Consider the following 380,164-nt stretch of genomic DNA (forward strand, 5'->3'; position numbering starts at 1 on the left):
ACGAACACCAGGTGGGCGTGCAGCAGCGACACGCTGTGGCGGGTGCGGCGATAGGTCGTTGTTGTCAGTGGGCATCTCTACGGTTGCGGTATGCAGATGCGTTATCGGTATCGCATCGAACCGACACTGGCCCAGCAACAGGTGTTGGCGCGGGTGTTCGGGTGCGCTCGGGTGGTGTTCAACGACGCGCTGCGCGTGGCGCAACTTCTTCGACTCGGGCAGCGGGAAACGCAAGGGCCGGCGGGTCGGTCGTCCCAGGTTCAAATCACGCAAGGATCACCGGCAGTCGTTTCGGCTCACCCGCAACGGCTTCTCGATCCGCGCCAACAACCGGCTGTTTGTGGCCAAGGTCGGCGAGGTGCGGGTGCGCTGGTCACGGGATCTGCCCAGCACACCATCGTCGGTCACGATCATCGCCGAACCCGATGGCCAGTTCTACGCCAGCTTCGTCGTCGAGGTGCTGGCCTCACCACTGCCGGTAGTCGAGCAAGAGGTCGGGGTACCCCGGCAGCGCGGTACTGGCGCGGCGGTCGGATTACTGGATCCCGAACCCCGACGGCAGCTTCTTCGGCGAGCGCACCCTCGTCATCGGGGGAGCAGGGTGCCCGGGAGAGGGGCCGGGCACCCATCGTTTGCCGATCTCGCTGACGCCCGTCGACCGACCGTTGGACGGGCACCAGGGCACCCGATAAACAAAAAACCGCCCGTGAGGGCGGTTTTTGGAGCGGGCGACGGGAATCGAACCCGCGTAGCTAGTTTGGAAGACTAGGGCTCTACCATTGAGCTACGCCCGCATGTGCAGCACCAGCACTGTACCGGTGTGCCCCCGATCAAAGCCAATTGAATGCTCCGTGCTGTGACCACGTAGTATCTCGCGTGGTCCGTTCGTGGGTTTTACCGCAGCGGGATCGATCACCACCACGGGGTGTAGCGCAGCTTGGTAGCGCATCCGCTTTGGGAGCGGAAGGCCGCAGGTTCAAATCCTGTCACCCCGACTCGCCCGCGAGTACGAAGAACTACCTAGGAGCACAGAACAGTGAAGAGCACGGTCGAGCAGTTGAGCCCCACCCGGGTGCGCATCAATGTGGAGGTGCCCTTCACCGAGCTTGAACCCGATTTCGATCGCGCCTTCAAGGCGCTGGCCCAGCAGGTCCGTCTGCCCGGCTTCCGCCCGGGCAAGGCCCCGCGCAAGTTGCTGGAGGCCCGCATCGGCCGCGGCGCCGTGCTGGAGCAGGTCGTCAACGACGCGCTGCCGAGCCGCTACAGCGAGGCCGTCACGGCCTCTGACGTCAAGCCGCTTGGTCAGCCTGAGATCGAGGTGACCAAGCTGGAGGACGGCCAGGAGCTGGCGTTCACTGCCGAGGTCGACGTGCGCCCCGAGATCACCCTGCCCGAGTTCGACGCGCTCAAGATCACCGTCGATCCGATCGAGGTCGATGACGAGGCCGTCGATGCCGAGCTGCAGTCGCTGCGGGCCCGTTTCGGCACCCTGACCGGCGTCGACCGTGGCGCGCAGGAAGGCGACTTCGTCTCGATCGACCTGTCGGCCACCGTCGACGGCACCGAGGTGCCCGAGGCCGCTACCGAGGGCCTGTCGCACGAGGTCGGTTCCGGTCAGCTGATCGAGGGCCTCGACGAGGCGATCACCGGCCTCAAGGCCGGCGAGTCCAAGGTCTTCACCACCAAGCTGGCCGCGGGCGAGCACGCCGGCAAGGACGCCGAGGTGACGGTGACCGTGAAATCGGTCAAGGAGCGCGAGCTGCCCGAGGCCGATGACGACTTCGCCCAGCTGGCAAGCGAATTCGACACCATCGACGAGCTCAAGGAGAGCCTGACCGACCAGGTGCGCCGGGTCAAGAGCGTGCAGCAGGCCGAGCAGATCCGCGACAAGGCGATCGAGGCGCTGCTGGAGCAGACCGAAGTTCCGTTGCCGGAGAAGATCGTTCAGGCCCAGATTGACGACACGCTGCACAACGCGATCCACAGCCTCGACCACGACGAGGACAAGTTCGCCGAGCAGTTGACCGAACAGGGCAGCAGCCGTGAAGAATTCGACGCCGAGAACAAGTCGAACGCCGAAAAAGCCGTCAAGACCCAGCTTTTGATGGACGCTGTCGCCGACAAGCTCGACATCCAGGTCGGCCAGAACGATCTCACCGAGCGCCTCGTGCTGATGTCGCGTCAGTACGGGATCGAGCCGCAGCAGCTGATCCAGATCCTGCAGCAGAACAACCAGCTGCCGGCCATGTTCGCCGACGTGCGTCGCGGTCTGACGATCGCCGCCGTGGTGCATGCCGCGACCGTGACCGACACCGACGGCACCGTGATCGACACCACGGAGTTCTTCGGTCCTGCCGAGGCTGCCGAGGCCGGGGCCGAAGGCGAGCAGGCTGACGAGTCCGCCGAAACTGACACCGACGCCGCCGAATGACGCTGTGAGCGAACGCGCCCCCGTACGGGAGTGCGTGGCTCGTCAGTTTCGTTAGTGTCGTCAGTACCAACGCGTGAGAGAAAGCAGGTATCCAGTCGTGACTGACATGCGTTCGAACGGGAGCGGGTTCAGCCTCGTCGACTCCGTCTATGAGCGCTTGCTTGCCGAGCGGATCATTTTCCTGGGTTCCCAAGTGGACGACGACATCGCCAACAAGCTGTGCGCGCAGATCCTGTTGCTTTCGGCGGAGGATCCGACCAAGGACATCCACCTTTACATCAACTCGCCGGGCGGTTCGATCAGCGCCGGTATGGCCATCTACGACACGATGGTGCTGGCCCCGTGCGACATCGCCACCTACGCGATGGGCATGGCGGCCTCGATGGGTGAGTTCCTGCTGGCTGCCGGCACCAAGGGCAAGCGCTACGCCCTGCCGCACGCCCGGGTCCTGATGCACCAGCCCCTGGGTGGGGTCACCGGTAGCGCCGCGGACATCGCCATCCAGGCCGAACAGTTCCACGTCATCAAGAAGGAAATGTTCCGGCTCAACGCGGAGTTCACCGGGCAGACGATCGAGCGTATCGAGGCCGACTCCGACCGCGACCGCTGGTTCACCGCTCCGGAAGCCTTGGAATACGGGTTTGTCGACCACATCATCACCAGCGCCAACGTCAACGGCACCGGACCGGGAGCAGGACTAGACAAATGACCGACCACACTGATCCCCGCCTTCAGCCGCAGGCTCGCTACATCCTGCCGTCGTTCATCGAGCACAGCAGCTTCGGCGTCAAGGAATCCAACCCGTACAACAAGCTGTTCGAGGAACGCATCATCTTCCTCGGCGTGCAGGTGGACGACGCGTCGGCCAACGACATCATGGCCCAGTTGCTGGTGCTGGAGTCGCTGGATCCCGACCGCGACATCACCATGTACATCAATTCGCCCGGTGGCTCGTTCACCTCGCTGATGGCGATCTACGACACCATGCAGTACGTGCGCGCCGACATCCAGACGGTGTGCCTCGGGCAGGCCGCCTCGGCCGCCGCGGTCCTGCTGGCCGCCGGTACCCCCGGCAAGCGCCTGGCCCTGCCGAACGCCCGGGTCCTGATCCATCAGCCGTCGCTGTCCGGGGTGATCCAGGGCCAGTTCTCTGACCTGGAGATCCAGGCCGCCGAGATCGAGCGGATGCGCACCCTGATGGAGACCACGCTGGCCCGCCACACCGGCAAGGATCCCGAGGTCATCCGCAAGGACACCGACCGCGACAAGATCCTGACCGCAGAAGAGGCCAAGGATTACGGGATCATCGATACGGTCCTGGAATACCGCAAGCTGTCTGCGCAGAGCAGCTAGCGCCACCAGCGGCAACCTCCGCACGATGACACACGCCCTGCCCGGCAACCCCGGTGCGGGGCGTGTGTCGTCAAGAGGGAGGGCGGTCACCCCGCTGACCTGCGTCTGCGTCGGCGTGACCGTGCTCCCGGTATCGTCGACCGCGGCGAAAGCCACGTACCGACCACCTCGCTCGGCTATTCGTCCTCGCTTCGCGACGACACGCCAAGGTCACAGTCAGCGTGCCGACGGGTGCGGAGCCGCCAGGAGAGATATGTTCTCCTGCACATGAACAAATACCACCGGAGCGATTCGGCCTTATCGGTCGCACCGCGACGGAACGAACGGGTAGCGTCGGGTTTACGCCCGAGGTGACCCAGCAACTGGCGTAACGACAGACTGCTAACAGGAAGTAGGACCCCCCCACATGGCGCGCATTGGAGACGGCGGTGACCTGCTGAAGTGCTCGTTCTGCGGCAAGAGTCAAAAGCAGGTCAAAAAGCTCATTGCCGGCCCGGGCGTGTACATCTGCGACGAGTGCATCGATCTGTGCAACGAGATCATCGAGGAGGAACTCGCCGACGCTGACGACGTCAAGCTCGACGAGCTGCCCAAACCCGCGGAGATCCGGGACTTCCTCGAGGGTTACGTCATCGGTCAGGACACCGCGAAACGGACGCTGGCAGTGGCCGTCTACAACCACTACAAGCGGATCCAGGCGGGGGAGAAGTCACGCGATTCCCGCACTGAGCCGGTTGAGCTGACCAAGTCCAACATCCTGATGCTCGGCCCCACCGGCTGCGGCAAGACCTATCTGGCCCAGACCCTGGCCAAGATGCTCAACGTGCCGTTCGCCATCGCCGATGCCACCGCGCTGACCGAGGCCGGCTACGTGGGCGAGGACGTCGAGAACATCCTGCTCAAGCTGATCCAGGCCGCCGACTACGACGTAAAGCGTGCCGAGACGGGCATCATCTACATCGACGAGGTCGACAAGATCGCCCGCAAGAGCGAGAACCCGTCGATCACCCGCGACGTCTCCGGTGAGGGCGTGCAGCAGGCCCTGCTGAAGATCCTGGAAGGCACGCAGGCCTCGGTTCCGCCGCAGGGCGGCCGCAAGCATCCGCACCAGGAATTCATCCAGATCGACACCACCAACGTGCTGTTCATCGTGGCGGGTGCGTTCGCGGGCCTGGAGAAGATCGTCTCCGACCGGGTCGGCAAGCGCGGTCTGGGCTTCGGCGCCGAGGTGCGGTCCAAGGCCGAGATCGACACCCAGGACCACTTCGCCGAGGTGATGCCCGAGGACCTGATCAAGTTCGGTCTGATCCCCGAGTTCATCGGCCGCCTGCCGGTCGTGGCCTCGGTGACCAACCTGGACAAGGAGTCCTTGGTCAAGATTCTCTCCGAGCCGAAGAATGCCCTGGTCAAGCAGTACGTCCGGCTGTTCGAGATGGACGGCGTGGAGCTGGAGTTCACCGACGAGGCGTTGGAGGCGATCGCCGATCAGGCCATCCACCGCGGCACCGGTGCCCGTGGCCTGCGCGCCATCATGGAAGAAGTCCTGCTGCCGGTGATGTACGACATCCCCAGCCGTGACGACGTCGCCAAGGTGGTCGTCACCAAGGAAACCGTGCAGGACAACGTGCTGCCGACCATCGTGCCGCGTAAGCCGTCGCGTTCGGAGCGCCGCGACAAGAGCGCCTGAGCCCCTCGCGAGCAGACGCAAACTGCCCCTTTTCACTCGAAAAGGGGCAGTCTTGTGTCTGCTAGGCGGTTAGTTGGTGACCCGATCGGGACGGGCGTATATGTTCATCGAGTCGCCGCGCAAGAAGGCCACCAGGGTCAGGCCGGATTGACTGGCCAGATCGACCGCCAACGACGACGGCGCCGACACCGCGGCCAGAATCGGAATGCCGGCCATCACGGCCTTCTGGGTGAGCTCGAACGAGGCCCGGCCGCTGACCAGAAGGACCGTGGCGGTCGACGGAATCCGGTTGTGCTCCAGCGCCCAGCCGATCACCTTGTCGACGGCGTTGTGCCTACCGATGTCCTCCCGGACCACGAGCATGTCGCCGTCGACGGTGAACAGCGCGGCGGCGTGCAGGCCGCCGGTGCTGTTGAAGACCTTTTGCGCATCCCGCAGTTGCGCGGGCATCGCCGAGAGCACAGTGGCGGCAACGGTCGACGGGTCGTCGCCGGGGCAGTGCTTGCTGGTCAACCGCACCGCTTCCAGCGAGGCCTTGCCACATACCCCGCACGACGAGGTGCTGTAGAAATTGCGGGTCACGTCCACTTCGGGCTTCGGGACATGCGAGGCCAAGGTCACGTCGAGGACGTTGTAGGTGTTGACCCCGTCGTCATCTGCGCCGCGGCAGTAGCGCACCGTGACCAGGTCCTCACGTTGCGCGATCAGTCCTTCGGTCAGCAGAAAGCCTTGGGCCAGTTCGATATCGGCGCCCGGGGTCCGCATCGTGACGGTGATCGGCGTGCCGTCGACCCGGATCTCCAGCGGCTCCTCGACCACCAGAGTTTCCGGGCGGGCCTCGGCGGTGCCACCGGTCAGGTGATGGGCGCGCCGGCGGGCGGTGACGCGGCCCACTAGGCCCGCTCCAACCGGATGACGACGGCCTTCGACACCGGTGTGTTCGATTTCTTCGCCGTGTGATCAAGCGGCACCAGCGGATTGGTCTCCGGGTAGTAAGCCGCGGCGTTGCCCTTCGGGGTGGAGTACTCGACGATCAGGAAGTCCTTCGCGCGCCGCTCCTGCCCGTCGAATTCCGAGACGAGATCGACCCGGTCGCCGGCGGCCAAGCCCAACGCGTCGAGATCCGCGGGGTTGATGAACACCACCCGGCGACCCCCCTTCACGCCGCGGTAGCGGTCATCGAGGCCGTAGATGGTGGTGTTGTACTGATCATGGCTGCGTAGCGTCTGCAGCACCAGCCGGCCCGGCGGTACCGGCACCCATTCCAGCGGCTGGACCGAGAAGTTGGCTTTACCTGTGGTGGTGCGGAATTCGCGGGAATCACGCGGTGGGTGCGGCAGCTGGAACCCGTCGGGCAGGCGCACCTTGCGGTTGTAGTCCTCGCAGCCGGGCACCACGTCGGCGATGGCGTCACGGATGCGGTCGTAGTCGGCGTTGAACTGTTCCCACGGCACCGGATGGTCTGGGCCCAGTAGTGTCCGAGCAAGCTGGCAGACGATCGCCACCTCGCTGCGCAGGTGCTCGCTCGGTGGGGTCAGGCTGCCACGGGACAGGTGCACCATCGACATCGAATCCTCGACAGACACCATCTGTTTGCCGCCGGCCTGGAAATCCTTGTCGGTGCGGCCCAGCGTGGGCAGGATGAGCGCGGTGCGGCCGTGTACCAGGTGACTGCGGTTCAGCTTCGTCGAAATCTGAACGGTCAGAGCGCAACTGCGCAGTCCAGCCTCGGTCACCTCGGTATCAGGGGTGGCCGAGACGAAGTTGCCACCCATGCCGATGAACACCTTCGCGCGGCCGTCGCGCATGGCGCGGATCGCATCGACGGTGTCGTAACCGTGCTTGCGGGGGCTGACGATGCCGAACCGGTTGTCGAGCGCATCGAGAAACTTCTCCGGCATCTTCTCCCAGATGCCCATGGTGCGGTCGCCCTGCACGTTGGAGTGCCCACGCACCGGGCACACGCCCGCTCCCGGTTTGCCGATCATGCCGCGCATGAACAGGAGGTTGGTGGCCTCGCCGATCGTGGCCACGGCGTGGTGGTGTTGGGTCAGGCCCATCGCCCAGCAGATCACCGTGCGCTGCGAGGCGATCAGCATGTCGGCGACCCGGCGCAGCTGGGATTCGTCGATACCGCTGGCCTCGGTCACCGTGGCCAGGTCGACTGCGCGCGTCTGACGGGCGTAGTCGTCGAAGCCCGCGCAATGGGCCTCGATGAACTCGCGGTCCAACACCGTGCCCGGGGCCGCGTCCTCGGCTTCCAACAGCAGCCGGCCCAGGCCGGCGAACAGCGCCATGTCCCCGCCGAGGCGGATCTGGACGAACTCGTCTGCGATCGGGATTCCGTGTCCGACCACACCATGCACCTTCTGCGGGTCCTTGAACCGGATCAGGCCGGCCTCGGGTAGGGGATTGATCGCAACGATCTTGGCGCCGTTGGCTTTTGCCTTCTCCAGCACCGACAGCATGCGCGGGTGGTTGGTGCCGGGATTCTGCCCGGCGATCAGGATCAGATCCGCCTGGGTGACGTCCTCGACGGTGACCGAGCCTTTACCGATGCCGATCGACTCGGTCAGTGCGGTGCCCGAGGATTCGTGGCACATGTTCGAACAGTCCGGCAGGTTGTTGGTGCCGAAGCTGCGGACCATCAGCTGGTAGAGGAACGCCGCTTCGTTGCTGGTGCGTCCCGAGGTGTAGAACAGCGCCTCGTCCGGGGAGGCGAGCGCATTGAGGTGGTCGGCGATCAACCGGTAGGCGTCGTCCCACTCGATGGGCCAGTAATGTGCTTCGCCTGGAGTGAGCATCATCGGCTGGGTCAGCCGGCCCTGCTGGGACAGCCAGTATTCGGGTTTGGTCTCGAGTTCGGCGATGGTGTGCCGGGCGAAGAACTCGGGCGTCACCACGCGTTTGGTGGCTTCCTCGGCGACCGCCTTCGCGCCGTTCTCGCAGAACTCGGCCAGCTTGCGGCCACCATGCTCCTCGGGCCACGCGCAACCCGGGCAGTCGAACCCGTGGCGCTGGTTGAGTTTGGCCAACGCAGCGGCGGTGCGCAGCGGACCCATCTGCTCGAACCCGCGCTGCATGCTGACCAGGACTGCCTTGACACCGGCGGCCTGGTCTTCGGCGCCGGTGCTGATGACGTGGTGCTCGTCGTAATCGGCATCGATGTCCTTGGCGCTGGTCATAAACCCAATCTAGTCCTCGAAAACCGCCGCGCCCCGCCGCTTGGCGGGCGCTGGTGACCGCCCATCTCGACCTCTGAGCATTCCGGCTCAGCCGGGCTCTGCGGTCGGGGCCGGCTCGGCCTTGACCGGGGGTGTGGCGGCAGGCGTGCCGGGCGCTGACGGTGGCACGGATTGAGTCACCGTCTCGCCGAAGTGCATGGTGGGTTCGGCCGCCGGCACGGGCGTCTGGGAGGTGTCGCCGGCCTGGGCGGCCTGGAGCCCCAGCACTGTCATGACTGCGGCAGCTGCCACGCCGGCGGCACAGAGGAGCCGTCTTGTCCTCGAATCGATGCGCATCTCGGAGACCCCTGGTCACAACATTGGCTATCTATGTGATTTGAATGCGGATCCGCCGCGTGGCATTCCATGTGCGGGTGTGTGTGATGTGGATCACAATTCTGGGACGGCCGGGGAATTGCGCGGGGTCGGGGCGTGCGGTGATCGCCCTGACCGGGACACTTCATCCATGCCACGAGAGGTAGTCCCTGGGGTCACCGTGCTCGGCAACCTCGCGATCGACATCATCAACGGGGCGCCGCCGAGCCCGGGAGGATGCGCGTCCTTCGCCGGAGTGGCACTGCTGGCGGCCGGAGGGGCCGGCCAGATCATCGCGATGGGCGCCGAACGCGACCACGCCCTTTTCGACGGGCTGCGGACACGGTTCGGGTCGTTGCTCCAGATCCTGCCCTCGGAACGGACGAGTTCGTTCAGTCTCGACTACGACGACACCGACCATCGGCACATGGGCGTGCGTGCGATCGGCCCGGTGTGGACTGCCGAGGACATCGAGGCGGCGGATCCGGTGACCACCTGGGTGCACCTCGCCCCGTTGCTCCGCACTGACTTCCCGGCCGAGACCCTGGCCGCGCTGGCGGCGCGTGGTCATCGGGTGTCCTATGACGGGCAGGGTTTGGTACGTGCGGACCGTTTGGGGCCATTGGTCGAGGATCGTCGTTTTCCCGCCGACCTGCTCGACGATGTCGACATCCTCAAGCTGGCCGAGGACGAGGCGGTGATCGTGGCCGACGGTCCTTTCGACACCTCGATCGCCCGGCGACTCGGCGTCGCGGAAATTCTGGTGACATACGGCTCCGAGGGGTGTGACATCTATGTCGAAGGTGCGGTCGAACGCGTACCGGCCGCGTGGCGGGTGCTGGATGTCCAGACCACCGGGGCAGGCGACATGTTCACCGCCTGCTACGTCGCACACCGCGCGGTCGGCCACGATCCGCGGCGTGCCGCCGAGGCAGCCAGTGAGCTGGTGGCGGGGGAGCTGGACAGGCGGTTGCACACCGGAGCACCCGACCGGAGGTAGCCGCAGGTCGGCGGCTAAACTCGACAGGTGTCAAGAAGCTGCTTGCTGGTGCTAGCGGACAGCTACCGGTCGGTAGCTTTTCCTTAGAGAATGACATTCTCCTAAACGTGACGAAAACCACAGTTGTGTCTCAAAACCGGCTTCTTCACGCCCGCGAACAGCACCTTCGTCGAGAACCCACCCGCGTGTCGGGGGGCGACGCGGTGAAGTGCAGCCTAAGAGCAGTGCAATAATCGGTACTGGTAGTGACATCAAAATTCGTGTGGACGTTTGATCCGGCGGCGCGTCACGTGACAGCGGCCCGGAAAGACGTGGTCAAAGAACGTGTGAAAGGCGGTAGCCGTGGGTGAGAACGGCAACGGCAATGGCGCCGCGCCGCGGCAGAAGCTCGAGAAGGTCGTCATCCGCTTCGCCGGCGACTCCGGCGACGGTATGCAGCTGACCGGTGACCGCTTCACTTCTGAAGCAGCACTGTTCGGCAATGACTTGGCGACCCAGCCGAATTACCCGGCCGAGATCCGCGCGCCACAGGGCACCCTGCCCGGTGTGTCGTCGTTCCAGATCCAGATCGCCGACTACGACATCCTTACCGCCGGTGACCGTCCCGACGTGCTCGTCGCGATGAACCCGGCCGCACTCAAGGCCAACGTGTCGGATCTGCCCCGCGGCGGCCTGATCATCGCCAACTCCGATGAGTTCACCAAGCGCAACCTCGCCAAGGTCGGATACGACAGCAATCCGCTAGAGGATGACACGTTGTCCGACTACGTGGTGACGTCCGTCGCGATGACGACGCTCACCCTGGGCGCCGTCGAGGCGATCGGGGCCACGAAGAGGGACGGCCAGCGCGCCAAGAACATGTTCGCCCTCGGCTTGCTCTCGTGGATGTACGGCCGCGAACTCGAGCACAGCGAGGCCTTCATCCGGGAGAAGTTCTCCCGCAAGCCCGACGTGGCCGAGGCCAACGTTCTGGCGCTGAAGGCCGGCTGGAACTACGGCGAGACCACCGAGGCATTCGCCACGACCTATGAGGTGTCGCCGGCCAAGCTGAAGTCCGGTGAATACCGGCAGATCTCGGGTAACACCGCGCTGGCCTACGGAATCGTGGCCGCCGGACATCTGGCCCAGATCCAGGTGGTGCTGGGTACCTACCCGATCACCCCGGCCTCCGACATCCTGCACGAACTGTCGAAGCACAAGAACTTCAACGTGCTGACGTTCCAGGCCGAAGACGAGATCGCCGGCATCGGCGCCGCCATCGGCGCGTCCTACGGCGGCGCGCTCGGTGTCACCAGCACCTCGGGCCCCGGTGTCTCGCTCAAGTCCGAGGCCATCGGCCTGGCCGTGATGACCGAGCTGCCGCTGATCATCATCGACGTGCAGCGTGGCGGCCCGTCGACAGGTCTGCCGACCAAGACCGAGCAAGCCGACCTGCTGCAGGCGCTGTTCGGCCGCAACGGCGAGTCGCCGGTCGCGATCCTGGCCCCGAAGTCGCCGTCGGATTGCTTCGACATCGCCGTGGAGGCCTCGCGCATCGCGGTCGATTACCACACCCCGGTCATCATCCTGTCCGACGGAGCTGTGGCCAACGGCTCTGAGCCCTGGCAGATCCCCGACATCAGTACTTATCCGCCGATTGAGCACAAATTCGCCAAGTCCGGCGAACCGTTCGCTCCTTACGCGCGCGATCCCGAGACCCTGGCCCGCCAGTTCGCGGTGCCCGGCACCCCGGGGCTGGAGCACCGGATCGGTGGACTCGAGGCCGCCAACGGCTCGGGCAACATCTCGTACGAGCCGAAGAACCACGACCTCATGGTGCGGCTGCGTCAGGAGAAGATCACCGGCATCACGGTGCCGGACCTGGAGGTCGACGACCCCACCGGCGATGCCGAACTACTCATGCTGGGCTGGGGCAGCAGCTATGGGCCGATCGGTGAGGCGTGCCGACGGGCCCGCCGCAAGGGCATCAAGGTGGCCCAGACCCATCTGCGCCACCTCAACCCCTTCCCGGCCAACCTCGGGGAGGTGCTGCGCCGCTATCCGAAGGTGGTGGTGCCGGAGATGAACCTCGGCCAGTTGGCGCTGCTGCTGCGCGGTAAGTACCTGGTCGACGTCCAGTCGGTGACCAAGGTGGAGGGCATGGCCTTCCTCGCCGACGAGGTCGAGGGCATCATCGACGCGGCCCTGGACGGCACGCTCGGTGAGAAGGAAAACGACAAGGCGAAGTTCGCCCGGTTGGCGGCGGCCACCATTGAGGTTGAGGCGAGCGGTGTGGGAGCGAACGCATGACTGACCTGATCGGCACAGAGCACCACGACCTGGGGCTGACGCCCCTGAACAAGAACGCCCTGGTGCCCACCACCGACCAACCGCAGAAAGGCAAGGATTTCACCAGCGACCAGGAGGTTCGCTGGTGCCCGGGTTGCGGTGACTACGTCATCCTCAACACCATCCGCAACTTCCTGCCGGAGCTCGGCCTGAAGCGCGAGAACATCGCGTTCATCAGCGGTATCGGCTGCTCCAGCCGGTTCCCGTATTACCTGGAGACCTACGGCTTCCACTCGATCCACGGTCGCGCCCCGACTATCGCCACCGGCCTGGCGCTGGCCCGGCCCGATCTGTCGGTGTGGGTCGTCACCGGTGACGGGGACTCGCTGTCGATCGGTGGCAACCACCTGATCCATGCTCTGCGCCGCAACATCAACATCACGATCCTGCTGTTCAACAACCGGATCTACGGCCTCACCAAGGGCCAGTACTCGCCAACCTCCGAGGTCGGCAAGGTCACCAAGTCGACTCCGATGGGCTCGCTGGACTACCCGTTCAACCCGGTGTCGTTGGCGCTGGGTGCCGAGGCCACATTCGTCGGCCGAGCTCTGGACTCCGATCGCAAGGGCCTCTCCGAGGTGCTGCGCGGCGCGGCAGAGCACCGCGGTGCCGCGCTGGTGGAGATCATGCAGGACTGCCCGATCTTCAACGACGGGTCGTTCGATGCGCTCCGCAAGGAAGGCGCCGAGGAGCGGCTGATCAACGTCAGCCACGGGGAGCCGATCAAGTTCGGCACCGATGACGAGTACTGCGTGGTCAAGTCCGGGTACGGCTTGGAGGTCGCCAAGACCGCCGACGTCGCAGCCGAGGACATCGTGGTGCACAACGCCGAGATCGACGATCCTGCCTATGCTTTCGCACTGTCGCGGCTCAGTGAGCAGAACCTCGACCACATGGTGATGGGCATCTTCCGCAAGGTCAATCGACCCACCTACGACGACGCCGCGCGCCAGCAGGTCAACACGGCGATCGAATCACGGCCCCATGACACCGCGGCTCTGCAATCCTTGCTGCGTGGCAAAGACACCTGGACAGTGGACTAGTAGCGCCGACCCGATCGAACCGAATCTGAGCACAGCCCCGCTCGCCGCGGTAGTTCTGGCGGGCGGGGCTTCGCGCCGTATGGGGCGCGACAAGGCGACGTTGCCGTTCGACGGCTCGACGATGGTGGAGCACGTGGTGGCCGCGGTAAGTGCGCGCTGTTCACCGGTTTTCGTCATTGCGGCACCTGGCCAGCCGCTGCCGGCACTGGGCGCCGAGGTACTGCGTGACGAGGTGCGCGGCGTCGGGCCGCTGGTGGCGACCGGCCGCGGGTTGCGTGCCGTCGCCGAGGCCGGGTTGGACCGCGCCTTCGTGTGCGCGGTGGACATGCCGTACCTGTCGGCGGACCTGATCGACACGCTGGCGAGCCGTGCCGAGCGGTTACCTGCCGATATCGTGCTGCCGTGGGACGGCAGGGACCACTACCTGGCGGGGATCTACCGCAGTTCGCTCACCGGCCAGATCGCCGAGCTGGTGCGAGACGGGCGGCGCAGCATGCGGGCGTTGGCCGAGTCCGTGGATACGCAACGGATCGTGATGGCACCGCAGCGCGCACTGACCAACGTCAATACCGCCGCCGATCTGGCCGGAGCGTGAACTACGGGCCCGACGATGCTCAGCAAATTGCGAATTCGCTCTTGAACTGAGCGCAATTTACCGTTTCGAAATAATTGAGCTCCTTTTGAGCGCGATTTGGGCCCCGGGAAGCCGAGTGAATTCGGGCCAGGTCATACCCAGGGGGACCGTCCCCGTACGCGAAAGTGACTGCTGTCCAATATCATTCGCCTTGTTTCGCCGCAGCGAAGTCCTTCCCGCTATTGGCCGGCGCAGGTGTTGAGTGCTTCTAATTTTGTGTCAAAATGCCGCTGACCGTTCTGTTTGTCGGACCAGGGCGATCCCACGGCTTGCCGTAGAGTTGGCCAGGCGGGCCGACGATTCTGTTTCAATCGTCCAGATATATTGTGGCGCAGCATGTTTGCCTGGCCAGCTAACGAGCTCGAGTGTGACCATCGGGTAGGGGCGGGATCCGCGGGAGTGGCCCAGGGGGTGTTATATCCCTTGTGCTCCAAGATGATTGAAGGTTCTGCGCGATGCTGCGCGCCTGCCGGACGGCAGCGAACAGATTCCGGTGGAGCGGTGCGTAGTGACACTCGCCGATGGCATCTACCTGGGCCTATTGTTGTCTCAAGCGTTGTTTGCCTCAACATCGCACACCAAGTAAGTGCGCCAGCTCACAAAAAGCGCGTGATCTGCCTCACGATCCGTTTGCGCCGATCACGAAACGGTAACGCCAGCGGCTGGTCGCTGACCTGCATAAACGATTCGAACGATGTCCCGTTATCTGCTCGTGATCTTTCCGCTATCGCTCCGACGCCGATATGACTTCTCCCCGAGACCTTTGTACGGTCCAAAGCGACTCCACAGGGAGCAAATAATTTCAACACCAAGAACCTGCGTGTGAGTGGGGCCGCGGTGGCGATTACGCCCGACGCGGGGGCCTGGGCCTGAGCCCGGGCCAGGCACTGTGGCCCTCCCTTTCGTGCCTGACCGAGACGGCACGAACCAACCCCTCCGGCCTGATTCAGGCTTCCGCACCCGCCTGGGCGGGTGCCGATGGCGCGCGCTTGGCGAAAGGAAAGAAGTGAAGAACATCCGCAAGACGTTTGGGCTGGGCATCATCGCCGGAGCGCTCACTGTGGCTCCCGTGGCATTGGGCGCCGGTACCGCCAATGCGGACAGCGTCAACTGGGACGCCGTCGCTGCCTGCGAGTCGGGTGGCAACTGGGCGATCAACACCGGTAACGGCTACTACGGTGGCCTGCAGTTCACGATGGGCACCTGGCGCTCCAACGGCGGCTCCGGCTCGCCGCACCAGGCCTCGCGTGCCGAGCAGATCCGCGTCGCCGAGAACGTGCTGCGCAGCCAGGGCATCGGCGCCTGGCCGGTGTGCGGCAAGCGCGGCTAGGACTGGCGCAGCGCCAACCACAACTTGATATGAAGCGGTGTCGGGCCTTCGGCCCGGCACCGCTTCTGTTTCATCAGAGAGCCCTCCGGTTACTCCAGTCCCGGGAACCTCCGAAAAAAACTTCCGTCCCGTCTGTAACGGGTGACGTTGGTCACACGAACCCATTAGTGACCGCACAGTTGCACGAACGTGATCGGCATCTGCCGTGGTCCTTGGTGTCAAAGGTCGGGGAAGGACCACGAGATGACCAAACGAAAGGCGTTGACCAGGGCTTTCTGGCTATCTGCGATGTCGGCGGGGCTCATGCTGGCACCCGCGCTCGCCACGTCGGCGACGGCTGGTGCCGACACGGTGAACTGGGATGCGATCGCAGCCTGCGAATCAGGCGGCAACTGGTCCACCGACACCGGTAACGGGCACTACGGCGGCCTACAGTTCAAGCCCACCACCTGGGCCTCGCACGGCGGCGTCGGATCGCCCGCTTCCGCGTCCCGTGAGGAGCAGATACGGGTGGCCGAGAACGTCTTGGCCAGCCAGGGGATCAGGGCCTGGCCCAAGTGCGGGGCCCGTGGCGGAATGCCGGCGGGCTGGGCCGCGCCGAGTGCACCGACAGGTTGCCAGGCCGTGCGCCCGGGCGCGGTGCTCGGCATCTTCGACTTGCGCCGGATCTGCTCGACGTTCCTGGACCCCCTGGGAGCTTTCGGCGTTCCGCGCTGAGTCCGCACCGAGTCAGCGCACCGGGGTGAATGCCCCGCGGCCGGCGATCGAGGCCAGGTGCCGGGTCAACACCCACTCGGGCATCAGCACGGAAGCTCGGGTGGCCGCGGCGCTCAGTGCCGACGGACGCAGGTTTACCAGCCGGCCGATCAATTCCGCCTCCTGGACGATCTTTTTGACCCGCGGGCGACGTATCGCCCCGAACCGGGAAAACGCGCTACCCAGATCCGGCCCTCTGGCCGCGAGAGCCGCCAGGATGGCGGCGTCCTCCAGCCCCTGGCAACCGCCCTGGCCCAGATGTGGGCGCATGGGGTGGGCGGCATCGCCGGCGATCACCGCGGGACCGCGGGCCCAGACGCGGGCTGGCGCACGGTCGTAGAGATCGTTCCGGAGTACCTGATCGGGATCGGTCGTGGCCAGCAGTGTCGGGATCGGTTCCGACCATTCGGAAAAGCGCCTCTTGAGGTGCGCCAGCTCGCCGTCGGGACTGGTCTGGCCCTGTGGCGCACGCTGGGTGGCGAACCAATACGTGTGGTCGGAGCCGAGCGGTACGTGTCCGACCTGGGAGCCGGCGCCCAGGGTTTCACCCGACAGATCTGGATCGAGCGGGCATGCGGCGACCGCGCGCCAAGCCGTGTAGCCCGTGTAGCGGCGAGACAGTGGACCATTCAGGTGTCGTGCCACGACGGAGTCGACACCGTCGGCGCCGACCAGGCCGGCCGCTTCGCGGATGCTGCCGTCGGTGAACGTGACCCGCACGTCCGAGGTGCCGATGTCGACCTTGTCGGCCGTGAGTTCGTACTGCACGGTGCCGGGTGCGAGTGCGCCGGTGAGGATTTCGGTCAGGGTGGCGCGTCTGATCACCACCAGCGGTTCGCCCAGCGCGTGCGTGAACCGTTGCGGGGCCGGCCGACGCAACCACGCCCCGCCTGCACGACGCAGCGCACCGGTGGCGACCCGACCGCCCGCACCGCGCACCTGATCGCCGAGGCCGATCTCATCGAGGGCGGCCAGCGCGTTGGGCCAAAGGCTGATCCCGGCGCCGAGGGCGACATCGCGGCGAGCCTCGACCACGCCTACGTCGAACCCCTGCTGCTGCAGTGCGACTCCGGTCGCCAGGCCGGTGATACCCGCGCCGATGACCAGTACGGACGTTGCCATCATTCGAATCTAGTCGGGCCGCTGAGGTGACTCACCGCAACCAGACTCGGGATCGGTAGCCTTCCAGCGTCTGCACAGTGATTGCACAGACTCCCCCCGCCGAATGGTCGGGATACAACGATGGAGAGGACCCGATGAAACTCACCCGCTTCGGTGCTGCGCTCGGCGCAGCCGCCTTGGCTGCATCCGCATTGAGTGGCTGCTCGAAGGTGACCGAGATCAGGGATGCGGCCGCAGGGGCAGCCGAGAAGGTCGTGACGTCGGGGACCGAGAAGATCACCGAAGCGGTCTCGGGCAACCTGTTCACCGCAGAGGGTATCGACAACGCCTTTGCGGCCATCGCGGAAAAGGTCGGCGCCAACCCGATGCAGGTGGTCGACATCGTGATCACACCGGGAGTGCTCAAGGTGGAGGCCATCGACCCGAACGCCCCGACCGAGTTGAACGAATGGAGTTACACCTCGGGCGCCGTCGCACCATCTCGCCCGATCGACTATGACGACGACACCGAGGCGCTGCAGCAGAATCTGTTCTCCACCTCCGACGTGCCCAGCAGTGCGATCGCCGCGGCGATCGACGGCGCCGTGGCGGCAAGCGAGATTCCCGACGGCAAGGTCCAGACGGTGAGTATCAAGCGCAACCTCCCGTTCGACGAGAACGTGATCCTGTTCATCAACGTCCAGGGAGAGCGCAGCAGCAAGCAGGTGCGGGCCGACGTCAGCGGGCAGGTCACCGAAGTGGTGTAACTGACCGACGTCCTGCGGCCCGTACCGGACCCCGGTGCGGGCCGCGCCGTTACGGTGGGGAGCCATGACGGTGTTCGACGATCTCGATGACTACCTCGCATTGCCCCGGGTGTCAGGTCTGGCGATGTCCCCAGATGGCTCGCGGCTGGTCACGACGGTCAGCACACTCAACGAAAAGCGAAATGAGTTCCTCAGCGCCATATGGGAATTGGATCCCGCCGGCGTCGAACCCGCGCGCCGGCTGACCCATGGGGCCAAGGGGGAGTCGGCGCCGGTGTTCACCGCCGGGGGCGACGTGTTGTTCCTCGCGGCGCGCCCCGGCGAGGACGACGACAAACCGCCGACCGCCCTGTGGCGCCTACCCGCCACCGGCGGAGAGGCATTCGAGGTACTGACGATGCCCGGCGGTGTCACCCGTATGTCCAGTGCCCGGGCCGCCGAGGTCACCGTGGTGGCCGCGCCGCTGCTGTCGTCGTCATCGGGCATCGATGACGACAAGACGCGGCGCGAGGCCCGCAAGCAGAACAAGGTGTCGGCGATCCTGCACGCCGGCTATCCGGTCCGATACTGGGACCACGACCTCGGCCCCGACCAGCTCCACCTCTTCGATGCCGACGCCACAAGGGATCTGACCACAGGCCCGGGTGCGGCGTTGTGTGAGACCTCATTCGACCTGAGTGCCCACGGTGACTTCGTGGTGACCTCCTGGCGGGTCTCGGGCCCCGGCGCGGCGGTGCGGGTGGCCCTGGTACGAATCGACCGGGCGACCGGGGAGCGTGCCACGATCGCCGAGGAACCCGGGGCGGATTTGGAGCACCCGGCCATCGCCCCCGACGGCCATGCCGTGGCCTTCACGAGGGAAACCCACTCCACTCCGACCTCGCCGCCCCGGATCACACTGTGCTGCATGCGGTTCGGAGCCGAACCGGTGGAGCTGACCGGCGGCTGGGACCGCTGGCCCTCATCGGTGGCCTGGGCGGCGGATTCGTCGGCGCTGATCGTGACGGCCGACGACGGTGGCCGTGGCCCGATCTTCTCCGTCGATCCCGCCTCCGGCACGGTCACCCGGTTGACCGATGACGACTTCACCTACACCGACGTGCGCCCCGCACCCGGCGGGGTGATCTATGCGTTGCGCAGCTCGTACTCCGCGCCACCGCATCCGGTCCGCATCGATCAGGACGGCACCGTCACCGCGCTGCCGTGCCTGGACATGCCCGAGCTGCCGGGCACCCTCACCGAGGTGACCGCGACCGCCGCCGACGGCACGCCGGTCCGGTCTTGGCTCACCTTGCCCGACGGTGACGAAGCGGCTCCGTTGGTGTTGTGGATCCACGGCGGGCCGCTGGGAAGCTGGAACAGCTGGCACTGGCGGTGGAATCCGTGGCTGCTCACCGCCCAGGGCTACGCGGTACTGATGCCGGATCCGGGACTGTCCACCGGATACGGCCAGGACTTCATCGCACGGGGTTGGGGTGCCTGGGGTGACGAACCCTATACCGACCTGATGGCGGCGACGGATGCCGCATGCGAACATCCGCGCATCGATGCGTCGCGCACCGCTGCGATGGGTGGATCGTTCGGCGGCTACATGGCCAATTGGATCGCCGGACACACCGATCGATTCGATGCCATCGTCACACATGCCAGCCTGTGGGCACTGGACCAGTTCGGCCCCACCACCGACGGCGCGTACTGGTGGGCCCGCGAGATGACACCTGAGATGGCCCAGCACAATTCACCGCACCGGTTCGTCCGTGAGATCACCACTCCAATGCTGGTGATCCACGGGGACAAGGATTATCGCGTGCCGATCGGGGAGGCATTGCGGCTGTGGTTCGAACTACTGACGTACTCGGGGTTGCCCGCCGACGAGAACGGCGAGAGCCCGCACCGGTTCCTGTATTACCCGACGGAGAACCACTGGGTGCTCTCGCCCCAGCACGCCAAGCTCTGGTACCAGGTGGTGACCGCATTCCTGGGTGAGCACCTGAGGGATGAACCGGTGCAGTTGCCCGAACTGCTCGGGTAGCGTCGAGATCGTGACGCAGCGTGAGTTTGATCTGGTGCTGTACGGCGCCACTGGTTTCGCCGGAAAACTGACCGCCGAATACCTGGCCAGAGCCGGGGGAGCGGCCCGGATCGCCCTGGCCGGCCGTTCCGAGGAGCGGTTGCGGGCGGTCCGTGACGGGCTGGGGGCCGGCGCGCAGTCGTGGCCGCTGGTGACCGCCGACGCCACCTCCCAGGCCTCGCTCGATGCGATGGCGGCCCGCACCCAGGTCGTGGTGACGACGGTGGGCCCCTACGCCCGCTACGGCATGCCGTTGGTCGCGGCCTGCGCCGCCGCCGGAACCGACTACGCCGATCTCACCGGTGAGACGACGTTCATCCGCGACAGCATCGACCTGCATCACAAGCAGGCGGTCGACACGGGCGCGCGCATCGTGCATTCGTGCGGATTCGATTCGGTGCCATCCGATCTCACGGTGTACGCGCTCCATCGGCAAGCCGTCGCAGACGGTGCCGGAGAGCTCGGCGACACCAACCTGGTGGTACGCAGCTTCGCCGGTGGCGTGTCTGGCGGCACCGTCGCCTCGATGCTCGAACTGCTCGACACGCTGTCGTCGGATCCCGAGGCCCGCGCCCTGATGAACGATCCGTACACCCTGAGCCCCGACCGCGGGGCCGAGCCCGAACTCGGCGCTCAGCCCGACGTGCGGTGGCGCCGCGGCGGTGAGATCGCCCCCGAGCTGGCCGGCTACTGGACCGGCGCGTTTGCCATGGCCGCCCCGAACACCCGAATCGTGCGCCGCAGCAACGCATTACTGAACTATGCCTACGGACGCCGCTTCGAATACGCCGAGCAGATGAGTTTGGGACGCTCGGTTGCCGCGCCATTGGCTGCCGCAGCGGTGACGGGCGCGAACGCCTTCACGCTCGGGATGGGCGGCCGGTACTTCAACCGGTTGCCCGGCGGTTTCGTCTCGAAGCTGGCGCCCAAACCGGGAACCGGCCCCAGCGAACGCGCCCGCGAGCGTGGGCACTACCGCGTCGAGACATACACCACCACGGCATCGGGCGCACGGTACGTGACGAGCATGGCTCAGCAAGGTGATCCCGGATACAAGTCGACCGCGGTGTTGCTCGGCGAGTGCGGGCTCGCGCTGGCAACCGACCGCGACGCCCTGTCGGACCGGCGCGGCGTGCTGACACCGGTGGCCGCGATGGGGGATGTGCTCCTCACCCGGCTACCGGCCGCGGGCGTGTCGCTGGAGACCACCGCGCTGACCTGAGCTGCCGCAACATGAATGGATCGGCCTGCGTCGAAGACCTGTGGGACAAGATCACATTCGACTAGTGTCGATGCCGAGGACTTCCAGTACGCCAGCAACGAAGATGGGATGAACAATGGCCGGTCTCGACGAACTTTTCGCTCAGATCCCCGTGGCGGATATCGCCAACAAGCTCGGCGCAGATGAAGGCGAGGTGGACGCTGCCATCAAGACCCTGGTTCCGGCCCTGGTCGGCGGTGTCGCGGAGAACGTCCAGGCGGACAACATCGATTCGAGTGACCTTGAGTCGACGGTCACCGCAAAGGGCGCCAGTGGCCTGCTCGACGGCGGTGTGAGCGTCGATCAGGTCGACGCCAACGAGGGCAACCAGATCGTCTCGAAGATCTTCGGTGGCAACGACAGCAATCAGGTCGCGTCCGCGCTGGCCGGTACCGACGCCGGCGGCAGTGGGTTGATCAAGCAGCTGCTGCCGATCCTGGCGCCGATCGTGCTGGCCTACATCGGCAAGCAGTTCGCCCAGAAGAATGCGCCGGCACAGTCGGCCCCGCAGCCCCAGGCTTCCGGTGGCGGGCTCGGGGACGTCCTCGGCAGCATCCTGGGCGGTGCGGTCGGCGGCGGTGGTGCGGCCGCAAACAACCCGCTCGGCAGCATCCTGGGCAGTGTTCTCGGCGGCGGTGGCGGCCAGAACAATGCCATCGGTGAGATCCTCGGTGGCCTGCTCGGCGGCAGGAAGTAGCCCCGCCCGCAAGCCGGCTCGAAAGCCTCCGAAGCCCAGCGAACGCACCGGGCATCGGGGGCTTTCGCGTATTCGGACCCGTCCTTCTTAGAATGGCTCGGTGACCCCCAGCCCTGACAATCGCGCCGATGCCCTCCCCAAATCCTGGGATCCCGCTGCGGTAGAAGCCGACCTCTACCAGGGCTGGGTGGATGCCGGATACTTCACCGCCGACCCGGCCAGCGAAAAGCCGCCGTACTCGATCGTCTTGCCGCCGCCCAACGTGACCGGCAGCCTGCACATGGGCCACGCGCTCGACCACACCCTGATGGATGCCCTCACCCGGCGTAAGCGTATGCAGGGATATGAGGTGCTGTGGCTGCCCGGGATGGATCATGCCGGCATCGCAACCCAGACTGTGGTGGAAAAGCAGCTCGCCGCTGAGGGGCTGAGCCGGCAAGGCATGGGCCGCGAGTCGTTCGTCGAGAAGGTCTGGGACTGGAAGCGCGAATCCGGCGGCACCATCGGCGGGCAGATGCGTCGCCTCGGTGACGGTGTGGACTGGAGCCGCGACCGTTTCACCATGGACGAGGGGCTGTCGCGCGCGGTGCGCACCATCTTCAAGCGGCTGTTCGATGCGGGTCTGATCTACCAGGCCGAGCGGTTGGTCAACTGGTCACCGGTGCTGGAGACCGCGATCAGCGACCTCGAGGTCAAGTATTCCGACGTCGAGGGCGAGCTGGTTTCGTTCCGCTACGGCTCGATGAACGACGACGAGCCCCACATCGTCGTGGCCACCACCCGCGTCGAGACCATGCTCGGTGACACCGCGATCGCGGTGCACCCCGACGACGAGCGCTACCGCCACCTGGTCGGCAAAACCCTGCCGCACCCGTTCGTCGATCACGAGATGATCGTGGTCGCCGACACTCACGTCGACCCCGAATTCGGTACCGGTGCAGTCAAAGTCACCCCGGCGCATGACCCGAACGACTTCGAGATCGGGTTGCGCCATCAGCTGCCGATGCCGACGATCATGGACGCCAAGGGCCGGATCGCCGACACCGGAACGCAATTCGACGGCATGGACCGGTTCGAGGCCCGGATCAAGGTCCGAGAGGCGCTGGCCGAACAGGATCGGATCGTCGCAGAGAAGCGGCCCTACCTGCACAGTGTCGGGCACTCCGAGCGCAGCGGCGAGCCCATCGAGCCCCGGCTGTCCCTGCAGTGGTGGGTCAAGGTGGACGGCCTGGCCAAGGCCGCCGGCGACGCGGTGCGCAACGGCGACACCGTGATTCATCCGCCCAGCCTGGAGCCGCGATGGTTCGCCTGGGTGGACAACATGCACGACTGGTGCATTTCCCGGCAGCTGTGGTGGGGACACCGCATCCCGATCTGGCACGGCCCCAACGGCGAGACGGTGTGCGTCGGCCCCGACGAGACCCCGCCGGAGGGCTGGGTCCAGGATCCCGATGTGCTCGACACCTGGTTCTCGTCGGCACTGTGGCCGTTCTCCACCATGGGCTGGCCCGAGCACACCCCGGACCTGGCCAAGTTCTATCCGACCTCGGTGCTGGTCACCGGCTACGACATCCTGTTCTTCTGGGTGGCCCGGATGATGATGTTCGGCACGTTCGTCGGTGACGATCCGGCCATCACGTTCGACGGCGCCCGCGGTCCGCAGGTCCCCTTCGAGAACGTCTTCCTGCACGGCCTGATCCGCGACGAGTTCGGCCGCAAGATGAGCAAATCACGGGGCAACGGCATCGACCCGCTGGACTGGGTGGAGAAGTTCGGCGCCGACGCGCTGCGATTCACCTTGGCCCGCGGCGCCAGCCCCGGGGGTGACCTGTCCATCGGCGAGGACCACGCCAGGGCCTCCCGCAACTTCGCCACCAAGCTGTTCAACGCGACCCGCTTTGCGTTGATGAACGGTGCGGCGATGAGCCCCTCGGGCGAAGAGCATCAAGCCCAGTCCGCTCTCCTTACTTCTGCCGATCTCACCGACGCCGACCGCTGGATCCTCGGTCGCCTCGAAGAGGTTCGCGCCGAAGTGGATGCGGCACTGGACAGCTATGAGTTCAGCCGGGCCTGCGAATCGCTGTACCACTTCGCCTGGGACGAATTCTGTGACTGGTACGTCGAATTGGCCAAGGTGCAGCTCGGTTCCGAAAAAGATCAAGCCGTCGCGCATACGACCGCCGTCTTGGCGGCCGTCCTCGACGCGCTGCTCAAGCTGCTGCACCCGGTCATGCCGTTCGTCACCGAGACGCTGTGGAAGGCGCTCACCGACGGCGAGTCGATCGTCATCGCAGCGTGGCCGCAGCCCTCGGGTATCGCGCTCGATCCTGTTGCAACACAACACATTGCCGACATGCAGAAGCTGATCACCGAGGTGCGTCGCTTCCGCAGCGACCAAGGCTTGGCCGATCGGCAGCGGGTCCCGGCCCGACTGTCGGCGGTCACCGAGGCCGGTCTGACCGAGCACCTGCCCGCGGTGACAGCGTTGGCCTGGCTGACCGACGCCGGTGACGGGTTCACCCCGTCGGCCTCGGTCGAGGTGCGCCTGACGCAGGCCACGGTGCTCGTCGAGGTGGACACCTCGGGCACCGTCGACGTCGCCGCCGAGCGGCGGCGGCTGGAAAAGGATCTGGCCGCTGCGCAGAAGGAACTGGCCACCACGACGGCCAAGCTCGGCAACGAGGCGTTCCTGGCCAAGGCGCCCGAGAACGTCGTCGACAAGATCCGCGGACGCCAACAGCTGGCCTCCGAAGAGGTCGAACGGATCACCGCACGCCTGGCCGGGCTGCCCCAATGACCGATCCGGTCCCTTCGCCGGACGAGATCGCCGCGCTGCTGCAGGTCGAGCATTTGCTCGATCAGCGGTGGCCCGAGACCAAGCTGGATCCCAGCACGGCACGGATCTCCGCCCTGCTGGAGTTGCTGGGCTCGCCGCAGCGGGCCTACCCGTCGATCCACGTCGCGGGAACCAACGGTAAGACGTCGGTGGCACGCATCATCGATGCGTTGCTGGTCGCGCTGCACCGGCGCACGGGACGGACCACCAGCCCGCATCTGCAGTCGGCGGTGGAGCGCATCTCGATCGACGGAAAGCCCATCACCCCAGCGCAATACGTGAACGCCTACACCGAGATCGAACCGTTCGTGGAGTTGGTGGACCGACAGTCCGAAGCTGCCGGTGGCCCCAAGATGAGCAAGTTCGAGGTCCTCACCGCGATGGCCTTCGCCGCCTTCGCCGACGTGCCCATCGACGTCGGGGTCATCGAGGTCGGGATGGGTGGACGCTGGGATGCCACCAACGTCGTCAATGCCCCGGTCGCGGTGATCACCCCGATCGGCATCGACCACACCGACTATCTGGGTGAGACGATCGCCGAGATCGCGGGGGAGAAGGCCGGCATCATCACGCGGCAACCCGATGACCTGGTGCCGACCGACACCGTGGCGGTCATCGGCAAGCAGGTGCCGGAGGCCATGGAAGTGCTGCTGGCAGAGACGGTGCGCGCCGACGCGGCCGTGGCCCGCGAGGACTCCGAATTCGCGGTCCTCAGCCGGCAGGTTGCCATCGGCGGGCAGCTGCTGGAACTGCAGGGGCTGGGCGGGGTGTACTCCGACATCTTCCTGCCGCTGCACGGCGAGCATCAGGCCCACAACGCGGTTCTCGCGCTGGCCGCGGTCGAGGCGTTCTTCGGTGCCGGCGCCGACCGTCAGCTCGATGTCGAGGCGATCCGGGCCGGTTTCGCGGAGGTGCGAAGCCCCGGGCGCATGGAGCGAATGCGAAGTGCACCAACGGTTTTCATCGACGCCGCACACAATCCGGCCGGCGCCGCGGCGCTGGCGCAGACCCTGCAGCAGGAGTTCGATTTCCGCAACCTGGTCGGTGTGGTGTCGGTGATGGCGGACAAGGATGCCGGTGGCATCCTGACCGCGTTGGAGCCGGTGTTCGATCAGATCGTGGTCACCCACAACGGCTCGCCGCGGGCGATGGACGTCGAGTCGCTGGCATCGCTGGCCGAGGAGCGCTTCGGGCAGGACCGGGTGATCACCGCCACGACGTTGGCGGATGCCATCGAGACCGCCACCGCCCTGGTCGAGGAGGCCGGGGCCGACGAAGGCCTGTCCGGGGCCGGCATGGTGATCACCGGTTCGGTGGTGACTGCCGGCGCGGCCCGGACCCTGTTCGGACGGGACCCACAGTGAGCGATCAAACCCCTGGCGATCAGACGCCGAGCGACAAGCCGGCCCCGCCGGACCCGTGGAAGAGTTTCCGCGGGGTGATGGCGGGGACACTGATCCTGGAGGCCATCGTGGTGTTGCTGGCCCTGCCGGTGGTGGGAGTCAGCGCCACCGGACTGACCTGGACCTCGGGCGGATTCGTGGTCGGGCTGGCCGTAGTGCTGATTTTGATGTCGGGGATCCAGGGCCGCTCGTGGGCCATCTGGGCGAACCTGGGTATTCAGCTGGTGGTGATCGCCGGAGCGCTCATCCATGGGGCCATCGGTTTCATCGGGGTGATATTCGCCGTGGTCTGGCTACTGATCGTGTATCTGCGCGGCGAGGTCAAACGCCGGCAGGATCGTGGTCTGCTGCCGGGGCAGCAACCGCCCGGCGAATAGGGCGGAGATAGCTGCGCCACAGGGCGGGCCCGGTCGGGCCCCCGAAATGGCGCGGCGCGGTTACCGACCGGTACGCTTCCTGCCGTGACTGAGCAGACCCTTGTCCTGATCAAGCCCGACGGCGTGCAGCGCCACCTGGTCGGGGAGATCCTCGGCCGGATCGAGCGGAAGGGTCTGACCCTGGCAGCGCTCGAACTGAAGAATGTCAGCGTTGAGCTGGCCAAGAAGCACTATGCCGAGCATGACGGCAAGCCGTTCTTCGATTCGCTGCTGGAGTTCATCACCTCCGGTCCCGTTGTCGCGGCCATCGTGGAAGGCCCGCGTGCCATCGCGGCGTTCCGTCAGATCGCCGGCGGCACCGACCCGGTGGAGAAGGCTGTGCCCGGCACCATCCGTGGTGACCTGGCACTTGTGACCCAGGACAACCTCGTCCACGGTTCGGATTCTCCGGAGTCTGCGGCCCGCGAGATCGCCCTGTGGTTCCCTGGCGAAGCCTCCGCCGGATAAACCTTCTCGCAGTCTGGTCAGTACCGCGTCAGTGATGTGGGATACTGGGTGCGGGTAGCCGGCCTCAACCGAGGCTGAAAACCCGAATGAAGACTTCGACGAGCGCGACCACCGCAATCCGGTGCGGCGCGGGCCGTCCAGCCATCATTCAGCCAGGCACCGGGTGGGTTCGGTAGCGAGCCGCCCGGAGCGAGACCACAACAAGTCCGGGGAAAGTGTCCCGGGCCAATAGCGGAAGCCCTCGCGTGGCCGCGTCATCTGACGCGCCCGGGGGCTTGAGGAGAATTCGTGGCCGAAGACGCCCAGAATGACGACCTATCAACCCAGACTCCGCAACAGGAGGGACTGCCCGAGCGCCTGAGAGTCCACTCGCTGGCGCGGGTCCTCGGCACCACCAGCAGGCGCGTGCTCGATGCGCTGGCAGAGTTCGACGGGCGTCAGCGCAGCGCGCACTCCACAATCGACAAGGTCGACGCCGAGCGGGTCCGTGAGGCGCTGGCGGCCGAACCGGCAGAACCTGTGCACGCGGAGCCGGTCCAGGTCGAGGCCGTCACGGTCACCGAGTCTGTGGTGACCGCGGTCGAGGGCTCGACCGGTGGCGAGCAGCAGGCCGACCCCGTCCTGGTCGGCGACGAGCCAGAGTCCCGGTTGATCCTGGAGACGGCGAACATTCCCACGGAACGGGAGGCGCACACCGAGCGGGCCGATTACCTGCCGCTGTTCGTGGCGCCGCAGCCGGTCAGCTTCATTCAGGTACACGTCGACGAGGAAGACGAGGACGACGACGACACCACTGACACCGACACCGACTCCGACGGCGATGACGAACAGGCGGATCGTCCCGCCGCGCGCCGGCGCCGGCGCGGTCGCCGGGGGCGTGGTCGTGGGCGCGGCGAGCAGTCCGACGACAACGCACCCGAATCGGGTCCGGATTCCGATTCCGACAGCGCCGACGACCAGAGCGAATCCGACCAGGATTCCGATGACTCCGACGAGTCGGACGACGGCAACGACGAGGACACCACCGGCGGCGACGGCAGCAGTCGCCGTCGGCGTCGTCGCCGGCGACGCAAGTCGGGCTCGGGTGACAACGATGACGCCGGCTCGCCGGATGACCCGCCCAACACCGTCGTGCACGAGCGCGCCCCGCGCGCCGAGCGGTCCGGCAAGGGCAGCGATGATTCGGAGATCCAGGGGATCAGCGGATCGACCCGCCTGGAAGCCAAACGCCAGCGCCGACGTGACGGCCGCGACGCGGGCCGCCGTCGCCCGCCCATCCTGAGCGAGGCCGAGTTCCTGGCCCGCCGCGAGGCTGTCGAACGCACCATGATCGTGCGCGACAAGGTCCGCACCGAACCGCCCCACGAGGGTGCTCGCTACACCCAGATCGCGGTGCTCGAAGACGGCGTGGTCGTCGAGCATTTCGTGACCTCGGCCGCATCGGCTTCCCTGGTGGGCAATATCTATCTGGGCATCGTGCAGAACGTGTTGCCTTCCATGGAGGCCGCATTCGTCGACATCGGCCGCGGCCGCAACGGTGTGCTCTACGCCGGTGAGGTGAACTGGGAGGCCGCCGGGCTCGGCGGCTCGAACCGCAAGATCGAGCAGGCACTCAAGCCGGGCGACTACGTGGTGGTCCAGGTCAGCAAGGACCCGGTGGGGCACAAGGGCGCCCGCCTCACCACCCAGGTGTCACTGGCCGGCCGTTACCTGGTCTACGTGCCGGGGGCGTCGTCGACAGGGATCAGTCGCAAGCTGCCCGACACCGAACGCCAGCGGCTCAAGGAGATCCTCAAAGAGGTCGTGCCAGCCGATGCCGGCGTGATCATCCGCACCGCCTCCGAGGGCGTGAAGGAGTCCGACATCCGCTCCGATGTCGAGCGGCTGCAGCAGCGCTGGACCGAAATCGAGGCCAAGGCCGCCGAGGTCACCGAGAAGAAGGCCGGCTCGGCCGTCGCGCTCTACGAAGAGCCCGACGTGCTGGTCAAGGTCATCCGCGACCTGTTCAACGAGGATTTCTCGGGTCTGATCGTTTCCGGTGACGAGGCGTGGGACACGATCAACAAGTACGTGAGCACCGTCGCCCCCGACCTGGTTGGGCGGCTGACGAAGTACGAACCCGCCGGTGGCGCCGATGCTCCCGATGTCTTCGCCGTGCACCGCATCGATGAGCAACTGGCCAAGGCCATGGACCGCAAGGTGTGGCTGCCTTCCGGCGGAACTCTCGTCATCGACCGCACCGAGGCGATGACCGTCGTCGACGTCAACACGGGCAAGTTCACCGGCGCCGGCGGCAACCTCGAGCAGACCGTCACCCGCAACAACCTCGAAGCCGCCGAGGAGATCGTGCGGCAACTGCGTTTGCGCGATATCGGCGGCATCGTGGTCATCGACTTCATCGACATGGTTCTCGAATCGAACCGGGATCTGGTGCTGCGCCGCCTCACCGAGGCACTCGGCCGGGACCGTACCCGTCATCAGGTGTCGGAAGTGACCTCACTGGGGTTGGTGCAGCTGACCCGGAAGCGGTTGGGTACCGGACTGGTCGAGGCGTTCTCGACCTCATGCACGCATTGCGGCGGCCGCGGCATCGTGTTGCACGGTGATCCCGTCGACACCGCCTCATCGTCGAACGCCGGTCGCAAGGCCGAAGCCAGCGGCGGCGGTCGCCGCAGCAAGCGCGGCAAGCGGGGCAACGCCCGTCCCGAGCCCGAAGAGGTACCAGTCGTCAAGGTGCCCGACCATCCGGCCGGCGAACACCCGATGTTCAAGGCGATGGCCGAGGCCAACGGCCGGCACCACGACGATGACGAATCGCTCGACGAGTCGGTCGAAGAGGGCACCGCCGGCAAGACCGGCAAGGACGAGAGCGACGAGCAGGTCACGGCCGAGCTCGTGGACGTGCCCGACGAATCCACCGACGGCGAGTTCGGCACGCAGGACACCGACGAGTCCGAGGAGTCCGAAGACGTATCTGACGACGAGGACGAGGGCGAGATCGACCTCGACGACGAGGACCTCGACGACGACGACGACGACGACGATGACGACCTGGACGAGATCGACGACGATTCGGACGAGGATGACGACTCGGACGAGGACGACTCCGACGAGTTCGACTATGCCGAAGACTCAGACGACCCCGACCAGGAGACCTACCAGGTGTCGGAGCCCGTGGTCGTCGAGGCACCGCCGAGCCGGGGCCGCACCCGTCGGCGCGCCGCAGCCAGGCCGGCGGGGCCGCCCAGCCACGAGTAGCGGGCGGTTTGACCCTCTACCAGCTGGTCAAGTACCCTTGACCAGTTGTCTCCAGTGCCTGCGGTAGTCGCAGGCCGGTGACGGCGGGGCATCCCGCCACCCAAGACCCGCGCACGCACCGACCGGTAGCGCGCGCCCGCAGAGAGCAGCAGAGCAGAGGACACGATGGCGACATACGCAATCGTCAAGACCGGTGGCAAGCAGTACAAGGTTGCCGCCGGTGACGTGGTGAAGGTTGAGAAGCTCGACGCCGAGCCCGGCGCCTCGGTGTCGCTGCCCGTGGCCCTCGTGGTCGACGGCGCCAAGGTCACCAGCAAGGCCGATGACCTGGCCAAGGTCGCCGTGACCGGCGAGGTGCTGGAGCACACCAAGGGCCCCAAGATCCGCATCCACAAGTTCAAGAACAAGACCGGCTACCACAAGCGCCAGGGGCACCGTCAGCAGCTGACCGTGCTCAAGGTCACCGGCATCAAGTGATGAGCCGTCAGGCGAAGAACAGGCAGCAGAGGGCGAGGGACATATAAATGGCACACAAGAAGGGCGCTTCCAGCTCGCGCAACGGTCGTGAATCCGCAGCACAGCGGCTCGGCGTCAAGCGCTTCGGTGGCCAGGTCGTCAAGGCCGGCGAGATTTTGGTGCGGCAGCGCGGCACCCACTTCCACCCCGGCGTGAACGTCGGCCGTGGCGGCGACGACACCCTGTTCGCGCTGGCCCCGGGCTCCGTGGAGTTCGGTTCCAAGCGTGGCCGCAAGCACGTGAACATTGTTCCCGTGCCGCGCCCGGAGGCCTGAGACAAAGAGGATTCTCCGCGAATGTGAAGCAGCTGCGAGTTCTCGACAGGACTATCGCGATAGCTTCACATTCGACGGAGAGGATGCCCGATGCCCCGGTTTGTCGACCGCGTCGTCATCCACGCGAGTGCAGGGAACGGCGGCCACGGCTGCGCATCGGTGCACCGCGAGAAATTCAAACCCCTCGGCGGTCCTGACGGCGGCAACGGCGGCCGCGGCGGCAGCATCGTGCTCGTCGTGGATCCACAGGTCCACACGCTGCTGGATTTCCACTTCCATCCCCATGTCGTTGCACCCTCGGGCAAGCAGGGGGCGGGCAGCAACCGGGACGGCGCCGCCGGTGAAGATCTGATCGTGCGCGTGCCGGACGGCACGGTGGTGCTCGACGAGAACGGCCGGATGCTGGCCGACATGGTCGGTGCCGGTACCCGATTCGAAGCCGCGCAAGGTGGTCGTGGCGGCCTGGGCAATGCCGCCTTGGCCTCGCGGGCCCGAAGGGCCCCCGGCTTCGCCCTGCTCGGTGAGAAGGGCCAGACCCGCGACCTCACCCTGGAGCTCAAGACCGTCGCCGATGTCGGCCTGATCGGCTTCCCTTCGGCGGGCAAATCGTCTCTGGTGTCGACCATCTCGGCAGCCAAACCCAAAATCGCCGACTACCCGTTCACCACGCTGGTGCCCAACCTCGGTGTGGTGTCGGCCGGCGACAACACCTTCACCGTCGCCGACGTTCCCGGCCTGATTCCCGGTGCGTCCGAGGGCCGGGGCCTCGGCCTGGACTTCCTGCGGCACCTCGAGCGCTGCGCGGTGCTCGTGCATGTCGTGGATTGCGCCACCATGGAACCCGGCCGCGACCCGATCTCCGACATCGAGGCACTGGAAGCCGAACTCGCCGCATACACGCCGACCCTGCAAGGCGATTCCACCCTCGGTGATCTGGCGTCACGCCCACGGGCGGTGGTGCTCAACAAGATCGACGTGCCCGATGCCCGGGAGCTGGCCGACTTCGTGCGCGAAGAGGTTGCCGAACGGTTCGGCTGGCCAGTGTACGAGATCTCGACGGTCAGCCGTGACGGGTTGCGCCCGTTGATCTTTGCGCTCTGGGAGCTGGTCAAGGCCTATCGTGATGCGCAGCCGGCCGTGGTGCCGCGCCGTCCGGTGATTCGGCCGATCGCCGTCGACGAGAGCGGATTCACCGTCGAGACCGACGGGTACGGCGGGTTCATCGTGCGCGGCACGCGTCCCGAGCGCTGGATCGCCCAGACCAACTTCGACAACGACGAGGCCGTCGGCTACCTCGGTGACCGGTTGGCGCGCCTGGGAGTCGAGGATGAGCTGTTGAAGTTGGGTGCCAAGCCCGGCTGCGCCGTGACCATTGGTGACATGACCTTCGACTGGGAGCCGCAGACCCCGGCCGGTGTCGACATGCCGATGACCGGCCGAGGCACCGACATTCGGCTCGAGCAGACCGACCGGACCGGTGCCGCGGAGCGCAAGGCTGCCCGACGGGAGCGCCGCCAGCCCGGTAGCGAGGACGCGTGAGCGTTCATCGCCAGGCGATTCGCACCGCGCGCAGGGTAGTCGTCAAGGTCGGCACCACCGCACTCACCACCCCGTCAGGGGTCTTCGACGCAGGTCGGCTCGCGGTCCTGGTCGAGGCGATCGAAGAGCGGATGAGAGCCGGCTCCGACCTGGTGATCGTCTCCTCGGGTGCCATCGCGGCCGGAATTGAGCCGCTCGGACTTTCGCGGCGCCCAACGGATCTGGCCACCAAGCAGGCCGCCGCCAGTGTGGGGCAGGTGGCCCTGGTCAATGCGTGGAGTTCGGCGTTCGCCGTCTACAGCCGCACAGTCGGCCAGGTTCTGCTGACTGCCCACGACATCGCCATGCGGGTGCAGCACAACAATGCTCAACGCACGCTGGACCGGTTGCGTGCCCTGCACGCGGTGGCGATCGTCAACGAGAACGACACCGTGGCCACCAACGAGATCAGGTTCGGTGACAATGACCGGCTTTCGGCGCTGGTGGCGCAGCTGGTCGGTGCCGATGCGCTGATCCTGCTGTCCGATATCGACGGCCTGTACGACTCTGACCCCCGAAAAGGCAACGCGCGCTTCATTCCCGAGGTCGCTGCCCAAGGGGATCTCGACGGGGTGGTGGCCGGCGCCGGCAGCCACCTGGGTACCGGCGGGATGGCCTCGAAGCTGTCGTCGGCGCTGCTGGCCGCCGATGCCGGCGTGCCGGTGCTGCTGGCCGCCGCTGCGGATGCCGGTGCAGCCCTGAGCGATGCCTCGGTGGGCAGCGTGTTCGCACCGCGGCCCGAGCGGATGTCGGCGCGGCGCTTCTGGGTTCGCCATGCCGCGGAGTCGCACGGGGCGTTGACCCTCGACGACGGCGCGGTGCGGGCGGTGGTCAACCAGCGGCGCTCGCTGCTGCCGGCGGGGATCACCGAGGTCGCCGGACAGTTCCATGGCGGCGATGTGGTGGATCTGCGGGGGCTTGACGGGCAAACCGTCGCGCGCGGTGTGGTGGCCTACGAGGCGTCGGAGCTGGCCGCGATCATCGGCCGTTCCACGCCGGATCTGCCGGCCGAACTGCGCCGGCCCGCGGTGCACGCCGACGATCTGGTCGCCCTCTAGCGATTTGTGGAGTCTTGACCGTGCCGCGTACGGCTGAAACTCCACAAATCACAGGTTGGGGGACTCGAGATAGAGCGCACCCCAGATGATCTGGGTGAGGGTGTCGGCCAATTCGGCGTCGTAGGACGGCGGATGTGACGGCAGATTCTGGTGGCAGGTGCGCTCCACCATCCAGGTCAGGGTGCTCGCCGTGGCGGCCGCAGGCAGTTGCGGCCGGATCGACCCGTCGGCCTGACCGTCCTCGATCACCCGGGTGAGCTGGTCACCGATCCCGGCCAGCAGCTCGCGGTAGGTCTGGCCGACCAGTGGGTCGTAGCCCGACATCTCGTTGAGTGCGATCAACACCGGCTGGTGGCGGCGATAGCTCGCGATGATGCCCGACATGGCGGCATGGACATCGGCGGGGTCGCGCCGACCGGCGACAGTCCACCATCGTTCGGCGGCCTGGGTCAGATCGCCGAACACCTGGCTGGCCAGCCGGCGCAGCAGATGGCCCTTGTCCTCGAAGTAGATGTAGAAGCTGGCCCGGGAGATCCCGGCCTCGGTGGCCAGTTTGTCGACGCTGAGCTCGGTGAAGCTGGTGCCGTCGGCCATCAGCCGGTCGGTGGCATCGAGCAGTTGGCGTTCGATCCGCTCGCGCCGTTCCTCCCTTTTGGCCTGCGGTTTTCGCGTTACCGATGGCATGGGCCCAGCGTATCGGAACGGGTCACACCTTGACTAGACATAGTGTCTAGACTTATCGTCACCAACATGACTGTGTCGCCCATCACATCTGCTCCGTCCTGGCCCGCTGCCGCCCGCCCGTACGACCCGATCGACCTGTCGTCGCGGGTGTTCTGGGCCACCACGGCCGCCGATCGCGAGGTGGCCTTCGCCGAGCTGCGTGCCTCGCGCCCGGTGAGTTGGCATCCGCCGGTCGAGGACGCGCTCATGCCGGATCCCGACGATCGCGGGTTCTGGGCGGTCACCCGGCACGCGGACATCGTCGCGGTCAGCCGTGACAGCGAGACATTCCTGTCGGGCAAAGGGGTGCTGTTCGAATCCATTCCGGAGGAGCTGCTCGAGGCGTCACAGTCTTTCCTGGCGATGGACGCGCCGCGGCACACACTGATCCGCAAACTGGTCCACGCAGCGTTCACCCCCCGGCAGGTTGCCCGCATCGAAGACTCGATCAAGGAGAACGCGCGCCAGATCGTGGCCGAACTCAAGGAAGTCGGCAGCGGGGTGGACTTCGTCGACCAGTGCGCCAAGGAGCTGCCGATTCGCACGCTGTCGGACATGGTCGGGATACCCGAGTCCGAACGTCAGCGGGTGGCACATGCTGCGGATGCGCTGGTGTCCTGGGCCGACCCTGTCTACCTCGCCGGGCGCGACCCGCTCGAGGTGCTGCTGCAGAACCAGATGTATCTGCATCAGGTCGCGAATGCGCTTGCCGCAGAACGCAGGCAGAACCCGGGCAACGATCTGATCAGCGCGCTGGTCCACGCCGAGGTCGACGGGGACCGGCTCACCGATGCCGAGGTCGCGGCGTTCTTCGTCCTGCTGGCGGTGGCAGGCAACGACACCACCCGCCAGACCACCAGCCACGCCCTCAAAGCGCTCACCGACCATCCTGGCCAGAGGGCCTGGCTCATGGCGGATTTCGACGACCGGATCGGCGGCGCCGTCGAAGAGTTCGTCCGCTGGGCCACACCGGTGATGACGTTTCGCCGCACTGCGGCCGTCGATGTCGAACTCGGCGGAGCGCAGATCGCGGCGGGGGAGAAGGTGGTGATGTTCTATTCCTCGGGTAACCGGGATGGCCAGGTGTTCGACCGGCCCGAGGTCTTCGATCTGAGCCGAAAGCCCAATCCGCACCTGGGATTCGGGGGCGGTGGCCGCCACTTCTGCCTCGGCGCACACGTCGCCCGGACGCAGTTACGGGCGATCTTCGGTGAGCTGCTGCACCAGCTGCCCGACATCGCGGCGGGCGAACCGGCCTATCTGGCGGGCAACTTCGTGCACGCTATCCGGTCGATGCCGTGCACGTTCTGAGCTCGCCGGCCAACAGGGCCAGCATCTCCGAACAGCCCGCTTCGACCTTCACCGCCGCCAGGTCGTCGCCGCGGGTGGCGCCGCGGTTGATGATGCCGACCGGGATGCCGTGGGCTGCGGCATGCCGGACGAACCGGTAGCCGGAGTAGACGGTAAGAGAGGAACCCGCCACCAAGAGCGCCTCGGCCTCGTCCACCATCGAATAGGCCTGCTCGACACGGTCTTTGGGGACACTCTCGCCGAAGTAGACGATGTCGGGTTTGAGCATGCCCGCACAGGCCTGGCAGCCCACGATGACGAACGACTCGGTTTCGCGCACCACGGCGTCGGCGTCGGGAGCCACCGCGATCCCACCGACCGCCTCGGCGCGTTCGATGAATCCGGGATTGGCCGCCTCCAGCAGCGTGGCCAACTCGTCGCGACCCATCGTCGCGCCGCAGTCCAGGCAGACCACCTGCGCGTAGGTGCCGTGCAGGTTGACCACCGATCGGCTGCCGGCCTTGCTGTGCAGCAGATCGACGTTCTGGGTGATCAGTCCGTTCACCACACCGGTGGATTCCAATGCGGCCAGGGCCCGGTGCCCGGCGTTGGGCATGGTTTGGTCCATGTGGCGCCAGCCGACATGGTTGCGGGCCCAGTACCGTTGCCGGAACAGCGGATCGGAGGTGAACTGCCGGATGGTCATCGGATTGCTGGGCGGGGAGTCGGGCCCGCGGTAGTCGGGGATGCCCGAATCGGTCGACATCCCGGCCCCGGTCAACACCGCGACGCGGCGCCCCTGAAGCAGGGCGACGAGTTCGGGAGCATCCACGAGGTCCAGGGTAGATCGGAACTCACCGGAGGCAGCGGGCACCGGCAATGAGTGTGGGAGAGTGGCGGAGTGCCGGTCTCGACAGCCTCGCCCGAATTCGCTGACCGTACCCGGCGGGTGGCGGAGGTGGCGCTGGAGGCCGGGCGTGCGCTGGGCCTGCCTGCCACGAACACGACGGTGCTGCACGACGCGTTCTCGATTGTCGTCCGCCTGGAACCGACCCCGGTGGTGGCGCGCGTCCAGGTTGTGCTGCCACCCGGGATGACACCCCAGGCCCAGGCTGAGCGGCAACAGCGGGAACTGGACGTGGTCGCCTGGCTCGACAGTCAGGGCCTACCGGTCGTGGTTCCGGCACCGATGCTGCCCCGGTCGCCCGTGCGCCGAGAGGGGTTCGGGATGACGTTCTGGGAGCTGGTCGATGTTGCGGCGGACCATGAGCCGTACTCGGCCGTCTCCATGGCTCATACCGCGACGTTGCACGCGGCCCTTGCGCGATATCCGGACGAATTGCCGTTTCTCACCCCGGTCAACCGATCGCTCGGCGGCTTGATCGACAACTTGGACGATGCGGCGCCGTTGCTGCCGAGCGATGTCAGCCGAATACGCGACGAATACGCGGCGCTGCGATCGGTGCTCGCCGACCGTGCCTCGTTCGAGGCCAGGTTCCCCGACGTGAGTGTTCAGACCATTCACGGGGACGGGCCGGCGCTCAACGTCATCCGGACCACCGACGGCGTGCGGTTCGCCGATTTCGAGGACGTCACTTGTGGTCCGGTGGAGTGGGATCTCGCGCTGGCCGGCCCGGCGGCGGCGGCCGAGTACGACGCGGCGGCGCGGGAACTGGGCTTGCGAGTCACGAATCCCGAAGTGCAGCGTTTGGTCGATGCCGCCGCGACGTTGACCATGGTCAGCTGTGTGACCCTGATACCTCAGCTACCGGTGCTCGCCGACGGAGTGCTGCCGATGCTGGAGTCTTGGCGCGAGTCTGCGCCGCTGACCTGAAATTCATCCGAGGCACTCGGCGGCAGGGACCACTTCGGCGCTCATGTTGCGCCGCATCATCTCCAGCGCGGCCTGGCCCAGGCCGGCATCGATGTGCGCCACCGCGTCAGCCGGGATCACCACGTCGAAATGTCGCACGTACGCGTCCAGGGCGCTGTAGAGGATGCACTGCTCGGTGACCTGGCCCGCCAGGATCAACCGCCGGGTCTCCAGCCGGCCCAGCAGATAATCGAGTGCGGTCGCATAGAACACGCTGTGGCGCACCTTGGTCAGCAGCAGGCAGCCGTCCGCGGGTGCGATCGGGCGCACCAGGTCCGGATGCGCACCGGTCAGGGCGGACTCGACGATGTCGCTGAACTGGGCGGTGAAATCGCCGTAGTTGTCGTTGACGTAGATCAGGTCGACATCGTCGCGGCCGCGCGCCGTCTCGATCAGCCCGACCAGCGGATCGATGATCGCTGCCACATTGGGTGCCAGCAATTCGGCATCCTCGTGCCGGTAGGTGTTGAGCATGTCTACGACCACCAGTGCGGTATCGCTCATGCGTCAATTGGTACCCGCTGGCCCGATCTTGACACTTTTCGGGTGACAATGGGCGCGATGGACTTCTACAGCGCCTATCGACACGGTTTCGCGCGGGTTGCCGCCTGCACTCACCACACAGCGCTGGCGGATCCGCCGGCGAACGCCGAATCGGTGCTCCGGTTGGCGCAGGCCTGCCACGACGACGGTGTGGCTGTCGCGGTGTTCCCCGAATTGACCTTGTCGGGGTACTCGATCGACGACATCGTCATGCAGGATGCGCTGCTGGAATCGGTGGAACAGGCGCTCGTCGAAATCGTCGCGGCGTCGGTGGTGTTGACGCCGGTCCTGGTGGTGGGCGCGCCCCTGCGGTACCGGCATCGGATCTACAACACGGCGGTGGTCATCCACCGGGGCGCGGTGCTCGGTGTGGCACCCAAGTCCTATCTGCCGACGTACCGCGAGTTCTACGAGCGCAGGCAGATGGCTCCGGGCAACGATGTGCGTGGCACCATCCACGTGGCCGGTGCCGAGGTGCCGTTCGGGCCCGACTTGTTGTTCGTGGCCTCCGATGTTCCCGGTCTGGTGCTGCACGTCGAGATCTGCGAGGACATGTTCGTGCCGGTGCCACCCAGCGCGCAGGCTGCGATGGCCGGCGCCACGGTGCTGGCCAATCTCTCGGGCAGCCCCATCACAGTCGGTCGCGCCGAAGATCGTGCGCTGCTGGCACGTTCGGCCTCATCGAGGTGTCTGGCGGCGTATGTGTACGCTGCGGCCGGCGAGGGGGAGTCGACGACCGACCTGGCTTGGGACGGCCAGACCATGATCTGGGAGAACGGGCTGCTGCTCGCCGAGAGCGAGCGCTTTCCGCGGGGTGAACGGCGCTCGGTGGCCGACGTGGACCTGGAGTTGCTGCGGTCCGAGCGGCTGCGGATGGGTACTTTCGATGACAACGCCAGACATCATGGCGCCCAAGTGGATTCATTCCGCCGCATCGATTTCCAGCTCGACCCGCCGACCGACGACATCGGGCTGCGGCGTGAGGTCGAGCGGTTTCCGTTCGTTCCGGCGGACCCCACACGGTTGCAACAGGATTGCTACGAGGCCTACAACATACAGGTTTCCGGGCTGGAGCAACGGCTGCGGGCGCTGAACTACCCCAAGGTGGTCATCGGGGTGTCCGGTGGTTTGGATTCCACGCATGCCCTGATCGTGGCCGCGCGGGCGATGGACCGGGAAAACCGGCCACGCAGCGACATCCTCGCGTTCACCCTGCCCGGCTTCGCCACCGGTGACCGGACCAAGAACAACGCCATCCGGTTGAGCCGTGCCCTGGGTGTGACGTTCGAAGAGATCGACATCAAGAAGACTGCCGAGCTGATGCTCACCGAGATGGACCATCCGTTCGGCCGGGGCGAGAAGGTTTACGACGTCACGTTCGAGAACGTGCAGGCCGGTTTGCGCACCGACTACCTGTTCCGGTTGGCCAACCAGCGCGGCGGCATCGTCTTGGGCACCGGCGACCTGTCCGAGCTGGCGCTGGGCTGGTCGACCTATGGGGTCGGTGACCAGATGTCGCACTACAACGTCAACGGCGGTGTGCCGAAAACCCTGATCCAGCACCTGATCCGCTGGGTGATCTCGTCGGGGCAGTTCGGCTCCGAGGATTCCGAAGTCAACGAGGTGTTGCAGTCGGTACTGGAAACCGAGATCACCCCGGAGCTGGTCCCCACCGGGGAGGACGAGGAGATCCAGAGCAGCGAGGCCAAGGTCGGTCCGTATGTGCTGCAGGACTTTTCGTTGTTCCAGGTGCTGCGCTACGGGTTCCGTCCGTCCAAGGTGGCGTTTCTGGCCTGGCACGCCTGGCATGACGCGGCCCATGGGGATTGGCCCGCCGGGTTCCCCGAGGACAAGCGCCCGGCGTACTCGCTCAAAGAGATCCGGCACTGGCTGCAGGTGTTCGCGCAGCGGTTCTACTCGTTCTCCCAGTTCAAGCGTTCGGCGCTGCCCAATGGTCCCAAGGTGTCGCACGGCGGATCCCTCTCGCCGCGCGGGGATTGGCGGGCGCCCTCGGACATGTCGGCACGTATCTGGCTCGACGAGATCGAGCGGAGCATCCCCGAGCAATAGATGCCTGGCCAGCGTCTAGAGGCGGCCCTGTGCCCGCAGGTCCGGATGTACCCACTCCGGTGAGCGGCGGGCCTTGAACGCGCGGAAGCCCTCCATCGCCTCCTCGCCGCTGTAGCTGGCCTTCATGCCGATCCGGTCGTAGAGGCCCATGTAGCTGTCCAGGCTGGACTTGACCACCCCGCGGGCCCGGGGTGCGGTCCGGCAGCATTGGCTGAGCACTTCCGTTGCCGCAGAGAGCAGTTCGTCGTGGGGGACCACGCGGGCGACCATGCCCCAGTCGACCGCCTCCTGCGCCGTGAGGGTGCGGCCGGTGAACATCAGGTCGCGGGTGCGCACGGGTCCGATGAGGCGCGCGAGCATCTGGCTGTAGTAGGTGTCGGCGATGCCGCGGTACAACTCGGGTACCCGGAACGTGGCGCGGTCGCTGACCACGGCCATGTCGCTGCAGATCGCGATCTGCAACCCGCCGCCCTGGCACAACCCGTTGACCGCGCTGACCACCGGCTTGACCGATTGGCGCAGGGTTTCGAACGGCGTGACATCCATCGACAGGGCCGCGCCGAAACTCATCCAGTCGTCGACGCCGTTGCCGCCGCCGAGGTCACCACCCGGTGCGAACACGTCCCCGGCCCCGGTGATGAGCAGGCCGGCCAGATCCGGGTCGGCCTCGACATGGGTGACCGCGTACCGGATGCCGAAGTACATGGCCGGTGTCATCGCGTTGCGGGCCTCCGGGCGATCGAGGGTGACGACGCCGAACGGACCCCGTCGCTCGAATTTGAGATAGGGGGTGCCGAGCCAGTCGCCGTCGGGTGGCCGTGGGGAGAGTCCCTGCGTCATGGTGGCGACTATAACGCCAACGGTATCGGCTTCAGTTGGCCGTCTCAGGGGGTCAGGACGGCGTCGACGTCGGCGGCCGACGGCGCGCAGTCGCCGGCCCCGCGCACCAAGGTGGCCAGGGCCCCGGCGGCACAGGCGCGCCGCAGCGCCTGCTCGTGGCCCGCGGTCCATCCGGCGGCCAGCACCCCGGCGAACACGTCGCCGGCGCCGGCCGTGTCCAGTGCCTGCACCGTGGGGGCCGGCACGTCGAAGCGCTCGTCGGAGCTCAGATAGCTGGCTCCTCGTGCGCCTCGGGTGATCACCAGATGCCGCACCGGCCAATGCCACTCGGCCGCCTCGGTCTCGTTCACCACCACCACGTCGACCAGTTCCGACAGGGCCAGCAGGTGATGGGCGGGGGTGCCCCCGGGCGACGCGTTGAGCATCACCACCGCTCCGGCCGCCCGTGCCAGCTTGGCTGCCGCGATCGCCGTCGTCACCGGGATCTCCAACTGGATCAAGGTGACCTCGCTCCACACGATGGCGGAACGGGCCGCCGCGGAATCCACCTCGAGGCGCGAGTTGGCGCCCGGTGCCACCACGATGCAGTTCTCGCCGACGGTGTCGACCAGGATCGCCGCCGATCCGCTCGGACCGGGCACGCAGGCCACGGACTCGGCGCCGACCCCGTTGGCCTGGAGATGACGGCGCAGGATCGTGGCGGCCGCATCGTCACCGATCGCGGCCACCAGTTCCACCTCGGCACCGGCGCGCGCGGCCGCCACCGCCTGGTTTCCGCCCTTGCCGCCGGGCGCCGAAGCCAGTGACGATGCGAGCACCGTCTGCCCCGGGCGCGGCAGTGCGCCGACGGTGAACGTGAGATCGGCGTTGATACTCCCGACGACGCAAACCCGCGCAGCGGCCATGGATGAAAAGGCTAGTTGCTACCGGCGCCTGACACCTGTCGAAGCACCTCAACTCCTCCGATACGCTGGCTAGATGAGCGTTCAGACAGAGTCTCCGACGACTGCCGTGCCCGACGCCGACCTGCGCGGGCAGGTGCACGAGGCCGCGCGTCGGGCCCGCGTCGCCGCCCGCGTCCTGGGCACCCTGAGCGCCGAGACGAAGAACCGCGCGCTGCATGCCGCCGCCGACAGCGTGCTGGCTCACGTCCACGAGATCCTGACTGCAAATGCCGCCGACGTCGAGGCCGCGCGTGCGGCCGGGACCCCCGAGTCGATCCTGGACCGCCTGGCGCTCAACCCACAACGGGTCGACGGCATCGCCGCCGGTCTGCGCCAGGTCGCCGGACTGCCCGATCCGGTCGGCGAGGTGTTGCGCGGCCGCACCCTGCCCAACGGACTGCAACTGCGTCAGCAGCGGGTGCCGCTCGGCGTCGTCGGAATGGTCTACGAGGGCAGGCCCAACGTCACAGTCGACGCCTTCGGGCTCACCCTGAAATCGGGCAACGCCGCTCTGCTGCGCGGCAGTTCGTCCGCGGCCCGGTCCAACGAGGCGCTGGTGGCCGCGCTGCGTTCGGCTCTGGCGTCGGTCGGTCTGCCCCTGGATGCCGTGCAACTGCTGCCCAGCCACGACCGGGCCAGCGTCACCCACCTGATCCAGGCCCGCGGCCTGGTCGACGTGGTGATCCCGCGCGGGGGAGCCGGCCTGATCGAGGCCGTGGTGCGCGATGCGCAGGTGCCCACCATCGAGACCGGTGTGGGCAATTGCCATGTCTACGTTCATTCCTCGGCCGACATCGACCTGGCCTGCAAGATCCTGCTGAACTCCAAGACCCGCCGTCCCAGCGTCTGCAACGCCGCCGAGACCCTGCTGGTCGACAAGGCGCTGGAGGCCACCGCGCTGCCGCGGCTGACCGCGGCCCTGCGCGAGGCCGGGGTCACGGTGCACGCCGATCCCACCGACGAGGAATTACACACCGAGTTCCTCTCGATGGACATCGCCGTGGCCCTGGTGGATGGGGTCGACGGGGCGATCGCCCACATCAACACGTACGGCACCGGGCACACCGAGGCCATCGTGACAACGGATCTTGCTGCGGCCCAGCGTTTCACCGAGCAGGTGGACGCGGCCGCGGTGATGGTCAACGCGTCCACCGCGTTCACCGACGGAGAGCAGTTCGGTTTCGGCGCAGAGATCGGCATCTCCACCCAGAAGCTGCATGCCCGCGGACCCATGGGCCTGCCCGAACTGACCTCGACCAAATGGATCGTGTGGGGAGACGGTCAGACCCGCCCGGCCTAGGCGCCGACCAGACAGAAGCCAGGAGACCACATGAGCGTGCCCGCTCGCCCCGCTCCGTTGTTCGCCGACATCGACGATGTCGCGCGGCGCCTCGCGGAGACCGGATACCTGCCCGACACCGCCACCGCGACAGCGGTTTTCCTCGCCGACCGGCTCGGTAAACCGTTGCTCGTGGAGGGGCCCGCGGGCGTCGGCAAGACCGAACTGGCCCGCGCGGTCGCGGCGACCACCGGCTCGGAGCTGGTCCGGTTGCAGTGCTATGAGGGCGTGGACGAAGCCCGCGCACTCTACGAGTGGAACCACGCCAAGCAGATCCTGCGAATCCAGGCCGGACAGGCCGGCGGGTCGGGCACCGATTGGGACCAGACCAAGGACGACGTGTTCAGCGAGGAGTTCCTGCTGACCCGTCCGCTGCTGACCGCGATCAAGCGCACCGACCCGACCGTCCTGCTGATCGACGAGACCGACAAGGCCGACATCGAGATCGAAGGCCTGCTGCTGGAGGTGCTTTCCGACTTCGCGGTCACCGTCCCGGAACTCGGCACCATCACCGCCGAACGGCCGCCGTTCGTGCTGCTCACCTCCAATGCCACCCGTGAGCTTTCCGAGGCGCTCAAGCGTCGCTGCCTGTTCCTGCACATCGACTTCCCAGACCCGGACCTGGAGCGCCGCATCCTGCTGTCCCGGGTGCCCGAGCTTCCCGAGCACATCGCCACCGAACTGGTGCGGATCATCGGTGTGCTGCGCGGGATGCAGCTCAAGAAGCTGCCGTCGGTCGCCGAGACCATCGACTGGGGCCGCACCGTCCTGGCCCTGGGACTGGACACCATCGACGACGAGATGATCGCCGCCACCCTGGGTGTGGTGCTCAAACACCAGTCAGACCAAGTGCGAGCCGCCGGCGAGCTGAGGCTGAACTAAATGGTTCCCCGCCGGGTTCGACCGCCCCAGCCGCTGGCCCCCCACGGTTGGCCCGGGCACCTTGTCGAGTTCGTAGAAGCCCTTCGCGGGCAAGGGATCTCCGTCGGCCCGTCGGAGACGGTCGATGCGGGCCGGGTGATCACCGTGCTGGGGCTCGGCGACCGGGAGGCGTTGCGGGAGGGTATCGCGTGCGCGGTGCTGCGGCGTCCGGACCACCGCGAGACCTACGACGCGATGTTCGACCTGTTCTTCCCGGCGGCGCTCGGCGCGCGCACGGTGCTGGATGACGACGACGATGCCGCCGACGGCGACAGTCAGCCCCAGCTGCCGCCCGAGGACATCGAGGCGATGCGCGAGGCCCTGGTGCAGATGCTGGCCGACAACGAGGATCTGGCCAACCTCGACGACCGGATGGCGGCGATGATCGCGCGGATCGTCGAGGCCTACGGTCGATACAACTCCAGCCGCGGTCCGTCGTACTCGTCGTATCAGGCACTCAAGGCCATGAGCCTCGACGATCTGGAGGGCCGACTGCTGGCCGGGCTGCTCGCGCCCTATGGCGAGGAGCCGACGCCGACCCAGGAGGAGATCGCCAAGGCCCTGGCCGCTCAGCGCGTCTCCCAGCTGCGCAAGATGGTCGAGTCCGAGACCAAGCGGCGCACCGCCGAGCAGCTGGGCCGAGACCACGTGCAGATGTACGGGGTGCCGCAGCTGGCCGAGAACGTCGAGTTCCTGCGCGCTTCCGGGGAGCAGCTGCGCCAGATGCGCAAGACCGTGCAGCCGCTGGCCCGCACGCTGGCGACGCGGCTGGCGGCCCGGCGTCGGCGGTCCCGGTCCGGCGAGATCGACTTGCGCAAAACACTGCGCAAGTCGATGTCCACCGGCGGTGTGCCGATCGACGTCGTGCTCAAGAAGCCGCATCCGGCCCGCCCCGAGCTCGTGGTGCTCTGCGATGTGTCGGGGTCGGTGGCCGGGTTCAGCCACTTCACCCTGATGCTCGTCTCGGCGCTGCGCCAGCAGTTCTCCCGGGTACGTGTGTTCGCCTTCATCGACACCACCGACGAGGTGACCGACATGTTCGGGCCCGAGGCCGATCTCGCGGTGGCGGTGCAGCGCATCACCCGCGAGGCGGGGGTCTACACCCGCGACGGGCATTCCGACTACGGGCACGCTTTCGTATCCTTCCTGGACAAGTTCCCCAACGTGCTGTCGCCGCGCAGCTCGCTGCTGGTGCTGGGCGACGGCCGGAACAACTACCGAAACCCCGAGACGGAGCTGCTCGCGCACATGGTGTCGGCCAGTCGGCACGCGCACTGGCTCAACCCCGAGCCCAAGCATCTGTGGGGTAGCGGGGACTCCGCGGCACCGAAGTACCTCGAAACCATCCCGATGCACGAGTGCCGGTCGGCCAAACAGCTGGCCGCCGTGATCGACGGGTTGCTGCCGGTCTGAGCCGCGCTTGCGGCTGCCGTAAGCTGCCTCTTTGTGGCAAGACGGCGCAGGCTGGGTGTGATGGGCGGGACGTTCGATCCTGTCCACCACGGCCACCTGGTGGCCGCCAGCGAGGTCGCCGACCTGTTCGAACTCGACGAGGTGGTTTTCGTCCCGACCGGTCAGCCGTGGCAGAAGCACGATCGGCGGGTCAGCGCCGCTGAGGACCGGTATCTGATGACGGTGATCGCGACCGCCTCCAACCCGCGCTTCTCGGTCAGCCGGGTCGACATCGATCGGGGCGGCGCGACCTACACCAAGGACACCTTGCGTGACCTGCGCGATCTCAACGACGACACCGACCTGTACTTCATCACCGGCGCCGATGCCCTGGCATCGATCCTGTCCTGGCAGAACTGGGAGGATCTGTTCTCCATGGCGAGGTTCGTGGGCGTCAGTCGGCCGGGTTACGAGTTGGACGGTGAACATATCGAGGCGGCGCTGCGTGAGCTGCCGCCGGACGCATTGACGTTGGTCGAGGTGCCCGCGCTGGCGATCTCGTCCAGTGACTGCCGTAAGCGGGCCGCCGAAGGCCGGCCGATCTGGTACCTGGTACCCGACGGTGTGGTGCAGTACGTGGCCAAACGCGGGTTGTACTCCGCAGACGGGAAGGGTGAACGCATCATGGAGCCGATTCGATGAGCGCGACCGATGAGGCCGTCGCGATGGCGACGGTGGCCGCCCAGGCCGCCGCGGCCAAGCTGGCCGACGATGTGGTGGTCATCGATGTGTCGGGCCAGTTGGTGATCACCGACTGCTTCGTGATCGCATCGGCCTCCAACGAGCGACAGGTCAACGCGATCGTCGACGAGGTCGAGGAGAAGATGCGACTGGCCGGGTACAAGCCCGCCCGCCGTGAGGGCACCCGTGAAGGACGCTGGACGCTGCTCGATTACGTGGACATCGTGGTGCACATCCAGCACCAGGACGAGCGGGAGTTCTACGCCCTTGAGCGGTTGTGGCGAGACTGCCCGACGATTCCGGTCGAGCTTGGTGGTCCGGCGGACCCGGAGTTCACGGAATGAGGCTGCGATGAAGGTCCGCCGGCTGGTCCTGTTGCGGCACGGCCAGACCGAATACAACGCGGGCAGCCGGATGCAGGGCCAGCTCGACACCGAGTTGTCCGACCTCGGTCGCGATCAGGCGGCGGCGGCCGCCGAGGTGCTGGCCAAGCGTCAGCCGCTGTTGATCGTCTCCTCGGACCTCACGCGCGCCCTCGACACAGCGGTGACCCTGGGTGACCGCGCCGGGATCGCGGTGCAGGTCGACAAGCGGTTGCGCGAGACGCACCTGGGGGACTGGCAGGGGCTGACCCACCTCGAAGTCGACACGATGGCACCGGGCGCTCGCGTGGCGTGGCGCGAGGACGCGCGGTGGGCGCCGCATGGCGGTGAGAGCCGCGTCGATGTGGCCGACCGCAGCGTCCCGGTGGTTGCCGAACTTGTTGCCGGACAACCGGAATGGGGTCTGGGTGGCTCGGACCGTCCGGTCGTGCTGGTGGCGCACGGCGGGCTGATCGCGGCGCTGACCGCGGGGTTGCTCGGTCTCCCGGTGGACAACTGGCCGGTGCTCGGCGGAATGGGCAACGCCAGCTGGGTTCAGCTGTCCGGACATTCGGACGACACCGCGGCAGATGGTGACGCGTTCGACGCCATCAAATGGCGGCTCGATGTCTGGAACGCCTCGGCGCAGGTGGCCAACGATGTCCTCTGATCGCGGCGCAACTCGCAGGCCGGTGCTGCTGGTGTTCGCCGACTCCCTGTCCTATTTCGGGCCGACCGGGGGGCTGCCGTCCGACGATCCGAGAATCTGGCCCAATATCGTGGCCCAGCAGTTGGGTTGGGATGTCGAGCTGATCGGCCGGATCGGTTGGACCACCCGCGACGTCTGGTGGGCTGCCACTCAGGATCCCCGGTCCTGGGCGGCGTTGCCGCGCGCGGGCGCGGTCGTCTTTGCCACCAGTGGTATGGACTCGCTGCCCTCGCCCCTGCCGACGGCGGTACGTGAGCTGATCCGGTATGTGCGTCCGGCGTGGCTGCGCCGCTGGACCCGCGACGGCTACGGCTGGATCCAGCCTCGGTTGTCGCCGATCGCCCGGTCGGCCCTGCCCCCGCACCTGACCGTCGAATATTTGGAGATGACGCGCAACGCCATCGATTTCAACCGACCGGGCATCCCGGTGGTGGCGTCGTTGCCGTCGGTGCACATTGCCGACACCTACGGCAAGGCCCACCATGGGCGTGAGCCCACGGTCGAGGCGATCACGGCCTGGGCCGCCGAGCATGATGTGCCGCTGGTGGACCTCAAGGCGGCTGTCGCCGACGAGGTGCTCAGCGGTCGGGGCAATCCCGACGGCATCCATTGGAATTTCGAAGCTCACCGTGCTGTGGCCGAGTTGATGCTCAAGGGCCTGGCCGCCGCCGGGGTGCCACAACTGGATTCCACCGACTGACGATGGCGGTCAAGGTGGTGACCGACTCGACGTCGCGGTTGCGGCCGGAGTTGTGTGAGCAGTGGGGAATTCGGCAGGTGCCATTGCACATCCTCGATGACGGAGCCGATCTGCGCGACGGTGTCGACGAGATGCCGTCGGACATCTATGACCGGCCCCGCGTCACCACGTCAGGGGCGTCACCGGCCGATCTTGCCGAGATCTACCGGCAGGCACTGGCCGACAGTGGTGGTGATGGTGTTGTCGCCGTGCACATTTCAGCGGCGCTGTCGGGAACCTACAGCACGGCCGCGGCAACGGCCCGTGAGATCGGGCCTGCCGTGCGGGTGGTGAACTCACGTGCCGCGGCCATGGGGGTGGGCTTCGTCGCCCTGGCCGCCGCGGAATCAGCCCGCGGCGGAGGAACTCTCGACACGGTTGAGGCGGCGGCGCGGGCCGCGATCCCGCGCGGGCAGGCGTTCATCGTCGTGCACCGGCTCGACAACTTGCGGCGCAGCGGCCGGATCGGGGCGGCCGCGTCGTGGCTCGGCACCGCGTTGTCACTCAAACCGCTCTTGCGCCTCGATGTGGACGGGCGGCTGGTGCTCTCGCAACGGATCCGGACGATATCGAAAGCACATGCCGCGCTTGTCGATCAGATCGTCGAGGCCGCCGGCGACCGCGCCGTGCGCGTCGTCGTACACCATGTCGACAACCCGGAGGACGCCGAGGGCATCGCCGACGTGCTCACCGAACGCCTGCCGAACCTGCTGTCGCTCTCGGTGACCGACATGGGCCCGGTGCTCGCGGTGCACGTCGGTGGCGGTGCGGTCGGTGCGTGTATCACGGTGGAGGACACTTAGCGGGTCCGGGATTGCAGACGCCGGTTTCTACCAGTGGGCTGTCGATCCGGCGTGTGCACAACCCTCCGGTGGAAACCGGCGTGGCAGCGCCCGGACGGAGCTAGCCGGCGAACCGTCCCGTGACCGGCGGCAGATCCTTGAGGGTGAGAATGCCCGGTGCCGCGGCCACCACGGCGGGCACCGCATTCGTGACCGGCAGCGCGGTGTAGATCATCCCGAGCCCGTTGAGGCTGACCTCGCTCCAGTCCTTCGACGGCAGGCAGTACACGACGGTGCGCATGTTGGGCACGCCGAACACCTGGATCACGTGGCCGTGCGCCACCGGCTTCGGGGGCGTGACGTGATTGCCCATGATCCAGTTGAATCCGACGCTGACCACGTTCTTGTCGCCCACCCAACCACGGTGGTAGCCGTACACGCCGGCCACCGTGCCCTTGGGGATCTGCATGAACCCCAGATCGGAATCATCGGTGGCCGGTGTGAACGTGACGTCGAAGGTGATCCGGTCCAGCTTGGCGCCGATGGCGTCGGCCATCATCGCCGCGGACTCGGCGAACACCTCGCTTTCCAGGCGCACGCTCTCGGCCAGCCCCGGCGTCTCCGGGTCTTTGCCGAAGCCCATCGCGGCCATGGTTCCCGCCGATTCGTACACCCCGCAGTCGACCGACTCGGTGATCCGGATTTCATCGACGCTCTCGCATGCGCTGGACAGCACCATGCCCATCATGTTGGTCAGGCCGGGATGGGCGCCGCTTCCGAAGATCGTGGAATTGCCTGTCTGGCAAGCCTTTTCGATCCGCTCGAGGTCTTCGGGGGTCTGCTTGCCCCCGGTGATCCAGGCCGCGGTGGAACACACGTTCACCCCGGCTTCCAGCAGTGCGACGAGTTCGTCGACCTTGGGCCAGATGGGGTTGTAGCAACAGGCATCGGGTTTGAGGGCGAGCAGTTGCTCGATGTCGTTGGTGGCCTTGATGCCGGTGGGTTCCGGCCATCCGGCCAGTTCCGCGGCGTCGACTCCGACCTTTTCGGCGCCGTACGCGTACACGCCGACCAGTTCCATGTCGTCGCGGCCGATGATCGCGTGCAGCGAGCGTCGGCCGATATTGCCGGTGGTCCATTGGATGACCCGAATCGGCTTACCCGCTGCGGTCATGTTCGCCTCCCTCGCTGAGCCCTGCGCTGGACTCTAGACACTATCGGTGAAGTGTTCACCACCGGTAGGCGCCCATCCTGGCGGCAACCACACCGTCGTCGGAGTCGCCGCCGAGAAGTCCACCTTGGTGCTGCCGTTCACGCTGGGGCAGTTAGTCCACAGCGCGAGATTCATCCACAGCCGGCCGGTGCCCGAGGTTCGGGAGCCCGGAATCGTCGTGACCCGCACCTACCGTCGCGGGCATGGGTACCGAATTGTCAGTGGAGCGGCTTCGCCGTCTGGGTGGCCGTTCCGGCACCGCCGACGATCCCGAGACCGGGGAGGGCGCTGAACCAGATCCGGACACGGCCTCCGAGAGCACACTGTCGAGATGGCTGCCGGACACGGCGCCGCGGGACGGCCGGGGTTGGCTGGCGGCCGCGCGCGCCGATCCAGGCCGGGCCGGTGCGTTGGCCTTGGCCGGTGTCGGGGTGCTGGCGGTCCTGGTCACGGTTTTCGCCCTGATCCGACAGCAGCCGCCGCCGGTCGCCTCAGCGAATCTTCCACCGGTACAGATGGTTTCGTCGGCCGCGCCGACGCCGGCCGCCTCCGCTGAGCCGGGAGGGCCGGTGGTGGTCAGCGTGGTCGGCCTGGTACACAAGCCAGGCCTGGTGACACTGCAGTCCGGGGCGAGGATCGCCGACGCGCTGGAAGCCGCCGGCGGGGCGCTCGACGGCGCCGACCTGATCGGACTGAACATGGCACGCCGGGTCGGTGACGGTGAACAGATCGTGGTCGGCATCGAGGCGCCACCGGGTCAACCGGTGACCATGGGTAGTTCGGTCGCCGGTGATGTCGGGGCGTCACCATCGCGCGGTGTCTCGGTACCCGCGTCGGGTGCACCGTCGGGGCCGGTGGATCTCAACACCGCGACCGTGGCGGACCTCGATGCGCTGCCAGGTGTCGGCCCGGTGACTGCCGAGGCGATCGTGGCCTGGCGGGCTGCGCACGGCCGGTTCGACAACGTCGATCAACTCGGCGACGTCGACGGGATCGGGCCGGCGCGGCTGGAGAAACTGCGTGAACTGGTCCGGACGTGATCTTCAGGACACGGCCGAGCGGCAGCTCCTGGACCTGCGGATCGTCCCGGCGGCCCTGACCGCATGGTCGGTGTCGGCGGCCGGAATCGTCTGGCACCTCGGCGCCGCGGCGGTGGTGGGCCTCGGCGCCGTGGGGTTGACCTGGCTGGCGCTGCGATGGGGTGCCGGGCCCGACGCGGGGGAGCCGCGGCCGATCGCGGCAGCGGTGCTGGCCGTCGCGGCCGTGGCTGCCGGGTTCGCGATGGCGGTCGGACTCCGCGTACACCAGGTCGAGCATCATCCCATCGCACGGCTCTACGGCAGCAGTGCGACGGTCGAGGTGGTTCCCGGTGAGACCCCGCGGGTGATCAGCGGAGGGCGGCTGATGTTCCGCGCCGCACTGCGTGAGGTCGATCAGGTTCCGATGTCGGGTCGAGTCCTGGTGTTCGCCTCGGCGTCGTTCGGTGGCGCCGGCCCAGGAACCCCGGTGCGCTTTCGCGCCGGCGTGGGCCGCCCGGACCGCAGGGACCTGAGTGTGGCGGTGCTGGCGGCGTCGGGCAGCCCGGCGGTGGGCGAAGCGTCGGCCGTGCAACGTGTTGCCGCGCAGATACGTTCGCGGTTCGCGGATGCGGCACGGGTGGCGCTGCCCGCGGACCAGGCGGCCATGCTGCCGGCCCTGGTACTCGGTGACACCTCGGCGGTCACCGCGACGACCACCGCGCAGTTCCGCACAGCCGGTCTGACCCATCTGACCGCGGTGTCGGGGGCCAACGTCACGATTGTCTGTGGCGCGCTGTTGTTGAGCGCCGTGCTGGTCGGACCGAGGGTGGCGGTGTTGCTCGCCGGCGCCGGACTGGTCGGCTTCGTCATCGTGGTGCAGCCGTCGGCCAGCGTGTTGCGGGCCGCGGTGATGGGCGCGGTGACGCTGCTGGCGGTGCTGACTCACCGGCGGCGGCAGGCCGTGCCCGCGTTGGCCGGCAGTGTGATCGCGCTGATGATCGCGGCACCCGAACTCGCCGTCGATGTCGGGTTTGCATTGTCGGTGTGCGCCACAGCGGGCATCGTCGTCGTGGCACCGGTGTGGATGCACCGGTTGCAGGAGCGAGGTTGGCCGCGCCCGTTGGCGGCGGCGGTCAGTGTCGCGGTGGTGGCTCAGTTGGTCACGGCCCCACTGGTGGCCGGGATCTCGGGAACCGTCAGCCTGGTGGCAGTGGCCGCCAATCTTGCGGTGGCAGGCCTGATTCCACCGATCACGGTGATCGGCACGGCGGCGGCGGTGTGCTCGGTTATCTGGCCGGGCGGGGCACAGCTGTTGATCCGCTTCACCGGACCCGAGTTGTGGTGGCTGCTGTCGGTGGCGCGCTGGGCATCGGCGCTGCCCGCGGCCGCGCTGCCGTCGCCGTCGGGGGTGGCCGGTGTGGTGTCGGTCGCGCTGGCAGGTGTGGCGGTGACGGTGTTGTGGCGGCTGCGCTGGGTGCGGCGGGCGCTGGCCGTTCTGGTGTTCGGGTTGCTGGCCTGGGCGCTGGCGGGCCAGGTGGTCGGAGCTGTCGGGTCGGCGTGACACGATCGTCGGTGTGAGTGAACAGATCGACGGTCTGCACCTGGTTCTGGGTGACGAGGAACTGCTGGTCGAGCGAGCCGTGGGCGCGGTGTTGCGGGCACTGCGCCAGCAGGCAGGGTCCGACGACGTCCCGGTGGACCGGATGCGGGCAGGCGAGGTCAGCACCAGCGAGCTCGCCGAGCTGCTGAGTCCGTCGTTGTTTGCCGAGGAGCGTCTGGTGGTGCTGGAGTCCGCCGCCGAGGCGGGCAAGGACGCCGTGGCCCTGATCGCCTCGGCCGCAGCAGATCTGCCTCCCGGCACGGTGCTGGTCGTCATCCACACCGGTGGCGGCCGCGCCAAGGCGCTGGCCGATCAGCTGAAAAAGCTTGGTGCACAGGTGCACCCGTGCGCAAAGATCACCAAGCCGGCCGAGCGTGCCGACTTCGTGCGTGCCGAGTTTCGCCGCTTGCGTGCCAAGGTTTCCGATGACACGGTCAACGCGGTGCTCGACGCGGTCGGATCGAACATCCGTGAGCTCGCCGCGGTGTGCTCGCAACTGGTGGCCGACACCGCCGGGCAGGTCGACGCCGTCGCGGTGCGCCGGTATCACAGCGGCAAGGCCGAGGTGAAGGGCTTTGACATCGCGGACAAGGCCGTCACCGGAGACGTCGCAGGAGCGGCCGAGGCGTTGCGATGGGCGATGCTGGCCGGTGAGCCGCAGGTGGTGTTGGCCGATGCGCTGGCCGAGGCGGTACACACCATCGCCCGGGTGGGCCCGCTCTCGGGGGACCCCTATCGGCTGGCAGGCGAACTGGGGATGCCGCCCTGGCGGGTGCAGAAGGCGCAGAAGCAGGCGCGCCGATGGTCGCGTGACTCGGTGGCCGAGGCCATGCGGGTGGTCGCCGCCCTCAACGCAGACGTAAAGGGCGCAGCGGCAGATGCCGACTACGCCCTTGAGACAGCGGTACGCCGGGTGGCTGAACTCGCCACCCGGTGAACCGGAAAACTATTGCGGCTGGAGCCGGAGGATCAGAGCTTGTTGAAGGCCAGGGCCAGGGCCGACTTCTTGTTGGCGGCCTGGTTGGCGTGGATCACGCCCTTGCTGGCGGCCTTGTCGAGCTTGCGGCTGGTCGATACCAGCAACTCGGCGGCCTTGTCCTTCTCGCCCGCGTCGACGGCCTCGCGGAAGCTGCGCACAGCCGTACGCAGCGACGACTTCACGGACTGGTTACGCAGCCGGCGACGCTCGTTGGTGAGGATGCGCTTTTCCTGCGACTTGATGTTGGCCACGTAAAAATTCCTTCGTAATTCTCTAGCTGGGGTTACCGAAGTCTGGGTGCGCACACCCGCACTGCGGGCAGCGACTGTTCAGGGTACCAGCGAGGGGCCTGAACTCCCAAAGCGGTGCAGGCGAAACCTCGGGCGCAGCGGGCCCGCTATTCCCCGTTCATACCACGCTAATCGGCCTTTGGCCTGCCGAAACGGGCTGGGCGATTGACCCGGCGAAACCCAGCGGGGTGCGGCAGCATGAAGAGGGTGAGCCTGAGAAGTGTCCGTACGCAAGGGGCCGACTCGAACGGGTCGAAGCCGGCTGGTCAACGTGCCGCCACCGCTCGGCGCGCGAAACACCAGGGTGTCTTCGACGGCTACAACCGGCTGGGCAGATATTCAGAGGCCTTCGACGAGATGTTCGACGCCGCCGGCAACGTCCGCGGCCCGTACAAGGGCATCTTTGCCGAGCTTGCTCCGTCGGATGCCTCCGAGCTGCAGTCGCGCTCGGAAGCGCTGGGCCGGGCCTTCATCGATCAGGGCATCACGTTCTCGCTGTCCGGTCAGGAGCGCCCGTTTCCGCTCGATCTGGTGCCGCGGGTGATCTCTGCGGCCGAATGGTCCCGGCTCGAGCGCGGCATCACCCAGCGGGTCAAAGCGCTGGAGATGTACCTCGACGACATCTACGGCGAGCAGGAGATCCTGCGTGACGGTGTGATCCCGCGCCGGTTGGTGACGTCGTGTGAGCACTTCCACCGCGAGGCTGCCGGCATCGTCCCGCCCAACGGGGTGCGCATCCACGTCGCCGGTATCGACCTGATCCGCGACGACAAGGGCGACTTCCGGGTGCTCGAGGACAACCTGCGATCGCCGTCCGGGGTGTCCTATGTCATGGAGAACCGGCGCACCATGGCGCGGGTCTTCCCGAACCTGTTCGCCACCCATCGGGTGCGTGCCGTCGGCGACTACTCCGCGCACCTGCTGCGCGCGCTGCGCAACGCCGCGCCCACAAACGTCGCCGACCCCACCGTCGTCGTGCTCACACCCGGGGTCTACAACTCGGCCTACTTCGAGCACTCGCTGCTGGCCCGGCAGATGGGCGTCGAACTGGTCGAGGGCCGCGACCTGTTCTGCCGCGACAACGCCGTCTACATGCGCACCACCGAAGGCGAGCGTCAGGTGGACGTCATCTACCGCCGCATCGATGACGCGTTCCTGGACCCGATGCAGTTCCGCCCGGACTCGGTGCTCGGGGTCGCCGGCCTGCTCAACGCCGCCCGCGCCGGGAACGTGGTGATCTCCAGCGCAGTGGGAAACGGGGTCGGTGACGACAAGCTCGTCTACACCTATGTGCCGACGATCATCGAGTACTACCTGGGCGAGAAACCGGTCCTGGCCAACGTCGACACCTACCGCTGCTGGCTGGACGCCGAACGCGAGGAAGTGCTCGACCGGATCGACGAGCTGGTCGTCAAACCGGTCGAGGGCTCGGGCGGCTACGGCATCGTGTTCGGCCCTGACGCCTCGGAGAAGGAGTTGGGGGCGATCGCCAAGAAGATCCGAGCCGACCCGCGCGGCTGGATCGCGCAGCCGGTGATGCAGCTGTCCACGGTGCCCACTCAGATCGATACCAAGCTGGCACCTCGGCACGTGGATCTACGCCCGTTCGCGGTCAACGACGGCAACGACGTCTGGGTGCTGCCCGGCGGGCTGACCCGGGTGGCGCTGCCGGAAGGGTCGCTGGTGGTCAACTCCAGTCAGGGCGGCGGTTCGAAGGACACCTGGGTGTTGGCGTCGCGGACGTCGGCGGCCGACCGCGAGCTGGCCGCAGCCGAGGTGGTGCGGTCGCTGCCCAAATCCGCCGAGGGGCCGAAAAGCAATGGCGCCCCTGATGGTTCGTCGTCCCAACAACAGCAATAGGGGGTGGGAGTAGATGCTGGCACGCAATGCCGAGTCGCTGTACTGGATCGGACGCTATGTGGAACGTGCCGACGACACTGCACGCATCCTCGACGTTACGGTGCATCAGTTGCTGGAGGATTCCAGCGTCGACCCGGATGTCGCGTCCCGGACCCTGCTGCGGGTGCTCGGTATCGAGCCGCCAGGGCAGCCCCTGGACGTCTGGTCGTTGACCGACATCGTGGCGTTCAGCCGGGACAGCGGCGGCAACTCGATCGTCGACTCGATCTCGTCCGCGCGTGAGAACGCGCGCGGTGCGCGCGAGGTCACCTCGACCGAGATCTGGGAGTGCCTCAACACCACCTACAACGCGCTGGCCGAGCGCGAACGTGCCGCCAAACGTCTGGGCCCGCACGAGTTCCTGTCCTACGTCGAGGGGCGCGCGGCGATGTTCGCCGGGCTGGCCGACTCGACCTTGAGCCGCGACGACGGCTACCGGTTCATGGTGCTCGGCCGCGCGATCGAGCGGGTCGACATGACGGTCCGCCTGCTGTTGTCGCGGGTGGGGGACAGCGGTTCGTCGCCGGCTTGGGTCACGTTGTTGCGCTCGGCCGGCGCTCACGACACGTACCTGCGCACCTACCGCGGCGCGCTCGACGCGGGCCGCGTGGTCGAGTTCATGTTGCTGGACCGGTTGTTTCCGCGGTCGGTCTTCTACTCGCTGCGATTGGCCGAACACAGTCTCGACGAGTTGCTCAACCGGCCGCACAGCCGGCTGGGAGCCACCGCCGAGGCGCAGCGGCTACTCGGCCGGGCCCGCAGTGAGCTGGAGTTTCTGCAGCCGGGCGCGCTTCTCGAATCCCTGGACGGCCGACTGGCGGGGCTGCAGAAAACCTGCCGCGATGTCGGAGAAGCGTTGGCGCTGCAGTACTTCCACTCCGCTCCCTGGGTGGCTTGGACCGATGCCGGGCACGGGGACGCGGTCGTGATCGAGGAGGGCGAAGTTTGATGTGGCGGCTACGGGTGGTGCACTCCACGGGATACGCCTACAAGTCGGCGGTGACCGCGTCGTTCAACGAAGCCCGACTGACCCCGCGTTCTGATTCGCGTCAGAACGTGATCCTCAACCGGGTGGAGACGATCCCGGCCACCAGGTCGTATCGGTATGTCGACTATTGGGGTACGGCGGTGACAGCATTCGACCTGCATGCCCCGCACACCGAGTTGGAGGTCTCGGGGTCCTCGGTGGTCGAGACCGACGTCGCGGAAAAACCCGAGGAACTGGTCGGCTGGGATGATCTTGGTACCGAGGCGGTGATCGACCGCTTCTATGAGGTGCTCAGTTCGACCCACTACACCCCGGACAGCAAGCGGATCGCGCGCGTGGGCCGGCGGATCGCCAAGGAACACGACCCATTCGAGGCGGTGGGGGCGGTGGCACAGTGGGTGCGTAGCGAACTCGACTACGTGCCGGGTACCACGGGCGTGCACTCCTCGGGTCTGGATGCCCTGCGGGAGGGCAAGGGGGTGTGCCAAGACTTCGCCCACCTGTCGTTGATCATGCTGCGGTCCATGGGAATTCCGGCCCGGTACGTGTCGGGCTACCTTCATCCGAACCATGACGCGGTGGTGGGGGAGACCATCGACGGGCAGAGCCACGCCTGGATCCAAGCGTGGACCGGCGGCTGGTGGCACTACGACCCGACCAATGACGCCGAGATCAACGAGCAGTACGTCAGTGTCGGAGTGGGCCGGGACTACTCGGATGTGGCCCCGCTCAAGGGAATCTATTCGGGCGAGGGATCGACCGATCTCGACGTGGTCGTGGAGGTCACCCGACTGGCTTGACGCGGCCCGCGGGGCGCCCCAGGTTGCGGAAGCCGGGGTGGACGTGCGGTGTCAGCCCCTGATGGTCGGCGAGCTTCTCCAACAGGGCGCGTAGCTCGTCGCGTTGTCTGGCGTCGAGCCCTGCGGTCATGCCGTCATCGTGCCTGCGCGCAAGCTCGCCGATGCGGCGCAGCGCCTTCTTGCCTGCCGTGCTGAGGAACAACGCGTGCAGACGGCGGTCGTCGGGGTTGCGGCGCCGCTCGACGTAGCCGCGGTCCTCCAGATCGTCGACATAACTGACGACGCGACTCGGCAACAGGCTCAGCTGGGTGCTCAGGGACTGCTGGCTGAGCCCCGGTTGAGCGCCGATGGCACGCAGGATTCCGGCATGTGGCGGGGTGAGCTCGAGGGTAGCCATCTGCTCGGCGAACTGCGTCGCGGCCCGGTGGCCGAGCTGTGCCAACAGAAATGCCACGGTGTCGGACCGTCCGTTCTCCACGGTCAAACCGTATCACGGAGAAATCGTTCAAAAGTCAAAACATTCACGAGGTTGAGTTCGGCGGCCGTCGGGCATATCGTTCAAACCATGAACGATTCAACCGCAGATCGAATTCGCGCCGACCGGGCCGCCGGAAGGCAGGGCGGGCCGCCCTTGGCCCCGGTGGCGGCGGTATCCCTGACGCTGCTGCTGGTGGGCGTCGCCGTCGGAGTTGCCCTCGGTGGGGTGATGCCGGTGCCATACGGTGAGGCCGCCGCGGTGGTTGCCTACATCCAGGACCGGCACCTCGCGGTACAGGCCACCGCGGTGGGCACATTCGCCGCATCGGTGCCACTGGCGATCTACGCCGCGACCGTCAGCACCAGGCTGCGCCAGCTCGGGGTGACAGCGCCCGGTGCGACGATCGCGCTGGCCGGCGGCATCCTGGCGGCCGGATCGTTGGCGTTGTCCGGGTTGATCTGCTGGACGATGTCGCGGGCCGAGGTGGTCGTCGACCACGGTCTGATCCGGGCGTTGTACTACCTGGTGTTCCTCACCGGCGGCGTCGGCCACATCGTCGCGCTCGGGTTGCTACTTGCCGGGATCGCGGTGCCCGGCCTCATCCTCGGACTGTTGCCGCGGCCGGTGGCCTGGACCGGGCTGGCCATCGCGGGCTTGGCCGAACTGGCCACGTGCGTGCTGATCTGGCCGGAAGCGGCGGTGATCCTGCCGATCGCCCGGTTCACCGGATTCATCTGGCTCATCGTCGCCGGCGCCCTGCTCCCGGCGCGCCGCGCCGCTCGGAACCGGTCATGAAGCTCAGCGTGAGCGTCACGAATTATTCGTGGCCGGAGCAGATTTACCAGCGGTTGGCCTCGCTCGCAGGTTTTCTCGACGGTACCGCCGTCGACACCCTGTGGGTCCCGGATCACCTCGTTCAGGCCGATCCCGCCAGTGTCATCGACGAACCGATGCTTGAGGCCTACACCGCGCTCGGGTACCTCGCGGCGGCGACGAGCCGAATTCGGTTGGGCACCATGGTGAGTGCGGCCACCTTCCGCGCGCCCGCGTTGTTGATCAAGGCCGTGACGACGCTCGATGTCCTCTCCGGCGGCCGCGCCTGGCTCGGGCTGGGCGCCGGCTACAACTCGGCGGAAGCGAGCGCGATGGGATTGTTCCTGCCGGGCACCGCGGAACGGTTCGAGCGGATGACCGAGCTGTTGCGGCTGGCCCAGCACATGTGGTGCGGCGATGAAACTTCTTTCGTGGGTCGATATTTGACACTGCAGCGACCGGTGGGCAGTCCCCGTCCCGTCACGGCCCCGCATCCTCCGGTGCTGATCGGTGGCACCGGCGAGCGCCGCACGTTGCGTCTGGTCGCGCAATACGGCGACGCCTGCAACCTTTTCGACATTCCTGACGGTGGCCGCGCCGTCCGCCGCCAGCTCGAGGTGCTCGACCGGCACTGCGCCGATGTCGGCCGGCCGGCCGACCAGATCGAGCGGACCGTGACCACCGCGCTTGACGACGGCGAGCGCTCCGGCGCACTCGTCGAGCGATGTCGCGCGTTGTCGTCCCTGGGCATCCAGCACGTCGTGGTGATCGCCCGCGGCCGCCCGTGGGGTGAGGTCGACCTGAACTGTGTTGCGGAGGCGGCTGATCAGCTGTGCGATCGGGTGCACACCCCGGGGTGAACCTGGACCCGGTGCAGGTCGTCGCCCAGTTCGATCTGGCGGTCGAATATCGAGGCGGCCAGCGCCCGCCAGTCGTCCTCGGTGCCCGCGGCGATGCCGGGCACATAGTGGGTGAGGATCAAGATCCCGACGCCGGCCCGCGCGGCGGTGGCCGCCGCCTCCTGCACCGAGGAGTGATAGTCGCAGATGTCGCGGATCCGTTGCTGGGGAAGAAGTTCGATCAGGTCTTTGCGAATCACGGTGTGCACCAAGGCTCCTGCGCCGTTGGCCAGGGCATCCAAGCTGGGACACGGCACGGTGTCGCCGGCTGCCACCACCGAGGCCCCACCGTGTTCGAATCGGAACGCGATCGTCGGGGTCACCGGCTGATGATCGGTGGGGGCGACACGGATCTGCACACCGCCGTGGTCCCACACCGTTCCCTCGGTGTATTCACGAACGTCCACCTGTGGCGGGCCGGTGAGGTCGGCGTGGTGGGCGATGCGGTAGCCGATGTCATGGCCGAACGCGCGCAACGTCGCGTCGACCACCTCCGCGGTCCCGGGCGGGCCGATGATCGGCAGGGGCGGTGTATCCGGGGTGAATGTGCTCACCCAGCGGGTGATGATCACATCGCCCAGGTCGGCGATGTGATCGCTGTGCAGGTGGGTCAGCAGCAATGCGCTGAGCTGGTTGGCACCCGCGCCGACCGCGGCCAGGCGCTGCAGCACCCCGCGGCCGCAGTCGATCAGAAACATCTGGTCGCCTGCGCGCGCCAGGGTCGACGGTCCGGCCCGCTCTGGATCAGGAATCGGGCTACCGGTGCCGAGCAGCGTGACCTCGATCATGACCCCATTCCTACTCCGTTCCGGCTCAATCAGGCGTGGCTTCTTTCTTACTGACCGCCACCGACCTAGCCTGGTGTGAGGTGGATCACGATCGGAGGTTGCCGATGCGAATCGCAGACGTGCTGAAAAACAAGGGCGCGGCGGTGGTGACGATTTCGCCGGAGACCACGGTGACGGAGCTGTTGGCCGGGCTGACCGAGCTGAACATCGGTGCCATGGTGGTGATCGGGCCCGGCGGGCTGGCCGGCATCGTCTCGGAGCGTGATGTGGTGCGCAATCTGCACGAACGGGGCAGCAGCCTGCTTGCCCAACCGGTGTCGGAGATAATGACGACGGTGGTCGCAACCTGTACGCCGCGCGACACCGTGGATCACCTCAGTGCCCTGATGACCGAGAACCGGGTGCGTCACATTCCCGTGCTCGACGGTGGGCGGCTGGCCGGCATCGTCAGCATCGGCGACATCGTCAAGACCCGGATGGAAGAACTCGAGGCCGAGCAGGAACAGCTGCAGGCCTACATCACCCAGGGGCGTTGACCGCTGGCCTCCTGAGCACCGAAACCACGAATCCTGTGCGATGGTGGGCGTGTGGCTGCCGTTGACGTCCGTCCCCCGAACAAGTCCGACGTGGCGCGGCTGGCCGCCGTCCTGGGGCGGGCCTTCCATCATGACCCGGTGATGTCGTGGATCCTGGCTGACGATGCCCGCCGGGCCAAAGGTCTGCCGCGGATGTTCGCAGCGATCACGCGTCACCACTTCCTTGCCGGCGGTGGTGCCGAGGTGGCCGGCCGGGGCGGCGAGATCGGCGCGGCCGCCCTCTGGGACGGGCCCGGCTGTTGGAAGCAGACTGCCGGCGAAGAACTGCGGATGCTGCCCTCGATGGTGCGTGCGTTCGGCCGCGACACGCGACGAGGCCAACAGGTCGTCGAGCTCATGAAGCAGCACCATCCCGAGGAACCGCACTGGTATCTGGCCGTGATCGGCAGCGATCCGACGGTGCGCGGCGGCGGTTTCGGACATGCCCTGATGCAATCGCGCCTCGATCGGGTGGACGCCGAACACGCCCCGGCCTACCTGGAGTCGAGCAACCCCGACAACATCCCCTACTACCTGCGCTTCGGGTTCGAGGTCACCGGGGAGATCGTCCTTCCCGACGGTGGACCGATCATGACGGCAATGTGGCGGGCGCCGCGCTGATCTGTCGCCCGGCTATCCGAAGACCCCGGTCATCTTCATGATGAGCAGGACGCCTACCGCGACGAACACCGCGATCAGCAGCACCAACCCGACGATCGCGGTGACCGAAGTGGGGGTGTACTTGTGCCTGGGCCGCGGTTCTGGTTCGCCCAGTCCCGAGGTTTGCGCCGAGTCCGGTGGGGTGGCGCCGGGCGCGACGCCACCGCCGGGTTGCAGATCCGGTGTCTCGGCTGGGTCGGGATCTGGTGGTAGCGCGGTCATGGCCTAGGGATGCCCGCTGCCGAGCGCGGGCAATCACGCTGCGTCGCGGCTGTTACAGTGCGAATGCCGACCAACAGGGGAATCCGGTGAAAAGCCGGAACTGACGCGCAACGGTATGAGGCACCGCCTCGAGTCCGATCACCTGTGGTCGGGATGACCGTTGACGGCTCCGCGATTGGGCCCTGGATCAAAGGAAGTTTGACCGTGCGCGTGCTCACCGCACTGTTGTCCCTGTTGTCCGTCACGATCGCGGTCACGGTGGCCTGTGGTCATCGAGAGTCTGCGGCAGGGCAGACGGCCGGTGAAGCTTCCGCAGCTCATTCGACCAGCTATCCGCTCACCATCGAGAACTGCGGTGTGAACGTCACTTTCGAGGGACCGCCGCGGCGGGCGGTCTCGCTGTACCAGGCGTCGACCGAAATCCTGTTGTCGCTCGGGCTGGCCGATCGGATGGTCGGCACCTCGACCTGGTTCGATCCGGTGCTTCCCGAACTCGCGGCGGACAACGCCACCGTGCCCCGGCTCGCAGACAACGATCCTGGACTGGAGACGGTACTGGCAGCCGAGCCGGACCTGGTCACCTCGGCCAGCGCACACACCTACACCTCAGCCGTGGTCGCCGAGCGCAGCCGGTTCGCTCAGCTGGGAATCCCTACGTACCAATCGCCTTCGGTGTGTACGGGCGCGAGTGTCGACGGTGAGACCGTCACCCGCACCGAACCGCTGACGCTCGATGCCCTGTATCGGGAGATACGCGAACTCGCCCAGATCTTCGATGTGCAACAGCGCGGCCAGGACCTCATCGACCGGCTCACCCGGCGGCTCGACGACATTCCGTCGACCACCGAGCCGGATGTCAGTGTGGCGTTCTGGTTCTCGGGACTGCGGACGCCGTATCTCGCGGGCTGCTGCTCGGCGCCGGGACTGTACGCCGGCGAACTCGGCGTCACCAACGTCTTCGCCGATACCCGCGAGGACTGGCCGGAGGTCAGCTGGGAGGCGCTGGCCGACGGCGACCCCGACGTGTTGGTACTGGCCGACTTGAACCGAAGGCGTGTCGACGGGGACGCACTGGAGTCGAAAGTGACATTCCTGGAGTCGAATCCGGTGACCAGGAACATGACCGCGGTGCGAAACAAGCGCTACGTCGTGCTGAGCGGGTCCGAACTGGATCCCGGGATCCGCGAGGTCGACGCGGTGGTGAAATTGGCTGCCGGTCTCAAGGCCTTCGGGTTGGCCCGGTGAACCGCGCGGCCCGCCTGATGGTCGGGGTGGTGAGCGCGTGGTCGTTGGTGGGATGCGCTCAGTCCACCCACGCGGTCCCGGATCTGGCCGAATCGCCCGGATACCCACTGACGGTGCGGAATTGCGGCCGGGAAGTGGTGATCGATGCGCCGCCGCGGCGTGCTGTCTCGCTGAACCAGGGTTCCACCGAGATACTGCTTTCGCTGGGCCTGGCGGACCGCATGGTCGGCACCGCGACGTGGACGGACCCCGTCCGCGCCGATCTCGACGGCGAAAACGCCCGGGTACCGCGATTGGCGGTGAACAAGCCGTCGCTGGAGACCGTGCTCGGCGCCGAACCCGATTTCGTGTCGGCCTCCTTCGGCGGAACCCTCGGGCCCGGCGGCGTCGCCGACCGCGAACAGTTCGAACGCCTCGGTGTCCCGACGTATCTGGCACCCAGCGACTGCGAGGGAAAGACCTCGGTCAATGGCGACGGTGCGCGCACCACGCCGTTCGAGATGGAGGCGATATACACCGAAATCGGTGAACTGGCGAAGATATTCGATGTCGCCGATCGCGGCGACCGGCTCATCGCGCAGCTGCGCGCCCGGTTGGACCGCATCGCCGGGGTCCCGTTCGGCGTCGACATGGCGTTCTGGTTCTCCGACATCCGCGCTCCCTACTTCGCCGGCTGCTGCGGATCTCCCGGCGTGATCGCTGGGTCGGTGGGGGCCCGCAACGTGTTCGCCGACACCACCGATGAATGGCCGCAGGTGAGTTGGGAGACTGTGGCCGACCGCGACCCGGACGTGCTGGTCCTCGCCGACCTGAGCCGACGCACGATCGATGGTGACGCGTTGGAGACCAAAATCGAGTTCCTGGAATCGAATCCGCTCACCCAGGGACTTACCGCAGTGCGGCACCGTCGCTACATCGTGGTGAACGGGGCGGACCTCAACCCGTCGATCCGCACCGTCGACGGCGCCGAGAAAGTGGCAAAAGGCCCGGCCGAACTCGGATTCGGCGCGGCGCCGTGAGACTTCGCACCACGTGGATCGGCGGTCTGTGGGCCGCCGGAGTGGTCCTCGTGGTGTTCTCCGCCGCGGTGGCCATCACGATCGGACCGGCCGCATTGTCGGTGGGGGACGTGTATCGCATTGTCGGCGACCGTCTCGGCGCGGGGCCGTCGGGGGCGACCCGGCTGCAGGAGAGCATCGTCTGGCAATTGCGATTGCCGCGGGTCGTCCTGGCGGCGATCGCCGGGGCCGGGTTGGCCTTGTGCGGGGCGATACTGCAGTCCCTGCTCCGCAATCCGTTGGCCGACCCGTTCGTGCTGGGCATCTCCTCGGGTGCCTCTACCGGTGCCGTGCTGGTCGCGGTGCTCGGCGTCGGCGCGGGCACGCTGAGCCTGTCCGGTGGCGCCTTCGCCGGCGCGGTGTTGTCGTTCGCCGTGGTGCTGCTGTTGGCCTACGCGGCCGGCGGCGGGACCGATCGGGTGGTGCTGGCCGGGGTGGCCGGCACCCAGCTGTTCTCGGCACTGACGTCGTTCATCGTGCTGTCCTCGGCCGACGCCGAACAGACCAGGGGAGTGCTGTTCTGGCTGTTGGGGTCGCTGGCCGGAGTGTCCTGGTCCGACGTGACCACCTGCTCGGTGGTGGTCGGTGTCGGGTTGGCGCTGTGCCTGGCCCAGGCACGCACTCTTGACGCGTTCGCATTCGGGCAGGATGCGGCCGCGACGCTGGGGGTCGCGGTGACCCGGGTACGCGTCGTGTTGCTGGTGATGACCGCACTGGTGACGGCGGCGCTGGTCAGCGCCGCCGGGGCGATCGGTTTCGTCGGGCTCGTGCTGCCGCACGCCGCGCGCTTTGTCGTCGGGCCCGGCCATCGGCGCTTGTTGCCGACAGCGGTGATCCTCGGCGCGGTCTTCATGGTCTGGGTGGACACCCTGGCTCGTACGGTCTTCGCCCCGCAGGAATTGCCCACCGGTGTGGTCACCGCACTACTCGGCGTTCCCGCCTTCGCACTGATCTTGTTGCGGCGCAGAGGAGTACGCCGATGAGTCTGCGGGCGGTCGCGGTGAGCTGGACCCGTTCGGGAAGGGTCGTCCTGGACGGCGTCACGGTGGATCCGGCTCCCGGTAGCACCGTGGGACTGTTGGGCCCCAACGGTTCCGGCAAGTCGTCACTGTTGCGCCTGCTGGCCGGCATCGACCGGCCGGACTCGGGCAGTGTGCAGCTCGACGGCCGCGAGCTGCACACGATGTCGCGGAGGGCGGTGGCGCGGCGCGTGGCGGTGGTCGGCCAGCACGCGGACACCGATCTGGACATCGCGGTGCGTGACATCGTGCGGTTGGGCCGGATCCCGCACGCCCCGCTGTTCGGCGGCGGTGGCGACGACGCCGCCGCGGTGGCCGCGGCGATCGCCGCCACCGGCCTCGACGAGATGGCCGACCGGGCATGGCACACCCTCTCGGGCGGGGAACGTCAGCGCGTACACATCGCCCGGGCCTTGGCTCAGGAGCCCAGCGAGTTGTTGCTCGACGAACCGACCAACCATCTCGACATCGCTCATCAGCTGGAGATCATGGCGATGGTCCGCGCGCTCGACGTCACCAGTGTGGTGGCGCTGCACGATCTCAACCTCGCGGCGATGTTCTGCGACGACGTGGTGGTGCTGTCGGCCGGCACCGTGGTGGCTGCCGGCAGCCCGGCCGAGGTGCTGACCGAGGACCTGGTGGCCGGTGTCTACGGCGTGCGCTGCCGGATCACCGTCGATGACTGCGGCCCGTACGTGCGCTTCGAGCACGGCGGCGCGGCCGGTCAGCTCCAGGAGTATTGAGCGCGCAACCGGACGGCGACGGCCTCGAAGCGGGTGCGGTCCAGGATCGCACCCTCGCGGCGGATGCCCTCTTCTGGCACATCGAGCACCCGGTCCAGCCGGACCCAACTCGGCCTGCCGTCGTAGTCCCAGGTGCCCGTGCCGATGCCGATCCAATCCGGATCGTCTCGGTGGTAGTCCTGGCTGGACAGCATCAACCCGAGCAGGGTGTGCTGATCGCGACCCACCACAAGGACGGGGCGGTCTTTACCCTGGGTCGGATCGTCTTCGTAGACCACCCAGGTCCACACGATCTCACCCGGATCTGCCTGCCCGTCCAGATCGGGTGCGTAGACGACTTTGCGGGCCCGGTGTGCGGTCGGCACGCTGTGCTTCGACACCGGCCGGCCGGCGGTGATCGCCTGGGGTGGCGGGGCGGTGGCACCGGCGAGCACACCCAGGCCCAGCCGAAGACCCTGTTGAAGGCCTTGTTGGATGCCCTGCTGCACGGTCCGCGGCATATTGTCCGTGGTCTGTAACTGGCGCACGAACTTCGGTGCCTCGTTGAACACCAGGTTCTCGGCGCCATCCACGACGCCCCTCAGAACCTGTTGGAACGCCTTCCACTGCGACGCCATGGTGTCGAGCATATGCGAGTGAACTGCCGGCGATTGTGTCGCGACGGTGGTTGCTCGATACCCTTAGGAAGCACACGACGTGCTGGACACCCACGCTCACCAGGAGATTCCCATCAGCAGCTTCGCCGACAAGACGTTCACTGCGCCGGCGCAGATCAGGAACTTCTGCATCATCGCCCACATCGACCACGGCAAGTCGACGCTGGCCGACCGGATGCTGCAGCTCACCGGGGTGGTCGACGACCGGTCGATGCGCGCCCAATACCTGGACCGGATGGACATCGAGCGTGAGCGCGGCATCACCATCAAGGCGCAGAACGTGCGGCTGCCCTGGAAGGTCACCGGTGATGACGGCTCCGAAGAGAACTATGTCCTTCACCTGATCGACACCCCCGGCCACGTCGACTTCACCTACGAGGTGTCGCGTGCTCTGGAGGCCTGCGAGGGTGCGGTGCTGCTGGTCGATGCCGCGCAGGGCATCGAGGCGCAGACGCTGGCGAACCTGTACCTGGCCCTCGACCGGGACCTCACGATCATCCCGGTGCTCAACAAGATCGACCTGCCCGCCGCGGACCCGGAACGGTACGCCGGTGAGCTTGCGCACATCATCGGCTGCGAGCCGTCCGACGTGCTGCGCGTATCCGGCAAGACCGGCGTGGGCGTTGCCGAGCTGCTCGACGAGGTGGTGCGGCAGGTGCCGGCGCCCACCGGCGACGCCGACGCTCCCGCGCGGGCCATGATCTTCGATTCGGTCTACGACATCTACCGCGGTGTGGTCACCTATGTGCGCGTCGTGGACGGCAAGATCACCCCGCGCGAACGCATCGCGATGATGTCCACCGGCGCCACCCACGAGCTGCTCGAGGTCGGCATCGTCTCGCCCGAGCCGAAGGCCAGTGCGGGCCTGGGCGTCGGCGAGGTGGGCTACCTCATCACCGGGGTGAAGGACGTCCGGCAGTCCAAGGTCGGCGACACCGTGACCACCGCGCGCAAGGGCGCGACGGAGGCGCTGACCGGTTACCGCGAACCCAAGCCGATGGTCTACTCGGGCCTGTATCCGGTGGACGGGTCGGACTACCCGGATCTGCGTGATGCCCTGGACAAGTTGCAGCTCAACGATGCGGCGCTGACCTACGAGCCCGAGACGTCGGTGGCGCTGGGATTCGGGTTCCGCTGCGGCTTCCTCGGCCTGCTGCACATGGAGATCACCCGTGAGCGGTTGGAGCGCGAGTTCAATCTCGACCTCATCTCCACCTCACCGAACGTCGTCTACCGGGTGATCAAAGACGACGGCACCGAGATCACGGTGACCAACCCTTCGGACTGGCCCGAGGGCAAGGTCCGCGAGGTCTACGAGCCGGTGGTCAAGACCACGGTCATTGCGCCCAGCGAGTTCATCGGCACCATCATGGAGCTGTGCCAGTCACGGCGCGGTGAGCTCGGCGGCATGGACTACCTCTCGCCCGAGCGGGTCGAGCTGCGCTACACCATGCCGTTGGGCGAGATCATCTTCGACTTCTTCGACTCGCTGAAATCGCGCACCCGTGGCTACGCCAGCCTGGATTACGAGGAGGCCGGCGAGCAGCAGGCCGACCTGGTCAAGGTCGACATCCTGCTGCAGGGTGAGGCCGTGGACGCGTTCAGCGCCATCGTCCACAAGGATTCGGCATCGGCCTACGGCAACAAGATGACCACGAAACTCAAGGAGCTCATCCCGCGCCAGCAGTTCGAGGTGCCGGTGCAGGCCGCGATCGGGTCGAAAATCATTGCCCGCGAGAACATCCGGGCGATCCGTAAGGACGTGCTGTCCAAGTGCTACGGCGGTGACATCACCCGTAAACGCAAGCTGCTGGAGAAGCAGAAAGAGGGCAAGAAGCGCATGAAGACCATCGGTCGCGTGGATGTGCCCCAGGAAGCGTTCGTCGCGGCGCTGTCCACCGACGCGGCAGCGGACAAGCCCAAGAAGTAAAAGTCCGCCGCGCTAGACGACCTGCAGCACCGCTTTGCCCGCGACCTCGCGGCCCAACAAGGCTCGCGCGGCCTCGGGGGTGTGTTCCCACGAATCCCGCAGACCGATCTGCGGGTCCAGTTCGCCGTCGGCCAACAGGGTCAGCAGGTAGTGCAGATCGTCCTGGAACGGTGCTCGGACGGTGAACGGCTCCAACCGTTTTCGGATTCCGGTGCGCCGTTCCTGCTCGAAGTTGATCGTCGTCGGCTCGTTGGAGGCCATGCCGATGGACTGCACCGAGCCGCCGTCGGACACCAGGCTGAAGGCCTGGGCCAGAAGCTTCCCGCCGACATTGTCGAGCACGCCGTATACCGGCTCGGACACCGCGTCGAGGCCGACCACCACTTCGGCTGCGCCCAGTTCCGCCAGGCCTTCACCGCGCCGGGCGCTGCCGACGGCGGCCACCACGTGGGCGCCGGCCCGCGCGGCGAGCTGCACGGCGAACCGGCCGACACCGCCGGACGCGCCGGTGATCAGTACCCGGCGCCCGACGACCGGGCCGAGGGCGCGCAGTGCCTGCAGCGCGGTCACCCCGGCAACGGGCAGTGCGGCCGCTTCGTCGAACTCGACGAACTCGGGCAACTCAGCCAGATTGTCGGTGTACACCACGCGCCGTTCAGCCCAGCCGGCCTCACCACTGAATCCGACCACTCTGGCACCCACTGGCGGTCCGGAGCCGTCGGCCGCAGCCCGGGTGACGACGCCGGCACTGTCCCAACCGGGAATTTCGCCGGGGCGGCGCATCTGATCGATGAAGTGCAGTTCCCCGAAATTCAATGCGATCGCGTGGACATCGATGAGGGCCTGAGATTCGGTTGCCGAAGGCTCGGCCACTTCGTCGAACCGGAGGTTGGCGGGCGCGTGCGGGTCGTAGACGAGGGCTCGCATGAACGGGCTAACCCCGAATTGTGCGCAGCTATTCCATAGGCTGGCGTACGTGAGCGAGAAGGACCGCATCCGCTGGGACGCGGCCTACACCGACTCGGGGCCAGACGAAGCAGCAGCCCTGCCCGAGGTGTTCAGCGACCACGCGGACCGGTTTCCGCGGTCCGGCTCAGCGCTCGACGTCGCGTGTGGAACCGGCCGGGCCGCGATGTGGTTGGCTCGGCGCGGGCTACACGTGTGGGGCCTGGACGTGTCCGCTGTGGCGATCAACCAGGCGGGACATTCAGCCGTGCGTCAGGGAGTGGCAGCGCGCTGCTGCTTCGATGTCGCCGATCTCGACGAGGGCCTGCCGGAGGGCCCAGCGGTCGATGTGGTGCTGTGCCATCGCTTCCGTGATCCCGGCCTCTATGCGGCGTTGGCGGCCCGCCTGCGGCCCGGCGGCCTGCTGGCCATCTGTGTGCTGAGCGAAGTCGGTGCCCAGCCGGGCCGGTTCCGGGCCGCCGCGGGAGAGCTCGAGGCGGCCTTCGCCGGCCTTGAGATCCTCGCCGCGTCGGAGGGCGACGGTCAGGCCTGGTTGGTGGCCCGGGCGCCCGCCGGCGCACAGCGTTGACCGGCTACATCGGCGCGTTGGCGGGCTGGAAGACCCCGGAGCTGTCGGACTCCTCCTCGGCCCGGATCACGTGCACCACGGCGTTGATCAGCGCCAGGTGCGTGAACGCCTGCGGGAAGTTGCCCAGGTGACGGCCCGTGCGTGGCTCGATCTCCTCGGCGTACAGATGCAGCGGGCTGGCGAACGACAACAACCGCTCCAACAGATGCTTGGCCCGGCTCACCTCGCCGATCTCGACGAGCGCCGACACCAGCCAGAACGAACAGATCGTGAAGGTGCCCTCTTCACCGGACAGGCCGTCGTCGGTCTCCTCGACGCGGTAGCGCAGCACCAGGCCGTCCTCGGTGAGTTCGTCGGCGATGGCCAGCACCGTGGCCCGGACCCGTGGATCGTCCGAGGGCAGGAACCGGGTCAGCACCGCCAGCAGCAGCGAGGCGTCCAGCGCATCGTCGTTGTAACGCTGGGTGAGAACGCCACGGGAGTCCACGCCCCGGGCCAGCACGTCGGCCTTGATCTCTTCGGCGGTCGCTCGCCACTGCTGGGCGTAGCTCTTCTCGCCCTGTAGTTCGGCCAGCTTCGAACCGCGGTCCAGCGCCACCCAGCACATGATCTTGCTTGAGGTGAAGTGCTGCGGTTCGCCGCGTACCTCCCAGATGCCCCGGTCGGGCTCCTTCCAGTGCTTGATGGCTTCCTCGACCTGGTTCTTCAGCACGGGCCACAATGCCTCGGGAATCTGCTCGCGCGACTTGGCGTGCAGGTACACCGAATCGAGCATGGTGCCCCAGATGTCGTGCTGCATCTGGTTGTAGGCGCCATTGCCGATGCGCACGGGCCGGGCGTTGTCGTAACCCGACAGGTGGGGCAGCTCTTCCTCGACCAGGCTGCGTTCGCCTCCGACCCCGTACATCACCTGCAGCGGGTGCCGCTCGCCGTTGTTCGCGCCGGAGACGTCGGCGATGAACGAGAAGAAATCGTCGGCCTCCCGGTCCAGGCCGAGCGTGTACAAACCCCACAGCGCGAAGGTGGAGTCGCGTATCCACGAATAGCGGTAGTCCCAGTTTCGTTCGCCGTGCGGGGTTTCCGGCAGCGACGTGGTCGGCGCGGCCAGCAGGGCTCCGGTCGGCGAGTAGGTCAGCCCCTTGAGCGTCAGCGCGCTGCGCTGCAGGTACGACCGCCACGGGTGGTCAGGGAAGTCGCCGATGTTGATCCACTGCCGCCACGACTCGCTGGTCTTCCACATCTTCTCGGCGGCCTCGTCGTAGGTCTGCGGGGCCGGGTGCTTGGACCAGCTCAGCGCGACGAACACGTTGTCGCCTTCGGTCAGCCTGGTACGGGCGCGGGCCTCGCGGCCCTCGATGCCGATGCGCAGGTTGGTGGTGAGCCGCAGGGTGGGGTGGGAGTCCGGGTTGCGGCTGGCGCGGGCGATGGCTTCGCCATATGCCGGACCCGAGTACTCCCAAGACGCGCTGACCCGGTGGTAGTCGAACGCGGGCTCGCAGTTCATCACCAGTTCGACAGTCCCGCTGACGCACCGCACGGTGCGCAGCAGGATGTGCTCGGCATCCCAGTCCATCGGGGTGCGCCGATGGGTGCGGGAGCGGGTGTCGATGTCGTGCCACGGGCCCATCACCAGCGCGTCGCGCACGATCAGCCAGCCGGTGTGGGTTTGCCAGGTGGTTTCCAGGATCAGGCTGCCGGGCAGGTAGCGGCGCGCGGCCGGAACGGTCACGCCGTAGGGGCCGAGGCGGAAGTGGCCGGCGCTGCGGTCCAGGATCGCTCCGAACACGCTGGGGGAGTCCGGCCTGGGGACGCACAGCCACTCCACCGAGCCGGCCGAGGAGATCAGGCAGGTGTTCTCGCAGTCGGACAGGAAGCCGTAGTCGGCGATCGGTGGGAACGGGTTCCGTAGGCCCCCGCCCGAGGAGTACGGCACCGGGGCGGTGACCGTCAACGGCGCCTGGGGCGCCTTGGCAGTGGCAGGCGTCTTGTCGAGTGCCGCGACGACATCCGTGGGCTCGGTGTGTTGCAGGACCATCCGCACATCATCATCTGCGAACAGAGGTGTCGTCTACCCGAGACACACGTGTCGAACGTAACGGGTGGGGCGGGACCGAGAACGGATGAACCGGGCGATCGCCTACGCTTGCCCCATGGCGGCAATCCTGAACTGGTGGGACGGCGTCGAATTGTGGCTGACCGGGCTGCCGTTCGTCGTGCAGACCGCTGTGGTGATGCCCGTGGTGCTGGCCCTGGCCTATGGCAGCGCTGTCGTCCTCGACGGTGCGCTGGGCCGGGGAAGCGCCGGGCTGCGCCGGCTGCGCCACGCCCCGGCTGACGAGGCGGAATCAGAGTGAACCCGATGCCGCGCTCACGTGTCACGTTGATCTTGATTCTGCTGGTGGTGCTGGTCATCGTGATGTGGTTGCTGACCCGTTAGCCAGCCGTCGAGCGCTCGACGGGCGCGATGCCGCAATTCTGTTATTCTTCGCGCCATGTATTCAGCGTCCGGCAAGACTGAGAGCCATGTCTTGGCTCTCATTGCCGTGGGTTCGTGCGCTGTTGCTGACGTCGCCTGTTGTCGCTGACTCCACTCCGTCCGCGGATTGGTGTCGGTGGCGGTTCTGTGCCCGGATGCTCGTCGCTTGCCTCCCTCGCCTTTCCGACTGACGGACCTCGCAATGTCGGCTGCCCGTAAGAAAGGTCATCAGTGCCCGTTCACAAATCCAAGATCAGCAAGTTCTGGCGTACTGCCACCGTCCTGGCCGCCACTGCCGTGCTTGCGGTCGGCTGCGCCGGCGGTGCCAGTGATGTCGTCGGTGGCGATCCTGGTGCCGCGAACGCCGACACCACGCTGACGCTCGTCGCCTACGCAGTGCCGGAGCCGGGCTGGAGCAAGATCATCCCGGCGTTTGCCGCCACCGAGGAAGGCAAGGGCGTTGCGGTGCGGACGTCGTACGGGGCCTCGGGCGACCAGTCCCGGGCCGTGGCCGATGGCAAGCCGGCCGACATCGTCAACTTCTCGGTCGAGCCCGACATCGCCCGTCTGGTGAAGGCCGACAAGGTGCCCGATGACTGGAACGCGGGCAACACCAAGGGCACCCCGTTCGGTTCTGTGGTGTCCTTGGTGGTGCGCAAGGGCAACCCCAAGGGCATCAAAGATTGGGATGACCTGCTGCAGCCCGGGCTCGAGGTGGTCACTCCGAGTCCGCTGAGTTCGGGTTCGGCCAAGTGGAACCTGCTGGCGCCCTACGCGGTAAAAAGCAACGGCGGCAAGGATTCTGCTGCCGGCCTCGAGTTCGTCGACAAGCTGGTGACCGAGCACGTCAAGACCCGCCCGAGTTCGGGGCGCGAGGCCACCGACGTGTTCCTGCAGGGCACCGGCGACGTCCTGATCAGCTATGAGAACGAGGCGATCTACGTCGAGCGGCAGGGCAAGGACATCGAGCATGTCAACCCGCCGCAGACCTTCAAGATCGAGAACTCCGTCGCCGTCGTCAAGACCAGCGCGCACGCTGACAAGGCCAAGGCCCTGGCGAACTTCCTGCTCACCGCCGAGGGACAGAAGCTGTGGGCCGAGGCCGGATTCCGTCCGGTCAACCCCGCGGTGGCGGCGGACTTCGTCAAGGACTTCCCGACTCCGGAGAAGCTGTGGACGATCGCTGACCTCGGCGGATGGGACGAGGTCGACCCGGCGTTGTTCGACAAGGACAACGGCTCGATCACCAAGATCTACAAGCAGGCAACTGGATGACATCTGCAGCCCAGAACGACGCGGCCCAGCCCGATTCGGGTGTGCCCGCGCCGGCGGATCCCACCCTCGGCGCGCGGCCCGGCCGTTACGGAAGTACCTCGCTGCGCGTGGGTGCGGCCTCGATCTGGTTGAGCCTCATCGTCCTGCTGCCCTTGGCGGCGATCCTGTGGCAGGCCGCCGGCGGTGGGTGGAACGCCTTCTGGGCGGCTGTCACCTCCAACGCGGCCGTCGAATCGTTCCGGGTGACGCTGACCATCTCGGCCGGAGTCACGGTGGTGAACCTGGTTTTCGGTCTGATCGTGGCCTGGGTGCTGATCCGTGACGACTTCCCCGGCAAGCGGTTGGTCGACTCGGTGATCGACCTGCCCTTCGCCCTGCCGACGATCGTGGCCAGCCTGGTGATGCTGGCGCTGTACGGTCCGGCCAGTCCGGTCGGGTTGCACCTGCAGCACACCAAGTGGGGCGTCGGCGTCGCGCTGCTGTTCGTCACACTGCCGTTCGTGGTGCGCTCGGTGCAGCCGGTGCTGCTCGAGCTCGACCGGGAGACCGAGGAGGCGGCCGCCTCGCTGGGCGCCAACAACCGGGTGATCTTCTTGAAGGTGATCCTGCCGGCCTTGCTGCCGTCGCTGCTGTCGGGAGCGGGCCTCGCGTTCTCCCGTGCCATCGGTGAGTTCGGCTCGGTGGTGCTGATCGGTGGTGCGATACCGGGCGAGACCGAGGTGTCTTCGCAGTGGATCCGGACTCTGATCGAGAATGACGACCCTACCGGTGCTGCCGCGATCTCCGTTGTGCTGCTGCTGATCTCGTTCGCGGTGTTGTTGGTGCTGCGCGCAGTGGGTTCGCGGGCGGCCAAGCGGGAGGAGCTTTCGGCATGACGCTCTCACCGTCGGCGCGGTACCTGTTGCGCTTTCTGGCGCTGGCCTATGTGGCGGTGCTGGTGGTGGTCCCGGTCGGGTTGATCCTCCTGCGCACGTTCAGCCCGGGGATCGGCGCGTTCTTCGCATCGGTGGGCACGCCCGCGGCCATCTCGGCGCTGAACCTCTCGCTGTTGGTCGTGGCGATCGTGGTGCCGCTGAACGTGTTGTTCGGCGTTCCCACGGCCTTGGTGCTGGCGCGCAACCGGTTCCGCGGCAAGAGTGCCCTGCAGGCGATCATCGATCTGCCGTTCGCGGTGTCGCCGGTGGTTGTGGGTGTCGCACTGATCCTGCTGTGGGGTTCGGCCGGGTTGCTCGGATTTGTCGAGAACAACCTCGGCTTCAAGATCATCTTCGGGTTCCCCGGCATCGTGCTCGCCAGCATCTTCGTGACTGTCCCATTCGTCATCCGTGAGGTCGAGCCGGTGCTGCACGAGATCGGCACCGACCAGGAAGAGGCCGCCGCCACCCTGGGATCGACCTGGTGGCAGACGTTCTGGCGGATTACGCTGCCGTCGATCCGGTGGGGTCTGACCTACGGAATCGTGCTGACCATCGCCCGCACGCTCGGTGAGTTCGGTGCGGTGATCATGGTGTCCTCGAATCTTCCCGGCATCTCCCAGACGCTCACGCTGCTGGTGGCCGACCGCTACAACCGCGGCACCGACGAATCGGTGTACGGGGCGTATGCCCTCTCGACATTGCTCATGGCGGTTGCCGTGGTGGTGCTGGTTGTCCAGGTGATCCTCGACCGGCGCCGAACCAAGGCCGCGCAGTAGGCCCATAAGGAGATAAGCGCATGACCCAAGCGATCGTGGTTCGGGGCGCCAACAAGCATTACGGCGAATTCGCGGCGCTCGACGATATCGACTTCGAGGTGCCCTCAGGTTCGTTGACCGCGCTGCTGGGTCCCAGTGGCTCGGGCAAGTCCACCCTGCTGCGTGCCATCGCGGGCCTGGATCAGCCCGATACCGGAACCGTCACCATCAACGGGCGCGACGTCACCGGGGTGCCACCGCAGCGCCGGGGGATCGGGTTCGTGTTCCAGCACTATGCGGCCTTCAAACACCTGAATGTCCGCGACAACGTCGCCTTCGGCCTCAAGATTCGCAAGCGTCCGAAGGCCGAGGTCAAGGAGAAGGTCGACAATCTTCTGGAAGTGGTGGGGCTGGCCGGCTTTCAGACCCGCTATCCCAACCAGCTTTCCGGCGGACAGCGCCAGCGGATGGCGCTGGCGCGGGCTTTGGCGGTGGATCCGCAGGTACTGCTGCTCGACGAGCCGTTCGGGGCGCTGGATGCCAAGGTGCGCGACGACCTGCGTAGCTGGTTGCGTCGCCTGCACGACGAGGTGCATGTCACCACGGTGTTGGTGACGCACGATCAGGCCGAGGCGCTGGACGTGGCGGATCGGATCGCGGTGCTCAACAAGGGCCGTATCGAACAGATCGGCTCGCCGACCGAAGTGTACGACGAGCCGGCGAACGCATTTGTGATGTCGTTCCTGGGTGCGGTGTCGGAGCTGAACGGAATCTTGGTGCGCCCCCATGACATTCGTGTCGGCCGCACCCCGGAACTGGCCATCGCCGCAGGCGACGGCACCGCGGAGGCCACCGGGGTGCTGCGGGCCACCATCGACCGGATCGTGATGCTGGGCTTCGAGGTGCGGGTGGAGCTGACCAGTGCCGCAACCCATGTGCCGTTCACCGCGCAGATCACCCGGGGTGATGCCGAGGCGCTGGCGCTGCGCGAGGGTGACACCGTCTATGTGCGAGCGACGCGTGTTCCGCAGATCGCCGGGGGAGTGCAGGTTCCGGCGAGCGACGAGGACGAGGCGGTGACCGCCGGCTGAGACGGTCACGGCGCGCGGTCAGGCCAGGGTCAGGAACAACTTCTCCAACTCGGCGACGTCCATGGGTTCGTCGCTCTCGCCGGTGATGCATTCACGCAGACCGGTGGCGACGATCTTGAATCCGGCACGGTCCAGGGCTCGCGACACCGCGGCGAGCTGGGTGACGACATCCTTGCAGTCACGACCCTGCTCGATCATGGTGATGACGCCGGAGAGCTGCCCCTGCGCGCGCCGCAACCTGTTGAGGATTGCGGAGATCGATTCCTCGTCGCAGATCATGGTGTGCCCCTTTCATGTTGGGCTTCGTGGTTTCTACTATACCCGCGGGGGTATGGGGGTCAGGTTGTCGCCGTCGGTGGGCCGAAAAGCCACCGCAGCGGACACCATCCGAGCCGCGCGCAGCTGAGACTGCCGAGACCGGCCAGCCCGGTCAGGCCCGCGGCGATGAGCCCGACGACGGGGTGCAGCTCCTGGCCGAGAATGACCGAGGCCATGACCAACACGAACCAGCCGAAGCCCCGGCGCACGGCGTCGGGATCGACGTGCGCGGCCAGCCGGGTGCCCAGCAGGCTGCCCAGCACCGCCGCGGCGGTAACCGCTCCGGCGATGGTCCAGTCGATCGGCACGGTACTCAGGTGTCCGGCCAGGCCCGCGGCCGAGTTCATCGTGATCACCAGCAGCGAGGTGCCCACCGCGACGGGCATGGGCAGGCCGCCCAGCAGCGCCAGCGCGGGCACCACGAGGAAGCCGCCGCCGGCGCCGACGGCGCCCGTCACCACACCGACCCCGAGCCCCATCAGCAGAACCTTGGCGATCGGCATCGTCCGCGCGGTCGGTGTGCATGCGTTGCGGCCCTTGATCATTGCGATACCGGTGGCAGTCATCACCACGGTGAAGGCGATCAGCAGTACCGATCCGGCGACGACGTAGCTCAGCAGGCCGCCCAGGTATGCCCCGACCATGCCGGCCGCCCCGAACAGCAGGCCGCTGCGCCACTGCACGTGGCCGGCACGGGCATGGGAAAGGGTGCTGACCGCGCTCGTGACCCCGACCACCACGAGCGATGTGGCGATCGCCTGCTTGGCTTCCATGCCGGCCACATAGGCCAGCAGCGGAACGGTCAGGATCGAGCCGCCCCCGCCGAGGAGTCCGAGTGACACCCCGACCAGGACGGCAAGCGCGACAGCGAGGGCGATCATGCCAACGCGCCGGAAAGTGACTGCTTGGAGCCGATCAGCTGCTCGACGACGCTCTGCGCATCACAGGACGCGCCGCGGTTGTACGGCAGCTTGGCCAGCATCATGCCCATCGCGCAGGTGTTGGTCAGCGCCGCGGTGGTCAACCCGGCCCCGATCCCCGCGGCGACCCACTTGAGCTTGGGGGAGGCGATGCTGCCCAGGACGCTGCTCAGCACGATCGACCCCGCGACCAGGCGCACCTGGCGCTCGAGGTCCCAGCGCTGCGGGCCGCGGCGCACCGCGAATCCCTTGTCCTGCCAGGCCGTCATGCCGCCGTCGAGGATCGAGACGTTCGGCAGGCCGGCCTCACGCAAGGTCTGGCCGGCGGTGGTGGCCCGCTGCCCCGACCGGCAGACCAGCACGACATCCTCGTCGAGGTGCTGGGCGATCTCGTCACGGTGTTCCCGCAGCAGATCCAGTGGCACGTTGTAAGCGCCTGGAATATGGGCGGTTTCGAATTCACCCGGCGTGCGGACATCGATGAGCCGCGGGCCGGTGCCGGCTTGCTTGAGCTGGTTGAGCTCGACGGCGTCGATGATCGGCGAGGAGGACATCAGGCGAGACCTTTCAACATGAGGTTCCAGTACATGGCGGGCAGTCCGTACTTCTTCAGGTACCAGTAGGGCCGGTGCGGCTTGACCGGATCGAGGAGGGGGAAGGAGGGTTTGAGGGCGAAGTCGTAGTCGAACTCGGCCAGCAGCATGTCGTGCGAGGAAGTCACGATGGGGCAGGACGCGTAGCCGTCGTAGGATCCGGTGAGCGGGCGTCCGCTGAGTAGCGCGCCGATGTTCTCGACCACTACGGGCGCTTGTTTGCGAAGGGCCGCACCGGTTTTCGAGTTCGGGGAAGATCCGGCATCGCCGAGGCCGAACACGTTCGGGTAGCGCACGTGCTGCATGGTGTGCTTGTCGATGTCGACGTATCCGTTGGCGTCTCCACCGACATGGCTTGTCGACAGCGGGCTGGCCTTGATCCAGTCCGGGGCCGATTGGTGCGGGACCGCGTGCAGCACGTCGTAGGGGAGCGTGGAGTCAGTACCTGCGCCGTCATTGCCGACACTGGTCACCGTCACCTTGCGGGACGCCGAATCGACGGCCCGCACTTCACTTCCGGCGTGCAACGTGATGCCGTAGTCAGCGATGACCTTGTCCAGGTTGTCGGCGATGGCCGGGATGCCGAAGATGCGCGGGGTCGGGACCACCAGGTGTACGTCGATATTGTCGAGCACGCCCTGACGTCGCCAGTGATCGCAGGCCAGGTAGGCGATTTTCTGGGGTGCCCCGGCGCATTTGATCGGCCCCGACGGCATGGTGAACACGGCGGTGCCCGACCGGGTGTCGCGGATGAATTCCCATGTGCGCGGGGCGAGATCGAAGCGGTAGTTCGACGACACACCGTCCTTGCCCAGGGTGTCGGTCAGGCCCTCGATGCGGTGCCAGTCCAACTGGATGCCCGGTGCCACCACGAGCACGTCGTAGCCGTAGGTCGCGCCGTCGGCACAGGTAACCGTGTTGGCGTCCGGGTCGACGGCCGTGACCGCACTCTTGATCCAGGTTGCGCCGCGCGGCATGACCGAGGCCTCGGCGCGCTCGGTTTCGGCGGCCGTGGCCTGGCCGCCGCCCACCAGGGTCCACAGCGGCTGGTAGTAGTGCTTGTCGGACGGCTCGATGATCGCCACGTCGGGGTAATGCTTGCGCAGCAACCGGGCTGCCACGGTGATCCCGGCCGTGCCGCCGCCGATGATCAGGACCTCGTGCTTGACTGGGGTCGACATGCTTGTTGTGTTTTCCTGTCTCTCAGAGGGCGTGCGGTTCAGGCGGCGTGGGTGCTGTCAGCCCAGGCGCCGTAGCCGCCCAGGATGTCACTGACATCGGCGAAGCCGCGCTGGCGCAGCAGGCTGGCCGCCACCGAAGAGCGGTAGCCGCCGGCGCAGTAGACCACGGTCGGGCGGGTGGGATCCAGTTCGTCGGTCCGGTCCGCCAGCTGACCCACCGGAATGTTCACGGCGCCCGGGACCATGCCTGCCTCGGTCTCGCCGGGATTGCGCACGTCGACGATCTGCAGGTCCGGCACCGTGTCCGCCCGCTCGCCGAAGGCCGTGGCGGTCAACCGCGAGGCGACTGTCACGTCGTCGGAGTGCTCGAACATCGTGCGCTCCGGATCGGCGAGGTAGCCCAGCACGCGGTCGAATCCGATGCGGGCCAGCCGGTTCTTGCCCTCACGCTCCTCGCCCGGTTCGGTCACCAGCACGATGTCGGCGTCGGGTTTGACCACCGAACCGGCGAATTCGGCGTAGCGCCCGGCCAGTCCGATGTTGATTGCATTGCGTAGATGACCCAGGGCGAAGTCCTCGGGGCTGCGACCGTCGATCAACATGGCTCCGTTGCCGACGGCATCGGTGGCCCGGTGGTAATCCAGTGCCTCCGGCATCGCGTCCTCGTCCAGCAGAGCGCGGTCCTTGCGGTTGAGGATCGCGTCGTACACGAAGTAGCCAGGGGCCGGCGGCTGTCCTGCGGTGACCAGTTCGATGAACGACTGCTTGTCCGGTGCCCGCAGGGCGTAGTTGGTCTGCTTCTGCTCGCCCATGGTGGACGACAGCTCGGTGGACAGATTCTTGCCGCAGGCCGATCCCGCACCGTGGGCGGGGAAGACCCGGGTGGCATCGGGCAGCGGCAGCAGCTTCTCGTGCAGTGAGTGATAGAGCTTGTCGGCCAGCTCGTCGCGGGTGAAACCGATCGAGGCCAGCAGATCGGGCCGGCCGACGTCACCGATGAACAGGGTGTCGCCGGTCAGGACGCCGTAGGGCACCTCGTCGTCGGCGTGTTCATAGACCACGATGCTCATCGATTCCGGCGTGTGGCCCGGGGTGTGGCGGAACTCGAGCACGACTTCGCCGAGCGAAATACGTTGGCCGTCTTCGACTCCCAGGTGGTCGAACTCCGGCTGGGCGACCGAGGAGTACACGATCGAGGCGCCGGTGGCCTCGGCCAGCTCGAGGTGGCCGGACAGGAAGTCGGCGTGAAAGTGGGTTTCGATCACATGGGTGATCTGCATGCCGAGTTGCTCGGCGTCGGCGACGTACTCGGAGACGTCGCGCTGGGGGTCGACGACGACGGCGTGACCCGATGACTCGTCACCGATCAGGTACGACGCGTGCGACAGACAGTCCAGGTAGTACTGGATGAACTTCATTGTTCAGCTCCTTGTCGGTTCGGGCTGTATACCTAGGGGGGTATCTCAATAGCCTTGAATATACCCCTTGGGGTATAGGAGTCAAGCTCATGAAAGCGCCCCCGGGCGATACCCGGGGGCGAGATTGCTTTCGAGGGCGAAGGGGTCAGGCCGCGAAGCCGGCGCTGCGGGCGGCCAGCGCCTCTTCGTATCGATCCAGCACCGTGGCGGCCACCAGGCGATGCGGGCCAAGAGGCTCGGCCATCGGAATACCTGCAGCACAAGCAAATTCGGCGACCCGGTCGGTGATCCGGCCGTGCGCCAGGAACCAGGGCGCGATCACCAGACGGCGGGCACCGCGGTGGTACAACCGATCCACCGCCTCCGGCAGGGACGGGGTCTGCCCTGTGGCGAACGCCACGTGTGTGCCGGCCCAGCGGGTGCCTTCGGCCAGTGCTGCGGCCAGCGCGGCGGTGCGCGCATTCGCAGCGGGGTGCGACGAGCCCACCCCCACCATGACGACTCCCAGATCGGCGTCGAATCGGGAAACACCCACCGCGGTCAGTCGCTCCCGGACCACCTGCAGCAAGCGGGGGTCGTCTCCGAGCACGCCGGCCTGGGTGACCGCGGCACCGGAGTTGGCGATCAACTCTGGAATGTCGATCCTGGCGTGGTAGGCGCTGCCCAGCAGCAGTGGCACCACCACGGCACCCGGCTCCACTTCGGGCAGCACTTCGGTGAGGTTGGGCGCGTTCTGTTCACAGAACGCGACCCGTACCTCGGTGTCGGACAGCAGACGGCGCAGATGCCCGCCGATGGCATGCGCGTTCGCCGACGAGCGCGGGTCCGCGCTGCCGTGTGCGGTGAGAACGAGCGTCACAGGATCCTCACGAGGCGTGCAGCCCGCACTCCGTCTTGGCCTGGCCGGCCCACCGGCCGCTGCGCGGATCGGCGCCTTCGGCCGGCTTGGTCGTGCACGGGGCGCACCCGATGGACGGATAGCCGTCGTACACAAGGGGATTGACCAGAATGTCGTTGGCCTCGATGTAGGCCTGCATCTCGTCATCGGACCAGGCCGCGATCGGGTTGATCTTGACCAGGCCGAAGGCGGCATCCCAGCTGATCAGCGGGGCATTGGCGCGCGTCGGCGCCTCCACCCGGCGGATACCGGTGACCCATGCGCTGTAGCCCGCCAGGGCCTTGCCCAGCGGCTCGACCTTGCGCATCCGGCAGCAGGCCGCGGCGTCGCGGGCGAACAGGTCCACACCGTGCAGCTCATCCTGTTGGGCGACCGTGTTCTCGGGACGGACGTTCACCACGTTCACGCCGTAAACCTGCTCGACGGCGTCGCGGGTGCCGATGGTCTCGGCGAAGTGGTAGCCGGTGTCGAGGAACAGTACGTCGACGCCCGGGCGCACCTTGGCCGCCATCTCGACCAGGACAGCGTCCTGCATGTTGGAGGCCACGACGTAACCGGATCTGTTGGCCGGCCCGCCGGCGTCGCCGAAGTGCTCGTCCGTCCAGCGCAGGAGCTCCTCGGCGCCGGCGTCGGCCAGCTCGGCCGCACCGCGCTCGGCGAGCTCGATCAATTCCGCTTCAGTCAATGTGCTCATCTCGCGATCTACCTCAAGTCCGCCTCGTCGGCCCGGATGGCCCACTGGGCGAAACGCTCGCCACTCTCGCGTTGTTTCACAAAATTGCGGACAATCCGCTCGATGTAGTCGCCGAGCTCAGTGGCCAGCACCTTGTGCTGACGCAGCTTGCGCCCGAAACCGCTGTCCAGACCGAGGCTGCCGCCGAGGTGAACCTGGAAGCCCTCCTCCGGGCCGTCGCCGTCGTCCACCATCTGGCCTTTGAAGCCGATGTCGGCGACCTGGATGCGGGCGCACGAGTTGGGGCAGCCGTTGATGTTCACGGTGACCGGCACGTCTAGCTCGGCGTTGAGGTCACCCAGCCGGGCTTCCAGCTCGGGAACCAGGTGCTGGGCGCGACCACGCGTGTCGGCGAAGCTCAGCTTGCAGTACTCGATACCGGTGCAGGCCATCAGGTTCTGCCGCCAGTGCGACGGCTGCGACTGCAGGCCGAGGGCGTCCAGGCCCTCCCTGAGCTTGGCTAGATTCTCATCGGGGACGTCGAGGATGATCAGCTTCTGGTACGCGGTCAGGCGGGCACGGTCGGAACCGGCGGCCTCCATGAGATCGGCCACCTTGGTCAGGATCGTGCCCGACACCCGTCCGGCGATCGCCGAGACGCCGACCGCGTTGAGGCCGTTGCGGATCTTCTGCACGCCGACGTGGTCGACGGTGTGCGGCACCTGCTCCGGGGCCGGGCCGTCATGCAGCTTGCGGTGCAGGTACTCCGTTTCGAGAATTTCCCTGAACTTTTCGGTACCCCAGTCTTTGATCAGGAACTTAAGCCGCGCCTTCGAACGCAGCCGGCGGTAGCCGTAGTCGCGGAAGATCCCGACCACGCCGGCCCACACTTCGGCGACCTCTTCCAGCGGGACCCAGACGCCGACGCGCTGGGCCAGCATCGGGTTGGTGGACAGTCCGCCACCGACCCACAGGTCCAGGCCGGGCCCGTGCTCGGGGTGGTTGACCCCGATGAACGACACGTCGTTGATCTCGTGGGCCACGTCCTGCAACCCCGAGATCGCGGTCTTGAACTTGCGCGGCAGGTTGGAGAACTCAGGGCTACCGATGTAGAGCCGCTCGATCTCCTTCAACGCCGGCGTGGGGTCCAGCACCTCGACCAGCGAATCGCCGGCCAGGGGAGACCCGAGCATGCCGCGCGGGCAGTCGCCGCAGGCCTCCATGGTCTGCAGGCCGACCTCGTCCAGGCGACGCCAGACCTCGGGGATGTCCTCGATGCGCAGCCAGTGGTACTGCAGGTTCTCCCGGTCGGTGATGTCGGCGCTGTCCCTGGCGAAGTCGACCGAGATCTCGCCGAGAGTGCGGACGGCCTGCGCGGAGAGCGCCTTGCCGTCGGTGCGCACCCGCATCATGAAGTACTCGGCCTCGAGCAGATCGGCGTTGTCGTCACCGGTGAAGGTGCCGTCGTAGCCTTCGGTGCGCTGGGTGTAGAGCCCCATCCACCGGAACCGTCCGCGCAGGTCGTCCTTGGCGATGCTGGCGAAGCCCTCGCGTGAGTAGACGTTGAGGATGCGATCGCGCACGTTGAGTGCGTCGTCCTCCTGCTTGAACTCCTCGTTGTGGTTGAGCGGCTCACGGCTGCCCAGCGCCCACTGGCCTTCGTCGCGGGGTTTCTTGGCGGGCCGGTCGGCCTTGGCAGGTGCCTCGGGGGTTGTCACTGTTGTGCTCCTCGGATAAAGGAGCTGGCATGTAGACCGCGCAGATCACCGGTGGCTGTCCGGCGGCGCAGATCCGGTGCCAGCTGAAACTATGGGGCGGGCGGGGTCCGAAATCAACGCGTGATCAGGGCAGACAGCAACAGCTACAGACGCGCTTGAAATCGACATGCCGACGAGCCACCAGCGCAATGCGGGTGGTGCTGTTGTGGGCGGCAGTCACGCCCGACATTCTGCCACGATTGTCGCCACCTGCCCTAACCGGGCCATATTTGTGTTCACGGTGAGCAAAAGTCGTCGCTGGACAGTCTGGGAAAATCAAACCATGACCACGCGCACCGAACTCACCGGCCAACCCCGGTTGGCTCACGTTCCAGGCCGCGCGTTCGGCATCTACATCCACGTACCGTTCTGCGCGACCCGCTGCGGATACTGCGACTTCAACACCTACACGCCGGCCGAATTGGGGGGCGCCAACCCCGACGGCTGGCTGGCCGCCTTGCGCGTCGAGCTGCGGCTGGCGGCCGAGAACGTCGGTTCGGTGCCGGTACAGACGGTGTTCGTGGGCGGAGGGACGCCGTCGTTGCTGGGCGGGGTGGGCCTGGCGGCGGTGCTCGGCGCGGTCCGCGACAATTTCGAGCTGGCCGTCGACGCCGAGGTCACCACCGAGGCGAACCCCGAATCCACTTCTCCGGAGATGTTCGCGACGCTGCGTGAGGCCGGCTACACCCGGGTATCGCTGGGTATGCAATCCGCTGCTCCGCAGGTGCTGGCCGTGCTGGACCGGACACACTCTCCGGGGCGCGCGCCCGCGGCCGCGGTGGAGGCCAGGGCCGCGGGGTTCGAACACGTCAACATCGATCTCATCTATGGCACGCCGGGGGAGACCGACGACGATCTGCGGCGCTCGATCGACGTCGCGGTGGGCGCCGGCGTCGACCACGTGTCGGCGTATTCCCTGATCGTCGAGGACGGCACCGCCCTGGCCCGCCGGGTACGCCGCGGCGACATCGCCCGCCCTGATGACGACGTGCTCGCCCAACGCTATGAACTGTTGGACAACCGGCTGTCGGCGGCGGGTCTGCGCTGGTATGAGGTGTCGAACTGGAGCCTCGAGGGCGGGCAGTGCCGGCACAACCTCGGTTATTGGGGTGGCGGAGAGTGGTGGGGTGCGGGACCTGGGGCGCATGGTTTCCTGGGGGCTACCCGCTGGTGGAATGTCAAGCACCCCAACGCCTATGCCCAGGCATTGACCGAGAATCGGTTGCCTGTCGCCGATTTCGAAGAACTTGGTGCCCGCGATCGCCATGTCGAGGAAGTGATGTTGCGGGTCCGGGTCCGCGACGGCCTGCCCGTGGCACTACTCGATGCCGGCGAACAGGAGCGGGCTGAGAATCTGTGTGGCGAAGGTCTTCTCCTGCGGCAAGGAGAAGCCCTGGTGCTGACCGACCGCGGCCGGTTACTCGCGGACGCGGTCGTTCGCGAGCTGCTGGCGTAAGCAGCGAGATCCGGGCGAATGCTCTGTGTGAACCCTGTGAGGACGCTGTGTACGCATGTGTGGGACGTGTGCGGAAGATATTGAATCCGTAGCCAATTCGCGGCAGGGACGTAGGCCTGTGCAATGGGTTAGGCGAGGCTAAGCTTTGTCAAATGCTCACCAAGAACGACCAAGCTGACTGCGATGCTTCGGCCGCGCTCGCCTCATTCGAGCTGCCTGTGGGTGACAAGGCGACCGGCCCGGCCGATCTGGTCGCCGAGATTGCCCGCGCGCTGTCCGAAGACGGCAGTGATTACGTGGTGTACGAGCGAGGGAACCGCTGGATCCTGGCGTGTGGAGCGCAGTGTGGTGTCGAACTGGACAGCGATGAGCTGCGCCTCACCCGGGATGGAGTGGTTGCGGCACGACGGCCGTGGACCGGCAGGCCGGGCGCGGTGCTCGGCGAAGCGGTCGATCTCATGCTCGCCGACGCCGAGACCAGTGCCGACACCGCATTCGGCTGGGTCGCATTCGAATTCGGCGCGTACAAGTTCGGACTCGAAGACCGGTTGCCGCCGAAGACCCCGCTGGCACGGGTGTTCAGTCCGCTGACGCAGATCGAGGTAACCGCGGAACGGGTCACGGTCCTGGGTGGCCCCGAGAGCCACCACGGCGTCGTGCGACGACTGATCGCCGAGGGTGCCCCGTCGACGGCCGACCCTCGCGCCGTCGACATCCGCCAGGACGGTAGCGGCTATCGCGACCGGGTGGCGTCCGCGATCGAGGAGATCGGCCGGGGCCGGTATCAGAAGGTGATCCTGTCGCGGCGCTTCGACGTGCCCTTCCGGCTCGACTTTCCGTCGACCTACCGGCTGGGCCGCCGGCACAACAACCCGGCCCGCTCATTCCTGTTGCGGCTCGGTGCGCTTCGCGCGCTGGGCTACAGCCCCGAGCTCGTCGCCGCGGTGCATCAGGACGGGTTTGTGGTCACCGAGCCGCTGGCCGGCACCAGGGCGTTCGGTCGCGGCGCGGCCGACGATCAGGCGGCCCGTGACGATCTCGAGTCCAACTCCAAGGAAATCGTCGAACACGCGATCTCGGTGCGCAGCTCGCTCAAGGAGATCGCCGAAGTCGCCGAACCCGGCACCGCGACCGTCACCGACTTCATGACCATTCGGGAGCGCGGCAGCGTGCAGCACCTGGGATCCACCGTAGGGGCGCGCCTCGACCCGTCGATGGATCGAATGGATGCGTTGGAGGCGCTGTTCCCTGCCGTGACGGCTTCGGGAATTCCCAAGGCCGAGGGCGTCGAGGCGATACTGCGCCACGACGAGCTGCCCCGTGGTCTGTATTCCGGCGCGGTGACGATGTTCTCGGCTGACGGATCTCTCGACGCGGCGCTCGCATTGCGGGCGGCCTACGAGGCCGACGGGCACACCTGGCTGCGGGCCGGGGCCGGCATCATCGCCGAGTCCACGCCCGACCGCGAGTTCGAGGAGACGTGCGAGAAGCTGAGCACGCTGTCGCCGTATCTCATCGAGGAGGCCGGGCCGACATGTGAGTGAGCTAACACGTCGCGGGTGGCTTCGCGCGATGCCCGACAGTTAGCCGAAACGGCCGCGTCGTGCCGGAAAAATGCACGTCATCGCCGCCCGGGGGCTTTCCGGGAGATTCACAGGTGGTTCTGAGGTAGAGCCCATGCCCGTTCGAGTGGTGTGCCACTATGGTCCGCATGTCGGCAGCGTATTTAGGCAAGCCTACCCAGACTTACCTTCCTCTCCTTTCCTCGGAGTCCTGCTGAGATGGCATCCGAGACCTCGACCCCGGAACCTGTCGCCGTCATCGGACTGGGCTGCCGTGTCGCCGGCAGCGTTGCCACGCCTTCGGACTTCTGGAATTTCCTGCTGGAAGGACGCAGCAACGTCACAGAGGTGCCCGAGGAGCGGTGGGAGCCCTACCTGCGGCGCGATCCGCGCAACGCGGCGGTCCTGCGCGAGGTCACCCGGCTCGGTACCTTCCTCGACGACCTGGCCGGATTCGATGCCGAGTTCTTCGGGGTCTCACCGCGCGAGGCCGAGGTGATGGATCCTCAGCAGCGGCTCGCGCTCGAGGTCAGCTGGGAGGCCCTTGAGCACGCGGGAGTCTCACCGCGGGCGCTGGCCGGCAGCGACACCGCGGTACTGATGGGCGTCAACTCCGACGATTACGGCAAGTTGATCATGGAGGACCTGCCAGGCATCGACGCGTGGACCGGTATCGGAACGTCGTTGTGCGGCATCGCCAACCGGGTCTCGCATCTGCTCGATCTGCGAGGCCCCAGTGTGGCGCTGGACGCGGCATGCGCGGCCTCACTGGTCGCGGTCCACCAGGCGTGCCAGATGCTGCGCGCCCGTGAGACCTCACTGGCGTTGGCCGGCGGGGTGAGCGCGCTGATCGGCCCTGGTTTGACCCGGGTGCTCGACGAGGCCGGGGCTACTGCGCCCGACGGCCGCTGCAAGACTTTTGACGCCGCCGCGGACGGTTACGGGCGCGGCGAGGGGGCGGGTGTGGTGGTGCTCAAGCGCCTCGCCGACGCCGAGCGCGACGGTGACCGCATCCTGGCGGTGGTGCGAGGAGGTGCCACTGCACAGGACGGGCGCACCGTGGGCATCATGTCGCCCAACGGTGCCGCCCAGGCCGACATGTTCCAGCTCGCGTGCCGGATGTCAGGTGTCGACCCGGCTGGTGTCGGATATGTCGAGGCGCACGGAACCGGAACGCCCACCGGCGATCCCACTGAGGTTGGGGCGCTGGCTCAGGTGTACGGCGCGGGGCGGGCCGAGGCGGATCGGTGCCGCATCGGGTCGGTCAAACCCAACATCGGCCACCTCGAGGGCGGGGCCGGGGTGATGGGCCTGATCAAGACGGTCCTGGCCCTGCATCATGAGGCGATCCCGCCGACGGCCGGGCTGCGGGAACTCACCGGCGCGGTCGACTGGGCCGGCAGCGGGCTTCGGGTGCCCACCGAGGTCGAACCCTGGCCCCGCACCGACACACCCCGCCAGGCTGCGGTGTGCAGCTACGGCTACGGCGGCACGATCGCCCACATCCTTCTCGAAGAGGCTCCGGCACAACAGGACTCGACGCCACCCGCTGCATCCCGTCCGATGATCGTCCCACTGTCGGCACGGTCCGAGCCGCGCCTGGCCCGTCAGGCCGAAGCGTTGGCCGACCACCTGCGGGCCGGGCATCACGGGGTGGCCCCGGTGGCCGCCGCACTGTGGGCCCGGCGCAGCCACGAGCCGGTCCGGGCGGCCGTCGTCGCCGAACACCGGCACGAGCTGATCGCCGGTCTCGACGCACTGTCCCGTGGCGAACCCGGTGCCGGGCTGGTCACCGGCGCGGTTCCGGGCGGACAGGGCGCCGACGCGGTGTGGGTGTTCTCCGGACATGGTTCGCACTGGGCCGGCATGGGCCGCGAGTTGCTCGAAGCGGAGCCAACTTTCGCCCGTGTCATCGACGAGGTCGACGAGGTCTTCGGGCGGGAACTCGGATTCTCCGCCCGTGCGGCGCTGAGCACGGGTGAACTCGGCGGCACCGACCGCATCCAGGCGCTGACGTTCGCGATGCAGGTCGGACTGGCCGCGGTCCTGCGCGAGCGGGGAGTGCGGCCCGCCGCGGTGATCGGGCACTCGGTCGGTGAGGTCGCGGCGTGCGTCGTCTCCGGTGTATTCGAGTTGCGCCAGGGTGCGGCGGTGGCCTGCTACCGAGCCCGTGGGTTCCGGTCCGTGATGGGTTGTGGCGCCATGGCTTTGGTGCGGTTGCCGTTCGCCGAGGCCGCACAGCGGCTGTCGGATCGCACCGATGTGGTCGCCGCCATCAGCGCATCGGCCGAATCCTGCGTCATCTCGGGCGTCACCGGGGCTGTCGAGGAAGTCTGCCGGTCTTGGGACGAGCAGGGAATCGTGGTGCGCCGGGTCAATACCGACGTGGCATTCCACAGTCCGGCGATGGACGATCTGACCGGTGCTCTGGCATCCAACGTCGCCGGGCTCAATCCGCCTGGGGACGCGGTGATCCCGCTGTACACCACCGCGCTGGCCGACCCCCGCTCCAGCGCGCGGCGCGACGCCGACTATTGGGTACACAACCTGCGCGGGCAGGTCCGGTTCGCCGAGGCCGTCACCGCCGCGGCCGAGGACGGGCACCGGCTGTTCCTCGAGGTGTCCGCGCATCCGGTGGTCGCGCATTCGATCGTCGAGACCCTGCTGCACCTGGGAATCGACGACCATGCCGTCGTCCCGCTGCTGCGTCGAGAAACCTCCGAGCAGCCCGCCGTCATGACCGCGATCGCCTCGCTGTACTGCCATGGTGCCGATGTCGAACACGGTGTCGCCGAAGCTGATCCGTGGGCCGCCGACCTCCCGGTCACCCAGTGGCAACACCGGCACTTCTGGCGAGTCCCCTCCGCGACCCCCGGCGGCCGGGCGGTGCACGACACCACCGGTCACGCGCTGCTGGGCGGCCGCACCGACGTGGCCGGGACGGTCGCCACCCGGATGTGGCAGACCCGGCTGGACTTCGGCACCCGGCCCTACCCTGGTGACCATCCGGTGCAGGGCACCGAAATCGTGCCTGCTGCCGTGCTGTTGAACACCTTCCTGGCGGCAGCGGGCTCCGGCGCGGCGCTCTCGGACGTGTGGCTGCGCACGCCGGTCGCGCCGGCCCGAGCCCGCGACCTCCAAGTGGTGCTGGTCGACCGCGAGTTGACCCTGGCCTCACGGCTGGCTGACGCCGCCGAGGATCAGGACGGCGGGTGGCTGACGCACAGCAGCGCGGTGGCGGATCAGGGGCGCTGCGCGGTTGCCGATATCGACCTCGATGCGGCCCGTGGCCGGTGCGCCGAGCTGCTGGGTCCGCGTCACGTCATCGACACCCTCGCTGAACTCGGCGTCGCGGCGATGGGATTCGGCTGGGACATCACAGAGCTGCGCCGCGGTGCGGGCGAACTGCTGGCCCGGGTCACTTCCGAGCCGGACGGCACGCGGCCGAACACCTGGGCCTCGCTGGTGGATGCGGCCACTTCGGCTGCCTCGACCAGCTTCGACGGTCCGCCGCGACTGCGGATGCCGGCCCGGATCGAACGGCTTGACGTGCACAGCGAACCGCCGGCGACCGCGATGCTGTCGGTACGCCGCAGGCCCGGTACCACCACCACCGATGTCGCGCTCACCGACGGGACCGGATCGGTCTTGTTGTCGATCCGCGGGATGACTTTCGAGGAGCTGGAGAACCCGGGTCGCGAATCCTCGGCGACCGACGTCCGCAAGATCGTGCACCAGGTGTCGTGGCAGCAGGTGGCCGCCCGCGGTGAGCTGCCACCCAGCGGGGTGGTGCTGGTCGGCGGCGACGTCGATCGGCTGGAAGCCGCGGTTGACGATCTGACGGCGGCGGGCGTGCCGTATGTGGCGGTGGAAGACCCCGCGGAGCTGGATTCGGTGATCGAATGTGGCTCGCTGCCAAGCAGTCTCGGCGATCGAGCGGTGGTGCTGGTATTGCCGCGCGATGACGACATGCCCGGGGCCGCCGTCGATCTGGTGACCCGAACGCTGGCTCTGCTGCAGCGCTTGGGGGTGTCGGCACGGCTGTGGGCGCTCACCGTCGGTGTGCACGAGGGGGCCAACGTCACCCACGCGCCGCTGTGGGGGCTGGGCCGTGTCGCGGCCGCGGAGCATCCGCAGTTGTGGGGCGGTGTGGTCGACGTGGCCGACGGGCGCCTGCCCCTGGATGCACTGGGGTCGCTGGCCGGACACGGTGTGCTGGTGGTCCGCGACGGGGTCGCGCTGGCTGCCCGGCTCTCCGGATCGACTTCGCCTGCCGCGGCGCCTGCGAGCCCCATGCAGTGTGTGCCGGGCGGAACGTATCTGATCACCGGCGGCACCGGTGCGCTCGGGCTGCGGATGGCTCAGCACCTGGCCGATCTCGGAGCGCACCGCCTGGTGCTGCTGTCGCGCTCGGGCTTGCCCGCCCGTTCGGTCTGGGCCGAGAACCCACAGTCGACGGCGATCCGCGCGGTCGCCGCGCTCGAGGAACGGGGTGTGTCGGTCACGGTGGCCGCGGTGGACATCGGAGCGCCGGGATCGGCAGATGCCCTGCGGGACGTGCTGCGCCCGTTGCCGCCGGTGCGTGGCGTCATCCACGCGGCGGGGGTGGAAGCCGGTGCGCTGTTGATGAATACGACGGCCGACGAGTTCGCCGCCGCCATGCATCCCAAGGTGCAGGGCACGCTCGTCCTGCATGAGGTGTTCCCACCCGAGCGGCTCGACTGGATGGTGCTGTTCTCTTCGTGCGGCTACCTCGCCGGTTTCCCCGGACAGGGCGCCTACGGTTGTGCCAACGCGTTCCTCGACGGAATGGCGCGGCACCGGCGCAGTCTCGGTGACCGCACCACCGCCGTCGCGTGGACGGCGTGGCGCGGGTTGGGAATGGGATCGGCGTCGGAATTCGTCGCGGCGCAGCTCGACGCGCTCGGTATGGGCACCGTCGGTGCCGAGGACGCGATGCGGGCCCTGGAGCTGGCAATGCGTGAGGACACGGCCAACGTCGTGGTGCTGCCGGTCCTGCCTGCCGCGGCGGCCGTGCCGATCTTGGCGGCGATGGCGCCCGAGGAGGAACCCGACGACATAGCGGAGCCGGCCGCGGGTGAGTTCGATCCCGAGCAGCTCGCGTCTCACGTATTGACCGCGGTGGCCGGCCAATTGGGGCTGGCGGAATCCGACGTGAACATCGACCTGCCGCTGGTGGAATTGGGCGTCGACTCGATCATGACGGTGCGGCTGCGCCGTCAGCTGGAGAAGCAGACCGGGCTGTCACTGCCGCCGACCCTGCTGTGGGAGCACCCCACCGCGGCGGCCGTGACTGCCAGGATCATCGAGCTGCTGGACCCCGCCGCGAAGCGTGAGGTGCCGGTGGGGCATTAACCGCTGATCGTGGCGATCAGCTTCTTCTTGTCGACCTTGCCCACTGCCGTGGAGGGCAAGGTCGGCAGGGGGACGAGCACGTCGGGCCGGGCGTGGGCCGACGCCCCGCGCTGGTCGAGGAACTCGTTGAGCTCGACCAAGGTGACCGGCGCGCCCTTGAACACCACCGCAGCGCAGATCTTTTCGCCGAGGTAGTCGTCGGGCAGTGCCACCGCCGCAGCCGCGTACACGGCCGGGTGAGCCAGCAGATGGTCCTCTAGGTCGGTGGCCGAGACCGTCTCGCCGCCACGATGGATGACGTCTTTGATCCGGCCGGTCACCTCGACGTAGCCGGCCCGTGGCCCGTCGGTGAAGATCCGGACCCGGTCCCCGGTGCGGAAGAATCCGTCGGGGCTGAACGACCGGGCGTTTGCCTCCTCGGCGCGGTAGTAGCCGTTGAGCGTGTAGGGCCCGCGCACCAGCAGTTCGCCCTCCTGGCCGGAAGCGACCTGGTGGCCGTCCTCGTCGACCACCCGCATCTCGTCGTGGGGCGACATCGGCCGGCCCTGGGTGTGTTCCACCACTTCCACCGGATCGCCCGGCCGGGTGAAATTCAGCATCCCTTCGGCCATTCCGAAGATCTGCTGTAGTCCCGGGCTCAGGCCCTCTCGGATGAAACGCGCCTCGTCCGGGGACATCCGTGACCCGCCCACCTGGACCACCCGCAACGAGGTGGGCAGGACCGGTTCCCAGTCACAGGCCTGCGTCCACAGCTTGGCCAGGGCGTTGACGAGCCCGGTCACTGTGACGCCGTGGGAGTTGATCAGGGGGAACACCGACTCCGGGCTGGGGTCGTCGGTATAGACGGTGGTGGCACCGACCGTCATCGAGCCGAGCAGGCCGGGGCAGGCGAACGGGAAGTTGTGTCCCGCCGGCAGAACCGCGAGATACACGTCCTCGTGCACCATCTCGCAGGCCTGGGCGCACGCCGTGGCGTTGTACAGATAGTCGTCGTGGGTACGGGGGATGAGCTTGGGCAGGCCGGTGGTTCCGCCGGACACCAGCAGGACGGCCGGACCGGTGGTGTCGACGGTGACGTTCGGCGGCCCGGGCTGATCGAAATCTTTGAGGGCCGACCAGGATTGGAAGTCACCAGGGTCCCCGTCGACAAGGACGTGACTCAGCCGCGGATGTTCGGAGGTGAGTTGAGTGGCCAGCTCCCGGTAGTCGAATCCGGCGATGGCATCGGGAATCACCAAGCCGGCAGCGCCGCTGAGGTCGGCGAAATGGCCCAGCTCGGCCGACCGGTGACCGGGCAGGCACAGGACGGGAACCACCCCGGCGCGAAGCAGGCCAAACGTCGCCACCGCGAATTCGCGCGTATTCGGCAGCTGCACCAGGAAGCGATCACCGGGCCTGACGCCGCGCGCGGCCAGCGCTGCCCCGATGCGGTCGGCGAGCGCGTCCAGTTCGGCGAACGTGTGGGCCCCGGTGGCATCGACCACGGCGGGCTTGTCCGGCCAGCGCTGCGCGGCGTCGCGCAGGATGCTGTCGAGCGGTTTGCCCTGCCAGTACCCGGCCTGGCGGTATACCGCGGCGCGGTCCTCGGGGAAGGGGGTGAATCCGTTTGCCAGTTCGTCCTGTTGGCGGTCAAAACCGGTGGTCATCGGTGTTCTCGGCTCCCGTCGGGTGGTTGTGTCAGCAGATCGAATATAGGGTAACCTCCACTAAGTTAGGGCAGCCTTTACTAATTGTTTGGAGGATGAAGCGTGGTGGCGACGAGTTCCCGGACGGTCCGCGACGAGGTCGCCGAACTCCTGGGGGTCAGCGCAGACGACGTCGATCCCAACGCCGACCTGATCGCTTCCGGTCTCGATTCGATCCGGATGATGTCGCTGTCCGGCCGGTGGCGCAAGCAGGGCATCAACGTCGGATTCGCCGCCCTGGCAGCCAATCCCACCGTTGCCGCCTGGATGGAACTCGTCGCCGAGCACACCCCCGAGGCGCCGTCCACCGATCCCGCCCCCGCAACCGAGTCCGTCGCCGATGACGACGGCGAACCTTTCCCGCTGGCACCGATCCAGCACGCCTTCTGGGTCGGCCGTAACCAGGACCAGCAACTCGGCGGTGTCGGCGCCCACCTGTACGTCGAATTCGACGGCGCCGGAGTCGATCCGCAGCGGCTTCAGGCAGCGGCGGCCAAACTGGCCGCGCGGCATCCGATGCTGCGCGTCGAGATCCTGCCCGACGGTACCCAGCGGATCGGTGACCGGCCGTTGCCGGTTACCGTCTACGACCTCCGCGAGCTGGATGAGACTGCCGCACAAGCGGAGTTGGAGGTGCTGCGGGAATCGAAGTCGCATCAGATGCTGCACGACGAGGTGCTGCAACTCAGCTTGTCGCTGCTGCCCGGCGGCCGCACCAGGCTGCATGTCGACATGGACATGCAGTGCGCAGATGCGGTGAGCTACCGCAACTTCATGGCCGACCTGGCCGCGTTCTACCGCGGCGCCGACCTGCCGGGTCTCGGCTACACCTACCGCGAGTACCGGGCCAAGCTGACGGCCTCGGTGCCACCGCCATCGCAGGAAGATCTGCAGTGGTGGGCCGACCGGGTCCCGGATCTGCCGGATCCGCCTGCACTGCCGTTGGTTCCGCTGTCGGATCAGCGCAACCCGCACCGCAGCATCCGGTTGTGGGAGACCCTCGACGTGCCGACCCGCGACGCATTGTTCGCGGCCGCACACCGGCGGGGCGTCACCCCGGCCATGGCGGTCGGTGCGTCGTACGCCAACGCGCTGGCGCGCTGGTCGACACAGTCCAGGTTCTTGCTCAACCTGCCGATGTTCGGGCGGGAGCCGTATCACCCCGACGTGGACAAGCTGGTCGGGGACTTCACCTCCTCGCTGTTGCTCGACATCGACCTGACCGGGGCCGACACGGCCATGGCCAGGGCCCGGGTGGTGCAGGAGACGCTGCATGCCACCGCCGCCCATTCCTCGGTGTCCGGGCTCGACGTGCTGCGCGACATGAGCCGGCATCGCGGCAGTCAGACGCTGGCCACGATCGTCTACACCAGCGCGCTCGGGTTGGGCGATCTGTTCGCCGGTGACGTCACCGACCACTTCGGGGCGCCGGTCTGGACCATCTCGCAGGGACCCCAGGTGCTCATCGACGCTCAGGCGACCCCGATCGCCGAGGGCCTGATGATCAACTGGGACGTCCGGATCGAGGCGTTCCGGCCCGGTGTGGCCGAGGCCATGTTCGCCTACCATCTGGCCGAGCTGCGCCGGCTGGCCACTGACGACGCCGCCTGGGACGCTCCCGATCCGCCCGCCATCTCCGAGCCGCAGCGCCGCGTGCGCGCCGAGCTCAATGCGTCGGCGTCGGTTCCCAGCGGCGACGTGCTCCACGACGGCTTCCTGGCCAACGCGACGGCCGATCCGGGCGCACCCGCGGTGTTCAGCAGGGCAGGCAACCTCACCTACGGCGAACTGCGGGACAAGGTGCTGGCCGTGGCGGCGGCCCTGCAGTCACGCGGGGTGTGTCACGGCGAAGTGGTCGCGGTGCTGGGTCCCAAGGGCGTCGACCAGGTGGTCGCGCTGCTGGCCATCTCGATGGTCGGAGCCGCTTATCTGCCGGTCGGGGTAGACCAGCCGGCCGACCGGGCCGCACGCATCCTGCACACGGGCGGGGTGGACTTCGCCCTGGTCTGTGGATCGGGCTCGGACCATCCCGACCTGCCGCACCTGAGCGTTGCCGACGCCGAGATCGTCGGTGACCCGGCGCATTTCGAGCCGGTCCAGGTTGCTCCGTCGGACCTGGCGTACGTCTTGTTCACCTCGGGTTCCACCGGCGAGCCCAAGGGCGTCGAGATCACCCACGACGCCGCGATGAACACCATCGAGTTCATCAACGACCACTTCGAGATCGGCCCGGCCGACAAGTGTCTGGCGTTGTCGCACCTGGAGTGCGACCTGTCGGTGATCGACGTCTACGGCACCTTGCGTTCGGGCGGGTCGATGGTGGTCGTCGACGAGGAACACCGCCGCGATCCGGATGTCTGGGTCAAGCTGATCGACGAGCACCAGGTGAGCGTCCTGCATTTCCTGACCGGCTGGCTGGAGATGCTGGTCGCCGGCGGAGCCGGCGCATCCGACACAGGCGGCGGTCCTTTGTCGTCCGCGGACGGCGGTTCGCTGTCCTCGCTGCGGGTGGTGCCCACCGGAGGCGACTGGGTGCGCCCGGACCTGGTGCGGGCATTGCGTGCCGCATCGCCGCGGGTGCGCTTCGCCGGGCTGGGCGGGGCCACCGAGACCGCGACCCACAACACCATCTTCGAAGTCGGACTCGGCGACGACGCGTTGCCGGCGCACTGGACCTCGGTGCCGTTCGGGGTCCCGCTGACCAACAACTGCTGCCGGGTGGTCGACGCTCGCGGTGAGGACTGCCCCGACTGGGTCCCGGGCGAGCTGTGGGTCGGTGGCCGCGGCATCGCCCGCGGGTACCGCGGGCGACCCGACCTGACCGCTGAACGCTTCGTCGAGCACGACGGTCGCCGGTGGTACCGCACCGGAGACCTGGTGCGGTGCTGGCCCGACGGCACGATCGAGTTCGTGGGCCGGGCCGACCACCGGATCAAGGTGAGCGGTTTCCGGATCGAGCTGGGCGAGGTCGAGGGCGCCCTGTGCCGGGTACCCGGGGTGGACGCGGCCGTCGCGGTTCTGGTGCCGGTCGACGGCGGCCACGATCTGCTCGGTGCGGTGGTGCGGGCAGATCAGGCCGGCCTGGATTCTGGGTTGGATTCGGCGACGGTGGCCAGTGCGCTGGCCGAGCTGGTGCCCGCGCACATGATCCCGCAGGTTCTGCTGGTCGCCGACGAGATTCCCTACGCGCGGGGTAAGACCGACCGCACCGCGGTGATCCGCATGCTCTCGGCCGTCGGCGCCCCTGAGGCCCGCGGCTACCGCGCACCGTCGGACCCGCTGGAAACGGCCCTGTGCGCGATAGTCGGCGACGTTCTCGGACAGTCCGGCGTCGGCGTCGACGACGATTTCTTCGCCCTCGGCGGGGACTCGGTGCTGGCGACCCAGCTCGTGGCGCGGATCCGGGACTGGCTGGACACGTCGACCGTCATGGTCGCCGACGTCTTCGCGTCCCGCACGGTCGCGCAGATGGCCGCGCTGCTGGCCGGACGGGAGGCCGGCTCGGACCGTTTGCGGCTGGTGTCCGAGGTGTATCTCGAGGTCACAGGCATGGACAGTGCCGATGTGGCCCAGGAGTTGGCACGCACGTCCCCAGAACCCGCGTTGGGCAACTAAGGTTAGAGTTACTTCAGTTAGGGCAGGCTTTGCTTATCGTCAGGAGGTCGTTGTGAACACAGTGAGTCGCACGACTACGCAGACCATGCAGGCAGCGGCGGCCGAACCGCTGCACCAGGGGTTCTTCGCGCATGCACACCGCGCGCCCGACGACATCGCGGTGATCGGCCCGACCACCCGCTGGACCTACGGGCAGTTGCGGGAGCAGGCCCTGGCGGTCTCGGGTGCGCTCGCGGTGGCCGGTGTCCGGGTCGGAGACCGGGTCGCCGTCGTGGGGCCCACCGGCCTGGACACCGTGATCGCCACGCTGGGGATCCTGGCGGCCGGCGGTGTCTGCGTCCCGATCGACTCCGCAGATCCGGCTGAGCCGGCCCTGGATCACACCGGCGTACGCATGGCGTTGTTCACCGGAGACGGACCACCCAACTGGCTGCCGGCGCTCACCGTCTCCGAGTCGCTGCGGATCGGCGCACGCACGGGTGACGTGGCCCCGGTCCGGTCCGGGCCGGCTGACCCGGCCTTCCTCGGGTCAGTCGACGACAGCGGCTACGCGGTGGTGACACACGCCGCTGCGCGACAGGCGGTCGTGGACATCAGCGGTCGGCTGGGCATCACCGCTGACGACCGCATCGGTGCGTTCTCGGCCGCCGGTGCGGCCGCGCCGATCCTCATGGTGCTGGTGGCGCTGACCGCAGGCGCACGCATCGTCGTCGCCGACGATGCGCCGCGCCGCAACCCCGAGCGGGGAATGAACGGTTTCGCCCTCGCCGTGCGGCATCGGGATGCGGTGGCCGCTCGCGACACCGCTGTGCCGTCGTGACGCACCCGGATACCCAGATCACGGTCAAGCCCTGGGTGAAGCGCTATCCAGGGTCCGAAAGCTCAACAGCCACATTGGTTTTTCCGCATGCCGGGGGAGCGGCGCTGGCCTACCGCGGGTTCGGGACGGCGCTGGCCGCCGCCGGATCCGATGCCTACGTCATGCAGTACCCGCAACGCGGTGACAGGCTGTCCCACCCGGCCGCGCCGACGGTGGCTGAACTCGCCAAGGACCTGTTCGACGCGGCCGACTGGGGAAGCGTAGGACCGATCCGGCTGTTCGGGCATTGCATGGGCGCGGTGGTGGCGTTCGAATTCGCCCGCATGGCAGAACGTCATGGTGTGGCGATCGACGCCCTCTGGGTGTCGGCGAGCGAGGCCCCGTCGGCGGTGGCAGCCGCCCCGGCGCTGCCGATGGCCGAGTCCGAGATCCTCGCCGAGATGGTCGATCTCGGTGGCACCGACGAAGCCCTGCTCGCCGACGAGGACTTCGTCGAACTGCTGTTGCTGGCGGTACGTGCCGACTACGCGGCATTCAACCGGTACGCGTGTGACGCCGACGTGACGATCGCGGCCGACATCTATGCGGTGGGCGGCGACCGTGACCACCGCATCAGCGAGGACATGTTGCGGCGCTGGGAATCCCACACCCGCGGCGCCTTCACCTGCACGATGTTCGACGGCGGGCACTTTTACCTAAATTCCCAGCTCGAGGATGTGGCGGAGCTGGTCAATGAGCTCTAGCGGGACGCCACCCGAGTTCGACGCCGCCGATCCGGTGGTGATCGTGGGAATGGCGCTGGAGGCTCCGGGTGGGATCGAGACCGCCGACGACTATTGGGCGCTGCTGACCGAGCAGCGTGAGGCGCTCGGCCGATTTCCCGGTGACCGGGGTTGGTCGCTGCGCGAGCTGTTCGACGGCTCGCGCCGTGACGGATTCAAGCGTATCCACGATCTGGGTGGGTTCCTCAGCAGTGCAGCAACATTCGATCCTGCGTTCTTCGGTATTTCACCGCGTGAGGCGGTGGCGATGGATCCGCAGCAGCGCGTCGGTTTGCGCCTCGCGTGGCGCGCGCTGGAGAACAGCGGCGTCAACCCGGACGATCTGGCCGGACACGACGTGGGCTGCTACGTCGGTGCGTCGGGCCTGGAGTACGGGCCCGCCCTGTCGGAGTTCTCCCACCACAGCGGCCACCTGATCACCGGTACCTCGCTGGGCGTCATCTCCGGCCGGATCGCCTACACGCTGAATCTGTGCGGCCCGGCACTGACCGTCGACACGTCATGTTCGTCGGCGCTGACCGCATTCCACACCGCTGTCACGGCGGTCCGCGCGGGCGACTGTGACATGGCACTGGCCGGCGGCGTCTGCGTGATGGGCACACCCGGCTACTTCGTCGAGTTCTCCAAACAGCACGCCCTGTCCGATGACGGGCACTGCCGGCCCTACAGCGCACACGCCAGCGGAACGGTCTGGGCCGAGGGTGCCGCGATGTTCGTGCTCCAACGCAAATCCGCCGCGCTGCGAAACCGCCGGGACATCTTGGCCGAGGTCCACGCCACCGCGGTGAACCAGGACGGCCGGACCACCGGCCTGACCGCCCCCAGTGGCAACGCTCAGCAGCGGCTGTTCGCCAAGGCGATCCAGCAGGCGGGCGTGCGGCCGGAAGACGTCGGCATGATCGAGGGTCACGGCACCGGCACCCGGCTCGGAGACCGGACTGAATTACGTTCGCTGGCACAGACTTACGGAGCCACCGCGCCGGGTGCGGGCGCCATGCTGGGGTCGGTGAAATCCAACGTCGGGCACTCCCAGGCTGCCGCGGGTGGACTCGGCCTGGCCAAGGTCATCCTGGCCGCCGAACATGCGGCCATCCCGGCCACGTTGCACGTCGACGAAGCCAGCCGTGAGATCGACTGGGACGCCCAGGGTTTGCGGTTGGCCACCAAACAGTCTCCTTGGCCCGCGATCGACGGACGACGCATCGGTGCGGTTTCGGCTTTCGGCATGAGCGGCACCAATGCGCACGCGATCATCTCGGTTCCCGAGGTCGCCGGGGAGGCCGCATGAGCGAAGCTTGCGAGCGAAACACCCTGCCTTTGACACGCGCCGACGCGTTGCCCGACGCTCGCGCAGCGGTACTGCTCAGCGCTCACACCGAGGAACTGATCGGCACCGACGCCGCGGCCATCCTGCGGTACCTGGATTCGCGTCCGGCGGTGAGCGCCGACGATGTCGCCGCCACCTTGCTGGCCACCCGCCGTCTGCGTCGTCACCGTGCCGTGGTGCGGGCCGGCGATCGCGACGAGCTCACCGCGGGCCTGCGTGCCCTGGCCGAGGACGCCGAGCATCCGCTGGTCACCCGCGCTCAGGCCGGCGCGGTGGCATCGGGTTCGAGTGGCCGCATCGCGTTCGTGTTTCCCGGGCAGGGCAGCCAGTGGCCGTCGATGGGCGTGCAAGCCTACGACCGGCTGCCGGTCTACCGGGCCGAGGTGGACAAGTGCGCGGCCCTTTTCGCGGCCACCGGTGCCGCCTCTGTGCTGGATTACCTGCTGGCTGAACCGGATTCGGGTGCGGTCACCAACGACTTCTCCCAGGTGCAGATCCAGGGCGCCCAGTTCGTCCACGGTGTGGCACTGGCCGCGGTGTGGCGTTCCTGCGGGGTGCTGCCCGACATCACCGTGGGCCACAGTCTGGGGGAGATCGGTGCGGCCTACGTGGCCGGCAGCATCACCCTGTCCGAGGCGGTGGCCGTGGTCACTGCCCGCGCGACGGTACTCGACCGGCTGACCGGGCCGTACCGGGTCGCGGTTCTCGGGATCACGCCCGACGAGGCGTCGAAGGTGGTTGCCGAGACCCCGGGTTGGCTCGAAGTGTCGGTGGTGAACTCGAGGTCGTCGGTCGCGGTGTCGGGGGACACCGATGCGGTGGCGGCGGCCGTGGCGGCCGTGGCCGGACGCGGATCGTTCGCCAAGGAAATCGAGATGTGGTTCCCGGCGCACACCACCGCGCTCGACTCGGCGCGCGACGAACTCGAATCGATGCTGCCTGCGGCGCAATTCGTTGAATCGCCGGTGCAGTTCATCGGCTCGGCCACCGCCGATGTTGTCGAGGCGGGCACCAGTTTCGCCGACTACTGGTACACCAATCTGCGCAGCACTGTGCGATTCGACCGGGCCGTCGAGGCCGCGGCGCGGCGCGGGGCGCAGATCTTCGTGGAACTGTCCGCGCACCCGGCATTGCTGTTCGCCATGGGGGACCTGCTCGACGACGCCGACGACCTCACCGGTGGTCCTGTGCTCATGGTCGGATCGGGTCGACGCGACGAACCGATCACCGAGCGGCTCAGTGCCAACATCGTCTCGGTGGCGATGGCCGACGCCGGATACCGCTGGGGCGACCTCCCCAACCAGTCGACCGGCCGGTTGCGCGATTTCCCGTTCGCACCCATGCGGGCCGAACATCTGTGGGCGACACCGCAACCATTGCCTCCGGTCGCCGGTCTGACAGTCAGCGTGCAGCGCTGGCAGAAGGCTGCGCCGCGGAACGTGCCGGTCGGACAGCGTCGTGTGGCGGTGCTGGACCTGGCCTCCGGACACGGCCTGGCTGCCGCGTTGACCAGCGCCCTCGACGAGGTGCCGGGTGCCACCGCCGCCGACCCCAGCGACGCCGACCTGCTGGTCGTGGTGGCGCCGGTGTCCGACGAGATCGATCCGGTGGCGGCGGCAGAAACCTTGAGCCGGCGTATCGATGACGGTCTGCTCGGCTACCTCGATGCGATCACCACCGAGACCCGCGACGTGTGGCTGGTGACCGTGGGTGGTGAGCAGGTCGTCGGTGAGCGATCCGCACGACCGGAAGCCGCAGCCTTGGCGGCCATGCACCGCAGCCTCGGCTACGAACACCCCGACCAGGAGTTCCGGCAGCTGGACCTGCCGCCGGCCGTCCCGGATCCGGTCACCGCGGCTGCCGCCCTCACCACCATGCTGACCGCGGCCGAGGATATTGCTCTGCGGGACAACGGCTCCGGCCCGGTCCCCTGGCATCGGGAGATGCGTGCCGACACATCGGACGCCCGGACGTGGACAGCGGATTCGGGAATCTTCGACGAGGTGGTCATCACCGGCGGGGCGGGCGCGGTGGGTCTGCACTTTGCCCGCCAGCTGGCCGAGCAGGGAGCACGACGTATCGTGCTGCTCAGCCGCAGCGGGCTCGACGACCAGCAGGTCTGCGCGCTGACCGCCGGCGGAACTGAGATCGTCGCACCCCGGTGCGATGTCACCGACCCAGCTCAGATCGCCGCGACCATCGCCGAACTGGAGATCGGCCCGGCATCGCTGGTGATCCACGCGGCCGCGTCGGCCACGATCGCCCCGGGCAGGGAACTCACCGGCGCGAGCGTGCGGGATACGTTCGCGGCCAAGGTGACCGGACTGGCCAATCTCACCGCGGCCTGGCCGCTGCGACCAGATGCCCGGATCGTGTTGTGTTCCTCGGTATCGGGCCTGTGGGGCGGCTACGGCCACGCCGCGTACTCGGCGGCCAACCGGCTGCTCGACGCGCTCGGCGGACAGCTTCGGACCTCGGGCAAGCACTGCACCGCGGTGCGGTGGGGCCTGTGGCAGGGCGACGGAATCATCGACTCGGCCGAGGTCAGCCGAGTCGAGCGGTCCGGCCTGCGGGCCATGGTCCCTGAGCTTGCGGTCGAGGCCGGGCTGCGGGATTACCCGGCCGATCCGCTGGTGTTCAGCGCCGACGCCGAGCGCCTGCGGACCTTCCTCGGTGGCGTGCAAGAACCCGCTGCGGCAGTCGACGACGCCCCCGAGGCGCCGGACAGCGAAGCGGCCGACGCCACTGGTGCGATGCGGATTGCGCTGGGGGCCGTGCTGAAGCTCAGCGACACCTCCGCACTGGATCTCGACACGTCGCTGCTGGATCTGGGGGTCGACTCGCTACTGGCAATCGACCTGCGCAAGAAGCTCAAGAAAGCCACCGGCAGATCAGTGCCGCTGGCCACCATCCTCGGTGGCGCCACCGCCACCGAATTGATCGAGCATTTGGAAAGACCTGAAAAGGAAGCATTTTCGCGTGACTGACATGGTTAGTGCCGATCCGGCAGCTCCCCGCACCTCCGACGCGCGTCTGGAGCTGATGCGGCGCAGGCTTGCCGAGCGGGGCCTGGCGGCGTCGGGTGCGGAATCCGGGCCGGCGACGGGCACCGAAAGCGTGCCGGTCGACCCGACCGTGCTGTCCGACGGGCAGCGCCGGATGTGGTTCGTGCAGGGATTCGACCCGAGCGGCGTGCTGCTCAACATCTCTTTGTCCTACCGGCTGCACGGGGTGATCGATCCCGAAAAGCTCCACGAAGCCCTCAATGCCGTGGCGCGGCGGCACCCGATCCTGCGCACCACCTATCGCGCTGACGAAAACGGCGAGCCCACCGCAACGGTCCACGATGACCTGGCGCCGGGGTGGGCGGTTCATGATCTGTCCGACAAATCCGAACGGGCGCGCAAGCTGCGTCTGGAGGTGCTGGCCCAGCGTGAGTTCGGCACCGCCTTCGACCTGAGCAGCGATTCCCCGCTACGTATCTCGTTGATCAAGACCGGACCGGCCGAACACGTGATGCTGCTCGTCGCACATCACATCGCCTGGGACGACGGATCGTGGCGGGTGTTCTTCGCCGACTTGACCCGGGCCTATTCCGGCGAGCAGCTTGCCGAGACGCCGCGCGTGACGGTGTCCGCGGCCGGCGACGACGACGAGGATCTGGCGTACTGGCGTGAGGTACTGGCGAACCCGCCGGAGCCGCTGGAGTTGCCCGGCCCGGCAGGGTCGGTGGTACCCAACGGTTTTCGGTCGCAACGCAGCACCGTGCGGTTGTCCGCCGAGACGGTTGCGCGGGTTTCGGCGCTGGCCCGCGAGACCGGTGCCACGCCCTACATGGTGCTGCTGGCCGCCTTCGGCGCACTCATCTACCGCTACACCCACACCGACGATTTCCTGATCGCCACCCCGGTCCTGAACCGCGACACCGACGAAACCATCGGCTACTACGGCAACACGGTGGCGATGCGGCTGCGGCCGCAGGGCTCGGCCGGGTTCCGGGAGTTGGTGGCAGCCACCAGGGACACCGCAATCGGTGCGTTCGCACACCAGCGGGTCAATCTCGATCGGGTGGTGGCCGAGCTCAACCCGGACCGGCGCCACGGTGCCGAGCGGATGACGCGGGTCAGCTTCGGGTTCCGCGAGCCCGACGGCGGCGGGTTCACTCCCGACGGTGTGACAAGCGAGCGGGCCGACCTGCGCGGGCAGCACACCCAGCTGCCACTGGGCTTCATGGTCGAGCTCGACGCAGACGGCGCGGTGGTGGAAGCCGAGCACCTGACCGAGGTGCTCGATGCCGAACTCGCCGCGCAGATGCTGCGGCACTTCGCCGTACTGCTCGACAGCGCACTCGGCGAGCCCGATCGGCCGCTGTCGCGGCTGGAATTGTTCACCGCCCAGGACGCCGAGTGGCTGCGCGCGGTGTCCACCGGTGAGCAGTTCGAGACGCCGGCGACCACCCTGGCGGCGCTGGTCACCGAGCAGGCCGCCCGCACCCCCGATGCCGTCGCGGTGGTCTACGAGGGACGCCACTACACCTATCGTGAGCTCAACGAGTCGGCAAACCGGTTGGCGCACTGGCTGATCGAACAAGGTATCGGCACCGAAGACCGGGTGGCGGTGCTGTTGGAGAAGTCGCCCGAACTGGTCGTCACGGCACTGGGCATCGTGAAGTCCGGTGCGGTGTATCTGCCGGTCGACCCGACCTACCCCGAGGACCGGCTCACCTACATCCTGTCCGACTCCAACCCGAAAACCATCCTGCGCGAGCCGGTTACCGGGCTGGAGAATTACCCGGCCACCGATCCCACCGACGCCGAGCGGGTGCGGCCGCTACGCCCGGACAACACCGCATACCTGATCTATACGTCGGGGTCCACTGGTCTGCCCAAGGGTGTTCCGGTGCCGCACCGGCCGATCGCCGAGTACTTCGTCTGGTTCGGCGGCGACTACCAGGTGTCCGAGGACGAGCGCCTGCTGCAGGTGGCCTCGCAGAGCTTCGACGTGTCGATCGGTGAGATCTTCGGCATGCTGGCCGCCGGTGCACGCCTGGTGATCCCGAAGCCGGGCGGCCTGGGTGACATCGGATATCTCACCGATCTGCTGCGCAACGAGGGCATCACCTCGATGCACTTCGTTCCGTCTCTGCTCGGTCTGTTCCTGTCGCTGCCGGGTGTCAACGAGTGGCGCACGCTGCAGCGCGTGCCGATCGGTGGAGAGGCACTGCCCGGCGAGATCGCCGACAAGTTCCTGGCCACGTTCGACTCCCTGCTGCACAACTTCTACGGACCCACCGAAACGGTGCTCAACTGCACCCGCTACAAGGTGGAGGGCAAGCAGGGCGCGCGGATCGTGCCGATCGGCACGCCGAAGATCAACACCACGATTCACCTGCTCGACGATGCGCTGCAGCCCGTGCCGGTCGGGGTGATCGGTGAGATCTACATCGGCGGAACACATGTCGCGCACGGATACCACGACCGTCCGCGGCTGACCGCCGAGCGGTTCGTCGCCGACCCGTTCAATCCCGGCGGACGGATGTATCGCTCGGGTGACTTGGCCCGGCGCAACGCCGACGGTGACATCGAATTCGTCGGCCGCGCCGACGAGCAGGTCAAGATCCGTGGCTTCCGAATCGAACTCGGTGAGGTTTCCGCGGCCATCTCCGTCGACCCGTCGGTGGGCCAGGCCGTGGTGGTGGTCAGCGACCTGCCGTCGCTGGGCAAGAGCCTCGTCGCCTACATCACGCCCGCCGCCGGCGCCGAGCGAGTGGAGATCGACCGCATCCGGGCCAGGGTGACCGCTGCGTTGCCCGAGTACATGATCCCGGCGGCGTTCGTCGAGCTCGCCGAGATCCCGATCACCGCGCACGGCAAGATCGACCGCCGGGCGCTGCCCGAGCCGGAGATCCGTTCGGCCACCGAATTCCGTGCCCCGGAGACCGAGACCGAGCACGCGATCGTCGCCCTGTTCGGTGAGTTGCTCGAGCGCGACGGGGTCGGAGCCGACGATTCGTTCTTCGATCTGGGCGGTCACTCACTGCTGGCTACCAAACTTGTCGCTGCCGTTCGGGCTCGTTGCGGCGTCGAGCTCGGGGTGGCCGACGTCTTCGAGAACGCCACGGTGGCCGGCCTGGCGGCCAAGGTCGACGAGCTGCGCGACTCGGGTCTGGGCGCCGGTCTGCCTGCCATCGTCGCCACCGCCCATGACGGTCCGGCGCAGATGTCGGCGGCCCAGCACCGCCAGTGGTTCCAGTTCCGGATCGACGGCCCCAACCCGGTCAACAACGTGCCATTCGCCGCACGACTGACCGGCCCCTGCGATGTCGAGGCCCTGACCGCCGCGGTCAGCGACATCGTGGCCCGGCATGAGATCCTGCGCACCACCTACCGCGAAATCGACGGTGTGCCATACCAGGTGGTCCATCCCGTCGCCCCGGTGACGGTGCGTCGCGCCGACGGCGCCGGTGAAGATTGGGTGCAGGGCGAGCTCGATGCCGAACGGCGACACTGCTTCGACCTGGAGAACGAGTGGCCGGTCCGGGCGGCGATATTGTCGCCCCGATACTCAAGTGACTCTTGCTCCTCGCGTGCGCAGCACGTGCTCTCGCTCGTGGTGCACCACATCGCCGCCGACCACTGGTCCGGCACGGTGCTGTTCACCGACCTGCTGACCGCCTACCATGCCCGCCGCGCCGGACACGCACCCGAGTGGGCGCCGTTGCCGGTACAGTACGCGGACTTCGCGGCCTGGCAGGCCCAGCTGCTCTCCGGCGACGACGAGCGCGTCGAGGAGCAACGTTCCTACTGGACAACGCAACTCGCCGGGCTGTCGGCAGACGCAGACGTCGAGAACGGCCTGCAGCCGGACTTCCCGAGGCCGCCGGTGCCGACCGGTGAGGGCAAGGCGCTCGACTTCAAGATCGATCCGGCTTTGCGCGGCAAGCTCGTCGAGCTCAGCCGTGAACTCGGGGTCACCGAGTTCATGGTGCTGCAGGCAGCCGTCGCGATCGCCCTGCACAAGGCCGGCCAGGGCACCGACATCGCGCTGGGCACCCCGGTGGCCGGGCGTACCGCGCCCGAACTCGATGCGCTGATCGGGTTCTTCATCAACATCGTGGTGCTGCGCAACGACCTGTCGGGCAACCCGACCTTGCGTGAGGTGCTGCGGCGGTCCCGCGATATGGCGCTGGCCGCCTACAAACATCAGGACCTGCCGTTCGACCGGGTCGTCGACGCGGTGAGCCCGGTGCGTTCGCTGGCGCGCAACCCGCTGTTCGGTGTGGTGGTGCACGTGCGTGAGGACATGCCGGCCGAGCAGGTCATCGACACCGGTGCCGACGGTGAAACCCGTTTCACCGCACTGGAACCCACCTTCGACGTGGCCCACGCCGACTTATCGCTCAACTTCTTCGCGCAAGCCGGCTCTGACGCCGGTTACAAGGGCACCGTCATCTACCGCACCGAGCTCTACGAGGCGGCCACCGCGCAGCGTCTGGTGAAGTGGCTGCAACGCATCGTCGAGGCCTTCGCCCATGACGCCGATCAGACGGTGCGCGACATCGCGGTCATCGATGAGTCCGAGCGTGACCTGCTGGTCGACGACTGGAGTCGTAAAGCGGTGCCGCCGGCCGGACTGCCGCAGACCGCGGACGCCGACCGCGTCTACCTGCTCGACGAATGGTTCCAGCCGGTGGCCATCGGCGTCACCGGGGACATCTACTACGCCGGTGGCGCGGTCGGCCGTGCAGCCGGAGCCGCCCGGACTGCCAGTGAACTCGCCGCGCAGCGCTTCGCGCCCAATCCTTTTGGGGACGGCCACGTGTATCGCACCGGTGACCGGGGGCGCTGGACCACCGACGGCCGGCTGGAGCCGATCACCACCGGTGAGCCCCGGCTGCAGGCCGCACTGGAAGCGCTCGACGGGGTGGCGGTCGCGGCGACCCGGCATTGGGACATTCGGGGCGTGACCACGCTGGCCGGCTACCTGGTGGCCGAGCCGACAGCCGCCGACGGCGAAACTCTTCTGGAGAGTGCGCGGGCCGCGCTGGGCGAGGAATTCGCAGGCGCGGTGCTCACTGTGGTCGACAACATCGAGTCGGCCTCCCTGACCCGGCCGCGGGTGACCGCGGCGGCACCGTCGGAACCGCCGGCCACCGCCACCGAGCAGACGCTCGCGGCCATGCTCGTCGACCTGCTCGATGCCACCGAGGTCGGCCGGTACGACGACTTCTTCACCTTGGGCGGCGACAGCATCCTGGCCGTGCAGTTGGCCGCGCGGGCGCGTGACGCCGGTATGGCCTTGACGGCCCGCATGGTGTTCGAGCACCCGGGGCTGGCGGACCTGGCCACTGCGGTGGATGCGGCGGGCACCCAGGCCTCAGCCGCAGATGTGCATCACGAGCCGATGTCCGCATCGGGTCTGTCGCCCGACGAACTGGCTGCGCTGACCGCGGGATGGGGCCAGGGCCAGGGGACCTCGACGTGACGACCACCGGGACACCGCCCGGCGTCGAGGACGTGCTGGCGCTCAGTCCGCTGCAACAAGGGCTCTACTCGCTGGCCGGCCTGACCGAAGATGACGGCGGCCCTGATCCCTATGTCATCGCGATGGCCGCCGACGTCGACGGCGCGTTGGACGCCGAGCTGTTGCGGACCTGCGCCGAGGCGATGCTGGTGCGGCATCCGAACCTGCGGGCCAGCTTCTTTCAGGGAAACCTGAGCCGCCCGGTCGCGGTGGTTCCCGCCGCGACCGAATTGCCCTGGCGGCAGTTGCAGGCCGATGACGAGCAGGCGGTCATCCTCGAAGCCGAGGAACGGGCCCGGCGGTTCGACCTCGGACGCGGGCCGCTGATCCGCTTCCTGCTCATCGAGAAGCCGGGGCTGCGTTGGCGTCTGGTGATCGTTGCCCATCACATCGCGATCGACGGCTGGTCGCTTCCGGTTTTCGTCGGGGAGCTGCTCGCGCTGTACGGGGCCAACGGCGACGCGACCGCATTGCCGGCCGCGGTGCGTCCGTACCGCGACTACATCGGCTGGTTGGCCGGCCGCGATCAGCAGGCCAGCCGAGCGCGCTGGCAGGCCCATCTGTACGGCCTGGATGCCCCCACGATGTTGTCCCCGGCGCTGGCGGGCCGGGAGACACAGCCGGGCCTGCCGTCGCGCACCGAGGTGCACCTCGACGAGCAAAAGTCCGCCGCGATCTTCGAGGCCGCCCGGCAACGCGGCGTCACCGTCAACACGCTGTTCCAGATGGCTTGGGCCACCATCCTTTCGGTCTTCACCGACCGTACCGATGTGGTGTACGGCGTCACGGTGTCGGGCCGGCCGGACGAGCTGGCCGGCGTCGAGTCGATGGTCGGTCTGTTCATCAACACCGTGCCGTTGCGGGTTCGGGTGGATCCCGGCGTGCCGGTCGGCAGCCAATGCCTGGCGCTGCAGCGTGAGGCCGCCGAACTACGTGAGCACAGTTATCTCAGCCACACCGAGTTGCGTTCGCTCGGCGGTATCGGCGAGCTGTACGACACGCTGCTGGTGTACGAGAACTTCCCGCCCGGCGGTCTGGTGGGCAGCGACGAGTTCGAGCTCGGCGGGGCGGTGCTGCGTCCCTCGGCCCTGGAGAGCCTGTCGCACTTCCCGGTGACCATCGCCGCGCATCCGACCCACGGCCGGCTCACGGTGCTCGTCGAAACCCTCGACGGCGCACTGGGGTTGGTCGACCCACAGGCTCTGGGACTGCGGGTGCTGGCTGTGGTGCAGCGGCTGTTGGACCGCTGGGAGCGTCCGCTGCGCGAGGTCGCTGTCACGCTCGACGACGATCTGCAACCGGCCGGCGCACCGGCCATCGCCGGTGAGGACCGAGCCCACACCGGCTTTCACACCGTCTTCAGCGCGAACGCCGAGGAGCGGCTCGGCTCGGTGGCGCTGAGTTGGGACGGCGGAGAGCTCAGCTACCGCGAGCTCGATGACGCCGCCGATCGCCTGGCCGCCGAGCTCATCCGGCGCGGGGTGGGCAACGAGACCCCGGTCCCGATCCGGTTGCGCCGCGGGCCCGACTACGTGGTGGCGATGCTCGCGGTGCTCAAGGCGGGGGCGATGATCGTGCCGCTCGACCCGGCCATGCCCGATGAGCGGGTGGCCGAGATCCTGCGCCAGATCGGTGCGGGCCCACGCGCGCTCGTCGTCGACGAGACGCTGCTGGCCTCCATCGACTCCGAGCCCGAGGCCGGCTACCGGCCCGCACCGGTACGTCCCGGGCAGGGCGCGTATGTCGTGTTCACATCGGGTACCACCGGAAAGCCCAAGGGCGTCATCGGAACCCATCAGGCCCTGCTTGCCTACTGCGCCGACCATGCCCACCAGGTGTTGCAGCCCGCTGCCAAGCGTCTGGGCCGCCCGCTGCGGGTGGCGCACGCCTGGTCGTTCACGTTCGACGCGGCCTGGCAGCCGCTGGCGGCCCTGCTCGCCGGGCACACGGTGCACATCGTCTCCGACGACGTGCAGCGCGACGCGGAGGCGCTGGTGGACACCATCGGGCGCTTCGCGATCGACATGATCGACACCACCCCGTCGATGTTCGCCTCGCTGCGGGCCGCCGGCCTGCTCAGCCGCGTGCCGTTGGCGGTGCTCGCGCTCGGCGGCGAAGCCATCGACACCGTGACCTGGCAGGGGATCCAGGCCGAATGTGAACGTACCTGGATGTCGGCACACAACTGCTACGGACCGACCGAGACCACGGTGGAAGCCGTCGTGGCCACCATCGCCGAGCACCGGCAGCCGTGCATCGGTCATCCCACTGAGTCGACCGCGGCCTACGTGCTCGACAGGTGGCTGCGTCCGGTTCCCGACGGCATCTACGGCGACTTGTATCTGGCCGGTGGGCAATTGACCCGCGGGTACCTCGGTAGGCCTGGAGAGACAGCCGCGCGGTTCGTCGCAGACCCGTTCACGCCGGGCGGGCGCATGTACCGCACCGGTGATGTGGTGCGCCGACGAGCGGACTCGAATGCCCTCGAATTTCTGGGCCGCAGCGACGACCAGGTCAAGATCCGTGGCTTCCGGGTAGAACCCGGCGAGGTGGCCGCAACGCTGCACGCCCATCCCGGGGTTCGGCATGCCCACGTGGCGGTACGACACCACCGCAGCGGGCCGCGACTGGTCGCCTATGTGGTCACCGACACCCAGCCCGGCGAGCTGCGCCGCATGCTGACCACCGCGCTGCCAAGGCATCTGGTGCCACACCACATCGTGGCGGTCGACGAGATTCCGCTGACCACCAACGGCAAGGTCGACGATGCCGCACTGGCCGCGGTCGGCACCGGTACGTCCGCCGAAGGGGCCGAACAGCCGGCCACCGAGACCGAGCGGGTGCTCGCCGAGGTGCTGGCCGAGGTTCTTGGGACACCCGAGGGTTCCGGTGTCGATGTCACCGCCGACTTCCTCGATCTCGGGCTGGACAGCATCGTGGCGCTGTCGGTCGTGCAGGCGGTGCGGCGCCGCGGTGTGGCGTTGCGCGCCCGGTTGATGCTGGACTGCGCCACCATTCGCGAACTCGCGGCCGCGGTCGACGCCGACGCGGCGGCCGTCGAGCGCTCCGAGGGTGCGACCGACGAAGCGCCGGAAACGTTGGGCCCCATCCCGCTGCTGCCCAACGGGCGGTGGCTGTACCAATACGGCGACCCACGCCGGCTCGCCCAGACCGAGGTGTTCCGGCTGCCGGCCGACATCACCCGCCCGCACCTGGAAGCCCTGTTGCGCAACGTGATCGACGGCCACGAGGTGTTGCGTACCCGGCTGGACCGCGATGCTGGTGCGTTGGTTGCGCACACGCCGGGCGAGGTGCTCTCGGAAGCGACCGGCGCCGGTGACCTCAACGCCGCGGTTGCCGAACAGGCCGAGCTCTCGGTGCAGCGCATGGATCCACAGAACGGATCGATGCTCGACGCGGTCTGGTTGCACCACCCTGCGGTGCACGGTGGCCTGCTGATCCTGACCGCCCACGTGCTGGCGCTCGATCCGGCCTCGTGGCGGATCCTGGTCGGCGAACTCGAAAACGCCTGGCATGCCCTGGCTTCCGGACGCACTCCGTTGCCGGTCCGCGAACACACGTCGTTACGGCGGTGGTCGCGTCTGCTCGCCGAACGGGCGGCCGAGCTCGACACCTGCGACTTCTGGGAGCGGCAGTTCGAGGGCGAGGACCCCGACATCGGTGCCCGCCGGATCGATCCCACCACCGACCGGATGGCGGGCGTGACCATCACGATGTCCCTCGCCGATCCCGAGGTGACTGCCCGCCTGCTGACCGGCCCGGTCCCGGTGACCGATGTGCTGGCCGCGGCTACGGCTCGCGCCCTGACTGATTGGCGTCGCCACCGGAACCAGCCGACCCCGGCGGCGCTGCTGGCGCTGGAGACCCACGGCCGGTCCGACGCCGTGGTGTCACAGCACGACGAGGTGGACACCGGTGACACCGCCGGTCTGCTCAGCATGATCTACCCGCTGCGGCTGGAAGCCGACGACGCCCGCGGCGTGACCGCGCAGATGGCAGCGATCCCCGGCGATGCGATCGACTATGGGCTGCTGCGTTATCTGCGCGAGGACACCGCCGAACGGCTGAGCGCGCACCGTGATCCGCAGGTGCTGCTCAACTACCTGGGCCGGATCGAGCTCGATGCATCAGATCATGCGCTGCTGCAGGACCGGTCGCTGCAGACCGATGTGACCCCGATTCCCGAACCGAATGTCGCTGTGCGCCACGAGTTGACGATCATGGCCGCGGTGATCGACCGCGACGGGTCCGCCGTGCTCGGCACCCAATGGCGGACCCTGCCCGACATTCTGTCCGCCGATGACATCGCCGCCATGCAGGCGATGTGGCTGGACGCATTGCGAGAGGTGTTGCGAGAGGTGACCACATGAGTGCCCCATCGGCCCCCACCTTGGCCGTCATCGGAGCCGGACCCAAGGCGATCGCTGTCGCGGCCAAAGCCGCTGAGTTGCGGGCGATGGGCGTGCCGGCGCCGGAGGTCGTCGTCGTCGAGCGATCCGGGGTGGCCGCCAACTGGCAGGCCGTCGGCGGCTGGACCGACGGCAACCATCGTCTGGGTACCGGACCCGAAAAGGACGTCGGTTTCCCGTACCGGTCGTCTCTGGTGCCACGGCGCAATGCCGAACTCGACGAGCGGATGACCCGGCACAGCTGGCAGGCCTACCTGATCGCCACCGGAGGATTTGCCGAATGGGTGGACCGCGGCCGGCCCGCCCCGACCCACAAGCGCTGGAGTCAGTACTTGGGTTGGGTGGCCGACGACATCGGTATGACCGTGGTTTCCGGTGAGGTGGAACAGATCTCGGTCGACGCGGATGCACAACGGTGGGTCCTGCACACCGCAGAGGACGCAGTCAGCGCCGACGGTCTGATGATCACCGGGCCCGGGCAGGCCGAACGCTCGGTGCTGCCGGGCAATCCCCGGGTGATGTCGATCGCGCAGTTCTGGCATCAGGCCGGCAAGCATGAGCTCATCACGGCCGAGCGCGTGGCGGTGATCGGCGGCGGCGAGACGGCCGCGTCGATGCTCAACGAGCTTTTCCGCCACCGGGTTTCGACCATTACGGTGATCTCGCCGACGGTCACCCTGTTCACCCGTGGTGAAGGATTCTTCGAGAACACCCTGTTCTCGGATCCCACCGGATGGACCGGGCTGACGCTGGCCGAGCGCCGGGATGCGCTGGCGCGCACCGACCGTGGTGTGTTCTCGGCACGAGTGCAGGATGCATTGCTGGCCGACGACCGGATCCGGCACCTGCGTGGCCGGGTGGCGCACGCGGTGGCACGTGACGAGCGGATCCGGTTGACGCTGTCTACCAACACCGGGGGTGAAGCGGTCGAGACCGTGCACGGCTTCGATCTGGTGATCGACGGGTCCGGCGCCGACGCGTTGTGGTTCGCCCCGTTGTTCAGCCAGGACGCGCTGGACCTGCTCGAGCTGGGCCTCGGCGGTCCGCTGACCAGTGAAACGCTGCAGGAGAACGTCGGCCATGATCTGGCGCTCACCGATGTGTTCCCCAAGTTGTTCCTTCCGGGGCTGGCCGGGCTCACTCAAGGCCCGGGCTTCCCGAACCTGAGCTGCCTCGGCCTGTTGTCCGACCGTGTGCTGGGCGCCGACCTGGCCCACCCCTCGATGAGGAGACTCGATGAGTACCAATCCGTTCGATGACGAGAACGCCACGTTCTATGTCCTGGTCAACGCCGAGGACCAGCACAGCCTGTGGCCGGCGTTCGCCGATCTGCCGGCCGGCTGGCGGGTGGTCTTCGGCGAGGCCGGTCGGGCTGAATGCCTGGACTACGTGGAGGCCAACTGGACCGATCTACGGCCCGGCAGCCTGCGTGAGGCGATGAGTAGCAGCACCTGACGCTGGTCAGGCCGGGTTCGGTGCGAGGGCGTCCATGTCGAACACCCTCGCGTGCAGGATGGTGCGGTTCCGCAGTGCCGCGCGCACGGCCCGGTGCAGGCCGTCTTCGAGATAGATGTCGCCGCGCCATTTCACCGCGTGCGGGAACAGGTCGCCGTAGAAGGTCGAGTCCTCGGACAGCAGCCGGTCCAGGGCGAGCACCGTGGTGGTGGTGACGAGCTCATCGAGGCGCAGTTGGCGCGGCGGGATGCGGGACCAGTCCCGGTAGGAGAGCCCGTGCTCCGGGTAGGGTTTTCCCTCCTGGACGCCTTTGAAGATCATCGCCGGCCCGCCTCCGTCGCAGTGCTGCGCGGTGTTGCCATCGGCATAGGTGCCTAGGCTATACGTTCGCGGGTCGCTGCCTGCGTCGGTATCGGTCGGCCCGGTGACGCCGGGCGCTGACTGCGCAATCGGTAAACCCGCTGCTGATCGGTAAAATGAAGCGAGCAAAATAAAGACATCGCCGCTGCGAAGGGTAGGTGAACTGGTGGGGAGTGCCGACGAACGTCGATTCGAGGTGCTGCGTGCCATCGTCGCCGACTTCGTGGCCACCCAGGAGCCCATCGGCTCCAAGACCCTGGTGGAGCGCCACAATCTCGGTGTGTCGAGCGCTACGGTCCGCAACGACATGGCGGTGCTGGAAGCCGAGGGCTACATCACCCAGCCGCACACCAGCTCGGGCCGGGTGCCCACCGAGAAGGGCTACCGCGAGTTCGTCGACCGGATCGACAACGTCAAGCCGTTGTCCTCGTCGGAGCGTCGCGCCATCCTGTCGTTCCTGGAGTCCGGGGTCGACCTGGACGACGTGCTGCGTCGCGCTGTGCGACTGCTCGCGCAACTCACCCGGCAGGTCGCGATCGTGCAGTACCCGACGCTGTCCACCTCGTCCGTACGCCATCTCGAGGTGGTGGCGCTGACCCCGGCGCGGCTGCTGTTGGTGGTCATCACCGATTCGGGCCGGGTCGATCAGCGCATCGTGGAGCTCGGCGATGCCATCGACGAGCACGAGCTGTCCAAGCTGCGCGAGATGTTGGGACAGGCGCTGGAAGGCAAGCCGCTGACGGCGGCGTCGATCGCGGTCAGCGATCTGGCAACCCATCTCAACGGCCAGGGAGCCCTGGCGGACGCGGTCGGAAGGTCGGCGACCGTACTGGTTGAGACACTCGTGGAGCACACCGAGGAACGGTTGCTCCTCGGTGGCACCGCCAACCTGACCCGGAACACCGCCGATTTCGGCGGATCGCTGCGGTCGGTGCTGGAGGCGCTGGAGGAGCAGGTGGTGGTCCTGCGGTTGTTGGCGGCCCAACAGGAAGCGGGCAAGGTTACCGTGCGGATCGGTCATGAGACCGAGGCCGAACAGATGCTGGGAACATCGGTGGTCAGCACCACGTACGGCAGTTCGGGCAAGGTGTATGGCGGCATGGGTGTGGTGGGTCCCACCCGAATGGACTATCCGGGAACTATCGCCAACGTGGCGGCGGTTGCTCTGTACATCGGCGAAGTCCTAGGTACTCGGTAAGGCAGCCGGTTCGTCCGGCACAGAAAGGTCAGGCAAGGTCAGCGTGGCACGCGATTATTACGGCTTGCTCGGAGTGAGCAAAGGCGCGAGCGATTCGGAGGTCAAACGTGCCTACCGACGGCTGGCGCGTGAGCTGCATCCCGACGTCAACCCCGACGAGGAGGCGCAGGCCCGGTTCACCGAGATCCAGGTGGCATACGAGGTGCTGTCGGATCCGGAGAAGCGTCGCATCGTCGACATGGGCGGCGACCCGATGGAATCGGTGGGCGGCGCGCCCGGCGGCTTCAGCGGGTTCGGCGGTCTGGGCGATGTCTTCGAGGCATTCTTCGGTGGCGGGCCGTCGTCGCGCGGACCGGTCGGCCGAGTGCGGCCCGGCGCCGATTCGTTGCTGCGGATGCGGCTGGACCTGGCGGAGTGCGCGACCGGCGTGACCAAGCAGGTGGCCGTGGACACCGCGGTCCTGTGCGACCTGTGCCACGGCAAGGGCACCAACGGCAACTCCACGCCGGTTGCCTGCGACACCTGCGACGGTCGCGGCGAGATCCAGACCGTGCAGCGCTCGCTGCTGGGTCAGGTCATGACCACCCGCCCCTGCCCGGTGTGCGGGGGGATCGGCGAAGTGATCCCCGATCCCTGCAACCGCTGCGGCGGCGACGGCCGGGTGCGCGCCCGTCGCGAGATCAGCGTGAAGATTCCGGCCGGCGTCGGTGACGGCATGCGGGTGCGCCTGGCCGCCCAGGGCGAGGTCGGGCCGGGCGGTGGTCCCGCCGGTGATCTCTACGTGGAAGTCCACGAGAAGCAACACGAGACCTTCGTCCGCGACGGCGACGACCTGCACTGCACCGTCTCGGTGCCGATGGTCGACGCTGCGCTGGGCACCACCGTCACCGTCGACGCGATCCTCGACGGACCGACCGAGCTGACCATCGCCGCGGGCACGCAACCCGGGGCTGTCACCACGTTGCGTGGCCACGGCATGCCGCACCTGCGCTCCGGGGTGCGCGGTGACCTGCACGCTCACGTCGACGTGGTGGTGCCGGCGCGGCTGGACAGCACCGACATCGACCTGCTGCGCAAGCTGAAGGAGAACCGCAGCCGCGACGCCGCGGAAGTGCGTTCGACGCAGGCCTCGGGGAGCTCGGGCGGTCTGTTCAGCCGGCTGCGTGAGACGTTCTCCGGCCGCTGACGCGGAGCTGACGCCGTGAGTGCAGCGCTTTTCTATGTCGACGCGCTGCCGGGCGCGGGGGAGTTGGCCGTCGTCGACGGCGACGAGGGCTTCCACGCGTCCAACGTGCGTCGGATCCGCGTGGGAGAACACATCGACCTCAGCGACGGTGCCGGCACCCTGGCGCACTGTGTCGTCGAGGAGACCGCCAAGGGTCGGTTGTCGGCGCGGGTGACCGAACGGGTCGCCATCGTGCCGCCGCGTCCGGCCGTCACCGTGGTGCAGGCGCTGCCCAAATCGGATCGCTCGGAGCTGGCCGTCGAGCTGGCGACCGAGGCGGGCGCGGACGGGTTCGTGGCCTGGCAGGCCGCTCGGTGCGTGGCCCGCTGGGACGGCCCGAAGGTGGACAAGGGCCTGCGGCGCTGGGAGGCGGTGGCCCGCTCGGCGGCCCGGCAGTCTCGGCGCGCCTACGTCCCGGCGGTGGACGGTGTGGTGTCGACGACGGCGCTGACCCAGCGAGTCAGCGACGCCGTGACCGGCGGGGCAGTGGTGCTCGCCCTGCACGAGTCGGCCACCGTGCCGCTCGCTGAACTGCCGCTGGCCCTGGCGGATTCGTTGATGCTCGTCATCGGACCCGAAGGCGGTATCGCCGACGAGGAGATCGCCGCGCTGACCGGGGCCGGGGCGAAGGCCGTCCGGTTGGGCCCGACCGTGCTGCGCACGTCGACGGCGGCCGCGGTGGCCTTGGGCGCCATCGGTGCGCTGACGGCGCGCTGGGAGATCTAGCGCTCCACTCGGCGTCGTCTTCTACCGCAGGGTCGTGCTCAGTGGGACAAGGGCAGCCACGGTGTCGAAAGCGGCGCTGTTGGGGGAGCCTTGACCTGGTTTTTCGCCCAACCTGGGGTCGCCGCCGTGCTCAGCTCGCTCAACGGGTGGGGGCGTGTCGTTGACCAGCGGTAAACTGACAACAGCACGGACGGCAGCCGGCCGTCACGAGAACACGGAAAGCAGGCACAAACTCCACGTGACGCCCCGCGACACGACCGCTGACTCGTCGGCCATCTCATCGGAATCGGTCCGCAGCAGCATCACTGTTCCGCCCGACATCGTCGTGGGCCTGCTCGGCTCGGCTGATGGGAATCTGCGGGCCCTCGAACGACTTCTGACCGCCGACCTGCACGCCCGCGGCAATGAGATCACCGTCACCGGTGAGCCCGCTGATGTCGCGCTGGCCGAGCGCGTGGTTGCCGAGTTGATCGCCGTTGCCTCCAGTGGGCAGGCGGTCACGCCGGAGACGGTGCGCCACAGCGTCGCCATCCTCACCGGCACCGAGGACGAGTCCCCGGCCGAGATACTGACCCTCGACATCTTGAGCCGCCGGGGCAAGACCATCCGGCCCAAGACGCTCAACCAGAAGCGCTACGTCGACGCCATCGATGAGCACACCATCGTGTTCGGCATCGGTCCGGCCGGTACCGGCAAGACCTACCTGGCGATGGCCAAGGCGGTCAGCGCGCTGCAGTCCAAGCAGGTCAACCGGATCATCCTGACCCGGCCCGCAGTGGAAGCCGGTGAACGCCTCGGCTTTCTGCCCGGCACGCTGACGGAGAAGATCGACCCGTATCTGCGGCCGCTCTATGACGCGCTACACGACATGATGGATCCGGCGGCGATTCCGAACCTGTTGGCCGCGGGGGTGATCGAGGTGGCGCCACTGGCATTTATGCGTGGTAGGAGCCTCAACGATGCGTTCATCATCCTCGACGAGGCGCAGAACACCACCGCCGAGCAGATGAAGATGTTCCTGACCCGTCTGGGGTTCGGCTCGAAAATCGTTGTCACCGGCGACATCACGCAGGTCGACCTGCCGGGCGGAGCCCGGTCGGGCCTGCGGGCCGCGATGCACATCCTCGACGATGTCGAAGACATCCACTTCGCCGAACTCACCAGTGCCGACGTGGTCCGGCACCGCCTGGTATCCGAGATCGTGGAGGCCTACGCCCGACACGAGGAGCCGGCATTGCTCAACCGGGCCCAACGCCGTTCGTCGAACGGGCGGCCTCGCAGATGAGCGTCGAGGTATCGAACGAGTCGGGCATCGATGTCTCCGAGGACGAACTGATCAGCGTGGCGCGCTTCGTCATCGCGAAGATGGACGTCAACCCGGCGGCTGAGCTGTCGATGGTGCTGGTGGACAGCGCCGCCATGGCCGACCTGCACATGCGGTGGATGGACCTGCCCGGCCCCACCGACGTGATGAGCTTCCCGATGGACGAGCTGGAGCCCGGGGGACGGCCGGATTCTCCCGAGCCGGGTCCGTCGATGCTCGGCGACATCGTGTTGTGCCCGGAGTTCGCCGAACAGCAGGCTGCCAAGGCCGGGCACTCGCTGGGCCAGGAGCTGGCCCTGCTGACCGTGCACGGGGTGCTGCATCTGCTCGGCTACGACCACGCCGAACCCGACGAGGAAAAAGAGATGTTCGCGCTGCAGCGTCAGCTCCTCGAGGAGTGGGTGGCTGATCAGGTCGAGGCATACCACGCCGACCGGCAGAGCGAGAAAGATCAGCGCCTGCTGGACAAGTCTCGATATTTCGACGAACCGTGACCGGCATACTTCCGCTGCTCGGCGCCGTGGTGCTGGTCGGTTTCGGGGGCCTGTTCGCGGCCATCGACGCCGCGCTGTCCACCGTCTCGATCGCGCGCATCGAGGAACTGGTCCGCGACGAGCGCCCGGGCGCCGCCCGGCTCAGCCGCGTGGTCGCCGAACGCCCCCGCTACATCAATCTTGTTGTCCTGCTGAGGATTACCTGCGAGATCAGTGCCACAGTCCTGCTCGTGTCGTTCCTGGACGGACATCTCGGTGTCAGTTGGGGTCTGGTGGCCTCGGCGGCCATCATGGTGGTGACGAGCTTCGTGGCCATCGGTGTCGGCCCGCGCACCGTCGGCAGGCAGAACGCGTACTCCATCGCGTTGCTCTCGGCATTGCCGTTGCAGGCCATCTCGGTGTTGCTCACCCCGATCAGCCGGCTGCTGGTGCTGATCGGTAACGCACTGACACCGGGCCGTGGTTTCCGCAACGGCCCGTTCGCTTCCGAGATCGAGCTGCGGGAGGTCGTCGACCTGGCCCAGCAGCGCGGGGTGGTGGCCGACGAAGAACGCCGGATGATCCAGTCGGTGTTCGAACTGGGGGATACCCCGGCCCGCGAGGTCATGGTGCCGCGTACCGAGATGGTGTGGATCGAGAGTGACAAATCGGCCGGCCAAGCCACGTCGTTGGCGGTGCGCAGCGGACATTCCCGCATCCCGGTGGTCGGCGAGAACGTCGACGACATCGTCGGTGTGGTCTATCTGAAAGATCTTGTCCAGCAGACCTACTACTCGACCAACGGCGGCCGCGACACCAGCGTGGCGCAGGTGATGCGCCCGGCGGTGTTCGTCCCGGACTCCAAGCCGCTCGACGAACTGCTCAACGAGATGCAGCGCGACCGCAACCACATGGCGCTGCTCGTCGACGAATACGGTGCGATCGCCGGGCTGGTCACCATCGAGGACGTTCTCGAGGAGATCGTCGGCGAGATCGCCGACGAGTACGACACCGACGAGGTGGCCCCGGTCGAAGAACTCGGTGACCGCCAGTACCGGGTGTCGGCACGGCTGGCGATCGAGGACCTCTGCGAACTGTACGGGCTGGAGGCCGACGAGGATCTCGACGTGGACACCGTCGGCGGCCTGGTGGCATTCGAATTGGGCCGGGTGCCGCTGCCCGGCGCCGAAGTGACGTGGGATGGCCTGCGGCTGCGCGCCGAGGGCGGTTCCGACCATCGCGGGCGGGTGCGGATCGGCACAGTTCTGGTGAGCCCGGCTGAATCTGAGGAACAGGAGATCCGAGGTACCGATGAGTGAGCTCGACGCAGAAGACAACAAGCTCGTGGTGCTGGCCCGCGGCGCGATGGGCCGCGCCGAGGCATCCTCGGGTGCCGCGGTGCGCGATCAGGACGGCCGCACCTATGCCGGTGCGCCGGTGGCATTGGCCGCACTGCAGCTGACCGCGCTGCAGGCGGCCGTGGCCGCCGCCGTGTCCAGCGGCGCCACCGGGCTTGAGGCCGCGGTGCTGGTCGGTGGTAGCGCCGAGGACGCCGGGGTGGCCGCGGTCCGGGAACTGTCCGGCGACGCCTCGGTGATCGTCACCGACCGGGCGGGAAAACCGGTATGACCGAATTCCGTTCCGGCTTCGTCTGTTTCGTCGGTAGACCCAACACCGGCAAGTCGACGTTGACCAACGCCCTGGTCGGTCAGAAGGTCGCGATCACCTCGAACCGGCCGCAGACCACGCGGCACACGATCCGCGGCATCGTGCACCGCGAGGACTTTCAGATCATCCTGGTTGACACTCCCGGTCTGCACCGGCCGCGAACCCTGCTCGGACAACGGCTCAACGATCTGGTCAAGGACACCTACTCCGAGGTCGACGTGATCGGGTTGTGCATCCCGGCCGATGAGCGCATCGGTCCCGGTGACCGCTGGATCTATCAGCAGATCCGCGCGGTGGCACCGAAAACCACCCTGATCGCCGTCGTCACCAAGACCGACAAGGTGTCCAAAGACCGTGTGGCCGAGCAGCTTCTCGCGGTCAGCGAGCTGGTCGGGCCGGACACCGACATCGTGCCGGTTTCGGCCACCGCGAACGAACAACTCGACGTGCTCACCGACGTCCTCGTCTCGAAACTGCCGCCGGGGCCCGCCTATTACCCCGACGGTGAGCTGACCGACGAGCCGGAAGAAGTCCTGATGGCCGAGCTCATCCGTGAGGCCGCTCTGGAAGGTGTACGCGACGAGTTGCCGCACTCGCTGGCGGTTGTCATCGAAGAGGTATCCGACAGAGAAGGTCGCGACGATCTGAGCCCACTTGTTGACGTGCACGCCATCCTGTACGTCGAGCGCGACAGCCAGAAAGGCATCGTGATCGGCAAGGGCGGTGCCCGGCTGCGCGAGGTTGGCACTGTCGCCCGCACTCAGATCGAGAAACTACTCGGCACAAAGGTTTATCTCGACCTTCGCGTCAAGATCGCCAAGAACTGGCAGCGCGACCCCAAACAGTTGGGGCGGCTCGGGTTCTGAACCGCCTAGCCGGCCCGCCGGTCGAGCGCGTTGATCGCGGCCGCGGCTTGGGATGCGTCGGTCTGGGCCGGGGCGTTCCACCAGACGTCGGGCTGCTTGGCGGCCCAGCCGGTGATCGCCTCCAACTCGGCCGCCAGCGAGATCAGTAGCGGCTCACTGTCTGCCGGGCCCATCAGTTGCACACCGATCGGCAGGCCGTCGGAGGTAAACCCCGCGGGCACGTTGATCGACGGCCAGCCCAGCAGGTTCCATGGCCACGTCACCGGGCAGGCGGCGATCGACGCGCGTTCTGTGGCAGACCAGCCGCGTCGATCGAATTCGTGTGTGAGCGGCGGTGGTTGGGCCGTGGTCGGGGCGATGATGACGTCGACGAGGTTGAAGATCCACGAAATACGGCGTTGCGCGGCGGCCTCGTGGGCGCGGGCCTTGCGCAGGATGTCCTGTGACAGCACCCGCCCGATCCTCATGTTGACCACGGTGCGCTCGTCGTAGGGCACATCACCGAGCCGCTCGGCCCAGTCCAGCAGGCCCGCAGTCGAGCGGGCCAGGAAGTCCCACGACATTCGCAGGCCGTAATCGGGGTCTTTGGCCACCACGGTGTGGCCCAGGTGCCCGAGCTGATCGGCGACGGTCTGAAGGGCGTCGCGGATCTCGGGGTGCAGCGTGGCGGGGAAGCCCGTGAAAGGGAACTTCGTCGACATCGCCACCCGCAGCGGCCCCGGGGCGCGGCCGACGTACTCGGCGGCCTGGATCGGGGCCGGCTTGTGCAGGTCGCCCTCGGCATTGCCGGACGCGGCGTCCAGTACCAGGGCCGCATCGGTGACAGTGCGGGCCAGCACCCCGTTGACGGTGATGCCGTTGAACGCCTCGGGCAGGGGCCAGGTGGAGATGCGCCCGCGCTGCGGCTTGATGCCCACCAGATGCGTCCACGCCGCGGGAATTCGGACACTGCCCGCGCCGTCGGATCCGATGGCCGCGGTCACCAGGCCCGCGGCGACGGCGGCGGCGCTGCCGCCGGAGGATCCGCCCGGGCTGTGTCTGCGCGACCACGGGTTGCGGGTGTGGCCGAATCCCGGCCCCCCGGTGAACGGCCACTGCCCGAGCTCGCAGGTGTTGGTCTTCCCGACGATCACCGCGCCGGCGGCCTTCAGGCGCCGTACCACCTCGGCGTCGTCGGTGGCGACGCGCGCGTCGCCCTCGAGGCCGAATCGGGTGGGCACGCCGGCGATGTCCACGTCGTCTTTGACCGCGATCGGAATTCCCAGGAGCGGGAGTTGTTTGCCGGCTGAGCGAGCCACATCGGCCTCGGCGGCGTCAGCCAGCGCCTGCTCGGTCAGCACGACGCGGAATGCGTTGAGGGTGGATTGGCTCGCGGTGATGGCATGCAGGGTCTGACGTACCAGTTCGTCAGAAGTGATTGCGCCGCTGGCAAGTTGGTACAGCTGATGGGTCAAGGTGGGGAAAAGGGGCGCAGAAGGGCGGGAAGTCGGGTCGGAAGTCGCAGATTTGGCCATCACTTTCGAGGATATCGGCGGTGCGTAACAGAACCTGTCCGGCCTTGGTGCGACACTGTCACGATGCGGCTGTACCGGGACCGGGCGGTGGTGCTGCGCCAGCACAAGCTCGGCGAGGCCGACCGGATTGTCACCCTGCTCACCCGCGACCATGGTTTGGTGCGCGCGGTGGCCAAAGGGGTTCGGCGTACCCGCAGCAAGTTCGGTGCCCGGCTGGAACCGTTTGCTCACATTGACGTGCAACTGCACCCGGGACGCAACCTCGACATCGTCACCCAGGTTCAGGCGATCGACGCGTTCGCCGCCGACATCGTCAGCGATTACGGCCGTTACACCAACGCGTGCGCGATGTTGGAGACCGCCGAGCGGCTGGCCGGGGAGGAGCGGGCGCCGATGCCCGATCTGCACCGGCTCACGGTGGCTGCGCTGCGCGCCATCGCCGACGGCCGTCGGGCCCGCGAGCTGATTCTCGATTCCTACCTGCTGCGGGCGATGACGATCGCAGGGTGGGCGCCGGCGCTGACCGAGTGCGCGCGCTGCGCCGCGCCGGGTCCGCACCGGGCGTTCCACGTCGCCGCCGGCGGCAGCGTGTGCGTGCACTGTCGGCCCAGCGGATCCAGCACCCCGCCACAGCCTGTGTTGGAGCTGATGTCGGCGCTGCACGAGGGTGACTGGGAATATGCCGAGGCCTCTTCGTCGGGGCATCGCAGCCAGGCCAGCGGACTGATCGCGGCGCATCTGCAATGGCATCTGGAGCGCCAACTTCGGACATTGCCTCTGGTCGAGCGGGTGTACCGGATCGATCGGACAGTCGCCGAACAGCGCGCCACGCTGGTCAGGCAGGATATGAGCCATGGCATTGACGAAGGACGGGAAGCGGGGCAAGTCGGCCTACCCACAGCTGCCCCCGGCGCCTGAGGACTATCCGGTCTTTCCGGACACCTCGACTTGGCCCGTCGTCTTCCCCGAGATCCCGGCCGGCACCAACGGCCGCTTCGCGCGCCCACCTCAGCACACCTCCAAGGCGGTTGCGCCGAGGATCCCGGCCGATCAGGTCCCCAACCACGTCGCCGTGGTGATGGACGGCAACGGTCGGTGGGCCACCCAGCGCGGCCTGGGACGTACCGAGGGCCACAAGATGGGCGAGGCGGTGCTGATCGACATCACCTGCGGTGCCATCGAACTGGGCATCAAGCACCTGAGCGTCTATGCGTTCTCCACCGAGAACTGGAAGCGCAGCGCCGAGGAGGTCCGGTTCCTGATGGGGTTCAACCGGGAGGTGGTGCGCCGCCGCCGGGAGAACCTGAACGCCATGGGTGTGAACATGCGCTGGGTCGGGTCGCGGCCCAAGATGTGGCGCAGCGTCATCAAGGAATTCGACATCGCCGAGCAGATGACCGTCGGCAACGACGTCATCACCGTGAACTATTGCGTCAACTACGGCGGGCGCACCGAGATCGTCGAGGCCGCGCAGGCCCTGGCCGCCGAGGCCGCCGAGGGCAAGATCAACCCGGGCCGCATCAGCGAGGCGTCGTTCGCCAAACATCTGCACCGTCCCGACATTCCCGACGTGGATCTGTTCATCCGGACCTCGGGGGAGCAGCGGGCCAGCAACTTCCTACTGTGGCAGGCGGCCTACGCCGAGTTCGTGTTCCAGGACAAGCTGTGGCCCGACTACGACCGGCGCGACTTGTGGGCGGCGTGCGAGGAGTACGTGAACCGTAACCGTCGCTTCGGCAGGGCCTGATATGCCCGGCCTCCTGCAGCAGTTGTCCTCGGCGCTGAGCGAGGTGATGTCTGTCGTCGAGGAACCGGACGCCGCGCTGACCGTGACGGTCGACGGTTCGGTGGCCTCGGTGCGGGTGGTGGCCATCGCGGAGGGCTTGGAGATGGTTTCGCTGACCCAGCCCTTGGCTTGGGATCTGCCGCTGAACAACAAGATTCGCGAGCGGGTATCCGAGCATGCCAGCAAGACCATGCTGGGCACGGTGGTGCTGGTGGAGAAGTTGGTCGAGACCCCCACGAACGGTGCGACTCCCAAGGGTGCATCCCGCAAACGGCCGGCCAAGAAGGTCGCCGATGTGATGCTGCGCTACAACTTCCCGGCGGCCGGGCTCACCGATGACGCGCTGCGCACGTTGATCCTGATGGTGCTGGCCACGGGTGCCGATGTGCGCCGCGATCTGATGTCGTGAGCGCTCCGGTCATCCGGATCGTCGCGGCCGTGGTGCTCGACGAGCACGACCGGTTACTGGTGGTCCGCAAGCGCGGCACGACGGCGTTCATGCAACCCGGTGGGAAAATCGAGCCGGGGGAGCAGCCTGTCGAGGCCTTGGCTCGCGAGGTCGGTGAGGAACTCGGGGTCGGATTCGATGCTTCGGCGGCCGAGGAGCTCGGCCAATTCACCGCGCCGGCCGCCAATGAACCCGGCCACTTCGTCGATGCGTGGCTCTACCTGGTCAGCTTGAACGGCGCGGCGCAGGTGCGGGCCGAGATCGAGGAGATGCTGTGGGTTGACCCGTTCGCGCCGGGCGGGGTTCGGCTGGCGCCGCTCACCGAGCACACCGTGCTGGCGCTGGTACGCGATCGGGCTCAGCGGCCCCAGGTGTGAAACTCAGCTGCCCTCGCTGGCGCAGGCGCGGCACATCCCGAAGATCTCGATGGTGTGGCTGACGTCGGAGAAGCCGTGCTCGCGGGCCACGTCGGCGGCCCACTTCTCGACCTGGCCACCCGAGATCTCGACGGTGGCGCCGCATTCCCGGCACACCAGATGGTGGTGATGGTGCTCCGAGCAGCGCCGGTACACCGATTCCCCGGTGTCGGTGCGCAGTGTGTCGACGCTGCCGGTGGTGGCCATCGTCTGCAGCGTGCGGTACACCGTGGTCAGACCGATGCCCTGGCCGCGGCGGCGCAACTCGTCGTGCAGTTCCTGGGCGGAGCGGAATCCATCCGTCTCGTTGAGCAGATCGGCGATGGCCGCGCGCTGGCGCGTCGACCGGACTGCGCCCGTCACCGCGGTTCCTCGCTGGCGTGGGCGACCGCGTCGGCGACGATGTGGGCCAGGTGATGGTCGACGAGGTGGTAGAGCACCTCACGTCCCGAGCGCTCGCTGGCGACCACGCCGGCCTGCTTGAGGATCCGCAGGTGCTGGCTCACCAGCGGCTGCGGCACGGCAAGCGCGTCGACCAATTCGTGGACGCAGCGTTGGGACTGTTGCAGCTGCAGGACGATGGCGATTCGCAGTGGCGCGGCCAGGGCACGCAGCAGTTCACCTGCGGTGACCAGGACCTCGCGCGGCGGCATTTCCGACGCCGGGGTGGCGTTGTGCTCGCGCGCGTCGTCGTGCTGGTTTACGGTGATATTGGAAATCGTTTCCATTATGGGGCCAGGATACATGCGCGATATCGCATGTCAACCGCCCCGACGGTCGCGGCGGATTATCGCTGCCGGTGCGCCTGTGGCTACGCTGTTGGACCGTGGCTCCGTCTTCTTCGATCATCGACACCGTTGCGAACCTGGCGAAACGCCGTGGCCTGGTCTATCAGTCCGGAGAGATCTACGGCGGCACCAAGTCCGCGTGGGACTACGGGCCGCTAGGTGTCGAGCTCAAGGAGAACATCAAGCGGCAGTGGTGGAAGTCCATGGTCACCGGCCGCGACGATGTCGTCGGCCTGGACTCCGCAATCATCCTGCCGCGGCAGGTGTGGGTGGCCTCCGGTCACGTCGACGTCTTCAACGATCCGCTGGTGGAGTGCCTGAACTGCCACAAGCGGCATCGGCAGGACCACATGCAGGAGGCCTACGCGGCCAAGAAGGGGCTCGATGACCCCGATTCCGTGTCGATGGACGAGATCGTCTGCCCCGATTGCGGCACCAAGGGCCAGTGGACCGAGCCGCGTGACTTCAACATGATGCTCAAGACCTACCTGGGCCCGATCGAGTCCGAAGAGGGCCTGCACTACCTGCGCCCGGAGACCGCCCAGGGCATCTTCGTCAACTTCGCCAATGTGGTCACCACTGCGCGCAAGAAGCCGCCGTTCGGCATCGGCCAGATCGGCAAGAGCTTCCGCAACGAGATCACCCCCGGCAACTTCATCTTCCGCACCCGCGAGTTCGAGCAGATGGAGATGGAGTTCTTCGTCGAGCCCTCGACCGCCGGCGAATGGCACAAGTACTGGATCGATACCCGGCTGCAGTGGTACGTCGACCTCGGCATCAACCGGGACAACCTGCGCCTGTACGACCACCCCAAGGAGAAGCTGTCGCACTATTCCGACGGCACGGTCGACATCGAGTACAAGTTCGGTTTCGCCGGCAACCCGTGGGGTGAGCTGGAAGGCGTCGCCAACCGCACCAACTTCGACTTGTCCACGCACGCAAAGCATTCCGGTGTCGATCTGTCCTTCTACGATCAGGGCGCCGACACCCGCTACGTGCCGTACGTGATCGAACCGGCGGCCGGTTTGACGCGCTCGCTGATGGCGTTCCTGGTCGACTCCTACACCGAGGACGAGGCTCCCAACGCCAAGGGCGGGGTGGACAAGCGCACCGTGCTCAAGCTCGATCCGCGGCTGGCCCCGGTCAAGGCCGCGGTGCTGCCGCTGTCGCGCAACGCCGATCTGTCACCCAAGGCCCGCGACCTGGCCGCCGAACTGCGCAAGAACTGGAACGTCGAGTTCGACGACGCCGGTGCGATCGGCCGCCGCTACCGCCGTCAGGACGAGATCGGTACGCCGTATTGCGTGACAGTCGATTTCGACACCCTGGAGGACAACGCGGTCACCATCCGTGAGCGCGACGCCATGACCCAGGAGCGCGTCGCCCTGGACAAGGTGTCGGACTACCTGGCGGTGCGGCTCAAGGGCTGCTGATCTTTCCCCGTCGAGCGGGTTAGAAGCGGCCGCCACCGCCGCTGTAGCTGCGGCCCGACGAATGGGACGAGCCGCCGTAGGACGTCGGGCGGCCCATGCCGCGGCCCCCGCCGAAGCCGCCTCCGAAGCCGCCCCCATACCCGCCGCCGAAGCCGCCACCTCCGCGCAGGATGTTGCCGATGAGGATGCCGCCGAGCACCGCACCCATGTCGGACCCGCCACCGCCGCCGTACTGCGAGGTGTAGGACCGCTGCGCGGCACGGACGTCATCGTTGGCCAGGCCCTGTGCCTGCGCGGCCAACGTCGACGCCCCGTTGGCGTGCGCCACCGCCTCGTTCGGATTTGCGACCCGCTTGGCTTCGGCGGCCTGCAGTTGTCGCTGCGCCTCGGCCAGGCGGGTACGCGCTTCCGGGCCGATACTGCCGCGCCGGGTCTCGATGAAGTCCGACACCGCCTTGACCCGCGATTGCGCGGTGAACAGCGCCTGCTCCAGCGCGCGGGCCAGCCGCTCGGCTGCCTCCTGTTGTTCGTGGACACCGGCCAGCAGCTGATCGAGTTCGGCGTCGGCCTTGGTCAACCGGGTGAACGTGCCCAGCGGGTCGGTCTTGCCGTTGGCCGTCGCGTCGTCGGCAGCCTTCTTGGCGGCGTCCCGGGCGGTGCTCAGCTTGTCGGCCTGGGGCGTACCGGGTTGACCCAGTAGCGAATTCGCCTGTTCGATGCCAGCCTGGATGTCGGTGATGGCCGCGGGCAGACCGGCCAGGGCCCGGTTGATGTCGGAGGCCGCGCTGTCGACGGCGTCGAGCAGGGTGCGGGCTTGGTCGAGCCCGGACTCGGCGGAGCGGACGGCGTCCACCAACGTGGTCTGGTCGTTGGCCGGCCGGGATACCAGGTCGCGGGCGGCGGTGATGTTGCGGTCGGCGAAGGCCAGTCGCTCCTCGGCGGTGTCCACGTTGGTCTCCACCGACGTCAGGGCGCTCGCGTCGAACTGGGTGTGCAGGGTGTCCAGGGATTGTCTGGACGGATCGATGCGGGCGGTGAGATCGACCATCTGCCGGGTCATGGCGTCCAGCCGGCTCGGGGCGTTGATCACCAGATCGCGCAGCTGCTCGAACGCCTGGCTCTGGACTTCCAGCTCACGGTCGGCGCCGGCCGCTGACACCACCACCTGCGTCAACATCTGGCGTTGTTGCAGCGGGGTCTCGGGTGCGTCGTCGTCGAGCGTCTGGCGCACGGTGAAGGCTTGGGCCAGAGCCGTTTTGGCGTTCGTCAGCGCCGCACTGAACGGTTCGGTGCGCTTGGCCCCGAACTCCTCCACGGCCAGCTCGAGCTCGGCCTCGCTGGTGCGCACGGCGTTGTCGACGTCGACCACGATCGAGCGGGACAGCTCGTCCAGCGCCTCCAGCGGCACCGATGCCAGTGCGTTGGGATCGGTCGGGTCGACCCGCTTGGCGGTCTCGAACTCGGCGCGGCGGCGCTTGGCCCGGCGCCGGCGCGACCACCACCACAGCAAGCCGACCAGCACCAGCACCACGCCGAGGCCGATCAACATGGCCGGCCACGACACACCGGTCGCGGCAGGGGATTCGGGTTCGGCGTTCAAGCCGTTGGCCGCGGCGATCGCGGCCCCTGGCCAGTCGTCCCGGCGCAGGGCCGGGGTGACGCTGTTGCGCCGGATGTCGTCGGCGCGCGCCGAATTGGTGACGGTGTCGGGCACCTGGAACGCGAATGCCCGGTCCACCGTGGCGACCGCCAGGAGCACATCGTCGTCACCGAAATCGCTCAGCCGCATGGTGTTCTGCGCCCAGCCGACCGGATTCTGCCGGGCGAAGTCCTCGACGAACACCACCCACAACTTGATGTGGCGGCCGTCGTAGAGCCGGTCGATGGCACGCTGCACGTTGCCACGCTGGGCTGCCGACAACACGCCCGCGTTGTCGGTCAGTTGGGTTGCCAGCCGCAGTGGCGGTTCGGCGGTGGCGGCGGGAGCCACCACGAGACCGGTCATCAGGATCGCGAGCAGCATGGACAGCAGACGGGCGATACGCATGACCGCCAATCTAGTGCGCTGGGGGGTTGGCGCGTCGCTTCCTGGCAGACTGTGCGTCGGTGAACGCGGATACGCAGTCCTGGTATGACGACTTCGACCGGCAACGTCTGGTGGTCGAGGCGCCCAAGGCTGCTGTGCTGCCCGGCACCGATACCGAGCACCGAACCGACTTCGCCCGTGACCGGGCCCGGGTGTTGCACAGTGCGGCCCTGCGCCGGCTCGCCGACAAGACCCAGGTGGTCGGCCCGCGGCACGGCGACACCCCGCGCACCCGGCTCACCCATTCGCTGGAGGTGGCCCAGATCGGCCGCGGTATGGCGGTGGGGCTCGGCTGCGATCCGGACCTGGTGGATCTGGCCGGGCTGGCCCACGACATCGGGCATCCGCCGTACGGGCACAACGGCGAGCGGGCCCTCGACGAGATCGCCAAATCGTTCGGCGGGTTCGAGGGCAACGCCCAGAATTTCCGGATCCTCACCCGGCTGGAGCCCAAAGTTCTTGATGCCGAAGGGCGGTCGGCGGGGCTCAATCTGACGAGGGCCGCGCTGGATGCGGTGGCCAAGTATCCGTGGTCCAGTCTGGGCACCCGGAAGAAGTACGGGTTCTACGACGACGACGCCGAGGCCGCCGCCTGGGTGCGCGAAGGTGCGCCTGCCGATCGGCCGTGCCTGGAGGCGCAGGTGATGGACTGGGCCGACGATGTCGCGTATTCCGTGCACGACGTCGAGGACGGCGTGATCTCCGGGCGCATCGACCTGCGGGTGCTCGGGGATCGCGACGCCGCTGCCTCGCTGGCCGGTCTGGGCGCCCGAAGCTTTCCCAGTGTCACCCACGACGATCTACTGGCTGCGGCCGAGCGGTTGTCCCGGGTGCCGGTGGTGGCCGCGGTCGGGCGCTACGACGGCACGTTGGCGTCCTCGGTCGCGCTGAAGACCATGACCAGTGAACTCGTGGGGCGGTTTGCGAATGCGGCGATCACCCAGACGCGGGCCGTCGCCGGCGATGGGCCGCTGCGCCGATTTGACGCCGAGCTCGCGGTGCCGCCTCTGGTGCGCGCCGAGGTGGTGCTGCTCAAGATGCTGGCGCTGCAGTTCATCATGTCCGACCACCGGCACCTGCAGATCCAGGCCGACCAACGCACCCTCATCCATGAAGTCGCCCTGGCGCTGTGGGCGCAGGCTCCGGGCAGTCTCGACCCCCAGTTCGCGCCCGAATTCGATCTCGCTGCCGACGACGGCGCCAAGCTGCGTGTGGTGATCGACCAGATTGCGTCCTACACCGAGAGCCGGTTGGAAAGAGTGCACGAGGCACGCTCACCCAGACCTCTAGAATGAGCCGGTGGCCGGCCGGATTTCAGATCGCGATATCGCGGCCATCCGTGAAAAGGTTCGCATCGAAGATGTCGTCGGCGACTACGTCCAGCTGAGGCGGGCCGGGGCCGACTCGATGAAGGGCCTGTGCCCGTTCCACGACGAGAAGTCTCCGTCGTTTCACGTGCGGCCCAATCACGGCCACTTCCACTGCTTCGGCTGTGGTGAGGGCGGCGACGTGTACGCCTTCGTCCAGAAGATCGAACACGTGAGTTTCGTCGAGGCGGTCGAGTTGCTGGCCGACCGGGTCAACTACACCGTCACCTACACCGGCGCGTCGACGACCAATGTCCAGCGAGACCGGGGCAGTCGCAGCCGGTTGCTGGCGGCCAATGCCGCCGCCCAGGAGTTCTACGCCCAGGCGTTGGCCTCGGATGAGGCGGCTGAGGCGCGCAAGTACCTGACCGAGCGCAACTTCGACGCCGCCGCGGCCGCCCAGTTCGGTTGCGGGTTCGCGCCGTCGGGGTGGGACACGCTGACAAAGCACTTGCGGCGCATGGGTTTCGAGTTCAAGGAGCTGGAGGCCGCCGGGCTGAGCCGGGAGGGCAAGCGCGGGCCGATGGACCGGTTCCACCGCCGGCTGCTGTGGCCGATCCGGGTGTCCTCGGGTGAGACCATCGGCTTCGGGGCCCGCCGATTGTTCGACGACGACCAGAACCAGGCCAAGTACGTCAACACCCCCGAAACCGTCCTCTACAAGAAGTCGCAGGTGCTGTTCGGGCTGGACCGCGCCAAACGCGACATCGCCAAGGGGCATCAGGCCGTGGTCGTCGAGGGCTACACCGACGTGATGGCCATGCACCTGGCCGGGGTGACCACGGCCGTGGCCTCGTGCGGCACCGCGTTCGGCGAACAGCACCTGTCGATGCTGCGCCGGCTGATGATGGACGACAACTTCTTCCGCGGCGAGCTCATCTACGTGTTCGATGGTGACGCCGCCGGTCAGGCCGCCGCGGTGAAAGCGTTCGAGGGTGAGCAGAACCTGTCCGGACAGTCCTTCGTGGCGGTGGCTCCCGACGGTATGGACCCGTGCGACCTGCGACTGCGCTCCGGCGACGGCGCCGTACGCGATCTGGTGGCACGACGAACCCCGTTGTTCGAGTTCGTGATTCGCAGTGCGCTGGCCGAACACGATCTCGACAGCGCCGAGGGCCGGGTGGCCGCGCTGCGGCGCTGCGTGCCGATGGCGGCCCGCATCAAAGACCCGACACTGCGCGACGAGTACGCCCGGCAGCTGGCCGGCTGGGTCGGCTGGGACAACGTCGCACAGGTGATCGGCCGCGTGCGGGAGGAAGCCAGTGGCGGCCGCAAGGACTCACGGCGTCAGTCCGCGCGACAGCAGGCGAGGCCCAGGCAGACCCCCGTACCGGAACACATCGGCCGCCCCAACCCCTCCGATCCGACACTGTGGCCGCAGCGTGAGGCGCTCAAGGCCGGGCTGCAATATCCGGTGATCGCCGGGCCGGTGTTCGACTCGCTGACCGTCGAGAGCTTCACCCATCCCGGGTATGCCGCGGTGCGGTCGGCGATCGAGGCGGCGGGCGGCACGGCGGCGGGCAAATCCGGGGCGCAATGGATCGAAGCCGTCCGTGAGCAGGCCGCGTCCCCCGCGGCCGCCGGCCTGGTCAACGAACTGGGCGTGGAGGCCATCAACGTCGAGGACGACGAGCACCTGCCGCGCTACATCAGCAGCGTGCTGGCCCGCCTGCAGGAGGTGTGGGTGGGCCGCCAGATCGCCGAGGTGAAGTCCAAGCTGCAACGCATGTCGCCGGTGGAGCAGGGAGACGAATATCACGCCCTCTTCGGTGACCTGGTGGCCATGGAGTCTTACCGGCGCAGCCTGCTCGAACAGGCCAGCGGCGACGACCTGACTGCGTGAGGGCCCACATCGCGATAGGGTGACGGCAGTCGGGCCACTACACGCGAAAGAGGCGAACCCGGTGACCAACCTGGTGACACTGTTCAGCACGAAGACACGGCGCTACGTCGCAGTCGGCGCATTCGCGCTGGCCACCGGCGCTGCAGCAACCGCCCCGGCGTTCTTGGCGACGTCCACCGCCGGTCCCGAGGTATCGGCCCAGCCGGCCTGCCTGGCCTGGTTCGGCAACAAGGAGGACGGCAAGTGCCTGTCCTACTCGAACGGCATGCCTGCCAACGTCGGCACGCCGTGGGTCGGCGCCGGCGGGAATGGCGGATTCGTCACCGGCCCGCTGCTGCCCGGCACGTCGATCAACCAGGGGATCGGCTAGCCCCTACCAGCGAGTTTTCGCCGAACCGTCGGTGCTCTCCTTCGTGGAGAACACCGACGTTTCTGCGTCTATGGGGGTCAACGTGAGGAACTGCGGGTCGGGTGAGACCCGCTTGGCGATCTTGCGTCGTCCGGCGTCCAGAACCGCCTTGGTGGCCGGATTGGCGGTCACCGCACGATAGGTGCTGGCGATCTGCTCATAGCGACGTCGCCCGGCCTTGGCGCCCAGCACGTAGCCGACGGCGATCACGGCGGCATAGCGGATCACAGCATTCCTCCCAAAGCGACGGGCCTCCCGCAGCGATGTGCTCCCCAGACTGCAGGTGTGTGCTCCATCCTGCCTCACCGCCGCCCCGGCGCGCCCGTCCGGGAGCGAGTTGGCGACAGCGGCGGTCCGTACGCTAGAGTCAACGCTCGGCCGCGGAGCTTCCGCGGAAGGTAGTCCCCTGTAGCTCAATTGGCAGAGCTCCCGACTGTTAATCGGGCGGTTATTGGTTCGAGTCCAATCGGGGGAGCAAGTTCTCTCAGACCCCAGTCCTAGGACTGGGGCCGGGTCTGGGCCTGACGGGCCGCCTGGGTAAGCGCCTCCACCAGCGGATTGGACGCCGACGCGAGAGCTTTCCGCTCCTCTTCGGACAGTTGATAGAACGTCCACACGCCCCAAGCCGCCGGCCGCACATAGACCGTCACCTGCTGCCGGTTGTTGGCCAGCACGGCGGGGACGGGCACCGCGCGATCGAGGGTGGCCGCACTGGCCATCTCCTCGGCGATCTGTTGGACGTTGACTGATTCCTGCAGTTGGTAGAGCACGGCCTTGTTGGCGGGGCCTTCCATGGCGAGGAACCAAGCCATCGGTGTCTCCTTGGGGTGTGTGCGAGTCGGATCGCAAACAGTCTCACCTATCGACGCGCCGCCGTCAGCCCACTCGCTGAGCCGGTTTGATTCGCTACCCTCGGGGTGTGCACCCACGGCTGATCGCCATCGTCGCCTTTGTCGGTCTCCTCGCGGTTGGTTGCGGCTGGAGCCCGCCGTCGGCGCCGCCCCCGAAGCCCGACACCTGCGCGCCGTCGGACGGCCCGAGCGCCGACACGATCGCCGATGAGATAGCGAAACTGCCCGCGCCGGAAGCGGGCCGGCAGTGGAGGCAGATCGGTACCGGCCACGCGCTCAACTGCCGGCTCTACTGGGTCCAGGTGGGCCAGACCGACCCGGAACCCAACAGTGTCGGGCAGCTGCTGTTCTTCGACCGTCAGACCCCGATCGGTCCGGCCACTCCGGAGCCGCGGCCCTATATCAACGTCGTCACCAATGCCGATGACAGCGTGGTGGTGAACTACCAGTGGCAGCAGGGCCAGGACTCGGCCACATCACCGACCGGTATTGCCACCGTGCGGTTCCGGATCGGAGACGACGGCAAACTCGTTGCCGTCGACCCGATTCCGAAACCCTGAGCCGCTCAGCCGTTGACCAGTTCGTCCGGGTCGAGCATCGCTGCGTAGCGCAACTGCTCGGGGATGCCGAACCCGTCGACGAGGGTTTCGACGTGTGGGCGCAGTGAGCGGCAGCGTTCGTTGATCCCCCGCGTCACAGCCTTGGCGCGTTCGGTGGACAGGAACCGGTGCTCGATGAACCAGGCCTTGTCGTCCTCGATCACCGACAGCGCGTAAAGGTCGCAGACGTCCTGGAGGAGTTCGCGTGCGGTCTCGTCCTCGCAGGCGTCGATGCCCGCGACGAACGCTTCCAGGACGACGCGATCGATGTGGGCCTGTGCGGCGTGCAGCACGTGGTCCTGCACATGGTTGAACGCCTCGAAGGCCGACATCTCCTTGGATTTGCCCTGCAGCCGCCGCGCCACCGAGGCCAGCATGTACTCCTCGCGGTCTTCGAACATCTTGACCTGCGTGCCGCGGTTGAAGAGGCTGCCTTCCTCCTCGTTGTCCTGACGGGTGTCGAGGATTGTCTGGATGATGGTCTCTGCGGCAGTGCGTTTCAGTACCCGTTCACCGGCGTAGTTGGCCGCGAACCGGACCCATTCGACCGGGCTCATACCCTTGATGTCGTCGGCGTAGGCAGTGAGTAGTTCCTTGGCCACCAGCTGCGTGAGCACATGGTTGTCGCCTTCGAACGTGGTGAAGACGTCGGTGTCGGCGCGCAGGGCGATCAGCCGGTTCTCGGCCAGATAGCCCGCACCGCCACAGGCTTCGCGCGCTTCCTGGATGGCCCGGCTGGCGTGCCAGGTGTTGGCCGCCTTCAGACCGGCCGCGCGGGCCTCGAGTTCTCGCTGCTCCTCGGCGTCGGGATCGTCGGAGGTCTGCAACTCATGGCATTTGGCCACCAGCTCGTTCTGAGCGAACTGCAGTGCGTAGGACTTGGCGATCAGCGGCAGCAGTCGGCGTTGATGCACCAGGTAGTCCATGATGAGGACTTCGTCATCGCTCTTGGGTGCTTCGAACTGCCTGCGTTCCAACGCATATCGGGTGGCGATGTCGAGGGCCACCCGCGCCGCGGCCGAAGCGCTGCCACCGACGGTGACGCGGCCGCGGATCAAGGTGCCCAGCATGGTGAAGAACCGTCGGCCGGAGTTCTCGATCGGTGAGCTGTAGGTGCCGTCGGGGGCGACGTCGGCGTAGCGGTTGAGCAGGTTTTCTCGCGGAACCCGTACGTGGTCGAACACGATGCGCCCGTTGTCGACGCCGGGGAGGCCGCCCTTGTAGTGACAGTCCGACGTGGTCACGCCGGGCATGTCGTTGCCCATGTCGTCACGGATGGGCACCACGAGACAGTGCACGCCGTGCCCCTCGCCGTCCGGGGTGATCAATTGCGCGAAAACGGCTGCCACCCTAGCGGTTTCGGCAGCACCACCGATGTAGTCCTTGCGTGCGGTGGGGGTGGGGGAGTGAATGACGAATTCCTGGGTCGCCGGATCGTAGGTGGCGGTGGTCTCCAGCGACTGGACGTCGCTTCCGTGGCCGGTCTCGGTCATCGCGAAGCAGCCCAGCAGGTCCAGGTCGATGAGCCGGCGCACATAGGCCTTGTGGTGACGTTCGGTGCCCAGATTCTCGATGGCGCCGCCGAACAGGCCCCATTGCACGCCGGCCTTCACCATGAGCGACAGATCGCTCATGGCCAGCATCTCGATCTGGGTGATGGCGGCGCCGACGTCGCCGTTGCCGCCGTGCTCTTTGCGGAAGCCGTCCTCGGCTGCCCCGGCCGCGGCCATGATCTTGAGTTGCTCGGCCACCTTGGCCCGGGCGATGACGGTGTTCGGGGTGTAGTGGGGTCGGAAGATCTCGTCGGACAACCTGGCTCGCATGGCATTTTTGACGTCGCGCCAGCGGCCGTCCAGCGCATTTCGCAGATGTTCGGCAGTGGAGGTCATAATCCGACGGTAACGCGTATGACCGCCGCCGTGCTGCAGTTGGTGGCAAGGCAAGCCTTGCTGGACAAGTGTCGGCCGTGCGCGAAAGACTGGCGCCATGCCGGACTCTGTCGGTAAATCCCTGTCGCCCACCGGCTTGCCGCATGTGAGTTATCACCGGCATGCCGCCGTCACCGGGGGCTGGCTGCGTGCGGCGACCTTCGGCGCGATGGACGGTCTGGTGAGCAATACCGCGTTGATCGCCGGTGTCGGGGCCAGCGCACCGGCGCAAACCGTGGTGCTCAGCGGCGTGGCCGGACTGCTGGCCGGCGCCTTCTCGATGGCGCTCGGCGAGTACACCTCAGTGCTGACGGCCAACGAGCAGGTCGATTCCGAGGTCAGGGTGGAGCGTCGGTCGTTCCGCAAGAACCCCACGGCAGAGCAGGCCGAACTGGTGGCCATGCTCCAGGAGATGGGGATGACGGCCGAGACGGCGACCAAAGCCGGCGAGGAGATCCACCGTGACGAGAATCGGGCGGTGAACTTTCATCTCGTGCAGGAACTGGGCGTGCACCCGACCGAGAAGCCGTCGCCGTGGGTGGCCGGTGGCTCGTCCTTCGTCATGTTCGCGATCGGTGCGATCATCCCGCTGATCCCGTACCTGCTCGGCTTCGAGTCCTTGTGGGCGGGGCTGGCCTGCGGTGGCGTGGGTCTCTTGATCGCCGGTGCGGTGGCGGCCAAGTTCACCCGTAAGCCGATCGCCGTGGCTGGGTTGCGGCAACTGCTGTTCGGAGCCGTCGCGATCGCGGCGACCTACGTCGTCGGCATCTTGGTCGGGGCCGTCATCACCTGATGCGGTACCGAATCCTGGCCGCCGGGCTCCTGGTCGTGGCCGGTTGTGCCCCCTCGAACGCCGCAGCAGGTTTCGAGTTTCTGGGACAGCGCCAGATTGCCTCCGGCGCGATGCTGGACGGTACGGTGATCGGCGGGCTGTCGGGAATCAGTTACGACCCGGCTGCCGACTTGTACTACATCATCAGCGACGACCGTTCCGCCAAGAACTCGGCGCGCTTCTACACCGCGCGGATCACGCTGTCGGACAACGGTGTCGGTGAGGTCCAATTCGTCGGCACCCGCCCCTGGCTGGACCGCGACGGACAACCGTTCCGCCCGTTGGACACTGCCGCGGTGCCACCTGCGGTTCCACCGGATCCCGAGGCCATCGCGTTCGATGCCGGAAGACAACGGCTGTACTGGACCAGCGAGGGGGAGCGGCGGGCCCAGGGCCCGGGTGCGCCGATCCTGCTGGACCCGTGGGTTCGGACCGCGGGCCTCGACGGCAGCTTCCTGGGTGAGTTCGCGTTGCCCGGGGGCTTCCGGATGTCGGCCGATGAGCATGGGCCACGGCGCAACAACACGCTGGAAGGTCTGACGCTCACCCCGGATGGACGCCATCTGTGGGCAGCCATGGAGGGGCCCGGCTACGACGACGGTCCACCGCCCGACGCACAGCACGGCGCATCGACTCGCGTTGTCTGCTTCGACGCGGACTCCGGGGCGGTCGACGGCCAATACCGGTACCGGCTGGACCCGGTGAGTGCCGGGCCGGGCGGCATGAACGGTTTGTCCGACCTGGTCGCCCTCGACGACGAGAACTTTCTCGTGATCGAGCGCGGATTCGGCACGCACGTGGCGGTGCGGATCTACCGCGCGAGCGTGGTCGAGGGCTCCACAGAGCTGAGCAAGACGCTGGTGGCCGATCTCACCACCACGCCGGGCCTGTCGCCGCTGGACAACATCGAGGGAATCACGTTGGGGCCCAAGCTCCCCGACGGTCGGCAGGCGGTGATCGGGGTCAGCGACGACAATTTCTCGCCCACCCAGGTGACGCAATTCCTGTTGTTCGCGCTGTGAGAGTTTTGGGGTAACGCCGTCGAGATTGTGCTCAGAGGTCGTGACCTGCCGGATCACGTGATTCTTGCGTCGCGACCTGGATAGGTGCCGAAGGTCCACAGATTGCCCTCCGGGTCGGCGGCGGTGAACGCGTAGGCGGCGTCACCGGAGCCGAACTTTGTCATGGCCGGTGCAACGACCACGGTGCCGAGGTCCGCTGCAGAGACCCGGCGGTGTACTTCGTCTACATCGTCGGTGGCAACGTAGACGGCGGACGCGCCGGACTTCATCGATCCGTGCACGCTGTCGGTGTGCCTGGTCGATCCGAAAACCAGAGATCCACCTCCGGGCCAACGTAATTCGGCGTGCACGATGTCTTGCTGGTCGTCTGTTGCGGTGACGACCTCCTCGAAGCCGAACACCTCGACGAAGAATCGCAGCGCCGTTCGGGTGTCGTCGTAGTGGAGGATGGGCCAGACCGATGACATCGGCCCGAGCATAGGCGGCCCGGAACTTCTACTTCAACAGCGCGTGCCGATCAAAGTAGAAGTAGGTGTAGGCAGCGGTGATCCCGCAGATGACGGTGGCGACCAGCAGCATCTGCGATCCGCTGACCACCACGCTGACAAGACCGCCGACGACGGCGCCACCGGCGAATCCGGCCCACAGCAGAAAGTAGCCGAGCCAATCGGTCAGCTTCCCCCCGCTGATGTGACGTTCGATGCCCTGGCCCATCTTCACAAGCGTCCCGGTCACGTAGCTCAGCGGGATCGACACCTCACCGTTCTTGACGAAAGAGGTGTTCAGGGCACCGATACCGAACGCCACGAACGCGATTGGGATGAACGGCACGTCTGGGGCGGTCCAGCCTTTCATCACGGTGTCGACCGCCGTGGCCACCACGAGTGCGAACGTGGTCAGCACCGTCGCGCCATGAGGATGGTTGACCCACAGGTGGCGGCGGCACAGCGACGCGATCACCACTCCGGCGACAAAGGCTGCGATGAGTAGCGCCGCGCCGATCGCCAGCCATTCCTCACCTTGAAACAGCCCGAGGAACGCGCGTTCGGTGTTGCCGGTCATGAAGGTGACGAAGTATCCGGCCGAATGGGTGAATGCCGCAGCCCCCAACACTCCGGCCAGGCCGGCCAGCAGCCAGGACAATCGGGCCTCGCTGTCGAGCTGTTGCGACATTCACCCATTGTGGGCAGCTTTGCCGGAGCTCGGGACGGATTGGATCCGCGGCGTCAGCTGTCGCTGCCGACGGTGACCGCGGTCGCTTCCTCGGTCAGCTCGTCGAGTTCGTCCTCTGCCCCCTCTTCGACGTCGATCCCGACCAGGTGCGGCCGGGTCAGGGTGAGCACACCGGCACCGGCCAGCACCGCGGCCGCACCGACCCAATAGGGCAGGTGCACACTGACCTGCTCGCCGAGCACCCCGGCCAGCCACGGCGCCACGGCGGCACCGCCGAACCGCAGGAAGCTGTAGGCGGCTGAGGCCACACCGCGCTCCACCGGGGCGGCCTTCATCACGGTCTCGGTGATCAGCGTGTTGTTGATGCCGATGAACAGGCCGGCGATGACGACACCGGAGGCCAGGACCGCCTTGGAATCGGTCCACACCGCCATCACGGTCAGCACCGCGGTGAAGGCGAGCAGGTTGAGGATCAGCACCCGGACGGTGCCGAAGCGGTGTTGCAGCCGCGGGGCGACGACCACGGAGGTGAACGCCAATGCCAGACCCCAGCCGAAGAAGATCAGCCCGATCTGATGGGCGGTCATGTTCAGCGGGAAGGGGGTGAACGCCAGCAGGGTGAAGAACCCGAAGTTGTAGAGCAGCGCGGTGATCGCGACGCCGAGCAACCCGCGGTGGCGCAATGCCCGGAACGGATCTGCCAGGGTGGTGGCGCGTTCGGCCCGTGGTGTGGCCGGCAGCAGGAACGCGGTGATCACCAGGGCGAAGGCCATCAGCGCCGAGACGCCGAAGAACGGGCCGCGCCAGGAGATCGAGCCGAGGACGCCGCCGACCAGCGGGCCGATCGCGATGCCCAGGCCGAGTGCCGCTTCATAGAGGATGATGGCTTGTGCCACAGAGCCTTTGGCAGAGTTGACGATGGTGGCCAGCGCCGTGGCGATGAACAGGGCGTTGCCCAGGCCCCACAGTGCGCGCCAGCCGACGATCTGCATGACGGTGTCGCTCATCCCGGCCAGGCCGGCCCCGGCGATGATGATCACCAGGCCGAGCAGCAGCGTGCGCTTGGGGCCGATCCGGCTGGACACCACACCGGTGATCAGCATCGCCACGCCCATCACCGCCATGTAGCTGGTGAACAACAACGACACCTGCGACGGCGAGGCGCTGAGGTTGTCGGCGATCGGTTTGAGGATGGGATCGACCAGTCCGATGCCCATGAAGGCGACGACGGAGGCGAAAGCGACGGCCCATACGGCCTTGGGTTGGCGCCACATCGGGGCGTTGACTCCTAACTGGTTTCTGGCGACAGGGGATGCTCGTCGACGTCGGTGAGCAACCGTCGAATGATGTCGACGGAGGCGGCCAGCGTCTTGCGCTCCTCGGCGCTGAGGCGTTCGAGCCGCGGGTTGATCGCGGCGGCGCGATCTGCCCGGGCTTGCTCCAGGGTCTGCCGGCCCTGGTCGGTGATGCGGATCAGTACCGCGCGGGCGTCGCCGGGGTCGGGGGTGCGTGACACCAGGGCGGCGTCTTCGAGGCGGCGAACCTGCGTGGTCATCGTCGGCTGCGAACAGTGGTCGAGGTAGGCGAGGTCGGAGATTCGTGCCTCGCCTTGGTCCTCGATGGTGGACAGCAGGCGGGCCTGGGCCCAGGGCAGTGGCAGCCGGGCGCGCTGGGTGGCCAGCCGATTCAACCGGGCGACGACTGACAGCAGGTCAGCGCCGAGTTCGGCGTGGTCGGATACCGTGGCATCCTTGGTCGGAGTCGACATGACCACCATATTACATAGATTTGCTATGTAGTCTAGTCGTCGGGCGTGCTCTCGCTCACACGACGGGCAACCAACAGCCGCGATCGCGGCTGGCAGAATCGAACGATGACCGCGAAACCCCCGGCGACGACGCCTCGGCGCGGCCTTACCCCCGGCGAGCTTGCGCAGGCCTCGGTGATGGCAGCGCTGTGCGCGGCCACCGCGATCATCGCCGTGGTGGTGCCGTTCGCCGGCGGGCTTTCGGTCCTGGGAACGGTGCCGATGGGGCTGCTGGCCTACCGCTACCGGCTGAGGGTCCTGCTGGCCGCCACCGTCGCGGCCGGCACCATCGCGTTTCTGATCGCGGGCATGGGCGGCGCGATGACGGTCGTCGACTGCGCCTACATCGGCGGGCTCACCGGCGTGGTCAAGCGCCGTGGCCGCGGTACCGGCACGGCGTTCTGTGCGTCCATCGTGGCCGGTGCGCTGTTCGGAGCGGCGATCATCGTGGCGCTGACCGTGCTGACGCGACTGCGCAGCCTGATCTTCGACTCACTGAGCGCAGGTATCGAGGGAATCGCCAAGGTCCTCGATCGCATCCCGGTGCTGGACGCGGCGGCCGCACCGCTGCGCGCGACATTCGCCACCATGCTGGACTATTGGCCGCTGCTGATGCTGCTCCTCGGCATCACCAGCATCACCTCGGTCAGCATGATCGGTTGGTGGGCGTTGTCGCGCATCCTGGCGCGGCTGCTCGGCGTTCCCGACGTCCACAAACTCGATGGCGCCGACGAGGACGACGGAGCCACACCCGCACCGGTGCCTGCCCGGCTGACCGACGTGCGGTTCCGGTACCCGGGCGTCGAGCGTGACGCGTTGGGTCCGGTGTCGATGGAACTACAACCCGGCGAGCATGTCGCGGTGACCGGGCCGAACGGCTCGGGAAAGACCACCCTGATGCTCATATTGGCCGGGCGCCAACCCACGTCGGGCCGCATCGAGCGGGCCGGGGCCGTGGGGCTGGGCCGCATCGGCGGCACCGCAGTGGTGATGCAGCATCCGGAAAGCCAGGTGCTGGGGACCCGCGTGGCAGACGACGTGGTGTGGGGACTTCCCGTCGGCGCGACCGCCGATGTCGAGCGGCTGCTGGCTGAAGTCGGGCTCGACGGCCTGGCCGAGCGTGACACCGGGGGACTGTCCGGTGGCGAACTGCAACGGCTGGCAGTTGCCGGCGCGCTGGCTCGCGAACCCTCGATGCTGATCGCCGACGAGGTCACCAGCATGGTCGATCAGCAGGGCCGCGACACACTGATGAACGTCTTGTCGGGGCTGACCGATCACCACCGGATGTCCTTGGTGCACATCACGCATTACAACGACGAGGCTGATTCCGCCGATCGAACGGTGGCCCTCAGCGGCAACGGTGGCACCGCCGACAACACCGACATGGTGCAGACCTCCGCGGTGCCCGTGGCTGCGACGACCACCGCCCACCACAGCGCTCCGGTGCTCGAGCTCACGGGTGTGGGACACGAATACGCCAGCGGAACCCCTTGGGCGAAAACGGCTTTGCGCGACATCACGTTCACCGTCAACGAGGGTGACGGTGTCCTGGTGCACGGCCTGAACGGCTCCGGCAAGTCGACGCTGGCCTGGATCATGGCCGGGCTGACGGTTCCCACCTATGGCGCCTGCCTGCTCGACGGGGCGCCCGTGTCCCAGCAGGTGGGCTCGGTGGCGATCTCGTTCCAGGCTGCCCGCCTGCAATTGATGCGCAGCACCGTGGGCCGTGAAATCGCCTCGGCCGCGGGGTTCTCGGTGCGTGAGGACGCTCGCATCTCGGGCGCATTGGAGATGGTCGGACTGGATGCGGCGCTGGCCCAGCGCCGCATCGATCAGCTGTCGGGCGGTCAGATGCGCCGCGTCGTGCTGGCCGGATTGCTGGCCCGCTCTCCGCGCGCGCTGATCCTCGACGAGCCGCTGGCCGGACTCGACGCCGCCAGTCAGCGGGGGCTGCTGCGGTTGCTGGAGGATCTGCGGCACAACAACGGGTTGACCGTGGTGGTCATCTCGCACGACTTCACCGGCCTGGAAGGCCTGTGCCCGCGCACGCTGCACCTACACCAGGGTGAACTGGCCCTGGCCCCGACGGCCGCCGGAGGTTCCCGATGAGCGCCCCGGCACAGGGCCAACGCAAGCCCGTCGTGCTGCTGCGCCCGGTACCCGGCGACACCGTGATCCATCGACTGTGGGCCGGCACCAAGTTGCTGGGTGTGGCGGGCATCGGCGTGCTGCTGACGTTCTACCCCGGATGGGTGCCGATCGGGTTCGTCGCAGTGCTGATCCTGGTGACCGCGCGGCTGGCACGCATCCCGCGTGGCGTGCTGCCGTCGATCCCGTTCTTCCTGTGGATCTTGCTGCTGATCGGTGGTGCGCTGGCCGCTCTGGCCGGTGGCTCGCCGTTCGTCGACATCGGATCGGTGCAGGTCGGTCTGGGCGGGTTGCTCAATTTCCTGCGGATCACCGCGTTGTCGGTCGTGCTGCTGGGTCTCGGCGCACTGGTGTCCTGGACCACGAATGTCGCCGACGTCGCGCCGGCGGTGGCCACGCTGGGCCGCCCGCTGCGACTGCTGCGCATCCCCGTGCATGACTGGGCGGTGACGATTGCCTTGGCGCTGCGGGCTTTCCCGATGCTCATCGACGAGTTCCGGACGTTGTATGCGGCGCACCGGTTGCGGCCCGTCGAGCCGGCCGAGACGTTCCGGGCGCGGCGCAAACAACGCGTGGCCAACCTGATCGATCTGCTGGCTGCCGCCGTCACCGTGGCATTGCGCCGCGGCGACGAGATGGGCGATGCGATCACCGCGCGCGGGGGCGCCGGCCAGATCTCGGCAGCGCCGTCACGCCCTCGCCGGCGGGACTGGATCGCCTTCGCCGTCCTCGTCCTGGTCTGCGGCAGCGCCCTGGCTCTGGAGTTGACCATCCTGCCGACCAGCCTGCCCCGCCGCTGACCGCGGACCGGGACGTGACCTGGTCAGCCGGACCCCCGCGAGGATGATCCCGGCCGCGATCACCACGACCGCCAGCCACGGCAGGAGCAGGCCGAACAGCATCACCGCTGCTGAGGCCACCGAGACCAAGCCGTGCCACCCACGCTCGACTTGCCCCCAGAACCCCTGATACTGCGGGGCCGGGCCGCCGATCTGCTCGGCGGTGATATCGAGATTGACTGTGCTGTAGTCGATCTGATCGCCAAGCTGGGTCCGTTGCGCGCGCAGGCTGTCGAGGTCGGCCTGGCGCTGTGACAACGCCTGTTCTGCCTGGATCAACGCCTCGGGGTCCTTCGCGTCGCGCATGATTCCCAGCAGTCGGTCCACCGAGGTCTGCAGGGCGGTGATGCGGGCGTCGAGATCGACACGCTGTGATGTCACATCGTCGGCGCGGACCTCGACGGTCTGCACCGTGCCGAGTTTCTTGAACTCGTCGAGGGTGCCTTCGAGTTTGGCGGCTGGGACCCGAAGCGCCAGAGCGATGTGGGCCCGGCCGGAACTGGAGCCGGCGTCCTCCGAGCGGCTGTCGACCCGTCCGCCGGCATCGGTGGCCAGCGAGACGGCCTTGTCCGCTACCGCGGCCGGACTGCCGGTGGTGATCGACATCGATGCCGTCTTGACGATGTCGCGTTTGACCTCGGCGGGCACCGGCGCGGTCTTCATTCCCGGCCCGGCTTCCGGCGCCGGGGCCGCTGGGGCGAACCCGGCGTCGCTCTGGGGCGCGGCCGGCGCCGAGGAATTGGGTGAGTGACCGGCCGCGCAGGCCGGGGCGAAGGCCATGGTGGCCGCGGCAAACAGAGCGACCGTGATCCGGTGGCGGGATGCACTGGTGTGCTGGGGCATCAGCCCAATGTAGGCGAAGTGCGGGACGTCAGGGCCCGGGTTTTCTCCCGATCAGCGGGCCGCTGCGGAATTGGCCGCCCACTGCGCATCGGCCAGGGTCTTCTCGACATCGCGGCGGCCCAGGAACATTTCGTCGAAATATGGCTGGAGGGCTTGATATCCGGCCGGGAAGCCGGCCCCGCCAGGTGCTGGGATCCGCGGCCCGTTCAACACCCGGAAGAAGGGGCTGACGTCGACACCGCGCGCTTTCCAGTAGTCGTGGTAGACCGGCTGGGCGGCCAGCACGGCCGGGATGGCGGCACCTTTGACACCAAGGTATTCGTTGCCGCGCTTGCTGCCCATCCACGACAACACCGTGCGCACCGCATCCGGATGGCGCGTCGCCGAGTTCGCGGCTGCGGCAATGCCATTGGTGACGCTGACTCGACCTTTCGGGCCGGCGGGCAGCATCACCACCCCCCAACGGAAGTGCGCCTGATTCGCGATGGCCGCCAGGTTGTAGGTGCCAGACTGGAACAGCGCCATGCGGCCCTGCAGGAACATGTTGCGGGAGAAGTCTCCGTTGTTGTTGGTGGCCGAGGCCGGCGGGGCGACGTGATCGTCGTTGATCAGCCGAACCAGGTACTCGAAGGCCTCGGCGGCCTGCGGGTTGTCGAACGCGAAGCGGTCGCCGATGGTGAAAATGCCGCCCGCCGAGCCGATGTAGTTGAGGTAGATGCCTTGCAGGTCGTTGGCGGCGTTGTAGCCCCACTGCCGGACGCGCCCCACGTCGAAGCCGTCGGTGCCGGCCGCGTGGCCCTGCTCGTCGACGGTGAGCCGGGCGGCCAGCGACCGCAGCGTGTCGTCGGGTCCGTTGGACCAACGCAACGCGGTGAGTTCGGCGAGATCGACTCCGGCGGCGTCGAGTAGATCGGCGTTGAAGTACACCGCGATGCCGGCATCGGTCAGTTGCGGGACCGCCCACAGGGCGTCGTTGCGGGTGAACTGGTTGAGCACCGAGGGTTCCCAGGCGCGGGCGGCGTTGGCACCCAACATCTGTCCGATGTCGAGCAGCCGGCCGTTGTCGGCATAGCCGGCGAGGTAGGCGTTGGACAGCCAGAAAATGTCATCGGCGCTGCCACCGGCCACATCGGTGCGCAGGCTGTCGAAATAGGCCGAATACGCCACGGTGTTGACCCGCACCTCGATATCGGGGTGTTCCTTGCTGAACTCTGCGAAGGATTCCCGGTAGGCGGCCGCGACCTGAGGGTCCCACAGCCGCACGGTGACGACCGTGCGGCCTTCGTCCTGTTCGGTCGTGCGACCGAGCAGGACGGCGGCGACGAGCAGGACGGCCATGGTCAGAGCCAGGCCGGTGGCCAATGCCGTCGAGCGCCTCACGACGGTGTCCTGTCACGAGATCGACGCGAGGGTCGTCGAGGCGCTGAGTTCACAGCCCTGGTGTTGATCTCGGCGATCACTTGATGCCTGTCACGACGATCGAACGGACGATGTTGCGCGAGAACACGATGAACAACACGATCAGCGGCACGATCGCCACCGTGGTCGCCGCCATCACCAGTGTCCACTGCGCGTTGTGCTGCGACTGCAGCCCGGCCGTAGCGACCGTGAGCACCTGCCACTTGCTGCCGCTCGTGATCACCAACGGCCAGAGGAAGTTGTTCCATTGGCTCACCACTGTGATCAGCGCCAGCGTGACCAGAATCGGCCGGCTCGCCGGCAGTACCACGTGGGTGATGACGTCCAGCGTGTGGGCGCCGTCGAGGCGGGCCGCGTTGATCAGATCACGCGGAATGGTCCGAAAGTACTCGCGTAGCAGGAATATCGCGTACGGCGAGCCGAACATGAACGGCAGCACCAGCGCCCAGAAGGTGTTGCGCAGCCCCGCCTCGGCCATCATCAGATACAGCGGGACCACGGTCACCGTCGCGGGCACCATCAACGTCGCGAGGTAAACCCAGAACAGCGCGTCGCGGCCGGGAAACCGCAGCCGGGCAAAGGCATAGGCGGCCAGAACCGAGAACACCAGCTGGCCCAGCAGGATGACAGCGGTCATCAACGCGGTGACCACGACGGCGCGACCGAAACCGGCATCGGCCAGCCCGATGTAGTTCTCCAGCGTCGGCGGCTCGGGCAGCGACAGCGGGCGATCGGTGGCGAACTGCTCAGCGGAGGTGAACGAGGTGAGTAGCCCCAGGCCGAAAGGCAGCAAGGTGATCACAGCACCCAGGGCCAGCCCCACATAGATCAACGCGTTACGTGAGGTCATAGCTGATCCTGCGGCGGAAGTAGACGTGCTGAAGGAGCGTGATGCCGACGAGGATGACGAACAGCACGATGGCCATCACCGAGGCGCGGCCCACCGCTGCCGCGCCGAACGCCTCGGCGTAGATCCGGTGGGCCACCAAGTCCGTGCGACCTTGCGGCCCACCCGCGGTCAACGCGTAGACCGTGTCGAATACCTGCGCGGCGCTGACGATGCCGGTGACCAGGACGAAGAACATGGTCGGACGCAGCATCGGCAGGGTGATGTGGCAGAACCGCTGCCAGTCGGTGGCGCCATCGGTGCGGGCGGCGTTGTGCACATCGGCCGGGATGTTGAGGATGCCGGCCAGGAAGAACAGCGTCACATAGCCGACGTTGGTCCACACCACCACCGCCGACACCACCGGCAGGGCCAGCCCCGGATCGGTGAGCCAGTCCACCTGCCGACCGAGCACAGTGCTCAGCGCCCCGTCCGTGGGAGCCAGGATCCATTTCCACAACACCGCGATGGCCAGGGGCGCGCAGATCCACGGCAACACGTACACGGTGCGGAAGAAGCCGTTGCCGGGGAGTCCGCGCGCCAGCAGCGAGGCCGCGACCAGCCCCAGAACGGTTTGGGCCGGCACCACGAGTACCACGAACAGCAGCGTCACCCCCAGCGAGGTGGCGAACGAGGAATCGGTGAGCACCGACGTCCAATTGTCCAGCCCCACATACTCGATCGGGCCGAGCAGATCCCACCGCTGCAGGCTCAGCCAGACCACCACCAGCATGGGCAGTAACAGGAAGGTGACCACGCCGAACAGGCTGGGGGCGACGAGCGCGTACCCCAGTGCGGTCGTGCGGACACGCGAGGTGGCCATCGGGCCATTAAAGCGGTTCACGACCTGCGGACGCCACGCCGGGCAGGCGCAGCCCCACCTCAACGCCGAAAGCCTGCTGGGCAATCCCGATGCGGGCAGTTTGCTCAGATGACGTACATCACTTGACTGTTCCGGAATCGGAGACCCGGCTCTGCGCTTTTAGCAAGTAACAAACGCAGAGGACTGGGGGCCAACTCATGAGCACAGCGCAGCGTGTCCAACCGGGCGCTTCGATAACCAGGGCAGCGCAGTCCGTGCTGTTCACCGTGCTCGGCCTGGCCGCCCTGGCCTTCGCATCGGTGGCAGGTCCGATCGCCTCGGCCAATGCGGCCGACGCGTGTGCCGACGTCGAGGTCGTGTTCGCCCGCGGCACCAATGAGGCACCCGGCGTGGGTGCCACCGGCCAGGCTTTCGTCGACGCGCTCACCGCAGACCTACCCGGCAAGACGGTGGACGTGTACGGGGTGAACTACCCGGCATCGCTGAACTTCGGCCAGGCGGCCGACGGTGTCGCCGATGCCAGCAACCGGATCCAGTCCATCGCCGCCAACTGCCCGGCGACGAAGATCGTGCTCGGCGGGTACTCGCAGGGCGCCGCCGTGGCCGGTTACACCACCTCCAGCTCCGTGCCCGCCGGATTCGTCCTGCCCGCCGGTATCAGCGGTCCGATGCCGGCATCGATCGCCTCGCACGTCGCGGCCGTGGCCTTGTTCGGAACGCCGGACGAGTGGATCCTGGGCCTGGCCGATCGCAGCGCACCGCCCATCGCGATCGGGCAGCCCTACCTGGCCAAGACCATCCAGCTGTGTGCTCCCGGCGACCCGATCTGCTTCCCCGGTGGCCTGAACCGCGCCGCCCACAGCTCCTACAAGGACAACGGGATGGCAATCCAGGCAGCCGATTTCGCAGCCCGTCAGCTCGGCGGTGCGGCCCCCTCGGCGCCGATGGTGCAGACGGCAGGCGAGATCGGCGGTAACTGACGCCGGCACGACTGGCAGTCAGCTGCCGAGGCCTCGGAATCCGGCCACAGTGTCGGCCAGCGTGATTCGCGGATCCCGGTAGGTGATGCCGAAGTCGCGTTCGCTCGGTGAGTCGTCGGAAGCGGGCATCTGCGTGTAGTACTGCATCCCGGCTTCGGTGAACGGGGTCTGGAACGGCAGGAAGGGCCCCACCCGATCGAGTACCTGTCCGGCGACGCGCAATACGGTGTCGGGAACCGGGACGGCGAACATCGGCTTGTCGCCGACCTCGGTGAGCAGTTTGGCCAGTTGGTCCACCGGAATCCGATGCCCGCCGGCCATGTAGCGCCGGGGACCGCGACCCGGTTCCAGCAGGGCGACATGCAGGGCCGCCAGATCCCGGCCGTCGACGATCGTCCAGGCCGCACTGCGCCCCGGGATGGCGCCGAGTTGCAGTGCGGCCGCGACGCCCTCGCCGGCCTCGCCGAACTGATTGCCCACCGGGGGTCCCATCACCATGCCCGGATAGGTGATGTTCACCGGTGCGCCGGCGTCCTGCATTCCGCGCGCGTAAATCTCGACCTGTGCTTTGGACCGCCCGTAGCCGTCATTCCCGCCGAACACCGGTAGGTCCGCGTCCAGTGTCTCCACGTCGGGATTGAACAGTGCGGTAATGCTCGACACATGGATGATCGGATCGAGGCCGAGTTCTGCGGCGCCGCCGAGCACGTTCCGTGCGCCATCCATGTTGGTGCTCATCATCTGCGCGGTCTGGCTCGGATCGGTCGCGACCAATGCCGCACTGTGCAGCACGGCGTCGCAACCCTCGAGTGCCCGCAGGACCGAGTCGCGGTCGGTGATGTCGCCGACCGCATGATCGGAGATGTCGACGCCGAGCATGGCGACGCTGGTGTGCAGCCGGTCCGGGTTGCGCACCAGGAAACGAACGGAATGCCCGGCGTCGGCAATCGCTTTCGCGCTCCAGCCACCCACAAAACCGGTGCCACCAGTGACCATCACGCGCATGACGTCAAGCTAGTACGTCAACCAGTGCCGCTGTGCTGATTTGGTCGGCTCAGCCTCCGTGCCGTTTGGTCGGCTCAGCCTCCGTGCCGTTTGGTCGGCTCAGCCTCCGCGAAGCTCCGCGAGCTCCCTCATATTCGCCAACCCCTGCTCCTGCGCCTCATCGAGGAACTTCGGCAGTGGCGCCCGCAGTTCGGGCAACACCTCATGGTCGAGCAGGCCCTGCAGATCGGCCTGCTTGGCGCTGCGGCCCGCCTGGTTGTCGAGCTCTCGGCGTCCGGAATCGGTTGTGTAGTCGTACAACTCGTGATGGATCGGTTGCGAGGTGTCGATGTCCATCGAGCCGGGCTTCCAGTACGTGTACATACCGAGCTTGGCGTCTGTGGTCCGCACCGCGACGATGTGGCTGGGGGCCGAGGTGGGAATCTCGGTCGGTGGGCCACCGGAGCCGAAGAACTTCTTCGCCAGTGGGGATTTCATCAACGCGGCCATTTCCTCCACCGACATGTCGTCGGTGGCGTGCGCGATCCACGGCCGGCCCGATGCTGCCGCGTCGGCGGCGATCCCGGCGATGTCGGCACGGCTCGACAGGTAGGAGTACCGGGAGTCGGACCGCCACCCGGGCCCGCCGTGCGCGATGGTCAGCAACAGTGGAGCCAGGTCGGCACTGGAGGTCAGCTGTGTCCGCGTCGCGCCGGCCGATGGGGTCAGGTGACCGAACGGATCCCGGATGTACAGCGGCACCCGGATGCTCTCCTCATAGACCGCGGCGCCCTTGCCGCGCAGGCCGTGCGAGCCCGCGTACTCGCCGTGGTCGGAGGTGAACACGACGACAGTGTTGTCGTCGATGTCCGGTCGGGCCGCGAGAATGTCCAGCACCCGGCCGATCTGGGTGTCCACCTGTTGTTGCAGCCACAGGTACATGTCCAGGCATCGCGCCCACTGCGCGGCCGACTCGGGTCCGCTGTGGTCCATCGCACCCGTCATCAGTGGCGACATGAAATTCATGTAGTCGATCTGCAACTGCGGCTTGCCCCGGCGGCGCAGATCGTCGGCGGTCTCGAAGTTCACCGGCTTCGCGCTGAACACATGCGGAACATCGTGCGGTAGCGGGTTTTTCGGCCACCAGCAGATGTCATGGGGATTGACCAACGAAACCGTGGTGCACCAGGGGCCCTCGTTCGCGTGGGCGTCGAACCACCCGGAGAACTGGTCGACAATCGACGGATCCTGCTGCAGGCCCTGATTCGGTGCACCGTTGGGGGACGGGTAGGTGCCCCCGGAGAAGCCGTGCACGTCCAGCCCGTCGGGCGTGTTGTCCGCCAGGCTGCCCAGATGCCATTTGCCCCACCACCAGGTGCGGTATCCGGCGTCGCGCAGCATCGTTCCCCAGGTGGGAAACCGGGCGGCCAGGGTCGACTCGGTAGGTCCTTCGCCGGTGTACAGGCAGCCGGTCTGATGGGAGTAGAGGCCGGTGGTCAGCACGCCGCGCGATGGTGTGCACATGTTGGACGCGCTGTAATGCGAGCCGAACACCGTGCTGGCCGCCCGCAGGCGGTCCAGATTCGGCAGCAGCGCACCGAGTTGCTCGGTATCGGGGAACCACTGCGGGGCCCGCATCTGGTCCACGATGACGACGAGGATGTTGGGCTGGGCAGCCGCGCCCGGGCGGGGACGGCCGAGCAGTTCGTAGCCGCCCCATCCGGCCGCGGCTGCACCGGCGGCCGCCGCCGCACCTCCCAGGACTGTCCGCCTGCTGAGCTTCGTCATGTCCACACGGTATGCCTCGCTACGATCGGTCTGGTGTTGACGGCTCAAGATTCGGTGACCTGGGAGCCGCGGCGCATCGCCGTCGCCGGTACTACGGGATCAGGTAAGACCACGCTCGCCAAACGGCTGTCGCACCAGTTGGACCTGCCGTACGTCGAGATCGACAGCCTGTATCACGGGCCAGGATGGGAACCTCGACCCACGTTCGTCCACGAAGTCGAAGAGTTCATCGCGGCAGATTCCTGGGTGATCGAATGGCAGTACCGCGCCGTGCGCGGCCAGATCCTGGCGCGCGCCGACACGCTGCTGTGGCTGGACCTGCCGACTCCGGTCTCGATGCGTCAGCTGACGCGCCGCACCGTTCGCAGGCGTGTCGGCCGTGTCGAGCTGTGGAACGGCAACATCGAACCGCCGCTGCGCACAATCTTCACCGACCCGGACCACATCTTGCGCTGGGGCTTTCGCACCCGAAACAAGCTCCGCGACTCCATCCCAACCCTGGGGCCGCAGTTGCCACACCTGCACATCGTCCGATTCACCCGCCACCGCGACGTGGAGACCTGGTTGAGCCGGATTGCCCGCACCTGAACCGACTCGCCACCGCGGCGCCGCTACCGTGGGGGCGTGACAGCTCAACGACGCGTGGACGCCGACTTCCTGGAGCTGCCCCGGTCCGAGTTGGCTGACGCGGCGTTGTCCGCGGCAGCCGCGGCCGGCGCCAGCTATGCCGATCTGCGGATTCACCGGATCACCACCGAGATCATCCAATTGCGCGACGGTGAGCTGGAGATGTCGGTGGTCAACCGCGAGGTAGGTCTGGCCGTGCGGGTGATCGTGGACGGCGCGTGGGGTTTTGCCTCTCACGCCGAGCTGGCGCCTGAAGTTGCCGCGCAGACGGCGCGTCGCGCGGTGCAAGTGGCCACGACGCTTGCACCGCTCAATGCCGAGCGGATAGAGCTGGCCGGTGAACCGGTCTACACCGATGTGTCGTGGGTGTCCGATTACGTTGTCGACCCGTTCACCGTTCCCGCTGCCGACAAGATGGCCGTGCTGGGCGAGTACTCCGGTCGGCTGATGGCGGCCGACGGTGTGAACCACGTGTCGGCCGGAGTGCATGCGGTCAAGGAGCAGACCTTCTACGCCGATACGTTCGGATCCTCGATCACCCAGCAGCGGGTCCGGGTGATGCCGACGATGGAGGCGGTGGCCGTGGACTCGGCGGCCGGGTCGTTCGAGACCATGCGCACGCTGGCCCCGCCGACGGCGCGGGGCTGGGAGGCATTGGCTGGTGATGAGGTGTGGGACTGGACCTCTGAGCTGGCCGAGCTGCCGACGCTGCTGGCCGAGAAGAGCAAGGCGCCGTCGGTCGTCGCCGGGCCCACCGACCTGGTGATCGACCCGTCCAACCTGTGGCTGACCATCCACGAATCGATCGGGCACGCCACCGAATACGACCGGGCCATCGGCTATGAAGCGGCCTACGCCGGGACGTCGTTCGCCACCCCGGACAAGCTCGGCACCATGCGCTACGGCTCGCCGGTGATGAACGTGACCGCTGACCGAACGGTGGAGTTCGGTTTGGCCACCGTTGGTTTCGACGACGAAGGGGTGCGGGCACAGAGCTGGGACCTGGTGCGCGACGGTGTCTTCGTCGGCTACCAGCTGGATCGGGTGTTCGCCCCGCGACTCGGCGAGGCCCGCTCCAACGGCTGCTCGTACGCCGACTCGCCACATCACGTTCCGATCCAGCGGATGGCCAACGTGTCGTTGCAGCCCGGGCCCGAGGATCTCAGCACACAGGATCTGATCTCGCGGGTGTCCGACGGCATCTACGTCGTCGGGGACAAATCATGGTCGATCGACATGCAGCGGTACAACTTTCAGTTCACCGGTCAGCGGTTCTACCGGATCCGTGACGGTCGGCTCGACGGTCAACTGCGCGACGTGGCGTATCAGGCCACCACCACCGATTTCTGGGGTGCGATGGAAGCGGTCGGCGGGCCTTCCACCTGGCGCCTCGGTGGGGCGTTCAACTGTGGCAAGGCTCAGCCTGGGCAGGTGGCACCGGTCAGCCACGGCTGTCCGAGCGCGCTGTTCCGCGGCATCAACGTACTGAACACCCGGACGGAGGGCGGACGATGATCGGCGCGCAGCAGGTGGTCGACATCGCCTTGGGGGCAGCCGATCCCGGTATGGAAACCATGGTCTTGGTGACTGATCGATCTGACGCATCGCTGCGGTGGGCCGGTAACTCGATGACCACCAACGGTGAGACCATCAGCCGGACCATCACGGTGATCTCGATCGTGCGAAGCGGAGGCAAGGCACATGTCGGGTCGGTGCGCTCGACCGAGGTAGATCCGGCGGTGATCGGCGACTTGGTGCTCGCCGCGCAGCGTGCTGCCGCGGCCTCACCCGAGGCTCGCGACGCCGCAGCACCGTTGCCGGCCACCGGGGTGCCCGACGATTGGGACGCCCCGGTGGTGGGCACGGGTGCGCACGTGTTCGCCGGTATCGCCGATGACCTGGCCAAGGGCTTTGCCGGTTCCGACCAGCTCTACGGTTACGCCCGCCATGTCATGGAGACCACGTTCCTGGCGACCTCGACCGGCCTGCGTCGTCGCTACACCCAGCCGACCGGGTCGGTGGAGGTCAACGCCAAGCGGAACGGGGCGAGCGTGTGGACGGGGGTGAGTACCCCGGATTTCGTTGACGTGCGGGTGGATTCACTGCTCGACGAGTTGTCGCTGAAGTTGGGGTGGGCGGAGCGGACGGTCGAGCTGCCGGCCGGCCGCTACGAGACACTCATGCCGCCCTCGACGGTGGCCGACATGTTGATCTATCTGACCTGGGCCATGGATGGTCGTGGCGCGCAGGAGGGGCGCAGCGCGCTGTCGGCCCCGGGTGGGACGCGGGTGGGGGAGAAGCTCACCGATCTGGGCCTGACGCTGTACTCCGACCCGTTCGCAGGGGAACTCGCCTGCCAACCGTTTGTCGCGGTGCCGAGTTCCTCGGAACGGGTGTCGATCTTCGACAACGGCATGGACATCGGCCGGGTGGACTGGATTCGCGACGGGGTGGTCAATGCGCTGGCCTATCCGCGGGCGGTGGCCGCTGAATACGGCGCACCTGTCGCGGTTCCCGCCGACAACCTGCTGATGACCGGCGGCACAATCGAATTGGCCGACATGATCGCCGGCACCGAGCGCGGCCTGCTGCTGACCACACTGTGGTACATACGTGAAGTCGATCCGACCGTACTGCTGCTGACGGGATTGACCCGCGACGGTGTCTACCTGATCGAGGACGGAGAGGTGACCGCCGCGGTCAACAACTTCCGGTTCAACGAAAGCCCGCTGAACCTTTTGCGGCGCGCCACCGAGGCGGGGATCAGCGAGGTCACCCTGCCGCGCGAGTGGGGCGACTGGGCGACCCGGGCCTCCATGCCGACACTGCGGATCCCGGATTTCCACATGTCCTCGGTGAGCCAGGCCCAATGAGTTGACGGTGTTGTCCCAACGGCATTTCGCGGTATACGGCCCGTCACACTGGGCCGCCATCGCCGTTTTCGTCGTCGGGGCAGCGGTGTTGGTTTGGCTCGGCCGGCGCCAGAGCGAACGGCAGTCACGGACTTTGGGCCGGGTTCTCGGAACGCTGACAGCCGCAATCTATGCCGCGATGCTCGTCTACACGCTCATCCCGCCGTCGGTCGAACGCTCCGTCCCGTTGCGCCTGACCGACCTGGCGACCGTCGTGGGCGCCTATGCGCTGTGGTCGCAACGACACTGGGCCTTCGTGCTCACCTACTACTGGGGTCTGGTGTTGAGTACACAGGCGCTCATCTCTCCGGTCCTCAGAAGCCCGGATTTCCCGCACTATGAGTTCCTGGCGTTCTGGTCGATTCATTTGCTGGTGGTCTGGGCCGCAATCTATTTGACCTGGGGCCGCGGGATGCGCCCGAATTGGCGTGACTATCGATTCGTGGTGGTGGTGACCGCGGTGTGGGCCGCATTCACCATGACGTTCAACGCCCTTGCCGAAACCAACTACGGCTTCCTCAACGCCAAGCCGGCCACCGCGTCGCTACTCGACCTGATGGGGCCATGGCCGGTCTACGTGCTGGTGGCCAGCACACTGGTGGCCGGCGTGTGGGCGCTCATGACGTGGCCATGGGAACGCCGGCCTGATCCTGGCCGCTGAGCCCGGCGTCGCGCACCTGAAGCACCCGCGCCGGCCACGAGGCTGGGCATGGTATTCGGAATCGGCGGGCGGTAATCACACGGGGCGGGGCGCGTTGGTGGATACTGCCGGTGTGTCTGCCGATGTGCTCAATGAGTTGATGCACCTGGTCGCGGTGTCGCCACCGAAGTTGGCCGATGTCAACGCCGCGGTGCGTGAGGTGTGTGCTTCGACGCTAGGGCTGGCGCCCCTGCCTGCCGAGACTCGGGGCGGCGCCGTCGACCCGATGGTGACGGAGTTCGCCGAGCAGTTCAGCATCGACGTCACCGGCATCAACGACGCGCAGCGCGCGGCATTCTCCGATCTGCTCGGACCCGATGTGTTCACGGTGGCGACCTTGATCTATGTGGCCGACTTCGTGCCGCGGATGCGGGCCGGGCTCGCCGCCCTGGGCGTCGATTGGGTCACCGACGACGTGGTCTGGGACCACCAGACCAATCCGGCGGACTATGTGCTGGACACGTTCGTGCCGTCGGTCGGCCGGATGCGCGGATTGGATCCGGTGACCTCCGAGATGGTGCGCCTGCGCGGGGCGCGCCAGCACAACTGCCGGCTGTGCAAGTCACTGCGGGAGTCCGCGGCGCTGGAGGCCGGCGCCACCGAGTCCGACTACGACGCCATCGACGACTTCGAGAACTCGGACCTGTCGGATCGGCACAAGGCCGCACTGCGCTACGTCGACGCACTCATCTGGGCCCCGGCCCAGGTGTCCGGCGACGAACTCCGTCAACACTTTTCGCAGGACGAAGCCGTCGAACTGACCCTCGACGTGATGCGCAATGCGTGCAACAAGGTGGCTGTCGCACTGGGTGCCGACGCCGCGCGCATCGACGAAGGCACCGAGGAGTACCGGCTGGGCCCCGACGGGCAGCCGATCTACAGCTGAGGGTTATCGGGGTTGGCGGCGTGGAGTGCGCGCCGCACCACCCCCAGAACTCCGTCGACTTCGGCTTCGGTGGTCGCCCAGGAACACACGAACCGCACCGTGGGCAGCTGCGGGTCGGGACGGTGCACGGCATACTCAGCGGCGACCGCGGCGTAGACAGCGGGTTCGAGGTCGACGAAGATCTCGTTGGCTTCGGTGGGAGCGGCCAGTCTCAGGCCCAGTGCCCCTAAACCCGTGCTGAGCCGCGCGGCCAGCCGGTTGGCATGGGTGGCGGTCTGCAGCCACAGTCCGTCGCGCAAGATCGCCTCGAACTGGGCCGCGATGAAACGTTGCTTGCTGGCCAGCTGACCGATCTGTTTCTGCACGAAGTGGATGCCGTCGAACAACTCGGGCCGGCGCACCAGGATCGCATCGCCCATCAACATGCCGTTCTTGGTACCGCCGACGGTGATGATGTCGGCGTCGGCGACCGCGCCGCCGGGCGAGGTGCCCGAGGCAGCAATCGCATTCGCAACCCGGGAGCCGTCGACGTGGACGAGGAGATCGAGATCGTGGGCATGGTCGACGAAGTCCTTGACGGCGTGCGGCGTCCAGACGCGGCCGTTCTCGGTGGACTGGGTGATGGTGACGATGCGTGGCTGTGAGTGATGTACCGGCCCGCGGCGGGCTACCGCGGCATCCAGCAGGGCCGGGTCGATCAGGCCGTTGTCACTGGGCAATGGTGTCACCGAGGCGCCGGACAGCCGGACCGGTCCACCGGCCTCGTCGAGAAGAGTGTGCGCGACGTCGCTGCACAGGATCTCCTGCCACGGCCGCACTGCCGATGCCAGCGCGATGACGTTGGCCGCCGTGCCGGTGAGCGCGAACAGCACCTCGGCGTCGGGGGCGTCGAACGTGGCCTTGACGGCCTCGGCTGCGCGTTGGGTCAGGTCGTCGTTGCCGTACGACGCGACCGCGCCGTTGTTGGCCTCGGCGATCGCGGCGATCACCGTCGGGTGTGCGGGCGCGGCATTGTCCGAGGCGAACGCGTGAGAAGGCACGTCCGCCATGATCCCACCGACCCGGAAGGCCCATGAAGATCAGTGCCGGGCCTGCCTGCGGCCCCTGACTGGTATTTGGGCCCGCAGCGTGTGCGACCATATTGCCGCGCAGATGCGCCCGGGGGCGGTAGCTCAGTTGGTCAGAGCTGGGGACTCATAATCCCTAGGTCGCGGGTTCGAGCCCCGCCCGCCCCACTGGAAAAGCCCCATCCAACAGCCGGGGCGCCGACGTTGATGGTGTTTCGGTAACGGTTCCGAAAAGTCTTCGAACTGATCAGCGATGTCGTACGTTTGAGGACGACATCGTTGCTTCCCTGGATATGTCCATATTGGCCAAAGCCACAACGACTCAGATCTGACAGCGCAGAGATGGGGGGATAACGAATGCGCATTGTGACGAGGGCGGTCGTCATCGCCGCTGCTTGTGCCCTTGCCGCAGGATGCGGTCAATCGACAGAACAGGCAGCCGAGACCACGTCGGAAAGACCGATGATCACATCTTTTCCTCCGACTCCGCTGAGGCAGAAAACATTGCCTCGGTTGTTGCTTTCGCCCGAACAAATCAATGCGGCCATGTCGGCCGGGGGCATGGCTGTCACCAGTACCGGCTCTCAAATGTCCGACGACAGCGCGACGATGGCGCCCCGAGAGTGCCTCGCGGTTGACGGCTCGGCGCAGGCACCCGTATATGCCGACAGTGGATTCACCGACGAGCAGGAGATGTCGTTGCGGGAGCCCGACGGCACCGCCCACTACGCCAAGCAGGCAGTGGTTCGCTTCGTCGACGCCGACCAGGCCAAGGCTTTTTACGACGCCTCGGTGCGACAGTGGCCGGCGTGCACGAAGTACACCCACACGCAGACCGGAACGAAGTGGGAGGCCGGACCCATTTCCACCGACGGTGGTGTGCTGAGCCTGATCACCACCCAGACCAATGCGCAGGCGGGCGGCTGGGCCTGTGGTCGGGCGTTGTCCGCGAACAACAACATCGTGATCGACGTCAACACCTGCAGTGCCAACCCTGGAGATTCGGCCGTCAATATCGCCAAACAGATTTCGGCGCGGATCGACGCACCGCCGATCGTGTCGTAGGGCCAGCCCGTCCTGCGTTCAGCCGAGGACTCACCTGCCCTCGGAGTCTTTTCCCTCGCGGACCGTGCGGCGGATGTTAGACAGGAGCACGTGCCTGACCGTCAGGGCATCACGCGAGGAGGCCGATATGGCATGGGATTTCAGCACTGAACCGGAGTTTCAGAAGAAGCTCGATTGGGTCAAGCAGTTCTGTGAGGACAAGGTCGAGCCGCTCGACCACGTCTTCCCGTACGCCGTGCGGTCACCCGATCCGGTGGTGAAATCCTATGTCCGCGAGCTTCAACAGGAGGTCAAGGATCAGGGCCTGTGGGCCATCTTTCTGGATCGGGAGCTCGGCGGTCCCGGCTTCGGACAGCTCAAGCTCGGCCTACTGAACGAGATCATCGGCCGATACGCCGGCGCTCCGCACATGTTCGGAGCGTCGGCGCCCGACACCGGCAACATGGAGATGCTCGCCGCCTACGGCACCGACGAACAAAAGGAACGCTGGCTGGTCCCACTGCTCAACCAGGACATGTTCTCGGCATATTCGATGACCGAACCGCAAGGCGGTAGCGACCCCAGTCTGTTCAAGACCCATGCGGTGCGGGACGGCGGCGAATGGGTGATCAACGGCGAGAAGTGGTTCACCTCCGCGGGACGGGTCGCCGACATCTTGTTCGTGATGTGTACCAACGGCATGTTCGTGGTGCCCCGTACGACGCCAGGGGTGGAGATCATGCCCCAGCCGCGAAACCACAACCACATCGTCTACCGCGACGTCCGAGTGCCGCTGGACCACTTGCTCGGCCCGGAGGACGGGGCAAAGGTATTGGCGCAGAGGCGTCTTGGCGGCGGACGGATCCACCACGCCATGCGCACCATCGCTCAGTGCAACCTGGCGTTCGACATGATGTGCGAGCGGGCGCTCAGCCGCCAATCTCACGGCAAGGTCATCTCCGAACATCAGATGGTGCAGGAGAAGATCGCCGAGTCCTACGCGATGATCAAGATGTTGCGGCTGTTCGTATTGGAGACGGCGTGGAAGATCGACCACACCTCGACGCAGGAAGCGCGCACTGAGATCGCCGCCGTGAAATTCACCATGGCCAAAGTGCTGCGTGACGTGTCGTTCAACGCCTTGCACATTCTGGGTTCGCTTGGCACCACGGATCTCACGCCCATTCAGGCGATGTATGCCGGTGCTCCCACCATGGGCATCGCCGACGGAGTCGACGAGGTGCACAAGGCCACCGTGGCGCGTCGGGTGCTGCGGGACTACCACCCTCACGAGGGGAATTTCCCGACCGAGTTCATCCCGTACAAGCGCGAAGAGGCTCGTAGGAAGATGGAACCCGTGCTGGCCGCCCGTCCGGATCTGGCGGCTTCCGCCGAGGCCTACCAGAAGTATTTCGAACGCCACCGCTAGACGCTCGGACACCACCGGCCGCGATGGGCGGGGAACGCCCATCGCGGCCGGTGGTGTGACTGTTCTAATACCAGACTTTTCGCCCGCCGACCGGACGGCCGACCGCGCCGAGGATCCAGAGGATGACGCCGATCACCAAGAGGATCCCACCGATGGTGTAGAGGATCGATATACCGGCAAAATAGCCGATCAGCAGAAGGATGATGCCGAGCACGATCATGGTCAATCCGTTCGACGTAGGAACCCCGTGGGGCTGTCGGCGAGAAGAATTGCCCGATCCGTCGATATTCAAACGTCGGATGTGTTGGCGCCGACAGCATCCTCGGCACCACTGCCGTCAGGCCGGCGGCGGCGCCGGCGGTGGTGGCGGGGGAGGCGGAGCCGGAGGCGGCAAGGTGATCGGCGGTAGCCCGGGGATCTCGATGACATTGGGCGGTGGCGGTGGTCCGAGTTCGGCGAGTGTTGGTGGAGGCGGCGGAAGGTCGGGCGGGGGGATGTAGACCGGTGGCGGCACGTACCCCGTGCTGGTGTTGATCGTGATGATCGATCCGGGAATTGTTCTGCCGCTGGGGGTTGTCCCGACGACCGAACCCTTGGTGGCCTCGCTGTTGACGGCTGTGGGTTTGTCAGCCACTCGGAAACCGGCGGCCAACAAGCGCTTACGCGCCTCCTCGACCTTCAGTCCGGTCACGCTGGGTACCTGACCGCCGGGGCCGCCGTCGACATATCGCGGGTCGGTGGGAGGCAGGGCGATCGGACCGAACTTCTCGGCGATGGGATTCATCGCGGCATACCAGGTCAGCGCGGGCTCCGTGCCACCGAAAAGGGTGCCGTTGCCGCACTTTCGCAGTGGGTACGAGCACAGTCCCGAGGGCGACGAGGAGTCGTCGAAGACGTAATTGGCGGCCGCATACTGGTTGGTGAAACCGAGGAATCCCGATGACCGGTGGGCTTCGGTGGTGCCGGTCTTACCCGACATCGGCAGCTTCCAGCCCACTGAACTCGCTGCACCGGTGGCGGTTCCGCCCGAGTGGTCTTTGCCCAGTGCATTGGCCAACGTGTTGGCAAGGCCCTCGGGCACCGCCTGGTCGCAGGGCACCGTCTCCACGCCCACTTCACGTCCGTGCCGGTCGAAGATCTTGTCGATCGGGCTCGGTGGGCACCACATACCGCCCGAGGCCAGGGTCGCCCCGACATTCGCCAACTCGAGTGCGTTGAGCTCGAAGGGGCCGAGCGTGAAGGATCCGATGTTCTGCCGCTTGACGTAATCGGCGATGCTCTCGTTGGAGTCGGGGTTGTAATCGCGCGCAGTGCCGGGTTCGGCGTAGGACCGCAAGCCCAACCGCACCGCCATGTCCACCGCCCGCGGTACCCCGATCTGTGAGATCAGTTTGGCGAACGCGGTGTTGGGTGATTGTGCCAGCGCGTCGGTGACATTGAGCGGGCTGCGGAAGCCGTGCGCGTTGCGCACACACCAGGTTTCCCTGGGGCAGCCGGGGGTGTCGCTGCTGCCCAGCCCTTTGCCCATGAACGTCCCGGGGACATCGAGTTGAGTGTTGATGCCCATGCCCATCTCCATGGCGGCCGCGGTGGTGAAGATTTTGAAGATGGACCCGGCACCGTCACCGACCAACGAAAAAGGTTGCGGCTGCACCGTCTGATTGGCATCGAGGTCGAGTCCGTACGTGCGGCTGTCACCCATCGCGACCACTCGATGGGTGTCTTTGCCCGGCGTGATCACGCTCATCACGCTGGCGACACCCGCGGCGTCGGAGTCTGCGTACTTGTCCAGCGCTGCCTTGACGCTGTCCTGAACCTTGGGGTCCAACGTGGTGCGGATCAGATACCCGTTGCGGGCGACGTCTTCCATCGTGAGCCCGGCGCGCGCCAGGTACTGCAGGACATATTCGCAGAAGAAGGCGCGGTCGCCTGCGGCGATGCAGCCCTCCGGGAGGGGCTCGGCCTGACGCAGTACACCCAGGGGTTCGGCTTTTGCGGCGCGAAGCTCTTCAGCCCGGTCCGGGAGATAGTCGATCAGGGTGTCGAGCACGACGTTGCGGCGGGCGAGGGCACCGTCGGGGTTGGTGTAGGGATCCAACGCGGTGGTGGACCGCACCACGCCGGCCAACAGGGCCGCTTGCGGCCAGGTGAGGTCGGCGGCATCGACGCCGAAGTAAGTGCGCGCCGCGTCCTGAACCCCGAAGGCGCCGTTGCCGAATGACACCAGATTGAGATATCGGGCCAAGATCTCTCCCTTGGGGAGGGCCTTGTCCATCGCCAGCGCGATCCTGATCTCGCGCACCTTACGGGCGGGGCTGATCTCGACGGCGGCTCGGCGCTCGGCGTCGGTCTTCGCATTGACCAGCAGGTTGTAGTTCTTGACGTACTGCTGCTCGAGGGTCGACCCGCCGCGCACGTTTTCGATGCCGCGCAGGTATCCGATCAGTCCGTTCAGCGTTCCCTGGACGTCCACCCCGTTGTGTTCGGCGAAGCGCTTGTCCTCCACCGACACGATCGCCAGCTTGATGGTGTCGGCGATGCGATCGCTGGGTACCACCCACCGGCGCTGCTCATAGAGCCACGCGATCGGTTCGCCCGAGGTGTCGACCATGGTGGTGACGATCGGCGCCTCGCCTTCGAGGACCTGAGCCGAATCCTGTGCCACGGTGTCGGAGAGTCGCGCGGTCATGATGCCGATACCGCCGACGACGGGGAACATCAACACCGCCGCAAGCAATCCGGCCAGCACACAGTGCAGGGCCAGCTTGGCAACCGTGGACCGCGAACCCGCGGACGGGCCGGACATGCCCTCTAGCGTAAGGGGATCAGTGGTCGGCGATGGGTAGATCGCACGCAACACGTTGGCTACGTTGTGATTTCATAACGCCTAGGTATCCGTCCTGATGGACAGCATGCGGATGACGCCGGCAACAGTCAGCGCTACGGCGCCTGGTGCGCAACCTGCGCGAAAGGGCGTCGCTAACGATCTCCGCGACTGCATTTGGGATTCGCCGGTTCGGCCGCCCACGGGCGTGCTCTATGAGTTCGACCGCGCCAGTGCCTGCGCCACCACGCCGCGGGGCGGGCGCTGGCGGACCAGCTGTGGCCACCAGAACCAACGGCCCATCAACGCCGCGATCGACGGTGTCATGAACGACCGGATCACCAAAGTGTCGAACAGCAGGCCCAATCCGATCGTCGAACCCACCTGGGCCACCACGATCATCTCGCTGACCACCATCGACATCATGGTGAAGGCGAACACCAGCCCGGCCGCGGTCACCACCGACCCGCTGCCACCCATGGCCCGGATGATGCCGGTGTTGATCCCGGCCGGCAGTTCCTCTTTGAGCCGGGCCACCAACAGCAGGTTGTAGTCCGCACCGACGGCCAGCAGCACGATCACCGCCATGGCCATCACCATGAAGTGCAACTCGATCCCGAGCAGGTGCTGCCACACCAGGACCGACAGGCCGAACGAGGTTCCGAGGGACACCAGGACCGTGCCGACGATCACCGCGGCGGCCACCACGCTGCGCGTGATGATCAGCATGATGATGAAGATCAGGCACAGCGCCGAGATGCCGGCGATGATCAGGTCGTAGTTGTTGCCTTCCTGCATGTCCTTGAAGGCCGAGGCGGTGCCGCCCATGTAGATCTTGGAGCCCTCCCACGGGGTGTTCTTCATGGCCTCTTTGGCGGCCAATTTGATCCCATCGATGAGCTTGATGCCTTCCGGCGTCAGCGGGTCACCCTCGTGCGAGATGATGAAGCGCACCGCTTTGCCGTCGGGAGAGATGAAGCTCTTCATGCCCCGCTTGAAGTCGGCGTTGTTGAAGATCTCCGGCGGCAGATAGAAGGTGTCGTCGTTCTTGGCGTCGTTGAATGCCGTACCCATGGCGGTCTGGTTGTCCTGCATCGCTGCCATCTGATCCTGCAGACCCTTCTGGGTCTGATACATGGTCAGCATCATGGTCTTCATGGTCCGCATGGTTTCGATCTGCGGCTGCATCATCGTCGCCATCTGAGGCATCAGGTCATCGAGCCGGTGCATGTCGGGCATCAGTTGCTCGATGCTCTCGGTCATCGTGTCGACACCGTCGAGGCCGTCGAACACCGAACGCATCGAGGCGCACACCGGGATGTTGTAGCAGTGCGGTTCCCAATACAGGTAGTTGCGCAGCGGCCGCAGGAAATCGTCGAAATCGGAGATGTGGTCCCGGAGTTCCTTGACGTCGACGACCATCGTGTCCATCTTGCCGACCATGTTGTGCGTGATGGAGCTCATCTCCTCCATCAGCACGATCATCCGGTCCATCGTGTTGATGGTCTTCTGCATCTCGTCGGCCTGCAGCAGCATGTCATCGGCGCGGTCGGTGAGGTATTTGCGGTTCATGGTCTGCATGACCCCGCCCATACTCATCTGGGCCGGAATCGTGCTGAACTCCAGCGGCTCACCCTGCGGGCGGGTGATGGCCTGCACGCTGCCCACCCCGGACACCTCGAAGACGCGTTTGGCGATCCTGTCGATCACCAGGAAGTCCGCCGAATTGCGTACGTCGTGGTCGGTTTCGATGAGCAGCAACTCGGGATTCATCTTCGCCGCCGAGAAGTGCCGGTCAGCTGCGGCGTAGCCCTCCTGGGCGGGCAGGTCGGTGGGCAGATAGTTGCGGTCGTTGTAATTGGTCCGATACCCCGGCAGCGTGAGCAGCCCCACCAACGACAGCAGGATGGTGCCCAGCAGCACCGGACCCGGCCAGCGCACGACGAAGGCTCCCAGGCGCCGCCAGAAGCGGATGCGCATGGCGCGTTTGGGCTCGAGCACCTTGCCGAACCGGCTGGCCACCGTGATGATCGCGGGCCCCAGCGTGAGTGCCGCCAACACCGTGACCGTCATACCCACTGCCATCGGGATGCCGAGAGTCTGGAAATACGGCAATCGGGTGAAATGCAGACACAGTGTCGCGCCCGCGATCGTCATACCGGAGCCGAGCACCACGTGCGCGGTGCCGTGGAACATCGTGTAGTACGCCTGTTCTCGGTCCTCGCCGACACTGCGGGCCTCCTGATATCGGCCGATCAGGAAGATCGCGTAGTCGGTGGCCGCGGCGATCGCGAGGGTGACCAGGAGCTGAGTGGCGAAGGTCGAGAGGCCGATCAGGTTGTGGTAGCCGAGGAAGGCGACGAACCCGCGGGCGGCCGACAGTTCGACCACCACCATCGCCAGCACCAGGATCACGGTGATGATCGACCGGTACACCAGCAGCAGCATCGTGATGATGACCGCGAAGGTGACGCCTTCGATGATCTTGACGCTGCGGTCACCGGAGATCTGCTGATCGGCGGCCAGTGCGGTGGGCCCGGTGACGTACACCTTGAGCCCGGGCGGCGGAGACAGCTCCTTGATGAGCTTCTGGACGGCCTCCACCGACTCGTTGGCCAGCGCCTCACCCATGTTGCCGGCCAGGTAGACCTGCACATACGCCGCTTTACCGTCGTTGCTCTGGGCGCCGGCCTCGGTCAGCGGATCGCCCCAGAAATCCTGGACGTGCTCGACATGCTTCTTGTCGGCTTCCAGCCGGTCGACCATGTCGTTGTAGAAGCGGTGCGCATCGTCGCCGAGCTTGTTCCCGTCCCCCTGGGCCTCCAGCACGATCATCGCCGAACTGTCGGAGTGGAACTCGTCGAACACCTTGCCGACGCGCTTCATCGCGATCACCGACGGTGCCTCGTCGGGGCTCATCGACACTGAGCGCATCTGACCCACCACCTCGAGCGGGGGGACGGTGGCGCTCAGAAACGCCAGCAGTGCGATCCAGCCGACGATCACCGGAATGGCGAATCGACGGATCCATCGAGCGATCCCCTTGTGGGGAGCTCTGGAATCGGCCATCAGGAACCCTTGGTGGTCGGTGGGGTGAGCACGATGCAGCAGTTGGGCATTGTGCGAAGGCTTACCTTACTACGTGGTGTCGTTTCCCCGTCTTACCAGACCGGCAGGGGCGGCGGACAGTCAGCCGTCTCCAGCAGGCACTACACGCCGGCCGGTTCGCTCTGGTCGACACGTCCCAGCCGCCACCGTCCCTCGCCGAGTAGTTCCAGGTGGGTGGTGTGGTGGCGATGCACCGTGGTGCGGTGGGTGACGCTGACCAACACCGTATCGGGCAGTTCCCGTCGGATCAGACTGTAGATCATGAATTCCAGCGGCTCGTCGAGCGCGGAGGTGGCCTCGTCGAGGAAGACCACCTTGGGTTTGGTCAGCAGCACCCGGGCGAATGCCACGCGCTGCTGCTCGCCGGGGGAGAGCACCTTGGCCCAGTCGCCGTCCTCGTCGAGCCGGTCGACGTAGCGCGGCAGGGCGACCGCGAGCAGGGCATCGCGCAGCGCCTCGTCGGGTAGGTGGCCCGGCTGGTGCGGGTAGGACACCACGGTTCGCAGATCGCCCAACGGAACGTAGGGCACCTGCGACAGATACAGCGTCTCGTCATCGCCCTGCGGGCAGCGCACCGAGCCCGAAGCGTAGGGCCACAGCTGGGCGATGCTGCGCAACAGGGTCGTCTTGCCGGTGCCCGACTTGCCGGTGATGATCATCGCCTCGCCGACGCCCAGCGACAGGCTCAGATCCTCGATCAACTGCTCGCCGGCCGGGTTGCGGACCTCGACATCGCCGAGCTCGACCAGGCTGTCGGTGCCCGCGGCGAGGCCGACGACATCAAGCTGGGGAAGCGCGCGGCTCTGCTCGTCGGCGGTGACCAACCCGTGCAGACGGATGATCGATGCGCGGTAGCCGGCGAACGTGTCATACGAATTGCGGAAGAAGGACAGCGCATCCTGGATGGCGCCGAAGGCGGCCACCGATTGGTTGACCGTCCCGAGCTGGATCTGGCCGCTGAACAACCGCGGCGCCTGCAGGGCCCACGGCAGCGGGATGATGATGTGGTTCATCGACAGGTTCCATCCGGTGAACACCATGGTCCGATTGATGAAGTGCCGGTAGTTGCTGACGACGGCGCGGAAGCGTTCCCGCAACTGTGACCGCTCGACGTTCTCGCCGCGGTACAACGCGACCGACTCGGCGGCGTCGCGCAGGCGCACCAGCGCGTAACGGAATGCGGCGTTGAACTTTTCGTTGTTGAACGACAGCCGGATCAACGGACGGCCGAGCGCGAAGGCGATCACGGTGGCGAAGGCGACGTAGACGAACACCGACCAGAACATCGCCCGCGGTATCTCGATGCCGAACACGCTGAGGTCGCCCGAGAGGTTCCACAGGATCGAGGTGAACGAGACGACCGAGACGATCGACGAGATCGCCCCGAACGGCAGCGTGCCATTGCTGGTTTGGTGCGGGGTGTTGGGTTGTGGGCCCGACAGTGCGGTGAACACGTCGATGTCGGACTGGATGCGCTGATCGGGGTTGTCGATGGTCTGGTCGATGAACCGGGAACGGTAGTAGGCGCGTCCGTCGAGCCAGTCGCCGGTGAGCCGGTCGGTCAGCCAGGTCCGCCAGGCCAGCATGAAGCGCTGCGTCATGAACAGGTCGACCAGCACCCGGGTGACCAGGATCGCCGCCAGCACCGAGAAGATGAGCAATGCGGTCCAGAAGCCCCTGACGCCAGAGGCTCTCACCGCATCGTCGCCGGTGGCCCAACCTTGCACCGCGACCTGCGCCGCGGAGTACAGGTCGTTGCTCTGATAACTGAACAGCACCGCCAATCGCACCCCGATGATCACCGACAACAACATTGCGGCCAGCGTCAGCCAGGGCTTGAGGCTGTGGCCTCCGGTGAAGTAGGCCCCGGTCACCGTCCAGAACTGCCGGCCCCACGTGGTGTAACGGGCGAGCAGGGTCAGCACCGCCATGGTGCAGATCGCGGTGACGGTCCAGGCTTGGGCCAGCCACCACACGGAGTGCAGCAGTTCGGTGCCCCAATCGATCGAGGGCGAGAACGGTTTCAGATCACTCACCAGGGCCCCTCCTGATCCGCCGACGGACCTGCGTGAAGCTACCGCACCCAGGGATCGAGTCGCGGGCGCTACGCCGCAGTGATCCGCCCGGCGTTGTGCCGGATCCCGCGCCAAGATCAGCATTTATAGGTACGGTTGCAAATGTCGCACCTCATCGCGAATGTGAGGAAAACCGTTGGTGCTCTATGTGTTTCGTTGTGCGTCCGGCTGTGCTTCCATCGAGCGGCGATTTTCGATGAACTCCCGCCCCGACGTGATCGACTGTCCGAGCTGTGGCGGGCCCGCACGCCGAACGATCTGCTCACCGAACCTCAGCCGTGCCGACACCTCCGCCATGGCACTTCAGGACGCCACCCGCGCGACCGCCGATCGTCCGACGGTCACCGCCGGCCCGCCACCGGGCACCCGGCGACGGAAAGTCACCACCAACCCACTTCATCAAAAGTTGCCCCGCCCCTGAAGGAGGATCAATGCCCGAGGTTGTCTTCCCGCTCGACTCGACCAAGAAGTTCACCGATCAGGAAAAACTCGGCCACAACCGGTGGCATCCCGACATCCCGGCGGCGGTGACGGTCAAACAGGGCGACTCGTTCCGGGTGCACTGCCGCGAATGGTTCGACGGTGCCATCGTCAACGACGATTCTGCCGACGACATCCTCAACGCTCCGTTGACGACGGTGCACGTGCTCTCGGGCCCGATCGCCGTCGAGGGCGCCAAGCCGGGCGATCTGCTGATCGTCGACATCCTCGACGTCGGCCCTATTCCGCAAGAGGATTCGGGGCCGCTGGCCGGTCAGGGCTGGGGCTACACCGGCATCTTCCCCAAGCTCAACGGCGGCGGCTTCCTCACCGACCAGTTCCCTGACGCGTACAAGGCGATCTGGGACTTCTCCGGACAAAAGGCCACGTCGCGTCACGTGCCGCAGGTGGAGTTCACCGGCATCGTGCACCCCGGTCTGATGGGCACCGCGCCCTCGCGCGGGCTGCTGGCCAAGTGGAACACGCGCGAAGCCGCGCTGATCGCCACCGATCCCGACCGCGTGCCGCCGCTGGCCCTGCCCCCCGAACCGCGCGACGCGATCCTCGGCGGACTGACCGGTGACGCCGCCACCTCGGCGGCGGCCGAGGCCGCCCGCACCGCGCCGCCGCGCGAGAACGGCGGCAACCAGGACATCAAGAACCTCACCAAGGGCAGCCGGGTGTTCTATCCGGTGTTCGTCGACGGGGCCAACCTGTCAGTCGGCGATCTGCACTTCTCCCAGGGCGACGGCGAGATCACCTTCTGCGGCGCCATCGAGATGGGCGGGTTCATCGACCTGCGCGTCGACGTCATTCCCGGCGGCATGGAGACCTATGGGGTGAGCGAGAACGCCATATTCATGCCCGGCAACACCGATCCGCAGTACTCCGAATGGCTGGCGTTCTCCGGTACGTCGGTGACCCTGGACGGCGAGCAGCGCTACCTGGACTCCCACCTGTCCTACCAGCGGGCCTGCCTGCATGCGATCGACTATCTGACCAAGTTCGGCTACAGCCCCGAGCAGGCGTACCTGCTGCTGGGCGCCGCGCCCATCGAAGGACGGCTGTCCGGTGTCGTCGACATCCCGAATGCCTGTGCGACGGTGTACATTCCGACGGCCATCTTCGATTTTCCGATCGCACCGTCGGCGACCGGGCCGGTGCAGATCGCCCCGGGCATCGGAGCTCCGCACTCGTCGTTCGGCTGACGGCGCACGTATATCCTCGTCACCGGACCCCGATTCGCCGCGCCGGTGCGGCACGGTCGGCGGACCGTTGACAGTCGGGGAGGGCTGAAAGGATCGTGCAATGACGCCGCCTCCCGGTGCCTCGCGCCTCGGCACCCGGTTCGGGCCGTACGAACTGAAGTCGCTGATCGGCGTCGGTGGAATGGGCGAGGTGTACCGCGCCTACGACACCGTCAAGGAACGCATGGTGGCGGTCAAACTGCTGCGCACCGAGATCGCCGCCGACACCAGCTTTCAGGAGCGGTTCCGCCGCGAGTCCCGCGTGGCGGCGCGCCTGCAGGAGCCGCACGTGATCCCGGTGCACGACTTCGGCGAGATCGACGGTGTGCTGTACATCGACATGCGACTGGTGGAGGGCGCCAGCGTCAAGGAGCTGCTGCGGACCAACGGCCCCCTCGCGCCGGTGCGGGCCACGGGGATCGTCGCCCAGGTCGCCTCGGCGCTGGATGCGGCGCACGCCGACGGTCTGGTGCATCGCGACATCAAACCGGAGAACGTCCTACTCACCTCCGATGACTTCGCGTACCTGGTGGACTTCGGCATCGCCCACGTCGGAGGTGAGGCCAGCGTCACCATGACGGGCGTGCTGATCGGATCGAGCGCTTACATGGCGCCGGAGCGCTTCTCCGGTGGCCCGGTGGGCCCCGCGGCCGACGTGTACGCGCTGACCTGCCTGCTCTACGAGATGCTGATCGGACGGCCACCGTTCGAGACGGGTGATCTGCGACAGCTGATGAGCGCCCACATGTTCTCCCCACCGCCACGGCCGAGCATCATGCGCCGCGGTATCCCGCGCGCGTTCGACGACGTCGTCGCCAAGGGCATGGCCAAGGACGCCGCCGACCGCTATCCCAGTGCCGGGGAACTGGCCAGGGCCGCCCGCGACGCGGCCGGTTCTGTGGCGGGCATCGCGTCGGCCCCGCCGCCGCCGCTGCCGCCCACGCCGGCGCCCGCCCCCGCCGCTGCACCGCGCCTCACTCCGCCGCCCCAGCCGCAGCCCGCGGGCACCCGCGAGTTCTCATCGATCTATCCCAACCCCGACCACACCGGCTTCACGCCGTACCCACCTCCGCCCCCGCCGCCGCAGCCGAGGCAGACCCGCGCGGGTAAGCCACGGTTCAGCCGGACCCATCTCATCCTGATCCTGGTCACGGTGGGATTGTTCGGGATCGCCGCTGTGCTGGCCGCGATGCTGGCCGGCGGAGGCGACGGTGGCTCCACCCATGAGACGCTGACCGCACCGACCCCGCCCAGCCCGACGTCAGAAGAGCCGACCACCACCACCACGACCTCCGGATCGGCGACGGCCAACGTCAGCGGCACCGACGCGCAGGGTTTCGTCGACCACACCGCGCGTTGCCCAGCGGGCAGCACGCCGGCGGCGGTGATCCGCACCGCATCGTCGCTGGCGGTGATCTGCCAGACCGGACCCGACAGCTTCTCCTACCGTGGCGAGCGGCTCAGCGACGGGGCCAACCTTCAGATCCCCACCGCTGAACGCTCCGGTGACGGCTTCGTGGCCGTCAACCCCGCCGACGGTGCGCGCTACGAGGTCGGGCCCGACGGGCTCACCATCAGCAGCTACGGCAAAGTCGACTCGTCGGAGCCGCCGCTGGAGTACGGCGAGCGCTGATCGGTGCGTACACGGCGACCGGATTGGTCTTGCCCTTGAGCGCCAGCCCCGGCCGCAGCTCGAAATCGCCTGGGTCCCGGCTGAGTTGGCGCAACGTGGCGTCGGTGAGTAGCACAGTGTCGCCGGTTTGGCGGGTAGCCGTCTCGACCCGGGCCGCAACGTTCACCGCGTCTCCGATCACCGAGAACTCCAAACGGCCGGCACCACCGACGTTCCCGGCCACGACGGGGCCGGAGTTCAGTCCCACGCCGACTGTCAGGCTGCCGCTGAACTCCTCATGCACCGCTTCGGCGATCTTCAGCGCAGCGCCCAACGCATCGTCGGCATGACGGTCCTGGCGCCGTGGCGCCCCGAACACCGCCATCAGGCCGTCGCCGGCGTACTTGTCGACGTGGCCGCCGTGGTCGTGCACGATCGGCACGATCCGCTCGAAGAGGCGGTTCAGCGTCGTGACCACCTCGGTGGGTCGCAGTCGCTCGGCGAGCGAGGTGAACCCGCGGACGTCGACGAACATCAGGGTGACGTCCAACTCCTGGGCTTCCAGCGATCCGGTGGCACGCAGAATGTGTTCGGCCACATCGCGATCCACGTAGGTGCCGAAGGTGTCACGGATGCGCTCGCGTTCGGCCAGTCCGGCCGTCATCGTGTTGAAACCTGCCTGTAGCCGCCCGATTTCGCTGGCGTCGTCCACTTCGACCCGAGCGCTGAGATCACCCGACCGCACCTGGGCCAGGGCGTGGCGCAGCGCGGTGACCCGTTCGGTGACCGAGCGGATGGCGATCAGAATCGCGAACAGGCCGACCACGATCGCCACTCCCACCAGGATGAGGATCGCGGCGAAGGTGCGCTGCGCCCGGAAGCCCACATCAGCCAGATAACCGACCGCCAGCACGGCGATACCGAACAGTGGCACGCCCGTCGCCAGCAGCCATGCCATCACCAGCCTGCGCCCGATCGTCGGACCGAAACGCCGGTCCGGGGTGGCACCGTCGAGGGCGCGTGCCGACACCGGCCGCATGACCCGTTCGACGATCAGATACCACACGGCGCTCGTCGAAATGCCGCCCAGGGCAACCACACTGAAGATGTAGATCGCCGTGGAAACCTGCTGAGAGAGCGCCAGTGATCCGAAGATCACCGCGCCGATGCTCCACACCGCGGCCGAAAGCCGCACTGCCTCGCCGGGGGCGCCCAGAGTCATCCGCTGTTCCTCGGCGGTGGGCGGACGGCCCGCGCTGAGCCAGGCGGTGCCGGCGGCGAACCGCTGCCGGCGCACTCGCAGCATCACCGGAATCGTCACCGCCAGGAACACGATGAGCACGGTGCCGCCGCGGATCAGCAGGTGTTGCGTGTCCGCCGGGCTCAACACGATGGGAGCCGCAAAGGCCAGGAAGGCACCGACGATCCCGCCGCCACCGGCGCCGACGACCGCCGCGCCCCGCACCCAGCGCTTGAACGTCTGGTCACGAAGTTGGGCCCCGATGCCGTCGGGGGCTGCGGCGATGGGTGCGCCGAGGCAGGTCAAGGCGTTGGCGGGAGCGTCCATGTCGAGAGCTTGCGCGTGTAACCAGCCGGCTCGTTAGCGTAGTCGGCTACCTGTTTCCGCCTGAGCGCGTGAAGCCGGTGGGTCGTGGCCGCGGCCCTCTAGGCTGGAACCTGAAACGGACGAGACGGACAGGGGACGCAAATGAAGCTGGTGCTCGGTTATGACGGGTCCCTGGCGGCCAACACCGCGATCCGCAGCAGTGCCGCACTGTTCCCGGCCGCCGACGCGGTGATGGTCTACCTGTGCACGCCGCCGTTCGGCAGCAAGGGGTTGCGGGCCAGGCTTCGGCATTCGGCCCGCAACGTCGATGAGTTGATCGACCTCGTCGACAGCGAAAGCGACGCTGAGGCGGCACGATTGGTCGACACCGGCGTCATTCTGGCACGGGCCGCCGGCTGGAATCCCGAACCGTTGGTGAAGCGCACCTGGGCGGGCGAGGGGCTGGGGTTGGCGCAGGTGGCCGAACAGCTCGAGCCCGACGTGTTGATCGTCGGCGCTCGCGGCATCGGCGCGACAGACTCGAAACTGGGCAGTGTGTCGGATCTCGTGGTGCACCACTCGCCCCGTGCGGTGCTCGTGGTGTCCCAGAACATGATCTCGACCGAATACGCGGCGGTGGCCGACGGGCCGGTGGTGGTCGGTGTCGACGGCTCGGCGGGTTCCGATCGCGCGCTGGCCGCGGCCGGCTCGCTGTTTCCCGACCGCGAGGTGGTCTCGGTCGGAGTCGACGACGGCAGCGCGGTCGACGTGGCCTCCGCCCAGCCCGCGCATCGCGTACCCAGGTTCCGTGGCTCCGGTGCCGGTGCCACGGCCGATGCACTGGTGGCTTTTGCCGAAGATCAACGAGCCGGTGTCGTGGTGGTGGGCTCGCGGGGGCGGTCGGGGTTGAAGAAGGTGTTGCTGGGCAGTGTGGCGGCCGCGACGCTGCAGCGCACCTTCCGTCCGGTTCTGGTGGTTCCGGGCGGCTAGCAGCCCACCGGATCCCACACCTTGTTCGACCTCGGTGTGGTCAGCCGGTAGTCGGTAACCCTGACGTCGAACAAACGCGCACCGAGATCCCGGGCCTGGGACAGCGGATCGGTTGGGTCGCATGCGATCTCGCCGCGGCTGTTCGCATTTCCCACCACGACGCCCGCCAGGCTCTGGTCGAGATACCTGGTCAGTTCCTGGAAGTGGGCGATGACTCCTGCGGTGGCCCCTACGTAGTTTTCCTCGCAGGAGATCAGCACGCCGACGGTCTTGTCGGTGATACCTCCGACGACCTGTTCTTGTTGCGGCGCGCTGTTGGCGGTGTAGCAGAACAGTCGGTCGAAGACGGTCTTGAGCCGTGCGGGCATGCCGTAGAAGTACAGCGGCATCGCGTAGATGATGCCGTCGGCGGGCAGCATCTTGTCCAGGAGCAGGGACTCGTAGTGGTCATCGAGCGAGCAGAAGCCGGCCGGCGTTCGGCAGCGTCTGCAGTTGTCCAGCATGCGGTCCACGTATTGGTCGAGGAACACGTGCTCCACATCGTGGCCCGCCGATTCTGCACCGGCACAAGCGGCTTCGGCCAGCAGGTGGGAATTGCCGTCTTCGCGCGGGCTTGCGCTGATCACCAGCAGTTTCATCGATTCGCTTCCGTAGCTGTTGCGCGCACACCACCACACGCATCGGGATCGAGCCTCGTGTCCTGTCCAACGGTGGCTTCGGTGAAGTTCATTCCGCGGTGTTCGACGCGCGCTCGCGATGACCGGATGGGGCCTCGTGTCCGGTGACCAGCCACATCTCGGCCGACGTGGGCCGGCATCGTCCGCTTCGTTCGCCGTACCGCGCGGACACTCCTATCGTGCCCGCGCGGTGGCGTCGGTGCTCAGCCCGCGGTCTTACCCGCGTCGACGATGTAGACCGCGCCGTGCACGGCGGCCGCGTCGTCGCTGGCCAGGAACGCGATGGTCTTGGCCACGTCGGCCACGTCCATCATCCCGCGGGGCGCGGCGATCCTCATGATCAGATTCCAGTCGGCGTTCTCCGGTGCGGCGAACTCGGTGGTCTGTGGGGTGAGCATGCCGCCGGGGCACACCGCGTTGACCCGCAGCCGTTCCGAGGTGAACTCGATGGCCAGGGCGCGGGTGAGTCCGACGAGACCGTGCTTGGCGGCGCAGTACCCGGCCGAGTACACCTCACCCTCGACGCCCGCGATCGACGCGACGTTGACAATGTTGCCGCCGGCTTCCAGCAGGTGCGGCAACGCCGCCCGACACAGGAAGAACGGACCGTTGAGGTTGACGGCGAGGTCCTTGTCCCAGTCTTCGTCGGTCACCGAAACGGTGTGGCGCATCTGGTGAAATCCCGCGACGTTGATAAGGGCGTCGAGGCGGCCGAACTTCTCGACACACTGTGCCACCGCGTCCCGGCAGGCCTCCGAGGAGGAGATGTCCACCGAGGCGTATGCGCCGCCGGGAACGTCCTCGAACACCGTCGCCATCCGTTCGGCGTCGCGGGCGACCCCGAACACCTTCGCACCGCGTGCGGCGAACAATTGCGCCACCGCCGCGCCGAGACCCGATGAGGCGCCGGTGACCAGCGCGACCTTTCCATCCAGAGCAGTCATGGCTCACACCTTCTCACGCGGGCTGGCGGGCGGAACCGCGGCCAGCAGGGTGCGGGTGTATTCGTGCTCGGGGTGCGCGAACAACCCGGCCGCCGGGCCGTACTCGATCACCTCGCCTGCGCGCATCACCAGCACGTCGTGGCACATGCGATGCACCACCGCCAGGTCGTGGGCGATGAACAGGTAGGTCAACCCCAGCTCGCCCTGCAACTCGGCCAGCAGGTCCAGCACTCGCGACTGCACCGACACGTCCAGCGATGCCGTCGACTCGTCGAGGATCAGCACGTCGGGTTCGGTGGCCAGCGCCCGGGCGATGCTGACTCGCTGGCGCTGTCCACCGGATAGTTCGTGCGGGTAGCGTGACGCGAAATCCCGTGGCAGATCCACAAGTTCGAGCAGATCGGCCACCCGCGCAGCACGGGCCCGGCGCCCGGAGGCCAACCGGTGCACGCGCAGCGGCTCGCTGATCGTGGTGCCGACCCGAGCCCGTGGATCGAGTGAGGCGAACGGATCCTGAAACACCAGGCTGATCCGCCGGCGCAGGCCGCGGCCGCCGGCGAAGACGTCTTCGGTGCCCAGCGTGGCTGTGCCCGCCGACGGGTCCACCAGCCCGGTGAGGGCCGCGGCCACCGTCGACTTGCCTGACCCCGATTCGCCGACGATCCCCAGCGTCGTGGCCCGCCGCAGCTCGAAGGACACGTTCTTGACCGCGCGCACTGCGCCGTACCGCACCTCAAGTCCGTTGGTCCGCAACAGAACCGGTGCATCTGCCGGCGCGGGGTGCGGCCCGGTGCCGTCGAGCAGCGGACGCGCCGCCAGCAACTCCCGGGTATAGGAGTGTTGCGGGTGATCGAACACCTGCAGGATGGGCGCCTGTTCGACGGCCTCGCCGTCGCGTAACACGGTCACCTCATCGGCCACCTGGCCGATGACCCCGAGATCGTGACTGATCCACACCACGGCGGTACCGAAATCCCGCTGCAGGTCGGCCACCAGCTCGATGATCTGGGCCTGGGTGGTGACGTCGAGCGCGGTCGTCGGTTCGTCGGCGATGAGCAGTTCCGGATCGCAGGCCAGGGCGATCGCGATCATCACCCGCTGACGCTGTCCGCCGGACAGTTGATGCGGGTACGCATCGAGCCGATCGGGGGACAAGCCGACCGCCTCGAGTAACTCACCGGCCCGCGCCCGGGCCTGGCGTCGTGTCATCTTGCGGTGCGTCTCAAGCGTTTCGGTGATCTGACGTTCCAGCGTCAGCAGCGGGTTCAGTGACGTCCCGGGATCCTGGAAGACGAACCCGATCCGGCTGCCGTGCACTGCGCGCAGCGCCCGCGCCGACGCGCCGATCAACTGGGACCCGCCGGCCAGGGAGCTGCTGCCGGTGACCCGCGCCCCCGGGGCGTCCAGCAAACCGGTGGCCGCCAGCACCGTCATCGACTTGCCCGACCCGGACTCGCCGACGATGCCGACGGTCTGCTCCCGCTGCACGTCGAACGAAACGCCCCGGACGATCTCGCGGCGCCCGATCGTCACTCGCAGGTCGTCAACCTTGAGCACCGGCCGACTCATCGCCGCCCCGCCCTTCTCGCCTCGATGGAGGTGCGCTGCTTTGGATCCAGGACATCGCGCAGCCCATCCCCGAACAGGTTGAACGCCAACACCATCACAAAGATCGCCGCGCCCGGGAACACCGCCATCCACCACGCCAGCGTGACGAATCCCTGGGCGTCGAAGATCATTCGGCCCAGGGACGGCTGCGGTGGCTGGATACCCAGCCCCAGAAACGACAGCGCGGCCTCGGCCAGGATCGCGAAGGCCAAGGACAGCGACAGCTGAACGATGACCGGCCCGGCGATATTCGGCAGGATGTGCCGGACCAGGATGTAGCCGTCGCCGGTGCCCATGCTCCGCGACACCGCGACGAATGGTTCCACCCGCACGCCCAGCGCCGACGCCCGGGCCACCCGCGCGAAGATTGGGATGTAGACGATGCCGATCGCCAACATCGTGGTGGTGACGCCGGGGCCGAGGACCGCCACGATCGCCAGCGCCAGCAGCAACACCGGGAAGGCGAACATGACGTCGACGACCCGCATCAGCACGGTGTCGACCCAGCCGCCCCGATAGCCGGCGAGCACACCGACCAGCACACCGATCACCGCGGCCAGGGCCACGGAGACCACCGCGACCCGAAGCGAAGCCGCGATCGCCACCAGCACACGGGAGAACACGTCGCGGCCGAGTTCATCGGTGCCGAGCCAGTGCGCGGTGCCGGGGCCCTGCAGTGCGCTGGGCACGTCGATGTCGTTGATGCCGTACGGGGCGATCCATGATGCGGACACCGCCACGATCAGCACCGCCAGCAGCACCAGGGCGCTGAGCGCGGTCACCGGGTTGGACAACAACAGTCGCCAGGACGCGACGCGCGTATCGGGGGAGGCGGTCATGACAGCCGGATCCTCGGGTCGACTACCGCGTACAGCACGTCCACCAGCAGGTTGATCAGCAAGAACAGCACCGCTATCAGCAACACTGTGCCCTGGATCACCGGATAGTCGCGTGCCGCAACGGAGTTGAACACCAACCGCCCCAAACCCGGCCAGGCGAACACCACTTCCACCACGATGACCCCGCCGAGGATTGTGGCCAGCTGAATTCCGGTGATGGTCAACACCGGTAGCAGCGCGTTGCGCACGATGTGGCGGAAGGTGACCACCGGTGGTGGTAGGCCCTTGGATCGGGCGGTACGGACATAGCCCATGGCGGCGACCTCCAGCACCGCCGAACGCACATAGCGGGTCATGATGGCGCCGGCCACCAGGCCCACCGTCAGCCCGGGCAGGATGATGTGCCGCAGCCAGCCGCCCGGATCCGTAAGCAGCGGGCGGTATCCCGAGGTGGGTAGCCAACCCAGCGTCGAGGCGAACACACCGATCAGCAGGATGCCCAGCCAGAAATCCGGTACCGACACGCCGAACTGGCTGGCGACCCGCACGATTGCGTCACTGACCCTGCCCTCCCGCAGCGCCGCGAAGATCCCGGCGGGCAGCGCGATCACCAAGGCGATGAGGATGCCGACCAGTCCGAGGGACACCGTGGCGGGAAGTCGGTCGAGCAGGATGAGCGTGACCGGGTCGCCGTTGCGGAAGCTGACGCCGAGGTCGCCGGTCAATGCCGAGCCGAGATAGGAGAAGAACTGCTCGACAATGGGCCGGTCCATTCCGCTGGCCGCGCGCAGTGCCTCGTAGGCCTGCGGGGTGTAGCGGGTTCCTAGCGCGATGCGGACCGGATCGCCCGGCACCAGGTGCACCAGGGCAAACACCACGACGAGCACGCCGATGAGGACCACCGCCGAGTAGATCAGGCGCCGGGCCAGGAATTCCAACACCGGATGGTCGTTGCGGATCGCGGCCAAACTCATGGTATTGGACCCCCGTCTAGGTCGGCGGTGCGGAAGCGGACGGCGCCGTCGCGGCGTACCTGGTACCCCGACAGGTTGTTGGCCCAGGCCTGGATCACCGAGGGGTTGTACAGGTAGATATAACTGGCCTGATCCGCGATTCGGGTTGCGGCCTTGGCATAGATGTCTTTTCGCTCGGCGACGTCGGTTTCGGTACGGCCGGCATCCAACAGGCGGTCCACCTCGGGGTCGGAGAACTTCTGCGCGTTGCTCGTGCCGCGAGAGTGGTGCTGCGCGTAGTAGAAATCGTCTGGGTCGATATTCCCGAGCCAGCCCATCATCAGCATGTCGAAATGCCCGGTGTTCTGTTCATCGAGCCAGGTGGCGAAGTCCACGGTACGGATGTGCACCGTGATGCCAAGGGGCGCAAGGTTGTCGGCGATGATCTGAGCGGCGGTGACGGTCTCGGGGTATTCGCTGGTGACCAGCATGTCGAGATCCCGCGGTTCGGCGTCCGCCGCCTGCAGGAGGTCGCGCGCTTTCTCGATGTCATAGCGGTAGCGCTGATAGTCGGTGAACCATGGGCTGCCCTGCGGGATCGCCAGCTGATTGACCTCCGCGGTGCGGTAGCTGGTGGCCGCGGCGATCGCATCACGGTCGATGCCGTACGCGATGGCCTGCCGCGCCCGTGGGTCGTTCCACGGTGGCCGGGCTTCGTTGAGCGCCAGATACCAGTAGTCGTTGCCCGGAGTGAGCGCCAATTTCAGCGAGTCGTCGTCGCGCAGTTGCGCGACCCGCTGCGGGGGCACCGAATCCGTCCAGTCGATCTCGCCGGCCTGCAGGGCCGACAACGCCGTCGTCGGCTCGGAGATGAACCGGAACGTCACCCCGGACACCGGGGGAGCGCCGCCCCAGAACTGGGGGTTTGCCTTGAGCGTGATGGAGTCGCCGCTGCGCCGCCCGGCGAACGAGAACGGGCCGGTGCCGATCGGATGGGTGGCGATCTGGCCGCTCTCGACGTTGGCGCGCTGCACGATCGCCATGCCCTTGAATCCGCCGAGGTTGGTCAGCAGGTTCGGGGTGGGCTCGCCGACGGTGATCCGCACCGTCGCCGGGTCGGGCGCGGTGACACTGCTGACCGCACTGAACTTGTCCACGTTGGTCAACTGCTCATCGATGATGCGCCGGTACGAATACACCACGTCATCGGCGGTCAGCGGGCTGCCGTCGTGCCAGCGCACCCCAGGACGAAGATGAAACGTCCAGGTGAGTTGGTCATCGCTGACCTCCCAGGACTGCGCCAGCGCCGGGCGCATCTGCAGGTCCTCGTCCGGCTCGACCAGCGTGTCGAACACGTTCTCCAAAACCTCGAACGAGAAATAGGCGCTCGTGCGGTGTGGGTCGAGCTGGTCTGGTTCCCCGGCGATGGCCGCGATGAGATAGCCCGAGGATTCGTCGCCGAGGTCCACGCGGCTGCCCGTCGAACAGGCGGCCAGCACGAACACCAGGACTGCTGCCAACGCTTTCATCGCTGGTCGTGTGGTCACGATTACTCCAGGATCACCGCGGGCGATCCGCCGTACGCTCACCCGCTGGGGCCGCCACAGGGGCCGGTCGAAGGTGTCCCGACCCATACCGGTGACGGCGCTGATGAAGACTGCGATACTCACCCATTGTGACGTTCAAGCGCATGGCCTCTGCAGCCGCCCTGTTCTCGTCGGTCGGAATGGGACTCAGTCTGGGGGTCGCCGCCCCCGCGCAGGCTGACCCACTCATGATGGGCGTCTACACGTACACCCAGGAGGATGGCACAAGCGACACCTGGGGTGTGTGGCCGTCCTGTGTCCCGACCGTCGGTGACTTGCGCGAGCCGCTGGAGCTGGCGGTGGCCTGCCGGCTGCATGTCGAGACCAAGCGCGTCAGCGTGGGTGGCGACGCCAGGTTGGTCGGCGGGCAATGGACCTATTCGACGAGCGTCAAGGAAGGCTTCCAGTGCTCCGACGGCAGTTGGACGCCGATCACCGAGACCTACCAATTCGACGACATCGCTTTGCGGGGCACCCGCCGCGTGGCCAACAACGAGGCGTGCGGCGGGACCATCGCTCCCGCGATCCACACCTTCCCGTTCACGCTGGCGTACAAGGAGCCGCTGAAGACACAGATCGAGGTCTATCCGCTGGACTGCGAGCCCGGTGGATTGCGGTGGTGCACGTAAGCCCGGAGGAGCGGCGGCAGTGCTACCGCTGATCGACGGCAAGGTCGTCGACATCACTGGGCCGGGTCGCACGGACCGGTTCGGGGTCACCGCCACCGATCTCGGTGCGTCGATCATCGCGCCCAACGGCAAGCTGGTGTCGGTGTTCGGAGACACGTTTTCCGGAAGTCGTGTCGGGCAGGGCGACTGGCGCTCGCCGGTGGTGCTGATCGGCACCGGCGACGCCAACCACGAGATCGTCTACGAATCCGCTGGGGGTCCAGACCCCACCTACGCGCGCCAGTTGTGGCACTACATCCACGACGACAAGAAGTCCGGATGGCGACACGGCGGTATCAGCACCGTGATCCCATCGGACCTGCTGCGGGTCGGCGACTCGCTGTACCTGCACGCCATCGTCAACCATGGCTTCGGCACGGTGATCTGGACCGAGATCTGGCGCTCCGACGACAGCGGGGTGTCCTGGACCCACCTGGGCGAGGAAGCGAAGTTCCCGGCCGATCTGCACGACGGCCATGCGCAGTGCTGGTCGTGGGACCTGGACCCGGATGACGGTTGGGTTTACGTGGTATCGACGGGATTTCAGCGCGACAAGGGCATCGTCTTGATGCGAGTGCGGCCTGAACACATCGGCCGCCGGTCGCAGTACGACAGCTGGGGGTTCACCCACGGACGCTGGCAGTGGGGGCGGCGGGCGACGCCCATCACCCCGCCGGACGAGACCTGGGGCGAGCTGACCTTCCGCCGCACCGGTCCCGGTAGATGGGTTCTGGGCGGATTCCTTTCGTCCTCGTATGCCTTGGGCTACCGGGTGGTGGCCTCCCCGGTGGCCAACATGCACACCACACCCGTACAGACGCCGATCGTCGGATCGTCGTGGGAGGGTGAGGATCACGCCGGCAACAAAGTCGCCCAGCTCTACGGCGGCTACTTGCTGCCGGGTTCGCGCTTCGGCGTTACCGGAGGCGTCGGCCTGGTGGTGTCGCAATGGCGTACCGACGCCGGATGGCCTTACCGGGCAATGCAATTCAAGGCCAGGCTGAAAGACACGTCGAAGGCACCCCGTCAGCTCGACCCGATCAACCTGTGACGGTCAGGCGGTGTAGCCGCCGTCGACGTTCCAGTTGGCGCCGGTGACGTAGCCGGACTCCGGGCCGGCCAGGAAGCTCACGATGGCTGCGACGTCACCGGTGTTCCCGTAGCGCCCGAGGACTCCGACCCGCTTTCGCTCGTCTGCGGATTCACCTTCGGCCGGGTTCATATCGGTGTCGATCGGACCCGGCTGCACGTTGTTGACGGTGATTCCGCGCGGTCCGAGTTCACGCGCCAGTCCGCGAGTCAGTGACGCCACCGCGCCTTTGGTCATCGCATAGATGGACAGACCGGGTTCCGGAACCCGGTCGGCGTTGATGCTGCCGATGTTGATGATCCGGGAACCTTCGCCGAGGTGTCCGACCGCATTGCGGATGGCCGAGTAGACCCCGCCGATGTTGACGGCGACGACCCGGTCGAACTGTTCCTGTGGGAACTCGCCGATCGGCGCGAGGTAGGCCGTGCCGGCATTGTTGACGAGGATGTCGAGGCAGCCGAGTGCCGCGACGGTCTGTTCGACCGCGGACGCCACCTGTGCCGGGACGGCGGCGTCGGCCTGGATGGCCACGACCTTCGCGCCCGTTGCGCTCACCTCGGCCACCAGCTTGTCGGCCTCGGCGGCCGAGGCTCCGTAGGTGAATGCCACGGCGGCGCCGTCGGCGGCGAGTCGCCGCACGATGTCTGCGCCGATGCCGCGGGACCCGCCGGTCACCAGGGCCCGGCGTCCGGTCAGGGGCGCTTCGATCACTGCAGTCATGTGGGTTGTCCCCCCGGCTGTATTGCGAACCAATCGGTTCTAAAGTATGCTCAGGTCAAGCCGATTGTCGAGAGGAACATTTCCGGTGTGACCGGGAACACGAAAGGTGAGTCATGGCGGTAGGGCGACCCCGGGAGTTCGACTCCGATCAGGTCGAGGACATCGCGATGAAGCTGTTCTGGGATCGTGGCTTCGACGGCGTGTCGATCAGCGATCTGACCGCTGCCACAGGCGTGAACCGGCGGGGCATTTACGCCGAGTTCGCCTCCAAGGAGGGGCTCTTCGAACGAGCCAAGCAGCGCTATATCGCCGGCCCGGGTGGCTATATGGCCGAGGCGCTCACCCGGCCGACCGCCCGTGAAGTCGCCGAGGCGATGGTGCACGGCGCCGCGGACGCGACCTCTGGAGATCCGCATGGCTGCCTGCTGGTCGGAAATGCCGCCGGGCTGGCCGAGTTTCGTGACGCGGCCGTGCGTGAACTGGCGCATCGGTTCGATGAGGCGGTGACAGCGGGCGAGCTGACCGACGTGGACACATCGATGCTCGCCCGCTGGATCGCCGCCGTCTGCCAAGGGATCTCGATTCAGGCCAGAAGTGGGGCAACCCGGAAGGAGCTGCACGCGGTCGCCGACCTGGCATTGGCGGGTTGGCCTATGCTGTGAACCCGCCGTCCACGTTCCAATTCGCGCCGGTGACATAGCCGGACTCCGGACCGGCCAGGAAGCTCACCACCGCGGCGATGTCGCCGGTGTGCCCGTACCGGCCCAGCGCGGTGGTTTGCCGTACGACAGAGGCGAATTCACCTTCGTCAGGGTTCAGATCGGTCGCGATCGGGCCCGGTTGCACGTTGTTCACGGTGATACCTCGGGGTCCGAGATCGCGGGCCAGGGCGCGCGTCAGAGAAGAGACCGCACCCTTGGTCATGGCGTACACGGCCGTGCCGCCGGTCGGCACCCGATCGGCGTTGATGCTGCCGATGTTGATGATCCGTGATCCCTCGCCGAGGTGGCTCACCGCGGCACGGATGGCCGAGTACACCCCGCCGATGTTGATGGCGACCAGGCGATCGAACTGATCCTGCGGAAACTCCTCAATCGGCGCCATGAACGCCGTTCCGGCATTGTTGACCAACACGTCCAGACCCCCGAGATCTCCGACCGCCTGCTCGACGGCGTTGGTCACCTGTACCGGGTCGGCGCTGTCGGCCTGAATCGCCACGACCTTCGCCCCGTCGGCAGTCAGCTCGGCCACCAGCTTGTCGGCCTCGACGGCAGAAGCGCCGTAGGTGAACGCCACCGCGGCGCCATCGGCTGCCAGTCGTCGCACGATGCCCGCGCCGATCCCGCGGGACCCGCCCGTCACCAGTGCGCGGCGTCCGGTCAGAGTTGCTGTTGTCATGATGTCGGCCCTCCGCGGGTAGTTCGACGAAAGCGAATGATGTTGAGGTCAAAGCTGATCGCGCGAGGATGATTCACGATGTGACCGGTATCACCTATGGTGTGGGCGTGAAGAAACGCGTCGTGGTGTGGGGCACCGGTTTCGTCGGGCAGATGGTGATCGCCGAGATCGTCAAACACCCGTTGTTCGAACTTGTCGGTGTCGGTGTCAGCAATCCGGAGAAGGTGGGCCGCGACGTCGGCGAGATCTGCGGCCTCGGGGCGGCCCTGGGAGTCCGGGCCACCGACGACATCGACGCGCTCATCGCACTGAAGCCTGACGCGCTGGTGCACTACGGGCCGACCGCCGCCCATGCCGACGCCAACATCGATGTGATCACCCGGTTCCTGCGGGCCGGCATCGATGTCTGCTCCACCGCCATGACGCCGTGGGTGTGGCCCAAGATGCACCTGAACCCGCCGGCCTGGATCGAGCCGATCACCGAGGCCTGTGAGGCGGGCCGGGCGTCGTGTTTCACCACCGGGATCGACCCCGGCTTCGCCAACGATCTCTTCCCGATGACCTTGATGGGCCTGTGCTCGGAGATCCGCCGGGTGCGCGCCTCGGAACTGCTCGACTACACGAACTACACCGGCGACTACGAGTTCGAGATGGGCATCGGCAAACCACCCGAGCACCGGGCTCTGCTCGAAACCCCGGACATCCTCATCTTCGCCTGGGGCGCAACGGTTCCGATGATCGCGCATGCGGCCGGCATCGAGCTCGACGAGATCACCACCACGTGGGACAAGTGGATCACGCCCGAGGAGCGCAAATCGGCCAAGGGGATCATCGATGCCGGCAACGTCGCCGCGGTGCGCTTCACGATCAACGGCGTCTACCGCGGCGAAACCCGGATCCAGCTCGAGCACGTCAACCGGATCGGCCTGGACGCCGCACCGGACTGGCCGTCCGGAACCGACAACGACGTCTACCGCGTCGACATCGAGGGCACTCCGAGCATCTCGCAGGAAACGGCGTTCCGGTTCACCGACGGCTCGGGCCGCGATGCCGCCGCCGCGGGCTGCCTGGCCACCGGACTGCGGGCGCTCAACGCCGTGCCCGCTGTCAATGAACATTTGCCCGGGTGGGTCACGCCACTGGATCTACCACTGATTCCAGGCTTCGGCACCATTCGCTAAGTAACGCCAGCCGCGTCAATCGAGATGGATTACCGGATAGGGTTCCTCTCGAAATGGGGTGAGATGGCTGACGGGATCGGGTTGTCGATTGGATCGACGAACCTCACAGCGGTAGTGGTAGACCGCGCCGCGTTGACGCGGTCGCCGGTGCTGACGCTCTTCCCTCATCGGGCTCCGGAAGTGGGGGTACCCAGCGAAAACCCCAACCTGAACGAACGCGGTCTGATCCTCACCGACTTCGTCGAACGGGTCGGGGACCCGGTCGGCATGCTGGCACCCGACGGTTCGTCGCACCGGGGAGAGACGGTGCTGGCCGATGCCCTGGCGGCGCTGCTGCGCACGCTGACCGGGGGACGTCCGCCGGCCGATCCGATCGCCATCACCCATCCCGCGCATTGGCGGCCCAATCAGATCGCGGCGCTGCGCAACGAACTGGCCGCCGTCGGAGACTTCGGTGACCCGGTGCTGGCCCCTGACGCGAAGGCGGCGCTGGTCGCGCTGCAGGACAACCCGGGGGTGCCGACGCGCGGTGTGATCGCGGTGTGCGACTTCGGGGGCAGCGGCACCAGCATCACGCTGGCCGATGCGGACAACGGGTACCGGTCGATCGCGCCGACGATTCGGCACCCCGACCTGTCCGGCGACCTGATCGACCAAGGTCTGCTCACTCACGTGGTGAACGATCTGTCCGCGGCCGGAACGATCGACCTGGCCAGTACTTCGGCCATCGGCTCGCTGGGGCGGCTGCGCTCCGAGTGCCGGCGCGCCAAGGAGCGCCTGTCCACCGAGTCCGTCACGACACTGGTCGCCGAACTGCCCGGGCATCGCAGCGAAGTGCGGTTGAACCGCAACGAGCTCGATGACGTGGTCGACGGACCGCTGCGGGAGTTCATGTCGGTGCTGCACGGCGCGGTAGAACGTGCCGGGTTGCGCCCCGGTGAGCTCGTGGCGGTGGCGACCACCGGCGGCGGCGCCAGGATCCCGGCGATCACCACGACGCTGTCCGAACATCTGCGCCTGCCGGTGATCACCGCGCCGCAGCCGGAGCTGACCCCGGCCATCGGCGGTGGCCTGACCGCAGTGCGCGGCACCGCCGAGGAGGGCATGACCGCCATGGCGCCGGCCTCGGCGGCGGCACCGCCGACCGCGGCTGCGACCTTGCTGGCACCCGAGCCGCCCCCGGCGGCCCAGGCGTTGGCCTGGTCCGACGCGCAGGACGTCCCCGGTGTCGCGCCGGTCGACGACTACCGGGCCGAGGCGTACGGCGACGACTACGGGACCGATTTCGACACCGGTCTCGAACCAGCCGGCGGACGCACCGCGGCGCGCCCCCAACTCGAGTTCGGTGAGCGTGAGTTGACCGAGCGCGACGAGATCGCGGCGCGGCCCTGGTATCGGCGGCCGCCGGTGATCCTCGGTGCCGGCGCCGCGGTAGTCCTTGTGGCCGTCGTGGCGGCGCTGGTGGCCATCACCGGCGGTGACGAGCCCACCCGCCCGGCGTCCACCTCCAAGGCTGTTCCGTCGACGACGGCGGCCCCGGATGAAAACCCCCCTGCCGCGCCGGTCGACGAGCCCGCGCCCGTCGACGCACCGCAGACCGTCACACAGAAGGCTCCCGCCCGCACCGTGACACAGACAGTGGAACAACCCGCCCCGCAGGCTCCGCCTGTGACGGAGAACCCACCTCCCGCACAGACGCCGACCCCGACGACCGAGGCGCCGCCTCCGACGACGACGGAAGCTCCGCCGACCACCACCCAGGCACCGACCACCACCCAGGCACCGACGACGACGCAGGCACCGTGGAGTCCCACCGCGCCGTATCCGACGGTCCCGGGCCTGCCCTGGGTTCCCGCGCCCGGCGGCGCTCAGACCGGGGGCTGAAGCTCAGCGCGGTTCATGCCGGCGATCATCGGAAAGAACCCAGCGCCTCGGTGACATCGGGGGAGTAGACAATCGCGGGATCGAGGTCGGCTGCGGTACGGAGCGTGGCGACCAGGGCTGCGGCGGCGAATTCGACCAACGCGTCGACGTCGATGTCGTGGTGGGTGATGCGGTCGATCATCATCTCGTCGAGGTAACCGACCCAGCCGTGCATGGCGGTCCGCAGTGCCGGAGCGACAGGCTCAACGATGCCCAGCGCCAACAGGATCCGTGATGCACCCATCCAGCGGAGTCGCTCGATCGCGGCCTGGTGTTCGGGGTCGGCCCCCAATGCGCCACGCAGCAGCGCGACGAAACTGTCCGAGTACGAATCGATGTAGGCGATGTGGCTGCGCAACGCATGGCGCAGCTGGTCGATGAGCGAGGCATCGGCGGGGGGAGCAGAGAGTTGCGCAGCCGCGATCTCCACCGCGATCTCGTTCATCACGGCCAGATACAACCCGCGCTTGTTGCCGAAGTGATGGGCGATCAACCCGTAGGCCACGCCGGCATTCTTCGCGATCTCCGAGGTGGTGACCTGGTCGTAGGGCCGGCTCGCGAAGAGCTTTCGGGCCGCGTCGATGATCAGTTGACGCCGGTCGGCGACGGCCGGTTTAGCTGGCATCAGCCCAGGCTAACGGGATTGCTCAAGGTCCCGATGCCATCGACCTCGATGCGCACCGTGTCGCCGGGCCGGAGGAACCGGCCGACAGGCCAGCCGGTGCCAGCGAACGTTCCGCACGCCACCACGTCGCCGGGCCTCAGCGCACAGAACCGGCTGAGCCGGCTGACCACCTGCGCGGGGGACAGGATCAGATCGTTGATGCTGCCGCGCTGACGCAGCTTGCCGTTGAGGAACGTGCGCAACTCGGCGGTGCTCACGTCGAGCTCGTCAGCGGTCACCAGCCATGGTCCCAGCGGGCCGTGGCTGGGGTGACTTTTTGCCAGTGCTGTCGCAGTGGGATTGTCGGTCTGCCAATCGCGGATCGAAACATCGTTGGTGATCAGGTAACCCGCGATCGCCGCGCGGGCGGCGACCTCGTCCGCGTCGTGGATACCGGTGCCGATGATGACCGCGAGCTCACCTTCGAAATCGACCTGTTTGGCGTCGTGCGGCAGCAGGATCGGAGCGCCGGGCCCGACGATTGACGAGGGTGCCTTGGCGAAGAAGAACGGATACCGGGGCCGTGGATGGGCCAGCAGATAGCCCGCGGCGATCCGGACGAGCCGTGGTTCGCGCAACAACCAACGGACGTTGACGTCCTTGCGGTGATCGGGCGCGTTGAGCCCGATGGCCATGAACAACGACGGCGTCGGAACCGGTGCGTGCAGCACGGCGGACTCGATCGGGTGTCGGGGTGCGTGGGGCAGCAGTGATGCCGCCGCGGTCGTCCAGTCGGAACGCTGCAACAGACTCAGCATCGAGTTGGGCCCGCCGTCACACGCACTCAGGTCGGCGATCTCGTCGCCGACGACGGCACCCGCACGAGTCTCAGCGGATCCCAGCGAGAAGGTGGCTAGTCGCATTTCGCGTGCTCCTACAGTGTTTTCCAGCGCAGTGTGCGCAATCCGGCACGGGCGCGTCGGCCCTCGGGCGGCGCCGACCCTCTCCGGGTGAGCCCAGGCGCCCCGGCAGTCACCAGCCGTTGCAGCACATCGGGATCGAACTCGACGCCGATCGGGTTGGTATCGAACTCGCCTCCAGCGAGCCAATCCAGAAGTTCCTGATTCGTGGTGAAGTTGTCGACCTGCAACTCGATCCGGTTGCCGTCCGGGTCCTCGTAGTACATCGAGGTGGTGGGTCCATGGTTGATGCACCACACCGGCGTGATGCCGGCGTCGGCGAGCCGCCGATAGGTAGACAGCAGCGCGGACAGGTCGGCGAAGGTGAACGCGACGTGATCGACACCGTAGACCTTGCGGTGAAGCTTCCAGACCCGACCTGGAAACCGAAGCAGCCGAGGCACTTTGATCAAGGCGATGCGGTGATGCTCGTGGTCGTAGGTGAGGAACGTGATCCGCTCGTCATCGAACACCACGAGCGCATCCAACACGAGGCGGTACCAGTCCGACATCTCGGCTGCGCGGGGCGTCTTGAACACGATGTGGGCCAGCTTGTCCGGTGCGCCGGGCCGCGGCGGCCGGTCCAGATCGGTGGCGTTCACGCGCACCCTAGGGTGGCTGTTCATCGGTCGAACTGCCGGGCCAGCACCAGGCCGCCGAGCCCCAAGGCCAGATCGCTGGTGAGTATCAGCGCCGACAGCGGGCCACCCCGTTGCCCGCGCAGCGTAGCGACCGCGCGCACCGCCGCCATCAGCAGACCGCTGATGGCGGCGCTACGGATGAAGGCGGCATCCCGGTCTCCGCGGGAGATCCGGTACAGCCCGTAGGCGAATCCGGCGTTGACCGTGCCGGTTTCGCGGCGAAACCACGGATCTGCGCTCAGGCCCAGTCGGCCCTCCAGCGACGCGGGTACCGCGAAATGGGCGACCAGTGCCACCAGCACGTGGACGAGCCCCAGTGTGGTGCCGATACGGATCTGGCGATCGCTGAGGTGGATCATCGGGCCCCCAGTTCCAGCGCGTCGCGGGTGTTGACCCGCCGGCCGCCGACGGCGGCCACGAGCCGGCCGAACGCCGGGGCTTCGAGCGGGACCAACGAGTAGGCGGGGTAGACGACCCGGGTCGCGCCACGTTGCAGGCCGCGGACAACAGCCGCGGCGGTCGCTGCCGGTGAAACCGGAGGCAGGGTTCGCGGAGGTGTTGTCTTCCAGGGAAGTTCGTCGAGGTCGCGCAAAGCGGTGTCGGTGGACCCTGGCACCACCTCGAGTACCCGGATGCCCGTCTCGGCCAGCTCCAACCGCAGCGACCGGGTCGCCTGCGCGAGTGCTGCTTTCGATGCCGCGTAATACCCGAGCAGCGGCAGCGGAACCGCCTGCACGGTCGAGGTGACATTGACGATCGTGCCGGAGCCTGCGGCGTGCATGGCGGGCAGCAGGGCCGCGGTGAGAGCGAGCGGCGACCACAGATTGACCTCGAAAACCTCACGGGCAAAGGACGAATCGGCGATCAGTGATTGTGGTCCGGTCAAGTTGGCGCCCGCATTGTTGATGACGACGTCCACACCTCCGAGGGCCGCGAGTGCCCTGGCGCCGACGCCTGCGGCCGAACCGGGCTCGGTGAGGTCCGTTGCGAGCACGATCGGGCGGGTACCGCCGCTGTGGGCGATCTCGTCCGCCAATTTGTTGAGCAAACCCTCTCGCCGGGCCGCGACGACCAGTACGGCGCCCTGACCGGCGAGCGCCAGGGCCATTTGCCTGCCGATTCCGGTAGAGGCGCCGGTAAGCACGATTCGCTTGCCGGCCAGGTTGATTCGACGTCGTCTCATGTCTTCCCCCGATTGACTCCAGTTGGTGTTGACGCCTACCGTGCCATACTGATTGATAATCAGTCAATAGTAGATCGGGTGGAGATGACCAAACACGACATTGGGGAACTGACACTGGGAGCGGGAGCCTTGGCGATGGCCGTCGGCGCGTTCGCCGGACACCTACTGGCGCCGCGGAGGGTGGCAGACCACTATGGATGGGTGCATGACCGGTGGTATCAACGTGAAATCGGGGCCTTCAACGCGGGCCTGGGCTACGGCATCGTCGCTTATGCGACGGGACGAAAAGCGGAGGCTTTTCTCGGATCCTGGTCGGTGGCCGCGCTCCTGGTGGCCATGACGCGCCTGGCGGCGATCCGCAGCGGAGACCGCGGTGGGTTCTGGAACATGGCCACGGTTGCCGAGGATGCCGCGCTCGGCGTCGGCGGACTGCTGTTGATGGTCAGGCGCGCATGAGCACCGGCGCCGAAGTGGTGGTGCACCGTCTGCTCACCGAAGGGGTCGACGTGTGCTTCGCCAACCCGGGGACCTCGGAGATGCACTTCGTCGCGGCACTGGACGGGGCCCCGGCGATGCGCCCGGTGTTGTGCCTCTTCGAAGGCGTCGCCACCGGGGCCGCAGACGGGTTCGCCCGCATCGCCGGACGTCCCGCCGCGACACTGTTGCACCTGGGCCCCGGCATGGCCAACGGTCTGGCCAACCTGCACAACGCCCGGCGGGCGTTCAGCCCGGTGGTCAATATTGTCGGTGACCACGCGACCTACCACCAACCTCTCGACGCTCCGTTGGAGTCCGACATCGATGCGCTCGGGCGCTGGACGCACGGTTCGGTGCACCGGCCCGAATCGACCGCCGGCCTCGACGCGGCCGTCCACAGCGCCGTGCGCAGCGCGATCGAGGCGCCCGGGCGTATCGCCACGCTGGTCCTGCCTGCCGACTATTCCTGGGGAACGGTCCCGCAAAACCCGTTGCCGGACAACAGCCTCGGACAAACGGGAGGCGACTCTGACGACGCAGCGGCAAGCCCTCTCGACGTCGCCGATGCCGCCGAACTGCTGCGCGGCGAGGGGGACAGCGTGGTGTTGCTGCTCGGTGGTGCCGCCACTGATGTCGAGGGTCTGCGGGCGGCAGCGCGCATCGGCGCGGCTACCGGCGCACGCGTTCTGGTCGAGACATTTCCGGCCCGGCTGACCCGCGGGCAGGGGGTACCTGCCATCGAACGGCTCGGCTACCTGGCCGAGCAGGCCACCCAACAACTCTCCGGGGCGACGCACCTGGTGCTGGTTGGCGCGAAGTCTCCGGTGTCGTTTTTCGCCTATCCGGGCAAGCCGAGCGTGTTGGTGCCCGATGGCACCAAGGTCTGCGCCCTGGCCGTCGACGATTTGTCCGGTCTCGCAGATCAATTGGGCGGCGAACTGCCGGCCACCGCACAACCCGACCAGACCGAGCTGCCGACCGGACCGCTCAATCCGCAGAACCTGGCACAGGTGATCGCGGCTCTCTTGCCTGAGAACGCCATCATCTCGGATGAGGCCAACACCAGCGGGGTGTTTCTACCGGCCGCCACCGCGGCGGCTCCGCGTCACGATGTCCTGACCTTGACCGGTGGCGCAATCGGGCAGGGGCTGCCGGTGGCGGTGGGTGCGGCGATCGCCGCACCGGACCGGCCGGTAATCGCGCTGCAGTCCGACGGTAGTGCCGCGTACACCATCTCGGCGCTGTGGACCATGGCCCGCGAGCAGCTCGACATCACCGTGGTGATCTTGAACAACCACGCCTACGCCATCCTGCAACTCGAGTTGTTGCGAGTGGGCACCCAGGCCGATGGGCAGCGATCGCGCTCGCTACTCGACCTGAGCCGTCCCGACCTCGACTTCGCTTCTATCGCACAGGGATTCGGTGTCCCGGCCACTCGAGCCACCACCGCCGAGGAATTGGCCGACCAATTCCGTGCCGCGCTGGCCGAGCCGGGACCGCATCTGATCGACGCCGCCCTGCCGGGCTGGTCACCGGGATGACCATCGTGGGTTGATCATCGGCTGGGCCGACGCTTCTCCAGCACGACCGCCGCGATCGGGATGCGCATCTCCTCGGGATCTGCGGTCAGTCTTTCGGCGATGCCCGCGTGCAGCCGGTCGTAGAACACCGACAATCGTTCGGGTGGACCAGTGAGCGCCGCGCCCAGATCGGCGAATGCCGTGAACCAGAGGAAATCAGCCCAGCGACTACCGAAAGCCTTTGCGTCCCTGTCGCTGCGGTACGCGGTGAAGATCCGGTCCTCGGCATCGACCAATTCCACGTGCTGGATCTCCAGACGCTCGAACCGGCCCGACGGGGCGAACGGCGCGGCGAAATCCGCGGCACACCGACCGGCGACGGGCAAAGACATCCGGGTGGCCTCATCGGCACTCACCACGTCACTGGCGATCAGCTCGGTCAGCGCTCCGACAACGGCGCGGAAGAGCGGGCGGTAACCCAAGTCGCCGTCCTCGTCCAGAGCGGTCGTCAACACCACCAGACGGCCACCTGGGCACAGTTCGCGACCGCGAAACGCGATGAACTCATGCCAATCAAGCGCGGCTTGCCTGGCGTAGGCGGCGCGCACGCGCTCGTCGTTGCTGTGCGCGGCAATGACATGGTCGGCGACCGGCATGGGCGCCTCGCTCAGTCTGGCCACTGCCCATGCCGACCACCCGAGGTGCACGCTGTTCGACGGCAGGATCTGGCTGTAGAACGACCGGCCGATCGCCGAACTGAAGGTCGCGGAGTCCCGGTGCCGATAGGACTGCGGATCTTCCTCCAGAACGCGAAACATCGTCGAAAAGTCGTTGTCGGCAACATCGGTGTGCGTCACCAGAATCGCGTGCTCGGGCCGGGTACGGCTGCGCACCGCAGCGATGGCGGCATTGATCGGTTGCATCGAATTATGCGCGGTGCCCGCGCCGTAGTCGGCGATGACCACGGGCTGGGGTGCTTTCGGGATCGGCACGGTGTGCGCCGCCAGCTCAAGAAGCTTGATCGCCGAACTCATTCCGGCGACGTGCGGGCGGGGTATCGATCGGCGCGGCGCGGGCATGGCTAGCTTCGCCGCCGGCGTCGACGCAGCAGCAGTCCGATGAGAAGACCCATGACGAAAATGATGACCAAGATGAACCACATCGGCGACTCGACCGTCACCCACAGCACGTGCACACCCACCCGATCACGGTTCTGTGCGACGAAGATCCCGGCCAGGACGACCAAGATCAACGCTACCCAGTAACGCAGGGCGAACCGGCGAACCGGGCCGGTGGTCGCGGGTGCGCCGGTCTCGTCGCGAGGCATACCCCGACGGTAACCCGGGGCCCACCGGCCACGACACACTTCGGCCACCACACCTAGCCGGGCGCGCTGCCGATCATCGACGTCAACGGATCGGCGGGGCCGATGTCGAGCGTGCACTCGCTGGGCCGTGGATCCGGCACGAAGGCCCAGAACATCGCACCCGCGGCCCCCATTGTGCGCATGGTGGTGAGGGCATCCCCGAGGACTTGTTTCCGCTTGCTCAACGATGCGCAGGAGCCGGCCTCCATGCCGATCTCGGCGGCGAACAATGGCTTGCCTACGGCGCGGGTCTGCGCGACGCGGCGCTGCAGCCCGTCGTATGGATCTCCGGGTAGGTAATCCTGCTGCTCGTAGTAGTGGTATTCGAGCACATCGATTCCGGGGGACGCCGCAACCGTCTCGAACTCGTCTCCGGCTGACCCGCACTGCCCACCGCCGGCGTGACCGCTGAAGATGACTGTGCCAGGGTCCAATTCGCGTATCCGGGCACCGGATACATCCAAGAAGGCTCGTAGCGCCTCCGGTGCGGTGGCGTGGCAGCTGCGCTTGGTCCAATGGCAGGTATGGTCCACGCAGTATGACGGCTCGGGCTCACCCACCGCGGTCCAACCGGCAAGCGATGGCGAACCACCCCAGCGCTTGACCGCGGTGTCGAGCCACGCTTCGAAGGTCATCGGCAGGCCGTGCGAAACCTCGGTGCGCCAACCGCCCGCGTACCAGTCGTAATCTTTGAAATAGTCGTTCTCGCAGCCGCCGTCGTCGCTGGTGAGCACCGCGATCAGTAGTTGCCCGTGACGTTGCGCGGCCCGGAACACCGCATCGATCGGGGTGAAATCGAGCTGACCGGTGAACTTGTTCACCGCGAAGCTGGAATACGCGTTGAAACGTGTCACCGAATGTGGCGGCAGGCTGCCGAAGTACGAGTCGAGATCGACCTGTGCGCCGCATCCCGCATTGATGGACCAGTTGGTGGCCAGCTGATAGGCGTTGATGCCGATCGGCCACACCGGTTTGCCATCGAGGGTGAGCGAGGTTCCCGAGACACCCAACTTGGGAATCGGCCGAGCGGCGAGCGTCCCTGCGGTGGTGACGGCTGAAGAACCGGATGGCCGCACCGGCTGGGATGCCGTCGAGCATGACACCGCAACCAATCCGGCCAGACAACATGTCAGCACCGCACGCGCGAACCGGCGCACCATCGTTCGACGGTAGCTCCTTGTGGGTCAGTGGCTGGGCGGGTTTGGCCACTTCCTCACCGCCGTCGTTTTCCGGCGGCGCATCGTCAGTGCCCGCGCGCAACCCATTCGTCGTAGTGGACGATCTCGTCGCCGATGGTGGTGGTGTCGCCGTGGCCGGTGTAGACGACGGTCTCGCCGGGCAGCAGACCCAGCCGTTTGGAGATGGAGTCCAGGATGGTCGGGAAGTCGGAGAACGACCGCCCGGTGGCGCCAGGGCCGCCCTGGAACAGGGTGTCGCCGGAGATCACCGCGCCCAGTTCGGGGATCGACCAGCAGACGGATCCGGGGGAGTGGCCGGGGGTGTGCAGGGCGTGCAGTTCGATGCCGCCGGCGCGCAGCACCTGGCCGTCCTCGATGGTGCGGAAATCGTTGTCCGGGTGCACGGTTCGCCACAACATCTCGTCGGCAGGGTGCAGTAGCACCGGGGCGTCCAGTGCCGTGCCCAGTTCGGGGGCGACGGTGATGTGGTCGTTGTGGCCGTGGGTGCAGACCACCGCGACGACGTTGCGCCCGCCGACGGCCTCGATGATGGGGGCGGCGGTGTGGGCGGCGTCGAACACCACCACATCCTTGTCGTCACCGACAATCCAGATGTTGTTGTCGACATCCCAGGAGCCGCCGTCGAGTTCGAACTTGCCGCTGGTGACCACCCGGTGGATGTTGGATGCGCTCACTTCAGCACCACCACCGAGCGCAGCACCTCTCCGGCGTGCATCTTGTGGAACGCGTCTTCGATCGCGTCCAGGCCGATGCGTTCGGAGACGAACTTCTCCAACGGCAGCCGGCCCTGCAGGTAGAGGGAGATCAGGGTGGGGAAGTCGCGCTCGGGCAGGCAGTCGCCGTACCAGGAGGACTTCAAAGATCCACCGCGGGAGAAGAAGTCGACCAGCGGCATCTCCAGGGTCATGTCCGGGGTCGGGACACCGACCAGCACCACGGTGCCGGCCAGATCCCGCGCGTAGAACGCCTGCTTCCAGGTCTCCGGGCGCCCGACGGCGTCGATCACCACGTCGGCGCCGAAGCCGTCGGTCAGATCTTGGATGGTCTCGACCGCGTCGAGTTCGCGGGCGTTGATGGTGTGGGTGGCACCGAAATCGCGGGCCCAGTTCAGCTTCTTGTTGTCGGTGTCGACGGCGATGATCTTCTTCGCGCCGACCAGGGCGGCACCGGCGATCGCGGCGTCGCCCACTCCGCCGCAGCCGATGACGGCGACGGTGTCGTCGCGGGTCACCGCGCCGGTGTTGATCGCCGCGCCGATGCCGGCCATCACGCCGCAGCCCAGCAGGCCGGCCACGGCCGGGTCGGCCTCGGAATCGACCTTGGTGCACTGTCCTTCGTGAACCAGGGTCTTGTCCGCGAACGCGCCGATGCCCAGGGCCGGGGTGAGTTCGGTGCCGTCGGTCAACGTCATCTTCTGGGTGGCGTTGTGGGTGTCGAAGCACAGGTGCGGGCGGCCCCGTTTGCAGGCGCGGCACTCGCCACACACGGCGCGCCAGTTCAGGATCACGAAATCGCCGGGCTCCACGTGCGTCACGCCCTCGCCGACGGATTCGACGGTGCCGGCGGCCTCGTGCCCCAGCAGGAAGGGGTATTCGTCGTTGATGCCGCCCTCGCGGTAGGTCAGGTCGGTGTGGCACACCCCGCAGGCGATGATGTCGACCACCACCTCACCGGGACCCGGATCGGGAATGACGATGTCGACCAATTCCACCGGCTGCTTCTTGCTCCGCGAAATCACACCACGCACTGTCTGAGGCATGCCTACAACTTAATGCAAACCGGACAGGTGTCCAATTAGTGGCCGGATCTCGTCGTCCGACGAATCTCGGCCCGGCAGCCCATCCCCGCGTTACGGTGGGTTGTGGTCGACGATCGAACCCAACTGCTGGTGGTGGCGCGTACGGCGTATCAGCGAAATGACTGGCGCACCAGCTATGAATCCTTCAGCCGCGTCGACGGAGTGCAGACCCTCGACACCGATGATCTTGCCGTGTACGCCTCGGCGGCGTGGCGGCAGGGGCACGGCCGCGAGTCCGTTCGGATCAGCGAACAGGTGCACACCCGGCTGCTGCGCACCGATCCCGTGCAGGCGGCGATGAAGGCCGCCGAAATCGGCATGGCCTGGCTGGCACGGGGTCACCTTGCGCTGGCCCGCAGTTGGGCGCAGCGTGCTGGGGTGCTGCTCGAGGGTGTACCGCAGACCGCCGCGCACGGTTATCTCGCGTATCTGCTCGCGGTGACAGCGGCCGATGCCGGCGAGCATGTGCAATTCGATTCCGCGACACGTCAACTGACAGCGGTCGCGGAGGATTTGGATGACGCCGCACTGATCGCTCTGACTCGGGCACTGACCGGCACGGTCGCCGGCGCCGCCGGTGACCCGGCCGGGTACGAGGCACTCGACGAAGTGCTTCTGCCGGTGCTCGATGAACCGGTGCCCGTGGAATGGGCGGCCGATGTCTATCGGCGGGCATTGAGCCTGGCGCACCGACAGCGGGCCGACGATCGGATCGCATCGTGGACGCTGTCCATGCAGCGATGGTGTGACGCCACGGAACCGGAATCGACGCAGTCGGCGTATCGCGCCGTCTGTGACGTGCATCGACTCGCGGCGGTCGCCGACGCCGACCCGCAGGATCTGGTACGGCGGGCGATCGGACTGCGTCGCCTGGTCGCCGACGTGGACGCCGTGGCGGCGGGCATGGTCGAGGAATTGCTTTCCCGGACCGTGGGGCGCGCCCGCTAGATTTGCCGGCAATGACATCCGAAGTTCTCGAGGTTCTCGATACTTGGCCGGTTGACTCGGTGGCCGCTGCGGTGATCGGCCCGTCCGGTGTACAGGCCTGCCACGGCGACATCGACAAACCCTTCTCCCTGGCGTCGGTGACCAAACCGCTGACGGCGCGGGCCGCGCAGATCGCGATCGAAGAGGGCGCTGTCGAGCTCGACACCCCGGCCGGCCCGCCCGGTTCGACGATCCGTCACCTGCTGGCGCACACGTCGGGCGTGTCGATGCGGTCGGCTGAGGTACTCGCCCGACCAGGTCAGCGTCGCATCTACTCGAATTACGGATTCGAGCTGCTGGCCCGTGCGGTCGAGGCAGCCGCCGACATCGAGTTCGGGACCTATCTGACCGAGGCGGTGTTCGAACCGCTGCAAATGTCGGGTTCCGCACTGTTGGGTGGGGCCGAGGCGGCCGGGTACGGCGGGGTGTCGACGGTTGCCGACCTGGCCTCGTTCGCCGGCGAGTTGCTACGCCCGGCACTGGTGTCGCAGCAACTGCATGACCACGCCGTGACCTTACAGTTTCCCGGGCTGGACGGGGTGTTGCCGGGGTTCGGTGTGCAGCGGCCGAACGACTGGGGTCTGGGCTTCGAGCTCCGGGACGGCAAATCCCCGCATTGGACAGGGTCGGCAAACTCACCGCGAACCTACGGCCACTTCGGTCAGTCCGGGACGTTTTTGTGGGTCGATCCGGTCGCTGACCTGGCGTTGGTGGTCCTGACCGACCGTGAGTTCGGGGACTGGGCCTACCCGCTGTGGCCGGCGGTATCTGATGGAGTCCTGAGAGAAAACGGGACACACTAGCGCAACACTGGCCTCACAAGGCACAATAGACACGCGCGGCACACACAACTGCATGCTCGATCGGAATCACCAGGCCGTTGGGGAAGACGTCCCTCGTGATCCGAAGGAGTAGCAAATGCGTGCGTCGAATCAGTTCGCCGACGCGGCGACGGGCGTGGTGTATGTCCATGCCTCACCCGCGGCGGTATGCCCGCATGTTGAGTGGGCGTTGTCGTCGACCCTGTCGGCGCGGGCGAACCTGAAGTGGACACCGCAACCGGCCATGCCCGGCCAGTTGCGCGCGGTGACCAACTGGATCGGCCCCGTCGGCACCGGGGCGCAGTTGGCCAATGCGCTGCGCTCCTGGTCAGTGCTGCGCTTCGAGGTGACCGAGGATCCGAGCGCGGGCGTCGACGGGCACCGCTGGTGCCACACCCCTCAGCTGGGCCTGTGGAGCGGCGCGATGAGTGCCAACGGTGACGTGATGGTCGGGGAGATGCGACTGCGGGCCCTGATGGCCGGCGGCGCGGACATGCTGGCAGCCGAACTCGACACCGTGCTGGGCACCGCGTGGGACGAGTCTCTGGAGCCTTACCGCAACGGCGGTGACGGCGCCGAGGTGTCTTGGCTGAGCCGGGGCGTGGGGTAGTCGCTCAGCCACGCGCCCAGAGGCAGTAGCCGCTGAGCTTGGTCGTGAACATGTGGTCGCTGATCTCGACGGTCAGCTCCTGGCCCGGTTCGGCGCCGAATGTCGCCGGCTCTGAGGTCTTGCCCGCGCCAAGGACATCGACAACCTCGGCGCTGCAATGGGCTTCGGCCGTCAAAGGTGTGGCGGTCCAGGTGCCGCCCCGGGCCTCCGGATTCCGTCGTCCCTGTCCGTGCAAGATCACCTCGGGGCCGGTGGTCAGCCAGCGATCCGCCGAGGGATAGGGACTGCCGAAAGTCCGCCACGTGCCGTCATCGCACTGCAGTAGGCGCCGGTTGTTGCCGACTTGTCCGGGATCGGCCGGTGTCAGCGCCCCGGCGAGCATTTCGGTGCACGGCGAGTCAGGTTGCGGCGCCGTGGTTTCGGACGGTCCCGGTGGCAGCGGCTCTGGATCGGCGTGTGCGCAGGCGCTCGCAGTGAGTGCGGCAGCCACGGTCAGGGTCGCCGCACTCAACGCCAACGCTCGAGACATCGGGCTACACCGAGATGGTCTTCATCGACGACAGGTCTGTCTGCATCAACTGCACGTTGTAGTCGCCCCAGTACGACAGGTTGTAATACAGGTATTGCGAGTTGTCCTCGACCACATCGCCGTTGGCATCGACCTTGTCGAAGTAGTCGGTGCCCGACATCGGATGGACCATCGGCGCGTACATGCCGGTGTTGTCCGTCAGGTTGTTTCTCACCAGCGTCGTCGTGTCCGACCATTCACCCTGCGGCGAGTCCGACACCCGCATCACGACGTTGTTGCCGCCATCGGTGTAGAGCACGACGTACTTGCCCAGATATTCGTTGTACTGCACCGACATCTCACTGACATTGCCGCCCGTGGGCAGGCCGCCGACCCAGATGCCGTTGGCGATCTTGGTGAACAGCCCGAAGGTGAAGAAGTCCGCCACCTTGTAGAGCGTGGGCAGCAGATCGGTGCTGCTGGAACCGAACACCGGAACGGCCGCCGACGGGTCACCGGTAGTCCACTGTCCGACACCGTTGGAATCCTCACCGGCGAAGTACTCGTAGGCGTCGAGGTCGGTGATCCGGTCCTTTTCCACGCGGGCCACATACGCCGAACCCTGCCGGCCCGAGGGTGTTCCGTACACATAGACGTACGGGTCGGCGGGGTCGTCCGACGTCACCATTGCGTTCTGCTGGAAGTGCTCGTCGCCGGGGACGTAGGCCGGGCCGGCGCGGAACCAGCCCGAGGAACGCACGGTGTCGGTATCGACCTGCCAGGTCTTGCCGCCGTCGTCGGAGTAGGCGATAGCTGAGTAGTTCGTGGTCCAGCTGCCCGGGTTGTCCCAGGTGCGGACCGACATCACGGTCGCGTACTGCGTAAAGGTGCCGTCCTCGTTCTCGATCGCGATCGCCGACGTCGGGATCATCGTGTACGTGTTGCCGAACAGCCCGTCATAGCCCGGGTCGTAGATGATCTGCGCTGCGCCGGCCGGGGCTCCGCCGGTGCCGTACCACGTCGGCGTGCCAGGCTCACCGGGCCTTGCGCCCGCATGGATCAGGGCATCGCTGAACTGCAGGCCGTTGGACAGGTCGGTGTCGGCGGTGCGGAACAGCACGTTGTTGCGCCAGTCGCCGGCCATGCCCGGCTCGCTGTAGGTATCGCCGAACAACGTGTAGATGATCGGTTTTCCGGTCGCGGGATCGGTGTAGCCGCTGTTCCACATGATGCCCAGGTCCGTCCCCGCGACGTACCAATGGTCGGTGTAGCCAACCCCGGTGACCCACCCCAGCTTCTGGGTGTACTCCGCCAGTGATGCCGGCACTTCGGGCTTGGGCGTCAGGCTATCGGTCTGCACCGCCACGGTGGGTGTGGCCGCCATCGGCTGGATCTCGCCCTCGGCCACCACCGAGGCGGCATCGTTGGCCGATACCACACGCGACGCGACCGGGCTGATGGATCGCTGGAATTCCCTACGGGTCCAGGCCATCATGGCCCACAGCGCGGGGGACTGGGCAGGTGCCACCGGGCTGCTGCCGGCGCCGAACGGCAACACGCCGGCGACGCTCAGCAGTGCCGAGACCACCGGCGGTGCAGTGACCTTGGGTGTGGTCGGCTCAGGTGGTGATGCCGGCACCGCCACAACGACGGGGTCTTGCTTCACGGTGGCAGGAAGGTCGAGCGACGTGGCTTCGGTGTGCTGCGTCGACATCGCCTCGCGGCTGCGCTGGTCGACGCTCTCGATGCTTTCCTTGACACGAACCACGACGGTGTCAGGGCGTGGCATGCGCTGCAGGTCAGGCACACTGGTCGCGGCTTCCGGGACGATCCGTGCGCTACCGGCCTTCTCGCCGTTACCGGTCTTCTTGCCGGTGTCGGCGTTCTTGCCGGCGTCGCTGGCATCGGTGATCGCGCCCTGAATCTTGCTCCGAGCCGTGGTCGGCCGACCATGGTGCGGGGTGCGCGTGGAGTCCAGCCGGGTCTGTGCGTGCTTGACGGCGGCACCGACGTCGTTCAAGCCGGACTCGACATCCTTGCGGATACGTTCGCCGATCTTGGACAGCGTGCGCGACGGCGCGTTGGCCGGCTTCCTGGCGCTCGAAGGTTTGCTCGAAGTCTTCTTCTGTCCCGAGCCTGAGCTGGCGCCGTCGGAGCTCCCGGTGGTGGATTTGCCAGGGTCACCGGATCCGCTTTCGGCCCAGGCAATTCCGGTGCCCGAGGTCAATGCCGTTCCGATGCCGAGAGCAACGGCCAGTGCGCCGACGCGGCCGATGTATTTGGTCGATTCCATGACGCTCCGTAGCAAGTCCACTAACTCAACACCCCGGCCCAGTCGAAACGTACCGTGTGCCGTTCAGGGCGTTGGGCAAACACGCCGAATTGCCGGCGCGTGGTCGGCCTACGGGCTCACCTCAGGTGACCCGGTAGTGCGCTGGGTCTGGCTCGGAGAGCATCCGGGTGAGGGTTGCCCGGTCGAATGGCCAGAGATCGATGGTCCCCGCGTCGGTGAAATACCATGAATTGCATCCGGTGTTCCACACTGTCCGGCCGAGCCCATCGGCGACCGCGGCGTTGAAATCGTCGGTGGCCTGCTCGGTGACCTCGACCTCGGAAAGTTCTCCACTCTCGAATCGTTTGAGCCAGGCCACGATGTAGCCGGCGGTGAGCTCAGCGGAGTACTGCAGCGGGATCGACCCGGTCGGCGAGTTCGGGCCGAGGACGGTGAACAGGTTGGGGAACCCGGGAATCGCGGTCATACGGTACGCCCGCGGGCCGTTGGCCCAGGCATCGTCGAGGGTGATGCCGTCACGACCCACGATCCTCATCGGGCGCATGTAGTTGTGCGCCTGAAACCCGGTGGCCAACATCACGACATCGACATCGTGGTGGGCACCGTCAGCGGTACGTATGCCGGTGGCGGTGAACTCCTGGATGGGATCAGCGATCAGGCGGGCGTTGGGCCGCTTGATGGCCCGGTAATACGAGCCCGAGACCACCTGTCGTTTGCACAGCGGCTCGTAGTCAGGAGTGAGTTTCGCGCGCAGCGCACGATCGCGGACCTGACTGGTCAGACTCCAACGTGCATAGGACTGCACCAGCCGGCGTCGCCATGACGGCGTGGTCACGACGTCGGCGAGGATCTTCGACGCCCACTGCAGCCGCGCGTAGAGGAAGTCATGCCAAGCCGGCCGTCTGTGCAGCACCTTGCTCAGCAGCGATGGCTGCCGCAACGACATCGGGGCCCACAGGATCCACTGCGGGGATCGCGCGAAGTGCAGGAGATTGCGAGCCCTCGGTTGCAGGGCTGAAACCACTTGTACGCCAGTCGATCCTGTGCCGATCACCGCGATGCGTCTGCCGTCGGTCACCAGCTCCGGGTCCCACCGGGCGGTGTGCACGATCGGTCCGGCGAAGGTGTCCATGCCGGGAATCTCGGGCACCGCCGGGTGATGCAGCACTCCGGTGGCGCAGATGACGAAATCAGCTGTCAGCGTGTCTGCGTCGGCTGTGACAAGCGTCCACGACGCGGTGGCACTGTCGTAGCAGGCCTCGACGACTTCGGTGTTGCAGCGCAGATGGGTGTCGAGGCCGAATTGTTCGACGACGTCGCGGTGATAGCGCTGGATGTCGGTGCCGCTTGCCCAGATGTGGCTCCAGTCGGGTTTGGGCGCAAACGAGAACTGGTAGATCTGGGAGGGGACGTCGCAGGTGAGGCCCGGGTAGCGGTTCCAATGCCAGACCCCGCCGACGTCGGAACCCTTTTCCAGGATCGTGAAATTCGAGAATCCGGCTTGCTTCAGGGTGTACGCGGTGGCGATGCCCGCCATACCGGCACCGATGATGACGATGCGGGCCTCGCGGCTCATCGGGCTTCCTTTCCGGCGGCCGGCGGGTGGGCGGCATGATCTTTCGACTGCCGGTCGATGCGCTGCAGGTATGCGGCCCGGCCCTGTGCGTCGAGCGCAGTCAGAGCGCGACGGTCATCGATTCTGTCTCGCACGGCACGCTGGATCGCCTCGGGTACCAGGGCGTCGACAAGAGCCCACCCGGAGGCGACCCAGCCCGGAACCGATGTGCGGGCGGCGCGGGTGCGGACCGTGTTGAGGATCGCTTGCGCCACATCGTCGGGATCCACCGTGGGAAGGCCGTTTCCGAGCTGCACACCCGAGGTGAGTTCGGTGCGGACTGCCGACGGCAACACGGCGGACACCGAGACCCCGGTGCCCGCGTATTCACGACGCGCCGCGAGTGAGGCGCCCAGCGCGGCGAACTTGCTGGCGTTGTAGGTCACCATGCCCGGGATCGGGATCATGCCCGCCATCGAGGCCACATTGACCACGTGACCGCGACCGCGCGCCACCATCGAAGGGATCACCGCGCGCATGCCGTTGAGGACACCTCGCACGTTGACGTCGAGGATGAGGTCAGTCGTCGCCTCGGATTCGGCGTCGAACGCCCCAAGGGGCATGACCCCGGCGTTGTTGACCAAGATGTCGACGCTGCCCGATTCGCGGATGGCCTGCGCGAGGAAGCGGTCCCATGACGACCGCTGCGTGACATCGAGGTAGGCCGCCCGGCAGCGGGGGATACCGGCTGCGGTCGCCGCGGCGACATCGGCGTCGACATCGCCGATCCACACCGTGGCGCCACGGGCGGAGAACAGCTCCGCTGTCGTGGCGCCGATGCCGCGCGCCCCGCCGGTGACGATCACCATCGCTCCGTCTACCGACCGCCGTCGCTGTGAAAACCGCACGTCATGCCTCCCCTTGGGTCCTCCACAACCACTCGAATACCGACGGTATCTGAATACTACGAGTTAATTCAATACCCGAAGTCCGCCGCGAACTATCATCAGCGCATGCCGCGGCTGACCAGGGCTCAACGCCAGGAACAGACGCGGGCCGAACTCTTGGAGGCGGCCAAGCAGCGTTTCCTGACTCACGGCTACGCCGCCACCAGCCTTGAAGACATCGCCGACGACGCGGGTTTCTCAAAGGGCGCGGTGTACTCCAACTTCGGGAGCAAGCCGAATTTGTGCCGCGATGTCCTTGAGCTGATCCACCGGGAGAAGTTCGCCGAGATGGCCGAAGTCGCGATATCCGACGCTGAGTTGGACAGTCGCGTGACCGCCTTGAGTGCGTGGCTGGAGCGCACCGCGGGCGACGTCGGCTGGACCATGCTCGAGCTCGAGTTCGCGGTGCTGTCGCGGAACAACCCTGAACTTTCCGAGATGATCACGTCCTTGCGCAACGAAGCCGCCCAGATGGTCATCGACGTACTTCGGTCGATGTCGGCCGAACTCGGCCTGACCGAAACGCAATTGGCCCACAGCGAGGTGGCGACAAGCCTGGAGGATCTCGGCAACCTCTTGCTCAGCGCCGGCATCGGTCTGGGCATCCAGCGGGCCATCGACCCGTCGGTGCCTGCGCGACCGTTCACCGACGCGTTCGGCCACCTGGTGAAACTGCTTGCCGCCCTAGGGTCGCCGAAGCAAACCGAAGGAGCTTGAATGGCATCACCCACCGCTGCAGTGTCGACACGACGCCCGAGTCGTAGATCCCGCGCGTGTTACGGCATCGCCCGCCGGACCCTGCTCGTCCAGGTGAACAGATCGGTTGCCTACCAAGGAAACCGAGCCGTCGAGGATCGTCTTGCCGCGATCGGCCGTCGCATCAATGCCCTTGCGCGGCTGCAACGGCTTCGTCCGCGGCGGGGACTGCGGGTCAGCCGGATCACGCTCGGTCAGGTCACCGTCGAGACCGTCCGCACAGCCGAATCGGCTCATCGCCCGCTTGCCGACGGCGCCATCCTCTATCTGCATGGCGGCGGGTTTTTTCTCGGTGGGTTCGACACACATCAGCACGTCGTCGTCGCACTTGCCCGGCAGACGCAACTTCCCGTGGTGCACGTCGAGTACCGACAGCACCCCGAGGTGACTGTCGACGAATCCGTCGCAGACTGTCTGCGCGCCTACCGCTGGTTGTTGGACCAGGGTGCGGACCCGGCCCGCACCGTCGTGGCGGGCGACTCGGCAGGTGGATTCCTGGCCTTCGCAACGGTTCTCGCTGCTCAGCAACAGGGCATCGGTACCCCGGCCGGCGTCATCGGGGTCAGCCCGTTGCTCGAGCTGGACGGGGCACGCCGCTCGGCGCATGCCAACTTCGCCGAGGACCGGATGGGGATTGGACGTGCCCTGCCGATGATCGTCGAATGCGTCGGACCCAAGAACTCGGACTGTCATGCCCTCTCACCGGTCAACGGCGTACTCACCGATTTTCCGCCGAGCCTGATCATCGCGGCCGAATCCGAGGCGCTGCGCTGCGACGCCGAACGTATGCATGAGGTGCTGACGGATGCCGGACGGCAGTGCACTCTCAAGGTCTGGCCCGGTCAGCTGCACGCCTTCCCGGCGTTCCTGCCGTTTCTGCCAGAGAGCCGTGAGGCCCGCGACTGCATGGTCGAGTTCATTCAGGACTGTGTGGGCACCAGCAAGCGCAGTGCAGCGGGCACCGCGGATACCGTGACCGGCAACGGAAGGGCGAAATCCCCGTCGGCATAAGCGTTGATCCCCGGGCATTCGACGTGGACCGACCTGGCGCGCTTGGTGGTCACCTCCTCGAGATCGACATGGGTGCCCTTGAAAACGGTCGGGAACAGCCGGATCAACCGGGTGCGGGAGGCCGAGGTGATCATCGTGACATCGAGCAGGCCGTCCGAGTGGTCGGCGCCCGGGCAGATCAGCATGCCGCCGCCGTAGCTGCGGGTGTTCCCGAACGCCGCCAGCGTGAGCTCGGTGCGGATCTCCGGCTCGTCGTCGAAGGTGAGCCGGAACGGCAGCAGCCGTAGCTTCGAGATCTCCGCGAGCATCGCGATGTTGTAGCGCATCCGGCCGTGCGGCCAACGCATCCGGTTGGTGCGGTCGCTGACCAGGGAATCGAACCCGGCGGCCATCACGGTGCCGAACCACTTCACCGCTCCGGTGGCATCCTCGATACGGCCGAGGTCGACCGTCTCGGTGTGGCCGTCGGCGATGACATCGGCCGCGGCCTCGGGATCGCCTGTCGGCAAATGGTATTCACGGGCATGATCGTTGCCGGTGCCGGCGGGCACGATGCCCAGCGGCACGTCACCGGTGGCCAGCGCCTGCAGGGCCAGGGAGATCACGCCGTCGCCGCCGACCACGACAAGCGCATCGGTGCCGCGGTCGAGCGCGTCATCGACCAGTCGGCGGGCGTGGGCGGCGTCGGTCCCCACGATCGCGCACACGTCGATACCGCGTCGCTGGAGGTGTGCGACCGCCCGCTCCGCCGCGTGCGGCGCATTCCCGTGCCCCGACAGGGGATTGGTCAGGACCGTTACCTGCTTCACGGAATCAGCTTGCCCGGGTTGAGGATTCCGGTGGGGTCCAGAGTGGCCTTGACGGCCCGTAGCACCTCGACGCCGAGGTCACCGATCTCGTCACGCATCCACGGGCGGTGATCCGCGCCGACCGCGTGGTGGTGGGTGATGGTGCCGCCATTGCGGACCATGGCGTCCGACGCCGCGGTCTTGGCTTTGCGCCACTGCTCGATCGGATTGCCGCGCTGCGCGGCGACGACCGTGAAATACAGCGAGGCGCCGGTGGGGTACACATGCGAAATGTGGCACATCACCAGGGCCGGCGTGCCGGATTCGGCGAGCGTGGTGGTCAGCGCTTCGGTCACCGCGGCTTTCAGTGCCGCCAGGTTGGACCACGTGGTGGCGGTTTCCAGGGTTTCGCACAGCGCTCCGGCCGCCAGCAGCGAATCGCGCAGGTACGGGGCGTTGAACCGGCCGTGTTCCCAGTCGCGGGCCGGGGCCTCGCCCAGTGAGGTGCCGCCGTGGGCTTGCAGGACGTCTCGTGTCTCGGCATGCCGGCTCTGGGTGTGAGCCGCGGTTCCCTCGAACAGTGTGATGGCCAGGCAGCCGCCGGTAATGCTCTGCTCGCCAATGCTTTCCGTGGTGGCGAGGTTCACGCCGGTCTCGGCTTCGTCGGAGAGCCGCAGCACCGTCGGCCCGGATCCGGTCTGGATCACGGCCCGCAGGGCTTCGGCACCGGTGGCGAAATCCGGGAAGGACCACGCCTCGTAGCGCGTGGACTCGGGCACTGGATGGACCCGAACCCGGACGCGGGTGATGACGCCGAACACGCCTTCCGAGCCCAGGAGCAGTTGCCGCAGATCGGGTCCCGCGGCCGAGGCCGGAGCCCGGCCCAGGTCGAGCGTGCCCGCCGGCGTGACGGCGCGCAGACCGCGCACCATGTCGTCGAAGCGTCCGTAACCGGCGGAGTCCTGGCCTGAGGATCGGGTGGCGGCGAACCCGCCGATCGTGGCGAACTGGAAGCTCTGCGGAAAGTGGCCGAGCGAAAAGCCCTGCGCGCCAAGCAGGGCCTCGGCCTGAGGGCCGGTGACCCCCGCACCGAACTCGGCCTCACCGGCAACGGGGTCAAGGTTGTGCAGCGCATCGAACCGGCGCAGGTCCAGCGTGACAGCGGCGGTGAACCCCTCACGCAGCGGGTCCAGCCCGCCCACGACGCTGGTTCCGCCGCCGAACGGGACGACGGCGATGCGATGCTCGGCGCAGTGGGCCAGGATGGCGGCGACCTCGTCATCCGAGCCTGGAAGCAGCACCGCGTCGGGTGCCTCCTGTGGCCCGGAACCGTTGCGGCGCAGCAGGTCCACTGTGGACTTCCCCCCGGCGTGCAACAGCCGCGACATTGTGTCCGTACCACAGTGCTGTGCACCGACGATCGCGACGAGGGCGTCGCGATCGGTGTCGGACAACGCCGACGGAAGCAACTGCACCTGTTCGGGTGTCGGCTCCGTCGCCGATGCGGCGTCGACACCCAGGGCCTGCCGGAGCAGGGACCGGATTCCGTCCGACAGCGGTTTGGCTGCCTGTGGGTCGCCCCAGGCATTCCACTTCATCGGAGGCAGAAACTGTTCGGCCGGCTGAGTCATGCGTTACAGTATTACACATGATGTCAATCAGTAACGAGCGATCGCTGAGCGACCAGATCTTGGATGCCGCTGCCGGCTGCGTGCTGGCCTTCGGCGTGGACCGGGTGACCCTGGCCGAGATCGCCCGGCGGGCCGGGGTGAGCCGCCCGACCGTGTACCGCCGTTTCCCCGATACCCAGTCGATTCTGGCCGCGCTGCTCACCGCACGGATCGTGGGTGTGCTCGACGCGACGGAACTCGGTGGGCCGGGCCGCGCGGCCCTGGTACGCCGCATCGTGGCGGTGGCCGCACGGCTGCGCCACGACGAGGTGATCATGGCCGTGCTGCACTCTGCGCCCGAGGTGGCGATGGTCTACATCGCCGAGCGGCTGGGCACCAGCCAGCAGATCCTGATCGACGCACTGGCCGGCGAACTCAAGCTCGCCCAAGAGGTCCGTCAGAAAAACGACCGCGTCCGGCCCGGTGACCCCCGTCAACTGGCCACCATGTGCCTGCTCATCACGCAGTCCGCGATCCAGTCCGCGCAGATGGTCGAACCCATCCTCGACGCCGATGCGCTGGCGGCCGAACTCGCCCACGCCCTGAACGGATATCTCGCCTCGTGACCGGACCCACCGCACTCAATCGCACCCGGCGCGCAACCGAGTTGGCGGCACTGACCGACGGCGAACAGCTCGATGTGCTCGTCATCGGCGGTGGCATCACCGGTGCGGGCATCGCGCTGGATGCCGCCACACGAGGCCTGCGGGTGGCGCTGGTGGAAAAACACGATCTCGCGTTCGGGACCAGCCGGTGGAGTTCAAAGCTGGTGCACGGCGGTCTGCGCTACCTGGCCACCGGCAATGTCGGGATCGCCCGTCGCAGTGCGATCGAGCGCGGAATCCTGATGACCCGCAACGCGCCTCACCTCGTCAAGGCCATGCCGCAGCTGGTGCCGCTGCTACCGTCGATGGGCCGCGCGTCGCGCGCGTTGGTGCGCACCGGATTCATCGCCGGCGACGGTCTGCGCAGGCTTGCCGGAACCAGCGCGTCCACTCTGCCGCGATCGCGCCGGGTGGATGCCGGTCGCGCGGTCGAACTGGCCCCCACGGTGCGCACCGAGGGTCTCGACGGCGGTTACCTGGCCTACGACGGCCAGCTCGTCGACGACGCCCGGTTGGTGGCCGCCGTCGCGCGCACTGCTGCGCAGCACGGAGCCCGGATCCTGACTCGGGTCTCCGCGAGTGCGGCCGGCGCGTCCTCGGTCCGCCTGACCGACGAAGTCACCGGGGAATCTTTCGACGCGGCCGCGCGGGTGGTCATCAACGCGGCCGGGGTATGGGCCGGCGATCTCGACCCGGCGATCACGTTGCGGCCCAGCCGGGGCACGCATCTGGTGTTCGACGCCGCGGCGTTCGGCAATCCGACTGCGGCCCTGACCATTCCGATACCGGGGGAGTTGAACCGGTTCGTCTTCGCGATGCCCGAACAGCTCGGCCGGGTCTACCTCGGACTGACGGATGAGGATGCGCCGGGCCCCATTCCCGATGTGCCCCAGCCGACTCCGGATGAGATCAGCTTCCTGCTCGACACCGTCAACACGGCGCTGGCGACCGAACTGACCACGTCCGACGTGCGCGGTACCTACGCCGGGCTGCGACCCCTGATCGACACCGGAGCGGGCGACACGGCCGACGTGTCACGCGAACACGCGGTCGTGGAATCGGCGAGTGGCGTGATCAGCATCATCGGCGGCAAGCTCACCGAATACCGGTACATGGCCCAGGATGTTCTGGACCGGGCGCTGGTCATGCGCGGCGTATCCGCCGACGGCTGTCGTACCGCCAATCTGCCACTGGTCGGTGCCCCGGCCAATCCGGTGTCCACGTTGCGATCTGAGCATGAGCTACCGTCCTCCCTGGTCGCCCGCTATGGGTCCGAGGCGCCCAACGTGATCGCGCGGGCGCGGTGCGCCCGGCCTACTGAACCCGTCGCCGACGGACTCGACGTCATCCGTGCGGAATTCGAGTACGCCGTCACCCACGAAGGTGCCCTGTGTGCCGACGACATCTTGGACCGCCGCACGCGCATCGGGCTGGTCAGCGCCGACCGGGACCGTGCCGTGGCGGCTGCGGCCGAGATGATCGCTGACTTCGGGCAGGTCGAGTCTGCCTAGGCCTGCGCCATCAGCGCGTCCCGGACCGCTGAACTGGTGTGGCGCTGCCACATTGCCTGAGCGCCCACCAGCAGTGGGGGTTCGAGTTCGGTGACCACGACGCGACCGCCCATGGCCGGTCCGGGTGCCGTGGTGACGAACGTGGCCGCACCCGTGGTGAGCGGGGCGGCCACGGTGGCCGCACCCTGAACCCGGCTGACGACATAGTCGGGTTCGAAACCGGCGCGACGGCATGCAGCCATCAGAAAATCGCTGTAGTAGGACGCACCCGGGGGCGCCCACAGCGCGATGCGCTCCCCGGCGAGCTCGTGAATGCCCACGGCAGCGTGGCCGGCCAACCGGTGTTCGCACGGTAGCGCCAACCGGACGCGGTCGTAACCGAGGATGGCCGTGGCCAATTCGTTGGTGGGGACCACACCACGGCGCAGGCCGAGATGCACTGTGCCGTCGAGCACCGCACCCGTGAGCTGATCGGGGTAGAGCTGCCGGAACGTGAACGAGGCGTTGGGAAATGCTGTGATGGCAGGTTCGAGAAGGGTGTAGACCTCGCTCCCGCTGAGTGCCGGGCTATGGCCGATGACAAAGACCTCTGCGGTGCCCTCGGACGCGTGTTCCACCCGCTCGGCCACGGTGCGTGCCGCCGCCAACAGGGTTCGCCCTTCGGTGAGAAGCAGTTCGCCGGCCCGGGTGAGCCGCAGTCGCCGTCCCTCGCGCCGGAACAGTGTGGCGTTGAGTTCCTTCTCCAGTTGCTGCATCGAGCTGCTGAGAGCTTGTTGGCTAATATGCAGCGAGGCTGCCGCGGCAGTGAGACTACCGGCCTCGCCGATGGCGGCGAACTGGCGTAAACGCCGCAGATCAGGGGCATTCATGGACACCCACCAAGCCTATACAACTATTATTTGTGAATGCTTCGGTATTTTGCGTTATCACTCTGTGAGTCGCAAAAACTAGTCTGTCCTCGTGAGCAAACTAGAGGGAAAATCAGCAGTAGTTGCCGCCGGCGCGAAGAACCTCGGTGGCCTGATCAGCACGACGCTGGCTTCGAGGGGTGTCAACGTCGCAGTTCACTACAACAGTGCCTCCAGTGAAGCCGACGCCGACAAGACGGTGGCGGCGGTGCAGGCCGCCGGGGTGAAGGCGGTCAAGGTGCAAGGTGACCTGACGGTGCCGGCCAATATCGAGAAGCTCTTCGACGCGGCGATCGACGCCTTCGGCAGTGTCGACATCGCGATCAACACCGTCGGCAAGGTACTGCGCAAGCCGTTCGTGGAAACCACTGAGGCCGAATATGATTCGATGTTCGACATCAACGCCAAGGCCGCATACTTCTTCCTGCAACAGGCTGGTAAGCGCCTGGCAGACAACGGGTCGGTGGTCACCATCGTGACGGCGTTGCTGGCCGCCTACACCGACGGCTACTCCACCTACGCGGGCTCGAAGAGCCCCGTCGAACACTTCACCCGGGCGGCATCCAAAGAGTTCGGTGTCCGCGGCATCAACGTCAACAATGTGGCCCCCGGCCCGATGGATACGCCGTTCTTCTATCCGCAGGAGACTCCGGAACGCGTCGAGTTCCACAAGTCGCAGGCGATGGGCAACCGGCTGACCGAGATCACCGATATCGCCCCATTGGTGGTGTTCCTGGCCGACGAGGGCCATTGGATCAACGGGCAGACCATCTTCGCCAACGGCGGTTACACCACGCGGTAGAACGCCGAATGGCCAGTTATTGCACGGCTTTTCGCCTTATATGTGCAATAACTGGCCATTCGCGCCAGCTGGGTGGTTACAGCGGGATGTTCTTGTGGCGACCGCGCCGGTGCGGGGCCTCGGCCAGCGCCTGGGTCAGCTTACTGCGGGTGTGCGCCGGATCGATCTTCTCGTCGACCACACCGATCTCGATCGCCGAATCCACGCCGCCGGCAATCCTTTCGTGCTCGATGGCGAGCTCCTCGTGCAGCGCCTCACGCTCGGCAGGATCGGCAACCGCGGCCAGCTTGCGCTTGTGCAGGATGCCGACGGCGGCCTTGGCGCCCATCACCGCGACCTCGGCGTCCGGCCAGGCGAACACCTTGGTGGCGTTGAGCGAACGCGAGTTCATCGCGATGTAGGCGCCGCCGTAGATCTTGCGGGTCACCAGCGTCACGCGGGGGACCGAGGACTCACCGAACGCGTGCAGCAGTTTGGCGCCGCGGCGCACCACGCCGCCCCACTCCTGGTCCACACCGGGCAGGTAGCCGGGTACGTCGACGACGACCACCAGCGGAATGCCGAACGCGTCGCACAGCCGCACGAAACGTGCTGATTTCTCGGCGCTTTCGGAGTTCAGGCAGCCGCCGAGACGCAGCGGGTTGTTGGCGATCACACCGACCGTGCGGCCGGCCAGGCGGCCGAGACCGACCACGATCGAGGGCGCCCACTTGGCCTGGAACTCCTCGAACGGCACGCCCTCGTCGAGCAGTGCCTCCACGATCGGGTGCACGTCGTAGGCGCGCCGGGCCGACTCGGGCATCAGCGCAGCCAGGTCCGTGTCGCCGGCCTCGGCCTTGCTGCGGTCGAAATGGCCCTGCTGGCTGAACAATCCGACCAGGCGACGGCCGCGCTCGTAAGCGTCGAGCTCGTCGTCGGCCACGATGTGGCACACACCGGACTTCTTGTGGTGGGCGTCGGGGCCGCCGAGCGACACCATGTCGACGTCCTCACCGGTGACGCTGCGCACCACGTCCGGACCGGTGACGAACACCTTGCTGTCCGGGGCCATGATGATGACGTCGGTCAGCGCAGGGCCGTAAGCGGCGCCGCCGGCCGCGAAGCCGACGACGACCGAAATCTGCGGGATGTAGCCCGACGCCCGGATCATCGCCTCGAAGACCAGACCGACCGCATGCAGCGCCTTGACGCCCTCGGCCAGCCGCGCACCGCCGGAGTGCCAGATGCCCACGATCGGGCTCTGCTCCTCGATCGCGGTGTCGTAGGCGTTGACGATGTGAGCACAGCCCTCGATGCCCATGGCGCCGCCCATCACGGTGCCGTCGGTGCAGAACGCCACCGCACGAACACCGTTGACCGTGCCGGCGGCGGCCAGCACACCGGAACGGTCCCGCTCATGCAGCAACTCGACGCTGCCGTCATCGAAGAAGGTTTGCAGACGCAGCAGCGGGTCACGCGGATCGAGTGATTCGGCGGCGGCTTCGGGGGCCATGATCGTCATAAAGGTCTCCTTTGGTGGAAAGCGCTGGGTCGCCGTAGTTGTGGAGTCTCAGTACTTTCCGAAGGCGAGCGCGACGTTGTGCCCACCGAATCCGAACGAATTGTTGATTGCGTACTTGTAATCGCCCTGCCGTGGCTCACCGGCGACGACGTCCAGATCGATCTCGGGATCGAGATTGTGCAGGTTGCGTGTCGCGGGGATGACACCGTCTCGCAGTGCCATCACCGTCAGGATGGACTCGACGGCGCCGACCGCGCCGACCGAATGGCCGAGTGCTGCCTTGGGCGCGTAGACCGCGGGCTTGTGGCCACCCATCGCGTTGTTGATCGCCTTGCTCTCGGCGACGTCGCCGACGTTGGTGCCGGTGGCATGGGCGTTGACGTGGTCGATATCGGTGGGCTGCAGACCCGCCAGCTGGATGGCGCGGGTCATCGCATAACCTGCCTGCTCACCGTTGGGGTCCGGCGCCACGATGTGGTAACCGTCCGAGGTCACGCTCGCGCCCATGAGCCGGCCCAGGATGTTGGCGCCGCGGGCCTTCGCGTGCTCCTCGGTCTCGATCACCATCAGGGCGCCGGCCTCGCCGAACACGAATCCGTTGCGATCCTTGTCGAAGGGCTTGCAGGCGCCTTCCGGATCGTCGTTGGTGTTCGACAGCACGATGCGCATCTGGGCGAATCCGGCGATCGGCACGGCTTCGATCTTGGTCTCGACGCCACCGCAGATCGCGATATCGGCCTCGCCGAGGACAATCTGGCGCCATGCGTTGGCGATCGCTTCGGAACCCGAGGCGCAGGCCGAGATCGAGGTACACACCCCGGCCTTGGCCTTGCGCTCGAGCCCGATCGCGGCTGCCGCGCCGTTGGGCATGTACATCTGCACCACCAGCGGCGACACGGCGCGCAGCCCTTTGGAACGCATACCGTCATAGGCAAACACGAGCTCTTCGGTAGAACCCAGACCGGTGCCGATCGACACCATGAGGCGGCGGGCATCGACCTCGGGGGAGCCGGCATGGGCCCACACCCGACGGCCGATGACCGTCGACATCTTCTGCAAATATGACAGTCGGCGCAGTTCGACGCGTGTCAGCTCGGAGTCGAACTCCTCCAGGAGATGGCCGCCGATGCGAACCGGCAGGTCGTACTCCTCGACGAACGAATCGGTGAGCTTCCGGATGCCGCTCTGACCGTCGAGCAGCTTCTTCCAGGTGTTTTCAGCATCGGTTGCCAGCGCCGTCGACATGGCTACGCCGGTGACAACCACATTGGGAAGACCATTCCCTGTGGACAATCCCGCCATATTTGCTGTGTTCTTCCCTTCCGTGTCTACCTTCCGGGCCGCTGCCCGGGGTCACTGACCAGGCTTGGGTACCCGACCTCAGTACTTACCGAAGGCCAGGGCAACATTGTGGCCGCCGAACCCGAACGAGTTGTTGACGGCGTACTTGTAGTCGCCATAACGAGGCTCGCCCGCAACCACATCGAGATCGATCTCGGGATCCGGTGTCTCGTAGTTCAGCGTCGGGGGGATCACCCCGTCCCGCAGGGCGAGCACCGTCAACACCGACTCCAGCGCACCGACCGCACCGATCGAGTGGCCCAGAGCCGACTTCGGTGCGTACACCGCGGCGTTCTGGCATCCGGCGACCCGGATGGCATTGGCCTCGGCGGTGTCACCGATCGGGGTGGCCGTGCCGTGGGCATTGACGTGGTCGATGTCCTTGGCTTCCAGACCCGAGGTTTCCAGCGCACGCTTCATCGCGGCACCGGCGCGCACGCCGTTGTCCGCCGGGGCCACCATGTGGAACGCATCCGAGGTGATACCGGCACCCATCAGCCGAGCCAGCGGCTTGGCGCCACGGGCCAGGGCATGCTCCTCGGTCTCGATGATCATCATCGCGCCGGCCTCGCCGAACACGAATCCGTCACGATCCTTGTCGAACGGCCGAGACGCACCCGCGGGATCTTCGTTGCGGGTCGACATGGCGCGCATCATCGAGAACGCCGCGATCGGCAGTGCCTCGATACCGCCTTCCACACCACCGACGACGGCGAAGTCCGCATCGCCCATCACGATCTGTCGCCAGCCGTGGGCGATGGCCTCAGATCCCGACGAACACGCCGACACCGGTGTGATCACTCCGGCGCGGGCGCCGAGCTCAAGACCGGCGACCGCGGCCGCACCGTTGGGCATGATCATCTGAACGGCGAGCGGGCTGACCTTGCGGATCCCGCCCTCGTTCATGGCGTCGTAGGTCTCGACGATCTTCTCGCCACCGCCGAGGCCCGTGCCGATCACGACCGCGAAGCGATCTGGATCGACCTCGGGCGCACCGGCGTTCTTCCACAGCCGGCGGGCCAGCACCAGTGACATGCGCTGCACATAGGAGTTGCGACGCAGCTCGATGCGGGTGAGGTGACTGTCGATGTCGTCGACCAGGTGACCGCCGATACGCACCGGAAGGTCCCACTTGGTGACGAAGTCGTCGGTCAACTCATGGATGCCGCTTTCTCCGGCCAGGAGGCCCTTCCACGTGCTCTCGATGTCAGCAGCGAGCGCCGTGGTGGCCTCCACGGCGGTCACCACGACGTTCGGGAAGCCTCCGTTAGCAGTGGAAGGTTTGCTCATTCCGAGCCAAACTTCTCGCGCAGGGCGGCGGCAGCCTCGGGGTTCTCTTCCTCGAGCTTCTGGATGTAGGCCACCACGTCACCAACGGTGCGCAGGCCGGCCAGATCCTCGTCGGGGATCTTCACGCCGTACTTGTCCTCGGTCTGCACGGCGATCTCGACCATCGACAGCGAGTCGATGTCCAGGTCGTCGACGAAGCTCTTCTCGGGGGTCACCTCAGACGGCTCGATGCCGGTGACCTCTTCGATGATCTCGGCGAGACCGGCGATGATTTCTTCTTGACTGGCGGCCACGATGGCTCCTTCTTGTTGTTGAAAGCGCCCCCCGGGTGCGGAGGACAATTCGGGACGTTCGGTTGGTACTGCGTTGCTACTGCTATTCGGTTGTCGGTGGACTTACAGCTCGTCCAAGCCGTCCAGATCGGCTGGGGCTTTAATCGGCCGGGCCCGCGCTCCTCTGAGTTCACGTTTCGCGATGCCGACGAGGGTGCTCGCCGGCGGGAACTCGATGATCCCGGCGCGCTCGGCGGCGGAGAAACGGTCCCGCATGGTGGCGGTGCACAGATCCCAGCGCACCGGCTTGGTCAGCTGGGACACCAGCTTTTCCATCGCGTCGGCGGCCGAGGCGACCGGCTGGCCGTCTGCGTTCGACAGAAGTGTCGCGGTCGGCTCGGATGTCGTTACAGACTCGGCGGCTGCGGCGTAGCCCTCCAGGGCGGACGCCATGTAACGGGTGTGGAACGCGCCTGCGGTTGCCAGCTGGCGGACCCGGGCCTTGGTCGGCGGATCCTCGGCGAGCTTCTCCAAGGCCGCGATGGCGCCGGCAGCCACGATCTGGCCGGCGGCGTTGCGGTTCGCCGGGATCAGGTCGAGCGACTCCAGCCGGGCCAACACCTCGGCTTCGTCGCCACCGAGCACCGCAGACATGCCGGTCGGCTCGATGGCGCAAGCCTTGGCCATCTCGGCACCGCGAGTGGCGGCCAGCTTGACCGCGTCATCGGCAGAGATGACGCCGGCAATGGCATACGCGGCGATCTCACCCACCGAGTGGCCCGCCACGATGGTCTCGGCGGTTTCGGGCACTCCGCGCTTGGTCAATTCCTCATAGGCCAGCAGCGTGGCGGCCACCACGAGCGGCTGCGTCACCGCGGTGTCGGTGATCTCCTCGGCGGTGGCGGTGGTTCCCAGCCGCGCCAGGTCCAGGCCGCTGATCTGCGACCACGTGGTGAGGCGATCAGCGGCACCGGGCAGCTCCAGCCAAGGGGAGAGCATGCCGGGCGTCTGCGATCCCTGTCCGGGAGCAAGCAATGCGAGCACGGGTTGAGGCACGTCATTAAGAGAACACTGTGAAGATGGTTTTGTGGGATGTAAGAGATTATGAACCTTGTCTTATGTTTTTGTAGGTTCCCCACAAAAGTGCATGTGATGCGACGTTGCCTTCACCGCAGCGAAATATGTCACAGCCTCCGCGCCGGCCGGTGAGCCCAGTTCATGCCTGCTGCCTGGCGGGATGAGCCGGGCCGATCGCCGGGATCACGACGCTGCCCGCATTTGGCGTGCTCGGCTGGTATCCCTGTTTGCTCAATCTGCCGACTGTCGACGCAACTCGCAGTACATAGGCGTCCCGCGGCACGGCAGGATCGCGGCCGGTGAAGTCGCCGATTCGTTTCAGGCGGTAGCGCACCGTGTTTGGATGAACGAACAATTTGCGAGCACAAGCTTCGATGGCGCCGCCGGAGTCCAGGAATGCGTCGAGGGTCTCCGTCAGTGCCGGACCGGCATCCGCCAACGGGCGCATGACTTCGGTTTCCAGTGCTGCGATGGCCGTCGCATCGCCCAGTAGGGCACGCTCGGGCAACAGTTCGCGCGCCGACACCGGCCGGGGTGCGCCGGGCCAGCCGGTCACCGCGTTCATGCCGGAGATCGCCTCGGCGGCGCTGCGGTGGGCGGCGATCAGCGTGGGGGAGGTCGGCCCGATCACCACCGGGCCGTCGGCGAACACCGACAGCATGTCGACCAGGAAGCGGTCGGTTGCCGACAGCGCGCCCGAGATGATCGTGACGAGCCAGGTGCCGTGCACATCCGACAGTGCCGCCCGGCCGTGGCGCTTGACTGCGTCGTGGATGTCCTCGCGGGCCAGGTCCGGCCGGTCCGGGCGGGGCAGGCCCACGATCACGGTGGCCGGCGCCGTGGCGTCCCAGTTCAGTGCCGCTGCCTGGGACTGCAGTTCGGGCCCGGTGTCGCCGCGCACCACCGCGTCGACGACGTTGGCCTCCATCCGCAGGTCCCAGGCACCGCGGGCCTCGGCCTGATCGGCATACGCGCTGGCCGCCGCGAAGGCCAGGTCACGGCTGTAGCGCAGGATGCCCGCGGTCAGCGCGTTGAGCTGCTCTTCGGACCGGGCCAGCAGCGGCACCACTTCTTCGAAGAACTCCATCGACGTGCGCACCATCTCGACCGACTGGCGCAGCGCGATACGACGGCGCAGGTCCTGCGGCACCACCTCGAAGGCCTGCGCGGTATAGCTGACGTCGCTTTCGGGGTCCCGCATCCATTCGACGAAGTTCACGACGGCGGTTTGCACCACCAGCTGCACGCTGGCCCGCTGTGACGCGTCGAGGTCGGAGAAGAAGTCCAGGCGCTCGGCCATGGCATGCACCGCCTCGGTGGCCAACCGGCCGGAATACTGCTTCAACCGGCGCAGAGTCGAGTCGGGCACGCTCTCCAGGACCTCGACGGTCGACTTCGGCGGCACGAACCGCTTGTCGGGCATCCCTAAAAGCTACGCCACTTTTCTGGTGGATTCCTCCAAGCGAATCAGGCGCTGCCCGTGTCCACGTAGGACACCGCAGCGGCGAACACGTCGTCGATCTTGTACTGCTTGGCCGCCGCGATGGCCACGGAGGGATCGATCTCTCCGTCACGAGCCAGCCCCTCGAGCACCGCCACCACCACCGACTCGGCGTCGGTGTTGAAGTAGCGGCGTGCGGCCGGACGGGTGTCGGAGAAGCCGAAGCCGTCGGTGCCCAGTGTGATGTAGGTGCCCGGGACCCACGGCCGGATCTGCTCGGGCACGGCCCGCATCCAGTCCGACACGGCCACCACCGGCCCGGCCGCATCGGCCAGCGCGCTGGTCACGTGCGGCGTGCGGGCGGGCTGATCGGGATGCCGGAGCCGGTGCCGCTCGATCTCCACGCCCTCGCGGTTGAGTTCGCCCCAGCTGGTGACCGACCACACGTCGGCGGCGACGTCCCACTCCTCGGCCAGCATGTCGGCCGCCCGCAGCGCCTCGGGCATCGACACCCCCGACGCCAGGATCTGAGCGGCGTTGGCTCGCTGCTCAGTGGCCCGGCGATAGCGGTACATGCCGCGCAACAGCGCCTCGGTGTCCAGACCGGCCGGCTCGGCGGGCTGGACGTAGGGCTCGTTGTAGATGGTGATGTAGAAGAACACGTTCTCGGCGTGCTCGCCGTACATCCGCTGCAGCCCGCTCTCGATGATGTGGGCGATCTCGTAGGCGAACGCCGGGTCGTAGGTGACCGCGGCCGGGTTGGTCGATGCCAGCAGCAGGGAATGGCCGTCGGCGTGCTGCAGACCCTCGCCGGTCAGTGTGGTCCGTCCGGCCGTCGCCCCGAGGACGAAGCCCTTGGCCATCTGGTCGGCCGCCGCCCACAGGCCGTCACCCGTGCGCTGGAACCCGAACATCGAATAGAAGATGTAGATCGGGATCATCGGCTCGTTGTGGGTCGAGTACGACGTGCCCACCGCGGTGAACGACGATGTCGACCCCGCCTCGTTGATGCCTTCGTGCAGGATCTGGCCGACCTCGGATTCCTTGTACGCCAGCATCAATGCCGAGTCCACCGACGTGTACAGCTGCCCGTTGCGGTTGTAGATCTTCAGGCTCGGGAACCACGAGTCCATGCCGAAGGTGCGGGCCTCGTCGGGGATGATCGGCACCAGCCGCGGGCCGACGTTCTTGTCCCGCAACAGTTCCTTGAACGTGCGTACCGTCGCCATGGTGGTGGCCACGGCCTGGTTGCCCGAGCCTTTCTTCAGCGCCTGGTAGGCATCCGACGCGGGTAGCTGCAGGGCAGTGGACTTGTTGCGCCGGGACGGGAGGAACCCGCCCAGGGCGCGGCGACGGTCCAGCAGGTAGCGGATCTCGGGCGCCTCGGGGCCGGGGTGGTAGTAGGGCGGCAGGTAGGGATCTTCTTCCAGCTGAGCGTCGCTGATCGGTACCCGGGTGACGTCGCGGAAATCCTTGAGATCTTGCAGCGCAAGCTTTTTCATCTGGTGCGTGGCATTGCGGCCCTCGAAGTGGCTGCCCAGCGTGTAGCCCTTGATGGTCTTGGCCAGGATGATCGTCGGCTGGCCCTTGTGTTCCATGGCCGCGCGGTAGGCGGCGTACACCTTGCGGTAATCGTGACCGCCGCGCTTGAGATTCCAGATCTCCTGATCGGTCATCGGCTCGACCAGAGCCTTGGTGCGCGGGTCGCGGCCGAAGAAATGATCGCGCACGTAGGCGCCGTCGTTGGCCTTGTACGTCTGGTAGTCGCCGTCGGGCGTGGTGTTCATCAGATTGACCAACGCGCCGTCGCGATCGGCGTGCAGCAGGGCATCCCATTCGCGGCCCCAGACCACCTTGATGACGTTCCAGCCCGCCCCGCGGAAGAACGACTCGAGCTCCTGGATGATCTTGCCGTTGCCGCGCACCGGCCCGTCGAGACGCTGCAGGTTGCAGTTGACCACGAAGGTCAGGTTGTCCAGCGCCTCGTTGGCGGCCACCTGGATCAGGCCGCGGCTTTCCGGCTCGTCCATCTCGCCGTCGCCGAGGAACGCCCACACGTGCTGATCGCTGGTGTCCTTGATGCCACGGTCGTGCAGATAGTGGTTGAACCGGGCCTGATAGATCGCGTTCATCGGTCCCAGGCCCATCGACACCGTGGGGAATTCCCAGAAGTCGGGCATCAGGCGCGGGTGCGGGTAGGACGGCAGGCCGCCGCCGGGGTGGCTGTGTTCCTGACGGAAACCATCCAGTTGGTCGGTTGTCAGCCGGCCCTCGAGGAAGGCGCGGGCGTAGATGCCGGGGGAGGCGTGGCCCTGGATGAACACCTGATCGCCACCGCCGGGGTGGGATTTGCCGCGGAAGAAGTGGTTGAACCCGACCTCATACAGCGAGGCCGACGATGCGTACGTCGAAATGTGGCCGCCCACACCGACTCCCGGACGCTGCGCGCGGTGCACCATGATGGCCGCGTTCCACCGGATCCAGGCACGGAAGCGTCGCTCGACGTCCTCGTCACCGGGGAACCAGGGCTCAAGTTCGGTGGGGATGGTGTTGACGTAATCGGTCGACGTCAGTGCCGGGATGGCGACACGCTTCTCGCGTGAGCGTTCCAGCAGTCGCAACATCAGATACCGGGCCCGCGCCGGACCGGAACGCTCCAGCAACTCGTCGAACGACTCCAACCACTCCGCGGTCTCGTCGGTGTCGATATCCGGAAGGTAGGAGGCAACTCCCTCGCGAATCACCCGTACCCGGTCGGGTTCGGCTGCGGTAGAGGAGTTTTGGGCCAGATCCTGGCGCACGAACTCGGTGGTCAACTTCCGCTCCTTGTTAGGCGGTTACTACTGACAGTGCTTGTGGCACCTTCTATCGTCCACCTATCTTGCCGCCTCCGTGCCGCTGGGGGTGGCGGTGCGCAAGTTACCCATCAGTTGCTTTGTGAACCGGTAACGTCTGCAGATCGTGCCGGTTGATGGGCGGTTTGAGGCAAAGGGGCGGATCGTCGCGTGCGCACTCGGTGGCGCTGCGGTGATAGCGATGGTCGTGGTGGGTTGTTCGGCTGTTACCGGCGGTACCGCACAGGTTGATTCGACGGCGGCGCCCGAGTACCGGGCGTCGGTGAAGGCCTCGATCGAGGAGTCCTCGGCCAGCTCGGTGACCCGCGAATCCGAACGACAGGCCTCGTTGACCACCCGTGCCGTGCACACCGTCTGCGAAGACCTCAGTACCTCGGCCGTCGACGCGGTCAACGCGGTCAACGGGTACGTCGAAGCCGTCAACAACGGTGGGGACACCGCGGCCAAGGCCGGCCCCGCCATCGACGGACTGAACCGCAGCGCCGATCTGGTCAGTTCGGGTCTGTCCGATGCGCTGTCACCGGACCTGCGCGCCGCGTTGACCGAGTGGATCGACTCGGCCAGAGCCCTCGTGGCCGCCATATCCGGCCAGGTCGGCCCCGATCAGTTCAACGCGGCGTCGACCCGATCGAACACGGCCAGAGAGGAAGCGCTGAACCGGTGCGACAAGGCTTACTGACCTGCCGACGGACAAAGTGGCCCGCCGGGCACCCGCACGGATGCACTGTCGTGCGACGATAGGGAAATACGCAGTCTTGAGACAGGCTCGAAAATGGTTAGGAGGACCGACGGTGGTCGCGGCGGGGACGGACTCAGGCCCGAACTACGCCCACATCCTGGGGATCCACAAGGATCAGATAGTCCAGGAACTGGGTTGGGACGAGGATAGCGACGACGACATCCGGGCCGACATCGAGGAAGCGTGCGGCTCAGAGCTGCTCGATGAGGATTCGGACGAAGTTGTCGACGTCGTATTGCTTTGGTGGAGGGACGACGACGGGGATCTCGTCGACCGGCTCATGGACGCCATCACCCCACTCGCCGAGGACGGCGTGATCTGGGTGGTGACCCCCAAGACCGGTAAGCCCGGGCACGTGCTGCCCGCAGAGATCGCCGAATCGGCGCCGACGGCCGGTCTGATGCAGACCTCGTCGGCCAAGTTGGGGGACTGGACGGCGAGCCGGTTGGTGCAACCGAAATCGAAGGCTGCGGGCAAGCGCACCTGATGTTGGCCGTAGGGGCCCCGGCGCCCGATTTCACGCTTCGGGACCAGAACGGCAGGCCGATCACCCTCAGCGGGTACCGCGGTGCCAAAGACGTGCTGCTGGTGTTCTTTCCGTTGGCGTTCACCGGGGTGTGTGAGGGCGAACTCGGAGAGATCCGCGACAAGCTGCCGCTGTACGAGAACGACGACACCGCAACCCTGGCCATCTCGGTCGGCCCGCCACCGACGCACAAGATCTGGTCCGTCGAAAGCGGATTCACGTTCCCGGTGCTCTCGGACTTCTGGCCGCACGGCGCGGTCACCCAGGCCTACGGCGTGTTCAATTCCGATGCTGGATACCCCAACCGCGGCACGTTCGTCGTCGACCGGGCCGGCACGATCCGCTTTGCCGAGATGATGGACCCGGGGCAGCCACGCGATCAGGCGGTCTGGCGGGAGGCACTGGCGGCGTTACGGATCTGACGAAACTCCCGCGGGATTTCCGGTCACGCCCCTGCGGCGTGTACCGTGCCTGCGACGGGGCGCGTAGCTCAGTGGTAGAGCTCTGGTTTTACACACCAGCGGTCGGCGGTTCGATACCGTCCGCGCCCACCATCTTCAGCATCGACCCGCCGGGTGTCACCCCTTGCAGTGCAGGTCGACGTAGACCGTGGTGTAGCGCGTTTGGGTGCCCACCTGGCCGGCCGGTCCCCGGATGATCCAGTTGTTCTTGACGTCGTGGCCGTCGCGCACCGCACTGACGGTGCATTGATCCATCGACCTGTTGCCTACCTTGGCGACGATGACGTTGTAGCCGTCGGCCTGCAACTTGTCGATGGTCTCCTGCGCGGAAGGCGCCGAAGGTGCGGCAACCGCGGGAACGGCCGCCATCAGGCCCAAAGCCGCTGCCCCTCCGATGACCGCCACCGCGCTCTTCATTCGGATGTATCGTGGCGCTTTCATCATTGGAAACACCACCTTTCCAGTAGGTGAATTTCCTTCAGTCTAGGCTCGAATGGACGCGAAACCGACCACCTCATATCGAAAACATACGATTTCGCCGAACGACGGCATATGCAATTCATAGGAATTCACTGTCGAATTCATAGAAAATGCAGGCAAGAAATTGACGCCATTCATGAGGTGGGTGCGCCGGTGGAAAGCGCGGCGTCATTCCCCTGGCCGCAGGATGTAGCCGACTCCGCGGACGGTATGGATCATCGGCGTGCGGTCGGTGTCGATCTTCTTGCGCAGATACGAGATGTAGAGGTCGACGATGCTGGAACGGCCGCCGTATCCATAGGGCCACACGCGGTCGAGGATCTCGGCGCGGCTGAGCACCCGGCGCGGATTGCGCATCAGATAGCGCAAGAGCTCGAATTCGGTGACGCTCAGCGACACGGGCGCCCCGTCGCGAGACACCTCACGGCTGGCGTCATCGAGCCTGAGGTCGCCCACCTGTAGCGTCTCGACATCCGGCGATGCCCCGTGACCGGATCTTCCCAGCAGGCTGCGCAAGCGTGCCAGCAATTCTTCGAGGCTGAACGGCTTGGCCATGTAGTCGTCGGCTCCTGCGGCGAGCCCCGAGGTGCGGTCCATCACCGAATCGCGCGCCGTCAGGAGCAGGGTCGGCGTATAGCTCTCGGACTCGCGGACACGACGCAGAATCTCCAGGCCGTCGACATCGGGCAGCATGTTGTCGAGGACCACGACGTCGGGGTCCGTCTCGTCGAAACTCGTGACTGCCTCGCGGCCGGTGTGGGCGACCTCCATCACCCAGCCCTCATAGTGCAGGGCCATCTTCACCAGGTTGGCCAGCGCCGGCTCGTCGTCCACCAGCAGTACTCGAATGGGTGAACCGTCGGCACGGTTGAGGCGCGGCTGACCGACAACGGCACCGTGGGGTCGCTGTAGGCCTTTGGCAGACACCGACGTCATGATTTCATTTTCGCGGCAACAGCTATCGCTGTCACCGAGGTCATATCAATTCCTAATCTGCGCAGGTCGCAACACGTCGAAATGGGGCACGCGGGGCATTCGGAGCGCAAATCTTTGGGTTCCCTATGCGTCCGTCTGCTTTGCTTGACGCCACTTTCTGGCGATCAATAGCCTGGTAAATGTATTTGTTTGTCAATAATGCATAGCTTTCTTTTGGTGCCGAGGGCCGGCCACCGACAGAAGGAGCCTGCCATTCACCAGCGTCTGACACCGGCCGCTTCGTTACCTGCCGACGAGTCCGATGGCCCGTCGGGGCAGTCCCGGCTGCACTCGCTGTTGCGCTATGACCTGCCGGCGTCACTGGTTGTCTTCCTTGTCGCCCTGCCCTTGTCCCTGGGCATCGCAGTTGCCTCCGATGCGCCGGTGCTCGCCGGCATCATCGCCGCGATCGTGGGTGGCATCGTGGTGGGCTTTCTCGGCGGGTCACCTCTGCAGGTGAGTGGACCCGCGGCCGGGCTGACGGTCATCGTCGCAGGCCTCGTCGGCCAGTTCGGTTGGGCTGTTACCTGCGCGATCACCATCTGCGCAGGTGTGCTTCAGGTTCTGCTCGGGCTCAGCCGGATTGCCCGCGCGGCACTGGCGATATCGCCGGTCGTGGTGCACGCGATGCTTGCCGGCATCGGCGTCACGATCGCCTTGCAGCAGACTCACGTGCTGCTCGGCGGTGACTCCGCAAGTTCGGCCTGGCGCAACGTGACTGGGCTACCCGGGCAGGTGCTCCATGCGCACGGGCCCGGTACGTTCCTCGGCCTGCTGGTCATCGGCATCCTCGTAGCATGGCGCTGGGTGCCGGAGCGGGTGAAGGTGATACCCGGCCCGCTGGTGGCGATTCTCGGTGTGACAGTGCTCTCGCTCGTGGCACCGTTCGACGTATCTCGGATCGTGATCGACGGCTCGCTGGTAGATGCCCTGCAGCTGCCGAACCTGCCCGACGGGAATTGGGGTGCGTTCGTCACCGGCGTGCTGACGGTGGCGCTGATCGCCAGCGTCGAAAGTCTGTTGTCCGCTGTGTCGGTAGACCGCATGCAAAGTCGTGCGCCGCGCACCAATTTCGACCGTGAACTGATGGGTCAGGGCGTGGCCAACATCGCGTCTGGCTCCATCGGCGGTCTGCCGGTGACCGGGGTGATCGTGCGTAGCTCCACCAACGTTGCCGCCGGTGCCCAAACCCGCGCCTCGTCGATCCTGCACGGCGTCTGGGTGCTGGCGTTCGCGGTGCCGTTCGCGGGTCTGGCCAAGCTGATACCCACGGCGGCGCTGGCCGGGCTGCTCATCGTGATCGGCGTGCAACTGGTGAAATGGGCTCACATCAAGACGGCGTGGCGCACCGGCGATCTCGCGGTCTACCTCGTCACGATCGTGGGTGTGGTGTTCCTCAACCTGCTTGAGGGTGTGCTGATCGGGCTGGCGCTTGCCGTTTCTCTGACCGTCTGGCGGGTGGTGCGGGTCAAGATCGCTGCCGATCGGACCGGGGAAGATCAGTGGCGCGTAGTCATCGACGGTTCGGTGACTTTTCTGTCGCTCCCGAGACTCAACAGCGTGCTGGCGTCTGTGCCGGACGGGGCGCATGTCACCGTCGAGTTGGCGGTCGACTTCATCGACCATGCCGGTTACGAGACCATCGACGCTTGGCAACGCCAACAGGTCGCGTCCGGCGGCAGCGTCGACATCCACGACGTCGGCGCGGTCGAGATGGACAGCGCGGTCGCCGGGCCGCCGATGCGCGGTTTCACCCCCATCGACAAACGCACCGGTGTGGTGCCCTGGAGTTCCTGGCAGCCGCAGCTGCGGCCGTCGGTGCTGCACGGGCTGGCGGTCTACCACCGCCGCACGGCGCCCTTCATCCGGCCGCACATGAAAGAGCTCGAGCACGAACAGCGTCCCGAGACGTTGTTCATCACCTGTGCCGACTCGCGGATCGTGCCCAACGTCATCACCAGCAGCGGCCCCGGCGACCTCTTCACGGTCCGCAACGTCGGCAACTTCATCCCGGCCGGGCGCCAGGACGTGTCGGTAGACGCGGCGATCGCATTCGCGGTGAAGGTCCTCGACGTGTCGTCGATCGTGGTGTGCGGACACTCCAGTTGTGGTGCCATGAACGCGGTATTGCGCGATGGCCCAGGCCAATCCACCGGCGATGAAGCGCTTGACGCCTGGCTGGAGTATGCCCGGCCGGCGCTGGCCGCCTTCGGCGGCGGCCGTCATCCGATCGCGAAATCGGCAGCCGCCGAGGGATTCGACACCGTCGATCAGCTGAGCATGGTGAACGTGGCGCTGCAAGTGCAGACGCTGGCCGAACATCCGCTGTTGCGCGAGCGCTACCAGCAGGGTCGGCTCGACATCATCGGGCTTTTCTACGACATCCCGAGCGCGGGGGTGCTCCGGGTGACGCCGACCGAGGTGTGCACCTTCGAGCTCGGCCACGCACAGTCGTAGCGGTGCGCTCGGATCGTCTTGTCGCGCTTCGTCACTCCTTCGGCCGCAGCATGTATCCGATGCCACGCACGGTGTGAATCATCGGCTCGTGGCCCTCATCGACCTTCTTGCGCAGGTATGAGATGTAGAGGTCGACGATGCTCGTCTTGCCGCCGAAACCGTAGTTCCAAACCCGCTCGAGTATCTCGGCGCGCGGCAGGGCCCGCCGCGGATTGCGCATCAGGTACCGCAGCAGTTCGAACTCGGTGACGGTCAGCGTCAGTTTCACACCGGCGCGCGTCACCTCGTGGGTGGCTCCGTCGAGCACGATGTCGCCGACCCGCAGCACCTCGTCGACGGGCGGTTCGGTATGGCTGGACCGGCGCAGCAAACTCCGCAGCCGGGCGATGAGCTCCTCCAGGCTGAAGGGTTTGGTCATGTAATCGTCCGCGCCGGCGGTCAAGCCGGTTACCCGGTCCACCACCGAATCACGCGCAGTGAGGAACAACGTCGGGGTATATGGCTCGGCCGCCCGTACCTGTTGCAGGATCTGCATTCCGTCGATGTCAGGCAGCATGATGTCCAGCACGATGGCATCGGGCTTGCTGTCGTTGAACATGGCCACCGCATCGCCGCCGTTGTGTGCGACGTCGACGGTCCAGCCTTCGTAACACAGGGCCATCTTGACCAGGTTCGTCAGCGCCGGTTCGTCGTCGACCACCAACACCCGGATCGGTGAACCGTCAGCACGATGCATTCGGGGTAGCTGACCGAGCATCGCTTGCCGGGGTGCTTGTTCACGAGGGGACACCGACATCGCCGCCATAATTCCCATTGTCCAAATACATAGTTTGGTGTCACATGGTTCATACCATATTCATATTGGGCCGGAACGGTGTGGCGGCTCCTTCCGCCCCAAACTCATGTCGATATTTCAATGTTGAAATGTTTGCGCCCCGAAAGGGTTGTCATAGTCGAACTCTGCGTTTTTTGGGCCAAAGATGTTGGAGTGCAACGAAACTAGACACCTTCGGTGGCGTGCGGACGGTAGTGGCGCCTGGCTGATGCCGCCGATGTTCGTCCGCGCGCGAAATAGTTCACAATGCAAGCGGATTGCCGCTATTGGCTGCCAGGCGCATTGTCGGCGATAGGGAAGAGGGGCTCGATTCATATTCTCTGTGCACCGCTCAAGCGGCTTTTCGTTCGAATCCTAAGACCACACCGGCTTCGCGCGTTTCAGCGCGAGTTGCTGGCCGCGCATGGCGGTATCGCCCCAGCACGACGGGCTGTCCTCGGAAAACTTCATGTTGACGAAACCCGTGAGATCCCGCCTGATGACGTACTTGAACGGAACCGGGGCGGTTTTCGGCGCGAGGCCGCCGGGTCCGCACTGCATGCCGGGGTTGACGCGCTCACCGACCCACGCGCCCTGGTGCCGATCAGCGGCGGAATCCCACGCCAGATCGAGCTGCCATTCGCCCTCGCGTGCAGGCGACTGCACGCGCAGGCATCGTGGCCCGCAGCTCGACAGTGTCCAATCGTAGGGCTCGGGTGCGGCGTCGCCCGAGGTTTCGGTGACGGTGTAGACGCCCGGGCGGGGCAGCGGCGGAGCCGGAAGCTCAGGAGACGCTGCCGGCGGGGCGGATGACCTGAGGCCGCCGAGCGCAAATCCGATTGCCAGCGAAACGGCAACCAGGACAATGGCGTCTTTCAACGGGACCTCCGCGTCGGATCATATCCACGGAGTCGCCGATACTCGGCAGTACACCTGATTTCAGGCTCCGAGGCCGCTGTCCCCGGTCAGATCACTCGTTTGCCCAAGCGGTCCCGGATCCGCATGTCCCACAAGTAGAGCTGATAGCCGAACAACCACAGCTCGTGTGGGATCACCCGATCCGCGGCCCGCAAGCCCCTCAACAGCCACTCGAAACGCCGCTGCTGATCGGCTGTCCAGGTAATTCGCATATGGCTGCGGAACTCGGCGGGCAGGAAGCCGGTGGTGGCAAACAGGTTGAAGCGTCCGGCAAGCAGGCGGATCGGTGCGGGCAGGAACGCCATCGCGGCTACGCCGTGCAGGTGCTCACGCACCGGTGGGTCGATTCGCAGATCCTGCAGCGACTGCTTCCAATACGCGTCGAAGGCGTTGCGGTCCTGCGGCCACATCTCGTCGCGCACCTGCAAGGTGGTGCCCAGCGTGCGGGCATCGTCGTAGACCGCATCGGCGGATTCCTCGTCGAGCGGGCCGTAGAGGAACTCGTGCATGTCGACGTAGTAGCGGTACAGGCAGGCGGCCACCCACAGCTGCAGCTTGGGGTCGAAAGCGTTGTAGGACACCGGGCTTGACTCTCGCGAACGGACCAGCGCATGCACCTTGTCGATCTGGGTGCGCAGCATCGCCCGGTCCTCGTCGGTGCCCGTGGTGGCCGCGGCCAGGTACGTGCCGGTGGTTCGGGCCCGTTTGAACGGATGCTTGTAGACGTTGCCGCTGTCCACCGGGCTCTCCAGGACGCCGTAACCGACGCCAGGGGCGGACAACTGCATGATCACGTTGGCCGCCGGCAGCAGGGCCGCCGCCGGGTTCAGCAGATCGGTGACCCGGCGCGGGCGTCGTGGCGGACCCAGCCTCATGAATTCGAGTAGACCACCTTGTGAGACGCTGCCGGGGTGTTTGCGCCGAGAAGTCGTGCCGGGGCCGCCGGTATTGCCGTCGGATTCCTGGCCGACCTGCTGCTCGGTGATCCGCGGCGCGGGCATCCGGTGGCCGGATTCGGCGCCGGCGCAGCACGGTTGGAGAAGCTCACCTACGCCGACAACCGTGGGTCGGGCGCCCTGCACACCGGGGTGCTGCTCGGCGGACTCGCCGGACTCGGTTGGGCCGTGGGCCGCGGTGACCGGGTCTGGGGGACGGCGGCGGCCACCTATGTCGCGCTCGGCGGCACCTCACTGAACCGGGTCGGAAATCGGATGGCGGCACTGCTCGCCGCCGACGATGTGGCCGGAGCACGTGCCCTGTTGCCCTCCCTGTGCGGGCGGGATCCCGCCGCGCTGGACGTCTCGGGTCTGACCCGGGCCACGGTGGAATCGCTGGCCGAGAACACTTCGGACGCTCAGGTGGCGCCGCTGTTCTGGGCGGCGGTAGCCGGGGTTCCCGGCGTACTGGTGTACCGGGGTGCCAACACATTGGATGCGATGATCGGGCATCGCTCGCCGCGGTATCGCTACTTCGGCTGGGCTGCAGCCAGATTCGACGATGTGCTGAATTACCTGCCGGCCCGGCTGACCGGGGTGCTCACGGTGCTGTGCGCACCGGTGGTGGGCGGGTCACCGGCCGCGGCGCTGCGCGCCTGGCGACGCGATGCGTCCCGCCATCCCAGTCCGAATGCCGGGGTGGCCGAGGCGTCGTTCGCCGGGGCGCTGGGGGTACGGCTCGGCGGACCGACGCAGTACGCGCATCAGCTGGAGATCCGGCCGACCCTGGGCGACGGGCGCATCCCAGAGGTGGCCGATGTGGCCAGGGCGGTGCGACTGTCGCGCGCGGTGCAGGCCGCGTCGGCGGCGGTGGCGGTGTTGCTGGCGGTCAGCGGCGCTTTCCGTAGCGGTCGGCGATCTTCTCTTCGGTGGTGAGTTCCCGGGCCGGTTCTTCCGACGAAGCCTGCGCGGCCGCGCGTTCGCGCCGCCGCTGCTGTAGCTCGGCGTAGACGAAGTAGCCCAGCCCCAGCGGGGCCACGATCCCGAAAGCGATCCACTGGATGCCGTAGGACAGGAACGGCCCGGCGTCGAGGTGCGGAAGGGAGATCTCTCCGAGCCCGCCGGGTTGATCGGCCACCAGCTGCAGATACGACCCGGTCAGGTCGACGCCGGTGAGCGAGGCGATCTGCTCGGGGTTGATCGAATACACCTGCTGCGCGCCGTCGTCGCCCCGAAACGGCTCCTTGCCCGGCAGGCGGGCTTCCGGATCACGCAACCGTGCGGTGATCGTCACCTGGCCGGTCGGGGCGGCCGCGTACTGCGGCACCTTGTTCCCGTCGACCGGCGTGATGAAGCCGCGATTGACCAGTACCGTCGGCCCGCCGTCGACGGCGAACGGAGTGAGCACTTCGAAGGCGGGTTCACCGTCGACCACCCGCAGGCGAACCAGCACCTCCGCCTCGGGCAGGTAATGACCGGTGGCGGTGACGCGTTGCCATTGGGAGTCGGGGGCGGCTGAATCCTGCTGCGGCAGAAGTGTGGTGACCGGAACCGGCTCGGCCTGCAGCGAATGGCTGATCTGGCTGTTCTCCCGCGAGGTCTTGGTGTTCTTGCCCAACTGCCACGGCGCCAGCACGGTGAAACAGAGGTAGGCGAAAGCGGCCACCACGATGAACAGGGCCACCCACTGAGGCCGCAGCAGGAACGTCAATCGGTGCATCAGACTACGATTCCTCGAGAACTCCGCGGCGCGTCAACGCCTCGTCGACCCAGGCGTGCAGCCCGGGCAGGGACGCCTCGATCACGGTGAACACGTCCTCGAAATCGGCCCTGTCGCCGTAGTACGGATCCTCGACGTCGAGGGCGTGCGCGCCCGAGCGCGGGTCGAACGACCGCAGCATCCGCAGCCGGTCGCCCGTCACACCCAGATCGGTCAGCATGCGCATGTGGTTGCGGCCGAGCGCGACGACCAGGTCGGCGCCGAGATGGTCTTCGCAGACCTGGGCCGCGACGTGCTCGCTGGGATAGCCGCGCTCGCGCAACACCAGGCAGGCCCGCTTGTCGGCGCCGTCTCCGGCATGCCAGCCGCCGGTGCCGGCGCTGCTCACCCGCACGACGCCGGCCAGGCCGCGCTCGCTGATCTGATGGGCGAACATCTTCTCGGCCATCGGGGACCGGCAGATGTTGCCCGAGCACACGAACGTGATGTGCAGAACGGGCTCGGTGGGCACCTCAGACACCCAGCACCTCCCGAAGTGCCGCAACGGTGTCGACGTGGGCATGCGCGGCGATGGCCGTGGGCCCGGTGAAATCGCTGGCGCCGTAGCCCCAGCCCACGACGACGGTGTCGATGCCGTGTCGGGCGGCCCCCTCGACGTCGTGCATCCGGTCACCGACCATCAGGACGCGTTCCGGAAGAGGCTGCAGTTGGGCCAGCGCATAGGCGACCACGTCGGCCTTGGCCGCACGGACGCCGTCCGGACTGGCTCCGGCGATCACCTCGAAGTAGCCGTCCAGGCCGAAATGCTCAAGGATGCGACGCGCGGTGGGCTCGGCCTTCGAGGTCGCCACAGCCAACCGCACCCCGGCGGCCTGCAGATCGGCCAGCACCCCCTCGACACCATCGAAAAGGCTGTTCATCGCCCATCCGCGGCTCGTGTAGTCGGCGCGGTAGGCCGCGATCGCGGCATCGGCGTCGAAGCTCGTCGCACCCAGGCTCAAGGACTGCAGCGTTTCGTGCATCGGCGGACCGACGATGCGTCCGGCCAGGTCACCGTCGGGGACGCCGGCACCCACGTGGGTCAGCGCGTGGCGGAAGCTCGACACGATCCCGGCCGCCGAATCGGTCAGCGTGCCGTCGAGGTCGAACAGCACCAGCTGCGGTCGGGTGAGTTCTAGCGTGTCAGTCACGTGCCCATTCTCCCGTATGCCGCGGGCAGTCCTCCGGACGCCCAGCTGAGTGGTTCGACCACTAGGGTCGTGCTGTGCTGTGCCCACCCCACGGCCGGACCCGTTCCGGCGCCCGCTACCACGGCGACCAGGCCGCTTTGGCGGGCATGCTGGACTTCGCGGTCAACGTGCGCCCGGGCGGTCCGCCTGCCTGGCTGACCGACCGGCTGGCCGCCCGGCTGCCAGACCTGGGCAGCTACCCGAGCCAGGCCGATGAGCGCCGGGCAACCGGCGCGGTCGCCGCGCGCCATGGCCGTAGTGCCGAGGAGGTGGCGCTGCTGGCAGGCGGGGCCGAAGGCTTCGCGTTGCTGCCCGGATTGCGACCGCGGCTGGCCGCCCTGATCGCCCCGTCCTTCACGGAACCGGAAGCGGTGTTGGCCGCGGCCGGGGTGCCGATCCAGCACGTGGTGTTGCCGTCGCCGTTCACCCTGGCCGGGGCGGACGTGCCCGACGATGCGGACCTGGTGGTGATCGGCAACCCGACCAACCCGACCGGCGTGCTGCACCGCCGCACGGACATTCTGGCGTTGCGCAGGCCGGGCCGACTGCTCGTCGTGGACGAGGCGTTCGCCGACGGCATCCCCGGTGAAGCCGAATCGCTGGCCTCCGATCCGCTGCCCGACGTGGTGGTGCTGCGCAGCCTGACCAAGACCTGGGCGCTGGCCGGGCTGCGGGTCGGATACGCCCTCGGCGCGCCCGAGGTGTTGGCCCGGCTCACCGCCCCGCGCCCGCACTGGCCACTGGGCACGTTGCAATTGGAAGCCATCGCCGCGGCAGGCAGTCCTGAGGCCGTCGTCGAGGCCGGCACCCGGGCCCAGAGCCTCGCCCGACTCCGGTCCGCGATGACCGCCGGGTTGGCGGGGCTCGGTCTGAGCGTGGTGGCCGGCGATGCGCCATTTGTCCTGTTCACCGTGCCGGACGCGGAGTTGATGCGAAAACATCTGGAAAGCAAGGGTATTGCGGTACGCCGTTGCGACACTTTCGTGGGCCTGCCGGAAAATTACCTGCGTGCCGCGGTGCGGCCGGAATGGCCCGCACTCATCGACGCCATGACGGAGGTACTGCAATGAGCGCGCGAGCCGGCGTGCCGTTGGCGGACGTGATCGCCACCCTGGACGCGGCATACCCGCCGCATCTGGCCCACGACTGGGACTCGGTGGGGCTGGTGTGTGGCGATCCCGGTGAACCGGTCGAATCGGTGACGATCGCCGTCGACGCGACTGAAGCCGTGGTCGACGAGGTGCCCGAGCGCGGCCTGCTGCTGGCCCACCACCCGCTGCTGCTGCGCGGCGTGGACACGGTGGCGGCCGACACCGCCAAGGGTGCCCTGATCCACCGGCTGATCCGCACCGGCCGGGCCTTGTTCACCGCGCACACCAACGCCGACGCGGCCTCGCCCGGTGTATCCGATGCGCTGGCCGAAGCATTGGGTCTGAACGTCGACGCGGTGCTGTCGCCTGCGGCGACCGGTCCCGAACTGGACAAATGGGTTGTGTTCGTGCCGGCCTCGGACACTGCGACGGTGCGTGAGGCGTTGTTCGGCGCCGGCGCCGGGCGCATCGGCGACTACTCGCACTGCAGTTGGAGTGTGGGCGGAACCGGGCAGTTCCTGCCGCACGACGGGGCCGCCCCGGCCATCGGCGAGGTGGGCACGGTCGAGCAGGTGGCGGAGGACCGGGTGGAAGTGATCGCGCCCTCGCGGCTGCGTGCGGCCGTCCTGTCTGCCCTGCGCGCCGCACATCCCTATGAGGAACCCGCCTTCGACATCTTCGCCCTGGCGCCCATTCCCGGTGACGTGGGCATCGGCCGGATCGGCGAGCTCGACCGACCGGTCCCGTTGTCGGCCTTCGCATCCCAGGTCCGGGCCGCCCTGCCGGCCACCTCGTGGGGAGTGCGGACCTCGGGCGACCCCGACGCCTTGGTGTCGCGGGTCGCGGTGTGTGGGGGAGCGGGTGATTCACTGCTGGGCGCGGTGGCTCGCGCCGACGTACAGGCATATGTCACATCGGATTTGCGGCATCACCCGGCCGACGAGCACCGGCGGGCTTCTTCGGTCGCGCTCATCGACGTGGCGCACTGGGCCACCGAGTACCCCTGGTGTGCCCAGGCCGCCGAGATCCTGCGCGGGCAGTTCGGCGACGCCCTGGAGGTGCGGGTGTCTTCGCTGCGCACCGACCCGTGGAACGTCGAGTGCTGACGCCGCGAACGCAATGAACGCAAGTAAACACAGCTACATGAAAGTCAGGGCATGAAAGCCGAAGTAAAACAACAACGTTCGCTTCTCGCGCTGACCGAGGTCGATGCCGAGCTTGGGCGCCTCGCGCACCGCGCGAAGAATCTGCCCGAACAGAAGGAAGTCGACGAGGCGCAGGCCGCGCATGCTGCGGCCAGTGACGGTGTGGGCGTTCTCGGTATCGGGCTGGAGGATCTGGACGCTCAGGTGGCCAAGCTCGAGAGTGAGATCGACTCGGTACGCCAGCGCGAGGACCGTGACCGTGCGTTGATCGACGGCGGCACGGTGGGCGCCAAGCAGGTCGCAGATATCCAGCATGAACTGGAAACGTTGCAGCGCAGGCAGTCCAACCTGGAGGACTCCCTGCTGGAACTGATGGAACGTCGCGAGGAACTGGCGGGCCGGCAGGCTGAGGCGCTGCAACGTATCGACGATCTGCAGACCACCCTGTCTGCCGCGCAGCAGGCCCGCGATGCCGCCCTGGTCGAGATCGACCAGGCCAAGCACCAGGCCGTCACTCGGCGCGAGGGCTTGGTGAGTGTGATCGATCCTGAGCTCGTCGCCCTCTACGAACGCCTGCGGGCCCGCGGCGGCGCCGGGGCCGGGCTGCTCCAGGGCCGGCGTTGCGGGGCCTGCCGTATCGAAATCGACCGCGGTGAGAGCGCCCGGATCGCCGCGGCCGCAGAAGACGACGTGGTGCGCTGTCCTGAGTGCGGGGCAATTCTCTTGCGGATCAAGCAGTGAAAGTTTTCGTCGAAGCCGATGGCGGTTCCCGCGGCAACCCGGGACCGGCGGGCTACGGCGCAGTCGTGCTCGATGCCGGGCACGACGCAGTGCTGGCCGAGCGAAAGGAAGCGATCGGCCGCGCGACCAACAACGTCGCCGAATACCGTGGCCTGATAGCAGGTTTGGAGGCCGCAGCCGAGCTGGGCGCCACCGAGGTGGCGGTGTCGATGGACTCCAAGCTGGTCGTGGAACAGATGTCGGGACGGTGGAAAGTCAAGCATCCCGATCTGATTCCATTGCAGCGCCGGGCAGCTGAACTGGCCGCCGGCTTCCATCGGGTCAGCTACTCGTGGATCCCGCGGGAACGCAACAGCCATGCCGACCGCCTGGCGAACGAGGCCATGGATGCTGCTGCCGGGATCGTCGGGGACGGGCCCAAGGCCGAACTGTCGGCGCCCGGGTGGACCGGTGCCACCGGCGCGCCCACCCGGTTGTTGCTGTTGCGGCACGGCCAGACCGAATTGTCAGTCACCCGGCGGTATTCGGGCCGTGGCAACCCGGTACTGACCGAAGAGGGGCGCAGACAGGCCGATGCGGCCGCGCGTTATCTGGGTGCACGTGGCGGCATCGCGGCGGTGGTCAGCTCGCCGCTGGGGCGGGCATACGAGACGGCCACGGCCGCGGCCAACGTGCTCGGTGTCGATGTCCGCGTCGACGACGACCTGATCGAGACCGACTTCGGCGAGTGGGAGGGGCTGACCTTCGCCGAAGCGGCGCAACGCGATCCGGAACTGCACCGGCGCTGGTTGCGCGACACCAGCGTTGAGCCGCCCGGCGGCGAGAGCTTCGACGCGGTGGCCGGTCGGGTCCGCCGGGCGCGCAACCGGATCATCGCCGAGTACGGTCCGGCAACGGTTTTGGTGGTCTCCCACGTGACGCCGATCAAGACCGTCCTGCGGCTGGCACTCGATGCCGGCGAGGGCATCCTGTACCGGCTGCATCTGGATCTGGCGTCACTGTCGATCGCCGAGTTCTATGCCGACGGCGGATCTTCGGTGCGGCTGGTGAACCAGACCGCCTACCTGTAGTTCAGGCGTGCAGATGTAATTGCTCGCCGTGCGGGCCGAAGATGGTGATCGCCTCGACCGGGCCGTCGACCACTCCGAACCAGTGCGGTGTCCAGGTCGAGAACTCCACGGCCTCGCCGGGATTCACCACAAAATCCTGGTCGCCCAGGATCAGCCGGAGCTGTCCGGACAGCACGTACATCCAGTCGCGGCCTTCGTGGACGGGGAATTCGGCCGGTGGTTTGCGGCGTTGGGCACTGATGCGGATCTTGTAGGCGTGCAGGCCGGCCGCCGGGCCCTGCCGGGTCAACGGCCAGTAGGTGATGTTGTGGTGGGTGTGCGAGGCGCCGGTGACCCGGGGGTCCTCGGCCTGCGGTGTCCGCAGGAGCTCGTCGGTGGTCACCGACAGTGCGGCCGCCAACCGGGGCAGGTGATCCAGGGCCAGTCGGCGCTTGCCCGACTCCAGCCGGCTCAGTGTCGAGACGTCGATCTGTGCGCGGCGCGCGACGTCCTCCAGAGTGAGTCCGCGTTGTGCCCGCATCTCGCGTAGCCGGCTGCGGACCAGGGCGTCGATGTCGTCGGCTTGGGCAGCGTTTGCCTCCATGGCAAATCAGCTTGGCACTTTGCCATGTATTGGGCAAGCTCGACGGCATGGAGAACATCTGGGATTGCGTCATCGTCGGCGGCGGTGCAGCCGGCCTGAGTGCGGCGCTGGTGCTGGGCCGGGCCCGGCGGCGCGTGCTGCTCGTCGACTCGGGGAATCAGAGCAACCTCGCCGCACACGGAATCGGCGGCCTGCTGGGCAGCGACGGGCGCCCGCCCGCCGATCTCTATGGGGTGGGCCGCGCCGAGCTGGCCGCGTACCCCACGGTGGAGGTACGCACCGGCGAAGTCGTCGGCGGTGAGCCGGGATTCACCCTGGAGCTCGCCGACGGAACTCGTGAGCAGGCCAGGACGGTGTTGCTGGCCACCGGGATGGAGTACCGGGGGCCGAACATCGACGGACTCGAAGAGCTCTGGGGCCGTTCGGTTTTCCACTGCCCGTTCTGCCATGGCTGGGAGGTGCGAGATGCGCCGGTCGCCGTGGTCGCCCAGGGAGACCGTGCCGTGCACTCGGCGTTGATGATGCGCGGCTGGACCGAGGATCTGGTGGTACTCACCAATGGGGACAGCGGGCTGGACGAGGCGCAGGTCAAGCAATTGGACGCGGTCGGCATAGGTGTCGACGAGCGTCCGATCGCCCGATTCGTCGCGCACGACGGCGAGCTGACGGCCATCACATTCACCGACGGCACCCGGCTGGCCAGGCGTGGCGCGCTCGTGGCCGCCACACTGCACCAACGCTCACCGCTGGCCGCGCGCCTCGGCGCCGTTTCGGCTCCGGGCCCGATCGCAGCCGACGCGCTCGTCGTCGACGGGTTCGCCCGCACCTCGGTGCCCGGATTGTTCGCCGCGGGCGACCTCAGCGCCCAGATGCCTCAAGTGGCCGCCGCGGTCGCATCCGGCAGCCAAGCCGGCGCCGCCGTGGTGCAGTACCTGCTCGGTGAAGATGTCGGTCTCCCGGTGCCGCCGTGGCCCAGTCAAACGACCGTCACCGCCCAGTACTGGGAACGGCACTACGGGCAGCGCGGACGCATCTGGAGCGGACGCGTCAACGCCCAGCTGGCCAAGATCGCTGCGGATCTGCCCGCGGGCCGGGCGCTGGATCTCGGTTGCGGTGAGGGCGGCGACTCCGTCTGGCTGGCCGAACAGGGCTGGCAGGTCACGGGAGTCGACGTCTCCGACACCGCGCTGTCGCGCGCTTCTGCCGAAGCGCGGGAGCGGGGGGTGGCCGACCGCATCACGTTCGAGCGCCACGACCTGTCCGAGAGCCTGCCCGACGGGCCCTTCGATCTGGTGTCGGCGCAGTTTCTGCAATCGCCGATCTTCATGGACCGCGCCGACATGTTGCGTCGGGCGGCCGACGTGGTGGCGCCCGGTGGCCGGCTCGTCGTCGTCGATCACGGTGCCGCGCCCCCGTGGGCCCCGGAACATGTCCGGAAGTTCCCGTTCCCCAGCGCCGACGACGTAGTCGCCTCGCTGAACCTCGATGAAGCGCAATGGGAACGAGTCCGGGTAGGTACCGATGAGCGCGATGCGACCGGACCGGACGGGCAGCGCGGCACCCTGATCGACAACGTGATGGTGCTGCGGCGGTTGGCCTGAAATCGACCTGTCACACCCCGGTGGCATAATCGCATGTATGTTCGATATGATGGCGTTGGCGCAGGTCAACCCGCATGATGACGAGGCGGAGCTGCACCGGCGCATCGAGGAACTCGAACGGGCGAAGTCGGCGGCGGCAGCCGGCCAGGCCCGGTGTGCGGCCTTGTTGGAGGAGAAGCGCCGGGCCGCCGAGGCGGCGGCGGGCGTGCCGAGGGCAAAGCGGGGCCGTGGGGTGGCGTCGGAGGTCGCGCTCGCCCGCCATGATTCGCCGACGTGCGGCAATCGGCACCTTGGGTTCGCCAAGGCGCTGGTGCACGAGATGCCGCATACGTTGGCGGCGCTGGAGTCCGGGGTGCTCTCGGAATGGCGGGCGACCCTGATTGTGAAGGAGTCGGCCTGCCTGACGGTTGAGGACCGGGGCACGCTGGATGCCGAGATGTGCGCCGACGTCACCAGGCTCGACGGTATGGGGAACAAGCGGATCGAGGCGGAAGCCAAGAAGATCGCCTACCGACTGGATCCGCAGGCCGTCGTCGACCGGGCAGCGAAGGCGGCAGAGGATCGCGATGTCTGGATCCGGCCGGCACCGGACTGCATGGCCCGGCTGACGGTGTTGTTGCCGATGCCGAAGGGTGTCGGCGTGTACGCGGCGCTGAAGCGGACCGCCGACACCACCTTTGACGGCCGGACCCGCGGCCAGGTGATGGCCGACACCGTGGCGGAGCGGGTGACCGGCCGGCCCGCCGACGTGCCCGAGCCGGTGGCGGTCAACTTGCTGATGTCGGACCAGACCCTGTTCGGGGACGATGAGAACCCGGCCGTGGTCGAAGGTTACGGCCCCGTGCCTGCGAGCGTCGCCCGCAACCTCGTCAGTGACGCGGTGGCCGACGAGCAGTCGCGGGCGACGCTGCGCCGGCTCTTCCGGCACCCGAAGTCCGGTGCGCTGGCGGCGATGGAGTCGAGGTCGCGGCTGTTTCCTTCTGGGCTGGCCCAATTCATCGGACTGCGGGACCAGACTTGCCGGACCCCATACTGCGATGCGCCGATCCGCCATCACGACCACGCGCAGCCTCATGCCGGCGGCGGTCCGACCAGTGCGCTCAACGGTCTCGGTGAGTGCGAACGCTGCAACTACGTCAAAGAATCACCCGGGTGGGCGGTCACCACGAGCGACGAGAACGGTGTACACACAGCTGAATTCGTCACCCCGACCGGGGCGGTCTACCGATCGACCGCCCCGCCGCCGCCTGGGCCCATCGAGAGGTACGAAAGCGTGACCGAGCTGCGGGTCGCGATCGAATTCGCGCGGTGTGCACCTGCCGCGTAGCCCGGTAGCTCAGTCGGTGCGCTGGGTCAACCGCACGCTGTTGCCCGACGGGTCACGGAAACCGGAGTCGATGCCGTAGGGCATCTGGTTGGGCGGTTCGCTGAATTCGACGCCGCGGGCGGTCAGCTCCTCAAAGGTCTTCTGGCAGTCGTCGGTGGTCAGAAACACCGTGCCGGCGAAGCCTTTTGCGGTCAGGTCTTGGACTTGCTTGCGGGTCTGCGCATCCATCACCGGCTCGCCGGGCACGGCCATCAACACGATGCCCACGTCGTCCTGCCCTGGCGGGCCGACCGTCACCCACCGGAAGTCGCCCATCTCCTCCAGGAACGAAACATCTTCGCGCACTTCCATTCCCACCTTCTCGGTCCAGAACTTCAATGCGACTTCCTGATCGTGGACCCACAGGTGCGTGTAAGCGATTCTCATCATGAGCTGACGCTACGTCCGCTCCGGCCCGGCCGTCTTCTCCGTTTGTGCTGTCTTGGCACGGCCGGTGTGAGGCCGTCGGGTGTCGCGCGCCAGAATGCAGCTGGGCACCGGGGCGCGCAGCATGGCCGGCGGCAAGCCGGCCCGGTAGGCAGCCGGCGGCTTGCCATAGACCCGCGCGAAGTTCGTGGTGAAGGAACCGACGCTGTGCAGGCCGACCATCACGCAGATGTCGGCGACCGAACGGTCGGTGTTGCGCAGCAGCGCCGCGGCCCGCTCCAGGCGCCGGCTCTGTAGGTAGGCCCGCGGGGACTCGCCGAACGTGCGGGTGAACATGCGGCTGAAGTGGGCCCGGGACAATCCGGCGGCCGCCGCCAGGTCCTCGACGGTGATCGGGTCCGCATAACGGGCGTCCGCCAGGTCCTTCGCGCGGAGCAAATATCGTGCCGGTGGCACCTGTGCCATGAAAATAAGGGTACGGTGATCAGCGCGAACGAGTTGGCTGGGCGGCCGCGGCACCGGTGAGAACCGGGGTTCGAGGAAAGTCCGGACTTCACAGAGCAGGGTGATTGCTAACGGCAATCCGAGGTGACTCGCGGGAAAGTGCCACAGAAAACAGACCGCCAGAAATGGTAAGGGTGAAACGGTGCGGTAAGAGCGCACCAGCACCCCGGGTGACCGGGGTGGCTAGGCAAACCCCACCCGAAGCAAGGCCAAGAAGGCCGCAACCTGGTTGCGGTCGCGCAGGCGCCTGAGGGCTGCTCGCCCGAGCCTGCGGGTAGGCCGCTTGAGGCACCCGGCGACGGTGTGTCCAGATGGATGGTCGCCACTGGCCCTCCCGGAAACGGGAGAGCCGGCACAGAATCCGGCTTACAGGCCAACTCGTTCGCCCCAGCCCCAACCGCCTAGTGGGCCTTGCGAACCGCTTTGTCCAGTTTCTTGAGTGCGTCCTGCAGCATGGCCCGCGACTGCTGGGCGGTGTCGTGCTCCTGCTGATACAGCAGCCCGTAGGTGAAGGTGTCCTCGCCGGCGGCATGTGCGGCGTCGGCCTGGGTGCTCAGGTGCGCCTTGCTCACCACGCTGTCCTGATGGTCGCCCAGCAAGGACTGGATGTTCTTGGCGCGTTCGGACACCTTGTCGGCACCGGTAGCTGCCGCGGTGTACCGAAGTCGCTTGGCGCCCTTGCGAATTCGATGCAGCGCCTCGTCCTTTTCGGTGGCGTCGGCCTCGTCGGCAGTCACCTTGGCCGCGGCCTTGGCGGCCTTACGAACCCGCTTGTACGCGGAGTCGATGTTGGCCGTGGGCTTCTCGCCGTCTGCGGGCTCCGGCGGCTCGGCCCGCACCAACTCTTCTAGCGCATCCAGCAGCCGGAAGTAGCGCTGTGAGCGCATCGCCAGCAGCGAACGACGCCAACCCGCCGTGTAGCGACGGTTGGCGCCTTCGACCAGGCGCTGGCGCACCGGTCCCCGGACCAACTCGGGGTCCATCTCGTCGAGCGCACTCTGATACCGCTCGGCCAGCACCTCGGCATCACGGGCCACGCCCAGCACCGCGGCCAACGCCCGCAGCTCGTCGAGTACCCAGCCGTCGTCGTTGAGCCCGAAGGCTTGCTTCGACTCCTGCAGCAGGCTACGGATCTTGCGGGTGGTCACCCGCATTTGATGCACCGAGTCGTAGGCGTCCGCGCGCACCGCACGGTCCCACACCAGCAGCTCCTCGATCTGTTCGGCGATGGCCCGGTGTATCGGATCGGCCGGGGGAGCAGGCGGCGCAACGGTATCGGTTCCGAGCACCTTGGCCAGCTTCGAGGCATGCCCGGCCGGTTCCGCGCCGGCATCGGCCAGCCGGTTCGCCAGCCGATCCATCAGGTCGTCGGGAACATCGGCGGCGAGCAACTCCAGTTCCCATTCCCGCCAGCTCTGTTCGTCGCCGTCAATCGCCGAAGCGGTCACCCGGTCATCGCAGAACTCGGCGAGCGCGGTGCCGTCGGAGCCATGCAGCACCTGCACACTGCGCCGGGTGCTGATCCGTGCGACGGGCGAGACCGGACGGTCGCGCACGATGGCAAGCACGACGTCGCGCAGATCCTCGGGCACGGTGTCGGTTGCCGTGCCCAGCGGTGCGCGTATCTCGGTGCGGGTGTCGGCCCCGGCCGGAAGCTTCAGGTGCCAGCCCGCGTCCGAGCCGCCGGTGCGGCGCCGCAACGTGATGCGGTGCGCGGCAAGATCACGATCCGGGGTGTCGAAATACACCGCGTCGAGGCGTTGGGTTTCGGTGCGGGCCACCTCGGCGACGGCCGAAAGCCCTTCGAACGACGGCGAGACGGTGTCCTCGGTGACAGCGAACTTCCGCTCGATTTCGGTGTACCTCGCGGTCTTCGATTTGCCGGGGGCCATAGTCACCTTCGCTGTGCACCGGAGGCGGGAGATCGGATGGCACCAGCGTGCCATATTCGGGTGGCAGCCACGACCGGTGCCTGGTCACAGCCGCATCAAGACTTGCCGCACGGCACGGCGCTGTCAGCCATGTCCCCGGACGTCTCTTAGTGTTGCTGACATGGCGGCTGAGACGACCCCGGCGAGCGCCGCCGGCGCGCGTGGACGCCCGCGGCTGGAGCGGCCACGCCGACCGGGCTCCACCGCCCGCGAGCAGATCCTCGATGCCGCTGCCGAACTGTTCACCACCCACGGCTATGCCAGCACATCGACCCGGCGTATCGCCGATGAAGTCGGGGTGCGCCAGGCCTCGCTGTATCACCATTTCGCCACCAAGGACGACATCCTCGACGCGCTGCTGACCGGCACCGTCGACGATGCCCTGCAGTTGGGCGTCGAATTGCTCGACGGCACGGGGCGCGCGACGCTGCGTCTGCACACACTCGCGGTCGCCGATGCCCACCAGTTGTGTGCCAGCCGCTGGAACTTGGGTGCCCTGTATCTGCTGCCCGAGCTGCGCACCGGCCGGTTCGAACCGTTCCGACGCCGCCGTGCCGAGCTACGCGAGGTGTATCGCAAGCTGTCGGCGGCGGTGATCGCCGAATGCGCAGGCCCGCCCGATGCCGCTGACCTTCCGTTCCGGTTGGTGGAATCGGTGGTCAACAGCCGCTCGGACGACGTCGAGGGCACGCCGGAGCGGCCCTGGGTGATCGGGGAGGGTGCGCTGCGAATCCTCGGGTTCGACGGCGACTTCGGCCCGCTGGTGGCCGCTACCGCGACCCGGCTGGGCGTGCGGCCCCCCGAAACCCCGGCCCGATAGAGTGCGGGCCGTGACCGAGCCCACGTATGAAGCCATCTCGTTCGAGCAGTCCGACGCCGTCGCGCGCATCACCCTGAACCGCCCGGACGCCGCGAATGGCATGAACGACATCATGACTCGCGAACTGGCCGACGCCGCCCGGCGCTGCGACACGCCAGGGATCAAGGCCGTGGTGCTGACCGGTGCGGGCCGGTTCTTCTGCGCAGGCGGGGACCTGAAATCCTTCGCCACCGCGCCCGACCGGGGACGGTTCATCAAGGGCGTCGCCGATGACCTGCATCAGGCCATCTCGTCGTTCGCCCGGATGAACGCCGTGCTGATCACCGCCGTCAACGGCACCGCGGCCGGCGCCGGATTCAGCCTCGCTGTGGTCGGTGACCTGGTCCTGGCCGCCGAACCGGCCACATTCACCATGGCCTACACCAAGGTCGGCCTGAGCCCCGACGGCAGTGCCTCCTATCACCTGCCGCGGCTGGTCGGCCTGCGCCGGGCACAGGAACTCATCCTGACCAACCGCACACTCTCGGCAGCCGACGCGATGGACTGGGGATTGGTCACCGAAGTGCTCGCGGCCGACGAGCTCGACGCCCGGGCCACGAAATTGGCCGAGCAGGTGGCGGCAGGCTCCGGTGGATCCAACGGAGCGGTCAAGTCGCTGCTGGTGTCGTCCTTCAAGAACAGCCTCGAAGAGCAAATGGCGGCCGAAGCCCGGTTCATCGCCGAGCGGGCCAACTCGGCCGACGGCCGCGAAGGCGTCGACGCGTTCCTGGCCAAGCGCAAGCCCGACTTCGCCTAGATCGCGAGGTCCGCCGGGAGCTCGATATCGGCGGCGGCGAGGTTCTCCTCCAGGTGTGCGATCGAGGACGTACCCGGTATCAGCAACACGTTCGGCGCCACGTTCAACGTCCACGCCAACGCGATCTGCGCCGGTGTGCGGCCCAGTTCGGCGGCGACCCGCCGGATCTCCGGGTGACCCAGGACCGGATTGTCCAGCGCGAATGCCGAACCCAACGGGAAGAACGGCACGAAGGCGATGTCCCGTTCGACGCACAGGTCGAGCACTGGCTGCGAGGTGCGATCGGCGAGGTTGTAGGCGTTCTGCACACAGACGACCTCGGTGCGCTCGAGCGCGGTTTCCAGGTGCTCGCGAGAGACGTTGCTCAGCCCGATACCGGCGATGAGGCCTTCGTCGCGGGCGGCGATCATGGTGTCCAGTTGCCGATCGAACAGCTCCCGGTCGACCTCGCCGGGGGCCCCGGCGTCGGCCCCGAACACGCGCAGATTCACAACGGCGAGCCGGTCCACGTCCAGGGTGCGCAGATTCGCTTCCAAGTCGCGGCGTAGATCATCGGGCTGTTGGGCCGGAAGCCAGTTGGCCGCCTCGTCGCGCTTGCCGCCGACCTTGCTCACCAGGGCCAGGTTCTCCGGATAGGGGTACAGCGCCTCGCGGATGAGTTCGTTGGCGACATTCGGGCCGTAGAGCTGAGCGGTGTCGATGTGGTCGACCCCGAGTTCGACCGCGCGCTGCAGCACCGCGATGGCCGCGTCGTGGTCGCGTGGCGGCCCGAACACCCCGGGCCCGGGCAACTGCATCGCACCGAATCCGATCCGCCGGACCGGGTGCGCGCCTAGTGAGTACGTCTGTGGGGAGGTCATGAACGACCTTTCATTAGATCTCTAACTATATGAGATCGAACTATATGAGCGCTGATATCCTCTGTCAACCAATTGGAGGAGAACCGTCGTGAACGACGAACAACGGACCGCGGCAGAACTGGCCGACGCCTTCGGCCGTGCCGCCAAATCCGTTGTCCGCGCGTTCGATGAGCGCCTCGGCGACCGCGGCGTGTCGACTCCGCGGTCCAAGCTGCTCGCCGAGATCGAAAGGCTGCAACCGGTCCGTTCGGCCGATGTGGCCCGGGCGGTCGGCATCACTCAGGCCACCGCGTCAACCCTCGTCGAGGCACTGGTGCGAGAAGGATTGGTAACCCGTGCGCCCGACGAAAATGACCGTCGGGCAGTACGGTTGACGACCACAGACCAGGGTCGGGAGCAAGCGCGCCGCTGGCGGGCCGACTACACCGCCGCTGCGCACGAGATGTTCGCCGGCCTCGGCGAAGACGACAAACGAGCGCTCACCGAGTTACTCGTCAAACTCGGTGACGCCCTCGCCTGAGGCCGAAGCCGAGATCAGTAGGAATGCTCCTCGGCCGGGAACACCCCGGTCGCGACGTCGTGCGCGTACTGCGATGCCGCGCGGTGCAGCTCGCCACCCACGTCACCGAAACGCTTGACGAACTTGGCGGTCTTGCCGCTGGTGAGCCCGGCCATGTCCTGCCAAACCAGCACCTGCGCATCGCAATTCGGGCCGGCGCCGATACCGACCGTGGGGATCGTCAGCTTGCCGGTGATCTGGGTGGCCAGCTCGGCGGGCACCATCTCCAACACCACCGCGATGGCACCGGCCTCCTGCACCGCGATCGCATCGTGGATCGTCTGCTCGGCGGCGTCGCCGCGGCCCTGAACCCGGAACCCGCCCAGGCCGTTCACGCTCTGCGGGGTGAAGCCGATGTGTGCGACCACCGGGATGCCGGCGGCCGACAGCATCGCGATCTGATCGGCCATCCGCTCACCGCCCTCCAGCTTGACCGCCTGCGCACCCGTCTCCTTCATGAACCGGGTGGCCGTGGCCAGGGCCTGCTGCGGGCTGGACTCGTAGCTACCGAACGGCAGGTCGGCGACCACCAGGGCGTGCGGGGCACCCTTGACGACCGCCCGGGCCAACGGGATCAGCTCGTCGATCGAGATCGGCACGGTCGTGTCGTAGCCGTACACGACATTTGCCGCCGAGTCGCCGACGAGCAGCACCGGGATCTCGGCCTCGTCGAAGACCCGCGCACTGGAGTAGTCGTAACAGGTGAGCATGGCCCACTTGTGGCCTTCGGACTTCCATTTCTGCAGCGTCAGGGTGCGGACCTTGGTGCGCGGCTTGGATACCACGGACTCGGCAGCCGAATCGGAAGCACCATAAACAGACTGTTCAGACATCATCGTCCCTTGTGATGGTCGGTTCGATCCTCGAGGCCGCTTCGGCGGTCCCCGGGTTCGTTGGACATCTGCCAGTCTGCCACCGCCGGGAATGAAGGCAAAAGCGACGTTCGAGTGGATTTCCTCACAGTTTGAACGCGGCGCCTCTTAACATCAGCGGCATGCAACGGCTCAGCGGACTCGACGCCAGCTTCCTGTATCTCGAAACGGCCGCGCAGCCCATGCACGTGTGCTCGGTGCTCGAACTGGACACCTCGACCATGCCGGGCGGATACACCTTCGACCGGATGCGTGACGAACTCTCACTGCGTATCAAGGCGATGCCGCACTTCCGGGAGAAACTGGCCGACAGCCGGTTCAACCTCGACCACCCGGTCTGGGTGGAAGACAAGGACTTTGACGTCAACCGGCACCTGCACCGGATCGGGCTTCCGGCCCCGGGAGGGCGCGCCGAACTGTCCGAGATCTGCGGCCACATCGCGTCGCTCCCGCTGGACCGCACCAGGCCGCTGTGGGAAATGTGGATCATCGAGAACGTCGCAGGCACCGACGCGCACGAGGGCGGTCGGCTGGCGCTGATGACCAAGATCCACCACGCCGGCGTCGACGGCGTGACCGGGGCCAACCTGATGTCGCAGTTGTGCACCACCGAAGCCGACGCGCCGCCGCCCGATCCGGTGACCGGCGTCGGCGACGCCTCGGGAGCCGAGATCGCGATCAGCGGCGCCCTCAAGTTCGCGTCCCGCCCGCTCAAGTTCGCCAACGTGCTGCCCGCCACCGCGACATCCGTCATCGACACGGTGCGCCGAGCCGTCAACGGCAACGCGATGGCGGCCCCGTTCAACGCCCCCAAAACCGCGTTCAACACCAACATCACCGGCCAGCGCAGCGTCGCATTCGCCCAGTTGGACCTCGACGACATCAAGACCGTCAAGAACCATTTCGGCGTCAAGGTCAACGATGTGGTGATGGCGCTCGTTTCCGGCGTGCTGCGCACCTTCCTGCACGACCGCGGTGAACTCCCGGAGAGCTCGCTTGTCGCGATGGTGCCGGTATCGGTGCACGGCCGTTCCGACCGGCCCGGACGCAATCAGGTGTCGGGGATGTTCTCCAAACTCGAAACCAACATCGACGATCCGGCCCAGCGGCTCCTGGCCATCGCCGCGTCGAATTCGGTTGCCAAACAACACAGTTCCGCGATCAGTGCGACGCTGCTCCAGGATTGGACGCAGTTCGCGGCACCGGCGGTCTTCGGAGCGGCGATGCGGGTGTACGCGGCCAGCCGACTGTCCGGGGCCAAGCCGGTCCACAACCTCGTCATCTCCAACGTGCCCGGGCCTCAGGACCCGCTGTACCTGTTGGGCTGTGAGGTCAAGGCCATGTACCCGCTGGGCCCCATTTTTCACGGATCGGGTCTGAACATCACCGTGATGTCGCTGACCGGGATGCTCGACGTCGGCATCATGTCCTGCCCGGAATTGCTGCCTGACCTGTGGGACATGGCCGACGATTTCCACGTTGCGCTCGACGAGCTCCTGGCCGCTACCCGATAACCTCCCAGCGCGTCGCGACCGGGCGCGGCCTGCGGCGATGTCGCGTCATGGCAGCATGGTCAGCCATGAAGTTCAGCATGAGGTTCGGCGCGCTGCTGGCGTTGACGGCGATTGCCGCGGCGGGCTGCACCCAGGTGGTCGACGGCGAAGCCAAGATCGCGGTCCCGCGCCCCGGCACGCCGCTGCAATGGCTGCCGTGCAACGCCGGTTCGGGGGACCACGTGCAAATCCCCGACAACGCCGAATGCGGCATGTTGTCGGTGCCCGTCGACTACTCCAAGCCTGACGGCGAAGTCGCGAGGCTGGCCATGATCCGGTTCCCGGCCGCGGGCCAGAAGATCGGCTCGCTGGTGATCAATCCCGGCGGCCCCGGCGAGTCCGGGGTCGATTCCGCCGTCTCCCTGCTGTCGGGCCTGCCGCAGTCGGTCAAGGACCGCTTCGACATCGTCGGGTTCGACCCGCGCGGAGTCGGATCGTCGACGCCCGCTGTGTGGTGTAACTCCGACGAGGACAACGACCGGCTGCGCGCCGACCCGACGGTCGAATACACCCCTGAAGGTGTCGAGCACCTGGAAAACGAGACCAAGAAGTTCGTCGAGCGCTGCGTCGAGAAGATGGGCAAGGAGTTCCTGGAGAACGTCGGCACCGAGAACGTCGCCAAGGATCTGGACGCGATCCGGGTCGCACTCGGCGACGACAAGCTGACCTACCTGGGTTATTCCTACGGCACCCGCATCGGCGCCACCTACGCCGAGCAGTTCCCGGACAAGGTCCGCGCGATGATTCTCGACGGAGCCGTCGACCCCAATGCGGACCCGGTGGAAGAGGACATCCGTCAGGCCGCGGCGTTCCAGAAGGCCTTCGACGACTACGCCACCGACTGCACCACCAAGAACCCCGACTGCCCGCTGGGCACGGATCCGGCCAAGGCCGTCGAGGTGTACAAGAGCCTGGTCGACCCGTTGGTGGAACATCCGGCGAAGACGCGTGATCCGCGCGGGCTCAGTTACAGCGACGCCACCGTGGGCACCATCCTGCCCCTGTACTCGCCGAATCTGTGGCGGCACCTGACCGAGGGCCTGACCGGGCTTCAGAACGGCAACGGCGACGTGATGCTGGCCCTGGCTGACCTTTACATGGGCCGAGATGCCAAGGGGCACTACAACAATTCGACCGATGTGCGCGTCGCGGTGAACTGCGTCGACAAGCCCGCCATCACCGACCGTGCCACCGTCGTCGAAGAGGACCGCCGGGCCCGCGAGGTGGCGCCGTTCATGAGCTACGGCGAATTCACCGGGCACGCACCCTTGGGCACCTGCGCTTTCTGGCCGGTGCCGCCCACCAGTAAGCCGCACGAGATCTCGGTGAAGGGCCTGCCCCCGACATTGATCGTCTCGACCACCAACGACCCGGCCACGCCGTACCAGGCTGGTGTCGACCTGGCCCGCCAACTCGGCGGCACGCTGGTGACCTTCGAAGGCACCCAGCACACCGTGGTGTTCCAGGGCAACAAGTGCGTCGACGACATCGCCGCGACCTACCTCGTCGACGTGACGGTGCCGGCGCCGGGGACTCGCTGCTGACCGGTCCGGCCCGCCAAGGTCACCGGATGATCTCCGGCCGATTGCCGCTCGGCCTCGGGCACAGACCCGGCGCGGTGCGCCGTGCGACCATGACTGCCGTGTGGTGGGCGGGCAGGGCAGGACGTGTGTTGGCGGTGGCGTTGTTCGGCCTGTCCGCCGTGGCCTGCCCCGTCGCGCAGGCCGCTCCGGAATCGGGGCCGGAATGGGGAAGCTGCGCCAACTGGGTGCAGAATCCGGCCGCGATCCCGACCGCGCAATGCGGCACTGTGGCGGTGCCCGTGGATTGGAGTTCCCCGGATCCGCAAGGTGCCCAAGCGCAGTTGGCAGTGATCCGGATTCCGGCCGGCGGTGAGCGGATCGGCGCGCTGTTCATCAACCCGGGCGGCCCTGGTGCCTCGGCGGTGAACACCGTCGCCGGTATGGGGGCCGCGTTGGCCGGCTCCCCGCTCACCGACCACTTCGATCTTGTCGGCTTCGACCCGCGCGGGGTCGGACACTCCACCCCGCAGTTGCGCTGCCGCACCGATGCCGAGATCGACGCGTACCGCCGCGAGCCGATGGCCGATTACAGCCCGGCCGGAGTCGCCCACATCGAAAACCTTTACCGCCAGTTCGCCCAGCAGTGCCTGGACCGTATGGGCGCACCGTTTTTGGCCAACGTCGGCACCGCCTCGGCGGTACGGGACATGGAAGCGGTGCGGGCCGCGCTGGGGGAGGAGCAGATCAACTATCTGGGCTTCTCCTACGGCACCGAACTGGGCGGGGCGTACGCCGAACAATTCGGCGACCGGGTGCGCACGATGGTGCTCGACGGGGCGATCGACCCCAGCCTCGATCCGATCACCAAGAACATCCGTCAGCTCGCGGGCTTCCAGAAGGCGTTCGACACCTATGCCGCGGACTGCGCGAAATCGGCCGACTGCCCACTGGGCACCGATCCCGCCCAGTTCGTCGGCCGGTTCCAGCGCCTGGTCGACCCGTTGGTGACGACGCCGCACCCGACCTCGGGCCCGCGCGGCCTCGGCTACGCCGACGCCATCACCGGTACCGGCAACGCCCTCTACTCGGCGCGGTACTGGCCGTATTTGACCAGCGGGCTGCTCGGTCTGGCTCGTGGCACCGACGCCGGCGACCTGCTGCTGCTCGCCGACGACTATTGGCGCCGCGACCAATCCGGGCACTACTCGAACATGCAGGACGCCTTCACCGCGATCCGGTGCGTCGACACGCCGTTCCCCACCGACCCGGCGGTGTGGGCCGACGCCGACCGGCGGCTGCGGGCCGCGGCGCCGTTCATGGCCTACGGGGAGTTCACCGGATACGCACCCCGCGACGTATGCGCCCTGTGGCCGGTGCCCGCGACGTCGGTGCCACACCCGGTCACCGGCCCCGGACCGGGCAAGGTCGTCGTGGTGTCCACCACCGGCGACCCGGCCACGCCCTATCAGGCGGGCGTCGACCTGGCCCGGCAAATGGGTGCGGCGCTGATCTCCTTCACCGGAACCCAACACACCGTGGTGTTCAACGGGGATGCCTGCGTGGACACCGCGGTCCTGGATTTCTTCGTCAACCAGACCTCGCCGGGCAACCTCTCCTGCTAACTCCTTCCAGGCTCGTAACACAGAATTAACAGCCGATGCCTACGCTGCGCTCATGGACCGCCAGAAGGAATTCGTGCTGCGCACCCTGGAGGAACGCGATATCCGGTTCGTTCGGTTGTGGTTCACCGACGTGCTCGGCTACCTCAAGTCGGTAGCGATCGCGCCCGCCGAACTCGAAGGCGCTTTCGAAGAGGGCATCGGTTTCGACGGATCGTCGATCGAGGGCTTCGCCCGTGTGTCGGAGTCCGACACCGTCGCCCGGCCCGATCCGTCGACCTTCCAGGTGCTGCCCTGGACCACCAGCGCCGGCAAGCACTACTCGGCACGCATGTTCTGCGACATCACGATGCCGGACGGCTCGCCGTCGTGGGCGGACTCCCGGCACGTGCTGCGTCGCCAGCTGGCCAAGGCCAGCGATCTGGGCTTCACCTGCTACGTGCATCCCGAGATCGAGTTCTTCCTGCTCGAGGCCGGGCCAGACGACGGATCGGTGCCGATTCCGGCCGACAACAGCGGTTACTTCGACCAGGCGATCCACGATTCGGCCCCCAACTTCCGCCGCCACGCCATCGAGGCCCTCGAACAGATGGGCATCTCGGTGGAGTTCAGCCACCACGAGGGCGCACCCGGCCAGCAGGAGATCGACCTGCGCTACGCCGACGCGCTGTCGATGGCCGACAACGTGATGACCTTCCGCTACCTGGTCAAGGAAGTCGCCCTGGCCGACGGCGTGCGTGCATCGTTCATGCCCAAGCCGTTCGCCGAACATCCCGGCTCGGCCATGCACACCCACATGAGCCTGTTCGAAGGCGACACCAACGCCTTCCACAGCCCCGACGACCCGCTGCAGCTGTCCGACGTGGCCAAGTCCTTCATCGCCGGCATCCTGGAGCACGCCAGCGAGATCAGCGCCGTCACCAACCAGTGGGTGAACTCCTACAAGCGGCTGGTGCACGGCGGTGAAGCGCCCACCGCGGCCTCGTGGGGCGCCGCCAACCGCTCAGCTCTGGTGCGGGTACCGATGTACACCCCGCGCAAGGCGTCGTCGCGGCGCGTCGAGGTCCGCAGCCCCGACTCGGCATGCAACCCCTACCTCAGCTTCGCGGTGCTGCTGGCGGCCGGCCTGCGTGGCGTGGAGAAGGGTTACGTGCTGGGTCCGCAGGCCGAGGACAACGTCTGGAGCCTGACGGCCGAGGAGCGGCGTGCCATGGGGTACCGCGAGTTGCCGACCAGCCTGGGCAACGCGCTGGAGTCCATGGAGAACTCCGAGCTCGTCGCGGAAGCGTTGGGGGAGCACGTATTCGACTACTTCCTGCGCAACAAGCGCGCCGAGTGGGAGAACTACCGCAGTCACGTCACCCCCTATGAGCTGAAGACCTACCTGTCGCTGTAGTCGGCGCCGGTCCCGGCCATTGGTGCGCTACCGTCGTGAACGTGCCAAAGCCTGCAACCGATCGCCCGAAACTGCCCAGCGTCGGTCGGCTCGGTCTGGTGCATCCCCAGGCATCGGCCCACCTCGAACAGCTCGGCTGGAACACCGACGCGCACGTCGAACTGCTGTGGTCACTGTCGCGGGCACCCGACGCCGACGTGGCGCTGCTGGCCATGGTGCGGCTGACCGACGCGCTCGGGGCTGACGCGGACGAGCTCAACCGTCGACTGCTCACCGTCCGGCCTCTGCGAGGCCGGCTGTTCGGCATACTCGGATCCTCCCTGGCCCTCGGTGACCACCTCATCGCCCACCCGCAGTCGTGGCGCCTGCTGGACGGAGACGTCGTACTTCCCGGTGTCGCGGAGCTGCACAACATCTTCACCGCCGCCGCTCGCGATGCTGAGATCGACAGGGGCACAAGCAGTGCCGTGCCGGCCCTGCGAGATCTCTACCGCGACCACCTCTTGGTGCTGGCCGCGCTCGACGTGGCCTCCACGGTCGAGAACGAGCCGGTGCTGCCCTTCGTCGAAGTCGCCGCACATCTGTCCGACCTGGCCGACGCGGCACTGGGGGCCGCGCTGACGGTGGCCACCAGGGCCGTCTGCGAGGACGGGGTCGAGCCTCGCCTGGCGGTGATCGCCATGGGCAAATGCGGTGCGCGCGAGCTCAACTACGTCAGCGACGTCGACGTCATCTTCGTGGGCGAGGCCATCCCCGAGGGCGACGGTGACGACAACCTGGCCACCGCGACCCGGGTCGCCGGCGAGATGATGCAGTGCGCCGGTGAAGCCTTCTTCGAGGTCGATGCCGCGCTGCGTCCGGAAGGTAAACGCGGCCAACTGGTCCGGACCCTGGATTCCCACATCGCCTACTACCAGCGTTGGGCGAAAACCTGGGAGTTCCAAGCACTGCTCAAGGCGCGTCCCGCTGCCGGTGACGCCGAACTCGGCAAGGACTACATCGACGCCCTGATGCCCATGGTGTGGACCGCCTGCGAGCGTGAGGATTTCGTCCCCGAGGTGCAGGCCATGCGTCGGCGCGTCGAGGAACTCGTCCCGGCCGGGGTGCGGGCCCGTGAGCTCAAACTGGGTACCGGCGGCCTGCGCGACGTCGAATTCGCCGTCCAGCTCCTGCAACTGGTGCACGGACGCAACGACGATTCGCTGCATGTGGCCTCCACTGTCGACGCGCTGGCGGCGCTCGGCGAGGGCGGTTACGTCGGGCGCGACGACACCGCCAACCTGACCGCGTCCTACGAATTCCTGCGGCTGTTGGAACATCGCCTGCAGCTGCAGCGGCTCAAGCGCACCCACATGCTGCCCGACGACAGCGATGACGAGGCATACCGCTGGCTGGCCCGGGCCGCGCACGTCCGTCCCGATGGCCGGCACGACGCGCAGGGCGTGCTGCGTGAGGAACTCAAGCGGCAGAGCATGCGGGTGTCGCGCCTGCACGCCAAGCTCTTCTACCAACCCCTGCTGGAATCGGTGGGCCAGCCCGCGGTCGGCATCGGCGCCGGCATGAGCACCAAGGCTGCCGAACGTCAGCTCGCCGCACTGGGTTACGAGGGCCCGCAGAGCGCACTGACCCACCTGGCCGCGCTCACCGCCCAGAGCGGGCGGCGTGGCACCGTGCAGCAGGTACTGCTGCCGACCCTGTTGGACTGGCTGTCGGATACCCCCGACCCGGATGCCGGCCTGCTGGCCTACCGCCGGATCAGCGAGGAACTGGCCGAGCAACGCTGGTACCTGTCGACCCTGCGCGACGAGGGTGCGGTGGCCAAGCGGTTGATGCGGGTGCTCGGAACTTCGGCCTACATCCCGGAACTGCTGATGCGCGCCCCCGAGGTGATCCAGTTGTACGCCGACGGCCCCAACGGGCCGAAACTACTCGCCGGCGATCCCGACAGCGTGGCTCGAGCCCTGGTGGCGTCGGCCGGCCGGCACGCGGATCCGGTGCGCGGCATCGCGGCTGCCCGCACATTGCGGCGCCGGGAGCTGGCCCGCATCGCCTCGGCCGACGTGCTGGGCCTGCTCGACGTGACCGACGTGTGCAAGGCACTGACCTCGGTGTGGGTGGCGGTGCTGCAAGCCGCCCTGGACGCCGTGATCCGGGCCAACACTCCCGAATCCGGTGTGCCCGCGCGCATCGCGGTCATCGGGATGGGCCGCCTCGGCGGCGGCGAACTCGGATACGGCTCCGACGCCGACGTGATGTTCGTCTGCGAGCCCAGCTCCGGAGTCGAGGATTCGGCGGCGGTGCGCTGGTCGGTGAGCATCGCCGAACAGGTCAGGGCCCTGCTGGGGACACCGAGCGCCGATCCACCGCTTGAGGTCGACACCGGGCTGCGTCCCGAGGGGCGCAACGGACCCCTGGTGCGCACGCTGGCCTCGTATGCCGCCTATTACGAGCAGTGGGCTCAGCCGTGGGAGATCCAGGCGTTGCTGCGGGCCCACCGCGTGGCCGGCGATCTGGACCTCGGCGATCGGTTTCTGGTCATGGCCGACAAGACCCGTTATCCCTCGGGCGGGGTATCGGCGGAGGCGGTCCAGGAGATTCGTCGCATCAAGGCCCGCGTGGACGCCGAACGTCTGCCGCGCGGCGCCGACCCCAACACCCACACCAAGCTGGGGCGCGGCGGGCTGGCCGACATCGAGTGGACCGTGCAACTGTTGCAGCTGCGCTACGCGCACACCGTGCCGGCCCTGCACAACACCTCGACACTGCAGACCCTCGACGCGATCGGCGCTGCCGAGCTGGTCGCCGAGAGCGACGTGGAGCTGCTGCGCGACGCTTGGCTGACGGCCACGCGGGCACGCAACGCCCTGGTGCTGGTGCGTGGCAAGCCCACCGATCAATTGCCCGGGCCGGGCCGTCAACTCAACGCGGTCGCGCTGGCAGCCGGATGGGGCAGCGATGACGGCGGAGAGTTCCTGGACAACTATCTGCGGGTGACCCGGCGGGCCAAGGGCGTGGTCCGCAATATCTTCGGCGGAGAATAGCCGGCCGGGCGGAACCAGGCCCCGCCTGCATGACGTCGCAGTGGGTGGTGTTAATAAGGGCACATAACCAAATTCACTGGGAGTCCGGATGAAGCACACGTTCGACGTCATCACCGCGGCCGAGCACGATCGGCTCGAAGCGGTCTACGAGCCGTTCGCCCGGGCGATGCGCGAACTCGTGGACGCCGGTGTGCGCACCGAGGTGGACCCGCAGACCATCGCCGAAGCCACTGCCGCCGTCGCGGCCATCACCGCCTCACTGCGCCGCGAACAGCGCGACGGACCACACGCCATGCTGCATGCCGAGACGAACCGCCCGGTGGTGTGGGCCAACCCGGTCGTCGGATTGCGCAACGCGCTGGCCCCGCCACTGGTGATCGAGCATGCCGAGGACGGCAGCTGCTGGAGTGAGTTCGTGCTCGGCGCGGCCTACGAGGGCCCGCTGGGATGGGTACACGGTGGCATCTGCGCACTGGTGCTCGACCACATCCTCGGCGAGGTGGCCAGCGGCGGACTCAACGAGCCGCGCTACACCGGGACCATCACGTGCCGCTACAACCGCGGCACGCCGCTGGGGCCGCTGCGTGCCGAGGCCTATATCGACCGGACCGAAGGTGTCAAAACCTTTGCGCGGGGCCATATCAGCGACGGTGACGGGATCACCGTCGAGGCCGAAGGCGTCTTCATCACCCCGGCCTGGGCCCGGGATGCCGGATGAAGTTCTACGTCAGCATGGCCTTCATGGACACCCGTGAGGCCGTCGAAGTAGCCAGGGCCGCAGATGAACTCGGCTATGACGGGATGGGCATCCCGGACCATGTGGTGAACCTGGAGACGCTGTCCACGCCGTATCCCTACACCAAGGACGGGAAGCGACGCTGGGAGGCTTTTACCGACTGGCCCGACCCGTGGGTGATGATCGGCGCACTGGCGCTGGTCACCACCCGGTGCAAGTTCGTCACCACCGTCTACCTGCCCGCGATGCGCGACCCGTACTCGGCTGCGAAAGCCATTGGCACCGCGGCTTATCTGGCCGACGGGCGGCTGGAACTGGGCATCGGGGTGGGCTGGTGCGAGGAAGAGTTCGAGCTGCTGGGCCAGCAGTTCGCCCGGCGCGGCAAGCGCACCGACGAAATGCTCGAGTTGATGAAGAAGCTCTGGGAGCCGGGCTGGACCGAGTTTTCCGGTGAGTTCTATTCCACCCCGCGCCTGGAAATGGAGCCCACCCCGCCGCCGATCCCGATATATGTCGGCGGCCTGTCCGACATCGCGTTGCGCCGCGCGGCGCGCCACGACGGCTGGATCGGCGATCTGATCTCCACCGAGGCCGCACTGCAGCGGGTGAACCGGCTGCGTGAGCTGCGTGCCGAAAAAGGTTTGACGATGGATGATTTCACCATCATCACCCCACTCACCGACGCCTTCACGCCCGAACACTACGCACGCGCGGAAGCCGGTGGCATCCACGGCATCGTCACCATGCCGTGGATGTTCTACTCCGGCCCCGACGCCACCCTGGCCGAGAAGATCGACGGACTCAAGCGCTTCCGCAAAGACCTCGCGCTGGACTAAGTCTTACTTTTGCCGCGCACCGCATCCAACGCATAGGCGCCGCCGCCGATTGCCGCGAGCAGCAGGAAACCGAAGCAATACAGCACGGCGAGTTCGCCGCCGTTCTCGATCGGGAACAGGCCCTTGGGCTGGTGCTGGGTGAAGTAGGCGAACGCCATCTGGCCCGCGGCGACGATCGCCGCGATCCGGGTGAACAGCCCCACCATGATGAGCAGGCCGAGCACCAGTTCGAGAACGCCTGCGTACCAGTACGGCCAGGTGCCGACCGGCACGGCGCCGCTTCCCGAATCGACGGGCCAGGCAAAAAGTTTGGATGTCCCGTGGATGGTGAACAGGAGACCGAACACGACGCGGAACAAACTGATGACAGCGGGCGAGATCGAGGTCAGTCGGGTGTCCAGATTGGTCGTCATGGGCCGACAATACTCGTCGTTCGCCGAAAACTCACAGCTCCAGCAACACCGTTACCGGCCCGTCATTGACCAGTTCCACTTGCATATCCGCACCGAAAACCCCCGTTTCCACCACCGCGCCCAATGTTTTGAGTGCGTCGGCAAATTCGGCGACCAGCGGTTCGGCGACAGCACCCGGCGCCGCCGCGTTCCACGACGGGCGCCTGCCCTTGTCGGTGTTGGCGTACAAGGTGAACTGACTGATCACCAGGATCGGGGCCGCGACGTCCGACGCGGATTTCTCACCGTCGAGAATCCTCAACTGCCAGAGCTTTTCAGCCATCCGCTTGGCCTTGGCGGCGTCATCGCCATGCGTCGCCCCGACCAGGGCGAGCAGCCCCTGCGGGTTCGGTTTGATGGCGCCCACCACTTCGCCGTCGACCGTAACGCTGGCAGATGTCACCCGCTGCACCAGAACACGCATGCGGTCCATTGTGCGGATAGACGGTGAGCAGACACAAAATCGCACTATTCCGCCCGGAATAGTGCGATTCTGCGTCTGCTCGCGCTACGAGTTACACGTCGTAGTACAGGCTGAACTCGTACGGGTGAGGCCGGATCTGGATCGGCATGATCTCGTTCTCCCGCTTGTAGGAGATCCAGGTCTCGATCAGGTCCTCGGTGAACACGCCACCCTCGGTGAGGTACTCGTGATCCTCTTCGAGCTTGTCGATGACCGCGGCCAGCGAGGTCGGGGCCTGCGGGATGTTGGCGGCCTCGTCCGGCGGCAGCTCGTAGAGGTCCTTGTCGACCGGGGCCAGCGGCTCGATCTTCTTCTTGATGCCGTCGATACCGGCCATCAGCATGGCGGCGAACGCCAGGTACGGGTTACCCGAGCTGTCCGGGCAGCGGAACTCGAGGCGCTTGGCCTTCGGGTTGTTGCCGGTGATCGGGATACGGACACAGGCCGAGCGGTTGCGCTGGCTGTACACCAGGTTGATCGGGGCCTCGTAGCCCGGCACCAGACGCTTGTAGGAGTTCACCGTCGGGTTGGTGAACGCCAGCAGCGACGGGGCGTGGTGCAGGATGCCGCCGATGTAGTGGCGGGCAATGTCGGACAGGCCCGCGTACCCGGACTCGTCGTGGAACAGCGGCTTGCCGTCCTTCCACAGCGACTGATGGGCGTGCATGCCCGAACCGTTGTCACCGAACAGCGGCTTGGGCATGAAGGTCACGGTCTTGCCGTTCTGCCACGCGGTGTTCTTGATGATGTACTTGAACAACAGCACATCGTCGGCAGCGTGCAGCAGGGTGTTGAACTTGTAGTTGATCTCGGCCTGGCCGGCGGTGCCCACCTCGTGGTGGCCGCGCTCGAGGGTGAACCCGGCGTTGATCAGGTTGGTCGACATCTCGTCGCGCAGGTCGACGTAGTGGTCGTACGGCGCCACGGGGAAGTAGCCACCCTTGGGGCGGACCTTGTAACCGCGGTTGGCGCTGCCGTCGGCCTCGAAGGGCTCACCGGTGTTCCACCAGCCGGACTCCGAGTCGACCTCGTAGAAGGTGCCGTTGATCTTCGAGTCGAAGCTCACCGAGTCGAAGATGTAGAACTCGGCCTCGGCGCCGAAGTAACAGGTGTCGGCGATACCGGTGCTGGCCAGGTAGTTCTCCGCCTTGCGGGCCACGTTGCGCGGGTCGCGGGAGTATGCCTCACGAGTGAACGGATCGTGCACGAAGAAGTTCAGGTTCAGCGTCTTGGCGGCGCGGAACGGGTCGATGCGCGCGGTGTCGGGATCCGGCAGCAGCATCATGTCGGATTCGTGGATCGACTGGAAGCCGCGGACCGACGAACCGTCGAACGCGAGGCCGTCCTCGAAGACGCTCTGGTCGAACGCCGACGCCGGGATCGAGAAGTGCTGGACGACGCCAGGCAGATCGCAGAAGCGAATGTCGACGTACTCGACGTTCTCGTCCTTGATCAGCTTGAAGATGTCGTCGGACGTCTTTTCTGCCACTGAGTGTTCTCCTTTACTGGTAACCCGCGGGTTGACGCTAAGGACACGATGTTGCGCAGTCGTCAACCATATGTTGCGCGCAAGTTACGCGATGACCGTTCTTTGTGACGTGAGCTACTGACTGTCGCGCGACCGGCTCCGCCTATTCTGGCCCTATGGCGCGCACGATGGGAACTTGGCTGTCCGGACCCGGACCTTTCGATGCCGGCGACGGCGAAGACGGCCACGACAGCCAGGGCAAATACCCTGGTGAGCGCCTTGGCTTGCCCGAGACCGGGCCTGGCTCGCTGGCCCGGATGGGCCGGCGACTGGGCGCGCTGTGCATCGACTGGCTGGTCGCCTACGGGCTGGCCGGCCTGGTGATGGCCCTGGGCTTCATCTCGCTGCCTATGCTGTCCACGGCCGTGCTGGTGATCTGGATGGTGCTGGGCACGGTCGCGGTGCGGCTGTTCTCGTTCACGCCGGGGCAACTCGCGGTCGGCCTGGCCGTCGCGCCCGCCGACGGGCGCGACCGGATCGGCATCGTGCGGGCATTCCTGCGGGTGGTGTTGATCGCGTTGGTCATCCCGCCGCTGGTTTCCGACAGCGATCTGCGAGGTCTGCACGACCGGCTGACGTTCACCGCGGTGCTGCGGCGCTAGCGCTGAGTCAGCGCCGCCGCACGGTTCGCTGCACGCCGCGCATCTTGGCGCCGGCGGGCATCGGGCCCTTGGGCATCCCGGCCGGACCGGTCTTGGTGCCGAGCGCAGCCAGCCGGGACTCGATGGAGTCCATCTGCTTGACCGTGATGTTGGCCGGCAGCTTGTTCAGGTGCCGCTCGAGCTTGGACAAGGGCACTTCGTCCTCGCCGTTGCCGACCACGATGTCGTAGATCGGGATGTCGCCGACCAGGCGTGCCGTGCGCTTCTTCTCCTGAGCCAGCAGCGGCTTGACCCGATTGGCCGAGCCTTCAGCGACGAAGATCACACCGGGCCGGCCGATCACGCGGTGCACCGCGTCGAAATGGCCGGTTGCCGCGACGCCGGGGGTGACGCGCCACTTGCCGCGCAGGTTGTCCAGCGCCCAGGCTGCCGCACCCGTCTGGCCCTCGGCCTTCGTGTACACCGACTTCTGGGCGCGGCGGCCGAAGATGATGAAGGCGACCAGTGCGCCCAACACCACACCCAGCGGGATCATTGTGTACATCGTGAACCCGCCGATGAGCAGGCCGGCGACCACCGCAGCGGCCACGATCAGCACGAACGCGCCGATCATGTACGGCAGGAGGCGCTTGTCCTCTTTGCGTTGGACCTGGAATGCCTGCCAGAGCTGACTGCGCCGCTGCTTGGAGGCCGCCTTACGGGCAGCCTTCGCCTCGGCCTTTGCCGCTTTGGTCTCTGCGGCACCGCGGGTTTTCGCCATTACATCAGGATACGGGGGGCCGATCGGCAAACCGAACCCGTGCGGCCTGGGCATAGAGCCTGCCCGCGCGGTAGGACGAACGCACCAGCGGTCCGGCCAGTACGCCGGCGAAGCCGAGGCCCTCGGCATAGCTCGACAGCTCGACGAACTCGTCGGGATGCACCCAGCGTTCCACCGGGTGGTGACGTGGGGACGGACGCAGGTACTGGGTGATCGTGACGATGTCGCACCCGGCGTCGTGCAGGTCGCGCAGCGCGGTCTGCACCTCCTCGATGGTCTCGCCCATCCCGAGGATCAGGTTGGACTTGGTGACCAGACCGAAGTCGCGCGCGGACGTGATCACCGCCAGACTCCGGTCGTAACGGAAGGCCGGCCGGATCCGCTTGAAGATGCGCGGCACCGTTTCGACGTTGTGCGCGAACACTTCTGGGCGCGACTCGAACACTTCGGCCAACTGCTCGGGGTCGCCGTTGAAGTCCGGGGCCAACAGCTCCACACCGGTGTTCGGGTTCAGCGCATGGATCTGACGAACCGTCTCGGCGTACAGCCACGCCCCGCCGTCGGACAGGTCATCGCGGGCCACCCCGGTCACCGTCGAATACTTCAATCCCATCGCCTGCACACTCTCGGCCACCCGGCGTGGCTCGTCGCGGTCCAGGTCGGCCGGCTTGCCGGTGTCGATCTGACAGAAGTCGCACCGCCGCGTGCACTGCTCGCCGCCGATCAGGAACGTGGCCTCCCGGTCCTCCCAGCATTCGAAGATGTTGGGGCAGCCGGCCTCCTCGCACACCGTATGCAGGCCTTCGCGCCGCACCAGGCCCTTGAGCTCGGTGTACTCCGGACCCATCTTGGCCCTGGTCTTGATCCACGGTGGCTTGCGTTCGATGGGCGTCTGCGCGTTGCGCACTTCCAGACGCAGCAGCTTCCGACCTTCAGGCACCACAGTCACGAGTTCATCCTACGTTCAGGGCCACTTCCAGCCGTCCGTCCAGCGCATCGCCCACGGCGGCGGCGACTCGGTCGGTGACGTCCTCCACGGTGACGCGGCGGCCCAATTCGGCGGTCAGCGAGGTCACGCCGGCGTCGGCGATGCCGCACGGCACGATCGCGGAGAACGCCGACAGATCGCAGTCACAGTTCAGCGCGAACCCGTGCAGCGTCGTCGCCCGGGCCACCCGGATCCCGATCGCCCCCACCTTGCGGGCCGGCCGGAGCTCGTCGCCGGGAACCCATACGCCCGAGCGTCCCTCGACCCGATCGGTCTGCAGGCCCAGATCCGCGCACACGTTGATGAGCGCTTGTTCAAGGCGCCGAACGAAATTCACCACATCCAACGGTTCGGCCAGCCCGACGATCGGATAGCCCACCAGCTGTCCGGGGCCGTGCCAGGTGATCTTGCCGCCACGATCGGTATCGACGACGGGGGTGCCGTCCATGGGGCGTTCATGCGGTTCGGTGCGCTTGCCTGCGGTGTAGACGGCCGGGTGTTGCAGCAGCAGCAGGGTGTCGGGTCCACCGGCCACCCGGGCGTCGGCCACCTCACGCTGTAGGTCCCAGGCGGCTTCGTAATCGAGTGTGCCCAGGCGTCGCACCTCAAGGGGAGCAGCGGCTGAGCGGATGGATGCCGCCATGGCAGCCACGCTACTCGTGCCCAGGATTGCCGTCCGGTGCAGGGGTTGACGCCGAATAAGGTCGGATGATGCCGACGTTCTCTGCCCGATATTCGCCGTGGCGATTGTTGATGCTGACGGTGCTCGGCGTACTGATGAGCGCAATATCGGCTTGGATGGCAGGGTCGGCCGAGGCCTCCCTGCTACACAAGGCTGCCGGTGTCTGCGGCACCCTGCTCTTTCTTGGCGCAGCGGTCCTCGCCGCGGTCCGGTTGTTCGACCGCCGTGAGCAACTGCGGGTAGCACCCGACGGCATCTACTACAAGCAGTGGTCAGAAGCGGTGATCCCGTGGGGCGAGATCGTCAACGTGACGGCGTGGAAGCACCGCAGTCAGAAACTGATCATGCTGCACCTGGCCGACCCGCAACGGTTCCCGTCGACGACGCTGCTGGGCCGGTTGAGTCGGGCCAACCGGAGGCTGGCCGGCGGTGACATCGCGATATCGCTCACCCCGATGGACCGTGGGTTTGACGACGCGATGGCTGTGATCGAGGACTACCGGGCCACGTCCGGTCGCTAGTCGCGGGGCGCTGTGGCGTAAGCCAATGCCTCGCCCACGGTCTTGTGGTGGAAGTTGAAGCCGGCCCGTTCCAGCGCGGCGGGGATGGCGCGCTGGCCCACCAGCAGTCCCTCGTCGGCGATCTCGCCCAACAGGGTGCGCAGCGCGAAGCCAGGAACCATCACCGGGGTGGGCCGGTTGAGCGTACGGCCCAGTGCCGCGGTGAACTCGGCGTTGGTCACCGGGGCCGGTCCGGTGAGATTGACCGGGCCGGAAAGGTTTTCGTTCGACATCGCGAACAACACCGCGCGGACCTCGTCCTCCAGGCTGATCCACGGGATGTACTGCCTGCCGTTGCCCAGCCGGGCGCCGAGTCCCAGCGAGAACAACGGCTTCAGCCGGTTCACCATGCCCCCGGACGGCGCCATCACCAGCCCGGTGCGCAGCAACACCACCCGTGACCCGGCAGCTATGGCGGGCGCGGTCGCCGCTTCCCAATCCGCGCACAAACCGGCCAGGAAACCCCGACCCTCGGGTGCGGACTCGTCGGTCACCCGGTCTCTGGTGTCGCCGTAGTAGCCGACCGCGCTGGCATTGATCAGTACCGGCACCCCGGCGTCGGCCACAGCGCCGGCGAGTACCTCGGTGGGCCCGATCCGGCTGTCGCGCAGGCTCTGCTTGAACGCGCCCGACCACCGCTTCTCTCCGACGCCGACGCCGCAGAGATTCACCACCGCGTCGACGCCGTGCAGCGCCCCGGCGTCGAACTCTCCGGTGTCGGGGTTCCAGAACAGCTCGTCGCCGTTCGATGGTGCCCTGCGCACGATCCGGAGTACCCGGCGATCGGCGGCGCGCAGCGTGGACACCAGCGCCGAACCGATCAGACCGGATGATCCCGCTATCGCGATGACGGCATCCGCCACAGTGGGGAGCCCCTCCTAACGGCCCTTACAGCCCGAGGTCGGCCTCGAAAGCACCTTCTTCGAGCCTGCGCTTGATGGTGGTCACGAACCGGCCGGCGTCGGCGCCGTCGATCAGTCGATGGTCGTAGGTCAGCGGCAGGTAGCACACCGACCGGACACCGATCGACTCGTTGCCGTACTCGTCGGAGATCACTCGCGGCCGCTTGACGATCGCGCCCGTGCCCAGCATCGCTGCCTGCGGTGGCACCAGGATCGGGGTGTCGAACAGCGCGCCCTGGCTGCCGATGTTGGTGATCGTGAATGTGCCACCGGCCAATTCGTCAGGCTTGAGGTTGCCCGACCGGGCCCGTGCCGCGATGTCGGAGATGGCGCGTGCCAATCCGCCGAGCGACAGGTCACCGGCGTTGTGGATCACCGGCGACAGCAGGCCCTGCTCGGTGTCGACCGCGAAGCCCAGGTGCTCGGCGTCGTAGTAGGTGATCTCCTTGGTGTCCTCGTTGTAGCTGGCGTTGACGTTCGGGTGGATCTTGAGCGCGTCGATCACCGCGCGCGCGATGAACGGCAGGTACGTGAGGTTGACGCCCTCGCGCTCGGCGAAGTCCGTCTTGGCCCGGGCCCGCAGCGCCACGATCTTGGTCATGTCGACCTCGTGGGTCTGGGTCAGCTGAGCGGTCGCCTGCAACGATTCGCGGGTCTTCTTCGCGGTGATCTGGCGAATCCGGTTGGCCTTCTGCGTGGTTCCGCGCAGGTGGGCCAGGGCCGGAGCCGGGGCTGCCGAGGCCGCCGGTGCCGCGGCCGCTGCCGGTGCGGCAGAAGCGGCCGGCGCCGGCGGAGCCTTCTTGGCTTCCGCCGCGGCGAGCACATCCTGCTTGCGGATGCGACCGCCGACACCGGTGCCCTTCACCGAGGCAAGGTCAACACCGTTCTCCGAGGCCAACTTTCGCACCAGCGGGGTGACGTACGGCGAGCCGTCCCCAGCGGCGGCGGACGGTGCCGGGGCAGCTGCGGGCGCGGGCGCCGACTCGGGCTTGGGCTCGGGTTTGGGCTCCGGTTTGGGCTCTGGCTTCGGTTCCGGTTTCGGTTCGGGCTTGGGTTCCGGCTTGGCCTCGGGAGCCGGCGCTGCCGGAGCCGGGGCGGCTGCGGGGGCGGCGGAGGCGTCACCGATCTTGGCCAGTTCGCCGCCGACGGCGACGGTGTCGTCCTCCTCGGCGGTGATCTCCAGCAGGGTGCCGGCCACCGGGGACGGGATCTCGGTGTCGACCTTGTCGGTGGACACCTCGACGAGCGGCTCGTCGACGCCCACGGAGTCACCGACCTTCTTGAGCCACCGCGTGACGGTGCCCTCGGTGACCGACTCGCCCAATTCGGGCATCACGACGGTGGTGGCCGGCCCGGACACGGCGGCCGGGGCCGGCTCCGCGGGCGCTGCGGGCTCCGCGGCGGCGGTCTCGGCCGGAGCGGCCGACGGCTCGGTGGCCTGAGGTTCGGGTTCGGGCTCGGCTGCGGCTTCCGGTTCCGCGGACGGCGCTTCCGAGGCTTGTTCGCCGGCTTCGCCGATCACCGCGAGCTCGCCGCCGATCTCGACGGTGTCGTCCTCCTGGGCGACGATCTTCGTCAGCACGCCTGCGGCGGGGGATGGGATCTCGGTGTCGACCTTGTCCGTGGACACCTCCAGCAGCGGCTCGTCGAGTTCGACGGTGTCGCCCTCCTGTTTAAGCCAGCGGGTGACAGTCCCCTCGGTGACGCTCTCACCTAGCGCGGGCATCTGGACGGAGATGGCCATGTGTATTGACTCCTCGGACGGTCACTTGTGACGACTCGAACTCTGGCTTACCACAGCAGGGTGCACTGGGTGCGGCACCTAGGTGGATTGTCGGAACCATCCTGTCACTGCAGCACCATTCGCACGCACTCAGGGTTGCCCAAGGCTCTGGCACTATCGAGTCAGGGTTTGCAGGGTTGTTCTCCGAACATCCCCAGAGCTGAGGAGACCGTTCCATTGGGGTTGTTCGACGCGTTTCGCCGGGGAGGTTCGGTGCGCGGATCCGGCGGCGCGGCAGCCGAGGATCTGCGGTATCTGCAGCGCTGGGTGGCCGAGCACGCCGGCGTCGAGGCTTTCGTGGAGCCACGCACCACTGTCACCGACGTGACGGTGGTGCTGGTTGCCGCGGACGGGGAATGGACCCGGCGCCGTGCCGGTGGTGAGGCCGGGGCACGCCGGCTCAGCGACCGGCTGCAGATCCCGGTCTACGACGTGCAGAAGGTCGGGTACCCGCAACGCATGCGTGATTACGACGCGCGAAGGCGCATCGAACGGGAGCGCGCCATGCGTCGGGAGCTCGACGACCGCTAGAGTCAGAGCAACCGATACCTCCGGTATTGGATACTGATCGTTACATGTACCTCGTGGAGGGGTGGACAATGCAGCGCTTCGTCGTCAGCTCGGACGGGACCCGCATCGCGGTGTACGAACAAGGGGACCGGCAGCGGCCCACGCTGGTGATGGCGCACGGCTGGCCGGACTCCCACGTGCTGTGGAACGGCGTGACCGGTGAACTGGAGGACCGGTTCCACATCGTGCGATACGACAACCGCGGCGCCGGAGCCTCGGACGTTCCCAAAGCCGTCCGGGCCTACCGCATGGACCGGTTCGCCGACGACCTGTCCGCCGTGATCGACGCCGTCAGCCCCGGGAGCCCCGTGCACGTGTTGGCCCATGACTGGGGCTCGGTGGGGGTGTGGGAGTACCTCAGTCGGCCGGAGGCCTCCGAGCGGGTGGCATCGTTCACGTCGGTGTCGGGACCCAGCACCGACCACTACGGCTCGTTCGTGCGCGGCCGGTTGGCCCAGCCGTACCGCCCCATCCGGTTCGCCAAGGCGGTGAACCTGGCATCGCGGTTCAGCTATTGGATCCCGTTCTCCATCCCGGTTCTCGCACCGGCACTGATGCGTCGCGGGGCGGCGCGCCGGCTGCAGGCCATCGACACACCGGGTCCCAAGTTCCAGTCCGAGACGCTCGACATCGACGCGGCCAACTCGCTCAAGATCTACCGTGCCAACGCGATTCGCTCGTTCACGACACTGCGCACCGACCACTACGTGACCGTGCCCGTGCAGTTGATCTGCAACGACCACGATCCTGTGGTGCGCGGACATGGCTATGACGAGGCGTCCAAGTGGATGCCGATGCTGTGGCGCCGCGACCTCAAAGCCGGGCACTGGGCGCCGTTCTCGCACTGGCGCGCCATCGCCGAGGCCACCGCCGAGCTGATCGACCACATCGAGGGTGCCCCAGCCTCCCGGGCGCTGCGGCGTGCCCAGATCGGTCGGTCGCGTGAACCTTTCAGCGACACACTGGTTTCTGTAACCGGCGCGGGCAGCGGCATCGGTCGCGCCACCGCCCTGGCCTTCGCTGCGCAGGGCGCCGAGATCGTGGTCAGCGACATCGACAAAGATGCAGCAGCGGCGACGGTCGACGAGATCGCTGCCGGCGGCGGGGTGGCCTACGCCTACGGGCTGGACGTGTCCGATGCCGACGCCGTGGAGAGTTTCGTCGAGCAAGTGTGCAGCACACACGGTGTCCCCGACGTGGTGGTCAACAACGCCGGAATCGGCCACGGCGGAAAGTTTCTCGATACGCCTGCCGATCAGTACGACCGGGTGCTGGACGTGAACTTCGGCGGAGTCGTCAACTGCTGCAGGTCCTTTGCCCGCCGCCTCGTCGACCGCGGCACCGGCGGTCACATCGTCAACGTGGCCTCGATGGCCGCCTACTCGCCGTCGGCGTCGATGAACGCCTACTCCACCAGCAAGGCCGCGGTGTTCATGTTCTCCGACTGCCTGCGCGCCGAATTGAACTCGGCGGGAGTCGGTTTGACCACGATCTGCCCGGGGATGATCGACACCAACATCATCGACACCACCCGCTTCGACGTGCCCGCCGACAAGCAGGGGCAGGTCGAGCAGTTGCGGGCTCAGACCAAGAAGGTTTTCGCTGCCCGGCGCTACGGGCCGGACAAGGTGGCCAAGGCCATCGTCGCGTCCGTCGTGAAGGGCAAGGCGATCCGCCCAGTGACCCCCGAGGCCTACGCGGCGTATGGGGTGGCGCGGCTGGTGCCGTCGGCGCTGCGCCGCGCGGCGCGGTCGGGCTCGCTCTAACCGCTACTGCGGGTGCGCCGTCAGATACTCGCCGACCGGTATCGGCGATTCTGCGGCGTACCCGATGGGCAGCAGCACGTCACCGGCCGTTGAGACGTAATAGACGTCCCAGCGGTAGAACGCGCCGAACGCCGCCGGATCGGCGGCCATCGCCGCGGCATAGTCGTTGACCGCCCGCACGTACGCGTCGGCGTTGTTGTAGCGGAACAGGGCGTGGTCGGGGTTGCTGGTAAAACCGTTGGCGGCCAGGTAATTGCCGGCCGCCATGATGCTGTCCCTCGGGGAGTGGACGTCGCCGCCCATGCCGTAGGCGGCAAACGTGGACGGCATGAACTGCATCGGTCCCTGGGCACCGGCCGAGCTGGTTCCGCTCACGCTGCCGAAGTGGGTTTCGATCAGGTTGATCGCGGCGAGGAAGTTCCAGCCCACGCCCGAGGCGGCTTCGGCGTCGCGATAGGCCGCCAGCAGTTCCCCAGGCGGGGGAGGCGGGTTGATCCGCCACGCGGGCAGGGTGTCCCGCGGTTCGGCCAGCGTGGCCAGCTGTCGCCGCGCGTCGACATTGCGGTCGTAGAACGCCACCAACTCGGCCGGGATGCGGGGCCGGATGATCCCGTCCCATTCGGGGTGCCGGCCGATCGCCCGGTAGGCCACCTGCTGGCGGCGCGCGGCCTGCGTCAAGGCCGCCTCCGGCGTCGACGGGTCGCGCAGAGCCCGCTCGTCGGCCACCAGGTCTCGTGCCAACCGGTCCGGGTCGGGGGCCAGGCGCGGTTGTGCGCCGGCCGGGGCGGCCGGCGTGGTGGTGGGAGACGTCGCCGACATGGCGCTCGAAAGGTTCGGAGTGCTCGGGCCCGCGGTATCCGGCGATCCTGAACAGCCGGCGAGCGCCGCGCCCAACGTGAACAAGATGGCGAGATCGCGGGCAATCCTCGACATCTTGTTCACGTTGGGCGGGAACATGATCAGCCGTTCGCGGCGATGTCCTCCAGGACCGCGAACATCGTGCGGGTCGGCACGCCGGTGCCGCCCTTGGGTGTGTAACCCCATGGGCCGCCGGTGTTGTAGGCCGGTGCAGCGATGTCGATGTGTGTCCATTCGACCCCGTCTGCGACGAACTCGCGCAGATACGTCCCGGCCACCAGCATCCCGGCATAGCGCGACCCGCTGACGTTGGCCAGATCGGCCACCGTCGACTTCAGATCGTCCTTGAGCTCCTCGGGAAGCGGCATGGCCCAACCGTTTTCACCGACGGCCTGTGACAGCGTCGCGACCCGGTCGCGGAACTCGTCACTTCCCATGACACCAGGTGTGCGGGCACCGAGAGCGACGGTCTGCGCACCGGTCAGCGTCGACGTCTCGATCAGATAGTCCGGCTCGTCCTCGCAGGCCCGTACGATCGCGTCGGCCAGGATCAGCCGGCCCTCGGCGTCGGTGTTGAGCACCTCGACGGTGATCCCGCCGTACTGGGTCAGCACGTCGCCCGGACGCTGCGCGGTCGCCGAGGGCATGTTCTCGGCCATCGGCACGGTCGCGATCACCTCGATCGGAAGATTCTGCTTGGCGGCCAGCACCACGGTCGCGATCACCGCCGCCGCTCCACCCATGTCCGAGGTCATGTGATGCATGTTGGCGGCAGGCTTGATCGAGATGCCGCCGGTGTCGAATGTGATGCCCTTGCCGACCAGTGCGACGCGCTTGGGCTTCTTGCCCGTGCCACGGTGCACCAATCGCACCAGACGCGGCGGTCGCGAGGATCCCTTGCCCACCCCGACGATCCCGCCGTAACCGGCCTTGGTCAGGGCCTTGTCATCGAGCACCTCGACCTCAAGTCCGGCGGTCTCACCCAAAGCCTTTGCGCGCTTGGCGAATTCGTCGGGAAACAGGTGGCTGGGCGGGGTGTTCACGAAGTCCCGGGCAGTGGCGACCGCCGAGGCGATGTCCGCCGCGCGCTGAGCCTGGTTCTTCGTCGCCGCCTTGGTGTCGGCCGTCAGGGCCACGATCGCGGTGAGGCCGGCGTCTTTGGGTGCGGTCTTGGCGCTGCGGAAGTCGTTGAAGCGGTAGGAGCCCAGGATCAAGCCCTCGACGGCGGCTTCCAGATCGATGTCGGACAACGTGGTGACAGCCGTCTCGGTGCCGTTCAACGACCGTGCCGCCGTACCGGCGGCACGGCGGATCACGTCGGCCGGCCACTCGTCGCGGGGTTTGCCGAGGCCGACGGCCAGCACACTGGCGACCGGCAGTGACGGCGCGAGCACCCTGGTGACCTGGTCGGTGCCGCCCTTGGCACCGAGCGCGGCGAGTGCCACCTCGATTTCACCGACCGCCTCGGCATCGAGGAACGGGTTGCCGACAACGGCGGCGGTCGAATCGTCATCCGGCCCGCTGACCACGGGAACGATCAGCACGGCCTCGCTCTTGCGCTTGGGCAGCGACGCGCTGACGGTGACGTTGGGAACCTGGTAACCGGGATTTGCGGGGCTCACCCCGCCTACCCTAGTCAGGCCGCCGAGGCTCACGGCAGACGCAGCGGATACGCCGTCACCGGTGCGGCGAAACCCTTCAGTGTCAGCGAGCGAGCCGCAGTGAACGCCCGCTCGGTGAGGAGCTCACACAGCGGCTCGGACACCAGGATCTGGCTGGGTTCGGCCGCGGCGACCAGGCGGGCCGCGCGGTTGACCGGATTGCCGAAGTAGTCGCCGCCGATCGCCAGCACCTCGCCGAAATCGAGCCCCGCCCGCACCTGCAGGTTGGTCTCGGCTGCCCGGGGGTGAGTCACCAGGTCCACGGCGACCTGTAGCAGTTCAGCGGGTTCGGAGCCGACCCACATGATGGCGTCTCCGATGAACTTGACCACGCGGCAGTCGGCGGCGTGCACGATTTCGGTGCTGGTGGCGCTGAACTCGTTGAGCAAAGCCGACAGCTCGGTGGTGGTCAGCATCTGCGTGAGCGCGGTGAACCCCGACAGATCAGCAAACCCGATGCCGCACACCGCATTCGACGATCCGTCGTGGATCACCTGCTCGAAGTAGCTGCGCGCGCTCATCACGTGGTGGCGGTGCACGGCATCGACCATCGAGCCGATGCGGGGAATGAATCCCGCGGCCACCCGGTATGCCTTGGCGGTGGCGAGCTCGTCATGGGTGACGTTGAGCTGGATTTCAGGTGTTCCGGCCCGGCTCATCGACGACAGGGCTTCGGCCAGGCGAGCCATCCCCGAACCGATCACGCGCAGCAGACCGGTGGCCTCGACATCGCCGACCAGCACACGCAATTCCGCCCAGGTGCGCAGGGTCTCCAGATCGGCGCGGCTCAGGGTCTTCACCTCGCAGCCCGCCACCGTCAGGCCCAGCGCGGCCCACGCCCGCTGAACATCATGGAGCGGGACATCGAGCTCAGTGGCCACATCGGCCAGACAGTATTCCGGCGGCCCCGACCACTGCAGCACATCCCCGGCCAGCCCGAACAAGCGGCCGCGGGACTCGGCCTCGATCATCTGCTCGGCGGTGAAACCCAAGTCGTCGAGATACTCGATCAGCGGGGCGCGCTGTCGTGCGTCAGCGATCCCGGCGGCAGCCAGTGCATCGAAATCGACCACCAGACCAGTGTGCAGTCGGTGGGGCGATCAGGCTTGAAGTTCAGGCGTTCAGATTATGGTTGGCCCGTGACTGACGATCTGCTGCACGGACCGCTGGAAGACCGCCACCGCGAACTGGGGGCCAGTTTCGCCGAATTCGGTGGATGGCTGATGCCCGTGTCCTACGCCGGGACCGTCTCCGAACACAACGCCACCCGCGAGACCGTCGGCCTGTTCGACGTCAGCCACCTCGGAAAAGCACTGGTCAAGGGTCCGGGTGCGGCGGCCTACGTCAACTCCGCCCTCACCAACGACCTGAATCGAATCGGGCCGGGCAAGGCTCAGTACACCCTGTGCTGCAAAGACGAAGGAGGCGTGGCGGGAGTTATCGACGACCTGATCGCCTACTACGTCTCCGACGACGAGATCTTCCTGGTGCCCAACGCCGCGAACACGGCGGCCGTCGTCGCGGAACTGAAGAAGCACGCCCCCGATGGGCTGACCATCACCGACGAGCACCGCTCGTATGCGGTGCTGGCGGTACAGGGGCCCAAATCCGCCGAGGTACTGGAGTCGTTGGGGCTGCCCACCGAGATGGATTACATGGGTTACGCCGATGCCGAATACAACGGCGTGTTCGTGCGGGTGTGCCGCACCGGTTACACCGGCGAGCACGGCTACGAGCTGCTGCCGGCCTGGGACCGCGCCGGTGAGGTTTTCGACGCGCTGGTGACGGGCGTGCGTGCCGCCGGCGGCGAACCCGCGGGTCTGGGCGCCCGTGACACCCTGCGCACCGAGATGGGCTATCCGCTGCACGGCCACGAGCTGTCCCTCGACATCTCGCCACTGCAGGCTCGTTGCGGGTGGGCGATCGGGTGGAAGAAGGACGCGTTCTGGGGACGCGACGCGCTGCTGGCAGAGAAGCAAGCCGGCCCGACCCGAGTGCTGCGTGGCCTCAAGGCCGTCGGCCGCGGTGTCCTGCGCGCCGATCTCGCTGTGCTCGACGGGGACACCCAAATCGGCACCACGACGTCGGGAACGTTCTCGCCCTCACTGAAAGTCGGTATCGCACTGGCGCTCATCGACACCGCCCACGACATCGCCGACGGACAGCGGGTGAGCGTGGACGTGCGCGGGCGTGTCGTCGAATGCGAGGTGGTCAAGCCGCCATTCGTGGCCCCGAAAACACGCTAGCCTCGGGCGATACAATCGCTGCATGACTAGCGGCCATCTCGAGTTCACGGTTTCAGCCAATGCGAATCCGGCGACCGATGAGGTACGCGAGTCCATTCTGGCCAACCCCGGATTCGGCAAGTACCACACCGACCACATGGTGGCCATCGACTACACCGCCGGGCATGGCTGGCACGACGCGCGGGTGATCCCGTACGGGCCGATCGAGCTCGATCCCTCGGCCATCGTGCTGCACTATGCGCAGGAAGTGTTCGAAGGGCTCAAGGCCTACCGTTGGGCCGACGGCTCGATCGTGTCGTTCCGGCCCGAGTCCAACGCGCAGCGGTTGCGTGCGTCGTCGCGGCGTCTGGCCATTCCGGAGCTTGGCGAGGACGTGTTCGTCGAGTCGCTGCGCGAGCTCATCGCCGTCGACGAGAAGTGGGTGCCCGCGGCCGGCGGTGAGGAATCGCTTTACCTGCGGCCGTTCGTGATCGCCACCGAGCCCGGCCTGGGCGTGCGTCCGGCCAACGAGTACCGCTACCTGGTGATCGGCTCCCCGGCGGGGGCGTACTTCAAGGGCGGCATCAAGCCGGTCAGCGTGTGGTTGTCGCACGAGTACGTGCGTGCATCTCCGGGCGGCACCGGTGCGGCCAAGTTCGGCGGGAACTACGCGGCCTCGCTGCTCGCACAGGCCGAGGCCGCCGACAACGGCTGCGATCAGGTGGTGTGGCTGGACGCCCTCGAGCGCCGCTACGTCGAAGAGATGGGCGGGATGAACCTGTTCTTCGTCTTCGGCAGCGGAGGCTCGGCCCGCCTCGTCACGCCCGAGCTGTCCGGTTCGCTGTTGCCGGGCATCACGCGAGATTCGTTGTTGCAGTTGGCCACCGATGCCGGTTTCGCAGTCGAGGAACGCAAGATCGACGTCGATGAATGGCAGAAGAAGGCCGCAGCGGGCGAGATCACCGAGGTGTTCGCATGCGGCACCGCTGCGGTGATCACCCCGGTGTCCCACGTCAAGCACCGTGAGGGTGAGTTCACCATCGCCGACGGGCAACCGGGGGAGATCACCATGGCCCTGCGTGACACCCTGACCGGGATCCAACGCGGCACCTTCGCCGACACCCACGGCTGGATGGCTCGGCTCAACTAGCTGCACTGACCCGTTGCGGACCTCGTGTCTGCTTTGCCGCGCCCGCTTTGTCACGCCAGCCGGGTTGCCCAGGAAACCCGGACAACCCGGCTGGCGTGACACTCGCGGAGGGCGCGACGCTGCGGGCGGGCAGGGCCGTGACGAGTCAGCCGATCGCCATGCCGAGTGCGACGATCGTCGTCGTCACCTCGACGGAGGCACCGAGCACGTCGCCGGTGATGCCGCCGAACCGTCGCACGCAGTGAGCGACCAGCAGCGCCGAACACCCCACCGCGATCACCATCACGACCGGGCCCTGCCACATCGGAGGTCCCGCCCACGCGGCCAGGGTGGCGACTGCGATCACCCACGCCACCACGATGGTCGCCGGTTGGGTGCCCGCGACGGCACCGCCCAGCGCGCTGCCGGCCGCCGCCGGCACCGAACGTCGGCAGGCGACTACCGCCGCGACGCGGCCCGCCGCGACGGCGACGACGATGGCCACCGTGTCGAGTCGGGTGAATGCCATTGTCTGGCAACCGATCACGACGATCACCGCAGCGACGCCGAACGGTCCCGCCGAGCCGTCGCGCATGACCGCCAAAGCTCGCTCCGGTGGGCCGTAACAGCCCAGTGCGTCGACCGTGTCGCAGAACCCGTCGATGTGCAGCCCGCGGGTGGCCAACAGCAGGACGGCGACCGCCAGCAGGCCGGGCAGTGCATTCTCGGTGCCGAATGCCCACTGGCCACCGGCCACCACCGCGGCGGCCAGCGCGCCGAGCGCCAGCCCGACCACCGGCAAGGCCGCGAGGGCACCTCGCCCGACACCGGCGGACGTTCGAACCGGCAGTACGGTGCCGAACGCGAACGCCCCGCCGAGTGCGCCGATCACGGTGTTGATTCGGGCGGTCCGGCCACTGCGGCTTCAGCGAACGTGGCCATCGAGGCCAGTGTGGCGATAGCGGCTTGCACGATCGGCAACGCCACTGCGGCGCCGGTGCCCTCGCCCAGGCGCATGCCCAGGTCGACGATCGGCTCCAGCCCCAGGTGTGACAGCGCCAGGCTGTGCGCCGGTTCCGTCGACCGGTGACCGGCCTGCCACCAGGCCCGCGCACCTGGTGCCAGCTCCTCGGCCACCAGGGCCGCCGCCGTCACCGCCAGGCCGTCCAGCAGCACCGGGGTGCGCCGCAGCGCGGCCTGCGCCAGGAACCCGGCCATGGCGGCCAGGTCTGCGCCGCCGCACACCCGCAAAAGGCCCAGCGGGTCCCGCGTCACGGCGCGCGCCCGGTATAGCGCGTCACGCACCGCACCGGTTTTGCGTCGCCAACCGAGATCGTCGATGCCGGTTCCGCGGCCGACCACCACGACGGGTTCGGTGCCGGTCAGCGCGGCTACCAATGTCGTTGCCGCCGTGGTGTTTCCGATTCCCATATCGCCTGCGATGAGCAGATCGGCGCCGGCGTCGACCTCCTCGTCGACGATCCGGCGTCCCGCAGCCACGGCGGCGGCCGCGTCCTCTTCGCTCAGCGCATCCTCGATCGCGATGTTGCCCGAGTTGCGGCGCACCTTGTGCGCGCCGATCGCGGGGGACAGTGGTTCGTCGCAGTCGACGGCGATGTCGGCCACCCGCACGGTGGCCCCGGCCACCTCGGCCAGCACGTTGATCGCCGCGCCGCCGGCGTCGAAGTTGGCCACCATCTGGCCGGTCACCGCGGACGGGAACGCCGACACCCCGGCTGCGGTGACCCCGTGGTCGGCGGCGAAGACCACCACCCGCGCCCGGGTGAGCGGCCGCGGCGGGCACACGCCCTGACATGCGGCCGCCCATACCGAGAGCTCCTCGAGGCGCCCCAGTGAGCCGGGCGGTTTGGTGAGCAGCGCCTGGCGGGCCCGTGCCGCGGCGGCGACATCGGCATCTGGTGCGGCGACCGGGGCGAAGTCCGCGTCGAATTCGGTCATGACGGCTCCTTCACCGTGAGCGGTTGGCCGGCCACCACCAGCACCACGCGGTCGCACACCGCGGCCAGGCGCTGGTTGACGGTGCCGAGTTCGTCGGCGAACCGCCGCCCCGCCTCGGTGGCGGGGACCACGGTCAGCCCGACCTCGGGACTGACGAGGACCAGGGGAGCGGTGAACGCATCCACCGCCTCCACGAGCGCGTCGACCTCGGAACCCACGGGGGCGCCGGACCAGGCGCCGAGGCGGTCCATGGTCGCCGTCAGCCAGCCGCCGATGTCGTCGACGAGTGTTGCGGTGTCGGTTGCGTGCGGATCCGTGGCCAGGGCCCCTGCAAGATCACAGGTCTCCACGGTGTGCCAGTGCGCGGGCCGGCGAGTCCGATGTGCATCAACGCGCCGAGTCCAGGCCGGATCGCTGTCGGCGGCGGGCCCGGTGGCCAGATATCGCACGGGAGCGCTCTCCCCGGCAGCGGCCGCCACGGCCGCCTCGGCCCACTGCGATTTCCCGGAGCGGATCCCACCGAGCACCAGAGTGCGCACCGCTCACCCCGCCTGACGCGGCATCAAGAGATCTTGGCGCCGCGCTCGACCATCGGCCGCGGCGCGCGCATCCGGCGCAGCTGCGACGCCCGGCTGGCCGCGTAAAGCCCTAGCTTCCAACCGCTTTCGGTGTTGTCGGGGAACTTGTCATCCACCATGTGGTTCACCTTGCGGCCGACGATGAACCCGTCGATCAGCATGACGACCACCAGGATCAGCATCGCGTAGGACAGGATCTGCTGGAACTTCAGCGACGGCAGCGCCAACATGAAGAAGATCATCGCCAGGGCAGCCGGCATGAACAGGCCCAGCACGTTGCGGCGCGAGTCCACGATGTCGCGGACATAGCGGCGAACCGGACCCTTGTCGCGGGGCAGCAGGTAGGACTCCTCGCCGGCCATCATCTTCTCGCGGCGATCAGCCATGTCGGCTCGGCGGGAGAGCCGCTCGATCTTGCGCTCTTCCTTGGAAAGCTTCGGCCCGCGCAACTCCTTGCGGCGCTGACGAGCCTCGGCCGCGGTCAGGGGCGCGGGGGCGACCGGGCCGCGCCGCTTGGTGGCCTCGCTGCGTTTGGGGGTGGGCCTGCCCTTGGGGGCGGTGCCCGCGGTGGCACCGCCGGCGTCGGTCGGCGCGGCGTCCGCGGCACCCTTCTCGACCTGGTCGGTGCCGGCGGGTTCGCCTTCGTTGTCCTTCTTACGGCCCAGCAGCTTCACGCCAGCCAGGTTACTGCCCGCCGAAGGTGGCCTGGCCACACGCCCCGGCCTGTGGACAAGTCGGGAATAGCGCCGGAACAAGGTACCGTTGAAGTAGTAGACGCGCGGTACGTCCACGCGTCTTGATGCCCAGGGATGCTTTAGGGAGAGCTATGACTGTTCAGGACGCCACCACCGAAACCCACGGTGTGACCCTGTCCGACGCTGCTGCGACGAAGGCGAAGGCGCTGCTGGACCAGGAAGGTCGCGACGACCTCGCACTGCGTATCGCGGTCCAGCCCGGTGGCTGCGCCGGCCTGCGCTACAACCTGTTCTTCGACGACCGTGCCCTCGACGGCGACCTCACCGCCGAATTCGGCGGCGTCAAGCTGACCGTGGACCGGATGAGCGCGCCGTACGTACAAGGCGCCACCATCGATTTCGTCGACTCGATCGAGAAGCAGGGCTTCACGATCGACAACCCGAACGCCACCGGTTCCTGCGCCTGCGGCGATTCCTTCAACTGACGTGAGCTGACCGCCGGCGGTCAGTACTGACCGCCGGCGGTCAGTACTGACCGCCGGTGCGCAGCACGTACGAGCACACCAGGACCTGCTCGCCGTTTCCGTCTCTTTTCACCAGTAGCTGTGCCACGCCCTGTTGTTCGTCACTGATGGGGCGCTGTCCGCGTGCGGACCCACTGGCCGGTGCGACGCGCATGGTGAACAGCACTTGAGCCTGTGTGGTGGACCACGGCACGTTCGCGTCGATGCCGGTCACCTCGACCTGGCTGAACTGCTTCTGGAATGCGTCGCTGGCCAAGCCCGCCACCGCCAGATCCGCCTTGCGCTCCTTGACCCCGTCGTACAACCCGCACAAGGTGTGCCGCGCGACGGTCTCGTCATCCCCGTCCAGCAGGGCGTTGAGGTACTCCTGGACCGCGGCCTGGGCCCGGGCGTCCGAGAGCACCATCGGTGCGGCCGGACCACGGCGGCCGGCCACCAGCACTGCGGTCAACACGCCCACCAGCGCCACCACCGCCAACGTTGCCGCCAGGATCTTGGGCCAGCGCCGGCGGGTCGGGTAGGGCACCGGCGGCGGCAGCGTCCCTGGATAGGCGGACGGGGCGGACGACACCTGCTCGGGATACGGCTGAGGCGGAGTCTGCTCGGGGTACTGGTAGGAACCAGTCATTAAATGGCGCTCCCCGCGTGATCTGGAAGTTGGTCAGCCGTCTACGGTGACCGGGAATACGGTTATACGCAGGTTAGCGCAACCCGCGAAGTGCGACGGCGCGCGCCGATCGCCGATGGGCCGCCCGGGTACTGTTATGTAGCCGACTTAACGAAATGAGGGGTGACACCACGTGACCATCGCAGTTACCGGATCCATCGCGACCGACCACCTGATGCGGTTCCCGGGCAAATTCTCCGAGCAACTGCTGGCCGACCACCTGCAGAAGGTGTCGCTGAGCTTCCTGGTCGACGATCTGGTGATCCACCGCGGGGGCGTCGCGGGCAACATGGCCTTCGCGATCGGTATCCTCGGCGGCGACGTCGCGCTGGTCGGCGCAGCGGGTCAGGATTTCGACGACTACCGCACCTGGCTCGAAGGCGCCAATGTCGACTGCGGCAGCGTGCTGATCTCCGAGAGCGCCTACACCGCACGCTTCGTCTGCACCACCGACGAGGACATGGCCCAGATCGCGTCGTTCTACCCCGGAGCCATGTCGGAGGCACGCAACATCTCGCTGGCCGATCTGGTGGCCCGGGTCGGCGCCCCGGAACTGGTGATCATCGGCGCCAACGATCCGGAAGCGATGTTCCTGCACACCGAGGAGTGCCGCAAGCTCGGTCTGCCGTTCGCCGCCGACCCCTCTCAGCAGCTGGCCCGGCTTTCCGGTGAGGAGATCCGCAAGCTCATCAACGGCGCCGCCTACCTGTTCACCAACGACTACGAGTGGGACCTGCTGCTGCAGAAGTCCGAGTGGAGTGAGGCTCAGGTGATGAGCCAGATCGGCATGCGCGTCACCACACTCGGCGCCAAGGGCGTCGACCTGGTCAGCTCGGACGGCACCTTTGTGCACGTCGACGTCGTCCCGGAGAAGCTCCAGGCCGACCCGACCGGCATCGGCGACGCCTTCCGGGCCGGCTTCCTCACCGGACGCAGCGCGGGACTGAACCTCGAGCGCTCCGCCCAGCTGGCCTCGCTGGTCGCGGTACTGGTCCTGGAGTCGACGGGTCCGCAGGAATGGACCTGGGATGCGGCCGAGGCCGTGCAGCGCCTCACCGACGCCTACGGCCCCGAGGCCGGCGCCGAGATCGGCCAGGCGCTGGCCTGAGACCCGGCCGCGGCTCTGAGCCTGCTCGGCTCAGAGCTGCACCGGGTAGTGGGGCTCGGAGATCTGCGGGGTCACGCTGTGCTCGACGAAGATGGCGTGCCACAGCATGAAGATCAGCACGGTCCACAGCCTGCGACTGTGATCGCTGACGCCGTTGCGGTGCTCGTCGAGCATGGTGCGGACCGCGCCCAGATCGACGTGCTCGCCGGCACCCGAGGATGCCGTCATCGAGTAGGCCCAGTCCATCAGCTCACCGGCGCGCAGCCAGTGCCGGATGGGCACCGGAAAGCCCAGCTTCGGCCGGTTCAGCACGTGCGCCGGAATGATCGGCTCGAGCGCACGCCGCAGCGCGTACTTGGTTGTCGAGCGGGTGATCTTCTGATCGACGGGCAGCTTGGACGCCACCGCGAACACCTCGGGGTCCAGGAACGGAACCCGCAGCTCCAATGAGTTGGCCATGGTGATCTTGTCCGCCTTGACCAAGATGTCACCGCGCAGCCAGGTGAACAGATCGATGTGCTGCATCCGGGCCACCGGATCCCAGCCCTGGGATGCGGCGTACACCGGTGCGGTGACGTCGGTGTGGGTCCACTCCGGCCGGAAGCCCGGCAGGACCGCCCGCAGCTGATCATCGGAGAAGCTGCGGGCATTGCCGTAGTAGCGCTCTTCCAGCGTCAGCGAACCGCGATGCAGCAGGCTCTTGCCGCGCATGCCCTCCGGCAGCGGCTTGGATGCCTTACCCAGCGACTTGCGCACCGGCCGGGGGAGATAGTCGAACGGCCGCAGCGACAACGGCTCCCGGTAGATCGTGTACCCGCCGAACAACTCGTCGGCACCCTCGCCGGACAGCACCACCTTGACGTGCTTGCGGGCCTCGCGGGCGATGAAGAACAGCGGCACCAGGGCCGGGTCGGCTACCGGTTCGTCCAGGTACCAGACGATTTCCGGCAGCGCCTCGACGAACTCGGCCTGGCTGACCACCTTGGTGACATGCCGGGCGCCGATGGCCTCGGCGGACGCGACGGCCACGTCCACCTCGGAGAAGCCCTCCCGCTCGAAGCCGGTGGTGAACGTGATCAGCCGCGGATTGTGCCGCATCGCCAGCGCCGCGGTAGCCGTCGAGTCGATACCGCCGGACAGGAACGCGCCCACCGTCACATCCGCGCGCATGTGCTTGGCGACGGAATCCTCGAGGGCGGCGGTGATCTCGTCGTAGCGGGACTGCTCGGCATCCTTGAGGAAGGGCACCGGGGTGAACTTCGGGACGAAGTAGCGCGTTACCTCGGGGCGGCCGCCGGGCTTGAGCCGCGCGTAGCTGCCCGACTCCAAGCGCCGGATGCCGCGATGCAACGTCTCTGGTTCGGGCACGTACTGCAGCACCGTGTAGTGCTGTACCGCCCGATCGTCGATGCCCAGGTCCAGCCCGAGAACGTCGGCCAGGTCCAGCAGGCACTTCTTCTCACTGCCCACCGCGGTGCCACCCGGCCCGGTAGCCATGAACAGCGGCTTGATGCCGAACGGGTCTCTGGCGCAGAACAATTCACGCTCCACGGTGTCCCACACCGCGAACGCGAACATTCCGCGTAGTCGATGCAGCGCGTCGGCACCCCAGTGGTGGTAGGCGGCGACGATGGCCTCGCCGTCCCCGTCGGTGTGAAATACCGCACCGAACTCCGTGCGCAACTGCTCGCGCAACTCCAGATAGTTGTAGATCTCGCCGTTGAAGACGAGCGCGTAACGGTCCGGCGCATCGGCAGGTCCCCACCGCAACGGCTGGTGGCTGTGCGCGATATCGATGATCGACAGCCGGTTGAAGCCGAGCACCACAGTGCCCTCGCCACTCGTATCGGCCCATGTGCCGGGCTCGTCCGGGCCCCGGTGACGCATCAGGTGGGAGGCTCCAGCCACCGCGTCGACCAGCCGCGATCCGGTTTCAGCAGAGGCCTCAGCCTGGGAGGATTCGGAGGGGTCAGTTACCAACGCGAGCAGTCCGCACACCGCGCCAGTATGTCTGATCCGGCGGTTCGCCGAGACCACCACCCGGGGGGTCGCGCCCGTCGCTGCAGGGCCTTCGCAACCGCATTCCCGAGTCGCTTCGCTCCCGTGGACCGGCGTGGTCTACGCTGCGTAGTATTCGCAAAACAACGACCGGTCGCGGTCGCGAAATACCGATCTAGGAGGCGCCAACGTGACACCTCGCGGGCTTAAGGCGGTGGCCCGAGCGGCGTTGTTGACCATTGTCCTGGGTGGCTCGGCACTCTTGCTGAGCGGCTGCAGCTGGCAGGACGCACTCGCGCTCGGCTGGCCGACCGGGATCACCCCGGAGGGCAAACTCAACCGAGAGCTATGGATCGGCTCGGTGATTGCGTCGTTCGTGGTGGGTGCCATCGTGTGGGCCCTGATCTTCTGGTCGAGTGCCTTCCACCGGAAGAAGAAGGGCGACACCGAACTGCCGCGCCAGTTCGGCTACAACATGCCGCTGGAGCTGGTGCTGACGGTCATCCCGTTCCTCATCATCTCGGTGCTGTTCTACTTCACCGTCGTGGTCCAGGAACGGATGCTGCACAAGGATCCGAACCCTGAGGTCGTCATCGACGTGACCGCCTTCCAGTGGAACTGGAAGTTCGGCTACCAGAAGATCGATTTCGCCGACGGCTCATTCGATTACAACGGGGCCGATGAAGAACGCAAGGCCGCGATGACGTCCAAGCCGGAGGGCGAGGACGCGCACGGACAAGAGCGTGTCGGCGCGGTGCGCGGCTTGAACCCCGAAGATCGCACCTACCTGAACTTCGACAAGATCGAGACGCTGGGCAGCTCCACCGAGATTCCGGTGCTGGTGCTCCCGGTGGGCAAGCGCATCGAGTTCCAGCTCAACTCCGCGGACGTGATCCACGGATTCTGGGTTCCCGAATTCCTCTTCAAGCGCGACGTGATGCCCGATCCGGTGGCCAACCACTCGGATCACATCTTCCAGGTCAGCAAGATCGAGCAGACCGGCGCGTTCGTGGGGCGCTGTACCGAGATGTGCGGCACCTACCACTCGATGATGAACTTCGAGGTCCGGGTCGTTGAGCCCAACGACTTCAAGGCCTACATCGATCAGCGCAACGCCGGCAAGACCAATGCCGAGGCGTTGGCGGCCATCAACCAGGAGCCGCTGGCCATCACCACGCACCCGTTCGACACCCGACGCGGTGAGCAGGCACCGCAGGCGAGCAAGTAGGGGCTACACGCAATGCATATTGAAGCTCGACTGTTCGAGATCCTCACGGCGTTCTTCGCCTTGTCGGCGGTGGTTTACGGCGTGTTGACGGCGATGTTCGCCAACGGCGGTGTCGAGTGGGCCGGTACCACCGCGCTCGTTCTCACCACCGGCCTGACCCTGATCACCGGAACGTTCTTCCGCTTTGTGGCGCGTCGTCTCGACACCCGCCCGGAGGACTACGAGGACGCCGAGATCAGCGACGGCGCTGGGGAACTGGGCTTCTACTCGCCGCACAGCTGGTGGCCGATCCTGATCGCACTGTCCTTCTCGGTCGCTGCCGTGGGCGCTGCCCTGTGGCTTCCCTGGCTGATCGTGGCAGGCGTCTGCTTCGTGCTGCTGGCTGTCAGCGGCCTGGTCTTCGAGTACTACTGGGGTCCGGAGAAGCACTGATCCGTCGGAACGTGCCGATTGTGACCTTGCCCAAGGTCACAATCGGGCCGTAACTTCATCTGCCACCGGCAGCGCCAGACCCGCCGGCATCATCTCGTTCGGTAATGTTGCCGGGGCACTGTCACCAGCGAACGTCCTCGTTCGTTCCGCGTGGCAGTGAAGTTGTCGAGAAGGATAGGCGTAGATGAGCGGGCCGAATCCCCCGGAACCGGGTGCCTCCGGTTCTGATTTGCCGGATCAACCCGGAAAACACTCTGCACCCGAGGAGCCGACTCAGGTGACCGGCGCCGACGCGGACGGCGGCGAGACGGAGTTCTACTCGCAGGCGTATTCCGCGCCCGAGTCGGAGCAGTTCACCAGTGGGCCATACGTGCCGGCCGATGTGGCGCTCTACGACTACGACGACTACGACTCGGCTACCGAGCTGGTCGACACCGCCCCGCCGCCGCGCTGGCCTTGGGTGGTCGGCGTTACGGCCATCATCGCAGCCGTCGCCCTGGTCGCGTCTGTGGCCGTATTGGTGACCCGAGACGAAGACACCACCAACCTGGCGACCCCGCAGCCGAGTACCACCTCGTCGGCGCCGCCGGTGCAGGACGAGATCACCACGACGACTCCGCCACCGGCGCCACCACCGCCCCCTCCGACGTCGGAGGCGCCGCCCCCGCCACCACCGGAGACCGTGACGGTCACCGAGCCGCCGCCGCCCGCCCCGGCACCGCCCAGCGAGGCGCCGCCCCCGGCTCCCAGCACGCCGGCGGCACCGCCGACCACCACGACGACGCATGCCGGGCCCCGTCAGGTCACCTATTCGGTGACGGGTACCAAGGCGCCGGGTGACATCATCACGATCACCTACGTCGACGGCAACGGGAACCGGCGCACCCTGCGCAATGTGTACATCCCGTGGACCTTCACGATGACCCCGATCTCCAACTCGGACGTCGGATCTGTCGAGGCGTCCAGCTTGTTCCTGGTCAGCAGGCTGAACTGCTCGATCACGGCCAGCGATGGAACCGTGCTGTCGTCGAACGCCAACAACTCCGCACAGACTGCCTGCTGATGTCCCGGCCGATCAGCGAACTCGACAACACCGACCGAGTTTTGCTGGGCGCGTGCGCCGCGGTATGGCTCGCTGCACTGGGTGCTGGGGTGGCCGCTGTCGTCGCGCTGGTGGATCTGGGCCGCAGTCATCCGCAGGGCGTAGAGAGTGCTGACACTCCATGGGTGCTCTACACCGTGATGGGCTTGTCGGTCGTGGTGATCGCCGGGGCCGTGCCATTGCTGCTGCGGGCGCGAGCCCAGGCGGACCACCCCCAGCCCGGTCGCAGACCCCAGCCGCCGGCTCGGTCACCACGCCCGATCGGTGGTAGCTACCGGGCCGCACCGCCCGCGATGAGTCGCTACACCGCCGGCACCGGCGCGGCCGCCGCGGCGGTCGAGGCGTTATGGCTGCGATTTACCCTCTCTGTCGTCTGCGCCATCGGCCTGGGAACTGCAGCCGTCGGCCTGGCCACCTATCTCATGGCCACCGGAAGCAATGTGGCGGCCTGGTGTCTGTATGGCGTGGCGGGCCTCGCCACCGCCGGTCTCGTCGGCCTGTTGGTCGTCGCATTGCGCCAGCTGGACGCTCTGCCCTCCTGAACCCTGACTGTCTGCGCCCGCAGCGTGCGCCGTGGCGGGCGCTGGGAGCCGTTGCCTGGGCCCGTGTCACGCTGGCTGCCCAATGTCACGCTGGGGTGGCTCTCGGGCTCGACGGTTGCGCTGGCGTGACATGACCTCGGGTGTGGCCTAGCTCCCGGTTAGCCAGTGTCACGCTGGGGTGGCTCTCGGGCTCGACGGTTGCGCTGGCGTGACATGACCTCGGCGCCCGTCACCCGTCCCCAGATGCGGGCCGAAGAGATCCACCTGCACACAAAACAATCGCCGCAACCTCTCGATGAGGTTGCGGCGATTGTTTGGGGTAGGGGAGTGGTCAGTGGTGACCGTTGGTCTCCCCGTTGCCGTCTTGACCCTGGTATTCGCGCAGGGCGGTCAAGGCCTTGTGCTCCGAGGTGTGTGCGGCCTCGGTGAGCGCATCGTGCTCGACAGCCGGATCGGCGAATAGGAAGCTGCCGGTGCCCGGTGAGCCGGCCGAACCGAGCTTGTTCATCCGCTTCGGCAGGGCAGCACCCTGGTACTCCAGCGGAATCGGGTGGCCGTGATCGTCGACCGGTCCCAGCGGCTGGTGCAGCTCGACGTAGGCACCGTGCGGCAGGCGCTTGATGATGCCGGTCTCGATGCCGTGCTCGAGCACCGCACGGTCACTGCGCTGCAACGAGATTGCCCAGCGGTAGGCGACGAAGTACACGATGGCCGGCAGCACGACCATGCCGATGCGGCCGATCCAGGTGGTCGCGTTCAGCGAGATGTGGAACTTGAGCGCGATGATGTCGTTCATCGCGGCCAGGGTCAGCACCATGTAGAACGCGATCGCCATCGAACCGATGGCGGTCCGCACCGGCACATCACGCGGACGCTGCAACAGGTTGTGGTGTGCGTCGTCGCCGGTCACCTTCTTCTCGATGAAGGGGTAGGCGATCAGCAGACCGAAGACACCGCCCATGATGAGCGCGACCCAGACCACCGCCGGGATGGTGTGGCCGAACGGGTAGAACTCCCACGCCGGCCAGATACGCGCCAGGCCCTCGGTCCACATCATGTAGAAGTCGGGCTGGCTACCGGCCGACACCTGAGATGGCTTGTAGGGGCCCAGATTCCAGATCGGGTTGATCGTGAGCAGGCCGCCCATCAGGCCGAGCACACCGGTGATCATCGCGAAGAACGCACCCGACTTCACCGCGAACACCGGCATGACGCGCACGCCGACGACGTTGGTCTCGGTGCGGCCGGGGCCGGGGAACTGCGTGTGCTTCTGGAACCACACCAGCGCCATGTGGGCACCGATCAGGGCGAGGATGATGCTCGGGATCAGCAGGATGTGCAGCGCGTAAAGGCGCGGGATCAGGATCTCGCCGGGGAAGTCACCACCGAACAGCGCCCAGTGCAGCCAGGTTCCGATGATCGGCATACCCAGCGTGATCGAGGACAACGCGGCGCGCAGACCGATACCGGAGAGCAGATCGTCGGGCAGCGAGTAGCCGAAGTAGCCCTCGAACATCGCCAGGATCAGCAGCAGCGAGCCGATAACCCAGTTGGCCTCACGGGGACGGCGGAAGGCGCCGGTGAAGAAGATGCGCGCCATGTGCACCATGATCGACGCGGCGAACATCAACGCGGCCCAGTGGTGGATCTGGCGGACGAACAACCCGCCGCGCACCTCGAAGCTGATGTCGAGGGCGGACTCGTAGGCCCGCGACATCTGCACACCGCGAAGCGGTTGGTAAACACCGTCGTAGGTGACGTGTGCCATCGACGGATCGAAGAACAGCGTCAACCAGACACCGGTGATCAGCAGCACGATGAAGCTGTACAACGCGATCTCACCCAGCAGGAAGGACCAGTGGGTGGGGAACACCTTGTTCAGCTGCCGGCGTACCGCAGCCGACGGGTGATAACGGGAATCGATCGCATCGCCTTGGGCGGCTGCGACCTTGGCAAGGTCAGGGCTCATGATTTGCGCTCCCAGAATGCCGGTCCGACGGGTTCGACGAAGTCGCCGTTGGCGACCAGGTAGCCGTCTTTGTCAATGGTGATGGGCAGCTGCGCCAAAGCGCGCGCAGCCGGACCGAATATGGGCTTTGCGAAGTGCAACGCGTCGAACTGCGACTGGTGGCACGGGCAAAGGATGCGGTAGGTCTGCTGCTCGTAGAGCGAGGACGGGCAGCCCAGGTGCGAGCAGACCTTGGTGTAGGCGAACAGCTCACCGAAGTTGAAGCTCTCCTGGCCCTTCCGCTTGACCACGCGAGGCATGTCGGCCGGCTTGATGCGGATCAGCATGACCGGATTACGCACACCCATGGCGATCTCGGTCAGGTGATGCTCCGACTCGACCGTGGTGCCGTCGCCGTCGGACTCACGCCAGGGGAAGACGGTTTCCATGCCGCCGGCGTCGAGATCCTCGGGTCGCATCTTGACGAACGGTGACGAGCCGGGCCGGCCGGTTGCGCGGGCCAGGTAGATGGTCTCGCCGTGGAACCGGGGAGTCCACCCCGACGTCCACAGCACGGCCTTCTTGCCTTCGGCGGTCGGAACCACCGGCTTCCACGGGTTCTTGATCAACCCGCCGATGAACGCGACCAGGGTGCCGGCACCGAATGCGCCGAGGCCGATGCCCAGCGACAAGCCGATCAGCTTGCGGCGCTTGACGGTCGAGCCTTCCAGAGCGTCACCGAGGTTGGCCGCGATGGTCTTGCGGGCCAGCTCGGGGGAGCGTCCGTCGTGGCGATCCTGGACCGAGATCTCCTCGGGGATGAACTTCTTCTGGAACAGGACCGCGCCGATGCCGATCGCCAGGATCGAAAGCCCGAACGTGAGGCCGTACAGCGGGGTGGCCAACGAATAGAGGAACTCGCCTTCCGACCCGAAGGGCTGGTACTCCCACGGCCAGAAGATGAAGATCAGCAACAGTGCCAGGCCCGAAAGCCCGCCGAGCAGAAGCCAGTACGCGACCAGCCGCTCGGTGCGCTTCTCGGCCTTGGTGCCGGGGACCGGCCAGCGCGGCTCCTTGAAGATCGTCTCGACGCCGTCGATCTTGCCGCCGAGCTCAACGAGATCCTCACGCGACATCGAAGCCAGCTCGTCGTCGCTGGGAATCTTCGGTGTGTTGTCGGTCATGCTCGTGCCCCGATCCACATTGCCACGCCGATAGCGGCGACCATTCCGATAATCCACATCGCCATGCCCTCGGGAGCCGGCCCGAAGCCGCCGAGCCCGTAGCCGCCGTAGCTGGGTGTCTCAGCCGACTCGCGGACGTAGGCGACGATGTCGCGCTTCTCTTCCGGCGACAGCTGCCGGTCGGAGAACTTCGGCATGTTCTGCGGGCCGGTCTGCATCGCGGTGTAGATCTGGGCCGGTTCGGCGTTCCCGAGGTCCGGCGCGTACTTACCGGAGGACAGCGCGCCGCCCTTACCGGTGAAGTTGTGGCAGGACGCGCAGTTCAGCCGGAACAGGTCGGCGCCGCGGGCCACGTCGGACCCGATCAGCGATTCCTGGGCCACGCCGCCGTGCTCGTCGCGGATCACCGTCGGGCCGCCGCCGTTGGCCTGAACGTAGGCACCCAGCGCGTCGATCTGGTTCTCGTCGAAGTGCTCGGGCTTGGAGGGCGCCTGGGCCTCACCACGCATGGCGGGCATGCGACCGGTCGACACCTGGAAGTACACCGCTGCCTCGCCGGTACCGATCAGGCTGGGCCCGCGATCGGGCACACCCTGCAGGTTGGCGCCGTGGCACGAAACGCACGACGTCTCGAACAGTTGCTCACCCGTGCGCAGCAGTGCCGACTGCGATTCGTCGGCGACTGCGACCTGCGGTGTGGGCGTCAGCGTGGCCGCAACACCACCTGCGACTGACAGGCCGACCAGCAGCAGTAGGCCTGCTGACAGTCGTCGGCGCAGTCGTCGGCGCGACTTGCTGGTCATCGAACCCCTTCTCATCGAGTCGATCTTCGGCGAGCCCTTCGTCGGACGCATCGGCGAGCCGATCATCGGACAAAGTAGATGGTGGCGAACAGCGCAATCCAGACGATGTCGACGAAGTGCCAGTAGTACGAGACGACGATCGCCGCGGTGGCCTGCGCGGGCGTGAACTTACTCATCTTGGTGCGGGCCAGCAGCAATATGAACGCAACTAGTCCGCCGATGACGTGCAGGCCGTGGAAACCGGTCGCCAGATAGAAGACCGATCCGTAGGCGCTGCCCGGGATGGTGGTGCCGTGCTCGACCAGGTGGATGTACTCGTATCCCTGGCCCAGTACGAAGAACAGGCCCATCAGGAACGTGATCACATACCACCGGCGCAGCCCGAACACGTCGCCGCGTTCGGCGGCAAACACGCCCATCTGGCAGGTGAAGGATGACGCGATCAGAACCAGCGTCACCGGAACAGCAAGGGCCAAATTGAGTTCGGTCGGCTCGGGTGGCCAGTCGCCACCGGCTTGTGCGCGCGCCGTGAAATACATCGCGAAGAGTCCAGCAAAGAACATGAGTTCACTGGAAAGCCACACGATGGTGCCGACACTGACCATGTTCGGCCGGTTCAGCGAATGAACGCGCGACGTGATTGCCGTTCCCGAGGTACCTACAGCGCTCGTCACATCCGCAAGTATGACGCTTTGTAGTTGTCGAACTCCACCCGGGTCGAGCAATTGACCCCAAACGTGTCGCCTTCTGGTCGGCGTGGAGCGGGCCGCAGACGGGCGCGGAGATAGCATTCGGCGGTGGCTCCTGCATCTTCTCCTCAGTTCCCGCCGGGCGACCAGTCCTCCGCACGCGCCGGGGCGGCGCCGTCGTGGCCGCTCATCCTCGGGCGGCTGACCACCGAGCAGACCCTGCCCAACGGTTATGCGGGGTGGGCCATGGACCAGATCATGACCGGTGTGGCGACCCCGGCTCAGATCGCGGGCTTCGCGGTCGCGATGAAGATGAAGCGCCCGACCTCCGCGGAAGTCGGGGAGTTGGCGGACATCATGCTGTCGCATGCCCGCCGGGTGCCCACGGCTCAGATCGGCCACGAAACCGTCGACATCGTCGGCACCGGCGGCGACGGGGCCAACACGGTGAACCTGTCGACCATGGCGGCCATCGTGGTGGCGGCCTGCGGTGTGCCGGTGATCAAGCACGGTAACCGCGCGGCGTCGTCGTTGTCGGGCGGTGCGGACACCTTGGAAGCGCTCGGGGTGCGGATCGACCTGGGCCCCGATGAGGTGGCCCGCAGTGTCGCCGAGGTCGGTATCGGGTTCGCCTTCGCCCCGCAGTTCCACCCGTCGTACCGGCACGCCTCGGTGGTGCGCCGCGAGATCGGTGTCCCGACGGTCTTCAATCTGCTTGGACCGTTGACGAATCCGGCCGCCCCCCGGGCCGGCCTGATCGGCTGTGCGTTCGACGACCTGGCCGAGGTGATGGCCGGAGTGTACGCAGCCCGCGGCTCCAGCGTGTTGGTCGTGCACGGCGACGACGGCCTCGACGAGCTCACCACCACAACCACCAGCACCATCTGGCGCGTGCAGGCCGGCACCGTGGACCGGTTGAAGTTCGATCCCGCGGCCTTCGGCTTCAAGCGTGCCGACATCAGCGAGTTGATCGGCGGCGATGCCACCGCCAACGCGGCCTCGGCGCGCGCCGTCCTGAGCGGGGCCAAGGGGCCCGTGCGTGATGCGGTGGTGCTCAACGCGGCAGGTGCGATGGTGGCCCATGCCGGCCTAGCCAGCGACGCCAAGTGGGTGCCTGCGTGGGAAGACGGTCTGGCGCGCGCCACCGAGGCCATCGACTCGGGTGCGGCCGAACAGCTGCTCGCGCGTTGGGTGCGGTTCAGCCTGCAGTTCTGAGTGCTGCTGGGCCGCCGCCAGCCGGGCCGAGCGCGCGGTTGCGGCCCACTGCGCATAGCGGCCGGCCGCGCCGATCGGCGTCGCATAGCCGGTAGCGGCACGCACGATGCGCACCCCGGGGGCGGCCAGCCAGCGGGCGATGAGCGTGGTCTCCTCCACCAGCGCACCACCCAGAGGCGTTGCGGTGGGCAGGATTACCTGTGCAGCCGTGCAGATCGCATCGACCACGGGCATGGGCGGCACACCGCGCGGGGCAGTGCCGGCCCCGGCCAACTGGCCGTGGCGGATGACCGCGAAATGCCAGCCGCCATTGCCGTCACCGCGCGCAGCCACCAGCTCGGGCACTTCGGACAGAGCGCGAAGCCGCTGCCCGCGCCACAGCGCCTCGATGGCGACCGCGGCGTGGTCGCGCAATCGGGCGGCGGTCTCATACCGCCGGGCGGCCGCCAGCTCGCCGATGTGGGCCAATATCGCCGACAAGGCGTCGTGGTCGGTGCCGTTGAGCAGCGCGGTGGCCCGTTCCACGGCGGCCGCGTACGACGCGGCGGCAACATCCTGCGGGGCCGGGCACGGTGACAGTTCGACCTCGGGGCAATGGTGGGTCGCGGTCGTGCCGAAGCGGGCCGTGCAGGTGCGCACACCGGTGAACCGGGCCAGCACCAGAGCCGACTGTACGGCGTCGGCCCGGGCCGAGAACGGCCCGAAAGCGGTGCGGCGACCCGGGTTTCGCACCGCCGACAGTCGTGGGAAGGCCTCGTCGGTGAGGGCCACCCACCACCAGCGCTGCGGGAATTTGGAACGACGGTTGTACGGCGGTGCGTGGGCCGCGAGCATTCGCAGCTCGCGGACCCCGGCCTCCAGGTCGTGGGCGCATTCGACATGGTCGACGGCCTGCGCCAGGGAGGCCATCTCCTTCATCCGGGCCCGCGGATCGGCGCCGGTGAAGTACTGCCGGACCCGGCGTCGCAGATCGACAGCGGTACCCACGTAGAGCACCTCGCCGGAGGGCCCGCGGAACAGGTAGACGCCGGGCCGGTTGGGCAACCGGTCGGCCAGTGAACGGTTACGGCGCTGCGCCGGGGTGACATCCGGCAGGTAGTTCTTGAGGTCGACGAAGGTGTGGATGCCCTGGTTGCCGACTCGTTCGATCAGGCCGTGCAGGACGTCGACGGTGGCGCGGGCGTCGTCGAGCGCGCGGTGCGTAGGTGTCGTGGATGCGCCGAACAGCCGGGCCAGTGCGGACAGCTTCACGGTCGGCGCTTCGTCCCGGGTCAGCACACGGCGGGCGAGTTTCACCGTGCACAGCACCGGCGGGCGCGGCCAGTTGAGCCCGGCCCGCTCCGATGCCGCGCGCAGGAACCCGATATCGAACCCGGCGTTGTGGGCGACCAACACCGCGCCCCGGGAAAACTCGAGGAAGGCGGGCAGCACGCTCTCGATCTTGGGCGCGTCACGCACCATCGCCGTGGTGATGCCGGTGAGCTCGACGATCTGGGGCGGGATCGCGCGGCCCGGATCGATGAGCGTGGCCAACTCTCCGAGCACCTCGCCGCCGCGGATCTTCACCGCACCGATCTCGGTGATGGCGTCGTAGCCATCGCCCGGCGCCTTCGCGGTGGCGCGCCCACCAGTGGTCTCCAGATCCACCACCACGAACGTGGTCTCGGCGAGGGACAGTGCCCCATCGGGGTCGACGGCGGGGCCCAAACTCAAGGTCAGCTGCTCGGCTTCGGCGGTGATGCGCTGGCCCATGGCGATGACGGTAGGCACTGCCCCCGACAAACGCCGACAAGCTCGCCGTCCTTCGCTCCGCTACTTGTCGGCCCCGCTACTTGTCGGTGCGCGGCGATAGCGTGCGCTCAACACCGATCGAAAGGACGGTCAAGATGAGCGGAGTGCGGCAGGACAACTGGTCCTATGCCGACGAGCCTCGCCCACACGAGCTCGACACGGGCAGCGTGACCATCGACTGTGACGATTGCGCGGTACGCGGGCCCGGCTGTCAGGACTGCGTCGTGAGCGTGTTGCTCGGCGTCCCCGAAACTTTGCTGGATGACGAGCGTGCGGCGCTGGAAGTGCTCGCTGACGTGGGTCTTGCTCCACGGCTTCGGCTCGTGCCGATTCACCGAGACGGCAGAACGGGAGTCGCCTGACGACACGCAACGCTTCCCGCACAGGAAAATTCCCAGGGAGGGCTGTTAAATTTGCAGCTTCTGTTGGACAAGCCCGATGCCGTTTCGTAACCTATCTGAGACCTAAGAGCAGTTCGAGGCGGCTCGCCATCGCCAGTTGTGAGGACGAAAACTTGAGGCACGAGCGCGCGCACCGGCCCACAAGTCGTGTCAAGCGACCCATTGCAGGTGCAATAGCGGGCTTGCTCTTGATATCCGGATTGCTGGCCACCAGTTCGCACGCCGACCCTGGTGACGATGCGCTGGCAAAGCTCAACGAGCTGTCCCGCCAGGCCGAGCAGACCACTGAGGCGATGCACTCGGCGCAGCTCGATCTCAACAACAAGCTTGCCGCACAACAGAGCGCGGAAAAGAAGCACGCCGACGACACCGCGGCGGTCGACCAGGCCAAGTCGCAGCTGGCTATCTTCCAGTCATCGGTCAACAAGGTAGCTGCGGCTCAGTACATGGGCGGCCGAACCTCCGGTGTCGATGCGATCTTGACCGCCGGCTCGCCGCAACATCTGATCGAGCAGCTCGCCGTGCAGCGGGTGATGGCGACCGAGATGTCGGCGCAGATGAAGAACTTCCGCTCGATGGGCGAAAAGGCCGCGTTGGCGGAGAAGGAATCGGCGAAATCGGCCGCAGACGCCAAGACCGCCGCCGAGCAGGCCGCCGCAGTGCGCGCCGACCTGCAATCCAAGCAAAGTCAACTGCAGGTTCAGATCGCCATCGTCAAATCGCAGTACCAGGCGTTGAGCCCGGCCCAGCGGGACGCGATGAACGCCTTGCCGCCGACGCCGCCGGTGCCTGCGCCCGAAGTGTTGCCGCCGGCGCAGGATCCCGCCATATTGGCCGACCCGCCGAACGGCATACCGCCCGGTGATGTCGCCCCGCCGGAGGGGGCTCTGCCAGACGGGGGCGGTGGCCATTCGGGCACTGTCATCCAGGCGGCGTTGAGCCGGATCGGCTCGCCGTACTCCTGGGGCGCGGCCGGTCCGAGCTCCTTCGACTGCTCAGGTCTGGTGATGTGGGCGTTCCAGCACGCCGGGATCTCACTGCCGCATTCGAGCCAGGCCATGGCCCGCGGGGGTCAGCCGGTGTCGGCGGATTCGATGCAGCCCGGCGACGTGGTGACCTATTACTCCGATGCTTCCCACGTGGGCATCTACATCGGCGACGGAATGATGGTGCATGCATCGACCTACGGCACCCCGGTTCGGGTCGCCCCGGTCAACAATGCGCCGATCTACAACGTTCGCCGCTACTGAGCCGGCCCGATAGCGGTTCGCTTCTGAGTACCCGCAGGCGGCTGTTGGCCGCACTGCTGCTGGTGGAACTCGCGCTGGCGGCGGTGCTGCTCTGGACGGCCGCATCGCCGGCCCAGTTGGCCTCGCCGGCGGCGCCGTCTCGGAGCGCGGCCGCTCCGGCTGTCCCGGTACCGCCCGACCCCGTCACGTCGGTGGTGTTGCCCGACGGTCGCACCGCCCAGCTACTCGCCCTCGAAGGCTCTCAGTCCTCGGACCTGCCTCAGCGGCTGGCCGCGGAGCTTCCCGCCGCTGCCGCTGCGGTGACCGCGTTCTGGGGGCCGGATTGGCGGCAGAACATCGAGATCGCGGTCGCAGGCTCCGATCAGCAGTTCCGGGTTTTGGCCGGCGGAGCCGCCGACATCGCCGCGACCACGACTGCACAACGGATCATGTTCGCCCCCGGCGCAGCCCACATGAGTCCGGCGGCGTTGCGAATCGTGTTGCGTCATGAGCTATTTCATTACGCGGCCCGGTCAGCGACGGCAGCCGATGCACCGCGGTGGCTGACCGAAGGGGTGGCCGACTATGTCGGCCGCCCGCCCACGGCGGTACCGGAGCAGGCCGGGCTGCCGGTGCAGCTGCCTTCCGATGCGGACCTTGACACCCCCGGGCGCGTCCGCAGCTTGGCCTATGACCGGGCGTGGTGGTTCAGCCGTTATGTCGCCGACGTGTACGGCGCACCGAAGCTGCGTGAGCTCTATCTGCGCGCCTGCGGACCCGGCCATCCGGATGTGGCCACCGCCGTGCGGGAGGTCCTGGGCGCCGACCTCGACGTCGTGGTCGCCGGTTGGCGTCGCTGGCTGACCGGATAGCCTTGCGGCGATGGACACCAGACGGGTCGCAGAGGGCAGTCAATCGCGATGACGCGGGTTTTGTTGGTCACCAACGACTTTCCACCGCGACGCGGCGGCATCCAGTCGTACCTTGAGGCGTTCGTCGGTGAATTGGTGCGCGACGGCTCGCACGAGCTCACGGTGTACGCACCGAAATGGAAGGGCGCACCGGATTTCGATGATCGGGCCGTAGCGGCCGGATACCGGGTGGTGCGCCACCCGACGACGCTGATGGTGCCCGAGCCGACCGTCGCGTCCCGCATGCAGCGGTTGATCGCCGAGAACGGCATCGAGACGGTGTGGTTCGGGGCGGCTGCACCGCTGGCCCTCCTGAGCCCACTGGCTCGCAGAGCCGGGGCCCGGCGCATCGTGGCGAGCACCCACGGCCACGAAGTCGGCTGGTCGATGCTTCCGGTGGCGCGAGCCGCACTGCGCCGTATCGGCGACGATGCCGATGTCGTCACGTTCGTCAGCCGCTACACCCGCGGCCGGTTCGCCTCGGCGTTCGGCCCCCGGGCCGCGCTGGAGCATCTGCCGCCCGGCGTGGACACCGATCGTTTCGTGCCCGATCCGGTGGCCCGGGCCGAATTGCGTGCCCGCTACGGGCTGGACCGGCGTCCGGTAGTGGTGTGCTTGTCGCGTCTCGTGCCACGCAAAGGGCAGGACATGCTGATCCGCGCCTGGCCGGCCATCCGCCGTCGCGTTCCCGGCGCCGCCTTGGTCGTCGTCGGTGGGGGACCGTACCTGGGCAAACTTCAACAACTCGCGCACGCGCACGACGTGGCCGCTGACGTCACCTTCACCGGCGCGGTGCCCGGCGCGGAACTACCCGCTCACCATGCCATGGCCGACGTGTTCGCGATGCCTTGCCGAACCCGCGGCGCGGGCCTGGATGTCGAGGGGTTGGGCATCGTCTACCTCGAGGCCTCGGCGTGTGGCGTCCCGGTGGTCGCCGGAACGTCAGGCGGGGCACCCGAAACCGTCCTCGACGGCCGGACCGGCACCGTCGTGGACGGTACCGATGTGGCGGCGGTAGCGACGGCTGTCGGCGACGTGCTGGCCGATCCCGGCCGTGCCGCCGCGATGGGGACGGCAGGACGCCACTGGGCAGTCGACAACTGGCAGTGGCGCGCCCAGGGCGCCCGGCTGACCGGGCTGCTCTCGGGCTGAGCCGGCGCGATCAGCCGTAGAGCGCGGCGATGTCGGTGGCGAACTTCTCGGCCACCACCTTGCGCTTGACCTTCAGGGTCGGAGTCAGTTCACCGGTGTCCTCGGTGAAGTCGACCGGCAGGATCCGGAACTTGCGGATCGATTCGGCGTGCGACACCGCCTGATTGGCTTCCTTGACCGCGAGGTCGATCTCGGCCAGCAGATCGGGGTCGTCGGCGAGATCGCCCACCGATGCGGCCGTGTCTTTGCCGTTGCGCTGCTTCCAACCCGGGAACGCCTCGGGGTCGATCGTGATGAGCGCGGCGATGAACGGCTGTTGATCGCCCACCGCCATCGCCTGGCTGATCAGGGGATGGGCCCGCAACCGATCCTCGAGCAGCGCGGGGGCGACGTTCTTGCCGCCGGCGGTGACGATGATCTCCTTCTTGCGTCCCACGATGGTCAGGAAGCCGTCGTCGTCGATGGAACCCAGGTCACCGGTGTGGAACCAGCCATCGGTGAACACCGCGTTGGTCTCGGTCTCGTTGCCCCAATAGCCGCTGAACACCACACCGCCCTTGACCAGCAGCTCGCCGTCTTCGGCGATGCGCATGCTGTTGCCCGGCATCAGCTTGCCGACCGAGCCGACCTTGAGCTCGTTGACCCGGTTGACGGTGATGGCCGCGCTGGTCTCGGTGAGGCCGTAGCCCTCGTAGATGCTCAGGCCCACGCCGCGATAGAAGTGGCCCAGCCGCGCGCCCAGCGGCGCGCCGCCGGAGATCGCCGCCCGGCATTCGCCGCCGAGGGCTGCCCGCAGCTTGCCGTAGACCAGCTTGTCGAACAGTGCATGCTTGGCGCGGAGGATCAAGGACGCGCCCGCTGTGCCCTTATTGTCCTGGGCCTTGCTCCACTCGATCGCGGTGTCGGCGGCGATCGCGAAGATCTTGCCCTTGCCGTCGTTGCGGGCGTTCTGCTCGGCGGTGTTGTAGACCTTCTCGAACACCCGGGGCACCGAGACCACCAGGGTCGGCTTGAAAATGCCGAAGGTCGGGACCAGGTTCTTGATGTCACTGGTGAACCCGAGGGTGACCTTGTTGGTGAACGCCGCGATGGTGATGGCCCGGGCCAGCACGTGGGCCAGCGGCAGGAACACCAGCATTCGTTCGCCTGGGGCCAGTTGAGTGGGGAAGCAGGCCTTGGCGCCCCGGATCTCGTAGAGCAAATTCGAGTGGGTCAGCTGGCAGCCCTTGGGCTGGCCGGTGGTTCCCGAGGTGTAGATCAGGGTGGCCGGGTCGGCCGACCGGATCCCGGCCAGTCGCTTGTCGAGCTCGGCAGCGTCGGCCGATTTACCCGCTTCGGCCATGGCGTCCAGTGCAGGCGTGCCGGTGCCGTCGATGGTGAGCAGCTTGTGTAGTTCGGGCAGCTGGCCGCGGAGTTGTTCGACGGTCTCGGCGTGCGCGTCGGTCTCGGCGAAGACGATCTTCGCCGCGGAGTTGTCGAGGACGAACCGCACCTGTTCGGCCGAGGAGGTCTCGTAGATCGGCACGGTCACCGCGCCCACCGACAGGATCGCGAAGTCGATGATGGGCCACTCGTAACGGGTGGCCGACAGCACTGCCACACGATCGCCGGGCTGGATGCCCTCGGCGATCAGGCCCAGGGCCACCGCTCGGATCTGGCCGGCCGCTTCGGCGCAGGTCACGTCGGTCCACTCGCCGTCGACCAGGCGCCGGAAGATGACGTGGTCGGGGCTGTCGGCGGCGTGCGTGGATACCGAATTGACGATGCTGTCGTGCTCGCCGACGGTAAAAGACGCGGGCACGCTGTATTCCCGCTCTGACTCACGCACGATCTTGCCCTCCAGGCTTGTGGTACCGGCTTTGCGGGTCAGCCTAGTCGGCCGCAGTAGGCAGACGATCAGGCATGTGTGAAGCTAGTCCGCGATGAACAGCATTCAGATCGCTGACGAGACGTTCGTGTGCGCCGATCCGGTCGCCGTGGGCGCCGCGGTCGCCGACCCGGCCAGCTGGCGGCGGTGGTGGCCCGACCTGGTGCTCAAGGTTGTCGAGGACCGTGCCGAGAAGGGCCACCGCTGGAATGTGACCGGCGCGTTGACCGGCACGATGGAGGTCTGGCTCGAGAAGGTGATGGACGGTGTGGTGCTGCATTACTTCCTGCACGCCGAACCGTCGGGCGCCACGGCCAAGCAGTTGGCCCAGATGGATCTGGCAAAGATGAACCACGAACGCCGGGTCGCGGGCAAGGCGATGTCGTTCGGGATCAAGCAGCGTCTTGAGGCCGCTCGCCCGGTCGGGGTATCCCGACTGGCCTGACCGGGTCCCTCGACAGGAGGGTAGATTTCTCTCCCGAGAGCCAGGGCAGCCCCGTGGGGCGGGGAGAAGGGCGACGCGGTGGCCGACAAGACGACACAAACCATCTACATCGACGCTGAGCCGGCGACGGTGATGGATGTCATCGCCGATATCGGCTCGTACCCGCAGTGGGTCGCCGAATACAAAGAAGCCGAGGTCCTCGAGACAGACCCGCAGGGAAATCCCAAGACCGCGAGGCTCGTGCTCGATGCCGCGGTGCTCAAAGACACCATGGTGCTGGCCTACGTGTGGCCGGCCGACCGCAAGTCGGTGACCTGGTCGCTGGTATCCAGTTCGCTGTTGCGGGCACTGGAGGGGACATACCGGTTGGCGCCCAAGGGATCTGGCACCGAGGTGACGTATGAGCTCTCGGTCGACCTGATGATTCCGATGATCGGTCTGCTCAAACGCAAGGCCGAGCGGCGGCTCACCGACACCGCACTCAAAGACCTCAAGAAACGAGTAGAGGCTGAGTGACTTCGCCGGACGGAAGCGCACCTTCTCCCGCGAGGATCAGCCTGTTCGTCGGCAAGGGTGGGGTAGGTAAGTCGACGCTGGCGACGGCAACCGCGGTCCGTGACGCCGCGTCGGGACAGCGGGTGCTGATCGTGTCGACCGACCAGGCGCATTCCACGGGCGATGTACTGGGGATCACGCTCGCCCCCACAGGTCTGCGGGCCCCCACTCGGGTGCTCTGCGATCTGGACGCCGGATCGGCCGAAGCGGGCGGCGTGCTCGATGCCCTTGCGCTCGACACGCTGGCCCTGCTGGGTGCCCGCTGGGTTGAGACGGCCGGCCCGCTGGCAGCTCGCTTCCCCGATTCCGATCTGGGAGATGTTGCTCCTGAAGAACTTTCGGCGTTACCGGGAATTCAGGAGGTGCTCGGGCTGCACGAGGTGGGGGAGCTCGCCGATTCTGGTCGCTGGGATCACGTGGTCGTGGACTGTGCTTCGACCGCCGATGCGTTGCGGATGCTCACGTTGCCGGAGACGTTCGGCCTGTATCTCGAGCGGGCCTGGCCACGGCACCGCCGCCTGTCGGGTTCGCCGGACGCGGTCAGCGCGGCCATCGTCGCCTTGATCGAGCGGGTGGATGCCGGCATCCGCAAACTGGGTGCCCTGCTCACCGACGGATCCCGGGTGAGCGCCCATCTGGTGCTCACCCCCGAGCGGGTGGTGGCGGCCGAGGCGGCGCGAACATTGGGTTCGCTTGCCCTGATGGGCGTCGAGGTTACCGAGATCATCGTCAATCAGATTTTGGTGCAAGATGATTCGTTCGAGTATCAGAATCTTCCCGCCCATCCCGCCTTCGACTGGTACACCGAGCGGATCGCCGAACAGCAGTCGGTGCTCGACGGTCTCGATGCCGGCATCGGTGACGTGCAGTTGGTGCTCGTGCCGCATGTGCCGGGGGAGCCGATCGGCCCCAAGGCGCTGGGAGAGTTGATCGACCGGGCGCGACGGCGCGACGGGTCGCCGCCGCCGGGCCCGTTGCGGCCCATCGTCGACCGAGAGTCGGGGTCTGGACTCGAAGCGGTGTACCGGATGCGGCTAGAGTTGCCGCAGATCGATTCGGCCGACCTCACGTTGGGTCGTGTCGATGACGACTTGATCATCGGTGTTGCGGGCATGCGGCGCCGGGTGCGGTTGGCCTCTGTCCTGCGTCGTTGCATCGTGACAGATGCGCAATTGCGCGGTAGTGAGCTGACGGTACGTTTTCGTCCGAATCCGGAGGTGTGGCCGGCATGACGGGATCTCATCCCGAGCTGGGTTCGGAGCTGCGGCAATTGGCGCAGGAGATTCTCGACCGGCTTGACCCGGCGGTGCGGTTGGCCGCGGTCAGCTTCGCGGCCTCGGCCGACGGCAGCCCGGGCAAGTGTCAGCAGGTGTGGTGTCCGGTGTGTGCACTGGCCGCGGTGATCAACGGTGAGCAGCATCCGCTGCTGTCGGTGATCGGTGAGCACAGCGTGGCCCTGCTGACGGTGATCCGTGCGGTTCTCGACGATGGACGAGCCGACGGAACCGACGGGCCAGATGACGGCCCAGGCGGGGGTAGCCCGCCACCCGGCGGCGGTCCCGATACACCGCCACCCGACGACTATCCGTCCCCGCCGTCGCCCGGCCGCTACCAGCACATCCCGGTCACCTTCGAAGATTGAGCGGATTGAGCAATTTGCTGTACTGCTGAGACACAGCAGGCATACAGGGCTTGCTGTGGTAGCCACAACATGGCCTGGGTACAGTTGTCGCAGAGCATTGCGCAGTGCGCACAAGTGGAGGGTCCATGTGGTATTGGCTGTTCAAGTACATCCTGTTGGGCCCCTTGCTGGCCGTGTTGGGTCGCCCCAAAATCACTGGGCTGGAACATGTTCCGGCCGACGGTCCAGCCATCTTGGCCAGTAATCACCTGGCGGTGATGGACAGTTTCTATCTTCCGCTGGTGGTCAGCCGCCGCATCACATTCCTGGCCAAGCAGGAGTACTTCACCGGCACCGGGATCAAGGGCCGGTTCCTGGCCTGGTTCTACACCGTCGTGGGCCAGGTGCCCATCGACCGCACCGATGCCGATTCGGCGCAGGCGGCGCTGATCACCGCCAAGCGCATCCTGGGCGAGGGAAAGCTGCTCGGGATGTATCCCGAGGGCACCCGCTCACCGGACGGCCGACTCTACAAGGGCAAGACCGGGCTGGCCAGATTGGCGCTGGAGACCGGTGTGCCCGTGATCCCGGTGGCCATGGTCGGCACCGACGTGGTCAATCCGCCGGGGTCCAAGGGGCTTCGGTTCGGCCGGGTCGAGGTCAGGTTTGGTGAGCCGATGGACTTCAGCCGGTTCGACGGCCTGGCGGGCAACCGTTTCATCGAGCGCGCCGTGATCGACGAGGTGATGTACGACCTGATGGATCTGTCCGGTCAGGAATACGTCGACATCTACGCGGCAGCGGTCAAGGAGAGCGCGCAACAGACCAACGGCCAGCCGGTCGACGCGAGCAAGCCGGCTTCCCGGCTGCCGCACGCCGCTGCGGGTTAGGCGCTTTCGCCGCCGCTGAGGTGAACCAGCGGGGTCGCGGGCGCCGCAGCAGTCTTGCCCGCCCGGGGAGTGGAGACGACTCCGATCACCGCGATGACCGCGAGTGCCCACCAGAGGTAGGAATCGGCGGCCAGTTGCCGGACGACTGACGCCGCGGTCTCGTGGTGTGGGGTCAGCAGCGCGATCGGTGTCCACACCATCAAGGCGAATCCGATCAGCGTCACCGCGGCCAGGCACAGCGCGGCCAGATGTGTCTGGCGCATCCGGTAGGCGAGGACGCCGGTGACCACCAGGGCAGGCAGTGACCACACCCAGTGGTGTGACCACGACACCGGCGAGACCACCAGGCCGAACATCGCGACACAGATCAGCGCGACCACCGGTCCCTCGTCGATGCCGGAGCGCAGGACACGCCGAACCGCCCAAACCGTCAGAGCCAGCACCGCGAAGCAGGCGATCACCCACAACGCGAACCGCGGCCCCTCGGACAGGCCGAGCCGCGCCAGCGTGCCCGCGATGTTCTGATTCGTGTTGAGGGTGGCCGTTCCGATCCGGTCGGTGTTGCGCACCGTCTCCGTCCAGTACTCGATCGAGTCCGTCCAGGCCAGGACGAATCCCGCTACGGTCGCCACCACCGCGGCGGCGCCGGTCCGCAGCAGGGTGCGGAAGTCGCGACGCAGCAGGAAATACAGAACGAACACCGCGGGAGTGAGTTTGAGCGCGATCGCCAGGCCCAGCAGCATGCCGCGGGGCCACGGTGTCCGGCGCGGCACACAGTCGGCGATCACCAGCGTCATCAGGACCACATTGATCTGACCGAATTCGAAGTTCGACCGGATCGGCTCCAGCCAGATGACCGCGGGTGCCACCAGTGCGGTCGCCAACCAGCAGCGACGCAGCCAGGCCGGCTCCGGGGTGATCGTGGTTTCGGGCCAGATGTTCAGGCGCGTCAGCACGATGACCATCGAGATGATCAGGAGGACCAGGGTGGTGGCGGTGATCGCCACGCTGGCCGCAGGCAACGACAGCCAGGCGAACGGCGCGAACAGGATTGCCGCGAGCGGTGGATAGGTGAACGGCAGATCGAGGCCGCCCTGGGTGTGGAAGATGGCGCCGTCGGCATACAGCGGTTGGTTGTCCAACCAGGCCCGCCCGCCCATCCGGTACACGTCGATGTCGATGCGATAGGGCACGTGGCCCAGTAGCCGCCAGCCAACCAGGATCAGCCCGGCCACTGTGAGCAACTGAAAAAGCCGCCACCCGATCGTCGGTGCCCAACCAGCTGCGCCGGGCGACTGCCGCTTACTCATGTTCTGAACAGACTATCGGGGGTAGCCCGCGGACTGCGCAACCGCACTCGCGACGCGCGCAGGTCGGCGTAAGTTCTTTGGGCGTGCACGCGACCGTTCATCTCGATTTCCTCGCCCGCGATCGCCTGCCTTTGCTGTGCTGCCTGGTGGCGTTCATTCTCACGTTCTTCGTGACCCGCATCGTGGTGCGCTACATCCGCCGCAATGCCGGCAGCGACCGCCCGCCCAGGTGGTGGCAGCCGCGCAACATGGGGCACGGCTCGGTGCACATCCACCACATGGTGATCGGGGTCGTTTTGGTGATGGTGTCGGGCGTGACGATGGTGACGCTGGCGGTCAGCGGCGGGGTGGCGGAGTTCACCGTGGCAGCGGTGTTCTTCGGCATCGGAGCGGCCCTGGTGCTCGACGAGTTCGCGCTGATCCTGCACCTTTCGGACGTGTATTGGGCCGAGGACGGCCGCACCTCGGTAGACGCGGTGTTCGCCGCGGTCGCGGTGGCGGGGCTGTTGATCCTCGGTTTCAATCCGCTGTCATTCTTTGATATCGGTATCTGGCGTGAGGACCAGTCGCCGGCCGTGCGAGCACTCGTGGTCGCGATGGCGGTGCTGACCTTGCTGCTGGCGGTGGTGGTCCTGCTCAAGGGCAAGGTCTGGACTGGATTGGTGGGTATGTTCATAACCCCGTTGTTGTTCGTCGGAGCGGTCCGGCTGTCGCGGCCGCATGCGCCGTGGGCGCGCTGGCGCTACACCAGCCGTCCTCGCAAGATGCACCGCGCGCTGGAACGGGAGCGCTGGCTGCGCCGGCCCGTGGTGCAGGCCAAACTGTGGCTACAGGACGCGATCACCGGGATGCCGAAGTTCCCCGACGACGCTGCCGTCGACGCCCAGCTGGACCGGGAGATCCATGCCGCCCCGGCCCCGGGACGGACCGCCTGATGCGCTATTTCTACGACACCGAGTTCATCGACGACGGTCGCACCATCGAGTTGATCTCGATCGGCGTCGTCGCCGAGGACGGACGCGAGTACTACGCGATCTCGACCGAATTCAACCCGGACCGAGCGGGTCGCTGGGTGCGCAAGCACGTTCTGCCCAAACTGCCGTCCCCGTCCTCGCAGCTGTGGCGGTCGCGGCGGCAGATCCGGTCCGAGCTCGAGGACTTCTTCGACATCGACGGTGACGAGCCGATCGAGCTGTGGGCCTGGGTGGGTGCTTACGACCATGTCGTGCTCTGCCAGCTGTGGGGTCCGATGACCGATCTGCCTCCGGCGATGCCGCGATTCACCCGTGAGTTGCGGCAGTTCTGGGAGGACCGCGGATCGCCGCGAATGCCACCGCGCCCGACCGAGGCGCATGACGCCCTGGTGGACGCGCGGCACAACCTGCACCGGTTCCAGTTGATGACGGGCTTGGGGCTGGCGCCGGCGCGCGATCCCGGCACCGCGTAACCGGCGAAAACGGTTGTTCACCGGTGGTTACCATGAACGGGTGAACTGGACCGTTGACATCCCCATCGACGAGCTGCCGCCACTGCCTCCGCTGAGCGACGAGCAGCGTCATCGGCTCGACGCGGCCCTTGCCAAGCCTGCCGTGCAGCAGCCCAGCTGGGACCCGGAAGCGGCGAAGGCGATGCGCACCGTGTTGGAGAGCGTGCCGCCGGTCACGGTGCCGTCGGAGATCGAGAAGCTCAAGGGCCTGCTGGCGGACGTGGCTCGGGGTGAGGCGTTCCTGCTCCAGGGCGGCGACTGTGCCGAGACGTTCGTCGACAACACCGAGCCGCACATCCGGGCGAACATCCGCACGCTGCTGCAGATGGCCGTCGTGCTGACCTATGGCGCCAGCATGCCGGTGGTGAAGGTGGCCCGTATCGCCGGCCAGTACGCCAAGCCGCGGTCGGCCGACCTGGACGCGCTGGGCCTGCGGTCCTACCGCGGTGACATGATCAACGGCTTCGCCCCGGACGCCGCCGTACGCGAGCACGATCCGTCACGGCTGGTGCGGGCTTATGCCAATGCCAGTGCGGCGATGAACCTGGTGCGAGCACTCACGTCGTCGGGGTTGGCCTCGTTGCACCTGGTGCACGACTGGAACCGCGAGTTCGTCCGGACATCGCCCGCGGGCGCCCGCTACGAGGCGTTGGCCGGTGAGATCGACCGGGGCCTGAAGTTCATGTCCGCCTGCGGGGTGGCCGATCGCAATCTGCAGACGGCCGACATCTTCGCCAGTCACGAGGCACTGGTGATCGACTACGAGCGGGCGATGCTGCGCCTGTCCGACCCGGCCGAGAACCCGGACGGACCGCGCAAGTTGTACGACCAATCCGCGCATTACCTGTGGATCGGTGAGCGCACACGCCAGCTCGACGGTGCCCACGTGGCGCTGGCCGAGGTGATCGCCAACCCGATCGGAATCAAGCTGGGGCCGACCACAACTCCGGAGCAGGCCGTCGAGTACGTGGAACGGCTGGACCCGAACAACGAGCCGGGCCGGCTGACCCTGGTGACGCGGATGGGCAACAACAAGGTCCGCGATCTGCTCCCGGCGATCATCCAGAAGGTCGAGGCCACCGGTCACAAGGTGATCTGGCAGTGCGACCCGATGCACGGCAACACCCACGAATCGTCGACGGGCTACAAGACCCGGCACTTCGATCGCATCGTCGACGAGGTGCAGGGTTTCTTCGAGGTGCACAATGCGCTGGGCACCCATCCCGGCGGTATCCACGTCGAGATCACCGGCGAGAACGTCACCGAGTGTCTCGGTGGGGCACAGGACATCTCGGATACGGATCTGGCCGGGCGCTATGAGACCGCGTGCGACCCGCGACTCAACACCCAGCAGAGCCTGGAGCTGGCATTCCTCGTCGCCGAGATGCTGCGCGAGTAGGGCAGCGACGGTCTGGGTACCCGATCGGCATGGGTACCGCAACCAGGTGGGCGATCGTCGGCGCCACTTCGGCGTTGCTGACCGCGGCGTGTTCCGAAACGGCTGACTTCACACCGGACAACCGCGGTGAGGACACCGAGACGCCGCTGACGTCGGTGGACAACGCATACATCGTGCCGGCCCACATGCCGGGCAACTGCGCGGTCCAGGTCGGCAGCGATGCCGAGTTGCGGTTCACCGCGACCAACGGCAGATCGACCGGATCCGAAAGCCTGTTGTCGATCACCACCGACGCGGCGAATGAGGTGCGGATACCGGCCGAAGGCGCAGTGGACATCGGACCCAAGTCCTCACAGGAGATCGTCGCGGCCGTGCAGGGTCTGCGGGAAAAGGTTCGCCCGGCGATGTCGGTCAAGGTCACCTTCCGGTTCGATCAGTCGCGCGACATCGAGATGCGGGTACCGGTCGAAGCCTGTCCCGCCCAGCAGACCTAGCTAGAGCAGTGCGCCGATGTTGCTGCCGATCGTCCAGGCGGCGGCGGTGACGAGTCCGGTGAATGTGATGACCGCGATGACCCAGAACGCCAGCGCCCGTTTGGCGCGCTGGCGGGCCCAGTAGAACTCGCTCATCTCGACACCGGCGAATTGTGCGGCCCCGAAAGCGTATTCGGGGTCGGCGGGGATCGGTGCCCAATCGTGCTGGTCTCGGGTGAGTTCGCGGGTGGGCTGGCGCGGCGCGGGCGCCACCGCCGGCGAGACCAAAGGTGCGGCCGTCGCCACGGTGGCGGCCTCGACCCGCGGATCGTCACGCTCGGCGAGCTCGTGCACGCGGGTGGCGGCCAGGTGCTGTGCGGACTGCTGCGGTGCGGGCACCCGGAACGCAGGCAGGTCGAGGTCGTCGACGATCTCGTGCAGTTCGGCCCGCATGTCGTCGGCGTCGGTGAACCGGTGCGCGGCGTCACGGGCGGTGGCGCGGCGTACGAATTGATCGAATTGTGTTGGCACCCCGGCGATTACCGTACTGGGTGCGGGCACGTCGTTGTCCATGCGCTGGTAGGCGACCGTGAGGGCGGAGTCACCGGTGAACGGTGTGAAGCCGGTGAGCAGTTCGTAGGTGAGGATGCCGACCGCGTACACGTCGCTGCGTGGGTCGGCGTCACCGGTACTGACCTGCTCGGGAGACAGATAGGCCGCGGTGCCGAGGATCACGCTGGTTGAGGTGATCTTGGCCTCGGCCACGGCGCGCACCAGACCGAAGTCGGCGATCTTGACCTCGCCGTCGTCGGAGATCAGCACGTTCTCAGGTTTGATGTCGCGGTGTACGAGTCCGGCGCGGTGTGCCACCGCGAGGCCGCCCAGCACCGGCTCGAGCACTGCGGCCACCGCATGCGGGGGCATCGGGCCGCGCTCGGCCAGCAGCTCGCGCAGCGTGCCACCCTCGATCAGCTCCATCACGAGGAAAGGCGGCTCCTGGGCGTTGCCTCCACCGCCCTGGTCGTAGACCGCCACCAAGCCCGGATCCTTCAATCGGGCCACGGCCTTGGCCTCGCGGCCGAACCTGGTCAGGAAATGGCTGTCGCCGCTGTAGCGGGAGTCCATCACCTTCAGGGCCACGGGGCGGTCCAGCCGGACGTCGAGGCCGCGGTAGACGGTGGACATGCCGCCGGTGGCGATGGGCGTGTCCACGCGATAGCGCCCGTCCAGCATCGTGCCGACGAGTGGATCCGATTGCTGCCCCACCGGACACATGTTACGAGTTGCGGCTGAGGACCTAGAATCGATGCGGTGAGCAGCATTCCAGCGGCCGATGACGTTCTGGCCCCCGACGAGGCCGTCTACGACCTACCCACGGTGTCGGATTTGCTCGGCATCCCGGTCACCAAGGTGCATCAGCAACTGCGTGACGGGCAGTTGATGGCCGTGCGGCGCAACCGCGTGCTGGTGGTCCCGCAGATCTTCTTCGACGGCAATGGCCACGTGGTCAAGCACCTGCCCGGGTTGCTGGTCGTGCTGCGTGACGGCGGCTACCGCGACAACGAGATCATGCGCTGGCTGTTCACCCCGGACGAGTCGCTGACGATCACCAGTGACGGCCGCGCCGAGCAGATTTCCAACGCCCGCCCGATTGACGCACTGCACTCCCACCAGGCGCGTGAGGTGCTGCGTCGCGCGCAGGCGCTAGCTTACTGACGGTCGGCTGTCGGTCTCGACGGGCGCCTCGGGGGCGTGGTAGAGCGCGTACCAGGCCGCCGCGGCGCAGGCCGTGGTCAGCAGGACATGTGCCCACGAGTACATGCCGTGCGCCCCATCGGGTTTCCACATCACCATGATCCAGGTGGACAACCCGGCGGTGACCGCGATGGCGGGCCGGGTCTGGATCAGGGCGGCGGCCACCGCCAGCGGCCAGGTGTAGTACCACGGCAGCGCGGCGGGAACGAAGAGTACGACCACGGCCATGGCCAGCGAGATACCGATCAGGGCCTCACGGTCGGTGTGCCGGTAACGCCACCACAGCAGCGGCAGGGCGATCACGATGGTGAGGATGCCGATGATCCGGGTGATCTCGAGCACGCCATAGAAGTTGACCGGAAACAGCAGTCCGCCAATGCCGTTGATCAGGTTGGCCGCGGCGGTGGGCACGGTCAGCCAGTTGATGATCTTCACGTTGCCTGCGGCGAGGGCGGACAACCAGCCCAGGCCGACGCCGGCCAGCCAGGACATCACCGCGAAAACCGCGGCCAGTATCGCCATGGAGGCGGCGGTCGCCAGCGCGAATGCCCGGACCGGTGGGTGGCCGTGACGGTCGCGCAGCTGCCGTGTCCAGACCCATACGACGAACGGAAGTGCAAGTCCCGCGGTCGCTTTGACGGCAACGGCCATGGCGATCAGGCCGACGCCCCAGACCGGGTGTCGTCGGAACGCCAACGCGATGCCGGCCATCATGAGCCCGACCATCAGCATCTCGTTGTGCACGCCGCCCATCAGGTGGATGATCACCAACGGGTTGAGCACGCAGACCCACAGGGCAGTGGCGGGGCTCGCACCGATGTGCCGTGCGACGCGCTGCGTCGCCCAGATCAACAACACCAGCCCGGGCAGCATGCACAGGCGCAGCAGCATGGTGCCGGCGACCACGTCGTCGCCCACCAGCATCGTGACAAATTTCGCCACCAGGATGAATGCCGGGCCGTAGGGTGCGGTCGTCGTGGTCCAGATCGGACTGACGTTGTCCAGCAGGATGTTCGGATTCTGTACCGGCCCCACCACGTACGGGTCGAAGCCGTCGCGCAGCAGAGCGCCCTGGGCCAGGTATGAATAGGTGTCCCGGCTGAACAGCGGCACGCTGAGCAACAGTGGCGCCAGCCAGAAACCGGTGGTGGCCACCATGGTGTACTCGCCGGCGGTGCGGTCGATCACGCGCCGGCCCAGCCACAGCCAGGCGATCAGCATCGTCGCGACGCCGGCCCACAGCAGGATCGAGGACAACACCAGCCCGTGCCCGAATCGCAGCCAGGACAGGTGCAGTGACTCCAGGAGCGGATCGTGCAACCGGGTGCTGCCCGCGCCGAGCCCGCCGATGGTCAGCAGGGCTGCCCCCAGGAAACCCAATCGGGCCGGGCGGGCGTCGGCAGACACCGCGAACCCGGCCAGGCGTGAGAGATGTTGCGCGACCCCGGTATTCGTGGTGTCGGTCGGCAAGCGTGTCATGAGGGCGTGATCATGTCGTTGTGACGGTCTCCTACGCCGACCGGTTCGCCGCGAACCGGGCGATCTCGGCAAGGCCGGTCTTTGCCTGTTCGTGGATCGGTGCGGCGGCCAAGGTGTCCAGGGCGCGGTGGGTGAGAAGTTCGATGTGGGCTTCGACTGCGGCCAGCGCGCCGACCGACTCGATGACCCGGCACAGATCGCCGACTTGCGCGTCGGACAGTTCGCTACCCACGGAGGTGCGCAGCAGCTCGGCGGCTGCGGGGTCGGACTTGTCTGCCAGCTCGAGTGCCTCGGCCAGCAGCACGGTGCGCTTGCCCGATCGCAGGTCGTCGCCGGAGGGCTTACCGGTGACCGCCGGGTCGCCGAAGACTCCGAGGACGTCGTCGCGGAGTTGGAACGCGACACCGAGGTCGTTTCCGACCTGGTGGAAGATCTGCTGGATGTCGGGCCGATCGGCAGCCGCGGCGGCACCCAGCTGCAGCGGCCGGGAGACCGTGTAGGACGCGGTCTTGTAGGTGTTGACGTTCATCGCGGAGGCGACCGATTCGGCACCGCTGGACTCCGCGACGATGTCGAGATACTGGCCGCCGAGCACCTCGGTGCGGATATGGCGCCAGACCTGTTGGACCCGTTTCTGCGCGTCGGCCGGGATGTCGGCGGCGGCGACGATGTCGTCGGCCCAGGCCAGCGCCAGGTCGCCGGCCAGGATGGCCGCCGACAGGCCGAACTGCCGAGAGGATCCGTGCCAGTTGCGGTCGCGATGCCGGTCGGCGAACAACCGGTGCACGGTGGGTAGTCCGCGGCGGGTGGCCGAGTCGTCGATGACGTCGTCGTGCACCAGGGCACAGGCCTGCAGCAACTCCAGCGCGGCGAACAACCTCAACACGTCGGGGTCGGCGGGGCGGTCGGCCGGGTCGATCACCGCGCGCCAGCCCCAGTAGGCGAAGGCCGGGCGCATCCGCTTGCCGCCGCGGAGCACGAATTCCTCGAGGGCCTCGGTCAGCTCGGCGTAGTCGGTTCCGATGTACTCGCTGTCGCGGCGGCGCTCACGCAGATAGTCGCGCAGTTGGTCGGTGACGGCCCGGGCCAGCTCGACGGTCGACGGTGCCGAAGTTTGCACGCTCAGCGCCCGCCCCTTTCTGTCGTCAACGATGTGCCCCCGAGTGCATTCAGAGTAGAGCGTGCCGCGCGTTTTGTACCAAGCGAGGGCGTAGCTGTGAGTGCGGCGGTGAGGTCAGTCGCTGCCTGCGACCGGGTCACCCGGCTTGGCAGAGGTGTCGCGGCTCATCCAGGCCAGCGCGCCGATCACACCGGCGACCAGGAATGCGCCGACGACGAGCCAGATGGCCGCCGTGGTGAACGACCGGGCGCTCGGGTCGGTGTAGCGGGCCTGGGCGTTCATCGTGCTGACGATTCCCGGCCGCAGTTTCCATTCCACGATCGAGGAGCTCACCTGGTCGCCGTTGGTCGAGGTCACTTCGCCGGGGAAGGACACGGTCAGCAGAACGTCGGCGTCGGGGTCCGACAGCGAGGTGAGGTCGACCCGCCCCTCCAGGATCACCAGGTCTCCGGCGCGGCGCAGGGAGATGTCGACTCCTGCGGCGTCGCGGCTCATCCCGGCCAGCTGAGGCAGTTCGGCGAAGCTGAGATCGGAGAACACGGCCTGGGAGCCGACGTAGTCGTCGCGGCTGTACTCGGAGACCGCGACCTTCTTGGCGAACGGCAGATTGTTGAGTAGTTGCGGGCCCTTGTCGTCGGCGTCCCGTGGCTTGGCCGCCGCGATGATCTGGCCGGACACCCGGTCGTCGGGGGAGACGGTGATCGAGGCGCGGACCCGAACGCAGCCCACCACCATGGGCAGGATCAGCACCAACATCACCAACGTCAGGAAGCGGGTCCGTCGGCTACGTCTGGGAAGGCGGCTCGGTGGTCGGACATGCACGCTGGTCATCGTGCCAGATGTCACAGCGGCAGTGGGCGACCGAGGATGGCGAATGGCCGGGGATCGCCGGCGAAGTGGTAGCCGCGGATCACGTCGGTGAAGCCGAGCCGGCGGTACAGCCGCCATGCGCGGTTGGCCTCGCCGTTGATCTCAGGGGTCGACAACAACACGTGGGATTCGGCGCGGCCGGCCAACAGTCGCCTGGTCAGGGCCTCGCCGAGGCCCTGACCTTGCGCGCGGGGCGCGATGTGGAGCTCGGTGAGTTCGAAGTAGCTGGCCATCAGTTCGGCGATGTTTCCGGGGCTGGCGCCGACCCGCTGCAGGCCGGAGATGACCTGCTGTTGCCACCACTGATCTGGCGCTCCGCGGTAGCCGTAGGCGATCCCCTGCAGCGGGGCGTCGAGCAGGCCGGCGGTCTCAGGGCCGGGTGGTGCGTCGGTGCTGGATTCGGCGCCCGCGCCGGTGACCTCGACGGCGGCCACGCATTTCCAGCCCGCGCGCCGCGTGTGTTCGAGCCAGAGGGCGGCGCGCTGTTCCTCGGTTCCGCGCGGGTAGCGCATCGCGTCGACGTACACGCGCAACGCCTCGGGAAGCCGGCGCTTCATGTCGTCCGGCGACAGATCGATGAGATACGTCGCCAATGCCTCGCCTTTCGCCCGCCCGGTGTCCACCGAGCTCATTATCTTCAGCATTATCCGGTTGCGAGGCCGTCGGTCCCATCGACCGGTGTGATCCCGGAACCGCTTACAATCGACGCCGAACAAGGTGGTACGGCTCGGATCGACCTCGTATCATTAGGCTTAGGTGCCCGTAATTGCGGGCATGTGAAATTTTGAAAAGCGACGGCGGCGTCGGCAAGGAGGGACGAATGCCACTCTCCGATCATGAGCAGCGCATGCTCGATCAGATCGAGAGCGCGCTCTACGCCGAGGACCCCAAGTTCGCCTCGAGCGTTCGCGGTGGGACCTTGCGCGCGCCATCGGCTCGGCGGCGCTTGCAGGGCGCGTTTCTGTTCGTGCTCGGTTTGGCGTTGTTGGTCGTCGGCGTCGCGGTGAAGTCGCTGTGGCTCGGCGGCTTCCCCGTTCTTTCGGTTTTCGGCTTCGTGGCGATGTTCGCCGGTGTGGTGTTCGCCGTCACGGGTCCGCGCGTCGCCGGAGGCCGTGACCGCGCGGCTCAGGGGTCCGGTAGTGCGCCGCGTCAGCGTCGTCAGCGTGGAGGTTCGTTCACCACGCGGATGGAGGACCGGTTCCGGCGCCGGTTCGACGACTGAGCCGGCTGACGGTTTCAGGGGGTAGCCCGTAACGGGCTGCCCCCTTATTTTGTGCGTCGCTCCGAGTTCCCCGCCGGATGGATGTCCGGGTGGTCCCAGCGACACGCCGAGTAGTTCGGTGGCGCCTCGGTGTGGGGCGGGGTGGGGGAACGGTGCGCTACCTGTAGGGATTTTCGCCCCACAACGCCCCACCTCGTCTCGGCGGCCATCTACCTGGGATTTTCGATCGCCTGGCGGTGACAATCGTTGGTCGAGTCATGCGTTTTCGCCGTGTCCTGGGGGCGAGGGTGGGGAGAATGTCCAAACTCGCAGGACTAAATGGAGCAAAGTGGGGGATCGTGGGGTAAAGTGGCGGCCAACGGGGAAAACGGAGCCCCGTTCGGAGGGCAGAAGGCGAAGCGACCCGGGATCCGAACCGGGTGGCGGGAGGTGTCCAGATGTTTCTGGGTACCTACACGCCCAAGCTCGACGACAAAGGGCGGCTCACACTGCCCGCCAAGTTTCGCGACGCACTGGCAGGAGGGTTGATGGTCACCAAGGGCCAAGATCACAGCCTTGCCGTGTACCCGCGTGACGAGTTCGAAAAGGTGGCCCGGCGCGCTGCTGACGCGTCGCGCAGGAACCCCGACGCACGGGCGTTTCTGCGAAACTTGGCCGCCGCCACCGATGAGCAGCACCCCGACGCTCAGGGTCGGATCACCCTGTCGGCGGATCACCGGCGCTACGCAAGCCTGTCCAAGGAGTGCGTGGTGATCGGGTCGGTCGACTACCTGGAGATCTGGGACGCAGAAGCCTGGCAGTCGTATCAGCAGACCCACGAAGAGAACTTCTCCGCGGCCACCGATGAAGCTCTGCGCGACATCCTGTGATGCCGCCCAACAACCGGCGGCTGGCCCGGACCTAGCCCGTGCAGCGAGGCCTCTGCCCGAATTGGCCCTGGCGTACTTCCCCAACGCCAGGTCCGTGAATTCGGACAGAGACCCCGGTGCAGGGGCGATTCCGAGCGGAGGTGTTTCAGCGGTGCCAGATTCCCCAGATCACTCAGATGCCAAGGGGCACGGTCACATCCCGGTACTGCTCGACCGCTGTGTCGAGTTGCTCGCCCCCGCTCTGATCCGCCATCACGACGACGGGACCGGCGCGGTCCTGGTGGATGCCACCCTCGGCGCGGGCGGACATTCCGAGCGCTTTCTGACCGAATTTCCCGGCCTGCAGGTGATCGGCCTCGACCGCGACCCCAACGCACTCGGCATCGCCGGTGCCCGTCTGGCACCCTTCGGCGACCGAGTGCGGCTGGTGCGGACCCGCTACGACGGAATCGCCGGTGCGATCACCGAATCCGGATTCCGACAGATCGACGCGGTGCTGTTCGACCTCGGCGTGTCCTCGATGCAACTCGATCAGACCGATCGCGGCTTCTCCTACTCCGCGGACGCGCCGCTGGACATGCGGATGGATCCCGATGCTCCGCTGACCGCCGCGGACATTCTCAACACCTACGATGCCAAGTCGATAGCCCGGATCCTGCGCGATTTCGGCGAGGAGCGCTTCGCCGGCCGAATCGCCGACAAGGTGGTCAAACGGCGTGCCCAGCAACCGTTTTCCACCACCGGAGAGCTGGTGGAGCTGCTCTACGAGGCGATTCCGGCGCCCGCCCGCCGAACCGGAGGGCATCCGGGCAAGCGCACGTTCCAGGCGCTTCGGGTCGCGGTCAACGGCGAACTGGATTCGTTGCGTGCCGCGCTGCCCGCCGCCCTTGCCGCGTTGGTCGATGGTGGCCGGATCGTCGTGATGTCCTATCAGTCGCTGGAGGACCGGATCGTCAAGCAGGCGTTCACCGCGGCCACCGCATCGCGCACACCACCGGGCCTGCCCATCGAGCTGCCCGGTCACGAACCGGAATTCGTCACGCTGACCCGCGGCGCCGAGAAGGCCCGCCAAGTCGAGATCGACCGCAATCCGCGTAGCGCCCCGGTACGGCTGCGGGCACTGGAAAAGGTTGGGGAAGGGGGGAACTCATGAAGGTGAAGCGACCCGAGCAACTGCGTGAGTCAGATCGCAGGCGTCCGGTGCGTCAACCCGCGCGAGGCGGCGGGCGACGCACCGAGCAGGCTCCGCCGCGCAAGCGCCGGCCGGGTTCCGAGCAGCGCCCCGCGCGGACCGCACCCGGTACCGGGCCGATTCGGCGTCCGGGCACCCGACCGGCGCGGCCCAAGAGCACCAGTCAAGCCAAGGCCCGGGCGAAGGCACGTAAGGCCAAGGCTCCCAAGGTTGTCCGGCCACCACTGCGGGTGCGCCTGCGGGAACGTCTGCTGGTCCGGCTGTCCTCGATCGAGCTCAATCCGCGCGCCCTGATCTCCCGGGTTCCGTTCGTCGTCCTGGTGATCGCCGCGCTGGGCCTGGGACTCGCGGTGACGTTGTGGCTGTCGACCGGTTCGGCCGAGCGGTCCTACCAGCTGGGCCACGCCCGCGAGGTCAATCAGGGTCTGCTGCAACAGAAAGAGGCGCTGCAACGCGACGTGCTCGAGGCACAGGCCGCACCGGCGTTGGCCGAGTCTGCCCGCGATCTGGGCATGATCCCGTCACGTGACACTGCGCACCTGGTGCAGGACGCTGTCGGCAACTGGACCGTCGTCGGAACCCCCAAGCCGGCCGAAGGGGTGCCGCCGCCTCCGCTGAACACCCCGCTGCCGGAGGAGGCGCCGCCGGCGCCGCCCCCACCTCCGGCCCCGCGAGTGGTCGACCCGCGGGAGTTGACGGTGCGCACCCCGCGTTCGGGCCTGCCTGCGGTACCGGGCATTCCGATTCCGCAAGCAGACGCGCCGCACGGCGTCCCGGGGGCGCTACCGCCGGTGCCGGGTCCGGTACCGGCGGTGCCGTCGGCCGCCCCCGATGTGCTCGCGGCGCCCGTGCCCGGCGCGGTTCCCGGGCCTGTCGCCGGCGACCCCGCACAGGTTGCACCGCAGCAGGCCCCGGCCCCGATGCATCTGCCGGGCGTACCTACCGCGCCGGGTCCGGTGGCGGCACAGCCTGCCGCGCCGGTGGCCCCCGCCCCCGCCACGCCCCTGGAGCAGTTCAGCCCACCCACGGCGCCGGCGGTGCATGCCCCGTCCTTCGCGGTCAGCGCCCCGGTGCCCGCCGCATGAGCCGCCGCCCGGGCCGCCAGGGTCAGACGCCGAAGCCGCAGCGGGCGAAGAAGGCCTCTCCAGGGCCGGGGCACGAGGCCGGGGTCCGCCGTACTCGCGTTGCCGCTGCCGAAACCGGTTTGGCCAGTTCGTCTTTCGTGTTCCGGCATCGTGCCGGGAATGCTGTCATGGTGGCGGTGCTGGTGATCGCGGCCGCGCAGTTGTTCACCCTCCAGGTGCCCAGGGCGGCCGGCCTGCGCGCTGAGGCGGCCAGCCAGCTCAAGGTCACCGATGTGAACCCGGCCATGCGGGGTGCCATCGTCGACCGCAACGACGACAAGCTGGCGTTCACCATCGAGGCCAAGGCACTGACGTTTCAGCCGGTCCGAGTCCGCAAGCAACTCGCCGAGGCCAAAGCCAAATCCAGTGAGGCGCCTGATCCGGACCGCCGGCTCACCGAGATCGCCAAGGAGGTCTCGACTCGGCTCGACAATCGGCCCGATTTCAAGACGGTGCTCAAGAAGCTCAGGAGTAACGAGACTTTCGTCTATCTGGCTCGTGCGGTCGATCCCGCCATTGCCAGTGCGATCATGGACAAGTTTCCGGAGGTCGGTGCCGAGCGGCAGGATCTTCGGCAGTATCCGGGTGGTTCACTGGCGGCCAACATCGTCGGCGGAATCGATTGGGACGGCCACGGTTTGCTGGGACTGGAGGACTCGCTCGATGCGGTGTTGGCCGGTTCCGACGGCTCGGTGACCTACGACCGCGGTTCAGACGGCGTCGTGATCCCAGGCAGCTACCGCAACCGCCACGACGCGGTCGATGGGTCAACGGTGCAGCTGACCCTCGACGACGACATCCAGTATTACGTCCAGCAGCAGGTGCAGCAGGCCAAGGACGCCTCGGGTGCCAAGAACGTCTCGGCGGTGGTGCTGGATGCGAAAACCGGTGAGGTGCTGGCGATGTCGAACGACAACACGTTCGATCCCAGTCAGGACCTGGGGCGGCAGGAGAGCCGGCAGATGGGCAACCTCCCGGTCTCCTCGCCGTTCGAGCCCGGTTCGGTGAACAAGATCATCACGGCCTCCTCGGCAATCGAGTTCGGCCTGGCCAGTCCCGACGAGGTCCTGCAGGTGCCGGGCTCTATCGACATGGGCGGCGTCACGGTCCGCGACGCGTGGAACCACGGCGTGACGCCCTACACGATGACCGGGGTGTTCGGGAAGTCATCGAACGTCGGCACGCTGATGCTGGCCCAGCGGGTCGGTCCGGAGCGGTTCTACGACATGATCCGCCGGTTCGGGCTCGGTCAGCGCACCGATGTCGGCCTGCCCGGTGAGAGCTCAGGACTGGTGCCGCCCATCGATCAGTGGTCGGGTAGTTCCTTCGCCAACCTGCCTATCGGGCAAGGTCTTTCGATGACGCTGCTGCAAATGACCGGCATGTACCAGACAATCGCCAACGATGGCGTACGGATCCCGCCGCGGATCGTCAAGTCCACCATCGCGCCGGATGGCACCCGTACCGATGAGCCGCGCCCGGAAGGTGTGCGGGTGGTGACGCCGGAAACCGCACGTACGGTGCGAAACATGTTCCGCGCCATCGTGCAGCGCGACCCGACGGGCGTGCAGCAGGGGACCGGCCCGCAGGCCGGGGTCGAGGGTTATCAGATCGCGGGGAAGACCGGTACCGCTCAGCAGATCAATCCGGCCTGCGGTTGCTATTACGACGACGTGTACTGGATCACCTTCGCCGGGATGGCGCCTGCGGACGATCCTCGCTACGTCGTGGGCATCATGATGGACGCGCCGCACCGCGCGGCCGACGGATCTCCGGGATCGTCGGCGGCACCGCTGTTCCACAACATCGCGTCGTGGCTGCTGCAGCGTCACAACGTCCCGCTGTCGGCCGATCCGGGGCCGCAGTTGACCCTGCAGGCGACCTGACCGCGATAGTCGTGGGTGATGCGGTCGGTGGACCGCAGATGGGTACTGTGGCATGGCCATGAAGCTGCGTCCCAGCCGTCCCGCCGGCCAATACCTCGTGCCGCTCGCCGATCAGGTCCAAGCGGTGTCCGCTACCGGAAATCCACTGCCGGAACTTCGGGTCACCGGGGTGACCCTGCGCGGTCAGGACGCCCAGCCGGGAGATCTGTTCGCCGCGCTGCCGGGTGCGGCGGTGCACGGCGCGCGCTTTGCGCCCGACGCGGTCGCCGCCGGGGCGGTGGCGGTGCTCACCGATCCTGCCGGTGCCGGAGAACTGGGTGGCCTCGACGTCCCGATCCTGGTCCACCCCGAACCCCGGTCGGTACTCGGCGAGGTGGCGGCCGACGTGTACGGGCGCCCGTCGGAGCGGCTCACGGTCATCGGGGTCACCGGAACCTCGGGTAAGACCACCACGACATACCTGGTCGAAGCCGGGCTGCGGGCTGCGGGCCGGGTGGCGGGGTTGATCGGCACGGTCGGGGTGCGCATCGCTGGCCGCGATCTGCCGAGCGCGTTGACCACCCCCGAGGCGCCGGATCTGCAGGCGCTGCTGGCCGTGATGGTCGAAAGCGGCGTCGACACCGTGGTGATGGAGGTGTCCAGCCACGCGCTCACGCTGGGTCGTGTCGACGGGATCGGATTCGCGCTCGGCGGATTCACCAACCTGTCGCGTGACCACCTGGATTTCCACCCGACCATGGAGGAGTACTTCGAGGCCAAGGCCCGGCTGTTCGATGCCGCGTCGCGCAACCATGCCGTCGCGGCGGTGGTGTGTGTCGACGATGATGCCGGCGCGGCGATGGCCAGTCGCGCCGACAAGGTGACAACGGTGAGCGTCACCGGTGTCGCGGCGGACTGGCAGGCGCGCAACATCACCGCGGTCGGTGTCGGATCCCAGGAGTTCACCCTCGTCGACCCCGCTGGGGACTCGCATGAGCTTCGGATCGGGCTGACGGGCGGATACAACATCGCCAACGCCGCCCTGGCGACCGCATTGCTGGACGGGGCCGGGGTGACCCCGGAGCAGGCGGCTCCGGGACTGCGCACGGCGACCGTGCCCGGCCGGCTGCAGCCGATCGACCGCGGACAGCCGTTCCTGGCCCTGGTCGATTACGCACACAAACCTGGCGCACTGCAGGCGGTGCTGGAAACCCTGCGCGCGTCTGGCCCGGGGCGCATCGCAGTGGTTTTCGGTGCCGGGGGTAACCGGGATACCGGCAAGCGCGCGCCGATGGGGCGGGTCGCGGCGGAACTGGCGGACCTCGTCGTTGTCACCGATGACAATCCCCGCGATGAGGACCCCGCGCTGATTCGGGCGGCGATCGTGGCGGGCGCGCGTGAGGCAACCGCGGGTGCCGAGGTGGTGGAAGTCGGTGACCGGCGTGCGGCGATCGAGCATTCGGTGGCCTGGGCCGGGCCCGGCGACATCGTGCTGATCGCCGGCAAGGGGCATGAGAGCGGGCAGACCGCCGCCGGCCGCACCCGGCCGTTCGACGATCGTGACGAGTTGGCGGCGGCGTTGGAGGCACTCAAGTCAGGGGAGTCGGGCACGTGATCGAGATGACCATCGCCAGGATCGCGGAGATCGTCGGCGGCGAGTTGGCCGACATCACGGCCGAAGAGGCCGCCTCGACCCGCGTCACCGGCTCCGTCGAATTCGACTCTCGCGCGATCGGCCCCGGCGGATTGTTCCTGGCCTTGCCCGGCGCCCGCTCCGACGGGCACGACTTCGCCGCGGGCGCAGTGGCCGCCGGGGCTGCCGTCGTGCTGGCCGCGCGGCCGGTCGGGGTGCCCGCGATTGTGGTGCGTCCGGAGCCGGGGGCCGCCGATGCAGCTTCCGGAGCTTTGGAATTCGACACCGACGGGTCCGGTGCGGCGGTGCTGGCCGCGCTGGCGAAACTCGCGGCCGCGGTGGCCGCCGAACTCGTCGCGGGCGGGTTGACGATCATCGGGGTGACCGGATCCTCGGGCAAGACCTCGACCAAGGATCTGCTTGCCGCGGTGCTGGACCCGCTCGGGCAGGTCATCGCCCCGCCGGGCTCGTTCAACAACGAGTTGGGCCATCCGTGGACGGTGTTGCGTGCCACGCCGGATACCGATTACCTGATCTTGGAGATGTCGGCCCGGCATCCGGGCAACATCGCGGCCTTGGCCGCGATCGCGCCGCCGCAAATCGCGGTGGTGCTCAACGTGGGTACCGCCCATCTCGGTGAATTCGGCTCACGTGAGGCCATCGCGAACACCAAAGCTGAATTGCCGCAGGCTGTTCCGGCCGGAGGTGTGGTGATCCTCAACGTCGACGACACGGCCGTGGCGGCCATGGCCGGCAAGACCGCGGCGCGCGTGGTGCGGGTATCGCGCGAGCCTGGCTCCGAGGTCGACGTATGGGCCGGCCCGGTCACCCTGGACGAACTGGCCCGTCCGCGATTCACCTTGCACGCCGGCGGCGACCGGATCGACGTGGCGTTGGCGGTGCACGGTGATCACCAGGTCGGCAATGCCTTGTGTGCGGCGGCGGTCGCCTTGCAGTGCGGCGCCGGACTGGATCAGGTGGCCACCGCGCTGGCGAGCGCCGGCCCCGTGTCGCGGCACCGGATGCAGGTCGCCGGCCGAGCCGACGGTGTGACGGTGATCAACGATGCCTACAACGCGAACCCGGATTCGATGCGCGCCGGCTTGAAGGCGCTGGCCTGGATGGCACGCCGGGGCGGCGGTGAATCCGCCGGTGAAGTGGGTGGAAAGCGCCGCAGCTGGGCGGTGTTGGGGGAGATGGCCGAACTCGGTGAGGACGCCATAACCGAGCACGACGCCATCGGACGGTTCGCGGTGCGCTTAGATGTGTCTCGGTTAATCGTCGTCGGAACCGGGAGGACTATGAACGCCATGCACCATGGCGCGGTGATGGAGGGTTCGTGGGGATCTGAGTCCACGATGGTCGACGACGCCGATGCCGCGCTTGCCCTTTTGCAGGCTGAGCTGCAGCCGGGGGACGTGGTGCTGGTGAAGGCATCCAACTCGGTGGGGCTGGGTGCGCTCGCCGATGCGCTGCTTGCCGCGGCCGGCCCGGCCGCAGACGGGGATGCCGTTCGATGAAGCTCATCTTGATCGCCGTCGGTATCGCCCTGACGGTATCTATCCTGCTGACACCCGCGTTGATCCGGCTGTTCACCAAGCGTGGGCTGGGCCATGAGATCCGTGAGGACGGCCCGGCCAGTCACGCCAAGAAGCGCGGCACGCCGTCGATGGGTGGCGTGGCCATCGTGGCCGGCATCTGGGCGGGCTACCTGGGCACTCACCTGGTCGGGCTGGCGCTGGGCGGGGAGGGCCCGTCGGCATCGGGGTTGTTGGTGCTGGGCCTGGCCACCATGCTCGGCCTGGTCGGCTTCGTCGATGACCTGATCAAGCTTCGGCGCTCACGCAACCTGGGGCTGAACAAGACCGCCAAGACTGTGGGCCAGCTGACCGCGGCGGTGTTGTTCGGTGTGCTGGCCCTGCAGTTCCGCAACGGCGACGGGCTCACACCCGGCAGTCCCGAACTCTCGTACGTCCGCGAGATCGCCACGGTGACGTTGGCGGGCTGGGTGTTCGTGTTGTTCTGTGTGGTGATCGTCAGCGCCTGGTCCAATGCGGTGAACTTCACCGACGGCCTGGACGGGTTGGCGGCCGGCGCGATGGCGATGGTCACCGCGGCCTACGTCCTGATCACGTTCTGGCAGTACCGCAATGCCTGCGCCACGGCGCCGGGACTGGGCTGCTACAACGTGCGTGATCCGCTGGACTTGGCGATCATCGCGGCCGCGACGGCGGGCGCATGTATCGGCTTCCTGTGGTGGAACGCCGCACCGGCCAAGATCTTCATGGGTGACACCGGCTCGCTGGCCCTGGGCGGCATCATCGCCGGCCTGTCGGTGACCAGCCGCACCGAGATCCTCGCGGTGGTCCTGGGCGCACTGTTCGTGGCCGAGGTGACCTCGGTGGTGGTGCAGATCCTGGCGTTCCGCACCACGGGCCGCCGGGTGTTCCGGATGGCGCCGTTCCATCATCATTTCGAGCTGGTGGGTTGGGCCGAGACCACGGTCATCATCCGGTTCTGGCTGCTGACGGCGATCGCCTGCGGTCTGGGTGTGGCCCTGTTCTACAGCGAGTGGCTCACCGCAGTCGGGGCCTGACGTGGCGGGCCCGGTGGACGGTGACGACCAGGGGCTGCCCGCACGCGAGGCGGACCCGAGCCTGCTGTCGCTGCTGACCCGCGGAACGCCGGTGTTGGTGACCGGTGCGGGGGTCACCGGACGCGCGGTATTGGCTGGGCTGGCGCCCCTTGGTGTCGCTGCGACGCTGTGCGACGACCGGGCCGAGGCGCTGCAGGCTTACGCCGCGCAGGGCACCGCGGTCATCGATCCGGCCGACGCGATCGCCGGTGTCGCCGACTACGCGCTGGTGGTGACCAGCCCGGGTTTCCCGCCCAGCGCCGCTGTACTGGCCGCTGCGGCCGAGGCCGGTGTCCCGATCTGGGGCGACGTCGAGCTGGCCTGGCGGCTGGATGCCGCGGGTCGTTATGGTCCGCCTCGGCGGTGGCTCGTGGTCACCGGCACCAACGGCAAGACCACGACCACCTCGATGCTGCACGAGATGCTGTTGGCCGACGGCCGACGGAGCCTGCTGTGCGGCAACATCGGTGACCCGGTTTTGGCGGTACTGGATCAGCCCGCTGAGTTGCTGGCAGTCGAGTTGTCGAGTTTCCAGCTGCACTGGGCGCCCTCCCTGCGCCCGGAAGCGGGTGTGGTGCTCAACGTTGCCGAGGATCATCTGGACTGGCATGGCTCGATGGCCGCCTATGCCGCGGACAAGGGCAGGGCACTGGCCGGGCGGGTGGCCGTGGTGGGTCTCGATGATCCGGTGGCGGCGGGTCTGCTGCCCACCGCGAAGGCTGCGGTCCGGGTCGGATTCCGCCTCGGCGAACCGGCCGAGGGCGAGCTCGGTGTCCGCGCCGGCAAGCTCGTCGACTGCGCCTTCGGTGCCGACGTCGAGTTGGCTGATGCGACCACGATCAGCGTGGCCGGGCCGGTCGGCGTGCTCGACGCGCTGGCGGCCGCATCGCTGGCCCGTGCGGTTGGGGTGGCCCCGGGTTCGATCGCAGCCGCGTTGGCGTCGTTCCAGGTCGGCAGGCACCGGGCGGAGTTGGTCGGTGAGGCCGACGGGGTGCGCTATGTCGACGATTCCAAGGCCACCAACCCGCATGCGGCGCAGGCTTCGATCACCGCCTTCGACCGCGTGATCTGGATCGCGGGAGGCTTGCTGAAGGGCGCTTCGGTCGATGAGTTGGTGCGCCAGGTGGCGAATCGGCTGGTCGGGGTGGTGCTGATCGGCCGGGACCGGCAGATGGTTGCCGATGCGTTATCGCGACACGCCCCGGATGTCCCCGTCGTCGAGGTTGTGACGGGGGAGGATTCTGGGGTGCTTGAGACAAATGAGTCTATTGGTGACCATGTGACTCGTGTGATCGAAGTCGGCGACCGTCCGGTCTCCGATGCGGTCATGGCGGCGGTCGTCGATGCCGCCCGCGGCCTCGCCGGCTCGGGGGACACCGTATTGCTGGCCCCGGCAGGCGCGTCCTTCGATCAGTTCAGCGGCTACGGCCAGCGCGGCGACGCATTCGCCGGCGCGGTCCGCGCCGTGATCGGGTAGGCGCGGTGGCCGGCATCCTGGCCCGGTTGCGCAGCCGTGGCGGCGACGCGACCGGCGCTACCGCCGCCGAGGGCGGATCGGCTGAGACGGCTTCCCTCTCGACGGCCGCTACGCCGCGTACCCGGTTCGGCGCGTGGCTCGGCCGCCCGATGACGTCGTTCCACCTCATAATCGCGGTCACCGCTCTGCTCACCACGCTGGGCCTGATCATGGTCCTTTCGGCGTCGGGGGTGTACTCCTACGACTTCGACGGATCGCCGTGGGCGGTGTTCGGCCGCCAGGTGATGTGGACGGTGATCGGGTTGATCGCGTTCTACGCGGCCTTGCGGATATCGGTGCGGACCTTGCGCAGGCTGGCGTTCCCCGGGTTCGCCTTCACGATCGTGTTGTTGATCCTGGTGCTGATCCCGGGAATCGGCAAGGTGGCCAACGGTTCCCGCGGTTGGTTCGTCGTCTCCGGATTCTCGATGCAACCCTCGGAGCTCGCCAAGATCGCCTTCGCCATCTGGGGTGCGCACCTGCTGGCCGCCCGGCGTATGGAGCGGGCTTCGCTGCGCGAGATGTTGATCCCGCTGGTGCCGGCCGCCGTCATCGCGCTGGCGTTGATCGTCGCGCAACCTGACCTCGGGCAGACCGTCTCGCTCAGCATCATCCTGCTGGGCCTGCTCTGGTACGCGGGCCTGCCACTGCGGGTGTTCGTGTCCTCACTGCTGGCCGCGGTGTTGGCGGCGGCCGTGCTGGCGGTATCGGCCGGCTACCGGTCGGATCGGGTGCAGTCCTGGCTCGACCCGGCAGCTGACAGTCAGGGCATCGGCTATCAGTCCCGGCAGGCCCGGTTCGCCCTGGCCAACGGCGGCATTTTCGGTGACGGGCTGGGCCAGGGCACCGCCAAGTGGAACTATCTGCCCAACGCACACAACGACTTCATCTTCGCCATCATCGGCGAGGAGCTGGGATTCGTCGGCGCGGTGGGCCTCCTGGCGCTGTTCGGGCTGTTCGCGTACACGGGTATGCGGATCGCCCGCCGGTCGGCGGATCCGTTCCTGCGCCTGCTCACCGCGACCACCACGCTGTGGATCGTGGGCCAGATGTTCATCAATGTCGGCTACGTGGTGGGTCTGCTGCCGGTCACCGGCTTGCAGCTGCCGTTGATCTCCGCGGGTGGATCTTCGCAAGCCACAACGCTTCTGATGATGGGGCTGATCACCAACGCGGCCCGGCACGAACCCGAGGCCGTGGCGGCGCTGCGGGCCGGGCGCGACGACCGGATGACCCGGCTGCTACGGCTGCCGTTGCCCGAGCCCTACGTCCCGACCCGTTTGGAGGTCGCCCGCAACCGGCTGCACGACCGCAGGAGGTCGTCGCCGCGCAGTGCGGGCAAGCCCAACGGGAAGGCCGGTGTGAAGCCGGCCGCCAAACAGAAGGGCAAGCACAAGGACAAGCAGGCCGGGGCCAAACAGGCCAGGGCCAGACAACCGGGCTCGCGCCGGTCGCCGCACAGTGCCGACCGTCCCGTGCGCCGGTCGGGTCGCGCTAGGGGCCGGCAGCCGGCCGGGGGCGGCAGGTCCTCGGTCAGATATCCTGCAGGCCAGCGGAAACAGGGGCAACGGGCCCGGACTTTGGAAGGTCAGCGTTACGGGTGAGCGAAGGTAGGACGGACCGCGGGGTACCTGGTCCTCGGGGGCAGGAGCGCAGCGACCGGGGGATTTCCGTCGTTCTCGCCGGTGGCGGCACAGCGGGTCATGTCGAGCCGGCCATGGCGGTGGCCGACGCACTCCGTGAACTCGACCCGCAGGTGCGGATCACGGCCCTCGGAACCGCCCGCGGGCTGGAAACCCGGCTGGTGCCGCAGCGCGGTTATGACCTCGAGCTGATCACCCCGGTGCCGCTGCCGCGCAAGCCGTCGGGAGACCTGGTGCGGCTGCCGCTGCGCGTGCGTACCGCGATCCGCCAGACCCGTTCGGTGTTGGCCGGCGTGGAGGCCGACGTGGTGATCGGTTTCGGCGGCTACGTGGCGCTGCCCGCCTATCTCGCGGCCCGCGGCGGCTTCGGTTTGCACGGTCGTCGTCGTGCCGTCCCGGTGGTGGTCCACGAGGCCAACGCCAGCGCCGGGCTGGCCAACCGGGTCGGCGCGGCATCGGCGCGCCGAGTGCTCTCGGCGGTGCCCGAGCCGGGGCTGCGCAAGGTCGAGGTGGTCGGGGTGCCCGTGCGCGCGGCGATCACCTCACTGGACCGTGCCGCCTTGCGGGCCGAGGCCAGGGCTTTCTTCGGATTCGCCCCCGATGCCAAGGTCTTGTTGGTGTTCGGCGGCTCGCAGGGCGCCCAGTCGATCAACCGTGCGGTGTCGTCGGCGGCCGAAGCCCTTGGTGCTGCGGGTGTTTCGGTGCTGCACGCCCACGGGCCGAAGAACACGCTCGACCTGCCGCCGGCCGCAGCGGGTGCGCCGCCGTATGTCGCGGTGCCGTACCTGGACCGGATGGACCTGGCCTACGCCGCGGCAGACCTGGCGATCTGCCGCTCCGGGGCGATGACCGTGGCCGAGGTGACCGCCGTCGGGCTGCCGGCGGTCTACGTCCCGCTGCCGATCGGCAATGGCGAGCAGCGGCTCAACGCGCTCCCGGTGGTGTCGGCCGGTGGGGGCATCGTCGTCGACGATGCCGAGCTCACCGGCGGGTTCGTCGCCGATACGGTCGCGAGCCTGATGACCGATGACGCGCGCCTGGCGGCGATGACGTCAGCCGCGTCGTTGTCCGGTCACCCCGACGCTGCCAGGCGGGTGGCTCAGGTTGCCCTCGAAATCGCCCACGCTCAACGAAAGAGGCTGCAGTGAACGGTAATTCACTTCCGGCCGAACTGCAGCGGGTGCACATGGTCGGGATCGGGGGAGCTGGGATGTCGGGTGTGGCCCGCATCCTGCTGGACCGCGGCGGCCTGGTGTCCGGATCGGACGCCAAGGAGTCGCGCGGCGTGGTGGCCCTGCGGGCCCGCGGGGCCGAGATCAGAGTCGGTCACGACGCGTCGTCGCTGGATCTGCTGCCCGGCGGACCGACGGCGGTCGTCACCACCCATGCCGCGATCCCCAAGACGAACCCGGAGCTGGTCGAGGCCCGGCGCCGCGGCATCCCGGTGATCCTGCGGCCGGTGGTGCTGGCCAAGCTCATGGCCGGCTACACCACGTTGATGGTGACGGGCACCCACGGCAAGACCACCACCACGTCGATGCTCATCGTGGCGTTGCAGCACAGCGGGTTCGACCCGTCCTTCGCCGTGGGCGGTGAGTTGGGCGAGGCCGGGACCAACGCTCATCACGGTAGCGGAAAGTGCTTTGTCGCCGAGGCCGACGAAAGCGACGGCTCGCTGCTGGAGTACACCCCGAACGTCGCGGTGGTCACCAACATCGAGGCCGACCACCTGGATTTCTTCGGCAGCGAGGAGGCCTACACCGCGGTGTTCTCCGCGTTCGTCGACCGTATCGCCCCGGGTGGCGCTCTGGTCGTGTGCACCGATGATCCCGGTGCGGCCGCGCTCGCCGAACACACTGCAGCACTGGGGATTCGGGTGCTGCGGTACGGCAGCACGCCCGGTGGCGATCTCGCCGGCACCTTGCTGAGCTGGGCGCAGCAGGGGACCGGCGCGGTTGCCCATATCCAGCTGGCCGGTGAGCCGTACCCGCGCGCAATCCGGCTCGCGGTGCCCGGTCGGCACATGGCGCTCAACGCCCTCGCTGCCCTGCTGGCGGCGATCGAGGTGGGTGCACCCGCCGAGGCCGTTCTCGACGGGCTGGCCGGATTCGAGGGGGTGCGGCGGCGTTTCGAGCTGGTGGGCGCACTCGGCGGGGTCCGGGTTTTCGATGACTATGCGCACCATCCCACCGAGGTGCGGGCCACGCTCGAGGCGGCCCGGACCGTGGTCGACCAGACCGGTGGCCGGGTGATCGTCGCGTTCCAGCCGCATTTGTACTCGCGCACAGCGACTTTCGCGACGGAGTTCGGGGCGGCTCTGAGCGCTGCCGACCAGGTCTTCGTGCTCGACGTCTACGCTGCGCGTGAGCAACCGCTGCCCGGTATCAGCGGCGCAACTGTCGCTGAGCACGTGAGTGCCGCAGTCACCTATGTTCCGGACTTCTCGGCGGTCGCCGCCGTGGTGGCGGCCGCGGCGCGCCCCGGCGACGTGGTGCTGACCATGGGGGCCGGCGACGTGACCATGCTGGGCAAGGAGATCATCACCGAGCTCGGTATCAAGGAGAATCGCAGCGCCCCGGGCCGTCCGCCGACGGAGACGCCGTGACCGAGACGGGTTCTGACGGTCCCGAGGACGTGACCGAAGTTCCCGGCGAGGCTTCCACCGAGGCTTCCGCGTCCGGCGTGGCCGACCCTGACTACGAAGGGCCCCGCCGCCGCGCCCGGCGCGAGCGGGCCGAGCGTCGCGCCGCGCGGGACCGGGCGGTGGCGATCGAGAATGCCCGCCGTGAGGCCAAACGCAAGGTCGTCGGGCAATCGGCAGATGCTCCTAAAACGGTGGCCCGCAGCACCATTCGTGGTCTCAAGGTGTTGCTGTGGTCGGCGCTGGCGAGTGTGGTCGCGGTGGCGTTGGGCCTGGTTCTGTACTTCACACCGGTGATGTCGGTGCGCAGTGTGGCGGTAAATGGTGTGGCCGCGGTGCCTAAGGAACAAGTCCTTGCCGTCGCAGCGGTGGCGCCGGGAACACCGCTGTTGCAGGTCGACACGGACGCCGTCGCGGAGCGGGTGGCCACGATTCGGCGGGTCGCGACGGTGCGGGTTCAGCGCGAGTATCCCTCGACCCTGCGGATCACCGTCGTCGAGCGGGTGCCGGTCGTGGTCAAGGACTATCCCGACGGCCCCCATCTGTTCGACCGCGACGGGGTGGATTTCGCGACCGAACCGCCGCCTCCGACCCTGCCGTACCTGGACACCGACAATCCCGGCCCCACCGACCCGGCCACCAAGGCCGCGCTCGAGGTGATGCTGGCGCTGCCGCCGGACGTCGTGGCGCAGGTGGGCCGGATCGCCGCACCGTCGGTGGCCTCGATCGCACTGACGCTGACCGACGGCCGGGTTGTGGTGTGGGGGACGAACGATCGGACCGAGGAGAAGGCGCTGAAGCTGGCTGCCCTGCTGACCCAGCCGGGGCACACCTATGACGTGTCCAGCCCGGATCTGCCGACCGTCAAGTAGGCCGTCACGGCCATCTGGGGAAATTGCCGCGTGGCGCGTCGGCGCGCCTGCTGCGATCACCGGCGTCGGCGCCCTACCGTTCTGTTTGCGCGGAACTACTTGACATAACTCTAAGCCTATGGTTGAGGTTGAGGGTTTGCCCCAGGGAAGATTCGGCGCCAGGAACACTGTGAACACCCGACTTGGGAGGAAGACGATCCATGACCCCCCCGCATAACTACCTCGCGGTAATCAAGGTGGTTGGTATCGGCGGCGGCGGTGTCAACGCCGTCAACCGGATGATCGAACAGGGCCTGAAGGGCGTCGAGTTCATCGCGATCAACACCGACGCACAGGCACTGCTGATGAGCGACGCCGACGTCAAGCTCGACGTGGGTCGCGATTCCACTCGCGGACTCGGTGCCGGCGCGGATCCCGAGGTGGGCCGTAAGGCCGCCGAAGACGCCAAGGACGACATCGAGGAACTGCTGCGCGGCGCCGACATGGTGTTCGTCACGGCAGGCGAGGGCGGCGGCACCGGAACCGGTGGTGCACCCGTCGTCGCATCGATCGCACGCAAGCTCGGCGCGCTCACCGTCGGTGTCGTGACGCGGCCGTTCTCGTTCGAGGGCAAGCGGCGAAGCAACCAGGCCGAGAACGGAATTCAGGCCCTACGCGAAAGCTGCGACACCCTCATCGTCATCCCCAACGACCGGCTGCTCCAGATGGGCGATGCCGCGGTGTCGCTGATGGACGCCTTCCGCAGTGCCGATGAGGTGCTGCTCAACGGTGTTCAGGGCATCACCGACCTGATCACCACACCTGGCTTGATCAACGTCGACTTTGCCGACGTCAAGGGTGTGATGAGTGGCGCGGGAACGGCGCTGATGGGCATCGGCTCGGCACGCGGTGACGGGCGTGCGCTCAAAGCTGCCGAGATCGCGATCAACTCGCCGCTGCTGGAGGCTTCGATGGAAGGCGCGCAGGGCGTGCTGCTGTCGGTGGCCGGCGGCAGTGACCTCGGTCTGTTCGAGATCAACGAGGCCGCCTCATTGGTCCAGGACGCCGCGCATCCCGAGGCCAACATCATCTTCGGCACGGTGATCGACGACTCGCTCGGCGACGAGGTGCGGGTCACGGTCATCGCGGCGGGCTTCGACAGCGCCGGTCCCAGCCGAAAGCCGGTCGTCAGCCCCAGCGCGGCGCAGACCCAGCCGATCGCCTCGGGGCGCGCAGGCAAGGTCACCACCTCGCTGTTCGAGCCGACGGACGCAGTGAGCGTGCCGGCACACACGAATGGCGCCACCGTCAGTGTCGGTGGCGACGGAGACGGCGGGATCGACGACGATGATGTCGACGTGCCGCCCTTCATGCGGCACTGAGTCGGGCCCCGCGGGTTCGGATACTGGAAACGTGAGTGTTCGTATTCGGCGCGTAACGACAACCCGCGCCGGCGGCGTCTCGGCGCCGCCCTTCGATTCGTTCAACCTCGGAGACCATGTCGGTGACGATCCGCGGGCGGTGGCCCAGAATCGGCGGCGGCTGGCCTCCGCGATCGGCGCCGATGCACTGGTCTGGATGAATCAGGTGCACAGCGATCACGTGGTCACCGTGGACGGCCCGCGCGACACCGCGGTCGATAATGCCGATGCATTGGTGACGTCGACGCTGCGTTTGGCATTGGTGGTGGTGACTGCCGATTGCGTCCCGGTATTAATGGGCGATGCGCGCGCCGGAGTCATCGCGGCCGTCCATGCCGGACGGGTCGGTGCGCAGAAGGGCATCGTGGTCCGGACCGTGGAGGCGATGCAGGCCGCCGGTGCGCACGTCGGGGATATGTCGGTGCTGCTCGGGCCCGCGGTCAGCGGTGCCAACTACGAGGTGCCCGAACAGATGGCAGCCGAGGTCGAGGCGGTGCTGCCCGGGTCGCGCACCACCACCTCGCGCGGCACCTCAGGCCTGGATCTCCGAGCTGGAATCGCCCGGCAATTAACGGCTTTGGGTGTCACCGCGATCGACGTGGACCCGCGGTGCACGGTCGCCGACCGTGCGCTGTTCAGCCATCGCCGCAGTGCACCGACCGGACGCCTGGCGAGCGTGGTGTGGATGGAGCAGCCCCGGTGAACAACCCCCGAATGAGCCTGGAGTGACTGCGAGATGAGCACCGTGCAGCGCGGGCGTGATGCCGACCGGACGGCCGAGTTGACCGCCGCGCTGGGTGCGGCGCGAGCGCGGCTGGCACATGCCGCGGAATCGGTCGGGCGAAATGTAAATGAAATCGAATTGCTTCCGATTACGAAATACTTTCCGGCCACCGATGTCATTATTCTCAATCAATTGGGGTGCCTCGCATTCGGTGAATCCCGCGAACAGGAAGCAGCCCAAAAAGTCGAGACTGTTCGCGCGGAATTACCGGATGTGCCGATTCGCTGGCACATGGTGGGACGCATCCAGCGCAAGAAGGCGCGCGCCGTCGCCGGCTGGGCTCACACCGCGCATTCGGTCGACAGCAAGCGTCTGCTGACCGCACTGGACCGGGCCGCCGGCGAGGCGCTGGCCTCCGGTGCCCGGGTGCAGCCGCTGCGGGTCTACATCCAGATCAGTCTCGACGGGGACACCGAGCGGGGCGGTGTCGATGTGAACGCCCCCGGCCTGGTCGACGAAATCTGTGGGTCAGCGAACACCGCCGAGGCACTGGAGTTCGTCGGCCTGATGGCAATCCCGCCGCTGCAATCCGATCCCGACGACGCATTCGCGCGGCTGGCCGCCGAGCGGGACCGTGTGCAACGCGACTACCAGCACCGGCTCGAACTGTCGGCGGGGATGTCCGGAGATCTCGAAAGCGCGGTCAAACACGGATCGACGTGTGTGCGTGTCGGTACCGCGCTCATGGGGCAACGCCCGCTAACGTCACCGGCAGTAGTCACACCAGTCACATCTTCATCACAGACACCACCACCCCCATCGTCAGCAGAAGGGTCGCCGAGATGAGCACACTGCACAAGGTCAAGGCCTACTTCGGCATGGCGCCGATGGATGACTACGACGACGAGTACTACGAGGACGACGACCGCCCGGTTGCCCGCAGCTACGCGCGGCGCCCCCGTGACGAGCGCTTCGAAGACGACGGCTACGGCTACGAGGCCCCGGAGTACGACGAGGGCCCGGCCTACCGAGGCGGCTACCCGGGTGGCGGTTTCGCCGACGAGCAGCGGTTTGATGCCCGGATGCGCGCACCCCGTGAATTCGACCGTCCGGCACCGCGTCTCGGTGCGCTGGCCGGATCCACCCGCGGCTCGCTGGCAATGGATCCCCGCCGGATGGCCGAGTTGTTCGAGGCGGGCAGCCCGCTGGCCAAGATCACCACGCTGCGGCCCAAGGATTACAGCGAGGCGCGCACCATCGGCGAACGGTTCCGCGACGGCACCCCGGTGATCATGGACCTGGTCTCGATGGACAACGCCGACGCCAAGCGCCTGGTCGACTTCGCAGCCGGTCTGGCGTTCGCGCTGCGCGGTTCGTTCGACAAGGTCGCCACCAAGGTGTTCCTGTTGTCGCCCGCTGACGTCGACGTCAGCGCCGAGCAGCGCCGCCGGATCGCCGAGGCCGGCTTCTACGCCTATCAGTAGGAGCGGTCAGTAGGACTCGACGCTGCCGCACGTACCGGACATCCGGTACGTGCCCGGTAGGCTGGCGGCGTCGCACTAGCGGCTGACCACGTCGTCTGTGTGAGGCGTGTCCGGCCCACGGCGACCTGTATCCAATGTCACACAACCTGTGCGTAGTGAGGTCGGCTCAGTTGTCGCTGTTCTTCGAAATTCTCGGTTTCGCGCTGTTCATCTTCTGGCTCCTGCTGATCGCGCGCGTCGTCGTCGAGTTCATCCGGTCCTTCAGTCGCGACTGGCACCCCAAGGGTCTGACCGTCGTGGTCCTTGAGCTCATCATGACCGTGACCGACCCGCCCGTGAAGCTTCTTCGGCGGCTCATTCCCCAGCTCACGATAGGCGCCGTGCGGTTCGACCTGTCGATCATGGTGCTGCTCCTCGCGGCGTTCATCGGCATGCAATTGGCGTTCAGCGCGGCGATGTAGTCCGTGGATGCCGGCGGCGGGCGAAGAGTCGATCTTGCCGTTTGCCGAATGGTCCACAATTGCGTAAGAAGATTGAAATTCGTTCTTAAAAATAGGCCTCCACTGCAACCGCCGGGTCTGGTGTGACAGGATGGACTCCAGTTGCGATCAAGCGAGGCTTTACACTTTGAGATCGGTTGACGGTCCAAGACTTCAAGGGGGCAGACAATGCCGCTCACACCAGCGGACGTCCATAACGTCGCGTTCAGCAAGCCGCCCATCGGCAAACGTGGCTACAACGAGGACGAGGTCGATGCCTTTCTCGATCTGGTTGAGAACGAGCTGACGCGGCTCATCGAGGAGAACGCCGATCTTCGGCAGCGGGTGTCCGAGCTCGATCAGGAGCTGGCATCGGCTCGGGCCGGCGGCGGTGCTCAGTCCTCGTCCTCCCAGTCGATCCCGATGTACGAGCCGGAGCCCGAGCCGACCCCGGCGCCCCAGCCGGTGTACGAGGCCCCCGCGGCGCCGGCCGCCCCCGCCGCTGCGCCCAGCGAGGACACCGCCGTGCGTGCCGCCCGGGTGCTCAGCCTGGCGCAGGACACCGCCGACCGTCTGACCTCCACGGCCAAGGCCGAGTCGGAGAAACTGCTCTCGGATGCCCGCGCGCAGGCCGACGCCATGGTCAGCGATGCCCGCAAGACCGCCGAGACCACGGTCTCGGAGGCGCGCACCCGTGCCGACGCCATGCTGGCCGACGCGCAGACCCGTTCGGAGACCCAGCTGCGTCAGGCCCAGGAGAAGGCCGACGCCCTGCAGGCCGACGCCGAGCGCAAGCACTCGGAGATCATGGGCACGATCAACCAGCAGCGCACGGTCCTTGAGGGCCGCCTCGAACAGCTGCGCACGTTCGAGCGTGAGTACCGGACACGTCTGAAGACCTACCTGGAGTCTCAGCTGGAAGAGCTGGGCCAGCGTGGTTCGGCCGCACCGGTGGATTCCAGTGCCAACAATGACTCGGCTGGTGGTTTCAGCCAGTTCAACCGCGGCAATAACTGACCGGCAAGACCCACGTCCTCGCACTGTCGGGAATCGGCCCGATCCGGGGCCACCACACTTAGGGTTGAACGATGTTGATCATTGCGCTCGTGCTTGCCGTCATCGGCCTGGCTGCGCTGGTGACCGCGGTCGTCACCAGCAATGAGCTGATCGCCTGGGTCTGTATCGGCGCCAGCGTGATCGGTGTGCTGCTGTTGATCGTCGACGCACTGCGGGAACGCTCGCGCGGGACGAAGTCCGGCGACGACGAGGACGCCTTGGCGGGTTCCGGCTCCGCCCCTGAAGCTGACGCGACCGCGACGACGGACACCTTCGATGCAGTGGACGCGCCCGTCGACTATCCCGACGAGGTGGTCGCCGAGCCCGAGTCGGACGTCGCCGTGGAGCCCGACGCCGCGGATGCAGACGTCGAGGCCGACGACTCCGCAGAGCAGCACAAGAACTAGTCCTGGCCTGGCCCGACGGTTGGCTGGGCCAGTAGGCGGCGCACCTCGTCGTCGCTGACCTGATGGAAATCCACGAACGCCTGGCCCACCGCGTCGAACACGGCCGGGGTGCTGGCACACACCACCTCGTCGGCCTCATCCCGTAGCTGGCTGCTCAGCGTGGCCGGACCGACCGGCACCGCCACCACCACCCGCTTGGCCGCCCGGACAGCGCGGACCGCGGCCAGCATCGTGGCTCCGGTGGCGATCCCGTCGTCGACCAGGATCACCGTTCTACCGGCGAGATCAGGGGCCGGCCGCCCTTCGCGATAGGCCTGCTCCCGGCGCGCTATCTCGGCGGTTTCGCATCGGATGGTCTCGGCGATGGTGTCCTCGTCAATGCCGAGGCGAGCCACCAGGCCGTCGTTGAGCACCAGACCGCCTCCTGAGGCCACCGCACCCATGGCGAGCTCCTGCCACTGCGGCACGCCCAACTTGCGGACCACGAAGACATCCAGCGGTGCGTGGAGGTGGGAGGCGACTTCGGCGGCGATCGGGACTCCGCCACGGGCCAGGCCCAAGACGAGCACGTCGGGCAGATCCCGATAGGACACCAGTCGGTCGGCCAGGACCCGGCCTGCTTCGTGGCGGTCCTGGTAGATGCGATCTCTGCTGGTTCGAAGGCTCCAGGCGTTCATCAGACTGCTGCCGGCACTCAACGATTCTGCTGTCTCCTGCCAGCCTACGTCGAAGGGTTGGGCCGGGCCACCCGGTGCAGGAAGCCGCGGACCAGTGCCCGCAGCCGGGCTGCTGCGTCGTCGGTGAATTCCTTTGTTTGCAAGCGCAATTCATCATGGCTGCGGCCGATGCCGGCTACCGAGCCGTCGCGGTCGTGGGTCAACCACACTTCCAGCAGTTCCAGGTCGAGCTCGGGGTGAAACTGCAGCGCCAGCGCCGTGCCCAGGACGAAGGCTTGCGAGGCGTCAGGCGTGCGGGCGATCTCGGTGGCCCCGGCAGGCAGGGTCCAGCGGTCGAAATGCCACTGGAACCATCGGCCACCGGGGACCAATTGCCCGTCGCTGGTGGCCACGTCGTACCAGCCGATCTCGGGCGCGGGGGACCTGCCGACTGTTCCGCCGAGAGCTTGCGCGATGAGTTGTCCACCGAAGCACACCCCGAGCACACCCACCCCGGACTCCACAGCACGACGCACCATCGCCATCTCGGTTCCCACCCAAGTGTCGACCAGTGCATCGTCGTACACCGCCCAGCGGGCCCCCAGCGGGACGATCACGTCGTAGTGAGTCGGGTCGGGGAAGGTCACCTCACCGGCCGGGTGGTCGTCCCGCTCGGGCGTCACAACCGCGAATGTGTCGATGTCGAATCCGCATCCGCTGAACGCGTCGGCCAGCATGGCCTCGGTGGCCGTGCAGTCGTTGCGGAGGAACAGAACCTTCGGTGTCACAACCGTCATTATTTCGGTATTTTTCGACGGCGGCAGTTCAGGTCTACTTTTTGAACCTTCACGCTGCCCTCAAGATCACCGCCAGCTGGGATGGCCGGCGGGCCAGCACCTCACTATTACGCTCTGACCTGGGATTATGGTCCTCACAACGGGACGAGGGGCCCCGTGAGGATCAGTTTTCGTGGCGATAACGTCGCCGGAAAGATCCGACAACACCCTCACCACACGATGGGGGCATGGCGGACGGCGCGGGCCTGGGTTCTGGCCCGGACAGTACACAGCGAACGGGGTGTTCGTACTGTGGCGTCGGATGCGGTATCGAGGTCACTACCAGGGTCGATGACGGTCGCACGGTGATCGCCCGGGTCAGCGGCGACAAGCTGCACCCCACCAATTTCGGCCGGTTGTGCACCAAGGGGGCGATGCACGCCGAGATGATGGCCGCCGCCGACGACCGGCTCACGTCGGCTTTGCTGCGGCCGGCCCGTGGCGATGAGCTGGTACCGACGCCGGTGGACGACGCGGTCGCCGAGGCGGGGCGCCGGCTGCGGGCCATCGTCGACGAGCACGGGCCCGACGCCATTGCCCTCTATGTCTCGGGCCAGATGACACTGGAGGCGCAGTACCTGGCCACCAAGCTTGCCAAGGGCTTCCTGCGTACCGTCCACATCGAGTCGAATTCACGGCTGTGCATGGCGAGCGCGGGTACGGGCTTCAAACAGTCGCTCGGATCGGATGGTCCGCCGGGTTCCTACACCGACTTCGACCGGGCCGACCTGTTCTTCGTCACCGGCGCGAACATGGCCGACTGCCATCCGATTCTGTTCCTGCGCATGGCAGATCGGCTCAAGGCCGGCGCCAAGCTGATCGTGGTGGACCCGCGCCGGACCGCTACCGCCGAACGTGCCGATCTGTTCCTGCAGATCAAACCGGGCACCGATTTGGCCCTGCTCAACGGCTTGCTGCACCTGTTGGTGGAAAACGGTGCCATCGACCACGAGTTCATCGCCGAGCACACCGAAGGATGGGACGGACTGCTGGGGCTTCTAGCCGACTACCCGCCGGCCCGGGTCGCCGAGATCACCGGCATCCCCGAAGCCGACATCCGCACCGCCGCAACGATGATCGCCGAAGCCGGCGAGTGGATGAGCTGCTGGACCATGGGGCTCAACCAGAGCACCCACGGCACCTGGAACACCAACGCGATCTGCAACCTGCATCTGGCCACGGGCGCGATCTGCCGCCAGGGCAGCGGGCCCATGTCTCTGACCGGTCAGCCCAATGCGATGGGCGGACGCGAAATGGGTTACATGGGGCCGGGACTGCCCGGTCAGAGGTCGGTCCTCGCCGCTGATGACCGAACCTTCGCCGAGACCCGATGGGGCGTCGAACCCGGCAGCATCCGCTCCGATGTGGGCCCGGGAACCATCGGCCTGTTCGAGCAGATGGAGCAGGGCCAGATCAAGGCGTGCTGGATCATCTGCACCAATCCGGTTGCCAGCGTGGCCAACCGGAAGACTGTGATCAACGGTCTGGAAGCCGCGGAGCTCGTTGTCGTCCAGGACGCGTACCGGTCTACCGCGACCAATCACTACGCCGACATCGTGCTGCCCGCGGCGTTGTGGGCGGAAGCCGAAGGCGTCATGGTCAATTCGGAGCGCAACCTGACCTTGCTGTCTCCGTCGGTCGCCCCGCTCGGGCAGGCGCGGCCCGACTGGCAGCTGATCTGCCAGGTCGCGGCGCAGCTCGGCTTCGCCGAGCACTTCGACTACCAATCCCCGGCCGAAATATTCGACGAGATCCGCGGATTCGCCAATCCGAAGACCGGATATGACCTGCGTGGCGCCGACTACGACAGGCTGCGTCGAACGCCCCTGCAGTGGCCGGTCCCGCCCGTCGGTGACCCCGGCGGTGAGGATGATCGTCACCCCATCCGGTACCTCAACGACGGCGTGAGCCAAGACCTGTTCGTCGACGCCGACGGCCACCGGCCCCGGCTGGCCTTCGCGACGCCGTCGCGGCGGGCCGTCTTTCACGCCCGTCCGCACATGGACGCCGCCGAACTACCCGATGACGACTATCCGATGGTGCTCAACACCGGTCGGCTGCAACACCAATGGCACACCATGACCAAGACCGGCAAGGTGGACAAGCTCAACAAGCTCAATCCCACGCCGTTCATCGAAATCCATCCGCTCGACGCTCTGGAGCTCGACATCGGCGAGGGGCAGCCGGTCGAGTTGACGTCCCGGCGCGGTCGCGCCGTGCTGCCCGCCAAGGTGTCGGACCGTGTGCGCCCCGGCAACTGCTTCGCGCCGTTCCACTGGAACGACGAACACGGTGAATACCTCACTGTCAACGCCGTGACCAACGACGCGGTCGACCCGGACGCGCTGCAACCGGAGTTCAAGGTATGCGCGGTGAGCCTGCGTCCCGTCCGCACGGTTGACGGCTCGCCCGCGTTGCACCCGCTCGCAGCCGAGGTGGGGTTGGGCGCTGTGCCCAAGCCGACCCTCAGCCAAGACGAAAAGATCTACCTGGCAGGTTTTTTCACCGGTCTGCCGGATGAGCCCGTGGGCGTACCGGTACTCCCGGCCGCAGCGCCGGTCAGTGCCGGGGTGCGCTTGTGGCTGGACGGGGTGCTGGCCGGACGCTACTCGCGGGCCGGCGACGGTGTGCCGGCCCGGCGGCCGGTACCGGGTGGGCCAATGGTGCTATGGGCCTCGCAGACCGGTACCGCCGAGGAGTTCGCAGCCGGACTGGCGGGTCGCATCGATGGGGCCTCCTTGGTCAACATGGACGACCTCGCCCTGGCCGACCTGGCTGCCGCACGAGACATCCTCATTGTCACCAGTACGTTCGGCGACGGCGGGCCACCGGACAACGGCGCCGACTTCTGGAACCGGCTGCAGGCCCCGGATGCCCCGCAGCTGCACGGGCTGCGGTACGCGGTGCTCGGTATCGGCGACAAGTCCTACGACAACTTCTGCGGGCACGCCAAATCCCTGGATCAGCGGCTGGCAGATCTGGGTGCCACCAAACTGCTCGACCGCACCGACTGCGAGGCCTACGACGACGAGCCGATGCGGCGCTGGGCCGACACGGTCACCACGGCATTCACCGGTGCGGCGCCCGTACCGGCGGTCATCGGCGGCGGTATCCGCACCGTCATCCCCACCGAACCCGACGAATTCACCAGGGCCAAACCGATCTTGGCCGCGCTGGCGCGCAATGAACTGTTGACCACACCGACCGCGGCCAAGGAGGTGCGCCAGTTCGGTTTCGACGTCTCCGAGTACGAGGTGAGTTATTCGGTCGGTGACTCGCTGGGTGTCTATGCGTGCAACGATCCGGAGGTGGTGGACACCTGGCTGGCGGCCACCGCGCTCAACCCGGACTCGGTGATCGAGGTCGACGGTGTGGAGCAGTCGCTGCGCGACGCCCTCATCTCGTCGTACGACATCTGCCGGGTGACGCCGGACCTGTTGCGGTTCGTGGCGGATTCCTGCACCGAGCGCTCCGCGGCCAAGATCCTGCGCAATTCCGGTGGGCGGCGCAGCAACTGGCTGCGCAACCGCAACGGCCTCGACGTGGTGACGGAGTTCGCGGTGCGGGCCGAGCCCGAGCAGTGGCAAGAGGTTCTCGTCCGGCTGACCCCGCGCAGTTATTCGATTTCGTCAAGCCCGCTGGTCAGTCCGCACGAGGTTCAGCTCACGGTATCGGTGGTGCGCTACCGAGGGCCGGGCGGCGCGCACCGAGGTGGGGTGTGTTCGACATTCCTGGCCGACCGGGCCGCGGCGGCGCCGGTATTCCTGCAGCGCTCACCGCATTTCCGCCCGCCCGAGGACGCGGATACCCCGATGATCATGGTCGGGCCGGGCACCGGCATCGCCCCATTCCGGGGATTCCTTCAGGAGCGTCGCGCATTGGGACACGGTGGCCGGAACTGGTTGTTCTTCGGCGATCAGCACCGCAACGAGAACTTCTATTATCGCGACGACCTGGAGGACATGGTCAGCGACGGATTTCTGAACCGGCTGGATCTGGCGTTCTCCCGAGATCAGCCCGACCGGGTCTACGTGCAGCACAAGCTGCTCGACCGTGGAGCCGAGGTGTGGCGCTGGCTGGACGACGGTGCCCACTTCTACGTCTGCGGTGACGCCGGCCGGATGGCCAAGGACGTGGACGCCACGCTGTCCACGATCCTGCGGACCCACGGCGGGATGTCCGACGACGCCGTCCGGGACTACAAGCGAGAACTGGTCGCCCAGAAGCGCTACGTGCGCGACGTGTACTGAGCTCCCGGTGGATTCACCGAGCCAGGTCGTTCCACACGATCTTGGCCAGCTCATCTCGGTCAGCCACGCCGAGCTTGATGCAGGCACGGTAGATGTGGCCCTCCACCGTGCGGACCGAGACCGTCAGCCGTTCGGCGATGTCGCGGTTCGACAATCCCTGGGCAACGAGGCCGGCCACTTCGCGTTCGCGTCCGGTCACCGGTAGCGGGCGAGCGGCCGACCGGATGGCCGGGGTGGCCGCACCGCCACACTTGGATGCCAATTGCAGTGCGTGCGCGGCGGATTCGGTGCTGTTGCGGCGGTGTCCGGCTTTGTCGTGCAGGGGCACCGCCTGGGCGGCGGAGTCGGCAGCCGACAACAGCAACCCGGCTTCCTCGAACGCGGCGGACACTTTGTCCAGCTCGTTCGCGTCGGCCGCGGCCACCGCGGCGGCATGCCGCGCGTACAGAGCGGGCAGCGGCCCTGCCACACGGTCGACCAGATCCTGCAGCCGGCGGGTCACACTGCGGTCACCGAAGCGGGCCGCGCTGTGCAGCGCCTCGGCCTCGACCGCATATTGGCCCGAAGAGTGTGCCGCATCGGCGGCGGCGCGGGCCAAATCGATCGCCGAGCGATGCCCGCCTTTGGCTGCAGCCAGCCAGGCCTTGGCGACCATTCGGAGGGGTTCGTGGAGCGCCATGAACTCGCCCGAGTGTTCCTTGGCGTCCTCGAGTACCCGTTCGGCGTCGGCGGGATTGCCCACCGCCGCGTAGGCGCGCGCCAGCAGCAGCCGGCCGGGCAGTTGCCAGGGCAGGGAGCTTTCCGCGTTGAGCGCGGCCAGGGCCTGCTCGATCGACCGGATGGCGTCTTGGAACCGGCCGCTGTGGGTGGCGGCCACGCCGTCCATGATCCTGGCGATGGCCCAGCCGGCGAACTGGCCGGCCGACGAGAACTCGGCGTATTCGGCGGCGCGCTGCTGAGCCAGTTCGAGCTGACCGGTGTAGGCCAGAGCCAGCACCTCGCCGTAGAACACCATGATCCGGATCATTCCGTCGGTGGTCTTGCGCTCGGCCCGGCACCGGGACGCGATCGACAGGAAGTCGTTGCCGCGGCCCACGAGCGGCATCGACAGTCCGGCGGCGAACGCCGCGAAATCCACCGACTGCCGCGGAGCCTCGGGGTTGGCGAGCACCCGCTCGGCGATCTCCAGGCCTTCGGCAATCTTGTTCTGGTGCACCGCCATGCCGGCACCTGTCGCATCGACGACCAGCCTGAGGATGGGATGGGTTACCCGCTCTTGCAGGAGGGCGAGCACCTGATTGGCGCGCGTCACATCGCCCTGGGACCAGAACAGGTTGGACACCCGGGGAATGCCCCACTGCACGAGCTCCATCTCGTTGAGGTCGGCGGGTGCGAACTGCTCGAGGATGCTGTCAGCCTGGGCCGGATGCCCCTGCCACAACAACGCGCGTGACAGTAGCGCGGCCGCGCTGAGTCCGCCGCCGTGATCGAAGGCCGCGCGGGCCAGCTTCTCTCCGAGCGGCAGGTTGGACAGGAACACTGCGTCCTTTGCGGCGGTGATCAGCAGTTCGATGTCGGTGCCCTGGTCGCTCTCGATAGCCAACTCGGCCAACTTGATTCGGCTGGCGGGTGAGTCGAGGTTGCGCTCGTGCAGAATCTTGGCGATCCGGCCGCGCAGCTTGCGGGCCGACGCGGTGCCGACCCGACGGCGCACCGCCTCGCCGAACAGCGGATGGCTGAAGCGGACGTTGATCTGACCGTCGTCGGCGACGATCCGGATCAGGCCGCGCATCTCGGCGCCGTCCACCGCCTCCTCGCCGGCCAGTTCGGCCAGCGCATCGATATCGAGTGGCTCGCAGAGCGACAGGAGCTTCAGTGCGTGCAAGACGTCCTCGCCGGCGTGCGCCAGCCGTTCGTCGAGCAATTCGATCAGCCCGGAGGGTATGACGGTGGGGCCGCGAAACTGCCAGACCCCGTTGACCTTCGTCAGCGTGCCGGCGTCGACGGCGCCTTCGACCATGTTGCGCAGGAACAGGGGATTGCCACCGGAGGTCTGCCACATCACGTCGGCGCTGAGGCCCTCCAGCGTTCCACCCAGAACGGTTTCGATGAGCGCGATGCTCTGTTGTTTGGTGAACGGGTTGAGCTCGAAGCGCTCTAGATAGCCGTCTTTCCACAGCGAGGTGACGGCATCGGGAACCGGTTCGCCGCTGCGCACGGTGGCCACCACGTGGCCCGAGCGCTCGACGGCGATTTGGTGCAGCAGTGTCGCCGAGAGTTGGTCCAGCAAATGGGCGTCGTCGATCCCGACAATGGTGTCGCCGTCGGCCACAAGTGATTCACGGGCCGACCCGATGAGGGCGATGGGATCGCGTGATCCCGACGACGACACCCAGTGGGCGAACGCGCCGAGGGGGATGCTGCGCGACGACTCGGTGCACGCGGTCCAGTGCACCTTCCGGCTCAACGATGCGGTCACCGTGCGCGCCAGGGTGGTCTTGCCGACTCCGGCCGCTCCGACGAGGACCACTCCGCAGCTGTCCGTCCCGCTGAGGGCGGCCCGTATGGCCTCGTGCTCGGCGGGCCGGTCCAAGAGCTGCCACTGACCAGGCATGAACCCTGAGTCTAGGGGCATGGGGCCGCCAACGCTGCCGAACAGGGGGTCAACGGAGCGGCGTTTGTCGGCGGTGGCAGTGAATGTTCTTCCCATTGCAAGCAATTCCTGTTCGCCGGCGTCAATCCGGAAGCTCGGAGATGTCGGCAGGCTCGTGCCGCTCGATGTGGTTCATCTGATGCCGGAAGTCGCTCGACGCCTCGTACACCTTGAGCTTCAGCCGGTTGATGGATCCCAACGGCCGGTGGGCCTCCAGGCCGCGCCATGAGTTGAACGACAACACGTCGTCGCCGTACGCGCGGCGCAGTGCGCTGTACGGATTCTGGCGGGGAAAAACGACTTTGGCGACCGGCAGGTACGGGGATTTCCAGGGTTTCGTGGCATCCTCGATGGGCATCTCCTCCTCATCCAGGCACAGCTGCACGCTGAATGTGTATTCCGCGGAGTGCTTTTCGAAGAACTCCATGATCAGATCGCGGTGCTCGTCCTGTCCAGGGTTTCGCGGAAGGGTCTGCTCGGCAAGGGCTTTCGCCTCGGGTGAGGTGGGTTCGTATTTGAATCGGGCCACATGGTCGCCATAGCGAATCGGGGCGGAGGAGAAGAACGTCTCGCCCAGGATCGGGCGGTTGGGGGCGACGAACACGGCCAGATTCGGCGGTATCGGCAGGCCGATTTTCTTGAGCGCGCCGAGCAGCTCGCTGCCTGCCCACAGCGCGCCGTCGGACAACCGGGCCAGTAGGGTGGCGCTCAGCATGCCCAGGGTGCGGTACGCGTGGGCGTCGGCGAACAGGAATTCCTCGTGGGTGACCAGGACGAAGTCCTGCGTCACGTTGGATTCGTCGCCAGGGTCCTTCATGGCCCGCGCCCCGTGCACGCCGATGGCCTTGATGCCGAGCCCGCGCACGCCGCGGTTCCGGTCGCTGCGCAGTACCCCCGAGGTGGTCGAGATGCGGGCGATCACCGGGTAGCTGCGTGCTTGCGCGAACATCCCTTGGGAGAGCGCTTCGGGCAGGTCCGGGTTGACGATGAGGTCGCCGCGCAGGATGGCATGGCTCTTGGCGTGGGCGTCACGCAGGCCGTGCTTGAACTTCTTGTAGGCGCGTTCGTTGTTCTTGCGAAGTGCCTTGACGATCTTTTCGATGTCTTTGGCTTCGCCTGCCTTCGGTCGCTCGAGGTCGTCGCGGTAGCGGACCGGGTTGAGGGTTTCGGCGATGCGACGGACGTCGGCGGAGGTCATGGCTGCGGTCATACGGATGCCTTTCTGATTCAGCGGGGTGCGGCGACTTTCCAGGGGGCGAAGGGGTTGGCCACGCCGGTCAGGGCCGGGGACAGTTCGGGAAAGTGGCGCAACAACACCGAGCGCATGTCGTTGTCCCGCACCCAGGCCATTCCGGCGACGGTGTACGTCTCTTCACGGAAATCGGTGGTGAAAAAGCGGTCGCTCTCCAGCCGGCGGGTGGCCATCAAGATGAAGACGCGGAATGCGGTGTCACTGAAGCCGAAACCGGGAGGTTTGGGTTCGGCGTACAGGCCGATCATCAGGTCGACGAGGTCCACGTCGTCGTCGTAGACCTCGCGAAGCTCGGCCGCCAGCGCCGTCTCACCGGTCAGCTCTTCGAACGTCTTGACCGGCTTGAGCCGGAACAGCTCCCGGAACTGGTTGTAGCGCGGCACACCTCGCTCCCGGGCTCGGATCAGATCGATCGTCGCGAGGTCCAGCAGGGTGCCGTCGACCCGGTGCAGGTGCTGCAGATGCCGCGGGAAGTTGTGTAGCGACAACGCTCCGGGGTGGGCCCGGCCGAAGGAGTAGAAGAGGTCCGCCATGGGGCTCTCCGCCAGCCGGGCGCGCACATTGGTCACCGTCAGCTCGGGCAGCTCGTGCTGTGCGGTGACGCGGTCGTCGGCCAGCGAGCGGAAGGTGAACTCGTCGGGGATCAGCGGGTGCATGCGGTACACCGCAACGAACTCCTCGGTCAACGAATACGGCACGCCGTGGTGTGTGGTCGGGGAGCCGGGGATGCCGTGGAGCAGGGGGCTGGTGCTGATCCGGCCGAAGCGCTGCCGAAACCGGGGACCCAACCGCTCACCGAGGAGCCCGAACCAATTGACGCGCATGGCGGTCACCGTCGTCGGGTGCGCTATGATCGCCGGCGTCCAGTCCACGGTGTGGATCTTGGCCATCAGCGCGGAATTTACGAGGCGGGCCTTGTCATACAGCTGCTGGCCGGTCAGGTAGGGATATTTCCGGGCCAGGTGGTCGCAGATGGCGTTGTGCTCGCGCATGAACAGCGAGTGCAGCAGGGCCAGGCCCACCCAGAAGCTCCCCGCCGTACCGGTGAGGTCTGCGGTGGCCTCGACCTCGGGTGGCGGTAGGCCGGACTCGTCGATGCGTAGCTTGCCGCCGTCGGGCGCGCGCAGGGCGCAGGCGAATGCCGGTGTGGTCCCGTAGATCTGGGAGGCGTCCCACCAGTGCGACTCCTGGGTGACGAAGGTGGGAGGCCCGACTGGACTGGGGTGTGGATCGGGTGGGGTGCGCTCGACCCGCATGGGCCGCTCAGGCCACGGATCGTCGTCGAGCAGGGGCACCACCCAGGGCTGCGTGGGAACCGAACCGTGGGCGAACCAGTCGTGCACCTCGAACTGAATCCACGCCGCGGCCAGCAGATTCAGCGTGGTCGCCGGCTGGAAGCTGTCGCGGGTCAACAGCGCGCGGCTGATCAACCGCGGATTGGGATCGAGCAGCTGCTGGGCGGATTCGGGATACGAATGTTCGGGTGGCACGTTGCGGCCGAACCGGCAACCCACCGCACCCATCCTTGGCTCGCTCAGGTCGTTGTAGGAACCGTCACGCGTGCGGGCGCCCAGATAGTTGCCGATACCGACCGGCCCGGTCGGGGGGACCGGGGCAGGTTCGGCGGCATACAGATTCGACGTCCGTAGCTGGTGTCGGAGTCCGACGAGCACGGCCAGGCCGATGACCTTGGGCAGGCGTGGCCAGCCCACTGACTGGTCGACGTACTGAGCGACCCGGACCGCAACGTCGACCGTCACCGACCGGGCCCGAGACCAGACCGTGGCGATGAACGCTGGAGCCTGTCTCGCCGTGGTCACCATTCGTTGTTTCCCTCCGGGGAGAATGGGGTGCCGCCTACCAGAGTTGATTGTTGTGCACCGGGGCGCAAATGACATGAGTAGTGCAGTACTCGATCGGAAATGTGCGGGCCCGGTGAGCTTCGAGTAGTCGAATACGCGTGTACACCGGGCTCGACTGAGCGACGATCAATCGACACAGGAAAACCTGTGGTGGCGGAGTGTGCCGAGGAGCGCGGTGAGTTCAACTGGGGATGTCTGGGCAGATCGGGTGCTGGCGGCGCTGGGGGATCTGAAGGGCGGCACGACTGCTGACCTGACGTCGTTGGCCGAGGCCGTCGCTGCCAGGTTCGCCTCGACATTCACCGAGCGCGACCGGCAGTACGAGAACGCCAATCCTTACTGGCACAACCGGGTTAACGATGCCGTCACGATGCTGCGCAGGCGCAAGCTGATCGCGCCGAAGGCGGCCAAGGGCGACGCGGTGCGATTGAGCGCGGCGGGCCGCGATGCCGTGGCGGGTGCCCGGGACCGAACCGAGGGGGCGGCTGCGCCACGGGTGCGAGCCGTCGCTCCCTCGCCCGAGGGCGCACAGGCCACGGAGGTCGGGACTACCGAACCGCCCAAACACGATCCGGTTCTCGCCAGCGTCGTGACACCGCCGTTGCGCACGACGATGGCACGGGAGATCACTGACACCCCGATACCGATCATGATCGAGTTCAACCTGACCTTTCAGCCGTCGGTTACCGCCGCGATCGAGCGGATCGTGCGGTTGTGGGAGCTGGTCGGCGGGGCGGGGGCACCCGTGCCACTGGCAGACCAGTTCATGGCCGGTGAGCTCACGTCCGACCAGATCAAGTCGCTGGTTTCCGCGGACGCCGTCCCGCAGTCCTGGCCCGAACGGGCGGTCTACCGGATCTGGCCGGACTTCGAGGTGCACCCGCAGATCGATGCCTCCTCCGCCACCATCAAGGCCATCGCCGCACAGCGGTCATTCGCCAGCTTCGGCGAGGGAATTGTGTGGGCTGTAGTCGATTCCGGTATCGACAAGAAGCACGCGCACTTCGCGGCGCATCAGAACCTGAGTGATCCGGCGGTGGTCGATCTGCATCACGACTTCACCGGAGGCAATGCCCCGCTGACCGACACCGACGGGCACGGCACGCACGTGGCCGCGATCATCGCCGGCGGGTTGGTGGACCGCAAACCCGAAGATGTCGTGGTGGTCGAGAAGCGGCTCAATGACCCTGAGCACGGGGGCGATCCGATCACTGCGCCGCGCACCGTGGCCGACCCGTCGCGGCTGGCGGGGATGGCGCCGAAGGCCAAATTGGTGAGCCTCAAGGTGCTCGGCCGCGGTGATGAGGCCTCCAGGGTGAGTCGGGTGATGCAGGCGTTGGCCTACGTTCGGAAACTCAACGCCGGCAGTGAGCGGGTGCCCCGGATTCACGGGGTAAACCTCAGCCTCGGCTACGAATTCGACGCCGAGTGGTACGCCTGCGGTCAGAGCCCGATGTGCATCGAGGTCGACAAGACGGTGCGCTCAGGTGTGGTGGTGGTCGTGGCCGCGGGCAATTCCGGCTACGTGTCACTGAATACCGCATTCAGCAAGGACTCGGTCAAGTTCACCGCCGACATGACGATCAACGACCCGGGCAACACCGAGAGCGCGATCACCGTCGGCTCCACCCACCGGAGTTCGCCGCACACCTTCGGCGTCTCGTACTTTTCCTCGCGGGGCCCCACCGGGGACGGTCGGCGGAAACCGGACCTGGTCGCACCCGGCGAACGCATCACGTCGGCAGCAGCCGGGAGCCGCCGGGACAAGGTCACCAATCAGATCGATGTGGCCGACGACGTGCCGGTCTACGTCGAGGAAAGCGGAACCAGCATGGCGGCACCGCACGTATCCGGTGCGATCGCCGCATTCCTCTCGGTCCAGCGCGAGTTCGTCAGCGAACCGGAGGCGATCAAGCGCATCTTCGTCGAGTCGGCGACCTCGCTGAACCGGGACCCGGCATTCCAGGGCAGCGGCCTGCTGGATCTCATGCGCGCCCTGCAAGCGGTGTGACCTGAAAGGCGATTCGATGACCGACAATGTGGCAGAACGGATCTGGCGCCTGGTGTTCGATGCCGACGGCGATCCCGACCCGGCAGTGCTGGTGGACCTCAAGCAGCGCATCGGTGCGGCGGGGTTGACCGATCTGATCATCTTCTCCCACGGCTGGAACAATGACGAGGCGGCCGCGGCGAGTTTGTACGACCGGTGGTTCGGGCTGCTGGCACCGCAACTCGACCCGGCCCGCAGGGTCGGCTTCGTCGGAGTGCGGTGGCCGTCGCAGCTCTGGCGCGACGAGCCGATCCCGGATTTCTCCGCGTCGGCACACGACGGCGGCGGTGCGGCCGCACTGGGCGACGAGGCGGCCCCGGTGCCTGGCGGGCCGGCGACCATCGACCCGGCCCAACTCGCCGAGCTCAAGGACATGTTCCCGCGCGGCAAGCAGCAGTTGGACAAGCTCGCCGCCCTGCTGGCCGCCGCGCCGGACATCGATCGCCTGCCGGAACTGCTCGACGCGATGCGGGAGTTCAGCGCGGCCACCCAGACCGGATTCAACGACGGCGAGGCCGACGAGCCGGACGCCGGGCCGGGGATGCTCGCACCCGACCAGGACCCGGAAAAGCTGTTCACCACCTTCGCCGACGAATTGGCGTCCGCCGGTGTGGAATTCGATGATGACGGCGGGGGAGCGGCCGGACTGGGTGATATCGCGGGGCGGCTGTGGCGCGGCGCCAAGGAGGCGTTGCGTCAACTGAGTTACTGGAAGATGAAGAACCGCGCCGGAGTGGTGGGACGGCAGGGGCTTGGACCGGTCATCGATCAGCTTCACGCGGATTTCCCCGAGCTGCGGATACACCTGGTCGGTCACAGCTTCGGCGCCCGGGTGGTGTCCTACGCCCTGGCCGGGATGAGCGACATCCAGCCTTCACCGGTGAAGGCGGTGACCCTGTTGCAGGGGGCGTACTCTCGGTTCACCTTTGCCGAGCGGCTGCCGTTCCGGAAGGGCTCAGGTGAGCTGACGGGGCTGCTCAACCGCATCGACGGGCCGCTGACGGTCTGCTTCTCCAGCCATGACCGGGCTCTGGGGACGTTCTACCCATTGGCCTCGGCCGCGGCGGGCGAAGATGCGGCAGCGGTCGAAGATCCGTTGTTCCGCTGGCGGGCGATGGGTTCGCACGGGGCATACCAGTCACCAACCCAGAGCCTGGGTGCCGAGGGTGCGAGCTATCCGTTTCAGACGGGTCGGATTCTGAACCTGAACTCGTCGGATGTGGTGGCCAAGGACGAGGGACCATCCGGCGCGCACAGCGACATCTTCCACGAAGAATTGACCTGGGTTGCCGCGGCTGCCGGGAAATTGAACCCGGTTTGAGTGTGTCCGAGGGGGGACTTGGCCACTTACGACACGGGTTCTGACCTGGCGAATCGGTACCTGATCGTCATCCATGCCGGGGTCGACCCACCTCTGACGTCGAGCGGTCGGATTAGGGGTCGAGTTGGGCGGGGGCGAGTCGGCACCCGGCGGCTTGGGCTCCGGCGTGCAGGCGTCGGTCCCAAACGGCGACGATCAGGCCGGGTTCGCCGACTGCCAACGCGCTGGCCAGATGGACAGCGTCGGCTTCGCGCAAGGCATGGGCGCGGGCGAGGCGGCCGGCGTGCTGTTCAACCGTGGCGGTGAGTTCGATTGGGCGGGTGGCGGCCCAGAAGTCCTCCCAGTCACGCTCGGCGTCGGCGAGCTCGGATTCGGTTAGGTCGTGATTGCGGGCTGCTGCAGCGAGTGCGGCGCGGACTTCGGGGTAGGCCAGGCGGCTGGACAATGCGGCGTCGCAGCCGTCCCACAGCGCGGATGCCAGCGAGCTTCCTGTCTCGGTGGTGAGAAGTTTAACGAAGGCGCTGGCGTCGAAGTAGACGAGCGGCACCGGTCAGCGCCGCTGGTCGCTGACCTGGTCAGACACCGGCCGCCGCGGTCGGGGCCGGGACCGTCCCGCAGCGACGGGCCGCTGCGCGGTGGCCCTGGCAATCACGCCTTCGGCCGTGAGACGCTCCAAGGTGCCTGCGCTGTCCAGCGCAGCGAGTCGCGCGACCGGAATCCCGCGGTCGGTGATGACGACCTCATCACCAGCCCGAACTCGATCGAGCCAATCGCTAAGGTGCGCGCGCAACTCGGTCACGGATACCTCCACACCGTGAACTGTACACTCGCTGAACCGTGATTTGTACATGTCACTTCTGAGTGTGGCAACGACGACCTGAGAGATTGACCCGCGCAAGCCGGAGGCGAGGTGGCAACGGGCCGGTACACCGATTCGTCCGCGGTGCTGGCGACGCCGAGACGGTCGATATTATGGTGGCTGGTGGCCTTCCGTCCAAGCTGCATCCGAAGGTGTTGCGGCGGAAGGTGTTTGCCGTCCCCGGTGGGACTTCGGCGCGGCTGGCGTTCGTGGTCAGCTGTATGAAGACGGCAGCGCCTCGGTGTCGGACGCCGGGTCTAGCTTGCAGCAGCGGGCTCTTGAATTCTCTGCGTGAGGTGCTGTGTGCGGTGACTGCCGACGATCGCCTTCATTGGCGTTCTGTTGCCAGCGACCCGATTGAACGACTCTCCCAGTAGTAACAGTTGGCCTGAGTCGCGAAGAACCTCGACATCCCTTGGATCGTATTCGTATGACGGAGCGTGCTTCAAGCTGGTGTAGGCGTCCCAGAACAGTTGGCTCCACATGTCCAGTTGGTGGCATTACCCCGAGACCGTGGCTAAGAGACCGAAATCACAACTACCCGTTTGAAATTCAATAGCCCACAACTGACTAGGAACATAAGGGGTAACCGAGCTTCAACTTGGGTGCGATTGCTGAACAACCGTTTTTACTCAATCGTCACGTCGAGGGGCTCGCCCATCGGGCGGCCAGGAGTCGGTACCCGACTCAAGCGGAATATTCAAGGATCGAAGCAGGATCGAAAAGAGCCGCCAATTGGCGATCGCTCCGACAAGTTCGACCAAAACCGCGTGATCGCCATTGAATGCCTTGTGGCACGCGGCCCAGTTTTCCTCGGCAATGACCCCGTCACGTACCACATCATCGGTCGCCGCCAGGACCGCACGCTCGGCATGGCCCAGACGATTGGAACTCTGCCAGTCACGCACCGCCAGAAGGTCATCCGAAGCCACACCGAGCAGCGTCGCGATTCGCCAATGCTGTGTCCACTCATATACCGACCCCGTTACCCAGCCGATGCGCATGATGATCAATTCGCGTAGCCGGGCGTCGAGCACACCGTTAAATAGCAGCGCCTCAAGCATTCCGTACAGGGCCACTGCGAGGCTCGGCTGGTGAAGTGCCACGCGAAATACTGACAGTTCTGCCATCTCTGCGGGCAGCCCACACTCGGCAGCCCGCAGCCGGGCCTGCTCAAGGTCGAGCATCGGTACGCGTTCCGTTCTCGTCACGTGTGACCTTCCTCTGTTGAAGCTCCGCATGCTGTGAGGGCGTGGGCACGAAGACGTTGTGCAGGGCCGCACTCGATTTGGCATTTTCATCTGCAAGCGAACTGAGCAGCGGCGCGAGACCAGCGAATCCGGTTGATTCTCTTGTGATCCGGTCGAACGGCCAGCGGCGCGTGGCCAGAATCTCGAGGGCTGCCCGGTAGGCGGGATACTCCACGCCGAGTGCACCGGCGATGTGTAATTCCTTATACACCAGCGTGTCTGGTTCAAAGCCGGGCGCGCCGCCTCCGCCGCGGGTGCCAGCAACCACGACCCTGCCGCCAGGCCTGGCAAGGGCGACGGCGTCGGCGAACGCGGAGGGTGCTTTGGCGGTGACATCGATGACCACGTCGGCAAGCTGTCCGCCTGTCTCACGCTGGAGCGCTGTCACTGCATCGTCCTGCGATACGTCGATGGGCAGGTCGACACCGAATGATCTGGCTATGGCCAGTCGCTGATCGTCGCGTGGACCGATGCCGGTCATCGCGACGAAAGCGGCTCCCGCCTCTTTCGCCGCCACCGCCGCGCAGATCCCGCGGATGCCCGGTCCCAGTATCGCTACGATACCCCCCGCCTTGGTGTCGGGAAGAGTTTTCCCCCATTGGATACCGGCCCCGAGAGGGTTGAACAACGTGGCGAGAACGGGGTCCATGTCTTCGGCAATCGGGAGTAGCATCGCGTCCCACGGAAGCTCCACATGGGTGGCGTATCCGCCCCATAACCCGGCGCCGATCTCCACGTCGACGAACCCGAACATGGTGGCGATGCCGTTCACCGCACATCGCCGGTATTCGCCGCGGCGACACTCCGGGCAGTCTCGGCAGGACCGGAACACCTCGACGGCCACGCGCTGGCCGGCCCGGACGCACCAGCGTTCGCTGGCCGCATTGCCGACATGTTCGACGATGCCGACGATTTCGTGACCTGGAACGAATGAGAAGCCGGCAGGCAGGTGTCCGGTGAATTGTTCGTGATCTGTACCGCATAGACCACATGCTTCAACTCGCAGGATCGCACCGCGGTCACCGACGTCGGGGATGGTCATCTGGCGCCGCTCCAGATTCCGCGGTCCGGTCAACACCATGGCCTCGGCGATCATGGAAGCTCGAATCCCGTGGACGACCCTGTGTTTCGGAGGCAAACCGTTCTGCCAACGTACATCTCGCCCGCCATCGCCTCGGCAATCTGCGGATCGTCGCTGCGTGCGACGACTCTTCGCCCGTCGGACAGGTGCGCGATGGTCGGTGTCCATCGAGGTCGCCCGTCTCGGTCGTATTCGACCGTGTACCCGTCCACTGTCGCGCGACCGGTCGCCTCGTCGACGCCTGCGACGGCCAGCCGCGATGAATCGATCGGAGTTTGTTCGTCTGCCGTGTCGATCAGTCGCCACCCGGTTGGTGGAGGGGTGGCCGACCACACACCGACCGAATGTTTCGTCGAATACCAACCGAGGCCGGTGACGACGTCGTCCCCGCGATGGGTGACTTCGCCTACGCCGACCGCCACCGGAGTACGCGCTTCTACCGACAATCGATCACTCGCTCAGGGCCACGGGCTGTTGTGAGACACGAATGCGATGGTGTCATATCTGCAGTCAAGCCACAATGGTGTGCGCCCGCGGCATACTGGCTGTTGTGTCGACGAAGTTGGTGCGATGGGGTGCCGCCGCGCCGTCAGATCGTGATTCCGCTCGCGACCGATTGCTAGATGCTGCCGAGCGGTGCCTAGAGAGTTGCGGCGTGGTAGGCACGACCATGGAGGACATCGGCAGAACAGCGGGTGTCTCCAGGGCAACGGTGTATCGCTACTTCCCTAATCGGGAGGCGGTGATGTCGGGCGTCATCATTCGCGCCGCCGAGCGCTATCTCGATCGCATCAACCCCCGGATCGCGGAGCACACCGATCTGGGCTCCGCTCTCGTCGATTTCGTGGAATACACAGTTGAGGCCGCGCGCCGCGAAGAGATCATCGGATTGTTGTTCGGCAGCGACGAGGAACTCGCCGGCGTTGGCCTCGCGGCGGGGACCTCGACGTCACTCTTCGAACTCGTCACCGAGTTTCTCCGTCCCATCTTCAGGAGACACTGGAGTTACGTAGAACCGGGCGTCTCCGTCGACGACGCCGCCGAGTGGGTTCTCCGCACGATACTGAGCCTGCTGACTGTTCGAGGACCGCGGGAGCGCAGTCGTGACGGGCTCCGGACATTTCTTTCAAGGTTTCTCCTTCCCGCAATCCTGGCGAGCGACCATTGTCGACCGATGTGACAGACAAGGCGTAATGTCTCAACCACAGCTGAGGTAGGAGGCCGGACATGTCTGTGCAGTTCACCGCGTTCAACCAGCAGGTCGCTGAACAACTGCAGAGCGCAGCAGAAACCACGGGCGGGCTGGCCGGTTACCTCGGCTTCCGGCACACTGAATTCACTGCTGGACGGCTCGTCGCGGAGATGGACGCACGCGACGACCTGAAGACGCCTTTCGGCAACTTGCATGGCGGCTGCTTGTCGGCCATGGTCGACCATTGCCTTGGAGTGGTGTTTTATCCCGTGATTCCGATGGGATCCTGGGTCGCGACGACGGAGTTCAAACTGAATTTGCTTCGTCCAGTCTCCAGCGGAACCTGTGTAGCCACGGCTGAGATCATCTCGCTGGGCAGAACCAGCGGTGTGGCACGTATCGACATCTGCAACGACGGCAGAGCGGTGTGTGCGGCGCAGGGCACCGTCACCGTCGTCGCACCGAAGGCCATCTCTTGATGTCTGCAAACAGAGCACATGATTCGTCCGCTCCTGTCGTCGAGCGCGTGCCCACGGTGGATGGGCTCTCGCTGGCGGTCGACTTCTACCGCTGTGACGGACCGCGGGCGGTCGTGTTGCTCCTTCACGGCGGTGGTCAGAGCCGGCACGCCTGGGATGTCACCGCCCAACGATTGCATCAGCGGGGCTACACCGTTGCCGCCTACGACGCAAGGGGACATGGTGACAGCGACTGGGATCCAGACGGACGCTATGACATCGAACGGCTGGGGTCCGACCTGTTGGCCGTGCGCGCGTACGCCGGCTCCGCCCGCCCAGTTGCCGCGATCGGGGCATCGTTGGGCGGTTTGACCATCCTCGGCACGCACTTGCTCGCCCCATCGGAGCTATGGCAGGCCGTCGTCCTGGTTGACATCACTCCGCGAATGCAGATGCACGGCGCCCGCCGAGTCCTATCGTTCATGTCGGCCCATCCCGAAGGTTTCGACAGCCTAGAGTCGGCCGCTGACGTGATCGCCGCCTACAACCCGCACCGCCCTCGCCCCGAAAACGTCGACGGCCTTCAAAAAGTCCTCCGCCGACGTGGAGACGGTCGCTGGGCCTGGCGATGGGATCCGGCGTTTGCGACGTCGAATTTTCAGTTCCTGCAGAGTGATTCAGACGACGGCGCAGAGGAGTTCGAGATGATGAGCGCATTCCTTGTCGATGGCGCGCGACAGGTGTCCGCGCCGGCGCTGCTGGTCCGCGGCCTGCTGTCGGACATAGTCTCCGAAGAGACAGTGAAGGATTTCCTCACCTTGGTTCCCCACGCGCAAACCGTTGACGTGTCGGGCGCGGGCCACATGGTTGCTGGCGACAACAACGACGCATTCTCGACGGCGGTCGTCGACTTTCTCGACCGTACCGTTTGACGCCAGTCGTCGGGCTGCGCGGGAGATCCCAGTTCGCCACCTATTCTGCTCGTATGCCAACTGATTCGGCGCGGATGTCGTTTCGCCGACATATCCGCGAGCAGGTCTTGAGGGCGACACGGGAACTCACCATTGAGAAGGGCTGGGAACAAGTCCGAGTGAGTGAGGTCGCCGAACTTGTCGGCGTCTCCCGACCGACGCTATACAAGGAGTTCGGCGATAAGCAGGGACTTGGTGACGCGCTCGTGGTGGCCGAGGGTCAGCGCTTCCTGGAGGGTATCCACGCCATCCTCGCCGAACACACCGGCGACGTTCAGGGCGGCATCACCGCAGCGGTGCGGTTCACCCTGCGTGAAGCAGAAGCCAGTCCGCTCCTGAAGTCGGTGCTGACGTCCAGCCACTCAGGGGATGATCGCGCCGGTGCGCCGACGACGGGCGTTCTTCCTCTCCTGCCGACATCGGCGTCCCTGCTCCAGCTCTCCTCCGCGGCTTTGGTCGCGTGGTTTCACGACCACTTCGCCGATCTCGACTCCGAAGACGTCGAGGAGGTCGCAGACGTTCTGGTGCGGCTCACCGTGAGTCACGTCGTCCTTCCCTCCGCGGACATCGCCACCACGGGTGCGCGGATCTCGCGGGTGGCGCTCCGCTACCTCGGCGTTGGCTATAGATAGCTGTGACTTGAGCGGTCTTAGCCTCGATCCACTGACAATGGACTGTTTGTCGGGGTGTCGGGATAAGGAAAGTGCGTTCTGAGCTGGGAAGATTGATATTGTTCAGGCAACAATCGGTCCAGTTCGAGAACGGCACTTCCGGCGCGAGTGTCCCACACGTTCACCCCGCGGTCCGATGTGTTCGATGAGGACATCTGGTGTCGTGCGCGGGCCTGGTGCCGGTGATGGCGCTGGCTGAGCAGGCAGGCCTATCGGAGTTGTTGGCCAACAAGATTCACATCGCAGCTCCCAGGGTCAAGTCGAGGTCGGCCAATCCGGCTCCGAAACTGGCCACCCTGATCGCGAGCATGTACGCGGGCGCGGATTACATCGATGATGTCGACCTGGTCCGCGCTGGCGGCATAAAAACCCTTTTTCCGCCGGGTGTATCCCCCGTCAACGATGGGAACGCTGTTGCGGGAGTTCACTTTCGGTTATGCCCGCCAATTGGATTCGGTGCTGGCCGAGCATCTGGCCGGCTTGTGTGACCGGGTGAATCTGCTGCCCGGCGCGCAGGCTCGGGCCTTCATCGAACACCCGGGGAGAGGCGACGCTGCAGAAAGACGCCGCAAAGGTCGGGATCTCCGGACCCGCCGGGACAGCTCAATGTGGTGAGAGCCGAAACTCGCTCGGAGAGCGGCCGGTCCATCGCTTGAAGGCGTGTGAGAAGTTGGCGAGGTCGCTGTATCCGAGATCCGTGGCGATCTCACTCACCGATAGGGATCGGTCGAGTAGCTGCAGCATCGCGCGCTCGCGCAGGAATGCTTGGCGCAACTCGCGAAAGGTGGTCTCCTCTTCGGAGAGGCGCCGCTTGAGTGTGCTGGTGGACATCGACAGCTCATGTGCGAACCAATGTTTACTTCGGCGTCCGGGCTCCTTCTGCAGCAGCCGTCTCACCTTCTCCGAGAACGACGTGGTTTCGCTCCGCTGGTCGAGAGTTCGCTGCAGATCGACGATGGCGAGTCGGTATGCGACGGGATCGGAGAACCGGCACACCTCGTTGAGCGTGTCCGCGGGAACATGGAGGAAGGACATCGGAGCGTCGAAGAACAGGCGCCCGGCGGTAAGGTCGTCCTCGCGATCTTTCAAGGCGGCGGGCGCTGGCCAACTCAAGTGGAGTGTGAGGGTCGGCGCCGCACGGACGAGCATGTCCAGCAGTCGCAACAACGCCAACCCGGCGTACGTGACGGCGAGGCAGTCCAGGGCACGATCGCTGGTGTGTCCCCAGAGCCCGACGGTGAGGCCTTGGTCATCTGGATGAAACTGTGCTTTGACAGCCGTCGTGATCAACGGCAGATAAGTCAGCAGCTCTACGATCTCGGCCACTGAGCCCGCGCTGACCAGCGGAACACTCAGCGGGCCGAAGGACGTCAACTGTGCCTGTTCGGCTAACGCAAATCCGAGCAGCGTTGCCTGATCGATGTCTAGACCGGGGTACGCCTCACGAAACCACCGTAACGGGGCCTGGATATCACGCTGAATCAGCGTCGCCTCGTCGGTTCCTTCGCGAGCCATGATGTTGCGAAGCCGCGCGACGGCGTCTGGGTCAAACGCCGGGCTCTCGAGCATTTGCACGAATGCGAGTGGGGGCACACCCGCGTCATTGGGGTTCACTGACCATGGCCCCTTTGAGCCGAAATCACAAGTTTCTGACTCCGGCGAACATAGCCGCAGCGCTCATCTGGCGCAAGACTTGTGTCAAGTAACTGAGGACACGCAAGGAGCCTGGCTATGGCAGTTGTCACATTTGTCTCCCACGGCGGCGAGAAGTATGAGGCGCCTCTCGAGGAAGGTCAGTCACTGATGCGGGTCGCGACCAACAATGCGGTGCCCGGCATCGACGGCGACTGCGGAGGCGAAGCCGCGTGCGGCACCTGCCATGTGATCGTCGATCCGCAATGGTCCGATCGGGTCGGCCTCTCCGGGGCCAATGAAGAGGAGATGCTCGCGATGAACCCCGAGCGTCAGCCGACCTCCCGGCTGTCCTGCCAGATGCAGGTCTCTGAGGCGTGGGACGGTTTGATCGTCCATCTGCCCGAGTTCCAACTGTGATGACGAAAGAGAGGTGAGACGTGAGCAATATTCGCGAGGCAGTCACTGCCAAGGCTCAGGCAACAATTCCGATGGACCGAATAATCCAGGGCGCCCACCTCTACGACAGAACGCGGCGCTGGGTCACCGGCACCAACGGTGAAAAAATCTTCATCGAGCGACCGATCCCGCCGGCTGACGAGGTTGAACTGACCGACATCGACCTTAGCAATCCTTTCCTCTATCGTCAGGGTCGCTGGAAGTCCTATTACGAGCGCCTACGCAACGAGGCTCCCGTGCACTATCAGGCCCACAGCGCGTTCGGCCCGTTCTGGTCGGTGACGCGGCATGCCGACATCGTGGCCGTCGACAAGAACCACGAGGTCTTCTCCTCCGAGCCGTTCATCGTCATCGGGAGCCCGCCGCGCTTCCTCGACATTGCGATGTTCATCGCGATGGACCCCCCAAAACACGACCGGCAACGGCAGGCTGTCCAGGGTGTGGTCGCACCGAAGAACCTGCGTGAGATGGAGGGCCTCATCCGCGAGCGGGTGGTAGACGTGCTCGACGCTCTGCCGCTTGGCGAACCGTTCAACTGGGTGCAGCACGTCTCGATCGAGCTAACCGCGCGCATGCTGGCCACGCTGCTGGACTTCCCGTTCGAGCAGCGGCGCAAGCTCGTCCAATGGTCCGATCTCGCCACCTCCATGGAGCAAGCCAACGGTGGGCCCTCGGACAACGACGAGATATTTCGCGGCATGGTCGATATGGCTAGAGGTCTCAGCGCTCACTGGCGGGACAAGGCAGCCCGGACAGCTGCCGGAGAGCTGCCCGGCTTCGATCTGATCACCATGTTGCAGAGCGACGAGAGCACCAAGGACCTGATCGATCGCCCGATGGAGTTCTTGGGCAACTTGGTATTGCTGATCGTGGGTGGCAACGATACGACCCGCAATTCCATGAGCGGTGGTGTTCTGGCGCTGAACGAGTTCCCTGACCAGTTTGAGAAGCTGAAGGCGAACCCCGAGCTGATCCCCAACATGGTCTCGGAGATCATCCGGTGGCAAACCCCGCTCGCGCATATGCGCCGGATCGCCAAGGCCGACACTGTGCTCAACGGGCAGTTCATCCGCAAGGGCGACAAGGTCCTGATGTGGTACGCCTCGGGCAACCGCGACGAGCGCGTGTTCGATCGGCCCGATGACCTGATTATCGATCGGGCCAACGCCCGTAACCACATCTCCTTCGGTTTCGGCGTGCACCGCTGTATGGGTAACCGGCTGGCCGAGATGCAGTTGCGGATCCTGTGGGAGGAGCTGCTTCCGCGGTTCGAGAACATCGAGGTCGTCGGTGAGCCCGAGTACGTGCAGTCCAACTTCGTGAGGGGGATCAGTAAGCTGATGGTCCGCCTCACCCCGAAAGGTGGCGCATGACCGTGCAGCGAGCGGTCATCGCGGGGGCCAGCCACGCGGGCACCCAGCTCGCCGCCAGTCTTCGCCGAGAAGGGTGGGACGGCGAAATCGTCCTCGTCGGCGATGAGTCGGCGTTGCCCTACCAGCGGCCCCCGCTGTCCAAGTCGTACCTGGCCGACAAATGCGAACTGGCCGAACTCGCGATCCGCAACTCGGATTTCTACGCCAAGCAGCGGATCCGACTCCTGGATGCGACGGTGGCGGCGGTCGACCGCTCGGCTGGTCATGTCGTGCTGAGTACCGGCGACGCACTGCCCTACGACAAGCTCGCGCTGTGCACTGGCGCCCGGCCTCGTCGGCTCCCCACCCCGGGAGCGGACCTGGCCGGAGTCTTCTACCTACGCACCGCCGCGGACGGCGAGATGATCCGAGAGGCCGCCGGACCCGGGCGTCGGGCGGTGATCGTCGGCGGCGGCTACATCGGACTGGAGACAGCCGCCTCGTTGCGTGCACTGGGTCTGGAGGTCACCCTGCTCGAGGCGACCGGGCGCGTCCTTGAACGGGTCACCGCCCCGGAGGTATCGGAGTTCTTCGACCGGATCCACCGGGAGGAGGGCGTCAACATCCGGACGGGCACGCTGGTCGAGGCTCTGTCCGGCGACGGCAGGGTCCGCGAAGTAATCCTGGCCGGTGGCGAATCAATTCCCGCCGACCTCGTCATTGTCGGCATCGGCGTGGAGCCGAACACCGAGCTCGCCGCCACCGCGGGCCTGGTCGTCGACAACGGCGTCGTGATCGACGATCAGGCCCGGACTAGCGACCCCGACATCGTGGCCGCCGGGGACTGCGCCAGCCACGACATGGCCCGTTACGGCCGTCGCATCCGCCTGGAGTCCGTGCCGAGCGCGGCCGAGCAGGCCAAGGTCGCCGCCGCGACCGTCTGTGGGAAGTCCAAGAAGATAGCGGCCCTTCCATGGTTCTGGTCAGATCAATACGACCTCAAGCTCCAGATCGCCGGTCTCAACACCGGGTACGACGAGGTCGTCCTCAGCGGCGACCCGACCCGGGAGCGCGACTTCACCTGCTTCTACCTCCGTGCCGGCGAGCTTCTTGCCGCCGACTGCATCAACCGTCCCCGCGACTTCATGTTCAGCAAGCGGGTCATCACGCAGCAAGTCGCCGTCGAACGGGCCGAACTGGTGCTCGCCGGCTCGGACTGAGGTGCCGGCGGTGCGTAGGCGGTGGGAACGACGACGGCGGATGCGACGCGTGTCTTGGAGAGGTACTTCAGTGACAATTGCCATCCAGCCCCGCTGGCAAAGGAACGCTAGCGGCTGCCCGGCGGTCGCCTTGGCGCAGCGCATCAGGACCTAGTGGGGTTTCCCAACGAGCATGACGATTCTTTCCGGAGGAGCAGCGTCAGAAGTCGGTGCCTGTTCTGTTCTGTTCTGTTCTGACAATGAGGTTAGTTGAGGTTGACGGTGGCGGCATTTAGGGACGAGGACGAGGTCTATGCCTTCCTGGGCGGGATCTTTCGGCGGGGTTTGGAGAAGGAGGGTCTGGCGGACAAGCTCGCGAATTCGGGTGTGGTGTTGCGGGTGCATTACACAGATCCGGATGCGGTTGTGACGGTGGACATGCCGAACAAGGTGGTGGAGACCGGAGCGGCCAGTACCGCGGTGCCCAACGTGGAGTTGTTCATGTCGGCAGACACGGGGAACAAGTTCTGGTTGGGGAAGGTGAACTTGACGATGGCGATGGCCAAGGGAACGGTACGTGCGAAAGGTCCGGTGCCGAAGTTGATCAAGTTGATCCCGCAGGCCAAGAACCTGTTCCCCGAGTACCGGTTGATGCTGGAGAGCCAGAATCGGCAGGACCTCATCGATGCGTGACCCTCGCCTCACCGCGGGCTGTAGGGCGGGTGTGCGATGAGGAGCACGATGCAGGACGTTGCGTTGACTGTGCCCGCGATCGTGGCCCATGCTTCGGCAGTCCATGGCGATCGCGAGGTGCTGACTGCGCGCGGACCCCGGCAGATCTCTGGGGTGTCCTATCGCGAGGTGGGTGAGCGTGCGGCACGGTTGGCAAATGCTTTGCGCCAGATCGGCATCCGTGGAGATGAGCGTGTCGCGACGCTGCAATGGAGCAACCAGGAGCATCTGGACTGTTACGCGGCGGTGCCGTCGATGGGCGCGGTGCTGCATACGTTGAACCTGCGGCTGCCGCCGGAACAGCTGACGTGGATCGCCAATCATGCCGAGGATCGGGTGATCATCGTCGACAGTACGGTGCTTGCCCTTTTGGCGGCGGCGTTGCCGTCGATGACCTCGGTGCGCACGGTGCTAGTGACCGGAACCGGCGATCTTGCCGCGGTCGAGGGGTGCGGAAAGGACGTCCTACGGTACGACGATGTGGTGGCCGCCCAGTCGAGTACGTTCGAGTGGCCCGATGTCGATGAGCGGTCGGCTGCAGCGATGTGCTATACGAGCGGTACCACCGGGCACCCGAAAGGTGTTGTCTACAGCCATCGTTCGACGTGGTTGCACTCTCAGGCGGCGTGCACCTCGAATGCCTTGGGCATCGGTCATGACGACACGGTGTTGGCGATCGTTCCGATGTTCCACGCCAACGCGTGGGGGTTGCCGTATGCGGCGATGATGGCCGGCGCGCAGCTTCTGCTGCCTGACCGTTTCCTGCAGGCGGGGCCTTTGGTGGAGATGATCGAGGCGGTGCGGCCGACGATGGCGGGGGCGGTGCCGACAATCTGGACCGATGTTCTGCATTACTTGCGCGACAATCCTGGCCATGACGTGAGTTCGCTGAAGATGGTGGCCTGCGGTGGTTCGGCGGTTCCGCGGTCGTTGATGACCGCCTATGACGAGCTGGGCATCCGCATTGTGCAGGCTTGGGGGATGACTGAGACTTCCCCGCTGGCCTCGGTCGCTCTGCCGCGGAGTTCTGATACCCCGGAGAGGTCGCTTCACCTGCGCGCAACCCAAGGCCGGGTGGTGGCCGGTGTGCAGGCCCGCATCGTCGATGACAGCGGTGCAGAACAACCGTGGGACGGAAAATCGGTGGGGGAGATTCAAGTCCGCGGCCCGTGGATCACTCAGTCGTATTACGAGAATGACAGTCCGGCGGCGTCGCCGGACGGGTGGTTGCGTACCGGGGACGTCGGGACGATCAGCGCGGACGCGCTCATCGCGCTGACCGACCGCTCCAAGGATGTCATCAAGTCCGGGGGCGAATGGATCTCCTCGGTGGAATTGGAGAACGAGTTGGCCGCTCACCCTGCGGTGCGCACCGCCACGGTGATTGGAGTGCCCGACGACAAGTGGCAGGAACGGCCGCTGGCGGTGGTCGTCCTGGCTGCCGACCGCACCGCCACCGCGGCGGAGCTGACCGAATTTCTGCGTGCGCGGGTGGCCAAGTGGTGGCTACCGGAACGGTGGGCGTTCGTCACCGACATTCCGCTGACTTCCACTGGCAAGTTCGACAAGAAGAAGCTGCGCCGCCAGTTCGCCGACGGTGACCTCATCATCGAGACGCTGGCGTGAATCATCAATCCACTGCGACCGAAACACTGACGTTAAGGAGACACACATGAAGACACGTGCTGCAGTGCTGTGGGGCCTAGGAGAAAAGTGGGAAGTCGAGGACATCGAGTTGGATCCTCCCGGCCCCGATGAAGTGCTCGTCCAGCTGACCGCGACCGGGTTGTGCCATTCCGACGAACACCTCGTGACCGGCGACCTGCCCATTCCGCTGCCCGTCGTCGGTGGCCACGAGGGTGCCGGCACCGTGGTCGAAGTGGGTGCGGGTGTCGAGAACGTCGCCGAGGGCGATTCGGTGATCCTGACGTTCCTGCCGTCGTGCGGGCACTGTTCCTATTGCGCGCGGGGGATGGGGAACATGTGCGACTTGGGTGCCGCGCTCATGATGGGACCCCAGATCGACGGCACTTACCGTTTCCATGCCAGGGGTGAGGACGTCGGCCAGATGTGCCTGCTGGGCACGTTCTCGGAATACACCGTGGTCCCCAAGGCGTCTCTGGTCAAAATCGACCAGGGGACACCGCTGGACAAGGCGGCGTTGATCGGGTGTGGTGTGACGACCGGGTACGGGTCGGCGGTGCGCACCGGTGAGGTGCGTGCCGGGGATACCGTGGCGGTGATCGGAGCCGGTGGCATCGGCATGAATGCGATTCAGGGTGCCCGCATCGCGGGCGCGTTGAACATCGTGGCTGTCGATCCGGTGGCGTTCAAGCGTGAACAAGCCGGCGGTTTCGGTGCGACGCATGCCGTTGCCACGATCGACGAGGCCTGGTCACTGATCAGTGACATCACCCGCGGCAAACTCGCCGATGTCTGCGTCTTGACCACCGATGTCGCCGAAGGGTCCTACATCGGCGAGGCGCTGTCCTTGGTCGGTAAACGCGGCCGTGTGGTCGTTACCGCGATCGGGCACCCCGAAGACACCTCGATGTCGGGTTCACTGCTGGAATTGACGCTGTATGAAAAGCAGATCCGCGGCGCTCTGTACGGTTCTTCGAACGCCGCCCACGACATCCCGCGGCTCGTCGAGCTCTACAACGCCGGACACCTCAAGCTGGATGAGCTGATCACCCGTGAGTACACCCTCGATCAGATCAACGAAGGCTACGCGGATATGCGATCGGGCCGCAACATCCGAGGACTCATCCGATTCTGATAAAGCAGCCGAAGCGCGGGAGCGCGACCACGGGAGCAAGCGAGCTGAGTACAACGGTTGAGTGCTGCGCGTCTGTGGCTCTTACCGTTGACGTGTTGATGCAGGACTAGCGATCGAAAGTCAATGTGCCCCATCGCCATAGGCTGTCGAGATGCGCGGCTGAGGTTGGCTGCGGTCACGCGTGTTGGTGTTGGCACCTACTGTCAGCCGGGAAGCCGTGATGAAACGTAGCTTTTGACGAGTCTCAACAGTGCTACTGACAAGGAAGGAAGCGGCGATGACGAGGATTCAAGTTCCCTATCCCCATAGGAGGGGAGGGCACTGTGGTTCCGGTGCGCTTCGTGACCTTACTGAATGGGCCCAACTCGGATGGGGGACAGAAGCACTCAGTGAAGGATTGGTCTTCACCCTCGGCGGAGTCTTGGACTTCTCGTACGTCCGCTCTACGCAGTTGTTCCCCCAGGTGTACCTGGTAGGACGAGGAAGCGACCTGGAACAGGATTACCTCTCCCGGGTTGGCGCAAAGTTCGTCGTGCGATCGACCGATGACCCGGACGTGGGATGGGCATTTGTGACCGACGAAATCGACAAAGGTCGACCCGTCATGGTCTGGGCTGACATCGGCGAACTTCCTTACCTGCGCGTCCGATTGCACATGAGCCGTCACGACATTGTCATCACCGGATACGATGACGAACAACGGGTCGCCTATGTGGTCGATAATGACCGCGAGACAACCCAGACGGTGGCCTACGACGACCTACGCCGGGCGCGGTCCTCGGTCGGGTTTCCCACACCTACCCGGCACACCACATATCACGTCGACTGGCCAGAGCGAGTGCCAGACCTTGGGCCGATCGCGGCCGCTGCACTCGCCGCGAGCGCAGCGTTCATGCGCGGCGGTGCCGTAGGTGCGCCGCTACTGCGCATCGAGGCAGCTGAAGTCGAATCTTCCGGTTTGAAGGGTGTGCAGGACTTCGCCGATGACGTAGGGCATTGGCCAACGCTGTTCGATGACGATGCCCTGACCGCGGCATTGTTCGGGCTCGGGGCGTTCATCGAGAAAGCCGGTACCGGCGGCGGGCTCTTTCGTACGCTGCAGGCAGACGGTTGCCAGAACATCGCCGATCTCCTAGATGACGCCGCCACTGCCGAAGCGGCTGCCGCGGCCCGACATGCTTCCAAAGCGTGGTCTACGCTTGCGGCCGCAGCCACGGATGCCGGCACATCGCTACGGAGTCGTAGTCTAGCTGCGGCCAAAGTCGCCGCGACGATCCCGGACGCCGAAACGCGCCTCGTCGAAGCCCTCGAAACGGCCAGTCGATCCGTTGGCACTGTCGATACCGGCATCGAAGCTCATCTGAAAGGCTATCTGTGAGTGGCACTTCAAATCAATCGAGTTTCCTGAAGACTACTGGTTTCTCGATTGGCAGCATGACGATGTTCAGCGCTTCGCCCAGAACGCGGTCGGTGACGTTCGTGACCCTTGTGCAGAAGGCGAGGTTGACCGTCACCGCTGTGGGGGACAGGATTTGGTATGACCCCTATAGCACCGACGACGACCCCGAGCATTATCGGGCGAGCTATGCGGCGACAGCGTCGAGGGCGTATTGCGGGGCAGGACCAAATGGCTGATAGTGACGGAACTGGAAGGTGTACCGCAGCGATGATCTCGGCGGGCTAACGAGTCCTTTACATACTGTCTTCGGGCGATCAGCCCAGCCGACGTCGGCGCAGTTCTTCAGTCGCATGGTGGTCCATGCACTGCGTGGTCCTATTTAGGAGGATTTCGTCATCGACGAGCAAGCGGAAGAAGATTCGGCCATCGCGTGGTGGCATAACTTTCAGAATCGTGTTATCGCCGCCGACGGCGACTACCTCGATGCGCACCATCCGTGGTGCCTTGGTTGCGGCACAGACAATCCGCACGGTCATCGCCTGCGAGCGCGTCGGCGTGGCGACGGGGTGGGCGCCAGGCATATCTTCGACGGCCGACATCGCGGCGCACCCGGGATCGCACATGGCGGCGCAGTCATGACGGTTCTTGACGACACGGTGGGCATGCTGCTCTACGTCGTCGGTGAGATGGCCGTCACCCGTAAGCTCGACACCGAGTTCTTCGCGCCGGTATTGCTGGGGGTTCCCTACGAGGTCAGCGCGGAGCTCGTGTCCAGAACCGGCCGGAAACTCGAAGTGCGGACAGAATTGCGCGAGGAAGCCACCGGCCAGCTGGTCGCGTCCGCGTCCGGGTTATTCGTCGTCGTCACGCTGGATCACTTCACTAGCTCCATACAGAAGGCGTCGTCAATACGCTGCACTGCGCGACCACCCTGGGAAGGATGACTCAACCCGTAAATCTGCTCATTTTTCAACCGGCGCAGGCTGCTCAGGATTGAACCGGGGCCGACAGGGGGTTTGCTAAGCAAACGCGTACTCGACCACATCGTGGTGTACCAGCCTTCGGTAGCGTGACGCCGCAGCGTGTCGGCGAAAATACCGCCGGTCTCATCTGTTGTGGCCCGCCGGGGAGTTGATATCGACCTGGATGTGCGAAGCGGCCGGGTCAGGTTTCTGGCCGAGGGTATACAGGCCAAGACTGCCGAGAAAACCCGCACAATGCTCGATAAGCACTTCGGTCGATAGGTTTAGTTGTCCGTCTATCCAGCGACGGAGAATCTCGAACAGGCCCCCGACACCGTAGGTAGCGGCGAGATCTGCGACCTGAATCACCTCGCTGGGTATATCGAGATGCAGGCGGGCCTCTCTGAGGACGAGCTCCGCAAATTCGGACATCAGTTCGCTTCGCAGCTGCCGAAGCAGGGGTTCAGCGCCCGATTCGACAAACAATATGCGGGCCATGCTGGGATCGTTCTCGATCATCTGAACCAGGGCCTTTATCGGAGCGTAAGCGAGTTCTTGAGGAGCAACGGTGTCATCCGGTATCGCCTTGGTGATCACGGCTTGGAAGGTGGTGGAGATCTTGGTGAACATCGCACGCAGGAGCGCGTCTCTGTCGCGAAACTGCTGGTAGAAGTACCGGCTCGTCACTCCTGACTCCGTACACACAGCGGTCACGGTGCACGCGGCGGCTCCCTGCTTGCCCATGAGCGCGACCGCGGCGTCAATCAGCAGTGCGCGGCGCTGCGCATCGCGTTGAGTTGCGGACAGCCCGCCATAAACACGTGCTGGACTCATGCCCTACATTCTGGCAGTCTCATGTGACAAGGCCTAAAGTCAGATCACGCAACGGAGGAAGGACCCCGTCAAGATGCCGGAAGATCGAGCCTCGACCAAGAGCCGTGTATTGCCAAAACCCCGGCGCGTTCGTTTCCCCATGCCCACCTCCACGAAGCGGCGACACTTCGTGGATGGCGACCTGGTGATGAGCCATTTCATCTCGGTGCTTTCTGCGACCTTCCCGGAAGGGGAAGACTTCTTCATCCGCTCGGTCAAGTATTTCCAGAGTTCCATCGACGATCCCCAATTGCTGACAGCGGTCAAGGGTTTCATCGGGCAAGAGGCCACACACCGACACCAGCATCGGCTCCTCAACGAACGGCTCCAGGCCATGGGTTATCCGACCGCGCGGATCGACCGCCACGTCGCACGCCTGATCAAGCGATTGGAGCGGCGCTTTTCGCCAGAAATGCGGCTGTCGATGACCTCTGCATTGGAGCACTACACCGCGACGCTCGCTGAAATCATTCTCACCAGCGATGACGCGCAGAAGCTCATCGGACAGACAGAGGTTCGACCGATTCTGCTGTGGCATGCGTTCGAGGAGTCGGAGCACAAAGCCGTCGCCTTCGACGCCTATCGGCTGATTGGAGGCACCGAGCGCACCCGCGTACGGGGCATGCGGATCGCCTCTGCAATTCTGTTCGGCGAACTCATTCTGCAGACTGCGCTGTCGATGGCCTCTGACAAGGCCTCGTATAACCCGGTCACGTTGGTGCGTAGCCTACGTCGCTTCAGTCGCACCCCGATGTTCACCGCCGATGCGCTGCAGCGATTCCGTTCGTACAACCGCCCCGGCTTCCACCCTGATGATTGGGACAGCACCGCGGTCCTGGAGCGATGGAGCAAGGAACTGTTCGACCAAGACGGCTCACAGAAGGTCATCGCTCAGCCGGGGTAGCAAAAGTGCGTGAGGAGGGCGACGCAGAAAGACACTGTTTCTGCGTCGTTCCTCCAAACAATCGACAGCGCGCCTGTCGTCACGGATTGGATGCCCGGTGGCGGGTCAAGGCGACAGTCATACAGACAAGTGCAGTCGGCCTCGAAACTCACGGAAAGGTTAAGCCTCAGCCGCTGACGACGTAGCGTTGAGCCAAGGTTTCAGCCAGTCGGCTCGTGTGCGCGACCACTTCCTTTTCGGTCACCGCGAGCAAACCGGAGTGCCAGGCCGTGATGACTTCGACGAACCCCCCCACCGCAACCAAAGTGTCCATACGAAGGGCCGTCTCGTCGGCGTCTTCTCTGAGATGTGGCCGGCTTGCCTCGACGACCAACTGCGTTGCCTCCTGCAGCGCCACAGCGCGGCGATCTTGCAGCGGTGAGCTACCTACATGCTGAGCGAGGAGGATGTGCGCCCGGCCAGGATCGCGTGCGATCCGGTCGACCACGATGGCGATCGCCGCGGTGATGGTTTCGATCGGCGGCCGATCCACACGCTCGTCGAAGAGCGCGGAAACCTCGCCGAGCATGTCATTGCGAACGCCATCCCACGCTGCGACGAGAAGATCCTCGCGCGTCTTGAAGTCCTCGTAGAAGTATCGATCGTTGAGCCCTGTCCGGGCGCACACGCCGCGCATAGTCACTGCGGCCCAACCGCTCTCACTCCAAATCTCGGTCGCAGCCTCGATCAATTGCTGCCGTCGCTCTGCTCGACGCTCAGCACCGGTCCGACCACCCCAGCGCGTGTTTCTCGACCGCACATCAAACATCTTGACAAAACGTCGGGCTCACGACCAAACTGGTGGCATGCGACACCAATGGTGGCTGATGCCCCCAAATCAATGGTCTCCCGCACCGGAAATCAGTGTCGCGATCCGAAAGGCAAGCAGATGAGGTTCTTGCCGTTCGGTAGTTCACCAGGTAGAACCCACCGCGCCCACGCAGTAGTCACAGGCGCAGGGAGCGGTATCGGCCGCGCGTTCGCCGTTGAGCTTGCACGCCGAGGTGGACGTGTTGTGTGTGCGGACAAAGACCCCATCACTGCGAAAGAGTCGGCCGAGTTGGTGAGGCAGGCCGGCGGCGAGGGTTTCGACGTCGTATGCGACGTCACCGACCTTGAGCAGGTCCGTAACCTCGCTGATGCCAGTGAAGACTGGTTTGGCAAGGCGGCGAGCCTGGTGATCAACAACGCCGGAATCGGTGCGGGCGGCAATCGCATCGGCGCTACGTCGGTCGAGGACTGGAACGCTGCGATTTCTGTCAACCTTTGGGGTGTTATCTACGGGTGCGAGACTTTCGTTCCCCGGCTCCGGAGCAACGGCCGTGGCGGAGTGATCAATGTGGCGTCCGCCGCGAGTTTCGGCTCGGCGCCCCGAATGGGGGCATACAACGTGAGTAAGGCCGGAGTGCTCGCTCTGTCCGAGACCTTGGCGGCCGAACTGAGCGGTACTAACGTCAATGTCACAGTGCTTTGCCCCACCTTCGTCAAGACGAACATCGCCAAAAATCCTCAGATTGAGGAGTCGGCGGCGAAACTCGCGACCAACCTGATGAGGTGGACCGGCATTTCGCCGGATCAAGTGGCTCGAACGACCTTGAACGCGCACGATCGCGGACAAATCTATGTAGTGCCCCAACTGGACGCGAAAATTTTGTGGCAACTGAAAAGAGCTTTACCCGGTCAGTTTACGCGGGCGTTGGGGCTGGTGGAGCGCGTGGCCTCATGGAACGATCCAGCCGAACAGAGGGAGCAGTGAAATGGCGTTCGCATATAGCGACATGCTCGAGACGATCAAGAACAAGCAATGGGCTCTCGCCGATATCGATTGGGGCGCCCCTGGTGCGGAGTTGATCACCGACGAACAGCGTCCCAAACTCAAGCAATTCATGTCCGACGTGGTGTGGATTGAGCATGTCGGAGCGCGCGCCTTTGCTGCGATGGCCCCGAAGGCGCCCTTCGAAGCGCTCGGAGACATTTACCGTTACTTTCACGCCGAGGAGCAGCGTCACGCCAACGCCGAACTTGCTCTGATGCGTCGCTGGGGCATGATCGAGGAAGGCGAAAAGCCTGTACCGAATAAGAACATCCGTCTCGTGATCGAGTGGCTAGATCGGTACGCTGAGGCTCTTCCTCTGACTGTCATCGGCGCCGCGATTCCCGCACTGGAGACCGCGCTGGACGGGGCCCTGCTGAAATTTCTCCTTGATGAGGTCGACGACCCAATTTGCGGGGAAGTATTCAATAAGGTCAACAGCGACGAATCGCGGCACCTTGCAGTAGGTTTTCAAGTCCTGAATGACCTCGGCGCCAGTCCCATGCGAATCCATGCAATCCAAACGGTCGGCGCTGTGATGGACCCCCGTATTCTCACTGGCGCGTTGCTGTATATACCGCTTCTCACGCGCATGTTGATGAATCTCAACGCGATGGGGCTATCCGAAGAGAAGCTGTACAACGCGGTGACGCGATATGGCAATGTCGGGGACCGCAGTGAGCACACGCGGAGGGTGCCTGGATATCACATCTTGAAGGCCCACATGTCCTCCTCGATCAAGCGGTCCCAACCCCTTCACTTCGTTTCCCAGCGCTTAGGCAATGCGATCGACATCTTCCCCGTGCAAGTACTCGGGCGACCGCCTTCATGGACGGATGAACTGACCTATGAACCGGTCGCTAAATGACGGACACGGTAACGACTTTGATCGTCGGCGCCGGCTTCGCGGGTATCGGTACGGCGATGAGAATGCTTCAAGCGGGCGTTAACGACTTTGTCATCTTGGAGCGATCACATCGCGTCGGGGGCACCTGGCGTGACAACACTTACCCCGGCGCCGCCTGCGACATTCCGTCATTGCTGTACTCCTACTCGTTCGAGCCGAACCCAGGCTGGACTCGCGCATACTCGGGGAGCGCAGAGATCCTCGCCTATATCGACGCGATTGTCGCGAAATACGATCTTGGGAGGTTCATTCATTTCGGTGCGGACGTGAGTGCACTGGAATTCGACGAGGATGCCGGAGAGTGGGTTGTCGACACGACCGGCGGCAGGCGGTATCGGGGCCGTTCAGTCGTGATGGCTAGCGGACCACTTGCTGACGCCAGTTTCCCGGATATTCGTGGCATCGAGTCGTACGAGGGGAAAAAGATTCACAGTGCTCGGTGGGACCACTCCTATGACATGAGCGGTAAGAGGGTGGCGGTTATCGGGACCGGGGCGAGCGCTGTGCAGATCGTTCCCGAATTGGTCCAGTTGGCGGCGTCGGTCAAGGTGTTTCAGAGGACGCCCGGCTGGGTCCTACCGAGGGTGAATTTCCGGCATCCGGCCTGGGCGCGTTCGACTTTCAAGCGCATGCCGGCAACCGAACAGGCCCTACGAGGTGCGTGGTTTTGGGCGCATGAGGTCATGGCCGTGGGCATGGTTTGGGATACCGCTGCCACATCTGTCATCCAAGCGGCCGCGAAGGCGAATCTGCGTCGGCAGGTGAAGGATACCTGGTTGAGACGTCAGCTAACACCGCAGTTCAGACCTGGGTGCAAACGCATGCTTATGACTAACGACTATTACCCTGCTCTCCAGGCCGATAACTGCAAACTCGTCAGCTGGCCGATCGCCACACTGGCTCCGAACGGAATTCGAACCGCCGACGGCATCGAGCATGAGGTGGACTGCATAGTATTCGCGACAGGCTTCGATGTGTGTAAACGCGGTACGCCATTTCCGATCCTGGGGCGCGACGGGCGAAAACTCGAAGACGCGTGGTCTGAGGGGAGATTTGCCTACAAGAGCGTGAGTGTGGCCGGGTATCCGAATTTGTTCTTCACTTTCGGGCCTAATTCCGGTCCTGGCCACAACTCCGCTCTTCTATATATGGAGGCGGCAATCGATTACATCGTAAAAGCGATCGAGCTCTTGCGCGACCAAGGTAACGGAGTCCATACCCTGGATGTGAAAGAGAATAGCCAAAACGCGTACCACTCCAATATTCAGCGGCGGTTACGACGCACGACATGGAACTCGGGTTGCAGCAGCTGGTATTTAACAGAGGATGGCTATAACGGCACGATGTATCCGGGCTTTGCGACTCAGTTCACCAGGGAACTGTCCCGTCTGGATATGCGGGATTACGATATCACTCGGCGTGACGATGCTGACCTGAAGTTGACACAAACACGCTGAACTGCAGCAGCGGATAGGGTAAACATCAAAGCGCACGTGAGGAAGTAATGGGTTCTGAGTCTGGGCAGCACTACGAAATTGTAATAGTCGGAGCCGGGTTTTCTGGGATTGGTACAGCGATCAGCCTGTTGAAGGCCGGATTTGCGGACTTTCTTATAGTCGATGACGCCGATGGCGTCGGCGGTACATGGCACTGGAATACGTATCCGGGAATAGCGGTCGATATTCCGTCCTATAGTTACCAGTTCTCTTATGAGATGCGAACATCCTGGTCACGTACTTACGCTCACGGGGATGAGTTGAAGGCTTATGCAGAGCGGTGTGTAGAAAAATACGGACTCCAAAATTACATCCGGTTCAACACGACTGTGGACGAAGCCTGTTTCGACGAAGGCGCCGCACTATGGCGGCTGAGCTGCTCCTCTGGTCAGAATCTGACCGCGCGTTTTGTGATAAATTGCTCTGGCGTTCTCAGTCGGCCGAAGTGGCCTGATATTCCAGGAGTGCGCGACTTCGCCGGCGTGACGCTGCATACGGCCAGATGGGACCATACGAAAGATCTCACCGGTAAGCGGGTGGCGGTGATCGGGACTGGGGCATCTGCGGTGCAGCTGATTCCCGAAGTCGCGAAGATCGCATCAAGTCTGACGGTCTTCCAGCGAACGCCGATTTACTGCTTGCCGAAGCCGGATTTCTCCATACCGAGCTGGGCCGCGACAGTGATGCGGTTGGTGCCAGGGGCACAACTGATGACGCGCACTGCGAGTCAGGCGTTCGTCGAGTTCACATTTCCCATCGCAGCTCATTTTCACTCGTTGATCCCTGTGTCGGACCTCATGGAAGAGGCGGCGAAACGCTATATGCGTCGGGCGGTCGACGATCCGGTGACTCGAGACCAACTCATTCCTCGCTATTCGTTGGGTTGTAAGCGACCGAGTTTCCACAATTCCTATCTCGCAACGTACAACCGTCGCAATGTTTCGCTCGAGACCAGCGGCATCACCCATGTCGACCATGCCTCGGTTCACACTGAAGATGGCAAGAGTTATCCGATCGATGTCATGGTCTTGGCCACCGGGTTCAAAGTGATGGAGTCGGGCAATATGCCGACTTATGTGCTGAAGGGACGCGGTGGAGTGGAGCAGTCTGCCTGGTGGGATGAGCACCGCCTCCAAGCCTTCGAGGGTGTGAGCGTCCCAGGGTTCCCGAATCACTTCAATATCTTCGGTCCCTATGGTTACAACGGCTCCTCGTACTTCACACTCATCGAGGCGCAAAGTCGGCATATCGTCCGCTGTCTTCGTCGTGCGCGCACGCTGAAGGCTGATTACGTAGAGGTCAGACAGCAGGCGAACGATCGCTACTTCGGTGACATGGTTAGCCGCCGACATCGACAGGTTTTCTGGCAGCCGAGCTGTTCCAATGCCAACAGTTACTATTTCGACAAACACGGCGATGTTCCGTTGCGTCCGTCAACTACCCTGGAGACTTACTGGCGTAGCCGCACCTTCCGGCTCTCCGATTACCGATTTGAACGTCGCGCAGAATCCGTTGGCGCACGGTGACCAACACTGATGCGGCGGACCGGCGCCCCAGTCTTGCAAGTCATTTCGTGGCAATGACTTCGCGAAACACACTGCGTCCGCTGTCGCAACTCATCCCGTCGAGCGCCCACGGCCTCGCGGTGATGGATCGCGTACTCCGGATGGCGCTTGTGGGATCGCGGCCCCGCCGAAGCGTGGCGGTTCGCACAATAGATACCGAGTTCGCCGGGAATCAGATACGCGGGGATTGGATCACTTCTCCTGCAGTCGATCCACACGCGGTTCCGTTGCTCTACATTCATGGCGGCGCCTACTCCATGTGCTCACCGGCTACCCACCGCGGCCTGCTCGGTGAACTTGCCTCCGCGAGCGGTCGGCCCATCTTTGCGGTGAGGTATCGGCTAGCTCCACGCTATCCCTTTCCCGCTGCCGCCGACGATGCACTGAACGCATACCGCTGGCTCGTCACAGGGCAGCCTTCGGCTTCCGGCGAACGCGGTGTTGCGGTGGCCGGGGACTCGGCGGGCGGCCAGCTCACGATGGCCACCGCCCTTGGCGCACGTAGTGACGGACTGCCGCTGCCGGATTCGATGCTTCTCATGTCTCCGGTCCTGGATCTGACATGTGAACTCGCGAGGGCACGCGAACTTCGCCGCCGTGATCCTTTCGCCTCTGCTCGGTCCGCGGCCCGCGCTCTTGACCTGTACGTGGCTGGTGCAGATCACCGCAATGAGCGAATCAGCGTGCTCGACGCAGACCTCAGGTCCATGCCACCGATCCTGATTCAGGTAGGCGGAAGAGAAATGTTGATCGATGACTCGAGGCATCTTGCCGACCGCCTCCGATCGGCCGGATCAAGCGTTGAGATACAGGTGTACCGGGGACAGATCCACGTGTTCCAAGCCATGTTCCGAATCCTGCCCGAGGCTCGTGAGGCGATCCACCGCGCTGGAAACTTCCTGAAAGCTTCGGCCCACCGGTGAAAGTGTTGGGACCGTGGATGCTCCACTGCCACCGCGCCATCAACTGCTTCTTAGCTGTCTCATGACAGGCGGCTTTGCGAGGGATCCTCGAGGACACGATCCGTCGATAGTGATCATCGGGGCCGGCGTCGCGGGTATCGCCATGGCCCATCAGCTGAAGAGGGACGGATTGAATCGCCCTGGTTTTGCCGGAGGCTCGGGCTATTGGATTGCGACCAGTGGTTGGTCGGTCCGTTGTGCATCGTAGAACGTGGCTTCGTACTCGGCGGGTGGGACGTCGTTGAGGTAGCCGTGTAA

Annotated in this window: 340 protein-coding genes, 5 tRNA genes, 1 other RNA gene, 8 pseudogenes and 1 riboswitch; of the genes and pseudogenes, 212 read left to right on the forward strand and 142 right to left on the reverse strand. The window is 66.9% G+C overall.

Going from position 1 to position 380,164, the window contains the following annotated elements; translation table 11 throughout:
* Positions 1-96 precede the first annotated feature (96 nt).
* Positions 97-147, forward strand: a pseudogene (locus tag BKG60_RS32380) (hypothetical protein); the annotation flags it as partial.
* Between the two features lie 129 nt (positions 148-276).
* Here BKG60_RS32380 and BKG60_RS32385 read toward each other — a convergent pair.
* Complete coding sequence (locus BKG60_RS32385; protein ID WP_234998595.1) at positions 277-414, reverse strand: hypothetical protein; 138 nt, start codon at positions 412-414, stop codon at positions 277-279.
* A 128-nt stretch (positions 415-542) separates the two neighbouring features.
* On the opposite strand from BKG60_RS32385, the gene BKG60_RS32815 reads away from it, so the two are divergent.
* Positions 543-692, forward strand: coding sequence for an Rv2253/PknI dimerization domain-containing protein (locus BKG60_RS32815; RefSeq protein ID WP_479724687.1), 150 nt, complete (start codon positions 543-545; stop codon positions 690-692).
* Between the two features lie 28 nt (positions 693-720).
* On the opposite strand, the gene BKG60_RS07980 is transcribed toward BKG60_RS32815, so the two are convergent.
* Positions 721-794, reverse strand: a tRNA-Gly gene (locus tag BKG60_RS07980).
* 127 nt (positions 795-921) lie between these two features.
* Between BKG60_RS07980 and BKG60_RS07985 the strand changes: the two genes are divergently transcribed.
* From BKG60_RS07985 to clpX, 5 genes are all read left to right on the forward strand, one after another.
* A tRNA-Pro gene (locus tag BKG60_RS07985) sits at positions 922-995 on the forward strand.
* Between the two features lie 41 nt (positions 996-1,036).
* A complete protein-coding gene (gene tig / locus BKG60_RS07990; protein WP_070189021.1) occupies positions 1,037-2,431 on the forward strand; it encodes a trigger factor in 1,395 nt (464 codons plus the stop codon).
* A 106-nt stretch (positions 2,432-2,537) separates the two neighbouring features.
* Entirely contained in the window at positions 2,538-3,140 is a 603-nt protein-coding gene (locus tag BKG60_RS07995) for an ATP-dependent Clp protease proteolytic subunit (RefSeq protein ID WP_070189022.1), read from the forward strand.
* Entirely contained in the window at positions 3,137-3,784 is a 648-nt protein-coding gene (clpP2, locus tag BKG60_RS08000; RefSeq protein ID WP_070189023.1) for an ATP-dependent CLP protease proteolytic subunit ClpP2, read from the forward strand. Before BKG60_RS07995 ends, clpP2 begins: the two co-directional genes overlap by 4 nt.
* A 406-nt stretch (positions 3,785-4,190) precedes the next feature.
* A complete protein-coding gene (gene clpX, locus BKG60_RS08005) occupies positions 4,191-5,471 on the forward strand; it encodes an ATP-dependent Clp protease ATP-binding subunit ClpX (RefSeq protein WP_070189024.1) in 1,281 nt (426 codons plus the stop codon).
* 69 nt (positions 5,472-5,540) lie between these two features.
* Here clpX and fdhD read toward each other — a convergent pair whose 3' ends face one another.
* The 3 genes from fdhD to BKG60_RS08020 form a co-directional block, all read right to left on the reverse strand.
* A complete protein-coding gene (gene fdhD, locus BKG60_RS08010) occupies positions 5,541-6,365 on the reverse strand; it encodes a formate dehydrogenase accessory sulfurtransferase FdhD (protein ID WP_070943484.1) in 825 nt (274 codons plus the stop codon).
* Positions 6,365-8,656 (reverse strand): FdhF/YdeP family oxidoreductase, encoded by a 2,292-nt coding sequence (locus tag BKG60_RS08015; RefSeq protein WP_070943483.1) that lies wholly within the window; start codon positions 8,654-8,656, stop codon positions 6,365-6,367. Before BKG60_RS08015 ends, fdhD begins: the two co-directional genes overlap by 1 nt.
* 87 nt (positions 8,657-8,743) lie before the next feature.
* Positions 8,744-8,929 (reverse strand): hypothetical protein, encoded by a 186-nt coding sequence (locus BKG60_RS08020; protein ID WP_131823355.1) that lies wholly within the window; start codon positions 8,927-8,929, stop codon positions 8,744-8,746.
* A 232-nt stretch (positions 8,930-9,161) separates the two neighbouring features.
* On the opposite strand from BKG60_RS08020, the gene BKG60_RS08025 reads away from it, so the two are divergent.
* From BKG60_RS08025 to BKG60_RS32820, 6 genes and pseudogenes are all read left to right on the forward strand, one after another.
* The gene (locus BKG60_RS08025) at positions 9,162-10,010 is read left to right on the forward strand and encodes a PfkB family carbohydrate kinase (protein WP_075909488.1); all 849 of its coding nucleotides are present in this window, start codon (positions 9,162-9,164) and stop codon (positions 10,008-10,010) included.
* A gap of 342 nt (positions 10,011-10,352) precedes the next feature.
* Entirely contained in the window at positions 10,353-12,299 is a 1,947-nt protein-coding gene (locus BKG60_RS08030; protein WP_075909489.1) for a 2-oxoacid:acceptor oxidoreductase subunit alpha, read from the forward strand.
* On the forward strand, positions 12,296-13,381 hold the full coding sequence (locus tag BKG60_RS08035) for a 2-oxoacid:ferredoxin oxidoreductase subunit beta (protein ID WP_070189029.1): 1,086 nt from the start codon (positions 12,296-12,298) through the stop codon (positions 13,379-13,381). Before BKG60_RS08030 ends, BKG60_RS08035 begins: the two co-directional genes overlap by 4 nt.
* Entirely contained in the window at positions 13,353-13,976 is a 624-nt protein-coding gene (gene mobA / locus BKG60_RS08040) for a molybdenum cofactor guanylyltransferase (protein ID WP_374242872.1), read from the forward strand. Before BKG60_RS08035 ends, mobA begins: the two co-directional genes overlap by 29 nt.
* A gap of 1,135 nt (positions 13,977-15,111) precedes the next feature.
* Positions 15,112-15,345, forward strand: a pseudogene (locus BKG60_RS08045) (transglycosylase family protein); the annotation flags it as partial.
* Positions 15,346-15,687: 342 nt separating this feature from the next.
* A pseudogene (locus BKG60_RS32820) lies at positions 15,688-15,918 on the forward strand (transglycosylase family protein); the annotation flags it as partial.
* A gap of 156 nt (positions 15,919-16,074) precedes the next feature.
* Here the strand turns inward: BKG60_RS32820 and BKG60_RS08055 are convergent.
* On the reverse strand, positions 16,075-17,223 hold the full coding sequence (locus tag BKG60_RS08055; protein ID WP_070943479.1) for an FAD-dependent monooxygenase: 1,149 nt from the start codon (positions 17,221-17,223) through the stop codon (positions 16,075-16,077).
* A 134-nt stretch (positions 17,224-17,357) separates the two neighbouring features.
* On the opposite strand from BKG60_RS08055, the gene BKG60_RS08060 reads away from it, so the two are divergent.
* The 13 genes from BKG60_RS08060 to proB all read left to right on the forward strand — a co-directional run bounded on the left by BKG60_RS08060 (position 17,358) and on the right by proB (position 33,806).
* Positions 17,358-17,969 (forward strand): hypothetical protein, encoded by a 612-nt coding sequence (locus BKG60_RS08060; RefSeq protein WP_131823353.1) that lies wholly within the window; start codon positions 17,358-17,360, stop codon positions 17,967-17,969.
* 64 nt (positions 17,970-18,033) lie between these two features.
* Positions 18,034-20,001, forward strand: a complete 1,968-nt coding sequence (locus BKG60_RS08065) for a S9 family peptidase (protein WP_075909490.1) — start codon at positions 18,034-18,036, stop codon at positions 19,999-20,001.
* Positions 19,967-21,262: a saccharopine dehydrogenase family protein gene (locus BKG60_RS08070; RefSeq protein WP_165688705.1), complete on the forward strand. Its 1,296-nt coding sequence runs from the start codon at positions 19,967-19,969 to the stop codon at positions 21,260-21,262. Before BKG60_RS08065 ends, BKG60_RS08070 begins: the two co-directional genes overlap by 35 nt.
* A 115-nt stretch (positions 21,263-21,377) precedes the next feature.
* Positions 21,378-21,998, forward strand: coding sequence for a DUF937 domain-containing protein (locus BKG60_RS08075; RefSeq protein WP_070189035.1), 621 nt, complete (start codon positions 21,378-21,380; stop codon positions 21,996-21,998).
* 100 nt (positions 21,999-22,098) lie between these two features.
* On the forward strand, positions 22,099-24,795 hold the full coding sequence (locus BKG60_RS08080; protein WP_075909492.1) for a valine--tRNA ligase: 2,697 nt from the start codon (positions 22,099-22,101) through the stop codon (positions 24,793-24,795).
* Positions 24,792-26,198 carry a bifunctional tetrahydrofolate synthase/dihydrofolate synthase gene (gene folC / locus BKG60_RS08085; RefSeq protein ID WP_075909493.1) on the forward strand — a complete coding sequence of 469 codons (1,407 nt, stop codon included), beginning with the start codon at positions 24,792-24,794 and terminating at the stop codon, positions 26,196-26,198. The genes BKG60_RS08080 and folC overlap by 4 nt, the downstream gene beginning before the upstream one ends.
* Before the next feature lie 77 nt (positions 26,199-26,275).
* Complete coding sequence (locus tag BKG60_RS08090) at positions 26,276-26,614, forward strand: DUF4233 domain-containing protein (protein ID WP_083650279.1); 339 nt, start codon at positions 26,276-26,278, stop codon at positions 26,612-26,614.
* An 84-nt stretch (positions 26,615-26,698) separates the two neighbouring features.
* On the forward strand, positions 26,699-27,121 hold the full coding sequence (gene ndk / locus BKG60_RS08095; protein ID WP_070189039.1) for a nucleoside-diphosphate kinase: 423 nt from the start codon (positions 26,699-26,701) through the stop codon (positions 27,119-27,121).
* Between the two features lie 288 nt (positions 27,122-27,409).
* Entirely contained in the window at positions 27,410-30,379 is a 2,970-nt protein-coding gene (gene rne / locus BKG60_RS08100; protein WP_075909495.1) for a ribonuclease E, read from the forward strand.
* Positions 30,380-30,544: 165 nt separating this feature from the next.
* Complete coding sequence (gene rplU / locus BKG60_RS08105; protein WP_029367319.1) at positions 30,545-30,856, forward strand: 50S ribosomal protein L21; 312 nt, start codon at positions 30,545-30,547, stop codon at positions 30,854-30,856.
* 47 nt (positions 30,857-30,903) lie between these two features.
* Positions 30,904-31,170 carry a 50S ribosomal protein L27 gene (gene rpmA / locus BKG60_RS08110; RefSeq protein ID WP_003879727.1) on the forward strand — a complete coding sequence of 89 codons (267 nt, stop codon included), beginning with the start codon at positions 30,904-30,906 and terminating at the stop codon, positions 31,168-31,170.
* A gap of 90 nt (positions 31,171-31,260) precedes the next feature.
* Positions 31,261-32,709, forward strand: a complete 1,449-nt coding sequence (gene obgE / locus BKG60_RS08115) for a GTPase ObgE (RefSeq protein WP_070189041.1) — start codon at positions 31,261-31,263, stop codon at positions 32,707-32,709.
* Positions 32,706-33,806, forward strand: a complete 1,101-nt coding sequence (proB, locus tag BKG60_RS08120; RefSeq protein WP_070943472.1) for a glutamate 5-kinase — start codon at positions 32,706-32,708, stop codon at positions 33,804-33,806. The genes obgE and proB overlap by 4 nt, the downstream gene beginning before the upstream one ends.
* A 48-nt stretch (positions 33,807-33,854) precedes the next feature.
* Here proB and BKG60_RS08125 read toward each other — a convergent pair whose 3' ends face one another.
* Entirely contained in the window at positions 33,855-34,490 is a 636-nt protein-coding gene (locus BKG60_RS08125) for a TetR/AcrR family transcriptional regulator (protein WP_070943471.1), read from the reverse strand.
* Between the two features lie 66 nt (positions 34,491-34,556).
* Here BKG60_RS08125 and BKG60_RS08130 point away from each other — a divergent pair, with 66 nt between their 5' ends.
* On the forward strand, positions 34,557-35,840 hold the full coding sequence (locus tag BKG60_RS08130) for a cytochrome P450 (RefSeq protein ID WP_075909496.1): 1,284 nt from the start codon (positions 34,557-34,559) through the stop codon (positions 35,838-35,840).
* Here the strand turns inward: BKG60_RS08130 and BKG60_RS08135 are convergent.
* Entirely contained in the window at positions 35,812-36,651 is an 840-nt protein-coding gene (locus BKG60_RS08135; protein WP_075909497.1) for an NAD-dependent protein deacetylase, read from the reverse strand. The genes BKG60_RS08130 and BKG60_RS08135 overlap by 29 nt on opposite strands.
* Before the next feature lie 69 nt (positions 36,652-36,720).
* Here BKG60_RS08135 and BKG60_RS08140 point away from each other — a divergent pair, with 69 nt between their 5' ends.
* On the forward strand, positions 36,721-37,653 hold the full coding sequence (locus BKG60_RS08140; RefSeq protein WP_075909498.1) for a phosphotransferase: 933 nt from the start codon (positions 36,721-36,723) through the stop codon (positions 37,651-37,653).
* 3 nt (positions 37,654-37,656) lie between these two features.
* On the opposite strand, the gene BKG60_RS08145 is transcribed toward BKG60_RS08140, so the two are convergent.
* A complete protein-coding gene (locus BKG60_RS08145; protein WP_075909499.1) occupies positions 37,657-38,196 on the reverse strand; it encodes a cysteine hydrolase family protein in 540 nt (179 codons plus the stop codon).
* Between the two features lie 57 nt (positions 38,197-38,253).
* On the opposite strand from BKG60_RS08145, the gene BKG60_RS08150 reads away from it, so the two are divergent.
* Positions 38,254-40,305 (forward strand): NAD(+) synthase, encoded by a 2,052-nt coding sequence (locus BKG60_RS08150; protein WP_070189047.1) that lies wholly within the window; start codon positions 38,254-38,256, stop codon positions 40,303-40,305.
* 15 nt (positions 40,306-40,320) lie between these two features.
* On the opposite strand, the gene BKG60_RS08155 is transcribed toward BKG60_RS08150, so the two are convergent.
* Together BKG60_RS08155 and BKG60_RS08160 are read right to left on the reverse strand one after the other, a co-directional pair.
* Positions 40,321-41,145, reverse strand: a complete 825-nt coding sequence (locus BKG60_RS08155; RefSeq protein ID WP_070189048.1) for an enoyl-CoA hydratase/isomerase family protein — start codon at positions 41,143-41,145, stop codon at positions 40,321-40,323.
* A 44-nt stretch (positions 41,146-41,189) separates the two neighbouring features.
* Positions 41,190-42,050, reverse strand: coding sequence for a ribokinase (locus BKG60_RS08160; protein ID WP_070189049.1), 861 nt, complete (start codon positions 42,048-42,050; stop codon positions 41,190-41,192).
* Between the two features lie 73 nt (positions 42,051-42,123).
* Here BKG60_RS08160 and BKG60_RS08165 point away from each other — a divergent pair, with 73 nt between their 5' ends.
* The 8 genes from BKG60_RS08165 to BKG60_RS08200 are packed head-to-tail and all read left to right on the forward strand — an operon-like array spanning position 42,124 to position 49,095.
* Positions 42,124-43,389 (forward strand): glutamate-5-semialdehyde dehydrogenase, encoded by a 1,266-nt coding sequence (locus BKG60_RS08165; RefSeq protein WP_075909500.1) that lies wholly within the window; start codon positions 42,124-42,126, stop codon positions 43,387-43,389.
* 30 nt (positions 43,390-43,419) lie between these two features.
* Positions 43,420-44,310 carry an AAA family ATPase gene (locus BKG60_RS08170; protein WP_075909501.1) on the forward strand — a complete coding sequence of 297 codons (891 nt, stop codon included), beginning with the start codon at positions 43,420-43,422 and terminating at the stop codon, positions 44,308-44,310.
* Complete coding sequence (locus tag BKG60_RS08175) at positions 44,311-45,762, forward strand: vWA domain-containing protein (protein WP_075909502.1); 1,452 nt, start codon at positions 44,311-44,313, stop codon at positions 45,760-45,762. It abuts the gene before it with no gap.
* Positions 45,763-45,795: 33 nt separating this feature from the next.
* Complete coding sequence (gene nadD / locus BKG60_RS08180) at positions 45,796-46,443, forward strand: nicotinate-nucleotide adenylyltransferase (protein ID WP_075909503.1); 648 nt, start codon at positions 45,796-45,798, stop codon at positions 46,441-46,443.
* Positions 46,440-46,826: a ribosome silencing factor gene (rsfS, locus tag BKG60_RS08185; RefSeq protein ID WP_070189054.1), complete on the forward strand. Its 387-nt coding sequence runs from the start codon at positions 46,440-46,442 to the stop codon at positions 46,824-46,826. The genes nadD and rsfS overlap by 4 nt, the downstream gene beginning before the upstream one ends.
* A 7-nt stretch (positions 46,827-46,833) precedes the next feature.
* Positions 46,834-47,514 carry a glucosyl-3-phosphoglycerate phosphatase gene (gpgP, locus tag BKG60_RS08190; RefSeq protein WP_075909504.1) on the forward strand — a complete coding sequence of 227 codons (681 nt, stop codon included), beginning with the start codon at positions 46,834-46,836 and terminating at the stop codon, positions 47,512-47,514.
* The gene (gene octT / locus BKG60_RS08195) at positions 47,504-48,253 is read left to right on the forward strand and encodes a diglucosylglycerate octanoyltransferase (protein ID WP_075909505.1); all 750 of its coding nucleotides are present in this window, start codon (positions 47,504-47,506) and stop codon (positions 48,251-48,253) included. The genes gpgP and octT overlap by 11 nt, the downstream gene beginning before the upstream one ends.
* Before the next feature lie 2 nt (positions 48,254-48,255).
* A complete protein-coding gene (locus BKG60_RS08200) occupies positions 48,256-49,095 on the forward strand; it encodes a DegV family protein (RefSeq protein WP_075909506.1) in 840 nt (279 codons plus the stop codon).
* Positions 49,096-49,195: 100 nt separating this feature from the next.
* On the opposite strand, the gene BKG60_RS08205 is transcribed toward BKG60_RS08200, so the two are convergent.
* The gene (locus BKG60_RS08205; protein ID WP_075909507.1) at positions 49,196-50,248 is read right to left on the reverse strand and encodes an NAD(P)H-dependent amine dehydrogenase family protein; all 1,053 of its coding nucleotides are present in this window, start codon (positions 50,246-50,248) and stop codon (positions 49,196-49,198) included.
* 242 nt (positions 50,249-50,490) lie between these two features.
* Between BKG60_RS08205 and BKG60_RS08210 the strand changes: the two genes are divergently transcribed.
* Genes BKG60_RS08210 through holA form a run of 3 tightly spaced genes read left to right on the forward strand, consistent with a single transcriptional unit; the run spans position 50,491 to position 53,843 of the window.
* Complete coding sequence (locus BKG60_RS08210) at positions 50,491-51,327, forward strand: ComEA family DNA-binding protein (protein WP_075909508.1); 837 nt, start codon at positions 50,491-50,493, stop codon at positions 51,325-51,327.
* The gene (locus BKG60_RS08215) at positions 51,308-52,867 is read left to right on the forward strand and encodes a ComEC/Rec2 family competence protein (protein WP_075909509.1); all 1,560 of its coding nucleotides are present in this window, start codon (positions 51,308-51,310) and stop codon (positions 52,865-52,867) included. Before BKG60_RS08210 ends, BKG60_RS08215 begins: the two co-directional genes overlap by 20 nt.
* A 25-nt stretch (positions 52,868-52,892) precedes the next feature.
* On the forward strand, positions 52,893-53,843 hold the full coding sequence (holA, locus tag BKG60_RS08220) for a DNA polymerase III subunit delta (RefSeq protein WP_207553875.1): 951 nt from the start codon (positions 52,893-52,895) through the stop codon (positions 53,841-53,843).
* Positions 53,844-53,875: 32 nt separating this feature from the next.
* On the opposite strand, the gene rpsT is transcribed toward holA, so the two are convergent.
* Positions 53,876-54,136, reverse strand: coding sequence for a 30S ribosomal protein S20 (gene rpsT, locus BKG60_RS08225; RefSeq protein ID WP_070189062.1), 261 nt, complete (start codon positions 54,134-54,136; stop codon positions 53,876-53,878).
* Positions 54,137-54,373: 237 nt separating this feature from the next.
* Between rpsT and BKG60_RS08230 the strand changes: the two genes are divergently transcribed.
* From BKG60_RS08230 to BKG60_RS08240, 3 genes are read left to right on the forward strand one after another with little or no spacing between them, the layout of a single operon-like run.
* Positions 54,374-56,035: a circularly permuted type 2 ATP-grasp protein gene (locus BKG60_RS08230; protein WP_171054984.1), complete on the forward strand. Its 1,662-nt coding sequence runs from the start codon at positions 54,374-54,376 to the stop codon at positions 56,033-56,035.
* Between the two features lie 13 nt (positions 56,036-56,048).
* Positions 56,049-57,023: an alpha-E domain-containing protein gene (locus BKG60_RS08235; protein WP_075909511.1), complete on the forward strand. Its 975-nt coding sequence runs from the start codon at positions 56,049-56,051 to the stop codon at positions 57,021-57,023.
* Positions 57,023-57,862, forward strand: a complete 840-nt coding sequence (locus BKG60_RS08240) for a transglutaminase family protein (RefSeq protein WP_075909512.1) — start codon at positions 57,023-57,025, stop codon at positions 57,860-57,862. Before BKG60_RS08235 ends, BKG60_RS08240 begins: the two co-directional genes overlap by 1 nt.
* Here the strand turns inward: BKG60_RS08240 and BKG60_RS08245 are convergent.
* On the reverse strand, positions 57,846-58,340 hold the full coding sequence (locus BKG60_RS08245; protein WP_075909513.1) for a MarR family winged helix-turn-helix transcriptional regulator: 495 nt from the start codon (positions 58,338-58,340) through the stop codon (positions 57,846-57,848). The two genes, BKG60_RS08240 and BKG60_RS08245, sit on opposite strands and share 17 nt — an antisense overlap.
* Before the next feature lie 87 nt (positions 58,341-58,427).
* Between BKG60_RS08245 and BKG60_RS08250 the strand changes: the two genes are divergently transcribed.
* Both BKG60_RS08250 and BKG60_RS08255 read left to right on the forward strand, forming a co-directional pair.
* Positions 58,428-59,135: a hypothetical protein gene (locus BKG60_RS08250; protein ID WP_207553872.1), complete on the forward strand. Its 708-nt coding sequence runs from the start codon at positions 58,428-58,430 to the stop codon at positions 59,133-59,135.
* An 8-nt stretch (positions 59,136-59,143) separates the two neighbouring features.
* Positions 59,144-60,013, forward strand: a complete 870-nt coding sequence (locus BKG60_RS08255; RefSeq protein WP_242671591.1) for a TIGR03560 family F420-dependent LLM class oxidoreductase — start codon at positions 59,144-59,146, stop codon at positions 60,011-60,013.
* Here BKG60_RS08255 and BKG60_RS08260 read toward each other — a convergent pair.
* Positions 59,980-60,840, reverse strand: coding sequence for a ribonuclease Z (locus BKG60_RS08260; protein WP_075909515.1), 861 nt, complete (start codon positions 60,838-60,840; stop codon positions 59,980-59,982). The genes BKG60_RS08255 and BKG60_RS08260 overlap by 34 nt on opposite strands.
* Positions 60,841-60,944: 104 nt before the next feature.
* Between BKG60_RS08260 and BKG60_RS08265 the strand changes: the two genes are divergently transcribed.
* Both BKG60_RS08265 and BKG60_RS08270 read left to right on the forward strand, forming a co-directional pair.
* Complete coding sequence (locus BKG60_RS08265; protein ID WP_070189140.1) at positions 60,945-61,376, forward strand: CBS domain-containing protein; 432 nt, start codon at positions 60,945-60,947, stop codon at positions 61,374-61,376.
* A gap of 51 nt (positions 61,377-61,427) precedes the next feature.
* On the forward strand, positions 61,428-62,036 hold the full coding sequence (locus BKG60_RS08270) for a GNAT family N-acetyltransferase (protein WP_075909516.1): 609 nt from the start codon (positions 61,428-61,430) through the stop codon (positions 62,034-62,036).
* Positions 62,037-62,048: 12 nt separating this feature from the next.
* On the opposite strand, the gene BKG60_RS08275 is transcribed toward BKG60_RS08270, so the two are convergent.
* Positions 62,049-62,297 (reverse strand): DUF6480 family protein, encoded by a 249-nt coding sequence (locus tag BKG60_RS08275; protein ID WP_070189069.1) that lies wholly within the window; start codon positions 62,295-62,297, stop codon positions 62,049-62,051.
* Positions 62,298-62,329: 32 nt separating this feature from the next.
* Positions 62,330-62,461: riboswitch (cobalamin riboswitch) on the forward strand.
* 46 nt (positions 62,462-62,507) lie between these two features.
* Here BKG60_RS08275 and BKG60_RS08280 point away from each other — a divergent pair.
* Genes BKG60_RS08280 through BKG60_RS08295 form a run of 4 tightly spaced genes read left to right on the forward strand, consistent with a single transcriptional unit; the run spans position 62,508 to position 66,362 of the window.
* A complete protein-coding gene (locus tag BKG60_RS08280; protein ID WP_423226852.1) occupies positions 62,508-63,542 on the forward strand; it encodes an ABC transporter substrate-binding protein in 1,035 nt (344 codons plus the stop codon).
* 17 nt (positions 63,543-63,559) lie between these two features.
* On the forward strand, positions 63,560-64,561 hold the full coding sequence (locus tag BKG60_RS08285; protein ID WP_075909588.1) for an ABC transporter substrate-binding protein: 1,002 nt from the start codon (positions 63,560-63,562) through the stop codon (positions 64,559-64,561).
* Positions 64,558-65,583 (forward strand): FecCD family ABC transporter permease, encoded by a 1,026-nt coding sequence (locus BKG60_RS08290; RefSeq protein WP_120764851.1) that lies wholly within the window; start codon positions 64,558-64,560, stop codon positions 65,581-65,583. The genes BKG60_RS08285 and BKG60_RS08290 overlap by 4 nt, the downstream gene beginning before the upstream one ends.
* Positions 65,580-66,362 carry an ABC transporter ATP-binding protein gene (locus BKG60_RS08295; RefSeq protein WP_075909518.1) on the forward strand — a complete coding sequence of 261 codons (783 nt, stop codon included), beginning with the start codon at positions 65,580-65,582 and terminating at the stop codon, positions 66,360-66,362. Before BKG60_RS08290 ends, BKG60_RS08295 begins: the two co-directional genes overlap by 4 nt.
* Here the strand turns inward: BKG60_RS08295 and BKG60_RS08300 are convergent.
* Complete coding sequence (locus BKG60_RS08300; RefSeq protein WP_120764864.1) at positions 66,344-66,979, reverse strand: type II toxin-antitoxin system PemK/MazF family toxin; 636 nt, start codon at positions 66,977-66,979, stop codon at positions 66,344-66,346. The genes BKG60_RS08295 and BKG60_RS08300 overlap by 19 nt on opposite strands.
* Positions 66,980-67,058: 79 nt before the next feature.
* Between BKG60_RS08300 and lepA the strand changes: the two genes are divergently transcribed.
* Entirely contained in the window at positions 67,059-68,948 is a 1,890-nt protein-coding gene (gene lepA / locus BKG60_RS08305; protein WP_070189073.1) for a translation elongation factor 4, read from the forward strand.
* Positions 68,949-68,960: 12 nt separating this feature from the next.
* Here the strand turns inward: lepA and BKG60_RS08310 are convergent, their stop codons facing one another.
* Complete coding sequence (locus tag BKG60_RS08310) at positions 68,961-69,875, reverse strand: zinc-binding dehydrogenase (protein ID WP_075909520.1); 915 nt, start codon at positions 69,873-69,875, stop codon at positions 68,961-68,963.
* Positions 69,876-69,924: 49 nt separating this feature from the next.
* On the opposite strand from BKG60_RS08310, the gene BKG60_RS08315 reads away from it, so the two are divergent.
* A complete protein-coding gene (locus BKG60_RS08315) occupies positions 69,925-70,482 on the forward strand; it encodes a class I SAM-dependent methyltransferase (protein WP_075909521.1) in 558 nt (185 codons plus the stop codon).
* Positions 70,483-70,486: 4 nt separating this feature from the next.
* On the opposite strand, the gene BKG60_RS08320 is transcribed toward BKG60_RS08315, so the two are convergent.
* Positions 70,487-72,517, reverse strand: a complete 2,031-nt coding sequence (locus tag BKG60_RS08320; RefSeq protein ID WP_070189076.1) for a glycoside hydrolase family 15 protein — start codon at positions 72,515-72,517, stop codon at positions 70,487-70,489.
* A 115-nt stretch (positions 72,518-72,632) separates the two neighbouring features.
* On the opposite strand from BKG60_RS08320, the gene BKG60_RS08325 reads away from it, so the two are divergent.
* The 6 genes from BKG60_RS08325 (at position 72,633) to BKG60_RS08345 (ending at position 76,996) form a co-directional block, all read left to right on the forward strand.
* Entirely contained in the window at positions 72,633-72,836 is a 204-nt protein-coding gene (locus tag BKG60_RS08325) for a hypothetical protein (protein WP_070189143.1), read from the forward strand.
* 138 nt (positions 72,837-72,974) lie between these two features.
* A complete protein-coding gene (locus BKG60_RS32825; RefSeq protein ID WP_358024091.1) occupies positions 72,975-73,067 on the forward strand; it encodes an Ms4533A family Cys-rich leader peptide in 93 nt (30 codons plus the stop codon).
* A 122-nt stretch (positions 73,068-73,189) separates the two neighbouring features.
* Positions 73,190-74,233 carry a sulfate ABC transporter substrate-binding protein gene (locus BKG60_RS08330; RefSeq protein ID WP_070943460.1) on the forward strand — a complete coding sequence of 348 codons (1,044 nt, stop codon included), beginning with the start codon at positions 73,190-73,192 and terminating at the stop codon, positions 74,231-74,233.
* The gene (gene cysT / locus BKG60_RS08335) at positions 74,230-75,108 is read left to right on the forward strand and encodes a sulfate ABC transporter permease subunit CysT (RefSeq protein ID WP_075909522.1); all 879 of its coding nucleotides are present in this window, start codon (positions 74,230-74,232) and stop codon (positions 75,106-75,108) included. The genes BKG60_RS08330 and cysT overlap by 4 nt, the downstream gene beginning before the upstream one ends.
* Positions 75,105-75,926, forward strand: coding sequence for a sulfate ABC transporter permease subunit CysW (gene cysW / locus BKG60_RS08340; RefSeq protein WP_070189079.1), 822 nt, complete (start codon positions 75,105-75,107; stop codon positions 75,924-75,926). Before cysT ends, cysW begins: the two co-directional genes overlap by 4 nt.
* 20 nt (positions 75,927-75,946) lie before the next feature.
* On the forward strand, positions 75,947-76,996 hold the full coding sequence (locus BKG60_RS08345; protein ID WP_075909523.1) for a sulfate/molybdate ABC transporter ATP-binding protein: 1,050 nt from the start codon (positions 75,947-75,949) through the stop codon (positions 76,994-76,996).
* 18 nt (positions 76,997-77,014) lie between these two features.
* Here BKG60_RS08345 and BKG60_RS08350 read toward each other — a convergent pair whose 3' ends face one another.
* The 9 genes from BKG60_RS08350 to BKG60_RS32830 form a co-directional block, all read right to left on the reverse strand.
* The gene (locus BKG60_RS08350) at positions 77,015-77,275 is read right to left on the reverse strand and encodes a metal-sensitive transcriptional regulator (protein WP_036449197.1); all 261 of its coding nucleotides are present in this window, start codon (positions 77,273-77,275) and stop codon (positions 77,015-77,017) included.
* Between the two features lie 59 nt (positions 77,276-77,334).
* The gene (locus BKG60_RS08355) at positions 77,335-78,195 is read right to left on the reverse strand and encodes a sulfite exporter TauE/SafE family protein (RefSeq protein ID WP_075909524.1); all 861 of its coding nucleotides are present in this window, start codon (positions 78,193-78,195) and stop codon (positions 77,335-77,337) included.
* Positions 78,192-78,788 (reverse strand): rhodanese-like domain-containing protein, encoded by a 597-nt coding sequence (locus BKG60_RS08360; RefSeq protein WP_070189082.1) that lies wholly within the window; start codon positions 78,786-78,788, stop codon positions 78,192-78,194. The genes BKG60_RS08355 and BKG60_RS08360 overlap by 4 nt, the downstream gene beginning before the upstream one ends.
* Entirely contained in the window at positions 78,788-80,008 is a 1,221-nt protein-coding gene (locus BKG60_RS08365; RefSeq protein WP_075909525.1) for an NAD(P)/FAD-dependent oxidoreductase, read from the reverse strand. The genes BKG60_RS08360 and BKG60_RS08365 overlap by 1 nt, the downstream gene beginning before the upstream one ends.
* 38 nt (positions 80,009-80,046) lie before the next feature.
* The gene (locus BKG60_RS08370; protein ID WP_075909526.1) at positions 80,047-81,426 is read right to left on the reverse strand and encodes an MBL fold metallo-hydrolase; all 1,380 of its coding nucleotides are present in this window, start codon (positions 81,424-81,426) and stop codon (positions 80,047-80,049) included.
* Positions 81,427-81,571: 145 nt separating this feature from the next.
* Positions 81,572-82,285: a sirohydrochlorin chelatase gene (locus tag BKG60_RS08375; protein ID WP_075909527.1), complete on the reverse strand. Its 714-nt coding sequence runs from the start codon at positions 82,283-82,285 to the stop codon at positions 81,572-81,574.
* Between the two features lie 7 nt (positions 82,286-82,292).
* Positions 82,293-83,018 carry a phosphoadenylyl-sulfate reductase gene (locus BKG60_RS08380; protein WP_075909528.1) on the reverse strand — a complete coding sequence of 242 codons (726 nt, stop codon included), beginning with the start codon at positions 83,016-83,018 and terminating at the stop codon, positions 82,293-82,295.
* Positions 83,019-83,026: 8 nt separating this feature from the next.
* A complete protein-coding gene (locus tag BKG60_RS08385; protein WP_075909529.1) occupies positions 83,027-84,715 on the reverse strand; it encodes a nitrite/sulfite reductase in 1,689 nt (562 codons plus the stop codon).
* Positions 84,716-84,839: 124 nt separating this feature from the next.
* On the reverse strand, positions 84,840-84,944 hold the full coding sequence (locus BKG60_RS32830; RefSeq protein ID WP_350222970.1) for an Ms4527A family Cys-rich leader peptide: 105 nt from the start codon (positions 84,942-84,944) through the stop codon (positions 84,840-84,842).
* Positions 84,945-85,037: 93 nt separating this feature from the next.
* Here BKG60_RS32830 and hemW point away from each other — a divergent pair, with 93 nt between their 5' ends.
* The 3 genes from hemW to BKG60_RS08400 all read left to right on the forward strand — a co-directional run bounded on the left by hemW (position 85,038) and on the right by BKG60_RS08400 (position 93,148).
* A complete protein-coding gene (gene hemW / locus BKG60_RS08390) occupies positions 85,038-86,210 on the forward strand; it encodes a radical SAM family heme chaperone HemW (RefSeq protein WP_075909530.1) in 1,173 nt (390 codons plus the stop codon).
* A 152-nt stretch (positions 86,211-86,362) separates the two neighbouring features.
* Complete coding sequence (locus BKG60_RS08395; protein ID WP_083650272.1) at positions 86,363-87,754, forward strand: salicylate synthase; 1,392 nt, start codon at positions 86,363-86,365, stop codon at positions 87,752-87,754.
* A gap of 237 nt (positions 87,755-87,991) precedes the next feature.
* Positions 87,992-93,148 carry a type I polyketide synthase gene (locus BKG60_RS08400; RefSeq protein WP_075909531.1) on the forward strand — a complete coding sequence of 1,719 codons (5,157 nt, stop codon included), beginning with the start codon at positions 87,992-87,994 and terminating at the stop codon, positions 93,146-93,148.
* On the opposite strand, the gene BKG60_RS08405 is transcribed toward BKG60_RS08400, so the two are convergent.
* Positions 93,145-94,794: a (2,3-dihydroxybenzoyl)adenylate synthase gene (locus BKG60_RS08405; RefSeq protein ID WP_075909532.1), complete on the reverse strand. Its 1,650-nt coding sequence runs from the start codon at positions 94,792-94,794 to the stop codon at positions 93,145-93,147. The genes BKG60_RS08400 and BKG60_RS08405 overlap by 4 nt on opposite strands.
* 102 nt (positions 94,795-94,896) lie before the next feature.
* Here BKG60_RS08405 and BKG60_RS08410 point away from each other — a divergent pair, with 102 nt between their 5' ends.
* The 9 genes from BKG60_RS08410 to BKG60_RS08450 are packed head-to-tail and all read left to right on the forward strand — an operon-like array spanning position 94,897 to position 115,785.
* A complete protein-coding gene (locus BKG60_RS08410) occupies positions 94,897-98,448 on the forward strand; it encodes a non-ribosomal peptide synthetase (protein WP_075909533.1) in 3,552 nt (1,183 codons plus the stop codon).
* Between the two features lie 52 nt (positions 98,449-98,500).
* Positions 98,501-99,268 (forward strand): AMP-binding protein, encoded by a 768-nt coding sequence (locus BKG60_RS08415; RefSeq protein WP_165617713.1) that lies wholly within the window; start codon positions 98,501-98,503, stop codon positions 99,266-99,268.
* The gene (locus tag BKG60_RS08420; RefSeq protein WP_070943446.1) at positions 99,265-100,011 is read left to right on the forward strand and encodes a thioesterase II family protein; all 747 of its coding nucleotides are present in this window, start codon (positions 99,265-99,267) and stop codon (positions 100,009-100,011) included. Before BKG60_RS08415 ends, BKG60_RS08420 begins: the two co-directional genes overlap by 4 nt.
* Positions 100,001-101,338: a beta-ketoacyl [acyl carrier protein] synthase domain-containing protein gene (locus tag BKG60_RS08425; RefSeq protein WP_070943445.1), complete on the forward strand. Its 1,338-nt coding sequence runs from the start codon at positions 100,001-100,003 to the stop codon at positions 101,336-101,338. Before BKG60_RS08420 ends, BKG60_RS08425 begins: the two co-directional genes overlap by 11 nt.
* On the forward strand, positions 101,335-104,364 hold the full coding sequence (gene mbtD, locus BKG60_RS08430) for a mycobactin polyketide synthase MbtD (RefSeq protein WP_070943444.1): 3,030 nt from the start codon (positions 101,335-101,337) through the stop codon (positions 104,362-104,364). Before BKG60_RS08425 ends, mbtD begins: the two co-directional genes overlap by 4 nt.
* Before the next feature lies 1 nt (position 104,365).
* Positions 104,366-109,861: a non-ribosomal peptide synthetase gene (locus BKG60_RS08435; protein ID WP_239251608.1), complete on the forward strand. Its 5,496-nt coding sequence runs from the start codon at positions 104,366-104,368 to the stop codon at positions 109,859-109,861.
* Positions 109,858-114,291, forward strand: coding sequence for a non-ribosomal peptide synthetase (locus tag BKG60_RS08440; protein ID WP_070943442.1), 4,434 nt, complete (start codon positions 109,858-109,860; stop codon positions 114,289-114,291). The genes BKG60_RS08435 and BKG60_RS08440 overlap by 4 nt, the downstream gene beginning before the upstream one ends.
* On the forward strand, positions 114,288-115,589 hold the full coding sequence (gene mbtG / locus BKG60_RS08445; RefSeq protein WP_070943441.1) for an NADPH-dependent L-lysine N(6)-monooxygenase MbtG: 1,302 nt from the start codon (positions 114,288-114,290) through the stop codon (positions 115,587-115,589). The genes BKG60_RS08440 and mbtG overlap by 4 nt, the downstream gene beginning before the upstream one ends.
* Positions 115,567-115,785, forward strand: a complete 219-nt coding sequence (locus BKG60_RS08450) for an MbtH family protein (RefSeq protein WP_070943440.1) — start codon at positions 115,567-115,569, stop codon at positions 115,783-115,785. The genes mbtG and BKG60_RS08450 overlap by 23 nt, the downstream gene beginning before the upstream one ends.
* Before the next feature lie 6 nt (positions 115,786-115,791).
* Here the strand turns inward: BKG60_RS08450 and BKG60_RS08455 are convergent, their stop codons facing one another.
* A complete protein-coding gene (locus tag BKG60_RS08455; RefSeq protein WP_036394222.1) occupies positions 115,792-116,106 on the reverse strand; it encodes a type II toxin-antitoxin system VapB family antitoxin in 315 nt (104 codons plus the stop codon).
* Positions 116,107-116,311: 205 nt separating this feature from the next.
* On the opposite strand from BKG60_RS08455, the gene hrcA reads away from it, so the two are divergent.
* The 8 genes from hrcA (at position 116,312) to era (ending at position 123,625) form a co-directional block, all read left to right on the forward strand.
* Positions 116,312-117,343: a heat-inducible transcriptional repressor HrcA gene (gene hrcA / locus BKG60_RS08460; RefSeq protein WP_070943439.1), complete on the forward strand. Its 1,032-nt coding sequence runs from the start codon at positions 116,312-116,314 to the stop codon at positions 117,341-117,343.
* A 43-nt stretch (positions 117,344-117,386) separates the two neighbouring features.
* A complete protein-coding gene (gene dnaJ / locus BKG60_RS08465; protein ID WP_070943438.1) occupies positions 117,387-118,529 on the forward strand; it encodes a molecular chaperone DnaJ in 1,143 nt (380 codons plus the stop codon).
* 15 nt (positions 118,530-118,544) lie between these two features.
* Positions 118,545-119,294 (forward strand): 16S rRNA (uracil(1498)-N(3))-methyltransferase, encoded by a 750-nt coding sequence (locus BKG60_RS08470; protein WP_075909534.1) that lies wholly within the window; start codon positions 118,545-118,547, stop codon positions 119,292-119,294.
* Positions 119,295-119,532: 238 nt separating this feature from the next.
* Complete coding sequence (locus tag BKG60_RS08475) at positions 119,533-120,579, forward strand: PhoH family protein (RefSeq protein ID WP_075909535.1); 1,047 nt, start codon at positions 119,533-119,535, stop codon at positions 120,577-120,579.
* Positions 120,576-121,112, forward strand: a complete 537-nt coding sequence (ybeY, locus tag BKG60_RS08480; protein ID WP_070943435.1) for an rRNA maturation RNase YbeY — start codon at positions 120,576-120,578, stop codon at positions 121,110-121,112. Before BKG60_RS08475 ends, ybeY begins: the two co-directional genes overlap by 4 nt.
* Positions 121,109-122,410, forward strand: coding sequence for a hemolysin family protein (locus tag BKG60_RS08485; RefSeq protein ID WP_070943434.1), 1,302 nt, complete (start codon positions 121,109-121,111; stop codon positions 122,408-122,410). Before ybeY ends, BKG60_RS08485 begins: the two co-directional genes overlap by 4 nt.
* Positions 122,403-122,720: a cytidine deaminase gene (locus tag BKG60_RS08490; RefSeq protein ID WP_075909536.1), complete on the forward strand. Its 318-nt coding sequence runs from the start codon at positions 122,403-122,405 to the stop codon at positions 122,718-122,720. The genes BKG60_RS08485 and BKG60_RS08490 overlap by 8 nt, the downstream gene beginning before the upstream one ends.
* Positions 122,717-123,625: a GTPase Era gene (gene era / locus BKG60_RS08495; protein WP_075909537.1), complete on the forward strand. Its 909-nt coding sequence runs from the start codon at positions 122,717-122,719 to the stop codon at positions 123,623-123,625. Before BKG60_RS08490 ends, era begins: the two co-directional genes overlap by 4 nt.
* Before the next feature lie 5 nt (positions 123,626-123,630).
* Here the strand turns inward: era and BKG60_RS08500 are convergent, their stop codons facing one another.
* On the reverse strand, positions 123,631-125,139 hold the full coding sequence (locus tag BKG60_RS08500; protein WP_075909591.1) for an amidase: 1,509 nt from the start codon (positions 125,137-125,139) through the stop codon (positions 123,631-123,633).
* A 63-nt stretch (positions 125,140-125,202) separates the two neighbouring features.
* On the opposite strand from BKG60_RS08500, the gene recO reads away from it, so the two are divergent.
* Genes recO through BKG60_RS08520 form a run of 4 tightly spaced genes read left to right on the forward strand, consistent with a single transcriptional unit; the run spans position 125,203 to position 127,750 of the window.
* Positions 125,203-126,057 (forward strand): DNA repair protein RecO, encoded by an 855-nt coding sequence (gene recO / locus BKG60_RS08505; protein ID WP_070189147.1) that lies wholly within the window; start codon positions 125,203-125,205, stop codon positions 126,055-126,057.
* Positions 125,993-126,886, forward strand: a complete 894-nt coding sequence (locus BKG60_RS08510) for a decaprenyl diphosphate synthase (RefSeq protein ID WP_070189106.1) — start codon at positions 125,993-125,995, stop codon at positions 126,884-126,886. Before recO ends, BKG60_RS08510 begins: the two co-directional genes overlap by 65 nt.
* 1 nt (position 126,887) lies before the next feature.
* Positions 126,888-127,334, forward strand: a complete 447-nt coding sequence (locus tag BKG60_RS08515) for a hypothetical protein (protein WP_070189107.1) — start codon at positions 126,888-126,890, stop codon at positions 127,332-127,334.
* Positions 127,331-127,750: an NUDIX hydrolase gene (locus tag BKG60_RS08520; RefSeq protein ID WP_075909538.1), complete on the forward strand. Its 420-nt coding sequence runs from the start codon at positions 127,331-127,333 to the stop codon at positions 127,748-127,750. Before BKG60_RS08515 ends, BKG60_RS08520 begins: the two co-directional genes overlap by 4 nt.
* 3 nt (positions 127,751-127,753) lie before the next feature.
* Here the strand turns inward: BKG60_RS08520 and BKG60_RS08525 are convergent, their stop codons facing one another.
* Together BKG60_RS08525 and BKG60_RS08530 are read right to left on the reverse strand one after the other, a co-directional pair.
* On the reverse strand, positions 127,754-128,152 hold the full coding sequence (locus tag BKG60_RS08525; protein ID WP_070189109.1) for a Fur family transcriptional regulator: 399 nt from the start codon (positions 128,150-128,152) through the stop codon (positions 127,754-127,756).
* Positions 128,149-128,442, reverse strand: coding sequence for an ArsR/SmtB family transcription factor (locus tag BKG60_RS08530; RefSeq protein ID WP_234998594.1), 294 nt, complete (start codon positions 128,440-128,442; stop codon positions 128,149-128,151). The genes BKG60_RS08525 and BKG60_RS08530 overlap by 4 nt, the downstream gene beginning before the upstream one ends.
* Before the next feature lie 173 nt (positions 128,443-128,615).
* Here BKG60_RS08530 and BKG60_RS08535 point away from each other — a divergent pair, with 173 nt between their 5' ends.
* On the forward strand, positions 128,616-130,010 hold the full coding sequence (locus BKG60_RS08535) for a glycine--tRNA ligase (RefSeq protein WP_075909539.1): 1,395 nt from the start codon (positions 128,616-128,618) through the stop codon (positions 130,008-130,010).
* 19 nt (positions 130,011-130,029) lie between these two features.
* Here BKG60_RS08535 and BKG60_RS08540 read toward each other — a convergent pair whose 3' ends face one another.
* Complete coding sequence (locus tag BKG60_RS08540; RefSeq protein ID WP_075909540.1) at positions 130,030-132,057, reverse strand: TPM domain-containing protein; 2,028 nt, start codon at positions 132,055-132,057, stop codon at positions 130,030-130,032.
* A 59-nt stretch (positions 132,058-132,116) separates the two neighbouring features.
* On the opposite strand from BKG60_RS08540, the gene BKG60_RS08545 reads away from it, so the two are divergent.
* From BKG60_RS08545 to BKG60_RS08555, 3 genes are all read left to right on the forward strand, one after another.
* Complete coding sequence (locus BKG60_RS08545) at positions 132,117-133,391, forward strand: deoxyguanosinetriphosphate triphosphohydrolase (RefSeq protein ID WP_070189113.1); 1,275 nt, start codon at positions 132,117-132,119, stop codon at positions 133,389-133,391.
* A 4-nt stretch (positions 133,392-133,395) separates the two neighbouring features.
* Complete coding sequence (gene dnaG / locus BKG60_RS08550; RefSeq protein ID WP_070189114.1) at positions 133,396-135,306, forward strand: DNA primase; 1,911 nt, start codon at positions 133,396-133,398, stop codon at positions 135,304-135,306.
* 61 nt (positions 135,307-135,367) lie between these two features.
* Positions 135,368-135,676 carry a DUF7155 family protein gene (locus tag BKG60_RS08555; protein WP_234998579.1) on the forward strand — a complete coding sequence of 103 codons (309 nt, stop codon included), beginning with the start codon at positions 135,368-135,370 and terminating at the stop codon, positions 135,674-135,676.
* Positions 135,677-135,679: 3 nt separating this feature from the next.
* Here the strand turns inward: BKG60_RS08555 and BKG60_RS08560 are convergent, their stop codons facing one another.
* Positions 135,680-135,943 (reverse strand): hypothetical protein, encoded by a 264-nt coding sequence (locus BKG60_RS08560; RefSeq protein WP_019343335.1) that lies wholly within the window; start codon positions 135,941-135,943, stop codon positions 135,680-135,682.
* Between the two features lie 174 nt (positions 135,944-136,117).
* On the opposite strand from BKG60_RS08560, the gene BKG60_RS08565 reads away from it, so the two are divergent.
* A tRNA-Asn gene (locus BKG60_RS08565) sits at positions 136,118-136,190 on the forward strand.
* Between the two features lie 22 nt (positions 136,191-136,212).
* Here the strand turns inward: BKG60_RS08565 and BKG60_RS08570 are convergent.
* Positions 136,213-136,527, reverse strand: coding sequence for a hypothetical protein (locus tag BKG60_RS08570; protein WP_070189115.1), 315 nt, complete (start codon positions 136,525-136,527; stop codon positions 136,213-136,215).
* 107 nt (positions 136,528-136,634) lie between these two features.
* Here BKG60_RS08570 and BKG60_RS08575 point away from each other — a divergent pair, with 107 nt between their 5' ends.
* The gene (locus BKG60_RS08575; RefSeq protein ID WP_070189116.1) at positions 136,635-137,126 is read left to right on the forward strand and encodes an LppP/LprE family lipoprotein; all 492 of its coding nucleotides are present in this window, start codon (positions 136,635-136,637) and stop codon (positions 137,124-137,126) included.
* A gap of 5 nt (positions 137,127-137,131) precedes the next feature.
* Here the strand turns inward: BKG60_RS08575 and BKG60_RS08580 are convergent, their stop codons facing one another.
* The gene (locus BKG60_RS08580; protein ID WP_070189117.1) at positions 137,132-139,054 is read right to left on the reverse strand and encodes an acyl-CoA dehydrogenase family protein; all 1,923 of its coding nucleotides are present in this window, start codon (positions 139,052-139,054) and stop codon (positions 137,132-137,134) included.
* Between the two features lie 97 nt (positions 139,055-139,151).
* Between BKG60_RS08580 and BKG60_RS08585 the strand changes: the two genes are divergently transcribed.
* Both BKG60_RS08585 and BKG60_RS08590 read left to right on the forward strand, forming a co-directional pair.
* Positions 139,152-139,886: a VIT1/CCC1 transporter family protein gene (locus tag BKG60_RS08585; RefSeq protein WP_070189118.1), complete on the forward strand. Its 735-nt coding sequence runs from the start codon at positions 139,152-139,154 to the stop codon at positions 139,884-139,886.
* Positions 139,886-140,947: an esterase-like activity of phytase family protein gene (locus BKG60_RS08590; protein ID WP_075909541.1), complete on the forward strand. Its 1,062-nt coding sequence runs from the start codon at positions 139,886-139,888 to the stop codon at positions 140,945-140,947. Before BKG60_RS08585 ends, BKG60_RS08590 begins: the two co-directional genes overlap by 1 nt.
* 53 nt (positions 140,948-141,000) lie before the next feature.
* On the opposite strand, the gene BKG60_RS08595 is transcribed toward BKG60_RS08590, so the two are convergent.
* From BKG60_RS08595 to BKG60_RS08610, 4 genes are read right to left on the reverse strand one after another with little or no spacing between them, the layout of a single operon-like run.
* Positions 141,001-141,414: a VOC family protein gene (locus BKG60_RS08595; protein ID WP_070189149.1), complete on the reverse strand. Its 414-nt coding sequence runs from the start codon at positions 141,412-141,414 to the stop codon at positions 141,001-141,003.
* A gap of 28 nt (positions 141,415-141,442) precedes the next feature.
* On the reverse strand, positions 141,443-142,120 hold the full coding sequence (locus tag BKG60_RS08600; protein WP_075909542.1) for a YoaK family protein: 678 nt from the start codon (positions 142,118-142,120) through the stop codon (positions 141,443-141,445).
* A 53-nt stretch (positions 142,121-142,173) separates the two neighbouring features.
* Positions 142,174-143,394 (reverse strand): MFS transporter, encoded by a 1,221-nt coding sequence (locus tag BKG60_RS08605; protein WP_075909543.1) that lies wholly within the window; start codon positions 143,392-143,394, stop codon positions 142,174-142,176.
* 14 nt (positions 143,395-143,408) lie between these two features.
* Positions 143,409-143,897, reverse strand: a complete 489-nt coding sequence (locus BKG60_RS08610) for a MarR family winged helix-turn-helix transcriptional regulator (protein ID WP_120764852.1) — start codon at positions 143,895-143,897, stop codon at positions 143,409-143,411.
* Between the two features lie 96 nt (positions 143,898-143,993).
* Here BKG60_RS08610 and BKG60_RS08615 point away from each other — a divergent pair, with 96 nt between their 5' ends.
* Together BKG60_RS08615 and BKG60_RS08620 are read left to right on the forward strand one after the other, a co-directional pair.
* On the forward strand, positions 143,994-146,039 hold the full coding sequence (locus tag BKG60_RS08615) for an ATP-binding cassette domain-containing protein (protein WP_070943417.1): 2,046 nt from the start codon (positions 143,994-143,996) through the stop codon (positions 146,037-146,039).
* The gene (locus BKG60_RS08620; RefSeq protein ID WP_070943416.1) at positions 146,036-146,878 is read left to right on the forward strand and encodes an energy-coupling factor transporter transmembrane component T family protein; all 843 of its coding nucleotides are present in this window, start codon (positions 146,036-146,038) and stop codon (positions 146,876-146,878) included. The genes BKG60_RS08615 and BKG60_RS08620 overlap by 4 nt, the downstream gene beginning before the upstream one ends.
* Here BKG60_RS08620 and BKG60_RS08625 read toward each other — a convergent pair.
* The 4 genes from BKG60_RS08625 to BKG60_RS08640 all read right to left on the reverse strand — a co-directional run bounded on the left by BKG60_RS08625 (position 146,768) and on the right by BKG60_RS08640 (position 150,888).
* Positions 146,768-147,697, reverse strand: a complete 930-nt coding sequence (locus BKG60_RS08625; RefSeq protein WP_165688706.1) for a DUF4349 domain-containing protein — start codon at positions 147,695-147,697, stop codon at positions 146,768-146,770. The two genes, BKG60_RS08620 and BKG60_RS08625, sit on opposite strands and share 111 nt — an antisense overlap.
* A 114-nt stretch (positions 147,698-147,811) precedes the next feature.
* Positions 147,812-149,098: an ABC transporter substrate-binding protein gene (locus BKG60_RS08630; protein ID WP_075909593.1), complete on the reverse strand. Its 1,287-nt coding sequence runs from the start codon at positions 149,096-149,098 to the stop codon at positions 147,812-147,814.
* 118 nt (positions 149,099-149,216) lie between these two features.
* Positions 149,217-150,029, reverse strand: coding sequence for a carbohydrate ABC transporter permease (locus BKG60_RS08635; RefSeq protein ID WP_070943414.1), 813 nt, complete (start codon positions 150,027-150,029; stop codon positions 149,217-149,219).
* Positions 150,016-150,888 (reverse strand): carbohydrate ABC transporter permease, encoded by an 873-nt coding sequence (locus tag BKG60_RS08640; RefSeq protein ID WP_070189125.1) that lies wholly within the window; start codon positions 150,886-150,888, stop codon positions 150,016-150,018. Before BKG60_RS08640 ends, BKG60_RS08635 begins: the two co-directional genes overlap by 14 nt.
* A gap of 197 nt (positions 150,889-151,085) precedes the next feature.
* On the opposite strand from BKG60_RS08640, the gene BKG60_RS08645 reads away from it, so the two are divergent.
* Positions 151,086-151,868 (forward strand): cutinase family protein, encoded by a 783-nt coding sequence (locus BKG60_RS08645; RefSeq protein WP_075909545.1) that lies wholly within the window; start codon positions 151,086-151,088, stop codon positions 151,866-151,868.
* Positions 151,869-151,886: 18 nt separating this feature from the next.
* Here BKG60_RS08645 and BKG60_RS08650 read toward each other — a convergent pair whose 3' ends face one another.
* Entirely contained in the window at positions 151,887-152,873 is a 987-nt protein-coding gene (locus BKG60_RS08650; RefSeq protein ID WP_070943411.1) for an NAD-dependent epimerase/dehydratase family protein, read from the reverse strand.
* Positions 152,874-152,972: 99 nt separating this feature from the next.
* On the reverse strand, positions 152,973-154,640 hold the full coding sequence (locus BKG60_RS08655; protein WP_075909594.1) for a sulfatase-like hydrolase/transferase: 1,668 nt from the start codon (positions 154,638-154,640) through the stop codon (positions 152,973-152,975).
* Positions 154,641-154,673: 33 nt separating this feature from the next.
* Between BKG60_RS08655 and BKG60_RS08660 the strand changes: the two genes are divergently transcribed.
* The 5 genes from BKG60_RS08660 (at position 154,674) to BKG60_RS08680 (ending at position 159,765) form a co-directional block, all read left to right on the forward strand.
* Complete coding sequence (locus BKG60_RS08660; protein WP_070943409.1) at positions 154,674-155,228, forward strand: P-loop NTPase family protein; 555 nt, start codon at positions 154,674-154,676, stop codon at positions 155,226-155,228.
* 36 nt (positions 155,229-155,264) lie between these two features.
* Positions 155,265-156,782 (forward strand): TldD/PmbA family protein, encoded by a 1,518-nt coding sequence (locus tag BKG60_RS08665; RefSeq protein WP_075909546.1) that lies wholly within the window; start codon positions 155,265-155,267, stop codon positions 156,780-156,782.
* Positions 156,779-158,140 (forward strand): metallopeptidase TldD-related protein, encoded by a 1,362-nt coding sequence (locus BKG60_RS08670; RefSeq protein WP_075909547.1) that lies wholly within the window; start codon positions 156,779-156,781, stop codon positions 158,138-158,140. The genes BKG60_RS08665 and BKG60_RS08670 overlap by 4 nt, the downstream gene beginning before the upstream one ends.
* Position 158,141: 1 nt before the next feature.
* The gene (locus BKG60_RS08675) at positions 158,142-158,840 is read left to right on the forward strand and encodes a YwaF family protein (protein ID WP_075909548.1); all 699 of its coding nucleotides are present in this window, start codon (positions 158,142-158,144) and stop codon (positions 158,838-158,840) included.
* 139 nt (positions 158,841-158,979) lie between these two features.
* Positions 158,980-159,765 carry a carboxymuconolactone decarboxylase family protein gene (locus tag BKG60_RS08680; protein WP_075909595.1) on the forward strand — a complete coding sequence of 262 codons (786 nt, stop codon included), beginning with the start codon at positions 158,980-158,982 and terminating at the stop codon, positions 159,763-159,765.
* On the opposite strand, the gene BKG60_RS08685 is transcribed toward BKG60_RS08680, so the two are convergent.
* Positions 159,756-160,814 carry a threonine aldolase family protein gene (locus BKG60_RS08685; RefSeq protein WP_120764855.1) on the reverse strand — a complete coding sequence of 353 codons (1,059 nt, stop codon included), beginning with the start codon at positions 160,812-160,814 and terminating at the stop codon, positions 159,756-159,758. The two genes, BKG60_RS08680 and BKG60_RS08685, sit on opposite strands and share 10 nt — an antisense overlap.
* A gap of 112 nt (positions 160,815-160,926) precedes the next feature.
* On the opposite strand from BKG60_RS08685, the gene BKG60_RS08690 reads away from it, so the two are divergent.
* From BKG60_RS08690 to BKG60_RS08700, 3 genes are all read left to right on the forward strand, one after another.
* Positions 160,927-161,000: transfer RNA gene (locus tag BKG60_RS08690), tRNA-Ile, on the forward strand.
* A 294-nt stretch (positions 161,001-161,294) separates the two neighbouring features.
* Positions 161,295-161,897 (forward strand): sensor domain-containing protein, encoded by a 603-nt coding sequence (locus BKG60_RS08695; RefSeq protein WP_083339160.1) that lies wholly within the window; start codon positions 161,295-161,297, stop codon positions 161,895-161,897.
* A 127-nt stretch (positions 161,898-162,024) separates the two neighbouring features.
* Positions 162,025-163,305 (forward strand): acyl-CoA dehydrogenase family protein, encoded by a 1,281-nt coding sequence (locus BKG60_RS08700; RefSeq protein WP_070943404.1) that lies wholly within the window; start codon positions 162,025-162,027, stop codon positions 163,303-163,305.
* Positions 163,306-163,369: 64 nt separating this feature from the next.
* On the opposite strand, the gene BKG60_RS31420 is transcribed toward BKG60_RS08700, so the two are convergent.
* From BKG60_RS31420 to BKG60_RS08715, 4 genes are all read right to left on the reverse strand, one after another.
* Complete coding sequence (locus BKG60_RS31420; RefSeq protein WP_110765202.1) at positions 163,370-163,525, reverse strand: hypothetical protein; 156 nt, start codon at positions 163,523-163,525, stop codon at positions 163,370-163,372.
* Positions 163,526-163,642: 117 nt separating this feature from the next.
* Positions 163,643-166,111, reverse strand: coding sequence for a transglycosylase/D,D-transpeptidase PonA2 (gene ponA2, locus BKG60_RS08705; RefSeq protein ID WP_075909549.1), 2,469 nt, complete (start codon positions 166,109-166,111; stop codon positions 163,643-163,645).
* A 231-nt stretch (positions 166,112-166,342) separates the two neighbouring features.
* On the reverse strand, positions 166,343-169,198 hold the full coding sequence (locus tag BKG60_RS08710) for an MMPL/RND family transporter (RefSeq protein WP_075909550.1): 2,856 nt from the start codon (positions 169,196-169,198) through the stop codon (positions 166,343-166,345).
* A gap of 140 nt (positions 169,199-169,338) precedes the next feature.
* The gene (locus BKG60_RS08715; RefSeq protein WP_070186960.1) at positions 169,339-171,273 is read right to left on the reverse strand and encodes an ABC transporter ATP-binding protein/permease; all 1,935 of its coding nucleotides are present in this window, start codon (positions 171,271-171,273) and stop codon (positions 169,339-169,341) included.
* Positions 171,274-171,743: 470 nt separating this feature from the next.
* Between BKG60_RS08715 and fmdA the strand changes: the two genes are divergently transcribed.
* Together fmdA and BKG60_RS08730 are read left to right on the forward strand one after the other, a co-directional pair.
* Positions 171,744-173,000, forward strand: a complete 1,257-nt coding sequence (fmdA, locus tag BKG60_RS08725) for a formamidase (protein WP_075909552.1) — start codon at positions 171,744-171,746, stop codon at positions 172,998-173,000.
* 100 nt (positions 173,001-173,100) lie between these two features.
* Entirely contained in the window at positions 173,101-174,672 is a 1,572-nt protein-coding gene (locus BKG60_RS08730) for a serine/threonine-protein kinase (protein ID WP_075909553.1), read from the forward strand.
* Here BKG60_RS08730 and BKG60_RS08735 read toward each other — a convergent pair.
* Positions 174,614-176,218, reverse strand: coding sequence for an adenylate/guanylate cyclase domain-containing protein (locus BKG60_RS08735; protein ID WP_083650273.1), 1,605 nt, complete (start codon positions 176,216-176,218; stop codon positions 174,614-174,616). The two genes, BKG60_RS08730 and BKG60_RS08735, sit on opposite strands and share 59 nt — an antisense overlap.
* A 141-nt stretch (positions 176,219-176,359) precedes the next feature.
* Between BKG60_RS08735 and BKG60_RS08740 the strand changes: the two genes are divergently transcribed.
* Entirely contained in the window at positions 176,360-177,187 is an 828-nt protein-coding gene (locus BKG60_RS08740; RefSeq protein ID WP_070943398.1) for a universal stress protein, read from the forward strand.
* Here the strand turns inward: BKG60_RS08740 and BKG60_RS08745 are convergent.
* From BKG60_RS08745 to BKG60_RS08770, 6 genes are all read right to left on the reverse strand, one after another.
* Positions 177,184-177,825 carry a flavodoxin family protein gene (locus tag BKG60_RS08745; protein WP_075909598.1) on the reverse strand — a complete coding sequence of 214 codons (642 nt, stop codon included), beginning with the start codon at positions 177,823-177,825 and terminating at the stop codon, positions 177,184-177,186. The genes BKG60_RS08740 and BKG60_RS08745 overlap by 4 nt on opposite strands.
* A gap of 242 nt (positions 177,826-178,067) precedes the next feature.
* Positions 178,068-178,808 (reverse strand): SDR family NAD(P)-dependent oxidoreductase, encoded by a 741-nt coding sequence (locus tag BKG60_RS08750; RefSeq protein ID WP_070943397.1) that lies wholly within the window; start codon positions 178,806-178,808, stop codon positions 178,068-178,070.
* 3 nt (positions 178,809-178,811) lie between these two features.
* Positions 178,812-180,377, reverse strand: a complete 1,566-nt coding sequence (locus BKG60_RS08755; RefSeq protein WP_070943396.1) for a dipeptide ABC transporter ATP-binding protein — start codon at positions 180,375-180,377, stop codon at positions 178,812-178,814.
* On the reverse strand, positions 180,374-181,255 hold the full coding sequence (locus BKG60_RS08760) for an ABC transporter permease (RefSeq protein ID WP_075909554.1): 882 nt from the start codon (positions 181,253-181,255) through the stop codon (positions 180,374-180,376). The genes BKG60_RS08755 and BKG60_RS08760 overlap by 4 nt, the downstream gene beginning before the upstream one ends.
* Positions 181,252-182,229 (reverse strand): ABC transporter permease, encoded by a 978-nt coding sequence (locus BKG60_RS08765; protein ID WP_239251573.1) that lies wholly within the window; start codon positions 182,227-182,229, stop codon positions 181,252-181,254. The genes BKG60_RS08760 and BKG60_RS08765 overlap by 4 nt, the downstream gene beginning before the upstream one ends.
* A complete protein-coding gene (locus tag BKG60_RS08770; RefSeq protein ID WP_075909600.1) occupies positions 182,226-183,737 on the reverse strand; it encodes an ABC transporter substrate-binding protein in 1,512 nt (503 codons plus the stop codon). Before BKG60_RS08770 ends, BKG60_RS08765 begins: the two co-directional genes overlap by 4 nt.
* Positions 183,738-183,898: 161 nt before the next feature.
* On the opposite strand from BKG60_RS08770, the gene BKG60_RS08775 reads away from it, so the two are divergent.
* Positions 183,899-184,423, forward strand: a complete 525-nt coding sequence (locus BKG60_RS08775) for a hypothetical protein (RefSeq protein WP_070186599.1) — start codon at positions 183,899-183,901, stop codon at positions 184,421-184,423.
* 19 nt (positions 184,424-184,442) lie between these two features.
* Complete coding sequence (locus BKG60_RS08780; RefSeq protein WP_075909555.1) at positions 184,443-185,513, forward strand: DUF4185 domain-containing protein; 1,071 nt, start codon at positions 184,443-184,445, stop codon at positions 185,511-185,513.
* A gap of 3 nt (positions 185,514-185,516) precedes the next feature.
* Here the strand turns inward: BKG60_RS08780 and BKG60_RS08785 are convergent, their stop codons facing one another.
* Positions 185,517-186,272 (reverse strand): SDR family NAD(P)-dependent oxidoreductase, encoded by a 756-nt coding sequence (locus BKG60_RS08785; RefSeq protein ID WP_075909556.1) that lies wholly within the window; start codon positions 186,270-186,272, stop codon positions 185,517-185,519.
* 113 nt (positions 186,273-186,385) lie between these two features.
* On the opposite strand from BKG60_RS08785, the gene BKG60_RS08790 reads away from it, so the two are divergent.
* Positions 186,386-186,934 (forward strand): TetR/AcrR family transcriptional regulator, encoded by a 549-nt coding sequence (locus BKG60_RS08790; RefSeq protein WP_075909557.1) that lies wholly within the window; start codon positions 186,386-186,388, stop codon positions 186,932-186,934.
* Here BKG60_RS08790 and BKG60_RS08795 read toward each other — a convergent pair.
* Positions 186,924-187,670, reverse strand: a complete 747-nt coding sequence (locus tag BKG60_RS08795; protein ID WP_075909558.1) for a 3-oxoacyl-ACP reductase family protein — start codon at positions 187,668-187,670, stop codon at positions 186,924-186,926. The genes BKG60_RS08790 and BKG60_RS08795 overlap by 11 nt on opposite strands.
* A gap of 68 nt (positions 187,671-187,738) precedes the next feature.
* Here BKG60_RS08795 and BKG60_RS08800 point away from each other — a divergent pair, with 68 nt between their 5' ends.
* Together BKG60_RS08800 and BKG60_RS08805 are read left to right on the forward strand one after the other, a co-directional pair.
* Positions 187,739-188,851, forward strand: a complete 1,113-nt coding sequence (locus tag BKG60_RS08800) for an NAD(P)H-dependent amine dehydrogenase family protein (RefSeq protein WP_075909559.1) — start codon at positions 187,739-187,741, stop codon at positions 188,849-188,851.
* A gap of 63 nt (positions 188,852-188,914) precedes the next feature.
* Complete coding sequence (locus BKG60_RS08805; protein WP_075909560.1) at positions 188,915-190,735, forward strand: Hsp70 family protein; 1,821 nt, start codon at positions 188,915-188,917, stop codon at positions 190,733-190,735.
* A 25-nt stretch (positions 190,736-190,760) separates the two neighbouring features.
* On the opposite strand, the gene BKG60_RS08810 is transcribed toward BKG60_RS08805, so the two are convergent.
* The 5 genes from BKG60_RS08810 to BKG60_RS08830 are packed head-to-tail and all read right to left on the reverse strand — an operon-like array spanning position 190,761 to position 194,161.
* The gene (locus BKG60_RS08810; protein WP_070943390.1) at positions 190,761-191,399 is read right to left on the reverse strand and encodes a TetR/AcrR family transcriptional regulator; all 639 of its coding nucleotides are present in this window, start codon (positions 191,397-191,399) and stop codon (positions 190,761-190,763) included.
* On the reverse strand, positions 191,399-192,301 hold the full coding sequence (locus BKG60_RS08815; RefSeq protein WP_075909561.1) for a fumarylacetoacetate hydrolase family protein: 903 nt from the start codon (positions 192,299-192,301) through the stop codon (positions 191,399-191,401). Before BKG60_RS08815 ends, BKG60_RS08810 begins: the two co-directional genes overlap by 1 nt.
* A gap of 11 nt (positions 192,302-192,312) precedes the next feature.
* The gene (locus BKG60_RS08820; RefSeq protein WP_239251571.1) at positions 192,313-192,939 is read right to left on the reverse strand and encodes a VOC family protein; all 627 of its coding nucleotides are present in this window, start codon (positions 192,937-192,939) and stop codon (positions 192,313-192,315) included.
* A 20-nt stretch (positions 192,940-192,959) separates the two neighbouring features.
* Complete coding sequence (locus BKG60_RS08825; RefSeq protein ID WP_075909562.1) at positions 192,960-193,337, reverse strand: hypothetical protein; 378 nt, start codon at positions 193,335-193,337, stop codon at positions 192,960-192,962.
* Positions 193,334-194,161 (reverse strand): SDR family NAD(P)-dependent oxidoreductase, encoded by an 828-nt coding sequence (locus BKG60_RS08830; protein WP_075909563.1) that lies wholly within the window; start codon positions 194,159-194,161, stop codon positions 193,334-193,336. Before BKG60_RS08830 ends, BKG60_RS08825 begins: the two co-directional genes overlap by 4 nt.
* Before the next feature lie 78 nt (positions 194,162-194,239).
* Between BKG60_RS08830 and BKG60_RS08835 the strand changes: the two genes are divergently transcribed.
* Together BKG60_RS08835 and BKG60_RS08840 are read left to right on the forward strand one after the other, a co-directional pair.
* Entirely contained in the window at positions 194,240-194,617 is a 378-nt protein-coding gene (locus tag BKG60_RS08835) for a hypothetical protein (protein WP_070943386.1), read from the forward strand.
* Positions 194,614-196,179, forward strand: a complete 1,566-nt coding sequence (locus tag BKG60_RS08840; protein ID WP_075909564.1) for an acetolactate synthase large subunit — start codon at positions 194,614-194,616, stop codon at positions 196,177-196,179. Before BKG60_RS08835 ends, BKG60_RS08840 begins: the two co-directional genes overlap by 4 nt.
* Before the next feature lie 14 nt (positions 196,180-196,193).
* On the opposite strand, the gene BKG60_RS08845 is transcribed toward BKG60_RS08840, so the two are convergent.
* The 5 genes from BKG60_RS08845 to BKG60_RS08865 all read right to left on the reverse strand — a co-directional run bounded on the left by BKG60_RS08845 (position 196,194) and on the right by BKG60_RS08865 (position 200,482).
* On the reverse strand, positions 196,194-197,192 hold the full coding sequence (locus tag BKG60_RS08845; RefSeq protein WP_083650275.1) for a class I SAM-dependent methyltransferase: 999 nt from the start codon (positions 197,190-197,192) through the stop codon (positions 196,194-196,196).
* Positions 197,193-197,239: 47 nt separating this feature from the next.
* Entirely contained in the window at positions 197,240-197,485 is a 246-nt protein-coding gene (locus tag BKG60_RS08850; RefSeq protein ID WP_075909566.1) for an LPXTG cell wall anchor domain-containing protein, read from the reverse strand.
* 53 nt (positions 197,486-197,538) lie between these two features.
* Positions 197,539-198,684: a beta-mannosidase gene (locus BKG60_RS08855; RefSeq protein WP_239251569.1), complete on the reverse strand. Its 1,146-nt coding sequence runs from the start codon at positions 198,682-198,684 to the stop codon at positions 197,539-197,541.
* A gap of 83 nt (positions 198,685-198,767) precedes the next feature.
* Positions 198,768-199,397, reverse strand: a complete 630-nt coding sequence (locus tag BKG60_RS08860; protein ID WP_070943382.1) for an MBL fold metallo-hydrolase — start codon at positions 199,395-199,397, stop codon at positions 198,768-198,770.
* Entirely contained in the window at positions 199,394-200,482 is a 1,089-nt protein-coding gene (locus tag BKG60_RS08865; protein WP_075909567.1) for an S-(hydroxymethyl)mycothiol dehydrogenase, read from the reverse strand. The genes BKG60_RS08860 and BKG60_RS08865 overlap by 4 nt, the downstream gene beginning before the upstream one ends.
* A 102-nt stretch (positions 200,483-200,584) precedes the next feature.
* Between BKG60_RS08865 and BKG60_RS08870 the strand changes: the two genes are divergently transcribed.
* The 3 genes from BKG60_RS08870 (at position 200,585) to BKG60_RS08880 (ending at position 202,939) form a co-directional block, all read left to right on the forward strand.
* Positions 200,585-201,469 (forward strand): chemotaxis protein CheY, encoded by an 885-nt coding sequence (locus BKG60_RS08870; protein ID WP_207549520.1) that lies wholly within the window; start codon positions 200,585-200,587, stop codon positions 201,467-201,469.
* Positions 201,470-201,480: 11 nt separating this feature from the next.
* Positions 201,481-202,311: a serine hydrolase domain-containing protein gene (locus BKG60_RS08875; protein ID WP_070943379.1), complete on the forward strand. Its 831-nt coding sequence runs from the start codon at positions 201,481-201,483 to the stop codon at positions 202,309-202,311.
* Positions 202,312-202,426: 115 nt separating this feature from the next.
* Positions 202,427-202,939, forward strand: a complete 513-nt coding sequence (locus BKG60_RS08880; protein ID WP_070186594.1) for a DUF3145 domain-containing protein — start codon at positions 202,427-202,429, stop codon at positions 202,937-202,939.
* A gap of 4 nt (positions 202,940-202,943) precedes the next feature.
* On the opposite strand, the gene BKG60_RS08885 is transcribed toward BKG60_RS08880, so the two are convergent.
* The 4 genes from BKG60_RS08885 to BKG60_RS08900 form a co-directional block, all read right to left on the reverse strand.
* The gene (locus BKG60_RS08885; RefSeq protein ID WP_070943378.1) at positions 202,944-203,468 is read right to left on the reverse strand and encodes a hypothetical protein; all 525 of its coding nucleotides are present in this window, start codon (positions 203,466-203,468) and stop codon (positions 202,944-202,946) included.
* Between the two features lie 4 nt (positions 203,469-203,472).
* A complete protein-coding gene (locus BKG60_RS08890) occupies positions 203,473-205,740 on the reverse strand; it encodes a DUF4185 domain-containing protein (protein ID WP_083650281.1) in 2,268 nt (755 codons plus the stop codon).
* Positions 205,741-205,861: 121 nt separating this feature from the next.
* Positions 205,862-207,316 carry a flavin-containing monooxygenase gene (locus BKG60_RS08895; protein ID WP_075909569.1) on the reverse strand — a complete coding sequence of 485 codons (1,455 nt, stop codon included), beginning with the start codon at positions 207,314-207,316 and terminating at the stop codon, positions 205,862-205,864.
* The gene (locus BKG60_RS08900) at positions 207,313-208,203 is read right to left on the reverse strand and encodes an SDR family oxidoreductase (protein ID WP_075909570.1); all 891 of its coding nucleotides are present in this window, start codon (positions 208,201-208,203) and stop codon (positions 207,313-207,315) included. Before BKG60_RS08900 ends, BKG60_RS08895 begins: the two co-directional genes overlap by 4 nt.
* A 105-nt stretch (positions 208,204-208,308) precedes the next feature.
* Between BKG60_RS08900 and BKG60_RS08905 the strand changes: the two genes are divergently transcribed.
* Together BKG60_RS08905 and BKG60_RS08910 are read left to right on the forward strand one after the other, a co-directional pair.
* Positions 208,309-208,959 (forward strand): TetR/AcrR family transcriptional regulator, encoded by a 651-nt coding sequence (locus BKG60_RS08905; RefSeq protein ID WP_070188098.1) that lies wholly within the window; start codon positions 208,309-208,311, stop codon positions 208,957-208,959.
* Positions 208,960-210,009, forward strand: a complete 1,050-nt coding sequence (locus tag BKG60_RS08910) for an alpha/beta hydrolase (RefSeq protein WP_075909571.1) — start codon at positions 208,960-208,962, stop codon at positions 210,007-210,009.
* On the opposite strand, the gene BKG60_RS08915 is transcribed toward BKG60_RS08910, so the two are convergent.
* Both BKG60_RS08915 and BKG60_RS08920 read right to left on the reverse strand, forming a co-directional pair.
* A complete protein-coding gene (locus BKG60_RS08915) occupies positions 209,919-210,818 on the reverse strand; it encodes a diacylglycerol kinase (RefSeq protein ID WP_070943373.1) in 900 nt (299 codons plus the stop codon). The genes BKG60_RS08910 and BKG60_RS08915 overlap by 91 nt on opposite strands.
* On the reverse strand, positions 210,815-212,395 hold the full coding sequence (locus BKG60_RS08920; RefSeq protein WP_120764868.1) for an FAD-binding oxidoreductase: 1,581 nt from the start codon (positions 212,393-212,395) through the stop codon (positions 210,815-210,817). The genes BKG60_RS08915 and BKG60_RS08920 overlap by 4 nt, the downstream gene beginning before the upstream one ends.
* Positions 212,396-212,445: 50 nt before the next feature.
* Here BKG60_RS08920 and BKG60_RS08925 point away from each other — a divergent pair, with 50 nt between their 5' ends.
* On the forward strand, positions 212,446-213,033 hold the full coding sequence (locus BKG60_RS08925; RefSeq protein ID WP_070943371.1) for a TetR/AcrR family transcriptional regulator: 588 nt from the start codon (positions 212,446-212,448) through the stop codon (positions 213,031-213,033).
* Entirely contained in the window at positions 213,030-214,583 is a 1,554-nt protein-coding gene (locus BKG60_RS08930; RefSeq protein ID WP_070943370.1) for a glycerol-3-phosphate dehydrogenase/oxidase, read from the forward strand. The genes BKG60_RS08925 and BKG60_RS08930 overlap by 4 nt, the downstream gene beginning before the upstream one ends.
* Here the strand turns inward: BKG60_RS08930 and BKG60_RS08935 are convergent.
* Positions 214,580-215,452 (reverse strand): LysR family transcriptional regulator, encoded by an 873-nt coding sequence (locus tag BKG60_RS08935; protein WP_075909573.1) that lies wholly within the window; start codon positions 215,450-215,452, stop codon positions 214,580-214,582. The genes BKG60_RS08930 and BKG60_RS08935 overlap by 4 nt on opposite strands.
* A 91-nt stretch (positions 215,453-215,543) precedes the next feature.
* Between BKG60_RS08935 and BKG60_RS08940 the strand changes: the two genes are divergently transcribed.
* Positions 215,544-216,293, forward strand: coding sequence for an SDR family oxidoreductase (locus BKG60_RS08940; RefSeq protein ID WP_075909574.1), 750 nt, complete (start codon positions 215,544-215,546; stop codon positions 216,291-216,293).
* Positions 216,294-216,369: 76 nt separating this feature from the next.
* Here the strand turns inward: BKG60_RS08940 and BKG60_RS08945 are convergent, their stop codons facing one another.
* The 7 genes from BKG60_RS08945 to aceE form a co-directional block, all read right to left on the reverse strand.
* Positions 216,370-217,794, reverse strand: a complete 1,425-nt coding sequence (locus BKG60_RS08945; RefSeq protein WP_070188106.1) for an acyl-CoA carboxylase subunit beta — start codon at positions 217,792-217,794, stop codon at positions 216,370-216,372.
* 48 nt (positions 217,795-217,842) lie between these two features.
* Positions 217,843-219,096 (reverse strand): 3-oxoacyl-ACP synthase KasB, encoded by a 1,254-nt coding sequence (gene kasB / locus BKG60_RS08950; RefSeq protein ID WP_070188107.1) that lies wholly within the window; start codon positions 219,094-219,096, stop codon positions 217,843-217,845.
* Positions 219,097-219,174: 78 nt separating this feature from the next.
* Positions 219,175-220,425, reverse strand: coding sequence for a 3-oxoacyl-ACP synthase KasA (gene kasA, locus BKG60_RS08955; protein ID WP_070188108.1), 1,251 nt, complete (start codon positions 220,423-220,425; stop codon positions 219,175-219,177).
* Positions 220,422-220,718 (reverse strand): meromycolate extension acyl carrier protein AcpM, encoded by a 297-nt coding sequence (gene acpM, locus BKG60_RS08960; protein ID WP_066897787.1) that lies wholly within the window; start codon positions 220,716-220,718, stop codon positions 220,422-220,424. The genes kasA and acpM overlap by 4 nt, the downstream gene beginning before the upstream one ends.
* A 102-nt stretch (positions 220,719-220,820) precedes the next feature.
* Entirely contained in the window at positions 220,821-221,741 is a 921-nt protein-coding gene (locus BKG60_RS08965) for an ACP S-malonyltransferase (RefSeq protein ID WP_120764856.1), read from the reverse strand.
* Positions 221,742-221,913: 172 nt separating this feature from the next.
* Entirely contained in the window at positions 221,914-223,197 is a 1,284-nt protein-coding gene (locus BKG60_RS08970) for a PucR family transcriptional regulator (RefSeq protein WP_070188110.1), read from the reverse strand.
* 44 nt (positions 223,198-223,241) lie between these two features.
* Positions 223,242-226,031: a pyruvate dehydrogenase (acetyl-transferring), homodimeric type gene (gene aceE, locus BKG60_RS08975; protein WP_070943367.1), complete on the reverse strand. Its 2,790-nt coding sequence runs from the start codon at positions 226,029-226,031 to the stop codon at positions 223,242-223,244.
* Positions 226,032-226,251: 220 nt separating this feature from the next.
* Here aceE and BKG60_RS08980 point away from each other — a divergent pair, with 220 nt between their 5' ends.
* The 4 genes from BKG60_RS08980 to BKG60_RS08995 all read left to right on the forward strand — a co-directional run bounded on the left by BKG60_RS08980 (position 226,252) and on the right by BKG60_RS08995 (position 227,889).
* Entirely contained in the window at positions 226,252-226,749 is a 498-nt protein-coding gene (locus BKG60_RS08980; protein WP_070188112.1) for a hypothetical protein, read from the forward strand.
* Positions 226,750-226,861: 112 nt separating this feature from the next.
* Positions 226,862-227,296: a DUF3052 domain-containing protein gene (locus BKG60_RS08985; RefSeq protein ID WP_070188113.1), complete on the forward strand. Its 435-nt coding sequence runs from the start codon at positions 226,862-226,864 to the stop codon at positions 227,294-227,296.
* Positions 227,296-227,757, forward strand: a complete 462-nt coding sequence (locus BKG60_RS08990; protein ID WP_070943366.1) for a peroxiredoxin — start codon at positions 227,296-227,298, stop codon at positions 227,755-227,757. Before BKG60_RS08985 ends, BKG60_RS08990 begins: the two co-directional genes overlap by 1 nt.
* 57 nt (positions 227,758-227,814) lie before the next feature.
* Positions 227,815-227,889 (forward strand) — tRNA-Val (locus tag BKG60_RS08995).
* A gap of 24 nt (positions 227,890-227,913) precedes the next feature.
* Here the strand turns inward: BKG60_RS08995 and BKG60_RS09000 are convergent.
* Entirely contained in the window at positions 227,914-228,213 is a 300-nt protein-coding gene (locus BKG60_RS09000) for a hypothetical protein (RefSeq protein WP_120764857.1), read from the reverse strand.
* A gap of 231 nt (positions 228,214-228,444) precedes the next feature.
* Positions 228,445-229,212, reverse strand: coding sequence for a response regulator transcription factor (locus BKG60_RS09005; RefSeq protein ID WP_070943365.1), 768 nt, complete (start codon positions 229,210-229,212; stop codon positions 228,445-228,447).
* A 264-nt stretch (positions 229,213-229,476) separates the two neighbouring features.
* Between BKG60_RS09005 and BKG60_RS09010 the strand changes: the two genes are divergently transcribed.
* Entirely contained in the window at positions 229,477-231,708 is a 2,232-nt protein-coding gene (locus tag BKG60_RS09010) for a SulP family inorganic anion transporter (RefSeq protein ID WP_374242925.1), read from the forward strand.
* 31 nt (positions 231,709-231,739) lie between these two features.
* On the opposite strand, the gene BKG60_RS09015 is transcribed toward BKG60_RS09010, so the two are convergent.
* The 3 genes from BKG60_RS09015 to BKG60_RS09025 form a co-directional block, all read right to left on the reverse strand.
* Entirely contained in the window at positions 231,740-232,513 is a 774-nt protein-coding gene (locus tag BKG60_RS09015; protein WP_075909576.1) for a response regulator transcription factor, read from the reverse strand.
* A gap of 384 nt (positions 232,514-232,897) precedes the next feature.
* Positions 232,898-233,401 carry a hypothetical protein gene (locus BKG60_RS09020; protein ID WP_070943364.1) on the reverse strand — a complete coding sequence of 168 codons (504 nt, stop codon included), beginning with the start codon at positions 233,399-233,401 and terminating at the stop codon, positions 232,898-232,900.
* An 86-nt stretch (positions 233,402-233,487) separates the two neighbouring features.
* Positions 233,488-234,315, reverse strand: coding sequence for an oxygenase MpaB family protein (locus tag BKG60_RS09025; protein WP_070943363.1), 828 nt, complete (start codon positions 234,313-234,315; stop codon positions 233,488-233,490).
* 36 nt (positions 234,316-234,351) lie between these two features.
* On the opposite strand from BKG60_RS09025, the gene BKG60_RS09030 reads away from it, so the two are divergent.
* Entirely contained in the window at positions 234,352-235,311 is a 960-nt protein-coding gene (locus BKG60_RS09030; RefSeq protein ID WP_070943362.1) for a cobalamin biosynthesis protein, read from the forward strand.
* Here the strand turns inward: BKG60_RS09030 and BKG60_RS09035 are convergent.
* Genes BKG60_RS09035 through BKG60_RS09045 form a run of 3 tightly spaced genes read right to left on the reverse strand, consistent with a single transcriptional unit; the run spans position 235,265 to position 237,285 of the window.
* Complete coding sequence (locus tag BKG60_RS09035; RefSeq protein WP_070943361.1) at positions 235,265-236,095, reverse strand: SURF1 family cytochrome oxidase biogenesis protein; 831 nt, start codon at positions 236,093-236,095, stop codon at positions 235,265-235,267. The genes BKG60_RS09030 and BKG60_RS09035 overlap by 47 nt on opposite strands.
* A 4-nt stretch (positions 236,096-236,099) precedes the next feature.
* The gene (locus BKG60_RS09040; RefSeq protein ID WP_120764858.1) at positions 236,100-236,657 is read right to left on the reverse strand and encodes a low molecular weight protein-tyrosine-phosphatase; all 558 of its coding nucleotides are present in this window, start codon (positions 236,655-236,657) and stop codon (positions 236,100-236,102) included.
* Complete coding sequence (locus BKG60_RS09045) at positions 236,608-237,285, reverse strand: HAD-IA family hydrolase (RefSeq protein ID WP_070943359.1); 678 nt, start codon at positions 237,283-237,285, stop codon at positions 236,608-236,610. The genes BKG60_RS09040 and BKG60_RS09045 overlap by 50 nt, the downstream gene beginning before the upstream one ends.
* A gap of 146 nt (positions 237,286-237,431) precedes the next feature.
* Here BKG60_RS09045 and cobC point away from each other — a divergent pair, with 146 nt between their 5' ends.
* The 4 genes from cobC to BKG60_RS09065 are packed head-to-tail and all read left to right on the forward strand — an operon-like array spanning position 237,432 to position 241,371.
* Positions 237,432-238,394: an Rv2231c family histidinol phosphate aminotransferase CobC gene (cobC, locus tag BKG60_RS09050; protein WP_070943552.1), complete on the forward strand. Its 963-nt coding sequence runs from the start codon at positions 237,432-237,434 to the stop codon at positions 238,392-238,394.
* The gene (locus tag BKG60_RS09055; protein ID WP_070943358.1) at positions 238,391-239,521 is read left to right on the forward strand and encodes a Nif3-like dinuclear metal center hexameric protein; all 1,131 of its coding nucleotides are present in this window, start codon (positions 238,391-238,393) and stop codon (positions 239,519-239,521) included. Before cobC ends, BKG60_RS09055 begins: the two co-directional genes overlap by 4 nt.
* A gap of 51 nt (positions 239,522-239,572) precedes the next feature.
* Positions 239,573-240,301 (forward strand): zinc ribbon domain-containing protein, encoded by a 729-nt coding sequence (locus BKG60_RS09060; protein ID WP_070188123.1) that lies wholly within the window; start codon positions 239,573-239,575, stop codon positions 240,299-240,301.
* The gene (locus tag BKG60_RS09065; protein WP_070188124.1) at positions 240,298-241,371 is read left to right on the forward strand and encodes a bifunctional RNase H/acid phosphatase; all 1,074 of its coding nucleotides are present in this window, start codon (positions 240,298-240,300) and stop codon (positions 241,369-241,371) included. The genes BKG60_RS09060 and BKG60_RS09065 overlap by 4 nt, the downstream gene beginning before the upstream one ends.
* Before the next feature lies 1 nt (position 241,372).
* Here the strand turns inward: BKG60_RS09065 and BKG60_RS09070 are convergent, their stop codons facing one another.
* A complete protein-coding gene (locus tag BKG60_RS09070; protein ID WP_070188125.1) occupies positions 241,373-241,954 on the reverse strand; it encodes a helix-turn-helix domain-containing protein in 582 nt (193 codons plus the stop codon).
* A gap of 47 nt (positions 241,955-242,001) precedes the next feature.
* On the opposite strand from BKG60_RS09070, the gene BKG60_RS32770 reads away from it, so the two are divergent.
* Both BKG60_RS32770 and BKG60_RS09080 read left to right on the forward strand, forming a co-directional pair.
* Positions 242,002-243,555 carry an SAM-dependent methyltransferase gene (locus BKG60_RS32770; protein WP_070188133.1) on the forward strand — a complete coding sequence of 518 codons (1,554 nt, stop codon included), beginning with the start codon at positions 242,002-242,004 and terminating at the stop codon, positions 243,553-243,555.
* A 37-nt stretch (positions 243,556-243,592) separates the two neighbouring features.
* A complete protein-coding gene (locus BKG60_RS09080; RefSeq protein ID WP_075909577.1) occupies positions 243,593-244,882 on the forward strand; it encodes a DUF222 domain-containing protein in 1,290 nt (429 codons plus the stop codon).
* A gap of 9 nt (positions 244,883-244,891) precedes the next feature.
* Here the strand turns inward: BKG60_RS09080 and BKG60_RS09085 are convergent, their stop codons facing one another.
* Positions 244,892-245,311 carry a VOC family protein gene (locus tag BKG60_RS09085; protein ID WP_070943356.1) on the reverse strand — a complete coding sequence of 140 codons (420 nt, stop codon included), beginning with the start codon at positions 245,309-245,311 and terminating at the stop codon, positions 244,892-244,894.
* Positions 245,312-245,320: 9 nt separating this feature from the next.
* Entirely contained in the window at positions 245,321-245,773 is a 453-nt protein-coding gene (locus tag BKG60_RS09090) for a helix-turn-helix transcriptional regulator (protein WP_070188128.1), read from the reverse strand.
* 29 nt (positions 245,774-245,802) lie between these two features.
* On the opposite strand from BKG60_RS09090, the gene rnpB reads away from it, so the two are divergent.
* Positions 245,803-246,197, forward strand: an RNA gene (gene rnpB / locus BKG60_RS09095) — RNase P RNA component class A.
* A gap of 16 nt (positions 246,198-246,213) precedes the next feature.
* Here rnpB and BKG60_RS09100 read toward each other — a convergent pair.
* Entirely contained in the window at positions 246,214-247,704 is a 1,491-nt protein-coding gene (locus BKG60_RS09100) for a CYTH and CHAD domain-containing protein (protein WP_075909578.1), read from the reverse strand.
* A 160-nt stretch (positions 247,705-247,864) separates the two neighbouring features.
* Here BKG60_RS09100 and BKG60_RS09105 point away from each other — a divergent pair, with 160 nt between their 5' ends.
* Positions 247,865-248,563: a TetR/AcrR family transcriptional regulator gene (locus BKG60_RS09105; RefSeq protein ID WP_070943354.1), complete on the forward strand. Its 699-nt coding sequence runs from the start codon at positions 247,865-247,867 to the stop codon at positions 248,561-248,563.
* Positions 248,564-248,573: 10 nt separating this feature from the next.
* Positions 248,574-249,359 carry an enoyl-CoA hydratase/isomerase family protein gene (locus BKG60_RS09110; protein WP_070943551.1) on the forward strand — a complete coding sequence of 262 codons (786 nt, stop codon included), beginning with the start codon at positions 248,574-248,576 and terminating at the stop codon, positions 249,357-249,359.
* On the opposite strand, the gene BKG60_RS09115 is transcribed toward BKG60_RS09110, so the two are convergent.
* On the reverse strand, positions 249,356-250,219 hold the full coding sequence (locus tag BKG60_RS09115) for an oxidoreductase (RefSeq protein WP_070943353.1): 864 nt from the start codon (positions 250,217-250,219) through the stop codon (positions 249,356-249,358). The two genes, BKG60_RS09110 and BKG60_RS09115, sit on opposite strands and share 4 nt — an antisense overlap.
* Positions 250,220-250,307: 88 nt before the next feature.
* On the opposite strand from BKG60_RS09115, the gene BKG60_RS09120 reads away from it, so the two are divergent.
* The gene (locus BKG60_RS09120; protein ID WP_070943352.1) at positions 250,308-250,739 is read left to right on the forward strand and encodes a MarR family winged helix-turn-helix transcriptional regulator; all 432 of its coding nucleotides are present in this window, start codon (positions 250,308-250,310) and stop codon (positions 250,737-250,739) included.
* Positions 250,740-250,753: 14 nt separating this feature from the next.
* Here BKG60_RS09120 and panB read toward each other — a convergent pair whose 3' ends face one another.
* Entirely contained in the window at positions 250,754-251,611 is an 858-nt protein-coding gene (gene panB / locus BKG60_RS09125; protein WP_070943550.1) for a 3-methyl-2-oxobutanoate hydroxymethyltransferase, read from the reverse strand.
* 161 nt (positions 251,612-251,772) lie between these two features.
* On the opposite strand from panB, the gene BKG60_RS09130 reads away from it, so the two are divergent.
* The 7 genes from BKG60_RS09130 to BKG60_RS09160 all read left to right on the forward strand — a co-directional run bounded on the left by BKG60_RS09130 (position 251,773) and on the right by BKG60_RS09160 (position 262,354).
* Positions 251,773-253,164 carry a WS/DGAT/MGAT family O-acyltransferase gene (locus BKG60_RS09130; RefSeq protein ID WP_070943351.1) on the forward strand — a complete coding sequence of 464 codons (1,392 nt, stop codon included), beginning with the start codon at positions 251,773-251,775 and terminating at the stop codon, positions 253,162-253,164.
* 65 nt (positions 253,165-253,229) lie between these two features.
* Positions 253,230-254,747, forward strand: coding sequence for an alpha/beta hydrolase (locus tag BKG60_RS09135; protein ID WP_207549519.1), 1,518 nt, complete (start codon positions 253,230-253,232; stop codon positions 254,745-254,747).
* 89 nt (positions 254,748-254,836) lie between these two features.
* Complete coding sequence (locus BKG60_RS09140; protein ID WP_075909604.1) at positions 254,837-256,348, forward strand: alpha/beta hydrolase; 1,512 nt, start codon at positions 254,837-254,839, stop codon at positions 256,346-256,348.
* A 52-nt stretch (positions 256,349-256,400) separates the two neighbouring features.
* Positions 256,401-257,741 (forward strand): type I glutamate--ammonia ligase, encoded by a 1,341-nt coding sequence (gene glnA / locus BKG60_RS09145; RefSeq protein ID WP_070943349.1) that lies wholly within the window; start codon positions 256,401-256,403, stop codon positions 257,739-257,741.
* 35 nt (positions 257,742-257,776) lie between these two features.
* Positions 257,777-260,782, forward strand: coding sequence for a bifunctional [glutamine synthetase] adenylyltransferase/[glutamine synthetase]-adenylyl-L-tyrosine phosphorylase (locus BKG60_RS09150; RefSeq protein ID WP_120764859.1), 3,006 nt, complete (start codon positions 257,777-257,779; stop codon positions 260,780-260,782).
* An 88-nt stretch (positions 260,783-260,870) separates the two neighbouring features.
* A complete protein-coding gene (locus BKG60_RS09155) occupies positions 260,871-261,500 on the forward strand; it encodes a PaaI family thioesterase (RefSeq protein ID WP_070943348.1) in 630 nt (209 codons plus the stop codon).
* Positions 261,497-262,354, forward strand: coding sequence for a TIGR03619 family F420-dependent LLM class oxidoreductase (locus BKG60_RS09160; protein WP_070943347.1), 858 nt, complete (start codon positions 261,497-261,499; stop codon positions 262,352-262,354). Before BKG60_RS09155 ends, BKG60_RS09160 begins: the two co-directional genes overlap by 4 nt.
* Here BKG60_RS09160 and BKG60_RS09165 read toward each other — a convergent pair.
* The 3 genes from BKG60_RS09165 to glnA (BKG60_RS09175) all read right to left on the reverse strand — a co-directional run bounded on the left by BKG60_RS09165 (position 262,351) and on the right by glnA (BKG60_RS09175) (position 264,758).
* Positions 262,351-262,767, reverse strand: coding sequence for a DoxX family protein (locus BKG60_RS09165; protein WP_070943346.1), 417 nt, complete (start codon positions 262,765-262,767; stop codon positions 262,351-262,353). The genes BKG60_RS09160 and BKG60_RS09165 overlap by 4 nt on opposite strands.
* A gap of 31 nt (positions 262,768-262,798) precedes the next feature.
* A complete protein-coding gene (gene dtd / locus BKG60_RS09170; RefSeq protein ID WP_070943547.1) occupies positions 262,799-263,230 on the reverse strand; it encodes a D-aminoacyl-tRNA deacylase in 432 nt (143 codons plus the stop codon).
* Between the two features lie 91 nt (positions 263,231-263,321).
* Positions 263,322-264,758 carry a type I glutamate--ammonia ligase gene (gene glnA, locus BKG60_RS09175; RefSeq protein WP_075909579.1) on the reverse strand — a complete coding sequence of 479 codons (1,437 nt, stop codon included), beginning with the start codon at positions 264,756-264,758 and terminating at the stop codon, positions 263,322-263,324.
* A gap of 155 nt (positions 264,759-264,913) precedes the next feature.
* On the opposite strand from glnA (BKG60_RS09175), the gene BKG60_RS09180 reads away from it, so the two are divergent.
* Positions 264,914-265,399 (forward strand): RDD family protein, encoded by a 486-nt coding sequence (locus tag BKG60_RS09180; protein ID WP_207553874.1) that lies wholly within the window; start codon positions 264,914-264,916, stop codon positions 265,397-265,399.
* A 7-nt stretch (positions 265,400-265,406) separates the two neighbouring features.
* On the opposite strand, the gene BKG60_RS09185 is transcribed toward BKG60_RS09180, so the two are convergent.
* Genes BKG60_RS09185 through lipB form a run of 3 tightly spaced genes read right to left on the reverse strand, consistent with a single transcriptional unit; the run spans position 265,407 to position 267,790 of the window.
* Positions 265,407-266,159, reverse strand: a complete 753-nt coding sequence (locus tag BKG60_RS09185; RefSeq protein ID WP_075909580.1) for a DUF4191 domain-containing protein — start codon at positions 266,157-266,159, stop codon at positions 265,407-265,409.
* 4 nt (positions 266,160-266,163) lie between these two features.
* Positions 266,164-267,108, reverse strand: a complete 945-nt coding sequence (lipA, locus tag BKG60_RS09190; RefSeq protein ID WP_070943343.1) for a lipoyl synthase — start codon at positions 267,106-267,108, stop codon at positions 266,164-266,166.
* Between the two features lie 4 nt (positions 267,109-267,112).
* Positions 267,113-267,790, reverse strand: a complete 678-nt coding sequence (lipB, locus tag BKG60_RS09195; RefSeq protein ID WP_070943342.1) for a lipoyl(octanoyl) transferase LipB — start codon at positions 267,788-267,790, stop codon at positions 267,113-267,115.
* Between the two features lie 68 nt (positions 267,791-267,858).
* On the opposite strand from lipB, the gene BKG60_RS09200 reads away from it, so the two are divergent.
* Entirely contained in the window at positions 267,859-268,350 is a 492-nt protein-coding gene (locus tag BKG60_RS09200) for an STM3941 family protein (RefSeq protein WP_131823351.1), read from the forward strand.
* Here the strand turns inward: BKG60_RS09200 and BKG60_RS09205 are convergent.
* Together BKG60_RS09205 and sucB are read right to left on the reverse strand one after the other, a co-directional pair.
* Positions 268,347-269,252, reverse strand: a complete 906-nt coding sequence (locus BKG60_RS09205; protein WP_070943340.1) for a TIGR01777 family oxidoreductase — start codon at positions 269,250-269,252, stop codon at positions 268,347-268,349. The genes BKG60_RS09200 and BKG60_RS09205 overlap by 4 nt on opposite strands.
* Before the next feature lie 25 nt (positions 269,253-269,277).
* The gene (gene sucB / locus BKG60_RS09210) at positions 269,278-271,035 is read right to left on the reverse strand and encodes a 2-oxoglutarate dehydrogenase, E2 component, dihydrolipoamide succinyltransferase (RefSeq protein WP_075909581.1); all 1,758 of its coding nucleotides are present in this window, start codon (positions 271,033-271,035) and stop codon (positions 269,278-269,280) included.
* 216 nt (positions 271,036-271,251) lie between these two features.
* Here sucB and BKG60_RS09215 point away from each other — a divergent pair, with 216 nt between their 5' ends.
* Both BKG60_RS09215 and BKG60_RS09220 read left to right on the forward strand, forming a co-directional pair.
* A complete protein-coding gene (locus BKG60_RS09215) occupies positions 271,252-271,605 on the forward strand; it encodes an oxidoreductase (RefSeq protein WP_070943338.1) in 354 nt (117 codons plus the stop codon).
* Positions 271,606-271,673: 68 nt separating this feature from the next.
* Entirely contained in the window at positions 271,674-273,410 is a 1,737-nt protein-coding gene (locus tag BKG60_RS09220; protein ID WP_070943337.1) for an SDR family oxidoreductase, read from the forward strand.
* Between the two features lie 3 nt (positions 273,411-273,413).
* On the opposite strand, the gene BKG60_RS09225 is transcribed toward BKG60_RS09220, so the two are convergent.
* The 3 genes from BKG60_RS09225 to BKG60_RS09235 are packed head-to-tail and all read right to left on the reverse strand — an operon-like array spanning position 273,414 to position 277,002.
* A complete protein-coding gene (locus tag BKG60_RS09225) occupies positions 273,414-274,343 on the reverse strand; it encodes a lytic transglycosylase domain-containing protein (RefSeq protein ID WP_070943545.1) in 930 nt (309 codons plus the stop codon).
* A gap of 26 nt (positions 274,344-274,369) precedes the next feature.
* Positions 274,370-275,890: a leucyl aminopeptidase gene (locus BKG60_RS09230; RefSeq protein ID WP_070943336.1), complete on the reverse strand. Its 1,521-nt coding sequence runs from the start codon at positions 275,888-275,890 to the stop codon at positions 274,370-274,372.
* A 29-nt stretch (positions 275,891-275,919) separates the two neighbouring features.
* On the reverse strand, positions 275,920-277,002 hold the full coding sequence (locus BKG60_RS09235; RefSeq protein ID WP_070943335.1) for an adenylate/guanylate cyclase domain-containing protein: 1,083 nt from the start codon (positions 277,000-277,002) through the stop codon (positions 275,920-275,922).
* A gap of 66 nt (positions 277,003-277,068) precedes the next feature.
* Between BKG60_RS09235 and gcvT the strand changes: the two genes are divergently transcribed.
* Together gcvT and BKG60_RS09245 are read left to right on the forward strand one after the other, a co-directional pair.
* Positions 277,069-278,175 (forward strand): glycine cleavage system aminomethyltransferase GcvT, encoded by a 1,107-nt coding sequence (gene gcvT / locus BKG60_RS09240; protein WP_070943334.1) that lies wholly within the window; start codon positions 277,069-277,071, stop codon positions 278,173-278,175.
* Between the two features lie 22 nt (positions 278,176-278,197).
* A complete protein-coding gene (locus BKG60_RS09245; protein ID WP_070943333.1) occupies positions 278,198-279,304 on the forward strand; it encodes a branched-chain amino acid aminotransferase in 1,107 nt (368 codons plus the stop codon).
* A gap of 145 nt (positions 279,305-279,449) precedes the next feature.
* Here BKG60_RS09245 and BKG60_RS09250 read toward each other — a convergent pair whose 3' ends face one another.
* The 4 genes from BKG60_RS09250 to BKG60_RS09265 are packed head-to-tail and all read right to left on the reverse strand — an operon-like array spanning position 279,450 to position 282,494.
* Complete coding sequence (locus BKG60_RS09250; RefSeq protein ID WP_070943332.1) at positions 279,450-280,175, reverse strand: adenosylcobinamide-GDP ribazoletransferase; 726 nt, start codon at positions 280,173-280,175, stop codon at positions 279,450-279,452.
* Positions 280,172-281,242: a nicotinate-nucleotide--dimethylbenzimidazole phosphoribosyltransferase gene (gene cobT / locus BKG60_RS09255; RefSeq protein WP_070943331.1), complete on the reverse strand. Its 1,071-nt coding sequence runs from the start codon at positions 281,240-281,242 to the stop codon at positions 280,172-280,174. Before cobT ends, BKG60_RS09250 begins: the two co-directional genes overlap by 4 nt.
* Complete coding sequence (locus tag BKG60_RS09260; RefSeq protein WP_070943330.1) at positions 281,239-281,781, reverse strand: bifunctional adenosylcobinamide kinase/adenosylcobinamide-phosphate guanylyltransferase; 543 nt, start codon at positions 281,779-281,781, stop codon at positions 281,239-281,241. Before BKG60_RS09260 ends, cobT begins: the two co-directional genes overlap by 4 nt.
* A 23-nt stretch (positions 281,782-281,804) precedes the next feature.
* A complete protein-coding gene (locus BKG60_RS09265; RefSeq protein WP_070943329.1) occupies positions 281,805-282,494 on the reverse strand; it encodes a DUF3043 domain-containing protein in 690 nt (229 codons plus the stop codon).
* 152 nt (positions 282,495-282,646) lie between these two features.
* Between BKG60_RS09265 and BKG60_RS09270 the strand changes: the two genes are divergently transcribed.
* Positions 282,647-283,000 (forward strand): HesB/IscA family protein, encoded by a 354-nt coding sequence (locus tag BKG60_RS09270; protein WP_070185333.1) that lies wholly within the window; start codon positions 282,647-282,649, stop codon positions 282,998-283,000.
* 40 nt (positions 283,001-283,040) lie between these two features.
* Here the strand turns inward: BKG60_RS09270 and BKG60_RS09275 are convergent, their stop codons facing one another.
* Positions 283,041-283,667 carry an Rv0361 family membrane protein gene (locus BKG60_RS09275; protein ID WP_070943328.1) on the reverse strand — a complete coding sequence of 209 codons (627 nt, stop codon included), beginning with the start codon at positions 283,665-283,667 and terminating at the stop codon, positions 283,041-283,043.
* A 172-nt stretch (positions 283,668-283,839) separates the two neighbouring features.
* Between BKG60_RS09275 and BKG60_RS09280 the strand changes: the two genes are divergently transcribed.
* The gene (locus BKG60_RS09280; protein ID WP_070185331.1) at positions 283,840-284,814 is read left to right on the forward strand and encodes a carbohydrate kinase family protein; all 975 of its coding nucleotides are present in this window, start codon (positions 283,840-283,842) and stop codon (positions 284,812-284,814) included.
* Between the two features lie 30 nt (positions 284,815-284,844).
* Here BKG60_RS09280 and asnB read toward each other — a convergent pair whose 3' ends face one another.
* A complete protein-coding gene (gene asnB, locus BKG60_RS09285; protein ID WP_070943327.1) occupies positions 284,845-286,812 on the reverse strand; it encodes an asparagine synthase (glutamine-hydrolyzing) in 1,968 nt (655 codons plus the stop codon).
* A gap of 190 nt (positions 286,813-287,002) precedes the next feature.
* On the opposite strand from asnB, the gene ctaC reads away from it, so the two are divergent.
* The 4 genes from ctaC (at position 287,003) to BKG60_RS09305 (ending at position 290,116) form a co-directional block, all read left to right on the forward strand.
* Positions 287,003-288,040, forward strand: a complete 1,038-nt coding sequence (gene ctaC / locus BKG60_RS09290) for an aa3-type cytochrome oxidase subunit II (RefSeq protein WP_070943326.1) — start codon at positions 287,003-287,005, stop codon at positions 288,038-288,040.
* A 12-nt stretch (positions 288,041-288,052) separates the two neighbouring features.
* A complete protein-coding gene (locus BKG60_RS09295; protein ID WP_070185328.1) occupies positions 288,053-288,472 on the forward strand; it encodes a cytochrome c oxidase subunit 4 in 420 nt (139 codons plus the stop codon).
* A gap of 184 nt (positions 288,473-288,656) precedes the next feature.
* On the forward strand, positions 288,657-289,535 hold the full coding sequence (locus BKG60_RS09300) for an MmpS family transport accessory protein (RefSeq protein WP_070185327.1): 879 nt from the start codon (positions 288,657-288,659) through the stop codon (positions 289,533-289,535).
* Positions 289,535-290,116, forward strand: a complete 582-nt coding sequence (locus BKG60_RS09305) for a DUF2561 family protein (protein WP_070943325.1) — start codon at positions 289,535-289,537, stop codon at positions 290,114-290,116. The genes BKG60_RS09300 and BKG60_RS09305 overlap by 1 nt, the downstream gene beginning before the upstream one ends.
* 331 nt (positions 290,117-290,447) lie before the next feature.
* On the opposite strand, the gene qcrB is transcribed toward BKG60_RS09305, so the two are convergent.
* Genes qcrB through ctaE form a run of 4 tightly spaced genes read right to left on the reverse strand, consistent with a single transcriptional unit; the run spans position 290,448 to position 294,725 of the window.
* Complete coding sequence (qcrB, locus tag BKG60_RS09310; RefSeq protein WP_070943324.1) at positions 290,448-292,085, reverse strand: cytochrome bc1 complex cytochrome b subunit; 1,638 nt, start codon at positions 292,083-292,085, stop codon at positions 290,448-290,450.
* Positions 292,082-293,248, reverse strand: a complete 1,167-nt coding sequence (gene qcrA / locus BKG60_RS09315) for a cytochrome bc1 complex Rieske iron-sulfur subunit (protein ID WP_070185325.1) — start codon at positions 293,246-293,248, stop codon at positions 292,082-292,084. The genes qcrB and qcrA overlap by 4 nt, the downstream gene beginning before the upstream one ends.
* Positions 293,245-294,066, reverse strand: coding sequence for a cytochrome bc1 complex diheme cytochrome c subunit (gene qcrC, locus BKG60_RS09320; protein ID WP_207549527.1), 822 nt, complete (start codon positions 294,064-294,066; stop codon positions 293,245-293,247). The genes qcrA and qcrC overlap by 4 nt, the downstream gene beginning before the upstream one ends.
* Before the next feature lie 47 nt (positions 294,067-294,113).
* Positions 294,114-294,725 carry an aa3-type cytochrome oxidase subunit III gene (gene ctaE / locus BKG60_RS09325; protein WP_003885537.1) on the reverse strand — a complete coding sequence of 204 codons (612 nt, stop codon included), beginning with the start codon at positions 294,723-294,725 and terminating at the stop codon, positions 294,114-294,116.
* A gap of 123 nt (positions 294,726-294,848) precedes the next feature.
* Here ctaE and trpD point away from each other — a divergent pair, with 123 nt between their 5' ends.
* Positions 294,849-295,955: an anthranilate phosphoribosyltransferase gene (trpD, locus tag BKG60_RS09330; protein WP_075909582.1), complete on the forward strand. Its 1,107-nt coding sequence runs from the start codon at positions 294,849-294,851 to the stop codon at positions 295,953-295,955.
* Here trpD and BKG60_RS09335 read toward each other — a convergent pair.
* A pseudogene (locus tag BKG60_RS09335) lies at positions 295,893-297,707 on the reverse strand (DEDD exonuclease domain-containing protein); the annotation flags it as partial. The gene trpD and the pseudogene BKG60_RS09335 sit on opposite strands and share 63 nt — an antisense overlap.
* A gap of 134 nt (positions 297,708-297,841) precedes the next feature.
* On the opposite strand from BKG60_RS09335, the gene BKG60_RS09340 reads away from it, so the two are divergent.
* The 4 genes from BKG60_RS09340 to pimB all read left to right on the forward strand — a co-directional run bounded on the left by BKG60_RS09340 (position 297,842) and on the right by pimB (position 301,439).
* A complete protein-coding gene (locus BKG60_RS09340) occupies positions 297,842-298,108 on the forward strand; it encodes a hypothetical protein (protein WP_070943322.1) in 267 nt (88 codons plus the stop codon).
* 152 nt (positions 298,109-298,260) lie between these two features.
* A complete protein-coding gene (ripC, locus tag BKG60_RS09345; RefSeq protein WP_070943321.1) occupies positions 298,261-299,397 on the forward strand; it encodes a peptidoglycan hydrolase RipC in 1,137 nt (378 codons plus the stop codon).
* Positions 299,398-299,450: 53 nt separating this feature from the next.
* Positions 299,451-300,248 carry a peptidase gene (locus BKG60_RS09350; protein ID WP_070943543.1) on the forward strand — a complete coding sequence of 266 codons (798 nt, stop codon included), beginning with the start codon at positions 299,451-299,453 and terminating at the stop codon, positions 300,246-300,248.
* A 48-nt stretch (positions 300,249-300,296) separates the two neighbouring features.
* Positions 300,297-301,439, forward strand: a complete 1,143-nt coding sequence (gene pimB / locus BKG60_RS09355) for a GDP-mannose-dependent alpha-(1-6)-phosphatidylinositol monomannoside mannosyltransferase (RefSeq protein ID WP_070943320.1) — start codon at positions 300,297-300,299, stop codon at positions 301,437-301,439.
* A gap of 10 nt (positions 301,440-301,449) precedes the next feature.
* Here pimB and BKG60_RS09360 read toward each other — a convergent pair whose 3' ends face one another.
* A complete protein-coding gene (locus BKG60_RS09360; protein ID WP_070943319.1) occupies positions 301,450-303,267 on the reverse strand; it encodes an AMP-dependent synthetase/ligase in 1,818 nt (605 codons plus the stop codon).
* Between the two features lie 94 nt (positions 303,268-303,361).
* On the opposite strand from BKG60_RS09360, the gene BKG60_RS09365 reads away from it, so the two are divergent.
* The 5 genes from BKG60_RS09365 (at position 303,362) to BKG60_RS09385 (ending at position 306,817) form a co-directional block, all read left to right on the forward strand.
* Complete coding sequence (locus BKG60_RS09365; protein WP_070943318.1) at positions 303,362-303,751, forward strand: polyketide cyclase / dehydrase and lipid transport; 390 nt, start codon at positions 303,362-303,364, stop codon at positions 303,749-303,751.
* A gap of 78 nt (positions 303,752-303,829) precedes the next feature.
* Positions 303,830-304,267, forward strand: coding sequence for an SRPBCC family protein (locus BKG60_RS09370; protein WP_070185318.1), 438 nt, complete (start codon positions 303,830-303,832; stop codon positions 304,265-304,267).
* Complete coding sequence (locus BKG60_RS09375; RefSeq protein ID WP_110764911.1) at positions 304,264-305,538, forward strand: ArsA family ATPase; 1,275 nt, start codon at positions 304,264-304,266, stop codon at positions 305,536-305,538. Before BKG60_RS09370 ends, BKG60_RS09375 begins: the two co-directional genes overlap by 4 nt.
* Positions 305,535-305,948, forward strand: a complete 414-nt coding sequence (locus tag BKG60_RS09380) for a hypothetical protein (protein WP_070943542.1) — start codon at positions 305,535-305,537, stop codon at positions 305,946-305,948. The genes BKG60_RS09375 and BKG60_RS09380 overlap by 4 nt, the downstream gene beginning before the upstream one ends.
* A 125-nt stretch (positions 305,949-306,073) precedes the next feature.
* Positions 306,074-306,817, forward strand: a complete 744-nt coding sequence (locus BKG60_RS09385; protein ID WP_070185317.1) for a lysophospholipid acyltransferase family protein — start codon at positions 306,074-306,076, stop codon at positions 306,815-306,817.
* Here BKG60_RS09385 and BKG60_RS09390 read toward each other — a convergent pair.
* Positions 306,814-308,127: a glycosyltransferase 87 family protein gene (locus BKG60_RS09390; RefSeq protein WP_070185316.1), complete on the reverse strand. Its 1,314-nt coding sequence runs from the start codon at positions 308,125-308,127 to the stop codon at positions 306,814-306,816. The two genes, BKG60_RS09385 and BKG60_RS09390, sit on opposite strands and share 4 nt — an antisense overlap.
* An 83-nt stretch (positions 308,128-308,210) precedes the next feature.
* Here BKG60_RS09390 and BKG60_RS09395 point away from each other — a divergent pair, with 83 nt between their 5' ends.
* From BKG60_RS09395 to BKG60_RS09410, 4 genes are read left to right on the forward strand one after another with little or no spacing between them, the layout of a single operon-like run.
* Positions 308,211-309,062: a hypothetical protein gene (locus BKG60_RS09395; RefSeq protein ID WP_070185315.1), complete on the forward strand. Its 852-nt coding sequence runs from the start codon at positions 308,211-308,213 to the stop codon at positions 309,060-309,062.
* A complete protein-coding gene (locus BKG60_RS09400; protein WP_070185314.1) occupies positions 309,062-309,574 on the forward strand; it encodes a polyadenylate-specific 3'-exoribonuclease AS in 513 nt (170 codons plus the stop codon). Before BKG60_RS09395 ends, BKG60_RS09400 begins: the two co-directional genes overlap by 1 nt.
* 40 nt (positions 309,575-309,614) lie before the next feature.
* The gene (locus BKG60_RS09405; RefSeq protein WP_070185313.1) at positions 309,615-311,012 is read left to right on the forward strand and encodes a class II 3-deoxy-7-phosphoheptulonate synthase; all 1,398 of its coding nucleotides are present in this window, start codon (positions 309,615-309,617) and stop codon (positions 311,010-311,012) included.
* Between the two features lie 29 nt (positions 311,013-311,041).
* Entirely contained in the window at positions 311,042-311,506 is a 465-nt protein-coding gene (locus BKG60_RS09410; RefSeq protein ID WP_070943317.1) for a hypothetical protein, read from the forward strand.
* Here BKG60_RS09410 and BKG60_RS09415 read toward each other — a convergent pair whose 3' ends face one another.
* A complete protein-coding gene (locus BKG60_RS09415) occupies positions 311,507-312,760 on the reverse strand; it encodes a protein kinase domain-containing protein (protein WP_070943316.1) in 1,254 nt (417 codons plus the stop codon). It abuts the gene before it with no gap.
* A gap of 36 nt (positions 312,761-312,796) precedes the next feature.
* Here BKG60_RS09415 and BKG60_RS09420 point away from each other — a divergent pair, with 36 nt between their 5' ends.
* The gene (locus BKG60_RS09420) at positions 312,797-313,201 is read left to right on the forward strand and encodes an Rv2175c family DNA-binding protein (RefSeq protein ID WP_070185310.1); all 405 of its coding nucleotides are present in this window, start codon (positions 312,797-312,799) and stop codon (positions 313,199-313,201) included.
* Here BKG60_RS09420 and BKG60_RS09425 read toward each other — a convergent pair.
* The 4 genes from BKG60_RS09425 to BKG60_RS09440 form a co-directional block, all read right to left on the reverse strand.
* Positions 313,190-314,719, reverse strand: coding sequence for an alpha-(1->6)-mannopyranosyltransferase A (locus tag BKG60_RS09425; RefSeq protein ID WP_070185309.1), 1,530 nt, complete (start codon positions 314,717-314,719; stop codon positions 313,190-313,192). The genes BKG60_RS09420 and BKG60_RS09425 overlap by 12 nt on opposite strands.
* 31 nt (positions 314,720-314,750) lie before the next feature.
* On the reverse strand, positions 314,751-315,839 hold the full coding sequence (gene idsA2 / locus BKG60_RS09430) for a bifunctional (2E,6E)-farnesyl/geranyl diphosphate synthase (protein ID WP_070943315.1): 1,089 nt from the start codon (positions 315,837-315,839) through the stop codon (positions 314,751-314,753).
* A 114-nt stretch (positions 315,840-315,953) separates the two neighbouring features.
* Positions 315,954-316,670, reverse strand: a complete 717-nt coding sequence (locus BKG60_RS09435) for an LppM family (lipo)protein (protein ID WP_070185307.1) — start codon at positions 316,668-316,670, stop codon at positions 315,954-315,956.
* Positions 316,671-316,681: 11 nt separating this feature from the next.
* Positions 316,682-317,302 carry a GNAT family N-acetyltransferase gene (locus BKG60_RS09440; RefSeq protein WP_070943541.1) on the reverse strand — a complete coding sequence of 207 codons (621 nt, stop codon included), beginning with the start codon at positions 317,300-317,302 and terminating at the stop codon, positions 316,682-316,684.
* A 227-nt stretch (positions 317,303-317,529) separates the two neighbouring features.
* Between BKG60_RS09440 and BKG60_RS09445 the strand changes: the two genes are divergently transcribed.
* The 20 genes and pseudogenes from BKG60_RS09445 to BKG60_RS09540 all read left to right on the forward strand — a co-directional run bounded on the left by BKG60_RS09445 (position 317,530) and on the right by BKG60_RS09540 (position 339,471).
* Positions 317,530-317,931: a DUF3040 domain-containing protein gene (locus BKG60_RS09445; RefSeq protein ID WP_070185306.1), complete on the forward strand. Its 402-nt coding sequence runs from the start codon at positions 317,530-317,532 to the stop codon at positions 317,929-317,931.
* Positions 317,932-318,368: 437 nt separating this feature from the next.
* Positions 318,369-318,800, forward strand: a complete 432-nt coding sequence (gene mraZ / locus BKG60_RS09450; protein ID WP_029108782.1) for a division/cell wall cluster transcriptional repressor MraZ — start codon at positions 318,369-318,371, stop codon at positions 318,798-318,800.
* Positions 318,775-319,953 carry a 16S rRNA (cytosine(1402)-N(4))-methyltransferase RsmH gene (rsmH, locus tag BKG60_RS09455; protein WP_234998179.1) on the forward strand — a complete coding sequence of 393 codons (1,179 nt, stop codon included), beginning with the start codon at positions 318,775-318,777 and terminating at the stop codon, positions 319,951-319,953. The genes mraZ and rsmH overlap by 26 nt, the downstream gene beginning before the upstream one ends.
* Complete coding sequence (ftsL, locus tag BKG60_RS09460) at positions 319,950-321,077, forward strand: cell division protein FtsL (RefSeq protein WP_070943314.1); 1,128 nt, start codon at positions 319,950-319,952, stop codon at positions 321,075-321,077. The genes rsmH and ftsL overlap by 4 nt, the downstream gene beginning before the upstream one ends.
* Positions 321,074-323,002: a peptidoglycan D,D-transpeptidase FtsI family protein gene (locus BKG60_RS09465; protein ID WP_070943313.1), complete on the forward strand. Its 1,929-nt coding sequence runs from the start codon at positions 321,074-321,076 to the stop codon at positions 323,000-323,002. The genes ftsL and BKG60_RS09465 overlap by 4 nt, the downstream gene beginning before the upstream one ends.
* A 52-nt stretch (positions 323,003-323,054) precedes the next feature.
* The gene (locus BKG60_RS09470) at positions 323,055-324,596 is read left to right on the forward strand and encodes a UDP-N-acetylmuramoyl-L-alanyl-D-glutamate--2,6-diaminopimelate ligase (protein WP_070943312.1); all 1,542 of its coding nucleotides are present in this window, start codon (positions 323,055-323,057) and stop codon (positions 324,594-324,596) included.
* The gene (locus BKG60_RS09475; RefSeq protein WP_070943311.1) at positions 324,593-326,134 is read left to right on the forward strand and encodes a UDP-N-acetylmuramoyl-tripeptide--D-alanyl-D-alanine ligase; all 1,542 of its coding nucleotides are present in this window, start codon (positions 324,593-324,595) and stop codon (positions 326,132-326,134) included. The genes BKG60_RS09470 and BKG60_RS09475 overlap by 4 nt, the downstream gene beginning before the upstream one ends.
* Complete coding sequence (gene mraY / locus BKG60_RS09480) at positions 326,131-327,210, forward strand: phospho-N-acetylmuramoyl-pentapeptide-transferase (protein ID WP_070184801.1); 1,080 nt, start codon at positions 326,131-326,133, stop codon at positions 327,208-327,210. The genes BKG60_RS09475 and mraY overlap by 4 nt, the downstream gene beginning before the upstream one ends.
* Before the next feature lie 61 nt (positions 327,211-327,271).
* The gene (murD, locus tag BKG60_RS09485; protein ID WP_070943540.1) at positions 327,272-328,726 is read left to right on the forward strand and encodes a UDP-N-acetylmuramoyl-L-alanine--D-glutamate ligase; all 1,455 of its coding nucleotides are present in this window, start codon (positions 327,272-327,274) and stop codon (positions 328,724-328,726) included.
* A gap of 14 nt (positions 328,727-328,740) precedes the next feature.
* The gene (ftsW, locus tag BKG60_RS09490) at positions 328,741-330,369 is read left to right on the forward strand and encodes a putative lipid II flippase FtsW (protein ID WP_239251600.1); all 1,629 of its coding nucleotides are present in this window, start codon (positions 328,741-328,743) and stop codon (positions 330,367-330,369) included.
* Positions 330,366-331,556 carry an undecaprenyldiphospho-muramoylpentapeptide beta-N-acetylglucosaminyltransferase gene (murG, locus tag BKG60_RS09495; RefSeq protein WP_070943309.1) on the forward strand — a complete coding sequence of 397 codons (1,191 nt, stop codon included), beginning with the start codon at positions 330,366-330,368 and terminating at the stop codon, positions 331,554-331,556. Before ftsW ends, murG begins: the two co-directional genes overlap by 4 nt.
* A gap of 38 nt (positions 331,557-331,594) precedes the next feature.
* Positions 331,595-333,013, forward strand: a complete 1,419-nt coding sequence (gene murC, locus BKG60_RS09500) for a UDP-N-acetylmuramate--L-alanine ligase (protein ID WP_255739423.1) — start codon at positions 331,595-331,597, stop codon at positions 333,011-333,013.
* An 89-nt stretch (positions 333,014-333,102) separates the two neighbouring features.
* Positions 333,103-333,921: pseudogene (locus BKG60_RS09505) on the forward strand (cell division protein FtsQ/DivIB); the annotation flags it as partial.
* A 200-nt stretch (positions 333,922-334,121) separates the two neighbouring features.
* Positions 334,122-335,282 carry a cell division protein FtsZ gene (gene ftsZ, locus BKG60_RS09510; RefSeq protein WP_070184797.1) on the forward strand — a complete coding sequence of 387 codons (1,161 nt, stop codon included), beginning with the start codon at positions 334,122-334,124 and terminating at the stop codon, positions 335,280-335,282.
* 31 nt (positions 335,283-335,313) lie between these two features.
* Positions 335,314-336,024 carry a peptidoglycan editing factor PgeF gene (pgeF, locus tag BKG60_RS09515; protein ID WP_075909583.1) on the forward strand — a complete coding sequence of 237 codons (711 nt, stop codon included), beginning with the start codon at positions 335,314-335,316 and terminating at the stop codon, positions 336,022-336,024.
* Between the two features lie 33 nt (positions 336,025-336,057).
* Complete coding sequence (locus BKG60_RS09520; protein WP_070184796.1) at positions 336,058-336,891, forward strand: YggS family pyridoxal phosphate-dependent enzyme; 834 nt, start codon at positions 336,058-336,060, stop codon at positions 336,889-336,891.
* Entirely contained in the window at positions 336,888-337,529 is a 642-nt protein-coding gene (locus BKG60_RS09525) for a cell division protein SepF (protein ID WP_070184795.1), read from the forward strand. The genes BKG60_RS09520 and BKG60_RS09525 overlap by 4 nt, the downstream gene beginning before the upstream one ends.
* A gap of 170 nt (positions 337,530-337,699) precedes the next feature.
* Positions 337,700-337,990 (forward strand): YggT family protein, encoded by a 291-nt coding sequence (locus tag BKG60_RS09530; RefSeq protein ID WP_019344110.1) that lies wholly within the window; start codon positions 337,700-337,702, stop codon positions 337,988-337,990.
* A gap of 207 nt (positions 337,991-338,197) precedes the next feature.
* The gene (gene wag31, locus BKG60_RS09535) at positions 338,198-339,025 is read left to right on the forward strand and encodes a DivIVA-like cell division protein Wag31 (RefSeq protein WP_070943308.1); all 828 of its coding nucleotides are present in this window, start codon (positions 338,198-338,200) and stop codon (positions 339,023-339,025) included.
* A 71-nt stretch (positions 339,026-339,096) separates the two neighbouring features.
* Positions 339,097-339,471 (forward strand): hypothetical protein, encoded by a 375-nt coding sequence (locus BKG60_RS09540; protein ID WP_070188797.1) that lies wholly within the window; start codon positions 339,097-339,099, stop codon positions 339,469-339,471.
* Here BKG60_RS09540 and BKG60_RS09545 read toward each other — a convergent pair.
* Both BKG60_RS09545 and BKG60_RS09550 read right to left on the reverse strand, forming a co-directional pair.
* Positions 339,468-340,148: a phosphoribosyltransferase gene (locus BKG60_RS09545; protein ID WP_070943307.1), complete on the reverse strand. Its 681-nt coding sequence runs from the start codon at positions 340,146-340,148 to the stop codon at positions 339,468-339,470. The genes BKG60_RS09540 and BKG60_RS09545 overlap by 4 nt on opposite strands.
* A gap of 44 nt (positions 340,149-340,192) precedes the next feature.
* A complete protein-coding gene (locus tag BKG60_RS09550) occupies positions 340,193-340,924 on the reverse strand; it encodes a type 1 glutamine amidotransferase (protein ID WP_255739215.1) in 732 nt (243 codons plus the stop codon).
* 227 nt (positions 340,925-341,151) lie between these two features.
* On the opposite strand from BKG60_RS09550, the gene BKG60_RS09555 reads away from it, so the two are divergent.
* The gene (locus BKG60_RS09555; protein ID WP_070188799.1) at positions 341,152-345,213 is read left to right on the forward strand and encodes a bifunctional nitrate reductase/sulfite reductase flavoprotein subunit alpha; all 4,062 of its coding nucleotides are present in this window, start codon (positions 341,152-341,154) and stop codon (positions 345,211-345,213) included.
* 13 nt (positions 345,214-345,226) lie between these two features.
* On the opposite strand, the gene BKG60_RS09560 is transcribed toward BKG60_RS09555, so the two are convergent.
* From BKG60_RS09560 to BKG60_RS09570, 3 genes are all read right to left on the reverse strand, one after another.
* Entirely contained in the window at positions 345,227-347,827 is a 2,601-nt protein-coding gene (locus tag BKG60_RS09560; protein WP_075909606.1) for a LuxR C-terminal-related transcriptional regulator, read from the reverse strand.
* Between the two features lie 121 nt (positions 347,828-347,948).
* A complete protein-coding gene (locus BKG60_RS09565) occupies positions 347,949-349,064 on the reverse strand; it encodes a catalase family protein (RefSeq protein WP_070188805.1) in 1,116 nt (371 codons plus the stop codon).
* A gap of 29 nt (positions 349,065-349,093) precedes the next feature.
* Positions 349,094-350,941, reverse strand: a complete 1,848-nt coding sequence (locus BKG60_RS09570; RefSeq protein ID WP_083650277.1) for a peroxidase family protein — start codon at positions 350,939-350,941, stop codon at positions 349,094-349,096.
* Between the two features lie 214 nt (positions 350,942-351,155).
* Between BKG60_RS09570 and BKG60_RS09575 the strand changes: the two genes are divergently transcribed.
* Positions 351,156-352,991, forward strand: a complete 1,836-nt coding sequence (locus BKG60_RS09575; protein WP_075909607.1) for a S8 family peptidase — start codon at positions 351,156-351,158, stop codon at positions 352,989-352,991.
* Positions 352,992-353,007: 16 nt separating this feature from the next.
* Positions 353,008-354,351, forward strand: coding sequence for an alpha/beta fold hydrolase (locus tag BKG60_RS09580; protein ID WP_075909585.1), 1,344 nt, complete (start codon positions 353,008-353,010; stop codon positions 354,349-354,351).
* Between the two features lie 112 nt (positions 354,352-354,463).
* Here BKG60_RS09580 and BKG60_RS09585 read toward each other — a convergent pair whose 3' ends face one another.
* From BKG60_RS09585 to BKG60_RS09610, 5 genes and pseudogenes are all read right to left on the reverse strand, one after another.
* Positions 354,464-354,898 carry a type II toxin-antitoxin system VapC family toxin gene (locus BKG60_RS09585; RefSeq protein WP_012394840.1) on the reverse strand — a complete coding sequence of 145 codons (435 nt, stop codon included), beginning with the start codon at positions 354,896-354,898 and terminating at the stop codon, positions 354,464-354,466.
* A 3-nt stretch (positions 354,899-354,901) separates the two neighbouring features.
* Positions 354,902-355,356: pseudogene (locus BKG60_RS32400) on the reverse strand (type II toxin-antitoxin system Phd/YefM family antitoxin).
* 486 nt (positions 355,357-355,842) lie between these two features.
* Positions 355,843-356,421: a carboxymuconolactone decarboxylase family protein gene (locus BKG60_RS09600; protein WP_012394838.1), complete on the reverse strand. Its 579-nt coding sequence runs from the start codon at positions 356,419-356,421 to the stop codon at positions 355,843-355,845.
* Positions 356,384-357,556 (reverse strand): zinc-dependent alcohol dehydrogenase, encoded by a 1,173-nt coding sequence (locus BKG60_RS09605; protein WP_012394837.1) that lies wholly within the window; start codon positions 357,554-357,556, stop codon positions 356,384-356,386. The genes BKG60_RS09600 and BKG60_RS09605 overlap by 38 nt, the downstream gene beginning before the upstream one ends.
* Positions 357,553-357,921 (reverse strand): annotated as a pseudogene (locus BKG60_RS09610) (hypothetical protein); the annotation flags it as partial. The gene BKG60_RS09605 and the pseudogene BKG60_RS09610, both read right to left, overlap by 4 nt.
* 275 nt (positions 357,922-358,196) lie before the next feature.
* Here BKG60_RS09610 and BKG60_RS09615 point away from each other — a divergent pair.
* From BKG60_RS09615 to BKG60_RS32405, 5 genes and pseudogenes are all read left to right on the forward strand, one after another.
* Positions 358,197-358,721 (forward strand): TetR/AcrR family transcriptional regulator, encoded by a 525-nt coding sequence (locus tag BKG60_RS09615; protein ID WP_008256180.1) that lies wholly within the window; start codon positions 358,197-358,199, stop codon positions 358,719-358,721.
* A 53-nt stretch (positions 358,722-358,774) separates the two neighbouring features.
* Positions 358,775-359,212, forward strand: coding sequence for a PaaI family thioesterase (locus tag BKG60_RS09620; RefSeq protein WP_041325313.1), 438 nt, complete (start codon positions 358,775-358,777; stop codon positions 359,210-359,212).
* Positions 359,212-360,123 (forward strand): alpha/beta fold hydrolase, encoded by a 912-nt coding sequence (locus BKG60_RS09625; protein WP_012394833.1) that lies wholly within the window; start codon positions 359,212-359,214, stop codon positions 360,121-360,123. Before BKG60_RS09620 ends, BKG60_RS09625 begins: the two co-directional genes overlap by 1 nt.
* 92 nt (positions 360,124-360,215) lie before the next feature.
* Positions 360,216-360,794 carry a TetR/AcrR family transcriptional regulator gene (locus tag BKG60_RS09630; RefSeq protein ID WP_172827193.1) on the forward strand — a complete coding sequence of 193 codons (579 nt, stop codon included), beginning with the start codon at positions 360,216-360,218 and terminating at the stop codon, positions 360,792-360,794.
* 147 nt (positions 360,795-360,941) lie between these two features.
* Positions 360,942-361,367 (forward strand): annotated as a pseudogene (locus tag BKG60_RS32405) (IS1380 family transposase); the annotation flags it as partial.
* A gap of 69 nt (positions 361,368-361,436) precedes the next feature.
* On the opposite strand, the gene BKG60_RS09640 reads toward BKG60_RS32405, so the two are convergent.
* Positions 361,437-362,402, reverse strand: coding sequence for a helix-turn-helix transcriptional regulator (locus BKG60_RS09640; RefSeq protein WP_046188922.1), 966 nt, complete (start codon positions 362,400-362,402; stop codon positions 361,437-361,439).
* Positions 362,403-362,564: 162 nt separating this feature from the next.
* On the opposite strand from BKG60_RS09640, the gene BKG60_RS09645 reads away from it, so the two are divergent.
* From BKG60_RS09645 to BKG60_RS09675, 7 genes are all read left to right on the forward strand, one after another.
* Positions 362,565-362,885 (forward strand): 2Fe-2S iron-sulfur cluster-binding protein, encoded by a 321-nt coding sequence (locus tag BKG60_RS09645; RefSeq protein WP_012394830.1) that lies wholly within the window; start codon positions 362,565-362,567, stop codon positions 362,883-362,885.
* 71 nt (positions 362,886-362,956) lie between these two features.
* Positions 362,957-364,297 carry a cytochrome P450 gene (locus BKG60_RS09650; RefSeq protein WP_046188902.1) on the forward strand — a complete coding sequence of 447 codons (1,341 nt, stop codon included), beginning with the start codon at positions 362,957-362,959 and terminating at the stop codon, positions 364,295-364,297.
* Positions 364,294-365,496 carry an NAD(P)/FAD-dependent oxidoreductase gene (locus BKG60_RS09655; RefSeq protein ID WP_012394828.1) on the forward strand — a complete coding sequence of 401 codons (1,203 nt, stop codon included), beginning with the start codon at positions 364,294-364,296 and terminating at the stop codon, positions 365,494-365,496. The genes BKG60_RS09650 and BKG60_RS09655 overlap by 4 nt, the downstream gene beginning before the upstream one ends.
* Before the next feature lie 261 nt (positions 365,497-365,757).
* On the forward strand, positions 365,758-366,168 hold the full coding sequence (locus BKG60_RS09660) for an SCP2 sterol-binding domain-containing protein (protein WP_070943304.1): 411 nt from the start codon (positions 365,758-365,760) through the stop codon (positions 366,166-366,168).
* A 48-nt stretch (positions 366,169-366,216) separates the two neighbouring features.
* Positions 366,217-367,833, forward strand: coding sequence for a fatty acid--CoA ligase (locus BKG60_RS09665; RefSeq protein ID WP_016889190.1), 1,617 nt, complete (start codon positions 366,217-366,219; stop codon positions 367,831-367,833).
* A 46-nt stretch (positions 367,834-367,879) separates the two neighbouring features.
* Complete coding sequence (locus BKG60_RS09670) at positions 367,880-368,986, forward strand: NDMA-dependent alcohol dehydrogenase (RefSeq protein WP_012394825.1); 1,107 nt, start codon at positions 367,880-367,882, stop codon at positions 368,984-368,986.
* Between the two features lie 277 nt (positions 368,987-369,263).
* Positions 369,264-370,364 (forward strand): BtrH N-terminal domain-containing protein, encoded by a 1,101-nt coding sequence (locus tag BKG60_RS09675; RefSeq protein ID WP_042789224.1) that lies wholly within the window; start codon positions 369,264-369,266, stop codon positions 370,362-370,364.
* Positions 370,365-370,699: 335 nt separating this feature from the next.
* Here the strand turns inward: BKG60_RS09675 and BKG60_RS32775 are convergent, their stop codons facing one another.
* Positions 370,700-370,984 (reverse strand): hypothetical protein, encoded by a 285-nt coding sequence (locus BKG60_RS32775; RefSeq protein ID WP_012394823.1) that lies wholly within the window; start codon positions 370,982-370,984, stop codon positions 370,700-370,702.
* On the opposite strand from BKG60_RS32775, the gene BKG60_RS32690 reads away from it, so the two are divergent.
* Positions 370,952-371,329 carry a PaaI family thioesterase gene (locus tag BKG60_RS32690; protein ID WP_016889187.1) on the forward strand — a complete coding sequence of 126 codons (378 nt, stop codon included), beginning with the start codon at positions 370,952-370,954 and terminating at the stop codon, positions 371,327-371,329. The two genes, BKG60_RS32775 and BKG60_RS32690, sit on opposite strands and share 33 nt — an antisense overlap.
* A 162-nt stretch (positions 371,330-371,491) precedes the next feature.
* Here the strand turns inward: BKG60_RS32690 and BKG60_RS09695 are convergent, their stop codons facing one another.
* Complete coding sequence (locus BKG60_RS09695) at positions 371,492-372,181, reverse strand: TetR/AcrR family transcriptional regulator (RefSeq protein ID WP_012394821.1); 690 nt, start codon at positions 372,179-372,181, stop codon at positions 371,492-371,494.
* A 73-nt stretch (positions 372,182-372,254) separates the two neighbouring features.
* On the opposite strand from BKG60_RS09695, the gene BKG60_RS09700 reads away from it, so the two are divergent.
* Positions 372,255-373,124, forward strand: coding sequence for a metal-dependent hydrolase (locus BKG60_RS09700; protein ID WP_012394820.1), 870 nt, complete (start codon positions 372,255-372,257; stop codon positions 373,122-373,124).
* 166 nt (positions 373,125-373,290) lie between these two features.
* Here BKG60_RS09700 and BKG60_RS09705 read toward each other — a convergent pair whose 3' ends face one another.
* The gene (locus BKG60_RS09705) at positions 373,291-373,923 is read right to left on the reverse strand and encodes a TetR/AcrR family transcriptional regulator (protein WP_074319847.1); all 633 of its coding nucleotides are present in this window, start codon (positions 373,921-373,923) and stop codon (positions 373,291-373,293) included.
* A 129-nt stretch (positions 373,924-374,052) separates the two neighbouring features.
* Between BKG60_RS09705 and BKG60_RS09710 the strand changes: the two genes are divergently transcribed.
* Genes BKG60_RS09710 through BKG60_RS09730 form a run of 5 tightly spaced genes read left to right on the forward strand, consistent with a single transcriptional unit; the run spans position 374,053 to position 379,867 of the window.
* Positions 374,053-374,919, forward strand: coding sequence for an SDR family NAD(P)-dependent oxidoreductase (locus tag BKG60_RS09710; RefSeq protein ID WP_012394818.1), 867 nt, complete (start codon positions 374,053-374,055; stop codon positions 374,917-374,919).
* 1 nt (position 374,920) lies between these two features.
* Positions 374,921-375,844 (forward strand): hypothetical protein, encoded by a 924-nt coding sequence (locus BKG60_RS09715; RefSeq protein WP_012394817.1) that lies wholly within the window; start codon positions 374,921-374,923, stop codon positions 375,842-375,844.
* On the forward strand, positions 375,841-377,340 hold the full coding sequence (locus tag BKG60_RS09720) for a flavin-containing monooxygenase (RefSeq protein ID WP_012394816.1): 1,500 nt from the start codon (positions 375,841-375,843) through the stop codon (positions 377,338-377,340). Before BKG60_RS09715 ends, BKG60_RS09720 begins: the two co-directional genes overlap by 4 nt.
* A 47-nt stretch (positions 377,341-377,387) precedes the next feature.
* A complete protein-coding gene (locus BKG60_RS09725; protein WP_012394815.1) occupies positions 377,388-378,905 on the forward strand; it encodes a flavin-containing monooxygenase in 1,518 nt (505 codons plus the stop codon).
* A complete protein-coding gene (locus BKG60_RS09730; protein ID WP_012394814.1) occupies positions 378,902-379,867 on the forward strand; it encodes an alpha/beta hydrolase in 966 nt (321 codons plus the stop codon). The genes BKG60_RS09725 and BKG60_RS09730 overlap by 4 nt, the downstream gene beginning before the upstream one ends.
* Positions 379,868-380,164: the final 297 nt, after the last annotated feature.

This window comes from Mycobacterium syngnathidarum (genome assembly GCF_001942625.1).
GTDB lineage: Bacteria > Actinomycetota > Actinomycetes > Mycobacteriales > Mycobacteriaceae > Mycobacterium > Mycobacterium syngnathidarum.

Coding starts and splice junctions, on each gene's coding strand:
- BKG60_RS32385 (WP_234998595.1), bottom strand. CDS start 414: ATGATCGTGACCGACGATGGTGTGCTGGGCAGATCCCGTGACCAGCGC.
- BKG60_RS07995 (WP_070189022.1), top strand. CDS start 2,538: ATGCGTTCGAACGGGAGCGGGTTCAGCCTCGTCGACTCCGTCTATGAG.
- clpP2 (WP_070189023.1), top strand. CDS start 3,137: ATGACCGACCACACTGATCCCCGCCTTCAGCCGCAGGCTCGCTACATC.
- clpX (WP_070189024.1), top strand. CDS start 4,191: ATGGCGCGCATTGGAGACGGCGGTGACCTGCTGAAGTGCTCGTTCTGC.
- BKG60_RS08015 (WP_070943483.1), bottom strand. CDS start 8,656: ATGACCAGCGCCAAGGACATCGATGCCGATTACGACGAGCACCACGTC.
- BKG60_RS08020 (WP_131823355.1), bottom strand. CDS start 8,929: ATGACAGTGCTGGGGCTCCAGGCCGCCCAGGCCGGCGACACCTCCCAG.
- BKG60_RS08025 (WP_075909488.1), top strand. CDS start 9,162: ATGCCACGAGAGGTAGTCCCTGGGGTCACCGTGCTCGGCAACCTCGCG.
- BKG60_RS08035 (WP_070189029.1), top strand. CDS start 12,296: ATGACTGACCTGATCGGCACAGAGCACCACGACCTGGGGCTGACGCCC.
- BKG60_RS08055 (WP_070943479.1), bottom strand. CDS start 17,223: ATGGCAACGTCCGTACTGGTCATCGGCGCGGGTATCACCGGCCTGGCG.
- BKG60_RS08060 (WP_131823353.1), top strand. CDS start 17,358: ATGAAACTCACCCGCTTCGGTGCTGCGCTCGGCGCAGCCGCCTTGGCT.
- BKG60_RS08065 (WP_075909490.1), top strand. CDS start 18,034: ATGACGGTGTTCGACGATCTCGATGACTACCTCGCATTGCCCCGGGTG.
- BKG60_RS08070 (WP_165688705.1), top strand. CDS start 19,967: ATGAACCGGTGCAGTTGCCCGAACTGCTCGGGTAGCGTCGAGATCGTG.
- BKG60_RS08075 (WP_070189035.1), top strand. CDS start 21,378: ATGGCCGGTCTCGACGAACTTTTCGCTCAGATCCCCGTGGCGGATATC.
- folC (WP_075909493.1), top strand. CDS start 24,792: ATGACCGATCCGGTCCCTTCGCCGGACGAGATCGCCGCGCTGCTGCAG.
- BKG60_RS08090 (WP_083650279.1), top strand. CDS start 26,276: ATGGCGGGGACACTGATCCTGGAGGCCATCGTGGTGTTGCTGGCCCTG.
- rplU (WP_029367319.1), top strand. CDS start 30,545: ATGGCGACATACGCAATCGTCAAGACCGGTGGCAAGCAGTACAAGGTT.
- rpmA (WP_003879727.1), top strand. CDS start 30,904: ATGGCACACAAGAAGGGCGCTTCCAGCTCGCGCAACGGTCGTGAATCC.
- obgE (WP_070189041.1), top strand. CDS start 31,261: ATGCCCCGGTTTGTCGACCGCGTCGTCATCCACGCGAGTGCAGGGAAC.
- BKG60_RS08125 (WP_070943471.1), bottom strand. CDS start 34,490: ATGCCATCGGTAACGCGAAAACCGCAGGCCAAAAGGGAGGAACGGCGC.
- BKG60_RS08130 (WP_075909496.1), top strand. CDS start 34,557: ATGACTGTGTCGCCCATCACATCTGCTCCGTCCTGGCCCGCTGCCGCC.
- BKG60_RS08145 (WP_075909499.1), bottom strand. CDS start 38,196: ATGAGCGATACCGCACTGGTGGTCGTAGACATGCTCAACACCTACCGG.
- BKG60_RS08150 (WP_070189047.1), top strand. CDS start 38,254: ATGGACTTCTACAGCGCCTATCGACACGGTTTCGCGCGGGTTGCCGCC.
- BKG60_RS08155 (WP_070189048.1), bottom strand. CDS start 41,145: ATGACGCAGGGACTCTCCCCACGGCCACCCGACGGCGACTGGCTCGGC.
- BKG60_RS08160 (WP_070189049.1), bottom strand. CDS start 42,050: ATGGCCGCTGCGCGGGTTTGCGTCGTCGGGAGTATCAACGCCGATCTC.
- BKG60_RS08165 (WP_075909500.1), top strand. CDS start 42,124: ATGAGCGTTCAGACAGAGTCTCCGACGACTGCCGTGCCCGACGCCGAC.
- BKG60_RS08170 (WP_075909501.1), top strand. CDS start 43,420: ATGAGCGTGCCCGCTCGCCCCGCTCCGTTGTTCGCCGACATCGACGAT.
- BKG60_RS08175 (WP_075909502.1), top strand. CDS start 44,311: ATGGTTCCCCGCCGGGTTCGACCGCCCCAGCCGCTGGCCCCCCACGGT.
- rsfS (WP_070189054.1), top strand. CDS start 46,440: ATGAGCGCGACCGATGAGGCCGTCGCGATGGCGACGGTGGCCGCCCAG.
- gpgP (WP_075909504.1), top strand. CDS start 46,834: ATGAAGGTCCGCCGGCTGGTCCTGTTGCGGCACGGCCAGACCGAATAC.
- octT (WP_075909505.1), top strand. CDS start 47,504: ATGTCCTCTGATCGCGGCGCAACTCGCAGGCCGGTGCTGCTGGTGTTC.
- BKG60_RS08200 (WP_075909506.1), top strand. CDS start 48,256: ATGGCGGTCAAGGTGGTGACCGACTCGACGTCGCGGTTGCGGCCGGAG.
- BKG60_RS08205 (WP_075909507.1), bottom strand. CDS start 50,248: ATGACCGCAGCGGGTAAGCCGATTCGGGTCATCCAATGGACCACCGGC.
- BKG60_RS08210 (WP_075909508.1), top strand. CDS start 50,491: ATGGGTACCGAATTGTCAGTGGAGCGGCTTCGCCGTCTGGGTGGCCGT.
- BKG60_RS08230 (WP_171054984.1), top strand. CDS start 54,374: ATGAAGAGGGTGAGCCTGAGAAGTGTCCGTACGCAAGGGGCCGACTCG.
- BKG60_RS08235 (WP_075909511.1), top strand. CDS start 56,049: ATGCTGGCACGCAATGCCGAGTCGCTGTACTGGATCGGACGCTATGTG.
- BKG60_RS08240 (WP_075909512.1), top strand. CDS start 57,023: ATGTGGCGGCTACGGGTGGTGCACTCCACGGGATACGCCTACAAGTCG.
- BKG60_RS08250 (WP_207553872.1), top strand. CDS start 58,428: ATGAACGATTCAACCGCAGATCGAATTCGCGCCGACCGGGCCGCCGGA.
- BKG60_RS08260 (WP_075909515.1), bottom strand. CDS start 60,840: ATGATCGAGGTCACGCTGCTCGGCACCGGTAGCCCGATTCCTGATCCA.
- BKG60_RS08265 (WP_070189140.1), top strand. CDS start 60,945: ATGCGAATCGCAGACGTGCTGAAAAACAAGGGCGCGGCGGTGGTGACG.
- BKG60_RS08275 (WP_070189069.1), bottom strand. CDS start 62,297: ATGACCGCGCTACCACCAGATCCCGACCCAGCCGAGACACCGGATCTG.
- BKG60_RS08285 (WP_075909588.1), top strand. CDS start 63,560: ATGGTCGGGGTGGTGAGCGCGTGGTCGTTGGTGGGATGCGCTCAGTCC.
- BKG60_RS08295 (WP_075909518.1), top strand. CDS start 65,580: ATGAGTCTGCGGGCGGTCGCGGTGAGCTGGACCCGTTCGGGAAGGGTC.
- BKG60_RS08300 (WP_120764864.1), bottom strand. CDS start 66,979: ATGGCGTCGCAGTGGAAGGCGTTCCAACAGGTTCTGAGGGGCGTCGTG.
- BKG60_RS08310 (WP_075909520.1), bottom strand. CDS start 69,875: ATGCGAGCCCTCGTCTACGACCCGCACGCGCCCGCCAACCTCCGGTTC.
- BKG60_RS08320 (WP_070189076.1), bottom strand. CDS start 72,517: ATGGTCCTGCAACACACCGAGCCCACGGATGTCGTCGCGGCACTCGAC.
- BKG60_RS08325 (WP_070189143.1), top strand. CDS start 72,633: ATGGCGGCAATCCTGAACTGGTGGGACGGCGTCGAATTGTGGCTGACC.
- BKG60_RS32825 (WP_358024091.1), top strand. CDS start 72,975: ATGTATTCAGCGTCCGGCAAGACTGAGAGCCATGTCTTGGCTCTCATT.
- cysT (WP_075909522.1), top strand. CDS start 74,230: ATGACATCTGCAGCCCAGAACGACGCGGCCCAGCCCGATTCGGGTGTG.
- cysW (WP_070189079.1), top strand. CDS start 75,105: ATGACGCTCTCACCGTCGGCGCGGTACCTGTTGCGCTTTCTGGCGCTG.
- BKG60_RS08345 (WP_075909523.1), top strand. CDS start 75,947: ATGACCCAAGCGATCGTGGTTCGGGGCGCCAACAAGCATTACGGCGAA.
- BKG60_RS08350 (WP_036449197.1), bottom strand. CDS start 77,275: ATGATCTGCGACGAGGAATCGATCTCCGCAATCCTCAACAGGTTGCGG.
- BKG60_RS08355 (WP_075909524.1), bottom strand. CDS start 78,195: ATGATCGCCCTCGCTGTCGCGCTTGCCGTCCTGGTCGGGGTGTCACTC.
- BKG60_RS08360 (WP_070189082.1), bottom strand. CDS start 78,788: ATGTCCTCCTCGCCGATCATCGACGCCGTCGAGCTCAACCAGCTCAAG.
- BKG60_RS08365 (WP_075909525.1), bottom strand. CDS start 80,008: ATGTCGACCCCAGTCAAGCACGAGGTCCTGATCATCGGCGGCGGCACG.
- BKG60_RS08370 (WP_075909526.1), bottom strand. CDS start 81,426: ATGAAGTTCATCCAGTACTACCTGGACTGTCTGTCGCACGCGTCGTAC.
- BKG60_RS08380 (WP_075909528.1), bottom strand. CDS start 83,018: ATGAGCACATTGACTGAAGCGGAATTGATCGAGCTCGCCGAGCGCGGT.
- BKG60_RS32830 (WP_350222970.1), bottom strand. CDS start 84,944: ATGTCGGGCGTGACTGCCGCCCACAACAGCACCACCCGCATTGCGCTG.
- hemW (WP_075909530.1), top strand. CDS start 85,038: ATGACCACGCGCACCGAACTCACCGGCCAACCCCGGTTGGCTCACGTT.
- BKG60_RS08395 (WP_083650272.1), top strand. CDS start 86,363: ATGCTCACCAAGAACGACCAAGCTGACTGCGATGCTTCGGCCGCGCTC.
- BKG60_RS08400 (WP_075909531.1), top strand. CDS start 87,992: ATGGCATCCGAGACCTCGACCCCGGAACCTGTCGCCGTCATCGGACTG.
- BKG60_RS08405 (WP_075909532.1), bottom strand. CDS start 94,794: ATGACCACCGGTTTTGACCGCCAACAGGACGAACTGGCAAACGGATTC.
- BKG60_RS08425 (WP_070943445.1), top strand. CDS start 100,001: ATGAGCTCTAGCGGGACGCCACCCGAGTTCGACGCCGCCGATCCGGTG.
- mbtD (WP_070943444.1), top strand. CDS start 101,335: ATGAGCGAAGCTTGCGAGCGAAACACCCTGCCTTTGACACGCGCCGAC.
- BKG60_RS08435 (WP_239251608.1), top strand. CDS start 104,366: ATGGTTAGTGCCGATCCGGCAGCTCCCCGCACCTCCGACGCGCGTCTG.
- mbtG (WP_070943441.1), top strand. CDS start 114,288: ATGAGTGCCCCATCGGCCCCCACCTTGGCCGTCATCGGAGCCGGACCC.
- BKG60_RS08450 (WP_070943440.1), top strand. CDS start 115,567: ATGAGTACCAATCCGTTCGATGACGAGAACGCCACGTTCTATGTCCTG.
- BKG60_RS08455 (WP_036394222.1), bottom strand. CDS start 116,106: ATGATCTTCAAAGGCGTCCAGGAGGGAAAACCCTACCCGGAGCACGGG.
- ybeY (WP_070943435.1), top strand. CDS start 120,576: ATGAGCGTCGAGGTATCGAACGAGTCGGGCATCGATGTCTCCGAGGAC.
- BKG60_RS08490 (WP_075909536.1), top strand. CDS start 122,403: ATGAGTGAGCTCGACGCAGAAGACAACAAGCTCGTGGTGCTGGCCCGC.
- era (WP_075909537.1), top strand. CDS start 122,717: ATGACCGAATTCCGTTCCGGCTTCGTCTGTTTCGTCGGTAGACCCAAC.
- BKG60_RS08500 (WP_075909591.1), bottom strand. CDS start 125,139: ATGGCCAAATCTGCGACTTCCGACCCGACTTCCCGCCCTTCTGCGCCC.
- recO (WP_070189147.1), top strand. CDS start 125,203: ATGCGGCTGTACCGGGACCGGGCGGTGGTGCTGCGCCAGCACAAGCTC.
- BKG60_RS08510 (WP_070189106.1), top strand. CDS start 125,993: ATGGCATTGACGAAGGACGGGAAGCGGGGCAAGTCGGCCTACCCACAG.
- BKG60_RS08515 (WP_070189107.1), top strand. CDS start 126,888: ATGCCCGGCCTCCTGCAGCAGTTGTCCTCGGCGCTGAGCGAGGTGATG.
- BKG60_RS08530 (WP_234998594.1), bottom strand. CDS start 128,442: ATGCCGCCGCGCGAGGTCCTGGTCACCGCAGGTGAACTGCTGCGTGCC.
- BKG60_RS08540 (WP_075909540.1), bottom strand. CDS start 132,057: ATGCGTATCGCCCGTCTGCTGTCCATGCTGCTCGCGATCCTGATGACC.
- BKG60_RS08570 (WP_070189115.1), bottom strand. CDS start 136,527: ATGGCTTGGTTCCTCGCCATGGAAGGCCCCGCCAACAAGGCCGTGCTC.
- BKG60_RS08580 (WP_070189117.1), bottom strand. CDS start 139,054: ATGACCTCCACTGCCGAACATCTGCGAAATGCGCTGGACGGCCGCTGG.
- BKG60_RS08585 (WP_070189118.1), top strand. CDS start 139,152: ATGCCGGACTCTGTCGGTAAATCCCTGTCGCCCACCGGCTTGCCGCAT.
- BKG60_RS08590 (WP_075909541.1), top strand. CDS start 139,886: ATGCGGTACCGAATCCTGGCCGCCGGGCTCCTGGTCGTGGCCGGTTGT.
- BKG60_RS08595 (WP_070189149.1), bottom strand. CDS start 141,414: ATGTCATCGGTCTGGCCCATCCTCCACTACGACGACACCCGAACGGCG.
- BKG60_RS08600 (WP_075909542.1), bottom strand. CDS start 142,120: ATGTCGCAACAGCTCGACAGCGAGGCCCGATTGTCCTGGCTGCTGGCC.
- BKG60_RS08605 (WP_075909543.1), bottom strand. CDS start 143,394: ATGTGGCGCCAACCCAAGGCCGTATGGGCCGTCGCTTTCGCCTCCGTC.
- BKG60_RS08610 (WP_120764852.1), bottom strand. CDS start 143,897: ATGGTGGTCATGTCGACTCCGACCAAGGATGCCACGGTATCCGACCAC.
- BKG60_RS08615 (WP_070943417.1), top strand. CDS start 143,994: ATGACCGCGAAACCCCCGGCGACGACGCCTCGGCGCGGCCTTACCCCC.
- BKG60_RS08620 (WP_070943416.1), top strand. CDS start 146,036: ATGAGCGCCCCGGCACAGGGCCAACGCAAGCCCGTCGTGCTGCTGCGC.
- BKG60_RS08625 (WP_165688706.1), bottom strand. CDS start 147,697: ATGGCCTTCGCCCCGGCCTGCGCGGCCGGTCACTCACCCAATTCCTCG.
- BKG60_RS08630 (WP_075909593.1), bottom strand. CDS start 149,098: ATGGCCGTCCTGCTCGTCGCCGCCGTCCTGCTCGGTCGCACGACCGAA.
- BKG60_RS08635 (WP_070943414.1), bottom strand. CDS start 150,029: ATGACCTCACGTAACGCGTTGATCTATGTGGGGCTGGCCCTGGGTGCT.
- BKG60_RS08640 (WP_070189125.1), bottom strand. CDS start 150,888: ATGGCCACCTCGCGTGTCCGCACGACCGCACTGGGGTACGCGCTCGTC.
- BKG60_RS08645 (WP_075909545.1), top strand. CDS start 151,086: ATGAGCACAGCGCAGCGTGTCCAACCGGGCGCTTCGATAACCAGGGCA.
- BKG60_RS08650 (WP_070943411.1), bottom strand. CDS start 152,873: ATGCGCGTGATGGTCACTGGTGGCACCGGTTTTGTGGGTGGCTGGAGC.
- BKG60_RS08655 (WP_075909594.1), bottom strand. CDS start 154,640: ATGACGAAGCTCAGCAGGCGGACAGTCCTGGGAGGTGCGGCGGCGGCC.
- BKG60_RS08670 (WP_075909547.1), top strand. CDS start 156,779: ATGATCGGCGCGCAGCAGGTGGTCGACATCGCCTTGGGGGCAGCCGAT.
- BKG60_RS08680 (WP_075909595.1), top strand. CDS start 158,980: ATGCACCTGGTCGCGGTGTCGCCACCGAAGTTGGCCGATGTCAACGCC.
- BKG60_RS08685 (WP_120764855.1), bottom strand. CDS start 160,814: ATGGCGGACGTGCCTTCTCACGCGTTCGCCTCGGACAATGCCGCGCCC.
- BKG60_RS08695 (WP_083339160.1), top strand. CDS start 161,295: ATGATCACATCTTTTCCTCCGACTCCGCTGAGGCAGAAAACATTGCCT.
- BKG60_RS08700 (WP_070943404.1), top strand. CDS start 162,025: ATGGCATGGGATTTCAGCACTGAACCGGAGTTTCAGAAGAAGCTCGAT.
- BKG60_RS31420 (WP_110765202.1), bottom strand. CDS start 163,525: ATGATCGTGCTCGGCATCATCCTTCTGCTGATCGGCTATTTTGCCGGT.
- ponA2 (WP_075909549.1), bottom strand. CDS start 166,111: ATGTCCGGCCCGTCCGCGGGTTCGCGGTCCACGGTTGCCAAGCTGGCC.
- BKG60_RS08710 (WP_075909550.1), bottom strand. CDS start 169,198: ATGGCCGATTCCAGAGCTCCCCACAAGGGGATCGCTCGATGGATCCGT.
- fmdA (WP_075909552.1), top strand. CDS start 171,744: ATGCCCGAGGTTGTCTTCCCGCTCGACTCGACCAAGAAGTTCACCGAT.
- BKG60_RS08730 (WP_075909553.1), top strand. CDS start 173,101: ATGACGCCGCCTCCCGGTGCCTCGCGCCTCGGCACCCGGTTCGGGCCG.
- BKG60_RS08735 (WP_083650273.1), bottom strand. CDS start 176,218: ATGGACGCTCCCGCCAACGCCTTGACCTGCCTCGGCGCACCCATCGCC.
- BKG60_RS08740 (WP_070943398.1), top strand. CDS start 176,360: ATGAAGCTGGTGCTCGGTTATGACGGGTCCCTGGCGGCCAACACCGCG.
- BKG60_RS08745 (WP_075909598.1), bottom strand. CDS start 177,825: ATGAAACTGCTGGTGATCAGCGCAAGCCCGCGCGAAGACGGCAATTCC.
- BKG60_RS08750 (WP_070943397.1), bottom strand. CDS start 178,808: ATGACTGCTCTGGATGGAAAGGTCGCGCTGGTCACCGGCGCCTCATCG.
- BKG60_RS08755 (WP_070943396.1), bottom strand. CDS start 180,377: ATGAGTCGGCCGGTGCTCAAGGTTGACGACCTGCGAGTGACGATCGGG.
- BKG60_RS08760 (WP_075909554.1), bottom strand. CDS start 181,255: ATGACCGCCTCCCCCGATACGCGCGTCGCGTCCTGGCGACTGTTGTTG.
- BKG60_RS08765 (WP_239251573.1), bottom strand. CDS start 182,229: ATGAGTTTGGCCGCGATCCGCAACGACCATCCGGTGTTGGAATTCCTG.
- BKG60_RS08770 (WP_075909600.1), bottom strand. CDS start 183,737: ATGAAAGCGTTGGCAGCAGTCCTGGTGTTCGTGCTGGCCGCCTGTTCG.
- BKG60_RS08775 (WP_070186599.1), top strand. CDS start 183,899: ATGGCCTCTGCAGCCGCCCTGTTCTCGTCGGTCGGAATGGGACTCAGT.
- BKG60_RS08785 (WP_075909556.1), bottom strand. CDS start 186,272: ATGACTGCAGTGATCGAAGCGCCCCTGACCGGACGCCGGGCCCTGGTG.
- BKG60_RS08790 (WP_075909557.1), top strand. CDS start 186,386: ATGGCGGTAGGGCGACCCCGGGAGTTCGACTCCGATCAGGTCGAGGAC.
- BKG60_RS08795 (WP_075909558.1), bottom strand. CDS start 187,670: ATGACAACAGCAACTCTGACCGGACGCCGCGCACTGGTGACGGGCGGG.
- BKG60_RS08800 (WP_075909559.1), top strand. CDS start 187,739: ATGATTCACGATGTGACCGGTATCACCTATGGTGTGGGCGTGAAGAAA.
- BKG60_RS08805 (WP_075909560.1), top strand. CDS start 188,915: ATGGCTGACGGGATCGGGTTGTCGATTGGATCGACGAACCTCACAGCG.
- BKG60_RS08810 (WP_070943390.1), bottom strand. CDS start 191,399: ATGCCAGCTAAACCGGCCGTCGCCGACCGGCGTCAACTGATCATCGAC.
- BKG60_RS08815 (WP_075909561.1), bottom strand. CDS start 192,301: ATGCGACTAGCCACCTTCTCGCTGGGATCCGCTGAGACTCGTGCGGGT.
- BKG60_RS08825 (WP_075909562.1), bottom strand. CDS start 193,337: ATGATCCACCTCAGCGATCGCCAGATCCGTATCGGCACCACACTGGGG.
- BKG60_RS08830 (WP_075909563.1), bottom strand. CDS start 194,161: ATGAGACGACGTCGAATCAACCTGGCCGGCAAGCGAATCGTGCTTACC.
- BKG60_RS08840 (WP_075909564.1), top strand. CDS start 194,614: ATGAGCACCGGCGCCGAAGTGGTGGTGCACCGTCTGCTCACCGAAGGG.
- BKG60_RS08845 (WP_083650275.1), bottom strand. CDS start 197,192: ATGAGTTCGGCGATCAAGCTTCTTGAGCTGGCGGCGCACACCGTGCCG.
- BKG60_RS08850 (WP_075909566.1), bottom strand. CDS start 197,485: ATGCCTCGCGACGAGACCGGCGCACCCGCGACCACCGGCCCGGTTCGC.
- BKG60_RS08855 (WP_239251569.1), bottom strand. CDS start 198,684: ATGGTGCGCCGGTTCGCGCGTGCGGTGCTGACATGTTGTCTGGCCGGA.
- BKG60_RS08865 (WP_075909567.1), bottom strand. CDS start 200,482: ATGCCTCAGACAGTGCGTGGTGTGATTTCGCGGAGCAAGAAGCAGCCG.
- BKG60_RS08875 (WP_070943379.1), top strand. CDS start 201,481: ATGACATCCGAAGTTCTCGAGGTTCTCGATACTTGGCCGGTTGACTCG.
- BKG60_RS08880 (WP_070186594.1), top strand. CDS start 202,427: ATGCGTGCGTCGAATCAGTTCGCCGACGCGGCGACGGGCGTGGTGTAT.
- BKG60_RS08885 (WP_070943378.1), bottom strand. CDS start 203,468: ATGTCTCGAGCGTTGGCGTTGAGTGCGGCGACCCTGACCGTGGCTGCC.
- BKG60_RS08890 (WP_083650281.1), bottom strand. CDS start 205,740: ATGGAATCGACCAAATACATCGGCCGCGTCGGCGCACTGGCCGTTGCT.
- BKG60_RS08895 (WP_075909569.1), bottom strand. CDS start 207,316: ATGAGCCGCGAGGCCCGCATCGTCATCATCGGTGCCGGTATGGCGGGC.
- BKG60_RS08905 (WP_070188098.1), top strand. CDS start 208,309: ATGCCGCGGCTGACCAGGGCTCAACGCCAGGAACAGACGCGGGCCGAA.
- BKG60_RS08910 (WP_075909571.1), top strand. CDS start 208,960: ATGGCATCACCCACCGCTGCAGTGTCGACACGACGCCCGAGTCGTAGA.
- BKG60_RS08920 (WP_120764868.1), bottom strand. CDS start 212,395: ATGAAGTGGAATGCCTGGGGCGACCCACAGGCAGCCAAACCGCTGTCG.
- BKG60_RS08925 (WP_070943371.1), top strand. CDS start 212,446: ATGATGTCAATCAGTAACGAGCGATCGCTGAGCGACCAGATCTTGGAT.
- BKG60_RS08935 (WP_075909573.1), bottom strand. CDS start 215,452: ATGAATGCCCCTGATCTGCGGCGTTTACGCCAGTTCGCCGCCATCGGC.
- BKG60_RS08945 (WP_070188106.1), bottom strand. CDS start 217,794: ATGACGATCATGGCCCCCGAAGCCGCCGCCGAATCACTCGATCCGCGT.
- kasB (WP_070188107.1), bottom strand. CDS start 219,096: ATGGCGGGATTGTCCACAGGGAATGGTCTTCCCAATGTGGTTGTCACC.
- kasA (WP_070188108.1), bottom strand. CDS start 220,425: ATGAGCAAACCTTCCACTGCTAACGGAGGCTTCCCGAACGTCGTGGTG.
- BKG60_RS08970 (WP_070188110.1), bottom strand. CDS start 223,197: ATGCCCGACAAGCGGTTCGTGCCGCCGAAGTCGACCGTCGAGGTCCTG.
- BKG60_RS08980 (WP_070188112.1), top strand. CDS start 226,252: ATGGTCGTGGTGGGTTGTTCGGCTGTTACCGGCGGTACCGCACAGGTT.
- BKG60_RS08990 (WP_070943366.1), top strand. CDS start 227,296: ATGTTGGCCGTAGGGGCCCCGGCGCCCGATTTCACGCTTCGGGACCAG.
- BKG60_RS09000 (WP_120764857.1), bottom strand. CDS start 228,213: ATGAAGAGCGCGGTGGCGGTCATCGGAGGGGCAGCGGCTTTGGGCCTG.
- BKG60_RS09005 (WP_070943365.1), bottom strand. CDS start 229,212: ATGACGTCGGTGTCTGCCAAAGGCCTACAGCGACCCCACGGTGCCGTT.
- BKG60_RS09015 (WP_075909576.1), bottom strand. CDS start 232,513: ATGGCGGCGATGTCGGTGTCCCCTCGTGAACAAGCACCCCGGCAAGCG.
- BKG60_RS09025 (WP_070943363.1), bottom strand. CDS start 234,315: ATGAGGCTGGGTCCGCCACGACGCCCGCGCCGGGTCACCGATCTGCTG.
- BKG60_RS09035 (WP_070943361.1), bottom strand. CDS start 236,095: ATGCACCGATTGACGTTCCTGCTGCGGCCTCAGTGGGTGGCCCTGTTC.
- BKG60_RS09040 (WP_120764858.1), bottom strand. CDS start 236,657: ATGCCCACGTCGACACCGTTGCGGCACTTCGGGAGGTGCTGGGTGTCT.
- cobC (WP_070943552.1), top strand. CDS start 237,432: ATGCTGGACTTCGCGGTCAACGTGCGCCCGGGCGGTCCGCCTGCCTGG.
- BKG60_RS09055 (WP_070943358.1), top strand. CDS start 238,391: ATGAGCGCGCGAGCCGGCGTGCCGTTGGCGGACGTGATCGCCACCCTG.
- BKG60_RS09060 (WP_070188123.1), top strand. CDS start 239,573: ATGAAAGCCGAAGTAAAACAACAACGTTCGCTTCTCGCGCTGACCGAG.
- BKG60_RS09070 (WP_070188125.1), bottom strand. CDS start 241,954: ATGGAGGCAAACGCTGCCCAAGCCGACGACATCGACGCCCTGGTCCGC.
- BKG60_RS32770 (WP_070188133.1), top strand. CDS start 242,002: ATGGAGAACATCTGGGATTGCGTCATCGTCGGCGGCGGTGCAGCCGGC.
- BKG60_RS09080 (WP_075909577.1), top strand. CDS start 243,593: ATGTTCGATATGATGGCGTTGGCGCAGGTCAACCCGCATGATGACGAG.
- BKG60_RS09085 (WP_070943356.1), bottom strand. CDS start 245,311: ATGATGAGAATCGCTTACACGCACCTGTGGGTCCACGATCAGGAAGTC.
- BKG60_RS09090 (WP_070188128.1), bottom strand. CDS start 245,773: ATGGCACAGGTGCCACCGGCACGATATTTGCTCCGCGCGAAGGACCTG.
- BKG60_RS09100 (WP_075909578.1), bottom strand. CDS start 247,704: ATGGCCCCCGGCAAATCGAAGACCGCGAGGTACACCGAAATCGAGCGG.
- BKG60_RS09105 (WP_070943354.1), top strand. CDS start 247,865: ATGGCGGCTGAGACGACCCCGGCGAGCGCCGCCGGCGCGCGTGGACGC.
- BKG60_RS09115 (WP_070943353.1), bottom strand. CDS start 250,219: ATGACCTCCCCACAGACGTACTCACTAGGCGCGCACCCGGTCCGGCGG.
- panB (WP_070943550.1), bottom strand. CDS start 251,611: ATGTCTGAACAGTCTGTTTATGGTGCTTCCGATTCGGCTGCCGAGTCC.
- BKG60_RS09130 (WP_070943351.1), top strand. CDS start 251,773: ATGCAACGGCTCAGCGGACTCGACGCCAGCTTCCTGTATCTCGAAACG.
- BKG60_RS09135 (WP_207549519.1), top strand. CDS start 253,230: ATGAAGTTCAGCATGAGGTTCGGCGCGCTGCTGGCGTTGACGGCGATT.
- BKG60_RS09140 (WP_075909604.1), top strand. CDS start 254,837: ATGACTGCCGTGTGGTGGGCGGGCAGGGCAGGACGTGTGTTGGCGGTG.
- glnA (WP_070943349.1), top strand. CDS start 256,401: ATGGACCGCCAGAAGGAATTCGTGCTGCGCACCCTGGAGGAACGCGAT.
- BKG60_RS09155 (WP_070943348.1), top strand. CDS start 260,871: ATGAAGCACACGTTCGACGTCATCACCGCGGCCGAGCACGATCGGCTC.
- BKG60_RS09160 (WP_070943347.1), top strand. CDS start 261,497: ATGAAGTTCTACGTCAGCATGGCCTTCATGGACACCCGTGAGGCCGTC.
- BKG60_RS09165 (WP_070943346.1), bottom strand. CDS start 262,767: ATGACGACCAATCTGGACACCCGACTGACCTCGATCTCGCCCGCTGTC.
- dtd (WP_070943547.1), bottom strand. CDS start 263,230: ATGCGTGTTCTGGTGCAGCGGGTGACATCTGCCAGCGTTACGGTCGAC.
- BKG60_RS09180 (WP_207553874.1), top strand. CDS start 264,914: ATGGCGCGCACGATGGGAACTTGGCTGTCCGGACCCGGACCTTTCGAT.
- BKG60_RS09185 (WP_075909580.1), bottom strand. CDS start 266,159: ATGGCGAAAACCCGCGGTGCCGCAGAGACCAAAGCGGCAAAGGCCGAG.
- lipB (WP_070943342.1), bottom strand. CDS start 267,790: ATGGCGGCATCCATCCGCTCAGCCGCTGCTCCCCTTGAGGTGCGACGC.
- BKG60_RS09200 (WP_131823351.1), top strand. CDS start 267,859: ATGCCGACGTTCTCTGCCCGATATTCGCCGTGGCGATTGTTGATGCTG.
- sucB (WP_075909581.1), bottom strand. CDS start 271,035: ATGGCCATCTCCGTCCAGATGCCCGCGCTAGGTGAGAGCGTCACCGAG.
- BKG60_RS09220 (WP_070943337.1), top strand. CDS start 271,674: ATGCAGCGCTTCGTCGTCAGCTCGGACGGGACCCGCATCGCGGTGTAC.
- BKG60_RS09225 (WP_070943545.1), bottom strand. CDS start 274,343: ATGTCGAGGATTGCCCGCGATCTCGCCATCTTGTTCACGTTGGGCGCG.
- BKG60_RS09245 (WP_070943333.1), top strand. CDS start 278,198: ATGACTAGCGGCCATCTCGAGTTCACGGTTTCAGCCAATGCGAATCCG.
- cobT (WP_070943331.1), bottom strand. CDS start 281,242: ATGACCGAATTCGACGCGGACTTCGCCCCGGTCGCCGCACCAGATGCC.
- BKG60_RS09270 (WP_070185333.1), top strand. CDS start 282,647: ATGACTGTTCAGGACGCCACCACCGAAACCCACGGTGTGACCCTGTCC.
- BKG60_RS09275 (WP_070943328.1), bottom strand. CDS start 283,667: ATGACTGGTTCCTACCAGTACCCCGAGCAGACTCCGCCTCAGCCGTAT.
- BKG60_RS09295 (WP_070185328.1), top strand. CDS start 288,053: ATGCATATTGAAGCTCGACTGTTCGAGATCCTCACGGCGTTCTTCGCC.
- BKG60_RS09300 (WP_070185327.1), top strand. CDS start 288,657: ATGAGCGGGCCGAATCCCCCGGAACCGGGTGCCTCCGGTTCTGATTTG.
- BKG60_RS09305 (WP_070943325.1), top strand. CDS start 289,535: ATGTCCCGGCCGATCAGCGAACTCGACAACACCGACCGAGTTTTGCTG.
- qcrB (WP_070943324.1), bottom strand. CDS start 292,085: ATGAGCCCTGACCTTGCCAAGGTCGCAGCCGCCCAAGGCGATGCGATC.
- qcrA (WP_070185325.1), bottom strand. CDS start 293,248: ATGACCGACAACACACCGAAGATTCCCAGCGACGACGAGCTGGCTTCG.
- qcrC (WP_207549527.1), bottom strand. CDS start 294,066: ATGAGAAGGGGTTCGATGACCAGCAAGTCGCGCCGACGACTGCGCCGA.
- BKG60_RS09340 (WP_070943322.1), top strand. CDS start 297,842: ATGAGCGGAGTGCGGCAGGACAACTGGTCCTATGCCGACGAGCCTCGC.
- pimB (WP_070943320.1), top strand. CDS start 300,297: ATGACGCGGGTTTTGTTGGTCACCAACGACTTTCCACCGCGACGCGGC.
- BKG60_RS09365 (WP_070943318.1), top strand. CDS start 303,362: ATGAACAGCATTCAGATCGCTGACGAGACGTTCGTGTGCGCCGATCCG.
- BKG60_RS09380 (WP_070943542.1), top strand. CDS start 305,535: ATGACGGGATCTCATCCCGAGCTGGGTTCGGAGCTGCGGCAATTGGCG.
- BKG60_RS09385 (WP_070185317.1), top strand. CDS start 306,074: ATGTGGTATTGGCTGTTCAAGTACATCCTGTTGGGCCCCTTGCTGGCC.
- BKG60_RS09390 (WP_070185316.1), bottom strand. CDS start 308,127: ATGAGTAAGCGGCAGTCGCCCGGCGCAGCTGGTTGGGCACCGACGATC.
- BKG60_RS09400 (WP_070185314.1), top strand. CDS start 309,062: ATGCGCTATTTCTACGACACCGAGTTCATCGACGACGGTCGCACCATC.
- BKG60_RS09410 (WP_070943317.1), top strand. CDS start 311,042: ATGGGTACCGCAACCAGGTGGGCGATCGTCGGCGCCACTTCGGCGTTG.
- BKG60_RS09415 (WP_070943316.1), bottom strand. CDS start 312,760: ATGTGTCCGGTGGGGCAGCAATCGGATCCACTCGTCGGCACGATGCTG.
- BKG60_RS09425 (WP_070185309.1), bottom strand. CDS start 314,719: ATGACACGCTTGCCGACCGACACCACGAATACCGGGGTCGCGCAACAT.
- BKG60_RS09435 (WP_070185307.1), bottom strand. CDS start 316,670: ATGACCAGCGTGCATGTCCGACCACCGAGCCGCCTTCCCAGACGTAGC.
- BKG60_RS09445 (WP_070185306.1), top strand. CDS start 317,530: ATGCCACTCTCCGATCATGAGCAGCGCATGCTCGATCAGATCGAGAGC.
- mraZ (WP_029108782.1), top strand. CDS start 318,369: ATGTTTCTGGGTACCTACACGCCCAAGCTCGACGACAAAGGGCGGCTC.
- rsmH (WP_234998179.1), top strand. CDS start 318,775: ATGAAGCTCTGCGCGACATCCTGTGATGCCGCCCAACAACCGGCGGCT.
- ftsL (WP_070943314.1), top strand. CDS start 319,950: ATGAAGGTGAAGCGACCCGAGCAACTGCGTGAGTCAGATCGCAGGCGT.
- BKG60_RS09465 (WP_070943313.1), top strand. CDS start 321,074: ATGAGCCGCCGCCCGGGCCGCCAGGGTCAGACGCCGAAGCCGCAGCGG.
- BKG60_RS09470 (WP_070943312.1), top strand. CDS start 323,055: ATGGCCATGAAGCTGCGTCCCAGCCGTCCCGCCGGCCAATACCTCGTG.
- mraY (WP_070184801.1), top strand. CDS start 326,131: ATGAAGCTCATCTTGATCGCCGTCGGTATCGCCCTGACGGTATCTATC.
- murC (WP_255739423.1), top strand. CDS start 331,595: ATGGTCGGGATCGGGGGAGCTGGGATGTCGGGTGTGGCCCGCATCCTG.
- ftsZ (WP_070184797.1), top strand. CDS start 334,122: ATGACCCCCCCGCATAACTACCTCGCGGTAATCAAGGTGGTTGGTATC.
- BKG60_RS09520 (WP_070184796.1), top strand. CDS start 336,058: ATGAGCACCGTGCAGCGCGGGCGTGATGCCGACCGGACGGCCGAGTTG.
- BKG60_RS09525 (WP_070184795.1), top strand. CDS start 336,888: ATGAGCACACTGCACAAGGTCAAGGCCTACTTCGGCATGGCGCCGATG.
- wag31 (WP_070943308.1), top strand. CDS start 338,198: ATGCCGCTCACACCAGCGGACGTCCATAACGTCGCGTTCAGCAAGCCG.
- BKG60_RS09540 (WP_070188797.1), top strand. CDS start 339,097: ATGTTGATCATTGCGCTCGTGCTTGCCGTCATCGGCCTGGCTGCGCTG.
- BKG60_RS09545 (WP_070943307.1), bottom strand. CDS start 340,148: ATGAACGCCTGGAGCCTTCGAACCAGCAGAGATCGCATCTACCAGGAC.
- BKG60_RS09550 (WP_255739215.1), bottom strand. CDS start 340,924: ATGACGGTTGTGACACCGAAGGTTCTGTTCCTCCGCAACGACTGCACG.
- BKG60_RS09555 (WP_070188799.1), top strand. CDS start 341,152: ATGGCGGACGGCGCGGGCCTGGGTTCTGGCCCGGACAGTACACAGCGA.
- BKG60_RS09560 (WP_075909606.1), bottom strand. CDS start 347,827: ATGCCTGGTCAGTGGCAGCTCTTGGACCGGCCCGCCGAGCACGAGGCC.
- BKG60_RS09565 (WP_070188805.1), bottom strand. CDS start 349,064: ATGACCTCCGCCGACGTCCGTCGCATCGCCGAAACCCTCAACCCGGTC.
- BKG60_RS09570 (WP_083650277.1), bottom strand. CDS start 350,941: ATGGTGACCACGGCGAGACAGGCTCCAGCGTTCATCGCCACGGTCTGG.
- BKG60_RS09580 (WP_075909585.1), top strand. CDS start 353,008: ATGACCGACAATGTGGCAGAACGGATCTGGCGCCTGGTGTTCGATGCC.
- BKG60_RS09605 (WP_012394837.1), bottom strand. CDS start 357,556: ATGATCGCCGAGGCCATGGTGTTGACCGGACCGCGGAATCTGGAGCGG.
- BKG60_RS09625 (WP_012394833.1), top strand. CDS start 359,212: ATGTCTGCAAACAGAGCACATGATTCGTCCGCTCCTGTCGTCGAGCGC.
- BKG60_RS09640 (WP_046188922.1), bottom strand. CDS start 362,402: ATGCTCGAGAGCCCGGCGTTTGACCCAGACGCCGTCGCGCGGCTTCGC.
- BKG60_RS09645 (WP_012394830.1), top strand. CDS start 362,565: ATGGCAGTTGTCACATTTGTCTCCCACGGCGGCGAGAAGTATGAGGCG.
- BKG60_RS09650 (WP_046188902.1), top strand. CDS start 362,957: ATGGACCGAATAATCCAGGGCGCCCACCTCTACGACAGAACGCGGCGC.
- BKG60_RS09655 (WP_012394828.1), top strand. CDS start 364,294: ATGACCGTGCAGCGAGCGGTCATCGCGGGGGCCAGCCACGCGGGCACC.
- BKG60_RS09665 (WP_016889190.1), top strand. CDS start 366,217: ATGCAGGACGTTGCGTTGACTGTGCCCGCGATCGTGGCCCATGCTTCG.
- BKG60_RS09670 (WP_012394825.1), top strand. CDS start 367,880: ATGAAGACACGTGCTGCAGTGCTGTGGGGCCTAGGAGAAAAGTGGGAA.
- BKG60_RS09675 (WP_042789224.1), top strand. CDS start 369,264: ATGACGAGGATTCAAGTTCCCTATCCCCATAGGAGGGGAGGGCACTGT.
- BKG60_RS32775 (WP_012394823.1), bottom strand. CDS start 370,984: ATGTCGGCCGTCGAAGATATGCCTGGCGCCCACCCCGTCGCCACGCCG.
- BKG60_RS09695 (WP_012394821.1), bottom strand. CDS start 372,181: ATGAGTCCAGCACGTGTTTATGGCGGGCTGTCCGCAACTCAACGCGAT.
- BKG60_RS09700 (WP_012394820.1), top strand. CDS start 372,255: ATGCCGGAAGATCGAGCCTCGACCAAGAGCCGTGTATTGCCAAAACCC.
- BKG60_RS09710 (WP_012394818.1), top strand. CDS start 374,053: ATGAGGTTCTTGCCGTTCGGTAGTTCACCAGGTAGAACCCACCGCGCC.
- BKG60_RS09715 (WP_012394817.1), top strand. CDS start 374,921: ATGGCGTTCGCATATAGCGACATGCTCGAGACGATCAAGAACAAGCAA.
- BKG60_RS09720 (WP_012394816.1), top strand. CDS start 375,841: ATGACGGACACGGTAACGACTTTGATCGTCGGCGCCGGCTTCGCGGGT.
- BKG60_RS09725 (WP_012394815.1), top strand. CDS start 377,388: ATGGGTTCTGAGTCTGGGCAGCACTACGAAATTGTAATAGTCGGAGCC.